Origin of the sequence: Dyella sedimenti (assembly GCF_022760995.1) — a bacterium.
In the GTDB taxonomy this organism is placed as follows: domain Bacteria; phylum Pseudomonadota; class Gammaproteobacteria; order Xanthomonadales; family Rhodanobacteraceae; genus Dyella; species Dyella sedimenti.
Window position 1 is genome coordinate 111,806 of the sequence record NZ_JAKWJO010000001.1, and the last position, 458,706, is coordinate 570,511.

Sequence of the window (458,706 nt, forward strand, 5' to 3'; positions counted from 1 at the left end):
AGCTGCGACGCGGACGAGACCAAGGCGACGCACGGCATCGGCGTCAGCGGCTTTGCCTCCACCCCGTACAACGTGGCGGTGGGCGGCACCGACTTCGGCGATACCTACGCGGGCACCAACAGTACGTACTGGAGTTCGAGCAACGGCTCCACCTACGGCTCGGCGCTGTCCTATATCCCCGAGATCCCCTGGAACGACTCCTGCGCGAGCGTGCTGATCAGCACCAAGAGCGGCTACGGCACGCCCTACGGCAGCAACGGCTTCTGCAACAGCGCGACCGGCAAGGCCTACTACCTGACCACCGCGTCGGGCAGCGGCGGCCCCAGCGGCTGTGCCAGCGGCTCGGCCAGCACCAGCGGTGTGGTGAGCGGCTCCTGCAAGGGCACGGCCAAGCCCTCGTGGCAGTCGGGGTTCCTGGGCAATCCCGGCGACGGCGTGCGCGACATCCCGGATGTCTCGCTGTTCGCCGCCAACGGCGTGTGGGGCCACTACTACGTCTATTGCTACACCCATACCGCCGGCGGCGGCGCGCCCTGCACGGGAGCGCCCAGCGGCTGGGCCGGCGCGGGCGGCACCTCGTTCGCTTCGCCGATCATGGCGGGCATCCAGGCACTAGTGAACCAGAAGATCGGCGGCAGCGTGGGCAATCCCAATCCCACCCTGTATGCCCTGGCGGCGACGGAGTACGGCAGCGGCGGCAGCGCGTCGTGCAATGCCAGCAATGGCAATGCCGCCGGCGGCAACTGCATCTTCTACGACGTCACCCAGGGCGACATGGACGTCAACTGCACCGGCACGCACGACTGCTATCGCCCGTCGGGCACCAATGGCGTGCTGTCCACCTCCAGTTCCAGCTATGCCAAGGCCTACGGCACCGGTACCGGCTGGGATTTCGCCACCGGCATCGGTTCGGTGAATGCGGCCAACCTGGTGAATGCCTGGCCGTGATGGCGGGTTGAGTGGCTGAAACAAAAAAACGCCTCCCGGAAAAGCGGGAGGCGTTTTTGTTCTCTTCCGCAAACTTGCCCCGCAGGGCGATGCGCCGGATTACAGCAGCTTGTCGCCCACCAGCACCACGTCGGCGGGGCGTCGCGCGAACAGGCCCACGGCGACGATGCCGGGAATCTGGTTGAGGTCGCTTTCCAGCGCCACCGGGTCGGCGATCTGCCAGCCGTGCACGTCGATCACCCAGTTGCCGTTGTCGGTGACCACACCGTCGCGCCACACCGGGTTGCCGCCGCGCCTGGCGATCTCGCGGCCCACCAGGCTGCGCGCCATCGGGATCACCTCGATCGGCAGCGGGAAGGTGCCGAGCAGGTCCACCCGCTTGCTCGAATCGATGATGCAGACGAACTTGGCGCTGGCCTCGGCGATGATCTTCTCGCGCGTGAGCGCGGCGCCGCCGCCCTTGATGAGGCGCTTGTGCGGATCGCACTCGTCGGCGCCGTCCACGTAGAGCGAGAGCGGGCCGGTGGCGTTGAGGTCGAGCACGGGAATGCCCAGGCGCTTGAGATGCGCGGTGGACTGCTCGGAGCTGGACACGGCGCCCTGGATGCGGTCCTTCAGGTCGGCCAGCGCGTCGATGAAGTAGGCCACGGTGGAACCGGTGCCGACGCCGACGATGGCGCCGTCCTCCACGTAGCGGATGGCGGCTTCGCCGGCTTGGCGTTTTTCGTTGGCGGACATGGGGGCTCGGGAAAGTTGAGGGTTGTTCGGAGAATCATTCCATCGCCAGGACATGCCGCCACTCGGCAGCGCTCACGGGCATGACGGAAAGCCGGTTGCCCTTGCGCACCAGCGGCATCTCGGCGAGCGCGGGATCGGCCTGCAGCTCCTTGAGCGTGATGGTGCGCTTGAGCTTCTTCACGAACTTGACTTCCACCAGCGTCCAGCGCGGGTTGTCGCGCGAGCTGGCGGCGTCGAAGTACTTGCTCCTGGGATCGAACTGGCTGGGATCGGGGTAGGCGTCCGTGGCCACCTCGGCGATGCCCACGATGCCGGGCTCGTCGCAGTTGGAATGGTAGAAGAACACCTTGTCGCCCACGCGCATGCCGTCGCGCATGAAGTTGCGCGCCTGGTAGTTGCGCACGCCGTCCCAGGGTTCCTGGCCCTTGCGCTTGAGATCGTCGATGGAGAACGCGTCCGGCTCGGACTTCATCAGCCAGTGCTGGGTGGACCTGCTCATGCGTGGGCTTCCCCGTCCTCGCCGGTGGCGTGGCAATCGATCAGTTCGCGGTCGGTGGCGATGTAGTCCAGCGGCACGTCCCAGGGTTCGTCATCGATCTGCGGCAACTCCTGGAACGCATAGGCGACGCCGACCAGCAGCGGCTCGGTGGGACGCGCCTGCTCGTTGAGGAAGGCGAAGGCACGGTCGTAGTAGCCGCCGCCGGTGCCGAGCCGGTGGCCGCGGCGGTCGAAGCCCAGCAGCGGCACCAGCACCAGGTCGAGCTGGAAGGGTTCCAGCAGCTCGCGCGGGTCGGCCGGCTCGGGAATGCCGTGGCGGTTGGGCCTGACGTCCTCGCCGGCCTGCCAGGGCGCGAAGCGCAGGCGCTGCCCGGGACCGACCACCGGCAACAGGAACTGCTGGCCGCGCGTAGCCAGCGGGGGAATCACCAGGTTCAGTGGCAACTCGCCGTCGCAGGCCCAGTAGCCGGCGACGCGGGTATCGGTGAGGTATTCGGGCAACTGTTCCAGGCTGCGCCGCAGGCCCTGCGCGGCGGCGATGCGCTGTGGCGGCGTCAGCGCGCGGCGCTGCCCGGCCAGTTGCCGGCGTAGTTCGCGTCGCTGGGCGGTGGCGTCCACGTTCGCGTCTCCTGCTGTGCAAGCCCGCGACGTCCTGCGAGCGGCCCGTGCCGCACGGCGCCGGTCATGGCGCCGTGCGTGGGGAATGAGGTGGCGTTAACCGCGATGCCGCTGCCCACCGAACGACCTTGATCCACGATGGATCAGGTGGGAGGGCGACATGGCTTCAAGGCTTTCCGCACGCGGCGGACATGCACAACAGCCGATGAAAAGCCGACCCGGGGCCGTATTTAGGAACAAGGCAAATGTAAGAGTGTGCTGGCGCACACCGCAGAAAACGCCGAGGGCTATTTTATGGGGGCGTCCAGTGCCGCTTCAAGCTTGCGTCGCAGGATGGCCAGCCCATCGGCCACGCCCGGGTCGCCGCCGCCCTGCTTGCGCAGGGCCAGGAATTCATGCGTGACGCTGATCGCGGCCAGTACCGCCAGGCGGTCGAAGCCCGGCGCCTTGGCATTGGCGCGCAGTTCGCGCATCTTGCGGTCGAGATAGGCCGCCGATTCCAGCAGGCCCTCGCGCTCTTCCGGCGCGCAGGCGATCAGGAATTCGCGGTCGACCAGGCGCAGTGCGACGGGTTCGTTGGCGGTGCCCACACTGCTTTCAGCCATTGTTCTCGAGCGCCTTCAGTCGCTGGATCATTGCCTCGACGCGGCTGCGCGCCTGTTCGTTGCGCGCCATCAGGCCCGCGCGCTCGTTCGCCAGCTGTTCCTGGCTGTGCCGCAGGCTGCGATTTTCCTCGCTGAGACGGCGCACGGTCTCGATCAGGCGATCGACCTGCGCGCCGAGGGCGGCAAGCTCCTGCTTGACGGGATCTGGCTTGACGGGATCGGGCGCGCTCATGGGCGGAAACTATAGCAGGAGGCCCGGTGAAAACAGCAGGCGGCTACCCCCTGCATTAAACTTCACGCTTGCCTTCGAGGAGTACCGCCATGGCCGCCGACGAGCTGATCGGTTACGACGAACTGGATGACACCGTCGTCCACCTGCAGCTGGGCGTGCAGGCCAGTGACCTGCATGGCTCGCTGTGCGGCTTCCTGGCCGGCGGCGGCCAGGTGGGCAAGCGGTCGCTGGCCGAGGTGCTGCAGCTGGAGGCCGAGGTGGCGCCGGCCGGGCGCGACCAGGTCGTGCTCGACCGCATGGTCAGGCAGAGCGAGGCCGAACTGGCCGATCCCGAGCTGGGCTTCGAACCCCTGCTGCCCGCCGATGACCGTCCGCTGACCGAGCGTGCCGAGGCGCTGGTGGACTGGTGCCGGGGCTTCCTCGGCGGCTTCGGCCTGGCCGGCGCTGACGCCCACGGCAAGCTGTCCAACGAGGCGCAGGAGATCCTGCGCGACCTGGGCACCATCGCCGCTTCCTCGTTCGAGTTCGGCGACGAGGGAGAGGACGAGGACGCGCTGATCGAAGTGCACGAATTCGTGCGCATGGCCGCGATGCTGCTGTTCGCCGAGTGCGCCCGGCGTCCCTCCATCCAGGGCGGTTCCGTGCATTGAGCATTTCCGCCGAGGAATACGCCCGCCGCCGCCGCCAGCTGATGCGCATGGCCGGCGAGGACGCGGTGCTGCTGGTCGCCGCCGCGCCCGAGCGGGTGCGCAATGCCGACGCCAACTGGCCGTACCGGCAGGATTCGGACCTGCACTACCTGTCCGGCTTTCCCGAGCCGGAGGCGGTGCTCGCCCTGCTGCCCGGACGCAGGCACGGCGAGGCCGTGCTGTTCTGCCGCGAGCGCGACGAGGAGCACGAGCGCTGGCACGGCGAATCCATCGGTACCGACCGCGCCGTCAGCGGCTATGGCATGGACGACGCCTTTCCCATCGACGACATCGACGACATCCTGCCCGGCATGATCGAGGGCAGGGCGCGCGTGTACTGCCATTTCGGGCGCGAGCCGGAATTCGACGCGCGCCTGCTGGGCTGGATGCGCCGCCTGCGCCAGCTGCGCGGCGGCGGCGTGGTGCCCAAAGAATTCGTATCGCTGGGCCACCTGCTGCACGACCTGCGTCTGTACAAGTCGCGCGGCGAACTGAAACTGATGCGCGATTCCGCCGCCATCGCCGCCAAGGCCCACCTGGCCGCCATGCGCGCGGCCGTGGCGGGACGCCACGAATACGAAGTGGAAGCGGAGATCCTGCGCGTGATGCGCGGGCACGGCGCGGTGCCCGCGTTCCCGCCCATCGTCGCCGGCGGCACCAACGCCTGCGTGATGCACTACACCGCCAACCGCGCCCCCCTGCGCGACGGCGACCTGCTGCTGGTGGACGCCGGCGCGGAAGTGGACTGCTACGCCTCCGACATCACCCGCACCTTCCCTGTCGGCGGACGCTATACCCGCGAGCAGCGCGCGCTGTACGAAGTGGTGCTGGCCGCCCAGTTGGCTGCCATCGACGAAGTGCTGCCGGGACGTGCCTTCAATGCCGCGCACGAGGCCGCCGTGCGGGTGATCGCGGAAGGGCTGTGCGCGCTGGGCCTGATCAAGGGCGGCGCCGACGACGCCATCGCCGAAGGCAGCTACAAGCGCTTCTTTCCTTCCAAGACCGGCCATTGGCTTGGCCTGGACGTGCACGACGTCGGCGACTACCGGGTGGACGGCGAACCGCGCCTGCTCGAGCCGGGCATGGTGGTCACGGTGGAGCCGGGCATCTATGTGCCGCCGGGGGATTTCAGCGTGGATGCGCGCTGGCGCGGCCTCGGCATCCGCATCGAGGACGATGTGGCGGTGACGCGCGAGGGGCACGAGGTGCTGACGTGCGACGTGCCCAAGGATGCCGAGGAGATCGAGGCGGTGTTGGCGGGGCGTTGATGGGGAAGTGGGGATGTTTGCCTGCGCGGCAGGCGTTCAGCACTTCTTTGCAGGAGCGCACCCTGTGCGCGGACCCGCTCGCCATCCCGGCGCAGGCCGGGATGGCGAGCCATGAGGCGGAAGGCGGTCGCGCACAGGGTGCGCTCCTACAGAGAGGCGCGCGTGGATGCGCCAGACTTCGGCAGCGCGTATCGCGCTACTTCCCTATGACCTCGGCCCCTTCCGCCGATGCGCCTCGTCATCGGCATGCACCTCGTACCACATCGCATTGAGGATGCCGAACGTACAAGCCAGGCCGAGGCCGAGGATCCAGGAGAAATACCACATGATGTCGTTCCTCTCTCAGTAGCCGTGGCCGGACTGGCGCACGTGGTCCAGCGTGACGCGACCGCGCAGCACGCGGTAGACCCAGCCGGTATAGATGATGATGAGCGGGATGAAGATCACCACCATGGCCAGCATCAGGCCCAGCGTGCCCTGGCTGGAGGAGGCATCCCAGATGGTCAGGCTGGAGCGCGGGTCCAGGCGCGAGGGCAGCAGGAATGGGAACAGCGCGAAGCCGGCGGAGAGGATGGTGCCCGCCACCATCAGGCTGCTGGCGATGAAGCAGGCCAGGTTCTTCCTGCCCACGCTCAGCTGCACGCCGATGGCGCCCGCGAACGCCAGCACGGGAGCGAGCCAGAACCAGGGGTATTGCATGTAGCTGGCGAACCAGCTGCTGCCGTGGGCGACCTGCTTGTGCAGCGGATTGGAGACGCCGTCGGTCACCACCGGGCCGACGATGGCGTAGCCGGCCACGCCGTAAGCCAGCCAGATGCCGGCCAGCACGAAGCACACCGCGTAGGCCAGGGTGGTCCAGCGCGCGACGCGCACGGCGCGGTCGGCCACCACGTGGTCGGCGCGGTAGGCGGCCCAGCAGGCGCCGTGGGCCAGCAGCATGGCGAGCGAGACCAGGCCGGCCAGCAGGGCGAACGGGTGCAGCAGTTCGAAGAAGCTGCCGTGCCAGCTCATGCGCAGGTTGTCGTCGAACTGGAACGGCACGCCGAGGAACAGGTTGCCGAAGGCCACGCCCGAGATCAGCATGACCACCACGCCGGAGGCGGTCAGTACCCAGTCCCACAGGCTGCGCCAGCGCGCATCGCGGACCTTGCCGCGGAAGTTGAAGCCCACCGGGCGCAGGATGAAGGCCAGCAGCACCAGGAAGATCGCCAGGTACATGCCGGAGAACGACACCGCGTACAGCGCCGGCCATGCCGCGAATGCCGCGCCGCCGCCCAGGATGAACCATACCTGGTTGCCTTCCCAGGTGGGCTCGATGGTTTCCAGCAGCACCAGCCGCTCGTCGTCGCTGCGCCCGAGCACGCGCAGCAGCGCGGCGATGCCGAAGTCGAAGCCGTCCATGACGGCGAAGCCGATCAGCAGGATGCCGAGTAGCGCCCACCAGATCACCCGCAAGCTTTCATAATCGAACATGGCGTGCTCCTCAGACGCCCGCGTGGGCGGCGACAGTGGCGACGGGCGGTTCGGGTTCGGCCGGCGGCCACAGCCCCAGGCCATCCGGTCCCTTCCTGGCGTACTTCACCATCAGCACCGCGTCGACGACCGCCAGGGCGCTGTAGAACAGCACGAAGCCGCCCAGCGAGGTCCATACCTGGCCCGCCGTCACGCTGGATACGCCCAGCGCGGTGGGCAACACGCCCTCGATGGCCCAGGGCTGGCGGCCGTACTCGGCCACGACCCAGCCCAGTTCGGCGGCGAGCCAGGGCAGCGGCAGGCTCCACAGCGCCAGCTTGAGCAGCCAGCGGCGCTTGTCCAACTGGCGCTTGCTGGCCTGCCAGAACACCACGGCGAACAGCGCGATGAAGTAGAAGCCGCAGGCCACCATCAGGCGGAACGCCCAGAACAGCACCGGCACGTTGGGGATGGTGCTGTCGGCGGCCTTCTGGATATCCGCCGGCGTGGCCTGGCGCGGGTCATCCATGAAACGCTTGAGCAGCAGCGCATAGCCCATGTCCTTGTCGTGCGCGGCGAGAATGGCCTTGGCCTGCGCGTTGTCCTTGTCCTGGCGCAGCACCAGCATGGCGTCGTAGGCCAGGATGCCGTTGTTGATGCGGCCCTTGGCGTCCTCCACCAGGTTGGCGATGCCGGGGATCGGCTTGTCGATCGAGCGCGTGCCGATCAGGCCCATCACCCAGGGAATGCGCAGGGCGTAGTGGGTGGTGTGGTTCTCCACGTCGGGGATGCCGAACAGGGTGAACGAGGCCGGCGCCGGCTCGGTCTCCCACATGGCCTCGATCGCGGCCATCTTCATCTTCTGGTTTTCCGACACCGCGTAGCCGGATTCGTCGCCCAACACCACCACCGACAGCGCGGCGGCGAGGCCGAAGCTGGCCGCCACCGTCATCGAGCGCTTGGCGAAGTCCACGTTGCGGCCGCGCAGCAGGTACCAGGCGCTGATCGACAGCACGAACATCGAGCCGAGCACGTAGCCCGCGCTCACCGTGTGCACGAACTTGGCCTGGGCCACCGGGTTGAACAGCACGTCGGCGAAGGAGGTGACCTCCATGCGCATGGTGTCCGCGTTGAAGGCCGAGCCGACCGGGTTCTGCATCCAGCCGTTGGCGACGAGGATCCACAGCGCCGAGAGGCTGGTGGCAAGCGCGAGGAACCAGGTCACCAGCAGGTGCGCCACGCGCGAGATGCGGTCCCAGCCCACGAAGAACAGCCCGACCAGGGTGGCCTCGAGGAAGAACGCCATCAGGCCCTCGATGGCCAGCGGCGTGCCGAACACGTCGCCGACGTAGTGGGCGTAGTAGGCCCAGTTCATGCCGAACTGGAATTCCATGGTGACGCCGGTGGCGACGCCCATGGCGAAGTTGATGCCGAACAGCACGCCCCAGAACTGCACCATGCGCTTCCAGACCTCGCGCCCGGTCATCACGTAGACGCTCTCCATGATGGCGAGGATCCACACGATGCCCAGGGTGAGCGGCACGAACAGGAAGTGGTAAAGCGCGGTCAGCGCGAACTGCAGACGCGAGAGCGTGACGACATCGGGATCGATGATCATGGGCTGTCCGTGTGCGGAGAAGTGGAAGCGGAGGCCGGCGCGAGCAGGTGCTCGATCGTGGCTGGACGGGTGTCGGGGCGTGCGTAGTGGGCCGTGGCCACCCACCAGATCAGGGTGAGCAGCACGAGCTTGGCGAGCACCAGCAGGACCAGTTCGCCCGCCAGCCGGCGTAGGGGGCGCCGCGACAACTCGACGCGCACCGGATTGACGGACGGCATGGACATGCGACAAGCCCCTTGCTCTACCTGGGGCGAGCATACGCAACCGGCGTGAAGTTGTCGTGCGGAGGGTTGCCGCAGCGGCGGATGGCCGCAAGGGCTGGCGCGACGGGTGCCGTTTCTGCGGGATGGGGCCGGCCCAAACCATCCCGGCGTGCCCAGGCTGCCCCTCCCCTGCCGTGCAGGAGAGGGTTGGGGAGGGAGCTCCGTGGCCATGCCGAGAGGTTGAACAAGCCCTCGGCGCCCTCCCGGGATCAGGTCAGCGCGAACGCATCGCGGGTCAGGTTTTCCGGCGCGCCGTGGGTGCAGACCACGTCGTCCTCGATGCGGATGCCGCCGTAGGGACGGAAGAAGTCCACCCTGGCCCAGTCGATGTCGGCCGCCGCCGGCGTGTCGCGCAGTTCTTCCAGCAGCATGTCGATGAAGTACAGGCCCGGCTCGATGGTCACCACCATGTCCGGTTCCAGCACGCGGGTCATGCGCAGGTAGGGATGGCCCGGCGGGCGGGCGATGGTGCCGCCGTGCTCGCCCTGCTGGAAGCCCGCCACGTCGTGCACCTGCAGGCCGATCGGATGGCCCAGGCCGTGCGGGAAGAACGCGGCGGTGACGCCCGAAGCCACCGCGCTTTCCGCGCTCATGCGGATGATGCCGTGCTCGTGCAGCACGTTGGCCAGCACGTGGTGCGCATGGATGTGCAGTTCCGGATAGCTCTGGCCGGCGCGCACCTTGGCCGCGAAGCCCTGCTGGGCCGCTTCCATGCTGTCGACCAGGGCCTGGAACTCGGCATGGCCGTAGGCGGCGTAGGTCCGCGTGATGTCGCTGGCGTAGCCGGCCGCGCTGGCGCCGGCATCGATCAGGAAGGAGCGGCTCTGCGCCGGCGCCTTGCGGTCGAAATGCGTGTAGTGCAGCACCGCGCCGTGCTCGTTGAGGCCCACGATGCTGGCGTAGGGAAGTTCCGCATCGATCTGGCGCGCCGTGGTGAGGTAGGCCATGTGGATGCCGAACTCGCTCTCGCCCGCGCGGAAGGCCTGCTCGGCGGCGCGGTGGGCGCGTGCGCCGATACGGCTGGCCTCGCGCATCAGTTCCAGTTCGTAGGGCGTCTTGTAGGAGCGGTGCCAGTGCAGGTAATCCATCACCGCCTGCGGGTTGTTGGCCTCGGCGCCCGGCACCGCCGGGCATTCGGGGCCGATGATGGCGCGGCGGGCGCTGGCGCCGGGCAGCAGCGCCACCGCATCGGCGGCGTCGCGCACGATCTCGATGTCGAAGTGCTCCACCCAGTAGCCGCTGGGCGCGGCGGGCACCACGTGCCAGTAGTCCTCGGGCTGCAGGAACACCAGCCGGGGCTTGTGGCCGGGCGTGTAGACGATCCAGCTGCCCGGGGTGCCGGTCAGCGGCAGCCAGTGGCGGAAATGCGGATTGGCAACGAAGGGGTAGTCCTGGTCGTCGAGGAACTTGCGCAGCGGCGTGCCCGCCGCGATCACCAAGTGATCGAATCCGCCCACGGCGAGCGCCTTGTCGGCGCGTTCGCGCAGGGTGGCCAGGTGTTGGGGATAGAGCGAGGCGAGACGATCGTGCATGGCGGCTCCGTACGATCCTGCGGCGCATGCTGCGTCGGGCAGGGGGGAAGAAGAGGTCATACATGATGGCGCGCGGGCCCCAGGGTTGCCAGCCGCCCCACTTCCGGAGACGGGAAGCGCGACCTCGCGGAATCAACCCTGCCCCGGCTGCTCCAGCCACGCATCCAGCAGCGCGGCGTCCCGGTCGTCGATGGCCACGATGCGGTAGCCGGCCCAGACCTGGCCCGGGCTGGCCGCCGCCTCGTGCCATTGTTCCTGGATGCCGACCTCGATGACCTGCGGCGCACTGCCCAGGCCGGGCAGGGAGAGGCTCACCTGGTAGATCGCCTCGGCGCGCGGCGGTTGCGCGCTGATCAGCAGCATGCCGTTGGCCGAGAGGTTGCCGAGGTGGCCGATGGGCTGGCCACTGATGACATCGGTGACCACCGCGGTGAAGTTGGCGTGCTTGCGCAGGGCGCGGCGCTGGTCGATGGAGGCGATGTTCTCGGTCACGTCAGGCTCCATGGCGTACGGGCACCGCAGGCGCGCGGGTGACAGGGCGCAGGTGATGGGCCAGGGCCTGCCAGGCGCGGTCGAGCAGGTTCTCGCGCACCTGCGGCATTTCGCGTACGCGGCCGCAGGCCATCTCGTGCGCCAGCTGTTCCAGCGTCATCTCCTCGCTGCGCAAGCCGCGCCGGGTGACGAACAGGCTGTTGCCCGTGACCGGCGAGTACCATGCCAGCTTGCGCTGGGTGACGTTGCCGTTGCCGGGGTCGATGAATTCGAACCAGGCGCCGAACGGCAGCTGCCGCAGGCGCTGGTGGATTCGCCGTTCCGGCGATTCGGGTGCCGGCGGCGGCGGAGCCGGCGTCGTGGCGGGCGCCGGCGGCTCCGGCGCGGCGTGCTCGCCCAGGCGCTGATGCTGCTTGAGCCTGAGCGCCAGCTCGGTGGCCGTGGCGCCTTCCTGGGCCACCGGCGCGGCGGCGGGAATGCCCAGCAGGCGTTGTGCCACCTGCACGGCTTCTTCCGCGTGCATGCCGATCTGCTGCAGGCCCGATTCGACCTCCGCCTGCAGCAGGGGGCGATCGGGCACGGGCAACTGGCCGAGCAACTGGTCGGTGACGCGCAGGCGCAGGGCGAAGGCTTCGCTGTCCTCGCCGTGGCGCAGCAGGGTCAGGGCCAGCACATCGGACCAGGCGCGCTCCAGCAGGGTGCGCAGCAGGCCGCGCGGGTGGCAGCGCTCGAAGCGCCCGGCCATCAGCGCGGCCGCGCGGCGGCGTGCCTGCTCCAGCCGTTCGCGGCCCTGCATCGCCTCCACCTGGCGGCGCTCGGCGATCTGCGCCTTGCGGTTAAGCAGGGTCAGGTGATGCTCGATGTCGGCCAGCAGGCTGGTGTAGAGGCCGGTGCTGGGCGGTTCGCGCCGCGCGCGGTCCACCAACTGGTTGAGCTTGGCGGCGAGCGTGCGGTCGCCTGCGCCGTCTGGGCCGTCCAGCCAGTCGTTGGCGGCCTCGGTGACCATGCCCAGCAGCTTGCGCGCGGGATGCTCGCGCTGGTTGAAGAAACCCTCGTCGGCTACCGCCATGCGCAGCAGCGGCAGCTGCAGGTCGCCCAGCAGCGAGTGCGCGTTGCCCTTGCGATGCAGTTGCTGGCTCAACTGGTCGAACAGCATGGCCACCAGTTCCACCGTGTCGCCCTGTTCGTCGCTCAGGCGCATCGGCGCGGCGCCGGCTGGCTTGCCGGCGTTGAGCTGGGCGAGCAGTTCCTCGCGCAGGGCCTGGGCGCTGAGCAGCTCGCGCCGGGCCTGGTCGGTCACGTCGCTGACGTGCAACTGCAGGGCGTCCAGCGCCAGCTGCAGTTCTTCCGCCGAGGCGGCCCGTCCGTCGGGCTGGTAGTTCAGCGCGCCCTGGCCGGCGCGATGTTGGGCCAGCAATTCGCGCAGGCTGTCCAGCACCGCGATGTTGTCGCTGCGCGCGGGGGCCGTTTCCGCGGCGGCGGCCGGCGCATGGCGCGCGAAGGCCGGGGTGGCCGGTTCCGCCGCCGCGCCGCGGGCCGGCCGTTCGCCATGGATCCGGGGCGGCGCGGGAAAGGCGCGCAGCTGCGGCAGGATGCCGTCCGCGCGCAGGTGTTCGTTGACCGTGTCGTAAAGCGTGCCCAGCGCCTGCACGACCATGCCGTCGAAACTCTGCAGGGCCAGCAGGCGATGCTCCACCGGCAGCTCCAGCGGCGCGCAGGCATCGCGGAAGGAGACCGCCAGCGCTTGCGGGCCCAGCGGCAGCGCTTCGCCTTCCAGTGGCGGCTGGCTCACCAGGACCGCGAAACGGTAGCCCAGCTCAAACAGCGGGGGACCCAGGCGGGCCTCGCCGCGCGCGACCAGCTTGTCCAGCGCCACGGCCTGCTCGTGCTCGGTCTGTTCCAGCAGCGCCAGCGGGCGCCGCGCCGTGTCGGTATCGTCCGGCGCCGCGACGGGAACGCCGAGCCGGCTGAAATGCTCGCGCAAGCCCTGCAGGAAGCGCCGCTCCACCGTCCCGCGCTGCTGCTGCATCAGCTGGCGGCTATACAGGCATTGCTGCTGTTCCAAGTGGTTGCGGGAACGCTCGGCCTGCGCGTACAGGCGCTGCTCGGCGTCGGACAGGCAGGCGCGCAGGGGCGCCTCCAGCCAGCTGGTGCACAGCGCGTGGACTTCCTCGATCAGCCGGCGCGCGCGCGGCGCCCAGCCAGCATGGTCGGGACGGAGGTCCCGCTCGGACACGAATGGCTGGCGTCGACCCTGCTGTTCGACATCCATGACAGACCCTGTCAGTTCCCCCCGGAATGGACCGAGTGTATGTCGCTTCCCGCAGGCCCGCCATCGGCTGGACGGGGGAGGCCGTGCGGCGGAAGTCCCGGCATGGCGGAACGTGACGGGCCGCAAGCGGTGGCCGTGATCCGCTGCCGCCGGTGCTAGTCGACCGGAGCATCCCTAGAGGCCGGCGGGCAGCACCGCCGCGGGTTCCGGCCCGGCGGCCCCGCGGCGGCAGTCGAGCGACGCCCGCGGGATGAGGCTGAGCGAGCCGGCGGGCAGGTCGGCGTGCAGCCGGGCCAGCATGCCCGGCGTGATGTAGATCCGGCCGTCGTGGCCCACCAGCACGGCGCAATTGAGCTGCATATGGCCGGCCAGCCGCGCGAAGCCTTCCGGTCCGGCCACCATCAGGGCGGTGGCGGCGATGTCCGCGAACACCGGGGCGTCGCTGAGCACGCTGGCGGCGGCGCTGGCCCGTTGCGGCCGGCCGGTGCGGGTATCGACGATGTGACCGAGGTCGGCCGCCTCGACGCGGTGGCGCTGGTAGTCGCCCGAGGAGGCGAGCGCCTCGCCGTCGGCCAGGTCGATGCTGCCGAGCAGGCCGCCGGGCTTGCCCACGCCGACGTGCCAGGGACGGCCATGGTTGTCATGGCCGAGCGCCATCACGAAGCCACCCAGGTAGACCAGGGCGTCGTGGATGCCATGCCGCGCCAGCAACTGGCTGACCTGGGCGGAGGCGTAGCCCTCGGACAAGCCGTTGATGTCCAGCGCTACGGCCGGATTGGTGGCATTGATGGTGCCGTCGTCGGCGATGCGCACGTCGTCCATGCCGGGATGCGCCACGAGCCATGCCTTCAGGGTGTCGTCCGAAGGGGCGGGCGTCTGCACCGGATAGCGGCTGGTATGGAAGCCCCAGGCGCCGATCAGCCGCCCCGCGGCGGCATTGAACAGTCCGTCAGTCTGGGCATAGCCGGTCTTGGCCCGGCGGACCAGATCGGCGAGGTCGGGTGGCACGCGGTAGGACTGTCCGCGCGCGAGTGCATCGTTGAGCCGGGTCAGCTCGCTCGGTTCCCAGGGATGCCAGGTGCGATGGTCGTGCACGAACAGGCGGCCGATGTCCTGCAGGGCCGCATCGGCATCGTCGCGGTCGCGCGTGCGCAGCTCGATGCGCGCGCGCGTGCCGAACACCAGGTATTCGCCCTGCATGGGCTGGAGCGGGCGCAGCCACAGCAGCGTGCCGGCGAGCAGCGCGATGACCGCCAGCACCGCCGCCGCGCGGATCGCCAGGGTGAGCGGGCGGGCCTGCATCGATGCTCCAGGGAGCGGGCGGGCACGGGATGTGCCCGCCGCGGAAAGGGAGGGGTGCCGCCGGGGCGGCACCTGGTGGTGGCAGGCGTCAGCCTTCCACGATCAGCCGCGAGCGCATCTCCAGGTGCAGCGCGTGGCAGAAGTGCAGGCAATAGCACCAGAACACGCCCGGCTTGTCGGCCACGAAGGTGACCGACTTGGTCTCCTGCGGGTTGACGATGAAGGCGATGTTGTACTTGGGAATGCCGAAGCCGTGGGTGAGGTCCTCCACCTTGTCGTGGTTGGTCAGGGTGATGGTGACGATGTCGCCCTTCTTCACGGTGAACTCGCGCATGGAGAACGCCGGCGCCTGCGAGATCAGCCGGATGTGCACCTTGTTGCCGTTGCGCTCGACCGTGCTCTCTTCCTTGGTCTTCACCGCGTTGGGGAACTCGTCCAGGTCGTAGATCTGACGCGTCTTGACGACATCGGCGCGAATGATGATGCCGTCGTGCGGCTCGGAATAGGCGGAGTGGTCGGCGATCAGCTTCATCTTGTCGCCGGAGATGTCGATCAGCTGCTCGGTCTCCACGTGCAGCGGGCCCACCGGCAGGAAACGGTCCTTGGAGAACTTGTTGCCGGAGTTGTAGAACTTGCCGTCGGCCTCCTTGGTCTCGCCCATCGAGGCGAAGCCATGGCCCGGCTGGTACTGCACGTCGATGGCGTCCAGCAGCACCTTGGCGTTGGCGTCGCCCTTGAACTGGGCGATGGCGGCCTCGATGCTCCACTTGGCGATCTTGCTGTCCAGGAACAGCGTGGTGTACGCGTTGCCGCGACCGTCGAAGCCCGTGTGCAGCGGCCCCAGGCCGATGTTGGGCTCGGCCACCACGGTGTCGCGCGGCTTGGCCAGCTCGCCGTCGAACCACTTCTCGATCAGTGACAGGTCGATCACCGAGCAGGTGGGCGAGAGCTTGCCCGAGCAGACGAAGTACTTGCCGTCCGGGCTGGCGTTCACGCCGTGCGGGTTCTTGGGGATCGGCACGTAGCAGGTCAGCGCGGTCCTGGGATCGGCGTTGGCCTCCTTGCGGCCGTCCACCACCGGCACCTTGGACGTGCCGATGGTGGTGGCCTTGCCGGCCGCGATGGCCTGCTCGATGCGCGCGATGTGGAAGAACACGCAGGCGTCCTGCTCGGCGGACATCATGTCCTCGTAGTGGACCGCGTTCTCGGTGTTGTACTGGTTGGAGGCGGCGAACTTGCCATCGTAGCTGGTGGCCACCAGGTCCATGTTGCCGTCGATGCGGCATTGCCAGCGCACTTCCATGGTGTGCGCGTCGATGCAGGAGAACAGGCAGCCGTACTTCTCCGGCGAGTTCAGGTCGCGGCCGTCGTTGGGCAGCGGGATGTGGAACTCGGCACCGGCGAACACGCGCGTGGTGTGGTTGATCGAGGCGTCCACCGGGTCGCGCTTGTCGGGGAAGATGCCGTGGTGGCCCTGCACGTTGGGCAGCTCCACGATCTTGTCGGTCTCGAAGGTGTCGCCGCGGATGCGGGCCACGCGCGAGTGCAGCTTGTCGTTGACGTAGAAGTACTTGCCGTCGTACGTGCCGTTCTCGTAGGAGCCGTGCACGTGGTGGGTGTCGCCGGTCCAGTAGTTGAGCTGGCCATCGGGGCGCGTGCCGATGATGGCGCGGGACTCATTGGTGATGCCCCAGCCCACCATCGGATCGATGTTGAACACGGGGACGCGCTTGATGGTGCGGCCCGATGGGCAGCCGATGACGCGCACCTCGCCGGAATGGCCGCCGGAGGACAGCAGGTAGTAGGAGTCGAGCTTGCCTGGCGGCACCTCGTAAGGGTTCGCCCCGGCGGAGGGCGCCGGCGCGGCCGCCGGCAGCGACGCCTGGCCGCCGGTGGTCGGCGACGGGGCGCCACAGGCCGTCAAGCCGAGCACGGCGCCCGTGCCAGCCAGTCCCGCCATGGCCGTGGTGCCCAGGAATTTCCTTCGGCTTGGGTCGGCTGCCGAGTAGCCGTCGTTCGTCACTTTCCCGCTCATGTGCGCATCCCTCGTTGGTCACGTCTGTTCCGGACGATGGGGGACTCTAGGTGGCGTCACCCGGGCGACGAATGACGCAGGTCAGGCGCCGACACCCTTTTGGGAAAAACCGTCCGCGCGGATTGCCACAGGGCTGACGCACGTCAAGGTGAATTGCCTTAGGCGCTGTTCTCATGCCTGTGTCGTCCAACGATGCGCTTCTCTGCGCGGTTGGACCCACATCCGTATCAGGGAATGCCATCCATGAAAGTCCGATATCCAGGCGGTCCGCTTGCCATCGTGGCGGCCGCGCTGCTCGCCGCGTGCGGTTCCGGCCAGCAGGGCGCCCCGCAGGCCGAGCCGTCGTCCGCGCCGGCCGCCGCGGCGCAGCCGGCCCCCACGCCCGCGGCGGATGCACCGGCGGCGGCCGCTGCCGCGCCCTCGCCTGGCGAGAAGGTCTACCAGGGCACCTGCGTGATGTGCCACGGCAGCCCCGCGGTGGGTGCGCCGGTGATCGGCAACAAGGCAGACTGGGCGCCGCGCATCGCCCAGGGCAAGGATGTGCTGTACGCGCATGCGTTGCAGGGCTTCACCGGCGAGAAGGGCGCCATGCCGGCCCACGGCGGCAACCCCAGCCTCAGCGACGACCAGGTGAAGTCCGCGGTCGACTACATGGTCAGCCGGGCGCAATAGCGGAGACCTCCCGTGGATGGGCAAGCCTTGAACCGTAGACCCGGTCCGGCGGTGTCGCGCCGGCACCGGCCGGGATGGCTTTGCATAGGGCTGGCGATGATGTGGCTGCTGTCCGGTGGCCGGGCGCGCGCGGGCTCGTACGAGGCCGAGCTGCCGGCCGCCCTGTTCGCCAGCCCGGACTTGTGCCGCTATGCGCCCTGCGCCAGCGTGCTGCCCCAGGCGGAGCGGTTCTCGCTGCGCAAGGGCCAGCCGGCCTACGTGGAAGGATTGAGGCGGCGCGACGGGCATGACGAAGTGGTCGGTTACGTGTTCCTCTCTACCGATACCACGCCGGATGTGGTCGGCTACTCGGGCAAGCCCATCGTCACCCTGATGGGCATGGACGCGCAGGGGCGCATCGCCGGCGTGCGCATCCTGCGCCATAGCGAGCCGATCCTGCTGGCCGGGATCCCGGAGGAAAAGCTGGTCGACTACGTGGCGCAGTACGTGGGCAAGCCCGCCGGCTCGCACTTCGAACTGGGCCGGGCCGATGGCACCAATGTGCCGATGGAAGCCATCAGTGGCGCTACCGTCACCGTGCTGGCCGAGAACCAGATGGTGGGGCGCGGCAGCTATGCGGTGGCGCGCCAGGTGGGCCTGGTCCGCGCGGTCGAGCGCCCGCAGGCACGCTTCACCGGGGCCGCCGCGCCGGCCGACTGGGCGGGGCTGGTCGCCGAGGGCAGCGTGGGTCACCTCAAGGTGATGCCGGAGCAGGTGGGCGAGGCGCCGTCCGCGCGTCCCTTCGTCGACTTGTGGTTCGGTTATCTCAATGAGCCGTCGGTGGGCAAGCGGTTGCTGGGCGAGTCGGGTTACCAGCGCCTTCTGGTCGACCTGAAGCCGGGCGAGCACGCGTTCTTCGTGATCAACGGTGGCAGTAGCTCGTTCAAGGGCTCGGCCTTCGTGCGCGGTGGCACCTTCGACCGCATCCAGCTCAGCCAGGACGAGGACAGCTACCAGTTCACCGACGCCGACTACCGCAACCTCTACCACCTCGACGTCGCCGGCGCCCCCGCCTACGAGGAGTCGGGCATCTTCATCCTGCACAGCACCTCGTTCTCCGCGGCGTATCCGTGGAAGCTGGCCTTCCTGTCCAAGCACGCCGGCAAGCAGGGCACGGCCGAGTACGCCAATTTCAATGCCTCCTACTGGACGCCCGCCCGCTACCTGCAGGGCGGCCGCCCTGCCATCGAGGTGCCCACGCCTGCCTGGGTGAAGGCCTGGACGGCCAAGAAGGGAACCATCGCCGCCTTCCTTGCGCTACTGGTATCGGTGGGCGCGTTCTATGCGTCGCGCATGCACTGGGCGGCGCGCGCCCGGCGCACGGACAAGCGCTGGACCCTGTGGCCACACATGGTCGCATGGGTGCTGGCGCTGGGCTTCGTCGGGACGCTGGAGCTGGCCCAGCCCTCGGTGGTGCAGGTGCTGACGCTGATCCACGCCCCATTCGACGGCTGGCGCTGGGATCTGTTCCTCAGCGATCCGCTGATCTTCCTGTTCTGGATCTTCATCGCCATCACCATCGCGCTGTGGGGGCGGGGCGTGTTCTGCGGCTGGACGTGTCCTTACGGTTCGTTGAGCGAGCTGCTCTATCGCGGCGCCCGCCGTCTTGGCCTGGGGCGCTGGCAGTTCGCGTTGCCGCCGCGCTGGCATCATCGCCTGCGCTGGCTCAAGTACGTGGTGCTGCTGGTGCTGGTTGCCGCCTCCTTCCATTCGATGGCGCTCGCAGAGCGCATGGCGGAGGTGGAGCCGTTCAAGACCACCTTCATGGTGCACGTGTGGAATCGCAGCTGGCCGTTCGTGCTGTTCTGGTCGGTGCTGGTGGCGCTGTCGATGTTCATGGAACGGCCGTTCTGCAAATACCTGTGCCCGCTGGGTGCCGCGCTGGCATTGCCGTCGCGGTGGCGCCTGTTCGGCCTCAAGCGCAAGGCGGAGTGCAGCACGTGCAAGGCCTGCGCCGCGGGTTGTGGTTCGCAGGCGATCGATCCGCAGGGACGTATCGATCCCACCGAATGCATGCAATGCCTGGACTGCCTGGTGCTGTACCACGACGACCATGCCTGCCCGCCGCTCAGCATGGAGCGCAAGCGCCGCGAGAAGGCCGGCCTGCCGCTTACGCCGATCGGGCGCGATGGCCACTTCATTCCGATCACGCTGGTCGAATGAAACGGCTCGCCATGTTCGCCCTGCTTGCCTCCGCCGTCGCACCTGTCGGAGCCGCAACGGTGCGCGTGCATCCGGGCCAGCGCATCGGCGAGGCCATCGCGCAGGCGGCCCCGGGCGACGTCATCGAGATCGAGCGGGCGATGTACGAGGAAAACCTGCGCATCGACAAGCCGCTGGCCCTGGTCGGCATCGGCCGTCCTACCATCAGCGGCAGCGGGCATGGCGACGTCATCCGCGTGGCCTCGCCGGACGTGCATATCGACGGGCTGATCGTGCGCGACAGCGGCGATGACCTGGGATTGCAGCAGGCCGGCATCTACATCCAGCCCGGCTCGGACCGCGCCGTGGTGAGCCATTGCGATTTCGCCCACGTGCTGTTCGGCCTTTGGATCGAGAAAAGCAATCAGGTCGTCATCGCCGACAACCTCATCACCGGCATGCGCGAGAAATTCTCATCGCAGCGCGGCAACGGCATCGAGCTGTACAACACCGAGGGCGCCGCGATCGAGCGCAACCACATCAGCTTCGTGCGCGACGGCATCTACGTGGATGTGTCCCATCATGCGCGCTTCGTCGGCAACCGTATCCACGACGCGCGCTACGGCACGCACTACATGAATTCCTACCACAATCTGTGGGAGGGCAACGAAAGCTTCCACAACATCGGCGGGCTGGCCCTGATGGAGGTGCGCGACATCGTCGTGCGCAACAACAGGGCCTGGGGCAACAGCAGCCACGGCATCATGCTGCGCACCATCCAGGACTCGACCGTCAGCGGCAACGTGACGGCCGGCAACGACGTGGGCCTGTTCGTCTACGACGCCGAATACGTCACGCTGCGCGACAACCTGGTGGTGGGCAACGCGGTCGGCGTGCACCTGTGGGCTGGCTCGTACCACAACGAGGTGGACGGCAACGACTTCATCGGCAACGGCGAGCAGGTGCGCTACGTGGCTACGCGCGACGTGCACTGGGGCACGCACGAGGGCAACTACTGGAGCAACTACCTCGGCTGGGACGCCGACGCGGACGGCTACGGCGACGTGCCGTTCGAGGCGAACGAGATCACCGACCGCCTGGTGTCGCGCTATCCCTTCGTGAAGCTGCTCGACAGCAGCCCCGCCTTGCAGGCGCTGGGGCTGGCCGCGCGCCAGTTCCCGCTGTTGCGGGTGGCCACCATCATCGACGCGCATCCGGCGATGCGTCCCCATCACGCCGATTGGAGCCAGTGGCTTGAACGCAGTGGTCGTTGAACTCGAAGGCGTGGTGAAACGCTACGGTGGCACCCCGGTGGTGCATGGCGTCAGCCTGCGTTGCGAACCAGGCGAGACGCTTGGCTTGGCCGGCCACAACGGTGCGGGCAAGAGCACGTTGTTCAAGATGATGCTGGGCATCCTCCGCGCGGACGAGGGCCATATCCACCTGTTCGGCGAGCCGTTGAACGGCCCCAGGGCGCGCGAGGTGCGACGCGCCATCGGCTACCTGCCGGAGAACGTCGCGTTGTACGACAACCTCAGTGGACTGGAAACGCTGCGCTTCTTTGCGCGCCTGAAGTCCGCCGATCCGGCCGCCTGCGAGGGATTGCTGCGGCGGGTGGGCCTGGAGCATGCGATGCGGCGCGCCGTGCGCGAGTATTCCAAGGGCATGCGCCAGCGCCTGGGTTTCGCCCAGGCGCTGCTGGGCCAGCCGCGCCTGCTGCTGCTGGACGAGCCCACCAACGGACTCGACCCGGAGGCCATCCATGCTTTCTACGGCGTGCTGCAGGAGCTCAAGCAGGGCGGCGCGACCATCATCCTCAGCTCGCACCTGCTGGCGGAGGTGCAGTCGCGCGTGGACCGGCTGGCGATCATGGCTGTCGGCCAGTTGGTGGCGCAGGGCACCGTACAGGCGCTGACCGCCGTGGCGGCGCTGCCGGCGCAGTTGCGGGTGATGCCGCGCGAGGAGGCGCGCGGGCGCGTCGGTGACGCCCTGCGCGCGGCGGGATTCGAGCCGATGGACCGGGCCGACGGTCAACTGCAGGCGGCCGTGCCGGCATCGCGTCGCCTCGCCGTGCTACGCGTGCTGGATGGGTTGGCCGATGCGTTGCTCGACTACGCACTGGCCGAACCCACCCTGGAGGACGTGTTCCTGTACCACCAGCGCGCCGCCGGCGCGGAGCGACGCGCATGAGCCGGCGACCCGACTGGCAGTGGCCACTGGTGTGGGCGATCGCCGCCAAGGAGTGGCGCGACCGCCTGCGCAACCGCTGGGTGCTGGCGGTGGCCGTGGTGTTCGGCGCCTTCGCCTTGCTGATCGCCTATTTCGGTGGCGCGCAGAGCGGCGTGGTCGGCCTGCGCAGCACGGCCGCCACGGTGGCCAGCCTGACCAGCCTGGCGATCTATCTGGTGCCGCTGATCGCGCTGCTGCTGGGTTTCGACGCGGTGGTCGGCGAGCGCGAGCGTGGCGTGCTCGACCTGCTGTTGTCGCTGCCGGTGCGGCGCGCCGAACTGCTGGTCGGCAAGTACCTCGGCCTGGCGGCGGCGCTGGCGATGGCCACCCTGATCGGCTTCGGCGCCGCGCTGGTGCCGCTGGCCAGGGGCATGGACGCCGCCGCCGTGGCGATCTACCTGCGCTTCGTGGGCACGGCCCTGCTGCTGGGGCTGGCCTTCCTCAGCATGGCGGTGCTGGTGTCCACCGTGGCCCGCGACCGCACCCGCGCCACCGGCGCGGCGATCGCGCTGTGGTTCGGTTTCGTGCTGGTGTTCGACCTCACCCTGCTGGGCGTGCTGGTGGCCTCGGCGGGGCACAGCGCCTCGCTGTGGGCGCCCTATGCGCTGCTGCTCAACCCGGCCGATGTGTTCCGCGTGATCAACGTGTTCGGCGCCGACGCGCTGCGCAGCTCGTTCGGGCTGGGCACGCTGCTGGCGCAGGGTTGGAACGCACCGGCCACCTTGTATGGCGCCATGGCGGCGTGGATCGTCGCGCCACTGGGCCTGGCACTCTGGAGATTCCGATGAACCCGATGCGTCGCCTGTTTTCCTTCTCGCTGGTCGCGCTGCTGGCGGCCTGTGCACCGCATGCCGATAGCCTTGGCCCGCTCGAGCCGCGCGCCGACGCCCATTGCGAACTGGACGGCATGCTGCTGGCCGATTATCCCGGCCCCAAGGGGCAGATCCGCTATGCGGACGGCAACACGGACTATTTCTGCGACACGCTGGAACTGCTGTCGATCATGCTGCGTCCCGAGCAGGTGCGCGCCGTGGCCGGCAGCTATACCCAGGACATGGCCCAGGCGGATTGGAACCATCCCCACGAGCACTGGATCGATGCCACGCATGCCTACTACGTGCGCGGTTCGCGGCGCAGCGGCAGCATGGGGCCGACCCTGGCCAGTTTCGCCGAGCGTGCCGACGCCGAGGCCTTCGCCCGGCAATACGGTGGCCAGGTGCTGGCCTTCACCCAGATCACGCCGGACATGGTGCGCCTCGATGGCGCGGCCGGCGGCAACGCCAACATGTGAGGGGAAAAATCCATGAGTGCCTTCTTCGAACACATGGAACCGGAGACCGCCACCACCATCGCCGACGTTTCGCGGCGCATGTACGACGTGCGCGAGGGACACAAGCGCCTGCTCGCCGATGTGGGATACGTGGATGCGGACGAATTGCTGGAGGCTGTGCGCCAGGGCGAGATGCCCGAGCATCCCGGCTACGAGGCCTGGCTCGCCATCCACCTGATGCGCGAGCGGGAGCATGCGCTGCGCGAGATCCTGGCCTGGCGCTGCCAGCTGGCGAATGGCGGACGGGGCGTGCCGGCACCGGCATCGGAACTGGCCGCGCTGGCCGCCGCGCTGCGTCCCGCGCTGCCCTCGGCGTTCCAAGGACGGATGGCGCTGAACCACGATGGCATCGCCCTCCACGGGCGGCAGGGCATGGAGGTGCTGGTGCGCATCCTGTCATCCGTGGCCTGGTCGTTCGAATGGCGCTGGGAGGGCGCCCTGTGGCGGATGGATACCGCGCCGGTCGCGCATCCCGGCGTCCATGCCCACGCCCATGTGCATCGGCCCGATGGCCGCGTGGTGGACGATCCGCTGCCGTTGCCCGCAGGACAGGACATTATCGAGAGGGTGCGGGTTTTCCTGGCCGCCGTCACGCGAACGCCGACGCTGGGCCTGGATTGAGCGTGCGCAGTCGAGCCGCGGGTCAGTCGAGAAAGGTGGCGATCACGTCGTTGAGGAAACGCTGGCCCAGCGGCGTGGTGTGAAGCCGGGCCGGATCGTCGTCCAGCCAGCCGCGCCCGCGGGTGGTGGCCAGCGCGGCGGCGATCCGTTCGGCGGGCAGGCCGGTGCGTTCGGCGAAGTCGGCCATCGGCACGCCGTCGACCAGGCGCAGGGCGTTGAGCATGTATTCGAACGGCAGTTCGTCGGCGGCCACCGGGCCGTCGCCGCCGATCCGGCCGGGCGCGCCCGGCGCGGCCAGGTAGGCCTTGGGATGGCGCGTCTTCCAGCGTCGGCGCACCTGGCCGGCGGCGACGTCGGTGAGCTTGCCGTGGGCGCCGGCGCCGATGCCCAGGTAGTCGCCGAAGCGCCAGTAGTTGAGGTTGTGCGCGCAGCGGCGGTCCGGCCGCGCGTAGGCGGAAATCTCGTATTGCCGGTAGCCGGCCTCGGCCAACTGGTGCTCGCAGGCTTCCTGCATGGCCCAGGCATGGTCGTCATCGGGCAGCGGCGGCGGGTTGGCGGCGAAGGCGGTGTTGGGCTCCAGCGTGAGCTGGTAGTGCGAGACATGCGTGGGGCCGAGCGCGACGGCGCGCGCCACGTCGGCCTGGGCACCCTCCAGCGTTTGCTGCGGCAGCGCGTACATCAGGTCGAGATTGATATTGGCGTAGCCGGCGTCCTGCGCCGACTTCACCGCCGCTTCGGCCTCGCTGGCTGAATGGATGCGTCCCAGGCGTCGCAGCTTGTCGTCGTCGAAGCTCTGGATGCCGAAGGAAAGGCGATTGACGCCCGCCGCGAGATAGCCGTCGAAACGGCCGTGCTCGACCGTACCCGGGTTGGTTTCCAGCGTGATCTCGGCGCCATCAGCCAGCGGCAGCCGTTCGCGCACGCCGTCGAGGAAGCGGTCGATCAGCTCCGGCGCGAACAGGCTGGGCGTGCCGCCGCCGAAAAAGATGCTGTGCACCAAACGACCGTGCGCCGCGCTGCCGAAGTCGCGCAGATCGGCATCGAGGTCGGCGAGCAGCGCTTCGACGTACTCGGCGTACGGCGGCGGCTCGCCTTTCACGCCGTGCGAATTGAAGTCGCAATATGGGCACTTCTTCACGCACCACGGCATGTGGACATACAGCGACAGCGGCGGTGCGATCAGTGGCATGGCTTCAGACGTGTGGCGCGCCCAGGCGCTGGCGAAGGTCGGCCAGCGCGCGGCCGCGATGGCTGATGCGGTTCTTCAGCCCGGGGGACAGTTCGGCCGCGCTCACCGTCTCGCCATCGGGCAGGAACAGCGGGTCGTAGCCGAAGCCGTGGATGCCGCGTTGCTCGGTCAGCACGCGGCCATGCCAGCGGCCTTCGGCGATCAGCGGGGCAGGGTCGTCCGCGTGTTGCACCAGTACCAGCACGCTGATGAAGAAGGCGCCGCGTTGCTCGGCAGGCACATGGCTCATCTCCTGCAGGAGCTTGGCGTTGTTCGCCGCATTGTCGCCGTGCGTGCCGCTGTAGCGGGCCGAATACAGGCCGGGTGCGCCGCGCAGGTATTCCACGCACAGGCCGGAGTCGTCGGCGAGTGCGGGCAGGCCACTGATGCGCGACGCATGGCGTGCCTTGAGCAACGCGTTCTCCACGAAGGTGAGACCGGTTTCCTCGACGTCACTGACATCGTACGCCGACTGGGGTACGACGCTGAGTCCGCTGTTGGCGAGCAGGTCGTTGAATTCGGCCAGCTTGCCGGGGTTGCTGCTGGCGAGGACGATGGGGGTCATGGTCTAGTCCGTGAGCAGGTCGAAGGCGGGGGCGTAGTCCACGCGGCCGCGATAGCCATCGAGGCCGCCGGAGTGCAGGGCGAGCGCCATGAAGGCATCGCCGCCGCCGTAGGTGTCGTGCAGGCTGGCGCGGGAGGCAGGCGTGAAGCCGAAGCGGGCGTAGTAGCCGGGGTCGCCCAGCACCATCACGGCGCGCATCGGCTGCTTCCGCAGCGCCTCCAGCGAATGGCGGATCAGCGTGCTGCCCACGCCACGGCGCTGCCATGCCGGCAACACCGCGACGGGCGCCAGGCCGAGCGCCAGGCCGTCGTCGCCATGCTCGATCCGTAACCGCGAAAACGCGACGTGCGCGACGACCGCGCCGTCCGCCTCGGCCAGCAGCTCGAAAGCATCGTCGCCATCGGCGCGCAGCCGGCCCACGAGTGCGGCCTCGTCGTCACGCCCGAACGCGGCACGATGGACGGCCATGATGGCGGCCAGCTCATCCAGGCGTGGCGGACGGATCACGATCATCCGCCGGCTTATGGCAGGTCCAACGCCGCACGCTGGGCGGCGACGAGTTCGCCGATGCCCTTTTCGGCCAGCACGAGCAGGGCGTCCATCTCGTCGCGGCGGAACGCATGGCCTTCGGCCGTGCCCTGCACCTCGATGAAACCGCCGCCGTCGTTCATCACCACGTTCATGTCGGTATCGCAGTTGGAGTCCTCGGCATAGTCGAGGTCCAGCACCGGCACGCCCTGGTAGATGCCCACCGAGACCGCCGCCACCGCGCCCACCACCGGGTTGCGGCGGAGGTTCTCGCGCTTCATCAGGAGGTTCACCGCGTCCACCAGGGCCACGTAGGCGCCGGTGATGGCGGCGGTGCGGGTGCCGCCATCGGCCTGGATCACGTCGCAGTCCAGCGTGACCACGCGCTCGCCCAGGGCCTGGCGGTCCACGCAGGCGCGCAGGCTGCGGCCGATCAGGCGCTGGATCTCCATGGTGCGGCCGCCCTGGCCGCCACGCGCGGCCTCGCGCTGCATGCGGGTGTTGGTGGCGCGCGGCAGCATGCCGTATTCGGCGGTGATCCAGCCCTCGCCCTTGCCGCGCAGCCACGGTGGCACGCGGTCCTCGATGCTGGCGGTGCACAGCACGCGGGTGTCGCCGAAGCAGACCAGGACCGATCCCTCCGCGTGGCGGGTGTAGTGGCGTTCGATGGTGACGGTGCGCAGCTGGTCGCTGGCGCGGCCGCTGGGACGGCGGGGGGCATTCATGGGAGGCGGGGCCATTGGGCAAGGCAGGGCGGGAAAGTTTACCATTGCCCCCTTTCCCGATACCGCAGGTTCCCGATGATCCGCAGCATGACGGCTTATGCCTCCGCCGAGGCGACCGGCCCCGCCGGCACGCTCAGCTGCGAGCTGCGCACGGTCAACCACCGCTATCTCGAGCTGAGCCCGCGCCTGCCGGACGAGTTGCGCGTATTCGAGCCGGCCCTGCGCGAGCGCATCGCCGCGCGCCTGTCGCGCGGCAAGGTGGACGTCACCGTGCGCCTGCGCGGCGAGACCCGCGCCGATTCGCTGCAGGTGAACAGCGCCGCTCTGGCGCGCTTGTCCGAGCTGGCGCTGGACCTGGAAGCACGTTTCCCGCGCATGGCCATCGAGTTCACCGAGCTGTTGCGCTTCCCCGGCGTGCTGCAGCAGGCCGAGGTGGACCCGGACGTGCTGCAGGCGGCCTTGCTGGACGTGCTGGAGCGCGCCCTGGACGCGCTGACCGCCACCCGCGAGCGCGAGGGCGCCAAGCTGGCGGCCCTGCTGAAGGAGCGCCTGGACGCCATCGAGCGCATCGTGGCCGAGGTACGCGGGTTCATGCCGCAGATCCGCGAGGGCCTGCGCGCCCGCCTGGAATCGCGCCTGGCGGACCTCAAGCAGCCGGCCGATCCCGGCCGCCTGGAACAGGAACTGGTGCTGCAGATCACCCGCAGCGACGTGGACGAGGAACTGGACCGCCTCAGCACCCATATCGCCGAGACGCGACGCGTGCTGAGCACCGCCGAGCCGGTCGGCCGCCGCCTGGACTTCCTGATGCAGGAGTTCAACCGCGAGGCGAACACGCTCGGCTCCAAGGCGGTGGACGGCCGCAGCACCAACGCGGCAGTGGAGCTGAAGGTGCTGATCGAGCAGATGCGCGAACAGGTACAGAACATCGAATGACTACCGACACCCCCCCGCCGTCGAGCGCCGAAGGCACCCTGTTCGTGGTCGCCGCGCCCTCCGGCGCGGGCAAGTCCACCCTGGTCAATGCGCTGCTGGAGCGCGAGCCGGCCATCTCGCTGTCGATCTCGCACACCACGCGCCCGCCGCGTCCGGGCGAGCAGTACGGCCGCCACTACTACTTCGTCGAGCGCCACGAATTCGAGCGTGAGATCGCCGAGGGCGTCTTTCTCGAGCATGCCGAGGTGCACGGCAACCTCTACGGTACCTCGCGCACTACGGTGGATATGCTGCTGGGGCAGGGACGCGACGTGCTGCTGGAGATCGACTGGCAGGGCGCGCGGCAGATCCGCAAGGCCAAGCCGGACTGCGTGAGCGTGTTCATCCTGCCGCCTTCGCGGCCCGAACTGGAGCGCCGCCTTCGCGGCCGTGGCTCGGACAGCGCCGAGGTGATAGCGCGCCGCCTGCACAACTCGCGCGATGAGATCGCGCATGCGCACGAGTTCGACTACATCATCGTCAACGACGATTTCGACGTGGCGCTGGGCGACCTGCAGGCCATCGTGCGCGCGGTGCGCCAGCGCAGCGAACTGCAATGGCAGCGCCACGAGGCGCTGATCGCCGAGCTGCTGGCCTAGGCGTCTTTCCCTCCCAATAGAGAAGCCGGGAATTCGCAAGCCCTTGTTTCGTTAGCCATTACCGAACGCCACGTCGGCTGCTGCATGGCCTTCGCACGCATCTTCGGCTAACGTGGCGGCTTTCCCAGGCCACCACCCGCCCATGACCGATTCCGTTAGCGCCAAGCCCGACGACAGCGCCTTGGTGCGCGTCCGTGGCCTGACCACGGTGCTCAATGGCAAGAAGGTGTTCGACGCGCTGGACGTGGCGATCCCGCGCGGCAAGATCACCGCGATCATGGGACCCAGCGGCACCGGCAAGACCACCCTGCTCAAGCACATCACCGGCCAGATGCGCGGCGACGCGGGCGAGGTATGGGTGGATGGCCAGAACGTGCAGACGATCTCGCGGGAAAAGCTGTTCGAGCTGCGTGAGCGCATCGGCTACCTGTTCCAGAACTCCGCGCTGCTGACCGATTTCGACGTGTTCGAGAACGTGGCGTTCCCGCTGCGCCAGCACACCGACCTGCCGGAAGTGCTGATCCGCAACATCGTGCTGACCAAATTGCAGGCGGTGGGACTGCGCGGCGCGGCCGGGCTGATGCCTTCGGAGTTGTCCGGCGGCATGGCGCGCCGCGTGGCGCTGGCGCGCGCGATCGTGTTCGATCCCATGCTGATCCTGTACGACGAGCCGTTCGTGGGCCTGGACCCGATCGCGCTGAACCAGGTGCTCAAGCTGATCCGCACGCTAAACCAGACGCTGGGCATCACCAGCGTGCTGGTGGCGCACGAGCTGGAGGCGATCAAGCAGGTGGCCGACCACATCTACCTCATCGCCAACGGCAAGGTGGTGGCGCAGGGCGATCCGAACACCATCGCCGGCGACGGCTCGCCGTGGACTCGGCAGTTCTTCGGCGGCGAGGCCGACGGCCCGGTGCCGTTCCAGTACCCGGCGGGCGACTATGCCGCTTCGCTCGGCTTTCCGCGGAGTAACCCATGAGCGTGCCGATGAGCCGGGACAACATCGTGCTGCGCTCGCTGGCGCAGATCGGCGAATGCGGGCTGTTCCTGCTGCGCATGCTCGCCGCCGTGCCGCGCAGCCTGCGCCATTATCGCGAGACGTTGCGCCAGATCTGGTTCGTGGGCGCCATGAGCCTGATCATCATCATGGTCTGCGGCTTGTTCGTGGGCATGGTGCTGGGGCTGCAGCTGTACGACGTGCTGTCGATCTTTGGCGGCACCTCGGCCACCGGCACGGTGGTGGCGATCGCGATCTACCGCGAGCTGGGCCCGGTGGTCACCGCGCTGCTGTTCGCCGGCCGCGCCGGCACCTCGGTCACCGCCGAGATCGGCCTGATGCGCGCCACCGACCAGATCGCCGCGATGGAGATGATGGCGGTCGACCCGGTCGCCTACGTGGCGGTGCCGCGCTTCATCGCCGGCGTGATCGCCATGCCGCTGCTGAGCTGCGTGTTCTGCGCGCTGGGCATCTTCGGTGGCCACCTGGTCGGCGTGACCTGGCTGGGCATCGACAACGGCACCTTCTGGTCGAACATGACCGCCACCGTCGAGGTGGTGAAGGACGTGATCAACGGCGTGCTGTGGAAGAGCGTGGTGTTCGGCACCGTGGTGTCGCTGATCGCCGTGTTCCAGGGCTATACCACGCCGCCCACCAGCGAGGGCGTGGCCTATGCCACCACCCGCACCGTGGTCGCCTCGTCCATCGCCATCCTGGCGCTGGACTTCGTGCTCACCGCCTTCCTGATGTGAGCGCCGCCATGACCATCATCCCTTACCCCCTATCGAGGATCGTGCCGTGAGCCAGAGACCGTCCTATGCCGTCGGCACCGGCCTGTTCATCGTGCTCGGCTTTGCCGCGCTCGGCTATCTCGCTACCCAGACCACCTCGGTGGCCAACACCAGCCGCGGCCCCAGCTACACCGTCGAGGCGCACTTCGCCAACATCGGCCAGCTCAAGGAGCGCGCGCCGGTGAAGGTGGCCGGCGTGCGCGTCGGCCAGGTGCGTTCGATCACGCTCGAACCCGGCAAGGAAACGGCCGACGTGAAGCTGGCCATCGACCAGCGCTACGGCCAGATCCCGGACGATTCGGTCGCCACCATCTTCACCAGCGGCCTGCTGGGCGACCAGTACGTGGGCATCCAGTACGGCAGCTCGAAGAAGGTGCTGGCCGATGGCGGCACGCTGGCGCTGACCCGCCCGGCGCAGCAACTGGAAGAGATGCTTGGCAAGTTCTTCGGCGCCGGCGGCGCGGCCGACAACCTGGCCGGCAGCTACCGGGTCAAGGCGCGCTTCTCCAACATCGGCGCGCTGTCGGTGGGCGCACCGGTGAAGATGGCCGGCGTGGCCATCGGCAGCGTGCAGACCGTGAAGGCCGATCCGGTGAAGCTCGACGCCGAAGTCACCCTGGCCATCGACAAGAAATACAGCCAGATCCCGGACGACTCCGCCGCCGCCGTGTTCACCAGTGGTTTGATCGGCACGCAGTACGTTGCCATCCAGCCCGGCGGCTCGCCGGACATGCTCAAGGACGGCGACGAGCTGGTGCTGACCCAGTCGGCCATGCAGATCGAGGACCTGATCGGCAAGTTCCTGGTCAGCGGCTCGTCCTCCTCGTCCGGCGACAAGAAGGATGCCGACGGCGGCAAGCATTGATCCGGCGCGCCCCGGCCCGATATTCCACTCGATACAACGTCCAGGAGTCCCCCATGTTGCGCAGTCTGGCCATTGCCACCGCCCTTGCCTTCGGCAGCGTGATCGCCGCGACCCCGGCGCTTGCCCAGGATGCCCCGCAGGCCGCTGCCGCCCAGCAGAGCCCGGCCCAGGTGGTGCAGTCCATTTCCGACGCGCTGGCCAAGGCCATCGAGGGCCACCAGCAGGAGCTGAGGAACAACCACGAGAAGCTGATCGGGGTGATCGACAGCGTGTTCCTGCCGCACTTCGACATCGACTACGCGTCGATCCTGGTGCTCGGCCAGCATGCCCGCGAGGCCACGCCTGAGCAGCGCTCGCGCTTCGCCAAGGCGTTCTACAACTCCATCACCCACCGTTATGCCGAGGGCCTGCTCGACTACACCCGCGGCCGCGTGAAGGTGCTGCCGTTCAGCGGCGACCTCAACGACAAGCGCACCATCGTGCGCAGCCAGGTGGTGCTCGACGACGGCAAGACAGTGGCCGTGGACTATGCCTTCCGCAAGGACCGCGACGGCACCTGGAAGGCCTACGACGTCATCATCGAAGGCATCTCCTACATCACCAACTACCGCAACCAGGTCGATGCCGAGATCCGCAAGGTGGGCATGGACCAGCTGATCACCAACCTGGAAACCCAGGGCGAGAAGGCGCTGGAGACGATGGAGAAGGACTCCAAGGCGTCGCAGGGATGAGCACGGCCGGTGCGCCCCCGGTCCTTGACGAGGGCACGCCCGGCAGCGTGCGCGTCAGCGGCGAGCTGACCTTCGCCAATGCCGCCGCCGCGCTGGCGGCCATCGGTGCGTCGGTGGCGCGCGGGCGCGGCACGCTGGACCTGTCCGGGGTCACCCGCAGCGACAGCGCCGGTCTGGCCTGCGTGCTGGCGGTGCTGGCCGAGGCCGCCGGACGGGGCCATAAGCTCAACGTGCGCCACCTGCCCGAGGGCATGCGGCTGCTGGCCAGCGTGTGCGAGGTGGAAGGCCTGCTGGTCTGAGCGCCCGCCGGCCCAGACCACGAAAAAGGGGCCCGAGAGGCCCCTTTTTCGTGGTGGAACGGCAGATGCCGTTCAGTGCTGCTCGGCCGGTGCCGGGTTCTGCTCCTGCGCGGACTTCTGCTTGCTTTCCCACTTCTGCTGCTCGTCCAGCAACTGGTCGGGATCGAAGTTCTTGTCCTTCAGGCCCTGCAACTGCTCGATCACCTCGTTCGGCGGATTGCCGTCGTAGATCTGGTAGATGCGCTGCTGGCGGTAGGCGTCGCGGATGAAGGCGTAGGGATCGTAGGCGGAGTTGAGGAAGCTCTCCGCATCGATCGCGCTGGAGCGTATCGACACCAGGTACAGCAGCTCGGGCAGGTACTGCTGGCCGTACTCGTAATGGTTGTTGCGCTCGAAATAGCTCAGCGGATCGAAGAAGTAGCTGTCCACCGGCAGGCGCCACACGTCGCGCCCGGTGGTCGGGCCGAAGAACGGCAGCATCAGGTACGGGCCATCGGGCACGCCCCAGCGAGCCAGGGTGATGCCGAAGTCGGTCTCCTTCAACGGGATGCCGAGCTGGCTGGCCGGGTCGAAGAAGCCGCCGATGCCCAGGGTCAGGTTGACCAGGAAGCGGCCGCTGCCCGTGATGGCGTCCACCGGGCGGGCCTGCAGCAGGTCGTTGGCCACGGTGATCGGCATGTGGATATTGGTGAAGAAATCGTTCACGGAACGGCGGATGGTCGGATTGGTCACCTTGCGGTAACCGACCGCCACCGGACGGATCACCGCCTTGTCCAGCGAATCGTTGAAGGTATAGACCTTGCGGTTGAACTTCTCGTACGGATCGTCGGTGCGTGGCTTGGCGATCGTGCAGCCGGCCAGCAGAGCCATGGCCACCAGGGGCAGGCTGCGGACGAAAAGGGAGCGAAGGGCCGACGGCATGATGGCGACTGTCCTGGGGCAAGGGTAAGCGCAATATTGTACTTGCGGGTTTTTTATTTGTGTATAGATCCCTCCAAGTCTCGGGAAGAGAAGCTGGAGGCCGCGTGAACCGGGCATGATACGGCTTGCTGCATTGCCAGCAAAGCGGCCTTGAGGCTACACTGGCACACGATAAGTCGCTTTATTCCCTAAGGATTTCAGATGGCCCGCATTACCGTCGAAGACTGCCTGCAGGTGGTCGACAACCGCTTCGAACTGGTGTTGATGGCGACCAAGCGCGCCCGCCAGCTGTCCAAGGGTGCCGAGCCGGCAGTCAACCCCGACCACGACAAGCCGACCGTGCTGGCCCTGCGCGAGATCGCCGACCGCCGCATCGACCAGGCGACCATCGACGAGATCGACAAGGCCGAGCGCGAGCGCGCCGAGCGCGAGGCGCTGGAGTGGGCCGCCGCCGAGGTGGACGACGACCTCTCCAAGGGCGGAGACGACTGATGGACGGCGGCGGTTGTAGCCAGCGTTTCCACCGCGCCGGTTCATCCGGCGCTTTGCGCTGTTGCCTGCATGCCGCCACTCTCGCTACCCCGCGACGCAACGAGGCGGTCGCCTGAGCGGGGACCGAACATTCATGCCGGCCGTCACGGACTCCTCCCCTCTGGATACGTCGACGCTGCCGCCGTATGTGCAGGCCCTGAAGGAGCGCGTGGCCTACCTGCCCGAGGCGCAGGTGGCGCGCGTGGTGCGCGCCTACCAGGTGGGCGCGCTGGCGCATGAGGGCCAGGCCCGCAAGAGCGGCGAGCCCTACATCACGCATCCCGTGGCCGTGGCCGGCATCCTGGCCGAGCTGGGGCTGGATGCCGAAACCATCATCGCGGCGATCCTGCACGACACCCTGGAAGACACCGCGTTGAGCCGGACCGAGTTGTCCGGCGAGTTCGGCGAGACCGTGGCCGAGCTGGTCGACGGTGTCACCAAGCTGGACAAGATGCGCTTCTCCAGCCGCCAGGAGGCCGATGCGGAAAGCTTCCGCAAGATGCTGCTGGCGATGGCGCGCGACCTGCGCGTCATCCTGATCAAGCTCGCCGACCGCCTGCACAACATGCGCACGCTGGGCGCGAAGGATGCCCCGTCGCGCCGCCGCATCGCGCGCGAGACGCTGGAGATCTATGCGCCCATCGCGCAGCGGCTGGGCATGAACAAGTTCAAGGCCGAGCTGCAGGACCTGGGCTTCCGCGCGCTGTACCCCGACCGCTACCGCGTCATCAGCGAACGCATCCGCGCCGCGCTGGGCAACCGCCGCGAGGCGATGGGCAAGATCGAGACGGCGCTGTCCCAGCGCCTTGCTGCCGATCATCTGTCCGCGCGCGTGGTGGGCCGCATCAAGTCGCCGTGGAGCATCTATTCGAAGATGCTCAATGAGCACAAGAGCTTCGCGCAGCTGATGGACGTGTACGGCTTCCGCGTGGTGGTCGACTCGGCGATGAGCTGCTACATGGCGCTGGGCGCCGTGCACGGCCTGTACAAGCCGGTAGACCGCCGCTTCAAGGATTTCATCGCCATTCCCAAGGCCAACGGCTACCAGTCGCTGCACACCGTGCTGCTGGGGCCGTTCGGCGCGCCGATCGAGGTGCAGATCCGCACCGCCGAGATGGATTCGGTGGCCGAGCGCGGCGTGGCCGCGCACTGGGCCTACAAGACCGACTCCGGCCCGGCCAACAGCGCGCAGGCGCGCGCCCGCGAGTGGCTGTCCACGCTGGCCGACAGCCAGGCGCACGCGGGCTCCTCGTCGGAGTTCATCGAGAACGTCAAGATCGATCTGTTCCCGGACGAGGTCTACCTGTTCACCCCGCGCGGCGACATCCTGGCGTTGCCGCGCAACGCCACCGCGCTGGACTTCGCCTATGCCGTGCATACCGACGTGGGCGACCACGCGGTGGCCGCGCGCGTGGACAAGAAGCTGCTGCCGTTGCGCACGCGGCTGGAATCCGGGCAACTGGTGGAAATCATCACCGCGCCCTCGGCGGTGCCGAATCCGGCCTGGCTGGAATCGGTGGTCACCGGCAAGGCGCGCACGGCGATCCGCCAGTACCTCAAGCACCTGCAGCACGAGGACGCGGTGGATTTCGGCCACCGCATGCTCGACCGCGCGCTCGATGCGCTGGGCACCAGCCTGGATGCGATTCCGCCGGCCGTGCTCGACCGCTTCCTGGAAACCTCCAAGCTCAAGCGGCTGGAAGAACTGTTGTCCGACATCGCGCTGGGCAACCGCATGCCGCACCTGGTGGCAACCCAGCTGGTGGCGGCGCGCGGCAAGAAATCCACCGACGTGCAGCAGTCGCCGCACGCGGCGGAAAAGATCCGCATCACCGGCGCCGAACGCGGCGTGCTCAGCTTCAGCAACTGCTGCCACCCGCTGCCGGGCGACGAGATCATCGGCTATCTCTCCTCGGGCAAGGGCATCGTGGTGCACCGCGTGGAATGCCCGAACGTGGTGGAGCTGCGCAAGTCGCCGGAGCGCTGCGTGGCCATCGAATGGGACCGCGACGTGCAGGGCGACTACCGCGCCGAGCTGCGCATCGAGGTCATCAATCGCCCGGGTGTGCTGGCCACCGTGGCCGCGGCCATCGCCGCGGCGAACTCGAACATCGAGAACGTGGAATACGTCGAGCGCGACGCCGCCGCCGCCACGCTGCTGTTCGCGCTGGAAGTGAAGAACCGCAAGCACCTGGCCGAGGTGATCCGCCGTGTGCGCCGCACCGGCGTGGTGAGCGGGGCGTATCGCTATCCGCTTTGAGCGCGGCGGGATACGTCGTCGCCTCATTCCTCTCCGGCCGCCTCTCGCTCTAGACTGGGAAGCTCAGGCAACCCAAGAGGCTCATCCATGTCCCGAGACATCATCGCCACTGACAAGGCGCCCGCCGCCATCGGCCCGTACTCGCAGGCCGTGCGCACCGGAAACACCGTGTATTTCTCCGGCCAGATCCCGCTGGACCCGGCGACCGGCACCATGATCGAGGGCGATATCGCCGCGCAGACTCGCCGTGTGTTCGACAACCTCAAGGCGGTGGCCGAGGCCGCGGGCGGCTCGCTGGAGAAGATCGTGCGCATCGGCATCTACGTCACCAACCTCGGCCATTTCGCGACCGTCAACGAGATCATGGAGCAGTACTTCAAGGCGCCGTATCCGGCGCGCTCCACCATCGAGGTGTCGGCCCTGCCGAAGGTGGCCGACGTGGAAGTGGATGCCATCATGGTGCTCGACTGATCCATCGCGCCGCCCGGCGCCGACAGCCGATGAGGGTTCATCGGCTGCGCGGCGGGAGCGGGCTCGGTTAGGCTTGGCCGATGCCGCCCAGCCACGCGCTTCCCCACACGGTTCCCACGGTCGATCCCGGCGCCACGCCGGTATCGGCCTTGCCCGGCGTCGGGCCCGCCCTGGCCGAGACGCTGGGGCGCCTCGGGCTGGAGCGGGTGCAGGACCTGTGGTTCCATCTGCCGTTGCGCTACGAGGACAAGACACGCGTGACGGCCATCGCCGACCTGCGTCCGGGCGAGCGCGCCCAGGTGGAGGGCGTGGTCGAGGCGGTCGAGCGCGGTTTCCGCTACCGGCCGCAGCTGAAGGTGGCGATCGGCGACGACTCGCAGCAGACCCTGGTGTTGCGCTTCTTCCACTTCCATCGCGCCCAGGCCGAACAGCTCAAGCCGGGCGCGCGCCTGCTTTGCTACGGCGAGGTGCGCCAGGGGCCGCAGGGACTGGAAATGGTGCATCCGCAATACCAGCGGCTGCAGGGCGACGAGCCGGCCAGCGTGGATGAATTGCTCACGCCGGTCTATCCCACTACCGAAGGGCTGGGCCAGAAACGGCTGGCCGGGGTGATCGCCAAGGCGTTGGCGCTGCTGCCGCCCGACGCCGAGCTGGAACTGATTCCTCCGCCATTGTGCGCCGAGCATGGCCTGACCTCGCTGCGCGAGGCGCTGCTGTACGTGCATCGCCCGCCACCGGATGCACACCTGGGCCAGCTGACCGCGGGCCGGCATCCGGCCCAGCAGCGGCTGGCCTTCGAGGAATTGCTGACCCAGCACCTGAGCCTGAAGCGCATGCGCGCCGCGGTGCGCCGTCGCCATGCGCCCCGGCTGCGCGGTACCGGCCAGTTGCGCGAGCGCCTGCTGGCCAGCCTGCCGTTCGGCCTCACTGGCGCGCAGCGGCGGGTGAGCGAGGAAGTCGCCGCGGACCTCGCGCAGGCGCGCCCCATGCTGCGCCTGGTACAGGGCGACGTGGGCAGCGGCAAGACCATCGTGGCGGCACTGGCCGCGCTGGCGGCGGTGGAGTCGGGCCTGCAGGTGGCGCTGGTGGCGCCCACCGAACTGCTCGCCGAGCAGCATCTCCATCATTTCCGCCATTGGCTGACGCCGCTGGGCGTGGAAGTGGCCTGGCTGGCCGGCAAGGTGGCGGGCAAGGCGCGCCAGCAGGTGCTGCAGCGCGTGGCCGCCGGCGCCCACGTGGTGATCGGCACGCATGCGCTGATGCAGGAAGGCGTGGCCTTCGCGCAGCTGGGCCTGGTCATCGTGGACGAGCAGCACCGCTTCGGTGTGCAGCAGCGCCTGTCGCTGCGCGACAAGGGGGCGGACAGCACCTCGGGCCTGGTGCCGCACCAACTGGTGCTGACCGCCACGCCGATCCCGCGCACGCTCGCCATGAGCGCCTATGCGGACCTGGACGCCTCGGCCATCGATGAATTGCCGCCGGGACGCACGCCGGTGCAGACCATCGCCATTTCCAACGCGCGCCGCGCGGAAGTGATCGAGCGCATCCATGCGGCATGCCGCGAAGGACGGCAGGTCTATTGGGTATGCACGCTGATCGAGGAATCCGAGCAGTTGCGGGCGCAGGCCGCCGAGGTGGCGCACGCCGAACTGTCCGCCGCGCTGGCCGATTGCCGGGTGGGCCTGATCCATGGGCGCATGAAGCCCAAGGAAAAACAGGCGGTGATGGATGCCTTCAAGGCGGGCGAGCTGTCGGTGCTGGTCGCCACCACGGTGATCGAGGTAGGCGTGGACGTACCCAACGCCAGCCTGATGGTGATCGAGAACAGCGAGCGCCTGGGCCTGGCACAGTTGCACCAACTGCGCGGGCGAGTGGGGCGCGGCGCGGTGGCGTCCAATTGCGTGCTGCTGTACCAGCCGCCGATCGGCCAGTTGGCGCGCGAGCGCCTGCAAGTGATGCGCGACACCAACGACGGCTTCCGTATCGCCGAGAAGGATCTGGAGCTGCGCGGTCCCGGCGAGGTGCTGGGCACGCGCCAGACCGGCCAGCTCAGCTTTCGCATCGCCGATCTCTCCCGCGATGCCCACCTGCTTCCCGCCGTGCAGGAAGTGGGCGCTCATCTGCTGGCCCATCACCCGCGGCAGGCCGAGCGGCTCATCGCGCGCTGGATCGGCGGCGCCGCACGCTATGTCCACGCTTGAGGACGGGGAATAGGGAATGGAGAATAGGGAACCGGAAACGCCGGAACGCCGCGGCGCCACGTTTTCCCATCCCCATCCCCATCCCCATCCCCATCCCCATCCCCCCATGAAGCTACTGATCGACACCGACCCCGGCGTGGACGACGCGCTGGCCATCCTGATGGCCCATGCGCATGCCGACGTGCTGGGGCTGACCATCGGCGCCGGAAACGTGGGCCTGGGCCATACCGTGCGCAACGCGCGCACCCTGGTGGACCTGGTGGGCGTAGCCACGCCGGTGTTCGCCGGCTGCCCGAGCCCGTTGGTGCGCCTGCCGGAAGAGGACGCGGTGCACGTGCACGGCGCCGATGGCCTGGGCGACGTCGGCTTCCCGGAGCCGAAGGCGGTGGCCGCCGATGAGCACGCCGTGCACGCCATCCTGCGCCTCACCCGCGAGCAGCCCGGCCTGACCCTGGTGGCGCTGGGGCCGCTGACCAACCTGGCGCTGGCCGTGCGGCTCGATCCGAGCCTGCCGCAGCGCGTGCAGCGACTGGTCATCATGGGCGGCGCGGTCACCGGCCTGGGCAACACCGGCAAGATCCCCGCCGAGTTCAATATCGGCTTCGATCCGGAGGCGGCGCACGTGGTGTTCGAGGCGTTTTCGCGCTTCGACCTGGTCGACTGGGAAGTGGTGCTGCGCCATGCCTTCGACGACGAGGCATTCAATGGCTGGCTGGCGGCAGGCGACCGGCGCGCGACCTTCTTCGAACAGGTGTTCCGCACGGCGCGTGCCTTCAACGCCAAGCGCGGCCGCCGTGGCGTGATCGCCGCCGATGCGCTGGCCATGGCGGTGGCGATCGATCCCTCCATCGTCACGCGCGCGGAAGAACGCCATGTGGCGGTGGAACTGGACGGTCGCCTGACCCGCGGCGCCACCGTGGTGGACTGGACCGACCGCCTGGGCCGGCCGGCCCAGGCCCGCATCGTGATGTCGGTGGACCAGGAGCGCTTCGCGGCCATGGTGCGCCGGGCACTGGGCGCCTGAAACAGCGTCCCCGCGCCAAGTCACTGAGCTACTTGCCAATGGCTTGGGCCCATGGTTAAAATACCGCTCTTTTCACCCACCGCTTTGAGTCAGTCATGAAGCCCGATACCCATCCGAATTATCGCCCGGTGGTGTTCCAGGATCTGTCGTCCGACTTCGCGTTCCTGACGCGTTCGACGATTGCCACCAAGGAAACCGTCAAGTGGCAGGACGGCAACGAGTACCCGCTGGTCAAGGTGGATATCTCCAGCCATTCGCATCCGTTCTACACCGGCAAGCAGAAGTCGCTGGACACCGGCGGCCGCGTCGACAAGTTCCGTCGCCGCTACGCGCAGAAGTAATCGCGCGAGGCAGCCTGCGGCTGCCGTGGCGACACGGCGATCGCACGCATCCACACGGGGCGGGCCCAGGCTCGCCCCGTGTTTTTTTGCGCCTGGCATCCGACCATCCGCTAGGGCATGTTGGCTGAACGATATGCGATAATGGGCGGCGAGGTGTCGCAGCCATCCCCCCCATGCGACACCAATCCTACCTCGCCGGTCACCTCGGTCGACCCGAGACGCCGGCGACGACATTTCGTGAAGGAGGTTTTCCGTGTCCGATTCCAAGATCGTCAAGTTGGTGGATGAGTCGACCAGCCGCAGCAGCGAACTGCCCCTGCTCAGCGGCACCCTGGGTCCCGCATGCATCGACATCGGCACGCTGTACAAGGACACGGGCCACTTCACCTACGACCCGGGTTACGGCAGCACCGCCAGCACCAAGAGCGCCATCACCTACATCGATGGCGACGAGGGCGTGCTGCTCTACCGCGGCTACCCGATCGAGCAGCTGGCCGAGAAGTCCAGCTTCCTCGAAGTGGCCTACCTGCTGCTCAACGGCGAGCTGCCCTCCAAGGGCCAGTTCACCCAGTTCGAAGACCAGATCACGCATCACACGATGATGCACGAGTCCCTGAAGGACTTCTTCAAGGGCTTCCACCACGACGCGCACCCGATGGCCATGCTGGCCGCCTCGGTGGCCTCGCTGTCGGCCTTCTACCATGACGACATCGACGTGGATAACGCCGAGGACCGCAAGCTGGCCGCGATCCGCCTGATCGCCAAGATGCCGACCATCGCCGCCGCCTGCTACCGCTACTCGATTGGCTGGCCGTTCCGCTATCCGCGCAACAACCTCGAGTACGTCGACCGCTTCCTGCACATGATGTTCGAGGTGCCGAGCGAGCCGCTGGAACTGAGCCCGGTCGCCGCCAAGGCGCTGGACCTCCTGTTCATCCTGCACGCCGACCACGAGCAGAACGCCTCCACCTCGACGGTGCGCCTGGTCGGCTCGACCGGCGCCAACCCGTACGCCTCCATCGCCGCGGGCATCACCGCGCTGTGGGGCCCCGCGCATGGCGGCGCCAACGAGGCGGTGCTCAAGATGCTCGAGGAGATCGGCACGGCCGACAAGGTCGAGACCGCCGTCAAGCGCGCCAAGGACAAGAACGACAACTTCCGCCTGATGGGCTTCGGCCATCGCGTGTACAAGAACTTCGACCCGCGTGCCAAGATCATCCGCGAGATGACCCACAAGGTGCTGGGCGAGCTGGGCGTCAACGACCCGCTGCTTGAAGTGGCGATGAAGCTGGAAGAGGCGGCGCTGAAGGACGATTACTTCGTCGAGCGCAAGCTGTACCCGAACGTCGACTTCTACTCGGGCATCATCTACAAGGCGCTCGGCATCCCGACCGAGATGTTCACCGTGATGTTCGCCATCGCGCGCACCGCCGGCTGGATCGCGCACTGGATCGAGCAGCACGAGACCCCAGGCTCGCGCATCGGCCGTCCGCGCCAGATCTACACCGGCGCCAACGTGCGCGACTACGTGGCGGCGGACAAGCGCTGAGCGCGTTCGAAGTTGCGGTAAAAAGAAACGCCCCGGCTTGCCGGGGCGTTTCTTTTTGGGGATGGGTAGTGGGGGCGCCCAGACCGACCATCTGGGGGACCACGAAGCCACGCCATGAAAAGCACATTTGTCGCGGCAACGATGCTCCCTCTGGACGCCGGTCTGGGCGCCCCGCTATCCATCCCCATCCCGCTTACCTGAACGCCGCCGACATCATCCGCTCGAACTCATCGTCATTTTCAGCCGAGGCCAGCAGCTCCTCCACGGCCGCCAGCGAGGCGCGCCGCATCGGCTTCTCGTCGACCCGGTCCAGCGGCGGCTGGCGCAGCGCGTCGTGCGGCAACACGGTGATGTCGAAGGGCAGGCCGTCGGCGGCGAACAGCAGCACGGGGTATTCGGCCTGCTCGTCGCGCTTGGTGCGCAGCCGCCGGGTCTGCTGGGTCAGCGGCACGCCGCGCTCCTCGAGGAACAGCACGACGGCTTCCGGCGTGTCGCTGAACACATGCAGGCATACGGCGGAATGGGCGTCGGCCGTGCCTTCGAGCACCGCGCCGACCAGGCGCGGCTCGAAGCGCTCGAGGAAGCGCATCGCCTCGGCCGCGGCCTCGCGGCGCTCCTGCAGCAGTTGCGGATGGGTGTCGGCGTGGAAGATGCGCTGATGTTCGCGCAGCGCCTGCTCGATCTCGTTGTTGCGCGGCAGGGCCTGCGCATCGAGGATGCCAAGCCGCTCGGCGGCCTTGACCTTGGCGTGGTGGAAGTCACGGATGCCGTGTTCGCTCATCAGCCGCGCCGCCTCCTGGGCGACGCGCAGACGATTGCGCTGAAGACGGTCCTGCGCGTGGATGCGATGGTGTTGGCCGCGTGCCATGCCTGTTTCCTCCGGCAATCTGGCGTTCGCCATGGGCGAACGCGGGCGGCAGCCAAGGGGCGGAGCCTGCGGCTGCCGACGATTAGAAGATGTCGTAGGCGTGCTGCTGGTCCTTGTCCTCCTGCTGCTGGTTGGCCTGATTGCGTAGCCGGTCCACGTCCTCGACCTTGAAGATCTCGGGCATGCTGTTCGGATCGCCCGCATCGGCCGGCAGGCCGCTGGAGCGGTCGATCTGTACCGTAGTGATACCGGGCGGCATCGGCAAGAGCGAGGATGGCTGGCCCTTCAGCGCGGCGCCCATGTAGGACATCCAGATCGGCAGGGCCGCCTTGGCGCCGAATTCACCCTTGCCCAGCGAGCTGAAGTCGTCGAAACCCACCCATACCGTGGTGACCAGGGCGCCGTTGAAGCCGGCGAACCAGGCGTCGCGGTGGTCGTTGGTGGAGCCGGTCTTGCCGGCCAGGTCGTCACGCCCCAGCGCCGCGACCGCCGCGCCGGTGCCGCGCTTGACCACGTCCTGCATCAGCGAGGTGATCAGGTAGTCGTTGCGTACGTCGATGACCTGGGGAGCGAGCACGGGCGGGTGGGAACCCTCGCCGTGCGCGTCGGCTGGCAGCACGGCGTCGCCGACCCCGGCGACGCTGCCCGGCACGGCCGGTGCGCCCGACGCGGTGGCCGCGGCCACCGCGTTGACCGGCGTGGCGGCGCCGTTGGCGGGCGGCGGGCCCGGCGGACGGGTGTCCAGCAGGCGCTCGGCGCAGGTGCGGCAGGCCCTGGCGGGATTGGCCTGGTAGACCGGCTTGCCGTCGCGGTCGTCGATCTCGCTGATGAAGTACGGCGTGACCAGGTAGCCGCCATTGGCGAACACCGCATAGCCGCGCGCCATGCCCATCGGTGATACGGAGGCCGTGCCCAGCGCCATCGACAGGTTGCTGGGCAGCGAATCCAGGCTGAAGCCGAAGCGGGTCACGTAGTCGCGGGCGTAGCGCACGCCGATCGCATCGAGCAGGCGCACCGAGACCAGGTTCTTGGACTGCACCAGCGCCTCGCGCAGCCGGATCGGGCCGTCGAACTTGTCATCGTCGTTGGAGGGCGTCCACAGGCCGCCCGGACGCGAGGGGTCGGGCAGGGCGAGCGGCGCGTCGTTGACGATGGAGGCCGGGGTGAAGCCGCGCTCGAACGCCGCCGAATAGATGAACGGCTTGAAGCTCGAGCCCGGCTGGCGAGCCGCCATCACGGCGCGGTTGAACTTGCTGCGCAGGAAGTTGAAGCCGCCGACCAGGGCCTGCAGCGAACCGTCCTCCGGGCTGATCGAGGCCAGGGCGGCCTGGGCTGCCGGGATCTGGGTCAGCTGCCAGCTGCCCTTCTCGTCCCGCGCCAGGCGCACGATGTCGCCTCTCTTGAGCAGGGCGGACACGCTCTTGGGATGGATCCAGGCCATCGCGTCCAGGCCCAGCTTCACCGGCTCGCGGCTGGCCAGGTAGATGCCGGCCTCGCCGGCCGATACCTCGGTCACGATGCCCGGCTGCATGCCGGAAATGTCCGTATAGCCGGCCAGGGCGCGGTCCAGGTCCTCGGTGCTGGCCTCGGCGGCCAGTTCCTGGTGGGCCTCGGGGCCGCGCCAGCCATGGCGGTGGTCGTACTCGACCAGGCCCGCCCGCACCGCGTCCACGGCGGCTTGCTGGCGATCGCTCAGGATGGTGGTCTTGACCACGTAGCCCTCGGTGAGGGCGTCATTGCCCAGGCGGTCGAGCACCTGCAGGCGCACCATCTCGGCCAGGTAGGGAGCATCCACCTCGATCGGCGGCTCATGCGGCGAGGCGTTGTTCGGTTCGGCGATGGCCTGCTCGTACTCGGCCTTGCTGATGTAGTGGTTCTCCAGCATCTGCCCCAGCACCCAGTTGCGGCGGGCCAGCATGCGCTTGGGACTGTTCAGCGGGTTGACCACCGAGGGCAGTTGGAAGGTGGAGGCCAGGGTGGCGCATTCGGCCACGCTCAGTTGATCCAGGCTCTTGCCGTAGTAGTACGAGGCCGCCGCCGCCACGCCGTAGGAGCGGTGGCCGAGGAACATCTTGTTGAGATAGAGCTCCAGGATCTGGTCCTTGGTCAGCTCGCTCTCCATGCGCAGGGCGATGAAGATCTCGGTCAGCTTGCGCGAATAGAGCTTTTCCGGGCTCAGGAAGAAGTTGCGCGCCACCTGCTGGGTAATGGTGGAGCCACCCGGTCCCTTGTCGCCGCCGGAGATGATCACGTGCCAGCCGGCGCGGGCGATGCCATGCCAGTCCACGCCCGGATGCTGGTAGAAGCCGGCATCCTCGGCGGCCAGCACAGCATGCTTGAGGCGCTCGGGCACGTCGCCGATGGCGACGGGGATGCGCCGCGTCTCGCCGAAGCTCGCGATCAGCTTGCCGTCGGCGGTGAGCACCCGCAGCGGCACCTGCATGTGGTAGTCCTTGAGGACGGCGACCGAGGGGAGGCGAGGGGAAATCAGCCAATAAGCCACGCCGATCGCCGCGACACCCAGCAGCAAACCCGTGAAAGCCAGGATCAGGACCCAGCGCAGCAACCGCTTCAGAATTTGCATGATGTGGATGTTTGCGAGACGTAAGTCAAAACAACACAGAGTATAGATGTTGCAGTATCCCCGGCATGAACCGAGGGCGTCACAGCAAGAAGCAGGCCATTGGCCGGATGACTCAAGTGTGGATGCCGTCACGCGAATGAGTCGAGAAAACGCTCGTAGGCCATTGCCAATACGTTAATTTTTGGATTTAATGCCGAAGCGCATCCCGCCTAAAACAGGCGTGGGCGCCTAGGGGCAAGGGGGAACATCGTGGGGCTCTTTACACCCAAGAAGCCGCCGCTCGTTGGTGTCGACATCAGTTCGACAGCCGTCAAGCTGCTGCAGCTCAGCCAGGCCGGCGGTCGCTATCGCGTGGAGCACTACGCGGTCGAGCCACTGCCCCCCAATGCCGTGGTCGAAAAGAACATCGTCGAGGTCGAGGCGGTGGGCGAGGCCATTCGCCGCGCATTGGCGCGCTCGGGCTCCAAGCTCAAGCACGCGGCGGCGGCGGTGGCCGGTTCGGCGGTGATCACGCGCATCATCCCGATGCCCAGCGAATTGTCCGAGGACGACCTGGAAGGCCAGATCCAGGTCGAGGCCAACCAGTACATTCCCTATCCGATCGAGGAAGTCAGCCTCGATTTCGAGGTGCTGGGTCCGGTGCGCGACAACCCGGAAATGAACAGCGTGCTGCTCGCCGCCTCGCGTACCGAGAACGTGGACATGCGCGTGGCCGCGCTCGACCTCGGCGGGCTCACCGCCAAGGTGATCGACGTGGAGGCCTTCGCGATGGAGAACGCCTTCGCGATGGTGGCCGACCAGCTGAACGTGGGGCGTGACGCGCTGGTGGCGGTGGTCGACATCGGCGCCACCATGACCACACTGTCGGTACTGCGCAACCAGCGCACGATCTATTCGCGCGAACAGGTGTTCGGCGGCAAGCAGCTCACCGACGAGATCATGCGCCGCTACGGGCTTTCCTACGAGGAAGCCGGCCGGGCCAAGCGCAAGGGCGGCCTGCCCGATTCCTACGAGAGCGAGGCGCTGGAACCGTTCAAGGAGTCGCTGATCCAGCAGATCAGCCGCCTGCTGCAGTTCTTCTTCGCCGGCAGCGAATACAGCAAGGTCGACCAGGTGGTGCTGGCGGGCGGCTGCGCGTCCATCGAGGGCCTCGGCCCCATGCTCGAGCAACAGCTGGGCGTGCCGTGCGTGGTGGCCAACCCGCTGGCGCGCATGTCGTTGTCGCCCCGCGTGCAGGCCCAGTCGCTGGCCCAGGACGCCCCCGCTCTGATGATTGCCGTCGGCCTTGCCCTCAGGAGCTTCGACTGATGGCACACATCAACCTACTTCCGTGGCGCGCCGAGCGCCGCAAGCAGCGCGAGCGCGAGTTCTTCATGCAACTGGGCGCGGCCTTCGTGGCGGCGCTGCTGGTGCTGTTCGTGTGGGCGTTCTGGATGGGCCAGCGCATCGACAACCAGAACGATCGCAACGCCTACCTGCAGGGCGAGATCAAGCAGCTCGACGAGCGGCTGGCCAAGATCAAGGACCTGGACAAGGTGCGCGACCGCCTGCTGGCCCGCAAGCAGATCATCGAGCAGTTGCAGGCCAACCGCTCGCAGATGGTCCACCTGTTCGACGAGCTGGTGAAGACCATCCCGGCCAGTGCGCGCCTGGGCAGCCTCAAGCAGGTGGGCGATTCCATGACCCTGGAAGGCGTGGCCCAGTCCAACGCCAGCGTGGCCGAGTACATGCGCAATATCGAGTCCTCGCCCTGGATGGGACATGCCGACCTGCGCAAGACCGAGAACACCCACGGCGATACCCGCATGCCGTATACGTTCGGCCTGGACGTGGCGCTGAGCCGCCCGAAATCCGATGAGAGCGGCGATGGCTCGGACAGCGACCGTACGCCGGTCATGCCCGCTTCCAAGCCGGTCCCGGCCGCCACGCCGGCCGCGGCGGGCTCGGCGGCGCATCCGGCCGCCGCCGAGCAGCCGGCCAAACCCGCGTCCACGGCCACTGCCACGACCGAGGTCAAGCCCGCCGGCACGGCAGGCAACGGGGGGGCCAAGCCATGAAGTTCCTCAACGACCTGCAGAACCTCGACCGCAACAACATCGGTGGCTGGCCCCAGTCGATCAAGATCTTCTTCACCGCGCTGGTGTTCGTGCTGGTGATGTTCCTGGGCTGGTATCTCTATGTGAGCGACCAGCAGGACCAGCTCCAGACGGCGGCCGGCAAGGAAGAGCAGCTCAAGAAGGAGTTTTCCGAGAAGCAGGCCAAATCGGTCAACCTCGAAGCGCTGCAGCAGCAGCTCGACGAGATGCAGGACATGCTGCGCCAGCTGCTGCGCCAGCTGCCCAGCAAGACCGAGATGCCCGAGCTGCTGGTGGACATCTCGCAGACGGCGCTGTCGGCGGGCCTGGAGACCGAGCTGTTCCAGCCGGGGCCGGAATCGCCGAAGGATTTCTACGCCGAGAAGCCGATTCAGCTGCGCATGGTAGGCACCTACCACCAGTTCGGCACCTTCATCAGCGGCGTGGCCTCGCTGCCGCGGGTGGTGATCCTGACCATGCACGATGTCTCGCTGACGCCGAAGGCCAAGGATCCGAAGTCCGGCGCCGCCACCGGCGGCCAGCTGGTGCTGCAAGGCACGGTCAAGACGTACCGCTACCTGGAAGAAGACGAGAGCGCCGAGGCCAAGGCGGCCAATGCCAAGTCGGCGAGCGGCAAGGCACCGGCCAAGCCGGCCAAGACGGGAGGCCGCAAATGAGCAAGCTGGCTGCCATCAAGCCTGCCGTCATGGCGAAAGCTGCACTGGTGTTCTGCGCCCTCCTCACCCTGGCGGGGTGCAGCGGGCAGGGCGACCTGCACCAGTGGGTCGCGCAGGAAAAGCAGAAGAAGGGCGCGCCGATCCCGCCGCTGCCTGTCATCAAGACCTTCGAGACCTTCCAGTACAACGACCAGGACAAGCGCGACCCGTTCAGTCCGAGCACGGCCGAGCTGCAGAGCGATGCCGGCAACGGTCCGCGGCCGGACCAGAACCGTGCCAAGGAGCCGCTGGAGATGTTCGCGCTGGACAGCCTGAAGATGGTCGGTACGGTCGGTTCCGGACAAAGCATGGAAGTACTGGTGAAGGATCCGGGCGGCGTCATCCATCGCGTCCATCGCAATGAATACATGGGCCAGAACTACGGTCGGGTCACCGCGATCAGCGAGGACCATATCGACCTGGAAGAACTGGTTTCCAACGGAAATGGTGGCTGGATGGAACGTCCCGCCAGCATCGCGCTCAGCGAGAAATAAGAAACAGGGGCTGATGCAATGACCAACCAAACCAAAACTGTTCGGGGCCGCGTGATGCGCCAGGCTAGCCGTTACATAGTGGTGGGCCTGTTGGCGCTGGGCGCCGCCTGGTCGAACGCGGCACTCGCTGCCACCAGCACCCTGAAGGACATCAGCTACGACACGCTGCCGGGCGGCCGAATCGAGCTGCGCCTGAACTTCGCGCAGGGACCGGTGCCCGAGCCGAAGATCTTCACCACCGGCAATCCGCCGCGCATCGCGGTGGACTTCGCCGATACCGACAATGCCGCGCCCCGGCACATCGACATCGGCAAGGGCTCGACCACGGGCGTTTCCGCGGTGTCGGCGGGCGGCCGCACCCGCGTGGTGGTGGAACTGCTGCGCGACTCCACCTATCGCTCGCACGTGGAAGGCAACAGCCTGGTGCTGACCGTGAACAATGGCACCGATGCCCAGACCACCACCACGGCTGCCACCATCGACCCGTCCAAGGCGCTGCCATCGCAGGCCAACGGCCCGGCGGTATCCAACATCGACTTCCGCCGCGGACCCAATGGCGAAGGCCGCGTGCTGATCGACTTCAGCGGTACGGGCGCCAGTGCGGACATGAAGCACCAGGGCGACAAGGTGATGGTCGATATCGACCACGCCAACCTGCCGGCCAATCTTGCCCAGCGCCTGGACGTGCTCGACTTCGCCACGCCGGTGCAGTCCATCGCCACCAAGGCAGGCGTACGCGGCGGTGCGCACATGGAGATCGCGATCAAGGGCGACGTCGACACTTCGGCCTACCAGAGCGGCAACCAGTACGTGATCGAGATCGCGCCGAAGAAGAAGGATCCCAAGGCCGTCGATCCCAAGCTGGCCAAGGGCCAGGAGCCGGTCTATACCGGTAACCGCGTGACCTTCAACTTCCAGGACATTCCGGTCCGCTCGGCCCTACAGCTGCTGGCCGATATCTCGGGCCTGAACCTGGTGGCCTCCGACACGGTAGGTGGCAGCGTGACCCTGCGCCTGATCAACGTGCCGTGGGACCAGGCGCTGGACGTGGTGCTGCGCGCCAAGAGCCTGGACAAGCGCCGCAATGGCAACGTGATCTGGATCGCGCCGCAGGAAGAACTGGCCAAGTACGAGCAGAGCATTGCCGACGCTCGCATGAAGGCCGAGGACAATGCCGAGCTGGTTACCGACTACGTGCCGATCAGCTATGGCAAGGCCAAGGACATCGCCAAGCTGCTGACCCAGGGCAGCATGCAGAGTACGGGAGGCGGTGGTACCAATGCCAATGCGTCCCGTGGCTTCCTTTCGGCTCGCGGCAGCGTATCGTTCGACGATCGCACTAATACCCTGCTGATCAACGACAACCCGCAGAAGATCCGCGAGTTGCGTGACCTGATCGCCGTATTGGATCGCCCGGTGCAGCAGGTGCTGATCGAGTCGCGCATCGTGATCGCTACCGACAACTTCACCCGCGACCTGGGCGCCAAGTTCGGCCTGCAGGGCAAGAAGGTGAACCCGAGCGGCCAGACCCTCTCCACGGGCGGCACGGCTGGAGTGGATGGCACGACCAGCGGCCTCAACGTCAACATGCCGGTGACGTCGCCGGCCGGCAGCTTCGCCCTGGGCATCCTCGGCAAGAACTACGCCCTGGACCTGGAACTCTCGGCGGCGCAGACCGAAGGCCGTGGCGAGGTGATCTCCAGCCCCCGTGTGATTACCGCCAACCAGCAGGAGGCGGTGATCCGCCAGGGCCAGGAAATCGGCTATGTGACCTACCAGAACAGCGCCACCGGCGCGGCCGGTAGCGGTACCGCCACCGTGCAGTTCAAGGACGCGGTGCTGGAGCTGAAGGTGACCCCGACCATCACCGCCGACAACCGCGTGTTCCTGATGATCAACGTGAAGAAGGACGCGCTGAACCAGTTCATCACCGTGCCGGGCAGCGGCCAGGTGCCGGAGATCGACACCCGCGAGATCAATACCTCCGTGCTGGTGGACAACGGCCAGACGGTGGTGCTGGGCGGCATCTACGAGATCACCAAGCAGAACACGGCTAACAAGGTACCTGGGTTGGGCGATATCCCCGGCCTGGGCATACTGTTCCGCAGCACCTCGCGTGAGAGCGACAAGGCCGAGCTGCTGATCTTCGTGACGCCGCGCATCCTCAGCGAAAGCCTGCAATAAGCATCCCCGAGGCGTGCGGTGAAAAAGGGCGGCCCAGGCCGCCCTTTTTCGTGCCCAGCGCGGGATGGCCGGAAGTCATGGGAGTTAAACTTCCGGGACGCGGTAAGGTCTGTGTTAGCGCGATTCACGTTGGAACGACCGATGGATATGCCCGATACCCCGCCTGTAACCCATTTGCAGCAAGCCTTCCTGCAGGTCCGCGATGAACTGCGGCGCAGCGTGATTGGCCAGCCGCACTTGATCGACTGCCTGCTGGTGGCCTTGTTGGCGGATGGGCACCTGCTGGTGGAGGGCGCCCCGGGCCTGGCCAAGACCACGGTGGTCAAGGCGCTGGCCGGTTGCATCGAGGCGGATTTCCATCGCGTCCAATTCACCCCGGACCTGTTGCCTGCCGATCTCACCGGCACGGATATATTCCGGCCGCAGACGGGAGGTTTCGAGTTCGAGCGTGGTCCGCTGTTTCACAACATCGTGCTGGCGGACGAAATCAACCGCGCTCCGGCCAAGGTGCAATCGGCGCTGCTGGAGGCCATGGCCGAACGGCAGATCACCGTGGGCCGCAATACCTGGCCTCTGCCCGAGCTGTTCATGGTGATGGCTACCCAGAATCCGATCGAACAGGAGGGCACGTTTGCCCTGCCGGAGGCACAGCTCGACCGCTTCGTGATGCACGTGACCATCGGCTACCCCGACGCGGCGTCGGAGCTGGCGATCCTCCGGCTGGCGCGCGAACAGGCGCGGCGCAGCCTGCACCCGGCGCCGGTGCAGCGGCATCGCCTGAGCCAGGCGGACGTGTTCAATGCCCGCGATGCCGTGCTGGGCGTGCACGTGGCTCCCGCGCTGGAGGAATACCTGGCGCAACTGGTGCTGGCCACCCGCAATGCCGAGGCCTACGGGCCCGAGCTGAAGCGCTGGATCGCCTGGGGCGCCAGCCCGCGCGGCACCATCGCGCTCGATCGCTGCGCGCGGGCGCATGCGTGGCTATCGGGGAGAGACTACGCCTTGCCCGAAGACGTGCACGCGGTCGCCCATGAAGTGCTGCGGCATCGAGTGCTGCTGAGCTATGAGGCGGAGGCCGAAGGGGTGCGTCCCGACCAGGTCATCCGCCGTGTGCTGGATCTCGTGCCGTTGCCGTGAGCGCTGTACCGAACCCTCCGGTCGATGGCGATGGACTGACGCGGGTCCGTCTCGCCGAACTCGTGGCGCTGCGCAGCCGCGTCGCCAAGGCCGCCTTGCCGCGCCTGGAAAGCCGCGCCGCGCGGGCCGGACAGCAGTCCAGCCGCCTGCATGGGCGGGGCATGGACTACGCGGAATCGCGCGTCTACCAGCCGGGCGATGACGTGCGCCGGCTGGATTGGCGACTCACCGCGCGCAGCGGCCGCCTGCATACCAAGCTGTTCCAGGAAGAGCGCGAAGGGCGCCTGCTGATCCTGCTGGATACCCATGAGAGCATGCATTTCGGCACGCGCGCGCGCTTCAAGTCGGTACAGGCGGCGCGTGCGGCGGCGCTGGCGGCCTGGTACGCGGTGCGGGCCGGGGAACGGGTCGGGCTGATGGAATTCGGCCATGGCCACCAGCTGTTGCGGCCGCAGGCGGGCGTGCGCGGCGCGCTGGCCGTCTGCGGTGCACTTGCCGAATGGGATGGGCGGACCTTGCCCGTACAGGGCGAGGCCTTGTCGGAAGCATTGCAGCGGGCTGCCCGCCTGATGCGTGGGGCCAACCGGGTGCTGCTGGTCAGCGATGGATTGAGCTGCGACGAGGCGGCGCACGGCCGTTTGCGCGACATGTCGCGCAAGGCGTGCGTGCGCGTGCTGGTGGTCGCCGACGCTCTGGAATTGGGCTTGCCGCCGCCGGGACGCTATCCGCTGGAGCATCACGGCGAGCGGTGCGAAGTCGTCCTGCTGGGAGAACGCCAGCGTCGGGAATTCCAGCAGCGCTTGGGTGCCGGGCAAGCTCGCCTCGGCGCCCTGGCTAGGTCGCTGGGATTGCCACATGCCATCATCGATACGGCGAGCGATCCGCTGGATGCGGTGCTGTCGTTGCTGGCTCCCGGAATGCGCCGATGATGTTCGCCTCGAGCCAGGCCCAGGGGCCGACGTTGCGCGACATCCATTTGCCGCCCGCGCCATCATGGTGGCCTCCGGCGCCTGGCTGGTGGATCCTGGCCACGCTGATCGTGCTGCTGGCGTTGCTTGCCGTAGGCTGGTGGCGGCATCGGAGACGGCGGCGAGCGGCCGAGCAGGCGGTGATGGCGGAAATGGATGCGATCGTGTCGCGCTGGAGCGGTCAGCCGGCGCAACTGGCCGCTGCCCTGCACCAGCTGCTGCGCCGGGTCGCCTTGCGCTTCGATGCCGGTGCCGCGCAGCGCCAGGGCGATGCCTGGCGCCATACGCTGGCGATGGTCACGGCGGATCCGGCCGTGATCGATCGCCTGATGGCGCTGGAGTCGTCGCTGTATCGGCCTGGCGTCTCCTTCGACGTGGCTGCCACGGTGGAGGCGGTGCGCCAGTGGCTGCGGCTCGCCTGGCGCCGTGGGAATGCCGGGCGCACGGCTGTATACGGTGTCACGGTTGCGCCGGAGCCCGGCCATGCCTGAGCTTGCCTGGCCCTGGGTCTTCCTGGCGTTGCCGCTGCCCTGGCTGTGTTGGCGCTGGCTGCGGCCGCCACCGCCCGGGCTGGCGTTGCACCTGCCCCATCCCAGCGTGCAGCTCGCCGCGGTCGAGCGCCGTGGTGGCCTGGGCTGGCGTTTCTGGCTGTTGTCGCTGGCCTGGCTGTGCCTGCTGGCTGCGGCCGCGCGGCTGCAATGGGTGGGGTCGCCGCAGGCGCAGCAGCGCAGCGGGCGCGCGCTGATGCTGGCGGTCGATCTTTCCGGCAGCATGCGCACCGACGACATGCAACTGGGCGGCCAGCCGGTGAGCCGTTTCGGCGCGGTGGAGGCGATCGCGGGCGATTTCATTTCGCGCCGGAGTGGCGATGAAATGGGCTTGATCCTGTTCGGTAGCCGCGCTTTCCTGGTCACCCCGCTCACCTATGACCTCGACGCCGTGCGCGCGCAGCTGCAGGGCGCGGCCGTGGGGCTGGCCGGGACCGAGACCGCCATCGGCGACGCCATCGCGGTCGCGGTGAAGCGGCTGGCGGCCTTGCCGGCGCAGGCGCGCGTCCTGGTGTTGCTGACCGATGGCGTGAACAACGCCGGCAGCATCGCGCCGCTCGATGCCGCCCATGCGGCCAAGGTAGCCGGCGTGCGCATCTACACCATCGGCATCGGCGCCAACGAAATGCGTGTCCCCGACCTGTTCGGCACGCATACGGTCAACCCCTCGGCGGACCTGGACGAAGGCATGCTGCGCTCGATCGCCACGCAGACGGGCGGCCACTATTTCCGCGCCATCGACGCCAGTCAGCTGGCCGATGCCTATCGCGCCATCGACCGGCTGGAACCGATGCCCCAGCAGGGGCCCTCGCTGCGGCCACGCCATGAACTGTTCCGCTGGCCGCTTGCGCTGGGCGTGCTGGCCTGGCTCATCGCGCTGGTGCCGCCAGCGCGACGCAGGGAGCTGCCGGCATGAGCGTGCTCCTGCAGCAGTTCCATTTCCTGCGCCCTGGATGGCTGCTCGCGCTGCTGGCCCTACCTGTGCTGTGGCTGCTGGCGACGCGCCGCAGTCCGGCACAGGCGCAGCTGGCGCGGCTGGTCGACGCCGCGCTGTTGCCCCATGTGGTGCAGGGGCGCGAGCGTCGCCGCTTCCTGTTCGCCTGGGTGCTTGCGGCAGGCTGGGCGCTTGCCACGCTCGCCATGGCGGGACCGACCTGGAGCCGCGTGGCGCAGCCCATGTACGCCCAGCGCGCTGCCCAGGTGGTGGCGCTGTCGCTCTCGCGGCACATGCTGGCGCGCGACGTGGCGCCGGTGCGCATGGACCGCGCGCGCTACAAGGCGCGCGACCTGCTCGCCGCCAACCATGACGGACTCAACGGCCTGATCGCCTATGCCGGCGACGCCTTCGTGGTGGCGCCGCTCACCAGCGATGCTTCCAGCCTGAACGATCTGCTCGATGCGCTGGCCCCGGACACCATGCCGGTCGATGGCGACAACGCGGCGCAAGCCATCGAACGCGGGGTGGCGCTGATCCACGATGCCAAGGCGGGCGGCGGCTCGCTGGTGTTGGTGACCGACGGCGCGGACGACGAGGCCATGGCGGCGGCCCGCAAGGCGCGTGCCGCCGGCGTGCGGGTGTCGGTGCTCGGCGTGGGCACGACCCAGGGCGGGCCGGTGCCGTTGTCCGACGAAGGCTTCCAGCGCGACGCCCAGGGCGGCCTTGCCATGGCGCGCCGCGATGACGCGGCGCTGCGTTCGCTCGCCGAGGACGGCGGGGGACGCTACGTGGCGATGACGGACGACCGGCGCGACGTCGACGCCTTGCGCGGCGAGCTGCAGGCGGACGGTGCGGCGATGCTGGCATCCGGGCTGCACGGCGATGAATGGCAGGACCGTGGTCCCTGGCTGCTGCTGCCCCTGCTGCCGCTGGCCGCGCTGAGCTTCCGCCGCGGCTGGCTGCTGCTGGCCGCGCTGGCCTTGCTGCCGGCCCTGCCCGGCACGGCGCGCGCCGATGGCTGGAGCAGCCTGTGGCGGCGTCCGGACCAGCAGGCGGCCGATGCCCTGCAGCGGGGGCAGGCCCGGCAGGCGCAACAGCTGGCGCGGGACCCTTCGCTGCGCGGCGCGGCCGCCTACCGGGCCGGCGACTATGCCACGGCGACCCAGGCGTGGCATGGCCTGCCCGGCTCGGATGCGCAATACAACCTGGGCAATGCGCTGGCCCGGCAGGGGAATTACCAGGGCGCCATCGAAGCCTACGACCGCGCGCTCAAGGCCGATCCCGCCAACGCGGACGCGAAGGCCAACCGCCAGGCGGTGGAGGACTGGCTGCGCCGCCAGCCAACGCCGCCGCCCCAGCGGCAGGGGGCGCAGGACGACAAGGACAAGCCGGGCCAGGGCAAGCCGACCACGCCCCCCGACGATGCCCAGGGTCAGTCGGCCAAGCATGATGCGTCGGAGCAGGGCGATGGCCAGGGCAAGCCCTCGCCCGACGCGCAAGGCGACGCCAAGGGAACAGACAGCGACAAGGATGCCCGGCAACCGAAGCCGGCACAGGACGACAAGGCTGGCGACAAGTCCGCCGCTCCGGCGCAGACGCCCGAGCAGCAGGCACGGCAGCGCGAGCGCGAGGACCAGGCCCGGCAGGCCCTGCAACGGCAGATGGACCAGGCCCTGGGTCGGTCGCAGCCGCATCCGCCTTCCAGCCACGAGCTGGGCGCCATGTCGCCAGACGACGCGCAGTCGAAATTGCCCGCCGATGTGCGGCAGGCCCTGCAGCGCGTACCGGATGATCCCGGTGCGCTGCTGCGCCGCAAGTTCGATCTCGAGTACAGGCAGCGCCATGGCACGCCGCCACCGGAGGACGATTCGCCGTGAAGTCCCGCCCACTGCTCATCCTGCTATGGCTAGGAGCCTGCCTGTGGCCGGCGCTGTCGCTGGCCGCCGACGTGCAGGCCACGCTCGACCGCACCCGCGTGGAACTGGGCGAGACGGTTACCCTGAACCTGCGCGCGAACGGCGGCGGCATGGTGCAGACGCCGGACCTGAGTGCGTTGTCGCAGGACTTCGCCGTGCTGGGCTCGTCCAGCAACACCAGCCTCAGCATCGTCAACGGCCGGCGCTCGGCGCAGGTGACGGTGGGCGTGGCGTTGCGCCCGCTGCATGTGGGGACCTTGCCCATCCCGCCGTTGTCCTTTGCCGGCGGCACCACCGCGCCGCTGCAACTGGAGGTCGTGGCGCCCGATCCGCAGGCCGCGGCGACCGCCGGCAAGGACGTCTTCCTCGAATCCGCCGTCGATCCCGTGGCGGGCTACGTCGGCCAGCAGCGTGTCTATACGCTGCGGCTGTACTTCGCTACCGACCTCAGCGATGGCGCGCTGGAGGATCCGCAACTGGCCGGTGTGGACGTACGTCGCCTGGGCGACGAGATCAACTACCAGGCCGAGCGCGGCGGCCGACGCTACAACGTGATCGAGCGGCGCTATGCGCTTACCCCGCAGCGCGCCGGCCACCTGCAGATCCCGCCGGTGGGCTTCCAGGGCGACATGGTCGACATGACCAACCCCGATGCATTCTTCGGCCGTGCCAGGCCCGTGTCCGCCTCCGCGCCGGCGGTGGCCATCGACGCGCGCCCGGCGCCGGCCCAGGTGGCGAACGGCGCCTGGCTGCCGGCGCGCGAGCTGACGCTGAGCCTGGATGGCGGGCCGGCCCAGGGACAACTGCGCGTGGGCCAGCCGCTCAACCTGGTGATGAACCTGCAAGCCACCGGCCTGCCGTACGAAGCCTTGCCGGCGCTCAGCCTGCCGGCGCTGGATGGCGCCGCGGTGTATCCGGACAAGCCCGTCAACGGCACGCGCGTGGACGGCGCCTGGCTGGTGGGGCGCCGGCAGCAGGGCTTTGCCGTGGTGCCGAACCGGCCTGGCACCCTCACCATTCCCGAAACCACGCTGCGCTGGTGGAACGTGGTGACCGACCGCGCCGAGGTGGCGCGCATCCCCGCGCAGACCTTCACCGTCTTGCCGGCGGCCGATACGGGAGCGACGCCCAGCACATCCGCGGCGCAGCCGGCATCCATCCCCTCCGCACCCGTATCGTCGGCCACCGTGGCGTCTGGCGCATGGCCGGGTTGGCGCTGGCTGGCGCTGGGTAGCGTCGGCCTGTGGCTGGTCACGGTACTGGCCTGGTGGTGGCGTCGCCGTGCCGGCTCGGCCGTTGTCGCGAAGCAGGTGTCATCCCGGCCTACCGCGGCCCACCTGCGGATCGCCTTCCTGGACACGGCGCGTACTGAAGATGCGGCGCGCCAATCGTCCGCCCTGCTGGCATGGGCGCGGGCGGAACGTCCGGCGCTGCGCAACCTGGGCGAGCTGGCCGGGGCGTTGGCCTCGGCGGACCAGCGCCATGCGATCGAGGCGCTGCAGCGCGCGCACTACGCGGGCCAGCCAGCGCCCCGCCTGGGCGATCGGCTCGCGGCGGCGTTCCGCGAGGGTTTCGCCTGGCGGGTGGACCCTGGCGAGGGCCAGCCGTCGCCGCTGCCGCCGCTGTATCCCTTCAGGCTGCATCGTTGAGCGCGTGCCGCCAGATCGCGGCCATCGCCTCGTCAAAGCAGCACAGCAGCACGTGTGGCGGCGGACCCATCGCCAGGGCATCGCGCAGGCTGCGCAGCGCGACCGGCGCCGCCTGTTCCGGCGGATAGCCGTACACGCCGCAGCTGATGGCGGGAAAAGCGATGGCATCCACGCCATGCTCGAAGGCCAGCGACATGCTCCGCCGGTAGCAACGGGCCAGCAGCTCCGGTTCGCCGGAATGGCCGTCACGCCATACCGGGCCGACGGTATGGATGACGTAGCGGGCGGGAAGCCGGAAGCCGGGTGTGATGCGCGCCTCGCCAGTGGGGCAACGGACGCCGGGACTTACCTGCGGCAATTCGCGGCAGGCTTGCAGCAGCGCCGGTCCGGCGGCCCGATGGATGGCGCCATCCACACCGCCGCCGCCCAGCAGGCTGCCGTTGGCGGCATTGACGATGGCATCCACGTTCAGCCGGGTGATGTCGGCGGTGATGATCTCGATGGGCATGGAATGTATGGATTCGTGAAATCTTGCGACATATGCTTAGGGATAGTATTGACGCGACGAAGACTGACGGCGCATCCATGACCAAGGCAGAAGACATTTCCTTTGGCTACCTGCTCAACGATGTGACCTTGCTGTTCCGCAAGCACTTCGACAGGCGCGCCGTGAAATTCGGGCTGACCCGCGCGCAGTGGCGGGCCACCAAGATGCTGTATTACCGCGAAGGGCTTCGCCAGACCGTGCTGGCGGAATTGCTGGAGATGGAGCCCATCGCCGTCGGCCGTGTCATCGATCGCCTGCAGGCCGCGGGCTTTGTCGAGCGCCGGCCCGATCCCAAGGATCGCCGCGCCTGGCGCCTGTACGTCACCGACCAGGCGCGCGCGGTGATCGCCGACATGGAGGAGATCGCGCGTGGACTGCGCAAGGACGCCACGCGCGGCATTGCCGTGGACGAGCTGCAGCAGGCCCTGGAAGTGCTGACCCGCATGAAGGACAACCTGCAGGCGCTGGACGGCAACGGACCGTCGGATGGCGAAAGCGACTCCTGAAGACTTAGAGCCTATTCAAAATCTTGGTGTGCCCTCCTAACCCCCTCCCCTGCGACCGTAGGGAGTCCCTTGTCGGGGCACGCAGCCTGCCCCTGTGGGAGCGCACCCTGTGCGCGACGCCTTTCGCCTCGTGGCTGGTCGTCCCGGCGCAACCCGCAAAAGGAGGCAAGGGCCAGGATGACGGACATGGAGACCGAGGCAAAAGGCGGTCGCGCACAGGGTGCGCTCCCACAGAGTGGACCGATGAACGTTGGCGGGAAGGGGGTAGCTGGGATGACACCAGGATTTTGAACAGGCTCTTAGCCGCGGTGACACGCGGATGACGCATGCATGACAACGGCGGGCGTCCAGCCGGCTGGACGTCTTCCGCATGACCTGGCGGCTATGCGCAGGAAAATGCTTGCCGCAAGATAAAGCGTTTGCCAAGTGCTGTCGGTCGTGCGGGTTATCGATGCGGCCTGCCGCACAATGCCCATGAGACGCACCGTTGGAGCGGTGCAGGCTGCACTCGCGGCGTAGCGATCGCGGCGGGTGAAATCGTGCCGCGCCGATGGATGGTCGGAGAAGTCATGCAGCAGATGTCCCGCAAGAAATGGTGGCTGCTCGCGGCGGTCGTCATCGCGACCGTGGTAGCCGTACCGCTGTACCGTGGCAGGGAGCGCGCCTCGGCCAGGATACCGGCGACGCCGCCGGAGGTTCCGGTAAAGATCGCCAGCGCGCACCGTGGCGACCTCGATCTCACCCTCAAGGTGATCGGCCGCGCCGAGGCTTTCTCCACCGTCAACGTGCAGGCGCGCGTCAGCGGCCAGCTGCAGGAACTGCTGTTCACGCCGGGCGGCCAGGTAAAAGCCGGCGACACCATCATCCGCATCGATCCCAGCCTGCTGCAGGCGCAGCTCGACCAGGCGCTGGGCAACCTTGCCAAGGACCAGGCGCAGCTGGACAACGCGCGGACCATGCTCAAGCGCTACCAGCCGCTGCTGGGCAAGGGCTACGTATCGCAGTCGGACTACGACACCTACAAGGCCAACGAAGGCATCTACACGGCGATGGTGCAGGCCGACCGGGCCGCCGTCGAACTGGCGCGCACGCAGCTGGGCTATGCACGCATCCAGGCGCCATTCGATAGCCTTGCCGGCGCGCCGCTGGTATATCCAGGCGCCCAGCTGACAGCGAACGATACCTCGGTGGTGGTGCTCAACCAGATCCGCCCCATCCGCATCACCTTCGCGATCCCGGAAACGGGACTGGCAGGCATCAAGTCGAGCATGGCGCGCGGCAAGGTGCCGGTCACGGCGAGCATTCCCGGCGCCAGGTCGGCGCCGATGCAGGCTGAGCTGGAGTTCATCAACAACGCGGTGGACACCACCACCGGCACCATCCAGCTCAAGGCGCGCTATCACAACGATGACGCGCAATTGACGCCGGGCCAGTTCGTCGAAGTGCTGCTGCCTACCACGCGCCTGAGCGACGTGGTGACCGTGCCGGCGGTGGCATTGCAGAACTCGCCGCTGGGCAGCTTCGTGTTCGTCGCCAACGCCGACGGCACGGTGCAGCAGCGCATGGTCACGGCCGGTCCCAGCAGTGGACCGCACGTGGTGATCGAGAAGGGACTCACCGGCAGCGAGCGCGTCGTCACCGACGGCCAGATGCTGCTGGTGGATGGCGCCCGCGTGCGCGTGGTCGCCGACGGCGACGGGGCCTAGCGCATGAACCTGCCTGCCCTTTGCATCCAGCGGCCGGTGATGACCACGCTGCTGATGGTCGCGCTGCTGGTGTTCGGCATCGCGGCCTATCCCAAGCTGCCGGTGAACGAGCTGCCCAACGTCGATTTTCCCACCATCACGGTCAATGCCAGCCTGCCGGGCGCGGCACCGGAGACCATGGCGACCGCGGTGGCCACGCCGCTGGAAAACCAGCTGTCCACCATCGCCGGCATCCAGTCGATGACTTCGACCAGCGCGCTGGGCTCGACCTCGATCACGCTCACCTTCGAACTGGACCGCAGCATCGACGGCGCGGCGCAGGACGTGCAGGCGGCGATCTCCGCCGCGCAGCGCCAGCTGCCCACCAACATGCCCACGCCGCCGACCTTCCGCAAGGTGAACCCGGCCGATGCGCCGATCCTGTTCCTGACCCTGCGCTCCAGGACGCAGCCGCTGTCGGTGGTGGACGATTACGCGGAAACCCAGCTGGCACAGCGCCTGTCGATGATCGATGGCGTGGCCCAGGTGAACGTCTACGGTTCGCAGAAATACGCCGTGCGCATCAGCGTCGATCCGCAGAAGCTGGCGGCCAGCGGCATCGGCATCGATACGGTGCAGGATGCCGTGGCCAAGGCCAACGTGAACCTCGCCACCGGTTCGCTCAACGGCAGCCGCCAGCTGCTGCAGATCCGCTCGGACGGCCAGTTGCAGCGCGCCAACCTCTACAACGCCATCATCGTGGCCTATCGCAACGGCGCGCCGGTGCACCTGTCCGATCTCGGCCGCGCCGAGGACAGCGTGCAGAACGACCAGACCGCGAGCTGGTACAACGGCGAACGCGGGATCATCCTGGCCATCCAGCGCCAGCCCGGCTCCAACACGGTGGCCACCATTGACCGCATCCGCGAGGTGCTGCCCACCTTCGAGGCGACGCTGCCGCCCTCGATCAAGCTGGCGGTGCTGTACGACCGCTCCGAGTCGATCCGCGCCTCGGTGGAGGACGTGCAATTCACCCTGCTGCTGGCCGGCGTGCTGGTGGTGCTGGTGATCTACCTGTTCCTGGGCAACGCCTCGGCCACGTTGATCCCCGGCCTGGCGCTGCCGGTCTCCATCGTGGGCACCTTCGGCGCGATGTTCGCGCTGGGCTACAGCCTGGACAACCTCTCGCTGCTGGCGCTGACCCTGGTGGTGGGCTTCGTGGTGGACGACGCCATCGTGATGCTGGAGAACATCGTGCGCCACGTGGAGCAGGGCATAGATCCCTACGAGGCTTCGCTCAAGGGCGCCAGCGAGATCGGCTTCACCATCTTCTCCATGACGCTGTCGCTGGTGGCGGTATTCCTGCCAGTGATGTTCATGGGCGGCATCGTCGGGCGGCTGTTCCACGAGTTCGCGGTGACGCTGAGCGTGGCGATCCTGATTTCCGGCTTCGTCTCCATCACCCTGACGCCGATGCTGTGCAGCCGCTTCCTGCGCCATGTGGAACACGATAAGAAAGCGCGCGTCGTGCAATGGTTCGATGCCGGGTTCGAGCGCATACGCCATAGCTATGTGAACACGCTCAATGCAGCGGTGAGCCATCCGCGCATCATCATGGCCGCTTTCCTGGGCAGCTTGCTGGCGACCGGCTTGCTGTTCGTGGTGGTGGACAAGGACTTCATTCCCGCCGGTGATTCGGGCCAGCTCAACGTCAACGTGGAAGGGCCGGACGATATCTCGGTGGCCGGCATGGCCGCGCGCCAGCAGGAGTTGGCGAAGATCGTGGCGGCCGATCCCAACATCGAGGCCTATATGTCCTCGGTGGGCGCGGGCGGCGCGCGCACCACCACCAACAACGGTTCGCTGCTGTTGCGGCTCAAGCCCGCCAGCGAACGCGAGCTCGATCCCAACGGCATCATCCAGGAGCTGCGCGGGAAGTTCGCACAGGTGCCGGGCATCCGCGCCTATATCCAGAATCCGCCGGCGATCCAGATCGGCGGGCGCCAGTCCAAGGCGCAGTACCAGTACACGCTGCAGTCGATCGATACCGCCGCGTTGTACGACTGGTCGGGCAAGGTCATCGATGCCTTCGGCAAGCTGCCGGGCTTCCAGGATGTCACCAGCGACCTGGACCTCAACGGCCCGTCGGTGGTGGTCGACGTCGACCGCGACAAGCTCGCCACCCTGGGCCTGACCATGAACCAGGTGCAATCCGCGCTGGGTTCGGCCTTCGGCGCCAACCAGATCTCCACCATCTACGGCTCCACCTCGCAATACTGGGTGATCCTGCAGGTGTACTACGCCTTGCAGAACGACCCGGACGTGCTCTCGCAGATCTACGTCACCTCCGACAGCGGTGCGCTGGTGCCGCTCAACGCGGTAGCGAACTTCGAGCGCAAGCCGCAGGCGCTCACGGTAAACCACCAGGGCCAGATCCCCGCGGTGACGGTGTCGTTCAACCTGGCGCCGGGCGTGAGCCTGAGCGATGCGGTGGCGCGCATCGACGGCGCCATGAAGCAGCTGAACCTGCCGCCATCGATCACCGGCAGTGTGCAGGGTACGGCGCAGGCCTTCCAGGATTCGATGCAGGGCATGGGCCTGCTGCTGGTGATGGCGCTGTTCGTGATCTACCTGGTGCTGGGCATCCTGTACGAGAGCTTCATCCACCCGCTGACCATTCTCTCGGGCCTGCCCTCGGCGGGCGTGGGCGCGCTGCTGACGCTGATGATCTTCCGCGCGCCGCTGGACCTGTTCTCCTTCGTCGGCATCGTGATGCTGATCGGCATCGTGAAGAAGAACGCGATCATGATGATCGACTTCGCGCTGGAGAAGCAGCGCAACGAGGGCATGGCGCCGGCCCTGGCCATCGTCGAGGCCTGCCACGTGCGCTTCCGCCCGATCATGATGACCACCATGGCCGCGTTCGCCGGCACCCTGCCGATCGCACTGGGCCTGGGCGCGGGCGCGGAGACGCGACGTCCACTGGGCCTGGCGGTGGTCGGCGGCCTACTGGTATCGCAGGTGCTGACCCTGTACCTGACGCCGGTGATCTACCTCTACCTCAACCGCTTGAACGAGCGCTTCTCGCGCAGGCGGACTCCAGTCAAGGCCCAGCAACACCCCCTGTAGGAGCGCACCCTGTGCGCGACCGCAAGGTGCGTCGTTAGGTTAGTCGCGCATAGGGTGCGCTCCTACAGGGTGCAAGGGCAGCCGGTCGGCCGCCCTCTGCCATGGGAGACGATTCAATCCTCAGCGCCGTCGCCCGCGAAGGCGCCCGGGGCCGAGCCGAAGTCGCCGTCGGCCTGGGCGGCCATGTACGAGAACGCTGCATAGACGGCCACGTTCTGCGCCAGTTCCCTGGGGTCGATCTTGTCCAGCGTGTCGTTGGCGGAGTGGTGGTAGTCGAAGTAGTCGGTGCCGTCCTGGGTCAGCGATAGCGCGGCCATGCCCTTGGCATGCATCTGCGACAGGTCCGAGCCGCCGCCGCCGGGCATCGTGGCGTCATAGGCCACGCCGATCGGTTCGACTACCTTGGCGATCTGCCCGATGGCGCCGCGCGCTTCCGGCTTCACGCTGGCGCTCATGCGCCAGATCTTGCGCGCGCCGAAGTCGGACTCGGTGCCCAACTGGAACCTGGCCACTTCGCTGGCATGCTTCTCGGCATAGGCGCGGCCGCCCCACAGGCCCATTTCCTCGTTGGCGAAGGCAATCACACGGATGGTGCGGTCGGGGCGCTGCGGCAGGTCATGGATAAGCTTGCCGGCGGCCATGGCGATGGCCACGCCGGCGCCGTCGTCGATGGCGCCCGTGCCCGGGTCCCACGAGTCGAGATGGCCGCCGACGGCCACTACCTGGTCCGGGTATTTCTTGCCGGTTATTTCGCCGATCACGTTGGCGCCCTGGTAGGTGCCGGCGAAGCCGCAGTCGAGATCGAGCTTGACCGTCACTGGCTTGCCGTAGGCGAGCACGCGGGTGAGCTGATCGGCATCGGGGTTGGAAAGGGCGGCGGCGGGGATGGCATCCTTCGGATCCTTGAAGCCGGTGACGCCGGTATGCGGCGTGCGGCTGTTGGCGTCGGTGCCGGCCGAGCGCAGCAGGAAGGCCGCGGCGCCCATCTTCGCCGCGATCACCGGGCCACCCGTGCGGATGGCCGAGCCCATCCCATAGTCATGGCCGTCCTTGGTGCGCTGCATGCGCGCATCGACATACACGATCCGGCCCTTCACGCTGGCCGGGTCGGCCTTCTTGAGCGCATCGAGGCTGTCGAAGCGGACCACCTGCGCGGTGAGGCCGCCCTTGGGCGTGCCGGCCGAATAGCCCAGCGCGGTCAGGTCCAGCGGCTGCGCGAACGGCGCCACGATCTCGGCGTGCTCGCCGCGCCGCTGCCACAACGGATAGCTGACTTCCTCGGTATAGACCTTGTCGAAGCCCAGCGCCTTGAGCTTGGCGATGGCCCACTCGCGGCCGCGCGCGTCGGCCGGGCTGCCGGCCAGTCGCGGGCCCACTTCCGTGGTCAGCGACGACACGATCCGGTAGCCCGTGTCGTCGTTCATCGCCTTGTCGCGCAACTGTTCGGCCGTCTTTACGGCCGCGGCGGGAATGGTGGTCGGGGTGGCGGCGCTGGCCGTGCCGATGGCGAGCATCAGGCTGGCGGTGAGCAGGGAAGGCGACAGGCGCATGGCGGACTCCTTGGGCGGAAGCCCGGGATTATCGCGTACCGAAGGCCAGCCGCTTAGGCCGGAAGTCACGGGAGGGGATTGGGGGCGGGCGATGGAGGCGGCCTTTCCCCCATCCCTCCATCTCCCCGTCCCATCACTTCTTCAGCAGGTCGCGGATCTCGGTCAGCAGCACCACGTCCGCCGGCGGCGGCGGCGGCGCGGCTTCCTGGCGGCGGGTGAGCTTGTTGATGGCCTTGACCACGATGAAGATCGCGAAGGCGATGATGAGGAACTGGATCAGGGTGTTGATGAAGGTGCCGTAGCCGATGGCCACCTCGGCCACCTTGTGCGCCGGGTCGCTGTTGTCGGCGGGCTTGATTACCCACTTCATCTGCGAGAAGTCGATGCCGCCGGTGAGCAGGCCGATGGGGGGCATGATGATCTGGTCCACCAGCGAAGTGACGATCTTGCCGAACGCGCCACCGATGACCACACCGACCGCCAGGTCGATGACGTTGCCGCGCATGGCGAATTCCTTGAACTCTTTGATGATGCTCATGCTTCACTCCCTGGGCTGGATGGCGATGGAACTCTAGCGCAGCGGATGCCTGCTGCGACAGGTGGTGAGGGCCGATGGCCGGCCCGCGCAGGCGGATGTCCGCCTTGCGTTCAGTGTCTTCAAGATCGCGTGTGGACCGGGGCGAGCCCGGACAGGCTCTTAGACGACGCGGCCTTCCAGCGTGGCCACGCCGGCCAGTTCGGCATGGAAGCGGTCGCCCCGGTGGATCGCGGCGACGCCGGCCGGGGTGCCCGTGAAGATCAGGTCGCCGGCCTTCAGCTCGAACAGGCCGGACAGGATGGCGATGATCTCGGCCACGCCGTGCACCATGTCGCCCAGCCGGCCCTGCTGGCGTGGCTCGCCATTGACGGAAAGGCTGAGCGCGGTATCGTCATCCAGCCTCACCTGGGATGCGGGGCGCAGGGCCGACACCGGCGCGGAATGGTCGAAGCCCTTGGCCACATCCCAGGGATGGCTCTTGGCCTTGGCCACGGCCTGCAGGTCGCGGCGGGTCAGGTCCAGCCCCACGCCGTAGCCCCACACCAGCGAGGCTGCCCGGTCGATCGGGATATCGCGCCCGCCCGCGCCCAGCGCGACCACCATTTCCACCTCATGGTGCAGGTCATTGGTGGCCTGGGGATAGGGCACGTCGGCGCCATCGGTGACCACAGCGTCGGCCGGCTTGCAGAAGAACAGCGGGGTGTCCTTGTCGACGGCGGCGCCCATCTCGCGGGCATGCTCGGCGTAGTTGCGCCCGATGCAGAAGATGCGGCGGACCGGGAAGCGCTGGTCGCTGCCCATGATGGGCAGGCTGGGCTGGGGCGGTGGCGTAATGGCGTAGGACATAGGCCGCCAAGGTTAGCACTCCGTGACACTCAGTTGCCGCGTCAGCTTTTTTCGCCCCCGGCTTGCGAGTACAACCGGGCCGGCCAGCGGGGTGACAGCTGTCACCGCCGATGGCTGATGGGGGCTTCTGGCGGGGGCGGGGCCGCTCACGCATCGTGGACACCAACGTGGAACCGGCGGGGGCCGGCAGGGAGCGCGTGTGGCGAATGCGGATCTTCTGAAGGAACTGCGCATCGAGAAACACCAGCGCGAGGATCATGGCCAGGGACCAGGGCGGTGGCCATGGATCGCTGCCGTGGTGCTGGCGGTGCTGGTGGTGGCGGGCCTTGGCGCATGGTGGCTGGCCGGTTCGGGTCCAGTCGAGGTGCGGATGGCGCTAGCCCAGCCGGCGGCCTCGGCGGCCAGCGCGGGCGCCGTGCTGCAGGCCACCGGCTATGTCACCGCGAGGCGGCAGGCCACGGTGTCGGCGCAGATCACCGGTACCCTGACCCAGGTATTGATCGAAGAGGGCGACCGGGTGAAGCAGGGCCAGATCGTGGCCAGGCTCGACGATGCTCAGTACCGGGCCGCGCTGGAGGCGGCCCGTACCCAGGCCGCCGCGGCGCACGCGCTGGTCAGCCAGTACCAGGCGCAGCTGGCGCAGAACCAGCGCGATGCCGTGCGCGCCGAGACGCTGGCCGCCAAGGGCTTGATCGCCAGGCAGGACGCCGAGCAGGCGCGCACCCTGGTCGACAGCACGCGCGCGCAGCTGCTGTCGCAGCAACGCGTTGCCGCATCCGCCGACGCGCAGGTGGTCGAGGCGCAGGTCAACTTCGATTACTGCGTGATCCACGCGCCGTTCGACGGCGTGATCACCACCAAGGACGCGCAGGTCGGCGAAATCGTGTCGCCATTCTCCGCGGGCGGCGGCTTCACCCGCACCGGCATCGGCACCGTGGTGGACATGGATTCGCTGGAAGTGGACGTGGACGTCAACGAGGCCTATATCGGCCGCGTGAAACCGGACATGCCGGCCGAGGCGGTGCTCGATGCCTATCCGGACTGGCGCATCCCCGCGCACGTGATCGCCATCGTGCCCGCCGCCGACCGTGGCAAGGCGACGGTAAAAGTGCGCGTGGCGCTGGAACAGAAGGATGCGCGCATCGTGCCCGACATGGGCGTGCGCGTCTCCTTCCTGGAACAGAAAGCCACGGCGACGCAAGCGGCGGCCGCGCCGAAAGGCGTGCTGGTGCCGGCGGCGGCCATCGTGCAGCGCGATGGCCGCAGCGTGGTGTTCGTGATGGAGGGAAACCGCGTCCGGCAACGCGTGGTGACGCCCTCGGCCGCCATCCAGGGAGAACTGCGGCTGTTGCCATCCGGCGTGGAGCCGGGCGAGGGCGTGGTGGCATCGCCACCGGCATCGCTGAAGGACGGCATGCGGGTGGCCAAGCCGAAGGAGTGAGCCGGCCATCCATCCGCGACAGATGATCGGGCGCCTGGCGATGGGCCGGACGCGTCAACGATTCGGGAGCATATGCATGAGCACGCTGATCGAAACCCGCAACCTTTCCAAGGTGTACGAGCGCGGCAGGCAGAAGGTGGAAGTGCTGCACCACATCAACCTGGACATCGGCGAAGGCGATTTCCTCGCGCTGATGGGCCCTTCGGGCTCGGGCAAGACCACCTTGCTCAACCTGATCGGCGGCCTGGACACGCCCACCGGCGGCACCATCACCGTGGCCGGCCAACGGCTGGACCAGCTCGGCGGCGGCGCGCTGGCGAAGTGGCGCGCCTCGCATGTCGGCTTCGTGTTCCAGTTCTACAACCTGATGCCGATGCTATCGGCGCAGCGCAACGTGGAATTGCCGTTGCTCTTGACCAAACTGTCGGCGGCGCAACGGCGCAAGAACGCGGGCATCGCGCTGCAACTGGTGGGCCTGGCCGACCGTGCCACGCACAAGCCCGGCGAACTTTCCGGCGGCCAGCAGCAGCGCGTGGCGATCGCCCGCGCGATCGTCTCCGATCCGACCCTGCTGGTGTGCGACGAGCCCACCGGTGACCTGGACCGCCAGTCCGCCGAGGAAGTGCTCGGCCTGCTGCGCGTGCTCAACCGCGAGCACGGCAAGACCATCGTGATGGTCACGCACGATCCCAAGGCGGCCGAGTACGCCAACCACACCCTGCACCTGGACAAGGGCACCCTGGTCGAACAGGCGCTGGCCTGAGGGAGGCGGTGATGAAATACCTTCATCTCATCTGGGCCGCGCTGTTCCGGCGCAAGGCGCGTACCATCCTCACCCTGGTGTCGATCGCCGCGGCGTTCCTGCTGTTCGGCATGCTCGACGCGGTGCGCACCTCGTTCGACCAGGCCGGGCAAAGCGCCAACGGCGCGCAGCGCCTGCAGACCGGCTCGCGGCTTTCCTTCATCCAGACCCTGCCGCAATCGCTGGAGGCGCAGATCGCGCAGGTGCCGGGCGTGAAGATGGTGACCTACGCCAACTGGTTCGGCGGCGCCTATCAGGATCCGCACAATGCCGTGTTCAGCTTTGCGGTGGAGCCGAACTACATCGATCTCTATCCGGAGATCGAGGTGAGCGCGGCCGAGCGAAAGGCCTTCGACGATACGCGCACCGGCGTGCTGGTGGGCGAGAAGCTGGCGCAGCGCTTCCACTGGAAGGTGGGCGACAAGATCCCGCTGCAATCGACCATCTTCCCCAACCGCCAGGGCGACAAGAACTGGACCTTCGACATCGCCGGCATCATGCACTCGAAGGACAAGCAGGCCGGCGGCTTCTACGACCAGTTGCTGTTGCTGCACTGGAAATACTTCGACGAGACCACGCCGTTCAACCGCGGCCAGGTGGGTTGGTACGTGACGCGCGTGGCCGACGTGAACCAAGCTGACCGCGTGGCCAAGGCCATCGACGCGCTATCGGCCAATTCCGACCACGAGACGCGCACGCAGACCGAGCAGGCCGCCACCGCCAACTGGATGAAGCAGCTGGCCGATATCGGGCTGATCGTCGGCTCCATCATGGGCGCGGTGTTCTTCACCCTGCTGTTGCTCTCGGGCAACACCATGATGCAGGCCGTGCGCGAGCGCACCAGCGAACTGGCGGTGCTCAAGACCATCGGCTTCTCCAACCATGCGGTGCTGGGCATCGTGCTGGCCGAGTCGGTGCTGTTGTTGCTGATCGGCGGCGTGGTAGGACTGGGGCTGGCGACCGCGATCATCCCCGCCGTCGCCGCGGGTAGCGGCGGCATGCTCAACCTGGGTGGCGTGGGCGGCAACAGCTGGGTGCTGGGATTGCTGCTGATGGTCGCCATCGGCCTGCTGGTCGGCGCCTTGCCGGCGCTGCGCGCCATGCGCCTGAACATCGTCGATGCATTGGCCGGACGCTGAGGATCACGCCATGAACATACTCATCAATATCGCCCTGCTGGCCTTCATCGTCGTGGTGCTTGTCGCGTGGATCATGCTGCCGTGGCAAGGCATGGCCGTGCTCGCGCTGCTGCTCGCCGCATGGATGCTGTTCACCCGCCGCGGGCGCCAGGCGGCCTCGGTGACGCGCGTGGGCATCAGCACGCTCGGGCAGCGGCTGGGTTCGTCCGCGGTCATCGTGATCGGCATCGCCGGCGTGGTGGGCGTGCTCGTCGCCTTGCTTGCGATGGGCGAGGGCTATGCCGAAACCCTGCGCAAGAGCGGCAGCGCCGACACCGCCATCGTGATGCGTGGTTCCTCGGCGTCGGAGGTCATGTCCGTGCTCGACCACGACAGCGTGGTGCTGATCCCGCAAGCGCCGGGCATCGCCAGGGACGCCAAGGGCCAGCCGGTCGCCTCGCCGGAACTGGTGGTCGCGGCCAACCTGCCGCTCAAGGGCGGCAGCGCGGACGACGAAGGCAGCGTGCAGTTGCGCGGCGTCGGCGAGCAGGCCTGGGCGGTGCGCCCCAACGTGAAGATCATCCAGGGCCGCAACTTCCAGCCGGGCATGCGCGAGCTGATCGTGGGCAAGGGCGCGGCCAGGCAGTTCGCCGGCCTGGAGCCGGGCCGCGGCATCCGCCTGGGCAACCAGCAGTGGAACGTGGTGGGCATCTTCGCCTCGGGCGATGCGATGGATTCGGAAGTCTGGGCCGACGCCAGCGTGGTGGCCGACACCTACCGACGCGGCAGCAGCCGGGGATCGGTGGTGGTGAAGCTGACCGATCCCAAGGCCTACGATGCCTTCAAGGCCGAACTCGACGGCAATCCCCAGCTGAAGGTGGATGTCAGCACCACCCTCGACTACTTCAACAAGCAATCGGAGGGCATGACCAAGGTGATCCGCATCATCGGCATCACCGTGGGCATCATCATGGCCATCGGCGCGATGTTCGGCGCGCTCAATACCATGTTCGCCGCGGTGGCGGCGCGTGCGCGGGAAATCGCCACCCTGCGCGCCATCGGCTTCCGCGGCCTGCCGGTGGTGGTGGCGGTGATGCTGGAGACCATGCTGCTGGCGCTGGTTGGCGGTCTTGTCGGCGGCTTGCTCGCCTGGCTGATCTTCAACGGCTACAGCGCCTCCACGCTGGCGGCGGGCACGGTCGGCAAGCTGAGCTTCGAGTTGAGGGTGACGCCCGCGCTGCTGTGGACCGGCCTGAAATGGGCACTCGCCATCGGCTTCATCGGCGGCCTGTATCCGGCGGTGCGCGCGGCGCGGCTGCCGGTGACCACGGCCTTGCGGGAGTTGTAGGCAAGGCATTGTCGCGCACAGGGTGCGCTCCCACATGGTCATGGCGAGCCTGTGGGAGCGCACCCTGTGCGCGACGAGGTTAAGGCATCACCGGCGGTACATACGCCAGCGTCAACCCCAGTGCCCATAGCAGCCCCAGCACCAGCGGCACGTGCACCAGCAACTGGATGAAGGTGAAGCCCACCACGTCGCGCGCCTTCAATCCCAGCACGCCCAGCAATGGCAGCATCCAGAACGGATTGATCAGGTTGGGTAGCGCCTCGGCCGCGTTGTAGACCTGCACGGCCCAGCCCAGGTGCACGTGCAGGTCGTTGGCCGCCTGCATCACGTACGGCGCTTCCACCAGCCACTTGCCGCCGCCGGAAGGCACGAAGAAGCCGAGGATGGCCGAATACGCGCCCATCACCAGCGCGAAGGTGTCGGTGGAGGCGATACGAACGAACAGGCCCGACAGCCGGTGTGCCAGTGCTAGGCCATCGGGGCCCGGGGCATGCGTCAACAAAGAGGCAATGCCGCCGTACAACGGGAACTGGATCAGCACGCCCGCCGTGCTCGGCACCGCACGCGACACCGCGTTGAGAAAACTGCGCGGCCGCCAGTGCAGCAGCAGTCCCACGGTAAGGAACAGGAAGTTGTAGGTATTGAGGTTGGCGATGGCGGTCACCATCGGTTGGGTGGCGAATGCATAGCCCAGCCAGCCCAGGCCCATGGCGCCGATCAGCACGGTGAGCAACGGACTGTATTCCAGCCATTCGCCGGGGCGCTGGCGCGGCGGCAAGGCGGGCGTGGCCGTCTCCGTCACGCCGAAGTCCTGCGCGGTGCGCGCGTTCCCCGCGGAGGGCGCGGTGAACCAGCAGACCAGCAGGGATGCCACGATCAGCACGCCGGTCAGCGCCAATGATTGCCACAGGAAGATCGTCTGGCTGAAGGGCAGTATGCCGGTGATGTTGACCAGGCCGGGCGGCATGCTTTTGGGGTTGGCCTGCAATTGCGCCGCCGAGGAGGACAGGCCCATCGCCCACACCGCGCCCAGTCCCAGGTAGGCGGCGGCGCCCGCGGCGCGGTAGTCCATGCGCAACGCCTCGCGCCGGGCCAGCGCGCGCACCAGCAGGCCGCCGAATACCAGCGAGAAGCCCCAGGAGAGCAGCGAGGCGAGCATGCTCACCAGGCCGACGTAGCAGATCGCGCCGCGCCCCGTGCGCGGCACGCGCGCCAGCCATTCGATAAAGCGCGCCACCACCGGCGCGGTGGCCACCACGTAGCCGCCGATCACCACGAAGGCCATCTGCATGGTGAAGGGAATCAGGCTCCAGAAACCGTCGCCGAACGCGTTCACGGCCGTCGCGGGCGTGGCACCGAAGGCCAGCGCCGCCAGCGCGACGAGCACCACGCCCAGCGCGGCGAAGACCCAGGCATCAGGGAACCAGCGCTCCGACCAGGCGGCGCTGCGCAAGGCGGCGTGGGCCAGACGACCGTCGTTCGTCGTGTTCATGGGCGCTCCCCGCTCAAGGACCGGGCCATGGTGTGCGCCGTGCGGCGCACCGGGCAAGCCGACCATGGTCGAAAACCGCAACCAATCCGGCTCGGGATGGCAGAGAAACTAGCGAGAACGCCTCTGCCGCGCCAGCGTGATGACTCCCACGCCCGCCAGGATGATGGCCATGCCCGCCAGGTCGTACGGTCCCACGTGCTCGCCGGCCAGTAGCACGCCGAACAGCACCGCCACCGGCGGGTTCACGTAGGCATAGCTGGTGGCCAGTGCCGGGCGCGCATGCTTGAGCACGTAGAGATAGGCGCTGAAGGCGACGATGGAGCCGAAGATCGCAAGGTAGACCAAGGCCACCGTGGCGCGCACGGCGGGATGCGCCGGCAGCCGTTCGCCGGTGGCGAAGCCCACCAGCAGCATCGCCACGCTGGCGCACAGCATCTGCGCGGCGGTGTTCACCGGGCCTGGCGGCATATCCTGCCGGCGGCTCCACACCGAGCCGAAGGCCCAGCTCATCGCCGCCACCAGCAGGGTGATGGCGCCGATGCGGGATCCGCTGAGCCCGCTGCCCAGGTTCAGCACGACCACGCCAACGAAGCCGATCACCAGGCCCACGGTTTCGCGCCGCGTCGGCCACTCGCCATACATGCCCGCGAACAGCGCCGCGAACAGCGGCATGCTGGCCACCGCCACGGCGGCGATGCCAGAACTCACGCGCTGCTCGGCGAAGCACACCAGCCCATTGCCGAAGCCCAGCAGCAGCACGCCGGTGATGGCCGCGTTGCGCCATTGACGTGTCGTCGGAATGGCCATGCCACGGATGCGCAGGAAGGCGAACAGCGCGATGCCGGCACCGAGGAAGCGGATACCGGCCAGCAAGAAGGGCGGGTAGCTTTCCAGCGCGAAACGGATGCCCAGGTAGGTCGAGCCCCAGATCACGTACAGCGCGAACAGGGCCAGCGGCACCAGAAGACGAGCGTCAGCGGCAACAGTCGCCGCGCCGGCGGTGGATGGCGTGGTGGTGTCGGTCATGGGCGGGAAGCGGGGAGGCATCGCGATTGATGTCCACCATAGTCTACAGGTGGTAGACGCTAAACCGGGCGGCGCGATGGCGGTAGCGAGGCTTGTGCAAGGCTGGGTTGAGCCTAGCTCAAGCCAGGTACCTCGCGGCGATCAGGCGCTCGCGGCACGGGCCGGCGGCGCGATATCGGCATGGCGTTCGCTGGCAAGCAGCTCACGCTTGCGTTCCACGCCCCAACGCCATCCACCGAGCGAGCCATCCTCGCGCACGATGCGATGGCACGGCACGATCAGCGCCAGCCGATTGCTGCCGCAGGCGCGGCCCACCGCACGCGCCGCCTTCGGCATGCCAAGCTCCGCCGCGAGCTCGCCATAGCTGCGGGTAACGCCGCGGGGTATACGCGTCAGCGCTTCCCAGACGCGCCACTGGAAGGCGGTGGCGGCGACGTCGATCGGTGGCAGCTCGGGCGCGTCGCCCCGGCTCCAACCCAGCTCGCTGGCGATGCGGGTGATCACGGCATCCAGCCATTCCTCGCGCCCCGCATCGACACGTTGGAGAGTGGCCTGTGGAAATTCACCCACCAGCCGGGCTTCCAGTTCCCGATCCGTATCGCCCAGCGTCACCGAGCAGATGCCGCGCGTGGTGGTGGCGACCAGCAGGCGGCCCAGCGGCGTATCGGTAGTGGTGTAGCGGATCTCCGCGCCCGCGCCGCCGGCGCGGTAGCTGGCCGGCGTCATGCCGAGCAGGCGGTCGCTGTGTTCGTAGACGCGGCTGCCGGAACCGAAGCCGGCGTCGTACACCGCATCGGTGACCGCCGCGCCATGGCGCAGCGCCGCCTTCAGCTGGCCGAAACGGCGCGCGCGGTGGTACTCGGCGGGACTCATGCCGTAGCGGCGGCGGAACGCGCGCTGCAGATGGCTGGGACTGAGTTTCACTGCGTCCGCCAGGGCTTGTAGGGTCGGCGGCTCGTTGGCTCGTTCCACCAACAGGCGGACCTGCTCCAGGACGGATTCGGTAGCGAGGCGGGCATTCATGGCGATATCCCTGGTGCGATAAGGCTAGCCTAGGGCCGCCCCGGGCGTCATCACCATCCGGATCTTGCGCCGTTCCGTTTCTTCTTTGTAGGAGCGCACCCAGTGCGCGATCACGACCCGACACAGCCCCTCATCGCTGGGCAAGCTTCGCGCACTGGGTGCGCTCCTACAGGTAAGACTCGCTTCAGCGTGCCGCGTGGCGCGTCTGGCGCAGCACGACGAATTCACCCTCGATCACTTCGGGGCGATGCGGGCGACGGCCATCGGGCGACGCCACACCACGCTTGCGCGACCATTGGCGCAGGCCGAATACCAAGGCGCCGCCGACCAGCAGCACACTGGCCACGACCAGGCCAAACACCATCAGCACGCCGACCACCGCCAAGCCTACGAGCAGCGATAGGGCACGGACCAGCGGATGGCGGGAGCGACGCGGCAAGGGCAGCGAAAAGCGCATGTTAAAAATCCGTGTGGTAAAATCAACGACTTACGTGCGTAACGATGGGGCTTCAGGGCCCAAGAGGCAAGTGCCGATGGATGCAACCACCCCCGAGCAGGCGCTTTGCCGGCTGGACGATATTCCTGATGGCAGCGCGATCGCCGTCGATGCCACGCTGCGCGATGGCGAGGAAAGCGTGATCGTGCTGCGTCGCGATGACGCGGTGCACGCCTACCTGAATGTGTGCCCCCATGCCGGCCGCCGGCTGGACTGGGCGCCGGGCAAGTTCCTGCTCAAGGATGGTTTGCTGGTCTGCGCCGCGCACGGCGCCTCGTTCCAGGACAGCGACGGCCTGTGCGTGGGCGGCCCCTGCCGCGGTGAACACCTGCGCGCCGTGGGCGTACGCGTGGCCGACGGCATCGTGTGGCTGGACGACTGAGAGCCTGCTTCGTAAGGCTGTGAGGAGGTGCTTCACACGGAAACTTTGAACAAGCTCTTACTCGGTGATCTTGTCCAGGTTGGCGTTGAAGCCATCCAGGTCGCGATCGCTGGTCAACGAATAGAGCGAGTAGCGGCGATTCAGCTGTGCGCCGCCATCGCGGATCAGCGGATCCCATATGAAGGTGGCGCGGCTGGTCGTGGAACGCGGCAACAGCAGGTCGAACGGAATCGACACATAGATGCCCTTGTCGAAGCTGCCTTCGCCGAACTGCTGCGCCGACACATTGGTCTTGGTGGCGTAGGCGCCCATGCGCACGCCATTGCGGAACTCGCGCGAGATATCCAGCGTGGCGCCCCAGTCGCCGGCGAGATAGCGGCCGGCGCTCAGCGCCACGGTGACATCCTTGTAGCCCAAGTCGAAATAACCGGTGACATGGCCGGTGACCACATGATAGCCGCGGAACGAGAAATCCTGGTCATAGCCACGCTGCTTGACCCAGTTCACGTCAGTGCCGATGGCCCAGCGCTCGCCGAACGGGCGGTACAGCACTTCGCCACCCGCGCCGCCGAACATGCTTTCCAGCATGCCCGCGTACGCCATGCCGTACAGGTCATTGGCAAGCTGACGGGTGCCGGTCATCTGGAAGATCGGCATGGTGACGGTCGAGCTGGTGATGTACTTGCGGATGTCGGTACGCACGCGCGGCAGTTCGCTGGGCGCGTCGTACTTGAACTTCTGGTAGTTGTCGAACAGATCCACGCTGACCACGCTGCTCCACCAAAGATTCGGCGTGAAGTGGTAATCGACGTTGTAGTTGGCCGAGATCTGGTAGAGCAGGAACGCATCGGGTCCGCCCAGGTTCTGGCCATAGTTGAGCGAGAACGATTGCTCCAGGCGTTTGGGCGGCGCCTGGTAGAGCACGTCTTCCCGGCGCGGCGTGGGCGCATCCTGTTCCACGCTGCCACGGAACTCGGACAGGGAAATATCGTGGTCGAGCAGTTCGTCGAAGCGCTGGCGATGCACGCTGCTCTCGATGACGGTCAGGCCTTCTTCCTGCGCCGCCACCGTGAACCAGTCGATGCCGGGCCCGAGCTGGTTGTCGAGCACACGCGCCGTGCGGCCCAGGGCCTTGGCCGGATAGAAATAGCGTTGCTGCTCACCCGTCACCACCAGCTCGCTGCCTCGCCGGGTGATGCTGGCGACATCGATGCCCGCGTTGTCGTGCAGCTCGCGCGCCACACTAGCCCAGTCAACCTCGGCCGGCGCCTGCGTCGGCATTTCCGTGCGGCGCGCGGGTAGCGGCGGATCGAGGAGCTTGGCCGGACCGGTGCCCTCGGCCACATTGGCGTGCAGAGTGAGACCGAACATCACCGTGTTGCCGCGTTCCAGCGCCAGGCTCAAGTCCAGGTTGCGCCCGGGACGCACCACGGCGCCGATGTTGATAGGCGAATCCTGCCGCTGGTTGTTGTTCTGCGGCTCGTGCTTGTAGTTGTTGCCGTCGTACTCGGCCTTGAGCACCAGCCAATCCCATGGCGTCTGGTAGGCGATGCCGCCGAAGAGCGCGGCTGGGCCGCGGAAATACTGATGGCTATTGAATTCGCCACCCCCGCTCTGTGCGCCGGGTCGTACATTGAACTGATCGCCAAAGATCGAGAAGGGATTGTGGATGTTGCCACGGCCACCCACATAGCCCCAACCCATGCCTAGGCTGGCGTCGATGGGCCCGAAGCGTTTGTTCATTACCACGTACTCGCCGGAGAACAGGCCCGTGCCGCCAATATCGCGTGCGCCGACGCTGACGTCCGGCAGGTAGCGGCTTTCGGACCAAAGCCGCACTTTGACGTCGATCGACTTGTCCTTGTAGCTCTGGTGGCCGCTGAGCGATGTCGGGCCGTAGAGCCGGTTGCTGACGGCCGTATAGCGAAATATGCCTTCGAGCCAGGGCAACGGCTGCAGGGAGAAGTTGTAGCGGTCATACGGATGCATGGCGCTGGCAGTGAAGGCGATCTCGCCTTCGTCGGCCATCCGTGCGGTCGGTGTTTGCCACAAACCTACGCCACCGAAGTCGCTTTGCGTCGGTGCGTTGTCCGCATGGGACACGCTCATCAGTAGGCAGCTGACTACCGGTAGCAGGCAGCCGCAACGTCGCCGCCATGACCGAGAGGCATGGGGCCTGATTAAAATCCTTCCGGCGAGATGCGCTGTCCGGCGAGGTATCATCGGGCGCTTTCCGGTATAGCGATGGGCTGCGTAGCCAGGAACGCGGCCAACTCATTATTCAGGCCGGGGGCTACACCATGCAGGCGATGCTCGCCGATCGGCACATAGATGACCGCGCCTGGCGCCAAAGGCATGGGTGCACTGCGGTTCCATAGCGCTACGTTCTGGCGGAACACGCGGCCATCCGGCTGGATCACGAAGATGCTGTCCGCATCTGCCACGACCAAGGTTGGGCATGCCTTGAGGTAATCACGGGCATCGCGCAGCGCTACGAAAGGAAGTTCGCAACGCTGGGCTACGGCACCGACGACCTGGATGGTGGCCGGTCGGGTGGGGTAATACAGCGTATCCCCCTCGGCCACGGGACGATTTTCCATGGGCGTTACCTCGACGGCGCGAGGATCGAGCAAGGCTACCTGCCGTCCGGTGACCGGCATGGCCTGTAGCCACGCACCCAGCGATTGGCTAAGGGTGGCTAGTTCGTCCTGTCCGTCCTTCAGCGCCTGGCGGCGTACGCTGTCCAGGTCGAATAACAGGCCGGCTTTTTGCCGTTGCTGTTCCACTTGCAGCGAGGGACGCAGCCAAGCCGCGCCCACCATATAGGCGTCCGCTTGCACATGCGCGGCCAGCGCCGCGTCGCTCAGACGTGCTTTTTCGGAAAGCTCGATGGCTCCCGGTGTGGCCACGTCGCCGCTGGCCTGGATCTGCATGCTGGACACGCGGCTGGGCAGGTTCCCAGAAACGGCCAGCAGCGCGGCGACAAAAAAAGCGGAAGCCTTCACGTCCCGCCTCCGCGGTAAGGACGCAACTGGGTCAAGGTCAACGTTAATCCTGGCAAGACCTGCTGTTCGCTCTTCCAGACAAAGCCATCCTGCGGATCGATCCAATAACGATTAGCCGCGCGGTATCTGGTGACCTCCGATGTCAACTGTTCGGTTATCAGCAGCACATGATGGGAGGTGCCGAGGATGTCGATATCGATATAGCCCTCAGGTGACAGCGTGGCCTGGACGGGAACGCCGTAGCGATAGCCCGGCGACCAGTCATCCTCGCGCGTATAGGCCACGGGCATAGTGAGCTTGTGTAGCCCCGATACGAAGGGGTTTGCCGTCGATGCAACGCGGCTACCGTCGAGATTTTGCGCAAGGCCGATGGTCTGGACCACACGGCCATGCACCAGCACGATCACCACGCCGTCCTTGCCATACCAGAGTTGGCGTTGGCCATCGACATTGCCAAGGACCAGGAGTGCGTCGCCTCGGTCGGTGGTGGCGCGCATCTGGTAATAGGGTTTGGCGGCAACTTGTTCCGCCGTGATGTGCAATGGGGGCTGTCCTTGCCACGCAAGCCGGATGGTATCGACAGCGCTGCGTGAGACATTGTTGCAGCCGGCCAATGGCAGCAATATGCCGCAGAGGGCAATCGTGGCAATGTAATGACGCGCGGGTTTCATGCGGCTAACGCGGGCAGACGGCGACAGCCGTGCCTGCCAAGGCTGGTAATCAGGCAAGCCGTGCGAAACATCAGTGATCGACGTTATACGTGGCGGTGGCGGCGTTGCTCAAAATGCCGCTCAGCGGCAGCAACTGTGATAGGAAGCGGTTCCAGCGCGCGACGCCGGCCGGACCCACGAACACCACGTCGCCAGGCTTCACCTTGAACTGGTCGGCCAGGATGTAGGCATCCGGGGAGCGCGCATCCAGCTGGTAGACCGTGCCCTTGATTTTTTCCAAGTCCTCGATGCCACGGATCACATAGACGGCCTTGCCCTTGGCCGAGGTCTGATTGAGGCCGCCTGCACGGCCCAAGGCTTGGGTCAGGGTCAGATCGGTGGTCTTGAAGGTGATCGCCGAAGGGCGATTCACCTCGCCAATCACATAGGCTTCCTGACGATCGTTGTACGGCAGGAACAGGTGATCGTCCGATTTGAGATAGATATCCTTGCCCTTGCCCAGCGCATCCAGGTCGATGTGATAGTCATGGCCATCGCGGGTCAACACGAAACCGGCTAGATTGGCCTGCCCCGTATTAATGGTCGCTGCACCCAGCGCCTGCGCCAGGGTGATGGGAACGACAGTGATCGGTTGCGGGTCGGTCTTGGCAAAAGCGCCCTGCAAGGTAATACGCTGGTTGCCATAGCCAATGACGTTAACGTCAACCTGGGGCTTCTCGACATACTTGGCAAGCTTGTCCGAAATCGCCTTGCGCAACTCCTCGACGGTCATGCCGGCTACCTTCAGTTCTCCCACGTAGGGATAGAACAAGGTGCCGTCGGAGCGCACCAGGCGACCATTGGCCAGGGTCTGCTGCTGAGGACCGGCCGGCGAGGTCAGTTCGGGGTGATCCCATACCGTGATGTAGAGCGTATCGCCTGCCGCGATGCGATAGGATTCAGGCTTGTACGACAATAATTCCGGCGGCAACGCATAGGCAATGCTGGCAGCCCGGTCCATAGCCAGCTGCTTGGGCGTGATGGGGATGATGTCGACGCGACTGTTCTCATCATCGCTGCGCATCAGGCCGCTGGTAGACATATGTTGCCCGGGTGCCCAGACGCATCCATGCAGCAGTAGGGTCGCGGCCACCAGAGCCGCGGCGTGGCGTACATTCATGACTTCTGCTTTCTGTGTAGTACAGACAAAAAACATCCGTGCCGGGCGGGGCCGGCACGGATGGGAACATGCAGCGAAAAATCCTTAGTGAGTGCCGGTAGTACCCGTGGTACCACCCGTGCCGCCGGTACCGCCCGTACCACCACCGCCACCCGGCGGGGTGTTCTGGTTGTGGTGGCTATCGCCATTGCTGGCCACAGCGGCAGCTACCGCCGCCGCCGCCACGGCACCAACGGCTATCGTGGTAGTAGACAGGCCACCTACGGCTGCATCGGTCGCACCAGCTGCACCAGCCGAAGCCGGAGCCGGCTGCGGGGTTGTTGCGCTGCCGGCGGATTGCGCAAAAACCTGGCCGACCAGGCACGTCATCAAGACAACAGCGAGCAACTTCTTCACATGAGCTCCATTCAGGTAGTGGTTGAGCCGAATCTAAACACAAGCTTACCGAAAATTGAATGCGTTGATTCGCGTGAAGGAACCGTGACGCACGTCTTGATTGTGTATATGATCGCAAGCTGAATGCAAGCCTTGTCATGAGCCTGTGAAAGTCTATGGCCTTGGCAGGGTAAATCTCATGGAGTAACGAGATTCGGGTGTTGCGAGATACTGCACAGTCGTATTGAGGGGATCGTGCATTGGACGGGGGGCTGACGCAGGCAGGCCAGGTTTGAAGGCGTCCAGCGGCGGTGGATGTAAGTTGCAAAGTCATTGTCGGGTGCTGTGTTCAAACGGATATTGATCGTCTGTGTGGGGAACATTTGCCGTAGTCCCACGGCTGAATGTCTGTTTCGCCACTATTTGTCCGGTTCGGGTGCTCGCATAGAAAGCGCCGGGCTGGGTGCGCTCGTTGGCAAGCCGATGGACGCCACGGCGCTCGCCGTCCTACGGGACCACGGCGTGGATGGCAGCGCCCATCGGGCCAGGCAGGCGACTTCAGGGTTGCTCCGGGAAGCCGATCTAGTACTGGCGATGGAGCGCGAGCATGTCGCCCAGCTGATGCGCATGGCTCCCGAGGCCAGCGGCAAGGTCATGCTGCTGGACCGGTGGGGTGCGGGCCAGGACATTCCCGATCCTTATCGCCAGCAACGCGAGGCGTTCGATCACGTATATGAATTGATCGATCGGGCTGTGCGTGGCTGGTTGCCTTACCTTTGAATTTATCGACGTCCCAGGGGCGTCACGTACTGGAAAACCCTAAGCATGGCGGCTACGCAAAATCCGGTGCAGCAGGACGGAGAAATCGACCTGCGAGACCTGCTTGGTACTTTGATCGACAACAGATGGCTGGTCGCAATAGTCACGGGCGTATGTTTCGTGGCCAGCGTCGCCTACGCGATCCTCGCCACGCCGGTCTATCAAGCTGACGCAGTCGTGCAGGTAGAGCAGAAGGTGCCCGACCTGCCGGGCCTCAGCGCCATCTCGCAGACACTGGGAGCTTCCAGTTCCGAAGCCACGACCGAGATTGCGCTGATTACCTCGCGATCGGTTGTGGGCAAGGCGGTGCAGGAGCTTGGGCTGCAGATTGACGTCACTCCCAAGCGGTTTCCCATAATCGGTGGCTTTCTTGCTCGCCGGTACCTCGCATCACTTGCCGATGGCGTGGCTCCTCCGAGCATGGGCATGAACAGCTATGACTGGGGTGGCTCGCTGCTCGACATTTTCCAGCTGAAGGTGCCTGCGCGCTTCGAGGAAGTGCCGCTCACCCTGGTCGCGGGTGAAAACGGCGCCTATACGCTTTTTAATGATGGAGAGCAGATCCTAGTTGGTCGAGTAGGCGAGCCGGTGTCCGGGCATGGGTTCGACCTGCAGGTCCGCGAGTTGAAGGCCAATCCCGGGATGCGTTTCAGCGTCACGCACCATCGCGACTTGGCCGTGGTGAGTCAGCTGCAGTCGGATGTCCAGGCGACCGAGCAAGGCAAGGATTCCGGCATCATCCAGCTGACCTATAACAGCGCTGACCCGGACAAGGCTGTGGCATTGCTGGATCACATCAGCCGCGCCTATGTACAGCAGAACGTCGAGCGCAATTCGGCCGAGGCGGCAAACAGCCTGAAGTTCGTCCGTGAGCAGTTGCCTAGGGTTCGCCAGGATCTAGAGCGGGCGCAGAGTGCGCTGAACGCGTTCCAAACCAAGGCCCGCTCGGTGGATATCACCTTGCAGACCAAGGGTCTGCTAGACCAAGAAGTGGCGCTTGAAACCAGCATCCAGCAGTTGCGCCTGCAGCAGGCGGACATGGAGCGCCGCTTCACGCGTGAGCACCCGGCCTACAAGGCATTGATCGAGCAGATCGGCCAGCTGCAGGGGCAGAAGAGTGACCTCGAGAAGCAGGTCGGCAACTTGCCGGATACGCAGCAGGAACTGTTGCGATTGACGCGTGATGTCCAGGTGCTCAATGCCACCTACACGGCATTGCTCAACCAGGCGCAGCAGCTGGATATCGCGCGGGCCGGAACGGTCGGTAATGTCCGCGTGGTGGATACGGCCGCCGCCAACACAATGAAGCCGGTCCGTCCGAAGAAGGTATTCATTGTCATTGGCGGTACGTTCTTCGGCGCATTGTTAGCCATGGGTTTCGTTTTCGTACGCCAGATGCTGAGCAGAGGCATGGAGGATCCTTCCGCCATCGAGGAGCTGGGCCTGGCGGTCTATGCCTCGATTCCAATTAGCCTGGCAGAACGCGAGAGCTTCCTGCACGGTCGTCGCCGTGGTGCGGATGGAAAGCAAAAATTGCTTACCGTCAGCTCACCCGCGGATCTCGCCATCGAGGCGCTGCGCAGCCTGCGTACCAGCCTGCATTTTGCCCGCATCGAGGCGAGGAACAACATCCTCATGATCTCCGGCGCCAGTCCCGGAGCCGGCAAGACCTTCGTTTCATCCAACCTCTCGGCGGTGATCGCCAAGAGCGGGCAACGCGTACTGCTTATCGACGGTGACCTGCGCAAGGGTGCCCTGCATACCGTCATTGGCGGCGGAGCTGAGCGTGGATTGTCTGAGCTGGTTTCCGGCCAGTTGCAGCTCGAGGACGTGTTGCGCATGGTGCCTGGCGTGGATGGGTTGCACTTCATCGCGCGCGGCAAGGCACCGCCGAATCCCTCAGAGCTGCTGATGCACTCGAATTTCCGGGACTTGCTCGGGAAGCTTTCTCCGCTGTACGACCTGGTGATCGTCGACACGCCACCTATCCTGGCGGTGACAGATGCGGCGATCATTGGCCAGCATGTCGGCACCAGTCTACTGGTGGTGCGCTTTGGCTTGAATCAGGTGCGGGAAATCGCCTTGGCCAAGCATCGCTTCGAGCAGAATGGCGTCAATCTCAAGGGCGCTGTGTTTAATGCCGTGGAACGCCGCAATTCCGGCTATTACTCCTACGGTTACTACGAATACAAGACGGCCAACTAACGCGCTTGGCGTCATTGCCGCTCAACTTTCACGGATGGAACTACGGAAGCATCATGCACGATTTGGATAACGCGAAGATCGCTGTCATCGGCCTGGGATACGTGGGTTTGCCCCTGGCGGTGGAATTTGGCAAGCGATTCGATACGGTGGGCTTCGACATCCGCGCCCCACGCGTCGACGAACTGCGGCACGGCAGCGACTCCACCTTGGAAATGTCGCCTGCTGAGCTTGCCGAGACCGAGACTTCGTTGAGCTACAGCGCCGTGCTTGAGGACATCCGGCGATGCAACGTCTTCATCGTGACGGTGCCCACGCCGATCGACATCGCCAAGCGCCCTGACTTGACGCCGCTCGTGCGCGCCAGCGAATCGGTGGGCAGCATTCTCAAGCGCGGTGATGTCGTGGTATACGAATCGACGGTCTACCCGGGATGCACCGAAGAGGTCTGCGTGCCGATCCTGGAGCGGGTATCGGGCCTGAAGTTCAATGAGGACTTCTTCGTGGGCTACAGCCCCGAGCGCGTCAATCCGGGCGACAAGGCGCACCGCGTAACGACCATCCTGAAGGTGACTTCCGGCTCCACGCCCGAGGTGGCCGACTTCGTGGACGCCCTCTATGGCAGCATCATCACGGCAGGCACGCACAAGGCCAGCTCGATCAAGGTCGCCGAAGCGGCCAAGGTCATCGAGAACACGCAGCGTGACCTGAACATCGCACTCGTCAACGATCTGGCCATGCTTTTCAATCGGCTAGGCATTGATACACTCGAGGTGCTGCAGGCCGCCGGCACGAAGTGGAACTTCCTGCCTTTCCGTCCGGGCTTGGTCGGCGGGCATTGCATCAGTGTCGATCCCTACTACCTCACGCACAAGGCGCAGGAGGTCGGTCACCATCCGGACGTGATCCTCGCCGGGCGCCGCACCAATGACGGCATGGGTCCGTACATTGCGAACGAAGTGATTCGCCTGATGGTTCGCAAGGGCATCAATCCGGTCAACGCCCGCGTGCTGGTGCTGGGCCTGGCATTCAAGGAGAACTGCCCGGACCTGCGCAATACGCGCGTCGTGGACGTCGTGCAGGCCCTGCTTGGATACAACGCCGTGGTGGATGTGCATGACCCATGGGTCGATGCCGCCGAAGCACGGCATGAATACGGTATCACTCCCATCGAACAGCCCGCTGTGGGCACCTACGATGCGGTAGTGGTGGCAGTGGGACACAAGCAATTCGTGGACATGGGAGCGGACGCTATCCGTGGCTTAGGCAAGCCGGCCTCGGTGGTCTATGACGTGAAGTACGTACTGCCGCGCGGCGCGGCCGACGGGAGGCTGTGATGACCCTGTTGGTTGGCGCCTTGCCATCGGAGCTTCGCGACCGTATCGGCGCTTCACGCAAACGTTGGCTCGTTACCGGGGCGGCCGGCTTCATCGGTTCCAACCTGGTCGAGGCCCTGCTGGTGCTGGGCCAGGACGTCGTTGGACTGGACAATTTTGCCACTGGCCATCAGCGCAATCTCGATGAAGTGGAGTGCTTGGTCGGACCCGAGGCGTGGGACCGCTTCCGCTTCATCGAAGGTGATGTCCGCAACGTCGGGGACTGCCAGCGGGCCTGCGCGGACGTGCACCACGTGCTGCACCAGGCGGCGCTCGGGTCCGTGCCCCGGTCCATCGAGGATCCGCTGGCGACCCATCACGCCAACTGCACGGGGCACCTCAACATGCTCGTCGCTGCCCGCGACGCGGGCGTGGAAAGCTTCACTTATGCCGCGAGCAGCTCGACATATGGCGACCACCCAGGCTTGCCAAAGGTGGAAGATCGCATTGGCAATCCGCTCAGCCCCTATGCGGTAACCAAATACGTCAACGAGCTTTACGCGAGCGTGTTCGCCCGCTGCTATGGCCTCAAGACCATTGGCCTTCGCTACTTCAATGTCTTCGGTCCCCGGCAGGACCCCAACGGGGCGTATGCCGCCGTGATTCCGAAGTGGATCGCCAGCCTCATCAAGGGTGAAACGGTCTTCATCAACGGCGACGGCGAGACGAGCCGCGACTTCTGCTACGTGGCCAATGTGGTGCAGGCCAATTTGCTGGCGGCGACGACCCGGAATCCTGACGCGCTGGACCAGGTCTACAACGTCGCCGTGGGCGATCGGACCACGCTCAACGAATTGTATGCACAGCTTCACATGAACCTGTCGCCGCATTACGCGCACCTGAAGGAACTGAAGCCTGTGCACAGGGAATTTCGCCAGGGCGATGTGCGCCACAGCCTTGCCGATATCAGCAAGGCACGCAATCAACTGGGTTTCGCACCTGCTCATCGCGTGGCACAGGGGCTGGAGCTTTCCATGTCCTGGTACAGGAATCAGTTGGCTTGAAGCAGCGCGGTTGCAGGCCGCGCGGGCGCGTTCGGCACCGAAGGCGAACGGAGAGACGATGAGAAAACAGGTCAGTTCCACGCGACTTTCTCCCCGGCCAAGGGTTGTCCGGCAGGGTGGCAAACGCTTGTTCGTCGCCCTTTTGTCAGGGAGCGGTATTTGATGCAGCCGCAACTTGCCGAGGCAGGAGCTGAGCTCAACCAGGCGCCTGCTACGGTAGGGGCACACTCCGCTGGTCTGAAGTTGCTCAAGAAGGGCGTGCCGGGCGCTTTCATCGTCCAGGTGGCAGGTGCCGGCTTCGGGCTGGTGACGCATTTCGTCGTGGCTCGACTGATTGGACAGGCCGAATACGGCATCTTTGCGCTCGCGCTCAGCTGGATCAGCGTGCTGTCGGTCGTGGCCCAGATGGGCCAGGACGTCAGCGTCGTGCGCTTTCTGCCGGGTTATTGCCTGCGTGGCGAATGGGGCAAGGCGCGTGGCTTGCGGTTGGGCGTGGGGACGTTGGTGTTCTGTGCGAGCATCTTGATCGGCCTAGTCGGCTGCTTGGTGGTGTATGGGCAACACGCCAAGCATGAGACGGCCTGGTCACTCACGTTCTACATCGCATTCGCGACGATGCCGGTGCTGACCCAGCTACAGCAGAGCGGCGCACTGCATCGTGCGTTCAAGCGCGCGGTGAGTTCGGGCATCTACGTCAACGTGGTAAGACCGGCTGTCTTCTTTGTGCTGCTTGGTTGCATGGCGTTGGCGGCGCGCGAAGCCTTGAATGCGGCCGGCGCCATGCTGGCCAGTGCATTGGCGGCGCTGATCGCGCTGGTTGTTTCCGCGTGGCATCTTTCCCGCATCTGGCCGGCGCCCAGTCGCAAGGTGAAGCCGGAATACGAGTTGCGCACCTGGACGCATGTGGGGGCGCATCTGTCCTTGCTTTCCATCGTAATGGTGGCGGGCAACCGGCTCGACGTGCTGGTGCTGGGGGCGCTGACTGGTACGGCCCAGGTGGGCGCGTATTACGCGGCGGCACAGATCGCCGGCTTCGCGCTTTACGGTCTACAGGCGACCAACGTCGTGCTCGCACCGCTCATTGCAGAACGTTTTGATGCCGACGATCTCAGGGGCCTGCAGCTCATTGCTCGCCGGGCCGCTCGCCTTGGCTTCGTGGGCGCTGTTCTTGCATCGCTCTTTTTCGTTGTCGCCGGGCGTTGGGTATTGGGATTGTTCGGTGCGGACTTTGTGTCGGCCTACGTGCCCATGCTGGTACTGCTGCTCGCCTACTGCATCGTCACGGCGATGGGTGAAGTGGGCTTCATGCTCTCGATGACGAAATACCAGAAGCATGCGACCTTCTTCATCCTCATCGGCATTGCCCTGAACTGCGTCTCGTCCTACTTCCTTGTGCCCATGCTCGGGGCGCTTGGCGCGGCAGTGGGTTCTGCGTTGTCCATCATCGCGTGGCGCTTCCTGGCGCTACGCTTCGTCATTCAGAACCTGGGCGTCAACCCGGCAATCATCGGCCGCATCGTCACCACGAGGCCGCGCAAGTGAAGGTGGCATTCGTCATTTCTTCATTGGGCGGCGGCGGAGCGGAACGCGTCCTTTCGGCGCTTGCCAATGCCTGGGCGAGCGACCATGCCGTTATCACGGTGATCACACTGGGGAACCGTGAGCGCGACGTATACGCACTCCACCCGGATATCGCGCGGGTGGACCTGGATCTTGTTCGACCATCCTCCGGTGCCCTGGGCGCAGTCCTGCGCAACGTAGAGCGCATCCGTAAGCTGCGCGCTGCGGTCAAGGCCTGTCGTCCCGATGTCGTCATCAGCTTCATGACGACCACCAACCTGTTGACGTTGCTGGCAACACGCGGTCTCGGCCTGCCCGTGATCGTCTCTGAGCGTACTTTCCTCAAGAGGCAGCCGCCCAGAGGCATGTGGCGGCTGCTGTTTCGGCCGCTGTACAGGCGCGCTTCCGCCGTCGTGTCCCAGACCCGACGCGGGGCGGAGGATCTCCAGGCACAATTGGACCGGTCGGTGGCCGTGATTCACAACCCTGTCGCGCCGATAGGAGGCGACGATGACAGCTCCAGAAACATTGCGGACAGTGTGCAATTGCCGCGGGAACGTGGTGAGCAATGGCTGCTTGCCGTGGGGCGCCTGAGCATCGAAAAGGGCTACGACCTTTTGATCGATGCCTTTTCGCAGCTTGCATCGAGCCATCCCTTGTGGAATTTGATCATCCTTGGCGAGGGACCTGAGCGTTCGTCGCTTTCAGCGCAGATTTCGAAGCTGGGACTGCAGCAGCGGGTCCTCATGCCCGGGTTTGTCGAGAATCCCTATCGACTGATGAAGCAGGCGGACATGTATGTCCTGTCGTCCCGCTATGAAGGCATGCCCAATGCGTTGCTGGAGGCCATGGCGACCGGGTTGCCCAGTGTGAGCTTCGATTGCGAAACAGGGCCGGCCGAGTTGATCCAGGACGGCGTGAATGGCCGTCTTGTCGAAAGCGGAAGTGTTTCGGCCCTGGCTGCATCGCTCGGCGAACTCATGGTCAGTCCTGAACTTCGGGGGCTGCTGGCGCACAGGGCAAGTCGTATCAGAGAAGAGCACGCGATAGACCTCATTCTTCAATCCTGGAAGTCCCTTGCATTGAAGGCGCTGGCGCGGCACGGCGCCTACGGCAGTGAACCCTCCGGTGTGGGTGAGCACTGATGGTCGCGTGTTTGGATATGGCTACTTGGGCTCGCGGGAATATAGGGCAGGCCTAAAATGGAAAAGAAGCCTTATATCCTCTTCTTGACGCGATCACTTGCCCGAGGGGGCGCCGAGCGACAGCTTGTTCTATTGGCCTCGGGGCTCCACCGCAAAGGTTGGCGCGTCGAGGTGGCCTGCTTCTATGCCGGCGGAGCATTCCAGCGAGAGCTTGAGCAATCGGGAGTTTCGGTCATTGACTTGGCAAAGCGTGGGCGCTGGGATTTGCCAGGATTTCTTTGGCGCTTTTGTCGGCTGATCCGTAAGCGGCAGCCGGATATCGTTCATGGCTACCTGCCTGTTCCCAACATGTTGTCACTGGGTGCTCGCATTTTGCGGCCGGATACGAAAGTCGTCTGGGGCGTTCGCGCATCTAATATCGATTTGGTCCATTACGACTGGCTCTCACACCTGACGTTCCGTATGCAGTGCCGTCTTTCGCGCATGGCTGCCTTGATTATCGCCAACTCAAGCGCAGGTTTGGAGTATCACGCCGCACGTGGGTTCCCGCGCGAAAAGATGAAAGTGGTTCCCAATGGAATTGACACCGCCCGCTTTCGCTTCGATGTGGTCGGGCGTGAACGAATGAGGGAAAAATGGGATGTCCCCCAACGTGCACGGCTTGTCGGACTGGTGGGCCGTTTAGATCCTATGAAGGACCACGCCAATTTTCTGGATGCCGTGGCGAGGCTGCAAGATAGATTGGAGGATTGCTGGTTCGTTTGCATCGGTGATGGCGCAACTAGCTACCAAGCCGAGCTCGCCCGTTTGGCCGATACGCTCGGGTTGCGGGGGCGTGTGATTTGGGCCGGCGCTTGCGACGACATGCCCGCAGCCTATAGCGCGCTGGACATAGTGGTGTCCTCCTCCAAGGGGGAGGGCTTCCCGAATGTGGTGGCGGAAGCCATGTCCTGCGGCAGGCCGTGCGTTGTCACCGACGTTGGGGATAGCGCCATGCTCGTTGGAGAAACGGGTGTGATAGTGCCCCCAGGGAATTCCAAGGCGTTGGCGATGGGCATTGAGACGCTTTGTTCTCGCCTTTCCGATGATTGCCAAGCGATGTCTGACGGGGCTCGCGATAGAATCACGGATCACTTTGGTCGCGAGTCGCTGATCGATGCCACGCGTTCTCTCATCCAAGGCTTGGTGTCTGATGCTGCGGGGCACTGAGCGATGTTGCCGCGCAAGATAAAGATTGAAGCTCCCTCTGCATTTGGTGCCCGAAGGAAAATGTCCCCAAAGAAGAACAACGAGTTTTGGACATGCATGATTTCCCGTCGTGAACAACATTCAGGTCTGCCTTGCCTGAACACTGGAGGCAGTCTGTGATCTTTGCCTCTTTGGTCTTCCTTCTGCTGAATCTTCTTCTGCTTTTTATCGAGCGGAAGCGTACCAGGAGAACGGGGGCGGACCTCCTTAGCGTCTTTTTCCTGATTTTTTCGTTGCAGAACACGATTCCGGGCGTGGTAATCCCCCTCTTGATCGAACGGCGGTCCGGCATCCCCAATACGGATAACATTTTTTTTAACAGGATCTATCAGTACATATCTCCGGAATATATTTGCCTTTCCGCAATCCTGTGCTTCCTGTTTGTGGGCTCGGTATATTTCGCCTATTTTAGCTTTCGCGGTCGGTCCGGTGACCAAAAAACTTCGGGTCATGCGAGAAGTGTGCAAGTCGTGCCGTGGCGGCTCGCGGCGGCCATGCTTGTGGGCGCCATCAGTTCGGCTCTGTTGCTGCGAGAGATGGATGGCGGTTCGCTGATCGGGGCATATCAGACTTTGGCGGCCTATCGAACTGGCGGCGGCGTGGCTCGTACATTCATGAATGCGAACTTGTTCGCGCTCACCACGACCTTCTCCGTCCTGTCGATCATTCCGGTTTTGTACGCGGCGGGACGGCCCAAGAGCAAGAAGCGAACGCTGGGCCTCGTCCTCGCGTTTGTGGCAATGATCGGCTTCTCGTTGATGACCGTCTCGAGGCGGTCGCTTCCTCTCAATATCTTACTGATATATTTTGCCTTGGTGATTGTAAACAAGCGCTGGTATTTGAAGTCTATCGCACTGATGTTCCTGTTCTTCATGCCGGTGCTGATCTACGGCAAGACGGTGCTGTATTCGATCAGTATCAATCGGGATATGGCCGATACTCTGAAGGCCATACAGGCAACAGATGCTCGTGGCGCGATCCTGACGGGATTTTCCTATCTTGGAATTTCGCTCGATTCATCCTGGGCGACCTTCTTGTTTTTGGACCTTCCGCCCCGACTGGGTATTGATCATTGGCTGTCTGTGATGAGGCGAATTCCACTCGGTACGCTTGGCTTCGACAAGGAGTCGGTACTTCCCGAGCGTATCGTCCGCATATCCACGAGAGCATTTGTGGGTGCCGATGCCGAAGATATCCCTCCTGGCCTGATCGGGCAGATGTGGATGGACTTCCGCCTGCTTGGTCCTATTGTCTGGGGCCTCGGGTTTGGCGTTCTCATGCGTCTCCTGCAAAGACGCTTTGAGGGGAGACAGAAGACGCTTGAGGCGGCGGGCTATCTCATTGTGGTGATCTACGTGGCAACGTTGCCGCTCAATACCGGTTCGTTCGACTTCGTTTTTTCCATCGATAATCTATTTATTTTTGGCCTGCTCTGGCTTGTCTACCGCAAGACAAGGGCCAGGGTCAGCGAGATGTAAAGAGGGGCGTGTCGCGGAGTTGGCGGAGAAAGAGGTAATTGCCATGCTCAGGGAGATTCTTCAGCAAGACGCCATGGCGACTTGCACTCCATCGCTTGTCAGTCCGCATTTTAGGAGAGGCGCAAAGTATCTTCGATGAAGATTGCTCACGTAATTACAGGCCTCAACACGGGGGGCGCCGAAACTATCCTGTGTCGATTTCTCGAAGGCTCTCGTGAGCTTGGTGTCGAGCATACGGTCATTGCCCTGGGCGACGTCGGCACGTTGAGTCCTTGTGTCGGCAATGCGGCTGATCTGCACCACCTCCGAATGCGGGCGAGCGGACCCAGGCTGGGGGGCCTGCGCCGGCTGCGTGCCATCATCGTCCGCTCCGGGGCGGAGGTGGTCCATGGCTGGATGTATCACGGAAACATCGCTGCAACGCTCGCCACCGCCGGGCTTGGCCTTTCGCGAGTATGGGGAATTCATCATTCTCTTTATGAACTTCATAGCGAGAAGCGAATGACCCGAATGTTGATACACGGTGGTTCGTTCCTGTCCCGCTATACGGATCGGGTCCTGTACTGCTCGACCGTAAGCTCCCTGCAGCATGAGGCCCTAGGTTACAAGCGGCTCCGTACTCAGGTCATCCCCAATGGCTTCGACGTTGAAGCATTGAAACCAGACCCTGTCGCGCGCGAGAAGATCAGGGCTGAATGGTCCTTGACGGAAGATGATCTTGTCATTGGACTGGTCGCGCGCGTTCATCCGGTCAAGGATCACGAGAACTTCCTGCGTGCGGCCCGAATACTTGCCGACCAGGACCCTGCTGTACGGTTCGTGCTTGTGGGGGATGGCGCCGATGCCAGCAACGCCTCGCTAAACGAGCTCATTGATCGCCTTAGTCTTCGTGACCGTATGCGCTTGTGCGGACGACGCACGGATATCGCTCAGGTCAATGCGGCGCTGGATATCGCCGCACTGTCCTCACGCGGCGAGGCGTTTCCGATGGCTATTGGAGAAGCCATGGCATGCGCTGTCCCCTGTGTAGCGACCAATGTCGGCGATGTTCCTGAAATCATCGGTGAAACGGGTGTGGTGGTTCCGCCGAGAGATCATGCCGCGCTTGCGGCGGGCTGGTCGCGCATTGCCCGACTCGAAGCCGCTGGGCGACGCGCATTGGGCGAGAGCGCTCGCCAACGGATCGTCGATCGCTTTTCCATGGCGGCCATGAATCGCCGTTACGTGGAGCTCTACGCTTCATTGATTCAAGAGGCTCGTAAATAGCATGTGTGGCATCGCAGGATTTTGGGACGCAGGGCATCGCTTTGGCGCAGGGAATGGCGCGGACGTCTTGCGGAAGATGACGCGGGCCATCAGTTATCGCGGGCCGGACGACGATGGCCACTTTCTGGAGGAAGCGACCGGGGTTGGCCTCGGTCATCGGCGCCTGGCCGTGGTGGACCTTACGCCTGAGGGGCATCAGCCCATGACGTCGGCCAGCGGCCGGTACGTGATGGTGTTCAATGGCGAGGTGTACAACCATAATCGCCTTCGTCCGGAACTCTCGTCGGCGGGTTTCAATTTTCGGGGCCATTCCGATACCGAAGTCATGTTGGCAGCCATTGAGCATTGGGGTCTGGAAGGCGCCTTGATGCGCTTCATTGGCATGTTCGCATTTGCACTGTGGGATCGCGAAACACGGACGCTGACGCTGGCCCGCGATCGCCTTGGCGTAAAGCCGTTGTACTTTGGCTGGATTGGCTCGGTTTTCGCGTTTGCCTCGGAACTGAAGGCGTTGCGCGCTGTTCCCGGCTTCAATGACGCGGTCAGTCGCGAGGCACTGGCTCTGCAGTTGCGTCACAACTACATTCCCGCGCCCCACTCGATCTATCGGAGCATCCGTAAACTGATGCCAGGCTCGACACTTAGCCTGGACGTAACCGTGTTTCGCAAGGCACCGGATAACGCAGCGCTCGATCAGTATCTGAAGACCTATTGGTGTGCGCGGGAAGCTGCTGAAAAGGGTGCGCGGGATCGTCTTAACTTGGGTGATGGTGAGGTCGTTGCCGAGCTGGATACGGTGTTGCGCGATGCCGTTGGCCTGCGCATGGAAGCTGATGTTCCGCTCGGTGCCTTCTTGTCGGGCGGCATTGATTCGTCGCTAGTCGTGGCGCTGATGCAGGCGCAGGCTAGCCAGCCGGTCAAGACCTTCTCCATTGGCTTCAACGAGGAGGCATACGACGAAGCCAGACACGCAAAGGCGATCGCCACGCATTTGGGCACCGACCACCACGAGCTCTATGTAACGGCGAACGACGCGCTGGATGTCGTTTCGCTATTGCCGACGATGTTCGACGAGCCGTTCTCCGATTCGTCGCAGATTCCCACCTATCTCGTCTCGATGATGGCACGACGCCATGTGACCGTGAGCCTGTCGGGCGATGGTGGTGACGAGCTGTTCGCCGGTTATACCCGCTATGCGCAGTGCGAGAGTCTCTGGCGATCCGTAGCTGGGATTCCCTCGCCGGCTCGGCGAGGTGCCGCGGCCTTGTTACGCGAAACTGCGGGATTCTGGGCGGGTCTGATGCGAATTGGTGCCCCGCTCTTGCCAGCATCGCGAAGGGAAAAGCATCACAAGGATACGGTACAACGTCTTGCGACGTTGCTGTCGATGCCATCGTCGGATGCCTTGTATCGACGCTTGGTTTCCCATTGGGAGCGGCCGGCTGATCTCGTGCTTGGCTGTGGCGGCGAGCCACCGACGGCGTTGACTGATCCACAGCGGTTCGCGGCGCTGGAAACTCGCATCGAGCGCATGATGTACACGGACATGGTGAGTTACCTTCCCGACGACGTTCTCGTCAAGGTGGATCGGGCCAGCATGGCGGTAAGCCTGGAGGCGCGCGAGCCACTTCTTGATCATCGCTTGTTCGAGTACTCGTGGCGCTTGCCGTTGTCGCAGAAAATGCGCGATGGGAAGGGCAAGTGGATACTGAGACAGGTGCTTTACAAGTACGTGCCGGCGGCCTTGATCGAGCGGCCAAAGCAGGGGTTCGGGGTTCCCATCGGCGACTGGTTGAGGGGGCCGCTGCGTGATTGGGCAGAGGCTCTATTGGACGAGAAGAAGCTGCGGGAGGAGGGGTACCTGAATCCCATGCCCATACGGCGCATGTGGTCGGACCACGTTTCGGAGCGCGTCAACGAACAATACAGGCTTTGGGACGTGCTCATGTTCCAGGCATGGAACGAAGCGCGTCAGGACTAGCCTCCGGCAACCGGTGGTCCGCACGAATGATGGCGACCAACGCAAGGGAAAACAGATGTCTGCCACTTTTGCATTGAAAGACAACGTAAGTACTGTTTCCTGCCGGTCGTTCCGTTGGGTCGGGCCTGTCCTGGATGGAACTCGCTGGCTGAGCGTTGCGATGCGGTGTAGTGCTGGTGCCTTGATCGCGGTGGCCCTTTGCGTGTCCGGAGTTGTGCATGCCGGGCAACCACAGAAGTTTCTGACCTTCGACAGTCACATGACTTCCTCAGAGGTCAAGGGACGCGCGAACGAGTACGTCTTCGTTTGGGGTGCAACCGGCCCGTCGCTCGGTGCGGCGTTCCTGCAGGAATCTCCAGGCGTCGTGCTTGGCGCGTACTTTCCATATTCCCGGGATCCGGACGCGAAGCGTGGTCTGGATTATTGGAAGTCAGCCCACCCCGCGTGGGTGGCCTATACCTGTGATGGCGCCACACCGGCGACCATGTACGGCGACACCAATATCGCCCTGGATGTCACGAATACCGACGTCGTTGCGTGGCAGGTGGGAAACTTCCTCAAGCGCCCTGCAGGTACCAATGCGGTGGCACTGGATAATTTCCAGTTCCACAATGACGGCCACATATGTGGGAGCAAGGATGCATCCGGCCGCTTTGTCCAACGATATCGTCCCGTTTCCTATGACATGGTCTATGCGCAGGACCAGGTGCAATGGCTTGAGCGCATCGCGGCCCAGCTGCACGCGAATCGGGTGAAGGTCGTCGTCAACCACATCCCCGACCTGTCCCCTGATGGCGACGATCCGGCTTCGCCCATCGTCAAGCGCATGGTGCAGTCGGTAGACGGCATTCTCGACGAGCGCGCCCAGTTGGCGCTACGTGACCCGCACAAATCCCTTTTGCTTGCGAAGCTGGTGGCTTATGCAGGCTCCAGTGGCAAATGGATGTATCTGCTTTATCAGCTCGACGATCTTGATCGAAGCTCGATTGAAACAGCCGTGGCCAATTACCTGACAATGGCTGGCCCTGCCACGGCCATTTATGTGTCGCGTAAGGATGACGCCTACGGCTATCAACCGGACTTCAAGGGTTTTGATCGCAGTATCGGCGACCCATGCGGACCGGCGGTGGCTGTGCGTGGTGCCATCGTTCGTCGCTATAGCGGGGGCATGGCCATGTTCGCCTTACCTGAATCGAGCTCAGTATCGGTGCCGGTCTCCGGTATCTACACGGACATCGATGGCGCGCCGGTAGCGGGGAGCATTCGACTGGTAGCGGGCAAGGGGCGCGTGTTGTACACGCACGAAGGGGATGCGACGGGCTGTGCTGCGTCGTAGCGTCAGGTGAACGGAGGGTACTCAAGGGCACATTCGCGGGTTCGCCATCGCTATCCCGGCGACCGGTGGCGTATAGAGTGTGCTGGATGTTTGGATGTTCTGTGGTAGGTGGTGATATGCGAGAAGGCGTCGTAGCCAAGGGCTGCAAGGTCGTACTGTTCGCCAATACGGACTGGTATCTCTACAACTTCAGGCGATCGCTGATCCTTGCGCTGCAAGGAGCGGGCTACGACGTGCTTCTCGTATCACCGCCAGGCCCCTACGGCGACATGCTGCGTGCGCTGGGCGTGCGCTGGCAGCCGGTGCCGCTCGATCGGCGTAGCCTCAATCCGCTGCGCGAACTCGCTTTCCTGCGACGGTTCGCGCAACTGCTGCGAGCGGAGCATCCGCAGCTCATCCATGGCTTTACCATCAAGTGTGCGGTCTACGGTTCGCTGGCCGCGCGTCTGGCGAAAGTGCCGGCACGGGTGAATGCCGTAGCCGGGTTGGGTTACGTATTCACCAGCACGGACACGCGCGCGCGCGTGCTGCGGCCAGTGGTCAGGGGGCTGCTTCGCCTCGCGCTGGGTGGGCGTGCAGCGCGCCTTATCCTGCAGAACCCGGATGACGTGGCGATGTTCGAGCAGGTCAATTTGGTCGATCGCTCGCGTATCCACCTGATTGCCGGATCCGGCGTGGATTGCAGTCGCTTCCAGGCCGCATCGGGTGATCGCCTGGCTGAGCCCATGAAAGTGCTGCTCGCGGCACGCCTGCTCTGGGACAAGGGCATTGCCGAGTACATCGAGGCTGCGCGCCAGTTGCTCGCAGACGGTCGCTCCATTCGCTTTCTTATGGCTGGCACGCCCGATCCCGGCAACCCGGCAGCCGTTTCTCCCGACGAAGTGCGGGGCTGGGTGGCTGAAGGTCTGGTGGAGTGGCTTGGACATGTGGACGACATGCCGGCGTTGTTCGCCTCGGTCGACGTGGTGGTGCTACCCAGCTATCGCGAGGGTTTGCCGAAATCACTGATCGAAGCGGCGGCATGCGCATTGCCACTGGTGACCACCGATGTGCCCGGATGCCGGGAAGTGGTCAGCAACGGCGAGGATGGTCTCCTTGTACCGGCGCGTGATGCGCAAGCGCTGGCCAGGGCAATTGCTCGCCTGCACGATGATCCGGAGCTTGCCCGCGGGCTGGGGCGCGCCGCGCGCGTCAAGGCGCTCGCCGAATTCGACGAGCGCATCGTGATTGAGAAGACCATGGCGGTCTATCGGGAGCTATTGCCTGCCCGAGGCAATCACGTACAAGGCCCTGCGCCGGCGCCATGATGGCGTGGGCTGAGGTGGTGGGCGTTATCAGCCCTGCGTGCTGGCGAACGAGGGTTCTTCGGTGGTGGACATGGCCGACGGCACGACCGGCACACCGGCACGGTTCGCCAGTTTGCGCGCCACCTTCGATGTCACGGTGACATAGACCACCAGCAGTATCGAGAACGCGAGCAGGTTGCTGCCCGGTTCAAGCCTGCGAGTCAGGGATCCGATGGTCACCAGCGTTGTCGCCGCCGCAATTAGCACGATCAACGTGGCGCGTGGGCCAAGGCCAGCCTGCAGAAGAAGGTGATGGATGTGGCCACGATCCGGCTTGAACGGCGACTTGCCTGCCCGGATGCGGCGATACATCACGGCTAGCGTATCGAGAACTGGCAGTGCCACGCACCACAGCACGTCGACGGAAGAGAGTTGCGAGCTGTTTTGCTGGCTGAGCTGGATGAGTATCCAGGCCAAGATATAGCCCACCAGCGTGCTGCCCGCATCGCCCAGGAAAATTTTCCGTCCAGCGACGCCGAAGTTCGCTGCAAGGTAGGGCAGGGTGGCGAACGCCACCAGCGCAAGCATGGCCGTGGCGCGGCTGGTATGGGGCTGCCCATTAAGCGCGATGATAGCGCCGATGCTCACCAGGGTGACGCACCCTGCGAGGCCATCGATGCCGTCCATCATATTGAACGCATTCACCAGGCCGATCACGGCAATCACGGTGAATGGGATGCCAAACACGCCGAGGGTGAGCTCATGGCCGAACAAATGGCCGAGGGAGCGGATGTAAGTATTCGTCAGTCCTATCATCAACAAGATGGTCGAGACCTGGACAAATAATCGCGTGCGAACCTTTAGGTTGTGGCGGTCATCCAGTGCGCCGACGAATGCCAGCAGCGAGGCTGTCCCAAGCAAGGAATAGCCAAAGGAGCGAAATTCGCCATAGCAGAAGGCACCGGCGAGGATGCCGATAAAGGCCGCCAAGCCGCCGATAAGAGGAATGTTTCCCGCATGCCGCTTGCGCTCGTCTGGGCGATCGATCAAGCCAAGTGGTTCAGCTAGCTTGTACAGCACGCAGATTGCGATAGTTGATGCTCCCGCGGCAACGCCACAGGATCCGACGATATCCATGCGTAGCATACGAGTGCGACTAATTCCTTTTGTCCAGGCTTCACATGTCCACCCAGAAAGCAGCCGCACCCGCCTGTGCGCGGACCGTTGGTTCGCGCGCTGGCCAAACATATGGGCCCCCTGTTTGAGACACGTACCTTGAGCCGTTAAGGTACGCGCAAGGACTGTATCACACTTTCGATGACGACTGACCAGCCAAAGTTCTGTTCTGCGCTATTTGTCGATTGACTTTGTTTTGCTTTTTTGATCAGCGATACATCAAATTGATTGCCACCAGCGTAATCACCAGCACTAATCCGGTGAGCGGCAATCCCACCCGCAGGAAGTCCTTCCCGCGATAGCCGCCAGGTCCAGCGACCATCATCAACGCGGGGTGGCCGGAGCTGAGCAGGAAGGTGTTGGACGAGGACACCGCCACGATCAGCGCGTAGGCCGAGGGGTTGTTGCCGGTGGCGACGGCGACGCTGATGGCGATGGGTACCATCATCACGGTGGCGCCGACGTTGGACATGACCTGCGAGAACAGTAGCGTCAGGATGGCCAGCGCCAGCTGCAATATCCAATGGTTGGTGTGGCCCAGGTGCTGCAGTACTTCCTGCGCCAGCCAGGCGGCGGCGCCGGTGGCGTCCATCGACCAGCCCAGGGGGATCAGGCAGGCGGTGACGAAGATGGTCTTCCAGTTGATGGCCTTGTAGGCCTCGTCCATGTTCAGCACGCCGGTCAGCAGCATGCCGATGGCGCCGGTCATCATGGCCACGGAGAGGTCGAGGTGGGTGAACAGGGCCAGGCACTTGGCCAGCAGGAAGAAGCCCACCGCCTGCCATAGCTTGTTGGGGCGCTGCTCTTCCTTGGGGATGTCGGTGACCACCACGAGGTCCTTGTCCTCAGTGGCCAGGCCCAGGTCGCGCCAGCTCGAATGCAGCACCAGGGTGTCGCCGGCGCGCAGGCTGACCGAGCGCACGTCGTCGCGGAACACTTGGTCGCCGCGGTTCACCGCCAGCACCGAGATGCCGTAGCGCTTGCGCAGGCGCAGGTCGCCCACGGTCTGCTTGAGGAAGCGCGAGCTGGGCGGGATTACCGCCTCGGAAATGCCGGCCCGGGTGGGATTGAACAGTTCGCTCAGTTGCCGCATGCGCGGGCTGAGCTTGCAGAGCTGGTTGTTGGCGAAATGGTTGAGCTGCTCACGGGGACCCAGCACGCCCAGTACGGAGCCCACCCAGATCACATGGTCCGCCGGTGGCGCCATGCGGGCGTCGTTGCCGCTTTTGATGGCGAGGATCAGCGGCGCGCCGTGGAGCTGTTCCACCTCGCCGATGCTCATGCCGACCAGCGGGCTTTCCGCCGTCACCGTCAGCTCGGCCGTCTCGCCGACGATGCCGTAGGTGTCGGCGAAATAGCTCTCGGTACGGCCGGGCGTCACCTTCAGGCGCTCGTCCTCGCGCTCGGGCAGCAGCTTCTTGCCGAAGAAATAGAAGAAACCCACGCCGGTAAGGGCTAGTACCAGGCCCACCGGGGTGACGCTGAACAGGCCGAACTTGGGAATGGTATGCGCGCCGGCCGGCAGGTTGGCGTTGGCGCTGGCCACCAGGTCGTTGAGCACGATCAGCGGCGAGTTGGCGATCAGCGTGGTGTTGGTCGCGGTGAGGATGCAGAACGCCATCGGCAGCAGCAGCCGGGACAGCGGCACGCCGGTACGCGCGGCCAGGCGGCTGGTGACCGGGATCATCAGGGCCGCCAGGGCTTGGCTGGGAATCACCGCGCTGAACAGGCTGGTGACCAGGTTGATCACCACACCGAGCCGCGATTCCACGCCCCGCGCCATGCGCATCACGAAGCTGGCGGTGAGGGTCAGCACGCCGGCACGGTCCAGGCCCGCGCCCATGATCATGATCGCGATGATGGCGATGACGGCGTTGCCGGCGAACCCGTTGAAGACCCGGTCCGAGGGGATCAGGCCGGTCAGGCCGATCACCACCACCACCAGCAGGGCCACCATGTCGGCGCGGATCCATTCCAGCACCAGCATCAACATGGTGAAAGCCACCAGCCCCAGCACCAGCACCATTTCGGGGGTGAGTGCGAGTCCCACTAGCCGGCGCTCCCGGTGCGGGCGCCACGGTGACGGCTGGAAGTGGGCAGTGGGAGCTTCACGCTGCGACGACTCGTCCCTGTTTGGGGCATGAGTATAAGCGGGTGAAGGCGCGGGCTGGTGAACCGTATCCGCATTACGGGGCATGGATGCCGGCAAGGCGTTGTGGCAGGAGTCCTCTCCGTCATTCCGGCCTGCGCCGGAATGACGGCAGTGATGGGCGTGGCCCTAGGCCTTGCGATACAGCAGATCCCACACACCATGGCCCAGCCTCAGCCCACGGCGTTCGAAATGGGTCTCGATGCGCCATGCCGGCTTTTCCGCACATTGGCCGGGACCGATGGCATTGCGCCATGCAGGGGCGGATTCCATTACTTCCAGCATGTGCTCGGCGTAGGGCTGCCAGTCAGTGGCCAGGTGCAGCAGGCCGTTGGGCGCCATGCGCGAGGCGAGCAGGGCGACGAAGTCGGGTTGGATGATGCGGCGCTTGTTGTGGCGCTTCTTGTGCCAGGGGTCCGGGAACCAGATGCGCGCCTCGGTTAGGGCGCCCTCGGGGATTTCGCGCTCCAGCACTTCCACCGCGTCGTGCTTGTAGAGCCGTACGTTTGCCGCATCGCGCGCGGCCAGCGCGTTCATCAGGCGGCCCACGCCGGGGCCATGCACTTCCACGCCGATGAAGTCGCGTGCCAGGTCGTGCTCGCTGGCCCAGGCCAGCGCCTCGCCGTTGCCGAAGCCGATTTCCAGCACCAGTGGCGCCGTGCGGCCGAACCGCGCCGCGTAGTCCTGCGCGGTGCCGGTGTAGTCGATGCCGAAGCGGGTCCAGTGTTCGTCGAAGGCGCGCTGTTGCGCCGGCGTCATGCGGCCCTCGCGCAGCACGAAGCTGCGGATGCGGCGCAGGTACTCGGGCTGGTTGGCGTCGTCGTGGTGAGTCATGGCGATTCCGTAAACGTAGCGTGCTCCCTCCCCTGCGGGCAGGGGAGGGTTGGGGGCGTTACCCCCCTCCCAGTCTCCCCCTGCGTGGCAGGGGGAGGAGCGAAGATCCAGGCTGAGGCAATCAGCCGATGGTGCCGTCGATCGGACTCGATGCCGAGGCGAAGCGCTTGCGCGGAATCCGGCCGGCCTTGAAGGCGGCGCGCCCGGCCTGGATGGCCAGCTTCATCGCATGGGCCATCAGCACCGGATCGCGGGCACCGGCGATGGCGGTATTCATCAGTACGCCGTCGCAGCCCAGTTCCATCGCGATGGAAGCATCGGAGGCCGTGCCCACGCCGGCATCGACGATGATCGGCACCTTGGCGTTCTCGATGATTTCCAGCAGGTTGTAGCGGTTCTGTATCCCCAGGCCCGAGCCGATCGGCGCGGCCAGCGGCATCACCGCCACGCAGCCGATCTCCTCCAGGCGCTTGGCCAGGATCGGGTCGTCGCTGGTATAGACCATCACGTCGAAGCCGTCCGCCACCAGGGTTTCGGCCGCCTTGAGCGTCTCCACCACATCAGGAAACAGGGTGCGCTGGTCGCCCAGCACTTCCAGCTTGACCAGCGTGTGGCCGTCCAGCAGCTCGCGGGCGAGCTTGCAGGTGCGCACCGCATCAACCGCGTTGTAGCAGCCGGCGGTGTTGGGCAGCAGGGTGAACTCCTCGGGCGGCAATGCATCCAGTAGGCTGGGCTGACTGGCGTCCTGGCCGATGTTCACGCGGCGGATCGCCACCGTGACGATGTCGGCCCCGGCGGCCTGGGTCGCGCGGCGGGTCTCGTCGAAGTCCTTGTACTTGCCGGTACCGGTGAGCAGGCGCGAGCCGTAGCTCTTGCCGGCAATGACGAGGGGATCGGCGGAATCGTATGTCTTGGTATTCATCATGACGTCTTGAACGGCTGGCGGCATCGGGGCAATGGCGCGGGATGAGGGAAGCGGCTCAGCCGCCGCCGATGGCGTGGACGATCTCGACCTGGTCGCCCTCGGCTAGCGTATGGCTGGCATGCAGGCTGCGCGGGACAATCTCGCGGTTCACTTCCACGGCCACGCGCTTGGCGCCATAACCGGCTTCCTGCAGCAATTGGATGATGGTCGTGGCGGGCGCGCAGTCGCGCGGGCTGCCATTGAGCGTGATGTGCATCCGCTTATTCTAGCCCGCCAGGGCATGAATACCGGTATGCGTCTGCCTGAACGCTGGCGGGACGGGCTCTTCGCCCCGCGCGGCGGTCGACGGGCACATAGGCGCCGAAACGAGGAAGGCCCGGCATGGCCGGGCCTTCCTCGTTTCAAGGGTGCTGCTGCTCTTCCCGGCGAGGCGGCGGTGCGGGGTGGTGTTCCTCGTGGCCCTGCGGCTCGCGCTGGCCACCGTTAGGCGGCGGGTTGGCGCGTGGCGGCTGGTATCCGCCGCGCGGCGGCTCATAGCCATTGCGCGGCGGCTCATAGCCCCGCTGCGGTCCCTGGTAACCCTGACCCTGAGGCTGCTGCGGTACCACCCGTTGGGGTGGCTGGGCATAGCGCGGCTCTTGCGCGCCAGACGGCGCGCGCTCGAAGCGCGGCGTACTGGGCAGGGTGTTCTGCGACGATGGCGGCTGCGATCGCATGCGGGCGGCGCGATCCTCGGCCGCATTGGGGATGTAGCTCACTCCTGGACGCGGCTGGTTGTCGGTGGCCGGACGCTCGGCGGGGGCGGCGCGCTCGATGACCGGCTGGGGCCGTGCGAAGCGGGCCGATGGCAACTCACCCGGGCGCATCGCTGCCGACTCGTTGCCGCGTACCGGCGATTGCACGCCCGGCGCCGACGCGGCGCGCTCGCCGGTCGGGGAGGGCATGGCCCGCGCGGCGTTCCCGGGCCGGCCGCTGGGGCCGGTGGCATTGAGCATGCGCACGTTGGTCGGCCCCTGGAAGCTGGCGCGCGGAGCGCTGGCCACGCCGGCGGCCCGGTTCGCGAAGGGCGCGGCGGGAACGCTGCGCGCCACCACCTCGCGCTGGAACCCGCCTGCCGGAAGGTTGCGCAGGTTGGCCGGGCGCGGCGGCGCGAAGCTGGCCTGCTGGGGCCGGATATCGATGCCGCGCGGCGCCACGGGCGCGCTGGCGAAACGATGGGGATCGACCGCCACCATGTGGCGCTGCGCGTCGCGCGCCGCTACGAAGTCATGACCGGCCATGGCCGTGAACGCCCGCGGCACGTCGCGGTTGGCGAAGCGTTCGTTGGGCATCGCGCGGCCATCGTGGAAATAGCGGTAGTGGTCGTCGATGGCGCGGATCATCTCCGCGCGGTCGTGGCGCAGGTAGATATTGCTGATGTTGACGTTGGTGTAATAGCCGCGGCTGACGCGGTACCAGGGGTTGTAGATCTCCCCCGGCCCCAGCGGGAACCAGCCGATCGGCCCGCTGCCGATGGAAACGCTGAAGCCGGGGCCGCCGACGAAGGCCACCAGGGCCGGCGCATAGACCGGGCGCACCCCGATCGGGCCCGGCACCCAGCCCCAGCGGCCGCGGATATGGGCCCAGCGGCCATAGTGGTAGGGCGCGAAGCCCCAAGGAGCATCGTCCACCCAGCTCCAGCCCCACGGACCGACATAGGCCCAGTGGCCGGTGCGGTAGGGCGCCCAGTCCACGCCGACGGCGGCCGGGTACCAGACCTGGCCGTAGTCCGTATCGGGCTCCCAGTTGCCGTACTGGTCCAGGTCCTGGGCGCCGACGACGTCGGGCGAGACGTACTGGCTCGACGCCGTTTGCGCATAGCGCTGGTCGCGGCTGCTGCACCAGGCGTCGAAATCGTCGCCGCCGCTGATGTCGCTGATCGTCACCTCGTTGAGCGAGGCGTCGGCGACCTCGTAGCTGCGCCCGCCCGTCACCAGGCGCTGCGCGCCGCCTTCGCCGTAGATCGTGGCGCGCCCGTCGAAATCGGTGATGCGGGTGGACTTGCCATCCTCGCTGATGTCCACCCGATATGTGCCGGGCTGGTCCACCACCAGGGCCAGCGTGGGCGTATCGATCTCATAGCTCTGGCCATCGGCGAGGTTCCGCACCGACAGGTTGAGGGTGCCCTGGGTCAGCTCGACCTGGGTGAGCTGGTCGTTCAAGGTGAGGAAGCCGGCATCCGAATCGTCCGCCATGCGCAGCGTGCCGTCGCCGAGTTCCAGTTCGGCGCGCGCCCCGTTGCCGGTGGACAGGCGGTCGCCGGTGGTCAGCGGGCGGTTGAGGCTGGCATCGCCCCAGTCCTTCTCGCCCGCCGGCAGCAGGCCCACGTCGCCCGCGCGATAGGACAGGCGCGCCACGCGCGAAGGGGGATCGCCCGCCGCGGCGCCATCGTCCACCGGCGGTTGGGTTTGCGCCTGCGCAAGGAAGCTGGCGCAGGCAAGCAGGGCCACCGCCATCCATCGCCGACTCCTGGGCAACATCAGGGGAGCAGAAAGCACATGCATCGAATTCTCCGAAGCAGGGCGCGAGGGCGTCGCGCGAACCTAAGGTTTCCATCCGCAAGAACGCGCAACAGCGGCGGATGATGACGCGTGCATTATGTGGGCGGCGGGTCCGACATCGGCAAGAATCCGCCGGGACTCGCGCCGTTGACGATTCAGCCGGCCGCCATGTCCGGTTCATGCCGGGTTCCACCGTGCGGGGCGGTTCCAAAAGCCCGGGGTCCCGGGTTACCATCGCCCGGCGTTGCGGGTGTAGCTCAATGGTAGAGCTGTAGCTTCCCAAGCTACTGACGAGGGTTCGATTCCCTTCACCCGCTCCACTCCCTAGCCCCCGACCCCTCTCCCGAGTTCCCTTTCACGTAACCCTGCGGCGTGCGCTGATTATGGCGGATGTGATTACCCTCGGCTGGCGGGAGCGTCTGGCGTTGCCGCGGCTCGGCATTCCCCAGCTCAAGGCCAAGCTCGACACCGGGGCGCGCAGCAGTTCCCTGCACGTGGATGCGTTGGAGAGCTTCGAGCGCGATGGCCAGACGTGGCTGCGTTTCGCCGTCAGCATCGGCGGCCGGCATCGCACCGGCGTCGCCTGCGAGACGCCGGCGCTCGACCGGCGCGCGGTGACCGATACCGGCGGCCGGCAGACCCTGCGCTGGTTCATCCGCACCCAGGTCCTGCTGGCCGGGCAGCACTTCGAGGTCGACATGAATCTGACCGATCGGCGCCATATGCTGTTCCCCATGTTGCTGGGACGCACGGCGTTGCAGGGCCGTTTCGCGGTCGATCCCGGTCTCTCCTACACACAGCCACGGCCACTGGCGGCCGGGTGGACCGGTGCTCCATGAAGATAGCCATCCTGTCGCGCAACACTCGCCTGTATTCCACGCAGCGCCTGGTCGACGTGGCGCGCGAACGCGGCCATGTGGTGCGAGTGCTCGATCCGTTGCGCTGCTACGTGCGCATCGCGCCCGGCAACATGTCGATCCGCTACAAGGGCAAGGCCCTGCGCGGCATCGATGCGGTGATTCCGCGCATCGGCGTCACCAGCACGTTCTACGGCACGGCCGTGCTGCGGCAACTGGAGATGATGGGGATCTACACGCCCAATTCCTCCGACGCGGTGCTGCGCGCGCGCGACAAGCTGCGTTGCCTGCAGATCCTCGCCGCCAAGGGCCTGGACATGCCGGTAACCGTGTTTGGCGACAACCCCGACGACACCGCCGACGTGCTGGCCATGCTGGGCGATCCGCCGCACGTCATCAAGCTCAACGAGGGCAGCCAGGGCAGCGGCGTGGTGCTGGCGGAGAAGAAAAGCGCCTCACAGAGCGTGATCGAGGCGTTCCGCGGGCTCTATGCCAATTTCCTGGTGCAGGAGTTCATCGGCGAGGCGAAGGGCAGCGACCTGCGCTGCTTCGTGGTGGGCAAGAAGGTGGTGGCCGCCATGCAGCGCGACGCGAGCCCAGGTGACTTCCGCTCCAACCTGCATCGTGGCGGCACCGCCAGCACGGCGACGCTGAGCGCGGAAGAGCGGCGTATCGCGGTGCAGGCCGCCGCGGCGCTTGGCCTGGGCGTGGCCGGCGTGGACATGCTGCGGTCCAGGCGTGGCCCCTTGATCCTGGAAGTGAACGCATCGCCGGGCCTGGAGGGCATCGAAGCCACCACCGGCGTGGACGTGGCCGGGGCGATCATCGGCTTGCTGGAATCGGAAACCGAGAACACGAAAAGCGCCACGCGCCGGCGTCCCCAGCGCGTGGATTGACGCGCGTGGCCTACCTGTCGGCGGTTGGCGCGTCCTTGCTCAAAAGTTCTCATTAATCATGAGATTGAGGCGTCCCCGCGAACCCGCCAGGCTTTGACCGCCTCGAACGGGCAGGCATACCATGGGCTGTGTTCTGCGGAGCGTGCCTCGGGGTGGGGTACGGCAGACGCCGGGAGGGACATTCATGACACGCAAACTCTGGCTGCCGATGTCGGCGGCGATGCTGGTTCTGCTGCAAGTGGCATCCGTACAGGCCAAGGAAACCAAGCCTGACGTAAAGGCCGAGACGAAGGACGAGTTCGCCGCCGTGGCCGACCGCGTCCGCCAACAGATGGCGCCGGGCGGGCGCTTCGAATTCGTCGACAAGGGCGGGCACGAGACGGTCGATCGCGACTTGGGTGGCATGCAGTCGCTGTACGACAAGTTCGGCACGGTCGATGCGATGGATCAGCCCTCCAAGATCCAGCTGTACAACTACCAGACCGAGGTCAACGCCATCCTCACGCGTGGCGATGCCGACCGCGAGATCTGCGAACAGGTCAAGCCGATGGGATCGAACATTCCCAAGACGATTTGCCGCACCAACCGCGATATCCAGCAAGAAAATGGCCAGGCGCAGCGCTACCTGCAGGACGTCAAACAAGTCCGCAACACCACGGGTGGTCATTGAACTGGCGTGGGGTTAACGCCGAAGTGAGTACGGGTTAACTACCCTCTAACCGCTTCGTCCCTATAAAGGATCCACTGCAATTTGCTTGGCACTTCCACCGCAAGGTCTGGTGACAGCAGATTACGGTATCGGGGCAGTAGCTTGAGCCCAGGCGAACGACGACATGTCGACCCGCCTGGGCTTTTTTCTTGCCTGCTGCTTGCTCGCCGTTCAGCTTACCGCCTGCCCGGCGCCCCTCTCGCGCCGCAAGCTTGTTAAGCTTGGCGCTACAACCGGCCCCTATGCCGGTTGCGTATGGAGGACGCATGCGCGTACTGGTGATCGAAGACAACAGCGATATCGCGACCAACATCGGCGATTATCTTGAAGATCGAGGCCATGTGGTCGATTTCGCGGGTGATGGCGTCACCGGCCTGCACTTGGCTGTCGTGCATGACTTCGACGTGATCGTGCTCGACCTGACCCTGCCCGGCATGGATGGTCTGGACGTAGCGCGCAAGCTGCGCCACGAGGCGCATAAGCAGACGCCGATCCTGATGCTGACCGCGCGCGATGCGCTGGAGCAGAAGCTGACCGGCTTCGAATCGGGCGCCGACGACTACATGACCAAGCCCTTCGCCCTGCAGGAACTGGCCGCCCGCCTTGAAGTGCTGGCGCGCCGAGGCAAGGGCCCGCAGAGCCGCGTGCTCAAGGTGGGCGATCTCACCTACAACCTGGACACGCTCACGGTGACCCGCGAGGGCAAGTCGATCCAGCTCAACCCCATCGGCCTGAAGCTGCTGCAGGCCCTGATGGAAGCGAGCCCCTCAGTGGTGACCCGGCAGGATCTGGAGCAGCGCGTGTGGGGCGAGGAACTGCCCGATAGCGATTCGTTGCGCGTGCATATCCATGGCCTGCGCGCCGCGATCGACAAACCCTTTGACAAGCCGCTGATCCATACGCGGCACGGCATCGGATACCGGATGGTCGAGCCGGATGCAGTCCAGGCGTAAGCTCAGGTTTCGCCTGGTCGTCTCGTTCGCGCTGTTCGGCTTTGGCCTCAGCGCGTTGTTTGCATTTGCGGCACTCAATATCCGCAGCAGGGTCGAAAACCAGCTCATCACGACAAGCCTGCAGGATGAGGTCGATCATCTCAACGAGCAGGTGCTGGCGCATCCGGACCGCGCGCCTTCGTTCGACATCGTCAAGGCGTTCTCGTGGAGCGATCGCACGATCTACAAGGCGCCATTGACATGGCAGAACCTGGATACCGGCGTCCACGACATCTACGAGCCGGGTTCCGACGGGCGCATACACCATTACAAGCTAGCGGTGCGGCGCAAGGACGGCGTGATTACCTTCATGCTGTTCGATGTGTCGCGCGATGAGCTTGGCAAGCAGCAACTGCTTTTCAGCGTCATCGGGGCCGTGTTCGTGTTCGGCCTGCTGTCCCTGGTGCTGGGCTTGTGGCTGTCGCGCAAGGTGCTGAAGCCGGTCAGCGAACTGGCGCGCCGCCTGCGCGATTTCCGCAAGACCGGCAAGGCCGAGCCACTGGCTCCCCATTTTGCCGATGACGAGGTGGGTGAGCTGGCGCTGGCGCTCGATGAGTATTCGCAGCGGCTGACCGCGATGGTCGAGCGCGACCGCGAGTTCAACTCCGACGTCAGCCACGAGCTGCGCACCCCGCTGGCGGTGATCTCCAGCACCACCGAATTGCTGCAAGGTTCGCCCGACCTGACTGACAAGCTGCGCGAGCGCTTGAAGCGCATCGAGCGTGCCTCGCGCCAGGCCACCGAGCTGATCGAGGCGCTGTTGCTGCTGTCGCGCGCCGAACGGCGTGGACCGACGCGAGGCGAGACCACCGAAGTCGCCAAGGTGGCCGCCGACGTGATCGAAAGCCAGCGTCCCCAGATGCGCGACAAGCCGCTCAACGTGGAACTGGTGGTGAAACAGGCGGTCAGCGTCAATGCGCCGGCATCGGTCTTGTCGGTGGCGCTGACCAACCTGATCGGCAACGCGATCAAGTACACGCTCGAAGGCATGGTGACGGTGGAAGTCAGCGCCGACCGCATCGAAGTGATCGATACCGGCCCAGGCATCAAGCCCGAGGATGCCGAGCGCCTGTTCCAGCGCGGCGTGCGCGGCGAGGGTGCGGGCGGCAGCGGCGCCGGGCTGGGCCTGGCCATCGTGCGGCGCCTGTGCGACCTGTACGGTTGGGATGTCTCGATGCGCCCGCGCACCAATATCAACGGCGCCATCGCCAGCCTGGTATTCAAGCCGGCGGGCAGGTGAGCCCCAAACCGGTGGGGCCGGCGCAGGCCGACCCCACTCTGCGCGGCGTCAGAGCGGTTCCAGCCAGCCCCACTGGTCGTTGGTCTTGCCGTTGAACAGGCCGAAGAACAGTTCCTGCAGGCGACGCGTGACGCGACCAGCCTTGCCGTTGCCAATCTGCTTGCCGTCCACCGAGCGGATCGGGGTAATCTCCGCCGCCGTGCCGCACATCAGCAACTCGTCGGCCAGATAGAGATATTCGCGCGGGATGTCGCGCTCGACCACCTCGATGCCGTCCTCGCGCGCCAGCGTCTTGAGCGTATCGCGCGTGATGCCGGTGAGGATCGACGCGCTCGCCGGCGTGGTGTGCAACACCCCATCGAACACCAGGAACAGGTTCTCGCCGGCACCCTCGCTGAGCAGGCCGCTGGCGGCCAGCGCAATGCCCTCGCCGAAGCCCAGGCGGCGCGCCTCGCGCGCGATCAGCTGGCCCGAGAGATAGTTGCCGCCGGCCTTGGCGCCGGCCGGAACGGTGTTGGGCGCGAAGCGCTGCCAACTCGACACGCAGGCGTCGATGCCATTCTCCAGCGCCTCGGGGCCGAGGTAGGGACCCATTGCCCACGCGGCCACGGCCACGTCGATCGGCGTTTCGGCCGACAGGCCGAAGCCGCCAAGGCCGCGGTAGGCCACCGGACGCAGGTAGGCGGCGCTGAGTCCGTTCTTGCGTACCACTTCGCGACACGCGGTGGCCAGCTCATCCTGCGTGTAGGGCAGGGCCATGTCGTAGATCTTGGCGGACTGGTACAGGCGCTTGAGGTGGTCGGTCAGGCGGAAGATCGCCGCGCCGTCGGGCGTGGCATAACTGCGAATGCCCTCGAATACCGAGGACCCGTAGTGCAGCGCGTGCGCCATGACGTGAGTGGTCGCTTCCGGCCAGGGCTTGATCGTGCCGTTCTGCCAGATCCAGTCGGGGTACTGCTGCGCCATGTGGGGTCTCCGGGGGCGGGGAAATCGCACCATGATAACCCGAGGCCATTTTCCGCATGGCGGAAGGCCAGGTTGCCGCGCCTAGTCGGCATCTCGCAGCCACCAGCAGCCAGAGCGCCGCACCATGCCGAAGCGGGTTTCGTGCGATGTGCCGGTACCGCCATCGCCGGCGGTGCGCACGACCAACTGGGAGCGGTTGAAGATGGCGGAAGGAGAGGGTGGCGCAAAGGCATCATCGCCCGGCGGCTGCACCGGAGCGCCCGCGTCGCCAGGCATGGCCGAGTCCGATGGCGCCTCGCCCACTTCCAGCAGCGGTCGCTGCATCAAGGTATCCAGTGAACGGATGTCCGCGACGACGGCATCATGTCCATAGCCGTTCCAAAGCATCAGGCCCGCCAAACGGTTCGGGTTATGGCTGGCGAAGGCTTCCTGCACGCTCCGACGCAATGCATCCACGCTGGCGGCGCACAGCACGGGCGGGGGAGGTGCCGTTGCGGGCACATCCTCCGGGTTGGATCGGGCGTCGGTGGCGGGCGGCGCGACTGCCACGGGCGTGGCCTGCAGCGCGGCGCACGGCTGGTCGGTGAACAGCGGGTTGCCGCCGGGGCCGATGCAGCGATGGATGCCGTCCTGGGCCCGGGCGCCCATCGGCAGCAGCAACAGCAGCCATGTCAGCTGGCGTAGCGTCATCGAGCGAGCTTACGCCCGCCCGCGTGGCTCAACCGTGCAGTCGGTCCAGAACCGCACGCGTGGCCTTGGCGCGGTTCAAGGTATAGAAATGCAAGCCCGGCGCGCCTCCGTCGAGCAGGCGACGGCACATTTGCGCCACCACGTCGGCGCCCAGTTCGCGTATCGACGCGGCGTCGTCGCCGTGCGCCTGCATGCGCCGGGCGATCCAGCGCGGGATTTCCGCGCCGCACGCGTCTGAGAAGCGCTTGAGCTGGGAGAAGTTCGAGATCGGCATGATGCCGGGCACGATCGGGATCTGGACGCCAAACCGCCGCGCGTCGTCGACGAAGCGGAAATAGGCGTCCGCATTGAAGAAATACTGGGTGATCGCGCCATCCGCGCCGGCCTCCACCTTGGCCTTGAAATGGCGCAGGTCGGCCAACGCATCGTCGGCCTGCGGATGGGTTTCCGGATAGGCGGCCACCTCGATGTGGAAATGATCGCCCGAATGCTCGCGGATAAAGCGCACCAGCTCGGCCGCGTAGCGGAAATCGCCCGGCGAGGCCATGCCCGACGGCAGGTCGCCGCGCAGCGCCACGATGCGCCGGTAACCCGCGGTACGGTAGCTGTCCAGCAATTCGGCCAGTTCGGCACGGGTGCCCCCCACGCAGGACAGGTGGGGAGCCACGTTGAGCCCATGTGTCTGGTGCAGGCGCCGCACCGTCTCGCCGGTGTAGCTCAGAGTGGAGCCTCCCGCGCCGAAAGTCACCGACACGTAGTCCGGCGCCAGCGATTTCAGCGACGTCGCGACCTGATCCAACTGCGCCCGCTGTTCATCGGTCTTGGGTGGGAAGAACTCGAAACTGATAGGCGGCATGGCGACAGTCCCTGGGAGGCTAGGCGCCATTATATATATCTCTTTCTCGCGATAAAGAGATATTGACGTACCGGGCTGTTTCCCGGGGCGTTCTCCAGGGCTGCGACAAACCGCTCCGTCCAGCGGCCCAACATCCTTGATCTATGTCAATCGACACTCCAGGGGGCACCCCCAGACTTCCCACCGTTCAGTCAATCTCAAGCCTAGGAGTGGGCCTCATGGTGGGCGTCGAGGGGAGTTACAGCGACAAGGTCATACGGCAATTCGCCGTCATGACCGTAGTGTGGGGCGTGGTAGGCATGCTGGTCGGCGTCATCATCGCCGCCCAGCTGTACTGGCCGGGCCTCGATTTCGACATACCGTGGCTCAGCTACGGCCGCCTGCGTCCACTGCATACCAATGCGGTCATCTTCGCATTCGGTGGCTCGGCGCTGTTCGCCACCAGCCTCTATACGGTGCAGCGTACCTGCCATGTCAGGTTGCTGTCGGACAAGCTGGCCTCGTTCATCTTCTGGGGCTGGCAACTGGTGATCGTGGCCGCGGCCATCACCCTGCCGCTGGGGCTCACCCAAGGCAAGGAATACGCCGAGCTGGAATGGCCGATCGACATCCTCATCACCATCGTCTGGGTGGCCTACGGAGTACTGTTCTTCGGCACCATCGCCAAGCGAAAGGTCAAGCACATCTACGTCGCCAACTGGTTCTATGGCGCGTACATCATCACCATTGCGCTGCTGCACATCGTCAACAACATCGCGATCCCGGCAGGCTGGTTCAAGTCGTACTCGGTCTATTCCGGCTCGGTCGACGCGATGGTGCAGTGGTGGTACGGCCATAACGCGGTGGGCTTTTTCCTCACCACGGCCTTCCTCGGCATGATGTACTACTTCGTGCCTAAGCAGGCCGGCCGCCCCATCTACTCCTACCGCCTGTCGATCGTACACTTCTGGGCGCTGATCGCGGTGTACATGTGGGCCGGCCCGCATCACCTGCAATACACGGCGCTGCCGGACTGGGCGCAGTCGCTGGGCATGGTGTTCTCGCTGGTGCTGCTGGCCCCGTCCTGGGGTGGCGCGATCAACGGCATCCTCACCCTGTCGGGCGTCTGGTACAAGCTGCGTACCGACCCGATCCTGAAGTTCCTCATCGTCTCGCTCTCGTTCTACATGATGAGCACGTTCGAGGGACCGATGATGTCCATCAAGACGGTCAATTCGCTGAGCCACTACACCGACTGGACCATCGGTCACGTGCATTCGGGCGCGCTGGGCTGGGTCGCCATGATCTCGATCGGTTCGATCTACGCCATGCTGCCGCGCCTGCTGAACCTGCCGAAGATGTATTCGACCAAGCTGATCGATACCCACTTCTGGCTGCACACCATCGGCCTGGTCGTCTATATCGCCTCGATGTGGATCGCCGGCGTCATGCAGGGCCTGATGTGGCGCGCCACCGATCCGGAGAACGGCACGCTGGTGTACTCGTTCGTCGAGGCGCTCAACGCCACCAAGCCCTACTACCTGTTCCGCCTGGGCGGTGGCCTGATCGTGTTGTCCGGCATGCTCGTGATGGGCTGGAACGTCTACAAGACCTTCCGCATGAAGGCAGTCAGCACGGCACCCCAGCCGCTGCTCCCGCCCGATGCCGCCGATGCCCGTGCCTGAGGGAACAGACATGAGCCACGCACACGCAAAAATCGAAAAGAACATTGGCCTGATGGCCATCCTCATCGCTGTCGCGGTGTCCTTCGGCGGCCTGGCGGAAATCGTGCCGCTGATGTTCCAGGCCGAGGCGATCAAGCCGCTGCCAGGCATCAAGCCCTATCCCGCGCTGGAACTGGCGGGACGCGACGTCTACATCCGCGAGGGCTGCTACAACTGCCATTCGCAGATGGTGCGCACGCTGCGCTTCGAGACCGAGCGCTATGGCCACTATTCGCTGGCGGGCGAGTCGGTCTACGACCATCCCTTCCAATGGGGCAGCAAGCGTACCGGCCCCGACCTGGCCCGCGTGGGACTGCGCGGCTATTCCGACGACTGGCACCGCGCTCACCTGAACAACCCGCGCGACGTGGTGCCGGAGTCGAACATGCCGGCCTATCCGTGGCTGGCCAAGGCCAAGCTCGATGGCGCCGAGGTGGCGCAACACATGCGCGCTCTCAAGCGCATCGGCGATCCCTACACGGATGCCGATATCGCCGGCGCGCCAGCGGCGGTGGAGGGCAAGACCGAACTCGACGCCGTGATCGCCTACCTGCAGGGACTGGGTACCCATGTCTCGCAGGCGGACATGCAAGTAGCCGAGGGGGCGGAGTGACATGTTGCCAGGCCTGATTACCGCTGCATTGCTGCTGCTTTTTGTCGGAGGCTGCATCTGGCTTTGGCTGCCGTCGCACAAGCCCGCCATGGATGCCGCCGCGCAGATGCCGCTGGACGATGATAAGGAGGAGACGGCATGACTTCCGCATGGACGTGGTACGTAGTTGCCTTGGTGGTGCTCAACCTGCTGGGCTGCCTGTGGCTGCTCAAGGGAAACACCAAGCGCAGCCCGAACGACCCCAAGCCGGACGAGACCGGGCATGTCTGGGACGGCAACCTCACCGAATACAACAAGCCCCTGCCGCGCTGGTGGATCAACTTGTTCTACATCACCATCGTGTTCTCGGTGGGTTACCTCATCTGGTATGGCGTGGGCAACCTCAAGGGCTTCGGGCATTGGAGCTCGAAGTCCGAGTGGGCCATCGACAATGCCGCCGAGGAGGCGCGCCTGGACGATACGCTCAAGCTCTATGCGGGCAAGTCCATCGATGTGCTCGCCAAGGATCCGAATGCGGTATCGATCGGACGCGCGATCTTCATCAATCGCTGCGCGGCCTGCCATGGCTCCGGTGGACATGGCGCGATCGGCTTCCCCGACCTGACTGACGACGTCTGGCATTGGGGCGGCACGCCGAACCGCATCCTGGAGACGATCCAGGAAGGGCGGCAGGCGGCGATGCCGGCCTGGGCCAGCACCCTGACGGCGCAGGGCGGGGCGACGGCGGTGGACGATACCATTGCCTATGTGCTGTCACTGTCGCGTCCTGGCCAGCCGGCGGATGCCGTCGAGCGCGGCGAGAAGCTGTTCGCGGGTATCTGCGTGGCTTGCCATGGCCCGCAGGGCAAGGGTAACCAAGTAGTGGGTGCGCCGGATCTCACCGACAGCTACTGGCTGTACGGCAGCAGCCTGGCATCGCTGCACAAGACGCTGAACGAAGGGCGCCAAGGCACGATGCCTGCCTGGAAGACCATCCTGGGCGATACCCGTACGAGGCTGGTGGGTGCCTACGTGTGGACGCTATCGCCGCACAAGGAGCCGCCGCCGGCTGGCGCGGTAGTGGCCGAATAATGGCCGCCCGGGCCATCAAACCTCCCGAACAGAAGCCGGCGCCTGCATGGCTGCAGTGCGCCGGCGCCATTCTCTGGCCCAGTTTTTTCGTCGCGGGCGTCGTCACGATGGTGTTCTTCGCCTACGTCGATCCCGTGGCCTTGCGTGACATCACCTTTCCCTCCTTGAAGCTGGGCCGCGAGCTTGGCTATTCCCTGGGTTTCTTCCTGATCTGGCTGGCGACGCTGTCGTCCAGCCTGTTTACCTGGATCCTGCTGCGGCCTGGCAGGTCTGCCAGGTGCGGTTCCTCACTCACCAGCAAAGCGCCATGAGTCGTCCCATTCCACTGCATGTCGTCGAGGATGACAGCAGTTCGTACTACGTCAGCGAACGCAAGGTCTATCCGCGCGAGGTATCGGGCCGTTTCAACCGGTTCCGCGTCGCGGCGGTGATCTGGCTGCTCGGCATGTTCTACGTGTTCCCTTGGCTGCACTGGAACGGCAGGCAGGCCGTGTTGCTGGACCTGCCGGCGCGCAAGTTCCATGTCTTCGGCTGGATGTTCCTGCCGCAGGATTTCCTGTTTCTGTCGACCTTGCTGATCATCGCTGCGCTGGCGCTGTTCTTCTTCACTGCCCTGGCGGGGCGCCTGTTCTGCGGCTACGCCTGTCCCCAGACGGTATGGACGGAAGTGTCGCTATGGATCGAGCGCTGGTGCGAGGGCGACCGCAACAAGCGGATGAAGCTCGATGCCGGCCCCTGGACCCGCGAGAAGATCCTGCGCAAGGGATCGCGGCACCTGCTCTGGGCGCTGTTCGCCCTTTGGACCGGCTTCACCTTCGTCGGATTCTTCAGCCCAATCGCCGACCTGGCCGGGCGGACGCCGTTCGACTGGGGTGGCTGGGAGACGTTCTGGATCCTTTTCTATGGCTTCGCCACCTGGGGCAACGCGGGTTTCCTGCGCCAGCAGGTGTGCAAGTACATGTGCCCGTATGCGCGGTTCCAGAGTGCGATGTTCGACCGCAACACGCTGATCATCGCCTACGACCCCATGCGCGGCGAGCCACGCGGCGCGCGCAAGCGTGGATTGGCCAGCGTGCTGGCGCGCACGCGCGGCCTGCTCGACAAGCTTGCCGCCTACGACTACGTGTTCCGCGCCAGCCGTCATCCCTCGGCGGCGGACAACCGGGCCCAGGCGGGCGGCACCATAGCCTTGGCTGGCACGGGCATCGTCGCCGAGCCGCTGCCGCGGTTCCTGCCCGAGCAGCTCGGCGACTGTATCGATTGCACCATCTGCGTGCAGGTCTGTCCCACCGGCATCGATATCCGCAATGGCTTGCAGTACGAGTGCATCGCCTGCGGCGCCTGCATCGACGCCTGCAATGGAGTGATGGACAAGCTCGGCTATCCCCAGGGGCTGATCCGCTATGCCACGCAGAACCAGATCGACGGCAAGGCGACGAGGGTGTTGCGCCCGCGCATCGTCATCTACGGCTGCCTGCTGCTGGTTCTGGTCGGCGGCTGGATGTACGGGGTGACCCATCGCAGTCCGCTGATCGCCGAGGTGCTGCGCGACCGCAACGCGATGTACAGCCAGGATACGGATGGCCGCATCGAGAACAGCTACACCCTCAAGCTGGTGAACAAGGACCAGCAGGTCCACCATTTCGTCATCGACGTGATTGCGCCCGACATGCCGGGTACCAGCCTGCGCAATGGTCCCCGCACCGTGCAGGCGGATAGCGGCGAGGTGTTGTCGGTGCCGATCACCGTGAGCGCATCGCCCGAGGTGACCGGGCGGCACGACGTGAAATTCAGCGTGCGCGGCGTCGACGTGGACGCCGCCATCGACGTCAAGAGCAGTTTCTTTGGACCGATGCCATGAACGAGACACGAAGCACCTGGCGGGAACCCATGGTCTGGATGCTGGTGGGCTTGCCCTTGGCGTCGGTGTTCATAGGCTTCGCCCTGTTGTTCGCGGCGGTGCGCCCGGGCAGGGAGGACATGGACATGACCAGCCATGCCACCCATGTGGGCAAACTGCTGGTGACGGCCAGGCCCAACGCGGCGGCGGCCGATATCGAGACGGAAGGCCTGGTGTTGCGCAGCAAGGGTGACATGATCGAGGCCGTACCCATGGACGGCGACTTCCCCCGGGGCGGCAAGCTGACCTTGACGCTTACCTCTTCCGACCCTGCAGTGGGCGCGCGTACCTACCAGCTCAGTCCCAGCGAGCTTGGCTGGCGCGGGGTGGGGCCGGTGGACGGCCAACATGAATGGACGGTGCAACTGGCTCCCGAGGGCGCGGCCTGGCTGCTGCATGGACACTGGACGGCGAACGCGCGCTCCATCCGACTGATGCCGTAGCCATGGATCGCGCCGTCGACCTCGCGGGACAGGCCGCTCTGCATGCCTGCTATCACTGCGGGGAGTCCTTGCCCGACGCCCCCGTGGTGATGGTCATCGACGGCGTTGGCCAGGGATTCTGCTGCCAGGGATGCGTGGCGGCTGCACAATGGATCCGTGCCTCGGATCTGGGCGACTATTATCGGCTGCGCAGCGCCAGTGGTTCGCGGGTGGAGGTTGGGCAGGCCGATTTCGGCGGCTGGGATCGCGACGATCTCCTGAGGGAGCATGCCTTGCCGGTTGCCGGTGGGCTTGAGATGACGCTGCTGACCGATGGCATGCGCTGTGCGGCCTGTGCCTGGCTGATCGATCGGGCCCTGCAACGGGTGCCGGGCGTGTTCGACGTGACCGCCAACGCGGTGACGGGGCGGATCCGCATCGGCTGGGACCCCGCCACGGTGCGTTTGTCGGAGGTGCTTGGGCAACTGGCCATGCTGGGCTACCGGCCTTACCTGGCGGCAGGCGCCGCGCGCGAGCGCGAGCGGGTGATGGAACACCGGCGCTGGCTGCTGCGTCTGGGCGTCGCGGGGCTGGGCGCCATGCAGACCATGATGTTCTCCGAAGCCCTCTACCTGGACTTCCACCACCACATGGCCTGGGCGACGCGCGACTTCTTCCGCTGGGTCACCTTGCTGGTATGCACGCCGGTGGTGTTCTATGCCGGCTGGCCTTTCCTCGCCGGCTGCTGGCGCGAGGTACGGCAGCGGCACCTGGGCATGGATACGCTGGTGGCGAGCTCCACGCTGCTGGCCTATCTCGCCAGTGCGGTGGAGACGATGCGGGGTGGGCCCCACGTGTGGTTCGACGCCGCGGCGATGTTCGTCTTCCTGCTGCTGGGTGCGAGGATGCTGGAACAGCGGGTGCGTCGCATCGCCAGCTCGCAGGTCGATACCCTGGCGCGGGCACGGCCGACGCTGGCGGTGCGCGAGCGGGGCGACGGCAGTCGCGAGTCGGTGCCGCTGACGGCGCTGCGGGTCGGCGACGTGGCCTGCGTGGCGATCGGCGAGGCGGTGCCGGCGGACGGCGTATTGCTGGATGCGCAGGCCATGTTCGAGGAGGCCCTGCTCACCGGCGAATCGTATCCCGTGGGCAAGACGCAGGGAGCGGCGGTCTATGCCGGCACGCTGTGCCGGGAAATGCCGGCACGCATCGAAATCACCCAGGTGGGCAGCGCCACGCGCCTGTCGCAGCTGACGCGCCTGGTGGAGCAGGCACAGGCGCACCGGCCGCCGCTGGCGCGCATGGCCGACCGTATCGGCAGCTGGTTCGTGGCGTCCCTGCTGGTAGCGGCGGTGGCGGTCTATATCGGGTGGCGCATCCATGAGCCGGCACGCGCTTTCGAGGTCATGCTGTCATTGCTGGTGATCAGTTGCCCGTGCGCGCTCTCGCTGGCGGTGCCCGCCGCCCTGGCGGCCTCCCATGGCGCCCTGGCGCGGCTGGGTGTGCTGCCGTTGCGCGCGGAAGGGCTCGACAGCCTGGCGCGGGCAACGGACATCGTCTTTGACAAGACCGGCACCCTGACCCGGGTACAGCCAGAGCTTGCCGGCGTGCAGGTGTTCGGCGACATGACGCCGGAACGGGCAAGGGCGATTGCCTCCGCCCTGGAGAGGGACAGCCGGCATCCGATCGCCGCGGCCTTCGCGCTGAAGGAGGCAGGGATCGAGGCGACCGACGTCCGCGTGCATGGCGGCCGCGGCTTGAGCGGACAAGTCGAGGGCCGGATCTGGCGCCTCGGGCACGCACCATTCGTGGCCCAGCGGGAAGACGACGGGCAGTTGTGGCTGGGCGACGGTGAACATGCCGCCGCGCGCTTCGTCTTGCGCGAGACGCTGCGCCCGGATGCGCACGCCGCGGTGGAATCGCTGCGCCGGCTCGGCCTGCGGATCCACCTGGCCAGCGGCGACGCGATGGAGGCCGTGCAGCGCCTGATGAACCAGCTGGATATTGGCGAGGCGCATGCCCGGCAGACTTCGGAGGACAAGCTGGCCCTGGTGCGCGGCCTGCAGGATCAGGGCCGCATCGTGGCGATGGTGGGCGATGGGCTGAACGACGCGCCGGTACTGGCGGGCGCGGACGTCTCCCTGGCCATGGGCGAGGGCGCTCCGCTGGCGCAGCGGGCCGCCGACATGGTGCTCACCGCGCCGTCGCTGCTGCGCCTTCCCGCGGCGGTCCGGCTGGCGCGCCGGACACGGCGCATCATCCAGCAGAACTTCGCCTGGGCCGTCGGCTACAACCTGCTGGCCCTGCCGTTGGCGATCCTGGGGCAAGCCACGCCCTCGCTCGCGGCGCTGGGTATGGCGGCGTCCTCGCTGATCGTCACCACCAATGCGCTGCGCTTGATGCGGCGGACCTCCAAGGTGGCGTCGCCATGATCATCCTGCTGATGCTCGTTCCGTTGAGCTTGATGCTGCTGGCGGTGGCCATCGGCGCGTTCGTATGGGCCGTGCGCAAGGGACAGTTCGACGACATGGACACGCCGGCGCTGGACATCCTCAGCGACGATGCGCCGCCCGCGGCCACGGGCGAGGAGCCGCGCCATGGTTAACGGGCTGGCGCTGTCCGCGGTGTTCCTGACCGGGTTGCTGGGCGGCGTGCACTGCGCGGCGATGTGCGGCGGTATTGCCACCGGGTTTTCATCGTGGTCCACCCGGATGGGACGAGGTGGTGCCCTGCAGCTCAATCTCGGGCGCGTAGCCGGCTATGTGCTGGCGGGCGCGGTGGTGGGCGGGCTGGGCGATGGCGTGCTGCGGCTGTTCGAACTCGATGGGCTGGCGGTCGCCATGCGCATGGCGGTGGGACTGGTGCTGGTGATGATGGCGCTGCGCCTGCTGGACCGGCGCGGCCGGCTCGGCTTCCTGGCGCGCCCGGGCGCGAAGCTATGGACATGGCTGCAGCCCTTGCACCGGCGCCTGTTGCCGGCCAACACGATGAGGCGCCGGCTGGCCGCGGGCATGCTGTGGGGATGGTTGCCGTGCGGCTTGAGCACCACCGTGCTGGCCGCCGCCTGGCTGTCGGCGAATGCGCTCGACGGCGGCCTCATCATGGCGGCGTTCGGGCTGGGCACCTTGCCGGTGATGCTGCCCCTGACCTGGTCGGGGGCGCGCGTGGGCCGCTGGCTGCAGCAACCGGGGCCGCGACGCGGTACGGCCTTGTTCGTGTTGTGCGCGGGCGTGCTGACCCTGTCGGCGCCCTGGCTGATGCATGTGCCGGCCCTGCATGGCGTGCTGGGAATGCTGGGATGCGATCCCGGGATGCGATAGGGCGGGAGAGATAGTCGCGCACAGGGTGCGCTCCCACGGTGAGCCAGCATGATGAAAAAGGGCCGCCCTGGGGCGGCCCTTTGCACTGGCCGGTTGGCCAGGCTCAGTAGCGGTAGTGCTCCGGCTTGTACGGGCCGTCGACCGGCACGCCGATGTAGGCGGCCTGTTCGGGGGTGAGGCGGGTCAGCTTCACGCCGATCTGCTCCAGGTGCAGGCGGGCCACTTCCTCGTCCAGCTTCTTGGGCAGGCGGTAGACCTTCTTGTCGTAGAAGTCCTTGTTCGCCCACAGGTCGAGCTGGGCCAGCGTCTGGTTGGAGAAGCTGTTGGACATCACGAAGCTCGGGTGGCCATGGGCGCAGCCCAGGTTGACCAGGCGCCCCTCGGCGAGCATGTAGATGCTGCGGCCCGTCTTGGAGAAGGTATAGCGGTCCACCTGCGGCTTGATGGTTTCGCGGGTCACGCCCTCGGCCGCGTTGAGGCGATCCATCTGGATCTCGTTGTCGAAGTGGCCGATGTTGCACACCAGGGCATTGTTCTTCATCGCCGCCATGTGCTCGAGCGTGATGATGTCCTTGTTGCCGGTGGTGGTGACGTAGATGTCGCCCAGCCCCAGGGTCTCTTCCACGGTGGTGACCTGGAAGCCTTCCATCGCGGCCTGCAGGGCGTTGATCGGATCGATCTCGGTGACGATCACGCGGGCGCCGAAGCCCTTGAGCGAGTGCGCGCAGCCCTTGCCCACGTCGCCGTAGCCGCACACCACGGCGACCTTGCCGGCCACCATCAGGTCGGTGGCGCGCTTGATGCCGTCGGCCAGCGACTCGCGGCAGCCGTAGAGGTTGTCGAACTTCGACTTGGTGACCGAATCGTTGACGTTGATCGCCGGCACCAGCAGCTTGCCGCTCTCGGCCAGCTGGTAGAGGCGGTGCACGCCGGTGGTGGTTTCCTCGGAGACACCCTTCCAGTCGGCGGCGACCTTCTTGAACCAGCCCGGGCGCTCGGCGGCGGTGCGCTTGACCAGGTCCTTGATGACCTGTTCCTCATGGTTGCCGCTCGGGGTGTTGACCCAGTCGCTGCCTTCCTCCAGTTCCACGCCCTTGTGGATGAACAGGGTGGCGTCGCCGCCATCGTCCACGATCAGCTGCGGGCCCAGCTCGCCCGGATGGGTGAGCATGTCCAGCGTGCACTGCCAGTATTCCTCCAGCGTCTCGCCCTTCCAGGCGAACACCGGCAGGCCGCCGGCGGCCAGCGCGGCGGCCACGTCGTCCTGGGTGGAGAAGATGTTGCACGAGGCCCAGCGCACCGAGGCGCCCAGCTCGCGCAGGGTCTCGGCCAGCACGGCGGTTTCCTTGGTGCAATGCAGGGAGCCCGACAGGCGCACGCCCTTGAGCGGCTTCTCCTTGGCGTAGCGGGCGCGGATCTGCATCAGGCCGGGCATTTCCTCTTCCGCCATGCGGATGCGGCGGCGGCCGAGGTCGGCGAGGGAGATGTCGCGGACCTTGTAGTCCTGTTGGGCGGGATCTTTGGTGACTGCGTTCATGGCTTGGCTCCGGGTGTTGCGGCCGTGGGGCCGCATCGTTGACCGGGCGCCGTTTTGCGGGAAAGGCCGCCGAGCCTGGCCGGATGGTGCGGATGATGCACGGCCGGTCGCAGCGCCCCTCGACGGGATTCGCGATTATAGCGGCAGGCGCCGCCGGTGTTGCCTGGGATAGGTTCCCCCCGGTAAGCGATTCCATCCATGACTGATGGCGCAGGCCGCCGGCCCGCCGTGCGGGTATGGTCGTAAATTCATGCGACCACGGTGCCTGCGACCCATGAAGCTCCCGTTTCGACGCCTTGTCCTCATTGTCCTGTGGCTCGCCATGCCGCCGCTGGCGGTCCAGGCGCAGCTGGCGCCCGCCGCGGCATCCGCTCCCGCTGCCCGGGGCTACAGGCTCCCGCCCAAGCCGCTGCAGGCGGTGGTGGACGCGCCACGGCCACCGCAGCTGTCGATCAGCCCGCATCGCGACCTGCTGGCCCTGATCCAGACGCCGGCGCTGCCGGGCATCCACGTGGTCGCGCAGCCGGAGTTGAAGCTGGCGGGGCTGCGCATCCATCCGAGCGTTCACGCGCAAAGCCGCTTTTCCTTCGGCAGTGACCTGTGGCTGATGGAGGTTGCCAGCGGCAAGGAGATTCGCCTGAAAGGCCTGCCGTCGCCCTTGTCCATCGCCAGTTCCAGCTGGTCGCCGGACCAGCGCTATCTCGCCTTCAACCAGGTCGATGTCACGCAAGGGCGCAACGAATTGTGGGTGGTGGACATAGCCTCGTGCACGGCGCGGCGACTGACCGCGCTGCCGTTGAACACGGTGGCGGGGCGCGGCTACCGCTGGATGCCGGACAGCCGGCAATTGCTGGTGCAGTTGCAGCCCGAAGGGCAGGGCGAGGCGCCCGTGGCCAGCGGTATTCCCACCGGGCCGAATGTCCAGCAGACCCAGGCCGGCCATGGCGTGAAGGCGATCCGCACCTACCAGGACCTGCTGCGCGACGAGGGCGATGCCCGCCTGTTCGAGTACTACCTGCGTTCGCAGACGGCGCTGGTGGACCTGGACGGCAAGGCCACGCCGCTGGGCGAACCCGATCTCACGCTGTCGGTCAGCCCGTCGCCGGACGGCCGGTACCTGCTGCGCGAACGGGTGGAACGGCCGTTCTCCTATCTGGTGCCGGTAGGCAGCTTCCCGCGCCGCATCGAGGTACTGGACCGCGACGGCAGGCAGGTGAAGGAGATCGCCCGTCTGCCACTGGTCGAGGGCTTGCCCACCGGCAACGATGCGGTACCGACCGGTGTGCGCGATATCGAATGGCGTGCCGACGCGCCCGCCACCTTGGTCTGGGCCGAGGCGCAAGATGGCGGCGATCCGGCACGGCAGGCGTCCGTGCGCGACCTCGTGCTCATGCAGGCCGCGCCGTTCGGGCAAGCGCCGGTGACGCTGGCGCGGCTGGGCAGCCGTTATGCCGGCATCGACTGGGGCACCGGCGAACTGGCGCTGGTGCGGGAGTACTGGTGGAAGACGCGCCAGGTGAAGGAGTGGCGCGTGGCGCCCGACCATCCGGACCAGGCGCCGGCACTGGTCCACGACGGGTCGTCCGAGGACCGCTACAAGGCGCCGGGTACACCGGCCACCGCGCCGGACGAGCATGGCGAGGTGCGGCTGCTGCTTGCCGCCGACGGCCAGAGCATCTACCGCCTGGGCGAAGGTGCCTCGCCGGAGGGCGATCGTCCCTTCATCGACAGGGTCAACCTCGCCACCGGGCAGACCACGCGCCTGTTCCATTCGCAGGCGCCGTACTACGAGGCGCCGCAGGTGCTGCTGGACAACGAGGGCAAGCGCGCGCTGATCTCGCGCGAGTCGCCGACCGAGCCGACCAACTACTACGTGGATGATCTGGGCACGCACGGCAAGCTGCGTGCCCTGACCCGCTTCCCCGATCCGCTGCCGCAGCTCAAGGGCGTGAAGAAAGAGCAGATCCGTTACCGGCGCAAGGACGGCGTGGAACTGACCGCCACCCTGTACCTGCCGCCGGACTACGACCCGAAGAAGGACGGCCCGCGCCCGATGCTGATGTGGGCCTATCCCACCGAATTCAAATCGGCCGACGCCGCCAGCCAGGTCAAGGATTCGCCGTACCGCTTCAACCGCATCGGCTACTGGGGGCCGCAGGCCTTCCTGGCCATGGGCTATACCGTGCTGGACAACTTTTCGGTGCCGATCGTGGGCGAGGGCAGCAAGGAGCCCAACGACACCTATATCCCGCAGCTGGTGGCCAGCGCCGAGGCGGCGGTGGACGAAGTGGTGCGCCGCGGCGTGGCCGACCGCGACCGCATCGCGGTGGGCGGGCATTCCTACGGCGCCTTCATGACCGCCAACCTGCTGGCCCATACCCGCCTGTTCAAGGCGGGCATCGCGCGCAGCGGCGCCTACAACCGCACGCTGACGCCGTTCGGCTTCCAGTCGGAGGAGCGCAATTTCTGGCAGGCGCAGGACGTGTACCTGGCGATGTCGCCATTCGACTATGCCGACCACATCAAGGACGCGCTGTTGATGATCCACGGCGAGCAGGACAATAACTCCGGTACCTTCCCGATCCAGAGTGAGCGCCTGTACGCGGCCATCAAGGGCCTGGGCGGCACCGCGCGGCTGGTGATGCTGCCGAACGAGGCGCACGCCTACCGGGCGCGCGAATCGATCATGCAGATGCTGGCCGAGATGAACGACTGGCTGGCAACCTACCTGAAGCCGCCGCGGACGGAGGCAGGCGCGGCGGCGGGAGCGCATTGAATCCAGGAGCCGCCGTCATATCCGGCCGACACCGGGATGACGGCAGGCGGTGACGCCGTCGCCGCGATCTTGCGGCGATGCACAAAATGCCGCGGCTTCGGGTAGTCTTGGACGTCCAGACATCCGAAACGTGGCATTGATGAACCAGCACCGCAGTCCGGAGTTCGCCCCGCACGACGCCCCCTTGCGCGAAGACGTCCGCCGCCTGGGCACCCTGGTCGGCAACATGCTGGCCGAGCAGCTGTCGCCCGGGTTCCTCGACGAGGTCGAACGCATCCGCCTGGCGGCGATCGAGCGGCGCCAGGAGAACGCCTCGCTGGACGTGCTGGCCGGACTGCTGACGGGGCTGGATACCTACCACGCCGAATCGCTGGCACGGGCCTTCGCCAGCTATTTCCAGGCGGTGAACACCGCCGAGCGCGTGCATCGTATCCGCCGCCGCCGCGACTACCAGCGCGAGGGTGGGGCGCCGCAGCCCGAGTCGCTGCTCGATGCCTTGCTGCGCCTGAAGGCGCAGGGTGTGGAGGCCGGCGAGCTGCTCGAATGGCTGGAACGGTTACAGGTGGAACCGGTTTTCACCGCGCATCCCACCGAGGCGGTGCGGCGCTCGCTGCTGGAGAAGGAACAGTCCATCGTGCGCGCCCTGGTCGACAACTTCGACCCCACGCGCACGCCGCAGGAGCGCAAGGAGGACGACGACCGCATCCTGATGGCGCTCAGCGCCGGCTGGCAGACGGCGGAAGCCTCGCCGATCAGCCCCAGCGTGCAGGACGAGCACCACCACGTGGGTTTCTACCTGGCCAACCCGATCTACCGCATCGTGCCGGCGCTGTACGAATCGCTGGCCGATGCGCTGCAGACGGTCTACGGCGTGGCGGTGCCGCTGCCGCGCCTGCTGGGCTTCGCCACCTGGGTGGGCGGCGACATGGACGGCAACCCCAACGTAGGCGCCGCGACCATCGCCAACAGCCTGGCCACGCAACGCGCGCACGTGCTGGAGCACTACATCGAGGATGTCGCCAACCTGGCCCGCCTGCTCAGCCAGACCGAGGACCGCGTGGCCGTCGACAGTGCGCTGGCGCAACGCCTGTCCGACTACCGCGTGCGTTTCCCCGGGGCCGCCGCCAAGATCCGCCCGCGCCACGCGGACATGCCTTACCGCAGCTTGCTGACCATCATCGGTGCGCGCCTGGAAGCGACCCACGACGATAATCATCCGGAGGCCTATGCCTCGGCCGAGGCCCTGCTTGACGACCTGCGTTTGATCGTCCACAGCCTGATCGACCACCATGGCCTGCATGCCGGCGCCTATGCGGTCAGGCGATTGATCTGGCGCGTGCGTACCTTCGGCTTCCATTTGGCGCGGCTGGACGTGCGGCAGGATTCGCGCGTGCACGACGACGCGCTGGCGCTGCTGCTCCGCGATGCCGGGTGGCCTGACCGCGATGCGGCCGACAAGGCTGTCCGCCTTCGTCCGTATGCGGGTGGCGAGGCTGCCTTGGAGGGCAGCGAGGCGGCGGCGGCCACGGCGCTGCGCGACGTGTTCGCCACCTTGCATGCCTCGCGCGAGCGCTATGGCGCCGAGGCGATCGGCCTGTACATCATCAGCATGGCGCGCTCGGCCGCCGACGTGCTGGCCGTGCTGGCGCTGGCGCGCCATGGCGGGCTGGTGCGGGACGGGCGCGTACCGCTGCATGTTGCGCCGCTGTTCGAGACGGTGGACGACCTGGCCCATGCGCCGGACACCTTGCGTGCGCTGCTGGAGGACCCGGTCTACCGTGAGCATCTGGCCACGCGTGGCGGCCGCCAGTGGGTGATGCTGGGCTATTCGGACAGCGGCAAGGACGGCGGCACGCTGGCCTCGCGCTGGGGCCTGCAGCGCGCCCAGGTGGAGCTGCTGGACGTGGCGGCCGAGTTCGGCGTGCGCCTTTCCTTCTTCCATGGCCGCGGCGGCTCGGCCAGCCGTGGCGGCGCGCGCATCGCGCCGGCGCTGATGTCCTCGCCGCGCGGCTCGGTGGCGGGCGTGCTGCGTATTACCGAGCAGGGCGAGGTGATCCATCGCAAGTACGGCATCCGCGCGCTGGCTCTGCGCAACCTGGAGCAGACCGTGGGTGCCGTGCTGCGCGCCACCTTGCGTCCGCGCACGCATGAGCCGCGCGAGGAGGCGTGGCGCGAATGCATGGGCCGGCTCGCGGCGCACAGCCGCCAGCACTACCGCGCCTTCGTCGAGCGCGAGGGCTTCGTGGACTATTTCCGCGCGGCCACGCCGATCGACGTGATCGAGCGCATGACGCTGGGCTCGCGCCCCTCGCGCCGGCGCAGCATGCGCGGTGTGCAGGACCTGCGCGCGATTCCCTGGGTGTTTGCCTGGACGCAGAGCCGCTCGATCCTGCCCGGCTGGTACGGCCTGGGCAGCGCGCTGGCGTTCGGCGCACGTGAGTATGGCGAGGCGGCGATGGCCGAGATGGCCAGCGACTGGCCGTTCTTTGCCAATGTGATCGACGATGTGTCGATGGTGCTGGCCAAGTGCGACCTGGGCATCGCCGAGGCGTTCTCCCGGCTGGCCGGGCCGCTGCACGAACCGTTCTTCGGCCTGATCCGCGAGGAGTTCGAACGCACGCACCACTGGCTGCTGCGGCTCAAGCGCGCCGACAGCCTGCTGCAGGACCAGCCTCGCCTGGCGGTGTCGATCGACCTGCGCAATCCCTACATCGATCCGATGAGCCTGCTGCAGGTGGACCTGCTCAAGCGCTGGCGCGAAGGCGGCGAAAGCGACGACGCGCTGCTCGCCGCCCTGGTGGCCTGTGTCAACGGCGTCTCGCAGGGATTGCAGAACACCGGTTGAACCGCCGCCGCCGCCGTCCATTTCCGGACGGCGGCGTCCGCGGATGGACGCACGCACGCGTGCGCTTCGGCGGACCGGCCTCGCCAAACGACTGATTCCACACGTCTTGCCCCCCGCGCGTCCGGTTGGCATGCGGTTTGCGATAGCCATCGCATGGATATCGCCAATCCCCAATTCAAGCTACGCCGCCGCCGTCGCCGCTGGTGGCTGGCCGGCGGCACCGCCGCCGCCGTTTCGCTGGCCGCGCTGGCGCTGGCGCGCATGGGACCCGCCTTGCCCGAGGTCGATCGTGGCGGCGTGTGGATCGATACCGTGCAACGCGGCCCGATGCTGCGCGAGGTGCGCGCCACCGGCGTGCTGGCCCCGCGCGAAATCCGCTGGCTGGCGGCCGGCACGGTAGCGCAGGTCGAGCGCATCCTGGCCTGGCCCGGCACGCAGGTACGGCCCGATACCGTGCTGATGGAGCTGGCCAATCCCAGCGTGGAGGACGCGTTGCGCAACGCGCAGGCGCAGGTGGCGGCAGCCGAAGCCGACGTGCGCGCCAAGCGCGCCGAGCTTGCCTCGCAACGGCTGGACCTGGAGGCGCAACTGGCCCAGGCCCAGGCCGACTATGCCGCCGCCGAGGTCAAGGCGGTGGCCGACGGCAAGGCGGATGCGCAGCACCTGATCCCGCACGTGCTGTACGAGCAGAGCCAGATCGCGCTCAAGCAGCTCAAGTACCGGGTGCAGGTCAACCAGCAGCGCGTGGCCGCCTTCGAGACCAGCATGCAGGCGCAGCAGGCCGTGGTGGAGGCCCGCCTGCAGCAGCAGCGCAGCAACCTGGCATTGCGCCAGCGCCAGGCCGACAACCTGCAAGTGCGCGCGGGCGTGGCCGGCGTGTTGCAGGAAGTGGCGGTGCAGGAAGGCGCGCAGGTGGCCGAGGGCGCCAACCTCGCCCGCGTGGCCAAGCCCGAGCAACTGCTGGCGCGCCTGCGCGTGCCGGAGGTGCAGGCCAAGGACGTGGCGATTGGCATGCCGGTCAGTGTGGATACGCACAACGGCGTGATCGCCGGCCGCGTCGAGCGCATCGATCCGGCGGTGCGCGAGGGCAGCGTGCAGGTCGACGTGGGCCTGCAGGGCGCGTTGCCGGCGGGCGCGCGACCCGATCTCTCGGTGGACGGGCGCATCCTGCTGGCCCGTCTCGACGATGCCCTGTCGGTGGGCCGGCCGGTACAGGCGCAGGGCGACAGCGCGATGTCGCTGTTCCGGCTCGACCCTGCCAGCGGCGTGGCCGTGCGCGTGCCGGTGCAGATGGGCGTGGCGTCGGTCGACCGCATACAGGTCCTGCGCGGGCTCGCGCCAGGCGACCAGGTGATCCTGTCCGATACCTCGGCATGGGATAAATACGACCGCATCCGGGTGCGGTGACCTTCAAGGGAGTTTCGACGTGGCAACAACGAACGACGTGATCGCGCTCACCGGCATCCGCAAGGTGTTCCAGACCGACGAGGTGGAGACCCACGCGCTGAGCGAGGTGCACTTGAGCATCGCGCGGGGCGAGTACGTGTCCATCTCCGGGCCGTCCGGCTGCGGCAAGACCACCTTGCTGTCCATCCTGGGCTTGCTCGATACCGCCAGCGCCGGCCGCTACGTGCTCAACGGGCACGACGTCGCCGGGCTGGGCGCGGCGCAGCGGGCGCGCATCCGCAATGCAGAGATCGGCTTCATTTTCCAGGCCTTCAACCTGATCGGCGACCTCACCGTGCAGGAGAACGTCGAGCTGCCGCTGACCTACCGCGGCGGCATCGGCGCCGCCGAGCGCCGCGAGCGCGTGCTCGAATCGCTGGAACGCGTGGGCATGGCGCATCGCATGCGCCACTATCCCGCGCAGCTTTCCGGCGGCCAGCAGCAGCGCGTGGCGGTGGCCCGCGCGCTGGTGGGGCGGCCGGCGATCCTGCTGGCGGACGAGCCCACCGGCAACCTCGACTCGCGCAACGGCGAGGCGGTGATGGCCCTGCTGGAAGAACTGCATCGCGGCGGCGCCACCCTGTGCATGGTCACCCACGACCCGCGCTACGCCGAGCTGGCGCAGCGCAAGGTGCGCCTGTTCGACGGCCGCGTGGTGGACGAGGAAACCTTCGATCGGTTGCGCCACGAGGACGAGCGTCGGCTGGACGCGCTGATCGGCCGCCGCGTGGAGGCCGGTGCGTGAGCGTCTGGCTAAGCGAGGTAGGGTGGGCCTGGCGCGCCATGCTGCGCCGGCCCGGTTTCCTGCTGCTGGCCACCGGCGTGCTGGCGCTGGGCATCGGCGCCAGCGCGGCGGTGTTCGCGCTGATCGGGAACACCTTGCTGCGGCCGCTGCCGGTGCCGCAGGCCTCGCGGCTGGCGGTGCTGGGATTCCTGCGCGACAACGGCCAGGTGGGTGGCATCTCCCCGCACGAGTACCAGTACCTGGGGCCGCTCCAGGGCGTGTCCTCGCTGGGGTTGGAGCGCCCCGGCCTGGTGGTGAACGTCGCCGGTGCCGGCATGCCGGAACAGGTGCCGGCGATCTATATCGACCGGCACCTGTTGCCTACGCTGGACCTGCAACCCGTGCTGGGACGGAACTTCAACGCGCAGGAGGACCGTCCGGGCGGGCCGCTTGCGGTGATCCTCGGCCATGGTTTCTGGCAACGCGGCTACCACGGCGATCCCGGCGCAATCGGTCGCATCCTGCAGGTCGAGGGCGTGGCACGCACCATCGTCGGTGTGCTGCCGGCGGGCTTCAACACGGTGCTGGGCAAGGGCGACGTGATGTTGCCGATGGCGTTGCCAGCGGCGAGCCGGGACTACAGCCACAACGGTCACATGGCGATCGCGCGCCTGGCCGCCGGCGCCGGGATGGCGGCGGTATCGGCGCAGGTCGATGCGCATGAGCGCACGATGTTCCGGGACATGGGCATGGGCGGCAACTGGAAGCGCCCCCGCTTTGGCGCCGAGAACCTGGCGGCGGCCATGCAGCAGGATGCCCGCCCCATGCTGCTGCTGTTCCTGTTCAGCGCCGTGCTGGTGCTGCTGATCGCGCTGGTCAACCTGGCCAACCTGATGTTGCTGCGGGCCTTGTCGCGTAATCACGATGCCGCCGTGCGCAGCGCACTCGGCGCGCCGGTGCTGCGGCTGATGCTGCCGGCGCTGGGCGAGGGCCTGTTGATCGGCGGCGGCGGCGCGCTGCTGGGCATGGCGCTGGCGACGGCGGGCCTGGCCTGGCTGCAGAACTTCATTCCCGCCGAATGGCTGTGGAGCGGCCGCATGCATGTCGGCGCGGGATCCTGGCTGCTCGCCTTCGGCGTGGGTTTGTTGGGCGCCCTGTTGGCGGCGGTGCTGGCCCTGTGGCGCAGCCGCGGCACGACTACGGTGGGCGAGTTGCGTGAAGGCGGGCGCAGCGGCATCGGCGTGGAGACCGGGCGCCTCGGAAACATGCTGGTGGTGGCGCAGATCACCCTGGCGGCCATGCTGCTGTGCGCGGCCGGCCTGTTCATGCATGCCCTCTACGATGCTTCGCGGCTGCGCCTGGGCTTCGTCGACGACCGTATCCTCACCTTCGAGCTGGCACCGGTAAAGGCCCATTACCCGGATACCGCCTCGATAGAGGCGCTGTCGCATCGATTGGTGGAACGGCTGCGCGGCATACCCGGCATCACCGATGCCACGGTGACCACCAACCTGCCCACCAGCGACGGCACCCTGGGTCAGTTGCAGACCTCCATGCACACGCCGGACGGCGACGAGTTCATGGCGCAATACCATGGCATCGGCCCGGACTTCTTCAGGCTGTTCGCCATCCCCCTGCGCGAGGGGCGTGGTTTCACCCTGGGCGACACGCATGGCGGCGAGCGGGTGGCCATCGTCAGCCAGGACCTGGCCGACAGATATGGCGCCCATGCATTGGGCAAGACGATCGAGATACAGGGCGCGGGCGACACGGTGGGATACGTGCGCATCGTCGGCGTGGTGGGCAACACCTGGCAGCTGGGTCCGCTGCAGCCGAGGCAGCCGGTGCTGTACCTGCCATTGGCGCAGATGCCCGACGGGGATATGGCGATCTTCCGCGACATGGAACCGCTGCGCTTCGCACTGCGCGGCCATGGTAATGCGGATGACTGGCGCGCCGGCGTGCGCGCGGCCATCGCCGAGATCGCGCCCGAGCAGCCGATCGCGAACGTGCGTCCGATGCGCGGCATCGTGCGCGAGACCACCGCGACCGCGCGGCTCAGCCTGTGGCTGATCGGGCTGTTCGCCGCGCTGGCCCTGCTGCTGGCGGCAGCAGGCTTGTATGCCGTGATGGCCGTGGCGGTGGCGGCGCGCGAACGCGAGTTCGGCGTGCGCGCCGCACTGGGTGCACGGCCGTCGCGGCTGGCGCGGCTGGTGCTGCGTGGCGGCCTCGTCCAGATCGCGATAGGGCTGACGCTCGGTGTCGGCGCCGCCCTGGGCGTGTCGCGTGCGTTGTCCGCGCTGCTGATGTTGCTGCTCGGGCGCGCCGGCACGTTCGATCCGATGGCGGTGGCCGGGGTATGCGTGGTGTTGGCGGCAGCCGGACTGCTGGCCTGTCTTTTGCCGGCGATGCGCGCCGGCCGCGTGCAGCCGATGCGCGCACTACGGGGAGAATGAGGATGATCTTGCGCGAGTTTCGCGAAGCATGGCGGCGGCTGCGCAAGCGGCCGGGTTACGCGCTGTTGTCGATGACAGTGCTGGGCGTCGGGCTGGGCGTGGTGCTGTTCCTTTTCAGCATGGTCAACACGATGATCCTGCAGCCCTTGCCGTTCCCGCATGCCGAGCGCCTGGTGGCGGTGGGCGAGACGCCCGACAACGGCTACGGCATCGGCGACATCGACAGCGACCAGTACCTGCTGCTGCAAGGCCACCTGCGTGGCGTGGAGGCATTCGGCGCGTATGTGGACATCAACGCCAACCTCGACCAGGGACAGGGGGCGAGCTACCAGAACGGCACCTTGCTTACCGCCTCGATGATGGACCTGCTGGGCGTGAGGCCGATCCTGGGGCGTGGCCTGACCGATGCCGATGACCGGCCGGGTGCCACGCTGGTGGTGCTGCTCGGTGAAACCCTGTGGCGGCGCGATTTCCAGGCCGATCCGCATGTCCTGGGCCGCCATGTGCGGGTCAACGGCGAATGGGCCACCGTGGTCGGCGTGCTGCCCGCCAGCTTCGGCTTTCCCCAGTGCAGTTCGCTGTGGCTGCCGCTGCGCCTGGACAGCGGCAAGCACCACTCCCTCTCGGGCGTGGCCAGGCTGGCGCCATCGAGCAATCCTTCGCAGGCGCGAGCGGCGCTGGCGGCGAGCGCGGACGAGTTGAAGCGCGTCCTGCCGCCGGAGTGGCGCATGCGCGCGCTGACCCTCAAGCCGCTGGCCTTGAGCTTCGTGCCCGAGGACGAGCGCGCCTGGGTATGGCTGATGCTCGGCGCCACCGGCCTGGTGCTGCTGCTGGCCTGCGTTAACGTGGCCAACCTGCAACTGGTGCAGACCTTGCATCGCCGCCGCGAGCTGGCCTTGCGCAGCGCGCTGGGCAGCGGCCGGGCGCGCCTGATGGCCGGCGCCATGATCGAGAGCCTGCTGCTCAGCGTGGCGTCGATGGCCCTGGCCTGGCCGATCATGCGCGGGGGAAACCGCTGGCTGGTCGATACGTTCGTCGCCGCCGGCGACCCGCCGAACGTGTTCTATCGCTTCGACGCCAGCGGCTGGGTGCTGCCTTTCGCGTTCGGCGTGGCCGTGCTCAGCACCGTGGTGTCCGGGCTGATGCCGGCGTGGCGGGCCTCGCGCACCGACCTGCAGGACGCGTTGCGCGATGGCAGCAGGGGGTCGGGCAGCGACTTCGGCAGGGCGGCCAAGGCCCTGGTGGTGGCACAGGTCGCGCTCACGGTGGTGCTGCTGGTCGGCGCCGGCATGTTCGTGCGCGCGCTGGGCGACTTGCTGGCGCAACGGTCGGTCGGGGCGACCCACGCCACGCAGGTATTGACCGCCCGCCTGGCGTTGCCGCGTTCGTCCTACGCCGAGGATGCGCAGCGCATCCATTTCTTCGAGACGCTCGCCGATCGCCTGCGCGGCGATCCCGAGGTGGTCGCCGCGACCGCGTCCAACACCATCCCCAGCGCGGTGCTGGGCAGCCATGAGGATGTCTCGCGGCCCGGCCAGCCGCAGCCGGGGGATGGCTGGCCGAGGGTGCAGATGGGCATCGTCGATGCGCATTTCCTCGACACCTACGGCGTGCGCCTGCGCGAGGGCCGGTTCTTCGATGCGCGTGATCGCGCCGACAGCCAGGCGGTGGTGGTGATCGACGCCAAGTTGGCCGACGCCCTGTGGCCGCATGGCGATGCCCTGAACCAGTCGCTGGTGCTGTACCCCGGCAAGTCCTGGGCGCGCACGGTGACGGTGATCGGCGTGATCGAGCCGCTGCTGCTGGATGGCGCCATGGAGAAACCGTTGCCCGGCCTGCTGATGCCGCTGCCCCAGGCGGCGAAGCAGTCGCCGCTGTGGGCCATGGGGATCGCGGTACGCACGCATGCCGATGCCAGTGGCTTCACGCGGCGCCTGACCGAGGCGGTGCGCGCGGTCGACCCGCAAGTGGCCGCCTACGAGGTGCGCAGCCAGGCGGAGGTGATGGCCACGGCGCGGGTGAAGCTGGTGGTGATGACCGATGTGTTCGCCGCGCTGGGCGCGATCGCGCTGCTGCTGGCGGCGGCCGGCCTGTATGGCGTGCTGGCGTTCTCGCTGACCCAGCGCACGCGCGAGATCGGCATCCGCCGCGCGATCGGTGCGGGCCATCGGGCGATCCTGCGCGATGCGGGCCGCCCGTTGTTCCGGCAGTTGGGCTTCGGCCTGCTGATCGGCCTGGGCTTCGCCTTGCCGTGGTCGCACGTGCTGGCCGATCCGGGCTTGCGCACGCGCGCTTATGATCCGGTGGTATTCGTGCCGGTGCTGCTGCTGGTCATCGGCGTGTCCGTGCTGGCCGCGCTGGTGCCGTTGTACCGCGCGCTGCGCATCGACCCGGCCATCGCGTTGCGCTACGAGTGACCACTACACTGCACGGATGAGTGAAGGCATGACGCGCCCATCCCCGCCCACCATCCTGCTGGCCGATGACCAGGCCGACGTGCGCGAGGCCCTGCGCCTGCTGCTGAAGTCCGAGGGAATCGCCAGTGTCGGGGTGGCCGACCCGGAAGCGGCAGTGGAGGCGGCACGCCGGCAGGACTTCGCCTGTGCGCTGATCGATTGCAACTACCGCCGCGACACCACCTCAGGCGAGGAAGGGCTGGACCTGCTCGCGCGACTGCGCCAGCAGGCGCCGGAACTGCCGGTGGTGGTGATGACCGCCTGGGGCAACGTGCCGTTGACGGTGGAGGCGATGCGCCGCGGCGCCGCCGACTTCGTGGAGAAACCCTGGGACAACGCGCGGCTGCTGTCGGTGCTGCGCGCGCAGATCGCCCTGCGCGAGGGCGCGCGACGGCAGCGCCGGCTGGAGGCGGAAAACGCCTTGCTGCGCGGCGACGAAGGCGATGGCATCGTCGCCGAATCGCCGGCGATGCGGCGCGTGGCCGCGCTGATCGAGCGCGTGGCGCCCAGCGACGCCAACGTGCTGGTGCTGGGCGAGAACGGCACCGGCAAGGGCGTGATCGCGCAGCGCATCCATCGGTTGTCGTCGCGGGCCGGGCGGTCGCTGGTCAAGGTCAATATGGGCGGCATCGCCGAGAGCGTGTTCGAGTCGGAAATGTTCGGCCACGTGCGTGGCGCCTATACCGACGCCAAGGGTGAGCGCATCGGCCGCTTCGAGCTGGCCGATGGCGGCACGTTGTTCCTCGACGAGGTGGGCAACGTGCCGGCCTCGCAGCAGCCCAAGCTGCTGCGCGTATTGGAGGATGGCGAGTTCGAGCGGCTCGGTTCCTCGCGCACGCAGCGCGTGGACGTGCGGCTGGTGTCGGCCACCAACGCGGACCTGTCCGCCGAGGTGGCGGCGGGCCGTTTCCGCAAGGACCTGCTCTACCGCCTCAACACGCTGGAGATCCACCTGCCGCCGCTGCGCGAGCGTCACCAGGACATCCTCGCGCTGGCCCGCCTGTTCCTGACGCGTAGCGGCCAGCGCCATGGCCGCTGCGGATTACGCCTGGCGCCTTCGGCGGAGCGTGCGCTGCTGGACTGGCGCTGGCCGGGCAACGTGCGCGAGCTGCAACACCTGATGGAGCGTGCGGCGCTGCTGGCCGACGGCGACCAGGTCGATGCGGCCGCGCTCGCCTTCGGTGCACCGCTGGAAGCGGCTCCGGATCTCGACGACATGACGCTGGAACAGGCCGAGGGCTGGCTGGTCAGGCGCGCGCTGCAGCGCCACCAGGGCAACCTGCAGCGCGCGGCCGATGCGCTGGGCATCACGCGGCAGTCGCTGTACCGGCGGCTGGAGAAGCACGACCTGCGCGACGCGGCCGATGAAAGCGGTGCCGGCTGATTCCCGCAGCGGCCGGCTGCCGCGCTTCGAGCGGCGCGTCGGCGCCGGCGCCCTGCTGACGGCCTTGCCGGCCTGGCTGGCGGCGGGGGTGGGCTGGCTATGGCATCCCGATCCGTGGCCCACCGCCGCGGCGCTGTGGGGCGGCGCGCTGGTGGCGACCGCCTGGCTGGTGCGGCGGCACATGCGGCGCATCAGCTATCCGCTGCACACGCTGTCCGGCCTGCTCGAAGCGTTGCGCGAGGGTGACTACAGCCTGCGCGGCGTGCAGGGCGGCGTGCTGGGCGATGTGGTCTACGACGTCAATGCGCTGGCCGAGCGCCTGCAGCAGGAACGACTCGCCTACGAGGAATCCTCGCACCTGCTCGGCAAGACGCTGGCCGCGCTCGACAGCGCGGTGTTCGCCTTTGACGAATCGCTGCGCCTGCGCCTGGTCAATCCCGCGGGGCAGCGCCTGCTGGATCGCAGCCGCGACCAGTTGTTCGGCCGCAGCGCGGACGAGCTGGGCTTTGGCGAATGGCTGGCTTCGCCATCGATGCGTGTGGTCAGCCACGGCTTTGCCGGCGGCATGGGTCGCTACGAGATCCGCCATGCGCCGCTGCGCAGCGGCGGACGCGGCGGACGACTGCTGGTGGTCAACGACGTGGGACGCGTGCTGCGCGAGGAAGAGCGCCAGGCCTGGCAGCGCCTGCTGCGCGTGCTCGGCCATGAACTGAACAATTCACTGGCGCCGATCCGCTCGATGGCGGGCACGCTGGCCGCGCTGCTGGCGCGCGATCCCCTGCCGGACGACTGGCGCGCGGATTTCCAGGGAGGGGTGGAGATCATCGCGCATCGCGCGGAATCGCTGGGGCGCTTCCTCGCCAGCTACAGCCGGCTGGCGCGCCTGCCGCCGCTGCAACAGCGTTCCATCGAGCTGGGCGTGCTGGTGCGAAAGGTCGCGCGGCTTGAACAACGCCTCGCCGTGCAGGTGGAGGAGGGCGAGGCGATGCCGCTGCATGCCGATCCGGACCAGTTGGAACAGGCTTTGATCAATCTGGTGCGCAATGCGGTGGAAGCCGCGCCGGCGGGCACCGTGCGCATGCGCTGGCGCCGCGAGGGCGCGCACGCGCTGATCGAGGTGGAGGACGATGGCCCCGGCCTGCCGCCCAGCGACAACCTGTTCGTGCCGTTCTTCACTACCAAGCCCGGCGGCTCGGGCATCGGGCTGGCGCTGGCGCGGCAGATCGCCGAGGCGCACGATGGAGGCGTCGCCTTGCTGCCGCGCGCGACGGGCGGCGGCGCGCTGGCCCGGCTGTGGCTGCCGTGCGGAATGGACGTTCAGCCGTCCAGTTCGGACCAGCGCGCGTAGGCCGAATCCAGTTCCGCCTGCAGCCTGGCCAGCGCCTCGTTGGCCTTCATCACGGTGGCGCTGTCCTGGCGGAAGAAGTCCGGATCGTTCATGGCCTCGGTGCGCGCGGCGATGTCCGTTTCCAGCGCCTCGATGCGCGCGGGCAACTGCTCCAGTTCGCGGGCGTCCTTGTAGCTGAGCTTTTTCCTCGCCTCGGCGGCCGGTGGGGAGGCAGCCGCGCCGGCCTTCGATTCGGCGGGCTTGGCGCTGGACGCGACGGCGGCCGGCCGCTGGCGCAGCCAGTCGCTGTAGCCGCCCACGTAGTCGCCGACCTTGCCGTCGCCTTCCAGCACCAGCGTGCTGGACACCACGTTGTCGAGGAATTCGCGATCGTGCGACACCAGCAGCAGCGTGCCCTGGTAGTCGGTCAGCAGTTCCTCCAGCAGTTCCAGCGTTTCCACGTCGAGGTCGTTGGTGGGTTCGTCCATCACCAGCAGGTTGGACGGCTGCGCGAACAGCTTGGCCAGCAGCAGGCGGTTGCGCTCGCCGCCGGACAGGCGGGTGATCGGGGCGCGGGCGCGCTCGGGCGAAAACAGGAAGTCCTGCAGGTAGCCGATGATGTGCTTGCGGCCGCCGTTGAGCTCGATGTATTCGCGGCCCTCGGCCACGTTGTCCAGCGCATTGAGCTGGTCGTTGAGCTGCACGCGGTGCTGGTCGAAGTAGGCGACCTGGATGCCGGTGCCCAGGGTGGCGTGGCCGCGCTCGGGCTTGAGCTCGCCCAGCATGATCTTCAGCAGCGTGCTCTTGCCGGCGCCGTTGGGGCCGATGATGCCCACGCGGTCGCCGCGCATGAGGGTGGTGCTCAGGTCGTCGATCAGCACGCGGCCGCCATAGCCCTGGTGCACGTGCTCCAGCTCGATCACTTTCTTGCCCGAGGCCTGCGCGTTGGCCAGCGTCATCCTCACGTTGCCGGACAATTCGCGACGCTGGGCGCGCTCCACGCGCAAGGCCTTGAGCGCGCGCACGCGGCCTTCGTTGCGCGTGCGGCGGGCCTTGATGCCCTGGCGGATCCATACCTCTTCCTGCGCGAGCTTACGGTCGAAGTGCGCGTTGGCCTGCGCCTCGGCGTGCAGGCGTTCCTCGCGGCGGCGCAGGTAGTTGTCGTAGTCGCCCGGCCAGTCGGTGAGCTGGCCGCGATCGATCTCCACGATGCGCGTGGCCAGCGCACGCAGGAAGCTGCGGTCATGGGTGATGAAGACGATGCTGCCCTCGAACTGGCGCAGGAAGGTTTCCAGCCAGCCGATAGCCTCGATGTCGAGGTGATTGGTGGGCTCGTCCAGCAGCAGCACGTCGGGCTTGCGCACCAGCGCCTGGGCCAGCAGCACGCGGCGCTTCATGCCGCCGGAGAGCGCGGCGAAGTCGGTCTCGCCGGGCAGTTCCAGGCGCTGGATCACGTCGGCGACGCGGCGGTCCAGGTCCCAGCCGTGGCGCGCCTCGATCTGCGACTGCACCTCGCCCAGTCCTTCCATGTCGCCTTCCGTGAGCAGGTGGTGGTAGCGCGCCAGCAGCTGGCCGAGATCGCCCAGGCCCTCGGCCACCACGTCGAACACGCTGCCGGCGGTGTCCTGCGGCACTTCCTGCGCCATGCGCGCCACGACCACGCCGTTCTGCACGCGTATCTCGCCATCGTCCGGCTTCAGTTCGCCGGCAATCAGCTTCATCAGAGTGGACTTGCCTTCGCCATTGCGGCCCACGACGCAGACGCGTTCGTTGGCTTCGATGGCGAGGTCGACATGTTCGAGCAGGAGCGGGCCGCCGATGCTGAAATCGACGCGCTGGAGTTGGATCAGGGACATCCGCTCATTGTAGGCGATGGACCGGCCGGGCCGAATGCCGACAGGCTCCGTCAGCGTGTCCCGATAGCGCCAAGGGCGTGATCTGGCTGAACAAAACCCTTTCACCTGATGGCTTTTGCGGGCAAACTCACTTGCGCCGTAGACAAAACCTTCACGGTGAAATCTGCGCGAAGACGACATCGATTGCGTTGGTGTCGTTTTATCGTCCATGGAAACATGGACTTATGCTGGCTAATTCAAGTATTGTCTATGCCTGTAGCGGGTGCGCTACGGGCAAGCGGCGTGGCGGAAGCGAGGAATCGGAGTGGCGACCAAGTCCATAACGCCGGGTAGGGGGGCGAACTGCTTCAAGGGCCTGCTGACCATGCTGCTGTGCAGCCTGGCCATGCTGGCGGGTTCGGCGCACGCCGGCTATGCGGCCATCGTGGTCAACGAGACCGACGGCCAGGTGATTACCGCCGTCAATGCCGATGAGCCCAACCATCCGGCCTCGCTGGCCAAGATGATGACCCTGTACCTCACCTTCCAGGCGATCGAGCGCGGCACGGTGCGGTTGGACCAGGAACTGCCGGTGTCCTCCTGGGCCGCTTCCAAGGCGCCCACCAAGCTGGGCCTGCGTGGCGGCCAGACCATCTCGGTCGAGGACTGCGTGCTGGGCATGATCACCAAGTCGGCCAACGATGCCGCCACCGTGATGGCCGAGGGCCTGGGCGGCTCCGAGGGCCATTTCGTCGAGATGATGAACGCCCAGGCGCAACTGCTGGGCATGAGCAACACCCGCTTCGCCAATGCCTCCGGCCTGCCCGATCCGGACGACACCACCACGGCCCGCGACATGAGCAAGCTGGCCATGGCGCTGTACCACGACTTCCCGCAGTACGCGCATTACTTCTCCACCAAGGAATTCACCTTCCGTGGCCAGCTGGTGCGCGGGCACAACAACCTGATGGACAAGTATCCGGGCATGGATGGCCTCAAGACCGGCTTCACCAACGTCTCCGGCTTCAACCTGGCTTCCACCGCGACGCGCGACGGCCGCCGCCTGTTCAGCGTGGTGATGGGTGGCCATACCGCCGCCTCGCGCGACCGCCTGATGGCGCGCCTGCTCGACGACGGCTTCGACGATCGCGAAACGCCCCCGGAACTGGTCGCCGCCGTGGCCGGCCCGGTAGGCGCCACCAAGGGGCGCGCGGCCAGGTCGTCGGCCAAAGCCGCTGCCCTGGCCGATGCCACGCCCGCCACACGGCGCCATCACCGCCGCGGCAAGGCCGATGCGGTGGCGGCCCGCACCGCCACGTGCTCGAAGAAGAAGAAAACCGCGACCTGTCCCGCCACCGCCCCGCGCACCGCGCAGAAGGTGGCTTCCGCCAGTCCCTCGCCGGACAAGTAGGGCGAAAAGGGACAACCGGGACGCAAGAGACGGGTCGCCCTGGCGGCCCGTTTTTCATGGGTGGGATGACGCTCGTTTATAGGAGCACACCCAGTGCGCGAAAACCTGCAGGGCAGCGGAGCCATGGCTCCCGAGCGGTCGCGCACTGGGTGCGCTCCTACAGAAGAGCGTGTCGAGCGACTCCAACGGAAACGGGCCGCTTTCGCGGCCCGTTTCCGTGTGAAGCAAGCGCGGCTTACTTCAGCTTGGCATCGGCGCGCAGCGCCTCGGCCTTGTCGGTCTTTTCCCACGAGAAGGTGGAGTAGACCTTGCCGTCCGGACCCTTCACTTCCTGCGGGGTGCGGCCGAAGTGGCCGTAGCTCGCGGTCTGCTGGTACATCGGATGGATCAGGTCGAGCATCTTGATGATGCCGTACGGGCGCAGGTCGAAGTGCTTGCGGATCAGCTTCTCGATCTTCTCGTCGGCGATCTTGCCGGTGCCGAAAGTGGTGACCGAGATCGAGGTCGGCTCGGCCACGCCGATGGCGTAGGAAACCTGCACCTCGCAGCGGTCGGCGATGCCGGCGGCCACGATGTTCTTGGCTACGTAGCGGGCGGCGTAGGCGGCCGAGCGGTCCACCTTCGACGGATCCTTGCCGGAGAACGCGCCGCCGCCATGGCGGGCCCAGCCGCCGTAGGTGTCGACGATGATCTTGCGGCCGGTCAGGCCGCAGTCGCCCACCGGGCCGCCGATCACGAACTTGCCGGTCGGGTTGATGTGGAACTTGGTGCCCTTGTGCAGCAGCTTGGACGGCAGCACGGGCTTGAGGATGTATTCGCGGACGGCCTCGACCAAGTCCTTCTGCTTCACGTCCGGATCGTGCTGGGTCGATAGCACCACGGCGTCGATGGCGGTCGCCACGCCGTTTTCGTAGCGCAGGGTGACCTGGCTCTTGGCGTCCGGGCGCAGCCACGGCAGCGGCGAGTTCTTCTTCTTGCGAACCTTGGCCTGCTGTTCCACCAGGCGGTGCGAGTAGTAGATCGCCGCCGGCATGTAGTCGCGGGTTTCATTGGTCGCGTAGCCGAACATCAGGCCCTGGTCGCCAGCGCCCTGTTCTTCCGGCTTCTTGCGGTCCACGCCCTGGTTGATGTCCGGCGACTGCTTGCCGATCAGGTTCAGCACGCCGCAGGTCTCGCCGTCGAAGCCGACCTCGGAGGAGTCATAGCCGATGTCGACGATGACCTTGCGGGTCAGCGCTTCCAGGTCGATCCAGGCGCTGGTGGTGATTTCGCCGGCGACGATCGCCACGCCCGTCTTCACCATCGTTTCGCAGGCCACGCGCGCACGCGGATCCTGCGCGATGATCGCATCGAGCACGGCATCGGAGATCTGGTCGGCGACTTTGTCCGGGTGGCCTTCGGAAACCGACTCGGAGGTGAAGAGGAAGTTGCTCATCGCGGTTTATATCCTTCCTTACGGATAAAGAGATAAAAGGGGTGGCGCATGATACACGGCCCATCCCGGCTTTGCAGCCTCAGCTTGGAGGGCGGACATGACGATTTCATGCCGATTCAGCCATTTGGACGGCTTTGCGGCCTTTTCCCGGGCGAAATCCCCCATCCACGAGGCCGCCAGAGCGGGCGGAGCATAGCGCAGTCGGGTCGCGGCGGCCCGTGGTGGGAGGCCAACCGGCCCAACCTCCCCTGGCGGGGAGGAGCGAACGCCTGCAGGGAAAGGCGGGAGAGGGGCAGCTGCCTACGCGGAGCCCTTGAGGCTTCCGGCCGCCAGCGGCGTGAAGCCATCCTCGCTCCAGGCTTCGCTGCCCACGCCGTGGCGCACGAAGAACAGGCCGGCGGGGTCGTAGCGACGCTTGGCGGCGGCAAGCCGGGTGTAGTTGCCGCCCCAGAACGAGCGCTGCCAGTCGCGTTCGAAGTAGTTGCTTTCCGAGACGTAGGAACCCGCGTCCGGGGCGGCCCGCAGCAGGGCGTCCATCGAGCGGTCGATGCCTGCGGCCGCCTGGCGTGCCGCCGGCAGGTCCGGCCCGGGGCCCGGCATGCCGGGGAAGGCCGCGGCGCCTTCCCCGGCGATGATGGCCAGCGCGAAGGCGTCGAGGGCCTGCGGATTCATCGCGGTGTCGCGCGAGCGCGCCAGCGCATCGGCCGGCGCCCCGGCCAGGCCCTTGTTGAAGTGCAGCGACACTTCCCACTGGCGGCTGGCGGCGTACAGCGCATCGACCAGCGCTTCCTGGCGGCCCGCGTCGAGCAGCGACTGCGGCAGCCAGGCCGAGCGGTAGCCATGCAGGAACTGGCCTACCTGGCCCTGGTCGCCGGCCCACAGCACATGGTCGCTCAGGGCGCCCGGGCGGCCGTCTGGCACGACCAGCCCGGGCATGTGCGCGCGGAAGAAGTCCGCGTCCCAGAAATGCCGGGCCGGCATCGCGATCACCCGGGGTTCGGCCGTGAAGCGGCAGTCGGGGCGGGCGCGCACCCAGGCCAGGAACGGTGCCCATACCTGTTCGGCCTGGGCCTGTTCCAGCCCCTGGAACACCATCGACAGCCGCAGCGTGTTGTCGCTGCCGAACACCAACTGCTCGCCCCAGTGCGGGTTGAACAGCGCGTCGCGGTAGAAGCGCATGGCCTGCGCGACCAGGGCGCGGTAGGCCGCGTCGGAATCGGCCCGGATGGTGCCGAACACGGCGCCGAAGGTGGCCGGCAGCTCGTGGGTGAGCAGGGTCAGGCGGGTGACCACGCCCAGGCTGCCGCCCCCGCCGCCCTTGAGCGCCCAGAACAGCTCCGGCTCGCGGCGGGCGTTGGCCACCCGGATTCTGCCGTCGGCCGTCACCACCTCGGCCTCCAGCAGGCCGCCGCTGGCCGTGCCGAAGCGCTTGGAGAAGCTGCCGAAGCCGCCGCTCTGGATCAGTCCCGCCACGCCCACCGTCATGCAGCCGCCGCCCTGCACGTAGCGGCCGCCCCACGTGGTGACCGCGCCGTAGGCGTCCACCCACATGGCGCCGGCCTGCGCCGAGACGGCGGGACATGGAGCTTGCATGCCTTCGCAGCCTTGTGGCACGAAGGCATCGTGCAGGGTCACCTTGTTCATGGGACGGGTCCAGACCAGCAGGGAATCGGGCGCGTCCGAGGTGCCCTGGTAGCTGTGGCCGCCGCCCTTCACCACCAGCCGCAGGTGGTGCTGGCGGGCGAAGTTCACCGCCGCGGCCACCTCCTGGGCGTTCTCCGCGGCCACCGCATAGGCGCTGGGCCGCGAGGTCCAGGCATCCACCCAGCCGCTGGTCTGGGTGAGCGCGGGATGGTCGCCGAGGTAGTACGGGTTCTTGATCTGCGCCAGCGCTTCCTGGCGGGCCGCATCGGCTTCGAAGGGCGAGCGCAGGGCCTGCAGGTGGCCGCCTACCGCCCGGTCGAGCTGCTCCCATTGCGCCGCCGAGGGCCAGCCCGGCTGGCCGGGACGCACGCGGGGACGCAGGCCCGCCGCCGCCATGCGTTCCAGGGTGGCGCTGGCGCTTGCCAGGGCGGGCGAGACGGCCCAGGGCAGCAGGGGCAGGGCGAGGGCGGTCTTGAGCAGGTCGCGGCGGCGCATGGCGGGTTCCTTGGGGCCGGGCTTCCCACCCTGCGCCGAAACGCGGGCGGGACAAGCGCGAAGTGACGAGCCGAGGCGGCCGGGGGACGAACGGAGGGCGCCGAGGGACCAGGAGGGGCCGCCCGTGCGTTTGGCGATACCTGCCGCGGCAGACATAATCGACCTTCCCCCTTGAGGAGAGAGCTGATGAAGCGACTGATCTGGCGTGTCCTGGCCGCCTTCCTGCTGCTGGGCACCTTGTCGTCCGGCGCCCTAGCCGACAGCGCGCCGCCTTCCCACTGGAAGCCGGACATCGACGCCTTCGTCGCCGCCGACCGTGCCCATCCGCCCGCGCCGGGCGGGGTGCTGTTCATCGGCAGCTCCTCGATCCAGTTCTGGAAGTCGCTGGCGCAGGATTTCCCGGGCATTCCGGTAATCAACCGCGGCTTCGGCGGTTCGGCGTTGCCCGACTCCACCTATTATGCCGACCGCATCGTATGGCCGTACAAGCCCCGCCTGGTGGTGATGTATGCCGGTGACAACGACATCAACGACGGCGCGACGGCCGACCAGGTGCTCGCCTCGTTCCAGCGCTTCGTGGCGCGCGTGCGCCAGGGCGTGCCCGGCGTGCCGATCGTCTACATTTCGATCAAGCCCAGCCTCGCCCGCATCGCGCTGTGGCCGGCCATGAAGGCCGCCAACGACAAGATCCGCGACTGGGCCGCCAGCCAGAAGGAGGTGCGCTTCGTGGACATCGCGCCCGTCATGCTCGATGCGCAGGGCAAGCCGCGCCCCGAGCTGTTCCGCCCCGACGGCCTGCACATGTTGCCGGCGGGCTACGCGCTGTGGATCGCCGCGCTCAAGCCGGTGCTGGCCGACTACGGCTTCGTGACGAAGCCGGCTCAGTAGACCAGCGCACGCGCCTGCACGAAGGCGAAGAAGAACACCGCGTTCGGATCGTTGCGCACCGCTTGCAGTTCGCGGCGCATGCCCTCGACCGTCGCGGCGTCCACCTTGCCGGCGGCCACCAGCTGGTCGGCCGCCGACAGCAGCAGTTCCTCCCAGAAGGCGATCATCTGCTTGCGCTTGCCGGGCTGGCGGTTGTCCAGGTGCAGGCTCTTCACCTCGGTCCGCACGTCGCGGTAACCGCCGGCCAGCAGCAGATTGCCCAGCTTGGCGCCGATGAACGGGTCGCCGCCGCTGTCGTACTGGTGGTCGTTGAAGGCCATCCAGTAGCGCAGCAGGTTGGGCGAATACGGATCGAGGAAGAACGAGGCATTGAGCACCTCGGTCACATACACCACCGCGCCGGGGCTGAGCACGCGGCGCAGCTCGCTCAGCACGCGCGCCGGGCTGGGCATGTGTTCCAGCACCCAGCACAGGTAGGCGGCGTCGAAGCTGCGGTCGGCGAAGGGCAGGTCGGTGGCATCGGCCTGCTGCAGGGTGTAGCGGGCCTCGCACCATGCCGTGGCCGCCAGGTTCCGTTCGGCGGATGCGAGTTGCGCGGCGGAGCGATCCACGCCGGTGACATGCAGGTTGGGGAAGCGGCGCAGCAGGACCTCGGTCTGTGCGCCCACGCCGCAGCCCACTTCGAGCAGGCGGGAGGACTCGCTGTAGTCGATATGGCTGAACAGCTGGGTCTCGAACATGCGCGCCTGGCGCACCAGGCGCGACTGCTCCTCGGCGGAGAAACCGTGGATATAGGGAAAATCACCGGTGGCGATGCTGTTCACGGCGGCAGGCGTAGTGGGTGGGGCATTTACCGTACACCGGCCTGGTGTTGCCGTGGCGCTCACGCCGCTGCGGCTTCATGCCGCGTAAGGGAATGCTCATGCATGCGATGGATGGGTTGATGAGAATCATTCTCGATCGTATATTCTTGCGATGCCGGGCATGAATCTCCCGGCCAGGGAATAGCCATCACGGGCCGATGACCCGCGCGCCAGGTCCGTTCCCCGCCGGACCTCCCTTCGATGCCATCCCCGCAGCCTGTCTCCGCACGGGCCGGGCCGTCCTGTGCCTGTCGCAAGGAGCACTCCATGTCTCTCCGTTCGCCATCCCTCTCTTTCATGAGCCGCCGTCGCCTGGCGGCCTGCCTGTGCGCCGCGCTCGCCGCACCGGCCATGGCGCAAAGCCATGAACCCTCCCATCGCGACGCCAAGGACATGGAAACCGTGGTGGTGACCGCGGCCGGCTTCGAGCAGGTGATCGAGAACGCGCCCGCCAGCATTTCCGTGATTACCCGGCCGGAGCTGGAAAAGCGTCCGTTCCACGACCTCACCGACGCCCTGCGTGACGTGGAGGGCGTGAGCATCACCGGCCCGGCCGGCGAGCGCGACATCTTCATGCGCGGCATGCCGGGGCAGTACACGCTGATCCTGGTGGACGGCAAGCGCCAGAGCACGCGCGACAGCCGCACCAACGGCAATTCGGGTTTCGAGCAGAGCTTCATCCCGCCGCTGGAGGCGATCGAGCGCATCGAGGTGGTGCGCGGACCGATGTCCTCACTGTACGGCTCGGACGCCATGGGAGGTGTCATCAACATCATCACGCGCAAGGTTCCCCGCCACTGGGGCGGCTCGCTGGGCATGGACTACACCGTGCAGCAGCACGGCGACTCGGGCGATGCCTGGCAAGGGCAGTTCTACCTCGGCGGCCCGCTGGCCGGCGAGCAGATCGGGCTGCAACTATGGGGCCGCCGCTACCAGCGCCAGGAGGACGGCATCCTCAATGGCTATCCCGGCTCGCGCGAGGGCGACGTCACCGCGCGCCTGGCGCTCGCACCCAGCAAGCAGCAGGAAGTGCTGCTGGAGGCCAGCCATGAAAGCGTGCGCCGCGAGAACCATGGCGGCGACACGCTGGCCGCCAATGCCGCCGACACCTACAACCGCAACCCGCGCAACCGTTGGTCGGCGTCGCATGCCGGGCGCTGGTCGTGGGGCCAGTCCGACCTGGCGCTATACCAGGAAACGGCGCGGCGTCTCAGCTACACCCGCCAGGCCAGCGCGATGGACTACCTGCGCAATGCGCGCGCCCCGGAAATCCGCAACCGCACCGCCGACGGCAAGCTGTCGCTGCCACGCGATGCGCACAACCTGGTGCTGGGCGGGCAATGGCGGAAAGGCCGCCTGGTCGACCAGAACCCAGGCCACCGCACGGGCCGCGACGAGCGTTTCAGCATCACCCAGAGCGCCGCCTTCGCCGAGGACGAATGGCAACTGGCCCAGCGCTTCGCGCTTACCGGCGGGGTACGGGTGGACCACCACGAGATCTACGGCAACCACTGGAGTCCACGCCTGTATGGCGTATGGCATGCCACCGACGACTTCACCTTCAAGGGCGGCGTGTCGCGCGGCTTCCGCGCGCCGGAGATCCGCCAGATCGCGCCCGGCTACGCCTACACCACCGGCGGCGCGGGCTGCAGCTACGGTCCCAACGGCAACTGCGCGGTGATCATCGGCGATCCCAACCTCAAGGCCGAGACCAGCACCAGCACCGAAGTGGCCGCGCTATGGGACAACCGTGCCGGTTTCAGCACCGGCCTCACGCTGTTCCACACCGCCTTCCACGACAAGGTGACGGACGTGCAGCCGCTGGACGCCAACGGCAACTACCTGCGCTGGAGCGAGGACCCGAACTATCGCGTGTACTACTACCGCAACGTGGACAAGGCGCGCATCCGCGGCGCCGAACTCACCGCGCACTGGTCGCCGCAGCGCGCATGGACCTTCAAGGGCAACGCCACCTACACCGATTCCAAGCAGCAGAGCGGCGACTACAAGGGCTACGCGCTGGCGCGCACGCCCAAGTGGCTGGGCAATGCGCGCATGGACTGGAACGCCACCCGCCGCTTCAGCCTGTGGGCCGCCGCCAACTACCATGGCAAGGAGATCAATGCGCAGCTGCGCACCGGCAGCGCGGGCCGGCCGATCACCACGCCCGACGGCCGCACGGTGCGCGAGTACGGTTCCTACGCCACCGCCGACCTGGGCCTGTCCTGGCGGGTCAACCACGGCACCACGCTGAACGCGGCGCTGTACAACCTCACCGACCGCCGCCTGGCCTATGACGACTACAACAATATCGACGACGGCCGCCGCCTGTGGGTGGGCGTGAACGTGCAGCTATGAGTGCAAGGTGCCGGCTCGGGGCGGCCTTCGTCGCCATATTGCTCATGCCCTTGGCCCTGGCACAGCGCTTCGATGCCATGCGCCCGCCCGCTGCCCAGCCGCCGGCCGAGGCGGTGGGCGTCGATGCATCGCGCCTTGCCATCCTGTCCATGGAGGGGCCGGAAGGGCATCGCTATCGCATCCAGGTCGTCGCCATCGGCCCACCGCCGGCGGGCGGCTATCCGGTGCTGTACCTGCTCGACGGCAATGCCGCGATGGCCGCGCTGACGGCGGCGGACCATGCATCGCCCTTGCGCGGCGGCGTGCTGCTGGTGGCGGTGGGCTACGACACCGACGCCTATTTCGACGCCACGGCGCGCGCGCTGGACTACACCCCGCCTCGGCGCGATGGGCAGCCCGCGCTCGATCCGCGCGTGCCTGGCCGGCGCGGCGGCGGCGCCGATGCCTTCCTCGATTTCGTCCAGCAACGGCTGATGCCGCGCGTGGCCGCCGCATGGCCGGTGGATCCGCAACGGCAAGGCATCTGGGGCCATTCCTACGGCGGCCTGCTGGCGCTGCACGCGCTGTACACGCGGCCCGGCCTGTTCGCCTTCCATGCGGCGGCCAGCCCCGCGCTGGGCTGGCAGGCGCCGCTGATGGACGAGGAAGCCGATGCCTTTGTCGCCGGCGCACCCCGCGCCAAGACCCGGCTGCTGCTGATGGCCGGCGGGGCGGAGCAGCGCCGGGACGCGCCATCGACCCCGGCCGCGCCGATGCCCGCGCAGTCCTTGGCCGGGCGGCTACGCGGCGTACCTGGCCTGCGGGTGGAGTGGCGGCTGTTTACCGGATTGAGCCACGGCGAGGCGTTCAGCGCGTCGCTGGGGCCAGCGATCCGGGCGTTCCTGGACGAGCCGGGGGATGGTCCCGGATAAACGCCAGGATGTCCTCCAGCGTCGGCGCATCCGCACGCAGCGGGCGCGACAGCGCGAACAGCAGCGACTCGTGGCCCACGCCGGGATACAGCCTCAGCGTTGCCTCCTCGTTCCGCAGCAGCATGGCGCGATGCAGGGCGATGGCGTTGGCGGGAGACACCTCGTCGTCGTCGATGCCTTGCAGCAACAGCATCGGCGGCTCGGCGCCGCGCACATGGGCGATGGGTTCGGCGCGCCGCTGCTCGGCGGGCGTATCGCCGAAGGCCTCGCGCATGTCCTGGTCGCGCGTGGCGGTGATCGGCACGAAGGCATAGCAGCCGGCCAGGCCGATCAAGCCGGCCAGGTCGCCGGGCCGCATCCCCCGCGCGCCCAGCCAGGACGGATCGGTGGCCAGCAGCGCGGCGATCTGCCCGCCGGCCGAATGGCCCATCACGAACACGTCGTCCGGATCGCCGCCCAGCGCCGCCGCATGCGCACGTGTCCAGGCCACCGCCCCGGCGGCATCCCGCATGAAGCCGTCCAGCCGCACCTGCGGCACCTTGCGGTAATCGGGAATCACCACCAGCACGCCATGCGCCGCCAGCGCCGTGCCCACGAAGCGATACCACGCCCGCTCGCCATGCGCCCAACTGCCGCCGTAGAAGAACACCACCACGGGGGCGTGGTCCGCATGCGCGGGCCGGTAGACGTCCAGGGCCAGGCCATGCGCCGCATCGAACACGATGCCGTGCTGCCCCGTGATGTCCTCGTGCTGGTCGGTGGCGTTGAGCCCGGCGAACAGGGTGGCCTCGCAGCCGGCAAGCGGCAGGCAGATGCAGGCGATCAACGCCATGAGCGCTGCCCTCGGCCGTGCCATCCGGTTGGGGCGGAATCGCAGCATAGGGTCGTTTCGGCAGGCAAAGCCGGATGATGCCCTGAAGCCGGGCGCAAGGGTTTGCGTCTTTATTGTTAATTGTTTGACGTGGAACACGCCACGTCATCAAAGCGATTGCGCCGACACGAATATGAGCCGGATGGATATATCGAACGGCGGCCTCGTGCTGCGAATCTGCTTGATGGCGCGTGTGTCGATGTATCTGTGGCGAAGGGACACGGCCGCACCGCCATCGGCGTCCGGGGTCTTTCTCCGAGTCCACCACCGCAGACGCGACCTCGAAAGGACTCGATTCGACAAGGTTAGGGAGTGGGAATGAAAAGCAATGGGAAACTCGGGGCAGCCATGGCGGCCCTGTGCGGTGTTGTGGCGACAGCGGCAGGCTGCAGCACTATGGACATGAAGGGCGCCACGCAAAGCGTGGACGATCAGCGCAAGGCGCAGGAGGCGCAGATCCCGGTATGCACCCGCAAGCTGGGCACGGTGGCGGTCAACGAGCCCGAGGCCGCCAACAACTGGTGGACCGGCCAGCAACTGCCGGCGCCGTCCAAGCTCATCAAGGTATTCGTCAGCAAGTCCGGCTGCTTCACCCTGGTCGACCGCGGGGCGGGCATGGATGCTGCCCTGCGTGAACGCGCATTGGCCTCGGGCGGCGAGTTGCGCGCGCAGTCCAACCTCGGCAAGGGCCAGGTGAAGGCGGCCGACTACGTGCTGGTGCCGGACCTGGTGTCGAGCAACCGCGACGCGGGCGGCAGTTCGATCGGTGGCCTGCTCGGGGGCCTGGTGGGCGGAAGCGCCGGCGCCATCGCCAGCAACGTCAACTTCTCGACCAAGACCGCCGACGTCGTGCTGACCCTGACCGACGTGCGCTCCTCCGAACAGGTGGCCATGACCGAAGGCAGCGCGAAAAAAACCGACATCGGCTTTGGCGCGGGCGGCGCGCTGTTCGGCGGTTCCGGCCTGGGGGCCGCCGGTGTCGGCGGCTATGCCAACACCACCATCGGCCAGGTCATCACCATGGCCTACCTGCTGGCCTACACCGAGATGGTGACGCAGCTGGGCGGCCTCTCCGGCAATGCGGCCCAGGCCAACGCCAGGCAGTCGGTGACGGTAACGGCGAAGGGGCGCCTGCTCGCCACGGCATCCGGGGGCAAGCCCGTACGCGACGTCACGCCCGGCTTGACGCTCTATCCCACCGGCAGCAAGCAGGGCGCGATGTGGGAAGTCGAGGACGAGCTGGGCAACAAGGGCTGGATCAATTCCACCTTGCTCGAGCTTTCCAAGTGACCTTTGCTTCACCGGGCCGGGTCTGCGGTCCGGTGAAGCCCCTTGCAGCGGGATGGACCGACTTGGCCCAAAGCCTTGCCCTCTCTGTAGGAGCGCACCCAGTGCGCGACCGGGACAAGGAAGCAACAGCGGTCGCGCACAGGGTGCGCTCCCACAGGGAAGAGATTCGACCGCTCAGGCCGCCAGCCGCTCTCCGGCGTCCAGCGCGGCGAAATACTCGCGGGTCAGGCGCAGTTGTTCGACGGCGCTTTCGGCGCGGTTCACCACTTCGCGGAAGGCGGCGTTCTCCGGGCGGTCCTTCGCATACCAGCCCAGGTGCTTGCGCGCGATGCGCACGCCCTGCTGCTCGCCGTAGAAGGCGTACAACTGCTCCAGGTGATGGAGCAGGATCGCGCCTACCTCGTCCGGTGCCGGCTCGGGCAGCAATTCGCCGGTGGCGAGGTAATGGGCGATCTCGCGGAAGATCCACGGCCGGCCCTGGGCACCGCGCCCGATCATCACCGCGTCGGCGCCGGTGGCGTCGAGCACGCGCTTTGCCTGCCTGGGCGCAAGCACGTCGCCATTGGCCAGCACCGGGATGCGGATGGCCGACTTCACCGCGGCGATCGTTTCGTACTCCGCCTCGCCCTCGTACTTGTCCGCGCGCGTGCGGCCGTGCACGGCGAGGGCGGCGATGCCGGCATCCTCGGCGATCCTGGCGATGGTCAGCGCATTCCTGTTTTGTCGATCCCAGCCGGTGCGGATCTTCAGCGTCACCGGCACGTCCACCGCATCCACCACGGCCTTGACGATGCGCGCCACCAGCGGCTCGTCCTGCAGCAGCGCGGAGCCCGACCACACGTTGCACACCTTCTTGGCCGGGCAGCCCATGTTGATGTCGATGATCTGCGCGCCGTGGTCCGCGTTGTAGCGCGCGGCCTCGGCCAGCATGGCCGGGTCGTAGCCGGCGATCTGCACGCTGACCGGCTCGGGCTCGCCCGCGTGGTCCATGCGCTGGCGCGACTTGCGCGTCTGCCATAGGCGCGGGTCCGAATGGGTCATCTCCGACACGGCCAGGCCCGCGCCCAGCCGTTTGCACAGCAGGCGGAACGGTTTGTCGGTGACCCCGGCCATGGGCGCGAGCACCACGGGCGGGTCGATGCGGTAGGGGCCGATCTGCATCGGGCTATTGTAGCGGGCGGCAAGACACCATGTAGGAGCGCACCCAGTGCGCGACCGGCCTGGCCTCTCGCTCCACTCGCCTATCGCGCACTGGGTGCGCTCCTACAGCAAGCTCGCGCGTCAGTGAACGGTCTTGGCGGCCAGAGTCCGCGCCGGATCATGCTTGTGCTTGAACAGCAGCATGAACAGCACCGCCACGATCAACGAGTAGCTCGCGAAGGTGATCCAGATACCGTGCCAGTCCTTGCCCTGGTCCGGATGGGTGAAGAACGCCTGAATCACCAGGCCGCTGATCGAGCTGCCCAGCACCGCGCCGATGCCGTTGGTCATCAGCATGAACAGGCCCTGCGCGCTGGCGCGGATGGACGGGTCGCTCTGGCCCTCCACGAACAGCGAGCCGGAGATGTTGAAGAAGTCGAACGCCATGCCGTAGACGATGCACGAGAGCACGATCATCCACAGCCCCGGGCCGGGGTTGCCGTAGGCGAACAGGCCGAAGCGCAGCGTCCAGGCCAGCATGCTGATCAGCATCACCGTCTTGATGCCGAAGCGGCGCAGGAAGAACGGGATGGCCAGGATGAACAGCGTTTCGGAAATCTGCGAGATGGACATGATGATGGCCGGGTAGCGCACCGCCACCAGGTCCTTGTACGCGTCCATCCTGGCGAAATCGTGCAGGAAGGTGTCGCCGTAGGCGTTGGTCAGCTGCAGCGCCGCGCCCAGCAGCATGGCGAAGATGAAGAAGATCGCCATGCGCGCGTCGCGGAACAGCTTGAACGAGGTGAGCCCGAGGGTGTCCAGCCATGACGGCTGCGCGCTGCGCTGGAAGCGCGGCGGGCAGGGCGGCAGGGTGAAGGCGTACAGGCCCAGCAGCAGCGCCGCGCCGGAGGCCACGTAGAACTGGCCCGAGGAGGTTTCCAGGTGCAGCAGGCTCACCGTCCACAGCGCGGCGATGAAGCCCACCGTGCCCCATACGCGGATCGGCGGATAGTCGCGGATGATGTCCTTGCCGTCGCTCTTGAGCGCGTTGTAGGCCACCGTGATAGAGAGCGAGATGGTGGGCATGTAGAACATCATGTTCAGCAGCATCACCCAGAACATCAGGCCCGGCGACCGCATCATCGGCACGCAGAACAGGATGGCCGCGCCGCACAGGTGGAAAATGCCGTAGAGCTTTTCCGCGTTGATGTACTTGTCCGCGATCACGCCCGCGATGGAGGGCATGAACAGCGAGGCGATGCCCATGGTGGAGAAGATCGCGCCGAACTGCGCGCCGGACCACTGCTTGGTCTGGAACCAGTACGCGCCGATGGTGAGCAGCCACGACCCCCACACGAAGAATTGCAGGAAGTTCATCGCGATCAGGCGCAGTCGGAGATTCATCGGCGTGTTCGTCGTGGTCAAGGCAAGTGGTGATCGGTCGGGGAAGGCGCACGCCGGTCGTCAGGCCGGGCGTGGCCGGGCCTGTCCTGGCGAACCGGAAATCCCCTGGGCGGCCGGAAACAGGCTCCGGCCGTGTCAAAATAGCGGCTCAGCCTAGAGGAACCACCGTGCCGGCGACAAGCTGCGTCGCCGCGCGGAAGCGCGTTCCGTCGCCGTGGAGAGTCGTGTGAGCCTGTTCCTGACCATCGCCGTGGTGCACCTGGTGGCCCTGATGAGCCCCGGCCCGGATTTCTTCTTCGTGTCGCAGACCGCCGTGAGCCGCGCGCGCCGCCAGGCCCTGTTCGGCGTCGTCGGCATCACCCTGGGCGTGCTGGTGTGGTCGGCGCTGGCGCTGGCGGGGCTGCAGTTGCTGCTGCAACGCCTGGCCTGGCTGGAACGGCTGATCTCGGTGGCCGGCGGCCTCTACCTGGCCTGGATGGGCCTGAAGATGCTGCGCGGCGTGTTGCGCGCCCCGGCCGTGGCCGGCGAGCCGCAGCAGGCATTGCAGCAGAGCGACTGGGCCACCTTGCGCGCGGGGCTGCTGACCAACCTGTCCAATCCCAAGGTGGTGATCTACTTCGGCAGCGTGTTCTCCGCCTTCCTGGGCGATGGCGTGGGGGCGGCGGCGCGCTGGGGCCTGTGGAGCATGGTGGTGATCGAGACCCTGCTGTGGTTCACCCTGGTGGCCGGCGTGTTCGCGCTGCCGGCGATGCGGCGCGGCTACCTGAGGCTATCGCGCTGGATCGACGGGCTGGCTGGCGCGGTGTTCGTGGCGTTCGGGCTGCACCTGATCTTCGCCCGGCGCGCCGGCTGAGCCGGAACGTTTCCCCTGTAGGAGCGCACCCTGTGCGCGACCGCGGCAAGCCGATCGCGCACAGGGCGCTCCTACAAAGGCGAGGGATGGGAGGCGTCGTCGAATCGTTGGCGATAGGCCAGTAGCGCCGCCTGCCGCGACGGGAAATACAGGATGCCGGTGTGCTCCGGCGACAGCCCGGCGCGGGTCATGTTCTTCACCAGTTGCGGCGTGCGTCCGGCGATCACCAGCTGGATACCGTCGTGCTGCAGTTCGCGCCGCAGCTCGTCGATGGCCAGGAAGCCGGTGAGGTCGTTCTTGGTCATCGAGATGGCGTCGATCACCACCCAGCGCGGATGCTGCAGCCCGGCCAGGCGCAGCACGCGGCGGCGGAAGTAGTCGGCGTTGAAGAAGGTCAGCGGCGACTCGAAGCGATAGATCAGCAAGCCCGGCACCGCCCGTGCCTCCGGGTAATGCGCCAGCTCGTAGAAGCCGTCGCGGCCGTCGATCCGGCCGAACTGCTGTTCGGCGGGACGGGCCACCTGCGACAGGAAATACAGCAGGGCGATGGTCACCGCGAGCAGGATGCCGGACATCACCCCGAACAGCACCACGCCCACCAGCGTGGCGAGCGCGATCAGGTGTTCGCTGCGGCTGAAGTGGCGCAGCTCGCGCAGGCCGCCCAGGTCGATCAGGCTGAGCGCCGCCGCCACCAGGATCGCGCTCAGCGCCGCCTGCGGCAGCAGGCCCAGCGCATCGCCGAAGAACAGCATCGCCAGCAGGATGGCCAGCGCCGCCACGACTGATACCAGCCGGCTCTTGCCGCCGGCCGCGTCGTTGACCGCCGTGCGCGAGCTGGAACCGCTGATGGCGAAGCCCTGGCACGCCGCGCTGGCCAAGTGCGACAGGCCCAGCGCGAAGAACTCCTGGTTGCCGTCGACGTGGTAGCCGTTCCTGGCGGCGAAGCTGCGGCTGGTGAGCATGCCGCTGCTGAAGGTAATCAGGGTCAGCGCCCCGGCGGCGGGGACCAGCGTGCCCAGCAACTGGTGCGGCAGCGAGGGCGACACCCAGTGCGGCAATCCGGCGGGAATGGCGCCGATCACCGCCACGCCCCGGCCAGCCAGGTCCAGTGTCCAGGAGGCGAACGTGGCCCCGGCCAGCGCCACCAGCGCGGCGGGGCCGCGCGGCCAAAGCAGCTTCACCGCGAAGAATGCCGCGAACACGCCCGCCGAAAGCAGCGTGGTCGGCAGGTGGAGATAGGGCAGTTGCAGCAGCAGCGAATGCACCTGTCCGATCGTGTCGCTGCCCTTCAGCGCCAGTCCCAGCACCTTGCCCGACTGGCTCGCCAGGATGCTGATCGCCACGCCATTGAGCAGGCCGACCAGGATGGGGCGCGAAAGGAAATCGGCGAGGAAGCCGAGCCGGAAGCGCCCCGCCGCCAGGCACAGCACGCCGGTGATGAGGGTCAGCGACATCGCGTAGGCCTGGTAGTCGTCGCTGCCGGGCGCCGCCAGCGGCATCAGCGTGGCGCCGAGCATGGCGCAGGTGGCGGCATCAGGGCCCACGATCAGCTGGCCCGACGAGCCGAACAGGGCGTACACGATCATCGGCAGCACCGTGCTGTATAGGCCCACGACCGGCCCGAAGCCGGCCAACTGCGCATAGGCGATGCCGATGGGCAGGGCGACGGCGGCCACCGACAGGCCAGCCTGCACGTCGGCGCGCAGCCACGCACGGCGGTAGTGCTGCAGCTCCGCCAGCCCGGGCGCGAGCCGCGCCAACCACGGGCGGCGGGCGTCAGCCAACGTGGCGGCCAGTGGCGGCGGGCGCGGTCATGCGGGTCACTCCCAGCGGTTGAGGTGCGGCCCGAATGTATCGCGCTGCCGGCGCACCACGCAGAAGCGATGCCCGCTTGGCGCCTCCATCACCCACCAGCGCTCGCGCACGAAGGCGATGCGGCGCGCGCCCAGCGCCTCCAGGCGCTTCGCCTCGGCCTCCAGGTCGTCGGTCTCGATGTCCAGGTGCACGCGGCTTTCGTGTTCCACCCGCTGCAGCAGGATGATCGGCTCATCGTCCGCCGTGGCCAGCTCGGCGTAGCGGCCGTCGCCATCCTGGTCCAGCGTGACCAGCGACTTGCCCAGCGCGCGGCTCCAGAAGGTAGCGGCCTCGGCCAGGTCGTCGGCGCGGCAGTCGATGACGATGGTGCACAAGCGGCTGTGATGCATGGTGCCGATTCCCATGGCGTGGCGAGCCATCGTATAGCGGCGAAGCGGTCGATGCGCCGTCAAGGCTTGGCGCGGCGTACCGCGGTCGTGGCATTGCGGCCTTATGCCCCTGGGGCATGCGTGGATCGCATGCTAGCGTGCCAAAGCCTCACGGAAGATCGATCGCCACGCGGGAGCCAGGCATGCCAGAAAACTTCGACGACCTGCAGACCAGCTATGGCCGCTGCCTGCGCCACGGCGGTTTCATCGCCCGCTTCTACGAGATCTTCATGGCCAGCCATCCCGATATCCCAGGGATGTTCCGGCATACCGACTTCAACCAGTTGCATCCCGCCCTGCGGCGCGGCATCAGCTCCGCCATCAACTTTGCCGCGGGCAGCAAGCTCACCCAGCGCACGATGGAACAAATGGCCATGGTGCACAGCCACCACGGCCGCGCCCCGGTAAGGCCGGAGCTGTACTCGTACTGGACCGAAAGCCTGCTCAAGGCCATCGCCGAGCATGACCCGGAATATGACGCGGCTCTCGAACAGCGCTGGCGGAAAGCGCTGGATCACACCACTGCGTACTTCATCGCGCATTACTGAGCGCGTTGTTCCTAAGCTTCGCGCGACGAAGTCGGGGTCTGGCGGCTGGTCTTACCCCTAGGAGCCGCCGGGTCCCGGCTTTCGTCACCTGATCGCGCAAACGAAAAGCCCCGGCATGGCCGGGGCTTTTCGTTTCCAGTGAGGCTGCTCAGTTCGGCAGCGACAGGTCGTCCAGCAACGCCTTGAGGAAGCGCGCCGCCTCGCCGCCGGTGGCGGCGCGGTGGTCGAAGGTGAGCGAGATCGGCAGGCGGCGATGCACCTCGATGCCGCCCATCACCGCCACCACGTCGTGGCTCAGCTTGCCCGCGCCGACGATGGCCACGCACGGCGGCACCACCACCGGCGTGGCATAGCGGCCGGCGAACATGCCGAAGTTGGACAGGCTGATGGTGTAGCCGGCCAGTTCCGAAGCCGGGATGCTGCGGTCCTCCACCTGCGCGCGCAGGCGCTTGATCGCCGCGCGCACGCCGGCGCCGTCGAGCACGTCGGCATTGCGCAGCGCGGGCACGAACAGGCCTTCTTCCGTATCGACGGCGATGCCGATGTCCACGTGCGGGTGCAGCGTGCGGGTGAGGTTCTTGCCGTCGAACCATGCGTTGAGCGCCGGCACCGCCTTGCAGGCCGCGACGATGGCGCGGATCAGGCGGGCGGTGATGTCCTGCTTGCCGATCCAGGCATGCAGGTCGGCGTCGTCCACCAGCGTGGTCGGCACCACGTTGGCATGGGCTTCGGCCATCACGCGCGCCATGTTGCGGCGCACGCCCTTCAACTGTTCCGGCTGGCCGCTGGCCTGCACGCTGGGTGGCGCCGTGCGCACCGGCTTGCCGGCGAGCGACACCGGGGTGCGGCCCGGCTCGGGCAGCTCGGGCGCGAGGTGGCGTCCGGCCGAGGCGGGTACACCGCGGGCCGGGGCGGCGCCCAGCGCGGCGGTGCCGTTGGCGGCGGCGTTCTTCACGTCGGCCAGGGTGACCACGCCGTCGGCGCCGGTCGGCTTCACGCGGGTGAGGTCGACCTTGAGCTTCCTGGCGAGCGCGCGCACCGCCGGCACGGCCTTCACGCCGCCGACGCTGCTGGCCTGTTCGACGTGCACGGTATTGCCGCTGACCATGGCGCCGACCACGGTGCCTTCGTCCTCGCGGTCAGTGGCGCCGTTGCTGTCGATCTCGCCGCCCTCGTCGGAGGCGACCACCTTCTTGCCCTGGTCCGGGGCCGGGCTGCCGGCGCCCTTCTTCGGGCCGTGGTGATGGCCGGTGGCCTCGGCCTCGGCGCGCTGCTTGGCGTTCGGGTCGGGCTCGAACTCGGCCAGCGCGGCGCCCGTCTCGATGATGTCGCCGGCAGCGCCGTGCAGCTTGGTGACCTTGCCAGTGTAGGGCGAGGGTACGTCCACCACCGCCTTGGCGGTTTCCATCGACACCAGCGGGGCGTCGAGCTTGATCTGGTCACCTTCCTTCACGTGCCACTCGACGATGGTCGCGTCGGGCAGGCCTTCGCCGAGGTCGGGCAGGTAGAACGTCTTGATGTCGGCCATGTTCGGAATTCCGAAAAGTTTTGGGGTATTCGTTGCTTGACCCCCTCCCCTGCTTACGGCAGGGGAGGGTCGGGGAGGGGTGAGGCCATCACGAAACGCTTCGCCTCGTAGGATGCCCCCCTCCCGGCCTCCCCCCGCAAGCAGGGGGAGGGGCAAGAGGCTCAGCTGGCGGCCAGCGTGCGCTTGGCCGCTTCCAACACGCGCTCGGTGCTCGGCAGGTACTTCATTTCCAGGCGGAACAGCGGAATGTGCGTGTCGTAGCCGGTGACGCGTTCGACCGGGGCCAGCAGGTCGTACAGGCATTCCTCGGCGACGCGGGCGGCGATTTCCGCGCCGAAGCCGGCGGTCTTGGGAGCCTCGTGCACGATCACGCAGCGGCCGGTCTTCTGCACCGACTCGGCGATGGTGTCGAAGTCGAGCGGGGTCAGCGTGGCCACGTCGATCACCTCGGCGCTGACGCCCTCGGCGGCGAGCGCGTCGGCGGCTTCCAGCGCTTCCTTCACCTGGGCGCCCCAGGTGACGATGGTGACGTCGGTGCCGTCGCGCAGCACGAAGCACACGTCCAGCGGCAGCGCCTCGCCATCGTCGGGCACTTCTTCCTTGTATTGGCGGTAGATGCGCTTGGGTTCGAAGAACATCACCGGGTCCGGATCGCGGATGGCCGCCAGCAGCAGGCCGTAGGCGCGCGCGGGCGAGGAGGGCATCACCACGCGCAGGCCGGGGATGTTGGTGAACAGGTGCTCGTTCGCTTCCGAGTGGTGCTCCGGCGCGCGGATGCCGCCGCCCCACGGGGCGCGCCACACGGCCGGCACGGTGATGCGGCCGCGCGTGCGGTTGCGCAGGCGCGCGGCGTGGCAGGCGATCTGCTCCATCATCGGGTAGATGAAGCCCTCGAACTGCGCCTCGGCCACCGGCTTCATGCCCTGGGCGGCCAGGCCCACGGTGACGCCGGCGATGGTGGTTTCGTCCAGCGGCGTGTCGATCACGCGCAGCTCGCCGAACTTCTCCTGCAGGCCCTGGGTGGCGCGGAACACGCCGCCGTTGACGCCGACGTCCTCGCCCAGCACCACGACGCTGTCGTCGTGGGCCATTTCATAGGCGAGCGCTTGGGTGACGGCTTCGATAAGGGTGATCTGTGCCATGGCTTAGTGGCCCTTCTGGTCGAGCTGGATGGCGCGATCGCGCTGCTTGGCGAGATCGGCGGGGACGTCGGCGAAGATGTAGTCGAACATCGCCGTGACCGGCTGGGTCTTGGTCTCGAGGTAGGCATTCACCTCGTTGTCCATCCAGTCGTCGCACTCGGCCTTCCAGGCCTCTTCCTTGGCGTCGTCCCACACGCCCTTGGCCACCAGCCAGGCGCGCAGGCGCTTCATCGGCTCCTTCGCCCAGGCATCCTTCACTTCCTGCTCGCCACGGTAGCGGCGGGCGTCGTCGGCGGTGGTGTGGTCGGAAAGGCGATAGGTCACCAGTTCCAGCACGCTGCCGCCCTGGCCGTTGCGGGCGCGCTCCAGCGCGTCCTCCATCGCCTTGCGCACGGCGATGATGTCGTTGCCGTCCACCTGGATGGAGTACAGGCCCGCGGCGATGCCCTTCTGCGCCAGCGTGGGCGCGCCGGACTGGATCTTGCGCGGCACCGAGATGGCCCACTGGTTGTTGACGATCACCGCCACCAGCGGCAGGTTCTGCGCGCCGGCGATGTTGATGGCGCCGTAGAAGTCGCCCTTGGACGAACCGCCGTCGCCGATGGTGCACACGGCCACGCGCTTCTCGCCGCGGATCTTGAAGGCCAGCGCCGAGCCGGCCGCGTGCAGGCACTGCGTGGCGATCGGCACCGACCAGGCGAAGTCGTGGCGCGCCGGTTCCTTCTGGTAGTCGTTGCCGCGCTCGTCGCCGCCCCAGTACATGTAGACCTCGCGCGGCTGCACGCCGCGGTACAGCTGCGCGCCGTATTCACGGTAGCTCGGGGCCAGCACGTCCTCCGGCTTCATGGCGCTGCCGATGCCCACGTGCGCGGCCTCGTGGCCCAGGCAACTGGCGTAGGTGCCCAGCTTGCCGGTACGCTGCAGGGCGACCGACTTGGCGTCGAATACGCGGGTGGACATCATCAGCTTGTACAGCTCGACCATATGGTCGAGATCCTTGGCGAAGGCTGGCAGGTCGTCGCGGACCTGGTTGCCGTCCGCATCGAGATACTGCAGGTATTCGATTTCGAACTTGGCGGCGATGGACACAACTCGCTCCCGGAAGTGAGTTAAGGGGGATCTGGGGTGCTGGGAAGCGGCGGCCCATCCAGTGGGGCCAGGCGCGCGTAAGGCCCTGAGCAAGACCGCATTTGATAACAGGCGGACATGTTGCGCCGCAAGGTACAGCGCAGCATTCGCACCGGTACGGCGCCTCTGCGGCAGCGGTTACCATGTGTATTCCATCGCAAGCGGCAGGGCCATGATCAAGAACCAGCGCGACCTCGAGGCAGGTATCGAACTCGACCTGAACGGGCGGCTGACCTATGGCGGCTACCTGCGGCTGGACCAACTGCTGAGCGCGCAGCATCCGCTGAGCGACCCGCCGCACCACGACGAGATGCTGTTCATCGTGCAGCACCAGGTGGCGGAGCTGTGGATGAAGCTGCTCATCCACGAGCTTGAGGCCGCCATCGCGCACCTGCGGCGGGACGAACTGGACCCCACCCTGAAGATCCTGGCCCGCGTCAAGCAGGTGCAGCGCCAGCTGTTCGAGCAATGGGCGGTGCTGGAGACGCTGACGCCGTCGGAATACCTGGAATTCCGCGGCGTGCTGGGGTCCTCGTCCGGCTTCCAGTCGCTGCAATACCGGCATATCGAGTTCCTGCTGGGCAACAAGGATGCGCAACTGCTGCCGGTGTTCGCCTACGATCCGTCGGCGCAGGCGGCGCTGCGCGCGGTGCTGGAGGCGCCGAGCCTGTACGACGCGTTCCTCGCCTACCTGGCGCGCCATGGCCATGCCGTACCGGCGGATCTGCTCCAGCGCGACTGGTCGCGGCCCTATCAGCGGCATGAGGGCTTGCTGCCGGTGTTCAAGCGCATCTACGAGAACCGGGCGGCGTATTGGCCGGAATACCACATGTGCGAGCAGCTGGTGGACGTGGAGGGCAGTTTCCAGCTGTGGCGTTTCCGCCACATGAAAACCGTCGAGCGGATCATCGGACACCGCCGCGGTACCGGGGGTTCCTCCGGTGTGGCCTTCCTGAAGAAGGCGCTGGACCTGGAATTCTTCCCGGAATTGCTGGACGTGCGCACCGAACTGGGTAACTGACGCGGCAACCATGTTGCGTCGCATTTGACGCCGCCGCGGCCACCCGCTTAGATGTCTGGTTTTTCGCAAGAAGTTTCGGGCGGCGCAAGGTTGCCGGCCGCCGCACAGGGGAACACATGAGCGACACCACCACCACGGCCACCGTGCCCGTCTATCCGCAGACCCTGGGCCATCCGCGCCCGCTGTGGATGCTGTTCATGACCGAGTTCTGGGAGCGCTTCGCCTTCTACGGCATGCGCTGGGCGCTGACCCTGTACATCGTCGCGGCGTTCTTCGACGACGACCCTTCCGGACAGGGCTTCGCCAGCCGCACCTATGGCGCATACCTCGCCCTGGTCTATGCGGCGGCGGTGTTCGGTGGCTACGTGGCCGACCGCGTCATCGGCTACCAGCGCTCCATCCTGGTGGGCGCCGCCGTGATGGCGGCCGGCCTGTTCATGATCATGCTGCCCAACGAGCAGGTGTTCCTGTTCGGTCTGTCCACCGTGATCGTGGGCAACGGGCTGTTCAAGCCGAACATCTCCTCGATGGTGGGCCAGCTCTACGGCGTGGACGACCCGCGTCGCGATCGCGGCTTCACCCTGTTCTACATGGGCATCAATGCCGGCGCGCTGGTGTCGCCGCTGATCACCGGCTGGCTGGCCAGCCGCTTCACCGATACGCCGATGCAGCAGAACTACAAGCTGGTGTTCCTGGCCTCGGGCCTCGGCATGCTGGTCAGCCTGCTGTGGTTCTGGATCGGCCGCCGCCAGTTGAAGGGCGTGGGCCGCCCGGCGCCGGAGCAGGCCAGCCGCCTGCGCGTGGCTTACGTGGTGGCCGGCTGCCTGCTGGCCATCCCGCTGGTCTACCTGGTGATGGCCAAGGCCGGCGCGGTGGTGCTGCAGTGGATGCTCAGCGCGCTGTTCGCGGGCCTGGCGCTGCTGCTGCTGGTCGAGGGTTTCCGCGAGGGCAGGGTGCAGCGCGACCGGGTGATCGCGATGCTGATCATCTTCGTGTTCAACGTGCTGTTCTGGATGTTCTACGAACAGGCCGGCAGCTCGTTCAACTTCCTGGCGCAGAACATCGTGGACCGCCGGATGTTCGGCGGCTGGGAGTTCCCGGTGGGCTGGTTCCAGTCGGTCGCGCCGCTGTCGCTGGTGCTGCTGGCGCCGTTCGTGTCGCTGGGCTGGGGCTGGCTGGACAAGCGCCGCCTGGAGCCCTCGATTCCGCGCAAGTTCGGCCTGGGGCTGCTGGGCAACGCGCTGGCCTTCGTGGTGCTGATGTACGCGCTTTCCCGGCTGGTCGACGAGCGGCACCTGATCCCGTTCTGGCCGCTGGTGCTGGTCTACGTGCTGCAGACCCTGGGCGAGCTGTGCCTGTCGCCGATCGGCCTGTCGATGGTGACCAAGCTGGCGCCGGCGCGCCTGGTCGGCTTCGCCATGGGCGGCTGGTTCCTCTCCACCGGCATCGGCAACAACCTGTCGGGCATCTTCGCCGGCCATGTCAGCGGCGAGACCGGCATGACCGTCGCTTCCGCGCTCTCGGGCTTCACCTTCAGTTTCTGGCTGCTGGCCGGCGCCGGTGTCGTGCTGCTGCTGGTGGCGCCGTTGATCAACCGGCTGATGCATGGGGTGAAGTGAGGAAAGGGATGAGGGGCGAGTAGCGAAGGCGCAAGCACGCGCATGCCGCGGGCCGCACACTCGCCGTTGGTGGTCGGTTTGGGCGACCTCGCTACTGACCCCTAACCCCCTACTTCGGTTCGGTCGCCTGCAGCTTGTCCAGGATGCGCAGCAGCCAGACGCGCTCTTCCTCGTCCAGCCTGGCCAGCAGCTCGCGTTCGTGGGCGCGGGCCATCGGCGCCACTACCTCGTGCACGGCCCAGCCGGCCTCGCTCAGGCCCAGCACCGAGCGGCGCTTGTCGCCGTCGTGGGTGGCGCGGGTCACCCAGCCCGATTCCACCAGCTTGGCCAGGGCGCGGCTCACCGCCACCTTGTCCATCAGCGTGCGCTCGGCCACCTCGCGGGCCGACAGCCCGTCGAAGCGGGCCAGCACGGCCATCACCCGCCATTCCGTCATGCTCAGGTCGAAGCGGCGCTGGTAGTCGTCGGCAATGGCCTGGCTGACCGCATTGGAAAGGATCGAAAGCCGGTAAGGCAGGAAGTGCTCCAGCTCCAGCGGGGCATGGTCGGGATGGGATTCGCCGGGCACTGCTGCGATGCTCCTTGCATATGGTTTCATATGTAACTATAACGCGATGATTATCAGGATGGTCGCACGCTTGGCGTAGGGCCATCGAGCATCGTCCATCAGGAGATTCCCATGAGCGCGCAGCCCAATCCTGGCATGCAGGTCACCACCTTCGAAAACCCCATGGGCATCAACGGCTTCGAGTTCGTTGAATTCGCCGCCCCGGCCGGTCGCGGCCAGGAGCTGCATGCCCTGTTCCGGAACATGGGATTCAGCGCCGTGCTCAAGCACAAGTCGCGGCCGATCACCGTGTACCGCCAGGGCGACGTGAACCTGCTGGTCAACGAGGACCCCGATTCCTACGCCGCCGAGTTCGCCAAGCTCCATGGCCCGTGCGCGGCGGGCTTCGCCATCCGCTTCCGCAAGCCGGCGGCCGAGGTGCATGCCACCGTGCTGGCCAACGGCGGCGAGGCGGTGGGCGAGCTGGCCGAGGCCACCAAGGCGGTGGACGCCCCGGCGGTGAAGGGCATCGGCGACTGCGTGCTGTACCTGGTCGACCGCTACGGCGACCAGGGCAGCATCTACGACGGCGACTACGAGCCGGTGCCGGGCGCGGACCTGCACCCCAAGGGTTTCGGCCTCACCTTCATCGACCACCTCACGCACAACCTCTACCTGGGCAACATGCAGAAGTGGTCGGACTATTACGAGCGGCTGTTCAACTTCCGCGAGATCCGCTACTTCGACATCAAGGGCGCCAAGACCGGCTTGGTCTCCAAGGCGATGACCGCGCCGGACGGCATCGTGCGCATCCCGCTCAACGAGTCCAGCGATCCGAAGTCGCAGATCAACGAATACCTCGATGCCTACCACGGCGAGGGCATCCAGCACATCGCCCTGTTCACCGACAACATCTACGACACGGTGGAGGCGATGCGGGAGAAGGGCGTGGAGTTCCTGGATACGCCGGACACCTATTTCGAGGTGGTGGACCTGCGCATTCCCAACCATGGCGAGGACGTGCCGCGCCTGGCTAGGAACAAGATCCTGATCGACGCCGACCCAGAGACCAAGCAGCGTAAGCTGCTGCAGATCTTCACCCAGAACAACATCGGCCCGATCTTCTTCGAGATCATCCAGCGCAAGGGCAACGAGGGCTTCGGCGAAGGCAACTTCCAGGCCCTGTTCGAGTCGATCGAGCGCGACCAGATGAAGCGCGGCGTGCTGTAAGTGGCGATACGCTAGCCCCTCTCCCGGAGGGAGATGTCTATAGAAACAGAAGGCGGACTCATGTCTGAGAAGACCAGCAGCGGCTACCAATCCGGTTTCGCCAACGAATTCGCCACCGAGGCATTGCCCGGGACGCTGCCCGAAGGGCAGAACTCGCCCCAGCGCGTGGCGCACGGCCTGTATGCCGAGCAGATCTCCGGCACGGCCTTCACCGCGCCACGGCACAGCAACCGCCGCAGCTGGCTGTATCGTATCCGCCCGGCGGCGGTGCACCATCCGTTCGCGGCGATGCCGGCCGGGCGGTTCCACAACCGCTTCGACGAAATGCCGGCCAGCCCCAACCAGCTGCGCTGGAGCCCGTTCCCGCTGCCCGACGAGCCGACCGATTTCATCGACGGCATCGTCACCGTCGCCGGCAACGGCGGCGCGGCGGACCAGGCGGGCGTGGGCATCCATGTTTATGCGGCCAACCGTTCCATGTACGGCCGCTATTTCTACGATGCCGACGGCGAGCTGCTGATCGTGCCGCAGCAGGGCCGCCTGCGCCTGGCCACCGAGTTCGGCGTGATCGAGCTGGAACCGCTGGAAGTCGCGGTGATCCCGCGTGGCGTGCGCTTCCGCGTGGAACTGCTGGACGAGGCCGCGCGTGGCTATATCGCGGAGAACTTCGGCGCGCTGCTGCGCCTGCCGGACCTGGGGCCCATCGGCAGCAACGGCCTGGCCAACCCGCGCGATTTTCTCACCCCCGTGGCCGCCTACGAGGACGTGGAAGGGGATTTCGAGCTGGTCGCCAAGTTCCAGGGCGGGCTGTGGCGCGCCGCCATCGACCACTCGCCGCTGGACGTGGTGGGCTGGCACGGCAACTACGCGCCCTACAAGTACGACCTGCGCCGCTTCAACACCATCGGCTCGATCAGCTTCGACCATCCGGACCCGAGCATCTTCCTGGTGCTGCATTCGCCCAGCGACACGCCGGGGGTGAGCAACATGGACTTCGTGATCTTCCCGCCGCGCTGGCTGGTGGCGCAGCACACCTTCCGCCCGCCGTGGTTCCACCGCAACATCGCCAGCGAGTTCATGGGACTGATCACCGGCGCCTACGACGCCAAGGCGGAAGGCTTCCTGCCGGGCGGCGCCTCGCTGCACAATTGCATGAGCGGCCACGGACCGGACGCGGCGACCTACGAGAAGGCCTCGACGCGGGATCTCTCGCAGCCGGACGTGATCGCCGGCACCATGGCCTTCATGTTCGAGACGCGCCGGGTGATCCATCCCACCCGGCAGGCGCTCGAGGCGCCGCAGCTGCAGGGCGACTACTACGAGTGCTGGCAGGGCATCGGCAAGCACTTCACCGGCCGGTAGCAGGCGCCTCCACGTATCCACCGAACGACTGGGCGGCGCCTGGCGCTGCCCGCGGAGCAAAGCATGAAATTGGGTTCCCTCAAGGAAGGCGGCCGCGACGGCACGCTCATCGTCGTCAGCCGCGACCTGGCCCGCGCGGTCAAGGCCAGCGGCATCGCCGCCACCCTGCAGGCCGCGCTGGACGACTGGTCCAACGTGGCGCCACGCCTCAACGCGCTGTCTGAGGCACTCAACGCGGGCGAGGCCGAGGGCGCCTTCGCGCTGGACATGGCCGCGCTGGCCTCGCCGCTGCCGCGCGCCTATGAGTTCGTCGACGGCAGCGCCTACCTGCCCCACGTGGAGCGCGTGCGCCGTGCCCGTGGTGCGGAGGTGCCCGAGTCGTTCTATACCGACCCGCTGATGTACCAGGCCACCAGCGCTGGCTTCCTGGGCCCGCGCGACCCGGTGGTGGTGCCCAGCGAGGACTATGGCATCGACCTGGAGGCCGAGGTGGTGGTGGTCACCGACGACGTGCCGATGGCGGTGACGCCGGCGCAGGCTTCCCTGCACATCCAACTGGTGGGCCTGGTCAACGACGTCTCGTTGCGCGGACTGATCCCGGCCGAGCTGGCCAAGGGCTTCGGTTTCCTGCAATCCAAGCCGCGCTCGGCCTTGTCGCCGGTGCTGGTCACGCCGGACGAGCTGGGCGAGGCCTGGCGGGGCGACAAGCTCCACCTGCCCATGCGTACCTGGCTCAACGGCCGCTGGTTCGGCGAGGCCGAGTGCGGCGTGGACATGCAGTTCGACTTTGCCCAACTGGTGGCGCATGCCGCCAGGACGCGCCCGCTGACCGCCGGCACCCTGGTCGGCTCGGGCACCATTGCCAACCAGGACACCAGCAAGGGCGCCTCCTGCCTGGCCGAGCAGCGCACGGTGGAGACGCTGCGCGACGGCCAGCCCAGCACGCCATTCCTGGCCTTCGGCGACCGCCTGCGCATTGAGGTCACCGACGCGCAGGGCGCCAGCATCTTCGGCGCCATCGAGCAGGAAGTCGTGCCGCTGAAGCGGTGAGGGACGATGGGGGAGCGGCGGCTGGCACCAGCGCCGCGCCACTCAATCCGAATGTCGCAGATTACTGATCGCCGTCAGTTTCGGCTTACACGCGGCCGGGGATACTGCCGCGCATGCGTACGACCACGACCGCCCCCGAATTCGATCCGGCACTGATTGCCCGCTATGACGTCGCCGGTCCACGCTACACCAGCTATCCGACCGCGCCGCAGTTCCACACCGGTTTCGGCGAGGCCATGCTGCGGGAGGCGGCCAGGGCCTCGAACGAGGCGGAGGCCTCACGGCCGTTGTCGCTGTACGTGCATGTGCCGTTCTGCTTCAGCCCGTGCTTCTACTGTGGCTGCATGCGCATCATCACGCGCGACGTGGCCAAGGCGGACCACTACCTGGCGCTGCTGCAGCGGGAAGTAGCGCTGACGGGGCCGCTGTTCGACCGCGAGCGCCCCGTGCGCCAGCTGCATTTCGGCGGCGGCACGCCCAACTTCCTCGACCTGCCGCGCATGGCCGGGGTGATGGACACGCTCGAACGCCACTTCAACCTGCAGCGGCAGGGCCCGCGCGAATACGGCATCGAGATCGACCCGCGCTTCGCCGACGGCGACTACATCGCTGCGCTGGCCGAACTGGGCTTCAACCGCATCTCGGTGGGCATCCAGGATTTCGATCCGGCCGTGCAGGCGGCGGTGAACCGCATCCAGAGCGTGGAGCAGACCCGCGAGGTGCTCGAAGCCGCGCGCGCCTCGGGCTACGGCTCGGCCAGCGTGGACCTGATCTACGGCCTGCCGAAGCAGACGCTGGAGGGTTTCGACCGCACCCTGGACGAGGTGATCGGGCTCGCGCCCGACCGCGTGGCGGTGTACGGCTACGCGCACCTGCCGAAGCTGTTCAAGCCGCAGCGCCAGATCGACAGCGACAACCTGCCCGATCCGGGCACACGGCTGGCGCTGTTCGGTCTCGCCTTCCAGCGCCTGTGCGACGCGGGCTACGTGTATGTCGGCATGGACCATTTCGCCCGTGCCGACGACGAGCTGGTGCGCGCCCAGCGCAACCGCACCCTGCAACGGAATTTCCAGGGCTATTCCACGCATGGCGATTGCGACATCGTCGGCCTCGGCGTCAGCTCGATCAGCCGCATCGGCGATACCTACAGCCAGAACGCGCGCGACCTGATCGGCTACGAGGCCGCGCTGGACGCCGGCCGCCTGCCGGTGGCGCGCGGCATCCGGTTAAGCGGCGACGACATGATCCGCCGCGCCGTGATCGGCGAGCTGATGTGCCACGGCGAGCTGGACATGGCGGCCTTCGGCATGCGGCACGGCATCGATTTCATGGCCACCTTCGCCGCCGAGCTGGATCGTCTGCAGGCCCTGGCCGCCGATGGCCTGGTGGTCATGGACGACGGGGCCGTGCGCGTCACGGCGCGTGGCCGGTTGCTATTGCGCAACGTCGCCATGTGCTTCGACGCCTATCTCAACAATCCGGCGGAATCGACGCGTTATTCGCGCACGATCTGACGGAGGACGCGACGCAGGCAAGGGGTTAGAGATGCTTCCGGGGAAATCGACCGAATGTAGCTTGGGCTTGCAACCGAATCCCATCGCCGACGACGGCGACGAATTCCATTTCTGCAGCACCTGCGCATTCTCCGACGCCTGCCTCTCGGTCGGCTACGGCAAGCCCGAGCTGTCGGCGCTGCACTGCCTGGTCGAGCATGTCGGTCCCTACCGTGCCGGCGCCCATGTGTTCCGCACGGGCGATGCCTTCCGGGCCATCTACGCGGTGCGCGCCGGTACGGTAAAGACCTGCGTGGTGGACAAGGACGGGCGCGAGCAGGTGCTGGGCTTCTATCTTCCGGGCGAAGTCATCGGCCTCAATGCGATCTATCCGGACCGTTTCCCCTGCGATGCGATCGCGCTGGAGGCCGCCCAGTTCTGCCGCTTCTCCTTCCCCGCCATGAGCGCGCTCGCCACGCGCATGCCGGCATTGCAGCAGCACCTGTTCCGCTTGCTGAGCAAGGAACTGGGCACGGCCAGCCTGTTGGCCGCCGACCATTCGGCGGACGAGCGGATGGCGGCCTTCCTGCTCGACCTGGGCGACCGCTATGAGGCGCGCGGATTTTCCGGCACGCATTTCCGCCTCAGCATGGCGCGCGGCGACATCGCCAACTACCTGCGGTTGGCCGCCGAAACCGTCAGCCGCGTGCTGGGGCGCTTCCGCAGCCAAGGCTTGGTCGAGATCGTGGGGCGTTCGGCCACGTTGAGCGATCGCGACGCACTGCGCCGGCTCGCGCGGGGCGAACACGTCAATTGACACGCTTCGTGTGGTGCGTTGACGCATTTCACCCTTACCGCAAAGCCCTCTGACATTCGTCAAGCGCGCTTTGGAGGCGCTACCTAGTCTGGCATCGGGAACGAAGGGAGAAACCCCATGTCACGACTGATGTCCACTTTGTTGATCGCCGCGAGCCTGCTGCCCGTCGTCGCCTTGGCCGGCAAGACCGACAGCACGGCATCACCGGCTGCCGCCAGCCTTGCGCCACTGCCCGTGCCCGTCGATTTCGGGCCACCGCAGGGCGATCCCATCCATGCCGTACTCGGCGTGCCGCCGAACGTGCCACCGCCGATCCATCGCAACTATCCGGCCAAGGTCATCGTGGACCTGGAGGTGATCGAGAAGGAGATGCCGATCGCCGAAGGCGTCACCTACACCTTCTGGACCTTCGGCGGCACCGTGCCCGGCAGCTTCATCCGCGTGCGCCAGGGTGACACGGTGGAGTTCCACCTGAAGAACGCGCCCGACAGCAAGATGCCGCACAACATCGACCTGCACGCGGTGACCGGCCCGGGCGGCGGCGCGGCTTCCAGCTTCACCGCGCCGGGCCACGAGAGCCAGTTCACCTTCAAGGCGCTCAATGCCGGCCTGTTCGTCTACCACTGCGCCACCGCGCCGGTGGGCATGCACATCGCCAACGGCATGTACGGCCTGATCCTGGTCGAGCCGCCGCAGGGCCTGCCCAAGGTGGACCACGAGTACTACGTGATGCAGGGCGACTTCTACACCACCGGCAAGTACCGCGAGAAGGGCTTGCAACCCTTCGACATGGACAAGGCCATCGACGAGCATCCGACCTACGTGCTGTTCAACGGCCGCGAGGGCTCGCTGACCGGCGACCACGCGCTGACCGCCAAGGTGGGCGAGACGGTGCGCCTGTTCGTGGGCAACGGCGGCCCGAACCTGGTGTCGAGCTTCCACGTGATCGGCGAGATCTTCGACCGCGTCTATACCGAGGGCGGCGCGCACACGCAGGAGAACGTGCAGACGACGCTGATTCCCGCCGGCGGTTCGGCCATCACCGAGTTCCACGTCGACGTGCCGGGCAGCTACACGCTGGTGGACCACTCCATCTTCCGTGCCTTCAACAAGGGCGCGCTGGGCATCCTCAAGGTGGATGGGCCGGAGAACAAGGCGATCTACTCGGGCAAGCAGTCGGATACGCCCTATGCCGGCAACGGTACGGCGCCCCAGGCCGTCGCCGCGCCCGCGCCCAAGGCTGCTGCCACCGGCCCGCTGAGCAAGGCGGACCAGCTCAAGGCCGGCGAGCAGTCGTTCAACGGCACCTGCGCGGTCTGCCACCAGGCGACGGGCGAGGGCATGGCGGGCGTGTTCCCGCCGCTGGCGAAGTCCGACTACCTGGCCAGGCAGGCCAAGGATCACCTGATCTCGATCCCGCTGCATGGGCTCAACGGCAAGGTGACCGTCAACGGCAAGGACTACGACTCGGTGATGCCGCCGCTGGGCCAGCTCACCGACGACGAGGTTGCCAACATCCTCACCTACGTGCTCAACAGCTGGGGCAACCCGGGCGGGCAGGTGAGCAAGGAAGAGGTGTCCAAGGTCCGCGCCATGCCAGCGACGGCTTCGACAGGACACTGACATGAAGCGATTGGCCGCGATGCTCGCCGGCCTGTTGCTGGCCATCCCGGCAGCGGCGACGGATTACGTCGCCTTGCCGGGTGGCGATTTCGCCAGCGTGGTGCCGGCGGACGGCAAGGCGGCGCTGGCGCATATCGCGCCGTTCCGCCTGCGCACGGAGCCGGTCACCAATGCGGAATTCCAGGCCTTTGTCGCCACGCATCCCCAGTGGCGGCGCGACCGGGTGGCGCCGGTATTCGCCGATTCCAACTACCTGGCGCACTGGTCCGGCGCCGATACCCTCGGCACCGGCGCACTTCCGCAGCAACCGATTACCCGGGTGAGCTGGTTCGCGGCGCAGGCCTATTGCGAGAGCGAGCATGCGCGGTTGCCCACCTGGTACGAGTGGGAATACGCCGCCGCGGCCGACGCCACCCGCGCCGATGCGCGCAACGATCCCGCCTGGCGCGAGCGCGTGCTGGCCTGGTATGGACGTCCATCGACCACACCGCTGCCGAGCGTGGGCGGCGCGCCCGACGTGCATGGCGTGCGCGATCTCAATGGCCTGGTATGGGAGTGGGTAGACGATTTCAACGCGCTGCTGGTCGGCAGCGACAGCCGTGACCAGGATGGCGCGGACAAGCTCAAGTTCTGCGGTGCAGGCGCGCTCAGCCTGCAGGAAAAGGAAAACTACGCGACGCTGATGCGGGTGGCGATGCTGTCCTCGCTGAAGGCGTCGGACACCACCGTCAATCTCGGTTTCCGCTGCGCCAGATCCCCGTGAGGTATGCCATGAAACGCTTGCTCGTCCTGTTGCTTGTGATGATCGGCGGCCACGCCTTCGCGGCGACGCCACTGCCGAGGGATTCGATCTACCAGCTGGACATCAGCCTGACCGACCAGGGCGGCCAGACAGCGATGCTGGCGCAGCGACGCGGGCAGGTCCAGGTCATCTCCATGTTCTATTCGTCCTGCACGATGGTGTGCCCGATGATCGTGGATACCATGCGCGCCACGCGCAACGCCGTGGACGAGCCGCAGCGCGATCGCCTTGGCCTGCTGCTGGTGAGCTTCGACCCCGCGCGCGACAGCGTGGATGCGCTCCGCCAATACGCCGCCAGGCGCAAGCTCGATGCGCCGGCGTGGACGCTGGCGCGCGCCGAGCCACAGGCGGCCCGGCAACTCGCGGCCCTGCTTGGGCTGCAATATCGACAGCTCCCCGATGGCGACTTCAACCATTCCAGCGAACTGATCCTGCTGGACGCCGACGGCCGCATCCTGGCGCGCTCGACCGTGATCGGCCGGCTCGATCCGCCGTTCGTGGAAGCGGTGAAGCACGCGCTCGGCACGCCATAGTATTGGGCGTATTCGAAGTCTTTGCTCGGCCAAGAGCACCCCTCCCCAACCCTCCCCCGCGCGCAGGGGAGGGAGCCAAGACGTGCCTGTTTTGCTCCTCCCCCTGCTCGCAGGGGAAGGCTGGGAGGGATGCTTGCGATGCGTACCACCACGTCACGCGGCGCGTTGTCACAGCATCAAACGAACTGCTGGCGGCTTGACTGCGGTCAGGCGGATAAGGCACGTCGCTCACGAAGCTTTGCGCACTCGATGAGGAGTGCCATAGCAGGAGTTTTTCCATGAGTACGACAAGCCTTCGTCGGCGTCTGGTCGCGGCCAGCGTGCTTGCCTTGCTGGCCGCGCCAGCGATGGCCGACGAGCCGCCCGCCACGGCTGCGACGCCGCCGTTGCAGCTCGAATGGAATGCGCGTCTGCGCCACGAGCAGGTGGACGACGATGCGTTCCGCCGCGACGCCAATGCCGACACGCTGCGCCTGCGGCTCGGCCTGCGCGCCAACTTCGGTTCCGGCTGGAGCGGGTTCCTGGAGGGTGCCGGCACCGCCAGCGCCAACGAGCACTACAACAGCGGCGCCAACGGCCAGACGCAGTATCCGGGCGTCACCGATCCGCATGGCACCGAGTTGAACCAGGCCTGGGTGAACTGGCAGGGCGACAGCTTCGGCGCCAAGGTGGGGCGCCAGGAAATCCTGCTGGACAACCAGCGCTGGGTGGGCAACGTCGGCTGGCGCCAGTTCGAGCAGACCTATGATGCGGTGTCGATGCAATGGAAGCCGGCCTCGGCATGGACGGTACGCTACGACTGGCTCGACCGCGTGAACCGGGTTGCCGGCCCGGATGCGACCAGCGTGCTGGCCCGCCATCGCCTGCTGAACACGCACCTGCTCAACGTCGCGTGGACGCACGGCCTGCAGCAGCTCACCGGCTATGCCTACCTGCACAAGGACAAGGATGTCGACACCGCCTCCACCGCCACCTACGGCGTGCGCTGGACCGGCAAGCCCACGCCCGATGGCGGCTTCAGCTGGGCACTGGAAGGCGCGCGGCAGTACGACTACGCCAACAATCCGCAATCCTTCTCGCACAGCTATTGGCTGGTGGAGCCGGCATGGACGCAATGGGGCGTGACCGGCAAGCTCGGCTGGGAACACCTGGGCGGTGACGGCCACACGGCGTTGCAGACGCCGCTGGCCACGCTGCATGCGTTCAACGGCTGGGACGACCAGTTCACCGTGACGCCCGTCGACGGCCTGCAGGACTACTACGCCGCGCTCAACGGCACGTTCGGCCGCCAGGGCTGGGCGAGCAGGCTGGGATGGATCGTGTCCTACCACGACTACTACGCCGACCGGGGCAGTTCTCACTACGGCGACGAGTGGAACGCCTCGCTGACCTTCCCGCTGGTGCCAGGACTGACCGGCCTGCTGAAGGTCGCCAACTACCAGGCGGACCACTTCAGCAGAGACGACACCAAGGTCTGGCTGCAACTGGAATGGCAGGGCGTGCAGGCGCTCTGATCGCCACGGCGCGACCGTCCGCATCCGCGCGCTGACCCAGGTCAGCGACGCGGATGCGGTGCCCGCGGTGGAATGGGTGCATGCCGACACCATCTCCTACTTGTCGTTGCGCGACGGCCAGCGCCGACGCGCAGGCTGCCACGCTCGACCTGCGAGGGCTGGTGGCGCCCGAGCCCATGCAGCGGGCGATCGCCGCCGCCGAGGCGCTGCGCCCCGGCCAATCCATCGACGTGCTCACGCCGCTCATCCCCATGCCGTTGCTGGCCGCGCTGGCGGAACGCGGATGGCAGGCCCAGGTGGTGTCGCTGCCCGAGGGCGGCGCGCGCGTCACCATTCGCCGTCCCACCGCTTGCGGATGCGATGACCCGGCTGGCGCTTGACCAGGCGCCGGAGGTTTCGTTGCCGCGCCGTTTCCTGCTCTCCATGCCGGCATGGGGCGTGCTCGCCGGCATCATCCTGATGGGCGAGGGCGATGCGCTGTTCCGTTCGCGTTGGTATCCGGGCACGCTGGCCCTGGTGCATGCCTGCACCCTGGGGTTGCTGGGCAATGCGATGTTCGGCAGCCTGCTGCAGTTCCTGCCGGCGGCGGCTGGCGTGCGGGTCCGTGGCGTGCGCTTCGGCCGCCTGCTGCATGCCTTGCTCAATGCCGGCGCGCTGTTGCTGGTCTATGGCCTCGATCGCGACGATCGCCACGCCGTCATGCTGGCTTCCATGGTGCTGCCTATGGCCTTCCTGCTGCTGGCCGGCATGACGCTGCCCGGGTTGTATGAAGCGGCCACGTCCCGCCTGCTGCGGGCCGGCATGGGCGCGGCTTTGTTTTTCGGATCGTGCACGGCGCTGCTGGGCGGGTTGCTCGCGCTGGCATGGACCGGCGCCATTCCCCTGGCCTTGCCGGGATGGGCCGATGCGCATGCCTCCTTCGGCATTTTGGGCTGGGTCGTGCTGTTGCTGGCCAGCGTCGCCCGCGTGGTGCTGCCGATGTTCCAGGGCGCCGCCGTGCCTCCCGCTCGGGGACAAGGCATTTGGCTGGCTAGCCTGGCGGTGGCGCTGCCTATCGCGGCGGCTTGGCGGATCGTCCACGACGACGTGGCGCTGCGTGGGGCGCTGCTGCTTTATGGGATGTCTTTCGCTGCCTGCGTGCTGTGGTTGCAGCGACGGACCGCGAAGGCGCGCCGTGGTCCCCTGTGGTGGAGTTGGCGCATCGGTGCATCGATTCTGTTGCTGGCCGCCGCATTGCTGATCGATGACCGGCGTGCGGGATGGCTGCCCGGTGTCTTGGCCCTGGGCGTGGCGTTGCCCATGTTGACCACCGGCATGGCCCTGGAAATCGTCGCCTTCCTGGGTTGGATCGAACTGCACCGCCGGGTCGGCCGGGGTGTCCAGTTGCCAGGCGTGCAGCGCCTGATGCCGGCGCGTGACCGTGGTGGCGCGCTGCTGGCCCAGCTTGCCGCCGCCGTTCCGCTGGTGGCGGTGGCCTGGCACCCCGCCGCGTGGCTGGACCGGCTCGCCGGGCTGGCGCAGTGCCTCGCCTGGCTGGCGGTGAGCCTGGTGTTCATGGGTGCGGGGTGGCGGTCGCGGCGTTTCCTTGGCCGCCAGCGGGAGCGTGGCGGCGAACATGGCGCAGCCCCCAAGGCGGTGGGCCGATGATATGGCGGCACCGTGACCGCGTGGCGCTGGCCTGGGCCAGGCGAGGCATCGACCATGTCGATGATGGCCTGATCGTGTTGCTTGCCGCCAGGCGCCAATTGGTCCGTGCGGTCGGCCTGCTGAAGCCGCGCGCGGGGCTGCCCCTGCGCGATCCCGCGCGCGAGCGGTACGTTCGCGTCCGTGCACGCTGGCTGGCGCTCCGGTTCGGCGTGCCGGTTGCGACGGCGCGCAGGCTGGTGGATCTGGCAATTGCCGATGCCTGCCGGCAGCAGGGCGTGGAGAGCGGGCAAACTCATCATGGCCTTGATGCGGATCAGGGCTATGCCATGCGCCTCGCCCCGATGATGCGCGGCATGTCCCTCCTGTCTTCCGTCTTGCCCAGGACCGGCGCGCGCCTACTGGGCCGGCTGCCGCCACCGAGCCGGCTGGCGCCCTGGCTGCGCGTGGTGCCGGTGCGCTGGCAGCATGCGCTGCTCGAAACCGCCATGGCCCATGTGCTGCGCGGTCCCCTGCGCGACGGCTCGCTCGACTTCATGGTGGGCCGGCGGCTCGGCATCGAGGTGAGCGATCTGGGCCTGCGCTGGGTGCTGGCCCTGCATGGCGACCGCCTGCACGTGGTGGACGACGCGCCGGAAGCCTGCGTGCGCGGCAACGCGGCGGACCTGCTGCTGCTGGCGGGACGCATGGAGGATGCCGACACCCTGTTCTTCCAGCGCGCCCTGGTGCTGACCGGGGACACCGAACTGGGCCTGACCGCGCGCAACCTGCTCGAACGCCTGCCGTGGGAGACCGTGCCGCTCGGCTTGCGCATCGCACTCAACCGGGGAGCGCGGCTCGCCCGGTTGGCACGCGACGCGCATCGCGATCGTCAAGGCGAAACCCTACGGTCGCGTTGAGTCGAATTGCCTTCCCCGCTTGATCCGTGTCAGCGCTGTGGCCTGGGGCGACGCGCAGACTTGCCGTTTCCACCCGCTGCGGATACACCATGACTCGCCCCACCTCTTTCGACCGCGACCAGCTCCTTGCCTGCGCGCGCGGCGAGCTGTTCGGCTCCGGTAACGCCCGGCTGCCGTCGCCGCCGATGCTGATGTTCGACCGCATCACGCACGTCGGTGAGCATGACGGCGCCTTCGGCAAGGGCTCGCTTCGCGCGGAGCTGGATATCAGTCCGGGCCTGTGGTTCTTCGATTGCCATTTCCAGGGCGATCCGGTAATGCCCGGCTGCCTGGGCCTGGACGCCCTGTGGCAGTTGAGCGGCTTCTTCCTGCCCTGGCTGGGTTTGGCCGGCCGGGGGCGCGCCCTGGGCGTGGGGCAGGTGAAGTTCGCCGGACAGGTGCTGCCCAGCGCGAAGCTGGTGAGCTATGAGGTGGACATCCGCCGCGTGATGCGCGGGCGCATGGCGCTGGTGGCCGCGGACGGTCGCGTCCTTGTCGATGGCCGGCAGATCTATGTGGCCACCGACATGCGCGTGGGCCTGTTCCAGTCCACGGAGGGTTTCTGATGCGCCGCGTGGTGGTCACCGGCTACGGGCTGGTGTCCTGCCTGGGCCATGCCGCCGACACGGTGAGCCAGGCCTTGCGTGACCTGCGCAGCGGCATCCGCGCCATTCCGGAATACACCGCGCGTGGCTTGCGCAGCCAAGTGGCCGGCGTACCGCAGATCGACCTGGAAGCCCTGATCGACCGCCGGCTCAAGCGCTTCATGGGCGACGCCGCCGCCTACGCCTACCTGGCCATGCGCTCGGCGATCGCGGATGCGGGGCTGGCACTGGAACAGGTACGCCATCCGCGCATCGGCGTCATCGCGGGCTCCGGCGGCGGCTCGGCGCAATGGCAGATCGAAGCCGCCGACCTGCTGCGCGAGAAGGGCGTGCGCCGGGTTGGCCCGTGCATGGTGCCGCGTACGATGTGCTCCACCGTGTCCGCCACGCTGGCGACCGCCTTCGGCATCCTGGGCCTGAGCTATTCCATCGCCGCCGCCTGCGCCACCTCGGCGCATTGCATCGGCGCGGCCGCCGACCTGATCCGCCATGGCGCGCAGGACGTGGTGTTCGCCGGCGGCGGCGAGGAAGTGCACTGGGGCATGACCGCGCAGTTCGATGCCATGGGCGCGCTGGCCACGCATGGCAACGACACCCCGCAGACCGCCTCGCGCCCCTACGACGCCTCGCGCGACGGTTTCGTGATCGCCGGTGGCGGCGGCATGCTGGTGCTGGAGGACTACGAGCACGCCTGCAAGCGTGGCGCGCGCATCCATGCCGAGCTGGTCGGCTACGGCGTGACCTCGGACGGCGCCGACATGGTGGCGCCCTCGGGCGAGGGCGCGGTGCGCTGCATGCGCATGGCGATGGTCAACCTGGAACGGCCGGTCGATTACCTCAACACGCACGGCACCGCCACGCCGCTGGGCGACATCGTGGAACTGGAAGCGGCGCGCGAGGCCTTCGGCGCCGGGCTGCCGCCGCTGTCCTCGACCAAGGCGCTGACCGGCCACTCGCTGGGCGCGGCCAGCGTGCACGAGGCGATCTACAGCCTGCTGATGCTGGAGGGCGGCTTCATGGCCGGCTCGGCCCATATCGACCAGCTCGACCCGCGCGCCGAGGGCTTCCCGATCCTGCGCGAGACGCGCGAGGCGAAGCTGCATACGGTGATGTCCAACAGCTTCGGCTTCGGCGGCACCAATGGCAGCCTGGTGTTCGCCAAGGTGTAGCGCATCGAACGCGCCGCGTCGGCGATCGCCGTCGCGGCGGCGCTAGGGCGCGCCGAACTTGCAGGGGCTGGGCACCTGGCTGCGCTTGATCTTTGGCCCGGCGACCACGCACTGCCATCCGATGGCGCCGCCGGTCACGCTGGGAATGAGCACCACGGCGCCTCCCTGCAGATTGGCATGGGCCTCTCCACCCAGGTAGGCGACCAGCAGCTTGTTCCCTTGGGGATCGTTGTCGATGGCGAGGTAGTTCACGTACCGTCCCACGGGCGTGCCGGTGAAGGGGGCATTGGGGTCGTTGGTGCCGGCCGTGTTCGGAGGGAAACTTCCGTGCGCGCCGTAATACTCCGAGACGTCGGTCTTGAGTCCCTGCAGCAGCGACAGCGCCTCGGTGAGCTGAGCGCGGATGACGTAGTCCTGGTAGGCGGGAATGGCCAAGGTGGCCAGGATGCCGACGATGGCGACCGTGATCATCAGCTCGATCAGGGTGAAGCCACGTTGGCTCGATGGAGAAGCGGTGCCATTGCCTGGGCCATGCGGGATGGACGTTCTGCATGCCTTTTTCATCGGGGCAGCCTCCGGCGTGTTGATCGGGTTCTTTTGCCTGGCCGGGTACGGCAGGCATCGGGTGCCAGATCCTGGTCGGATCCATCAAGGTATTGTCTTGGCGCTCAACTGACGCTTGCTGTAGTCGTTGTACTTGGCATGCCGTATTCCATCGCCGCTGGGAATGTAGGCAGAACAGGGGGGGTCCCCCGTCCTGGCGACGCCTTCGCGAGATGGAGCCAAGCAGGTCAGGGAGCTTCGACCGGCATGCCGGGCTCGCCATGCCAGTAGCCGTTGCGCGTACCGATGCGCGGCGGCGGCGTGGGCGAGCGGCGGGCGAGATCGAAGTGCGCCACCGCTTCGGCCGTGCCGTCGGCCTGCGGGTACAGGCGCAGCACGTCCACGCCCAGCTCGCGCAGCGCCGGCAGCTCGGGGCCGAGATCGGTGATTTCCTCGCCCTGGATCTGGATGCCGTTGATGCGCAGGAAGGGGCGCCCTTCGCGCGAGGCCAGCGGCATGCCGTCCGGATACGCGATGCAGCGGAAGCCGCATTGGTCCTTCGCCACGTCCAGTGCACGCGCGGTGAAGCAGCGGGCGGAGTAGGCCAGCGGCAGGCGGCCGAAGGCGATCACTTCCAGTTCGGGCATCGTCCGGCCCTCGGCCTGCATCGCGGCGCGCAACTCGCGCAGCAGTACCTTGCCCTGCTCGACGCCCGGTACCCAGCGACGCAGCCCGTCCTCCACCAGCATCGCCAGTGCGCGGTGATTGTAGACGTTGAGCGTTGGCCCGGCGACGAAGGGCACGCCGCGCAGGCGGCACAGCTGCACCGCCGACAGGTCGTTCGCCTCGATCCAGCCCTGGCCCTGGTCGACCAGCCGTTGCAGCGTGCTCAGCTCGGATTCCGCCTCGATCAGCGCCAGCGAGGAAAGCACGATCTGTTTGCCGCTTTCGGCCAGTTCCGCGGCGAGCGCGAGCCAGTCCTGCGTGCCCAGCTCGCGGCGTTTGCTGCACACGGTCTCGCCGAGATAGACGATATCCAGCGGCCACTGCGCGGCCTCGCGGTAGAACGCCAGCGTGCGTTCGCGCGGCCAGAAGTATTGCAGCGGACCCAGGCTAAGTTTCATGGTCAGTGCCAGTGGCGGTGATAGGGACCCAGCGTGGTCTGGTGGCCTTCGGCATGCCTGGCCAGCGCGCGCTGCCAGTCGGGCCGCGCCTGCCAATGCGCGGGATCGGTGCGGTAGCGGTCGATCGCATCGCGCCAGGTGCGGGTGACGGAAGCCACGTAGGCCGTGCCGCGCTGGCGCCCTTCGATCTTCAGCGCCGCCACGCCAGCCTGGGCCAGGCGTGGCAGCAGTTCGAGCGTGTTGAGGCTGGTGGGTTCCTCCAGCGCGTGGAAAACCTCGCCGCCCACCGCGTAGCGGCCCTTGCACACCGTGGGGTAGCCGGCCGGCTCGGAGGGATCGAAGCGGTCGATCAGCACCTGGTTGAGGCGCACGCTGCGGCGTCCGTCCGGGTGTTCCTCCCAGCGCACGAAGCTCGCAGGCGAGCAGACGCCGTGCCGGTTCGGCGAGACGCCGGTGACGTAGCTGGAAAGCTGGCAGCGTCCCTCCACCATGATGCACAGGCTGCCGAAGGCGAACACTTCCAGCGGCACCGGCGCGTTCTCGCACAAGCGCTCCACCTGCTGCACGGAGAGCACGCGCGGCAGCACGGCGCGCGCGATGCCGAAGCGCTCGTACATATAGCGCAGGGCCGGCGCGGTGGTGGCGGAACCTTGCACCGAGAGATGGCGCGCCAGCTGCGAATGGTGGCGCGCGGCGTGGTCGAGCACCGCCATCTCCGCCGCGATGATCGCGTCGCAGCCCAGCGCCGCGGCCTTGTCCACCGCGGCGTGCCATTGCGTGAGGCGGGCGCTGTCCGGGTAGGTGTTGAGGGCGAGATAGACCTTGCGCTGGCGGGCGTGCGCATAGGCGATGCCCTGCCGCAACTCGTCGTCGCTGAAGTTGAGGCCCGGGAAGGCCCTCGCGTTGGTCTGGTCGCGCAGGCCGGCGTAGACCGCGTCCGCGCCGGCATCGACCGCCGCTTGCAGGGCCGGCAGGTTGCCGGCGGGACAGACCAGTTCCATGCATGCCTCGGCGTGGAGAAAGCGGGTCGCATGCTGGACGTCGCAGCCATCCGCGTCGTTGACATGCGTCAGACGGAAATGCCGCGCCGGGCTGATCCTGGACGCGGGCGCCGATTCGGCGATCCGACGTGGCAGGAGGATGGCGCGCGATGCATGAGGGGCATGGCTAAGAGCCTGTTCACGATGTCCGCGCGGGCTACGGGAAGATCGTGAACAGGCTCTTACGGCCACATCAGTACTTCATATCCAGCTTCAACCAGAACGTCCGCCCGGGCTCGTTGATCCGCAGCGTGTTGACGTAGCCGACCAGGCCGGCCGTGGCCGCGTTGACGTGCTCGGCATAGGTCTTGTCGAACAGGTTGTCGATGCCGGCGCTGAGCGTCCAGGTGCGGCCGATGCGGTAGCCGGCGTTGAGCGAGAACACCCCGAAGCCGCCGCTGGGCCCTAGGTCCTGGCCGACGATATTGCCTTCGCCCACCGCGACCCGTCGCTGCGCGGTGACGATGCGCCATAGGCCGCCCAGCGACCACGCGCCGGTGTCGTAGGTCAGCCCCAGGCGGGCTTCCAGCGGCGGCATCTGCGGCAGCGGCCGGTGCTCGGTGCGGTTCTCGCCCCAGGCCCAGGCCAGCGTGGCGTCGCCCTTCCAGCGGCCGTCGAAGGCATAGGCCAGGCCCGCCTCGGCGCCGGCGGTGCGGGCGGTGACGTTGCGCGCGTAGCCGGGATTCATGCCGCTGCCGTAGGTCATCAGGATGAAGTCGCCGATGGTGCCTGCATAGCCGGAAACCCACGCCTTCAGCTGGTCGTCGTGGTATTGCAGGCCGACATCGAGCTGGGTAGTGCGTTCGGGGCGCAGCTGGCGGAAGCTGTCCAGGCTCTTGTCCGCCTGCCGGCCGAATAGTTCCCAGTAGTCGGGGAAGCGTTCCACGTGGCCGATGCCGGCATAGAACGTGGCGGGCGCACTGGCCAGGTCGTGCTCGTAGCGCACGAAGCCCGAGGGCAGCGTGTCGGAGCGAGTGGCATCGACCGTCATGGATGGCATGCCCATCATCCTGCCGCTGGACAGGCCATAGCCCTGCGCCTGCGCCTTGTCCAGCCGCGTGCCGGCGATCACGCGATCGCGTTCGGCGAGCCGCCAGGTGAGTTCGCCGAAGGCACCCACGGTCTGCATCCGCGCATCGCGCTGGCGCGGCAGCGTGTGGTAGTCGGGCAGCATGCCGCCGGCCGGGCCGCCGGTGCGGCTGGTGTGCACGTTGCCGGAACCGTCGATGCCCGCCTGCAGGTTCCACGCCTCACCCCAGTCGAAGGTGCCGACGATGCGCCCGCCGGTGGTGCGCCGCGCTACGTCGCTGGCCATCGCCATGGGCATCATGCTGGCGGGGTCGGGATGGCGCAGCGTGTAGTTGTCCATCACGTGGTCGGCATGGTTGTAGTAGAACTGCGCCTCGATCCGGTTGAACACCATGCCGGGCCGCTCGTGCTCGAACTTGAGCCCGGCGCTCTCGCGCAGGAACCGCGCGCCGTCCATGCCGCTGAACGCGTAGGCCGCCTGGCCGTCGCCCTTGCCCGCGGTGAGTTCCAGGCGCGTATCGTCGTCGGGCGTCCAGCCGAGCGTGGCGTCGGCGTTCCAGCGGTCCCAGCCCGAGTGCACGCGATGGCCGTCGCCGTCCTCGTAGTCCTGGGCGTGCGTGTGGTTGGCACTGATGCCCAGGTAGACGTCCGGCGTGCCGGCGCGCACGTCGAGCATCTGGTCATTGCGACCGGCGGAGCCGACCAGCAGGCTGCTTTCCAGGCTGGCATCGGGCTGGGCGTAGCGCTTGAAGTCGCGTTCGAACAATACCGTGCCGGCGGAGTTGCCCGGCCCGTAGAGCACCGTCTCGGGGCCCTTGATGACCGTCACGCGGTCGTACAGCTGGGGCGAGATATAGGCCGTGGGCGGGTCCATGCGCGAGGGGCAGCCGCCGCCGATCTGGCCGCCGTCGACAAGGATGTTGAGGCGCGAGCCGGCCATGCCGCGCAACATCGGATCGCCGTTGCTGCCGCCTTTGCGGATGGTGGAGAAGCCGGGAATGCTCTTGAGCAGGTCCGCGCCATCGCTGGCCGGCACCGGCTGGCGCGGCGCCTTGGGGTTGGTGACCACGATCAGCGGGCTGTCCTGCATGGGCGCGGTGACCACGATGGTGGGAAAGGTCGGGACGGTATCGTCGGCGAGGGCAGGGAAGGTGGCGCAGAGCGCGGCCGTGATCAGGCAGGGAAGCGCGGCAAGGCGCACGCTTCCCGATGGAAGGTGTCGTGACATGGAGGTATTCCGTTATCGCAGGCAACAGGACGCCTTGCGGCCGCAGGCCGCGAAAGCGAGGAGTCGGTTTCAGCCTTGCGAGGAAACCGGCGGGCCGCGCGGTGCGGCCGCCAGGACGGAAGGTTCCGTGTCGTAGCGGATGCCGGCGGGCAGCGGAACGCCGGCCGGCAGCGGGAAGGCCTGCACGGACACGATCGCGCCGGGCAGCAGGACATGATGGCTGAGCAGGCCGCAGTAGCCGCACTTCTCCATCGTGGCGGCATGCGGGGCGGATGGCGGCGCGTGGTCGTGCTGGCCTTCGCAGTCCATCGACATGGACATCGACGGCATGGCGTCGATCACGACGACCTGCGAGACGACCGGGGACACGATGGCGAGCCAGATGGCCGCCATGGCCAGCCAGCCTATCCAGTGTGGAGTGCGCGGGCGCGTCACGTCGATCCCTGTGGATTCTCAACCATGCGTATCGCGCGCCATGGTCCCATGCGCGCGGATGCATCGTCCTGTGGCATGCCGTCGCGTCGTGATGCATCGTCGCGATGGCGCACTGATGGAGGTCAGTGAAGGGCATGGCACCGAGGCGCACGATGGCCGCCGATACGGCAAGGGCACGGCGCGATGATCGACTATATCCAGGCTTGGCAATGCATCGGCTGCGGCAAGATCGAGGCGCCGCAGCCGTGCATCGGCGTATGCCGCGACCGCAAGATCCTCATGGTGGGCAAGGACGACTACGAGCGCGCCCTGGCCGAGGTCGAGGCGCTGCGCGCCCAGCAGGCCAGACTGCACGGGATGCTGCAGCGCTTCGGCCTGGCCAAGGTGCACGAGGGACAATGGGAACGCTCCTGGCTGGCGCTGCAGGCCCAGGTGCGCGAGGCGCTGGCGCTGCTGGATGCGTCGCCGGTGGGGCCGTCCGCGCATTAAGAGCCTGTTTACGATCTCCACGTAGCCCGCGTTGAGCCGGTGTGCGCGCCAGGAAGTCGAGCGTGGCGAAGCGCCTGACTGGCCGTCAGGTCGAGCCGCGCGCGGCTTCCTGGCGCGCACACCGGTTCAACCCTCCGGGCCGGGTCTGTTTGCCCCCAGGCCGGCGTCATCGCTCGGTCGTGTACGGACGTACACTCCCTCGCTCTTCCTTGTCCTGCGTGCAAACAGCTCCCGGCGCGGGCCACGCGGAGATCGCAAACAGGCTCTAAGAGCCTGTCGGCGCCGTATGGCGCAGTGCCGACCACAGGGCATCCACGCGTCGCGCCACCGCGGCGTCCGGTTCGATCGGGCGGCTCCACGCGCGCGAGGTTTCGGACGGCCATTTGTTGGTGGCATCGATGCCGAGCTTGGAGCCGAGGCCGGCCGCCGGGCTGGCGAAGTCGAGGTAGTCGATCGGCGTGTTCTCCACCATCATGGCGTCGCGTGCCGGATCGACACGGGTGGATAGCGCCCAGATCACCTGCGACCAGTCGCGCACGTCGATGTCGGCATCGGTGACGATCACGAACTTGGTGTAGCTGAACTGGCGCAGGTATGACCACACGCCCATCATCACGCGCCGCGCGTGGCCGGCGTATTGCTTGCGGATGCTGACCACGGCGATGCGGTACGAGCAGGCTTCCGGCGGCAGGTAGAAGTCCTCGATCTCGGGGAACACCTTCTGCAGAATCGGCACGAACACGTCGTTCAGCGCCATCGCCAGCACCGAGGGTTCGTCGTGCGGCGCGCGGCCCATGTAGCTGCCGTGATAGATCGCGCCGCGGCGCAGGCGCATGCGCTCGATGGTGAACACCGGGAATTCGGCCTGGGCGTTGTAGTAGCCGGTATGGTCGCCGAACGGGCCTTCCAGCGCGGTGTCGTGGGGATGGATGAAACCTTCCAGCAGGATCTCCGCGCCGGCCGGCGCATCCAGTCCGGTCAACCCGCTGCGCCAGGTGCGTGTGCGATCGCCGCGCAGCAGCCCGGCGAATTCGTACTCGGACAGGCTGTCGGGCACAGGAGCGACCGCGGCCAGCAGGGTCGCGGGGTCGGCGCCGATCGCCACCAGCACGGGGAAGGGGCGCTCGGGATGGGTGGTCTGCCAGTCCTGGTAGTCCAATGCGCCGCCGCGATGCGGCAGCCAGCGCATGATGACGCGGTTGCGGCCGATCACCTGCTGGCGGTAGATCGCCACGTTCTGCCGCTCCTGCCGCGTGCCACGGGTGACCACCAGGCCGAAGGTGATCAGCCGCCCGGCATCGCCGGGCCAGCAATGCTGGATGGGCAGGCGGGCCAGGTCGATCTCGCCGCCTTGCAGCGTCTCGTGCTCGAAGGCCGCCTCGAGCAGGGAGCGCGGGGCCACGTGGGCGAGCTGCGCGAACTCGGGCCAGTGGGCCAGCGCCTGGCGCAGGCTGGCCGGCCAGCGCGGCTCCTTGATCGATGCCAGCAACTGGCCCAGCTCGCGCAGCGATGCCAGCGGCCGTCCCGCCAGGGCCAGCTCGATCCGGCGGCGGTGCCCGAACAGGTTGCCGAGCAGCGCGTGGTGGGAGCCGGTGGGGTTCTCCATCAACAGGGCCGGGCCATCCTCGCGCAGGGCGCGCAAGCTCAGGGCGGTGGATTCGAGATGGGGATCGACCGACTCCATCACGCGCAGCAATTGCCGCTCGCGTTCCAGGTGGTCGAGGAAACTGCGCAGGTCATGGTGGCTCATGGGACTTCTTCGGGCGGTTCCGGAATGGACATCGTGTTGCCGTCGTCCACCGACAGGCGTCGGTGGATCTCGGCGAGGTGGTCGAGCAGGGCGGCGCGCGCCTCGGCGGCGTAGGGGTTCTCGCGCTGGATCGCGGCGAACAAATGGCCGGCGTCGCCGCGCACGGCCGCCAGCATGTTCGCCAGCCCCAGGAAGGAGGGCGGCGCCAGCGACAGGTCCTCGCCGACGCCCATCTCCACCAGCGCCTTGGCGATGAAGAACGCCATGGCATGGGTATAGGCCATGGCCTTGTCGTGGTCAGCCGGGCTGCGCTCGCTCACCAGGCAGCCCAGCGACTCCCACAGCCGGCGCGTGCGCGCGGCGGCCTCCGGATGCAGGGGGCTGGCGCAGACCACCACGCGCAGCGGGTATTCGCCACGGGCCAGGCTCAATGGGCCGAACAGCGGATGAGTGCCGGCGTGCGGAATGGCCGCGCCCAGCAGCTCGTCCATCAACCGGCAGGGTTGCTGCTTGACGCTTCCCACGTCGATTACCGCCTGGCCTTCGCGCAGGTGGGGCCGCAGTTCCTTCAGCACCTCGGCGAACCGTGGCACGGGCATGGCGAGCACCACCCATTCGGCATCCTGCACGGCATCGGCCATCGAGGCGCAGGCCAGCGATGGAGGTACTTCGGCGTGGGGATCGAAGACGCGGACATCGTGGCCGGCCTCCCGCAGCAGGCTGGCGAAGGCTTGTCCGAAGCGGCCGTAGCCGAGCAGGGCGAAACGCATGGCGGATTCCGTCGATGGGGATGGCCGTTACGTTACGCCATGCGGGCCAGCGGACGCAGTTGCCGGCCGAGGCAGTCGAAATAGCGGGCGACGTAGCTGATGCCGTTCTCCTCGTCGATGAGGTAGGGATTCATCAGGGTGTGGCGGAGGATCAGCAGGTGCTGCGCATCCTCGCCCTGTCCCAGCGTGGCGACGTCCAGGCCCAGGCCGGCGAGGATGCGTGCGGTCTGTTCGGCGCCCAGCAGTTCCGGCCGCAGGCTGGTCATCGAGCCGAAGAAATCCTTGACCTGCAGTGGCTGGGACGGGTCGCTGCGCAGCGTGCCGTACACGGCATGGACGAAGGCGTTGGCCCGCGCCACCTGGGTATTGCCGTGCGGGTTGAGCGCCAGGCAGACGAGGTTGCTGTCGGGGGCGAACGGCACCAGTACATGGACGATGCCCGCCATGTCGTCGGCGAAGCGCCTGGCCGCCGCGTGGAAGGCCTCCGCCGCGCGGATGGTGGCGCCGGTCAGCTGCCCGAAGTGGGCATGGTCGAGCGGCAGCACGCGATGCGTCACATAGGCGGCGGCCGCCGCCGCGCCCGGCTTGGAGCCTTCGGGAATGTACTGGCCCAAGCGGCGGTGCCGCGCCATGTAGTCGTCCGCGTCGCTCTCATGGAACACGTAGTCGGCGCGTTCGGCCAGCAACGCCATGGCGCGATGGTCGCGGCAGACGAAGGCGCCCGTGCCGTAGGGCAGGTAGCCGAGCTTGTGCGGATCGATGGTGATGGAATCGACCTCGCCCAGCGCGGCGAAGGCAGCATGCACCTCGGGCAGGGGAAAGCGCTCGAAGCCGGATGCGACCTCGTCGCGGGAGCGCAGCGAGCCATCCTCATGGCGGAACAGCGTGGCGAGGTAGCCGCCCCAGGCCGCGTCCACGTGCACGGCGGCATGCAGGCCCTGGGCCTCGGCGTCGGCGCGCGCGGCGAGCACCTCGTGCACGGGATCGATGGTGCCGTATTCGGTGCTGCCGAGCACCGCCACGCACATCAGCACCGGCTGCCGTTCGCGCACGCTGTCGGCCAGCGCCTCGCGCAGCGCATCGGCGTCCAGGCGCATGCCGCGCGTGGGCAGCAGGCGGAGCTGGTGGCTGCCCAGGCCCAGCAGCTTCATGCCCTTGCTCCACGAGTAGTGCGCGGTGGCCGGCGCCATCACCAGCGGCATGCGCAGTTGCGGATGGCCGGCGAAGAAATCGGCCAGGCCGCGCTGCTCGATCCGCTCGGCCTCGACCTTGTCGCGCCAGTGCCGGGCCAACGCCTCGGGCTGCGCGGCGAGCCAGCCCTGCCATTGCTCCCACAGCGCGATGGCCTCGTTCCGCGGCAGGTTGAAGGCCTGCCAGTCGTCCGGCGGCAGTTCCAGCACTGGCACCCCGGCGGCCCGCAAGGCCACAGGGAACGCCTTCAGGGCCAGCGCCAGGCGCAGCGCCTGGTAGTTGGCCAGCGTGCCGCCCGAGGTGAGATGGCCGAAGGCGCAGTCCGGCCGCGCCGGATCGGCGGGAAAGCCCAGCATGCGCGCCAGTTGCAGGCCGACCTGCAGCTCCATGTCCAGCGTGACCGGCGCCGCGTCCTCGCAGACGTTGTTGGGGTTGTAGGGCAGGGCCAGCATGTGCGCCGCCAGGCCGGGCAGCAGCAGGTCGGAGGTCATGTGGCCGATATAGCGCGGGCTATGGAACGGCACCGACTTCTTCAGGGCCGCCGACAGCAGGTGCAGCTCGCGCCGCATGCGCGCCTCGAAGGCCAGGTAGTCCGGATGGTGCGCGGCGCGGGTGGCGATGGCCGGCGGATCCTCCGGATGGAAATTGCGCCGCCAGTACACGTGGTCGCGGAGGAACTCCACCACCAGCTTTTCCAGCAGCGTGTCGTTCTCGCCGTAGGGACCGAGGAAACAGGCGTCGAGCGTGTGGCGGTGCGTTGCGGTCATGCGTTCATGCCAGCCAGAGATAAAGCCAACCCAGCGGATGGTGCGCGCAGGCGATGCCGATGATGGTCAGGTAGGCGAGTAGCGCGGCGGCATAGCAGAGCCGCCGCACGCCCGGCGTATGTGCCCGGCCCAGCGCCAGCATGCCCAGCGCCACGTAGGCCACCACCAGCGTCAGCTTGGCCAGCAGCCAGCCGTTGGCGAACATCGCGCGCGGCAGGATGGTCAGCAGCATCAGCGCCGCCGTGAGCAGGGTCGTGTCGACGGCGTAGCTGAACCAGCGCACCGGTGCCGATCGCGCGGCGCCGCCATGGCCCAGCTGCACCAGCAGGCCGCGCAAGGCGAACAGCGTGCCGCTGATCGTAATGCAGGCGATATGGACCCACTTGATCTGGGTATAGAACTCGATCATGCGAAACGTGTAGGGGATGGATCGGGGCGCGCCGTGCGGCACGCCCCGGTTCCACTCATCGGCCGTCGCGCACGGCCTGCGTGGCCGGTGCCGGGGCCTTGCCGCGAACCAGCCACAGCGAGGCCACGAACAGCGCGATCAGGACGGCGCCCACCGCGAACAGGCTGTCGCCCGGCACGCGCAGCCACACCAGCAGGTGCACCAGCGGCGTGTCCATGACCTCGGCCGAACGGGCGAACCAGTAGCCATGCTCCAGCGCCGCGTGCAACTGGATCAATCCCAGCGGCAGCAGGGTGAACAGCGCCATCATCGACAGGCCGATGTTCATCAGCCAGAACGCGCTGCGCAGCCAGCCCTCGCGCCATGCGGCTTCCGGCTTGATACCGCGCAGGCAGAACAGCATCAGACCCAGGCCGAGCATGCCGTACACGCCGAACAGCGCGGTATGGCCGTGCAGCGGGGTCAGGTTGAGACCCTGCATGTAGTACAGCGCGATCGGCGTGTTGACCAGGAAGCCGAACATGCCCGCGCCCACCAGGTTCCAGAAGCTCACCGCCACGAAGAACACGATCGGCCAGCGATAGCGCGCCATCCACGGCGCCATGTGCTGCGCGCGCCAGGTGCCGTAGGCCTCCATGCCGATCAGGGCCAGCGGCACCACTTCCAGCGCCGAGAAGCTGGCGCCCAGCGCGATCACCGCGGTGGTGGTGCCGGTGAAGTACAGGTGGTGCAGCGTGCCCAGCACGCCGCCGGCCATGAACACGATGGTGGCGAACAGCACGTTGGTGGTGGCGCTGCGCGCGCGCAGCAGGCCGAGCCGCACGAACAGGTAGCTGATGACGGCGGTGGCGAACACCTCGAAGAAGCCTTCCACCCACAGGTGTACCACCCACCAGCGCCAGTATTCGACCATCGCGATATGGGTGTGCTCGCCCCACATCAGGCCCGCGCCGTAGAGCAGGCCGATCGCCACGGTGGAAAGGAACAAGAGGCCCACGATGGAGGAGGTGTCGTCCCTGCGCTTGATCGCCGGCCACAGCGCGCGGCCCACCAGGAACAGCCACAGCATCAGGCCGATGAACAGGAAGATCTGCCAGAAGCGACCGAGGTCCACGTACTCCCAGCCCTGGTGGCCGAACCAGAAGTTGTACTTCAGGCCCATCTTGTCCATCACCGCGAACCACTGGCCGGCGAACGAGCCCACCACGATCACCAGCAGGCATACCCACAGGAAGTTCACGCCCAGGTGCTGGAACTTCGGCTCGTAGCCGCCGATCACCGGCGCGATGTAGAGGCCGGTGCCCAGCCAGGCGGTGGTGATCCACAGCACGGCCAGCTCGGTATGCCAGGTGCGCGTAAGGCTGTAGGGCAACACGTTGGCCAGCGCATAGCCATAGACGTCCTGGCCTTCCACCTGGTAGTGCGCGGTGGTGGCGCCGAACAGGATCTGCACCAGGAACAGCGCGATCACCACCCAGAAATACTTGGCGGTGGCCCTCATCGACGGCGTGGCCTTGAAGGCGGCCAGCGGGTCCTGCGCCGGTGGCGTGGCAGGCGCTTCCTTGTGGCTCTGTGCGGTGTGGTACCAGGCCAGCAGGCCGATGCCACAGATCAGGAAGATCACGCTGAACACCGACCACATCAGGCTGGATGGCGTCGGCGTGTTGCCCACCACCGGATCGTACGGCCAGTTCTGCGTATAGCTGATGGTGCGGCCGGGACGTTCCGTCGCCGCTGCCCAACTGGTCCACCAGAAGAAGGAGGCGAGCATGCGGCGATGCTCCATGTCGCCGACGGTGTTGTCGCGCATCGCATAGGCCTTGCGCAGATGGGCGGTGGCCGGGTCGTTGCTGAACAGGCTCTCGTAATGCGCGCCCACCACCGCCATCGCCTGCGCGCGCAGCGCCGAGACGGTGATGGTGTCCCTGGCCGGATCGTAGGTGTTGTTTCGCAGCTCCTGCTGCACGCGGACCCTGAGCGCGGCCTGCTGCGCGGCATCCAGCGCGTCGAAGGAGGCGGCGCCCTGGTTGCGCGCCAGCAGCTCCAGCATGGCTTGGGCTTCGCGATGCAGCCAATCCGCGCTCCAGTCCGGCGCCACCAGCGCGCCATGGCCCCAGATGGTGCCGAGCTGCTGGCCGCCGATGCTCTGCCAGACTTCGCGGCCTTCCTCCATGTCGGCCCTGGTGAAAAGGGTCTGGCCGTCAACGGTCAGCACGGCGTGCGGCAGCGGCGGCGCCTGCTGGTGCACCTCGTCGCCTATCCACAACAATACCCCGAAGGTCACCAGCAGCAACGCTGCCAGGCCCAGCCATAGTTTTCGCGTACTGCTCATGACGCATCTCCCTGGACGATGCGCTCATGCTCGGCGTCGCGGCCAAACCGTGACGATGACGCAAGTCAAGCCACTCCCAGAGGGCGGGTGACGGAATGTCGCGCAGCGTTTGGACGTCCATAAATTTCGCGAAAACTGACTCAGGTCAGAGCGTTGTCGTCGTCGAAGCAGCCTCATGGGCACCGCTTGCGGAGACGACATGGGCGCCTGGTACCCCGTTCTGTTGCTGGTCCATCTTTCCTGCGCGATCGTCTTCGTGGGCGCGGCGGCGTTCGAGGTATTCATCCTCGAAGGGCTGCACCGCACGTTCGATCACGCCACGATGGAGCGCATCGAGCAGGCCGTGATGCGGCGGGCGCGCCGGGTGATGCCATGGGTGGTGACCCTGCTGTACGCCAGCGGCATTTCGCTGTTCGCGACACGCTGCGCGGGGCTGAGCTGCCTGCGCACGCACTTCGGCTGGCTGCTGCTGGCCAAGGTGACGCTGGCGCTGGCGGTGCTGACGGTATTCATCAGCACGGTACGGGCCGGCGGGCGGGGCGGGCTCGATCCCTGCCGCTTCAGGCATACCCATCGCATCGTGCTGGCGCTGATGGCGGGCATCGTCTTTCTGGCCAAGGCCATGTTCTACTTGTAGGCCCCAACCAGTGAGGTATCCCCATGTCCCAAGTCACCCTCAAGGGCCAGCCGATCCAGGTCGATGGCCATTTCCCCGCCGAAGGCGAGCAGGCGCCGGCATTCTCGCTGGTCGGCAAGGACCTGGCCGATGCGACGCTCGCCAGCTTTGCCGGCAAGCGCAAGGTGCTCAACATCTTCCCCAGCGTCGACACGCCGACCTGCGCCACCTCCGTGCGCCGCTTCAACGAGAAGGCCAGCCAGCTCGACGACGCGGTGGTGCTGTGCATCTCCGCCGATCTGCCGTTCGCGCAGGCGCGCTTCTGCGGCGCGGAGGGATTGGACAACGTGGTGACCCTGTCCACCCTGCGCGGGCGCGATTTCCTGAAGGACTACGGCGTGGCGATCGCCTCGGGACCGCTGGCCGGACTGGCGGCGCGCGCGGTGGTGGTGCTGGATGAGCACGACAAGGTCGTGCACAGCGAGCTGGTGGGCGAGATCGCCCACGAGCCGGACTACGACGCCGCGCTCGCTGCCCTGAACTGAAACGACTGTAGGAGCGCACCCAGTGCGCGACCGGCTTGCATGGAAGTTATGCCGTCGCAGCGGTCGCGCACAGGGTGCGCTCCTACAGTGAAGGGCGGTATTACTTGGAAAGCGTCAGCGTGCCCTTCATCAGGGCGGCGTGGCCGGGGAAGGTGCAGAAATAGGCGTACTGCTCGCCGGCCTTGAGCTTGGCGACCGGGAAGGTGACGCTGTCGGACTCGCCGCCGCCCACCAGCTTGGTGTGGGCGATCACGCGGGCGTCGTCGGGCTTGACGTAGTTCTGGTCGGCGCCGGCCTTCATGCCGTCGGCGATGATGCCGGCTTCGTCGGCGCTGTGGCCGAGCACCCAGTTGTGGCCCATCGAGGCCTTGGGCAGCTTGCCGGTGTGCTTGAGCGTCACCGTGAACTGCTTGCAGGTCTTGGGCACTTCGATGCTCTTCTGGTTGAACTGCATCGCGTCGCTGCCCTCGATGGTGGTGCTGCAGTCGGCGGCCCACAGGGGGGCGGCGAACAGGCCGAGCAGGGCGAGGGCAAGGGTCTTGCGGATCATCGGGACATCTCCGTGGTATCTAGCGGGGAACCCAGACGATGATGATTCCCGTTACTGGCGACGCTGATCTGGATCAGCTTCCTGCGTAATCCGCGCGCATCGCGACATCCCACCGCACGATGCCCGGAACGAAAGAGGGCCGGGATGCCCCGGCCCTCCCGGTCGAACCGAAGGCGCGCCTTACTTCGCCGCCATCAGCGCGAGGGTCATGTCGAGCATGCGGTTGGAGAAGCCCCACTCGTTGTCGTACCAGCTCAGCACCTTCACCAGCGTGCCGTCCAGCACGCGGGTCTGGGTGGCGTCGTAGGTGGAGGAGGCCGGGTTGTGGTTGAAGTCGATCGACACCAGCGGCTTGGTGTTGACCGCCAGGATGCCCTTCAGGGCGCCGTTGGCGGCTTCGTTGATGGCCGCGTCGATCTCTTCCTTGCTGGTCGGGCGGGCGGCGTCGAAGGTCAGGTCGACCACCGACACGTTGATGGTCGGCACGCGCATGGCGAAGCCGTCCAGCTTGCCGTTGAGCTCGGGTAGCACCAAGCCCACCGCGGCGGCGGCGCCGGTCTTGGTCGGGATCTGCGAGTGCGTGGCCGAACGGGCGCGGCGCAGGTCGGAGTGGTAGACGTCCGTCAGCACCTGGTCGTTGGTGTAGGCGTGGATGGTGGTCATCAGGCCGCGCTGGATGCCGATCTTCTGGTGCAGCACCTTGGCCAGCGGCGCCAGGCAGTTGGTGGTGCAGGAGGCGTTGGAGATCACTTCCAGCTTGGAGGTGAGCTTGTCCTCGTTCACGCCGATGACGAAGGTGCCGTCCACGTCCTTGTCGCCCGGGGCGGAGATGATCACCTTCTTGGCGCCGGCGGCGAGGTGCGCGCTGGCCTTGGCCTTGGAGGTGAACAGGCCGGTGCATTCCAGCACCACGTCCACGCCCAGCTGGCCCCAGGGCAGCTTGGACGGGTCGCGCTCGGCGCAGACCTTGATGCGGTCGCCGTTGACGATCAGGTCGCCGCCGTCCACCGACACGGTGCCCGGGAACTTGCCGTGCGCGGTGTCGTACTGGGTCAGGTGCGCGTTGGTCTCGGCATTGCCGAGGTCGTTGATCGCGACGATCTGGATCTCGTCGGTGCGACCGGCTTCGTACAGTGCGCGCAGGATGTTGCGGCCGATGCGACCGTAACCGTTGATGGCGACCTTGATGGCCATGGGACAGCGTCCTCCTGGTGAGGTGACGAAAATGGCGGTCATGGGGGCCGCCGTAAAGCGGTCATTTTAGCCTGAACCCGGCCGTTGCCTCATCCTGCGGCGATCGGTGTGCCGGGGCGGACTGTTCAGCAAGCCCGCGACGCGCTTGAATCGAGCTCCTTTCCCACCCACGGGGGCGAACCCATGAGCAGCGACGCGGAACAGACCTTCGGCATCACCCTGGAGCAGGTGGCGGACTACGAGTTCAAGGTCCGCTTCGACGACACCGCCATCCCGGACCTGGCCACTGACGAGACCTCGCCGCTGGGCCACGATGCCGGTCCCAACCCGTCGCGCCTGCTGGCGGCGGCGGTGGCCAACTGCCTGGGCGCCAGCTTGCTGTTCGCTCTGCGCAAGTACAGGAACGCGCCGGGTCCGCTGGGCGCCAAGGCGAAGGCCACGCTGGCGCGCAACGAGCACGGCCGCTGGCGCATCACCCATATCGATGTCGGGCTGCGGCTTGGTGACCAGGCCGGAGTACTGGAACACCTCGACCGCGTGCTGGCGCAGTTCGAGGACTTCTGCATCGTGACCCAGAGCGTGCGCCAGGGCATCGCGGTGGACGTCACGGTCAGCGATGCGGCGGGCCAGCCGTTGCCCTTGCCCGGCGGTGGCTGAGCCGCGGTGCCGGATTGTCACGCACCTATGGCAGACTCAGCCGTTTTCCCGTCGAGATCCTCACCCATGCCGTTCCCACGCCGTCCGGTCGCCGCCGCGCTCATCCTTCTCGCCCTCGCTCCTGCGGTCCATGCCTGGGGGCAGCTCGGTCACAGCATCGTGGCCGACCTGGCCCAGCGCCACCTGAGCCCGGCCGCCGAGGCCGAGGTGGAGCGCCTGCTGGCGCCGGAGCACACCAAGTCGCTGGCCGACATCGCCAGCTGGCCGGACGAGATCCGCAACGATCCCAGCAAGGATGCGCTGTGGAAGCAGACCCGTGCGCTGCACTACGTGGACTTCACCTCCGGCGACTGCAACTACACGCCGCCGCGCGACTGCAAGGACGGCCAGTGCGTGGTCGAGGGCATCGACCACTACGTGAAGGTGCTGGGCGACAAGAGCCAGCCGGATGCGGCCCGCCTGGAGGCGTTGAAGTTCGTGGTGCACTTCATCGGCGACGAGCACCAGCCGCTGCACGGCGGCTCGCGCGACGACAAGGGCGGCAATGCCTACCAGGTGCAGTTCGAGGACAAGGGCACCAACCTGCACAGCGTGTGGGACTCGGGTCTGCTCAGGACGCGTGGCCTGGCGTGGAAGCCCTATGCCGACGAGCTGGAGGCGCGCGGCCCGGTAAGCCTGCCGGCGCCGATCCCGCCGTTCGACAACGCCTATGCGCAGTGGGCGGAAGAGTCCTGCCAGATCTCGCGCGACATCTATCCGGACGGCCACAAGATCGACCAGGCCTATGTCGATAAGGAACGGCCGGTGGCCGAGCTGCGCCTGCGCGAAGCGGGCCGCCGCCTGGCCGAAGTGCTCAACCTCACGCTCTCGAAGTGAGGTGAGGGCGCGGGCCGCCGCAACGGCGGCCCGCGGCGCGGAGGGCGGGCGATGTCCCGCCTCCCCGACATCGGCGAACCTTTCTTTTTATTGCAATGCAGCATGACGCTTGCGCCCTCTCGGGCGGCCTCCGCGCGGCCGGTGGCGGCTCGATGGCGGCGCATCGCGCGTGGCGTTGGAATGGCGTGGCTTTTCGCGACCGATGACACCAGTGTCCACACCACCCGGGAGGCGCCAAGCAGACCAGTGTGCATCGCTCGTGTCGTCCTTGCTTGCCTGAGCGTAATACCAGTGGAGTGGGCTGGTCCGCATGCCAGCAGCAGTCCACTTGGGTGGTATGGACGATGTGGGAAAACGGCCGGAAAACCCTCTGGCGTACGTCGCCAGTTCTGCTAGTTTGAAACGATGACTACCGACACTCCGCTGCGCCGCACAAAAATTGTCGCCACCCTCGGTCCCGCCACCGATGCGCCTGGCATGCTCGAAAAAATCATCGCCGAAGGCGTCGATGTGGTTCGCTTGAACCTCTCCCACGGCCAGCCGGACGACCACCGTGCCCGCGCCAACGCGGTGCGCGATGCGGCGGCCAAGCTGGGCCGCGAAGTCGGCGTGCTGGCCGACCTGCAAGGTCCGAAGATCCGCGTCGAACGGTTTGCCAATGGCCCGGTCGAACTGCGCGTGGGCGACAGCTTCGTGCTCGATTGCAGCCCCAATGCGCCGCTGGGCGACAACACCCGCGTGGGCGTGAGCTACTACGGCCTGCCCAACGACGTCGCCGCGGGCGACGTGCTGCTGCTCGACGACGGCCTGGTCGCGATGACGGTGGAATCCGTGGTCGGCGCCGAGGTGCGCTGCCGCGTGCTGATCGGCGGTCGCCTTTCCGACCGTAAGGGCCTGAACCGCCAGGGCGGCGGCCTTTCCGTCAACGCGCTGTCGGACAAGGACCGCGCCGATATCAAGCTGGCCGCCGAGATCGGCGCCGACTTCCTGGCTGTGTCCTTCGTGCGCTCGGGCGCCGACATGCACGAGGCGCGCCGCCTGCTGGAAGAGGCCGGCGGCAAGGCCTCGCTGGTGGCCAAGATCGAGCGCGCGGACGCCATCCCCGTACTCGGCGAGATCATCGACGCCTCCGACGTGGTGATGGTGGCGCGCGGCGACCTGGGCGTGGAGATCGGCGACGCCGAGCTGCCGGGCCTGCAGAAGAAGATCATCCGCGAGTCGGTGCAGCGCAACCGCGCGGTCATCACCGCCACGCAGATGCTGCAGTCGATGGTGCGTTCGCCGATCCCGACCCGCGCCGAAGTGCTCGACGTGGCCAATGCCGTGATCGACGGCACCGACGCGGTGATGCTGTCGGAGGAATCGGCCGCCGGTGCGCACCCGGACAAGGCGGTGGCCGCGCTGCGCCGCATCTGCCTGGGCGCCGAACGCCAGTTCGAGCCCAAGGAAGACCCGGCCACGCAGGGACACCTGCTGGACCGTACCGACCAAGCCATCGCACTGGCGGCGATGGTGCTGGCCAGCCAGCTCGGCGTGCGCGCCATCGTGGCGTTGACCGAGTCGGGCGCCACCGCGCAGTGGCTGTCGCGCTATCGCACGGCCGTGCCGATCTACGCACTGTCGCCGTTCGACGACGCCCGCCGCCGCATGCTGGTGCTGCGCGACGTGCAGCCGGTGAAGTTCACCCATGCCTCGCAGAATCCGGCCGTCTCGGCGCGCGATGCCGTGCGCCAGTTGTTCGAGCAGGGCAAGCTGTCCGAGGGCGACCGCGTGGTGCTGACCCATGGCGACCATATCGGCCAGGGTGGCGGCACCAATACGCTGAAGTTGCTTTCGGTGGGCGCCGAGGGTGTGGTGGAGTGCCTGCGCGACCTGTAGGCGTGCCGTTGGCATCGGCCGAGGCCCATTGGGACTAGAATCCGGCCGACGCCACCCCACCCATGCGCAGGAGGTTTTCCATGAACACGATGTCACGCCGTTTTGGCCAGGCCCTGGTGCTCGCGTTGGCCATGACCGGGGCGGCGCCGCTGCTCGCGCAGTCGCAGGCGCGCATGGTCGGGCCGGAGCAGATCCAGTCCTACTGGATCATGCTCAATACCAAGGTCGACGCCGACGTTCCCAACAGCGGCCGCAACATGGACAAGCCAGGTTGCGTGGCGGTGAGCTTCCTGATCGGGTCGGACGGCGTGCCCCAGAACGTGACCGTGCGCAAGGTGGTGCCGCAGAGCGACCTGGATGCGGTGGCCAAGAGTGTGGTCGGCAACTTCCGCTACGGCCCGGCGCTGCACAACACCGGGCATGAGCCGGTCAACACCTACTACATCGTGCCGTTCAACCTGCCGGACGATGCCGCCCAGAAGCAGGCCATCGTCAACGCCTGCAAGCTGCCGGGCTACGACCAGGCCTGATCCCGGGCCGTGCCACCAGGCCGTTCAGGGGCGACCTCCGGCCCCCTGAACGGCTGATGGCCTATAATCGCCGCCTTTCAGCCTGGCCGCCCCCCGGGGTGGCACCACCTTGTGCGGCCCACACCGCCTAAGTATCCGGAGTTGTCATGAGCATCGAAGATCTCGAAAGCGTCGCCCTGGCGATGGTCGCGCCCGGCAAGGGCATCATCGCCATCGACGAGTCGACCAACACCATCAAGAAGCGATTCGAGGCCGTTGGCATCGAGAACACCGAGGAGAACCGCCGCGCCTACCGTGAGCTGCTGCTCACCGCGCCGGGCCTTGGCGAGCACATCTCCGGCGCCATCCTCTACGACGAGACCATCCGCCAGTCCACCAAGGACGGCGTGCCGTTCACTCAGGTGATGAAGAAGAACGGCATCATTCCCGGCATCAAGGTGGATAAGGGCCCGGTGCCGCTGGCCGGCTTCCCGGGCGATGTGGTGACCGAGGGCCTGGATGGCCTGCGCGAGCGCCTGCAGGAATACGTCAAGCTGGGCGCCCAGTTCGCCAAGTGGCGCGCCGTGATCAACATCAGCGAGGACAACCCGTCCTCCACCGCCATCGAAGCCAACTGCCACGCGTTGGCGCGCTACGCCGCGCTGTGCCAGGAAGCCGGCCTGGTGCCGATGGTCGAGCCGGAAGTGATCATGGACGGCGACCACAGCATCGAGGTCAGCTATGAGGTGCACGAGGCCGTGCTGCGCAGCCTGTTCAACGCGCTGTACGAGCAGAACGTGATGCTGGAAGGCACCATCCTGAAGGTCAGCATGGTCATCCCGGGCAAGGACGCGGACGAGCAGGCCGAGGTCGAGGAAGTGGCCGAGGCCACCGTGCGCGTGCTCAAGACCACCGTGCCGGCCACCCTGCCGGGCATCGTGTTCCTCTCCGGCGGCCAGACCGACGAGCAGTCCACCGCCCACCTCAACGCCATGAACCGCATGGGCCCGCACCCGTGGCCGCTGAGCTTCTCCTACGGCCGTGCCATGCAGCAGGCCGCGCTGAAGCTGTGGTCCAAGGACATGAAGGCCAACTACGCCGAGGCGCAGAAGACCGTCGCCGCGCGCGCCAAGGAAAACGGCCTGGCCGCGCTGGGGCAGTGGCCCGGCAAGTAAGCGGCACGACACCACCCTCTGTAGGAGCGCACCCAGTGCGCGACCTGCGGAGGCGGGTGCAAGCGCTCGGTGGGTTTGTCGCGCACTGGGTGCGCTCCTACGGAAAAGAAAACGGGCGCCGCGAGGCGCCCGTTTTTGTTGCTCAGTTGCTGACACCGTCCTTAGAAGCGATATTCCGCGCTGAGGCTGTACAGGTTGGTCGGCAGGTGGATGTTCTTGTCGCTCTGGCTGCCGTCGTAGTAGTCCCAGTTGACGCCCACGCTCCAGTTCCGCGAGATGTTGTAGCCCGCGCCCACGCCGGCGTAGTAGCGGGTGCTGTTGAAGTCGACCTTCTGCGGGTTGAGCTTGTCGTTGGTCAGGCCCTCGCCCTTGGCGAAGAACGCGCCACCACGGATCTCGCCGTACCAGTTCGGGCTGAAGTTGTAGCGCAGGTTCAGGCCGGCGGTGGCGCCCTGCAGCTTGGACTTGTCGTTGTTGCCGTTGTAGCCGGCGTAGTTCTGGGTATAGAGGCCACGGGCGTCGGAACGGCCCAGGTAGACGTAGCCGACTTCCGCGCCCAGCGAGGTTTCGGGGTTGATGGCGAAGCGGTAGCCGCCCTTCACGCCACCCGCGAAATCGCCATTGTCATACGGGCCCTTGTGCGTCTGGGCATAGCCGGCATTCGCGCCGACGTACCAGCCCTGCTGGGCGTTCTGGCCATTGTCCTGGGCGAACGCGGGGAGGGCCACCAGACCGGCGGCGGCAAAGGCAAGGGCAAACATCGTCTTTTTCATGGGGGACTCCTCTTGGTCTTATTGGGGCCAGTCCGTCGCGCCGGGGGTTCGGTCAGCGGCGGCTGGGCACCTCGTGCCGACGGTGCTGTTGCTTAGATGGGTCGAGGGTCCGGGAGTTTCAATACCGGTTAGTCCAGTATTAAGGAGTGGTTAATTGTTGGCGCCGTTCAGGTGCCGCACGCGTGGCCTGTGATGGGCGACAGCAGATGGGGGGATCGGCGACAATGCGGGTTTTTCCGCCGCCAGCCCGGAGACTTTTCCCGATGACAACCCGCCGCGAACTTGCCAATGCCGTGCGTGCCCTCGCCATGGACGCCGTGCAACAGGCCAACTCCGGTCATCCGGGCATGCCCATGGGCATGGCGGATATCGCCGAGGTGCTGTGGAACGACTTCCTGCGGCACAATCCCGCCAATCCCAAGTGGTTCAACCGTGACCGCTTCGTGCTGTCCAATGGCCACGGCTCGATGCTGCAGTACGCGCTGCTGCACCTGACCGGCTATGACCTGCCGATGGAGCAGCTCAAGCGCTTCCGCCAGCTGCATTCCAGGACCGCCGGCCATCCGGAAGCCAGCGAAACCCCAGGCGTGGAAACCACTACCGGCCCGCTGGGCCAGGGTCTCGCCAATGCCGTGGGCTTCGCGCTGGCCGAGAAGGTGCTGGCCGCGCACTTCAACCGCCCGGGGCACGACATCGTCGACCACCGCACCTATGTGTTCCTCGGCGACGGTTGCCTGATGGAAGGCATCTCGCACGAGGCCGCCTCGCTGGCCGGTACCTGGAAGCTGGGCAAGCTGGTGGCGGTGTACGACGACAACGGCATCTCGATCGATGGCGAGGTGCACGGCTGGTTCACCGACGACACCGCCAAGCGCTTCGAGGCGTACGGCTGGAACGTAATCCGCGGCGTGGACGGCCACGATGCCGAGGCGATCAAGCAGGCGATCACCCAGGCCACTGCCCAGTCCGAGAAGCCCACGCTGATCTGCGCCCGCACCATCATCGGCTTCGGCGCGCCGCACAAGCAGGGCAAGGAAGAAAGCCATGGCGCCGCGCTGGGCAAGGACGAGGTCGCCGCCGCCCGCGACGCGCTGGATTGGCGCTACGAGCCGTTCGTGATCCCGGCCGAGATCTATGCCGGCTGGGACCACAAGAAGGTCGGCGCCGAGCGCGAGCAGGCCTGGCACGACGCCGTGGCCAAGTACACCGCGGCCTTCCCGGAACTGGCGGCCGAGTTCAATCGCCGCATCACCGGCGCATTGCCGGCCGACTGGGCCGCCAAGTCGCAGGCCTATGTGGAGAAGCTGCAGGCGGAGGGCCCGGAAGTGGCCACGCGCAAGGCCTCGCAGATGGCCATCGATACCTTCGCTCCGCTGCTGCCGGAACTGATCGGCGGCTCGGCCGACCTGGCCGGTTCCAACCTCACCAAGTGGAAGGGCAGCGTCGACGCCGGCAATGGCCATGATGCCAAGGGCAACTACGTCTACTACGGCGTGCGCGAGTTCGGCATGACCGCCATCGCCAATGGGCTGGCCTTGCACGGCGGCTTCATCCCGTACGACGCTACCTTCCTGGTGTTCTCCGACTACGCCCGCAATGCGGTGCGCATGAGCGCCCTGATCCCGGCGCATACCATCCACGTCTATACCCACGACTCGATCGGCCTGGGCGAGGACGGCCCGACCCACCAGCCGGTGGAGCACCTGGCCTCGCTGCGCTACATCCCCAACAACCAAGTGTGGCGTCCTTGCGATGCGGTGGAGACCGCCGTGTCCTGGAAGCTCGCCATCGAGCGCAAGGGTAACCCGGCGTGCCTGGTGTTCTCGCGCCAGAACCTCAAGCACCAGCAGCGCAACGCACAGCAGTTGGCGGATATCGCCCGCGGCGCCTATGTGCTGTCCGATCCCCAGGACACCCGGTTCAAGGCCATCCTGATCGCCACCGGTTCGGAAGTGGAGTTGGCGATGGAGGCGGCGCGTACGCTGGCCCAGCAGAACGTGCCGGTGCGCGTGGTGTCGATGCCGTGCACGGAAGTGTTCGACGCCCAGCCGCTGGAATACCGCGAGGCGGTCCTGCCGGGCTGGTGCCGCGCGCGCGTGGCGGTCGAGGCGGCCACCGCCGACTTCTGGCGCAAGTACGTAGGCTTGGACGGCGAGGTGGTCGGCATGACCACGTTCGGCGCCTCGGCGCCCGCACCGCAGCTGTTCGAGTACTTCGGCTTCACGGTGGCCCACGTGGTGGATGCGGTGAAGCGCGTGGTCGGCTGAGCGCGTGCCCCCTTGACCACAAAAAACGCCGCGATCATCGCGGCGTTTTTTTGTGCCTCGTCTTTTTGTAGGAGCGCACCCAGTGCGCGAAAAGCCTACGAAGCGGTTTCATCCGCGCACTGGGTGCGCTCCCACAGGGTTTACGTAGTCACGCCGCCAGCAGCTCCGCCAGATGCGCCGGATCGCGCGCCAAGGCATGCGCACCGGCTTTTTCCAGCTCCTCGCGGCTGCCAAAACCCCACAGCACGCCAAGGCCGCGCACGCGATTGGCCACGGCGCCATCAATATCGAAATGACGATCGCCGATCATCGCCGTTTCTTCCGGCTTGGCGCGAAAATCCTCGAGCGCGGCACGGATCATCGTCGCCTTCTCGCTATGCGCGCTCGACGGGTCCGGGCCGTATAGACGGCTGAACGCTTTGCCGAACGGCAGGTGTTCGATGATCGGCCGCGCATGCCGTTCCGGCTTGCTGGTGACCACGGCGAGCGTATGCCCGGCCGCCTGCAGGCGTTCGATCATCATGTCGATGCCGGAATAGACGGTGTGCTCCTGCCAGCCGATCGCATGGAAGCGCTCGTGGTAGTACTCCACCGCCAGCTCGATGCGCTCGAGGTCGTGGTCCAGCAGCGGCGCGAAGCTGTGCCGCAGCGGCGGGCCGATCCAGTGGCGCATCTCGGCCGGGTGTGGCACGCCCAACTGCGTCAGCGCATGGCGAACGCAGCCGAGGATGCCGGCCTCCGAATCGATCAGCGTGCCGTCGAGGTCGAATAGGCAGAGCATTACTTGCCAGCGCGGGCCTTGAGGGCCGCCACCGCCGGCAGTTCCTTGCCTTCCAGGAACTCCAGGAAGGCACCGCCGCCGGTGGAGATGTAGGACACGTCATCGGCGATGCCGAACTTGTCCACCGCGGCCAGCGTGTCGCCGCCGCCGGCGATGGAGAACGCCGGGGAAGCGGCGATGGCGCGCGCCAGCGTCTCGGTGCCCTTGGCGAAGGCGTCGAACTCGAACACGCCGACCGGTCCGTTCCACACCACCGTGCCGGCCTTGGCGATCAGCTCGGCATAGCGGCGCGCGGTCTCGGGCCCGATATCCAGGATCATCTCGCCGTCCTTCACCTCGTCCACCGGCTTGACCGTGGCGGACGCATGGGCGGAGAACTCCGGCGCGACCACCACGTCCACCGGGATCGGTACGTCGGCGTTGCGGCGCTTGGCGTCGGCGATGACCTTCTTGGCGGCCGGAATCAGGTCCGGTTCGTACAGCGAGTTGCCGACCGGGTAGCCCATGGCGGCGATGAAGGTGTTGGCGATGCCGCCGCCGACGATCAGCTGGTCCACCTTGCCGATCAGGTTCTCCAGCAGGGTGAGCTTGGTGGAGACCTTGGAGCCGGCCACGATGGCCAGCAGCGGATGGGCCGGCTGCTCCAGCGCCTTGCCCAGCGCATCCAGCTCGGCCGACAGCAGCGGGCCGGCGGCGGCCACTGGGGCGTACTTGATCACGCCGTGGGTGGAGGCCTGGGCGCGGTGCGCGGTGCCGAAGGCATCCATCACGAAGATGTCGCACAGCGCGGCGTACTTCTTCGCCAGTGCGTCGTCGTCCTTGCCTTCGCCCACGTTCATGCGGCAGTTCTCCAGCACCACCACCTCGCCGTCGGCGACTTCGACGCCGTCGAGGTAGTCGGCCACCAGGCGCACCGGCTGGCCGAGCTTCTCGCCCAGCCAGCGGGCGACCGGGGCCAGCGAGGATTCGGCATCGAACTGGCCTTCCTTCGGGCGGCCGAGGTGGGACATCACCATCACCTTGGCGCCGGCGTCGCGGGCGGCCTTGAGGGTGGGCAGGGAGGCATCCAGGCGCTGGGTGGAAGTGATGTGGCCGTTCTCGATCGGTACGTTCAGGTCTTCGCGGATCAGCACGCGCTTGCCGCGCAGATCAAGATCGCTCATGCGGGTAACGGACACGGCGGAACTCCCTTGGCTTGTTCGATGAATGGGCGCCCTAGGGCACGAATCGCGTATTGTCCCGCCCGGTCCGCAGCGATGCAAACCGCATGGCGGGTATCCTAGGCGGCCGATATTTCTCCGGGAGGACATGCACGATGAGCCAGGATCTGGCGCTGTACGGCTATTGGCGCTCCAGCGCCGCCTATCGCGTGCGCATCGCGCTGAATCTGAAGGGATTGGTCTACGAGACGCGGCCGGTGCACCTGCTCGACCATGGCGGCGAACAGCACGCGCCGGAGTTCCAGGCGCTCAATCCGCAGGAACTGGTGCCCTGCCTGATCGACCGGGGCCGGGTGCTGACCCAGTCCATGGCCATCGTCGAGTACCTGGAGGAGACGCGGCCCACGCCGCCGTTGCTGCCGGCCGATGCGGAGGGGCGCGCCCGGGTGCGGGCGTTGGCGCAAGTGGTCGCCTGCGACTTGCATCCGCTGGGCAACCTGCGCGTCCTGCAATACCTGACGACGCAGTTCGGGCTGGACGAGGCGGCCAAGGGCGTCTGGTCACGGCACTGGATCGGGGTAGGCCTGGACGCGCTGGAAACCATGCTGGCCGGCAATGTGGCGACCGGGCGCTTCTGCCATGGCGACATGCCGACCCTGGCCGACGCCTGCCTGGTGCCGCAGGTCTACAACGCGGTGCGCTGGAAGCTGCCGATGGAAGGTTACCCTACGATCCGGCGCATCCATGAAGCCTGCCAGGCCCTGGAGGCATTCCAGCGGGCGGCGCCGGAAGCGCAGCCGGACGCACCGCCGCCCGCCGGCTAGCTCGCCGTCGTCCGGGCGTTCGCCGGACGACGGGGCGGACGGGTCAGAACCCGAGCCCGTACGGGTCGTTGCCTGCCAGTTCGGCGCTTTCCGTATTGCCGCTCTCGGACAGGCGCACCTTGAGCGCCAGGCCATCGCGGGAGTCGGCCTTGTTGAGCGCCTCGTCCAGCTCGATGCGGCCTTCCTTGTAGAGGCGGTAGAGCGACTGGTCGAAGGTCTGCATGCCTTCCTGCAGGCTGCGGTCCATCGCCTCCTTGATGTCGTGCACCTGGCCGCGGCGGATCATGTCGCGGATCAGCGGGGTGTTGAGCAGCACCTCGGTGGCCGGCAGGCGGCGGCCATCCTTGCCCACCACCAGGCGCTGGCTGATGACCGCGCGCAGATTGAGCGCCAGGTTCATCAGCACGTTCTTGTGCGCCGACTCGGGGAAAAAGTTGAGGATGCGCTCCAGCGTCTGGTCGGCGTTGTTGGAGTGCAGGGTGGCCAGGCACAGGTGGCCCGTCTCGGAGAAGGCGATCGCCGCCTCCATGGTGTCGGTGTCGCGGATCTCGCCGATCATGATCACGTCCGGCGCCTCGCGCATGGCGTTGCGCAGGGCCTCGTGGTAGCTGTGCGTATCCAGCCCCACCTCGCGCTGGTTCACGATCGAGCGCTTGTGGCGGTGCAGGTATTCGATCGGGTCCTCGATGGTGAGGATATGGCCGGAGGAATTCTGGTTGCGGTGGTCGAGCATGGCCGCCAGGGTGGTGGACTTGCCCGAGCCGGTGGCGCCCACCACCAGGATCAGGCCGCGCGGCTCCATGATCAGGTCGCGGAAGATGCTCGGCAGCTGTAACTGGTCGATGCTGGGGATCTCGCTCTTGATGGCGCGGATCACCATGCCCACTTCGCCGCGCTGCTTGAACACGTTGATGCGGAAGCGCCCGGCTTCCTTCACCGCCAGCGCCATGTTCAGCTCCAGGTCGCGCTCGAACTGGGGGACCTGGCCCTCGTCCATCAGCGAATAGGCGATCTTCTTGACCATGCCGCTCGGCAGGCCGGTATTGCCGAGCGGGTAGAGCTTGCCCTCGACCTTGATGTTCACAGGGGCGCCCGTGGTCAGGAACATATCCGACGCGCCCTTGTCAACCATTAGCTTGAGGAAGTAACCGATGTCCACTCGAATCCCCTAATTTCGTGCGCATTGCTAAAGTCGATTATGCCCGCCCACAATACGCTGCGACACTCCGAGAGGACTGAGTGATGGTGCACATCTTTTCCCCGCTGACTGGACGCCCGAAGGGCGCCCGGACCGCGGTTTTCGCCCTGCCGCTGGCGTTCATGCTGGCGCTGGCCGGCTGCGCGAGCACGCCGCCGCCGAACAACGTCATGAACCAGGCGCAGGTCCAGTTGCAGGCGGCGCGCGACGCCGACGCGGCCGACTACGACCCGGTGGACCTCGGGTTCGCCCAGAACAAGTTCCAGCAGGCCCAGAATGCCATGGCCAGCCGCAAGTACGACGACGCGGCCGTGCTGGCGGACGAGGCCCGTGCCGACGCCGAACTGGCCCGCGCCAAGGCCCGCCTGGCCGCCGCCCGCCAGCAGATCCAGAGCAAGACCGCCGCCAACCAGCAGTTGCGCGACCAGATCGAGCAGTCCCTGGCCGAGCAGCAGCAACAGGACCAGGCCCAGAACGTGGCCCTGCCGCCGCAGGACCAGCCGGGCGACATGCCGGCGCCGTCCAGTTCTTCCTTGTCCGCGCCGGTTCCCGAGGGCCAGGGCTTCCAGACCTTGCCGCAGCAGAACGGCAACCCGCCCCAGCCCAACCCGCCCCAGGCGAACAATGACCAGGGAGGCCACCTGTGAAATCCCTGACTCTCCGACTTTCCGTGCTTTGCCTGGCCCTGGCCGCCACCGCCAGCGCCCATGCCGCCAAGGAGGACATGGACGTGGCCCGTCTCTCCAACAGCCTCGACCAGCTGGCCGGCGACCCCGTGCTGGGCGGTTACGCCCAGGCCGAGCAGGCCCGCGCCCGCGACGCCGTGAACCAACTGTCGCAGGCCCGCTCGCGCGACCGCGCCCATGCCTTGTACCTGGCCGAGCGCCGGGTGGACCTGGCCCGCGCCACCGCTCAACTGCAGGAAGCCCAGCAGCAGATCGGCAAGCTCGACCGCGAGCACGACCAGATCCTGCTCGACGGCAGCCGCCGCGAGGCCGACCAGGCGCGCAAGGAACTGGAGCGCCAGCGCCTGCAGTACCAGATGGCCCAGGAAGAGGCCGCCCGCCAGATGGCGGCAGGCGCCGAGGCCACCGCCCAGGCCCAGGCCGAGGCCGAGCAGGCCAAGAAGCTGGCCGCTGCCCAGGCCCGCGTGGCCAATGCGGCCAAGAAGCAGGCGGACCTGGCGGCGCAGGCCGCCCGCGCGTTGCGTTCGCAGATGCAGCAGGGCGACAGCGGCTCGGACAACCCGGGCAACAAGGATCAGGGCAAGTAAGGCGTTCCTTCCCTGGTGTCCAGCAGGAGGCCGGCGGCCATGCTGCCGGCCTTCCTGTTTTTGGGCCTGCCCCCGGGCCGATCCCGTTCTGGAAAGCCGGTGCCGGCTTCAGGCAATGGCTGTTTCGGCAGCTTTTGTACGTGGGATGACAGCGCGTCTCCACCGCTTTGTGACGCTTGCATGACCCCAGGGCGGGGAGTAGGGTCGAATGCCCAGGGGGCAGCTCCGCACCCTGGGTCACCGACCTGAATCATGCGCTCATCCTTTCCTTTCCATCGCGCTCCATGGACCGGTCAAGCGGCATGGATCGGGGGTGCGCGCGCCTGATTCTTCGTCAGCGGATGCCTTTCCCAGGCGCCCGCCGTTCTCTCCAGAGGAGGTTGAATCATGTTCGAAAACCAGCAGCGTGATGATGTCGAAGCACTGATGAAGGCCGACGCGGAGTTTCGTCGGCTGTACCAGCACCATCAGGAGCTCGACAGCAAGGTGCACGATGCCGAGATCGGCGTCCTTCCCATCGACGACATGACGTTGTCGGGGATGAAGAAGGAGAAACTCCACGCGAAGGAGCGGCTCCAGCGCATGTGGGACACCCGCGTGCACCGCATCAACTGAACCTGCAAGGTTTCGCATGAACGCGGCCCCGGCACCTCCCCGCAAGGGAAAGGTTCCGGGGCCGCTGTCGTTCCGGGCGAACACTCCAAGGCGTCAGCGTGGCTCGGGTATCATCGTGGTCCCCGATGGCTGCTGTGATGCGGCCGGAGCCTACAGCAAGGAGTTCCCATGACGGTCCACCAGAGTGTCCTCGAACTGATCGGACGTACCCCGATGGTACGCGCGCAGCGCCTGGATGTCGGACCGTGCGAGCTGTTCCTGAAGCTGGAGAGCGCCAACCCCGGCGGCTCGATCAAGGACCGCATCGGCCTGTCGATGATCGAGGGCGCCGAAAAGGCCGGCAAGATCCGGCCTGGCGACACCCTGGTGGAGGGCACGGCCGGCAACACCGGCCTGGGCCTGGCCCTGGTGGCGCAGCAGAAGGGCTACCGCCTGGTCCTGGTGGTGCCCGACAAGATGAGCCGCGAGAAGATCTTCAACCTCAAGGCGATGGGCGCCGAGGTGGTGCTGACCCGGTCGGACGTGGCCAAGGGCCACCCGGAGTACTACCAGGACATGGCCGAACGCATCGCCCGCGAAACGCCCAACGCCTACTTCATCAATCAGTTCGGCAACCCGGACAACCCGGTGGCGCATATCGCCACCACCGGCCCGGAGATCCTCGACCAGCTCGACGGCAAGGTCGACGCCATCGTGGTCGGCTGTGGCTCCTCAGGCACGCTGAGCGGCCTGTCCAAGTTCTTCGCCGAGCATTCGCCGGCCACGGAGTTCGTGCTGGCCGACCCGGTCGGATCGATCCTCGCCCAGTACATCAATGAAGGCACGCTCTCGGCCAAATCGGGCAGTTGGATGGTCGAGGGTATCGGCGAGGATTTCCTGCCCACCATCAGCGACTTCACCCGCGTGCAGAAAGCCTATGCCATCCCGGACAAGGAGAGCTTCCTCGCCGCGCGCGAGCTGTTGGCCAAGGAAGGCATCCTGGGCGGTTCCTCCACCGGCACCCTGCTGGCGGCGGCGCTGCGCTATTGCCGTGAACAGGCGAGCCCGAAGCGCGTGGTGACGCTGGTGTGCGACACCGGCAACAAGTATCTGTCGAAGATGTACAACGACTACTGGATGCTCGACAACGGATTCCTCGAGCGCGAGCAGCATGGTGACCTGCGCGACCTGCTATTGCGGCCGTTCGCCCAGCGCGACACCGTGGTGGTGGGGCCGAACGAGCTGCTGATGACGGCCTATACGCGCATGAAGCTGTATGACGTCTCGCAGCTGCCGGTGATGGACGGCAGCCGCCTGGTCGGCATCCTCGACGAGTCGGACGTGCTGATGCACGTGCACGCCGACGAAAGCCGGTTCCGCGACGCGGTATCCACCGCCATGATCACCCACCTGCAGATGCTGGACGTGCGCTCGCCGATCGAATCGCTACTGCCGGTGTTCGAGCGTGGCCACGTGGCCATCGTGGTGGACGGCGAGCAGTTCCTGGGCCTCATCACCCGCATCGATCTGCTGAACTATCTACGCCGCAAGGTGCATTGATCCGGCGCGGGCGGCGTGCCCACGATGGGCCTGGTGCCGCCCGCCGTCATGAAAGTTTGTTGAAATCACCTGCCTGCACAGTCGCGGATCGCGACCGGAAGGTCGGTGCCTGTTTCGAAAGGAGTACAGCTCATGTGTGGAATCGTTGCCGCCGCCGCCCAGCGTGACGTGGCGCCCCTGCTGATCGCCGGACTCAAGGCGCTGGAATACCGCGGCTACGACTCCGCCGGCCTGGCCGTGCTGGACCAGGGCGAGATCCGCCGCGTCCGCGCCAAGGGCAAGGTGCGCGAGATGGAATCGCTGTACCTGGCCCATCCGTTCCCGGGCGGTACCGGCATCGCACACACGCGCTGGGCCACCCATGGCGTACCCAACGAGGCCAACGCGCATCCGCACGTCGCCGGCAGCGTGGCGCTGGTGCACAACGGCATCATCGAGAACTACGCCAGCCTGCGCGCCGACCTGCAGGCACGCGGCCACGTATTCACCTCGGAAACCGACACGGAAGTGATGGCCGCGCTCATCAACGAGCATGTGGCGTCAGGCCAGGGCTTGCGCGACGCCGTGCTGGCGACCGTGCGCGAGCTCGAGGGCGCCTATGCCATCGCCGTGATCTCAAGCAAGGAGCCGGGCAAGGTGGTGGGCGCGCGCCATGGCGCACCGCTGCTGGTGGGCGTGGGCATCGGCGAGCATTTCCTGGGCTCCGACGCCCAGGCGCTGATCCAGGTGACCAACAAGATCATCTACCTGGACGAGGACGACGTGGCGGAGATCACGCGCGACAGCGTGGCGATCTTCAACCTCGAAGGCCAGCCCGTTCAGCGCGACCTGCACGAGAGCGAGCTGTCCGCCGATGCGGTGGAGCGCGGCGAATACCGCCACTACATGCAGAAGGAAATCTTCGAACAGCCCGCCGCCGTGGCCGCCACACTGGAGGCGCGCATCGGCCCGCATGGCGTGCTGCCGAACATCTTCGGCGTGGACGGCGACGAACTGCTGGCCAAGGTGCGTGGCCTGCACATCATCGCCTGCGGCACCAGCTACCACGCAGGCATGGTGGCCAAGTACTGGATCGAGGAGTACGCGCGCCTGCCGGTGAGCGTCGAGGTGGCCAGCGAGTACCGCTACCGCGAGGCGGTGGTGCCGGAAGGCACCTTGTTCGTCGCCATCTCCCAGTCCGGCGAAACCGCCGACACGCTGGCGGCGATGCGCGAATCACGCCGCCGCGGCTATCTCGGCACGCTGGCCATCTGCAACGTGCCCGAATCGTCCGTGGTGCGCGAGGCCGACCTCAAGCTGATGACGCGCGCCGGCCCGGAAATCGGCGTGGCCTCCACCAAGGCCTTCACCACCCAGCTGGCGGCGCTCGCCTTGCTGACGCTGCATCTGTCGCAGCAGCGAGGGCTGGACCCGGCGCACTACCAGGACCTGTGCACGCAGCTGCAGCATCTGCCGCGCGCACTTGAGGACGCGTTGAAGCTCGAGCCCGACGTGATCGAACTGGCCGCCCACCTGATCCACCGCCAGCATGCGCTGTTCCTGGGCCGTGGCGCCCAGTACCCGGTGGCGCTGGAAGGCTCGCTCAAGCTCAAGGAAATCTCCTACATCCATGCCGAGGCCTACCCGGCCGGCGAACTCAAGCACGGCCCGCTGGCGCTGGTGGACGAGGACATGCCCGTGATCGCCGTGGCCCCGAACGGCCCCCTGCTGGACAAGCTGAAATCCAACCTGCAGGAAGTACGCGCCCGCGGCGGCGAGCTACTGGTGTTCGCCGACGGCGACGCCAGCCTGGAAGGCAACGCCGCCCGTGGCGCCACGATCCGCATCAACGGTGGCGGCGACTTCATCGCCCCGGCCGTGTTTACCGTGCCGCTGCAACTATTGGCCTATCACGTCGCCGTACTGCGCGGCACCGATGTGGACCAGCCGCGTAATCTGGCCAAGTCGGTGACGGTGGAGTGAGCGTCCGACGTACCGGCCCGCCTTCTGGCGGGCCGGTACGGGCGTCGTGGGTGGGAGCCCGGAAAGATACAATCCGGGTTTTCCCGTCTCCGGCTTGCGCCCATGAAGTGTTTCAAGGCTTACGATATCCGTGGCCGCGTCCCCGACGAACTCAATGAAGACGTCGCGTATCGATTGGGGCGCGCATTCGCCCGCACGGTAGGCGAAGGTGCCGTCGTGGTCGGCTTTGATATCCGCCGTGACAGCTCCGTGTTCGCCGATGCGATCGTTCGAGGCCTGAATGATGAAGGGTGCGACGCGATCGACATCGGGTTGTGCGGGACAGAAGAGGTCTACTTCCAGACGTTCCACCGCCAGGTCGCGGGCGGCATCATGGTGACCGCCAGCCATAATCCCATCGACTACAACGGCATGAAGCTGGTCCGAGAAGGCGCACGCCCGATCAGCGGCGATACAGGACTGCGCGATATCGAGCAACTGGTCGAGCAGAACGAGTTCGGTCCACCCGGACCGCAACAGGGCAAGGTCACGCGCGACCACGACAAGTCGGCCTATATCCAGCATCTCCTGGGCTACATCGATGCGACGGCCATCCAGCCGCTGAAAGTCGTGGTCAACGCAGGCAACGGTGGTGCCGGTGAAGTGATCGATCTGCTCGCCGCCCATCTGCCGCTGCAGTTCATCCGTATCTACCACGAACCTGACGGAAGCTTTCCCAACGGTATCCCCAATCCACTGCTGCCGGAGAATCGCGCCGCCACCGCCGAGGCTGTGCGCCAGCATGGCGCCGATTTCGGTATCGCCTGGGACGGCGACTTCGATCGCTGTTTCCTGTTCGACGCGCAAGGTGAGTTCATCGAGGGCTATTACATCGTCGGCCTGCTGGCCGCCCAACTGCTGCAGAAGCATCCCGGCGCAAAGATCATCCATGACCCCCGCTTGACCTGGAACACCGTCGACATGGTGCGCCAGGCGCGCGGCGTGCCGATCGAAAGCAAGACGGGCCATGCCTTCATCAAGGAACGGATGCGCAGCGAAGACGCGATCTACGGCGGTGAGATGAGCGCGCATCACTACTTCCGCGAGTTCGCCTATTGCGATTCCGGCATGATTCCGTGGCTGCTGGTTGCCGAACGCGTCTCCAGGACCAACATCGGGCTCGCCGACATGCTGGCCGAGCGCATGGCGGCCTATCCGTGCAGCGGGGAGATCAACTTCGTGATCGACGATGCGAAGGCCACCGTGGCCAGGGTGCTGCAACACTTCGCTGCGCTCCAGCCGGTCATTGAATACATCGACGGCGTCAGTGCCGACTTCGGGAGCTGGCGCTTCAATCTTCGCTCATCCAATACGGAGCCGCTGCTGCGCCTGAACGTGGAGTCGCGCGGCGATGTCGCATTGATGGAAGCACGGACCCGCGAACTGTCCGGGCTGATCGTGAACAGGCTCTAAGAAAAGGGCTCCGCAGGGCCCTCTTCATTCACCGAACGTGGTGTGTCTGCTCAGATGCGGCCGTAGACGTCATCGAAGCGGACAATGTCGTCCTCGCCCAGGTAGCTGCCCGACTGCACTTCGATCAGTTCGACGGGTACTTTGCCGGGGTTGCGCAGGCGATGCTTGCTGCCCAGGGGAAGGTAGGTGCTCTGGTTTTCCGCCAGCAGGAATACCTTGTCGTCGCAGGTGACTTCGGCGACGCCCTTCACCACGATCCAGTGCTCGGCGCGGTGGTGGTGCATCTGCAGGCTCAGCGCGGCGCCGGGTTTTACGACAATGCGCTTAACCTGGAAGCGATCACCGTTTTCCAGCGAGTCATAGGTACCCCAGGGACGATGGACCACGCGGTGCAGGTCATGCTCGGTACGCCCCGCCGTCTTCAACTGGTCGACGATCCTCTTTACGTCTTGCGAGGCGTCACGGCGAGCGATCAGGGTTGCGTCCGGCGTGGTGACGATCACCACATCCTTCAGGCCAACCGTGGCGACGAGATGGCGATCGTGCGAATGCACCAGGCTACCGGTGGTGTCCAGCGCGATGACATCGCCCTCGAGGTGATTGCCGTTGGCGTCCTTGTCGGCGGCGAGCCACAGCGCATCCCAGGAGCCAATGTCCGACCAGCCGCAGGCTACCGGCACCACGGCCGCTCGCGCGGTCTTCTCCATCACCGCATAGTCGATCGAATCGCTGGGCGCGGCGGAGAACGCCTGCGCGTCGAGGCGGACGAAGTCCAGGTCGATGTTTGCTTTGTCAAAGGCCTCCCGTGCAGCCTGGAGCATGCCGGGGGCATGTACGCCGAGCTCCTCTAGGTAGCGCGATGCGCGAAACATGAACATTCCCGAATTCCAGTCGTATTCGCCGCTGGCCAGGTAGCGTTCGGCGACCTCCAGCTTGGGCTTTTCGACGAACTGCTCGACCTGGAAGGTCTCGGTGCCCAGGGGCTTGCCACGCCGGATGTAGCCAAAGCCGGTTTCCGGACGGTCCGGACGGATGCCGAACGTCACCAGCCAGCCCTGTGTCGCCAACGGCCGCGCCTTGGCAACGGCTTCGCGGAACGACTGATCGTCGCCGATCAGATGGTCGGCCGGAAGCACCAGGATGATGGCCTCGGCGTCCCGCGCCATGGCGCGGAGTGCGCCAACGGCGATGGCGGGCGCCGTGTTGCGGGCGATGGGTTCCAGCAGGATGTCGGCACCCTGGATCTTCAATTCCTTGAGCTGTTCCGCAGCGAGGAAACGATGATCGTCGCTCGCCACGACAATTGGGGTGGCCACACCCTGCAGGCGCATCGCGCGCTGAATGGTCTGCTGGAACAAGGTCTCGCTGCCGGCGAGCGAAAGGAACTGCTTAGGCAGGTTCTTCCGCGAGATGGGCCACAGCCGGGTTCCGCTGCCGCCGCTGAGGATGAGAGGAATAATCATGTCGGGTCAGACCCTTGCCTGAGCGAGCGCATCGAGCGTCCGTTGCAAGCCCACCCTCCAGTCGGGCAGGGCGTAGCCGAACGTATGCGCGAAACGCGAGTTGTCGAGCACCGAATAGGCCGGCCGCTTTGCCGGCGTAGGAAATTCGCTGCTATCGATGGCGTGTACCGCGGGTTCCTTCTGCAGCAGCCCGCATCGAACTGCTTGCTCAACGATGGCGGAGGCAAACCCGTGCCAACTGGTCTGGCCGCTGGCGGTCAGGTGATACGTTCCTTCGAGCATCCCGCGGGCGGCCGCGTCGGCAGCCAGCCAGCGATCGATGGCGGCAAGCGTGCCCTCGACAATCAATTGCGTGTCGGTGGGGCTGCCCACCTGATCGGCCACGACGCGCAACTCGTCACGCTCGCCGCCAAGGCGCAGCATCGTGCGCAGGAAGTTGTGGCCGACCGGGGCATACACCCAGGCCGTGCGAAAATTGAAGTGCGGCGCGCCGCTGGCAAAGAGCGCTTCTTCGCCGGCCCGCTTGCTGCGGCCGTAGGCACCGGCCGGTTCCGTGGCCGCATCTTCGCGGTAGGGGCTGCGGGCGTCGCCAGCGAACACGTAGTCGGTTGAATAGTTCACCAGCAATGCCCCATGGGCCTTCGCCCAGCGCGCAAGCATGCCAACGGCTTCGCCGTTGACGCGGGTGGCGACGGCTTCTTCCTGCTCGGCGCGATCCACCGCCGTGTATGCGGCGGCGTTGACGATGACCTCGGGCCGCTCGGCGTCCAGCAGGGCCGCCAGGGTCTCGGGCACGGACAGATCGGCCATGGCGCCCTGGCCATTGTCCACGAGCCTGCCATCACGCGTGGCTGCCGTCACCACGCCACGGGCGGCGAGTCCGCCATGGCTGAGAAAGGTGCGGCCCAACTGGCCGTTGGCGCCCAATAGCAGGGTCTTCAAGCGCGGTACTCCGGCAGACGATCTGGCGAAACGTCGGCGAGCAACGGGGTCTTGCTGTCCTTGTCCGAAAGTAGGGGCTGCGTCACCGGCCAATCGATGCCGATGGCCGGGTCGTTCCAGCGTACGCCACCGTCCGCCTTGGCGTCGTACAGGTCGGTGCACTGATAAGAGAACGTCGCGAATGCGGAGAGCACGCAGAACCCGTGGGCAAAACCTTCAGGTATCCAGAAATGGCGGTGATTTTCCGCCGTGAGCATCACGCCAGCCCACTGGCCAAAGGTGGGCGATCCGCGGCGGATGTCGACTGCCACGTCATAGACCTCGCCTTCGAGCACGCTGACCAGCTTGCCTTGCGGGCGCGGCCATTGGTAATGCAGGCCGCGCAGCACGCCGCGGGCCGAGCGCGACACGTTCGATTGCACGAACTTTCTGTCGATGCCCGCTTCGCGGTACTTCGCTTCGTTGTAGCTCTCGTAGAAGAAGCCGCGCGAGTCACCGAACACCTGTGGTTCGATCGCGATGCAGCCCGGCAGGGAGGTTTCGATGAACTTCATCCAACGTGGCCTTGTTTGGTCAGGTTCTGCAGGTATTGCCCATAACCCGTCTTGGATAGCGGGGCCGCGAGTCGAAGCAACTGCTCGGCGTCAATCCACTTGTTGACGTAGGCAATCTCTTCAGGGCAACAGACCTTCAGGCCTTGTCGGTTCTCAATGGTCTGAATGTAATCGCCGGCTTCCATCAGGGACTCGTGCGTGCCTGTGTCCAGCCAGGCGTAGCCACGGCCCAACTGCTCAAGATGCAACGACTCGTCATCGAGATAGCAGCGATTGAGATCGGTGATTTCCAGTTCACCGCGCGCAGAGGGCTTGAGGTCCGCTGCGAAAACGGGTGCGCGATTGTCGTAGAAGTAGAGTCCCGTCACCGCGTAGTGGGACTTCGGCTCGCTGGGCTTTTCTTCCAGGCCGATCACCTTGCCCGTAGGGTCGAATTCGGCCACGCCATAGCGCTCTGGATCCCTTACCCAATAGCCGAACACCGTGGCGCCACGTTCACGCGATGCGGCCCGTTTCATGCGCTCGGTGAGGCCTACGCCATAGAAGATGTTGTCACCCAGCACCAGACAACTAGGGTTGTTTCCGACGAAGTCGCGGCCAATGATGAAGGCCTGTGCGAGTCCATCCGGGGATGGCTGGACGGCGTAAGTGATATTGATGCCCCATTGGCTACCGTCGCCCAGCAGGCGCTGAAAGAGTGCCTGTTCGTGCGGGGTATTGATCACCAGCACATCGCGAATACCCGCCAGCATGAGCGTGGCGAGCGGATAATAGATCATGGGCTTGTCATACACGGGAAGCAGCTGTTTGCTGACCGCCTGGGTAATGGGATAAAGCCGCGTGCCGGCGCCGCCGGCCAGGATGATGCCCTTCAGATTGCTCATGAGCCGAGTCGCTCCATGCGATAGCTTCCATCAAGGACGCGGGAAACCCATTCCTTGTTTCCCAGGTACCAGTCGACGGTGTGCGCGATACCCGTTTCGAAGGTTTGCGAAGGACGCCAGCCCAGTTCGTTCTGCAGCTTCGACGAATCGATGGCGTAGCGACGGTCGTGGCCCGGGCGGTCCTTGACGAAGGTGATGAGGGATTCGCGGCGACGACCATCGGGTAGCGGATGACGCTCGTCCAGCAGCGCGCAGATGGTCTTCACGACGGTCAGGTTCTCGCGCTCGGCATTGCCGCCCACGTTGTAAGTTTCTCCGACGCGGCCGGCCTCGAGTACGCGCTGGATTGCGGTGCAATGGTCGCCAACGTAGAGCCAGTCGCGGATGTTCAGGCCGTCACCGTAGACCGGGAGGGCCTCGCCAGCCAGTGCCTTCTGGATGATCAGGGGAATCAGCTTCTCTGGGAACTGATAAGGCCCATAGTTGTTCGAGCAGTTGGTCGTCAACGTGGGCAGGCCGTAGGTATGGTGGAACGCTCGAACAAGATGATCCGATGCCGCCTTCGAGGCGGAATACGGCGAATTTGGCGCGTAGGGTGTGGTCTCCTTGAAACTGCCTTCAGGGCCGAGCGAACCGTAGACTTCGTCGGTCGATACGTGCAGGAAGCGGAAGGACTGAGCGGCATCACCCTCCAGTCCGCGCCAATAATCACGACTGCTTTCGAGCAAGCCCAGAGTGCCCACGACATTGGTTTCAATGAAGGCGGCAGGGCCGTCGATCGAGCGGTCGACGTGCGACTCGGCAGCGAAATTGACGACTGCGTCCACTTTATGAGCCTTCAGCAGACTGGAGATCAGCTCGCGGTCGCCGATATCCCCCTGCACGAAGACATGGCGCTCGTTTCCGTCCAGCGACTCCAGGGTATCCAGGTTGCCCGCGTACGTGAGCTTGTCCAGGTTTACCACTCTGTGGCCTTGGGCAATAGCCTGAAGCACGAAGTTGGCACCAATGAAGCCGGCTCCGCCGGTGACTAGCAGTGTCGTCATAAGTCCTGACTGGGCAAAATATGTCCCGATATTCTGTCATGCTTTGGGAAGCCAGAAAACTCGAGCAAACTCGGCCGAAAGCCTTATGGGGCGCTGGGTTATATGGATCAGTTGCAGATCTGTTCATCTGGTGCCGATGCCCCCCGGGTTTCCCGGCTAAAATGGGTGAGTTATCGGTATTCTTGATAAACCATTGACCGAGCCTATGGCTCGGCTTTCCGACGTGGTGGCCATGGCGACGAAGAAGAGAAATCCAGCACTTGGGCTCGGTACGCGAGCGATTCACGCGGGGCAGTACCCGGATCCCGCCACTGGCGCGATTATGACGCCCATCTACGCGACATCCACGTACGTACAGAGCAGTCCGGGGGTGCACAAGGGCTACGAATACTCACGCACCCAAAATCCCACGCGCATGGCTTATGAGCGCTGCGTGGCTGCACTCGAAGGTGGTTCAGCCGGATTTGCCTTCAGCTCCGGGCTGGCGGCTGCCGCCACTGTTTTGGACTTGCTGGACACGGGAAGCCATGTGATCGCCATGGATGACCTCTATGGTGGTACTTACCGGCTTTTCGAGAAGGTTCGCCGTCGCTCAGCGGGATTGGATTTCTCCTTTGTTGATCTCAATGACATTGGCGCCCTTAAGGGGGCGCTGAAGTCCAATACCCGGATGATCTGGGCGGAGACTCCAACCAATCCGATGCTCAAGCTAGTGGACCTTGGGAAGATTGCTGCCTTTGCAAAAAAGCATGGACTTATCCTGGTCGTAGACAACACGTTCTGTTCGCCAATGATCCAGCGACCGCTGGAATGGGGTGCGGATCTAGTGCTTCACTCGGCCACCAAATATCTCAACGGACACTCCGACATGGTTGGCGGCATCGTGGTTACCGGCAATGCCGAGTTGGCCGAACGCATGGCATTCTTGCAGAACTCGGTCGGTGCGGTTGCTGGGCCATTTGATGCATTTCTCGCCATGCGTGGCCTCAAGACGTTGCATCTTCGGATGAAGGCCCATTGCGCGAGTGCCCTGGAGCTTGCGACATGGCTGGAAAAGCATCCGGCTGTCGAACATGCCATATATCCAGGTCTGAAGAGCCATCCTCAGCACAAGCTGGCGCGGCGTCAAATGAGCGGGTTTGGGGGAATCATCAGCATTGAGGTCAAGGGTGGGTTGAAAAAGGCCAAGCGCATGCTTGAGCGTTGCGAATTGTTTGCTTTGGCCGAATCCCTCGGTGGCGTCGAAAGCCTCATCGAGCATCCTGCGATCATGACGCACGCATCACTACCGCAGACGAGGCGAAAGCAGTTGGGCATATCCGATGGTCTCATCCGGCTCTCGGTTGGTGTTGAGGACATCGATGATCTCCGCGAGGAGCTCAAGGTGGCTTTGGGATGAACTACGGTGCCTCGGTTGGCAAGGTGGCGCCCAGGTGGTACTTGCTCGCGCCTCTTTCTGTGCTTCTGCAGAACAGGTCGCTTTATGTGCGGCTGGTGTCTCGTGACGTGGAGCTGCGTTACAAGGGATCGATGCTCGGCGTCGTCTGGTCGATGATCAATCCGCTGGCGCTGCTTGCCGTGTTTTCGTTCGTTTTCGGCGTGGTCATGCGGGCGCGTTGGGGCGAAAGTGGTAGCGTGAATTTCAGCTTGTTGATTTACTCGGGATTGGTGCTCTTCATCCTTCTTAGCGATGTAATCAATAAAGCTCCGTTGCTGATTATCCAGAATAGTAATTATGTAAAAAAGGTCGTCTTTCCATTGGAAGTCCTGCCTGCGGTGACAGTTGGTAGCGCGCTGGTGAACCTTGCGCTTGCTCTGTTGATTCTTCTCGTGGGGCAGTTGTGGTTTGGTGGTGGCATCACTTGGACATGGCTGCTTCTACCGGTGGTCCTGGCCCCCTTTGTGATGATGAATCTTGGCCTGGTCTTTTTTCTCTCCTCTTTGGGCGTATATCTGAGAGACATCGCGCAGTTGACCGGCATCGTCGTCATGGTATTGATGTACATGAGCCCGATCCTCTATCCAGTGAGCATGGTGCCAGAGGAGTATCGACCCTGGTTGAGCCTCAATCCCCTGAGCATTCCAGTTTCCGCGCTGAGGGAGATAACCCTCTATGGACAGATGCCCGACTGGGCCGCTTTGGGGATATATGCCCTGGTGTCCTACGTCATGCTGATTGCTGGCTTCTGGTGGTTCCATCGCACGAAAAACGGGTTCGCCGATGTCATCTGAAGTGGCTATTGAGGTTCAACAGCTTTTCAAGAGCTATTTGATTTTCGAGAAGCCCTCGCACCGCCTCTGGCAGATGTTGTTTCGAGGCAGAAAGAACTTCTATAGGGAACACCCCGTATTGAAAGGGGTGTCGTTCTCTGTCCGCCGAGGCGAGACGGTTGGCCTGATCGGCCGGAACGGGTCGGGAAAATCCACGCTCTTGCAAATTCTGTGCGGAGTACTAGAAGCCAATGCCGGAAGCTGCGATGTCAAGGGCAGGGTAGCCGCCCTTCTCGAACTGGGTGCAGGATTCAACCCTGAATTCACGGGTCGAGAAAACATATTCATGAGTGGCCAGATCTTTGGTCTGACCTCAGAACAGATTGAAGAGCGATACCAGCAGATCATCGAATTTGCGGATATCGGCGAATACGTGCTTCAGCCGGTTAAGACGTACTCCAGCGGGATGTTCATGCGCCTGGCTTTCGCCGTGATTGCACATGTGGATGCCGACATTCTGGTCATTGATGAGGCGTTGGCCGTGGGTGACGCATACTTCGTGCAGAAGTGCATGCGATATCTGCGGCGCTTCAAGGAAAGCGGCGGCACGCTACTATTCGTCAGCCATGACAGCAGCGCCGTCACCGCGTTGTGTGATCGGGCCATCTGGCTTCATGATGGCCACGTCCGAGTCGACGCCGGACCTAAGCAGGTGACGCAGGCTTACCTTGCGGACATGTATCACAGTGTGCAGGGCGACCGGCTGGATGGGGTCAGTCAGTCTGCCAGGATCAAGTCCGAGAGGGGGGGCAGGGAAGATTTCGTCGATGCTCGGCGCGACCTTGTGCTGGCGTCGAATTTGCGGAACGATCTGGAGGTCATGGCTTTCGACAGCCATGCCGAGGCGTTCGGCAAGGGAGGGGCATTGATCACCTCCGTGCGATTCTTGAATGAAGATGGGAACCCGCTGCAATGGATGGTTGGCGGAGAGTTGGTTTCTCTGCTCGTGGACGTGGACATATTGCGCCCCATTTGTAACGTAATTGTCGGCTTCCTGCTGAAGAACAAGCAAGGACAGTCGCTGTTTGGGGACAATACCTACTTGACCTACGCAGGCGAGTCGCTGGTCTGTGAGGCCGGCGAGAAACTGACTGCGGAGTTTGAGTTTCGGATGCCTATTTTGCCGGCTGGCGAATACGCGGTTTCCGTAGCGGTATCAGATGGAAGTCAGGCATCGCACATCATCCATCAGTGGATACATGAAGCGCTGATCATTAGCAGTCACGCATCCCAGGTAAGTACCGGCCTGATGGGAATTCCTATGAAGCGCATTCAGCTCATTCGTCATTCCGACAATTCAGGGGACACGTGAGGTACTAGACGGAATCTCCAGAGTTCAGAGAGGCTTTCACCTGAAAAATTGGCTAAGCATCACATTTTCGTAACATTCTCATGTCGGCGAAATGTATGCAACTGCGTTAAGGTTCGCGTAACCAAGCGTAAGAGCCATGAAATATTTCATTCATATTCCAAAGACGGCGGGAACGTCGCTTAGGGCGGCGGTTTTCGGGGCCAAGTTGGGCTGTGGGAAAGTGCGTGCCGTTTACTCGGCGGAGGACTACGCGGCATTGACGGACAATGGTGGGTGCGAGTCGAACACATTGTTCTTCGGTCACTTCTCGTTTGGCATCCACCAGTTGCTGGGAGATGCCTCACCACAATATGTGACCGTAATCCGGAATCCCGTGGATCGGGTAGTCTCGCTCTATAACCACCACATGCGGTTTCCAAGTTCGCCGTATCACGCGATGTTGAACGAACAGCGCCTCTCGCTAATCGACTTCGTCGAGGGCTGCATAACGCCCGAGACCAACAACGAAGTCGTGCGAAACTTGAGCGCCAGTTACGATAGGCTTCCACTGTGGTGTGACCGCGTGGCGAATAGATGGTGGCAGTTATCCAGAGGCCTGCCAACCCGCCAGATAAACGAGAAGTTTCGTCTTCGCCTCGCGCTCAGAAACGTCAAGCGCTATTTCAAGCATGTAGGGCTTGTAGAGGAGATTGAGGTCACGGGAAACTTCTTAGAGCAATGGATGCATCTACGCCCTGGAAGTGTCGTCATCCCACGGGAAAATGAATACCGTGGTGAGCGGGTCACGCTGAGCGCTGGCGAGCGAGTTGCCATCGAAAACGCAAATGAACTCGATCTGGAACTCTATCAATGTGCCCACCGGGGCGAGCTGAGCGGCTTGCATGGATAGCCGTAGTACTGATCGGTGCCGATGCCGATAAGTTTGGCATGTTAGGCCGGGATGGTGTTTCCCGCCTAGTATGCCCTCTCAAGCCTACATGGTAGCGCGAGATGCTGGCGACTCTCGATCTGCCCAAGAATGTTCGGTGAGGAAATGAGCCGCATGCAAACTCCCACGCATGCGGCCCGGCGTCGCCAAGTATAGGGGCAGTGCCCCAGGTGCCGAATGATCCACTCAGTGAATCAGCGCCCCGTTTGCTTCTTTACCCATTGTCCGAAGCGCCAGCTTCGCGAAGTCCGAATTTGAGCGATGTAATTCTCTAGCTGGGGTGCCTGCATTGCCCAAAGCATGGGGTAACTGAATCGCCTTCCTCTTAGCCACGCCGCCAAACGCAACGGCGCGCCAATCAGCCACGTCCTGCTGCGAAGCATGATGTGAATCTGCTCGCGAAGCGCGTTCTCGTAGCGCGTGCTGTCGAGCTCCGGATCCGGAGCGTGTCCTACTCGTCCACGGTGATTTCTATTCCAGTCATCGACAAGATAACGAAGCCGCGTCGCGCTGCCGCTATCAAGAAGCAATGGTTTCGCATCTAGCTTGCGCCAAATCGCAAAATGGTTGTTCCGCCATTCGTCCTGCGAGTGGACGGTGTAGGAAGACGCTGCATTGTCCCACTTGCGATAGATCGACGTGATCTCCTTGTCACTGGCCACCCCGCAGACCTCGGCGGTGCGCATGAGGAAGTCCCAGTCTTCGGTCGTAGTCAACGACTCGTCGAACCGAATGCGCAAATCGGCAAAGCACGCGCGGGGAAATGCCAGTGATACTGGTGGGGTCGAGTTCTCGACAAGATGCTGGAAGAAATCGAATTCGAACGGAAAGCAGGCCTCCGGTGAGCCAACGGACCGCACCGTCTTGGAGCCGTGCGTCGTATGCACAGGCTGCCAAAGCTGCGCCACGTTGCCAAGCCGAAGTACGCGCCCTGGATTTGCTGCCGCGACCGCTTCGAACTTCTCCACCCAATGACCGAGGACGATGTCGTCGTCGTCCAAGATGGCAACGTAGTCGCCTCGGGCGGCTTCGAAGCCAACATTCAGCGGCCTTGTCCTGTTGCCATCATCGACGGAGATCAAGCGAATGCGTGCCTTGAACTCCGCATGGGTGTCATCGATTACCCGCTCGACCGCTAGTTTCGCTTCGGGCGAAAGCTTATGGCCGATGATGCATACTTCAAAGTCCTGGGACGACTGCGCCGACAGGCACAGCAATACGTCCCTCAGGGTGTCCAGCCGCGTGCCCTGCGTCCGCGTAATGACTGACAGGAAGGGCGGCTTGCTTTCAGATTCCCGGCTGTTTGGTGCTTCGCCCTGAATGGCCGGGCCAGGGAGGTACAAGCCGACGAACTGGTTGACTTTCGCGCAGTCATCCACCTGATTGCGCAATCCAATGAGCAAGTCGTGCAGCGGAGTCGCCTCCGCGAGAGCGGGATGCAAATTCGGGAAATGCTGATCGCTCTTGGCCGCGAATACGTACTTGGTTGACACAAGATGCCACCCCGCGCCGCGCATGAGCTCGCGTACCGAGGTCTCGGTAAAAAAGCGCAAATGGGTGATGTCGAGCAGTCCGGTGTCCGTGTAATCCCACTTGCCGAAGGCGAGCTTCGCGCCGACGTCGCGATGGGCAACGTTGGGTACGGACATGACCAAGGGGGCGCTATGCTCAATCGCGATCCGTCGCAACATCGAAACGACGGCGTCCGGATTCAAGACATGCTCGAGGGTGTCGATAATTGAAAGCGACGCCACATGTCTCCCGTCGATGGTGGTGCGGATGATCCGCTCTGCAGCATCGATGTCGGAAAGATCGATGCGCTCAGTCCGAAAACCACGTTCCACCAAAGACCCGAGTGCTTGCTCGTCAAGATCGAAGCCGATGTACTCACGCCCCAATTGGTCGCGGATATGCTCGGCTATCCGGCCGTAGCTACAGCCGATGTCGAGATGTACCCCGTTGTGAGCACCAGAGTGCTCAAGCAGCAAGGATAGGGTGTGGCCGTACACATTGTCGCGGTGGAACGGATTGTCGTAAGTGTTCATATCAGAGCGCGTAGCGGTGCTTCGTGTAGTGATCGCCCAGGAACTCGGCCACTCGGCCTTCCGGATCGATGGGAGTAGGGAGCCTGTTGCTGGCTTTTCGCTCAGCGTATTCAGCCGCGGCGCGTTTGAGATGGGGCGTATCTGACTCGCTGAAGCTCTTGAACAACTTCTCTGCGATATCGGGGCGAGAGTACTTATGCGCCATGATCAAGGCAGCTTCTGCCGAGTAGTATTGCTCTGAAGCGGTGGGCGCCCATTGCCCATTCTTACTCAGCCGTTTGTCGTGGAAGACTACAGCCGACGGCTGATAGATGACCTGGTAACCAGCCAGGCGAGCGCGCCAGGAAAAATCGACGTCATCGCAATAGAGAAAGAACGACTCGTTGTCGAAACCGTTGAGTTCGCGAAGCACCTTGATGGGAATCAACGCGCAGGCCGTTGTCGCCCACGACGTCTCGCCGCTGCTCCTGTCATATTCTTTGGGATGCTCGATAGGTAGCTGACGAGCTTCAACCATGCCCACGCGCGGGTTGCTCGTAGGGCGCAAAAGCTCAATGAGCGTGTCGGGAGCCAGCATTACATCCGGATTCATGATGAGGATGGCGTCAAGCTCGACACCTTCGCGGGCTTTTGATTCTGCGTCATCGATGAGGGTGTTGTGCCCCTTGGCTGACCCTAGATTGCCATCAAAGTGCACATAGTCGACGCTGCGCAATGCGGGCGAATTGGCGCGGACCCTATCAAGAAAGTCGGAGGACAAGACGGGCGAAGGAGAGCTGTCGCCGTATGTCAGAGATACCGAAGCCGCCGCGCCACCCGAGATGGCGAGGTCGGCCGCGCGGTTGAGGTGAGCTACGGTCTGTTCGATTCGCTCGGGATCATTTCCGTACAGAACCGAATGAACACGAAGATGCCTAATGTTGTGATTTGCTTTTTTCGCGTTCATAGCGCAGGCAGTTCCTCGGGGCGTTCATCGATCCAGGTGCAGAGCTTTTGAATGCCGGTGTGAACGTCAACCTGTGGCATCCAGTTCATCTGGGAGCGTGCAATATCGATTGTGCATGCCGCGTGGCGCACATCGCCATTGCGGTACTGGCCAGTCACGTGGGGGGCGGGGGCACCGTAGATAGAGGCAATGATCTCGGCCAACTCCCGGATCGAGAGAGACTCGCCCGTTCCGATATCTGCAAGCACCCCGGTGTGGTGTTCCTGCGTGGCAGCCACGATTGCAGCGGCGACGTCCGTAATGAAAACGAAGTCGCGGCGCATCTCACCGTCTTCGTACAACGGGATGCTCTTCCCCGCTTTGGCCAGACGGGCGAAGAGCGACACAATCCCCGTATAGGGGTTCGTCAGGGACTGGCCTGGACCGTAGACATTCTGAAGGCGAAGAATATTGAGTGACACACCGAAGGACTGCGCCCAGGATTCAAGGATGTGCTCCTGCGCGAGCTTCGTGGAACCATAGACGCTCGTTGGCCGGGTCTCAGTCTTGTTCGCCGAAAACGGGAGGCTGGTTAAGCCGGGGAAGTCCCAAGTACCACTCGAGAGCATTGCAGCTGAGCGCTGCCCGGGATAGGTGATGCCGCCGGTCTCGGATTCCCAGGCGCCCTCGCCATACACCGCTCGGCTGCTTGAGAGCACAATTCGCTGAGGGATCAGTTGATGGCGAGCGAATGCGTCAAGCATCTGAGTAGTGCCAACAACATTTACGAGCGCATGCCGATTGGCCTCAGTCAGCGACTGTCCCGTGCCCGTTTCCGCCGCTAGGTGGACGACAACGTTGGGGCGATGCGTTGCGAGCACGTTGTCCCACGTGGACACCTCGGTAACGTCAGCCTTAATCAGCTCGACCGATGAGTGAAGCGCGACGGGCCGAGCGCCGCTCTTGTGCACTTGGGGATGAAGACTGTCTACGGCTACGACGTGATCAAAGCGCGCGCCGAGCTCCGCTGATATGGCGCAGCCAATGAAGCCGGCTCCTCCGGTAACCAGGCAAACTGAAGGGGGCTTACTCGCGCTCATGAACTACTCTCCATCAGTGAAAAATTTTCTTTGTACAAGCTTTTCTTGGGCTTCAATGAAAGCATGGGCTTCTCGACGAAATGCCAAGAGAGCACGGCAAGTGCGACCGTTGGCGGTAAGCTGAGCAACGTGTTTCCCCAGGGGCCAAGTCGACCATGGCTCAGGGCATCTACAATTTGTTGGAAAAGAAATCCGTAGAGGTAAATTCCGTAGGAAAAATCACCGAAGTGCCCGGCTTGTGACAATAGTTTGTTGGAGGCAAGCGCAAGCGCGAGCGTGACGTAAGGCACCAACAGGTAAAGTGAGACTTCGGCCGCAATGCGGGAACTGGGTTGTATCAAGGCAAATGCAATAACGAGAAAGAGCCCAAAGCCTGGCTCCAGGTACTTTTCCAGCCTGAGGTGACGGGCTGTTGCACCAAGAAAAAAGAACGGTGCGACATCAAGCAGGCTGATGAGGTCGGTACCGTAGAAAACCGGGTGCTTCTGCGGTTGATCCACGCGGACGAACCAGATGCTCGTGGCGCATAGTAGTAACGTGAAAGCAGGGAACAGAGCGCGCAAGCGGGTCTTCTGCTGGAGGATCCAGATCACCGGTAGCAGCAAGTACATGGAAAACTCGACCGGCAGGCTCCACAGTGACCCGTTGACTGCTACTGGGTACTGGTTGCTTCCGAACACCCCGGGGAGATCGTATACCGGGTAGAGGAAGGCATTTGCCATGTAGAAGTATGTATGGCGATATCCGAAATACTGGAGTACCGGAATTTCAGTAAGCAGCGGGCCAGCGATAAATATCGTCAGCAAGCAGATCACGATCAGTGCTGGGAAAATCCTAAGGGCACGCTTTCTCAGATAGGCAAGCCAATTGGGTTGCAGGTCCCAGCTCGTGTAAATCAGATAGCCACTTATGACGAAGAAAATCTTTACGGCGGTAGCTTGAACGGAATTGCCGAGCAACCCCAGGTCGGGGGATGCCGTCAATGGATGGGCATGTCCGAAGATGACCGCCGAAGCAGCGATTAATCTTAGCGCATCAAAATTGTTCGCTCGCTGCATTGTTGTCCTTCGCATTGGTGTCAATGGAGCCAGTGGTTGCTGGATTGACGCATATCGCCGTCATTTGGACGATGATGTGCGCAAGCCTACGTTCACTAAGTATACCGTCCCGGCGTATGGCGGGCATCTGACGGGCGGCGCCCCCTTGCTGTCAGCTAGTTCTTTGGATTGTCCTTGCGCAGCTCACAAAGGAAATTTTTGAACAAGAACGTTGGGCCTTCCACCGAAAAGCAGTTGGCTGGCTGGACTGGGCTCAAGTTCTGTTCGCGCAGATAACGCTGTTCGATGTCCCCGTTGATGTCCTTCGCAAAGGCAAAGATAGGCCTCTGCGCCGAATGAATAACATCTGAAATTGCTTTCTGGAACTTGAGATTCCGCGTCGGGGAGCTCAGATTGGAATACGGCTTCACCACGGTAACTCCCTCTCCCAGGAGGGGGGAGAGGTAACCAAGCGGGGGATCGGTGGCCACAAGGTTAATGACCACAGTGCCCGCCTGCATGGCGGGAAACTTTTCCGGAAAATAAGGGCCGCCATTGAATCTGGCCTTGCCAAGATTTTGTGAATAAGTAAAGAGCAAGGGGAGCAGGATCAAATATCTAAGCATGCTGACCTTGCGCTCCGGTAAACCCTCCGGTGAAATAAAGTGGAAAATGAGAACGCCTACAAAAAGCTCCAGGCCAATGGCATAGCGATAATACGAGAAGAAATGTATCCAAAGGCACAATTGCAGCACAAAGCAGATAATTACCGCGTTTTCGATCGATTGCCTGCCTTGCTCTTTATCTTGTTTTGCGCTGTTCGTTCCGCGTCTGATCAGTAGATACAGGCTAAGGCCGATTCCGATGAGAATACGAGGGTCGCGCACTCGCGAGTCACCGTAACGGGCTTCCCTCTTTGCAGCCAGTCGGAATGGCGTTACCAGCGCTTCCTTCAAATTTTTCGGAAGAAAGCGAGTGTCGCTCCAATTCGAATCCTCGATGTAGGTCGAGTGGAAGACACCATTGAAATATGGAAAAAGCGGGTTGCCATATTTATGCAGAAGAACGATGCCCCATGGAGCCGCAAAAGCAATGAAGGCAACGGCACCGGTGCATCCAGCGACGAAGCAGATGCGAATGTAATTGCGGGATCGGCAGGTCCAGAGCGCGAATGGAAATACCGCGGAAATAGCGATAGCCATGGGTATGGCGGTCATCTTGAGGGCGCAAGCCGCTCCGAGGATTGGCCCGCAGGCGTACAGCCACTTCGAGAACTGGCGTTGCTTGATGGTTCTCAGTATCAGATAGAACACGGCAATGCATAGGGCGCTTACAGGCCACTCACCAGACGTCGTTCCAAGCTGGCACCAGCCGGCTGCGCCTGTTATGGCGGCGGCGACGGCAACGATTCGGGCTACAAGTATCCGGTGAGAAGTCTTATCGCCTGCAAATAGGCCGGTTATTTTCCAGAGAAAGAAGCCCGCAATGGCAGAGGGAATACCCATGGCAAAGCCGATGAAGTAATCCGGCAGGCCCGCACTGACGGCAAAGTAAAAGGGAAGCTCGAGCAGTGGATTATGGAAACCCTGCAAGTTGGCCGCGAGTACGTCGATATTGATGCGGTTGTGGAGAAATTCCCATGCATTGTAATAATGGTAGTTCCTTAGGTCCCAGCTATAGTCCTTACCAAGGCAAATACTTGCCGCGCCGCAGATAACGACGAAGATGACTAATACTGTGAAGTGAACAAGGAATGTCCGTGAGCCAAGGGCGTCGGATTGTGCCTTGTTTCTGCTGAAGGTGTTCATTCCGTCGACACTCCGTTGTTCTGATTTCGAGCCGGCGCTCTTTCGTCAATCAAGTGCGTATCTGGCGCTCTCATTTCGACAAGATGAGAATAGGGAACATGCCAGTCTGGTAGATCATATAGCGTCGTTACGACCAGAGGCCCCCTGAGGCGCCACGAGCATGAGCGATGCATCGCTCATGCTCGTCGTGGCGGGTATTTTGTGTCAGGGTTTCCTATAGTCGTTTGAGCGCGACGGAAGGCATCGACAGCCTTCGTTATGGTCTTCTGCCGATGGAGTGGTATTCGATGCCATGCTTGCTCACTTCCTGCGGGTCATACAGGTTTCGACCATCAAAAATGACGGGCGCCTTGAGGAGTGTCTTGAGCTGCGTGAAGTCGGGGCTCCGGAATTCCTTCCACTCCGTGACAATGACGAGGGCATCGGCATCCTTAAGGGTTTCATCGGCCCGTGCGGCCAACTGCAAGCCGCTGGTGTCGCCGTAGATGCGACGCGCCTCATCGGCGGCGACAGGATCATAGGCAGAAACCGTTGCTCCCCGAGCCAGCAACTCGGCAATCAGTACGCGGCTGGTAGCCTCCCGCATGTCATCCGTGTTGGGTTTGAAAGCCAGGCCCCACAGCGCGAAATGCCGGCCCGAAAGATCCGCGCCGAAGCGCCTGCATATCTTTTGAGTCAATGCGCGCTTCTGAGCGTCGTTGGCTTCTTCAACTGCCTTCAATACTTTCAGGCCTTGGCCGGCATCTTCGCCGGACTTGATCAGTGCTTTGACGTCCTTGGGGAAACATGAGCCGCCGTAGCCGCATCCAGCGTAGAGAAAGTGGTACCCGATGCGTGGGTCGGAGCCTATGCCTTGGCGGACCAGTTCGATGTCCGCTCCAAGTTTTTCAGCAAGCAGGGCGAGTTCATTCATGAATGAGATTCGCGTGGCAAGCATCGCGTTGGCGGCGTATTTGGTCAGCTCCGCTGAACGCACATCCATGATTACCAGCTTGTCGTGATTGCGCTGGAAGGGTGCGTAGAGCGACTTCATCAGGCGAATGCTGTGAGCGTCGTTTGCCCCCACGACGATCCGGTCGGGCTTCATGAAATCCTCGATCGCCGAACCCTCCTTGAGAAACTCCGGGTTCGATACGACCGAGTATTCAATCTGCACATCTCGCTTGGCGAGTTCTTCGGCGATGGTGGCCTGTACTTTGTCGGCAGTGCCGACGGGAACGGTGCTCTTGTCTATCACAAGCTTGTACTCGGTCATCCGCCGGCCGATGTTCCGAGCAGCTTCCAGCACGTACTGAAGGTCGGCCGAGCCGTCTTCATCCGGAGGGGTGCCGACAGCGATGAACTGGGCAACACCGTAGGCTACGGCCTTGTCGATATCCGTCGTGAAATGAAGGCGACCTGCCGCCACGTTCGAGGTGATGACCTTGTCGAGTCCCGGCTCGTGAATGGGGACGCCACCTTCTTGCAGAATCCTGATTTTTTCAGGATTGACGTCCAGGCAAAGAACGTCGTTTCCCATTTCGGCAAGACAGGCGCCTGTCACCAAGCCCACATATCCAGTTCCAACAACCGTGATCTTCATTTGCGCATTACCTTCAGGCCGTGCGTTTGGCCATGTTTTGTGATGAGCGAGGGGCACCCGATGCAGGCTTGAAAGGGCCTGGCAGGTACCTCCTGGCAAACCGGGCAGGCGCGCGTCCGGTATGCTTCACGCGCATAATGCCTTTCGCCCTCGACATCGTGTGGTGGCGAAGCGGCCTGCGCCGCCCCATTGTGGCGGTTCAGTGACTACTGCCCGCAACGGTAGTCGACGTCAGTCGTGCTTTGGCGGAACGGATCGGTCAGTGCGTCGGAGTACTGGCCCATCAGCAACCGATGCTTCGGAAGTAGGTTGTTGCGGAAGAATCGGCTGATGTGCGCCAGCCGGCGCCCCTTATTGGTTAGCAGGACACAGCCGTCGTGAATGACGATAGTGCCCGACTGAAGCTGTTCGGTGAGGCGCACGTCCACTAGGTGGTGCTCTTTGACGTACTCTTTCGTAAACACGTCCTCGAAAGCATTTTCCCGGATTCCCCCGCCGCGTTGTTCAAGCTTCTCCAGTATGTAAAAGCTCAACGAGCGATCAAGGACGGTAGGGACAGAGATCGCGTAGCTGTAACCCAGCAAGAGCCAGATGACGATCAGCTGAAGCTTTTCCACGGGACTGAGCACGCGGAACCACGGGACGAGCCACAACAGGACGCTGCAGAGTGCGGTTGCGATGACGCCATCGAGAATAGCGCTGTAGAAAACCACGTTCACCTGCAGGTAGAGCGAATGGATCACGTACATGGCCAGCAGCACGGCTACGAAGATGGCGGTGACTGCGACGATGCGTCCGATTTTTATCGCTTGAATACCCAATGCTTCCCTCCGAAATAACTGCAAACCATCTGCAGGAACGTGCCGATAAGGAAACCGGCGCGGTAGTCGAGCTTGGCAACGTCCGTCCAGATGAACAACACACCTGCCTGCATGAGCGCTAGTATTGCGTACAGTAACCAGAATCGCGCCAGTTGGTGCCAGACCGATTCGGTGGTGCCGGGGAAGACGAAATATCGACTGCCCAGGAAGGACGCTGTGATGCCTGCCATCGCCGCTATGAAGTTGGCTATACCAGCCGAAGGAATATGAGCCAGATGAATGCAGGCGCTAAGGACGCCATAGCTTACGCAAGTCGCAGTCAATCCGTTGATGACATAGCGAATCGGCTGCGGCCTGAGCAGGTTAGAAATCGCGGTTGCCATGGGGTGTTGCGAGCACTTGGTCTACAAGGAGACGATAGTCCAGCGGCAGCACGGTGCTGCCGCGGGTTATGCCTGTGAGCATGAGCGTCATCAGAGTGATGGCGCCTGTCTGGAGGAAAACCAGCAACATGAGTCCCAGCGCTACTGAGAACCAGCCAGGCGTCGCATAACCCATCGCCTTGAGCACAATAGCCAGGGCGCTCCCCAAAAGTGACAGCACGGCAACTACAGCGCATGCGATGCCTACGCGGACAAGTACGTCTTCCGCGAAGATCATCAGGCCCTTGAAGCCATGCAGGGCCAGGCCAACGAAATTCATCTTGCTCTTGCCCGCGTATCGCGGGCCGCGATCCAGGGCGCAGGTACGCCAGCGCAGGCGCGACATCAGTACCGTGCCTGCGACATGCGTCGCCAGCTCACCCATGGATGCCAAGCGGCGCACGGCTATGCCGTTCATGGCCATGAAATTGCCGAAGCTGATCTTGCGGCCCGTGAGTAGCTCAAACAGCCATTTGTAAACGACGTAGAACGCCTTGAACCGAAGCGTTTCCACGCGGCTCCTTCGCTGTGCAACAACAACGTCTACTTCGGCGCTATCAAGATCGGCTAGCAGGCTCTCGATGGTCTCAGGCATGTCTTCGCCATCGGAGTCCATGACCACTACGCGGTCGATGTCGCTGAATTTTTCGGCTACATACGCGAGTCCCACGGCAATCGCGCGCTGATGGCCAACATTGCGCTTCAGGCGTATCACCGTGCCATTCAGGTTGACTGCAAGCATGCCCTGCAATGTGAGCGGCTGGCGTACCGAGCCGTCGTCGACTGCCACGACATGGATTTCCCGGCCGTAGGATTTTGCCAGCTCAGAGAAAAGAATGGTTGATGCCTCGGTGTCTTCGAACACCGGCGTAATGACGATGAGATTGCGATGAAGCATGCTCGATCACGCCCCGAGACGCTTGCGAAAGTAAGCCACGGTCTCTTTCAGGCCTTCATCAAGCGGGACCTTGGGGGTCCAGTCAAGCTTGGCTTTCGCCTGCGTGATGTCAGGCTGTCGCTGCTTAGGATCGTCGCTGGGTAGTGGCATATGGGTAATCTTTGACTTCCCGCCGACCAAGGCAATGACTTTTTCGGCTAGCTCGAGCATGGTGAACTCGCCTGGGTTGCCGATATTGATCGGCCCCGTGATGTCGGGCGCGCTGTCCATGAGGCGGCGCATGCCTTCGATCAGGTCGTCGACATAGCAGAAGCTGCGCGTCTGCGTACCATCGCCGTAGATCGTGATTGGCTCCCCCTTTAGCGCTTGCACGATAAAGTTGCTAACGACCCGGCCGTCGTTTGGATGCATGCGGGGACCATAGGTATTGAAGATGCGCATGACTTTGATCTCCAACTGGTGCTGACGCCAATAGTCGAAGAACAGAGTCTCGGCGCAGCGCTTGCCTTCGTCGTAGCAACTGCGGATGCCCACGGGATTGGTGCGGCCCCAATAGGACTCGGGCTGCGGATGCACTTCCGGGTCGCCGTATACCTCTGACGTCGATGCCTGCAAAATGCGTGCATGCGTACGCTTGGCGAGACCGAGCATATTGATTGCGCCGTGGACGCTGGTCTTCGTGGTCTGCACTGGGTCGTGCTGGTAGTGGATTGGCGACGCCGGGCAAGCGAGGTTATAGATCTGCTTGACTTCTACATACAGTGGAAACGTGACGTCATGTCGTACCAGCTCAAAGGAGGGATGCCCGATCAAATGGCGGATGTTGTCCTTCGAGCCAGTGAAGAAATTGTCCACGCAAAGGACGTCGTGGCCGGCTTCGATGAGACGGTCGCAAAGGTGGGAACCTAGAAAGCCCGCGCCGCCGGTTACCAGAATCTGGCTCAAAATATTCTCCCTGACTCATAGTTGACGGCCATAGGGGCCACGGACGACGCACAAGCGCCCGTGACCATATGGCCACAGATTATCTGTGGGATAATGCGATCCCGCATCGCTAGGTGGTGATGATTCCCGCCCTGTAATCCCCGCCGATGTTACTTGACACGTGCCATCGGCGCACTATGGCCCTGATCTTGACCAACCGCCATCGAGTACTACCTGATGAGGCGGGCAACTTGCGCAGCATGAGAGACGGCGTCAGCTGGGCTGGCACATTCTAATCACATCGCCGGTTCGCGATAACGCTCAGGCCAATGCCTGTTCCATCTCAGGGATGATCTTGAACAGATCCCCCACCAGCCCGATATCGGCCACCTCAAAGATCGGCGCCTCGCCGTCCTTGTTGATGGCCACGATGGTGCCCGCATCCTTGATACCCGTCAGGTGCTGGATGGCGCCGGAGATACCGATGGCCATGTACAGCTCCGGGGCGATGATCTTGCCCGTTTGTCCCACCTGCAGGTCGCTCGGTACGTAGCCGGCATCGACGGCGGCGCGCGAGGCGCCCACGGCGGCGCCGATCTTGTCGGCGAACTTGAAGATGATGTCGAAGTTCTCCTTAGACCCGACGCCACGGCCACCGGAGACCACCTTGCTGGCGCTCTGCAAATCCGGGCGGTCGCTCTTGCCCGATTGCAGCTCGACGAAGCGGGTATGTGAGGGCAGGGTTACGTCCACCGACAGGGCTTCGACCGGGGCATTGTTGGCGCCCGTCGCCGCGGCAGGCCAGGAGGCCGTGCGGATGGTGGCGACGATGGTGGTGTTGGGATCGGCTTCGACCGTGATGATCGCGTTGCCGGCGTAGATCGGACGCTTGAAGGTGTGGGCGCCTTCCACGCTCATCACGTCACTGACCTGCGCCACGCCGAGCAGGGCGGCCACGCGCGGCAGCACGTCCTTGCCGAACGTGGTCGACGGCGCGAACACGTGGCTGTAGCCGGTGGCGGCCTTGGCGATCTGCGGGGCCAGCACGGCGGCCAGCGGATGCGCGTTCTCGGCGCGGGCGACGGTGAGCACGCGGCTCACGCCTTCGATCTTGGCGGCGTCGGCGGCGATGGCGTCGACGTTGTCGGCCAGCACCAGCACGTCGATGGCTTCGGGCTTGATGGCCGCGGCGGCGCTCACGGCGCGCGCGGTGGAGGAATTCAGCTTGCCGCCGAGGTGTTCGGCGATGACGAGGATCTTGGTCATGGGTGTTCCCTCAGACGTGAGACAGGAAGGCTTTTACTGAAAAGTCCGGCCATGGATGGCCGGGTTTTGATCAGGGACGATCACAAAAGCCCCTTCTGCTTCAACGCAGCGACCAGTTCGGCTGCATCCTTCACCATCACGCCCTTGCTGCGCTTGGCCGGCGCGGCGTAGTGCGTGGTCTTCAGGTGGTCATTGGCTTCGACGCCCAGCGAGCCGAACTCGATGGTGTCGATCGGCTTGGACTTGGCCTTCATAATGTCCGGCAGCTTGATGAAGCGCGGCTCGTTGAGGCGCAGGTCGGTGGTGATCACGGCCGGCAGTTCGGCTTCGATCACTTCCAGGCCGGCATCGACTTCGCGGGTCACCGTGGCCTTGCCGTCGGCGATCTCGACCTTGCTGGCGAAGGTGGCCTGCGGGCGGTCCCATAGCGCGGCCAGCATCTGGCCTGTCTGGTTGGCGTCGTCGTCGATGGCCTGCTTGCCGAGGATGACCAGGCCCGGCTGTTCCTTCTCGATCAGCTTCTGGAAGATGCGGGCCGCGGTGAGGGGCTGCACGGCATCAGTGGTCACCACGTGGATGGCGCGGTTGGCGCCCATGGCGAGACCGTTGCGCAGGTGCGCCGTCAGGTCGGCCGGGCCGATGCCCACCACCACGACCTCTTCGGCCACGCCCTTTTCACGCAGGCGCAGGGCTTCTTCCAGGGCGATGTCGTCGAACGGGTTGGCGGAGAGCTTCACGCCATCCGTCACCACGCCGGTGCCATCGGGTTTCACCTGGATGCGGACGTTGTAGTCCACGACACGCTTGTAGCCAACCAAGATTTTCATCAGCGATTCCTTGAGTTGCCGACGCCCGCGGGGCGCTTGAACGTTTGTTTGAACGACCATTCTAACCAGATTGGGGTCACCATGCGGGCGCGCATGGTGACCGATACCGTGCCCATCGTGGCTTCCCCAGTCTCGATTCCGTTGATATCGGCCGCTATTTGACGGGCGGAATTGTGACTACCTGCCCGCGACCGGTATAAGCGTCATCGACCTCCAGCGCCTGGCTCCATGCGCCCAGCTGCCATCGCCCTTGCCCCACACAGCGAAGGGGCTCCTGTACGGCGAGCGGATCGAAATCTGCCTCCAGGGCATGTTCGCCTAAGACGTCCAGCAAGTCGTCCATGTACTGCTCCGCGCCCCGTTGCACTTGGGCGATATGCGGCCAGCGCTGCCCGTGTGCCGGGTCATCGCGGTGACGCGCAACCAGCTCGTCTCCATGCTGCTCGAAGTGGGAGAACTGAGGAGAGGGTGAGGTAAGCAGGGATTCGAGCAACAGATGGTGTCGCGTCACAGGAGAGCTGTCCTCGCCACGGCGCGCGTCACCAAAGCGGGCGTCAGCCCACGACTCGCCGGTGACTACCGCATCGATGCCCTGCGCGACAGCAAAATAGGCGCCACCGATGGTCTGGCCGGTGATACGCGAGAGCTGCGACTGGATGGTGCCGACGTATCCCACGTCGGCCACGATCGGCCGATCGGCGGCCTGCACTTGGCGATGCCAGTATTCGAGATAGGCATCGCGCTCGCGTCGCGCGATGTCTTGAAGGGTCGACGCCACGGGTTGCAGGCGCGTGACCAGTTCGCTAGCCATTTCCGGCAAGTAGACTTCGCCCTCCAGGGCTGCCTTGCCCAGCGCCTCCTGAGCGGCGTCGGCCACGGCGCGACCCAGGCGGGAGTCCAGCAGTCCGAAGAAAGAGCCTGTATAGGGCTTGCGGAATACGGCGAGCAGATCGTCCATGGCGCGAATCGACGGCGTGTTCACGCCCCGACGGGACACCAGAAGATAACGGCCATCGACACCGGCGAGAGCCGGCACGCGCGGCTGCATGCGCTGATAGAGACGATGCAGCAAATAGCCTTCGCGGCTCAAGAAGAGGATTTTTTTCGAATCGCGCTGCAGCGCGGTGCGCGAGAGCCACACGAGGTAGTCCGCCAGCAGCGGACCGAGAACGGTGTAGCCCAGTGTTTCCGCGCGTTCGATCTGCACGATACGCGCGAACCATTCGGGGTTCTGGTCGCCACACTGCGCAAAATGATTGGCGATCAGTCCACGCCAAAGTTCGTCGGCCCACTGGCCACGTTGGGTCGGAAGCGGTCGAAGGGCACGCAAGCCCGGTACGACTTCCAGGTAAGCGGCAGGCCGCAAGACGTGTACCGGGAACAGCATGCCTGCATGTAATGGTCGCATGACATCGGCGTGTTCGTTGTCGCCCACGTGCAGCCAGCGCTTCGGGTCCGCGTGTTCGGTAGCGACCAGGGCACGCCATCCTTCGTCGGTGTCCTTGCGCCAGCCCGTGTCGCAGGAGACGTAGAGCTTGCTGAGCGAGTGGTTCACGCTGGCCGGCAGAAGAGAACGCAGATCCTTCTGTCCGATATACATATCGGAAACGCCGAGCACGGTGCGGCGACCATCGGAAGCCAACGACTCCAGCGTCGCAACGACTTCACGCCGTGGCTTCAGCAAGGTCTGCTCGGTAGACAACTCCAGTGCCTGGATGGCATCTGCGACGCCACTCGCCAAGCCGGTGTCTTCCTGCAGGGTTGCATAGACGGTGCCCAGGTCGACGTCTTTGCCGGCGCGCGCACGCGCCTTGGCTTCGGCTTGCGTGCGGAGTCGGCCAAAATTTTCCAGACCATGACGTTTCTGCACGAGCAGGGAAAGGAAGTCGCGCGACCCGTGGGCCGTGAGGAACGGCCGGACGACCAGCGTGTCGAATACGTCGAACGACACCCACTGGGCGCCGGTGGCGAAATAGTCGATCTTCTGGCGCAACGGCGCATCGAAGTAGAGCTGCCGGTTGCGTTCGCCCTCCGGCATCAGTGCCGGGCTGCCATCGGAAGGAAGCACGCCCACGAACAGGCCCTGATGGCGGGTGACCAGGCAAAGCAGGCGCTCCACCGCATGTTGCAGCGTGCCGTCGATCTGTCCCTGTTCGGGCGGAAACGATTCGGTGCGAAGACCAAGCTCAAACAGGGGACGCAGCGCTTGCGTGCGCGCCCAGAACATCGAACCTGCGGGAAAGTCGAGATACTCGCCCGCATCGATGTCAAAGCCCATGCGCTCGGCCAGTGAGCGGCCCCATTGGGAGTTGCTCAGCCATGTATGTCCCCACAACGGGACATTGGCGAAGCTTTCCGGATACACCATGCCCAGGCCGGGGTTGGCCTGGAACATGCCAAAAATCCACGATACGCGTTCGAGCGATCCAAGCAGCGAGCCAAACAGATGGTTCCGCCACTCGGCCTGATCCCGGCCGCCGTAAAGTGATTTCTTGGTATGCACGTGGCATACGAGATCCAGCGCCAGGACTTCTTCGCGGAACGCCACCAGGAACGGGGCAATGTCGCGCCCGCGATTGGGGACGATGCGCAGATGCAACTGCTGGAGACGCGGGAGTGCGTTCAGGCGCGCCTGAGCCTTCTCCCGGGCGGCTTCGTCCACCACCGACACCATCAGCGTGTAGGGCAGGGGCATATTGGCCAAATATTGCGCCAACTCGTCCAGCAGATCGGGATAAAAGACATGCGCCATTACGCCGATCCTGGCGTCCACCGCCGCAAGGGGCGCCGCGGCGCGCAGGTTCATGGCTTGAGGCGCGGGCAGTGGATCATTGCGCTTGTGCGCCGCACGAAGGCGCCACAGCAGGCCACGAACGCCCAGCGCGCGCGTGACGCGGAAGCTTCGCGCCACGATCGAGCGAATGCCAGCCATGCCCCCACCATGCCGCTGGATGGCATCGCGAAGAAAAGCCGAGAGCGTGGCGAGCGAGGGCACGGTGCGCACCGCTTCAGCGCTTGCCGAGTGCGCGTTCCAGCGCCTCGTAGGCAAGACGGGATGAAAAATGGCGTTTCACGTTATCGATGGAGGCGGTCGATAGCCGGCTCCAAAGATCGGCGTTCTGTTGGAGTTCTTGCGCCGCCTGTGCGAAATCCTCAGCCGTCTCGGCAAGCAGAACGTCGGTACCTTTCTCCAGATGCATGCCTTCGACGGCCAGCGGTGTGGCGATGACCGGTACGCCATAACTCATTGCCATATTGATCTTGCCCTTCACGCCGGCGCCAAAACGCAACGGAGCGAGCGACGCGAGCGCGCCATCCAGCCAGGGAGCGAGGTCGGGCACACGTCCATGCAGTTCAAGCCCGGGGGCGCGAAGTTCTTCGCGGGCCGAGTCGGGAACATCGCCGAGTACGTGCACGCGGGCATCGGGTGCGTGCTTGCGTAGCGCAGGAAGAATGTCGGAGGCGATCCAGCGAACGGCGTCTGCGTTGGGTGGGTGGCCAAAGCCCCCGATGAACACAAAATCGCGGCGCAGCGCCTGTGGCTGACGGCATCCGTGCACCTCATGGATATTCGACAACAACTCCACCTTCGCCTGTGGCACCTCCGCCGCCAGCAGCGCCTGCTCGTGCGGGCTTACCACAAAGGTCACGTCGCACTGCTCGATCAAGGCCAGTTCGCTCTTGCGCGATGCCAGTGCCTGGCGGGCCATGGAGGCGCTGCCGCTGAGTTCCGCTGCGCGTTGTTCGCGCAGGAAGTGCAGGTCCACCGTGTCGAACAGCAGTCGAGCCTTGGGCGCCAACTTGCGGACCAGCGAGGCGTATTGTCCAGCCACGGTGTGGCGGCAAAGAATCACTGCGCGCAATTCGTGACCGTGCGCGCGTAGCCAGTGGGGCAGGTCGGAGACCCACGGGCGGCACAGCACTTCGGTGCCGAGTGCGCCCATGGCCCGGACTTCCTCGTCAGATGCGCGTCCGTCGTCGGGCAGGAACGCGACAGCCCAGCCTTGTTCGTCCAGCAGTCGCAGGATGGCGCTCAGGCGCAGCGAACCGGAGTCGCGCGTGGGCTCGGGAGTCATGCTATCGACGACCAGGATGCGACCACGGCGTCGCCAGCGCAGCGCGCGCATCAGCGAAGTGCCCACGGGCGGATGGTCGTTCAGTGCGTCGTTCCACTTGGCGACGAAGGTCGCCTGGTTCGTCACCTGATGGCGCTTCATGCCGGCGTGCAGGTCGGTGCCGGCGCTGATGCCTTCGCAGTGGATGATGGTGCTGGAAGGCTCGTAGTAGACCTTCAGCCCCTGCTGGCGAACGGCGAAGGCGAGATCGACGTCTTCGTAGTAGGCCGGCGCGTAACGCTGGTCGAAGCCGCCTATGCGCTCGAATACGTCGCGGCGGATCATCAGTGAGGCGCCGCTGACATAGTCCACTTCACGGCGGAAACGCCATGCGGGCGCGTCGCGCTGTTCGAAGCGTCCCGATGTCCAGCAACTGCCGTCGGCGAACACCAGTCCGCCGGCTTCCTGCAATCGGCCATCGGGGTAGACCAGACGGCTTCCTGCGATGCCGCAGTCGGCATGCTCGCCAAAGCAACACAGCAAGCCGTCCAGCCAGTTCGGCATGACCTGCGTGTCGTTGTTGAGGAACATCAGAAACTGGCCGCGTGCCACCGCCGCACCCGCATTGCAGCTGCCGACGAAGCCGAGGTTGCGCTCGTTGCGCAGCAGGCGCAGGCCTCCGATCTGCTCGAGCAGGGCGGCGGAATCATCCGGCGATTTGTCGTCCACCACGATGACTTCAAAGGGCGCGTCAGCCGCGTTGCGCACCAGCGAGCGCAGGCATGCAAGCGTATAGGCCACCTTGCCGTGGATCGGGATGATCACCGATACCAGGGGTTGCTCCGAGGTGGGCAGTGCGAACGGCGTAAAGGGTGCGTCCAGCGATTCGACGTGCAGCGAATCGTCGAGCGTCGGTCGTCGCTCGAACTCCTGACGAACACGAGCAAGTGTGCCCCTCCAGCCGCGCAGCGCCACACTGCCACGGAAGCGCTGCAGTGCGTAATTCAGGCGCTTGAAGCGCCAGGTGAGTCGGGCGGACAGCGTCATGTCCTCTTGTCAGAGGTTCTGGTAATTCGGACCCGACCCGCCCTCCGGCGTCACCCAGTTGATGATCTGGTAGGGGTCCTTGATATCGCAGGTCTTGCAGTGCACGCAGTTGGCGGCGTTGATCTGCAGGCGCTTGCCGCTGCTCCCATCAGGCTTGGTGTCGTCGACGATCTCATAGACGCCGGCGGGGCAGAAGCGGGTGCAGGGGTTGCCGTATTCCACCGCGCACTGGGTCACGCACACGTGGGTGTCGGCCACGTGCAGGTGGATGGGCTGGTCCTCGTCGTGCTCGGTGGCGGCGAAGTAGACGCCGGCCAGGCGGTCGCGCGGGGGCAGTTCGCGCGTCACGTAGTCGCGCCTGGGTTCCTCCTGCTGGCCGAGCTTGTGCAGCGAGGACCAGTCGGCTTTGTTCTTCAGCGTCCACGGCGAGGCGCCGCCGACGGCGGTTTCCCAGGCGGCATTCAGCATGCCGAACCACAGGCCCTTCTTGAAGGCGGGCTTGATGTTGCGTACCTTCTTCAGCTCGGCCATCGCTTCCGAGCCGCGCAGCTTCGCATCGAAGCCGGCCGGCTCGAGGTCGTTCGCCACTAGGTGCTCGGCGGCCAGCATGCCGCTGCGGATGGCCTGGTGGGTGCCCTTGATCTTGGGCACGTTGAGCAGGCCGGCGGTGTCGCCGATCAGCAGGGCGCCAGGCATCTCCACCTTGGGCAGCGACTGGTAGCCGCCGGTGACGATGGCGCGCGCGCCGGCGGAGAGGATGCTGCCGCCCTCCAGCAGCGACTTCACCATGGGATGGTTCTTCCACTGCTGGAAGGCCTCCCACGGCTGGTAGTTGGGATCGGTGTAGTCCAGGCCGCTGACGTAGCCCAGCGCGATGCGGTCCTTGTCCAGGTGGTAGAGGAAGCTGCCGCCGTAGGTGTGGCTGTCGGCCGGCCAGCCGAGGCTGTGCACGATCTTGCCGGGCTGCACGCGCCCGGCGGGCACCTGCCACAGCTCCTTGATGCCGATGGAGTAGCCTTGCGGATCGCTGTCCTGGTCCAGTTTGAAGCGCTTGATCAGCTGCTTGGTGAGGCTGCCGCGCGCGCCTTCGGCCAGCACGGTGACCTTGGCCTTGATGTCGATGCCCTGGGTGTAGCCGCTTTTGTGCGAACCGTCCTTGGCCACGCCCATGTCGCCGATGCGCACACCGGCGACGGCGCCATCCTCGGCATAGATGTTGTCGGCGGCGGCGAAGCCCGGGAACACGTCCACGCCCAGCGCCTCGGCCTGTGGCGCGAGCCAGGCGCACATCGCGCCCAGCGACACGATGAAGTTGCCGTGGTTGTTCATTCCCGGTGGCACCGGTAGCTTGTGGCCGCCGGTCTTGCTGAGCAGCCAGAACTCGTCCTCGGTGGCCGGCACGCAGATCGGCGGCGGGTTGTCGCGCCAGCCCGGCAGCAACGCGTCCAGCGGCTGCGGCTCGATCACGGCGCCGGAAAGGATCTGCGCGCCGATGGTGGAAGCCTTCTCGATCACGCACACGCTCACGTCGGGCTTGAGCTGCTTGAGGCGGATGGCGAAGGAGAGGCCCGCGGGGCCTGCACCCACGACGACGACGTCGTATTCCATGGTTTCGCGGTCGCTCATGGCGGACTCCAACTGGCTAGTGCGGCACGATTCCGTTCCCGGACGTATGGAAACGGGCAAACCGGCATTGTCCGGGTTCGGGCCGTGGGGGGCAACGGAGGTATTCGGAGGGACCTTGCATACCCTTCATCTGCGGTGGTGATAATCGCTGGCAGCGAGCCCATGGAAGACATCATGAACCTGCAGCCCCCGATCAGCGACCTGGACCTGCGCCGCGCCACGATGTGCCAACTGCTGCACTGGCTGGCGGTGGAGCGCGTGCAGCCGCAGGCACTGGCGGAGACCTACCTGGAGGCGATCGAGCGGCTCAATCCGCAACTCAATGCCTATGTCGGCGTGGGTTCGGCGATGCTGCAGGAGCAGGCGCTGGCCGCCCAGCACCGCCGTCGCGACGGGGTGATCGGGCGGCTCGACGGCATCCCGGTGGCGCTCAAGGACAATTTCGACGTTGCCGGCTGGCCTACCCGCGCCGGCCTGGGCGGCCGCGGCCGGCCGGCGGAGGACGATGCGCACGTGGTGGCGCGGCTGCGCGCCTCGGGGGCCATCCTGGTGGGGCGGACCAACATGGACGAGGGGGCGCTGGGAGCGGTGACCGACAATCCCCACTACGGCCCCACCCATAACCCGCACCGCCATGGCTATACCGCCGGCGGCTCGTCGGGCGGCGCGGCGGCGGCCGTGGCCGCGGGGCTGGCCGTGGCCGCGATCGGTTCGGACAGCCTGGGTTCGATCCGCATCCCGGCGAGCTATTGCGGCGTCTATGCGCTCAAGCCCACGCATGGTGAAATCTCCGCCCGCGGCATGGTGCCGGCGGCCCGCCGGCTGGATACGGTGGGGCTGGTCGCGCGCAGCGCGGACGATCTCACCGTGCTGCTGCAGGTGCTGGCTGGCTACGATGCCGACGATCCGCGCTCGCGCCGCCGCCGCGTGGCGCTGTCGCCGCCGGACTGGGAGCCTGGCCGGCTGCGCGCAGGCTTCCTGCCCAACCTGGCCGCGCTCGGTGTGCGGCCGGAAGTGATCGAGGTGTTCGAGGCCGCACTGGCCAAGTGGCCGCGCGAGCTGGGCGAGCGCCGTACGGTGGATTTCGCCGATTGGGATTTCGCCCGCACGCGCCGGGCCGGCCTGCTGCTGATGGAGGCGGAGATGCTGGGCACCTTCGCCGCCGAGCTGGCCGATGCCGGGCATTGCGTCTCGGAGCATTTCCGCCGCCTGCTGGGCTATGCCGCCGGCAAGAGCGCCGCCGATTACGCTGCCGCCGATCGGGTGCTCGACGCCGCCACGCTCAAGATGCGGCGGCTGTTCGCCCAGGTCGACGTGCTGGTGCTGCCCACCACGCCGCAGGGCGCCTTCCCGCTGGATGGGCCGGTGCCCGACTCGCAGGCCGACCTGACCGCCTTCGCCAACCTGGCAGGATGCCCCGCCGTCAGCATTCCCATGGGCTACCTGCCGGATGGCATGCCGATCGGGCTGCAACTGGTGGGCGCGCGTGGCGCGGACCTGCGCCTGCTGGAGCTGGCCTCGATCTGCGCGGCGACGCTGGACGTGGAGCCATCCTTTCCCGCCATCGCCTGAGCGTGGCATGGCCGTGGGCTTGTTCGATCAGTCGCAGGAGCCGGGATGGCAAGCCTTGCCGCTGCCTGGCGCCGAGCTGGCCTTGTGGCCGCAATGGCTGGCGCCGCCGGAAGCCGACGAACTGCTCGCCGACCTGCTGGCAGCGGTGCCGTGGGAAACCCACCGCATCCGCATCTATGGCCGCGAGGTCGATTCGCCGAGGCTGAGCTGCTGGATCGGCGACCCGGCGGCTACCTACGTGTATTCGCGCACGCGTTTCCAGCCGCATCCCTGGCTGCCGGTGCTGGCCGCCTTGCGCGAGCGTGTCGAGCAGGCCTGCGGCGCCCGCTTCAACAGCGTGCTGGCCAATCTCTACCGCGACGGGCGTGACGCCATGGGCTGGCACAGCGACGACGAGCCGGAATTGGGCGACCGTCCCGTCATCGCCTCGCTGAGCCTGGGCGCCGTGCGGCGTTTCCGCTTCAAGCCACGGCTGGGCGGCACGCGGCATGACACCCAGGCCATCGCATTGGGACACGGCAGCCTGCTGCGCATGGCGGGCGACACGCAGCGGCTTTACGTGCATGGCGTTCCGCGGACGAGCGCGCCGGTGGGCGCGCGGATCAACCTGACCTTCCGCTGGATCGACCCGGCGCGCCGCCGCGACTAGTCGCGGCCGGCGGCCGGCCGCAGCGGCTGCTGCAGGGTCCACGCCAGCACCTGTGTCGCCAGGGTGTCGCTGGCCTGGCCGAAGGCGGCCACCACCTGCGGCACCGCCGTGCCGCCGACCGGCTGGACGATGTCGAAGCGTCGCGTGGCGATCACGCGCAGGCCGTTGGCCTGCACCAGGCGTGCGTCGAAGCGGATCACCACCACCGGGGCTCCTTCCCGGTATTCCGACTGGAAGGCGCGCAGGTCGCCGGTCAGCGTGTAGTCGGCGGGCAGGGCATTGTCGTCGTCGCTCACCGAGGCCGCGCGACCGTCGTCGCGGAAGGCATCGATCAGGCGGTTGCGCAGCAGGGTGGTGGCGTTGTCGCTCCAGCGCGCGCCCTTGTAGACGCTGATCACGTTGCCCTGCGGCATCACCGCGATGCGCGAGCTGTCGATCATGCGTTCAGCCTGCGGCGTGCCGATGCGCAAGGACCATCCGGCCGGCGCGGCCTGGGCATGCGGCAGCGGCGTCGCGGGCAGGCGATAGATGTCCGGCGACTCGGCCTTGGGCAGCACCGAGCAGGCGACCAGCAGCGCCGCTGCCATGCCGGCGGAAAGAAAGGCGGGCAGCCTCATGGCACGAACTCCTTGTTTTGCTCGCGGCCGAGCAGGAAGCCGGCCGGGTTGTCGTCGAGGCGCCGCGTGATGCCGCGCAGCGAACTGGCCGCGTCGCGCAGTTCGCGCACGGCCGGGCCCAGCTCGTTGAAGCCTTGCATGCCGCCGCTGATGGCGGCACGGTTGTCGTTGACCAACTGGTCGATATGGTTGGCGATGCGCTCCACCGAGGCCAGCGCGTTCCTGGCGCTGTCGAAGGTGGCGCGGCCCTGGCTGTCGATCAGGCCATTGGCGTTGCGTACCAGCTGTTGCGTTTGCGCCAGGGTGTCGTTGGCCTGCTTGCTGGCCTCGGCCAGTTGCCTGAGCAAGGTGCGGATGTCGTCGCGCTGGTCGGCGATGGCGCCGGTGGCCTTGTCCAGGTGGTCGAGGGTGCGCGAGACGCGATCCATGTTCTCCGGCGACAGCAGCTCGCTGGCGCGCGCCAGCACCTCGTTGATGTTGACCATCAGGTCCTCGCCGTTGGCGAGGATGCGCGCCAGCGGCGAGGGATCGGCCACGATCACCGGCGGCTGGCCGTTCTTGCCCACCAGCGGCGGGCTTTGCGGCGAGCCGCCGCTGAGCTGGATCACCGCCAGGCCGGTGACGCCGGTCAGGGCCAGCTTGGCGTGCGTGTCCTCGCGCACCGGCGTGTCGCCGCCCACGCGAATCCAGGCGAGTACCTTGCGCGGATCCTGCGGATCGAGCTTGAGCTGGGTGACGTCGCCCACCTTGATGCCGTTGTATTGCACCGCGCCGCCCTGCGAGAGGCCGGTCACGGCCTCGTTGAACACCACCTCGTAGTAGGCGAACTGGCGGTCGGCGCTGGTCTTGGCCAGCCACAGGGCGAACAGCAGGGCGGCGGCCACCACCAGCACGGTGAACAGGCCGATCAGCACATGATGGGCGCGGGTTTCCATGTCACTTCACCTCGGGGGACGGTTCATGCTCGTGCGCCTGTTCGGCGGCGCGGCCGCGCGGGCCGTGGAAATACGATTGCACCCACGGATCGGGGCACCGGGCCACCTCGTCGAGCGGTCCGACCACCAGCACCTTCTTCTGCGACAGCACGGCGACGCGGTCGCAGATGGTGTACAGCGTGTCCAGGTCGTGGGTGACCAGGAACACGGTCAGCCCCAGCGCGTTGCGCAAGGTCAGGATCAACTGGTCGAAGGCGGCGGCGCTGATCGGGTCCAGGCCCGCCGTGGGCTCGTCCAGGAACAGGATCTCCGGGTCCAGCGACAGGGCGCGCGCCAGGGCCGCGCGCTTGACCATGCCGCCGGACAGCTCGGCGGGATACTTGGTCTCCGCACTGGCCGGCAGGCCGGTCAGGGCCAGCTTCACGCCGGCCAGTGCCTGCGCCTCGGGCCGGGACAGGCCGGCATGCTCGATCAGCGGCATGGCCACGTTTTCCACGATGTTGAGCGAGGAGAACAACGCGCCGTTCTGGAACAGCACGCCGAAGCGCCGCTCCATCGCCGAGCGTTGTCCGGGCGGCAGGCCCAGCAGGTCCTTGCCGAACACGTGGACCTGACCGGCGGTGGGGCGCTGCAGGCCCACGATGCTGCGCAGCAGCACCGACTTGCCGGTGCCCGAGCCGCCGACCACGCCGAGGATCTCGCCGCGGCGCACGTCCAGGTCCAGTTGCTCGTGCACGGTCTGCGCGCCGAAGCGGTTGACCAGGTGGCGCACCTGGATCACGTCGTCCTGGGGGTGTGGCCTGGGCAGCGCGTTCACCAGCCCATCTCCATGTAGAACAGCGCGGCCAGCGCATCGAGCAGGATCACCACGAAGATCGACTGCACCACGCTGGAAGTGGTGTGCTCGCCCACCGATTCGGCGCTGCCGGTGACCTTGAAGCCTTCCAGGCAACCGATCACCGCGATCAGGAAGGCGAACACCGGCGCCTTGGCGATGCCCACCAGGAAATGCCGCACGCCGATATCCGATTTCACCAGGTTGATGAACATCAGCGGCGAGATGTCCAGCGTGAGGGCGCAGACCAGGCCGCCGCCCACCAGGCCCGCCATCATGGCCAGGAAGGTCAGCATCGGCAGCGTGGCCAGCATGGCCAGCACCCGCGGCAGCACCAGCAGTTCCATGGGATCCAGGCCCAGCGCGCGGATGGCGTCGATTTCCTCGTTGGCCTTCATCGAGCCGATCTGCGCGGTGAACGCGCTGGCGGTGCGGCCGGCCAGCAGGATGGCAGTGAGCAACACGCCGAACTCGCGCAGGAACGAGTACGCCACCAGGTCCACCGTATAGATGGTGGCGCCGAAGTCGGCCAGCACGGTGGAGCCCAGGAAGGCCACCACCGCGCCCACCATGAAAGTGAGCAGCACCACGATGGGCACGGCATCCAGTCCGGTCTGCTCCATGTGCGCCACCAGCGAGGTCACGCGCCAGCGCCCCGGTCGCCAGGCGGTGCGGACGAACGTATCCAGGGTGAGCCCGATGAAGCCAAGCAGCCGGATCTGCTGGTGCCACACGTTCGCCATCGCCGCGCCGATGCGGGCCAGCAGGTCGGCTAGGGCGTTGTGGCGCTGCTTGCCGGGTGCCTCGCTATAGGCCCCCATCGCGGTGCCGACGGTTTGCAGCAGGGCGCGCTGGGCGGCCGGCAGGCTGGGATCGGCCTGGGCCAGGCTGCCGAGCCGGTCGGCGCCCAGCAGGCCCGCCAGCAGGGACGCCCCGGCGGTGTCCAGGGCACCGAGGCCGGCCAGGTCGATGGCGATGCCGGGGTCCAGCGGGGCGCGCAGGGCGGCGATCGCGCGCTCGAGCGAGGCGTAGTGGGCAAGGGTCCAATCCCCCGTCACGCGCAGGCGTGGCGGTGTGGCGGTGGCATCGAGTTGTGCGCTTCCTGTCGCCGTCGATGTGCTCATGGTGCCGATCTTAGAGCCTGTTTACGATCTCCGCGTAGCCCGCGTTGAGTCGGTGTGCCCACCAGGCAGCCGCGCGCGGCTCGACCTGACAGCCAGTCAGGCGCTTCGCCACGCACGACTCCCTGGCGGGCACACCGACTCAACGCGGGCTACGCGGAGATCGTAAACAGGCTCTCAGTGGAGTGGCGCGTACGACGGGTGATGACGTTCGCCGGGCCTGTCGGCGCATGCGAAGCTGAAGCGTTACTTCACGCCTCGCGGTCGGTATCGCTGCCTGCCTCGGCGTTTTCGGCTAGATTTCCCCGGATGACTGCCAGCGATGGCGGCTGTCCAAGCCACAGGCCAGTGAACCTCCTTCCTATGTCACCCATGTCCCACCTGGACGCGCTCGAGGCCGAGAGCATCCATATCTTCCGCGAGACGGCGGCGTCCTTCGAGAGGCCGGTGATGCTCTATTCGATCGGCAAGGACTCCTCGGTCCTGCTGCACCTGCTGCGCAAGGCATTCCATCCGGCCCGCCCGCCGATGCCGCTGCTGCACGTGGACACCACCTGGAAGTTCCGCGAGATGATCGCCTTCCGCGACCGGGTGGCGGCCGAGGGCGACGTTGACGTGCTGGTGCACGTCAACGAGGAGGGGCTGCGCCAAGGCATCTCCCCGCTGACCCACGGTTCGGCCGTGCACACCGACGTGATGAAGACCGCGGCGCTGAAGCAGGCGCTGGACAAGTACCGCTTCGATGCCGCCATCGGCGGTGCCCGCCGGGACGAGGAAAAGTCGCGCGCCAAGGAACGCGTATTCTCCTTCCGCAACGCCCAGCACCGCTGGGACCCCAGACACCAGCGTCCCGAGCTGTGGCACACCTACAACACAGCGATCCACGCGGGCGAGAGCGTGCGCGTGTTCCCCCTGTCCAACTGGACCGAGATGGACGTGTGGCGCTACATCCGCCGCGAGGGCATTCCCGTGGTGCCGCTGTATTTCGCCAGGCCGCGGCCGGTGGTGCGGCGCGACGGCGCGTGGATCATGGTGGACGACGAGCGTTTCACCCTGCGCGAGGGCGAGGCGGTCCAGATGCGCCAGGTGCGCTTCCGCACCCTGGGATGCTATCCGCTGACCGGCGCGGTCGAGTCCGGCGCGGATACCCTGGACAAGATCATCGACGAGATGGCGGCCTCCCGCAGTTCCGAGCGGCAGGGTCGGATCATCGACCAGGACGGCAACGCCTCGATGGAGCGCAAGAAGCAGGAGGGCTATTTCTGATGACGACCCGGGAACAGGCCGCCGACACCCCTCTGCTGCGCTTCATCACCTGCGGCAGCGTCGACGATGGCAAGAGCACCCTGCTGGGCCGCCTGCTGTACGACGCCGGCATGGTGCCGGACGACCAGCTCGATGCGCTGGCCCGCGACAGCCGCCGGCTGCACGCGGATGCGCCCGACGCGCTGGATTTCTCCCTGCTCACCGATGGCCTTGACGCCGAGCGCCAGCAGGGCATCACCATCGACGTGGCCTACCGCTACTTCCATACGCCGCGGCGCAGCTTCATCGTGGCCGATTGCCCCGGCCACGAGCAGTACACCCGCAACATGGCCACCGGCGCCTCCAACGCCGAACTGGCGGTGGTGCTGGTGGACGCGCGCAAGGGCCTGCTGCCGCAGACGCGCCGGCATACCTATATCTGCGCGCTGATGGGCATCCGCCAGGTGGTGCTGGCGGTGAACAAGATGGACCTGGTGGATTTCCGCGACGACATCTACGCGGCCATCACCCACGAGTACCGCGAGCTGGCCGTCCAGCTCGGCATCGGCCGGGTGGATTGCCTGCCGGTGGTCGCGCCGGGCGGCGACAACGTGGGCCGGCGTTCCACGCGCATGAGCTGGTACGACGGCCCTTGCCTGCTGGAACTGCTGGAATCGGCCGATACCGCGGCCACCCGGGCCGCCGACTTCCGCCTGCCGGTACAATGGGTCAACCGGCCCGATGCGTTCTTCCGTGGCTATGCCGGCACCGTGGCGGGTGGCCGCGTCGCGGTCGGCGACGAGGTCGTGGTACAGCCGGCCATGCGCCGCGCACGCATCGAGCGCATCGTGACCGCCGACGGCGACCTGCCCGAGGCGGGCGAGGGCCAGGCGGTGACGCTGATGCTGGATCGCGAGGTCGATGTCAGCCGCGGCGACGTGATCGCGGACGCCGCCCGCCCGGCGCCGGTCGCCGACCAGTTCGCCGCCCACGTGCTGTGGATGGGCGACGAACCGCTGCTGCCCAACCGCGCCTACTGGCTGAAGATCGGCGCGCGCACGGTCAATGCCCGCGTCACCTCCATCAAGCACAAGGTCGACGTCAACACCCAGGCCGAGCTGGCGGCGCGACGGCTGGACCTGAACGAGGTCGGCTACTGCAACATCGACCTGGACCACGCCATCGCCTTCGAGGCGTACAAGGTCAACCGCAGCCTGGGCGGCTTCATCCTGATCGACCGGCAGACCCACGCCACGGTCGGCTGCGGCATGCTCGACTTCGCCCTGCGCCGTGCCGCCAACGTGCATTGGCAGCACACCGACCTGGACAAGGACGCGCGCAGCGCCAGCAAGGGCCAGCGACCGCGCTGCCTGTGGTTCACCGGCCTGTCCGGCGCGGGCAAGTCCACCGTCGCCAACCTGGTCGAGCGCCGGCTGCATGCGCTGGGCTACCACACCTATATGCTGGACGGCGACAACCTGCGTCATGGCCTGAACAAGGACCTGGGCTTCACCCCCGAGGCACGCGTGGAGAACGTGCGCCGCGTGGCCGAGGTGGCGCACCTGATGGTCGATGCCGGGCTGATCGTGCTGGTATGCGTGATATCGCCGTTCCAGAGCGAGCGGCGCTTCGCCCGCGGCCTGTTCGACGAAGGCGAATTCCTCGAGGTATTCGTCGACACCACGCTGGAGGAGTGCGAGCGGCGCGATCCCAAGGGCCTGTACCGCAAGGCGCGTGCCGGCGAGATCCTCAACTTCACCGGCATCGACTCGCCCTACGAGGCGCCCGAGCGGCCCGAGCTGCATCTGCGCACGGCGGGCCTGCGTCCCGAGCAACTGGCCGAGCAGGTGGTGGAGCAATTGTTGGCCGGGCTGGGGCCGCGCTGATCGCCATCGGGCGTCCCCGTTTGCCGTTCCCGCTTTCGCCGGGATGACGGTGGAGGGGATGTGGCGGTGCGGGTGTTCGATGTTGCGCCGCACGACGCCTCCCGGTACGCCTGCGCATGCTTGCCGCATCGCGCGTGGCTTGGAATGTATCGGTGCGCCCGGCGATAATGCCGCTTTTCCCAAGGCGTGATCGCGATGACCGAGAAGACCGTACTCAACGACACCCACCGCGCGCTGGGTGCGCGCATGGTCGACTTCGGTGGCTGGGACATGCCGATCAGCTACGGCTCGCAGATCGAGGAGCATCACGCCGTCCGCCGCGACGCAGGCATGTTCGACGTCTCGCACATGACGGTGGTGGACCTGCACGGCGAGCGCGTGAGGGAGTTCCTGCGGCACCTGCTGGCCAACAGCGTGGACAAGCTGAAGGCGCAGGGCAAGGCGCTGTACTCGTGCATGCTCGATGAGCAGGGCGGGGTGATCGACGACCTGATCGTGTACTTCCTCGGCGAGGAATTCTTCCGCCTGGTGGTGAACGCCGCCACCCGCGCCAAGGACCTGGCCTGGATCGAGCGGCAGGCCAAGGCCTTCGGCGTGGAGGTCAGGGAACGCCCGGATTTCGCCATGATCGCCGTGCAGGGCCCGCGGGCCCGCGACAAGGTGATCGGCTTGCTGGCCGAGGTGGACCGCGAGCGCATCGGCAAGCTCGGCAAGTTCGCCGCCGCCGCCGCGCAAGGACCGCACGGCATGCCGCTGTTCGTGGCGCGCACCGGCTACACCGGCGAGGACGGCTTCGAGATCATCGTGCCGCAGGAGCATGCCGTGGCCCTGTGGCAGGCCCTGGCCACCGTGGGCGTGGCGCCGTGCGGCCTCGGCGCGCGCGACACCCTGCGCCTGGAGGCGGGCATGAACCTCTATGGCCAGGACATGGACGAGAGCGTCTCGCCGTGGGAGGCCAACCTCGGCTGGACCATCGCGCTGGACGAAGGCCGCGACTTCATCGGCCGCAAGGCGCTGGAGGCGCAGAAGGCCGCTGGCGTGAAGCGCGTGATGGTCGGCCTGGTGCTGGACGAGAAGGGCGTGCTGCGCCACGGCCAGAAGGTGCTGACCGCCCATGGCGAGGGCGAGATCCTCTCCGGCAGCTTCGCCCCCACGCTCAACAAGGCGGTGGCCTTCGCACGCATTCCGGCCGGCGAGCCGGGCCGGGTGCGCGTGGACATCCGTGGCCGCGAGGTGCCCGTGCGCGTGGTGAAGTACCCGTTCGTGCGCGACGGCAAGCCCTGCGAGGGCATCTGAGCTTTCCAGCGGCGCGGCCGTGCGGCGGCCGTGTTGCCTATCGGGTGAAGCGATTAGAATGGCCGCTCCATCCACGACCCGACACCAACGACTGGATCCGATCATGAGCGAGATTCCCGGCGATCTGAAATTCCTCAAGTCCCACGAATGGGCCCGCGTCGAAGACGACGGCCTGGTGCGCGTGGGTATCTCCGACCATGCCCAGGACCAGTTAGGCGACCTGGTGTACGTGGAACTGCCGGAAATCGGCGCCAGCGTGCAGGCGGGCCAGGGCGTGGCGGTGGTCGAGTCGGTCAAGGCCGCCTCGGACATCTACAGTCCCGTATCGGGCGAGGTCGTGGCGGTCAACGAGACCCTCAACGACAAGCCCGAGACCATCAACGAGGATGCCTTCGGCGACGGCTGGATCTTCCTCGTCCGCGCCAGCAACCGTGGCGAGCTGGACGACCTGCTCGATGCCGACGCCTACGCCGAGCTGGTCGAGAACGAAGACCACTGAAGTCCTTCGCGGGACGAATCCCCGATGCCGGCCGTTTGAAGACGGCCGGCATCTTTTTGGATGTGGCCCGTCGACGTCCCGTTTCCCGGCGCCGGCGGAACGGCGGGCCGGTGGCCCCAGTCGCATCGATGGACGTCCATCGCGCCATCGCAAATCGCCGGGCCGACTTGCCGCATGGCCGGATGCCGAAGGACTCTTCAAGCTCCCGTCGGCGGTTCCGGAGGGCGATTGCGGGTCGGGGAGCCCGCGATGCGTCGATCCTTCCCAAACCGTGAATCCAGTCGCGTTTCGTTCATTCTGGACGGAGGGCGGTGGCGCGGAGGCCATGCGGTGGCCTCGGCTGCGGGGATGAACGCCGCATGCGAGGCCTTATTGGCACGGCGTGGCGAAAATGCCTTGTTTTTTGCGGTTTTCTGTAATTCGCATTTAATGCATGGCCATAATGTTTTGGCAGTATGGACGTCCAATCAAAAATGCCTTTGAACCCCCTTGAGGCCTTGTCCGGTGGGGGTTTGGGGCATCCCTGGGGTGGGTGAAACGGATTGATTTCATGGCTAAAATCAATTGACAGTTGAAATCTTCAGGAATAGCTTTCGCATCGGAACACGGAGAACGGGTGCCATGGCAACATCGAAATTCATCAAGCCTTATGTCGAGCATGGAGAAAAGGCCGGCGCAGTACGCAAGATCACGGTCTCGATTCCCCTGCATGTACTGAGGCCCCTGTCTGACGAACGCACCCGTCGTCAGGTCAACAATCTTCGGCACGCCACCAATAGCGATTTGCTTGTGGAGGCGTTCCTACATGCTTTTACTGGGCAACCACTGCCAACTGATGAGGAGCTGAGACGAACTATGGCCACTGCCAAGAAAGCTGCTAAGAAGCCGGCCGCCAAGAAGGCGACCAAGAAGACCGCTGTGAAGAAGGCCGCCGCCAAGAAGCCGGTTGCCCGCAAGCCGGCCGCCAAGAAGGCTGCCGTGAAGAAGGTTGCCAAGAAGGCTGTCGCCAAGAAGCGTCCGGCGGCCGCCAAGAAGGCCGCCGTGAAGAAGGTCGCAACCAAGAAGGTGGCGAAGAAGGCCCCCGCCAAGCGCACCGTGAAGAAGGCCGCTGCCGCCAAGGTGGTGAAGGCCACCAAGGCTGCCAAGAAGTAAGCATCACCCATAACAAGCCAGATCGACTTTTCTCCCCGCGGTGCCCAGCGCGGGGGGAGTCCTTCGAAAGAGCGATTCGTCCCGGCCCATGCCGGGACGCTTCGTTTCCGGGCTAGGAAAAATTCTTAGCCGAGGCACGTCGTCGCACCGGCAGCCGAATCGCCACGTCTGACGGCGATCGGGACGCCCCATGGGACGCCGCGAAGCTACGGGCGATTTGCCGTAGTGCTGCATTACGGTTACCTTTTCCCCATCCGCGCCGCGGCCAGCCTGGGGAGGCTCGCCGCTCCTGGATTCACAGGGGGAAAAAGCGCGGGTATCTGATGAAACTCGGTGAGAGACCATGGATACCCGATACATATCTCATGCGCGCCGCCGTGCGCGCGGGGCCGTTCGGCCCGCTGCCATTGCCATCGTCGTGGTCGTCGCCGTGCTGGCGGCGGCTTCGTGGTTCCTCATTATCAAGCCGCACCAGGAATTGATGGAGGCCGATGCGGGCGGACATCCATCCACGCCCGTCCAGCCAGGCGCGCAGGCGACGCCGCCGGCGAACGTGGCGGCGATGAGCCTCAACCAGTTGCTGGCCGAGGCGCGCAAGGCGGTCAACGACCAGCGCCTGCTGGCGCCCTCCGGCAACAACGCGTTCGAGTTCTACCTCAAGGTGCTGGAGAAGCAGCCGGGCAACCAGGTGGCCAGCGATGCCTTGCGCGAGACCTTCCCGGTGGGCGCGAGCGTGGCCGAGCAGACCATCAACCAGCGCGACTTCAACGAGGCGCAGCGCCAGATCGACCTGCTCGCCAAGGCCGATCCGGCCAACTACACCCTGACCATCCTGCGTTCCAAGCTCGATGCCCAGCGCAAGCTGCAGGATCGCGAGCAGCAGCAGGAAGCCGACAAGGAGCGTCAGGCCCAGCTGGCGGCGCAGAAGGCCGCGGCCGACAAGGCGGACGCCGAACGCCAGGCGGCCGAGGCGCAGCAGAGGGCTTTGGCCGACCAGCGCGCGGCACAGGCGCGCCAGGCCCAGCAGCAGGCGGCCGAGGCTTTGCGCCAGCAGCAGTCGGCACCCGCCAATGCCGCCGCCTCCGCGGTCGCGGCATCCTCCGGCAGCGCGACGCATGGTCCGGTGCTGGTGCGCAACGTGAATCCGCGCTATCCCACCGCGGCGGTGCGCTCCAACCAGGAAGGCTGGGTGGAGGTGAGCTTCACCATCACGCCCGAAGGCAATGTCGATGACGTGAAGGTGATCGATGCCGAGCCGCGCCACGTGTTCGATCGCGCCGCGGTGGAGGCGGTGAGCCGCTGGAAGTACGACCCGGCCACCAAGGACGGCACGCCCGTGGCGACGCAGGACAAGCGCCGCATCGTGTTCAAGCTCAACTAGCCGGGTGGGCCGCAGCGGGCCCGCGCCATCGCCCGGAGCCACGAAGCGCCGCATGGTCCCCATGCGGCGCTTTCGCTTTCCGCGGCTCCGGTCCGGCGCTCAACGCTGGGTGGTGTGGATGCGGGTTGCGGTCTTCGGCTTGTTGCGGGACTTGCTCCTGGCGGCCGCCGCCGGCGCGTCGCTTTCGATGCCCGCCCAATCCACGTGCGGCAGGCCGAGCAGGCTGTCGAACACCATCGGCATGAGGCCGGACGGTACCGGGTCCGAGGAATTCCACAGCGTCACCACGCCGATGTGGTACTTGGGAAAGAAACCGATCATGGTGCGGTAACCCTCGACCGCCCCGGCATGGAACACCAGGGTGTCCCCGCCGTAGTCGAACACGCGCCAGCCGAGCGCGTAGTGCGCATCGGAGAGCCGCGCGCGGCGCCAGGGCGAGGAGCGCAGTTCGACCGGCGTGGCCACTTCCGGCGCGTGGAGCATGTCCAGCAGCTTCGCGGGCAGCACGTCGGGACGGCCGCCCATCTGCGCGATCAGCCATTGCTCCATGTCGCGCAGGCTGGCGTTGACGCCAGCCGCCGGCGCCACCCGGTAATAGGCGTCCTTCGGCTCGAAGGGGATCCAGCCATGGCTGTTGGCCCGGTGCGGGCGCGCCCAGCTCTTGCTCTGTTCCAGTCCCTCGCGGCCGTAGCTGGCGGTCTTCATGCCCAGCGGATAGAACAGCCGCTTGTCGACCTGATGGCTGAAGAAGTCGCCGGTCTGCGCATAGACCACGTCGCCGATCAGGCTGAAGGCGACGTTCTGGTAGCCGTAGCACTGGCCTACCCCGCAGGTGAGGCTGACCTCGTCCAGCTTGCGTGCCAGTTCCTCGTAGGGGATGTTTTCCTCGAGCATGCTGTCGTAGGTGTTCTTGGGCAGGCCCAGGCGCTGGCCGAGGATGTCGCGCACGGTCGCCTGCTCGGCGGCCGCATCGCTCTTGAGCTTGAAGAAGGGCAGCACGGCGGCGAGCCGGGTGTCCCAGCTCAGCTTGCCGTCCTCCACCAGCATGCCGGTCAACGCGGTGGCGAAGGCCTTGGAGAGCGAGGCCAGGCGAAAGACAGTTTCTGGCGTGACCGGTTCGCGCGTGGCGGCGTTGGCGTAGCCGAGGGTGTCCTCGAACACCACCTTGTCGTCCAGCACGATGGCGGTGGCCAGGCCGGCGACGGCGTTGCGCTGGTCCAGCCGATCCAGCCACTGCTGGTAGGACGACACGGCCTCCTTTACGCGATCGGGCGGCAGCGGCTGGGCCGGCGCGGCGGCGCTGACCGGGTCGGGCGGCGCCGAGGCGGTGCGGGCCGAAAGCGAGGTGCTCAGGCCCAGCGATGCGGCGATGAGCAGGGAGATCGTGCGGAACGTCATGCGATGGGAACGCTTGCTAGGCGCCGCATCGGCGCCGGTGGAACGATCCCGGCCCCGCATATGCCTGGCCGGAGGGTGGCGAGCCGGTTCATCCATGAGGCCCGCGCGAGGGTACTCCAGTCCTCCCGGAAAATCCCGGTGAAGCCCGCAGGGATTTCCATCCCGGGTCTGTTGGGACAAGCCGGCCTGCGGCAAAGTTTCATGAACAGGCCCCGAGGATCAGGTCGCTGGCGCGTTCGGCGATCATGATGACCGGCGCGTTGGTGTTGCCGCTGGGCAGGCTGGGCATCACCGAGGCATCGACCACGCGCAGCCCTTCCACGCCGCGCACGCGCAGCTCGCTGTCCAGCGGCGCGTTGCCGTCGCTGCCCATGCGGCAGGTGCCGGCGGGGTGGTAGATGGTCTCGGCCTTGCGGCGGATGAAGTCCGCGTAGTCAGCGTCACTGGACAGGGTGCGCTCGGGAAACACCGGCGCGCCGCGATAGGGCGCGAAGGCGGCTTGCGCGAGGATCTCGCGCGACAGGCGCGCGCCTTCGATCATGCGTTGCAGGTCGTGCCCCTCGGGATCGCCGAGATAGTTGGCGTGGATGGCGATCGGCTGTGACGGATCGGCCGAACGCAGGCGCAGCCAGCCGCGGCTGCGCGGGTGCAGGTAGCACGCATGCACCGTATAGCCGTGGCCGGGCAGGCGATGGCGGCCGTGGTCATCGAGCAACGCGGGCACGAAGTGGAATTGCAGGTCGCAGCGCTCGTCATCGGCGAGGCGGCTGCGCACGAAGCCGCCGGCCTCGGCCACGTTGGAACTGCCGGGACCATCGCGGTGGCGCAGGAAGCGCCAGCCGGCAGCCAGTTCGTTGAGGTGGTCGTAGGTGATGTTCCGCGTGCTGCCATCCAGCGTGCAGATGTCCAGGTGGTCCTGCAGGTTCGCGCCCACGTCCGGCAGGTCGGCTTGCACGGCGATGCCGTACTCGCGCAGATGGTCGGCGGGGCCTACACCGGAAAGCATCAGCAACTGCGGGGTGTTCACTGCGCCGCCGGCCAGGATCACTTCACCGGCCTCGAGCAGCGGACCGCCGCCTTGCAGCTGAACGCCCACCGCGCGCCCTTGGCGGATCGCCACGCACGCCACCGCGGCCCGCGTGCGCACTTCGAGGTTTGGCCGTCCGCGGGCAGGGCGCAGGTAGCCGGTGGCGGTGGAGCAGCGCAGACCGCCACGCTGGGTGACCTGGTACAGGCCGAAGCCTTCCTGGCGCTCGCCGTTGAAATCGTCGTTGCGGGAAAACCCTGCACTGCATGCCGCCTCGACGAAGGCATCGGACAGCGGGTTGCGATGGCGCAGGTCGCTCACCCCGAGCGGACCGCCGACGCCATGCAGCGCGCCGGCGCCACGGGTGTTGTCCTCGCTGCGCAGGAACCAGGGCAACACTTGCCGCCACGACCAGCGCGCGTCGCCGGTGGCCTGCGCCCAACGTTCGTAGTCGCCCGGTACGCCGCGGATGTAGCACATCGCGTTGATCGCGCTGGAGCCGCCGAGGGTCTTGCCGCGCGGCCACCACAGGGTGCGTCCTTGCAGGTGCGCCTCCGGCTCGGTGCGGTAGTTCCAGTTGATGCGGCGGTTGTTGGCCAGGCGCGCGATGCCGGCCGGCATGTGGATCAGCGGGTTCCAGTCGGCCGGCCCGGCCTCCAGCAGCAGCACGCGCTTGCCGGCATGGGCGCTGAGCCGGTTCGCCAGAACGCAGCCGGCCGAGCCGGCGCCGACGATGATGTAGTCGTAGGCCATCATTCCCCCTGTGCCAGGACCGTCATGGGGCCATGCTAGTCTGTCCGCGTCCCATGCTGGAAACGCCGGTGAACGCCTCCCCACCCGCCGCCGCGAACGAAGGCCTCGCCTCGACCCTGTCGGCCGTGGCCTTCTTCTTCGTGATGACGGCTTACTACATCATCCGGCCCGTGCGCGACCAGCTCAGCGGCGCGGTCGGCTCGCAGTCGCTGCCGCTGTTCTACGGCAGCACGTTCGTCGTGATGCTGCTGCTGACCCCGGCGTTCGGCGCGCTGGTGGCGCACTACCCCCGCAAACGCCTGCTCGGCTGGTGCTACAGCTTCTTCATCGCCTGCCTGGTCGCCTTCGTGCCGGCCTTCCTGGCGCAGGACCGCATCGGCGCGCGCGCCCTGGGCGTGGTGTTCTTCGTCTGGGTCAGCGTGTTCAACCTGTTCGTGGTGTCGCTGTTCTGGAGCTTCATGGCGGACATCTTCCAGAGCGCGCAGGCGCGGCGGGTGTTCCCGCTGATCGCGCTGGGCGGCATGGCCGGCGCCCTCTTCGGCCCGACCCTGACCAAGCTGCTGGTGACGATCATCGGCGTGGCGCCGTTGCTGGTGCTGTCGGCGGGCATGCTGCTGGTGGCGCTGGGCCTGCTGCTTACGATCTCCACACGCCACGACTGCCGCGAGCCGCTGCGGCGCGACGAGGTGATCGGCGGCTCGCTGTGGGCCGGCATCAAGGAGCTGTGGACGCGTCCGTTCCTGCGCTACATGGCCATCCTGATGGTGCTGGGCGATGGCATCGGCACGCTGGCCTACGCGCTGATCGCCGACTACACCAAGGTCCATCTGCCGGACCGGATCGCGCGCACCGCCTTCTACAACGACCTGGACCTGGTGACCAACCTGCTTGGCGCGGTGCTGCAGCTCACCTTGACGCGTTGGCTGCTGATCCGTCGCGGCGCGGCGTGGGCGCTGGTGGTGCCCGCGCTGGTCAACCTGGTCCTGCTGGCGTCATTGGCGGTGACCGGGGCCGGCGACATCACCCTGTTCGGCGCCACGATACCGCTGCTGGCGGTAACCCTGGCCGGCTCGCGCGGCTTCGCCTACGGCATGACCAAGCCGGCGACGGACGCGCTCTACACGCGCGTGCCGCGGGAGACGCGCTACAAGGGCAAGAACTTCGTGGAGACGGCCATCTGGCGCTTCGGCGATGTGGTGGTCACCAGCGGGGTGACGCTGCTGGGCGCGGTGGGCATGGCTGCCGGCGGCATGGCGGCGATCGGCGCGGGCATCTCGGCCCTGGCCACCTGGGTGGCGGCGCGTGCGGGCCGGTCGCCCGACCTGCTGCCGGAGCAGCCTTCCAAGCCGCATGGTTCCCAGCCGGCGCGGCCGGCCGAGGCCTGAGCGGTCGTCGCTAGCTGGTGATGTAGCGCTGCAGCTGCTCGATCTGCTCGGCCTGGGCGTCGATGACTTCCTTCACCAGGTCGCCGATCGAGATCACGCCGATCACGCGCTCGCCGCTGACCACCGGCAAGTGGCGGATGCGGCTGTCCGTGCACAGGCGCATGCAGTCGAACACGTCGGTATCCGGCCCCACCGTGAGCGCCGGGCTGCTCATGATCTCCGAGACCGCGGTCTGCGCGGAGGAGCGGCCCTGCAGGATCACCTTGCGCGCGTAGTCGCGCTCGGAAACGATGCCTACCAGCCGTTCGCCACGCATCACCAGCAGCGCGCCGACGCGGCGCTCCGCCATGAGCTTGATCGCTTCGAGCACGGGCGCGTCCGGTGCGATGCTGTAGATGTCGCTGCCCTTGCTTTCCAGCAAATGCTTGACCTGGCGCATGCTTGAACCTCCCACGCGACCGTGGACGGGCCGCATGGGCGCAGTCTAGCGCCGCCGTGGCCGAGTGGTGTTGGGGGGATGTGAAGCGCGGGGGATGGGTTTCAGTGCCGCGTGGGCAACCGCTCGGCTTCGACGAAGTACAGCGGCCGCTGCTTGCTTTCCAGGTAGCTGCGGCCGAGGTACTCGCCGATCACGCCCAGCGCCAGCAGCTGCACGCCGCCCAGGAACAGGATCGCCACCATCAGCGAGGGGTAGCCGTGCACGGGATCGCCATACAGCGCCGCCTTGCCGAACACCCACAGGCCGTACAGGAAGGCCAGGGCGGAGGACAGCAGGCCGATCCAGGTGGCCATGCGCAGCGGCGCCGCCGAGAACGAGGTGACGCCCTCGATGGCCAACTGCAGCAGCCGCCAGTAGTTCCATTTGGTGCGGCCGGCCTGGCGCGGCTCGCGCAGGTAGTACACCGCGGTCTGCCGGTAGCCGATCCAGGTGAACAGGCCCTTCATGAAGCGCTGCCGTTCGCGCAGTTGGCGCAGTGCCTCCACCGCGCGGCGCGAAAGCAGGCGGAAGTCGCCGGTGTCGCGTGGCATGTGCAGGTCCGACAGCCGCTCCATGCCGCGGTAGAACAGGGCGGAGGTGAAGCGCTTGAAGCGGGTCTCGCCGGCCCGCGTGGTGCGGGTGGCATAGACCACGTCGAAGCCGGCCCGCCACTGCTCCACCAGCGAGGGGATCAGCTCGGGCGGATCCTGCAGGTCGGCGTCGATCACCACCACGGCATCGGCGTCGGCACGGTCGAGTCCCGCCGTCATCGCCGCTTCCTTGCCGAAGTTGCGGGATAGCCGCAGGGCGCCGGCATGCGGGTCGCCCGCGGCCAAGCCTTCGAGCAGCGGCCAGCTGCCGTCCTGGCTGCCGTCATCGACGTACAGCACCTCGCCATCCAGCGGCAGTTCGTCCAGCACGCGACGGAGCCGGGCATGGAAGGCCGGCAGCACGGCCGCTTCGTTGTAGACGGGCACGACGACGGTGAGGCGTGGCATGGCGGGCGCTGGATGGCCGGATGGTCGCCGCATGCTAGTGCAGCGGCGGCCAGGCGGCGAGCTTCAGCGGTGCCGTACCTCGCGTGGCGGCTGCCAGCCTTGGAGATAGGCAGGACCGCCCAACTGGCCCATCTGCTGCAGGATCCAGTTGGCCCGGCCCTGCACGTAGGGGCTGGGATGGTCGGCATGGTAACGGCGCGGGCTGGGCAGCACCGCCGCCAACCGTGCCGCCTGGGCCGCTCCCAGCCGCGAAGGCGGCGCGTGGAAGAACGCCTCGCTGGCCGCGCCTACGCCGTAGATCCCATCGCCCATCTCGGCGATGTTCATGTACACCTCCAGGATGCGCCGCTTGGGCCAGCTCAGCTCGATCAGCACGGTGAAGTATGCCTCCAGCCCCTTGCGCACGAAGCTGCGGCCGTTCCACAGGAACAAGTTCTTGGCGGTCTGCTGGCTGATCGTGCTGGCGCCGCGCAGGCGCTTGCCCTCGTCGGCCGCGTCCACCGCGTCCTGGATGGAATCGAAGTCGAAGCCGTGGTGGAACGGGAATTTCTGGTCCTCGCCGGCCACCATCGCCAGCGGTACATAGGGCGATACCTGGTCCCACGCGACCCAGTGGTAGCGGAGCCGGAAATCCTTTTCGCCATGCAGCAGCGCACCGGCCCGGCGTTCCAGCATCACCGCCGAGGTCCAGGGCGGCACGAAGCGCAGCGCCAGCACGGCCAGCCAGCTCAGCGCCAGCCAGCCCACGGCGAGCAGGGTGAACAGGCGCAGCAGGCGGATGGGCAGCGGGCGTCGTAGAGTCATGGCGGCGCGTGGACGAGATCGCGGCAGTATAAGGGCCGGTCACAGGCGGCCTGCGATGGGTCTGCGGATCGTTGCGCCGCGGTGCCGCCGCCCCCATATCGGGACATTGCTCTTGAGAGGCCCCTATCGTGGAAACCGTGCTTGTCGAAGATGTGCTGCATCGATTCATGCTTGAGCGCGCCGGGGTGCGCGGCGTGCTGGTCCGGCTGGGGCCGGCCTGGCGCGAGGTGGCCGGCCGCTCGGCCTATCCCGGCGTCCTGCGCTCGGTGCTGGGCCAGACCTTGGCCGCCAGCGCGCTGCTGACCGGCAACATCAAGCTGGATGGCGCCCTGTCGGTGGAACTCAAGAGCAGCGGGCCGCTGCGCCTGCTGTTCGCCGAATGCACCGACCAGGGTCGCCTGCGCGGCCTGGCGCGCTGGACCGATCCGCTGCCCGACACGCTCAACCTGGCCGAGCTGCCCAACGCGATCATGGCCATCACCATCGGCCATGCCGAGCGTGGCCAGCGCTACCAGGGCCTGGTCGACCTGCAGCATCCGGACCTGGCCGCGGCGCTGGAGAACTACTTCAGCCAGTCCGAACAGCTGCCGGCGCGCATTGTGCTGGCGGCGGACGGCGAGCACGCGGTGGGCCTGATGCTGCAGAAGCTGCCGGACGAAGGCGGCCATGACGCGGTGGAGGACGAGGACGCCTGGACCCGCATCCAGCACCTCACCGCTACCCTGGGCGAGCAGGAACTGCTGGCCACGCCGCCGGAACAGCTGCTGTTCCGGCTCTACCACGAGGAATCGGTGCGCCTGTTCGAGCCCAGGCCCCTGGCCTTCGGCTGCAGTTGCACGCGCGAACGCGTGGAGGCCGTGCTGCGCTCGCTGGGCCGCGACGAGGTGGAGGCGGCGCTGGAAGCGCGCGAGGGCGAGATCGAGGTGATCTGCGAGTTCTGCGCGCAGCGCTATACCTTCGACCGCATCGACGCCGAGCACTTGCTCAGCGCCAGTCCCCAGGCCAACGCGCCGACCACGGCGCAGTGACCGCGAAAGCGATGAAATAGGGACGGGCCACACGCAGCCCGTTTCCTCTATCCCAAGCTTCCCGGCGGAGACCGATAGCTGTCGCCGTGGTCCATGGTCGTCGCGACAGCATGCACCGCTTCAACGCCACGGCCCTACGGCAGCGCGAAATGGTGCTCGCGCTGCAGCCACACCTCGGCCATCTTCGGCGTGGCGAACAGGAAGCCCTGGCCGTAGCGGCAGCCGATGCGCAGCAGGGCCTGGCGCTGGTCCTCGTCCTCGATGCCCTCGGCGATCACCTGCATCTGCAGCGAATTGGCCAGCGCCTGGATCGCGCGCACCACGGCGGTGCCGTGGCCACCCTCGCGCGGCAGCTCGACGATGAAGGAGCGGTCGATCTTCAGCGTCTCGATCGGGTACTGGTGCAGGTAGCTCAGTGACGAATAACCGGTGCCGAAGTCGTCCAGCGCGATGCTGACGCCATGCGAGCGCAGGTTGTCGAGCATGCGCTTGACCTGGATGGCGTTCTCCAGCAGCGCGCGCTCGGTCACCTCGATGCGCAGGCAGCGCGGCGGCAGGTGGTGCGACTGGATCAGGTCCAGCATGCGGCGGTCCAGGTCGGCGGAGCGGAAATGCCGGCCGGAGACGTTGATGCTGACGAAGCCATCCGGCCCGGCCAGCGCCTCGGCCTGGGCGCAGACCTGGTCGAAGATCTGCCAGTCGATGCTTTCCGAACAGCCGCTTTCCTCGGCTACCGCCAGGAAATCGGCCGGCGTGAGCAGGCCGCGGTCGGGGTGGCGCCAGCGCAGCAGGGCCTCGTAGCCCACCGTGCGACCGGTCTGCAGGGCCACGATGGGCTGGTAGAACGGCACGAACTCGTTGCGGCTCAGCGCGCGGCGCAGGTCGCCTTCCATTTCCAGTAGCGAGAGCGCCTCGCGGCGCAGCCGGTCGTCGAACACCGCGGCGCGGTGGCGGCCTTCGTCCTTGGCACGGTACATCGCGGCATCGGCGTCGCGCAGCAGTTCCTCGGGCCGCTGGTAGTGCGGGCTGGGCAGGGCGATGCCGATCGAGGCGGAGGTGAAGATCTCCTTGGCGCCGAGCCGGAACGGCGTCTGCAACTCGTCGATGATGCGCTCGGCGATCAGCAGCGCCATCTTCGGATCGACGATGCCCTCGGCCAGCACGGCGAACTCGTCGCCGCCCAGGCGCGCCACCACGTCGCGCGTCTTCAGGCAGGCGCGGATGCGGCCGCCCACCTGGAACAGCAGGTCGTCGCCGACCAGGTGGCCTACCGAGTCGTTGATGACCTTGAAGCGGTCCAGGTCGATGAACAGCACCGCGAACAGCTCCTGCGCATCGCCGTGGTAGCGCTGCAGGGCCTGCTCCAGGCGCTGCAGCAACAGGGTGCGGTTGGGCAGGCCGGTCAGCGAATCGTGCAGGGTCTCGTACTTCAGGCGGCGCTCGACGCGCTCGCGTTCGGCGATCTGCTCGCGCAGGTCGCGGTTGGCCAGGGCCAGCGCGCGGGTGCGCTCGGTGACACGGCGCTCCAGGCTGGCGTAGGCCTGCTTCAGCGATTCGGTGGTGTGCTTGCGCTGCAGCGCGTTGGCCACGTGGTAGCCCACGAAGGTCAGCAGCTCCTGGTCACGCACGTCGTAGGTGTGCTCGGGCGAATAGCTCTGCACCGCCAGCACGCCCATGGCGCGGTCGCCCCAGATCAGCGGCACACCCAGCCAGCACACCGAGCGCGAGCCGCGATGGGTGATCTCGCCCTCGCGTTCGAGCCGCTCGAATTCCGACGGGTCGGCCAGCAGCGGCTTGCCGTGCCGCAGCACGTATTCGGTGACGCCGCGGCCGTGTGCGCGGGGCAGGCGCACGGTGTCGTACTCGTCCACCGAGTAGGGGAAGCTGAGCGTCTTTTGCTCCTCGTCGAGCAGGGCGATGTAGAAGTTGCGCGCGTACAGCAGGCCGCCGATCACGCGGTGCACGGCGGCGTAGAAGTTGTCCAGGCTCTCCGTGGCGTTGGCCAGTTCGGCGATGCGGAACAGCGCGGCCTGCAGCCGCTCGCCGCGCTGGCGCTGCAGCACCTGCTGGCGCAGCACGCGATTGGCCTCGCGCAGCGCGGCGGTGCGGCTGGAGACGCGGCGCTCCAGTTCCTCGTGCGCCTCGCGCCGCTCCAGCGCGGTCTGCACGTGCTTGGCCACGTAGCTGAGCAGCTCGCGGTCGTGCTGGCTGTAGTGGGTGTCCTCGCGGTAGCTCTGCATCACGATGCCGCCCACCACGCGTCCCTCGCGCACCAGCGGCACGCCCAGCCAATGTTCGCACACCGGCCCGACCTGCACGAAGCGGCCTTTGAACTGCTCGGCCAGCTCGGCGAACGAGCCCATGATGGCCTGGCCGCACTGCAGCAGGTTCCAGGTGAGACTGTGGCGCATGTCCTGCAGCGGAACCCCCTTGTCGGGCGGCGGCGGGTCAGTGTCCATGGTGTCGACGTAGTACGGGAAGCGCACCGTGTCGGTGGCCGCGTCGTACAGCGCGATATAGAAGTTCTCCGCGTACATCAGGCTGCCGAGGATGGCATGCAGCGAGTGCATCATCTCGGCCATGTTGTGCTCGGAGCCCGCCTGGTCGGCAATGGCGTACAGCGCCCGTTGCAGGCGTTCGGCCAGGGCCAGGCGGGAGATCGCCTCGTACAGGCGCGAGGTTTCGGCCAACTGGCGCAGGCGCGTGGCGGCCAGCCGCCCCAACCACGACAACTGGTCATGCAGCGGGTCGGGCACGACGCCGGTGGGCAGTTCCAGCACCAGCGAGCGCAGGCCCTGTGGGTCCTCGGCCAGTTCCATCTGCAGGGCGGTGCCGCTCGTGGCGGGCGGATCGCCCAGCAGGCGCCAGTGCAGGTGTCCCTGCACGCCCAGTTCGTCGAGCATGGCCTCGCAGATTTCCAGCACGCTGGCAGCATCTGTCGCGCGGAACAGGCGTTCCACGGCAGCATGCATGGCGGCCACATGGCTGTCCGCCAGCCATGGCGCTGAGGCTGTGCTGGTAGGGGCCGAAGTCATCGGTCGCAGGCGGATCCGTGCGTTGTCGACAAAGCTGACTATATAGCGAGTCCATTCAGCTTTGTCGCTGACTGATTCACTGGCGGGAACCGAACGATCTGGCGGATGTCAAAAAAACGTGATTGCGGAGGGCTGGAACAGCCCCGCAAAGCCTCCATCTGGGTGTTAGTAAAAAGTAAAACGTGGTATCTTGCCTCCCATCGTCTCTGGGAGGGGGCGACACCATTCCTGTCCCACGGGTCTCGCGGGAGTTTTCGCGTACATGCGTCGTTTGCTGTTGTCATTGCCGCTGCTCGCCATGCCGCTTCTCGCGGCAGGGCAGACCGTGGCCGGCGACGACACGGCGAACCGCCTGCTGATGCAGCCCGCCGGGCAGACGGACCAGCCGGGCAGCGTGCCGCTGTGGCGCGGCGCGGATGGCCACTGGCTCTCCCTCCAGTCGAACAGCGAGCCGCTCGCCACGGTCCAGGCCCAGGCGGACTCGCCCTTGCAGTTGCGCGCGCTGGACTCGGCCACGGTGTCCTCCAGTGCAATGCAGTACGGCATCGGCCCGAATCTGCAGGCGCATGTCGGCGTGAGCGAGCGCAACTGGGCCAACAACCAGGCGCCCCGCATCATCGGCAGCGAAGTGGGTGCAACCTACAATGCCGGGCGCTACAGCCTGGGTCTCAGTCTGGGCACCGACAGCGTGCCGGGCAGCAACGCCACGCTGCCGCGGCTGCTGCCGGGCGCCGTGCCCGGCGTGAATGGCCTGCCGGGCTTCGACAGCAGCACCCAGCTCAATGCGCACGGCCGGTTGGCGCTGGACGCCAAGAGTGGCATCGACCTGGGCGCCAGCGTGGGCCGGGTGCGTCTGCTGCCGGGCAACCTGCTTGGCATCAGCACGCTGGACCAGAAGGCGGTGAGCTTCGGCGTGGACCGCGGTCCGCTGAGCGGCAGCATCGTCGGCCGCACCATGCAGCCGGAGGCCGGCATCCCTGGCGCGGGCTACAACCCCGACCGCCGCTGGAGCAGCATCGACCTGGGCGTCACCTTCCGCCTGCCGTGGCAGGGCCAGTTGAGCATCGGCGCGCAGAACCTGTGGTCGTCCGGTGGCGGCGTGAATACGCCGGTGGGCCCGGAACCGGACCAGTCGCGCACGCCCTACGTGCAGTACCACCAGGACCTGTAAGCGTCGCTTTCCATCCGCAGCAAAACGCCGGGCTCTTGCCCGGCGTTTTTCGTTTCGGGGCGGTTACCGCTCAGTCCTGGCGGCGGATGCGCAGGTCGCCGCTGAAGGTCTCCACGTTCATCTTGCCGTCGCCGCTGCCCGCGGTGGCCTGCAGTTCGCTGCCTGGGCCATGCTCGGGCTTCTTCACCGTGCCGAAGTCGCTGCGCAGGTCGCCGCTGAAGGTGCTGGCGTGGATGATGGCCGAGAGATCGGACGGCACCTGCACCTGCACGTCACCGCTCATGCTGTCGACGCTGAAGCTGCCGCCTGGCGCCAGCCCGCCGGCCAGTTGCACGTCGCCGGACACGGTGCTGAGGCTCAGCTTGTGCCACGGCCCGCCGCTGACCCGGATGCGGCCGGAAACCGTCTGCAGCTCGGCCTCGCCGCCCACGCTGGGGGCCAGGATGTCGCCGCTGACAGTCTGCAGGGCGACCTTGTCGGCGCTGCCGGCCAGTTCGATGCTGCCGCTGACGCTGTCCACGTCGATCTGCGGGGAGCGGGCGTTGACGCGGGCCTTGCCGCTCACCGTGTTGGCCTTGATGGTGCCGCCCACGATGCCGTCGATGCTCAATGGCGCGCTGACCACGTCCACGTCCAGCGAGGCGCCCTTGGGCACGCGCACGTCCAGCGTGGTGGAGCCCATCGCGGTATCGCTGTTCCAGTTGAACCAGCCGGACTTGCCCAGCGGCTGCACCTTGATGGTCATGTCGCTGTCGCTGCCTTCGATGGCGAGCGGCCGGGCGCCGTCGCCGAGCCGGCCGCCGACCTGCACCTGGTTGCGGTCCCAGGCGGTGACGGTGACTGCGCCTTTCACGTTGCTGATGCTCACGTGGACGGTGGGCGTGGCGTCGTGGCTGAGGTTGATGGGCGTGTCGGCCAAGGCCTGGCCGATCGACAGGCTGAGCAGAAGGGGGATGACGCGTGCGGTTTTCATGGTGAAGGCTCCGCTGGCTCAGCCAGCCTGGTGTTCCATCTGTTGCAGTTGCGACTGCTGCTTCTGTGTGCGGTATAGCAGGCGCTGCAGCGCGGGTGAATCGGGCGCCTGCTGGATGGCCTGGCGCAGCTCCATGCTGGCGGCGTCGAGTTCCACCGCGGCGCCGGCAAGACGGGGATCGGCCGGCCGCCAGCGCTCGGGGTTCGCCACGGACGCGGCGTTGGCCGCCGTCACCGGGCGCTCGCGCAGGTGCACGGCAAGGCTGCCGGCGAACAGCGAGAGGCCGGCGAAGCTGGCGGCGACCAGCCATTCGCGCGGGCGAAGGCGTGGCCGCCGGGCGGGCGGTACGGCTTGCGTGCCGGCGGCATCCAGCGCGGCCTCGATGCCGGGCCACAGGTCGTTTCGCGGCGCCACCGGTTCGCGCAGGGCGCGGGTCTGACGGAGCCATTCGAATTCGTTCATGAGTGTTCTCCCAAAGCTTTCCGCAGCAGGCCGCGCGCGCGATGCAGCTGCGCTTTCGACGAACCCACCGCCATGCCGAGTTCGGCGCCGATTTCCTCGTGCCGCCAGCCCTCGATGTCGTGCAGTACCAGCACGGCCCGCGCGCGTGGCGGCAGTTTGCCGACGGCACGTTCCAGTTCTTCGCGTTCGGCGGCGCAGAATGGCGTTTCGCCGTGGTCCGGCATGTCGTCCTCGGCCATCATGCTGACCGGATCGGCGCCACGGGCCCGGATATCCATCAGCGCCACGTTGACGGCCAGCCGGTACAGCCAGGTGCCGAAGCTGCTTTCGCCGCGGAAGCCGTCCAGCTTCTGCCAGGCGCGCACGAAGGCATCCTGGGTCAGGTCCTCGGCGCGCGCGTGGTCGTAGCCGGCCAGGCGATAGACGGCGCCGTACACGCGGTTCACGTGCTGCCGGTAAAGCCGCTGGAAAGCCTGCCGGTCGCCAGCGGCGGCGGCGCGGACGTCGTCCGTGTCGTTGGTGTCCGCGGCGGGCGGCGGCATGGCGTTTCCGGTGGCGTGGCAGACGGCGGTCATCTTGCCAGCTTGGATGCGCCTGAGGGGGAGAAGGGTTTAGAGGGACGCAGAGGTTTGTGGGAGCGCACCCTGTGCGCGACAGGCCGGCACGGCCGTCGCGCACAGGGTGCGCTCCCACAGGAAGGCAGGAGCGGTCAGGCGGTTACCGCGATCTCCAGCGCCCTGGCGATGCGCCGCTGCTGTTCGTGCAGTTCATCGGGCAGGCGTTCGCCGAAACTGCGCAGGTAGTCGCCGATGGCGGCCAACTCCTCGCTCCAGCCGGCGGGGTCGACCTCCAGCAAGGCATCGAGCGCATGGCGGTCGAGCGCCAGGCCATCGAGCCTCAGCTCGCCATCCGCCGGCACGGTGCCGATCGGCGTGCGCACGCCCTCGGCGCGGCCCTCGATGCGGTCGATCATCCATTCCAGCACGCGCAGGTTGTCGCCGTAGCCGGGCCACAGGAAGCGTCCCTGCTCGTCCTTGCGGAACCAGTTGACGTGGAAGATGCGCGGGAGATTCGCGCCCGGCCGGTCGAATGACAGCCAGTGGCGGAAGTAGTCGCCGTAGTGGTAGCCGGCGAACGGCTTCATCGCCATGGAATCGCGGCGCAGCACGCCCACCGCGCCGGTGGCGGCGGCGGTGGTTTCCGAGCCCATCGCCGCGCCGACCAGCACGCCGTGGGCCCAGTCGTCCGCCTCGAACACCAGCGGCACCAGCGAGGGCCGGCGACCGCCGAACACGATGGCGCTGATCGGCACGCCCTGCGCATCCTCCGCGCGCGGCGACCAGGCCGGGCATTGCCGGGCGCTCACCGTGAAGCGCGAGTTGGGATGCGCGGCGGGGCCGTTAGCGGGGTCATAGGGGCGGCCCTGCCAATCGACGGCGGGCGTGCCGGGCAGGCCTTCCCACCATGGCTGGCGGTCAGCGGTGAGGGCGACGTTGGTGAAGATGGTGTCGCGCGCGACGGTCGAGAGCGCGTTCGGGTTGGTGGCGCCGCTGGTCCCTGGCGCCACGCCGAAGAAGCCGGCCTCGGGGTTGATGGCGTAGAGGCGGCCGTCCTCGCCGGGGCGCATCCAGCAGATATCGTCGCCTACCGTCCACACCTTCCAGCCGTCGCGGCGGTAACCCTCCGGCGGGATGAGCATGGCGAGGTTGGTCTTGCCGCAGGCCGAGGGGAAGGCCGCGGCGACGTAGTGCGTTTCGCCCCTGGGATTCTCGATGCCGACGATCAGCATGTGCTCGGCCAGCCAGCCTTCGCTGCGGGCCTGCCAGCTGGCGATGCGCAGGGCGTGGCATTTCTTTCCAAGCAAGGCGTTGCCGCCGTAGCCGGAGCCGTAGGACTTGATGGTCAGTGCCTCGGGGAAGTGCATGATGAAGCGGCGCTCCGGATCCAATTCGCCGATGGAGTGCAGGCCCTTCACGAACGGGTGGCCCGCGGCCAGGCCCTCGCGCTCGATGCGCTCCAGTGCCGCCGCGCCCATGCGCGTCATGGTGCGCATGTTCGCCACCACGTAGGGACTGTCCGTGATCTCCACGCCGCAGCGGGCCAGCGGCGAATCGATCGGGCCCATGCAGTAGGGCACCACGTACATGGTGCGGCCTTCCATGCAGCCGTCGAACAGCGCGTCCATCCTGGCGTTCGCCTCGGCCGGGGCCATCCAATGATTGTTGGGGCCGGCGTCCTCGGGGTCCTCGGTGCAGACGAAGGTCAGGTGCTCGACGCGGGCCACGTCCGACGGGTGCGAGCGGTGCAGGTAGCAGCCGGGGTGGGTCTGCTGGTTGAGTTCGACCAGGTCGCCGGTCGCCAGCATTTGCTGTACCAGTTGCTGGTACTCGGTATCGGAACCGTCGCACCAATGGATCCGCGCCGGGCGCGTCAGGGCGGCCGTTTCTTCCACCCAGCGCTGTAGGGCTTCCAGCTTGCTCGACATCGGGTCCTCGCTCTGGTCTTGGAATAAAAGAGAGCGAAAACGCTAACTTGCGGATACTGGCATGGCAAGGTGGGGTGCAGCAAAGGCAACTGGGCGCGGGACAAATCGTTGCCCTGGCCGAAAGTTAGGTAGGGCATGGCAGACCACTTGGGTAGGTGGACTGCTCGTGGATGGGCAAGGAAAAACGCCGCCCGATGGGCGGCGCTGGGTGCCGGCGTCGGCGCCGCCGTTCAGGCGGGAGTGAGCGTGCGGATCATGTGCTCGACGTAGGCGTCGAATTCGTCGTGGCTGATGCGCGGCAGGCCCAGCGTGAAGTTGAGCTGCAGGAAACCCACGTAGGCGGCATAGGTAAGGCGGGCGCGGTTCAGCGCCTCGTCGGCGGGCAGGCCGGCCTCGCGGTAGATAGTGGTGAGGAACTCCATGCGCCGCTGCGACACGCGGGCCATCACCGGCACCACCTGGGGATGGTCCAGCGCCTTGAGCAAGGCGGCGTAGACGCGGTGGGGCGCCAGTTCGTGGGCGACGCGGCGGAACAGTTCGGGCAGGCGCGCGCGGGGATCGGGCATGGCCTCGATCTGGGCGATCACCTCGCGCTCGCCGTACTGCTCCCAGCGTTCCAGCGCGGCCTGCAGCAGCGCCTCGCGGGTACGGAAATGCCAGTAGAAGCTGCCCTTGGTGACGCCCAGCTGGCGTGCAAGGGCCTCCACGGCCAGGGCGCCGACGCCCTGGTCGGCGATCAGCCGGAGGGCGGCGTCTTCCCAGTCCTCGGCGGACAGGCGGGTACGTTCGGGTTTGGCGCTTGCATTCATGCACGCATGGTACCCCAGTCGACAGGTCCGTATGGATGCGGCCGGCAAGTCGTTGAATCGGTGAGGAGGCCGTGCGGCGCCGCATATTGACGTGGCGGTTTGCCGCAATCCATACTCGTGCGTATGGTATCGATACCGCCACCCGAAAAAAATCTCGCCCACGTTCCGGTTGCGGAAGGGCTGGCGCTGGCCGTGGAGGTGTGCCACCCGTCGGGTTCGCCGACGCTGCTGTTCGCGCACGGCTTCGGCCAGACCCGGGGCGCCTGGCGCGGCACCGCCGCCGCGCTGGCGGCGCAGGGCTACCGCTGCGTCAGCTTCGACGCCCGTGGCCATGGCGAGAGTGATCGCGCGCCCGATGGCGAGTACCACATGGAGCAGTTCATCGGCGACCTGCGCCTGCTGGCGCATGCCGAGCTGCGCAAGCCGATCCTGGTGGGCGCCTCGATGGGCGGGCTGCTGGGCCTGGTGCTGGCCGGCGAGATCGACCCGGACGCCTTCCGTGCGCTGGTGCTGGTCGACATCACCCCGCGCTGGGAGACCGCCGGGGTGGAACGCATCCTCGCCTTCATGCAGGCGCACCCGGAAGGCTTCGCTAGCTATGCCGAGGCGGCCGAGGAAATCGCCCGCTACCTGCCGCATCGTGCCGGGCGCAAGAGCGATGACCAGTTGCGTCCGCTGCTGCGCCAGGGCGAGGACGGGCGCCTGCGCTGGCACTGGGATCCCGCCCTGCTGGGCGGCGGCCTGGTGCGCGAGAGCGAGCGCTACCAGCCGCGCCTGATGGCCGCTGCCGCCAAGGTGCGCGTGCCGGTGCTGCTGCTGTCCGGCGGGCGCAGCGACGTGGTGTCGCGCGACACGGTTGGCGAGTTCCTGCAACTGGTGCCGCATGCCGAGCACGTGGAGCTGCCGCGCGCCACGCACATGGTGGCCGGCGACGCCAACGACGCATTCACCCGCGAGATCGCACGCTTCGTGGGCCAGCTTTCCCAGGCCGACCGCAACGATGCGGTGGCCGTATGAATCCTCCCAGATCCGCCCAGTCATCCGTAACGAGGTGCAAGTAATGTCCGTGATCCTGACCCTGCTGGCGGCGCTCATTGCCACCGGCGCCTGTGCCTACCACCGCAGCAGCCTGCGTACGTGGGCGATTGCCACGGTGGCTGCCACCCTCGTGGTCGGCGTGCTCGCGGGCACGCCGTGGACGACCTTCGTGCTGCTGGTGATCGAGCTGGCCATCGCGGTGCCGCTGCTGCTGGACGGCTTCCGCCGCAAGCAGATCAGCGCGCCGCTGCTGAAGATGTTCGCCAAGGTGACGCCGAAGCTGTCCGAGACGGAGCAGACCGCGCTGGAAGCCGGCACGGTGGGCTTCGAGGGCCAGCTGTTCTCCGGCAAGCCGGACTGGCACGAGCTGCTCAAGCAGCCCAGGCCCGAGCTGAGTGTGGAGGAACAGGCCTTCCTCGATGGTCCGGTGCAGGAACTGTGCGGGATGATCGACGACTGGCAGATCACCCACGAGCTGGCCGACCTGCCGCCGGAGGTCTGGGCTTTCATCAAGAAGCACAAGTTCTTCGGCATGATCATCCCCAAGCAGTACGGTGGCCTGGGCTTCTCGGCGCTGGCGCATTCGGCGGTGCTGCAGAAGCTGGCCACCATGTCGGCCACGGTGGCCTCGACGGTGGCGGTGCCCAACTCGCTGGGCCCGGCGGAACTGCTGCTGCACTACGGCAGCGACGAGCAGAAGAACCATTACCTGCCGCGCCTGGCCATTGGCGAAGAAATCCCGTGCTTCGCGCTCACCGGCCCGTACGCCGGCTCCGATGCCACCTCGATCACCGACTACGGCATCGTGTGCAAGCAGGTGGTGGACGGCATCGAGACGCTGGGCATGAAGCTCACTTTCGACAAGCGCTACATCACGCTGGCGCCGATCGCCACGGTAGTGGGCCTGGCCTTCCGCCTGTACGACCCGGAGAAGCTGCTGGGCGACAAGGAAGACCTGGGCATCACGCTGGCGCTGCTGCCGCGCAGCACGCCTGGCCTGGAGATCGGCCGCCGCCACTTCCCGCTGAACATCCCGTTCCAGAACGGTCCGTTGCATGGCAAGGACGTGTTCGTGCCGCTGTCGGTGCTGATCGGCGGCCCGCACATGGCCGGCCATGGCTGGCGCATGCTGGTGGAATGCCTGTCGGTGGGGCGCGCGATCTCGCTGCCATCCAACGCGACGGGTGGCGTGCGCGCTGCCGTGGCGGCGACCGGTGCGTATGCGCGTATGCGCAAGCAGTTTGGTCTGTCCATCGCCCGCTTCGAGGGCGTGGAAGAAGCGCTGGCCCGTATCGGCGGCCTGACCTACGCCACGGCCGCGCTGTCGCGCGCCACGGCGGCGGCGGTGGACCGCGGCGAGAAGCCGGCGGTGCCCTCGGCCATCGCCAAGTACCACGCCACCGAGTGGGGCCGCGTGATCGCCGGCGATGCGCTGGACGTGCATGGCGGCAAGGGCGTGCAGCTAGGCCCGAAGAACTATGCCGGCCGCGCCTGGCAGGGCGTGCCGATCGCCATCACGGTGGAGGGCGCCAACATCATGACGCGCAGCCTGATGATCTTCGGCCAGGGCGCCATCCGCTGCCATCCCTACGTGCTGAAGGAAATGCAAGCGCTGTCGATCGCCGACTACGGTGACCGCCTGCGAACGTTCGACCGCGCGCTGTTCGGCCATATCGGCTTCGGCATCTCCAACGCGGTGCGCGCGTTTACGCTGGGCATCACCGGTTCGCGCATCGGCGACACGGCGGGCGACGCGTACACGCGCCGCTACTACCGCAAACTCAACCGCTACTCGGCGGCGCTGGCGCTGTGTGCGGACACCTTCATGGGCGTGCTCGGCGGCAAGCTGAAGTTCAAGGAGAAGCTCTCCGCGCGCCTGGGTGACGTGCTGAGCTACCTGTACATCGCCAGCGCGATGCTCAAGCGCTACGAGGACACCGGCCGTCCGGAGGCGGATCGTCCGCTGCTGGCCTGGGCCTTCCACGAATGCATGTGGCGTACGCAGATGGCGCTGGACGGCGCGATCCGCAATTTCCCGGTGAAGCCGGTGTCGTGGCTGCTGCGCGTGCTGGTGTTCCCGCTGGGGCGCCGCGAGGTACCGCCGTCGGACCGCCTGGGCCGCCGCGTCGCCGCTCTCATCACCGCGCCGGGCGAGGCGCGCGACCGCCTCACCGAATGGGCCTACCTCGCGCCGACCGCGAACAACACCATCGGCCGCATGAACGCCCTGCTGCCGGACGTGATCGCGGCCGAGCCGGTGGAGCGCAAGTTCGGCAAGGCGCAGAAGGCCGGCCAGTTCAAGTCGCACGACTACCTCGGACAACTGGCCGAGGCGCTGCAGGCGGGCGTGATCTCCGCGCCGGAGCACGATCTGCTCAAGCGCGTGCGCGAGGGGGTGGCCGAGTTCATCGCGGTGGACGACTTCGATCCGGCCGAACTGCGCGCGGCGGTGAGCCGCAAGGACCACGGGAAGAAGCTGGCCGACGCAGCCTGAAGCCGTACCTGTCGTCCCGGCGAAAGCCGGGACACAGCGCCTTTACGGATACCGGCAACGTTCGATGCCGGCTTTCACCGGCATGACGATCAAGGGGCCGCCCGGCGCCAGCGGGGCGGCACGATCGAGCGGCGGCGGATCGCGATGGCGAGCAGGATCGCCGAGCCGCACGAGCAGATCGCCAAGGCAGCCACCGATGCTTCCGCGCCGAACACGCCGCCGCTCAGCCAGTCCGGTCCCGTGCGGCTGGATACCAGCCAGCCATGCGCCTCGGTGCCGGAGACAGGGATGCCGTAGACCGTGCCCTGCATGATGTTCCAGGCGGCGTGCAGGCCCATGCAGGCCCACAGCGAGCGGGTGACGTGGTAGAGCAGGGCGAGCAGCACGCCCGCCTCGATGGCGATGGCCAGCGAACTCCACAGCGTGGCGCCGGGATTGAAGATGTGCGCGGCACCGAAGAACAGCGCGGAGATCGCCAGCGCCCACCAGGTGCCCAGGCCTTCCTCGACAGTGCGGAACAGCACGCCGCGCGTGATGATTTCCTCGGCCACGCCGGCGCCGATGCCGGCGGTCAGCACGCCGGGCAGCCAGTCAGCCCCGGGGTTGGTGCCGTTGACGTGGTAGCTGCCGGCCAGCCACAGCACCAGCACGACCGCGCTGAACAGCAGGGCGCCCAGCAGCAGTCCGGCAGGGACCAGCGTAACCGCGTCGCGCGGGGCGAGTTCTCGCAATGGCCGGCGCTCGATGGCCTTGACCAGCACCAGGTAGGCCGGGATCGTGGCGGCCAGTTGCACGGCGAGGTTGGCCCAGGCGTGTGCCAGATGCGTGGTGCCGGTGGCGAAGAAACCCAGCCAGTTCACCGTGGCCGAAGCCAGCGCGAAAAGCACGAGATAGAGCACGGTGAAGAAGACGATGCGCGCCAAGGGGGAGAACACCAGCCAGCGTTCCCATGGCGTGGCGGTGGATGGCGTGGTGAAGGCGACCTGGGCGATTGGCATGGATCGGGGCGGTCCCTGCGGATGGAGGGGCTAGGCTAGCAGTCTGGGCGCCAGTCCGGCGTGGGCCGGAAGCTGGCCATCCGGAGCCTACAGGTCGACCGAGGTCGCATGCTCGCGCGTGGCCGTGAAGCGTACCGCCGGAGAGCGCTCCTCCGCCAGTTGCAGGTTCACCCGCGAAGGCGCCAGGTAGACCAGTTCGCCAGCTGCGTCGATGGCCAGGTTGTTGGCGTGCTTCTCGCGGAATTCCTCCAGCTTCCTGGCATCGTCGCAATGCACCCAGCGCGCCGTGGTGACGGTGACCGGCTCGAAGCTGGCATCCACGCCGTATTCGTCCTTCAGGCGATAAGCCACCACGTCGAACTGCAGCATGCCCACCGCGCCCAGGATCAGGTCGTTGCTCATCAGCGGACGGAAGAACTGGGTGGCACCTTCTTCCGAGAGCTGGGCCAGGCCCTTCTGCAGCGCCTTCATCTTCAGCGGATCGCGCAGACGCGCGCGGCGGAACAGTTCCGGCGCGAAGTTGGGAATGCCGGTAAAGCTGACCATCTCGCCCTCGGTGAAGGTGTCGCCGATGCCGATGGTGCCGTGGTTGTGCAGGCCGATCACGTCGCCGGGATAGGCGTTCTCCACGATCTCGCGGTCGCTGGCCATGAAGGTGAGCGCGTTGGCGATGCGCACCTCCTTGCCGGTGCGCGTCTGCATCATCTTCATGCCGGCGCGGTAGGTGCCCGAGCAAACGCGCATGAAGGCGATGCGGTCGCGGTGCGCGGGGTCCATGTTGGCCTGGATCTTGAACACGAAGCCGGTGAGGGCTTCCTCCTCCGGCTTCACCTCGCGCGTCAGCGTGGCGCGCGGGCGCGGCGCGGGGGCGTGCTCGACGAAGAAGTCCAGCAGCAGTTGCACGCCGAAGTTGTTCACCGCCGACCCGAAGAACACCGGAGTGAGCTTGCCAGCCAGGTACTGCTCCGCGTCGAACGGGTGCGAGGCGCCCTGCACCAGCTCCAGTTCCTCGCGCAGCTCGGCCAGCGCCTCGGCGCCGACGGCCGCTTCCAGGCCCGGTGCATCCAGGCCCTTGAAGATGGTCGAATCCTGGCGGGTGAAGTTCTTGCCCTGCTCGAACACGTGAACTTCGTCGAGCAGCAGGTGGTACACGCCCTTCAGGCGCTTGCCCATGCCGATGGGCCAGGTCAGCGGCGCGCAGGCGATGCCCAGCACCGACTCCACCTCGTCCAGCAGTTCGACTGGCGAGCGGCCCTCGCGGTCGAGCTTGTTGATGAAGGTCATGATGGGCGTGTCGCGCAGGCGGCACACCTCCATCAGCTTGATGGTGCGCTCCTCCACGCCCTTGGCGCAGTCGATCACCATCAGCGCCGAGTCCACCGCGGTGAGCACGCGGTAGGTGTCCTCGGAGAAGTCCGCATGGCCCGGGGTATCGAGCAGGTTGACGATGCGGCCCTCATAGGGGAACTGCATCACCGAGGAGGTCACCGAGATGCCGCGTTCCTTCTCCAGCGCCATCCAGTCGGAGGTGGCATGGCGCGCGGCCTTGCGGCCCTTCACCGAGCCGGCCATCTGGATCGCGCCGCCGAACAGCAGCAGCTTTTCGGTCAGCGTGGTCTTGCCGGCGTCAGGGTGGCTGACGATGGCGAAGGTGCGGCGGCGGCGGGTTTCGTCGAGGTGCGTGGACATGGCGGCATCGGGGTTGGCGAACCGCCTATTGTACCAAGCCCCGGGCCGGGCCTGCTTTCCGCGCCATTTCGCGGCTTTCAAGGGGTTGCCGGCATTTTCCGGTCTGTCCGCGCAGGCCGGCTGCCGTCATGGCCAAAATGGCATGTTGGTATGACGAAATGCTTTGAGTTGAAGGAAAACTGTCATGTTATGGTCCTTGTGCGATGCGGAATGTCGGCAACGATTTTCCGTCTAGACGTCCAAATAAACGATTGCGCACGGGGTGTGTCGTGGCTCGGGAAAGCAGGGGTTTTCATGGGGCGCCGTTGGCGGCGAGGCGGTTGAAGGTGCTGGCGGTGGCTGTGGCGATGGCCTGGCTGCCTGCCGTGTCGATGGCGCAGGACCAGGCCGGCAATGCCAGGAATCTCAGCACGGTGGTGGTCACCGGCGAACGCGGTGAAAGCGACGCCACCGTGCTCAACAGCGCCGTGCCCATCACGGTGTTCACCAGCGAGGACCTGAAAAAGACCGGCAAGGTGGGCTTGAAGCACATCCTGGCCACGCTCGATCCCTCGCTGACGCTGGCCGAGAACGCCTACGGCACCTCGGCCTCGGTGCGCCCTTTCACCATGCGCGGCTTCAGCGGCGACGAGGTGCTGGTACTGGTCAACGGCAAGCGTCGGCATACCTCCTCGTTCGTCAACAACGTTTCCTCGATCGCGGGAGGCAGCGCGCCGGTCGACCTGGACCTGATCCCGGTCAGCGCCATCGACCATATCGAGGTGCTGCACGATGCCGCCGCCGCCCAGTACGGCTCGGACGCGATCGCCGGCGTGATCAACATCATCCTGAAGCGCGACGACAGCGGCGGCGAGGCCGATACCACCTTCGGCGCGAACTACCACGACGGCGGCGCCACCCTGCAGGAAGAGTTCAACAAGGGCTTCAAGCTGGGCGACGGCGGTTTCCTCAACCTGTCGCTGGATGCGCGGCGGCAGAAACCGGCGCCGCTGCCGGTCTATCCGACGCTTTACCCCTCCAACCCGTTCTACACGCCGCTGCCCGATGGCTCGCCCGATCCGCGCGAGGCGAGTGTGGACCGGCGCCATTTCGACAAGGGCTACGGCCAGCCCACCGACGACCACCTGATCAACCTCGGCTACAACCTGGAGTTGCCGTTGAGCGACAACGTGGCGCTGTATTCCAACGCCACCCTGAGCTATCGCGACGTGGTGGCGGCGAGCACGCCCTATGGCGAGGGCAGCGTCTCCAACCTGCCCGAGATCTATCCCAACGGGTTCCAGGCCTACCGGCACATCTACGAGACCGACTACCAGTTCACCGCCGGGCTCAAGGGGCAATGGGGCGGCTGGCATTGGGATCTCAGCACCACCTACGGACGCGACCATGCCCGCCTGCACGGGCAGAACACACTCAATCCCTCGCTGGGACCGGATAGTCCCACCAGCTTCTATCTCGGCGAGCAGGATTTCGACCAGCTCACCACCAACCTGGACCTGACGCGCGCGTTCGACGTGGGACTGCACGCGCCGCTGCAGGTGTCCTGGGGCCTGGAGCAGCGCTGGGAGAAATACGAACTGGGTGCGGGCGAGCCGGATTCCTACATCAACGGCGGCTATGCCAGCCCGGACGGCCCGTATGCCGGCGTGCTGCGCAACGGCGGCCTGCAGGCATTCAACGGCTATACGCCGGCCAATGCGGTCAACCTGGAACGCGACGTCTATGCCGGCTACGCGGAGGCGGCCACCGACCTCACCGATCGCTGGCACGTGGACCTGGCCGGGCGCTATGAGCATTACAGCGATACGGACCATGTGTTGTCCGGCCAGTTGAGCAGCCGCTTCGCTCTGACCTCGACGCTTGCCCTGCGCGGCTCGATCGGCACCGGCTTCCGCGCGCCCTCATTGCAGCAGGAGGGCTTCGCCACCACCGGCTACAACACGGCGAACCTCGGCAACGGCTACCAGAGCGTGGAATCGCTGTGGCTGCGCGCGAACTCGCCGGTGGCCGCGGCGCTGGGCGGCACGCCGCTCAAGCCGGAGCGGTCGCGCAACTACAGCCTGGGCCTGGTCTATAACCCCACCGACACGCTGCATTTCAGCATCGACGCCTACCAGGTCCAGATCGACGACTTCATCAGCGCGACCGGCTATATCTCCGGCCCGGCGGTGGCCTCGATCCTCACCGGCTACGGCTACTCGGGCCTGGACAGCGTGAAGTTCTTCACCAACGCCGCCGATATCCGCAGCCGCGGCATCGATGCCACGGCGTCATGGCGGCAGGACCTGGGCCGCTACGGCTCCGTCGACTGGACCTTCACCGGCAACGTCAACCACCTGCACGTGCTGAGCACGGTGCCCACGCCGCCGCAGCTGAGCGCGCTCGGCCCCACCTACCAATTGCTCAATGCCGAGGCGCAGGCGGAGATCACCGAGAGCAGCCCCGACCGCAAGCTGATCCTCGGCGGCGACTGGCATCTCGGCAAGCTCGGCGTGCTGCTGCACGAGACGCAGTACGGCACCTACCGCGAGGCCTACGGCGCATGGTTCGACGCGCGCTGGATCACCGACCTGGAAGTCAACTACCAGTTGACCCCGGCGGTGAACCTGGCGGTGGGCGCCAACAACCTGTTCGACGCGCGTCCGTTCAAGTCGGCGGTGGCGTTCTATCCCTCGCTGGGCGAAAGCTACTATGGCAACACCGCGCCCTACGGCCTCAACGGCGGTTACTGGTATGCGCGCCTTGGCATCACCTTCTGAGGAATCTTGCATGTCCGAGCATGGCTTCGATCGCCGCAGCTTTCTCAAGGGAGCCGGCGCCGCCGTGGGCGCGGCCCTGCTGGTTCCCGAGTGGAGCCGTCCCGCGCTGGCGGTCGCCGCGCCGACGGCGACAGGGCAGAGCCTGGTAAGGCTCAGCTTCAACGAAAATCCCTATGGCCCATCGTCGCTGGCCGTGCAGGCGATCCAGCAGGAGTTGGGCCGGGTGGTGCGCTATGGCGACGAAAGCGCCGCCCACGCCTTGCGCGAGCAGGTGGCCGCCTACGAGAAGCTGCCGGCCGACCATGTGGTGCTCGGCGAGGTGCTGGATACGCTGGGCCTGCACCTGGGTACCGAGGGCGGTCCCGGCGGCGAGTTCATCTACTCGACGCCCGGCTACCTGGCCCTGGTCGACGCCACCTCGCGCGTGGGCGGCGTCAGCGTCGCGGTGCCGCTGGACGCCAGCCAGGGCAACGACCTTCTGGCCATCGCGGCGAAGGTGAATCCCAGGACGCGCGCCGTCTACCTAGTCAACCCGCACAACCCCAGCGGCACCGTCAGCGACGATGCGGCGTTCAAGCGCTTCCTTCGCGAGGTATCGCAAAAGACGCTGGTGATCGTGGACGAGGCCTATCTCGAATACACCGAGGACTTCGCCACGCGCAGCGCGGTGGACCTGGTGCGCGAGGGTGCCAACGTGGCGGTGTTCCGCACCTTCGCCAAGATCCACGGCCTGGCCGGCTTGCCCTTCGGCTACCTGTTGGCGCCGCCGGCGCTGGTGGCCGCGCTGACAAAGGAGGGCGCGGGCAGCGCCGAGGGGCTGGGCCGGCTGGCCATCGCCGCCGCCGGCGCGGCGCTGCGGGACACGGCCCTGCTGGAGCGCAGCCGCACCGCCGTGGCACGCGAGCGCGAACGCTGGCTGGCGGTGCTGGCGGAGTTGAAGCTGCCGCACAGCGCATCGGCCGCCAACTTCATCTTCTTCGATGCCGGCCGGCCGCAACACGAGCTGGCCAAGGCATTCCTGCAGCGCGGCATCGACATCGGCCGGGCATTCCCGCCGCTGGAGCACTGGGCGCGCATCACCATCGGCCTGCCGGAGGAAAACGCCAGGGCGCAGGCCGCGCTGCGGGCGATCCTCGCGGGTTCGCTCTAGGGCCTGTTTATGGTCGTGGCCTACATCACTGGAATATCCAAGGATCGAGTGTATAAGTCCGCGTCAGCAGCGCTGCGCTGAATTGGCGCAGTGCGGTCGAACTGGCCTCCGCTGGCATCTGATCGATGGGCGAATTCCTTGCTTTTCTGGCCGGCCTTCTCACGGACTATTGGGGGCAGGCCGGCCAACGCTGGGCATGGTGGGCATTGGGCGCCATCGTGCTGGTGATTGCGCTCATGTGGATGGTGGTGCGGTAGTCACGGGCGGGGAACTTCTTGTCCGCCATCGCGGCCTGCTTCATCGCCAGCCTGCTGCGCTGGATGCAGGGGAGGTAGCCGGGTATCGGCCCCGCACCCCTGTGGCGTCGCGGTCGCGCACAGGGTGCGCTCCCACAGAGATGAGGGGTTCAGGCCGTCAGCAGATCTTCGTAGAACGCCCCGTAGGGTTCGGTCGGGTGGGCGATCTGGATCTCCAGGATCCATAGCCCGCCGGACGGGCGCTCGCCCAGTTCGCCGAGGTCGCCCGCCTTGTGGACCGCATGGGGGAAATCGCTGACGCGGTGGCCTTTCACCTCGTGGTTGAGACGCCAGCCCATGGCTTCGGCCTGCTGGCCGGCGAAGGCGTACAGCGCCTCGCCGCTGAGTCCGCGCTCACGCCAGGCCCCGGCCACCACCTGGAACAATTCGCGCGCCGCATCGGCGCAGGCCTGCCGCTCCGGTGCGTGGCCGATGGTGAAGGTGTCGCCCACGTCGCCCTCATGGCCGTCGAACACCAGCCCCAGGTCGATGAAGTAGATGTCGTTTTCGCCCAGCCGCACGCCGGGATCGGAGCGTTCGCGGTAGGTCAGGGTGGTATTGGCGCCGATGCGGATGATCACCGGATGCCATAGCCGTTCCACGCCCAGTTCGCGGAACACCCCGGCGGCCATGGCCCTGGCCTCGTCCTCGCCGATGCCTGGCCGCATGCGCTGGCGGATGCCATGCAGGGCGGCCCAGCTAAGCTCGCGCGCCCGCTGCATCAGCCGGGGATCGAAGCGGTCGCCGACCGCTTCCTGGGGGAGATGGCTCACGGCGTTATCCGATGTCCCGAGAGGGTAGCCATGGTACTCAGGCCAGCAGCACCAGCGCGATGCCGAGCAGGGCCGGCAGGGCCTGCACCCACAGCACCTTGCGGGTGGCGGTCAGGCCGCCGAACAGGCCGGCCACCAGGATGCAGCCCAGGAAGAACAGGATGACCGCCCGGCCCTCGGCGCCCAGCCACAGGCCCCACAGCAGGCCGGCGGCCAGGAAGCCATTGTAGAGCCCCTGGTTGGCCGCCAGTACCCGGGACTGCTCGGCGAACTCCTGGCTGAGATCGAAGGCGCGCCGGCCCGAGGGGCGGGTCCACAGGAACATCTCCAGCACCAGGAACCACAGGTGCAGGAGGGCGATCAGGGCGACAACGGCGTGGGCAACCAGGGGCATGGGCATCGATCCCGGACGAGGGAGGCGAAGTGTCGCAGTCGACGCGATCGGCCGCAAACCCTGCGGCGAGCCCATTCCGGCGGGACGGCAGGCGGGGTCCTGCGGGCGGATCGGCCGGTTCCGTCCCGATTTTGCGGGCTCTATACGCCTAGACGTTTAGACGTCTATTGACAGGTGCATGCGATGGTCGCTAGTCTTTCCGCCACTCATCGAGACCGGCGGAGGGACAGGCCCTTTGAAGCCGGGGCAACCTGCGGAATCTTCCGCAACGGTGCCAATTCCTGCGGCGGCGCCGAATGGCGCTCCCGCGAGATGAGGGTAGATCCGCACCGCCCGCGTCCGCCGGCCGTGCGTCGCTCCCTCCCTCCGGTCCGCAGGTCGATGCCCGACCGGAGAAGAGCCAAGATGTCCAGCCAGCCGCAACCCGTTCCGCCCGCCGTGTCCGCCCCCGTCGCGGCCATCGGGGCCATGCGGCCGGACCTGACCACCCAGCGCTGCGCCCGCCGCCTGACGCTCACCCCCAAGTACGGCAGCGCTCCCTGCGAGGTGGACGTGCGCTACCTGTGGTGCGGTGCGCCGGACGCGCCCACGGTGATCGTGCAGGGCGGTATCTCGGCCAGTCGCGACGTGGTGTCGCTGGATGGCGAGGTCGCCGCCGGCTGGTGGCAGGCGCTGGTGGGAGCGGGCCTGCCGCTGGACCTGGACCGCTACCGCGTGCTCTCCATTGACTGGCTGACCCCGGCCGACCTCGGCGGCGCGCAGGCGGTGTCCAGCGAGGACCAGGCCGACGCACTGGCCGCCCTGGTGGAATCGCTGGGCATCGGCCGCGTGCATGCTTTCGTCGGTTCCTCCTACGGTGCCATGGCCGCGCTGGCCTTCGCCGCCCGCCACCCGTACGCGCTGGATCGCCTGGTGCTGCTGGCCGGCGCGCACCGGCCGCATCCGCTGGCCACCGCGCAGCGCTCGGTGCAGCGCGGCATCGTGCGGCTTGGCCTGGAGTGCGGCCAGCCCGAGCAGGCGCTGGCGCTGGCCCGCCAGCTCGCCATGACCACCTACCGCGGCAGCGAGGAATTCGCCCGCCGCTTCAACGCCGCGCCGGAGTTCCGCGACGGCCGCTTCCATTTCCCGGTCGAGGACTATCTCGAGCACGCCGGCCGCCGCTTCGTCGAGCGCTTCGACGTGGAGCGCTTCCTGGCGCTGTCCGAATCGATCGACCTGCACGACGTGACGCCCGAGCGGGTTGCCGCGCCCGCCACGCTGATTGGCTTCCCGTCCGACCGCCTGGTGCCGCTGGCCGACCTGTGCGAGCTGCAGCGCCGCCTGCATGGCCCGGCCACGCTGGAAGTGGTCGAGTCGCCCTACGGCCACGACGCCTTCCTCAAGGAAACCGACCGCCTGGCGCCGCTGCTGCGCGACGCGCTGGCCGGCTGTTGACCCGATACCAAGAAAAGCCGCACGCACGGAGATCCACCATGAGCGACACCCCCGCCTCCCACGCCCCCACGGGCACCAGCACCCGCGCCGTGCGCGCCGGCATCGAATCGGACACCCAGCACGGCGCCGTGGTGCCGCCGCTGCACCTGTCCACCAACTATGCCTTCGCCGGCTTCGGCAACAAGCGCGCCTACGACTACTCGCGCAGCGGCAACCCCACGCGCGACCTGCTGGGCGAGGCGCTGGCCGAGCTGGAGCAGGGCGCGGGCGCGGTGGTGACGGCCAGCGGCATGGCGGCGGTGGCGCTGGCGCTGGAACTGGTGCCCGCCGGCTCGCTGGTGCTGGCCGCGCACGACTGCTATGGCGGCACCTGGCGCCTGCTCGACGCCTGGGCGAAGAAGGGGCGTTTCCAGGTGCGCTTCGTCGACCTCACCAACAGCCACGCGCTGGCCGAGGGGCTCGCGCTCAAGCCGTCGCTGGTGTGGGTGGAGACGCCCTCGAATCCACTGCTGCGCATCACCGACATCCGCCACGTGGCGCAGGCTGCCCATGCGGCGGGCGCGCTGCTGGTGGTGGACAACACCTTCCTCTCGCCCGCGCTGCAGCAGCCGCTGGCGCTGGGCGCGGACGTGGTGGTGCATTCGACCACCAAGTACATCAACGGCCACAGCGACGTGGTCGGCGGCGCGGTGGTGGCGCGCGACCCGGCGGTGGCCGAACAGATCAAGTGGTGGGGCAACTGCAACGGCCTCACCGGCGCGCCGTTCGACAGTTTCCTCACCCTGCGTGGCTTGCGCACACTGAGCGTGCGCCTGCGCCAGCACCAGGAGAACGCCGTGCGCATCGCCGAGCGCCTGGACGGCCATGCGGCCGTGCGCAAGGTCTACTACCCGGGCCTGGCCAGCCATGCCGGCCACGCGCTGGCGGCGCGCCAGCAACTGGGTTTCGGCGCCATGCTCAGTTTCGAGCTGGAAGGCGACGTGCCGCAGATCGAGGCCTTCATCGATGGCCTGGCCTATTTCTCCCTGGCCGAATCGCTGGGCGGGGTGGAGAGCCTGGTCGCGCATCCCGCCTCGATGACGCATGCCTCGATGGCGCCGGAAGCGCGCCGCGTGGCCGGCATCGCCGACAGCCTGCTGCGCCTGTCGGTGGGCATCGAGGACGGCGACGACCTGCTGCGCGACCTCGACGCCGCGCTGGCGCGCGCCGAGGCGGTGTCCGAGGCCAAACGCCGGGTGAGCGCATGAGCGCGGTGCTGGCGGCGGAGTCCGCCCCCGTAGCGAAGCCGCTGGCGTCGCCCATCGCCGCGGTGCTGTTGGGCACCGGCGTGGTCGGCGGTGCCTTCCTCAAGCTGCTCAACACGCCGGCCGCCGCCTCGATCCGGCTGGTCGGCGCCGCCAACTCGCGGCGGCAGCAGACGCGTGCCGAGCACCTGGCCGACCGTGCCCTGCGCGAGAAGCTCAAGAGCCACGGCGACATGCGCGACGATGCCGCGCTGCTTGCCGCGCTCGATGCCAATGAGGCCCTGGTCAAGGTGATCGTCGATGCCACCGCCTGCGGCACGCTGGCCTCGCGCCACGCCGAATGGCTGGGGCGCGGCTACCACGTGGTCACCGCCAACAAGTCGCTGGCAGGCGGCGACCTTGCAGGCTGGCGCGCCCTGCAGGCCGCGCTGGCGCAGGGCGGCCGCTATGGCGACTCGGCCACGGTGGGCGCGGGCCTGCCGGTGATCTCCACGCTGCGCCGCCTGCGCCATTGCGGCGACGCGCTGCTCACGCTGGAAGGCGTGTTCTCCGGTTCGCTCTCCTATCTGTTCAACCAGTACGACGGCAGCCAGCCGTTTTCCGTGCTGTTGCGCCGCGCGCGCGAGCTTGGCTATACCGAGCCGGACCCGCGCTCGGACCTGTCCGGCGAGGACGTGGCGCGCAAGCTGCTGATCCTGGCGCGCTGCGCCGGCTTCGCCCTGCGTCCGGACGAGGTGGAAGTGGAAAGCCTGGTACCGGAAAGCCTGCGCGGTGTGGACCTGGAGACTTTCCTGGCTCGCCTGGAGGAACTGGACGAACCGCTGGCGGCGCGGTTCGCCGAGGCGAAGGCCCGTGGTGGCGCGCTGCGCTTCCTGGCCCGCCTCAACCAGCGAGGCCGCGCGCGCGTGGGCCTGGTCGAAGTGCCGGCCAACCATCCGGCCACGCGCCTGTACGGCACCGACAACCAGTTCGCCTTCAGCACCACCCGCTACAACACGCAGCCGCTGGTGATCCAGGGACCGGGCGCCGGCCCGGAAGTGACCGCGCAGGCGCTGTTGGGGGATGTGCTGGCGCTGGCGTGAGCGTGTCGCCCAATAAAAAACGCGCGGCTCGCCACCGCGCGTTTTTTGCTTTCAGGGCTTGCGCCGGTTCAATGATGTGGCGTCGGATTCGCCAGCGCTTCCTCCACCGACGGCGTGCGCCAGCCGGACTTCACGCCCCAGAGGTAGAACACCAGGCCGAACACGGCGACCACCGCCAGGTCCCAGCCGTAGGGCAGGTAGTTGTGGCCGTTGAACTGCGCGCTGCCGGCCCACGACACCGCCGCGATGGCGGGCAGGTAGCAGATCAGCCACAGCGCGCCCTTGAGCTGGCGGCCGAAATCGTGCCAGCCGGCGCGGGCCTGGTAGTACAGGTACACCGGCAGGGCCACGACCATCAGTACGATGATCTCGCCAGTGAGCGGCCAGGTCGCCCAGTACAGCAGTTCGGTCGCCATGATGAAGGCGACGCCGGCGAGAATGGGCAGGCCCTTGATGCGCAGCGGGCGATGCATCTCCGGCGCGGTGCGGCGCAGTGTCATCGCGCTGACCGGGCCGGTGAGGTAGGAGATGATGGTGGCCACCGAGATCACCGCCGCCAGCGTGCCCCAGCCGCGGAAGAAGAACAGGAACAGGAACGACACCGCCAGGTTGAACCACATCGCCGGGCGCGGCACGCCCCACTTCGGATGGATGCGGCCGAGGATCCGGGGCATGGTGCCATTGCGCTCCATGCCGTAGATCATGCGGGCGGTGGTGGCGGTATAGGTCATGCCGGTGCCGCTGGGGCTGATGAAGGCGTCCACGTACAGCAGCATGGCCAGCCAGTGCAGGTTGACGATGATGGCCAGCTCGGCGAACGGCGAGCGGAAGTCGATGCCGTGCCAGCCGGCCTTGGCCAGCATCTCCGGCGGCACCGCGCCGAGGTAGGCCATCTGCAGGATCACGTACACGATGGTGGCCAGCACGATCGAGCCGATCACCGCGAACGGGATGCTCTTGCCCGGGTTGTGCGCCTCGCCGGCGAGGTTCACCGGGCTCTGGAATCCATTGAAGCTGAACACGATGCCGGCGGTGGCCACTGCGGTGAGCACGGCGGCGAAGTCGATCGCGTGTGCGTCACCGTGTATGCCCACCGAGAAGTTGCCGGTGTGGAAGCCGCTGGCGATCAGGGCCAGGCCGGTGGCGGCCGGCACCACCAGCTTGAACACGGTGATGGCGGTGTTGGAGCGCGCGAACAGCTTCACGCTCCAGAAGTTGAGCAGGAAGTAGATGATTACCAGCACCGCGGCGATGGCCAGGCCCGGCTGGGTCAGCTCGCCGTGGCCGTCAGCCATGTGCACGTACAGGTTCTGCGCCCACTGCCACGGCCAGGAGGCCATGTACTGTACCGAGGCCTCGGCCTCCACCGGGATCACCGAGACGATGGCGATCCAGTTGGCCCAGGCGCCGATGAAGCCGACCAGCGAGCCATGCGAGTAGTGGCTGTAGCGCACCATACCGCCCGACTCGGGGAACATCGCGCCCAGCTCCGCGTAGGTCAGCGCGATGGTCATGATGATCGCCGCGCCGAGCACCCACGCCCAGACTGCGCCTGGCCCGGCCAGGCCCGCCGCGCGCCAGGCGCCGAACAGCCAGCCGGAGCCGATGATGGAACCCAGGCCGGTGAGCATGAGGGCGAACGGGCCGACATCGCGGCGGATGGGAGAATGAGACATGCAGGTCCCCAGGTGGATCGAAGGCACAAGAGTCGGATGATGACAGACCGGTCATGGCGCTGTCAGCCTGCCGGGCGTCACGGGCGGGGCCCGGGCGGACCGGGCAGGTGCTTGAATCGCCGACGAAAAGCCTCGGCCGATCGCCGCATTGGCGCGGTCCGGCAGGGGCGCTAGTATCGGCCCACCTCACGCCGAGATGGCCCTCATGGCTCGTGCCGCGCCGTGGTTGACCCTTGTCCTGTGGCTGGCCTCGACGGCAGCGGCCAGCGCGGACGACGGCTCGCGCGCCGCCCTGGAACAGCGCGCCGGCGCGGGCGATGCATCGGCCCAGGTCGCCCTGGGGCGGCTGCTCCAGGGTGATGGCAAGCCGGCGGACCAGGCCGCCGGCACCGCGTGGTACCGCAAGGCGGCACAGGCCGGCGACGCCGAGGGCGCGTGGCTGCTGGGCGGCGCCTATATGGCCGGCACCGGCATCGGACGGGACGTCCCGGCGGCGATCGACTGGATGCGCAAGAGCGTGGCCGCCGACGGCAATCCCGACCATATGGCGGTGCTGGCCGTGGCCCTGCTCAGCACCGGCGGCACGCAGGAAGCCCTGCAATGGGCCCAGCGAGCCGCCGACAAAGGGGCGCCCAAGGGCATGGAAATCGTGGCGATGGCACGGCTGTCAGGCGAGATGGGCCTGCCCAAGGACATCCCGGCCGGCGAGCACTGGCTGCTGCTTGCCGCGCAGAAAGGGGACCCGGACGCGCAGCTGTCGTTGGGCCAGTTCTACGTCTCGGGCCTGTTCGGCCGCCAGGACCCGGCCGCCGCCGTGCGCTGGATGCAGCGCGCGGCCGACGCGGGCAGTGCGCGGGCGGCGGGGACGCTGGCCTACTTCCTGATTACCGGCCGCGACGGCGTGACGGTGGATGCGCCGCGCGGCGTGGCGCTGGCGCGCCAGGCGATGGCCAGCGACGACATGCTGGGGCACTTCGCCCTGGGCGTGGCCTATGTCACCGGCGCCGGCGTGGCGGCGGATCCCGCCGAAGGCTGGTACCAGATCGCCCTGGCCCAGCGCATGGACAGCCAGCAGCAGCTCAAGAGCGCCGGCGACTATCTTTCCCAGGCGGCCGCCAGGCTCACGCCGGCCCAGTTGGACCAGCTCAAGGCGCGAGTGGACGCCGACAGCGCCAGACTCGCCATGCCTTCCAGCTGACGCGCCCGTTCCCCAGCCCGGCCGCTAGCACTCGATCACGTTGACGGCGAGGCCGCCGCGCGAGGTTTCCTTGTATTTGTCCTTCATGTCGCGGCCGGTGTCGCGCATGGTGGCGATCACCTTGTCCAGCGACACGCGGTGCTTGCCGTCGCTCTTGAGCGCCATGCGGCTGGCGTTGATGGCCTTCACCGAGGCCATCGCGTTGCGCTCGATGCAGGGAATCTGCACCAGGCCGCCGATCGGGTCGCAGGTCAGGCCGAGGTTGTGTTCCATGCCGATCTCGGCGGCGTTCTCCACTTGCAGCACGTTGCCGCCCAGCGCGGCGGTGAGTCCGCCCGCGGCCATCGAGCAGGCCACGCCCACTTCGCCCTGGCAACCCACCTCGGCGCCGGAGATGGAGGCGTTCTCCTTGTAGAGGATGCCGATGGCGCCGGCGGTGAGCAGGAACTCGACCACGCCGTTCTCGTCCGACTTCGGGCAGAAGCGGTGGTAGTAGTGCAGCACCGCCGGCACGATGCCCGCCGCGCCGTTGGTGGGCGCGGTGACCACGCGGCCGCCGGTGGCGTTCTCCTCGTTGACCGCCAGCGCGTAGAGGTTCACCCAATCGAGAATGGTCAGCGGATCCTTCAGCGCGGCCTCGGGCTGGGCGCGCAGGTCCTCGGCCATCTGCGGCGCGCGGCGCGCCACCTTGAGGCCGCCGGGCAGCACGCCGGGCGAGCGCAGGCCGCGGTTGACGCAATCCTGCATGGCCTTCCAGATGGCCAGCAGGCCGGCGCGCACTTCGGCCTCGCTGCGCCATACCTTTTCGTTCTCCATCATCAGCTGGGCGATGGAAAGGTGGTGCTTCCGGCACAGTTCCAGCAACTGGTCGCCGGTGGAGAAGGCGTAGGGCAGCTCGGTGGTATCGGCCACGATGCGGTCCTCGGCCGCCTCGTCGTGGTTCACCACGAAGCCGCCGCCGACCGAGTAGTAATCGCGCGTGGCCAGTTCATGGCCTTCGGCGTCGTAGGCGGAAAAGCGCATGCCGTTGGTATGGAACGGCAGCTTCTGGCGCTTGTTGAATACCAGGTCGCGCTTCTCGTCGAAGTCGATCTCGTGCGTGCCCAGCAGGCGCAGCCGATGAGTGGCGCGGATGCGCGAGAGCGTCTCGGGAATGCGGTCGGGATCGACCGTGTCCGGATGCGCGCCCTCGAAGCCCAGCAGCACGGCCTTGTCGGTGCCGTGGCCACGGCCGGTCATGGCCAGCGAGCCGTACAGCTCGGCGCGTACGCGCACCACGCGGTCGAGTACGCCTTTCTCCTCCAGCCAGCGCTCGGCGAAGCGCGATGCGGCGCGCATCGGGCCCACGGTATGCGAGGAGGACGGACCGATGCCGATCTTGAACAGGTCGAAAACGCTGACAGCCATGGAGACACGCGAAAGGGGCGGGGAGAACCATCTATTCTACGCGGCCCGCGCGATGAAATTTGCCGCGCCGCAGCGTGATATCGTGCGCCGCCATGCCGACGCGATTCATGCTTTACCAGCGGGACTACTGCCACCTGTGCGACCAGGCCCTGGCCGTGATGGCCGAGGCGCGCGCGCCGGACTTCGACAGCGTGTGGGTGGACGACGACGCGGCGCTGGAGGCGCGCTACGGTGCGCGCGTCCCCGTGCTGCGTGACACCACCGACGGCCGCGAACTGGACTGGCCGTTCGACGCCGGCGCCGTCCGGGCCTTCCTGGGCGAAGATCTTCCCTTGTAGCGCCCTGCGCGTGACCTGGGAAAGCTCTTGATGGGCTGGTCGCGCACAGGGTGCGTTCCCACAAGGGATAAGGAAGGGAGCCTACTTGGCGCTGAGCACCAGGTGCGCGTTGATCTTCACGTCCGCGCCGATCACCGAGGTGTCGGCGTATTCGCCGCCGCCCACGCCGAAGTCCAGGCGCTTCACCGAGCCGGCCACGTCCAGCGTGGCGCCGCTGCCCTGCGGCTTGAAGGTCACGTCGAGGCTGACCGGCTTGGTCACGCCGCGCAGCGTGAGGTTGCCGTCGGCCACGACCTGGGCGCCGTTCTGGCGGAAGCCGGTGGTGACGAAGTGGGCCTTGGGATATTTCGCCACGTCGAAGAAATCCGCTCCGGGCAGCGCGCCGTCGCGGTCGCTGTCGCCGGTTTTCACGCTGGCCAGGTCCACCTCGACGTCGAACCTGGAGGCGGCGAGCTTGGCCGCGTCGTAGCTGATCGCGGCGGTCCACTGGCCGAAGCTGCCGTCGAAGGACTGGCCCTGGAAACTGCTGGTGAAGCCGAGCCTGCTGCCAGGCTGCACCGCGTAGTCGGCGGCGCCGGCCAGGCCGGGCAGGGCGAGGGCGAACATCAGCGGGAAGGCGAGCGTGAGGCGTTTCATCGGCGTTCTCCTTGGGAGGGGGAGTCGCTGCGCAGCCGGCGGAAGGGAAGCATGCGCAGCAGGGTATCGTCGCGGTCGAGCAGGTGGTGCTTGAGCGCGCCGCCGACGTGCAGCACCAGTACCAGTACCAGGAACCAGAACAGGTTCTCGTGGATGCTGTGCGAGAGATGGCGCAGGTCCGGGTTGGCCGCGGCCAGCGCCGGCAGGTTGAACAGCTTGAAGAACTGCAGCGGCTTGCCGGTGACCGAGTTGAACCACCAGCCGCTCAACGGCAGCGCGGCGATCAGCAGGTAGAGGAGGCCGTGCACGGCATGCGCGGCCCGTTGCTGCCAGCGCGGCGCGGGCTCGTCGGCGGGCTTGCGGTCGGCCAGGCGCCACAGCAGGCGCAGCAGCAGCAGGGCCAGCACGGTGAGGCCGATCGACTTGTGCAGGGCCAGCCAGCTGATCTTCTGCATCGGCGTGCTGGCCAGGTCGTGCAGCAGGCCGAAGATGCCGTTGCCGATGATGAGCAGGGCGGTGGTCCAGTGGAGGAACTTGGCGACCGCGCCCCACCGGCGGGTCGTGCTGCGCAGGCTCATGGCGACTCCTTGTTGTCTTGGGCCTTGTCGTCCTGGATGGCTTCCAGTTCCAGCCACACGCTGACGTCGTGGCCGATGGAGTTGGCATTGGCGGTGATGCCGAAGTCGTCGCGGCGGAGCATGGCGGTGGCCGAGAAGCCGGCGACGGTATGCATGCCGTAGATGGTGCCGCCACGGCGGTTGAGCGTGAACGGCAGGTCCACCGCGCGCGTGATGCCGCGCAGGGTGAGATTGCCGTGCAGCACGCCGTGCGTGTCGTCCTTGCGTTCCACCGAGGTGCTGGCGAAATGCGCGTAGCGCGACGTGCCCGCATCCAGGAACGCGGGCTTGAGCACTGCGGCGTTCCAGTCTTTGTCGCCCATGTCCAGGCTGGCCAGGTCGATGTCCAGCTCGGTGGCGGACTGGCTCCAGTCGTCCGGATCGAAGCGCAGCCAGCCACGGGCGACGTGCAGCCGGCCGAATGGGCGCGAGAAGCCGTCGTGGTCGATGCTGAAGACGATCTGGCTGTGGGTGGTGTCGTAGCGGTAGGCGGCGGGTGCCGCCAGCGCGGCGAACGGCGGCAGGGCGAGCGCCAGGAGCATCGCGAGCCGGCTTGTCAGGCGTGGCGTAGGCATCCCGAGAGTCTGGACGATCCGTGGGAGTGGCGCCAGCGCCGTGCGCGGAAACGGATTGTTTCCCGGCCGGGCATCTAGCCGCCGGGGGGGGCGGCCGTCATCGGCGTGAAACATGGCGGGCGCTCGTGCTGGCCCGGCGCCTCTGGCATCATCGGAGCCCTCTCGGGGGAGATCATGCTGTCGTCCTTGCTGTTCAGTGCCTTCCTGCTTGCGGGCATGCCCACGGCGGTCGCCACGCCCGCCGCGCCCCCGCCTGCCGCGCCGCTGCCCACGCCGCAATTCCGCCGCTACGGCACCGCCGACGGCCTGCCGAGCAGCAGCGTCTACACCGTGGTGCAGGCGCCGGACGGCGCCATGTGGTTCGGTACCAAGAGCGGCATCGCGCGCTATGACGGCGTGGACTTCAAGGTGTTCCGCCATGTCGCGGGCGATCCGCAGTCGCTGTCGAACAACGGCATCGCCACCCTGCTGTTCGATCGCGGCGGCCACTTGTGGGCCGGCGGCCTGGAAGCGGGGCTCAACCGCTACGACGAGCACACCGGCACGTTCCGCCATTGGAAGCACGATCCCGACGATCCGTCGAGCCTGGGCAGCGACAAGGTGTGGTCGGCCGCGCAGGATGGCGATGGCACGCTGTGGGTAGGCACCGCGACGGGCCTGGACCGCATGCGCGCCGATGGACGCGGCTTCGACCACGTGGCGGTGACCGGCGGCGACCCCGCGGCCCTGGGCACGGTCGGCGCGCTGTACGTGGACGCGCACGGGCGGCTCTGGGTCGGCAGCGACAACGGCGTTTTCCGGCGCGATGCATCCGGCGGCTTCCAGCCCATCAAGGCGGACCCGCCCGATGCCGTGCTGGATGCCTGGCGCATCGAGGGCGATGCCGGCGAAGTGCGCATCGCCTCCTCGCATGGGCTGTTCGTGGTGCGCGATGACGGTGTCGCGCACCAGGTCGGGCGCAACGAGCTGCCCGACACCAATGTGCTCAGCAGCATGCGCGACCGCGCCGGCCGGCTGTGGATCGGCACCCAGCGCGGCCTGTTCCTGCAGGAAAAGGATGGCGCGCCGGTGCAGCCGGTGACCAACCAGCCCGTGCTGTACGGCAACCTGCCGGGCACCTGGGTCTGGCAGATCCAGCCCGACCACGAGGGCGGGCTGTGGATCGCGCTGTTCGACGGCGGCGTGGGCTACCTCGCCCCGGGCTGGAACACCGTCAGCCGCTTCACCCACATTCCCGACGACGAGGCCAGCCTGCGCGACTCGGTGGCCTATTCGGTGGCGCGCGGCAGCGACGGCACAGTGTGGGTGGGCCAGCGCAGCGGCCGCGTGGACCGCCTGTGGCCGGCCACGGGCAAGGTCGAGCACGTGGTGTCGGGCCTGCGCGGCGACGTGGTGGCCCTGACCCAGGACCAGCAGGAGCGCCTGTGGATCACCACCCAGGGCGCACTGTTCCGCTACGACCACGGCAAGCTGGACAAGGTGGCGGGCGCCGAGCAGGGCATGAAGCATCCGCTGGAAGTGGAACTCGGGCCCGATGGCGAGCTGTACGCGCGCACCTTCGGCGAAGGCCTGTTCCGCGTGGACCAGGACACCCTGGCGGTCACGCCGGTGCCGTTTCGCCCGGCCCAGGAGCGGGCGCGCTGGGGCAGCCAGATCACCTTGCGGCATGGCGTGTTCTGGTACGCCAGCGACGGCGGCATGTTGCGCCTGGACGCCAGTCGCACTTCCTTCGAGCCGGTGCCGGGGGTGGACAACAGCCAGGCCGTGGACGCCTTCGACTTCACCGGGGACGGCCTGTGGATGGCGCGTCCCGACGGCCTGGAGCACTACCGCTACGACGGCGACGGCCTGCGGCTCGACCGCAAGGTCGATGCGTCGCATGGCTGGCCTTCCATCAACGTGGTCGACCTGGTGGTGGATGGCCATCGGCGCGTATGGATCTTCGGCCGCGACGGCCTGTGGCGCTACGACCCGGCCGACGGGCATTTCCGCGAACTGGGCCTGCAGGATGGCCTCAGCAACGGCGAGTTCATGCGCGGCTACAGCCGCGCGCTCAACGGCGTCATCTATGCACCCACGCTGGGCGGCGTGATGGGCTTCCATCCCGACCATCCCGACGAGAGCACCGCGGCGCCGCCGGTGGCGATCACCCAGCTCACCGTGCGTCGCCGGGGCATCGTGCAGGATCTGCCGGCGCCCGCCTCCGGCGAGGTGTTCCTGGGCTGGCGCGACAGCGGGCTCAGCGTCGAGGCGCGGGTATCCTCGTATATCGATCCGTCCGCCAACCGCTATCGCTTCCACCTGCGCGGCGTGGACACCGGCTGGGTGGACACCGGCAATCGCGGCACGCGCGACCTCACCGGGCTGGCCCATGGCGACTACACGCTGGACGTGATGGGCGCGGATGCCGACGGCCACCAGGTGCAGATCGCCCGGCCGCTGGCGATCCACGTGCAGGCGCCGCCGTGGCTGCGTTGGTGGGCGTGGTGCGGCTACGTGCTGCTGGCGGCGACGCTGCTGTGGCTGGCGCTGCAGGCGTGGCGGCGGCGCCTGGCGCAACGCCACCAGATCCAGCTGGTCGAACAGCGCAGCCGCCTGGCCGAGCAGGCCAGCGCGGCCAAGACGCAATTCCTCGCCACGCTCAGCCATGAGATCCGCACGCCGATGACCGGCGTGATGGGCATGGCCGAGCTGCTGCTCAGCACGCCATTGAACGGCATGCAGCGCGACTACGCCGAGGCCATGCAGCGTTCGGGCGGCATGCTGCTGAAGCTGCTCAACGATGCGCTGGACCTGGCGCGCATCGAGGCCGGCCGGCTGGAGCTGGAGAGCGTGCCATTCGATCCGCGCGCGCTGGTCGAGGACGTGGCCCAACTCGAACGCGGGCAGGCGCGCGCCAAGGGACTGCGCTTCGAGCTGGACATCGCCGCCGACCTGCCGCCGCGCATGGTCGGCGATGCGGTGCGCATCAAGCAGGTGCTGCTGAACCTGGCCAACAACGCCTTGAAGTTCACCGAGCACGGCGGCGTCACCCTGCGCGTGCGGCGCACCGAAGACGGCCTGCGCCTGAGCGTCATCGACACCGGCCCGGGCATTCCCGAGGCCAGCCAGGCGCGGCTGTTCCAGCGCTTCGAGCAGGTCACCGGCCCGCAGCGGCGCGCCGGCAGCGGGCTGGGACTGGCCATCTGCCGCGAACTGGTGGCGATGATGGGCGGCAGCATCGAGCTGGAATCGAAGGTGGCTTTCGGCAGCAGCTTCCACGTGCGCCTGCCCTTGTCGCTAGCGCAGGAGCCCGCCGCTTCGGCCAGCCTGCTCGGCGAGGGCGCGGCCGGCCGCTGCCTGAGCGTGCTGCTGGTGGAGGACGACGCTATCGTCGCGGCGGTGATCCGCGGCCTGCTCGAACGCGCCGGCCATGAGGTGCGCTACGTGGGCAATGGCCTGGCCGCGCTGGCGGAACTGGCGCAGGCGCCCTGCGACGTGATCCTGCTGGACCTGGACCTGCCGGGCATCGACGGTTTCCAGATCGCGCGGCTGATCCGCCAGCGCGAGGAGCCGGGCCAGCGCGTGCCGATCGTGGCGATCACCGCGCGTTCGGGCGGCGACGAGGAAGCGCAGGCGCGCGAGGCGGGCATGGACGGCTTCCTGCGCAAGCCGCTGACCGGCGAGCAACTGCTGGATGCGATCAACGAACGGCTCGCGGCGCGGATCGACGAAGCTGTTCTGTAGGAGCGCACCTTGTGCGCGACCGGGTGACGAAGGGGGGGGCAAGCATCCCTGTCGCGCACAGGGTGCGCTCCCACAACGGCGGCGCCTCACATATCGAACTTGTTAACCTCGAAGCCGCGCTGCCTGTATTCGGTCCAGCGCGTGCGCGAGCCGGTGCGTTCGCCGGGGTCGGCCGCCACCACTTCCAGTACGCGGTCGTAGCGGCCAGGGGCGCAGGCCTCGCGCAGGTTGATTACCAGCGGCCGGTCCGCCGTCTCGATGCCGGGCGGCGCGATCAGCACGGCGGTGTGTTCGTCATCGTCGTCGCCGGCCAACTGGTGCGAGATGAAGCCGTCCTGGTCGAACTCCCACAACAGCTCGTCGATCGCCTCCGCCTGGGCGAAGTCGCGTGCCAGCACCAGCGTGGGCTGCTGCGCGGCGAACGCGCGCTTGGCCAGCTCGCACACCAGCAGCAGCGGCTGTTCGCGGAAGCGCGGCTTGTCGATCAGGTAGAAGTCGGCGCGGGGCATGGCGGAAGCCTTCGATGGTCGTCATTCCGGCCTGCACCGGAATGACGGCGTGGGTGTGGCGCGACGTGTCGATTACACCGTCCGGTCGATCAGCCACTGCACCAGCAACGGCACCGGGCGGCCGGTGGCCAGGCCCTTGCGGCCTTCGTCCCAGGCGGTGCCGGCGATGTCCAGGTGCGCCCAGCGCTGGCCTTCGGTGAAGCGCGCCAGGAAGCAGCCCGCGGTGATCGCGCCGGCGTTCTTGCCGCCGATGTTGGCCACGTCGGCGAAGCCCGATTCCAGCTGCGCCTGGTAGTCGTCCCACAGCGGCAGGCGCCAGGCGCGGTCGAGCGTGTGCTCACCAGCGGCGAGCAGTTCGGCGGCGAGGTCGTCGTGCTTGCTCATCAGGCCGCTGGCGTGCTTGCCCAGCGCGACCACGCAGGCGCCGGTGAGCGTGGCAGCGTCGATCAGCACCTGCGGCTGGAAGGTGCGCGCGGTGTAGGTCAGCGCATCGCACAGGATCAGGCGGCCTTCCGCGTCGGTGTTGAGCACCTCGATGGTGAGGCCGGACAAGCTGGTCAGCACGTCGCCCGGGCGATAGCTGTCGCCGTCGGGCATGTTCTCCACCGCCGGCACCACGCACACCAGGTTCACCGGCAGGCCCAGCTTCACCGTGGCGACGAAGCCGCCGAGCACGCCGGCGGCGCCGCCCATGTCGAACTTCATCTCCTCCATGCCCGGGCCGGGCTTGAGGCTGATGCCGCCGGTGTCGAAGGTGATGCCCTTGCCGACGAAGGCGTAGGGCCTCTCGTCCTCGGCGCCGCCCTTGTACTGCAGGATCACCAGCTTGGGCTTGTTGGCCGAACCGCGGCCCACCGCGAGCAGCGAGCCGAAGCCCAGCTCGCCCATGGTCTCGTGGTCGAGCACGGTGCAATCCACCTTGTCGTGCTGCGCGGCGAACTGCTCGGCCTGGCTGGCGATGTAGGCGGGGTTGCAGATGTTGGGCGGCAGGTTGGCCAGGTCGCGGGCGAAGCGCACGCCCGCGGCGATGGCCACGGCCTGGGCGAGACCGGCCTGGGCGTCCTCGCCGGCAGCGAAGGCGAGGCTGGCCAGCTCCGGCTGCGCGGGCTTCTCGCGCGGCTTGAAAGTGGCGGTGTAGCGATAGGCCGCGTGGTCGGCGGCGAGGGCGGCGGTGCGCACGCGCCAGGCGGCGTCCTGTCCCGGCACGTCCACCTCGGTCAGGTAGGACACCGCGCCGTCGATCGGCAGGCGGCCCAGCGCGCGCGCGGCCTCGATGTTGACCTTCTGATAGCGTGCACCATCGAAGCTCTTCTGCGTTCCCAGTCCGACCACCAGCACGCGCCTGGCCGCGACGCCCTCGGGCGCGTACAGCAGCGCGGTGCTGCCGGCCTTGCCGGTGATGTCGCCGCTTTCCACCTGGCGCTTGATCGCGCCATGCGCCGCGGTGTCCACGCGGGCGGCGGCGCTGGTGAGTACGCCGTTCTCGTAGACGCCGACCACCACGCAGGGGGTGTCGACGGTTTCGGGAGCGGCGGAGCCAAGGCTGAACTGGAGAGTCATGTCGTGTCCTGCGGAAAGGTCCGGGCAGGCCCGGACAGGCTAGACTTGGGGTTTGCCGGTTCCCGATGGGGGCGGCGCCAAGCCCTTCATCTTATCGCATGTCGAGGACCTGTCCCCATGAGCGGGGCGAGAGCGCTTACACTTCACGGCCATTTTCCCCTCCGCGCGCCAGTGTGCCGCGCGGGCCTTTGCGTGCGTGAGGACCGGTGCTGAGCATCCTCGATCGTTATTTCCTGCGCGAGCTGGCGCAGACCGTGGCGGCCACCGCCATCGTGCTGCTGGCGATCATGGCCGGCACCTCGTTCGCGCACGTGCTGCAGCAGGTGGCCAACGGCAGCTTCCCGGCCAGCGTGATGTTCCAGGTGCTGGGCCTGAACATGCTCGACGGCCTGTCCACGCTGCTGCCGCTGTCGGCCTTCCTGGGCGTGCTGAGCGCGCTGGGCCGCATGTATCGCGAGAGCGAGATGCATGTGCTGGCGTCCTCCGGCATGGGCGCCAAGGGCCTGCTGCGCCCGGTGTCGATACTGTCGGTGGCGGTGGCGATCCTGGTGGGCGCCGTGTCGCTGTGGCTGGGCCCCTGGGCCGCGCGCACCTCCGACCAACTGGTGGCCGCGGCCAACCGCTCGGTGATCGCGGCCGGCCTCGACGCGGGCCGCTTCACCGAGCTGCCCGGCAAGGGCGGCATCATCTTCGTCGACGCGCTGAGCCGCGACGGCAGCACGCTGGGCAATACCTTCATCGCCACCGAGCGCATCGGCCGAGACAACGTGCCGCACATCAAGCTGGTGACCGGCAAGCATGGCCAGCTCTACCAGGAAACCGACGGCAGCGGGCGCTTCCTGGCGTTGTGGGACGGCTTCCAGTACGACATCCCGCTGGGCGCGGACAACTGGCGCAAGATGCAGTACGAACGCAACGACGCCTCGCTGGACAGCATCCAGTCCGACGACGACAACGAGGATCCCGCGCACTCGCTGACCCTGGCGCAGTTGCTGAAGACCGACAATCCCGACACGCGCGCCGAGTTCGCCTGGCGCACCATCTCGCCGGCGATGACCCTGGTGCTGCTGGCGCTGGCCCTGCCGCTGTCGCGCCAGAGCCCCCGCGAGCCGCGCTTCGGCCGCTTCTTCCTCGCGGTGCTGACCTTCTATGGCTACTACCTGCTGCTGGCGATCTGCCGCGGCCAGATCATCAAGGGCCATTGGCACCACTCGTTCCCGATGTGGATCGTGACCCTGCTCGTGTTCGGCGTCGCCGCCCGCATGTTCCAGAACCAGTACACCGCGCGCAAGCCGCGCAAGGCCGGTGCCTGATGGCTGCCTTGCGCATCCGCCGCGTCGACTGGCTGGTCGGCGTCACCGTGCTCGGTTCCATGCTGATGGTGTGGCTGGTGATTACCGGCCTGGACGCGGTGTTCCAGTTCCTGCGCCAACTCGGCAATGTCGGCAAGAACGGCTACACCGTGACCAACGCGGTGGTGTACGTGCTGGTGACCTTCCCGCGACGTCTGTACGAGATGTTCGGCAATGCCGCGCTGATCGGCGGCCTGCTGGGCCTGGGCGGCCTGGCTTCCACCAACGAGCTGACCGCGCTGCGCGCGTGCGGCCTGTCCAAGCTGCGCATCGCCGCCTCGGCGGTGGGCGTGGTGGCCATCCTGATGGTCGGCGTGGTGATCCTCGGCGAGACCGCGGCGCCCTGGGGCGACCAGCAGGCGCAGGCGATGCAGCTGCGGCTGAAATCCAACAACGTGGGCCTGGGCGGCGCTTCCGGCCTGTGGGCGCGCGACGGCAACCTGGTCATCAACGCCAAGGGCTGGACGGCCAAGCGCACCGAGACGCACACCACCGTGCAACTGCACGACGTGCGCGTGTTCGCGCTCACTCCGGACGGCCAGGTGACCCGCTTCGACTGGGCCAAGACAGCCGAGCACGACGGCCGCCAGTGGGTGATGCAGAACGTGCGCAGCACAACGCTGGACGAGAAGGGCACGCACTCCACCACGACGGCCAGCCAGCGCTGGGATTCCAAGCTCAATCCGCAGGTGCTTGAGCAGTCGGTGATCCAGCCGCAGTACCTGCCGATGCGCGACCTGCGCCGCAACATCGCCTACCTGGAGCAGAACGGGCAGAACCCCGGCGTGTACGAGTCGGCGTTCTGGGGGCGCGCGCTGTATCCGCTCAACGTGCTGGTGCTGGTGCTACTGGCGATGCCGTTCTCGTTCGGCACGCTGCGCTCGGGCGGCCTGGGCAAGCGCATGTTCATCGGCATGCTGCTGGCGATCGGCTGGTACTTCCTGCAGAAGGCGATGGTGAACTTCGGCACCGTGTACGGCGTGCCGCCGCTGGTGGCCAACCTGCTGCCCGCGGTGATCCTGGCGGTGATCGCCTGGCTGTATTTCAGGAAGAACGGGTAGCGAGCCGCTGCCCTTTCCCCTTTGTGGGAGTTTTGTTGTGGGAGCGCACCCTGTGCGCGACTGCGGTGCCATTAGGGGGCGGGGGATGGGTAGCGGGGGCGCCAAGTCCGGCCACCCGAGGCCAGCCTGCATGTTGCGACAGAAGTGGGTTTTTGCGCCCCCACTACCCATCTCCCGCCCCCAGGCTCACCGCCAGTCGCGCACAGGGTGCGCTCCCACAGGAAAAAAGCGGGGATCAGCCATCCTCCTCCGCATCCGCCACGAACTTCCCTTCCTCCGCCAGCTGCGCAAACAACCCGCCCTGGCGGATCAAGTCCTCGAACTTGCCCTGTTCCACCAGTCGGCCCTGGTCCAGCACGAGGATCAGGTCGGCATGGCGCACGGTGGACAGGCGGTGCGCGATCACGAAGGTGGTGCGGCCCACGGTGAGCCGGTCGAGCGCGCGCTGGATGCGCGCCTCGGTGGCGTTGTCCAGCGCGCTGGTGGCCTCGTCCAGGATCAGGATCGGCGCGTCCTTGAGCATGGCGCGCGCGATCGCCAGGCGCTGGCGCTCGCCGCCCGACAACGAGCGGCCGCGCTCGGCCACCAGGGTTTCCAGTCCTTCCGGCTTGCGCGCGATGAAGGCCGCCGCTTCCGCCGCCGCCACGGCCGAGGCGATGGCCGCGTCGTCCGCCTCCGGGTTGCCCACGCGCAGGTTTTCCAGGATCGAGCGGTAGAACATGCCCGCGTCCTGGAACACCACGCCGATGTTCCTGCGCAGCGATTCCAGCGTCACCTCGCGCACGTCGTGGCCGTCGATGGTGACGCGGCCGGCGCTGGGGTCGTAGGCGCGGTAGAGCAGGCTCAGCGCCGTGCTCTTGCCGGCGCCGGTCGGTCCCACCAGGGCGATGGTGCTGCCCGGCGCGGCGCGGAAATTCAGGTCGTGCAGGGCGGGCTGCACCGGGTCGTAGCCGAAGCTGACGTGCTTGAACACCACCTCGCCGCGCACGCGCGGCAGTTCGATGGCGCCGGGGCGGTCCTCGATCTCCGCCTTGCGGTCCAGCACGGTGAAGAAATCGCGCAGCGACTGCGACTGGAAGAACAGGTTGGAGAGGAAGGTGGCGAACTGCTCCAGCCGGCCGATCAGCAGCATCGAGAAGCCCACGAAGCTGACGATGCCGCCCACGCTGATTTCCCCGCGCGCATGCAGCGCCGCGCCCACCGCGAAGATCGCCACGATGGTCAGCGTACTTGCCGCGCGGTTGAGCACCGAGAGGATCGCCCAGCCGCGCAGCACCGGGTATTGCGCGTCCAGCGTGCGCGTCATCAGCTCGCGCAGCGCGCGTGACTCGGCGGCCAGCCGGGTGAAGCTCTGCACCACCGTCACGTTGCCGAACACGTCGCCGGCGCGCGTGGCGATTTCCTGGTGCAGCTCCTCCACCTCGCCCTGGGCCCGGTGCGTGCGCCGCACCGCCACCGCGTTGAACACCGAGAAGCACACCAGCAGGGCGATCATCAGCAACGCCAGCTTCCAGTTCAGCGCCAGCGCCACCGGCACCATCACCACGATCGACAGCAGCGTGGCGAGATGTTCGCGGAAGAAGCTCAACCACAGGTTGAACAGGTTGCCCACGCCCACGTTCATGATGCGCGACAGCCGTCCCGTGTGGTACTCGCCATGGAACGACAAGGGCATCGACGCGGCGTGCTCGAAGAACAGCGCGATGGCCGCCAGGCGCCGCCGGTGCGCCAGCCGGTCGGCATGCAGCGACACCCACACGTTGGCCAGCACGCCGGCGAAACCCACGCCCGCCCACAACGCGATCAGCCGGGGTGCCCGGCGCCCGCTGCCGGACAGCGCGTCCACCACCCGGCCGAACAGCACCGGCTCCAGGAAGAACACGCCGGCCAGCGCGAGGTTGGCCAGCGCCAGCGTGATCGCCAGCTTCCGCTCGGGCGCGAGCAGCCCGATGACGCGCAGGTACAGGCGCAGGAACGACATGCCTAGGCTCCTTGTGGCAAGCGGCCGTCTCGACGTCCGCTCCTGGCCACAGAGGCTAGCCGATGCCGGTGTCGCCGGGCAGTGGAGGAGGCTTGCGGCGGCGAGGTCCGGCGCGCAAGCTGCGGGCCTGTTTTCCTTCGTGAGCGAGCCCCGTGGAACCGATCGACCTGCGCAGCGACACCGTCACCCGTCCCACCACCGCCATGCGCGCGGCCATGCTGGATGCGCCCGTGGGCGACGACGTGTACGGCGAGGATCCCACCGTCAACGCGCTGCAGCGGCGCCTGGCCGACGAGCTGGGCTTCGAGGCCGCGCTGTTCGTGCCCACCGGCACGCAATCGAACCTGCTGGCGCTGATGTCGCATTGCGAGCGCGGCGATGAGTACCTGGTCGGCGCCGACGCGCACACCTACAAGTTCGAGGGCGGCGGCGCGGCGGTGCTGGGCTCGATCCAGCCGCAGCCGATCCCGCACGACGCCGACGGCACGCTGCCGCTGGACAGGCTGGCCGCCGCGATCAAGCCGGTCGACCCGCATTTCGCCCGCACCCGCCTGCTGGCGCTGGAGAACACCTGGCACGGCCGCGTGCTGCCGCTGGACTACCTCAAGGCCGCCCACGACTTCGCCCGCGAGCGCGGCCTGGGCCTGCACCTGGACGGCGCGCGCCTGTTCAACGCCGCCATCGCCAGCGGGGTGGCGGCGCGCGAGATCGCCCGCCATTTCGACAGCGTCTCGGTGTGCCTGTCCAAGGGCCTGGGCGCGCCGGTCGGCTCGGTGCTGGTGGGCTCGGCGGCGCTGATCGACAAGGCCCGCCGCTGGCGTAAGGTCGCCGGCGGCGGCTGGCGCCAGGCCGGCCTGCTGGCCGCCGCCGCGAACCATGCACTGGACCATCACGTGGCCCGCCTGGCCGACGACCATGCCCGCGCCGCGACGCTGGCGGCCGGCCTGGCAGACATCCCCGGCATCAGGCTGCTGGGCCAGTTCACCAACATGGTGTTCATCGACGTACCGGCCGACCGCCTGCGTGAATTGGACGTCCATTTGCGCGAGGCGGGGGTGCGCATCAGCATCGGCTATTTGCCGACGTTGCGGCTGGTGACGCATCTGGACGTGGATGACGAAGGGGTGGTCCGGACGGTGGAGGCGTTCAGGGAGTTCTTCGGGGGGAGATGAGAGCGACTCTTTTGCGCGTCATCCCGGCGCACCCCACAAAAGGGGGCAAGGGCCGGGATGACGAGCGAAGAGCGGGAGGCCCCCTCCCAACGAGGTGACTTACCTCTTCTCCGCCTTGCGGATGAACTCCCGCACCTGCGGGTACACCTTCTCGCGCCAGCGCCGGCCGCTGAAGATGCCGTAGTGGCCCGCGCCCTGCACCACGTGGTGCGCGCGGCGGTTGGAAGGGATGCCGCTGCACAGGTCGTGCGCGGCTTCGGTCTGGCCCAGGCCAGCGATGTCGTCGAGCTCGCCCTCGATGGTGAGCAGGGCGGTGTCGGTGATCGCCGCGGGACGTACGCGTTCGCCGAACACGTCCCACAGGCCGCGCGGCAGCAGGAACTGCTGGAACACGGTGGAGATGGTGTCCAGGTAGAACTCGGCCGGCATGTCGAGCACCGCGTTGTACTCGTCGTAGAACTTGCGGTGCGCCTCGGCGTCTTCCTGGTCGCCGCGCAGCAGGTTCTCATAGAAGTCCCAGTGCGAATTGACGTGCCGGCCGGGGTTCATCGCGATGAATCCCGCGTGCTGCAGGAAGCCGGGGTAGACCTCGCGGCCGCGGCCCGGGTAGTTCAGCGGCACGGTATGGATCACGTTGCTCTTGAACCAGCTCAGCGGGTGCGTGGTGGCCAGGTTGTTGACGCCGGTGGGGTTGCTGCGCGGCTCGATCGGGCCGCCCATCATGGTCATGCTGAGCGGAGTGTCCTCGCCGTGCGCGGCCATCAGCGATACCGCGGCCAGCACCGGCACCGTCGGCTGGCAGACCGAGATGACGTGGACGCTTTTGGCGCCGATATGGCGGATGAATGCCTGGATGTACGCCACGTAGTCGTCCAGGTGGAACGCGCCCTCGCTGGCCGGCACCATGCGCGCGTCGACCCAGTCGGTGATGTAGACCTTGTGGTCGTTGAGCAGGGTGCGCACGGTGTCGCGCAGCAGGGTGGCGTGATGGCCCGACAGCGGCGCCACCACCAGCACGACCGGATCGTTCTTCAGCCGCTCGATGATCTCCGGATCGTCGCTGAAGCGCTTGAAGCGCTTGAGCTGGCAGAACGGCATGTCCAGCACCACGCGCTCGATCACGGCGATTTCCTGCCCGTGCGCGGTGACCTGCTGGAGGTTGAAGGCGGGCTTCTCGTAGTCCTTGCCGAGGCGGTGCAGCAGCTCGTAGCCGGCCGCCATGCGCTGGGCTCCCGGTACCCGCGAGAACGGGCTGGAGAGGTCGCTGAACATCTTCGCGCTGGCTTCGGCGTAATGGCTCAGTGGGCCGAGGACGGCACGTTGCCACTCATGGATCTGATAGAGCATGTAGGACAAACCGGAAGCATCGGAGAGGCGATATCTTACTCGGTTTGTTGGCGGCGTGTTGCGGTGCCGCATCGTCTCATGGTTTTTGAATCAGTCGCTTACGCGCGGCGGCAGAGCAGCAGCAGCTCGTCCACGCCGGGGCCGGCGGCCGCCATGCCACCTTGCCAGCGCAGCGGTTTCTGCAGGCGCAGGCCCAGCGGCATGATCACGTGGTTGTACCACCACAGGGCGCGCTCGCGCCGGTGCGTGAGATACCACTGGCCCAGCCCGAGCAGGGTGGAAGAGGCCGGCTGCATGCCGTAGACGGCGCTCTGCTCGATGCTCCAGCCGTGGGCGGCCAGGCGGTCGGCGATCTGCGCCGGCTCGTAGCGACGGTAGTGCCCTACGAATTCGTCGAACCCGCTCCAGGCCGACATGTGCAGCGGCACGGAAAGCAGCAGGCGCGCATCCGCGGCGGCCACGCGCGACAGCTCGCGCAGCGCCTTGTCGTCGTCCAGCACGTGCTCGAGGATGTCGAGCGCGCAGATCAGGTCGAAACCGGCGTCGGGGCAGGGCAGGGCGGTGATGGCGCCCCGGATGGCGCTAGCGCCCAGGGCGCGCAGTCCAGCGAGCGCCTTCTGGCTGATGTCGACGAAGCAGGTGCCATCCAGCGGCAGGCGCGGACGCAGCCCCGGCGCCACCTCGAGGCGTCGCGGCAGCGCCATGGCCAGTTCGCGCACCATCGGCCAGGTGTTGAAGCGCCCGGGATCGACCAGCCGCGAGCCGCCCCACAGCGACTCGTAGAACTTCTGGTTGATCCGGGTAAGTTCCGCGGCGGTATGGCGTGGCAAGGCAAGCGTCGGCATACGCGCAGTGTGGTCGGAATACACCTCACGCGGATGTGAAGCTCAGCCGATCCTGCGCAATTCGGTGCGTGCGATCACATCCTGCAGGGCGCGCTGGCGAGGATCGAAGGCCGCCACGCCGAACCAGAGCGCCCAGGCGGCGGCCAGCGCCCACAGCGCCGCGCGCGCGCCGATCCAGGGCGCCAGCGCCAACAGCAGCAGGGGCGCCGCGCCGGCCAGCAGGCGCAGCAGCGCGCGTGCCGGCGAGAGGCGGCCGCCCTGCGTATCGGTGACGCGGATGCGCCAGGGCCGCATGCCCAGGGTCTGCCCGCCGCGCAGCCACGAGGCCAGGAAATAGGCCGACACCACCAGCCCTTGCAGCGGCTGGTACCACCAGGCGATGCGCGCGCCATCGTTGCTGACCAGCTGGCCGCCGGTCAGCCGCTGGCACACGTAGCCGACCACCATCACGATGGCCAGCACGGCGAGCAGGTCGTAGAGCAGGGCGGCCAGTCGGCGCCAGAGCGGGCAGGTGGCGGCGGGGGCGGGGCGGGCATTCATCACGGGAACACGTCGGCGGAGGGCAATGGCGCTTGCACGCAGGAAGGCCGGCGGCGAGCATCGCCCCATGCAGCAAGATTCCCCAAGTATCGCCGAAGCCGATCGTCTGAGCATTGCCGCCTTCCTCGAACGGGTATGGTCCGAGGATGGGCTGTCCGACCGCACGCTCGACGCCTACCGCCGCGACCTCGAAGGACTGGCGCGCTGGCTGGGCGAGCGCGGCCTCGGCCTGCGCAGCGCCCAGCGCCAGCACCTTTCCGCCTACCACGGCAGCCAGCCAGTGGCGGTGCGTTCGCTGGCGCGGCGGCAATCGTCGTTCCGGCGCTACTACGCCTACCTGGCGCGCACCGAGCCCGGTTTCGACGATCCCACCCTGTTGATCGAGCGGCCCAAGACCCCGCGCAGCCTGCCCAAGGCGCTGGCCGAGCGGGAGATCGAGCGGCTGCTCGACGCGCCGGACGTGGGCACCACGCTGGGCCTGCGCGACCGCGCCATGCTGGAGCTGATGTACGCCTCCGGGCTGCGTGTCTCGGAGCTGGTCGAGCTGCCGCTGGCCGCGCTCAACCTGCGCCAGGGCGTGGTGCGGGTGACCGGCAAGGGCGGCAAGGACCGACTGGTGCCCATCGGCGAGGTGGCCGCCGGGCATATCGAGGCCTACCTGGCCACGGCGCGGCCGGTGCTGGCGCGCGGCCGCCAGCCGGCGGCGCTGTTCCTCAGCAAGCGCGGCGAGGGCATGACCCGCCAGATGTTCTGGACCCTGGTCAAGCGCTATGCCGTGGGCGTGGGCATCGTGGCCAAGCGCATCTCGCCGCACGTGCTGCGCCACTCCTTCGCCACCCACCTGCTCAACCACGGCGCCGACCTGCGCGCGCTGCAGATGCTGCTGGGACACAGCGCGCTGAGCACCACGCAGATCTACACGCTGGTGGCGAAGGAAGGGCTGAAGCGGCTGCATGCGCAGCATCATCCGAGGGGATGAAGGAAGGGACGAGTGATGAGTAGCGAGGGCGCAAGTCCGCACGCTTTTCTTGCATCGCCGCGGCCCGGAAACCTGGCTACGGCATCAAGTCGCTTCTCCGACTGCCGGACTTGCGCCCTCGCCACTCGCCCCTAACCCCTGGCCGACGCTGTGAGAAGATAAGCCTCCCCTGGTCCCCAAGCCGCGCCCCCGCCCGAGGTCCCCGATGTTCAAGCAATGGTTGCTGGCCCTGTGCGTCAGCGGTTTCGCGCTCAATGCCTGCGCCGCGCCGGATGGCGCCGCGGCCGGGCCCGAGGCCGCCGTGCGCAAGGCGGTGCTGTCCTTCGCGCCCAAGGTGAGCATCGACTCGATCAAGCCGGCGCCGATGCCGGGCTTCTACCAGGTGATCGCCTCGGGCCAACTGGTGTACGTCAGCACCGACGGCAAGTACATGATGAACGGCGACCTGATCGACCTGGGCGCCCACAAGAACGTCAGCGACGACGGCTGGGCCGCCTTCCGCAAGGCCGAGCTGGCCAAGGTGCCGGCGGCGGACCGCATCGTGTTCGGGCCGGCCAACCCGCGCTATCGGGTCACCGTGTTCACCGACGTCAATTGCGCCTACTGCCGCCAGCTGCACGAGCATGTGGCCGAGTTCAACAAGGCCGGCATCGCGCTGGAATACGTGGCCTGGCCGCGCGAGGGCGTGACCAACGAGGCCGGGCGCACCACGCCGACCTACAACGAGATGGTCTCGGTATGGTGCGCGGCCGACCGCAAGGCCGCCTTCACCTCCGCCAAGCAGGGCAAGGCGCCGAAGGCGGCCAATTGCCCCAATCCGGTGAAGGATGAATTCGACCTGGGCGTGAAGCTGGGCGTCACCGGCACCCCGACCATCATCGCCGAGGACGGCAGCATGCTGGGCGGCTACGTGACGCCCGAGCAGATGCTGGCCCTGCTGCGCAAGCACGAGGCCGACGGCGGCTGATCCAGCCGCGCATGGCGCCTAGCATGGAGCAGGGTGCCTTGTCTTGACCTGTTCGCGAAACCTCGATAGGCGTCGGCCTAGACTTTCCTCTCCCCACTCACGCCAGCGATCTGCGCGAACGGCGTGGGCGCCGAATCATCGAGAACCGAGAGGAGATCACCATGAAGGCACTGGTTTATCGCGGCGTGGGCGACATCGCGCTGGAGGATCGCCCGGAACCGCAGCTGCAGGAACCCGGCGATGCCGTGGTGCGGCTGCTCAAGACCACCCTGTGCGGCACCGACCTGCACATCATCAAGGGCGACGTGCCGACCTGCACGCCAGGACGCATCCTGGGCCATGAGGGCGTGGGCATCGTCGAGCAGGCGGGGCCGGCGGTCAGCCAGTTCAAGCCCGGCGACCGGGTGCTGATCTCCTGCATCACCTCCTGCGCCAAGTGCGATTTCTGCCGCAAGGGCATGCCCTCGCATTGCCGTACCGGCGGCTGGATCCTGGGCAACGCCATCGACGGCACCCAGGCCGAGAAGGTGCGCATTCCCCATGCCGACACCAGCCTGCACCACCTGCCCGAGGGCGTGGAGGAGGAGGCCATGGTGATGCTCAGCGACATCCTGCCCACCGGCTTCGAGTGCGGCGTGCTCAACGGCAAGGTGCAGCCCGGCGGCTCGGTGGCCATCGTGGGTTCCGGCCCGGTCGGCCTGGCCGCCCTGCTCACCGCCCAGTTCTATACGCCCGCGCGCATCATCATGATCGACCTGGACGACAACCGGCTCGCCGTGGCCCGCCAGTTCGGCGCCACCGACACGCTGAACGCGGCCGATCCCCAGCTGGTGGAGAAGGTCATGGCGATGACCGGCGGCCTGGGCGTGGACAGCGCCATCGAGGCAGTGGGCGTGCCGGCCACCTTCACCCTGTGCGAGAGCCTGATCGCCCCCGGCGGCGACATCGCCGTGCTGGGCGTGCATGGCGTGCCGGTGTCGCTGCACCTGGAACGCCTGTGGTCCCACAACATCACCCTGCACACCCGGCTGGTGGACGCGGTGACCACGCCCATGCTGCTCAAGAGCGTGCAGGCGGGCAAGCTGCAGCCTTCACAGCTGATTACCCACCACTTCGCTCTGGCGGACATCCTCCAGGCCTACCATGCCTTCGGGCAGGCGGCCCAGAACAAGGCGTTGAAGGTGATCGTCAGCGTCTGAGCCTGTCCACGGCCCCTCCCCAACCCTTCCTGCGGTTCGCGGGGGAGGCTGGGAGGGGGCCCGATGTTGCGGCGCGGCGAGGCCGGGGTGCCTTGGGGTACAATAGCCGTTTCCGCATAGCCCCCCGTTCCCCGCATGATCGCACTCGACGGGCAGAGCGCCCTCTCGCCTTTTCGCCTGGACCGCCTGAACGCGCGCCTGGAAGCCATCCACCGTGGCACCCGCGTGCAGACCTCGTGGTTCGTCTATTTCATCGACGCCGGGCAGGAGCCCGGGGGCGAGCAGCGCCAGCGCCTGCTGGAAGTGCTCGAGGCGAAGGACGGCGCACCGGAGGCCGCCTCGCTGTGGGTGGTGCCGCGCCTGGGCACGATCTCGCCCTGGTCGAGCAAGGCCACCGACATCCTGCATGGCGCGGGCTTCGACGTGCATCGCGTCGAGCGCGGCATCGCCTGGCAGGTCGCCGGCCTGCCCGCCGCCGACCTGCCGCAGTACGAGTCGGTGCTGGCGGTGCTGCACGACGCCATGACCCAGTCGGTGCTGACCCGCCTGGACCAGGCCGGGGGCCTGTTCCTGGGTGGCCGGCCCGGCCCGCTGGTGCACGTGGCCCTGGGCGGCGACGCCAGGGCCGCGCTGGACGAGGCGAACAAGGAATTGGGCCTGGCCCTGGCCGAGGACGAGATCGAGTACCTCGCCGAGCGCTATGCCGAGCTGGGCCGCGATCCCACGGACGCCGAGCTGTTCATGTTCGCCCAGGCCAACTCCGAGCACTGCCGCCACAAGGTGTTCAACGCCAGTTGGACGCTGGATGGCGAGGCGCAGGACAAGAGTCTGTTCGCCATGATCAAGAACACCCACCAGCGCTCGCCCGCGCATACGTTGTCGGCCTACAAGGACAACGCGGCGGTGATCGAGGGCTACGAGGGCCGGCGCTTCTTCCCCGACGAGCACGGCGTGTGGCGCGCGCATGACGAGCGCATCGACTACGCGATCAAGGTGGAGACGCACAACCACCCGACCGCGATCGCACCGTGGCCCGGCGCGGCCACCGGCGCGGGCGGCGAAATCCGCGACGAGGGCGCCACCGGCCGCGGCGCCAAGCCCAAGGCCGGCCTCACCGGCTTCTCGGTGTCGGACCTGCGCATCCCCGGCAAGCCGCGTCCGTGGGAAGTGGAGCGCCCGCTGCCGCCGCACATGGCCACCGCGTTCGAGATCATGCGCGATGGCCCGCTGGGCGCCGCCGCCTTCAACAACGAGTTCGGCCGCCCCGCGCTGGGCGGCTACTTCCGCACCTACGAGCACGAGACCGGCGAGGCCGGCGTGCGCCGCGGCTACGACAAGCCGATCATGCTCGCCGGCGGCCTGGCCAACATCCGCGCCGGCCACGTGCAGAAGCGCGAGGTGCAGCCGGGCAACAAGGTGATCGTGCTGGGTGGCCCGGCCATGCTGATCGGCCTGGGCGGTGGCGCCGCCTCGTCGGTGGCCTCGGGCACCTCCAGCCAGGAGCTGGATTTCGCCTCGGTGCAGCGCGACAACGCCGAGATGGAGCGCCGCGCGCAGCAGGTGATCGACAGCTGCTGGGCGCGCGGCGAGCACAACCCCATCGTCAGCGTGCACGACGTGGGCGCGGGCGGCCTGTCCAACGCGATTCCCGAGCTGCTCAACGACGCCGGCGTGGGCGGGCGCATCGACCTTTCCAAGGTGCCGTGCGACGACCCCTCGCTGTCGCCGATGCAGGTGTGGAGCAACGAATCGCAGGAGCGCTACGTGCTCGCCATCGGCGCGGAAAGCCTGGCCGAGTTCGAGGACTACTGCCGTCGCGAGCGCTGCCCGTACGCGGTGGTAGGCGAAGCCACCGCCGAGCGCCGCCTGCTGGTGCACGACCCGCGCAGCGACACCACGGTGATCGACCTGCCGATGGACGTGCTGTTCGGCAAGCCGCCGCGCATGCACCGCGACGCCCACCACGTGAAGCCGCGCGTGGACCTGGTGCCCGACCTGGCCGGCATCAGCATGGACGAGGCCCTGCTGCGCGTGCTGCGCCTGCCCACCGTGGGCAGCAAGAGCTTCCTCATCACCATCGGCGACCGCACCGTGGGCGGCCTCAACCACCGCGACCCGATGGTCGGCCCGTGGCAGGTGCCGGTGGCCGACTGCGCCGTCACCATCACCGATTTCGACGGCTATACCGGCGAGGCGATGGCGATGGCCGAGCGCGCGCCGGTGGCCCTGCTCAACAGCGCCGACGCCGCGCGCCTGGCGGTGGGCGAGGCCATCACCAATCTGGCGGCCGCGCCGATCGCCTCGCTCGGCGAGGTGCGCCTGTCGGCCAACTGGATGGCGGCGGTGAACTATCCCGGCGAGGACGCCGCGCTGTTCGACGCGGTGAAGGCGGTGGGCATGGAGCTGTGCCCGGAGCTGGACATCTCCATCCCGGTCGGCAAGGACTCGCTGTCCATGCAGACCGTGTGGAAGGATGGCGACACCGTGCAGCGCACCGTCTCGCCGGTGTCGCTGGTGATTACCGGCTTCGCGCGCGTCACCGACGTGCGCCGCACGCTGACCCCGCAGTTGCGCCTGGACCGCGGCGATTCCGAGCTGTGGCTGCTGGACCTCGGCGCCTGCCGCGACCGTCTGGGTGGCTCGGCGCTGACCCAGGTGTTCAACCGCGGCGGCGGCGTGCCGCCCGACCTGGACGACGCCAAGCGCCTGAAGTCGCTGTTCAACCTAGTGCAGGAGGCCAATGCCAACGGCCTGCTGCTGGCCTACCACGACCGTTCCGACGGCGGCGTCATCGTCACCCTGCTGGAAATGGCCTTCGCCGGCCATTGCGGCCTGGAAATCCAGTTGGACGGCTGGGCCGAGGCCGCGCTGCGCGCCCTGTTCAACGAGGAGCTGGGCGCGGTGGTGCAGGTCGCCACCGCCAACCGCGAGGCGTTCGAGGCGCTGCTGGTCAAGCACGAGCTGACCAGCATGGCCTATCGCATCGGCCGCCCGAAGGAGAAGCTCGGCATCAAGCTGTTCCACAACGGCGAGACGCTGTTCAAGTGGAACTGGCGCACGCTGTTCGAGGCCTGGAACGAAACCAGCCACGCCATGCAGCGCCTGCGCGACAACCCGGCCAGCGCCGACGCCGAGAACACGTGGCGGCTGGATGACGCCGACCCCGGCATCAGCCCCAAGCTCACCTTCGAGCCGCAGGACGACATCGCCGCGCCGGTCATCGCCAGGGGCGCGCGTCCGCGCGTGGCGGTGCTGCGCGAGCAGGGCGTCAACGGCCAGGTGGAAATGGCCGCCGCGTTCACCCGCGCCGGCTTCGACGCGGTGGATGTGCACATGTCCGATCTCGCCAGCGGCCGCGTCAAGCTGGCCGATTTCCGCGGCTTCGCCGCCTGCGGCGGCTTCTCCTACGGCGACGTGCTGGGCGCGGGCCGCGGCTGGGCCACCTCGATCCTCTACAACGACTACCTGCGCGCCGAGTTCAGCACCTTCTTCGCCGACGACACGCGCTTCGCGCTGGGCGTGTGCAACGGCTGCCAGATGATGAGCCAGCTCAAGGACATCATTCCCGGCGCGCAGCATTGGCCGAAGTTCCTGCGCAACGCCTCCGAGCAGTACGAGGCGCGCGTGGCCACGCTGGAGGTGCTCGACTCGCCGAGCATCCTGCTCAAGGGCATGGCCGGCTCGCGCATCCCGGTGGCGGTGGCGCACGGCGAGGGGCGCGTCAGCTTCCCCAGCCACTGCAGCCCGTCCAAGGCGGGTGCCGCGCTGCGCTACGTGGATAACCGTGGCCGTCCCACCGAGGACTACCCGCTCAACCCGAACGGCTCGCCCGGCGGCCTCGCCGGCTTCACCGCCGCCGACGGCCGCGTGACCATCCTGATGCCACACCCCGAGCGCGTGTTCCGCAGCGTGCAGATGAGCTGGCATCCGGACAAGTGGGGCGAGGATTCGCCGTGGATGCGCATGTTCCGCAACGCGCGGGTGTGGTGCGGCTGATGCCGCGCGGCCGCATGGGGGCCTAGCCATGGCCGGCCCGGTGGCGCGCTGGCTGGCCAGGACGCTGCCGGCGGCATCCTGGGCCGTGCTGCTGGCGTTGTCGCCATGGTGGGCCGGCTTGCTGCTGCTGTTGCTGCTGGCGCTGGGCGCGGTGATGTTCGACCGCCGCATCGCGTCGTACGCGACGCTGTGCAGGCACGGCCTGCGCTGGGGCCTGCCGGGCCTGTTGTTCGCGCTGCAGCGTGCGCTGGGCAGTGATCTGCTGGCCTGGGGCGCCGCCTTGCTGGGCGCGCTGGTGGGGTTTTCCCTGCTGGTGTTGTTGGAGTCGCTGCTCGACCACCGGGTGCGGCGCATGCCGGCCGGCAGGATGACGCCGGAATGGAGCGAGCTGGCCCTGGCGCCGGTCGGTCCGCCGGCGCGCATCATCGAGCTGGCGCGGGCCTCCTGGCAGGACGCCGCTGCCGGCAATCTCGCCGATCCCGCCGGAGCCGCCGTGCGCTACGAGGCGCACGGCGGAGGACGCGGGCGCTATGTGTTCGCGCAGGGACGCAGCATCGAGCGGGCCGGCCCGCGCTGCTGCTTCGGTCCCGGCGGCCGCTGGTTCGCGGCCTGCCAGGCCGGCCGGCGCGGCACGGTGCTGTGGGACCGGCAGGCCGATCGCATCCATCGACTGGCCGGATGGGCACTCAGTGGCTGGGAGGGCGAGCAGCCCTGGCTGGCGAGAGGCTCCGATGGCGTACCCGTCTCACTGCACGAAGTGCTGGGGCGCGGCCGGTCCTGATGCCGCCATCCATGGGTTCGTCGCCTCCCGAACCCCCGCCACTACCTCCATACTTGCCGCAGTGACTACAACCGATACCTCCGCTTCCCTTGCTTCCGTGCTGCCGGTCAGCGTGATCGTGGTGGCCGCCGACAGCGGCCCCACGCTGCGCGACTGCGTGCGGCGCGTCCTGGCCTGCGACATCCCGCTGGAGATGATCCTGGTCGACAACGACTCGTCCGACGGTATCCCGCAGGCCATCGCCCGCGCCCACGAGGGCGACGGGCGGCTGCAGGTGATCTACAACCGCGCCAACCTCGGCTTCGGCCCGGCGGTGAACCGCGGCGCCGCCGCGGCGCACGGGCAATCCCTGCTGGTGCTCAATCCCGATTGCCTGATCGATGCCACGGTGCTGCGGCGCCTGCTCGCGACGCTCGCCGCGCACCCGCGCGCGGGCGTGGTCGGCGCGGTGGTATGCGACGAGGACGGCGCGCCCGATCCCGCCTCGTACCGGCGCGACCCGCTGCTGCGCCGCGCACTGAGCACGCTGTTCGGGCATGGCGGGGAAGGGGTCAATATCGAGGGCGCGATCCCGCGCGCACTGGTGGAGGCCGAGGCCGTGTCCGGCGCGTTGATGCTGTTGCCGCGCCACGTGTTCGATGTCCTCGCGGGGTTCGACGAGGCGTACTTCCTGCACTGCGAGGACCTGGACCTGTGCCGGCGCGCGCGCGACGCAGGCTACCGGGTGATGCTGGCCGGCGACGTACGCGTGCTGCACGGCAAGGGCAGTTCCAGCCGGCATCGTCCGGTGTTCGTCAGCCGGCACAAGCACCGCGGCATGTGGCGCTGGTTCCGCAAGTTCGATCCGGACGCGCGCAAGCCGTGGATCGCGGCGCTGGTGTGGCTGGGCATCTGGGCTCACTTCCTGCTGAAGATTCCCGGCCAGTGGCTGCGGCTGATGCGCCGCCGGCTGGCCAGCGGCAAGGGCGCCGCATGAGCATGCCGCTTCGCGGTTCCCGCGTGGCTATGCTCGGACTGATGGCGGTCACCGCGGTCTGGGGTTCCACCTTCTTCCTGATCAAGGACCTGGTGGCGCACATGCCGGTGGCGGATTTCCTCGCCGTGCGCTTCCTCATCGCCGCGCTGGCCATGCTGGTGCTGTTCCTGCGCCCGCTGCGGCAACTGGGCCGGCGGGAATGGATGCAGGGCGTGGCGCTTGGCGCCGTGTATGGCGTGGCCCAGCTGCTGCAGACCTTCGGGCTGGCGCATACCTCGGCCAGCATCAGCGGCTTCGCCACTGGCATGTATGTGGTGTTCACGCCGCTGATCGGCACCGTGCTGCTGCGCCAGCGCCTGCCGCCGGTGACCTGGATCGCCGTGCTGCTTTCCGTGGGCGGCCTCGCGCTGCTGGCGCTGCACGGCCTGGGCCTGAGCTACGGCGTATGGCTCACGCTGGCCTCGGCCGCGTTGTACGGCGTGCATATCGTCGGGCTGGGTGCGTGGTCGCGGCCGGGCCACGCGTTCGCGCTGTCCACCGTGCAGATGCTGGTGATCGCCGCGATCTGCCTGCTGGCGACGTGGCCATCCGGACCGAAGCTACCACCCAGCGGTGGCGCCTGGCTGGCGGTGGCGTACATGGCGCTGGCCGCCGGCGCGGGCGCGATGCTGGTGCAGACCTGGGCGCAGGCGCACCTGTCGTCCACGCGCGCGGCCATCGTGATGACGCTGGAACCGGTGTTCGCGGCCGGCTTCGCGGTGGCGGCCGGGCAGGAGGCGCTGACCTGGCGCATGCTGGGCGGCGGCGCACTGATCCTGGCGGCGATGTACCTGGTGGAACTGGCGCCCCGCGGCGCGGTGCAGGCGGAGGCGCTGCACCACGAGGTGTAACGGTGGCCAAGAGCACCCCTTCCCAGCCCTCCCCTGCGGTGGCAGGGGAGGGAGTCAGTGCGTGTGCCTCAGGCGATCGCCGGCAGCGTCTCCACGCCCGCCTCGATTGCCGCCTTGTGCGTCAGGCAGCGCGGCAGGATGCGTGCGAAGTAGAACGCCGCCGTGTCGCGCTTGGCTTGCTTGAACGACTCCTGCTGGCTGCTGCCGGCCAGGGCCGCCACGTTGCGGGCCCACAGGTAGGCCAGGGTGACGTAGCCGGAGTAGTACAGGTAGTCCACCGCCGCGGCACCCAGTTCCTCCGGATTGGCCTGCACGCGCTGGGCCAGGGCCAGGGTGAGGTCCGCCCATTCCTTGGCGTGCGTGGCCAGCGGGGCGATCAGGCCGGCCAGCGCGGCGTCCGTCGCGTGCTGCTGGCAGAACGCCTGGATCTCCTTGAGGAACAGCTTGAAGCCGGCGCCCTGCAACTGGAGGATCTTGCGGCCCAGCAGGTCGGCGGCCTGGATGCCGGTGGTGCCTTCGTACAGGGTGATGATGCGGGCGTCGCGGACGAACTGCTCGATACCGTTCTCGCCGATGTAGCCGTGGCCGCCGTAGATCTGCAGCGCCTCCTTGGTGCTTTCCTGGGTCAGCTCGGTGACCACGCCCTTGGCGATCGGGATCAGGAAGGCGACCAGGTCGCCGGCCTGCTTGCGGGTGGCCTCGTCGGTGGCGCGCGCCTCCACGTCGGTCTGCAGCGCGGTGTACAGCAGCAGGGTGCGCGAGGCTTCCACGATGGCGCGCTGGGTCAGCAGCATGCGGCGCACGTCCGGCTGCACCAGCAGGTTGTCGGCGGGCTTCTCGGGGAACTTCGGGCCCGACAGCGAGCGGCCCTGCAGACGTTCGCGCGCATAGTTGAGGCTGTTCTGCAGCGCGCGCTCGGACAGTGCCAGGCCTTGCACGCCCACGCCCAGGCGCGCCGCGTTCATCATGGTGAACATGGCGGCCAGGCCCTTGTGCGGCTGGCCGATCAGGTAGCCCTCGGCGTCGTCGAAGTTCATCACGCAGGTGGCCGAGCCCTTGATGCCCATCTTGTGCTCGATGGCGCCGGCGGCGACGCGGTTGCGCTCGCCCAGCGAGCCGTCCGCCTTCACCTTGAACTTCGGCACGATGAACATGGAGATGCCGCGGCTGCCGGCCGGGGCGTCCGGCAGGCGGGCCAGCACGAGGTGGATGATGTTCTCGGCCAGGTCGTGCTCGCCGGCGCTGATGAAGATCTTGGTGCCGGTGATACGGTAGCTGCCGTCGGCGGCGGGCTCGGCGCGGGTCTTGAGCAGGCCCAGGTCGGAGCCGGCCTGCGGTTCGGTCAGGCACATGGTGCCGGTCCAGCGGCCTTCCACGATGGGCTTGAGGTAGGTCTCCTGCTGCGCCTCGGTGCCGTGCAACTCCATCGCGTGGCAGGCGCCTTCGGACAGCAGCGGGTACAGGCTCCACGCCAGGTTGCCGGACTGGAAGATCTCGGTGGTGGCGGTGCCCATCACGTTGGGCAGCGCCTGGCCGCCGAAGCGCTCGGGCTGGGTCAGGCCGGTCCAGCCGCCTTCGGCGAAGGCCTTGAAGGCCTCCTTGAAGCCCTTGGGCGTGGTCACCGTCTGGGTGGCCTTGTCGTAGTGGCAGCCCTCGGCGTCGCCGCTGGCGTTGGTGGGCGCCAGCACGGCCTCGCTGAGGCGGCCGGCTTCCTCCAGCACGGCATCGAGCAGGTCGCGCGTATGGCCTTCGCCGCCCTGCAGCTGGGTGAGGACGGCTTCGGCGCCCAGCACGTCGTAGAGGGCGAAGCGCTGGTCGTCGAGCGGGGCCTTGTAGATGGTCATGGCGAGGTTCCTTCGGTGGTGATGCGGGGCGCCGGGAAATCAGCGCCAGGTGTTGGGGATGCCCGGCACCGGCGAGAGCCAGTCGTTGCCGTGGAAGTTGAAGTCGCGCGCTGCCTTTTCCTGCTCGGGCTTGGCGTTGGCGCTGCCGCTGACGCTGTAGGGCACGCTGCCGGCGCTGCCCTTGGCCGCGGCGGCCTTGAGCGCGGCGGCCATCTCCGGCGTGGGCAGCAGGTCAATCCGGGTGACGTCGGCGGCGAAGGCGGGGATGTCCAGGTCGAAGCGGCTGTGCAGCCGCACCGGGATCAGTTCGGCGATCTTCAGCTCGCCGTCGAGCGAATGGAAATCCATCTCGCCGTAGCTGTTGTTCTGGATGCGCAGGGTGATGCGCCATTGCCCGTCCGCCTGCGTGGTCATCTCCTGGATGCTCACCGTGGGCGGGAACACGCTCTTCTTCGGCGGCCCGCAGGCCACCAGGCCAGCCACCAGCACAGCGAGCGCTACCGAGCGAAGCAGTCGTCCCATGGGATCACCTCAAACGATTGTTTGAATCTTAGCAGGATGAGCTTGCCGGCTGTCACCGGGGGCATCGATCCGGCTGATGGAGTCCCGGGCCGCCGGGAGGTTCCCATGGCGCAGCGCAACAGGCATCATCCCGTGTCCAGCCTCCATACGTGCCGCCCATGACCCGTCGCATCGTCGCCCGCCGCTCGCCCATCCACGGCAATGGCGTTTTTGCCGCCGCCCCGATCAGGAAGGGCGAGGAAATCATCGAGTACAAGGGCACGCTGATGACCCATGCCGAGGCCGACGTGCTGTACGGCGACGGCGGCGAGACCGGGCACACCTTCCTGTTCACGCTCAACGACCACTACCTGATCGACGCCAACCGCAAGGGCAACACGGCGCGCTGGATCAACCACAGCTGCGAGCCGAACTGCCAGGCGCTGATCGAGGAGAGCGCCGACGGCGACCCGCGCAAGGACCGCGTGCTGATCGAGGCCATCCGCAACATCAAGCCGGGCGAGGAGCTGACCTACGACTACGGCATCACCCTGGACGTGCCGCACACCGCGCGCCTGAAGAAGCTGTGGGCTTGCCGCTGCGGCTCGAAGAAGTGCACGGGCACGCTGCTGAAGGCCAAGCGCTGAGGCAGCCCTGTGTGTGGGAGCGCACCCTGTGCGCTCCCGCAAGTCAATTTTTTAGCGTGACGGGGCGTCGGGATAGTCGATGGCGACCACTTCCACCGCAAGGTCGCCGGCCGGGCGCCGCCATACCACCTCGTCGCCCACGCGCGCGCCGAGCAGGGCCCTGGCCAGCGGCGAGACGTAGCTGACCAGGCCGTGCTCCACGTCGGCCTCGTCCTCGCCCACGATGCGGTAGCGCGCCTCGCCCTCGTCGCTGTCCACCGTCACCCGCGCGCCGAAGGCCACGCGATCGCGCGGCTGTTGCGACAGGTCCACCTCGATGGCGCTGCCCACGCGTGCGTTGAGCCAGCGCAGCTCGCGTTCCACCGCGGCCAGTTCGCTCTGCTGCGGCAGCGTGTCGGCGGCCGTGCGCAGGGCATCGCGGCGCTCGCGCACGGCGACCAGCCGCGCGCGCAGCTGGACCAGCCCGTTCGGCGTGACGTAGTTGGGATGCTCGCTCAGCGGGATGTCCGGCTGGCGCTCGCCAACCGACTCGTCCGCATCCTTGACGAAGGCGCGGCTCATGTCATTCCTCCAGCACCGGCCGGTGCCGATGCGCGTGACAGGTAGGAGATGGCGCCGCCACGCCGTGCATCAAGCGCCAGGCGGGCGCTTGCGGCGGGATGCGGCGCGTCGTGCGGCGAAGCTTCAGTCTTCCTCGGCGTGCGGTTTCCAGGCCTCGGTCAGCTGTTTCTGCACCGGCGCCGGCACCGGTTCGTAATGGCTCAGGTCGAGGCTGTAGCGGCCGCGTCCGCCGGTCATGGCCTTCAGCTCGGTGGGATAGTCGGTCAGCTCGGCCAGCGGCGCCTGCGCTTTTATCACCAGTTCGCCGCCACGCAGGGTATCGGTGCCCAGGATGCGCGCGCGCTTGCCGGCCAGGCCGCCGGTGACGTCGCCCACGCTGGTCTCGGGGATGGCGACCTCCACGTCCACGATCGGTTCCAGCACGATCGGGCGCGCCTTGCCCACGGCGTCGAGGAAGGCCTTGCGGCCGGCGCTGATGAAGGCCACCTCCTTGGAATCGACCGGGTGGTACTTGCCGTCGTATACGGTGACGCGCAGGTCCTGGATCGGATAGCCCGCGATGGCGCCGGTCTCCATCGCCTGGCGTATGCCTTTCTCGATGGCGGGCAGGAACTGTCCCGGGATCACCCCGCCTTTCACGGCATCGACGAACTCGAAGCCGGCGCCGCGGTCCAGCGGCTCCACGCGCAGGAACACCTCGCCGAACTGGCCGGCGCCGCCGGTCTGTTTCTTGTGCCGGTGGTGGCCTTCGGCGTGGCCGGCGATGGTCTCGCGGTAGGCGATGCGCGGCGGATGCGTCTGGACCTCCACGCCGTAGCGCTCCTTCATGCGCTCCAGCATCACCTTCAGGTGCAGGTCCGAGAGTCCGCGCACCACGGTCTCGTTCAATTCCTTGTGGTGCTCCACGCGAAAGCAGGGGTCTTCCTCGGCCAGCCGCGCGAGCGCCTGCGACAGCTTCTGCTCCTGGCCCTTGTGCTTCGGTTCCAGCGCCAGGCCGAACATCGGCTGCGGCAGGGCCATGGGTGCGAGATGGATGCGGTCCTCGTCGTGCGAGTCGTGCAGCACGGCGTCGAAGTGGATGTCCTCGACCTTGGCCACGGCGGCGATGTCGCCGGCGATGGCCTGCTCGATCTCGTCATGGTGCCTGCCGCGCAGGCGGAACAGATGGCCCACCTTGAACGGCTTCTTGCTGTCGTCGACGAAGAGCTGGGTGTCGCGGCGGATGGTGCCCTGCCACACGCGGAATACGCTGAGCTTGCCGACGAAGGGATCGTTGACGATCTTGAACACGTCGGCGATCGCATGCTGGCGCGGATCGGCATTGACCGTGATGCGCTCGTCCTCGCCGTTGAGGAAGGGCGGCGGATTGCCTTCGCCGGGATGCGGCAGCAGGCGATCGGCCAGTTCCAGGAATGCGGGGATGCCGACGCCGGTGCGCGCGGAGACGAAGCAGATCGGCACCAAGTGGCCCTCGCGCAGGCATTGCTCGAAGGCGTCATGCAGTTCCTGCGGGCTGAGGTCGTCCTCGCCGGCGTCGAGGTAGTGGCCCATCACCGATTCGTTGATTTCCACCACCTGGTCGAGGATGCGCTGGTGCGCCTCGGCCAGCGAGGAGAAGTCGGTGGCGCCCTCGCCGTGGAAGAAGCAGTCCAGCACCTGCTGGCCGCCCTGCGCGGGCAGGTTCACCGGCAGGCACTGCGGGCCGAATTCCTCGCGCAGCGCCTCGACCAGTGCGGCGAGGCGGCCCGGGTCGGCGTCGATTTTGTTGACCACCAGCACGCGCGCCAGGCCGCGTTCGGCGGCGCGCTGCATCATGCGACGCGTGCCGTACTCGATGCCGTTGGAGGCGTTGACCACCACCGCCACCGTCTCCACCGCCGCGAAGGCGGACAGCGTGGGGCCGCGGAAATCCGCATAGCCGGGAGTATCGATGAGGTTGATGCGCGTATCGCGGAAGGGGACGCAGGCGACAGCGGTATCGATGGAATGGCCGCGCGCCTTCTCCTGCTCGTCGGTGTCCGACAGCGTGGTGCCGCGCTCCACCGAGCCCATGGCCTGGATGACGCCGCCGGCATGCAGCAGGGCCTCGAACAGCGTGGTCTTGCCGGCACCGGCGTGCCCGGCGAGCGCGATGTTCCTGATGGTTTCCGTGGCGTGCGACACGAGGCGACCCTCCCATGCTGGGCGCGGGATCGTGCCGACGATGACCTGCGGCGCCGCACGAGGCCGCGCAAGCGGCTGACGATGGCGGAGCCGTCATGGTCGTCCAGGCGTGCGGGACGCGGGGGCGGTCATGGCGGATGCGGCCGGGGCGACCGCTTTCCTAGGGTTTCCCTATTGGCCGGCAGGGTCAAGTCGCACTGCGGTGAAAGGGAACCCAGGGAGCATCCCGCTTGTCAGCAGAAGTCTCCACTCCACGCACGCGAGGTAGGACGCCTTTCGTGCGGCCATTCCCCGGCAGCAAGAAGGGAATCCCCATCGAGCACACCGAGCAGGTCGAACACCATCGCTGGACACCACCCGGGCCACAGTCACGCGGACTGGCGCCCCTGGATGGACCCACGCGCGCGCTGCTGCATCAGCTGCGCTGGCGCAAGGCCCCGCCGCAACGCGGGCGCCGCTGGCTGGCGCTGGGCATCGTGCTGGCGTTGCACGTCCTGTTCGCCTGGCTGACCTGGTACGAGATGCAAGGGCGCAGGGGCGAGCCCTTCGCCGGACACGCCCGCAACGGCGCCTTGCTGGTGCGCTTGATTCCCGCGACGCCCACGTCGCCGGCGGGTGCGCCGCCGCCGGAAGTGGTGCTGCCGGCCGCGCCGAAGGTCACGCCGCCGCGTCCACAGGCCGCACCCAAGCCGCCTCCGGTGCGGGAGCCGCCGGCCAAGGACGCGATGACCGTCAGCCTGCCGGCAACGGCCGCCACGGCCGCGCCGGCGCCGGCCTCGTCGGTACGGCTCTACAGCGACACAGGCCAGCCCCTGCTGCCTGCCGCAAGCAGCGCGCCCGCGCCGGCGACGCCCGGCTATGTGCAGCGTGGCCCGCAGGGCGACGGCAAGCTGATGCAGCACAGTAGCCCGGTCACCTACCAGCCCACGCGCTTCGACAAGGACTGGAAGGAGGGCGGCGGCAGCGCCATCGACGACGCGCTCAAGCGCGCGGTGGACAAGACCACGGTGCAGCACACCTTCCATCTCGCGCCGGGCGTGCGCATCCACTGCGGCATCTCGCTGGCGGCGCTGGCCGGCGGCTGCGGTGGCGATCCGCCGCCGCAGCCAACGAGCAAGAGCCGCGATATGCGCCTGAACATGGCGCCGGCCAGCACGTTGGCGCCGGGCACGCCGGCACCCAAGCCGCCCAGCGAGGACGAATGCATCGCCATCTATCGCGCCGACAAGCCACTGCCGCAGGGCTGCCCGGTCGACACCCCCACGCGCGCGGTGGACCAGGAGATGCGCGAGCGGGCGGCCCATGGCGGCGGCTGAGATCCAGCCTGCGCAGTGAGGCGCAGGACTACTCAAGACATCAGCCACGCCCGCTACACTTTGCCCATGGACAAGGGATCCGCGGGCCGGCTGACAGTGACGCTTCCATCGCCAAGGTCGGCGGCGGAGAGCGCGTCCGTGTACCGTCGCCGCCGCACCGAGCGGCCGCGCGAGCGCTGGCTGCGCATCCTGGGCCTGGCCGGCGCGCTGTTCGTGCACCTGGTTTTTCTGTTCGGCGCCGTCCTCGGGCCCGCCTACGAGATGGAGGAGCACGACGAATCGGGCCCGCCGCTGGTGGTGCGCCTGATCGAGCCGAAGAAGGAAGAGCCGCCACCGCCGCCGCCCGTGCGCGGTACGCCGCCGAAACAGGTGGGGCCGGTGCATCGCGGCAACGCGGCGAACGCGCCACGCACGGCACGCCAGAGCGCATCCTCCGTGCGGGCCAGCAGTGAGATGACGCCCATCCCGGTGCCCGCGCTGCAGACGCCGGTGATCGCCGAGGCGCCGAAGGCCAGCGCGCCCAGGCCGACCATCACCGCCGCGCCGCTGCCGCCGGTGACGCTCCCCAAGCCGGCCCCGGCCGAGCAGTTGCAACCGGTGCCCACCGCGCCGGTGCCGCCGCAGGTGGCGCTGGAAACGCCGCCGGTCGCGCCACCGGTGCCGCCGAAGTTCCAGCCCGAGCCCGTGCGCAAGCCGCAGGTCGAGGGCACCCAGCCGATGCCGCCGCCGGCCTCGCTGGCGATTCCCGAGCTGCCGTCGTCATCGGCGCCGGTGCCGACACCGCCCACTATCGCGATGGAGAAGCCCGCGCCGGTCGATACGCGTCCCAGCGTGGCCCCGGTGGCGCGCCCCGAAGTATCGGCCGCGCCGCCCCAACCGGCGCTGCAGGCGGTGCCGATGCCGGCGCAACCCGCGCCCACGGTGAACCTGCAGCCGCAGCCGGACACGGTGACGGCGGTGGTGCCGCGCGAGCAGCCCAAGGTGGAGACGCCGGCGATCCGCGTGGAGGAACCCGCGCTGGAGGCCGTGCCCTTGCCTCCCAACCCCCAGCCCAGCCTGGAGAGCCCCGAGGCGCCGCGGATGGAGACCATGGCGCCCGCCGCGGTCACCGTGGACAACAGGCCGGTGATCGAGCGCCCGCAGATCAGCGCCGAGCCGCCATCGACGCCCACGCCCAACCTGCCCCAGGCAGCCTCGACGCCTGCCAGCACGGCGCAGGTATCCAGCGCCGCCAGCACACCGGCGGCCGCCAGCAGCAACCCGGCCAGCGCGGGCGCGGCCGAGCAAGGCGCGAGCAGCGCGCCGAACGCCACCCCGAACGGCAGCGAGACCGGCACGCCGGGGCAGCCCAACGGCGTCAGCCAGTCGCCCACGGTCGCCGGCAAGGCTGGCGGCCTCAACCTCAACCTGCCGCCGGGGCAGGGCAGCGGCCAGGGTTCGCCGGGGCAAGGCCAGTCACCGCAGGGCGCCAGCGGCACCTACGTGCAGTTGCGGCCGCATGGCGACACCGAGATCATGTCGCATGGCACGCCGAACATCGGCTACAAGCCCACGCGCTTCGAGAAGGACTGGACGCCCGAGGGCGAAAGCTCGATCGACACCGCGCTGCGCCACGCGGTGGAGAAGACCACCTTGCGGCATACCTTCAACCTGCCGCGCGGAGTGCGCGTGGAGTGCGTGGTGATGCCGCTGTTCCCGATGGCCCTGCTCGGCTGCGGCGACGGCAATCCGCCGCCCAAGCCGGTGGAGGACACGGCCTACCAGCAGATGAGGCTGGCGCCCAGCCAATCGCTGGCGCCGCCGCCGGCGGCCAGCACGGCGCCGCCGGCCGCCACCGTCAAACTCGACAACAGCGCGCAGTGCGCGGCCGCGCGCGTGGCAGGCGGGCCGCTGCCGCCGGGGTGCCAGGCGGACCCCGGCGTGGTACCGGTCGCGCCGGCACACGGCAACAGCAGCTGGGTGCCGGCCAGCGACCAGTTCCACTAGCCGCCGGGCGCTGCGCTCAGCGCAGGATGCCGTCGGACTTGAGCTTGGGAATCAGCGTCTGCGCCAGTTGGATGGTGGCCTTGGGAATGTTGCTGGTGCCGACCGCCTGGGTGGTCACCGACCAGACCAGCTTCTCCGAGGCCGGGTCCCACACGCTGGTCTCCAACGTCACCACGTCGTACTGCGTGACGTCGGGCGTCGTGGCCCAGGCACCGCCGTACCAGCCCCAGAAGGGGCCGTAGGCGGGAGCGCCCGGGCTGACGTTGACCTTCTGCTCCACCCGCTGCACGCGGGTGACCAGCACCACCTGCGCATGGCTGTGCCTGACCAGTTCCTGCAGGCCCGGCTTGCCATCGGGACCCGAGGGGATCTGGGTATAGGCGGGCGTGGCCTGCACGCCGGCGGCCTGCAACTGCTGGGAGAAGGTGTCCTCGAAGATGTGCCGCATGGTCTCGCTGCGGGAGATACCCACCACCATCACGCTGGAAGCCGGCGGCCCCGGCCAGGACGGATTGCGCCATTCGTTGGTGATGCTGACGGTCGAGCATGCGCCGAGCACCAGGCTGGCGACGACGGACAACAAGCGCAGCGACTTCATGGCAGGAACTCCTGGATGGGGCCGCCCCCTTTGGCGGCAGCACATTGTGGGGCGCCCCCCGTGGAGGCGGTGCGATGAGCGCCGATGGGGGCTCGCCCACGGCTCTACAGCATGCGCAGCATTTCCTTCAGCAGCGGCAGCCGGCGCACGCGCACCGCGCTGACGCGGAACACCGCATTGGCCAGCGCGGGCGCGGCGGTAGGCATGGCCAGGAAGCTGGCGCCGGTGGGATCGCGGTCGCCCGGCACCACAATCACCTCGCAGGTGTCGGGCAACTGCGCCATGCTGGCCAGCGGATAGTCCTTCCAGTTGTGCTGCTGGACCTGGCTATCCTTGTAGCTGAGCGAGAGGTTGAGTGTGGTGGACAGCGCATCCAGCGTGGCGCCCGCCACCTGTCCTTCCAGGCCGGTGGGGTTGATGACCCGCCCCACGTCCACCGCGCACACGACGCGCTCGATGTTGAGCCGCTCGCCCTGCAGCGAGGCTTCCACCGCGTGCGCGACATAGGCGCCGCCGATATGCCAGCAGGCGATGCCCAGGCCATTGACGGTGCGCAGCCAGTTCTTCCACTCGATGCGGTCGGCCACCAGCTTGAGCACGTTGGCCAGGCGGCCGGTGTCCAGCGTGCGGCCATCGCCGAGCGGAACCACGCGCGGCTCGCCGATCAGGCGCAGGCGCGTGACCAGCGGGTCTTCCTTCAGGGCATGCGCGATCTCGTCGACAAAGCTTTCCACCGCGAACGCGTTGCCGGTATGCGGCATGCCGCGGGCGGGGCCGCGCGGCATGGCCGAGGGCAGCGCATACCAGTCGCTGCGCAGGTTCGGCACCAGGCCGGCGGGCAGCTGGTGCGCGTCCACCTCGGAGGTCCACAGGCGGTTGTCCGGCACGCCGCGCTGCGCCAGCGCCGAGGCGCTGGCCATGCGCTGGTTCCAGCTGACGACCTGGCGCTTGCCGTCCAGCGTGGCGCTGAACTTGTGGATGCTGGCGGAGCGGTAGAAGTCCTGCGCCAGATCCTCGTCGCGCGTCCACATCAGCTTGACCGGCCTCTCGACCTGCTTGGCCAGCATCACCGCCTCGGCCACGTAGTCGTGGTCGAGACGGCGGCCGTAGCCGCCGCCCACGCGCGGCACGCTGATCGCGATCTGCGCAGGCGGGAGCCCGGTGAGCCGCTGCACCACCTGCCAGGCCTGCTGCGGCGACTGGGTGGGCACCACCAGGCTGGCGTGGTCCTTGTCGATGCGCGCCAGGCAGTTCATCGGCTCGGGCGTGGCATGGGCCAGCCACGGCTGCACGTAGGTGGCCTCGACATGGCGCGCGGCCTTCCTGGCGGCGGTGTCGACGTCGCCATCGTCGCGCACGCGCGCGGTGGGCGCGGCGTTCTTGTCGTTGACGAGGTCGGTGGCTTGCTGCTCGAACCAGGCGCTGCTCTCGTTCTGGCTGCCGGGCTTCCATTGCAGCTTGAGTCTGGCGCGGCCCTGCAGGGCCGCCCAGGTGTTCTCGGCCAGTACCGCCACCGCGGGCGCGCGTACCGTCTGGCCCAGCGGCACGCCGGGCTCGGGCTTGAGTTGCACCACCTTGACCACGCCCTTCACCGCGAGCGCGTCGGCGGTGTCCAGGCTGTCCACGCCGCCGTCCGGCCAGGGGCAGTGGCTGAGCACGGCGACCAGCGCGTCGCCCACATAGCTGTCCAGTGCGTAGACGGCCTGGCCGGTGACGATGGCACGGGCGTCGATGTCGCCGGCGGGCTGGCCGATCAGGGTGTAGCGGTCGGGTGACTTCACCGGCACCGGCGTATCCGGCGGCGCGATCTTTGAAGCGGCTTCCGCCAGCGTGCCGTAGCCGAAGCGGCGGCCATCCGGCGCGACCACGTTGCCGGCATCGCAGCGCAACTGGTCGGCGGGTGCGCCCAGGCGGCGCGCCGCCGCCTGCAACAGCAGCCAGCGGGCGAGCGCGCCGGCCTCGCGCAGGTCGGCCCAGGCGGCCGGGATCGAATCGCCCAGGCCGCTGGTCTGGTGGCCGTAGACGAAGCGCGGCTTGCCGTTGTCGTCGTCCACGCCCAGGCCCAGCGGCACCGTGCTGACGCGGTTCCAGTCGGCATCGAGCTCGTCTGCGATGATGCGCGACAGCGAGGTCGAGGTGCCGGTGCCGGTATCGGGATCGCGCACGCCGATGATGACGTTGCCGTCGGCATCGATGCGCACGTAGGCGCCCAGCCCGTACAAGGTGTCGCCGGTCAGGGCGGCCGGTACCGGCGCGTCCACGGCGTCGGCGAAGGGGATGCCCACCACCAGCGCGCCGGCGGTGCCGGCCAGCACCTGCAGGAAGCGGCGGCGGGAAGGCCGCATGGCGTCGTCGCGGTCCATGCTCATGCGTGGCCTCCCTTGGCGGCGCGCTTGATGGCGCGCCGCACGCGCGTCTGGCAGCCGCAGCGGCACAGGTTGGGCAACTGGTCGATCTCGCTGTCGCTGGGCTGCGGGTGGCGGTTGAGCAGGTCCAGCGAGGCCATCAGCCAGCCCGGCGTGCAATAGCCGCAGCCGATGGCGTCCTCGTCCACGAAGGCCTGCTGCAGCGGATGCAGCTTGCCGTCGGCCGCGGCCAGGCCCTCCACCGTGAGCACCGACTTGCCTTCCAACTGCTCCATCGGCGTGCCGATGGCGGAGGCCAGCTTGCCGTTGACCAGCACCAGGTCGTAGCCCCCCTCGCCGTGCTCGCCGCTGTACTTGGTGCCGGTAAGGCGCAGCACGTCGCGCAGGTACCACAGCAGCGGCATGTGCGGATCGCCGGTATGGCGGTAGGCCCTGCCGTTGATCTGGAGGTCGATCCCGTCGCGCACCTTCTCGGGCGTGATGGTGCTGCCCGGGTGGGGCGTCAGGATCGGGTCTTGCGCATGCGCCATCGCTGGAACTCTCCTTCTTTATCCATGCATTGTGGCATCGTGGCGCCGCCCTTAGGAGACGGCGCCGCTGAACAGGCGTCGCCACACCAGGTAGACGGGGATGCCGGCGGCCATGATCGCCAGGCCGATGCCGGTGTTCATCGGGCTGGCGCGCAGGCTCTGCACCACCACCAGGCCCACCGTGGCGATGAAGACGAGCGGCAGCAGCGGATAGCCCGGCACGCGGAACGAAGCCTGCGCGCCCTCGCGCCGGCGATACCAGAACAGCGTGCCCACGCCGACCGCACAGGCCAGCCAGTCGCCGAAGGTGGCGTAGTCGAGCAACTGGCCGTAGCTGCCCGACAGTACCAGCACCACGGCCCAGCCCGACAGCAGCAGCAGCGCGAGGTTGGGCGTGCGGTGCAGCGGGTGCAATCGCCCCACGCTGCGGAAGAACAGGCCATCCTCGCCCATCACCTGCAGCACGCGCGCGCCGGCCACCAGGGTGATGTTGCAGAAGCCCAGGGTGGAGATGGCGATGCCGATCGCGATCAGCTTCGCGCCGGCGGTGCCGAACACGCGCTGCATCACGTCCGCGGCGGGCGTATGGCTGGCGGCGAGCCCGGCATGGCCGAGCACGGCCAGGTAGGCGAGGTTGACCAGCGCATAGGCCGCGATCACCAGCAGCATGCCGACCAGCAGGGCGCGCGGCAGCGTGCGCTGGGGATCGGTGACCTCGCCCGCCAGGTTGTTGAGGTAGGTGAAGCCCGAATAAGCGAACAGTACCGGCAGCGCCGCGCCCATGAAGCCCACGCCGACGTACTGCGGATCGGCACCGAGCAGGCCGCGCCCGCCCGCGCCGGCCAGGAACAGGCCGCACACCACCAGCACCGCCACCGCCAGCAGCTTGAGCAGGGTGAACAGGTTCTGCACCTGCGCGCCGAGGCGCAGGCCGAACAGGTTGATCAGCGCCACGAACACCAGCGCGCCGGCGGCCAGCGGCGTGGCGATGGCCGCCGGCAGGCCGAACACGGCGGCCGCATAGCTGGCGAAGATGGTGGCCACCGCGGCGGCCGAGCCGGAATAGATCACCAGCAGCATGGTCCAGCCGAACAGGAAACCGGCCAGCGGCCCGAACGCGTCGCGCAGGTAGATGTAGCTGCCGCCGGCATGCGGGCGGCGCGCGCCCAGCTCGGCATAGCACAGCGCGCCGATCAGGGTGAGCAGCCCCGCGCCCACCCAGGTCAGCAGCAGCGCGAGGCCCGATTCGGTACGCTGCGCGGCGATGCCGGGATTGAGGAAGATGCCGCCGCCGATAATGCCGCCGACCACGATCATGGCCGCGTCCCACGGGCGGAGACGGCGCACGTAGCCGCCGGGCGTGGAGGTGTCGCTCATGGAAAACCCGCTGCGGGAAATGCAGCCGAGCATGGCGGTTGCGGCTTCCGCCGGCAAGTCTCGCGCCCGCGCCATGGACGAGGCCCGGCGCCTGGCGGCGCCGGACCTCGCTTTCATGCGCGGCGTTGCGGGATCAGAACACGCTCAGGAACAACGCCAGGTTGGTCACGTCCAGCGTGCCCAGGCCGGTGCCCTGGTCATAGCCCGGCTCGCCCTTGTAGAACCAGTTGTCGCCGGCGCGGACGTCGTTGAAGGCCGAGAAGGGGCCGTAGTTGAAGATGTTCTGCAGCGCGTACACCTGCGGGTTCCACAGGCCCTGGCGGCCATGCGTGGCCTGCTTGAGCAGCGCCGAGATGCCGTTGAGCTGGGGTGCCACGAAGCTGGTGCCGCCTTCGCCGGTCAGCAGGCCGCTGCCGTCGAGCGAGGAGACGAAGCTGTAGCCGCTCTCCGGGTCGGCATTGAGCGAGATGTCGGGCACGTTGCGGCCGCGGTAGTTGGCTGGCAGCGTGAAGTCGATCCCGAAGTCGGGCTGGTAGAACCGCTGGTTCTTCTCGCTCTTGCGAATGCCCTGGGTGAACTGCTGGTACAGCGGCGTCGGCCAGAACACGCTGACGCCGCCGCCACCACCCGTCGAGAACACTTCGCTGGTGAGGTCCACGCCGAAGTTGGACTCGAAGTAGTTGGCGATATAGTCCCAACCCCAGACGCTTTCCTTGGTCAGCGTCACCTGCGGGCCGCCGCTGAAGCTGTAGGTGAACGGCACGGTGGTGCCGCCGGCGGTGGTGATGAACGGATCGGCCCCCGGCGCGTCGGCGGTCAGCGGCGGTGGCACCGGATCGCTCAGCGAGCCGCCCAGCGCGCGCACGGTGTCATAGGCACCCGAATCGCCCGCGGTGGCGAACAGCGAGATGCCCTGCGCGGCCGCTTCCAGGAATACCTGGTGGAACGCGCGCAGCTCGTCGGTGAAATCCACGCCGTCGTTGGACTGCGGGAAGTAGAAGACCTCCGGCGAACCCCAGCTCACCGACAGGCTGTCGACCTTGTTGTCCGACACCGCCTGGTTGAACACGTCGAAGAAGCCGGCGTCGGTATTGGGCGCGTCGTAGACGATGATGTCGGCCCACGGCGCCAGGCCGCCGGACTGCTCCACATCCAGCGAGGTCTCGCCCGAGCCGTCGGGTCCGCTCAGCGGGCCACCGCCATCGACGTGTACCTGGGTGATGCGGTTCGGTTTTACCGACAGGCCGATGGTGCTCCAGTAGGTATACGCATCCGCCGGTACGAAATTGGCCAGGGTGGCGATGCCGATCGTGGCGCCCCGGCCGTTCACGCCGGCCTTGTACAGTGGGTTGATGTTGTAGCGGTTGGCCACGTCGCCCACGGTGAACTCGCCCGGCGTGCAGGTGGCCGTCGCGTTGCCGGTGCAGGCCGGCTTGCTGGGCTTGGGCGGTTTGGATGGCTTGGATGCGCCCTTGGCCAGTACGTCGGCGGTGACGCTGGCGGAACCGTCGCCCTGCGATGGGAACAGCGCGCTGACGCGATGGGAACGGTAGCGCGCCTCGCTGCTGAGGCCGGAGGCGACCACCAGGGTGCCCGACAGCGCCGAGGGCAGGGTGGGCGTGGCATTGGGACGGTGGAAGGTGCTGCCGTCGCTGGCACGGTAGTCGTGGATGGACGTCTGGAAGGCCTTGTTGAACTGGCCGATGGTACCGCTCACCTTGATCGCCAGGTGATTGGGCAGCAGTTCCACCTGGGTCAGTCCCTGCTGCTTGATGAAGGCCTGCACCTTGGCGATATCGCTTGCCGAGGCGCCGAAGCGGTCCGCGAACTGGTCGGTGGTGAGGAAGCGGTGGTATTGCGGATTGCCTTGGGTCACCGTGGCGTAGACGAAGTTTTCCAGTGACGATGCGTTGCGCAATCCGAGCACCAGCGTGACGTTGACTGTCTGGCTGGGGTTGCTGGCGCCCAGGTCCGTGGGCGTGGCTGCGATGGTCGCGGATGCGAAACCACCGAGCAGCAGGGCGAGGGATGCCGCCAGCGCCTTGCGGTGCAAGTTCAGGTGCATGTTCGATTCTCCAGGGTAGATACGGCCCCTGCCGGCTGGCGTGGGACGGCACCTGCAAGCCGCCGCGCTTTCGGGCGAAGCCGTAAAGCCATACGGATGCAATCTCAATTCCCCAAGCCAGGCGACCCCCTGAAAAAATCCGCGCTGGCCCGCGGAAACTAGCGCGGTTCGCGCTAGCCGGGAAGTGGCGGATGTTGCGCAAGAAATTGCGGCCATGGCGTCACCGCTCGATCGGGCGCGCATGAAGCTGCGCCTACAACCTTTGGCCTATGCTTCCGCCCTGGCGGCGCGTAAGTCGCCGCCGGGGCAGGCTTTTCGAGGTGGTACGGCATTTGCGGCACAATAGAAGGGTTGTGCGTCGTCAACAGCCTGTTCTCGACGCCGTGATCCCCCGGAGTCGAAGCAGCCGCCATGACCACCATCAAGCAAGACGATCTGATCCAGTCCGTCGCCGACGCCCTGCAGTACATCAGCTACTACCACCCCGTCGACTACATCACCAGCCTCGCCGCCGCCTACGAGCGCGAGGAGTCGCCGGCCGCGAAGGACGCGATGGCGCAGATCCTGATCAACTCGCGCATGGCCGCCGAAGGCCATCGCCCGCTGTGCCAGGACACCGGCATCGTCACCGTGTTCCTCAAGGTGGGCATGAACGTGCGCTGGGACGCCACGATGTCGCTGGACGATATGGTCAACGAGGGCGTGCGCCGCGCCTACAACGACCCGGACAACAAGCTGCGCGCCAGCGTGCTGGCCGATCCGGCCGGCAAGCGCAGCAACACCCGCGACAACACGCCCGCCGTCATCAACGTCTCCATCGTGCCGGGCGACATCGTCGAGGTGATCGTCGCCGCCAAGGGCGGCGGCTCGGAGGCCAAGTCCAAGTTCGCCATGCTCAATCCGTCCGATTCCATCGTCGACTGGGTGCTCAAGACCGTGCCGACCATGGGCGCCGGCTGGTGCCCGCCGGGCATGCTGGGCATTGGCATCGGCGGCACCGCCGAGAAGGCGATGCTGCTGGCCAAGGAATCGCTGATGGAGCACATCGACATCCAGGAGCTGATCGCCCGCGGCCCGCAAAACCGCGTGGAGGAGCTGCGCATCGAGCTGTACGAGAAGGTCAACGCGCTCGGCATCGGCGCGCAGGGCCTCGGCGGCCTCACCACTGTGCTCGACGTGAAGATCAAGGACTACCCGACCCACGCGGCCAACCTGCCGGTGGCGATGATCCCCAATTGCGCCGCCACCCGCCACGCGCACTTCACCCTGGACGGTTCCGGCCCGGTCGCGCTCGATCCGCCGTCGCTGGAGCATTGGCCCAAGCTCACCTACGACGCCAGCAAGGGCCGCCGCGTGAATCTGGACACCGTGACCCGTGAGGACGTCGCCAGCTGGAAGCCGGGCGAGGTGCTGCTGCTCAACGGCAAGCTGCTCACCGGCCGCGACGCCGCGCACAAGCGCATGGTCGACATGCTCAACAAGGGCGAGCCGCTGCCGGTCGACTTCACGGGTCGCTTCATCTACTACGTCGGCCCGGTCGATCCGGTACGCGACGAGGTGGTGGGCCCGGCCGGCCCGACCACCGCCACCCGCATGGACAAATTCACCGAACAGGTGCTGGCGCAGACCGGCCTGCTGGGCATGATCGGCAAGGCCGAGCGCGGCCCGGCGGCCATCGAGGCGATCAAGAAGCACCAGTCGGTGTACCTGATGGCCGTGGGCGGCGCCGCCTATCTGGTCTCCAAGGCGATCAAGGCATCGCGCGTCGTCGGCTTCGCCGATCTGGGCATGGAAGCGATCTACGAGTTCGAAGTAAAGGACATGCCGGTGACCGTCGCCGTCGACTCGGCGGGCACCTCGGTGCACCAGACCGGCCCGAAGGAATGGCAGGCGCGCATCGGGAAAATCCCCGTGGTGGTGGCGTAAAGCCACGAATTTTCCCAGGCCGGCAACGAAGAAATCCTTCTCCCTCCGGGAGAAGGTGCCGGCAGGTGGATGAGGGGGGCGATCGGAGCGAAAGCTGGACACCGCGCAAGCCCCGTACCCTCGCCCCGACCCTCTCCCAGAGGGAGAGGGAGTTCTTCGTACTCCATGCGCTTCCGCATTTAGCCGTCCAAACGTCCATCGCCCGCGGCAGTTGCATTCCGCCTGCTGCGGCGCAACACTTCCCGGATTATTTCCCCAAGCCACTACCAAAGGCACCCGTGAACCCGCAAAGCCCCGCGTCGCTTCCCGCCGACGCATCCTGGATCGTGATGAAGTTCGGCGGCACCAGTGTCGCCACCCTGCCGCGCTGGCAGAACATCCGTGAGCTCGTTGCCAGCCGTCGCGCCGAAGGCGCCCGCGTGCTGGTGGTCGTGTCCGCGCTCACCGGCATCACCGACGCACTCAAACAACTGTGCGCGCAGGACGACAAGGGCAAACGCATCGAAGCGGCCAAGGCGATCGCACAGCGTCATTACGAGCTGCTCGATCACATGCAGCTGGCGGTTCCGGATGCCCTCGGTGATCGACTCGCCGAACTGGCGAAGCTTGCCGACGAAGGCCCGGCCCTGATGGGCGAACTGGCCTGGTCGGCCCTGGTGCAGGCGCATGGCGAACTGATGTCCAGCGCGCTGGGCGCGGCCTTCCTCACCCATAGCGGCCTGCCCACGCAATGGGTGGACGCGCGCGATTGCCTGTCGGCCATCGCGCTGCCCAACCAGAACGAGCGCACCAAGCTGCTTTCGGCGATGGTCGAGTGCAAGCCCGATCCGGCCCTGAACGCGCGGCTCGCCGCGCTGGGCGAGGTGTTCATCACGCAGGGCTTCATCGCGCGCGAGTCGCAGGGGCGCACCGTGCTGCTGGGCCGTGGCGGCTCGGATACCTCCGCCTCGTACTTCGGCGCCTTGCTGAAGGCGCAGCGCGTGGAGATCTGGACCGACGTGGCGGGCATGTTCACCGCCAACCCGCGCCAGGTGCCCAGCGCGCGCCTACTGCAGCGGCTGGACTACGAGGAAGCCCAGGAAATCGCCTCCACCGGCGCCAAGGTGCTGCATCCTCGCTGCCTGTCGCCACTGCGCGAGCCGCGCGTGCCGTTGCTGATCAAGGACACCAACCGGCCCGAGCTGGAAGGCACCCTGATCGGTCCCGAAGTGCGCGAGCATGCGCCCAGCGTGAAGGCGATCAGCGCACGCAAGGGCATCACCCTGGTGTCGATGGAGTCGGTGGGCATGTGGCAGCAGGTCGGCTTCCTCGCCGACGTGTTCGCGCAGTTCAAGCAGCATGGCCTGTCGGTGGACCTGATCGGTTCGGCCGAGACCAACGTAACGGTCTCGCTCGACCCTACCGAGAACCTGCTCGATTCCGACGCGCTGGCCGCGCTGGCCGGGGACCTGGCCAAGGTTTGCCGGGTGAAGGTGATTGCCCCGTGCGCCGCCATCACCCTGGTGGGACGCGGCATGCGCTCGATGCTGCACACGCTGTCCAGCGTGCTCGCCGAGTTTGGCCAGCTGCGCGTGCACATGATTTCGCAGTCGTCCAACAACCTCAATCTCACCTTCGTGGTGGATGAGAACGTGGTGGACGAGTTGCTGCCGCATTTGCACGAGCTGCTGATCACCGCCGGTGCGCTGCGCACGGATGACAGCGCATTGTTCGGCCCCAGTTGGCAGGCGTTGTACGGCAGTGGCGAAGTGTTGCCGCCGGCCGCCTCGTGGTGGCGCCAGGAGCGTCGTGCCGAGTTGCTCAAGCTGGGCGCGCAGGCGACGCCGCGCTATGTCTACCACCTGCCCACCGTGCGCCAGCAGGCGCGCGAGCTGAAGTCGCTGGCGGCGGTGGATCGCCTGCACTACGCGGTGAAGGCCAATACGCATCCGGCCATCCTCAAGGCATTGGCCGAGGAAGGCTTTGGCTTCGAATGCGTGTCGCCGGGTGAGCTGAAGGCGGTGATGGCGGTGGTGCCCGCGTCGGCGCCGCTGCTGTTCACGCCCAACTTCGCACCGCGCGAGGATTACGCCTGGGCGCTTACCACGCGCGCCACGCTGTCGCTGGATTCGCTGTACCAGTTGGAACAGTGGGGCGAGCTGTTCCGTGGCCGCGAAGTCGTACTGCGGCTCGACCTCGGCCGGGGCCTGGGTCATCACGAGAAGGTGCGCACCGGCGGCAGCGGCAGCAAGTTCGGCCTGCCGGTGGAGCAACTCGATGCCTTCCTGCGGCTGGCCGACACGCACGGTGTGATCGTGCGCGGCCTGCATGCCCACCTGGGCTCGGGCATCCTGGACGATGGCCACTGGGGCGAGGTCTACAGCCAGCTGGCCAGCATCGCCGAGCGTATCGGCAGCGTCACTTTCCTGGATATCGGCGGCGGCCTCGGCGTGCCCTCGCATCCGGGCGAGGCGCGGCTGGACATCGCCGCGCTGGACAAGGTGCTGCGCGAGGTGAAGGCGGCTTATCCGCATTACCAGTTGTGGATGGAGCCGGGCCGCTACCTGGTCGCCGACGCGGGCGTGCTGCTGACCCGCGTCACCCAGACCAAGGGCAAGGGCAACGGCAACATCCGCTACCTGGGCGTGGACACCGGCATGAACAGCCTGATCCGGCCCGCGCTGTACGACGCCTGGCACGAAATCGTCAACCTGACCCGCCTGGACGAACCCGCCACCGCGCTGTTCCAGGTGGTCGGCCCGATCTGCGAAAGCGGTGACGTGCTGGGCACCGACCGCCGCCTGCCCGAGCCGCAGGAAGGCGACGTGGTGCTGGTGGCCCAGGCTGGAGCCTATGGCAAGGTGATGTCCTCGCCGTACAACCTGCGGGACGAGGCCGAGGAGATCATCCTCGAATAACTTCGCTTTTCCCTCTCCCCTCCGGGGGAGAGGGGCGGCGTGAGGGGCGGGTGCTCGCGGAGACGTATCAACCAAGGACGCTCACGGATGAAGCGTTTACATGTAGACCGAGCGCGCGACCTGCGTGCCGCGCGGACCGATGCCGAGCAGTTGTTCTGGTATCGATTACGCAACCGCCGCCTGCAAGGCTGGAAATTCCGCCGACAGCACGAGATCGGTCCGTATATCGCCGATTTCGCTTGCCCGGATGTTGGCCTGATGGTGGAGCTGGACGGTGGTCAACATGGCGCGCAGGTGATTTACGACGAGCGCAGGGCGCTGGAACTGCAAGCCATGGGCTACAGGGTGCTGCGTTTCTGGAACAATGACGTACTGATGAACGTGGAAGGCGTACTTGAGGTGATCTTGCAGGCACTGACAAGCCCCGGACCTTTACCACCTTTAGGTGGCTCACCCCGACCCTCTCCCCGGAGGGGAGAGGGAGCATGCGATGGAGACTGAGGCGTGACGACCCCTATCCAACCCCGCCTGACCCAGGTATTCCGCTTCGTGCGGTGCAGCTATGCCAACGGCGTGGCCGAGCTGGTGTACGCCTTCGACCATGGCGAGGAACTGACCGAGCGCGTGAGCTTTCCGAACGCGCCCCCCATTCCAGCCCATCATCAGGCCGCTTTCGACGAAGCGCTGAAGCTGCTGCACCTGATCGCCGGCGTCAGCTACTACAAGGCCGGCGTGCCGCCGCGCATCGAGGTGGCCGGCGGTCCGCTGGACGACGCCACCGCCGACCTGCTCGATGCGCTGTACCTGCATGGCCTGGCCGAGTTCGCCTACCGCAATGGCCTGGACCTGCGTAGCCGCATCGCCTTCCCGCGAGGCGGCGCCGCGAAGCCGGAGGCGAAGGCGCTCAGCCTGCCGCATCGCACGCTGGTGCCGATCGGCGGCGGCAAGGATTCGCTGGTCGCGGTGGAAGCCATCAAATCCATGGGCGGTGAAGCGACTGCCGTGTGGGTCGGCAACTCACCGCTGATCGCCGCCTGCGCCGAGCGCACCGGCTTGGCCATGCTCAACATCCAGCGCGAACTGGCGCCTGGGCTGTTCGAATTGAACCGGCTGGGCGCGTGGAACGGCCATATCCCGGTGACGGCAGTGAACTCGGCGATCCTCGTCTTGGCCGCCATCCTGTATGGCTACGACAGCATCGCCTTCGCCAACGAGCGCTCGGCCTCGGCCGCCACGCTGGAATACGAGGGGCAACTGGTGAACCACCAGTGGAGCAAGGGCTACGAGTTCGAGCAACTGCTGGGCGACTGGCTGCATGCGCACGTGGCCGCCGACCTGGACTATTGCTCACTGCTGCGCCCGTATTCGGAGCTGGCGGTGACGCGGGTGTTCGCCCGGCTGACGCCGTACTTCGACGTGTTCTCCAGCTGCAACCGCAACTTCAAGCTGCTCGGTCCCAAGCCGGCCGACCGCTGGTGCGGGCAATGCCCGAAATGCCATTTCGTGTTCCTGGCGCTGGCGCCGTTCCTGGCCAAGCCGCGCCTGCTGTCCATCTTCGGGCGCAACCTGCTCGACGACGAGAACCTCGCAGCGGGCTTCGATGCGTTGCTGGAATACCAGGACCACAAGCCGTTCGAATGCGTGGGCGAGGGTGCCGAGGCGCGCGCCGCCATGGTTGCGTTGAGCCAGCGCTCGGAGTGGCAGGCCGACGCCCTGGTCGAGCGCTTCCGCCTCGAGATACTGCCGCAGCTGGACGAGAAGGAACTGGCGCTGGAGCCGTGGCTCGCGCCCTCCGCCGAGCACCGCATACCCGCGCGCCTGCAGCCGGCCCTGGCGTTCTTCGCGTGAGTGAGCCGGCGCCGCTGCGCTTGGGCGACCTGGCGGACCGGCGGGTCGCCGTGTGGGGCTTCGGCCGCGAGGGCCGGGCCGCCATCGCGGCGATCCGCGCGCGCCTGCCGCAACAGCCGCTGACGCTGTTCTGCGGCGTGGGCGAAGCGGCGGCGGCGCATGCCTTCGATTCCTCGCTCGACCTGCGTGCCATTGAGCCCGACACCGCCGCGCTGGCGGCGTTCGATATCGTGGTGAAGTCGCCGGGCATTTCCGCCTACAAGCCGGCCCTGCTGGCGGCGCGCGAGGCCGGCGCGCGCATCACCTCCGGCACCGCGCTGTGGTTTGCCGAGCGGCCCGAGGCGCGCGTGGCGGCGGTGACCGGCACCAAGGGCAAGAGCACCACCACGGCCTTGCTGGCGCATCTTGCGCGCAGCATCGGCGTGCGCACCGCGCTGGCCGGCAATATCGGCATGCCGCTGCTGGAACTGCTGGACGCCTCGGCCGAGCTGTGGGCGATCGAGCTTTCCAGCTTCCAGACCGGCGAGGCGGGGCCGGTCGAACTGGGCATCATCACCAGCCTGTACGAGGAGCACCTGGACTGGCACGGCTCGCGCGAGCGCTACGTCGCCGACAAGCTCAAGCTGGCCGATGTATCGGAGCGATTGCTGGTGAACGCCACGCAGCCTTCGTTGCTGGAGCGCACCGCCGGGCATCCGCAGCGCCTGCTGTTCGGCCACGCGGAGGGCTGGCATGTGGCGGGCGGCTTCATCCATCGCGGCGGCCAGCCGGTATTCGACATCACCCGGCTGCGCGCGCCCGGCGAGCACAATGCGCTCAATGCCTGCGCCGCGCTGGCCGCGCTGGAAGCGATGGGCTTCGATGCTGCCGCGGCCACTGCCGCGCTGGCCGATTTCCGTCCCTTGCCGCATCGCCTGCAGCCGCTGGGCGAGCGAGGCGGCGTCGAGTGGATCAACGATTCCATCAGCACCACGCCGCAGGCCACGCTGGCGGCGCTGGGCAGCCTGGCCGGTCGCCAGGTCACGGTGATCGTGGGCGGCCACGACCGTGGCCTGGACTGGAGCGACTTCGTGGCGGCGATGAAGGCGCATGCGCCGCATGCGCTCATCGCGCAGGGAGCGAACGGCCAGCGTATCGCCAAGGCGCTGCGCGATGCGGGCGTGGCCGTCGAGGAAACCGGCGATCTCGCCGGTGCGGTGGCACGTGCGCGCGCACTGACGCCCGCCGGCGGCACCATCCTGCTGTCGCCCGGCGCGCCAAGCTTCGACCAGTTCCACGACTATGCCGAGCGCGGCAGGCGCTTCGCCGAATGGGCCGGCTTCGATGGGCGGGAGATCGCCGGCATCGAGGGGTTGGGAGTTCGCTGAGCAGGCGAGTCGCGCACAGGGTGCGCTCCCACAGATAGCCACTGTCACTGTGGGAGCGCACCCTGTGCGCGACTCAAGAAAGCAAAGAGCCACGTTTCTCGCGAAACGTGGCTCTTCTTCATCATGGCCCGGGGCTTACCAGATCTTCACCCGGTCGGCCGGCGCCAGGTACAGCGTCTGGCCCGGCTTGGGCTGGAACGCGTCGTACCAGCCATCGAGGTTGCGCACGGTCTGGGCGCGGAAGCGGCCCGGCGCGTGCTCATTGCCGATCACGCGCTGGCGCAGGGCGGCATCGCGGATCTTCTCGCGCCAGCTCTGGCCGAAGGCGAGGAAGAAGCGCTGGTCCCCGGTCAGGCCGTCGATCACCGGCGCCGGCTTGCCGCCCAGCGACTTGTGGTAGGCGAGGTAGGCGATGGTCAGGCCCGAGACGTCGGCGATGTTCTCGCCCAGCGTCTGCTGGCCGTTCACGTGTAGGCCCGGCAGGGCTTCATAGGCGTTGAACTGCGCCACCAGCTTCTGGCCGGCAGCCTTGAAGTGCGCCTGGTCCTCCGGCGTCCACCAGTTGGCGAGGTTGCCCTGCGCGTCGAACTCGGCACCGAGGTTGTCGAAGCTGTGGCTGATCTCGTGGCCGATCACCGCGCCGATCGACCCATAGTTCGCCGCGGCGTCCGCCTTCGGGTCGAAGAACGGCGCCTCCAGGATGGCGGCGGGGAAGTTGAGCGCGTTCTGCAGCGGCAGGTTCACCGCGTTCACCGTCTGCGGCGTCATCCACCATTCGCCGCGGTCCACCGGTTGGCTGAGCTTGGCGAGCTGGTGCTGGTATTCGTACTTCTCCGCGCGCTGCTTGTTGCCCAGCGCATCGTCGGGGCGGATCTCCAGCGTGCGGTAGTCGCGCCAGGTTTCCGGGTAGCCCACGCTCACGCGGATGCTGGCGATCTTGGCCTTGGCCTTCTGGCGCGTGGCCGGGGTCATCCAGTCCAACTGGTCCACGCGCTCGTCGAAGGCGGCCAGGATGTTCTTCACCATCTGCTCGACCTGCGCCTTGGACGAGGCCGGGAAGTATTTCTTCACGTAGATCTGGCCCACCGCGTCGCCGAGCGACACGTTGGTACTGGCGATGGCGCGCTTCCAGCGGTCGCGTTGCCTGGGCGTACCGGATAGGGTCTGGCCGTAGAAGCCGAAGCTGAGGTCGGCATAGGCCTTGGGCAGCAGGCTGGCGCTTTCGTTGAGGGCGTGGAAGGTGAGGTAGTCCTTCCAGGCCTGCAGCGGTTCGCTGGCGGTCAGCGCCGACAGGCCCTTGATGCCGGGCACCTGCCACGCATCGATGATCTTCTGCCCGTCGAGGCCGGCGGCCTTGAAGTAGGTATGCCAGTCCAGGCCCGGCGCGTTTTTGGCGAAGTCGGCGAGCGGCCACGGGTTGTTGGCCTTGTGGATGTCCTGGCTATCGACGATGTCGACCTGGGCCTTGGCGATCTTCGTCTCCAGGTCGAGGATGGTCCTGGCCTTCGCATCGGCATCGGCGATGCCGGCCTGCTTGAGCAGCGCGGCGACGTAGGCCTGGTACTTGCCACGCGTCTCCACCATCGCCTTGTCGTTGGACAGGTAGTAGTCGCGCGTGGGCATGCCGAGGCCGCCCTGCAGCAGGTAGGGAATGTTGTGGCTGGCGTCTTCCAGCCCATGCGAGACGAACAGGCCGAACAGGTGCTCGGTCTCGAAGTTGGTGGCGTTCACCGGATCGACGTCGGCGCGCAGTCCCGCGCCCAGCACGCGGGCGAGGTCGGTCCTGCTGGCGATCGCGTCGATCTGCTTCAGTTCGGGTTGCAGCGGTTCGAGGCCGCGCTTCTCGATGGCCGACTCGTCCATGTACGCGGCGTAGTAGTCGGCGATCTTGCGCTCGTTGCTGCCGGCCGGCGCCTTGCTGGCGGCGGCTTCCTTGATCAGGTCGGCGTTGCGCTGCTCGGCCTTCAGGAACACCTGCAGGAACACGCCGGTGCTGGAACGGTCGGCCGGGATCTCGGCGGTCTTCTTCCAGTTGCCGTTGGCGTAGTTGTCGAAGTCGTTGCCCGGCAGCACGCCCTGGTCGATGCCGGCCAGGTCGATGCCACTGGCACTGCGGGCCTGGGGGGCGGCGGACTCGGCCGGGGCGGCGGCCAGCGCGCAGGTCGTGGTCAGCGCGGCGGCGGTAAGGATCCAACGAAATGGCCGCATGGGCGGTCTCCTAAGGTCAGGGAAAAGAACAACGATAGTCCCATGCCGCCCGGGCATGGGCATGACCTATGGGCCATGCGGGCGGCGACACTGCACCGGCCGGCTCCGCGGGAGGCGGGTTCCTCCTTGCCATCCTGTAGGAGCGGGGGGCTCAGCGCTCGTAGCGGTAATTGAGGCTGGCACGGCTGAAATCGGTGGCGTTCTGCGCCTCGAAGTTCCAGCGGGCATTGAGGTGGTAGCGCAGGGTGATGACCTGGCCGGGATCGAACAGGCCCACGCCGTAGCTCAGGTACAGGCGTGGCGACAGGTACTTGCCCACGGTGAAGGCGGAGCTGCCGTTCAAGGCGTCGCTGCTGCTGACCCCGATGTCGTCCACGCCCAGGCGCGAGCCGATGCTCTTGGCCAGCAGGTTGCCGGTGGCCGAGCCCAGCGCCTGCGCCGCCGCGCTCACCATGTTGCCTTCGCCGCCCTTCACCTGCGACAGCGGCTTGCCGGTGACCAGGTAGGACAGCGCGTCGGACTGTTCCATCACCGGTTGCGAGAACACGGTGAGCACGGGGCGCTGCGCGGTGCCGGCGATGTTGAGGCCCACCTGCTGGCCGTCGTCGATGGTGGCGTTGGGGTTGAGCTTGCGCACGGCGCGGATGTTGAGGCCCGGATTGTCGACCGGCGTGGTGGCGAACAGCAGCTGGCCGCGCTCGATCTGCAGGTTCTGGCCGTAAGCCTTGTAGGTGCCGTCCACCTGGATCTGGCCCTGGCCGGTGGTGGCGCGGCCGGGGCGCTCGCTCACCACCAGCTGGCCGTGCAGGCTGCCGTCCAGGCCCATGCCGACCAGGTGCGCCTTCTTGCCCAGGTCGACGGTGACGGTGGCGGTGATGGGCATCTGGCTGGCCTGTTCCTCCTGCTGCTTCTCGTCCACCACCACCACGTCCGGCGACGCCTTGGTGGCGCCGGCGCCGGGCAGCTTGTCGAAGTTTACGTCGGCGCTGTCCAGGCCGACGCGGCCGGTGATGTCCAGCCCCTGCGCGCCATGGCGCACGGCGAGGTCCGGCGAGACGACCACCTTGGCGGCCGGGATGTCGATCGCCTTGAACTGGCTGCCCTTCACCGTCAGCACGCTTTGCGCGTCGTCGCCGAGTGTGGCGGTACCCTGCAGCAGCAGGTTGCCGTCGCCCGAGCGCAGCGCGCCATCCAACTGGAAATGCCGGGCGTCGGTGGTGGCCACGGCGAGGCGGCCCTGGCTCAGCTTCAGGCCCAGCGCGGGGATCTCGGCGGCGAGTTCGCTGACGCCTGCCTGGCCCTGGACGGCCGGTTGCGACAGCGTTCCGCCCAGCGTGAAGTCGCCATGCACGGCACCCTTCGGGTTGACCACCTCGGTGGTGAATACCTCCAGCAGGGCGAGGTTGTTCACACGCAGGGAAACCCGCCCGCCCAGGGCCTGCTGCGCGCCGCTGAGGGTGACGTCGCCATCCAGGCGGCCGTTGTCGGTCAGCCCGGCATGCAGGGTGAGGTGCTGGCTGGACGGACTGAGCTGCGCCTGCAGCGAGAGGTTGTCGTAGGTGACCAGCGGCTCGTCGGGATGGTCGGCGTAGGCGATGGAGCCGCGCGCGGAGGCGATGGAGGCGGAACCGCCGAGTGCGCCGGCCGCGTTGCGGCGGATGCTGCCGTCGCCTTCCAGCGTGCCTTCCACGCGCATCGGCACCTTGGCCGTGCTGGCCGCGCTCAGCAGCAGCGCGATCGGCAGGTTGCGCAGCCGGTAGCTGGCGTCCAGGTTGCCGGCCTTGTCCTGCCTGGCAGCGGCGCACAGCAGGGGCTCGCCGGCGGTCAGGCAAAGCTCGGCGAGGCTCATCGCGCCATCGTCGTAGGACAGCGCGGTGGCCTGCTGCAGCCGCCAGCGGGGCAGGCCGGCCAGATCGATGTTCAGCGTGGACAAGCTGCCGTTCCAGGCCTTGCCCTTGAGGCCGCCGCTCAGGGCCAGCTCGGTGGATAGCGGCGAGCCGCGCGCATCGAGGGTGAGGCTGTGGCGCTCGGCCGTGCCGTCGCCGCGCAGGTTCACCTGGGTGAAGGCGAGGCCGCCGGCATCCACGCCGGTGGCGCGCAGGTCGAGCTTGCCGCCGGGGTGGCTGATGTCCGGCACGTTGGCCAGCAGGCGCAGATGGTCGATGCGCTGTCCGGCATAGCTCAGCGCGCTGCCGTCGAGATGGGCGTCCGCCGCGGGCTTCGGCAGCCTGCCGGTGACCAGCACGCTGCCCTGCAGGCGTCCGGCGGCATCCGGCAGCCAGTCGCCCAGCGACGCCACGGCGAGCGTGAGGACGATGTTGTTGCTGGCCCCCGGCCTGGCGTCGATCTGCACGCTGCTGCCACCGGAAGCCAGGTGCAGCTTGCCGTCCACCACCTCTTCCGGCGCCAGGTGCAGCTTGCCGTCGCCGTGCACCGCGCGGTCGCGCAGCCTGCCTTCCAACTGGCGGATCTCCAGCGTGACGTCCGCCGGGTGGTCCTGCGGCAGCGATCCCTGCGAGGCGATGTCGGCATCCAGCGAGCCATGCCATTGCGCCAGCAACTGGCCGGGATCGAACCGATGGGCGGTCGCTTGCAACTGCCAGGCCAGCGCGGGTTGCAGGATCAGCGAACCCTTGGTTTCCAGCTGTCCCTGTGGCTGCTTGATGGTGAGCGCATGCAGGTCGATCTGCCTGGGCGTGCCATCCAGGTCCAGCGTCACGTCGGCAAGCTGGCCGGGCGCGCCGATGGCCAGCGCGCCCTCGGCGTGGAAGCGGTCGGTGCTGCCCTTGGCATGCAGGCTGCCATGGCTTTGCAAGAGCTGCCCTGCCAACTGCTCGGGCAGTTCGAGGTCCTTCCACTCCACCGTGAGGTCCGCCGACAGCGGCTTGGCATCCAGTTGCACGGTGCCCCGCGCGCTGACATCGCCCTTGTACTGGGCCGAGCCCAGTTGCAACTGCTGCAGCGTGAGCGTGCCGTAGTCGTCGCTGAAGCGCGCGCTGAGCGGATGCAGGCGCAGCGCGATATCGTTGAGGCCAAGCGTGCCGTCGAGCGTGCCGCCATGGCGATCGCCCCGGCCCTGCAGTGCCACCGCGAGAGCGCTGAGCGAACCGTTGCCGAGCAGCGGCTTGGGATCGAAGCGCGGCGCGTCGAGGCGCGCCGTCCATGCATAGTCGCCATCTTGCGCCAGCTGCAATTGCAGACGGGCCGGCATGGGCTGGGTCAGTTGCAGGTCCAGCCGGGCGAGCTTGCCGTCGCCGTGGGCGGCCAGTTCGCCGGCATAGGTGGTACTGGCAAGGGTCCAGGCGAACCCGGCCCGGCTGTCGCCGTTGTAGTTGCCCGCCATCACCAGCGAACCGTGCAGATCGACATGGCCGTCGGGGGCGCGCAACGCCAACTGGTGCAGTTCGATGCCGCGGCCGGTCCAGCTGCCGGCCAGGTCCAGCGTATTCGAAGCGAACAGCGGTTGGCCATCCTGGCTGATCCTGACCGTGCCTATGTGCGCGCGGTCGAGCAGCATGTCGAACGGCGGCTGCCAGGAAAAACCGCCTTCGCTTTCCGGCGTTTCCGGCGCAGGCCTGGGCAGCGCCACCTCGACGCCATCGGCCTGCAGGTCGAGCACGTGCAGCCGCTTGCGCAGCAGCGACCGCGCGCGCAGGTCCAGGTGCGCCCTGGCTACCTTCACCTCGAGTCCGCTGCCGTCGGCATAGCGCAGGCCGGCGAGGTCCAGCGGGCCGAGCAGGCGGCCCTGCGCCGACTGCACGGTGAGTGCGCCGTGGGTGAGGCCCTCGGCGCGCGTCAGCGCGAAGCGCAGGCCCGGGGCGGTGCCGGCCAGCCAGCCGACGGCCACCACTAGCAGGCAGGCCAGGGCAAGCAGCGGCAGCACGATCCAGCGCAGCCAGCGACGTCGCGGCTTGGGCGGGGCGGCAGGGGCAGGAGCGGGCGCGGCGGTAGGCATCGCGTATTCGTCAGAGATCCGGGCCGATCACGACGTGGAGTTCCAGGCCGTGCTTGTCGGGGTTGTGCACCGGCGTGCCCACGTCCACCCGGATCATACCCACCGGCGATAGCCAGCGTACGCCGAGGCCCGCGCCGATCTTGGGGCGGTAGTCGGTGCCGTCGTAGGCGTTGCCCGCATCGACGAAGGCCGCCATGCCCCAGTTGCGGGTGAAGTAGTGTTCCACCTCGGTGCTGCCGACCAGGAGGTTCTTGCCGCCGATCACGCGGCCATAGGCGTTCTTGGGACCGATGCTCTGGTAGCCGTAGCCGCGCACCGAGCGGTCGCCGCCGGCGAAGAATCGCAACTGCGGCGGCAGGTCGCTGAAGTCGTTGGTCCAGGTCATGCCCGCCGAGCCGCGCAGGATCAGGCGGTTGTTGCCCCAGAACGAGTCGATCCACTTCGCGTCCGCCGTCACCTGGCTGAAGTTGGCGTCGGACAGCAGCGAGCCCACGGTGCCGCGCGCGGCGAAGGTGAGCGACCAGCCGTTGCGCACGAAGATCGGGTTGTCGCCGGATTTGCGCGACAGCGAGATTTCCGGATAGAGCAGGTTGCTGCGGCCGTGGTCGACCCCAGGCGCCGTGTCCGGCTCGTTGTTCTTCTGGCCGACGGTGAAGGTGCCGTCCAGCGCATGCAGGCCGATGGTGCGCACCCAGCCATGCCATTCGCGCGTCTCGTTGGCCACCAGCTCCAGCGTCTTGGAGTGCGAGGTGTCGGTGTCCGAATCGCGGTAGGTGGCGCCGTAGTTGAGGCTGCGCTGGTGGATGCCGGGCAGGGGCACGCTGTAGAGCGTGGACAGCGTCTTGAGGTTCTGAGCCAGCACCACCTCGTTCTTCCACTTGTGGCCGCTGCGGTTCACCCAGCGCCGCTCCATGCCGCCGCGAACGCCGAAGCCGGTGTCGGTGCCGATGAACGGGCCGCCGGTATAGATGGTGCGCTTGGCCGGCATCAGTTCCACCTTCACGTCGACCTCGCCGTCCTTCTTCTCGTCCACGTCGGGCAGCACGTTGACCACCGCGAAGTAGTCGGCGCCGTTCAGCGCCTGCTGCAGTTGCAGCAGCTTGTCCTGCGAGAAATAGTCGCCGCGCTTGAACGGCAGGTAGCGCCGCAGGAAGCCGGGCTTGAACTGCGAACCCTCGAAATGCACGTCGCCGAAGCGGTAGCGCGGGCCGGCCTGCCAGGCCAGGTGAATGGCGGCGCTGCGTTCGGCGCGATTCACTTCCACGCGGTGGGTAAGCAGCTTCGCATCGAGGAAGCCATTGGCGGTGAGCGCGCCGCTCAGCGCGTCGCGCGCCGCGTCGTACTCGCCGTGGTCGAGCGCCTGTCCCTTGAGCTTCTCGATGCCGCGCTGAGCGCGCCGGATCGCGGGAATGGCCGAGGCGGTGGCGTCGAGCTTCAGGTCCACCGTCGTGACCGTGACCGGCGCGCCGGGCGTCACGTGCAGAGTGACGCGCCAGTTCTCGCCCACCGGATCGAGCTGGCCCCGCACCTGGGCCTCGTAGTAGCCGTAGGGCTCCAGCGAACTCCTGGCCTGGTCCAGCGCCTGCTGGTAGAGGCGACGCACCTGCGCCTCGGTCACGTCGCGGTTGGCGTACTGCGCGATGGCCACGCCGGAGCTGACCGCCAGCTTGAGCGGATCGTCCACGCCATCCACCACCAGCTGCACGCCCGCATGCGCCAGCCAGGGGGCCAGCAGCAATGGCAGCAGCAGCGTCAGGCGTCGAAGTCGGCGCATGCGGTCCTGATTCCATCCTGGAAGGAAAGGCTTGCACGCGCAGGCGACACGTGCGGCCCAAGCTTAGCCGATCGTTCATGGGAGGCCGATGAACGAAGGTCCTGTCGTCATGCCGGCCATGCGGTGGGATGCCGCGTGGACCGTCAGCCCGTCTTGTCGCCCGCCTTGTGCGCGATCCACGCGCCGATCACCGCCGACACGTAGGGAATCGACTGCGCCGCCAGGATGAACATCCACAGCGTGCCTTCCACGTAGTGCGTGCCGAAGCGCAGCGCCATGCCGACGATGCAGCCGAGCAGGGCGATGGCCATCAGGAACTCTTCGCGCACCGGCGCGAAGGCGGCGAAGTTGCTGCCGCCCAGGCGGCGGCTCTTGGCAGTCACCACGAACGAGGTCTTCTCGCGGGTGAGGCCGTGCAGGATGCCGCGTGCGATGGCATGCGACAGGCTCATGCTGGCCAGCGACGCCATCAGCGTGTCGTACCAGCCGCAGGGGACGCGGGCGCGGTACAGCACGATGCCGAAGATCGCCTTGGCGAAGAAGAAGCCGATCACCGGGATCAGGAACAGCTGCATCGGCAGGCTGAAGATGGTGGGGAACGCCACCATGCCCGCCGTCCAGAAGATCGCCATCAGGGTGAAGATCAGGTGCAGTGCATCGGCGAACCAGCTGAACCAGCCGGTGAGGAAGTGGAAGCGCTGGCCACCCGAGAGCGGGCCCTTCCTGGTCATCCAGTCCCAGCGACCCTTGAGGATCTGCATGGCGCCGAAGGCCCAGCGGTAGCGCTGGCTCTTGTACGCCTTGAAGTCGGCCGGGGTGAGGCCCTTGCCCATCAGCTCGTCGACGTAGACCAGCTCGTAGCCGGCATGCATCAGGCGCAGGCCCAGCTCGGCGTCCTCGCAGATGGTCCACTCCGACCAGCCGCCGGTGCCTTCCAGCGCCGAGCGGCGCACCATGGTCATGGTGCCGTGCTGGATGATGGCGTTGCGCTCGTTGCGATGGTGCATGCCGATGCGGAAGAAGCCGTCGTATTCCCATGCGGTCATGCGGCGGAAGCGGTTGTGCTCGAAGTCGCGGTGCGCCTGCGGGCACTGCACCACGGCCACCTTCGGGTCGTGGAAGTAGCCGGTCAGCGAGGCCAGCCAGTCCCGCCGCACCACGTAGTCGGCGTCGATCACCGCCACCACGTCGGCGCGCGGGTCGGTTTCCTTCAGGCCGAAGTTCAGCGCGCCGGCCTTGAAACCAGGCCACGGCTCCAGGTGGAAGAAGCGGAACTTGCTGCCCAGCTTCTCGCAGTAGGCCTGCACCGGCTGCCAGATCGCCGGGTCCTTGGTGTTGTTGTCGATCACCAGGACTTCGTAGTTCTCGTAGTCGAGCGCGGCCAGCGAGTCGAGCGTGACGATGACCATCTCCGGCGGCTCGTTGTAGCAGGCCAGGTGGATCGACACGAACGGCTGTTTCTCCACCGGATCGGGCGCGAGCAGGCCGGCGTGGCGCACCCAGCTGCGGCGCCACAGCACCTCGGTGAACTCGAAGCCGTTGATGAGCAGGATGGCGAGGATCGCGATCTGGGCCGGGAACAGCAGCACCAGCATGGTCCAGTCGATCCAGCTCAGGTAGAAGTTGAACGGCAGCGTGGCCGACCACACGATCAGACCGCACGCCAGCTGGATCAGCGCGCAGAAGAACAGCCGGCCCATCAGCTTGAAGCGGCTGTAGTGACGCGCGAACCAGACCATCGGCAGCAGCGCCAGCAGGCTGGCCGCCAGCGCCTTCCAGGGCCAGGCGGTGTCCTCGGTCACCGGGCCGGTGAACGGGAACTTCGGCTGGCGATCGGCGTTGAACATGCCCCAGTAGGCTTCGGTGCGGCCGGAGAGCTTCTCCTTCCAGGGCTGGTCGAACGCCTCCATCACGTAGTAGTCGATGTCGCGCTTCTTCGCCTCGTTGAACCAGGTGCGCAGGAAGATCGCCTCGTTCGACACCGAGGGGTCGGCGTACTTGTAGCGGTCGCCATTGGAGGGCCAGCCGATCTCGCCGATCACCACCGGCTTGCCGGGGAACATCTTCTTGAGCGCCTCGTAGCTGCCCAGCGCGTCGGCCACCGCCGGAAAGGCCTCCAGGCCGCGGCCCGAGCCGGTGACCGCGATGCCGTTCCAGTACGGGAACAGGTGCACGGTGATGAAGTCCACGTGCTCGGCCAGCTCGGGATACTTGGCCCAGATGTGCCACGGCTCGGCGATCGACACCGGCTGGTGGATCGCGGCGCGCACGCGGTCGGCATAGGCCATCAACTGCTCGGGCGGGATGTCGTTGCGGAACAGCACCTCGTTGCCGACGATCACGCGCTGGATCGAGTTGGGGTAGCGCCGCGCCTGGGCGATCAGCGTCTCGATCTCCTTCTCGTTGTTGTCCAGCCGGCGATCGACCCAGGCGCCGGCCATCACCTGCAGTCCTTCCTTGTCCGCCAGGCGGTAGGTCTGCGGATTGAGCAGGGTCGAGTAGGTGCGGATGCGCGCGCTGTAGCGCTTGATCAGCTTGAGGTCGCCATCGATCTCGTCGTCGGACGGGAAGTCGTTCTTCAGGGGGTTCTGGTAGCGCTGGAAGGCGGACAGGGCGAAACCGCCGATCGGGCCTTGCCAGTCCTCCGGGCCGTGCGGCAGGTTGCTCCACCACCACAACCCGATGTTCATGGCCGCCACGACCAGGGCGAGCACGATGGCCGCAAGCAGCGGATGCCGGCTGTCGCGTTGGGAATCCGGCCTCATGTCCCAGGTGCCTCGCGCCGGGAGCCGTTTGCGCGCAGGGCAAGGAGGCGTGAGGGGACGTGCGTCCGCGCGGCGGGCGATGCCGCCCCATGGGCAAACAGCTTCGGCCCGCAGGGGCTTGCTTGAACGCCTGCCAGGTACTTGCAATATAAAGCCGGACTCTTAGTCGATGTCGCGCTCAAAACGGTCCCCGTGGGCTGCCTCACACGAGGCCGAAAAGCGGAAAAGCGTTAAGAGCTTAACCATGGAGCGCATTCGGCTCAATCTGAGGCGGCCCGGGATGGTCAGCGCAAGGTCAGGGCGGAGGCGCCTCGCGCCGCCGTCAGCGGCATGGTCCCGCCCAGCGGCACAGTTCCGCCACCAGCGCGGCCTGGCTGTGCTTGACGGTTTTCTCGAAGACATGCTTGAGGTGATTACGCGCGGTGCCTTCGCCCATGGCGAGCAGGCGGGCGCAGTCGCGCAGTTCATGCCCATCGGCGAGCATGCCGGCCAGGGCCGCTTCGCGTGGTGTCAGGCCGAAGGCCACGGCGAGCGCCTCGCGCGGGATGGGCAGGAAATGTTCAGGTGCCGTGATGAAGACCGCTATCCGTGGCGGTGGGCCGGCCAGGGGCGACAACCGCAGCAGCAGGGGCGTCGCGCGCCGTGCGCGGCGGGTCAGCCCCAGGTAGCGTACCGTGGAGGATTGGTCATCGCGGGGCTCCCCCGTGGCGGCCATCAGGGCCAGGGCATGGCGCAGGCGATGGGTGTCGGCGGCGGTGGCCGCGATCAGCCCCGCCGGGCCAACGGCCAGGCCATCCTGCCGGGACAGCAGCTCGCGCGCCGCGCGGTTGGCATAGCAGGGCCGCGCCTGGGCGTCGGTGAGGATCACGCCGGGCAGGCACTGGTCGAGCAACTGGCGCAACAGTGTTGCGCGCAAGCCGACGCGCCGCGTGGCGGGCTTGCGGGTTTCCCCTGCGGGCGGGCGTCGCGACGGTGGCATGGCGGCCTCCCGCAACCGGCCTAGTGCTTTCGCGCTGTCCAGTATGGGACAGGCATGCAAGCCGCCGGTGGCGTATGCAGGAGCACCCATCCTACTCCACTGCCCTTGAGGCGCGATGCCATGGCCATCGACGAACAGCGGCTCCAGGCTTTCCTGGGCAAGGCGGTTGGCGACCTGGGCGCGGCGATCAGCGCCACGCTCGTCCAGGTCGGCGACGAGCTGGGCCTGTACAAGGCGCTCGCGGGCCAGCGGCTGACGCCGGCGCAACTGGCCGAGCGCACCGGCACGCACGAGCGCTATGTGCGCGAGTGGCTGGGCAACCAGGCGGCGGGTGGCTACGTCGAGTACGACGAGGCCAGCGGCACCTACGGCCTCAGCGAGGAGCAGGCGCTATGCCTGGCCGATCCCCATGGGCCGGTGGACCTGCCGGGCGCCTATGCCATCGTCGAGGCGATCTTCCACGCCAAGGAGCGCACGCTGGCGCATTTCCGCAACGGCGAGGGCATGGAGTGGGGCGAGCATCATCCCTGCCTGTTCCGCGGCACCGAGCGCTTCTTCCGCGCCGGCTACCACGCCCACCTGCTCGATGCCTGGCTGCCGGCCCTGGACGGCGTGGTGGACAAGCTCCGGCGCGGCGGCCGGGCGGCGGACGTGGGCTGCGGGCATGGTGCCAGCACCTTGCTGATGGCCCAGGCATTTCCCGCCGCCGAGTTCGTCGGCTACGACTACCATGCCCCGTCCATCGACGTGGCGCGCGAGCGCGCCAAGGCCGCGGGTGTGGCGAACGCTTCGTTCGAGGTGGCGGACGCGACCGGCTATCCGGGACGGGATTTCGACCTGATCGCCTTCTTCGATTGCCTGCATGACATGGGCGACCCGGTCGGCGTGGCCCGCCACGCGCGCGAGGCGCTCAAGCCGGACGGCAGCTGCATGGTGGTGGAGCCATTCGCGGGCGACCGGTTGCAGGACAACCTCAATCCCGTGGGGCGCGTGTATTTCGGTGCCTCCACGCAGATCTGCGTGCCGGTGTCGCTGGCGCGCCACGGCCCCGCGCTGGGCGCGCAGGCGGGCGAGGCCAGGCTGCGCGAGGTGATGATGGAGGGCGGCGGCTTCCATCGATTCCGCCGTGCGGCCGAGACGCCGTTCAATCTCGTGCTGGAGGCGCGACCCTGACCGCGTCTACGGCAACGCCAAGGGCCCGGGGCATCCCTCGCCGTCATTCCGGCGCGGGCCGAAATGACGGCGAGGATGGCCGGGCGCGATGGGAAACGGCCGGCGCGTTTACTTCAACAGCGAACGCAGCATCCAAGCGGTCTTCTCGTGCTCCTTCAGTCGGCCCGTCACCATGTCGGCGGTGCCCTCGTCGCCGGCCGCGTCGGCCGCCTTGATCACCTCGCGCGCGGTGTGCGCGGCGATCTCGTGGCCCTCGACCAACTGGCTCACCATCTCCTTCCAGTCGGGTACGCCGGATTCTTCCTTGATGGTGGTGAGCTTGCCGAACTGGCTGTAAGAGCCAGGCGCGAACACGTCCAGGGTGCGGATGCGCTCGGCCACTTCGTCGGCGGCCAGCCACAACTCGTTGTACTGCGTCTCGAACATCGTGTGCAGGCTGTTGAAGTGCGGGCCGGTGATGTTCCAGTGGAAGCTGTGGGTCTTCAGGTACAGCGAGTAGGTGTCGGCCAGCAGCTTGGAGAGGTGCTGGCCGATCTGTTCCCGGTCCTTCTTGGCGATGCCGATGGAAATGCCCATGAGTTGCTCCTGTGGAAATGGTGGGTGGAACCTGGGGTCCAGCTTAGTGAGCCGGGGCACGATGAGGAAATGAATCGTGCCGATGCCGGCGATAGCTCCGGGCTATGGCCGGCAGGCATGGCATCCAGTTGCGGGCGCCGTGGCGGTCTATCGAGCCGCGCGCGACAACCTGCCGCGGCCACCGGTTATCATAGGCAGTCCGATGAATCCGCCTTCCGTGTCCCCTACCGCCCCCGATGCGCGGCTGCGTCCGCTGCGCCAGGCGCTCGATGAGGTCTCCAGCCGCGACTACGGGCGCCTGCTCGGACGCTGGCGCGAACTGTCGCGCCGTTTCGACGAGAAGAAGCTGACCGCGCTGGCCGCCGACGTCGAGGCCTCGCGCGCCCGGCGCCAGGTCCGTGCCGGGGCCAAGCCGGCGATCCGGCTGGACGAATCGCTGCCGATCACCGCGCGCGCCGACGAGATCGTCGAGCTGATCCGCAAGCACCAGGTGGTGGTGATCGCAGGCGAGACCGGTTCGGGCAAGACCACCCAGCTGCCCAAGCTGTGCCTGGCCGCCGGCCGCGGCGAGGCGGGCATGATCGGCTGTACCCAGCCGCGCCGCCTGGCTGCGCGTTCGGTGGCGCGCCGCGTGGCGGAGGAACTGGGCACGGCGCTGGGCGACCAGGTGGGCTTCCAGGTGCGCTTCAACGACCAGGTGTCCGAGCGCACCCTGGTCAAGTTCATGACCGACGGCATCCTGCTGGCCGAGACGCAGGGCGATCCCTGGCTTTCCGCCTACGACACCCTGATTATCGACGAGGCGCACGAGCGCAGCCTCAACATCGATTTCCTGCTCGGCTATCTCAAGCGGCTGGCGGCGAAGCGGCCCTCGCTGAAGATCATCGTCACCTCGGCCACCATCGACACCGCGCGCTTCGCCGAGCACTTCGACGGCGCGCCGATCGTGTCGGTGGAGGGCCGCACCTATCCGGTGGAAGTGCGCTGGCGTTCGGTGGACGAGGTCGCGGCGCGGCGCGGACAGAAGACGGGCGACCTGCAGCAGGGCAGTGCCGAGCACGTCGCGGCGGTGCTGGACGAGATCACCCACGACGACCCGCGCGGCGACGTGCTGGTGTTCCTGCCGGGCGAGCGCGAGATCCGCGACGCGCACCTGCTGCTGTCGCGCCGCCAGTACCGCGAGACGGAAGTGCTGCCGCTGTACGCGCGGCTGTCCGCCGGCGACCAGGACCGCGTGTTCAAGCCCGGGCCGAAGCGCCGCGTGGTGTTGGCCACCAACGTGGCCGAGACCTCGCTGACCGTGCCGCGCATCCGCTACGTCATCGACACCGGCCAGGCCCGCGTCAAGCGCTACAGCCAGCGCAGCCAGCTCGAACGCCTGCACGTGGAGCCGATCTCCCGCGCCGCCGCCGACCAGCGCAAGGGCCGCTGCGGCCGCGTGGGGCCGGGCGTGTGCTACCGCCTCTACGACGAGGTCGACTACGACGGCCGCGCCGCCTACACCGACCCGGAACTGCTGCGTTCCTCGCTGGCCAACGTGATCCTGCGCATGCTCGCGTTGCAGCTGGGCGAGGTGGACGAGTTCCCGTTCCTGGAGGCGCCCGATCCGCGCGTGGTGGCCGACGGCTACCGGCGGCTGGCCGAGATCTCCGCGATCGACGATGCCAGGCGGCTGACGCCGATTGGCCGCATCGTGGCCAAGCTGCCCATCGACGTGCAGCTGGCGCGCATGCTGGTGGAGGCGGAGAAGCTGCATAGCCTGCGTGACCTGCTCGCCATCGTGTCCTTCCTCAGCATCCAGGACCCGCGCGAACGCCCCGCCGACGCACGCCAACAGGCGGATGCGGCGCATGCGGCGTTCGCCGATCCCAAGTCCGATTTCGTGGGTGTGCTCAACCTGTGGCGCGAATACGGCAAGGCGCATGAGGACCTGACGCAATCGAAGCTGCGCGACTGGTGCAACCGCCACTTCCTCAGCTTCCTGCGCATGCGCGAGTGGCGCGAACTGCACCGGCAGTTGCTGCTGGTGGTGCAGGAGTTGGGGTGGAAGAGCGGTGAAGCGGACGCCACTGCCCAGGCCGCACGAATGACTCCACCTCCGGCTCGCAGGGGGAAGTCGGGAGCGGGCAAGCTCTTGCCGGAACGTTCGGGGCAAGAGTCCGCCCCTGCCCAGCCCTCCCCGGCAGGCAGGGGACGGAGCCATGTCGCGCATGGCCAGGCCGATGGCGAGGCCGACCGCCTCTACGAAGCCCTCCACCGCAGCCTGCTTGCCGGCCTGCCCACCCAGGTCGGCCACAAGGACGAGAAAGGCGTCTACCGCAGCACGCGCGAGCGCCGCTTCCAGGTATTCCCCGGCTCGGCGCTGGCCAAGGCGCCGCCGAACTGGATCTTCGCCGCGCAGATCCTCGACGTGGGCGGGCGCGTGTGGGGCATGATGTGCGCGCGCATCGAGCCGCTGTGGATCGAGCAGCAGGCGGCGCACCTGCTGCGCTCGGCGTGGCGCGACCCGCACTGGTCGCGCAAGCGTGGCCACGTGGTGGCCTACGAGCAGGTGAGCCTGTTCGGGCTCACCCTGGTGGAGCGTCGCCCGGGCACCTTCCAGCAGCAGGACCCGGCGCTGGCGCACGAGATCTTCCTGCGCGAGGCGCTGGCGCGTGGCGACATCGACGCGCGCGCCGACTTCGTTCGCGCCAACCAGCGCGTGCTGGAGGACGCCCGCGGCATCGAGGCCAAGCAGCGCCGCGAGGGCCTGCTGCGTTCCGAGGACGAACTGGCGGGCTTCTTCGAAGGCAAGCTGCCACCGGATATCGCCGACAGTCGCGCGCTCGATGCGTGGTACCGCAAGGCGCGTCCCGCCGAGCAGGCCGCGCTGCGCTGGTCGCTGGACGACGTGATGAGCGGCGGGGCCGGGCTCGATCCCAGGGCATTCCCGGCCTCGTTGGATCTGCCGTCGCAGGCGCAGGCGCAGGAGCGGCCGCAGAAATACCGCCTCGAATACCGTTTCGTGCCGGGCGACGACGCCGACGGCGTGACCTTGCACCTGCCGCTGGCGATGTTGAACGCCTTGCCCGCGGCGCGCTGCGAATGGCTGGTGCCCGGCTTGCTGGCGGAAAAAGTCGCCGAGCTGATCCGCGGCCTGCCCAAGGCGTTGCGCCGCAACTTCGTGCCCGCGCCCGACTTCGCCCGCGCCTTCGTGGAGGCCGAGGCGCCGCGCGACGAGCCGCTGGCCCGCGCGCTGGCCGCCTTCCTCAAGCGCGCCACCGGCGTGGAGGTGGGCGCCGCCGAGTTCGAGGCGGTGGAATTGCCGGCGCACTTCCGCATGCGCTACCGCCTGCATGACGAGAACGGCAAGACGCTAGCCACCGGCCGCGATCTCGCCGCGATCCGCGCGCAATGGGAAGGCCAGGCGCGCGAGGCGTTCTCGCGCAAGACCGATATCGAGTTGACGCGCGAGGACATCGCCAGCTGGGATTTCGAGGAAATCCCCGCCCAGGTGCGCTCGGCCGGTGGCTTGCTGGCTTATCCGGCGCTGGTGGACCTGGGCGACGCCGTGGCCCTGCGCGTGTTCGAGCGCAGCGACGAGGCGCGCGAGGCGCATGTGCTGGGCGTGGTGCGCCTGCTGCGCAACGCCCTGGCCAGCGACATGAAGCAGGCGCGGCGGCGCTTGCCGATCGGCAATCCATTGGCGCTGAAGTATGCCCCGCTCGGCGGCGTGGACGGCCTGCGCGAGGACCTGGTGGAAGGCGGCTTCGCCGACCTGCTGCAGCGCCATGCATTGGACGTGCGCACCGCCGGCGCGTTCGAAGCCCTGCGCACGCAGGCCGCGCGCGAACTGTTCGGCGCGGCGGTGGAGCGCCTGAAGCTGGCCGAGCCGATCATCGAGGCGCAGGCCGAGCTCAAGCCCTGGCTGCAGCCGCCGCTGATGGGCTTCGCGCGCGCCAGCTACGACGACCTGCGCGAGCAGTTCGAGGCGCTGCTGGTGCCGGGTTTCCTGCGCGAACTGCCCACCGCGCGGCTCGCGCACTATCCGCGCTACCTGAAGGCGATGCGCCTGCGCGCGGAGCGCCTGCGCCAGGACCCGGCCAAGGACCAGCAGCGCATGCTGCAGGTGCTGCCGTTCTGGCGCGACTACCTCAAGCACCGCGCCGCCGGCACGCCAGGCCTGGACGAACTGCGCTGGTTGATCGAGGAATGGCGCGTCTCGCTGTTCGCGCAGGAGCTGAAGACCGCCGAGCCGGTATCGGCCAAGCGCCTCACCCGCGCCCTCGAAAGTCTCCCCTAGAGAGCAGCATGTGGGAGCGCACCCTGTGCGCGACGGGGCGAAGCGAGGGATTAGGGGAGTAGCGAGGGCGCCTGCCCGCAAGTTTGTCGATACATGCAATCTGGCTCCAGGTCGTCGGACTTGGCGCCCTCACTATCCATCCCCCATCCCTAACCTCTCGCTTCGCCCCAGTCGCGCACAGGGTGCGCTCCCACAAGGGCGCTTTGGCTATTTGACGCGCACCACCGCCGTGGTATCGCCGCAGCCGTCCACTGCCGCCATCCAGTTGCCCATCAGCGAGCGGCGGATGGTCACCTGCGGGTTGGTGCTGGTGGCGCAGGCGATGCGGGTTTCGTCGGCCTGCTTCCATACCTGGCCATTGTCCAGCGCGAACTCGCCGTGGCCGTTGAAGCCGGCGAACGTGCCCTGCACACGGGCCTTCACCGGGCCTGCCTTCTCGCTGGCGGGATAGAACACCGGCTTGCCGCTCTGGTCCACCAGCTTGGTGACCACCTTGCCATGGCCGCTCAGCCAGGCATCCAGGTTCTTCAGTTCCGAGGGCGAGAGCTTGTCGAGGCCGGCCGCCTTGAACTCCTCCGGCGTCATGCGCTGTTGCAGCGGCACATACGGATCGGCGGCCGTGGCGGCCAGCGGGATGGCAAGGGCGACACTCATCAGCAACGGCAACAGGCGGACCTGACGCATGGGGCTATCCTCTCGGGAAGGGTAAGGAGACGTCGCTGGCGCAGCATACACGGCATGAACCCACGGTTCATGCGGGCGCGGGGCGCGCGGCGCGCCTGCACTAGAATGGCGGCATGGTCCAAGCTGCCCTCCCCACCAGTCCGGGTCTCGCCGAATGGCGCGAGCGCGCCGGCAGCGTCCCGCCCGTGCTGGGCGAGGCGCTGGCCGCCTGCGCGGCGCTGCCGGTGAAGCAGGCCGAGTGCGTGGACGTGCTGGACCTGCTCGCCATGCTGGGCTGCGATGCGCAGACTCAGGCCGCGGCGCTGTGGTTCGAGACGGCGCAGGCCGACCCGGCCTGGTGGGCCGAGCGCGAGCCGCGCCTGCCGGCCGAGCTGCAGCGCCTGGTCGGCGGCCAGCTGGCGGCCGAGCGGGTGTGGGCGCTGCATGCCCAGCACGGCGCCGACCACGGCGCCGAGGGGCTGCGCCGCCTACTGCTGGCCATCATCCGCGACCTGCGCGTGGTGTTCGTCCTGCTGGCGCGGCAGCTGGCGCGCATGCGCGCGGCCAGCGCGCTGCCCGACGGCGAGCGCCAGGCGCTGGCGCGCCTGACCCGGGACATCCATGCGCCGCTGGCCAACCGGCTGGGCATCTGGCAGCTCAAGTGGGAGCTGGAGGACCTGAGCTTCCGCTACCTGCAGCCGGACACCTATAAGCGCATCGCAAAGCTGCTTGACGAGCGCCGGGTCGATCGCGAGGACTTCATCCGCGAATCGCTCGCCGCGCTGCAGGGGGCGCTGGATGCGGCCGGCATCCGCGCCGAGCTGGCGGGGCGGCCCAAGCACATCTATTCGATCTGGAAGAAGATGCAGCGCAAGTCGCTGGAATTTTCCGATCTCTACGACATCCGCGCCGTGCGCGTGCTGGTCGACAGCGTGGCCGACTGCTACGCCGCGCTCGGCGTGGTGCACACGCTGTGGCCGCACCTGCCGGGCGAGTTCGACGACTACATCGCGCGCCCCAAGGGCAACGACTACCGCTCGCTGCACACGGCGGTGATCGGTCCGCGCGGCAAGACGCTGGAAGTGCAGATCCGCACCCACGAGATGCATCGCATCAACGAGCTCGGCGTGGCCGCGCACTGGCGCTACAAGGAGGGTGGGGCGGGCGACAGCGAGTTCGAGGCGAAGATCGCCTGGATGCGCCGCCTGCTCGAACCGCGCACCGAGAGCGAGGGCGACCTGGCCGCCGAGCTGCAGACCGAGCTGCTGGAAGATCGCGTCTACGTGCTCACCCCCAAGGGCGAGGTGGTGGACCTGCCGCACGGCGCCACCGTGCTCGACTTCGCCTACCACGTGCATACCGAAGTGGGCCACCGCTGCCGTGGCGCCAAGGTCAACGGGCGCATCGTGCCGCTGACCTTCCAGCCCGCCAGCGGCGACCGCGTGGAGGTGCTCACCGCCAAGGTGGCCGAGCCCAGCCGCGACTGGCTCTCGCCGCACCACGGCTATTTGCATACCGCGCGCGCCAGGGAGAAGGTGCGTGCCTGGTTCCGCCGCATCGCGCACGACGCCAACCTGGCCGCCGGCCGCGCCATCTTCGAGAAGGAGATCAGGCGCCTGGCCCTGCCGGCGGCGGACCTCGGCAAGCTGCCCGCGCACTTCCACCTCAAGACCCACGACGAGCTGCTGGTCGCGCTGGCGCTGGGCGAAGTGGCGCCCGGCCAGGTCGCCCGCGTGCTGCAGGAAGCGGCGGCGCCCGCGCCGGCGGTGACCCAGTCGGCCGCGCCGGCACCGCCCCGCCAGGCGCCGCGCGACCACAGCGCGCTGAGCATCGAGGGCGTGGGCAACCTGCTCACCACCCTGGCGCGCTGCTGCCAGCCGCTGCCGGGCGATCCGGTGCGCGGCTTCGTCACCAAGGGGCGTGGCGTGTCGGTGCACCGCGCTGACTGCGCCAGTCTGGCCCGGCTGGCCCGGCGCGATCCCGACCGCGTGATCGAGGTGGAGTGGGGCAAGGCCGCCGCGCAGGCCTACGAGGTTGACATCGAGCTGCACGGCTACGACCGCAAGGGCCTGCAGAAGGACGTCACCAGCCTCATCAGCAATGCCAGCGCCCATATCATCGCCTCATCCAGCCGCGTGTTCTCGCGCACCGGCGAGGTGGAGATGCGCTTCACCCTGCGCGTGCGCGACTTCGAGCAGCTCTCCGGCCTGCTCGGGCGGCTGGCGGCCCTGCCCAACGTGGTCGACGCGCGCCGCGTCGGCACGGGCTAGGAGCCTGTTCGAAGCCGCCCCGTGGCCCCGGGCCGGCGGCCATCGGCCGCGATGCTAAGCTGCTACCGATTCCTCCTCCTTGCCGCGCGAACCCATGAACGGACGCAAAGACCAGCACGACCACGGGTCACAGGGCCGTACCGAGCCCACCCTGGGCAACCTCGACAGCCTGGACGCGCCCGCGCCGGCCGGCCAGGACGACGGCCTGCCCCGGTTCACGCTGGATCCGGAGCAGCGCCGCGCCGCGCCCCCACGGGCCGCGCGGCCTCGCGCACGCAAGCGCGGCTGGCTGGTGCCGCTGGCGCTGCTGGTGGTGATCGGCGTGGGCACCGCCTTGTGGGTCGAGCAGGACAAGCTGCGCGGACTGGTGCCCAGCACCGAGCTGGATGGCGTGCTCGGCCGCGCCGAAACCGCCCTGCGGGAAGGCCGCCTGGACGGCAATGACGGCACCAGCGCGCGCGAGCTGTTCGAGGCGGCGCGCGCCCTGGCGCCGGACAACGACCGCGCCCGCGACGGCCTGCGCCAGGTCGGGCAGGCGGAGATCGCCCGCGCCGACGCCGCGTTGCAGGTCGGCAAGCTGGACGATGCCGACCAGGCGCTGGCCACCGCCCGCGAACTGCTCGGCGGTGGCAGCGACGTCGATCGCCTGGCCCAGGCGCTGGCCAATGCCCGCAACGGCTCGGTGCAGACCGAGCGCCTGGTCGAGCAGGCGCAGCAGGCGCTCGACGCCGGCAAGCTCGATGGCGACGACGGCGCCGGCGCGCTGTACCGCAAGGTGCTGGCGGCCGACCCGAACAACGCCGTCGCCTCGCACGGGCTGGACAAGGTGGGCGACGCGCTGGCCGGCCAGGCGCACAAGGCGCTGGATGCCGGCGACCACGCCGCCGCGTCGGCCCTGGTCGACCGGCTGGCCGCGCTGCTGCCCAACTACGGCGAACTGCCGGCGCTGCGCGCCGCGCTGGTGCAGGCCAGCCAGCAGGACAACAGCGCGCTGGCCGACGCCATCAAGCAGGGCCAGGACGCGCTGCGCGCCGGCCGCATCGACGGCGAGGGCGATGACACCGCGCTCGCCCGTTTCAAGGCGGCCCTGGCCATCGACCCGGACAACGCCGACGCCAAGGCGGGGCTCGGCCAGGTGGCGCAGGCGCTGGTCGTGCAGGCCAACGCGGCGCTGGATGGCGGCGATACCGCGCATGCGCGCCAGCTGCTGGACCAGGCCGCCGCGCTGGCGCCCCATTCGGCCGAGCTGGCCGCGGCCCGCGCCCGCATCGGCGATGCGCGCAAGAATGCCGCCGTCCAGGCGGCCGACGACATCGGCCCGGAAAACAGCGACGCCCTGCAGCATCCGCCGCTGACCCCGCAGCAGAGCGCCGCGCTGGCGCGCACCATCCAGCGGGCCGACGCCGCCGCGCGGCAGGGCAACCTGATGCTGCCGCCCGGCGACAGCGCCTACGACCTGTACCGCCAGGCGCTGGCCATGGACGGCAACAACGAAGCCGCCCGCCATGGCCTGGAAACCCTGCCCAACCTGGCCATCAGCCAGTTCAACCAGGCGCTCGCCAGCGGCAACCTCGCCACGGCGGGCAATCGCCTGGCCGATCTCGCCGACCTGTCGCCGGGGGATACCGGCCAGGCCCAGCTGCGCCAGCGCCTGGCCGCCGCCTGGATGGACCAGGCTGAGCAGCAGCTGCAGGGCGGCGACCGCGCCGGCGCGGCCCAGTCGCTGGACAGCGCGCGCAAGCTGGCCCCGGGCAATCCACGCCTGGCCGCGCTGACGGCACGCCTGCAGTCTGGCGGCTGAGGCCGGTCCGCATGTCCATCGTGGTGTTCGGGGCCAGCAGCCAGATCGGCCATTTCCTGTTGCCGCGCCTGCACGCGCGCGGCGAGAGCGTATGCGCGCTCAGCCGGCGCGGGCGCGCGGATACGCCCGGCGTACGCTGGGTGCGCGGCGAACTGCCGGACCGCATGCCCGACCTGGGCCGGCCGCTGGCGGTGATCAGCTTCGGCCCGCTGCTGGCCTTCGCCCGGTGGCTGGACGCCATCCCGCTGTCGCCCGGCACCCGGGTGATCGCCACCAGCTCGATGAGCGCCGAATCCAAGCAGGCCTCGGCCGTGCCCGCCGAACGCGCGCTGTCGCAATCCCTGCGGGACGGGGAAGCGGCTCTGGCCGCCGCCTGCGAGCGCCAGGGCGCGTTGTGGACGGTGTTCCGCCCCACCCTGATCTATGGGGCCGGCCTGGACAAGAGCCTCACCCCGATCGCCCGCCGCGCGATGCGGTTGCGCATCTTTCCGCTGCCGGCGGGGCGCGGCCTGCGGCAGCCGGTGCACGCCGACGATATCGCCGTGGCGGTGGTGGCCGCGCTGGACCATCCCGAAGCGGCCGGCCGCGTGCTGCCGCTGGGCGGCGGCGAGCGGATCACCGCCGGCGAGATGTTCGCCCGCGTGCGCCGCAGCCTGCCGGTGTCCACGCTGCCGGTACCGATTCCCGCGACGGTGCTGCGACTGAGTCGCCGCCTGGTGCCGCGCCTGCAGGGCCCACTGACCCGGCTGGAAGCCGACCTGGTCGCCGACAACACCGAACTGGAACGGCTGCTGGGCATCGCCCCCCGGCCATTCCACCCCGACGCCGCCTGCTGGACACCCGCATCCCTGTAGACGCTGTTGTAGGAGCGCACCCAGTGCGCGACCGCCGCGCCGGGCAATAGGCCGGTCGCGCACTGCGCTCCTACAATGAGTGAGGTGAGTGCGAGGCCCTCTGGCCGCCTGCTGGTGGCCTCCTCCCCGCCACAAACCGCGGCCCGTGTTCAGATGCCCGCCGGTCGGCAGGCCCTATGATCGCCCTGCCTTCCTGTTCAGGATTCTTCCTCCTTGGCCTTCTTGACCCGTTTCCGTTCGTTCGCCGGTGCCGTCTGGCCCTGGGTGCGCATCCCGTTCTGGGTCTGCATGGGTCTGCTGTTCGGCTTCGTGCTGCCCTACACGCTGGTGCTCGACAAGCGCGTGCAGGAGCGCTTCAACGACCTGGTGTTCGCGGTGCCCACCCGCGTCTACGCGCGGCCGCTGCCGCTTTCACCCGGCGAGCCGATGACCCCGGCCGCGCTGGAGCTGGAGCTGACCTTCGCCGGCTACGGCAACGACGGCCACGGCCAGGTGGCCGGCACCTGGGCCAAGGACAATGGCGCCTACGTGATCGCCTCGCGCGGCTACGCCGGTCCGGACGGCGGCGAGCTGCCCAAGCGCATCCGCGTGGCGCTGGGCAAGGGGCAGGTGGCCAGCGTCAAGGACCTGGGCAGCGGCAAGCCGCTGGAACTGGCCCACCTCGATCCCGCGCGGATCGCCACCGTGTACGGCGCGCAGCAGGAGGAGCGGCGCATCGTGCGCCTGGGCGACGTGCCCCCGCTGCTGATCGCCGGCCTGCAGGCGGTAGAGGACCGCGACTTCAAGCACCACTTCGGCATCGACCTGACCGCCATCGCGCGCGCCTCGTTCGCCAACCTGCGCGCGGGCCACACGGTGCAGGGCGGCTCCACCTTGACCCAGCAGCTGGTGCGCAACCTGTTCCTCGACCGCGAGCAGAACTTCACGCGCAAGTTCAACGAAGCGCTGATGTCGATCCTGATCGAGGCCCACTACGACAAGAGCCGCATCCTGGAGGCCTACGTCAACGAGGTGTTCCTCGGCCAGCAGGGCAGCCAGGCCGTGCACGGCTTCGCCGCCGCGTCGGAGTTCTACTTCGGCCGCCGCATGGAGGACCTCAAGCCGCAGGAGATGGCGCTGCTGATCGGCATGGTGAAGGGGCCGAGCTACTACGACCCGCGCCGCTACCCGGACCGCGCGCTGTCGCGGCGCAACCTGGTGCTGGACCAGTTCGCCGAGACCGGCCTGATCGGCCCCGACCAGGCGGCGGCCTACAAGGCCTCGCCGCTGGGCATCGCCGGCAACGGACAGTTGCCGCACAACCGCTTCCCGGCCTTCATGCAGCTGGTGCGCGCGCAGATCACCAGCGACTTCGACGACGAAACGCTGTCCAAGGGCAACCTCGGCATCTTCACCACGCTCGATCCCGCCGCCCAGCTGTACGCCGAGCAGGCCATCACCGCCACCGCGGGCAGCCTCGGCAAGCGCGGCCAGGCGGCCCAGGCCGCGGCGGTGGTGACCGAGGCGCAGACCGGCGCCGTGCTCGCCATCGTGGGCAGCAAGGAGCCAGGCGACCAGGGCTTCAACCGCGCGCTCGATGCGCGGCGCCCGATCGGCTCGCTGGTCAAGCCGCTGGTGTACCTGGTGGCGCTGGCCAATCCCGAGCGATGGAACCTGGGCAGTCCGGTGGAGGATTCGCCGATCAGCCTGCGCCAGCCCGACGGCAGCTACTGGACGCCCAAGAACGACGAGGGCGACGTGCACGGCTCGGTGCCGATGATCGATGGCCTGGTGCATTCGTGGAACCTGGCCACCATCAACCTCGGCATGAACGTGGGCGTGGCGCGCATCAAGGCGTTCCTCGAATCGTTCGGTCTCACCGACGTCAACCCGAGTCCGTCGTTGCTGATCGGCGCGGAGGATCTCTCGCCGCTGCAGGCCACCCAGCTCTACCAGTACATCGCCGCCGACGGCCACGCCCTGCCGCTGGTGGCGGTGCGCGGCGTGGTCGACGGCAACGGCCAGACCATCAAGCGCTACGAGGTCAAGACCGGCCCGGGCGAATACCAGAGCGCGGTGCGGCTGGTAACCTGGGCCATGCAACAGGTGGCGCGCTCGGGCACGGCGGCCTCGATCGGCAGCTCGGGCCTGGCCTACCTCAACGCGGCGGGCAAGACCGGCACCAGCAACGACATGCGCGACAGCTGGTTCGCCGGCTTTACCGGCGACCATCTCGCGGTGTTCTGGATGGGCCGCGACGACAACAAGCCCAGCGGCCTGTATGGCGCCACCGGCAGCCTGCGCGCCTGGCAGGAACTGTTCCGCAAGCTGCCCACGCGGCCACTGTCGGCAGCGCCGGGGCAGGGGCTGGAAATGGCCTGGGTCAATCCCGCCGACGGCAAGCGTTCGGAGGAAGGCTGCGAGGGAGCGCGCCAGCTGCCGGTCGTCGCCGGTACACTTGCACAGGATGCCGAAGGCTGTTTCTGGCAACGCGTCGGCAATTTCTTCAGCGGCGGTGATGCGTCCCCCGCGCCAGTCCCCACGGTTCCAGCACGAGATTGATCCATGTTGCGTCGTAGCCTCCGTCTTTCCGCTCTTCCCGCCACTTTCGCCGCCGTCTTGCTGGCCGCATGCAGCCAGCCCAGCGCGCCTTCGGCGCAGGCCACCCGTCCCACGCTGTCCGATGACCAGATGCTGGCCGCGATCCATGCCGCGGGTGCCAAGGAGAAGTCCGCCATCGACGTGAACCCGCTGCGCGACCCCGGCGTGGCCGCGCTGCAGGACGCCGCCGACGGCGACGTGCGCACCGGCAAGTACCAGGACGCGGCCAGCAAGCTCGACCAGGCCTTGAAGATCAGCCCCGATTCGCCGGACCTGTTGCAGGACCGTGCCGAGCTGGCCATCCACCTGAAGGACTACGTCCACGCCGAGCAACTCGCGCGCCGCTCGTGGGAACTGGGCCCGAAGCTGGGGCCGCTGTGCGCGCGCAACTGGCAGACCATCGCCGAACTGCGCCAGCACGCGGGCGACGATGCCGGCGCAGCCAACGCCGACAAATCGGTGGCGCAGTGCCACTTCGAGGGGCTGCAGCGCTACTGAGCCCGGCCACCGGCCCTGCCGGTCGTAGGAGCGCACCCAGTGCGCGACAAGGCGCGGAGCGTGAGGCGCGGCGGTCGCGCACTGGGTGCGCTCCTACAGACGCCTCCGCCTGCTGGCTTCAGGTGCCCACCAGCAAAACAGTGCTACCGAGCCCGGCCACCAGTCTGCTGTTGTGGGAGCGCACCCTGTGCGCGACACGGCGCGGAGCGCCGAGCGGTATGGGCATCCTCGCCCGATGGTCTTAGCTATCCGCCAACAGCTGCACCAGCGCGTTGCGGCGGCGGGCGTTGAGCTTGCGCATGGCGGCCACCACGGCCCGTTCCTGCGGCGAGAGCGTCTTGTAGGCGCCGCCGGGCTCGCGCACCTGCCCGCTGGATGGCAGCCGGCCCAGCAGCAGCCAGTCCAGGCTGCATTCCAGCTCCTCGGCCAGCTCCAGCAGGCGGCCGACCTCCGGCACGGTGCGGCCGTGCAGCCATTGGCGGGTAGCCTCGGGCGATATGCCGAAGCGCGTGGCGAGGGCGCGGCTGCGTGCCCGGCCCTCGGGAATGTCCGCCGCGTCGCATGCTTGCTGTAGGCGGTCAGCGAATCCCGCGTAAGGGCTGGTTGGTTTTGTCGTAGGCAAGTCAAACCTTGCTTTGCCGGGCCCCATTGCCAAGCCATTCTTGGGATTTTGGTGGCCATGAAAACCAAGTTTGACTTGGAACATGGCTTTTGTTTGTTTCTCCTGGACGGCGTCGAACGCGACGTCGCGGCGCCTTGCGCGCCGGCCAGCCCACCGTGCGGCAAGCCTGCCGCCGGCCGCCATGTCCACCATCAGGGGAGCAGACCCACCCATGACCCATGCCATTCCGCAGTGCCATGCCCGCCGTTCCGCCCGCGCCTTCGCCTCGCTGGGCCTATGCATCGCCGCAGGCCTGTCGCCCGCCGTGGCGATGGCCGGTCCGCAGGAATCCCGCGAGGAGGCCGAATCGCAGGAGGGCGACGCCCGCCAGCGCGACGCCAAGCGGATGGAAACCGTCACCGTCACCGGCTCGCTGATCCCGCAGGTGGAGGTGGAGACCGCCGCGCCGCTGATCACCATTACCGCCGACACCTTGAAGGCGCGCGGCTTCGCCTCCGTGGCCGACGCGCTCAAGCAGTCCTCGTTCGCCAGCGGCAGCGTGCAGGGCTCGCAGACCTCCGCCTCGTTCACCCAGGGCGCCGAGACGCTGAGCCTGTTCGGCATGCCGCCGGGCTTCACCAAGTACCTGATCGATGGCCGCCCGATGGGCAACTTCCCGGCGCTCTACAACGGACGCGACGTGTTCAACAATCTCTCGGGCATCCCGATGCAACTGGTGGACCGCATCGAGATCCTGCCCGGCGCGCAATCCTCGCTGTACGGCTCGGACGCGATCGCGGGCGTGGTCAACATCATCCTCAAGAAGAAGGTGGAAGCGCCCAGCGTCGACGTGCGCTACGGCTTCTACCAGGCCGGCGGCGGCGCCAGCCGGCGGCTGAGCTACAGCGACGGCTTCAACCGTGGCCGCTTCAACCTGATGGGCGGCGTGCAGTACGAGAAGATCGATCCGATCTGGGGCTACGACCGGCCGCTCACCTCGACCCGCTACCAGCACGGCACCAGCCCGGCGCGCGCCAGCGGCGACTACATGCTGGCCAGCGGCACCACCGGCCGCTACATCAACGTGGACCGCGTGGACGACAGCGCCTGCAGCCGCGTCGCCGGCCAGTACGCCGGCACCACCATGCTGGCATCGCATCCGACCAACGGCACCTATTGCGGCTCGCTCGATTCGCCGGGCTACCGCACCCTCTCCAACGGCAAGGAGAGTGCGCAGGCCTATACGCACGCCACCTACGACGCCAGCGACAACGTGCGGTTCTACGGCGACCTGCTCTACAACTACGACGAGACGCGCTTCGCCAGCGGCTCGGGCTATACCTGGTGGGGTACCAGCAGCAAATGGGGGTATTACTACGACCCCAATCTGCAGGACTACGTGCAGATGCAGCGCATCTTCGCGCCCGAGGACATGGGCGGCTATCGCTCGATCATGAATAAGTACACCGAGAACGCCTACATGCTGGCCCTGGGCGCGCAGGGCCGGCTGGGCGCGACCGAGTGGGACTACGACCTGGGCTTCACCCATTCCGACGACCAGCTCACCCAGCGCGGCTTCGCGCGCTGGGCCGATGCCATCAACGACTACTTCGAGCAACATGTGCTCGGCCCCGACCTTGGCCCGGACCCGCGCGGGCGCGGCTATTCCACCTACGCGCCGGACTACGCGGCGTTCTACGAGCCGATGTCGGTGGAGGATTTTCGCAGCTTCACTGGCTTCACCCGCAGCCATAGCAAGACCTGGGATAACCTGCTGCGCGGCCAGCTCACCAATGCCTCGCTGTTCGCGTTGCCCGGCGGCGATGCCGGCCTTGCCGCAGTGGTGGAAGGCGGCAACCAGGGCTGGGACTACACGCCTGATGCGCGCCTGATGAATGGTGGCGTGTGGGGCACCACCGCCGTGCAGGGCGCGGGCCATCGCTCGCGCTATGCCGGCACGCTGGAACTGCGTGCGCCAGTGCTCAAGCAGGTCACCGTCGATCTCTCCGGCCGCTATGACGACTACAAGGTGAACGGCAAGCAGATCGACAAGGCGACCTGGAACCTGGGCCTGGAATACCGCCCGTTCGACACCCTGCTGCTGCGCGGCAAGCTGGGCACGGCGTTCAAGGCACCCAGCCTGTCGGATCAGTTCCAGGGCCTGAGCGGCGCCTACAGCCGCGTGGTCGACTACTACAACTGCGCCGTGCTGGGCTATCGCGGCGCCAACATCGACAGCTGCCCGGCGCGCTACGGCAACGTGCAGTACTTCAGCCAGCAGGAGGGCAACCCGGCGCTCAAGCCGATCCGCGCCAAGGCATGGAGCTACGGCGTGGTGTGGTCGCCGCTGGCGCGCATGTCGGTGAGCCTGGACTACCTGCACTGGAACGTGCGCGGCGAGGTGCAGACGCAGAGCGCCGACTCCCTGTCCAACGACGAGATGCTGTGCCGGCTGGGCGAGCGCGACATCCACTCGCCCTCGTGCGTGGCGGCGCTGTCGCAGATCACCCGCGGCGTGGGCGTGGCCGACGACGGCACCATTGGCGCCATCAGCCGCATCTACCGGCCCAAGGTCAACGTCGCCCGCCGCGTCACCAACGCACTGGTGGCCGATGCACGCTACGGCGTCGGCCTGGGCGCCTGGGGCGACCTGTCGCTCAACGCCTCCTACAGCAACATGCTCAAGCACCGCTACCAGCCCTACACCGGCGATCCGATGATCGACCTGCTGCGCGATCCCACCTGGAGCACGGAGTTCAAGACCCGCACCAATGCCTCGGCCACCTGGAGCGCCGGCCGCTGGGCCAGCACGCTGTACGTCAACCGCTACGGCAAGTCGCCCAACTACCTGGCCCAGAACAACGGCTACGACTATCCGGGCGCCGGCACGCTGGCGCCGTGGATCCGCTACAACGCGAGCGTGTCCTTCCAACCGGTGCCGAGCCTGCAGCTCGCGCTGCAGGTCAACAACCTGTTCAACACGATGCCGCCGAAGGACGGCAGCTATCCCGGCACGTCCGGCGCTCCGTACAACTCGTCCAACTACGACGTGTACGGCCGCGCCTACTACCTGCAGGCCACCTATCGTTTCGGCGAACGCAAGTCCTGACCGCTTGGAGGGCGACCCTGTGCCCAACAGGGACCGCCGGCGGTGAAGCGGACTCCCCGCCGCGCTTCCCGTCCGGCGAGCGTGATCGTTGACCGGATCCGCATGGGCGGTGCGCGCCAGGAACATCTGGCGCGCATCCGGTTGCGGTCCTCACCCCCGGCGACGTTCCTCCATCAGGCCCACCAGGTTGCCATCCGGATCGCGCAGGAAGGCCAGCCACAGTGTGTGGTCGGACAATTCGGCGGTGGCCTGCGGCTCGCGCTCGCCCACGGCGCCGCGATTGAGCAGGGCGGCGAAGCGTTCCTGGATCTCGGCCACCTTGAAGTACAGGATGGAGTTGTCACCCACCGCGCCCGCGCCCTGCGGCGTGGAAAGCATCAGCCGCACGCCGCCGCAGTCGAGGAAGGCCAGGTTGGTCGCGGGGCGGAACAGGAACGGCAGTTCCAGAATGTCCCGGTAGAACGCCAGTGCGGCATCCACGTCGCTGACGGTGATGGCGATCTGGCCGATACCGGTGATGGGCGTGGGCATGGCAATGCTCCGTGGAGGGCCGCCCGCAGTCTAGGACATTCGCGGGGCGGGCTCCGGTCGGCGATACTTCGCCCATGATCGATCACGAGGATGCCGCCGCGCTGCTCGGCGCGGAAGGCCCGTTCGCCCGCGAGCTGCCCAATTTCGCCCCGCGCGCCGCCCAGCAGGCGATGGCGCGCGCGGTGCAGCATGCCATCGCCGAGCGCGAGACGCTGGTCGCCGAGGCCGGCACCGGTACCGGCAAGACCTTCGCCTACCTGGTGCCCGCGTTGCTGTCCGGCGAGCGGGTGATCGTCTCCACCGGCACCAAGGCGCTGCAGGACCAGCTGTATTTCCGCGACCTACCGCGCGTGCGCTCGGTGCTCGATGCGCGCCTCAAGATGGCGTTGCTCAAGGGCCGCGCCAACTACCTGTGCCTGTACCGGCTGGACCAGACGGTGCGCGAGGGCGCCAGCTTCGATCGCGCGCAGGCTTCGCAGCTGGCGGCGATCCGCGCATGGTCGGCGCGCACGCGCCGGGGTGATCGCATGGAGCTGGCCGAGGTGCCGGAAGAATCGCCGATGTGGCCGCGCGTCACCTCCACGCCGGAGAACTGCCTGGGCGTGGAGTGCCCGTTCTACGATGACTGCCACGTGGTCAAGGCCCGCCGCGAGGCGCAGGAGGCGGACTTGGTGGTGGTCAATCACCACCTGCTGTTCGCCGACCTGGCGCTCAAGCAGGAGGGCTTCGGCGAGATCCTGCCCGGCGCCAGCGCTTTCATCCTTGACGAGGCCCACCAGATTCCCGAGTTGGCCGGCCAGTTCTTCTCGCAGAGCATCAGCGCGCGCCAGCTCGCCGAGCTGGCGCAGGACAGCCTGGGCGAATGCAACGGCGTCACCGGCGCGATTGGCCTGGTGCTGGAGCCGGCCGAGGCGCTGCAGGACACCGTGCGCCGGCTGCGTCTGGCGATGGATACGCTGGCCGAGCGCGGGCCGTTCCACATGCTGGAAGCCAACACCGCCATCGCCGACGCCCTGCACGAGGTGCGCGAGGTGCTCGCCGCCTTTACCGACGTACTGGCCTCGCAGGCCGAGCGCTCGCGCGGCTTTGCCAACGCGCACGAGCGTGCGGCGCTGCTCAGCGAGCGGCTGGACCGCATCACCGAGCGCGAGAGCGAGCGTGATGTGCGCTGGTACGAACTGTTCCCGCGCGGCTTCGCCCTGCACGCCACGCCGCTCGATCTGGCCGCGCCGTTGCGCGCCATGCGCGAACAGACGCAGGCGGCGTGGATTCATACCTCGGCCACCTTGTCGGTGGCGGGCAGCTTCGATCACTTCGCGCGCCAGTTGGGGCTGGACGATCCGCAGACGCTGCATGTGGATAGCCCGTTCGACTACGCCACCCAGGCACTGTGCTATCTGCCGCCGGGCTTGCCCGACCCCGCCGCGCGCGACTACACCGACCGTGTGCTCGATGCCGTGCTGCCCGTGCTGCATGCCTCGCATGGCCGCGCCTTCCTGCTGTTCACCTCGCACCGGGCCTTGCGCCGCGCGGCCGATTTGCTGCGCGAACGCGTGCCGTGGCCGTTGTTCGTGCAGGGCACGGCGCCGCGCCATCGCCTGCTGGACGATTTCCGCGCCAGCGGCCACGGCGTGCTGCTGGGCGCGGCGAGTTTCTGGGAAGGCGTGGACGTGGCCGGCGAGGCGCTCAGCGTGGTGGTGATCGACAAGCTGCCGTTCGCCTCGCCGGACGATCCGGTGCTGCAGGCGCGGCTGGAAGCGCTGGAGCAATCGGGCATCAACCCCTTCATGGGCTGGCAGGTACCCAGCGCGGTGATCGCGCTGAAGCAGGGCGCGGGACGGCTGATCCGCGATGTGCATGACCGCGGCGTGCTGGTGCTGTGCGACCCGCGCCTCACCGGCAAGGGCTATGGCCGCCTGTTCCTGGCCAGCCTGCCGCCGATGCCGCGCACGCGCGAGCTGGCCGACGTGCGGTCATTCTTCGGTGATATGGTGCTGGCCCATCCGCCGGAATGAAGCTCCCCACCGCCGATGCGGCGGAACGGCGGCCAACGACGAAGGAGGGCAGGGCATGGCCAAGGTCATCGGACTGGGCGGTATCTTTTTCAAATCGCGTGATCCCAAGGCGCTGGGCGAGTGGTATGCCCAGCACCTGGGCTTGCCGGTGGACAAGTGGGGCGGGGCGCGCTTCGACGAGGACGCCGCGCGTCCCGGCTATACGCTGTGGTCGCCATTTGCCGCCGACACGAACCACTTCGCCCCGAGCACGCAGCCATACATGCTCAATTTCCGCGTGGACGACCTCGATGGCTTGCTGGCCACGCTGCGCGCCGCCGGCGTGAGCGTGGATGAACGCGTCGAGCAGGGCGAGTATGGGCGGTTCGGCTGGATCATGGATCCGGAAGGCACGCGCATCGAGCTGTGGCAGCCGCCGGGCTGAGTTGCTTTTCCAGCCGTTTTCCGCGCCTGGCAGCGGCTATCATGGCGCGGCCATGAACCTGCTCGCCATCGAAACCGCCACCGAAGCCTGTTCCGTCGCCCTGGTCCACGGCGATGAAGTGATCGCGCGCAGCGAGGTCGCGCCGCGCCGCCACGCCGAGCTGGTGCTGCCGATGGCGGATGCCCTGCTGGCCGAGGCCGGATTGGGACGGCACGCGCTCGACGCCATCGCGGTGGGGCGCGGTCCCGGCGCCTTCACCGGCGTGCGCCTGGGCATCTCGCTGGCGCAGGGCATGGCCTTGGCGTTGGACCTGCCGGTGATTACCGTCTCGTCGCTGGCCGCGCTGGCGCTGGAAGCGCCGGAGGACGAGGCCGCCATCCTGGCCGTGATCGATGCTCGCATGGGCGAGATCTACGCGGCGAGCTACCGCCGCGACGACAACGGCGGGCTGGTTGCCCTGGACGAGGAGCGCGTGTGCACGCCCGGGGCGCTGCCGCTGCCATCGGCGGCGGCGTGGCACGTGGTCGGCACGGGCTGGACCACCTATGCCGACGTGCTGCGCGGCCGGCTCACCGGCGAACTGCTTGGCGCCGAGGGCGAGCGCTACCCGCAGGCGCGGCACGTGGCGGAACTGGCCGCGCGGGAGTTCCGGGCCGGCCGTGTGCTGGCGCCGGAGCAGGCCCTGCCGGTCTACCTGCGCGACAAGGTCGCGCTGACGCTGGCGGAGCAGGGCAAGGCCTGAAAATCCCGGCATGGTCACAGAGCGCCTTCACGTCTCCTTGGCGAGCGTGGGTATGCACTCCTGGCTTGTCCAGCGGAGGCGAGTCCCATGTCCGAGCACGTCTACAAGTCCGTGGAGCTGACCGGCTCGTCGAAGGTCGGCAGCGACGATGCGATCAAGTGCGCGATCGAACGCGCCTCCAAGACCATCCGCGATATCCGCTGGTTCCACGTGACCGAGATCCGCGGCCACGTGGACGAGGGCAAGGTGGCCTACTGGCAGGTGACGCTGAAGATCGGCTTCACCCTGGAAGGCTGAGCGCGGATCAGCCGGCCTTCGGCTTGGCCGCCGCCTTGCGCCGGCTCGGTTTCGGCCGGCCGGCGGACTGGATGCTGTGCGCCTTGAGGATGGCCGGCAGCAATCCGGGGAAGCGCTGTTCGATTTCGCCGCAACGGGTGGTGTTGAGCATCTCCACGCCGTGGCGCTCGCTGCGGACCAGGCCGGCTTCGCGCAGCGCGCGGAAATGCTGGGACAGCGTGGACTTGGGGATGCTGCGGTCCTCCACCTGCAGGAAGGCCGAGCAGGTGTTGGCGCGTTCGGCGCAGGCCAGCTGGGCGTAGATGGCGGCGCGCACGGGATCGGACAGGGCATGCAGGATGCCCTCCACGGTGATGTCTTCGATCGAGGGGTGGGTCAACGGCCTCATATGCTCATTTTAGCAACACTTGAAATCGGGTTCTTTAGTTCGTATGTTTCGAACTATGGGAGTTAGCGACTCCCAGGATCGTACCCCATTCCCCTTTTCAAGGATTCGACATGAGCAAGCTCAAAGGCAAAGTGGCCGTCGTCACCGGCGCCTCCAAGGGCATCGGCGCCGCCATCGCCAAGGCGCTGGCCGCCGAAGGCGCTTCGGTGGTGGTGAACTACGCGTCCAGCAAGGCCGGCGCCGATGCGGTGGTCGCCGAGATCGCCAAGGCCGGCGGCAAGGCCGTCGCGGCGGGTGGCGACGTGTCCAAGGCGGCCGACGCCAAGGGCATCGTCGATGCCGCCATCGCGCAGTTCGGCCGCCTGGACATCCTGGTGAACAACTCCGGCGTGTACGAATTCGGCGCGCTCGACAACATCACCGAGGAACACTTCCACAAGCAGTTCAACGTCAACGTGCTGGGCCTGCTGCTGGTGACCCAGGCCGCCGCCCGCCACATGGGCGAGGGTGCCAGCATCATCAACATCGGCTCGTTGGTCTCGCGCATCGTGCCGCCGGAAAGCGCCGTCTACACCGCCACCAAGAGCGCGGTGGACGCCATCACCGGCGTGCTCTCGCGCGAGCTGGGCGCGCGCAAGATCCGCGTCAACTCGGTGAACCCGGGCATGGTGGAAACCGAGGGCACGCACACCGCCGGCTTCATCGGCTCGGACTTCCAGGCCTGGGCCGAATCGCAGACGCCGCTGGGCCGCATCGGCCAGCCCAACGACATCGCCTCGGTGGTCGCCTTCCTCGCCTCGGACGATGCTTACTGGCTCACTGGCGAACTGATCCACGCCGGCGGCGGCGCGCGCTGATTCCATGGCTCGAAGCCATCGCATCCGGTGTGGGCCGGCTGCGATGGCTGCCGCGCTCACCGCGAGCATGTGGCAGTCCGGTGCCTAGGCGCCTTCCACGATCTCGACGTCCGGAATCCAGCGACTCTGGCGGCGCGCCAGCCGCGCTGGCGCATCCTCGTCGCTGAAGCTGGCCGGCACGGGTTGCAGCAGGGTCGGATCGACGCCCTCGAAGGTATGCACGTTGACCACGCCATACAGGCGGCCATCGACCAGGCAGGTCACCAGGGGCACCACGCCGCAGCGGGTGCAGACGTGGAACCGCGATGTCCGCGTGCCGAAGGCATAGCGGGAAACCCGCGAGGCATCCTCGATCGTCACGCGCAGGCTGCCGCCGGGGTGCGATGTCCATGCGCCGCCATGCTTGACGCAGAACGAACAATCGCACGCGCGCGCGGGAATGGCTTCGGCATCGGACGGCCAGGCCAGCGTGTAGGCGATGTTGCCGCAATGGCATGTCCCTTGGATCAGCATGGCCGGGCTCCGGTCGTTGCGATGGAAAAAGGCCCCGCCTCCGGAAGAGGCGGGGCCTGCAGTCTGCCCATCCGGTGGATGGCGGGCAATGCTCAGAGCTGGCCGATCACGAGCTGCACCAACAGGCTGCTGACCGAGACGGCGGCCCATACGCCCAGGCCCAGCAGGATCGGGCGATGGCCGGTCGAGGCCATCTTGCGCAGGTTGGCGGACAGGCCGATGGCGGTCAGCGCCACGATGATCAGGAACTCCGCGGCGGCATGCAGCGCCGGCAGCATCGCGGTGGGCACCAGGCCGGCCGTGCGCACCGCCGAGGCGACCAGGAACCACAGGATGAACCAAGGGAAGATGCGGCGCAGGCTGAAATCCCCCGTGCCGTGCTTCTTGTGCTTCCAGGCGGTGATGACGGCCAGCGCTAGGCAGACCGGGATGATAAGGGTGGCGCGGGTGAGCTTGACGATGGTGGCGTAGTCGCCGGCCTGCTTGCTGAAGCTGTAGCCCGCGGCCACGACCGACGAGGTGTCGTTGATCGCCGTGCCCGCCCACAGGCCGAAGCCCAGGTCCGACAGGTGCAGCAGGTGCCCGAGCAGCGGGAACAGCAGCACCGCCACCAGGTTGAACAGGAAGATGGTGGAGATGGCGAAGGCGGTGTCGTGCTCGTCCGGCTTGAGGATCGGCGTCACCGCGGCGATGGCCGAGCCGCCGCAGATGGCGGTGCCCACGCCGATCAGGATCTTCAGTTGGTCGTGCACCTTGAGCCAGCGGCCCAGCAGCCAGGCGGCGAGGAAGGCCACCGTGATGGTCACCAGGGTCACCGACAGCGACTCCAGGCCGGTCCTGGCCACCTGGTCGAGGCTCAGTCCAAAGCCCAGCGCGATGATCGACCATTGCAGCACCTGCTTGCCGGCGAACTGGATGCCCGGCGTGTAGGTGCCGCCAGGCGACACCGTATTGCGCACCAGGATGCCCAGCACGATGCCGAACACCGGTCCGCCGACCAGCGGCGCCAGCTTGCCCAGGGCCAGCGCGGCCAGGGCGATGGCGACCGCCAGCGCCAGGCCGGGCAGGCGCTGGGACAGGGTGGGGGCGGTAGGGGCGGGGACGGTGACGGCGTTCATGCGGTTCTCCTGCGTTGGCGGCATTGTCCGCGTCGCCATGCATCAGGAAAACTTTGAATTTCTGATAGATGTCATAAGATAGGCTGATGATCAACATCAGCCCCCGCCAACTGGAAGTGTTCGTGCAGATCGCCAGGCTGGGCAGCGTGCGTGCCGCCGCCGAGGCGCTGTACCTGACCCAGCCGGCGGCCAGCATGGCGCTGGCCGAGATGGAGCGGCAGCTCGATGGCCCGGTCTTTGCCCGCGAACGCGGCCGCTTGCGGCTCAACGCGCGCGGCCGCGAACTGCTGCCGCTGGCGCAGGAACTGCTGGAGCGCTATGCCGAGTTTGGCCGCGTCGGCAGTGGCGGCGCGCAGGCGCTGGGCGGCGAACTGCGCGTGGGCGCCAGCAACACGGTGGGCAACTATCGCGTCGGTGAACTGCTGGGCGATTTCGTGCGCGCGCATCCGCACGTGTCGGTGCGGCTGCGCGTGGCCAACACGGCGGAGATTGCCGCGGCCATGCTCGACCATGCCCTGGAGCTGGGGTGCGTGGAAGGGCCGGTGGCGCATCCCTCGCTTGAAGTGCGGCCCTGGCGCGACGATGCGCTGGTGGTGTGCGCGTCGCCCGACCATCCGCTGGCACGCAAGCGCTCGCTGCGGCCGGAGGATTTCGCCGGTGCGCGCTGGGTGCTGCGCGAGCCGGGCTCGGCCACCCGCAGCCTCAGCGAGCGCGCGCTGTCGGTGCTGCCGCCGGGGGAAACGGTGCTGGAGCTGGACCAGGCCGAGGCGATCAAGCAGGCCGTGATCGCCGGGCTGGGCATCGCCTGCCTGCCGCAGGTGGCGGTGGTCGACGCCGTGGCCAACGGCCGCCTGAAGGTGCTGCGCACGCCGTTCCTCGACCTGCAGCGCAAGCTATCGCTGCTGCTGCACCGGCAACGCTACCGCGGCGCACTGATCGACGCCTTCCTGGCCAGCGCCGCCGGGCGTTGAGCAGGCGCTTTCCGATCGCGATGTCAAACAGGTTCTAAAACCAAATACCGAGGCCCTGGATCCTGGCCCTTGCCCCCTCTTGTGGGGTGCGGGGGGATGACGAGCACGGGGCCGAGGCGAAGGGCGGTCGCGCACAGGGGACCCGATGGCAAGCAGGTCAGCCGACGATCTGCGCGAGCAGCGCCTCGGCTTCCTCGTGGGTGCGCGCGCGCAGCAGGCGTGGCGCATGGGCGCGCAGCACAGTGCGGTCGAGCGTGGCGAGGCGGTCGCGCACGTGCAGCAACTGGCTGGGATGCATGCTGAATTCGTTGAGCCCCAACGCCAGCAGCAGCGCGGTGAAGTGCACGTCGCCGCCGATCTCGCCGCACAGGCTCACCGGCTTCTTCGCGCGGCGCCCTTCGGCGATCACGTAGGAAAGCAGCCGCAGCAGCGCCGGCTGCAGCGGGTTGTAGATGTTGTCCAGCGCATCGTTGCCGCGGTCGGCGGCCAGCACGTACTGGGCCAGGTCGTTGGTGCCGATGGCGAGGAAGTCGGCGTGCTCCAGCAGGGCGCGCACATTGATGGCGGCGGCCGGCACCTCGACCATCGCGCCCAGCGAGAGCTTCTCGGGCAGGTCCACGTTCTCGCGCTTGAGTTCCTGGCGTGCCAGCTTGAACAGCGTGCGCACGGCGATCAGTTCGTCCGGCTGGGTCACCATCGGCACCAGCACGCGCACGGGGCCGTAGCAGGCGGCGCGCAGGATGGCGCGGATCTGCGTGGTGAACACCGCTGGATAGCGCAGCGACAGGCGCACGCCGCGCACGCCCAGCGCGGGGTTGTCCTCGCCGCGCAGCACCAGGCCGGCGGCGTCGGCCTTGTCCGCGCCCAGGTCCAGCGTGCGGATGGTCACCGGCAGGCCGCCCATGCCCAGCACCAGGTCTCGGTAGGCGTTGAACTGCTCGTCCTCGGTGGGCAGGCCCTTCTGGCGCAGGAACAGGAATTCGGTACGGTACAGGCCCACGCCGTCGGCACCGCGCGCGCGGGCCATGGCGATGTCCGGCGGCATCTCCGCGTTGGCCAGCAGGCGGATGTCCGCGCCGTCCTTCGTGCGCGTGGGCGCATGGGCCAGGGTGGCCAGGCGGCGGCCTTCTTGCGCGGCCTCGCGCTGCCAGGCGCGATAGTGCGCCAGGTCCTGCGCGGTGGGGTGCACCACCGCCTCGCCACGCTCGGCGTCGAGCAGGATCAGGTCGTCGTCGTGGATGGTGGACAACGCGTCGCGCACGCCCACCAGCATCGGCAGGTCCAGGCTGCGCGCCAGGATCGCGCTGTGCGAATACGGGCTGCCCGAACTGGCCACCACGCCCAGCAGGCCGGCGCCGGCGAGGTGGGCCATGTCGGCCGGGGCGATGGTGTCGGCGATCAGGATCTCGCCCACGCGAGCGGCCAGCTTGCGTTCCTCGCGGCTGGTCTGGCGCTGCAGGGCGGAGATCACGCGGCCGATCACCTGGTCGACGTCCTCCTTGCGCGAACGCAGGTAGGGATCGTCCATGGCCTCGAACACGGCGGCGAGGCGGTCGCGCTGCTTCTTCAGCGCCGCGCCGGGCCGGTAGTGGCCGATGCGCACCAGGTCGTCCAGGCCGCGCAGCAGTTCCGGGTCGTCCAGCAGCAGGCTGTGGGCGTCGATGAACTCGTTGACCTCGCGCGCCAGCGCGCCATGCAGCCTGCCGCGCAGCTCGCGCAGTTCCTGCCGGGCGGTGTCCAGCGCGTGGTGCAGCCGGGCCAGTTCGCTCTCGACCTCGTCCTCGCCGAGCGGGCGGGTGTCGACCAGGTAGCGGCTGGGCTGCACCAGGCGGGCGCGCCCCAGGGCCATGCCCTTGGCCGCCGTGGCGCCTGCCAGTATCTGTCTCATGCATACCCTCCGTGGCGGGATGGCCGGTCAGGCCGGGATGGACGCCGGCTTCCGGCCAGCGCGAACCGAGGGCATCCCGGGAAAAGATCGCATGGCGCAGCCCACCGGGCCGTGAACACGGCCGCAGGGTGGCGCGCTCGGGCGATGGCTTTCCCCACTCAGGCTCCTTCGTCGAACTTGCGGTCGAACAGCTCGACCACGGCGTTCAGGGCCGACTCCTCGTCGGGACCGTCGGCGCGCACGGTCAGCGGAGTGCCGATGCCCGCCGCCAGCATCATGACGCCCATGATGCTCTGCGCGTTGACCTCGCGCCCCTTGCTGATCAGCCACACCGTGGACTTGAACCCCTGCACCAGTTGCACCAGCTTGGCCGACGCGCGGGCGTGCAGGCCCAGTTTGTTGGAAACGACAATGTCTTTTTCAAGCATGATCGATGAAGATTCCCCCGCGGCCGCCAGTGGCCGCTATTTCCGCCAGCTCGTCCAATGGTTTCTCGGCGTAGTTGAGCACGCGCAGCAGCATCGGCAGGTTGAGTCCCGAGACGCAGCGCAGGCGCACGCCCAGCGCGCCCAGCGACAGCCCGATGTTGCAGGGCGTGGCGCCGTACAGGTCGGCCAGCACCAGCACGCCGTCGCCCTCGTCCAGTTCGCGCGCATGCCTGGCGGTGAGCGTGCGCATCACGTCGGGATCCGCCTGCGCGGGAATCTCGACCGCCTCCACCAGCAGCGGCAGCCTGGGCAGCACGTGCTGGGCGGCCGAGATCAGCGCCTTGCCGACCGCCTCGTGCGTCATCAACAGCACGCCGACGCTCATGGCGGCGTGCCGGTCCGTGGTAGCTGGAACATGGGCAGCATGGCTATCACTCGAGTTCGCGATGGAAGGTAAGCACGCCATTGCGAAGCGCGCGGTAATGGGACGCCAGCTTCTCCACCAGGTAGACCGAGCGGTGGCGGCCGCCGGTGCAGCCGATGGCGATGGTGACATAGCTGCGATCGTCCGCCTCGAAGCGGGGCAGCCAGGTGTCCAGCCAGCGCGCCGTGTCCGCGTAGTACTCGGCCACCAGCGGCTGGCTGTCCAGGTAGTCGCGCACCGGCGCGTCCTTGCCCGACAACGGGCGCAGGGTGGGGTCCCAGTGCGGGTTGGGCAGGCAGCGGGCGTCGAACACGAAGTCGGCATCCAGCGGCAGGCCGCGGCGGAAGGCGAACGACTGGAACATCAGCGTCAGCCCCTCGGTGGCCCCGGCGTAGCCGGTGGCGATCAGGCGGCGCAGCTGGTGCACGTTCAGTTCGCTGGAATCGATCACCTTGTCGGCGATGGCCGAGAGCGGGCGCAATACGCGGCGTTCCTCGGCAATGGCGTCGGCCAGCGACAGGCCCTGCCAGGACAGCGGATGGCGGCGGCGAGTTTCCGAGTAGCGCTTGATCAGCACCTCGTCGCGGCAATCGAGAAAGATCAGGTGCGCCTGCACGCCGGCGGCCGCCAGCTCGGACAGCATGGCCGGCATGCGCCGCAGGTCCTCGCTGGGATTGCGCACGTCCACGCCGACCGCCACGTGGCGATGCCGGCCGCCCTCGTGGCGGCTCACCGCGGTCACCAGCTGCGGCAGCAGCGCGGTGGGCAGGTTGTCGACGCAGTAGAACTCCAGGTCTTCCAGCGCGCGCAGCGCCACGGTCTTGCCGCCGCCGGACATGCCGCTGAGCACGATCAGGTGGATCGCGTCGGGCGGGCGCAGGGCCGGGCTGGAGGTCGTCTCGCTCATGGGGTCACCAGGGAGGCAGCCGGCGCATCTGGTGCGCCTGGCGGTCGATGAAGGTCTGGGCCGGGTCGATGCCCTTGCTCTTGAGCACATGGTTGCGCACCGCCGCCTCCACCAGCACGGCGAGGTTGCGGCCCGGCGCCACCGGGATGGTGATCATCGGCACCTGCACCTCGAAGATCTCGCGGTGGCCGATGTCGCCGGTGAGGCGGGTCAGCCCGTCGGTGTCCTCGCCCTCGCGCAGTGGCTTCAGGTGCACCACCAGGCGCAGGTACTTGGATGGCTTGACCGCGGTGTGGCCGAACATCTCGCGCACGTTCAGCACGCCCAGGCCGCGCACTTCCAGCAGGTCCTGCAGCAGCTCCGGGCAGGTGCCATCGATCACGTCGGGGGCGATCAGGGTGAACTCGGTGGCGTCGTCGGCCACCAGCCGGTGGCCTCGGCTGATCAGCTCCAGCGCCAGCTCGCTCTTGCCCGAGCCCGATTCGCCGGTTATCAGCACGCCGATCGAGAACACTTCCAGGAACACGCCGTGCAGGGTGATCTTGGGCGCCAGCGTGCGTGCCAGGTAGTACTGCATCCAGGTGAGCAGTTCGTGGCCGCGCTTGGAGCTGATCCACAGCGGGGTGTTGGTTTCCTCCGCCACCTCGCGCAGGTCGGTGGGAATGGGCTGGTCCTTGGTCACGATCATCGCCACCGGCTGGTAGGCGGCGATCTTGTTGATGGCCTCCCAGCGCTGGCGCGAATCCAGCCCGTCGAGGAAGTTGAGCTCCTCGGTGCCGATGATCTGGATCTTGTTGGGATAGATGACGTTGAGGTAGCCGATCAGCGACGGGCGGCGCGTGGTGGTGGCGGCGTGTTCGAGCACGCGCGATTCGCCGCGCATGCCGGAAACCCAGCGCAGCGCCATGCGCTCGTGGACGCCATCGTAGAGTTGTCGGGCGGTGAGCCGGTCCAAGCCTTGTCCTTTGCGCCGCGAGGGGGAGCCCAATCGGTTCCGGGCGGCTGCATGGACATTGTGCCAGTTCGCACCGGCGGACGCCTTGGATGGCGGAAAACGGGGGAGGGCAGGGCCCGCCCGGGACGGGCGGGCCGGGGCGGGATCAGCCGTACTTGCGTTCCTCGCGGGCGGCGCGCTGGTGCTTGTCGCAGATCTTCTCGCGGTGCTTGCGCAACTGGGTCACCAGCTTGTCGAACAAGACGTCGATGGAGACGTACATGTCGTTCTCCAGGGCCTCTGCGTGCAGGGTGGAGCCCGACACGGTCAACGTGCCTTCGGCGCGCTGCTGCAGCTTGTTCACGGAGAGCACGACACTGAGGCCGAGGATCCGGTCATCGAGGCGGTTGAGGCGGTCGAGCCGACTGTTCACGTGGTCTCTTAGCGCCGGGGTGACTTCGATCTGCTGACCGCTGAGCTGAACTTGCATGTTGCGCCTCCTCTGGTACTCGCCGCCGACGCGGCTGGGGTCGGTGCGCAGGCCGCGGCGGACGCGGCGGGGCACCTTTGAAAGCCCTGGGAATGTCGAGTGGAACGTGTCCGGCCTCCTCACCAAGTCGTGATGGTCACTATGCACCCATATCGGGGGCATCCGCGTTATGCAAACCTTTACAACGTGCCATGACGGCGGCCGTCACCCGGGATCGTCCCGTCCATGATGATGAGGACGATTTTTCCGCCGCCAAGTTCCCGGGGCCGTTTGCCGCAGCGGTAGGTGCCTTCCCGATGCCGGCGGGTTGCCGCCGTGCGCCTAGCCGGCGCGCTGGCGCTCGCTGGAGCTGGGAATGCGCATGGCCTCGCGGTACTTGGCGACGGTGCGTCGGGCAACCTGGATGCCCTTGCGATGCAGTTCCTCCGCGATGGCCTGGTCGGACAGCGGCTTGCGCGGGTCCTCGGCATCGACCAGCTTGCGCAGCATGGCCTGGATGGCGGTGGCCGACGCGCTGCCACCGTCCTCGGTGGACACGCCGCTGGAAAAGAAATGCTTGAGTTCGAAGGTGCCGCGCGGCGTGTGGATGTACTTGCGCGTGGTCACGCGGGAAATGGTGGATTCGTGCATGCCCACTTCCTCGGCCACCTCGCGCAGCACCAGCGGGTGCATGGCCTCGGGACCGTAGTCGAGGAAGGCGCTCTGCCGGCGCACGATGGCCTCGGCCACCTTGAGCAGGGTCTCGGCGCGCGATTCCAGGCTCTTGATCAGCCAGCGAGCCTCTTGCAACTGGCCGCGCATCCAGCTCGCGTCGGTGCCGCGCGCCTGGGCGATCAGTCCGCAGTAATGCTGGTTCAGGCCAAGCCGCGGCTGGCAATCCGGGTTGAGGCTGACGCGCCAGCGGCCGCCTTCCTTGCGGGCATAGACGTCCGGCGCCACGTATTCTACCGGGGTGACGTCCAGCGCCGCGCCGGGGCGCGGATCGAGGCTGCGGATCAACACCGCGGCGGCGGCGGTCTCGTCCTCGCTCGCGCGCAGCTTGCGCGCCAGGCGCGCGATGTCGTTGCGGGCCAGCAGTTCCAGCTCGCTGTCGACGATGCGCAAGGCCAGCTCGCGTTGCGGCGTGTCGGGATCGAACTGCTCCAACTGCACGCGCAGGCAGTCGCGCAGGTCCAGGCTGGCCACGCCGGTGGGGTCGAAGCGCTGCAGCATGCGCCGCACGTGCTCCACCTCGGCGGCGCTGGCCTTGAGGTCGCCGGGCAGGGCCGTGAGCAGCGATTCCATGCTTTCGGTGAGATAGCCGTCCGGGTTGAGCGCGTCGATCAGCACCGCCGCGATGGCGCGGTCGCGCACGCTCATGTGGCTCAGGTTGAGCTGCCACAGCAGGTGTTCCTGCAGGGTTTCCGGGGCGGCGCTCTGCGGTTCGAAGTTGTCGTCGTCGTGGCTGGCGCCGTTGCGCGAGGACGCGCCGCCGCCGGAGAAATCGATCGGGTCCTCGCCGGCGCCATCGCCATCGCTCCACTCGGGCGCCTCGGCGTCATCGACGGTGTCGCTGGCGCTGGTCCCGGCGCCGTTGGCCGGCACCGGCTCGATGATCTCGCGCTCGTCGCCGTCGGCGTTCTCCGGATTGTCGTCGGTGAACTCCAGCAGGGGATTGCTCTCGGCGATCTGCCGCAACTCGGCCTCCAGCTCCAACTGCGACAGCTGCAGGAGGCGGATGGCCTGCTGCAGCTGCGGGGTCAGCGTGAGCTGCTGGTTGAGTCGAAACTGCAGTCCGGGTTTCATGCCAGCCGGGTAGGATGAACGTCGAGGTCATCCTAACTCCTGGCCCCGGGGTCGGCCATAGGTCAAAGGCGGAACCGCGTAGCAGCTCCGGACGACTGCGGCGGCCGGGGCGCGATGGTTGTCATGGACAGCGACCGGGGCGGCTGTGTTCCGGCTAGAGGCGGAATTCGCGGCCCAGGTAGACCTCGCGCACCTTCTCGTCGGCCAGGATGTGCGCCGGGGTGCCGCGCGACAGCACTTCGCCGTCGTTGAGGATGTAGGCGCGGTCGCAGATGCCCAGCGTCTCGCGCACGTTGTGGTCGGTGATGAGCACGCCGATGCCGCGCTCCTTGAGGTGGCGCACGATGCGCTGGATCTCGCCCACCGAAATGGGGTCCACGCCGGCGAACGGCTCGTCCAGCAACATGTAGCGGGGATGGGCGGCCAGGGCGCGGGCGATCTCCACGCGGCGGCGCTCGCCGCCAGACAGGCTGATGCCCTTCTGGTCGGCGATGTGGGCGATCTTCAGCTCGTCCAGCAGGCTTTCCAGCTCGTTGGCGCGGCGCTTCTCGTCCCAGCCTTCGCGCAGCTCCAGCACGGCCATGATGTTGTCGGCCACGCTGAGGCGGCGGAACACCGAGGCTTCCTGCGGCAGGTAACCGATGCCCAGCTTGGCGCGCTGGTGCATGGGCAGGCCGGTGATGTCCTGCTTGTCCAGCTTGATGACGCCGGCATCGGCCTCGATCAGGCCCACCACCATGTAGAAGCAGGTGGTCTTGCCCGCGCCATTGGGGCCGAGCAGGCCGACCACCTCGCCCTCGCGGATGGAGAAGGCGAAGTCGCGCACGACCTGGCGTGCCTTGAAGCTTTTTTGCAGACCTTCGGCGGAAAGCATCGATCAGTGGCCCTCGGCCGGCTTGGTGGCGGGCTGCGGCGCCGGGGTGGTGGCGGGCTTGGCCGGCGCGGGCGCCGGGGCGCCCGGCTTCTGCTTGGGCAGGATCACGCCGTGCACCAGGCCGTCGCCGCCGGCCTCGCCGGTAATCAGCGCGGTCTGCGTGTTGTAGGTGAGCTTCTCGCCGTGGAATTCGCCGCGGCCCTGCTGGCGCACCACCGCGTTGCCGGTAAGCACCGCGATGCCGTTGATGTTGTCGTAGTCGAGCTGGGCGGCGTCGCCCTGCATCAGGTTGCCGGCGTCGTCGAGCTGCTCGATGTGCGCCGGCTTGCCGGTGACCACGGCGCGCGACACCTGGGTGTCGGCGTCCAGGTACAGCTTGGCCAGGTCGCCGGTCAGCTTCATGGTGCCCTGGGTGGCCACCACGCTGCCGGTCAGGGTGGTGATGGTGTTGGGCGCGTTGAAGCCGTCCATGGACTTGGACGAGAAGTTCATCGGCTGGTTGCGGTCATCCTGCTTGGCCAGCGCCGGCTGCAGGGCGAGCAGCCCCAGGCACAGCAGGCCGAGGTGCAGCTTGGGACTTCTTGGGGCGCGGCGGGAACGAGCCGGTGACTTCATCGAACAGCTCCAGATGATTGGTGTTGAGGTTGGCACGCATGCCGACCCCGTTAAGTGTACGTGCGCCCTGCTTCATGTGCGCCGGGGCATCCGTCACCATGCGGTTTTCCTTGGGCCAGGCGGTCACCTCGGAGGTATGCATTTCCGCCGCGTCGGTGTCGCCGAAAGCCGCCCGGTGCATGTAGACCGGCCCCTGCAGCTTGAGCAGGGTACCGCTCTTGTCGACCCAGGCGTAGAGCGAATCGCCCAGCCACGGCGGCACGCCCGGCTGGTTGGAGGGCAGCTCGAACTTGGGCGTGTTGATGTACAGCGACTCGTCGTTCTCGCGCCGTTCCAGGTGCGGGGCGACCATCTGGAAGCTGGGCTGGCCATCCACGTCGTAGGACCACAGCCGGAAGTTGGTCAGCGTGTAGCCCGAACGGGGCGGCCCCACGAAGTCGTTGGTCCGGGGGGCGGGCGCCAGCCACCAGTACAGCATCTGGGCCGCGCCGGTGGCCAGGCCGACCAGGACGATGGCCACGGGCAGGCCGCGGTCGCGCAGGTAGGTGCGCAGGCTCACAGCCAGCGCTCCCGCTCGGCGCCGGCCTTGCCCTGGGCGAGCAGGATCATGTCGGCTACCTCGCGCGCCGCACCCTGGCCGCCGTTCAGGCGGGTGCGCCAATGGGCCTGCTCGGCCACCCAGGGATGGGCGTTGGCCACGGCGACGGCCAGTCCGACATCGCGCATGGGCGCCAGGTCGGGCAGGTCGTCGCCGACGAAGGCCGCCTGCTCCGGCGCCAGCGCCAGGGCTTCCAGCAATTGCTGCAGGCAGGCGCGCTTGTCGCCCTGGCCCTGGTAGACGTGGGCGATGTCCAGTTCCTCCGCGCGCAGGGCCACCGGATGGCTGATGCGCGCGGACATGATGGCCACCTGCACGCCATGGGCCATCAGCCGCTTCAGGCCCAGGCCGTCGTGCACGTGGAACACCTTGGTCTCATGGCCGTCCTCGGCGTACCACAGGCGGCCGTCGGTCAGCGTGCCGTCCACGTCGAAGATGGCGAGGCGGACCTTGGCGGCACGGGCAAGGACGTCGGCGGGGAGGTCGGAGAGGTAGCTGGGCACTGGCGGGGACCGTCGGTAGTCAAAGGGGAGGGGGATGGGGGCGGGCACGAAAACCGGATGCCGGGGCATGTCATGAACGCATGGCGGGAAGCAATGGTGCACTCGCCCGGGTGGCGGGCATGCATGCTTGCGCCCCCGCTACCCATCTCCCAACCCCCTGGATCACACCACGCGTGCGCGCAGCAGATCGTGAATGTTCAGCGCGCCCACCACCTGCTGCTCGTCGTTGACCACCAGCAGGGCGTGGATCTGGTGTTTCTCCATCAGCTGGGCCGCCTCGATGGCCAGCTTGTCCGCGCTGATGGTCTTGGGGCCGCGGGTCATCAGCTCGGCCACGGTGGCGCCGCGCAGATCCAGGTCGTCGTCGTCCAGCGCGCGGCGCAGGTCGCCGTCGGTGAACACGCCCAGCAGGTGCTTGCTGGCGTCGATCACCGCGGTCATGCCCAGGTGCTTGCGGGTCATTTCCATCAGCGCTTCGGTCAGCGTGGCATTGGGCGGTACCGCCGGGATGCCTTCGCCGGTATGCATGACGTCGCTGATGTGCAGCAGCAGGCGGCGTCCCAGGCTGCCGGCCGGGTGCGAGCGGGCGAAATCCTCCGAGGTGAAGCCGCGCGCCTCCAGCAGGGCGACGGCCAGGGCATCGCCCATTACCAGCGCCGCGGTAGTGCTGGCGGTGGGGGCCAGGCCCAGCGGGCAGGCCTCGGCGGCGATGCTGGCGTCCAGGTGCACGTTGGCCTGCTCGGCCAGCGAGGACTGCGCATTGCCGGTGATGGCGATCAGCGGGATGCCCTGGCGCTTGATCACGGGAAGGATGAACAGCACCTCGTCGGTCTCGCCGGAGTTGGACAGGGCCAGCACCACATCCTGCGGCAGGATCATGCCCAGATCGCCATGGCTGGCCTCGCCCGGATGGACGAAGAAGGCCGGCGTGCCGGTGGAGGCCAGGGTGGCGGCGATCTTGCGGCCCACGTGGCCGGACTTGCCCATGCCGGTGACCACCACGCGCCCGGAGCAGCCCAAGATCAGCCGGCAGGCCTCGACGAACTCGGGGCCGACGCGGGGCTCCAGGGCGCGGATGGCGGCCGCCTCGGTGGCGATCACGGTGCGCGCGTTGCGCACGATGGAGTCGGCGTCGAGCGCGTGATGGCTGGCGGTGGCGGCGTGGGCGTTCATGTGTCCTCGGGTGCAGGGCCAGCAGGTCGTCATGGTCCTGAATGGCGGCGACGGTGCGGGATATCCCGTCAAATCATGATCTTGGCGGTCGGTGGCGTCCGCGGGAAGGAGGCCGCCGCCAGCTCGTGTCGTTTCTGCGACAGAGGTTTTCCATTACCATGGCATATTCGCATTTTAACGTCATAGTCGATGCTGTTGGGTTCCGCTGGCGCGGAGCTCCACACCGTTGACGAGAACCCCGCAACTGGAACAACCCATGGACGCTGCCACCATCCAGGCAATGATCGAACAAGGCCTGCCCGGTGCGCGGGCGGCCGTGAGCGGCGACGACGGCGTGCACTTCGAGGCCGAAGTGGTGGCCGAGCAGTTCGCCGGCAAGCTGCCGCTGGCGCGGCACCGCCTGGTCTATGCCACGCTGGGGGATCTCATGGGCGGTGCGATCCACGCGCTGGCCCTCAAGACGCTCACTCCCGCGGAGGTCGCCGCGCGCCGTTGAGGCGGCGCGGCGGTCCCGGCACCCTCTTTCGCAAGGACTTTCGATGGCCAAGATCCTGATCAGTGGCGGCGAGCCGCTCCACGGCGAGGTAGGCATTTCCGGCGCCAAGAACGCCGTGCTGCCGATCCTCGCTTCCTGCCTGCTGGCCGAGGAGCCGGTGGCGATCAGCAACGTGCCGCACCTGCACGACGTCACCACCTTCATCGAGCTGCTAGGCCAGATGGGCACGCAACTGGTGCTGGACGACCGCATGAAGATGCACGTCGACCCGCGCCCCACCGACCGCTACTTCGCGCCCTACGACCTGGTGCGCACCATGCGCGCCTCGATCCTGGTGCTGGGGCCGCTGGTGGCCCGCTTCGGCGAGGCCGAGGTATCGCTGCCGGGCGGCTGCGCGATCGGCTCGCGCCCGGTGGACCAGCACATCCGCGGCCTGCAGGCGCTGGGCGCCGAGGTGACCGTGGAAAATGGCTACATCCGTGCCCGCGCCAGCCGCCTGAAGGGCGCGCGCATCGCGATGGACATGGTCACCGTGACCGGCACCGAGAACATCATGATGGCCGCCGCGCTGGCGCAGGGCACCACCGTGATCGAGAACGCGGCGCAGGAGCCGGAAGTGGTGGACCTGGCGCATTGCCTGATCGCCATGGGCGCGCAGATCGAGGGCGTCGGCACGTCCACGCTCACCATCCACGGGGTGGACCGCCTGCACGGGGCCGAGTACGAGGTGCTGCCCGACCGCATCGAGACCGGCACCTTCCTGGTCGGCGCGGCGATGACCGGCGGCAAGGTGCGCGCCCGCAACGCGCGCGCCGACACGCTGGACGCGGTGCTGTGCAAGCTGGAGGAGGCCGGCGCGCAGATCGACACCGGCGCGGACTGGATCGAGCTGGACATGCGTGGCCGCCGGCCCAAGGCGGTGAACATCACCACCGCGCCGTACCCGGCGTTTCCCACCGACATGCAAGCGCAGTTCACTGCGCTCAACTGCGTGGCCGAGGGCGTGGGCGTGATTACCGAGACGGTGTTCGAGAACCGCTTCATGCATGCGCTGGAACTGCAGCGCCTGGGCGCGGACATCCGCCTGGAAGGCAATACCGCCATCATCAAGGGCGTGCCGAAGATGAGCGGCGCGCCGATCATGGCCACCGACCTGCGCGCCTCCGCCTGCCTGGTGCTGGCCGGCCTGGTCGCCGAGGGCGACACCACGGTGGACCGCGTCTACCACATCGACCGTGGCTACGAGAACATCGAGGAAAAGCTGGGCACGCTGGGCGCCAGGATCCGCCGGTTGCCGTCCTGAGGATGGATCGAAAAAGGCCGCGAAAGCGGCCTTCTTTTCGCTTCCCTTGTAGGAGCGCACCCAGTGCGCGACCACCGACGACAGCCATCGCCTCGTCGGTCGCGCACTGGGTGCGCTCCTACAGGCAGACGGCGGGATTTCAGTTGCCGCTCTTGTAGCTCACCAGTTCCAGCGTGAGATTGCCGCCGTCGCCCTGCGCCAGCTTCACCGGCATCGGATACTTCTGCGGCGCATACCAGGCGCTGAAGGCATTGTCGCTGTCGTTGCGCACGACGCGCTCGGTCTGGAAGCTGCCCGCGGGGACCTTCACGGCTTCCTTGGCAGCCACCTTGAATTGCTGGGTTTCCACGCTGCGCTTCACCGCGACGGGCAGCGCCAGCGCCTGCTTGCCGTCGCGCAGCGCCAGCCCGATGGCGTAGGGCATGGTGTTGCGGTCGACCAAGCCGGGGGCGCCGGCATAGTTCATCGGGCCCTTGCCGTCGTTCACCGTCACCTGGTTGGTGGACCAGTCCACCTCGGTATGGCGCTGCTTGGTCTTGAAGCCGGCGTCCATGCTGTAGTCGTAGCTGACGGTTTCCGGCGCGCCGTTGTTCCAGCGGAACCGGGTGGTCTCGGAGGAGTTGGCGCCGAGCGCGGCCGCGAGGCCCGCTGTGCCCTGGGTCTGGTTGCGGTATTCCCACTGGCCGTTGCCGGCGGGCTTGAGCGTCACCACGGCCTGGCCGATTTCCTGGCCACCCTGCGATACCCGGTAGGTCGCGGTGAATGGCGCGGGCGCGGTGGCCGCCACGGCGGTGGTGGTAGCGAAGGCCAGCACAAGGCCGGCGGCGAGGATGCGAAGGGTAGTGGGCTGGGTCATGGGGACCGCAGTCTACGTGTTCAGCCTGAACGACTTGTAGGGACGCTCAGTCGACCAGTTCGCCGTGGCGCAGTTGCAGCGGGGCCGGCAGCGCACGGCCATCGAGCGCCACGCCGTGGGGCGGCAGCAGCGCCAGGCGCCGTGCGGCGAGCAGGCGAAGCACGGCGGGCAACAGCTGGTGTTCGACGCCGAGCAGGCGCTGCGCCAGCCCGTGCTCGTCGTCGCCGGGCCGGACGTCGATGCGCGCCTGCGCGATCACCGGGCCGCCGTCGAGCTCGGCCGTCACGTAGTGCACGCTGGCGCCGTGCTCGGCGTCGCCCGCCTCGAGAGCGCGGCGGTGGGTATGCAGGCCGCGGTACTTGGGCAGCAGGGACGGGTGGATGTTGATCATGCGCCCGACCCAGGGCGTGAGCGCCTCGCCGTCGAGGATGCGCATGAAGCCGGCCAGCACCAGCGCGTCGGCGCCGCTGGCATCGAGCCGGCGGAACAGTTCGGCGTCGAACTCGCGGCGGCTGCCGAAGGCCTTGGGATCGAGCGCGAAGGTAGGTATGCCGGCCCCGCGCGCCAGCGCCAGCGCGCCGGCGTTGGCCTTGTCGCTGCCGACCACGGCGAAATCGACCGGCAGCGTGCCAGCGTCGCGGGCGGCGATCAGGGCCTGCAGGTTGCTGCCGCGGCCGGAGGCGAGCACGGCGACGCGAAGTGGGCTAGGCATGTCGATGCGAGACCGATCTGTCTCTCGTCATCCCGGCCAGTGCCGGGATGACGGTTGGAGGAATGGCGTGGTACTACTCAGCCGATGTGGACGCGCTCGTCGCCCTGGGCGGCCACGATCTCGCCGATCACCGCGCTGGCCAGACCGTGCCTGGCGAGCAGGGCGGAGGCGGCATCGGCGGCGTCGCGCGGCAGGATCACGGTGAAGCCCACGCCGCAGTTGAAGGTGCGCCACATTTCCTCGCGGGCCACGTTGCCCTCGCGCATCAGCCAGTCGAACACCGGCGGCAGCACGATGGCGGCGGCATCCAGCCGGATGCCCAGGCCGTCCGGCACCACGCGGATGATGTTCTCCTTCAGGCCGCCGCCGGTGATGTGGGCCATGCCGTGCACCGGCTGGCTCGCCAACAGCTCCAGCATGGGCTTGACGTAGATGGTGGTCGGCGCCATCAGGGCGTCGGCCAGGGTCACGCCGCCGAGGTCCAGGTCCAGCGGGTTGCCGGCGCGCTCGAGGATCTTGCGGACCAGCGAGTAGCCGTTGGAATGCGGGCCGGAGGAGGCCACGCCCAGCACCACGTCGCCGGCCGCGATGGCCTCGCCGGTGAGCAGCCGCGACTTTTCCACCGCGCCCACGGTGAAGCCGGCCAAGTCGTATTCGCCCGGCGGGTACATGTCCGGCATCTCGGCCGTCTCGCCGCCGATCAGCGCGCAGCCGGCCAGCTCGCAGCCCTTGGCGATGCCGCCGACCACGGCCACCGTGGTCTCCACGTCCAGCTTGCCGGTGGCGAAGTAATCGAGGAAGAACAGCGGCTCGGCGCCCTGCACCAGCACGTCGTTGACGCACATGCCGACCAGGTCGATGCCGATGGTGTCGTGGCGGCCCAGCTGCTGGGCCAGCTTGAGCTTGGTGCCCACGCCGTCGGTGCCGGAGACCAGCACCGGCTCCCGGTAGCGGGCGGACAGGTCGAACAGGCCGCCGAAGCCGCCCAGGCCGCCCATCACCTCGGGGCGGAAGGTGCGCTTGACCAGCGGCTTGATGCGTTCGACCACGGCATTGCCGGCATCGATGTCGACGCCGGCGGCGCGGTAGGTGAGGGCGTCGGACATGAGGGCAACCCGGCGAGGAGAAACATCGAATTGTAGCAGCGTGGGCGTGTACTTTGCCGGGGCCGCCATCCGGAATGCGCCCGGTTCGATGGACGCTGCGGGCCGGATTGGGCAGACTTCCCCGCGTTTCCCCTCCGGATTCGCTCCCCATGCGCCTGTCCCGCCTGCTGCTCGTCTGTCTCGTGCTGGGCCTCGCCCCGCTGCTGTCCGCGCATGCGCAGGGCCAGGTATCGCCGTATACGGTGGTGGTATCGGTGGCCGATACCAGCGACGGGGCGCGCAACAACGCTTTCGGCGACGCGCTGGCCCAGGTGCTGGCGCGCACCTCCGGCGGCCAGGACCTGAGCGGCAAGCCGGGCTATGCTGATGCGCTCAAGGGGGCTTCGGGCATCGTGCAGCAGTACCAGTACCAGCGGGCCGCCACTGGCCTGAGCCTGCAGGTGACCTTCGACCAGGCCGCGGTGCAGCGCACCGTGTCCCAACTGGGCGTGGCCAGCGCCGGTCCCCGGCCGCCGGTGTTGCTGGTGGTGCGCGACGAGGACGGCAGCGTGCTGACCCGCGACGCCCTGGCCGCGTTGACCCAGGCGGTGGCCGCCCGCGGCTACGCCACGACGCTGGCCGACCCGGGCAAGACCGCCGATACGCCGAATACCAGCAGCGCCGGGCCGGACCAGGTGGCCGAGCTGGCACGCCAGTACAAGACCGGCCTGATCCTGCTGGGCCAGTTGCACGGCAACAGCGCCGACTGGGTGCTGGTGTCCGGTGGCCCGCAGCAGCGCTGGAACAACAATGGCGCCAGCACGGCGGCCGTGCTGGCCGATGCCGGCAACGGCCTGGCCGACCGCCTGGGCAAGCAGCTGAACGTAATCGGCGCGGCCGCGGTGGACGGCAAGCTGTGGGTGTCCCAGGTCAACTCGGCCACCGACTACGCCAACCTGCTGGCTACCCTGCGCGCCGACCCGTCGGTGCGCCAGGTCGGCACCGTGGCCGCGCAGGGCGATGGCATCCTGTTCGCGGTGAAGTCCAGCCTGCCGATGGATGCGTTGTCGACCAACCTGTCGGCCGGCGGACGCCTATTGGTCGGCGATGCGCATGGCGGCGCGGACGCCAGCCTGCGCTGGATCCATTGAGGCGTCCCGCCTTGCGCCGCCGGCAGGCGGCGTGCCGCCCGGGTGCGCTGGCGATGCCAGGGCGCATGGGCCACACTGACTCACTCCACCCGACGACGTGCCCCGATGACGCATGACACCTCACGCCGCTGGCAGATGTTGGCGATCGCTGCCGTCATCCTGTACGTGCTCTGGCTGCTGGCGCCGGTGCTGATGCCGTTCGCCATCGCGGGCATGCTGGCCTACCTGGGCGATCCGCTGGCCGACCGGCTGCAGCGCCTGGGGCTGGGCCGCACGCTGGCGGTGAGCATCGTGTTCATCGTGCTGCTGCTGATCGCCGTGGGCGCGCTGCTGCTGCTGATCCCGCTGATCTCCCGGCAGATCGACAACCTGGTGCAGAACCTGCCGCGCTACGGGGACTGGACCGTCAACGTGGCGTTGCCCTGGCTGCAAGCCAAGCTGCACCTGGACCCCAACGCCTTCGATGTCGACCGGCTGGTGGACCAGTTCAAGTCGCATCTGGGTTCCATCGGCGACGCCGCCTCCACCGTGCTGGGCAAGATTTCCCGCTCCAGCATCGGCGTGCTGTCCTGGCTGACCAACCTGGTGCTGATCCCGGTGGTGGCGTTCTACCTGCTGCGCGACTGGGACCGCCTGGTGGCCTGGATCGACCGCATGCTGCCGCGCTCGGTCGAACCCACCATCGCGCACCTGGCCCGCGAGGCCGACAGCGTGCTGGGTGCCTTCGTGCGCGGCCAACTGGCTGTGATGCTGGCGCTGGGCATCTTCTATGGCGTGGCGTTGACCGTGATGGGGCTGTCGGTCGGTCCGTTGATCGGCATGGTCGCGGGCCTGCTGAGCTTCGTGCCCTACCTGGGTTTCATCGTCGGCTTCGGCTCGGCCCTGGTCGCCGCGCTGGTGCAGTACGGCGACTGGAACCACGTGCTGATCGTGGTGGGCATCTTCACCGCCGGGCAGCTGCTGGAAGGCTACGTGCTGGTGCCGCGGCTGGTGGGCGAGAAGATCGGCCTGCATCCGGTGGCGGTGATCTTCGCGGTGCTGGCCGGCGGTTATCTGTTCGGCTTCCTGGGCATCCTGCTTGCCCTGCCGGCGGCCTCGGTGATCCTGGTGCTGCTGCGCTACCTGGCCGAGCGCTACCGCCAGAGCGACCTCTATACGGAGGAGGGCAGCGGTGACCCGGTGCTCACCGAGGTGGACATCGAGGTGGACACCCCCGAGGGTACCGTGAAAACCAGCACGCTCGTCGACCGTGCCGACAAGGATGCAGCACCGCCCGCATGATCCCGCAGTTGCCGCTCGCCCTGCGCTGGCCCCGCCGCCAGCGTTTCGAACATTTCCATCCCGGCGCCAACGCCGCCACGCTGGCGGCCGTGGAGCAGCTGGCGCGCGGGTCCGGCACGCCCTGGCTCTACCTGGCCGGGACCGCCGGCAGCGGCAAGAGCCACCTGCTGATGGCGGCCTGCCAGGCGGCCTTCGAGCACGGCCGCACCGTGCAGTACCTGCCACTGGCCGGCCTGCGCGACCGCGCGGCGGCGATCCGGGGCGTGGCCGGCAGCGAATTCCTGGCGCTGGACGACCTGGGCGCCATCGCTGGCGACCGCGAGGCGGAACACGCGCTGTTCGACATCTACAACCGCGCCAGGGCGGAAGGCGCGGCCCTGCTGTTCGCCGCCGAGGCGCTGCCCGCGCAACTGGGCTTGGGCCTGCCGGACCTGCGCTCGCGCCTGGGCGCCTGCCAGCAGGCCCTGCTCAAGCCGCTGGACGACGCCGAGCGCCGCGCCGTGCTGCGCCAGCAGGCCGCCGCGCGCGGCATCGAGCTGGACGACACCGTGCTGGACTGGCTGTTCAACCGCTACGCCCGCGACCTCGGCGCCCTGCTGGACCTGCTCGATCGCCTCGACCAGGCCTCGCTGGCGGCGCAGCGGCGTATCACCGTGCCGTTCCTGCGCGGGTTGCTGAAAGAGGCGGAGCCGGGAGCCTGAGGAAACGAAACACTGTGGGAGCGCCCCCTGTGCGCGACAGGCCGGCCACAGTCGCGCACAAGGGGCGCTCCCACAGGACATCGATACGAAAAAGGCGCCTTGCGGCGCCTTTCTTTCGACGGGTCAGGCCATCAGCAGCCTGGGCGTGGCGTTGGCGCTGATCGCATCGACCATGGCCTGCGCCACGTGCAGGTTGCCGGCGACGATGTTGCCGCTCTCGGGGATGCCGTCGCGGCCGGCGAAGTCGCAGTAGCGGCCGCCCGCCTCGCGCACCAGCAGGGCACCGGCCGCCATGTCCCAGGGCTTCAGGCCGATCTCGAAGAAACCGTCGTAGCGCCCGGCGGCGGTATAGGCCAGGTCCAGCGCGGCCGAGCCGGAGCGGCGGATGTCCTCGGCCTGGCCGAGCATGGCGCGGGTCATGGCCAGCTGCGCATCCAGGTGGGAGCGCTGGCGGTAGGGGAAGCCGGTGGCGATCATCGCGCCGCCCAGGCCCTCGCGGCGGCCGACGCGGATGCGGCGGTCGTTGAGGTAGGCGCCGTCGCCCTTGCTGGCGGTGAACAGCTCGTCGCGCAGCGGGTCGAATACCACCGCGTAGACCGGCTCGCCCTTGTCGAGCAGGGCGATCGACACGCAGAAATGAGGAATGCCGCGCAGGTAGTTGTGGGTGCCGTCGAGCGGATCGATCACCCATACCAGCGGGCCCTTGCCGGCCGTGCCGCCTTCTTCGGCAAGGAAGGCGTGGGTGGGGTAGGCGCGCTTGAGTTCCTTGATGATCTCGGCTTCGGCCAGGCGGTCGACTTCCGAGGCGAAGTCCATGCGTTGCTTCTCGACGACGTTGAGTCCGTCGATACGGTTCATGTAGCGCAGGATGATGTTTCCTGCGGCGCGCGCGGCGCGCACCGCGACATTGACGGCGGGTCTTGGCATGGCTTCGGCTTTCAAAAGAACGGGGTTGCGGTCGCGAAGTCTAGCAGAGGCGGCGCCTTTGTTCAGGTCCGGCGAGGGTGGCGGTTTGACAGGGCGGCCGGCGGTTCCCAAGCTTGGCGGCCGTTTGCCGCCATCCGCCAGCCCATGACCGCCCCGCCCGACCTTGCCGACCGCCTCCGCTACGTGCTGGTGCGCACCTCGCACCCGGGCAATATCGGCAGCGCGGCCCGCGCCATCCGCACCATGGGCTTCCATCGCATGGCCCTGGTGGCGCCGCACCGGTTCCCCGACCGTGAGGCCTCGGCACTGGCCGCGGGGGCGGACGACGTGCTGGAAAACGCCATGGTCAGCGAGGGCCTGGTCGAGGCCCTGGCTGGCACCAGCCTGGCGCTGGGGCTGTCCGCGCGGCGCCGGGGTGTGGACCTGGAGGAGATCACCCCGCGCGAGGCGGCCCGGCGGGCGCTGGTGGCGGCCGCGCGCGGCGAGCAGGTGGCGCTGGTGTTTGGCAACGAGCGCACCGGGCTGGAGAACGAGGAACTGGCGCGCTGCCACGCCATGGTGCGTATCCCCAGCGTGGACGACTTCAGCTCGCTGAACCTGTCGCAGGCGGTTCAGGTGATGGCCTACGAACTGCGCGTGGCCTCGCTGGGCGAGGTGGCGGCGCCGGTGCGCGCCGATGCCGAACCGCCCGCCGACGCGGCGCGGATGGAGCGTTTCTTCGAGCATCTTGCCCAGGCGCTGGACGACATCGACTTCCACAAGGGCCGCGCGCCGACCACGATCATGCTGCGCCTGCGCAAGCTGTTCCAGCGTGCCCAGCCGGACGAGCGCGAACTGCGCGTGCTGCATGGCATCCTGGCCGACGCGCAGCGCATGGCGGCGATCGCGAGTGGGAAGCTGGAAAAGGGGTGAGGGTCTTGGGGCAGTCGCGCACTGGGTGCGCTCCTACCGTATCGTCGGTTGTGGTCGCGCAAACCTCCTTATAGGAACGCACCCGGTGCGTGCGCGCCCCCCAGGCGATCCCCTCATCAAAAACCATCCTCCTCCACATCGACAGCCGGCTTGCGGCTGACCAGCAGCTTGTCGATGCGAGCGCCGTCCAGGTCCATCACCTCCACCCGGAAGCCGCGCCATTCGAACGACTCGCCGGTCTGCGGGATATGCCCCAGCGCGGCCATCACCATGCCGGCGGCGGTGCGGTATTCGTGTTCTTCCTCGCCGGGCAGGGCGTCCACATGCAGCAGTTCGCGCAGGTCGTCGGTAGACAGCGAGCCGTCGATCAGCCAGCTGCCGTCCTCGCGCTGCACGATCGGCGGATGTTCCTCCTGGCCGCCGCCGCCCAACTGGGTGGCGCCCACGATGGCGGCGAGCAGGTCGTTCAGCGTGACCAGGCCCACGATGTCGCCGTATTCGTCCACCACCAGGGCGAGCTGGGTCTCGGCGTCCTTGAACTCCTCCAGTAGGTCCAGCGCGCGCGCGGTGGCGGGGACGTAGAGTGGCTTGGCCAACTGGCCGAACACGTCCGGCTTGCCCTCGGCGTAGCCGCGCAGCAGCCGCTTCACTTCCACCACGCCCACGATGTCGCTCTCGTCGCCCCGGTATACCGGGTAGCGCGAATAAGGCGTGCTGCGCAGGATTTCCTCGTTCTCCTCGTGGCTGGCCGAAGCATCGAGCCACACGATGCGCGTGCGCGGCGTCATCACGCTGTCGACGGTGCGGTCGCCCAGGCGCAGCACGCGGTTGACCATGTTGCGTTCGTCGAGGTCGAGCACGCCGTGCTCGGCGCTTTCGGCCACCAGCAGGCGGATTTCCTCTTCCGTCGCCACGTCGCTGCCGCGGCTGCGCACGCGGAGCAGGCGCAGCAGGGCGCCGCTGGAAAAGTTCAGCAGCCATACGAAGGGGGCGGCGATGCGGGACAGCAGCAGCATCGGCATCGCTACATGGCCCGAGATCACTTCCGGCGCGGACAGGGCCAGCCGCTTGGGCACCAGTTCGCCGATGACGATCTGGATGAAGGAGATGAGCGCGAAGCCCAGCACCAGGCCGATGATTCTGGCGTAGGGTTCCATCCAGGCCGCGCGTCCGCCATGGATGGCCGTGGCGATATGGTCGCCCAGCGCGTCGCCGGCCAGGGCGCCGGTGACCAGGATCACCAGCGTCATGCCCACTTGCACGGTGGAAAGGAAGCGCTCTGGCGCCTCGGCGTGGCGCAGGGCGGCGCGGGCGCGGCGGCTGTCGCGGGCCATCTGCTTGAGGCGGGTCTTGCGCGAGGCGACCAGCGCCATCTCCGAGAGCGCGAAGAAACCGTTGAACAGCGAGAGGACGATGACGGTGACGATCTCGGTCAGCATCGGGGCGGCCGTTCGCCAAGGTGGTCGCGTTTGTACATGAGACGCAGTGTAAGGCCAAGCCATGGCGCAGGGGTGGGTGCGACAGACCGGGCTGAGCGGCCGTGATGCGGCGCGGCAGGCGCGTCCTGTAACATATCTGTCATTTCGGTCCTCGCACCCCAGGCAATAACTGCATGTTTTCATTGCAAACGATTTTCGGCAAAGGCGACAAGTTCTACGGCCTGCTCGAGCAAAGCGCCGAGGCGGCGCGCGAGAGCGCCAAGGCCCTGCACGAACTGGTGACCCATAAGGACCACGCACCGGTCATGGCCGCCTTTGCCGCCGCGCGCGCCAGGGAGAAGGCACTGGCCGGGCAGATCAGCGAGGAACTGGTGAACACCTTCGTCACCGCGCTGGACCGCGAGGATATCGAGGCGCTGAACTCCGCGCTCTACAAGATCCCCAAGACCATCGAGAAATTCGCCGAGCGCTACGAGATCGTGGCCGCGCGCGTCGCGGACGTGGATTTCGGTGCCCGCGCGCTGGTGCTGGAGCGGGCCACCGAGGTGGTGTCGGAGATGATCGGCGAACTGCGCCGCGGCCTGCGCATCGATCCGGTGAAGAAGCTGCAGGACCGCATGCAGACGCTGGAATCGGAGGGCGACCGCATGCTGCTGTCGCCGTATCGCACCCTGTATGTGGAAGGCAACGATGCCATGCGCGCCATGCTGGCGAAGGACCTGTTCGAGCTGATCGAGAAAGCCATCGACAAGTGCCGCGACGTCGGCAACACCGTCTATTCGATCGTGCTGAAGAACTCCTGAGGCCGGCCCGATGACGCCCATCCAGTCGCGTCGCCCGGCCGCCTGCCGGGTCCAGGCCGTCGCGCGCGAGGTCCGTGCATGAGCATCGGCCTTGCCATCGTCGTCGTGCTCATCGCGCTCGCCTTCACCTATATCAACGGGTTCCACGACACCGCCAATTCCATCGCCACGGTGGTGGCGACCAAGGTGCTCAGTCCCGGCCAGGCCGTGCTGATGGCGGCCGCCACCAACCTGGTCGGCGCCTTGTGGGGCACCGCCGTGGCCAAGACCATCGCGGCCGGCCTGATCGATACCCATGTGATCGAGGCGGGGCCGCAGTTGCTGATCTGCGCCCTGCTGGCCGCCACCGCGTGGAACCTGATCACCTGGTGGCTGGGATTGCCGTCGAGTTCCAGCCACGCCCTGGTCGGCGCCCTGGTTGGCGCGGCCATCGCCGCCTCGGGCAATGATTTCGCCTCGGTGATCTGGATGCAGGGCGGCGCGCACTGGTGGGAGGGCAAGGGCGTGCTGCCCAAGGTGGTGATGCCGATGGTGGTGTCGCCGCTGATGGGCTTCGTGATCGGCTTCCTGCTGATGGGGGCGATCTATGCCCTGCTGAGTTGGTTCTCCAGCCGCCAGGGCTTCCTGCGCCGGTTTGGCCGCACGCCGTTCGTCAACGCGTTCTTCGGCAAGGCGCAGATCGTCTCGGCCAGCGCCATGGGCCTGGCCCACGGCATGAACGATGCGCAGAAGAGCATGGGCATCATCGCGCTGGCCCTGGCTGGCGCCACCGCGGCGGGCCAGCTCGACCACCTGCCGGCATGGCTGGGTTTCCTGCGCATCCATGGCTCCAGCGAGGGCGGCTTCGACGTGCCGGCGTGGGTGGCCGTGCTGTGCGCGCTGACCATGGCCGGCGGCACCGCCGGCGGCGGTTGGCGCATCATCAAGACGCTGGGCCACAAGATGGTCAAGCTGCATCCGATCAACGGCTTCGCGGCCGAGGGCAGCTCGGCGATGGTGATCCTCACCGCGTCGGCGTTCGGCATCCCGGTCTCCACCACCCACAACGTGTCGGCCTCGATCATGGGCGTGGGCGCGGCCAAGCGCTGGAGCGCCATCCGCTGGTCGGTGGTGGAGCGCATGGTGTGGGCGTGGATCCTGACCCTGCCGATCACCGCCCTGCTGGCCTATGGCTTCGTGCGGCTGGCGGCGTTGTTCTGAGATCGTGAACAGGCTCTGAGCCCCCGCCACGCTGTGGGAGCGCATCCCATGCGCGACAGTCCTGTCGACGACTGGCCACGATCTAGGCTTGCGCCTACAGGGCGTCGCCGCCGGCGGCGACGATGCGCTCCAGCTGATCGCCCAGGGTACCCAGCTCCTCGATCAGGCGCTTGAGCTCGGCCGCATCCAGCAGCTCGTAGGGACGGTTCTCGCACAGGTGCAGGTAGGGCGAGCCGTCCAGGTCGGCCACGGCCAGGAAGCCGTTGCGCTGCTCCCAGTTGAAGCGCAGGCAGCGGCGCGGGTCGGCGCCGGCCAGCGGGCCCACGGGGGTGGAGATGCGCAGGTAGCGTCGGCCCACCTCGTCTTCCAGTTCGGCCAGGTAGATGCCCTGGTGGCGGTCATGCGGCAGGGTGAGGTCGAAGCTGATCAGGTACGGGTCGTTGTGGCGCAGCTGGTGCAGGCTGCCGATATGGGAGCGCACGGCTTCGAAATGATGCATGGCGTGGTCTCCTTGGCAGGCAGATCGAGCCTCGCTACTGTGCCACGACCCGGTGTAAAGAGGCTGTTCAAGATCATGGACCCTGCCATCGATGATGCGCATGCCCGCATCTACGCCGCCATCGCGGCGATCCCGCGCGGGCGTGTCGCCAGCTACGGCGCGATCGCCGCACGGGCGGGCCTGCCGGGCAGGGCGCGGCTGGTCGGGCGCGCCCTCGGCGAGGTGCCGGCAGGGATGGAGCTGCCCTGGTACCGGGTACTGCGTTCCAGCGGCCAGATCGCCTTCCCCCCGGGCAGCCAGGGCTTCCGCGAGCAAAGCCGCCGGCTCAAGGCGGAGGGCGTGGAGGTGCGCAACGGGCGCGTGTCGCTGGCCAGCTTCGGGCTGGACGCGGACATCGATCGCGCCTTGTGGGGCATGCCCGGCGGCTGAGCCCCTCGTTTCTCCGCACATAAAAAAACCGGGGTCCTTGCGGACCCCGGTTCATGGACGGCAAGGCCGCCAGGCTTAGAACGACTGGTTGTACTGGACGTAGAAGTAACGGCCCAGATCCAGCACCGGATCGATCGAGCTCGACGAGTTGAACGAGGCCGCCAGGAATTCGATTGGCGGGTGCTTGTTGAACACGTTGCGGATACCCACCGCCACGTTGGCCTTCCACGGCAGTTCGTAGCGACCCTGCACGTCGTTGAACACGATTGCGCCGATGCGGTCCGCGCCCGGGCCGTAGCCCCAGTTCACGCTGTTGTAGTTGGGCATGTTGCAGTGTTCGGTGGCACTCCAGCACTCGTCCAGCACCGAGCCGTAGTAACGCACGTCCCAGGTGGCGCCCCACTTGCCCAGCTGCCAGTCCAGGCCCGCGTTCGCGCGCCACTTCGGATAGGAGAACTGGCCGGCGTAGTTGATGGCCTGCGCACCGGCCACGCTCTCCTGGGTCCACTCGTCCAGGTAGTTTGCGTCCAGGGTGACCTTGAACTGGCCGAACGAGAACTGCGGCAGGCGGTAACCCACGGCGAAGTTGTAGCCGGAGGTCTGGATCCAGCCCAGGTTCGCGCTGCCTTCGTGCAGGTTCACGACCTGGCCGTTGGCGTCACGCTGGAACTGCGAGCAGAAGTCCTGCACCGAGTACTGGTAGCACTGATCAAGCACGTAGTTGGCACCGATGCCGGTGATGACGTTGGTGATCTTGATCTTGTAGTAGTCCAGGGTGAAGTCCAGGCCTTCCACGTAGTGCGGGCTGTACACCAGGCCCGCCGTGCGGGTGGTGCTGTGCTCGGGCTGCAGGAACTGGTTGCCCGCGCCGGTCACGAACGGCGTGGTGCTCTGGTTGTTCGGGCCCGTGATCGGCTGGCCAGCCGTGTTGACCTGGCGGAAGTTGGCCGGCAGGCCCGCGGCCGCGCAGTTCCTGGCCACGGTCGGGTTCTTGGTGCTGCCGTACACGGCATCGCAGGGATCGGTGTAGTCGTCGAAGGTCTGCGAGCCACCACCGAACAGATCACCCAGGGTCGGGGCGCGGAAGCCCTTGGCGAAGGTGCCGCGCACCAGCAGGTCCTCGAACGGCGACCAGGTGAAGCTGTACTTGTTGTTGGTCGTGCTGCCGAAGTTGCTGTAGTGCGAGTAGCGGCTGGCGATGTCGAACGACAGCGACTTGGCGCCCGGCAGGTCCTTCAGCACCGGGATGTTCAGCTCGATGTAGGCCTCGTTGGTGGTGTACGAGCCCGAGGTCGGGCCGGCGGCGAGGTCGGTGGTATAGCCGGCGCTGGCCATCTCGTCAGGATAGTCATAGCCGCTGGTCTGGCGATGCTCGATACCAGCCGCAAAGCTGAAGGTGCCCGCGCCGCCCGGCATTTCGAACAGGCCGCCGGTGATGTTGGCCGTGAAATCCTTGGAGGTCGACTGCTGACGGGCCTGTTCCAGCGCGGCGATGTAGTTCAGCGCCTGCGAGGTGGAGGCGCTCGGGCCGCCCAGGATGTTGAACGGCACGCACTGGTTCATCGCGATCGGCGCGTCCGGCGTACCGCACTGCACCTGGCCACCGCTGTTGAGGAACGACGGGCCCAGCGCCTTCTGCAGGTTCAGCAGGTTGATGTTGCCGGTGATGGTCTGGTCGATGTCGTACTTGTTGTAGTCGAAGCCGGCATCCCAGTTCCAGGTGTAGCTGCCGACCTGGAACACGCCTTCCAGGCCGCCGTCGAAGTGCAGGGACTTGGCGCTATCGTCGGTGACGCGCGGCATTTCGACGATGCGGCGGGCGAACGACAGATCCTGGCCCGGGATCGGGTTGTAGTAGCTCTCGCCGCTCAGGTAGACCGGGAAGTTCGGCTGGCTGGTGCTGGTCAGCGGATAGCCGGCAACCTGGGTCGACGAATCACGCTCGGCATACATGCCGGTCGCCTTGAACGTGATGTTGTCGGTCAGGTTGTAGCTGCCCTGGGTGAAGACCGACTTCAGCTCCGTGGGCAACTGCAGCATCATCTGCTGGGTGGGGTTGTAGTAGTCGTCCTGCGTCACACCTTGGTGGTAGTTGGCGAGGTCGCGCGAGTCAGCGCCTACACCCTGGCCATTCCAGCTGCCGGTATGGTTGAGGACGTAGGTTTTGCCGTCATAGCTGAAGCGACCCCACGGACCCGTGCCGCTGAGGCCGTAGATGCCATAGTCCGGGCCGTAAGTGGTAGCAGTCAGGTCGCGCGACTTGGCCCACACCGGATCGGTCTTGTTGTACGTGGCGGCGAACACGATCGAGGACTTCTCGCCGGTGCTGCCGACGGTGAACGAATAGGCCTGCTGGCGGCCGTCGCCACCCTGGTTCTGGCCGATCGAGCCGCTGACCGCGGCACCGTCGAAGTGGTCCTTCAGGATGATGTTGACCACGCCGGCGACGGCGTCCGAACCGTAGATGGACGAGGCGCCGTCCTTCAGGATGTCGATATGGTCGATCAGCGCGGCCGGGATGGTGGACACGTCGGTGAAGCCGTTGAGGCTGGTCATCCAACGCTTGCCGTTCACCAGCACCAGCGTGCGGTTCTCGCCGAGGTTGTACAGGTTGACGTACTGGCCGCCTTCCTCGGTGTTGGCCAGCAGCACCGCAGACTTGCTGAAGGTGGGCTCGCCGGCGATGGTCAGGTTCTGCAGGATGTCGCCGACGTTGGTCAGGCCGGTCTTCTGGATGTCGGCCTGGCTGATGCTGATGACGGGCTGGGCCGTCTCGACGTCAACGCTGCGGATGCGCGAACCGGTCACCGTGACGGTTTCGAGCTTCTTGGCGTTATCGGGACTGGACTGGTTGCCCGAGGTATCCTGTGCGAACACAGTACCGGCAGCGGCGAACGTGCCGACGGCCAATCCGACTCGGATGGCTACGGCCAACTTGCTATTTCCAAATGGCTTCACGTGTGAACTCCCCTACATCGTGGTTAACAACGAATGGCAGGCTGCGGTGGCATTACCTGGGATACAGGCAAGGCTCCGCCTGCGAGCCTGTCTAATGACGAGCCCGGCACCTGTTGATTCGGCAAGAAGTTGCGATCCTCCCCTGCCTCCCTTCTTGGACCTTAAGTAGATCGATAACAAATTGTCAACAAATCATCGCTACTTTCGTCACGTATGAAACTATTTCCATCAAATACAGCGCGTTAGCATGGTTGTGAAGGCTGTGACACAGTCGTTTAGACGGGATTTTCACATTGTGATGACATGGCAGCCATTTAGGGGTGATGAGAAAATCGCAAGAAAATGCGATTCCGTTCATTTTGAATATCGCCACGGCGATTCAAGGCAATAGCGATCACCCATGCTTCCTTCTGTACTGGACATTCTTCAAAGCGTTTTCGGCTACACCCAGTTCCGCGGCCAGCAACAGGCCATCGTGGAACACCTGGTCGAAGGGGGCGATGCGCTGGTGCTGATGCCCACGGGCGGCGGCAAGTCGCTCTGCTACCAGATACCGGCGCTGGCGCGGCAAGGCACCGGCATCGTGGTGTCGCCACTGATCGCCTTGATGCAGGACCAGGTGGATGCCTTGCGCGAGGCTGGTGTCGCGGCGGCCTACCTCAACTCCAGCCTGGATGCCGAAGAACAGCGCGAGGTGGAGCGTCGCCTGCTGGCGGGCGAGTTGAACCTGCTGTACGTGGCGCCCGAGCGGCTGCTGACGCCGCGCTTCCTTGGTCTGCTCGAACGGACGGAGGTGGCCCTGTTCGCCATCGACGAGGCGCATTGCGTGTCGCAATGGGGACACGATTTCCGGCCGGAGTACCGCGAACTGGCCGTGTTGCACCAGCGCTATCCGGAGGTGCCGCGCATTGCGCTCACCGCGACGGCGGACGAGCGTACGCGCGAGGAAATCGTCGAACGCCTTGCACTGCAGCAAGCGCGCCAGTTCGTCTCCAGCTTCGACCGTCCCAACATCCGCTACCGGGTGGGGTTGCGCCATAATGCGCGCCGCCAGCTGACGGATTTCCTGGCGCAGCGGCGCGGGGATACCGGCATCGTCTATGCGTTGAGCCGCCGCAAGGTAGACGAGACGGCTGCCTGGCTGGCCGAGGCCGGCATCGATGCGTTGCCCTATCACGCGGGCCTGGACGCGGCCACGCGCCATGCGAACCAGCGGCGCTTCCTGCGGGAGGACGGCCTGGTGATGGTGGCCACGGTGGCCTTCGGCATGGGCATCGACAAGCCCGACGTGCGTTTCGTGGCGCACCTGGACCTGCCGCGCAGCATGGAAGGCTACTACCAGGAAACCGGCCGCGCCGGGCGCGATGGCCTGCCGGCCGATGCATGGATGATCTATGGCCTGTCCGACGTGGTGACGATGAGCCAGATGATCGCCCAGTCCGAATCGGCCGACGCGCGCAAGCGCATCGAACGCCAGAAGCTGGAGGCGCTGCTGGCCTATGCGGAGACCACGCAGTGCCGCCGTGGGCTGTTGCTGGCGGCTTTCGGCGAGGTGTTCGAGGGGCCGTGCGGACGCTGCGACAACTGCATCGAACCGCCAAGGACCTGGGACGCCACCGTGCCCGCGCAGAAGGCCTTGTCCGCCGTCTATCGCAGCGGGCAGCGCTATGGCTCGGGGCACGTCATCGACATCCTGCGCGGCGAGCGCGGCGGGCGCGTCGACGAGCTTGGCCACGATCGTCTTTCCACCTTCGGCATCGGCGCCGACATGGACGAGAAGCAGTGGCGTTCGGTATTCCGCCAATTGCTGGCGATGGGCCTGCTGGAGGCCGATGCGGAAGGCTACGGCACGCTGCGGCTGACCAAGGCCAGCCGCGACGTGCTGGTAGGCAATCGCGAAGTCCGCTTGCGCGAAGACGCCCAACCTGTCCGCGCTGTGCGCAAGCGCCGCGACAGCCTGCTGGTGACCGGCGGCAGCCTGGGCGTGGAGGCCTACGAGCAGCCGCTATGGGAGGCCCTGCGCAAGCTGCGCACGCAACTGGCGAAGCAGCACGGCGTGCCACCCTACGTGATCTTTCATGACGCGACCCTGCTGGCGATGCTGCGCGCATTGCCCTCGAACGAGGAAGAACTGGCGGCCATCAGTGGCGTGGGTGCGGCCAAGCTCGAGCGCTACGGGCGCGACTTCCTGGCGGTGATCAACGCGCAGGAGTGACGCTGACCCCTCCATGGAGAGGAGGAAGGGGCTATCCCGCCAAACGCCAGCGCGTGCCTTCACCCGATACCCGGGAATGCGCCAGCGCCTGCTCGGGAACGAAGCGCCACAGTGCCAGTTCGCCCGGCAGGCGCGCCTCGGGGCAGGCCATGCGGGTGGCGACCAGGGCCGCCTCGGCGGTCTCGTGGCGGCCGATCTCGCGTGCCTCGCACAGCGTGCGCCATTGGCGGCCATGGCGGATGATGCGGAAAAGCCCGTTCTTCGACGGGTAGACGTATTGCGCCAACATGGGACATCGAAGGTCGATGGGGGATGCTGCGCAGCCTGCCAGCCTTGCGTGACTGGCTGGTTATTCCCATGCGACGGTTCCATGGCGCGAAGGCGGCGGGACGGTGGCGGCCGTCATCTACATCAGCATGGCGTGAAGGGCGCGCCATGAAAAACGGCCCGCATCGCTGCGGGCCGTTTCCTCGCCTGAATCCGTGGACGGTTACTTGCGTTGCGCCGCGGTGGCGTCGCGGGCGGCGCGGAATTCCGAGTCCTTGCTCCAGTTGGGCCAGGTATCGGAATTGGCCAGGTCGCTGCCCAGCTTGTAGAGGATCTGCAGGTCGCGGGCCATGCCGGTGAACGTCCAACTGGCCTGCCATTCGTCCGATGGCTGGTGGTAATGCCTGGCCACGTAGTCGTCCTCGGCGGCCTTGCCGGCGGCGAGGCCGCCGTCCACCCAGTCGTTGCCCGAGCCGAACGAGATCGCCGGCACGCCGCGCTTGGCGAACGAGAAGTGATCGGAGCGGAAGAAATGGCCCGCTTCCGGCTTCGGGTCCGGCGAGTAGACCAGGTTCCACTGCTTGGCGGTATCAGTCAGCTCGTCCAGCAGGTCGAGCTTGGCGCTGCCGGAGATGGTGAAATTGCGCGCCGGGCCGTGCGGGTCGAGCGCGTCCATGTTGATGTCGGCCACCGTGGTGGCCAGCGGGTAGAGCGGCTTGGAGGCGTAGTACTCCGAGCCCAGCAGGCCCTTTTCCTCGGCGGTGACGTTGAGGAACACCACCGAGCGCTCCGGCCTGGGCTGGCTGGCGAAGGCGCGGGCCAGTTCGATCAGGGCGGCAGTGCCGGTGGCGTTGTCCACGGCGCCGTTGTAGATGCGGTCGCCCTTGGCGTCGGGCGCGCCGACGCCAAGGTGGTCCCAGTGCGCGCTGTAGATGACGGTTTCGTCGGGGCGCTTGCTGCCCTCGATGCGACCCACGATGTTGTGCGAGGTGATGACCTTGGAGTCGATCCTGTAGTTGGCCGAGAAGCTCTCGCCCTTCAGCTCCACCGGCTTGAAGTCGCGCGTCTGGGCCTGTTTCTTCAGCGCCTCGAAATCCAGGCCGGCGGCCTTGAACAGGTCCACCGCCACATCGCGCTGGATCCACGCCTCGACCGGCGTATGCACGCTGGAGGGATGGTCGCGCACCACGTCGAACTGGGTGTTGGTGTTGGAATTGGCCACGGTGGCCCAGCCATAGGAGGCCGGCGCGGTCTCGTGCACGATAAGCATGCCGGCGGCGCCCTGGCGGGCGGCTTCCTCGTACTTGTAGGTCCAGCGGCCGTAGTAGGTCATGGCCTTGCCGCCGAAGTCGCCGACGCCGGTCTCGAAGTCGGGGTCGTTGATCAGCACCACGGCGATCTTGCCGTGCAGGTCCACACCCTTGAAGTCGTCCCAGTGGCGCTCCGGCGCCTTCACGCCGTAGCCCACGAACACCAGCGGCGCCTTGTCGATCGAGACCGCCTTGGAGCCGTCCAGCGCGGCGCGCACGGCGATTTCCTTGCCCTGGGTGAGCTTTTCGGTCTTGCCGTTGACCGTGAACGACAGCGAGGGCGTGCCGGCGATGTCGGACTGCAGCAGCGGCACCGCCTGCGTCCATTCGCGCTGGCCGTTCTTCAGGTCGCCGCCCGGCTGCACGCCGGCGGCCTTGAATTGCGCGACCACGTAGTCGATGGTCTTGGCCTCGGCGGGCGTGGCCGGGCCGCGGCCCTCGAAGGCGTCGGAGGAAAGTGCCTTGTCCTCCTCGGACAGGCGATGCGGATCGATGGTCGGGGTGGTCGGAGCGGCCGCGGCGAACAGGGCCGTCGTTACGGACAGGGCGAGCAGGGACAGGGCCAATCGCTTCATGGGGCGGTACCTGGCGTGGAAACGGACCTCGATAGTAGAGAGCGCCGCCGCCATGGGTCCATAGCCGCCGGTCGGCCTGGGCCTCCCGGGGATGCGGGAAAACCCCTTGAAAACAGGTCCGGAACGCGCCGGATAGTGACTTTCTTCACCCCTGTCAGCCCGAGGCGGCAAAAAAACTGCATTTTTTCCGTTCTGCAGCTTGGCGCGATGGGCTGGCATGCCATACATTCCGCATGCCGAGAGGCATTCCAAACACCATCACTTTTGATGACCACGGGGAAATGTATGGCGAAGGCGCAGAAAGCAGCAGCGAAGAAGAAGGCCGCTCCGAAGGCGGCTCCGAAGACCGCCGCCAAGGCAGTCGTTCACAAGCCGATCAAGGAAGCATTGAGCAAGTCGGGCCTGGTCGCCCACATCGCTGAAACCAGCGGCGTGATTGCCAAGGACGTGCGCGCGGTGCTGGCGTCGCTCGAAGCGGCCGTGGCCAGCTCGGTGCACAAGAAGGGCGCCGGCCACTTCACCCTGCCGGGTCTGCTGAAGATCACCGCCGTCAACGTGCCGGCCAAGCCCAAGCGCAAGGGCATCAACCCCTTCACCAAGGAAGAGCAGTGGTTCGCCGCCAAGCCGGCCACGGTGAAGATCAAGGTTCGCCCGCTGAAGAAGCTGAAGGACGCCGCGCTCTGAGCGTAGCCATTCGATAACATCGGACGCCAGGTGCGGCCTTTGCGTCGCACCTGGTGGCATGGCCGGCCCGCCGCGACGGCGGGGCCTCCGGGAAGGGCGGACTCTCTATCCACCGGGGCGCCGCCGCACCGCTCAGCGGCGATCGCTGCCGATTACCCGGCCCGTCTCCGGATCCACCTGCAACCTGATGCTCTGGCCCGCGGGACTGTCCGCCTTGGCCGTCCATACGCCGTCGCTGAAATCCACGTCGTGCACATGCGTGTAGCCTTCGGTGGAGAGCGCCGCGCGCACCTCGCTTTCGCTCAGCCGGGAGACCTGGGTGTCCGGGAAGGCCTGCCCGGTCCTGGGGTCGACGCGGACTTTCACGCGCTTGCCGTTCGCGCTGCGGGCCTTGGCTTTCCATACCCCATCGCTGAATTCGAGACCGTGCACCTCGGTGTAGCCCTGCTGCTCGAGCGAAGTCTGCACTTGGTGCTGTGTCAGCGCCTCCTGCGCCATGGCGGCGCCGCAAACGCCCAATGCCGCCGCGATGGTCAATGAAGCGAGCTTCTTCATGGATGCCTCTTTGCTGGAGGGGAGGCACGAGTTTTGGCATGCGCCGAAACAACATGCGGTGAATGCGCGGAAAGCCATGGCCAATCCACCGTCAAGGCGGGTAGTGGATGGCCGTGCCGCACGCGTTTGATATGGCGCAGGGCCATTCGTGACGTAAGCGTCACGATGAGACAGGTATTTTTTTCCGACAGGAACCGCGCGGTGCCGCGCACTCGCCGCACAGGGGTTGAGCCGTGCCAAGCACAGCAAGGAAACAAACCAGTGGCGACGAGGCGAGGGGCGGGGCAGAGTCCTCGGACGGACGACTGGCCTGGCCCGGCTGGCTGCTGGGGGCGGCCCTGCTGGCCGGTTGCGCGAGCATGGCGCCGCCGCACCAGACGCCGCCCATGGCCGTGCCCAACGCATGGCCGGGCGATGTGCAGCCCGGTGCGCCCGAGGGCGCGCCGCGCGCGGTCCAACTGGATTGGCGTGGTTATTTCGTCGATCCCAGGCTGCAGCAACTGATCGCCACGGCGCTGGACAACAACCGCGACCTGCGCGTGGCCATGCTGCGCGTGGACGAGGCGCGCGCGGCCTATCGCATCCAGCGCTCCGAGCAGTTCCCCGCCATCGGCCTGGGGGCGCAGGGCACCCGGGCGCGCGTGCCGGGCGACCTCAATGTGACCGGCCAACCGGTGATCAGCACCGATTACGAATTCTACGTGGGCCTGAGCAGCTGGGAGCTGGACCTGTGGGGACGCGTGCGCAGCCTCAAGGAGGCGGCATTGCAACAATACCTCGCCACCGACTCGGCGCAACGCGCGGTACAGCTGACCCTTGTCGCGCAAGTGGCCAACAGCTACCTGGCGCTGCGCGAGCTGGACGAACGCCTGGCGCTGACCCGGCAGACCATAGCGACGCGGCAGGAGTCCTACCGCATCTTCAGCCGGCGGCATGAGGTCGGCTCGGCCTCCAAGCTGGAACTGACCGACGTGCAGACCCTGCTGACCCAGGCCCAGGCCTTGGGCGCGCAGCTGGAGCAGGAACGCGCCACTCAGGCACATGCCCTGGCGCAGCTGGTCGGCGCACCGGTGGACCTGGCGCCTGACGACACGCGTTTCGACGACGACAGCGTATTCGCGCCGTTGCAGGTGGGGTTGCCTTCCGACCTGCTGGCCGACCGTCCGGACATCCAGGCGGCCGAATACCGCCTGAAGGCGGCCAATGCCAATATCGGCGCTGCCCGTGCGGACTTTTTCCCCCGCATCGCGCTCACCGGCAGCTTCGGCACCGCCAGCGCGCAGCTCGATGGCCTGTTCCAGGCAGGCAGCCGCAGCTGGGCGTTCGTGCCCAGCGTGACCCTGCCGGTGTTCGATGCCGGGCGCCGCCAGGCCGGCCTGGCATTGTCCGAGGTGCGCCGCGACATCGCGGTCGCCGACTACGACAACACCGTGCAGAACGCCTTCCGCGAGGTGGCCGATGCCCTCTCGGCCCGGCAGTGGCTGGTCGAGCAGGTGCGCATCCAGCGCGAGACGGTGGCGGCGCAGACCGAGCGCGCGCGCCTGGCCAAGCTGCGCTACGACAGCGGTGCCATACCTTACCTGGAAGTGCTCGATGCCCAGCGCGCCCTGCTGTCGGCCGAGCAGGAGCTGGTGCGCGCGCGGCGCGCCCTGCTGTCCAGCGAGGTCAGCCTGTATGCCGCCCTGGGGGGCGGCGTCTCCACGCCCGCCGAAGCGGGCGTGCCCCATCAAGGTCCCTGAGGCGAAACCAGACCCATGGCTATCTCTCCCGTGCTCAAGAAAAGACTGCTGCTGGTGGCCGGCCTGGTGGTGATCGTGCTGCTGGGCACGTTCGCCTGGCAGAAGTGGGGCCAATCCGGGCCTGGCGAGGGCTTCATCAGTGGCAACGGGCGCATCGAGGCCACCGAGATAGACGTGGCGGCCAAGATGCCGGGACGTGTCCAGGACATCCTGGTGCGCGAGGGTGATTTCGTCAGCGCCGGCCAGACCCTGGCCCGGATGCAGGTCGACGTGCTACAGGCGCAGCGGGCCGAGGCGGTGGCCGGCGAGCAGCAGGCGCGGCACCAGGTGGCCGCGGGCGAGGCGCAGGTGGCATTGCGCCAGAGCGACGTGGCGGCCGCCCAGGCCCAGGTCACGCAGCACGAGAGCGAACTGGCCAATGCGCAGCGCCGGCTCGCGCGCTCGCAGACGCTGGCGAAGGAGGGTGCCTCCTCCGAGCAGGAACTGGATGATGATCGCGCCCGGGTCAGCGGCATGCAGGCCACCGTGGCGGCCGCCAAGGCCAGGCTTGCCTCGGCGAACGCCGCGGTGGAGGCGACCAAGGCCCAACTGGTGGGCTTGCGTTCGTCGGTGGAGGCAGCGCGGGCGACCATCGCGCGCGTCGACGCGGACATCGCCGACAGCGACCTCAAGTCGCCGCGCGACGGCCGTGTGCAGTACCGCGTGTCGCAGCCGGGCGAGGTGCTGGGCGCCGGCGGCAAGGTGCTCAACCTGCTGGACCTGTCCGACGTCTACATGACCTTCTTCCTGCCCGAGACGGTGGCCGGCAAAGTGGCCATGGGCAGCGAGGTGCACATCGTGCTGGACGCCATCCCGCAATGGGTGATCCCGGCCAAGGTCTCGTTCGTGGCGAGCGCCGCGCAGTTCACTCCCAAGACGGTGGAAACGGCGAGCGAGCGGCAGAAGCTGATGTTCCGCGTTCGCGCGCAGATCCCGCCGGCGCTGCTGCGCAAGCACCTGGAGCAGGTGAAGACCGGTGTGCCGGGCGTGGCCTGGGTGAAGCTCGATCCGGACAAGGATTGGCCCCCGCAGCTTGCCGTCAAGCTGCCGGAGTAGCCGATGGCCGGCGCAGCCGCGATGCCAGCCGCGTCGACGGGGTACGTGGGAACCCTGCGCGCGGTCCGCTTGCGTTACGGCAAGACCGTGGCGCTCAAGGGCGTGGACCTGGACGTGCCGGCCGGGTGCATGGTGGGGCTGATCGGGCCGGACGGCGTGGGCAAGTCCAGCCTGATGTCGCTGATCGCCGGCGCGCGCGCCGTGCAGGAGGGGCAGGTGGACGTGCTCGGCGGCGACATGACCAGCAAGCACCATCGCGACCGGGTGTGCCCGCTCATCGCCTACATGCCGCAAGGCCTGGGCAAGAACCTGTATCCCACGCTGTCGGTGGAGGAGAACCTGCAGTTCTTCGCGCGGCTGTTCGGCCATGGTGCCGCAGAACGCCGTCGCCGCATCGACGACCTGACCCGCAGCACCGGGCTGAACGACTTCCTGGACCGGCCGGCGGGCAAGCTCTCCGGCGGCATGAAGCAGAAGCTGGGCCTGTGCTGCGCGCTCATCCACGACCCGGATCTCTTGATCCTGGACGAGCCTACCACCGGCGTGGACCCGCTGGCGCGTGCGCAGTTCTGGGACCTGATCACGCGCATCCGGCGCACCCGGCCCGGCATGAGCGTGATGGTGGCCACCGCCTACATGGACGAGGCGCAGCGCTTCGACTGGCTGGTGGCGATGGACGATGGCCGCGTGCTGGCCACCGGCACGCCCGCCGAGTTGCTCGAGCGCACTGGCAGCGCATCGCTGGAAACCGCCTTCATCGCGTTGTTGCCGGAGGAGAAGAAACGCGGCTACGCGCCGGTGGTGATCCCGCCGCTGGTGACGGACGACCACGACATCGCCATCGAGGCCAGGGATCTCACCATGCGCTTCGGCGATTTCGTGGCGGTGGACCACGTGAACTTCCGCATCCGGCGCGGCGAGATCTTCGGCTTCCTTGGCTCCAACGGTTGCGGCAAGACCACCACCATGAAAATGCTGACCGGCCTGCTGCCGGCCAGCGATGGCCAGGCCTGGCTGTTCGGCAAGCCGGTCAATTCCAGCGACCTCGACACGCGCCGTCGCGTGGGCTACATGTCGCAGGCGTTTTCCCTCTATGGGGAACTGACCGTGCGGCAGAACCTGGTGCTGCATGCGCGCCTGTTCCACGTGCCCGAGGCGGACGTGCCCCCTCGGGTGGAGGAAATGGTGGAGCGTTTCAACCTGGGCGAGGTGCTGGACAGCCTGCCCGACAGCATCCCGCTCGGCATCCGCCAGCGCCTGTCGCTGGCGGTGGCGATGGTGCACAAGCCGGAGCTGCTGATCCTGGACGAGCCCACCTCCGGCGTGGACCCGGTGGCGCGCGACAACTTCTGGCGATTGCTGGTGGAGCTGTCGCGGCGCGACCACGTCACCATCTTCATGTCCACGCACTTCATGAACGAGGCCGAGCGCTGCGACCGCATGTCGATGATGCATGCCGGCAAGGTGCTGGACAGCGACGTACCCGCCGCGCTGGTGGCCAAGCGCGGCGCCGCCACGCTGGAAGAGGCCTTCATCGGCTACCTGGTCGATGCGGGCGGCGGCAGCCCCACCACGGACGAGGTTGCCCCGTCCGCGGCGGCGGAGCCGGACCACGCCATGCACCCGCCACGCCGCTTCAGTCTGCAGCGCATGTTCAGCTACCTGTGGCGCGAATCGCTGGAATTGCGCCGCGATCCGGTGCGCGCCACGCTGGCGCTGGCCGGCTCGGTGATCCTGATGTTCGTGATCGGCTACGGCATGAACATGGACGTGGAAAACCTGCGCTACGGCGTGCTGGACCGCGACCAGACCGGTTTGAGCCACAACTATGCGCTGAACCTTTCCGGCTCGCGCTATTTCATCGAGCGGCCACCCATCGCCGACTACGCCGACCTCGATCGCCGCATGCGCACCGGCGAGCTGTCGCTGGCCATCGAGATCCCGCCGGGGTTCGCGCGGGACGTCGCGCGCGGCAAGGGCGCGGACATCGCCGCCTGGATCGACGGCGCCATGCCGGCCCGCGCCGAGACGGTACGCGGCTACGTCTTGGGGATGCACCAGCAATGGCTGGCGGTGCAGGCGCGCGAGCGGCTGGGCCTGTCGGCCGTGGCCCCGGTCGATATCGAGACGCGCTTCCGCTACAACCCCGACGTGAGAAGCCTGCCGGCGATGGTGCCCGCGGTGATCCCGATGCTGCTGCTGATGTTGCCGGCGATGCTCACCGCGCTGGCGGTGGTGCGCGAGAAGGAAATGGGCTCCATCGTGAACCTCTACGTCACGCCGGTCACGCGCATCGAGTTCCTGCTGGGCAAGCAATTGCCCTATGTGGTGCTGGCGATGGTCAATTTCCTGACCATGAGCCTGCTGGCGGTGACCGTGTTCGGCGTGCCGGTCACCGGCAACTACTTCGCGCTGCTGCTGGCCACGCTGGTGTTCTGCATGATCTCCACGGGCATGGGCCTGTTGTGCTCGGCGGTGACGCGCAGCCAGATCGCCGCGATGTTCTTCGCCATGATCGGCACCATGATCCCCGCCATGCAGTTCTCGGGCCTGACCGATCCGGTGTCCGCGCTGGAAGGCTTCGGCCGGTTCATGGGCCGGATCTATCCGGCCACCTACATGTTCACCATCAGCCGCGGCGTATTCAGCAAGGCGCTGGGGCTGGGCGACCTGCGCGATGCGTTCTGGCCATTGCTGCTGGCGATGCCGGTGATCATGGGCGTGGCGGTGGCGCTGCTACGCAAGCAGGAGCGCTGACATGCGCTGGCTGACGAACATCTACCGGCTGGGCGTCAAGGAGCTATGGAGCCTGGTCCGCGACCCGATGATGCTGATCCTGATCGTATATACCTTCACCGTGTCGGTGTATACCTCGGCCTCGGCCGTGCCCGAGGCCCTGCACAATGCTTCCATCGCCATCGTCGACGAGGATGGTTCGCCCTTGTCCCAGCGCATCCTTACCGCGTTCTATCCACCGCAGTTCACCCGGCCGGCCATGATCGGCCTGGGCGAGATGGATGCCGGCATGGATGCGGGGCGCTACACCTTCGTGCTGAACATGCCCCCCAACCTCCAGCGCGACGTGCTGGCCGGGCGCCCGGCGGCGATCCAGCTCAATGTCGATGCCACCCGCATGAGCCAGGCGTTCACCGGCAGCAGCTATATCCAGCAGATCGTATTGAGCGAGGTCAACGAATTCGTCGCTCGCTACCGGGGTTCCGGCGCGCCGCCGGTGGACCTGGTGCTGCGCGCGCGCTTCAACCCACAGCTGGAGAAGGCCTGGTTCGGCGGCCTCATGCAGATCATCAACAACGTCACCATGCTGTCGATCATCCTGACCGGCGCCGCGCTGATCCGCGAGCGCGAGCACGGCACCATCGAGCACCTGCTCGTCATGCCGGTGACACCGACCGAGATCATGCTCGCCAAGGTCTGGTCGATGGGACTGGTGGTATTGATCGCTGTTGCCGCTTCCCTCCACTTCGTGGTGCAAGGACTGCTGCACGTGCCGGTGCAGGGGTCGGTGCCCCTGTTCCTGGCCGGCGCGGCGCTATGCCTGTTCGCCACCACCGCGATGGGCATCTTCATGGCGACGGTCGCGCGCAGCATGCCGCAGTTCGCCCTGCTGCTGATCCTGATCCTGATTCCCCTGCAACTGCTGTCCGGCGGCACCACGCCGCGGGAAAGCATGCCGGCGCTGGTGCGCGACCTGATGCTGGCGGCGCCGACCACACATTTCGTCGAGCTGGGCCAGTCCATCCTGTTCCGCGGGGCCGGGCTTTCCGTGGTTTGGAAGCCGTTCCTGGTGCTGCTGGTGATCGGCAGCGTATTGTTCGCGCTGTCGCTCCGACGATTCCGCAAGGCTATCGGGCAGATGGCATAAGCGGCCACCGCAAGACGCATCACATCGAGGGCATGACCCATGAGCAACGCAAGCGACCTTCCCCTGGCCCTCTACAAGGCCAACACCGAGTTCCAACTGCGCATCAACAAACTGGTGATGGAGAACTGGAAGAAGTGGCTGGAACTGTCCACCCGCGCGGCCGACGATGGCATCGCCGAGTCGCAGGCCCGCGTGGAGGCGCTGCTGAAGGCGCAGGATTGGGCCGCGTTGTCGACCCTGCCGGCGGATGGCTTCTGGCGCATGCTGCAGCAACGCATGGGCGACGCCAACGTCACCGGCCAGATCGCCGCCAACGTGCAGGCGCACTTCGCGCAGGGCCTGCGCGATGCCGTCGAGACCTGGCAGAAGGACACCGCGCGGGCGATGGGCGGCGCGGGCGATGCCGCCGCCGCGGCGCCATGGAACGACCTGATGGCGCAATGGGGGCACCTGTGGCCCTGGGCCGATGGCAAGGGACCGGCGCGCGGCAAGTAGTCGGCCGTATCCGGCAACGCATGGGAGCAAGCCATGAAGCAACCGCAGACCGCATCGGCCGGCCAACTGCCCGGCCTGGGCCACGTGCCGTGGCTGGAGGGTGCGCTCGCCTACACCGTCGATGCCTGGCAACGGAGCGTGCTCTACGCCGACGTGATGCGCGAGCGCGGCAACCAGTACCAGGCACACCTGCGCGAGAAGATCCCCAACGTGCTGGATTTCCCCAGCGAACTGGTGATGTCCGGCCTGGACCTGCCGCGGCCGGTGAACTACGGGATGGTGCGCATCCTGCCGGCGGCAGGCAGCCCTTCCGACCCGGCGAAGCGTCCATTCGTGGTGGTCGATCCGCGCGCCGGGCACGGCCCGGGCATCGGCGGCTTCAAGCCGGACAGCGAGATCGGCGCGGCGCTGAAGGCCGGGCATCCCTGCTATTTCGTCGGATTCCTGCCCGATCCGGTGCCCGGGCAGACGGTGGAGGACGTGATGCGCGCCGAGGCGGCGTTCCTGCGCCGCGTCGCCGAGCTGCATCCGGACAGCCCCGGCAAGCCGGCGGTGATCGGCAACTGCCAGGCCGGCTGGCAGGTGCTGATGACCGCGGCGGTGTGGCCGGAGCTGTTCGGGCCGATCATCGTGGCGGGCGCGCCGCTGTCGTACTGGGCGGGCGAGAACCCGATGCGCTATGCCGGCGGCCTGATGGGTGGAAGCTGGCTGACCGCCGCGACCAGCGACGCGGGCGCGGGCCGCTTCGACGGCGCCTGGCTGGTGCAGAACTTCGAGAACCTCGATCCGGCCAATACGCTGTGGGCCAAGCAGTACAACCTCTACGCCAAGGTGGATACCGAGGCGCCGCGCTACCTGGGCTTCGAGAAGTACTGGGGCGGCCACGTGTTCCTCAACGACGTGGAGATGCAGTACATCGTCGACAACCTGTTCATCGGCAACCGGCTGTCCTCGGCCGAACTGTTCACCTCCGATGGCGTGCGCATCGACCTGCGCAACGTCCGCTCGCCGATCGTGGTGTTCTGCTCCTACGGCGACAACATCACCACACCGCCACAGGCGCTGGGCTGGATCACCGACCTCTACCAGGACGACAACGACATCGTCGGGTACGACCAGACCATCGTCTACGCCACGCACGACTCCATCGGCCACCTCGGCATCTTCGTTTCCGGCAGCATAGGTCGCAGGGAGCACCGCGAGTTCACCAACAACATCGATTTGATCGACCTGCTGCCGGCCGGCCTTTACCAGGCCACCGTGGAGGACAAGGCCGCGGACCTGCCGCATGGCGAACTGATCGAGGGCCCGTACCTGCTGTCGGTCCGCCGGCGTGGGATCGAGGACGTGCGCGCCATCGTGCAGCCCGATCCGGCCAGCGACCGCCACTTCGCGGCGGCGCGGCGGCTGTCGGAAATCAACCTGGCCCTATACCGCAATTTTCTGCAGCCATGGCTGCGCGCGGTATCCACGCCGTCGTCGGCACGCTGGCTGCAGGCGCTGCATCCGTTGCGGGTGGGCTACGAGTGGTGGTCCGACGAGCATCCGCTGGCGCCCATCGTGGCCAGCCTCGCCGAACAGGTGCGCGAGGAACGCCTGCCGGTGGATCCGGACCATCCGCTGTGGCAGGCGCAGGCGAGGAACTCGCAGGTCATCGCGCAGGCGCTGGATCGCTTCCGCGACCGGCGCGACGAGATCTATGCCCTGCTTTTCCATCTCCTGTACGGCTCGCCGTGGTTGCAGGCGCTGGCAGGGCAGAGCATGGGCGACCATGCGTCGCCGCGCCCGCACCCCGGCGACTCGCCGGAGCACCGGGCCTTCCTGGCCGGTGAAATGGCGCGGCTGCATGCGCAGATGGGCGAGGGCGGCCTGGCCGAGGCCGCCATTCGCGCGCTGTTCTATGTGCTCAGGCAGCGCGGCGAGGGCGATGAGCGGCAATTCCGCTATGCGCTGCGCCTCCAGCAGGAGAAGGGCCGCCCTCCAGTCGACATGGGAGCCTTCCGTCACTTGGTGCGCAGCCAGGCGCGCCTGCTCCGCCACGATCCGCAAGCGGCCATCGACGCCCTGCCGGTCCTGCTGGCGCGGGCCGAGCCTGGCGCCGTGGCCGAAGCCGCGCATGCGCTAGCGCAGGTCATCAACCTGGGCGATCCGCCGAGCGGGCAGGAACAGGCTAGCCTGCAGCAGATGCTGGACCTGTTCGACCGCGCGCGGCAGGCAGCCGGGCACGAAGCGCCGGTGCATTGACCGCTGCGTCACGTCGCGTCCGACGGGTGCGTGCTTCACGGCCGGGCCGCGTGGCCGGCGCGGGGTTCCCCGTCCTGTCACAAAGGTCTAGTTAGCTAGGCGATCCTGGCTGGCTCTTCCGGGAGCCGGTGGATCGAACTTGCAGTGAGGCAGAGGATGAGCGAGCGGAACGGGGCGGCAGGCCAGTCCGGATACGGCGAGGCCGGCGCCACCTGCACAACCAGGGCTTGCTCCGGACGGCCATGCGGGCCGTTTCGGTGGCCGGCATCGGGCGAGGCGGCCTGATGCGCTACGCGGTGTACTTCTGTCCTGCCCCGGCGAGCGCGTTGGCCGCGCTGGGGCGCGATTGGCTAAGCGCCGAACTTGCGCCGAACGGTATTCCCGGCATCGCGCGCGAGCGCTGGAACCGCCTGCTCGCCGACGTGCGCCGCTATGGCTGGCACGCGACGCTGCGTTCGCCTTTCGAACTGTCGCCCGACCATGACGTGGACGACCTGCGTCGCGCGCTGGCCGAGGTGGCCGGCAGGCATGGGCCGATCCAGTTGAGCCTGCGCTGTGCCCGGCTGGCGGGCTTTCCCTGCCTGCGCCCGGTGAGCGAGAGCCGCGCGGTGAATGCGCTCGCGGCGGCCTGCGTGGAAGCGGTGGAGCCGTTGCGCGCACCGCTCGCCGATGCCGACTTCCAGCATCGCGCCGCTGGGCTCGACGTGATCGAAACCCACTACCTTGGACGCTACGGATATCCCTACGTGTTTGAACGTTACCGGTTCCATATGACGCTGTCCGCGCCCGCCACCGTCGAGGAGGAGCGGGCACTGCAGCGCTGGCTGTCCATTCGTGCCTCCATGCTGCCCGCGGCACGCATCGATGCCCTGACGCTATGCGTCGAATCTTCGCCGGGCGCGGCTTTCGAGCCACTGGAGCGTATCGCCCTGCGCAAGACCTCGGCGGCATGAGCGCCGGGCGCCTCTACTATGTGATGGGGCCGTCCGGGGCGGGGAAGGACGGCGTGCTCGGCTGGGTGCGGGAAAACGGCCTTCGCACGGCGTGGTATGCGCGAACCGCTACGGCACCCTGGTGGAGCATGTCGGCGGCGAAAGCCATATCGGCCTGAGCCCGGCGGATTTCGATCTGCGGGAATAGCGCGGGCTGTTCGCCATGACCTGGCAGGCGCATGGGCTGCGCCACGGGCTAAGCCGGGAAATCGAGCATTGGCTGTGGCAAGGCGCCGACGTGCTGGTCAACGGCTCGCGTGCCGCCTTGCCGTTGGCGAACGCGCGCTTCGAGCAACTGGGTCCCGTGCTCATCACCGCCAGCCGCGAAACCATGGCCAGTCGCCTGTGCGAGCAAGGCGGGGGGGACGGCCGAGCAGATCGAGCAGCGCGTGGTGCGCCATGAAAGCTAGGCCATGCCCGACAAGACGCTGACCATCGTCAATGAAAGCAGCCCGCTGGAAGCCGGGGCGGCCGCCTTGCTCCACGCCATACGGCGTTGTGGCTAGCCAGGGGCCAGGTCGTCGATCGCATCCATGGATTGCTCACACCGGCTTGACGCCGGCGCGCGGAACCTGCCCTCGGCCCGCCGTGCAGGCTGGTATCCCTGGCGGCATGACCTGGGGAGATCGAGATGAAAAAGAAAGTGTGGATCGTGGTGGCCAACCGTGCCGTGGCGCGCTTGTTCCAGGCCAGCCAGCCTACCGGGCCGCTGGAAGAACTGGAGGCATTCATTCATCCGGAAGGCCGGCTGCAGGAAGGCGACCTGGTGACGGATCGCCCCGGGCGCACCTTCGACAGCGTCGGCGCCGGGCGCCATGCCGAGGATCCGGACACCGCCGCCACCGTCTCCGAGGCGAACCATTTCGCTATCGAGCTCAGCCGGTTCCTGCAGAAGGCGGGCGCCGAACGCAAGTTCGATGCCTTGGTCCTGGTCGCCGCCCCGGCTTTTCTCGGCATCCTGCGCGAACGCCTCGATGTGTCCACGCGCGAGCGCGTCATCCTGGAAGTGGACAAGAACCTGGTGCAGCACGGTCCCGCGGAGATACGCGGTCACCTGCCTGAGCGCCTGTATTCCATCCTCGGCGCGTAAGAGCCTGTTCAAAATCTTGGTGGGCCCTCCTCCCCCCTGCACGCAGCCTTTGTAGGAGCACCCTGTGCGCGACGCCTTTCGCCTCATGGCTCGTCGTCCCGGCGCCTCCGCAAAAAGGGCGCCAGGATGACGAACGATGCGGACCGAGGCAAAAGGAGGTCGCGCACAGGGTGCGCTCCTACAGAGGAGACCGATGAGCGTCAGCGGGGAGGGGCCGAGCGACGATTTTGAACAAGCTCTAAGACGCCGGTTGGCGCGCGGAGAGTGGATCGCGATGGGGTACCACCACAAAAGGATGGCGGCACGAGGCCGCCATCCCGCCACGCGGGCGAAGAAACCGCACCATCCGACTGCCGCTGATTACGCGGCCTGGCTCTCCAGGCGGCGTACGTCGGCGCCGCGCGGGCTCTCGGTGCCGATGGCGATCCTGCGAGGCTTGAGCGCCTCGGGGATGTCGCGCTTGAGGTCGATGACCAGCAGGCCATCCTGCAGGTTGGCGCTCACGACCTGCATGTGATCGGCCAGCTCGAAGCTGCGCGTGAACGGCCGGTTGGCGATGCCGCGATGCAGGACCTCGCCGGCATGGTCGACGTGGCGCTCGCCGTTGACGGTCAGCACGTTGTCCTGCACGGAGATCTGCAGGTCGTCGCGGGTGAAACCGGCCACGGCCATGGTGATCCGGTACTGGTCATCGCTGAGCTTGACCGAGTCGAAGGGCGGCCAATTGTCCCCCTGGGTGCGGGAGGCCGTTTCGAGCAGCTCGAAGACCCGGTCGAAGCCGATGCTGGCCCGATGCAAGGGCGAAAGATCGAAAACAGTACGCATAGCCATATCCTCTCGTAGCAACATGGTTCAGGGACTGTACCGCGCCGTCGGCGCGGCGCCCGCCGATCCCGTAGCGATCGGCGGAGCAGAAAAATAATCAGCCTCCGGGCGATTGCAAGATCGCCGTCGCGATGCGTTTAGACACCGTTGACCTTTGCGAAAACGGGCCTGGGCAAGCTGCCGTCAGGACGCCGGCGGCTTGCCGATCAGCTCGGAGGCCATGGCATGGATACGGCGGGCGAAGGCGATGCCCGCGGTAAATCGCGCCTTGGCCTCGGCCTCCTGCCGGGCATCGCCCTTGGCCAGTTGGATCTCCGTCGACAAGGTCTCGTAGATGCCGCGGATGGCATCCAGGTAGGCGTCATCGATGGTTTTCTGCTCGTCCATCAGGGTTCCTCGGCAACGGCCGCCATATGGGTGGGTCCAAGGATAAATGCGTCATAACGCCACAGTCATGGCTGATTGGCGCAGGGAATCGGCTTCATCCTATCGGCTATGCATGTCCTCGACGCCCTTGGCACCGTTGGAACCCCCTCATGCATGACCTGCCCGCGTTACGCCGCGCTGCCTGGACGCAACGCCTTCTCACCTGCATGGACGGCCTCGCCGGCGCATCGAGTGGCCTCGACGCCTCGTACCTGTCGGAGGCGCTGGCCTCGATCGCCAGCTGGGATGGATGCCCGCACGCGCAGGACGTCTTTCGTGGCGAGGCGTTCTCCTATCGCCGCATACCCTTGACGCGCCGGGACGCGCAGGCTTACGAGGCCCTGCTGATCGCCTGGCCGCCCGGCCACGCCACGCCCATCCATGACCATGGCGGGCTTTGGGGTCTGGTGTTCGTGCTGGATGGCGCCCTGGACGAGGAAGCCTTCGCGGTATCGGCTGATGACGGCCTGCGCCTCGACTACCGCGGAGCCATGACGGCGCAGCCCGGCGACTGCCTGTGCGTGACCGATGCGGACTATGCGCACCGTTGTCGCAATCCATCGCCGACGCATCCCGCCCTGTCCCTGCATCTCTACGGCGGATGGCTGGACGGCTATCGCCGTTTTGACGAGGAAGCGGGGCGCTGGACCGCTACGGCGCAGCAATCGGTACGTGAGCATGAGTGAGGGAGCCATGTCGGATATCGCAATCATCGGTGGCGGCGCGGCAGGCGCAGCCGTGTTCGGATCGCTGTTGCGCCGGGGCGCGGCGGGCACCGTGCACTGGATGACCGGAGAGACGCCGGTGCCGGGCCGCGGCGTGGCCTACGGCACGCAGGACGAACGGCACCTGTTGAACGTTCGCGCCAGCCACATGGGCCTGTACGTGGACGAGGACGAGGGCTTCGCCCATTTCTGCGCCCGACAGCGCCCGGGATTCCCTGAGACGGATTTCGCCTCGCGGTGGCTGTTTGGCGACTTCATCGAAAGCCAGCTTACGTCACGCATGGCCGAGGCGGCGGCGAAGGGCCAGCCATATGTCCTCCATGGCCTGGAGGCCGTAAGCGTCGCGCCACATGGTGGCGGCTACGAGGTGAAACTGGCAAATGGCGATGCGTTGCGGGTGGGCGCCGTCGTGCTGGCCCTGGGCATCCTGCCGCCGCTTCCCTTTTCTGGCACCACCGCGCGGGCACTCGCCAGCGGGGCTTATGTGGTGGACCCATGGAACTTGCCGCAGTACCCGTCCCGCCCGCCGCATCGCGTGATCGTCATCGGCACGGGCCTTACGGCGGTCGATACGTTGCTGTCGGCATCCGCATGGTGGCCGGATGCCGAGTTCATCGCCGTCTCGCGGCATGGCCTATGGTCATCCGTGCATGCGCAGGCGCCCACTACCGTCTTTGCATCGCAAGCGGAGGTGAACGCGGCACTGTTGTCATGCCGAAGTCCGCTGGCGATGCTCAGAGTGATCCGTCGTACCTTGCGCGACCATCCCGGCCTCGATTGGCGCAGCCTGATCGATGGCATGCGGCCCCATAATCCAACACTCTGGCAAGGCATGAGCGAGGCCGGGCGTCGCCGGTTCCTGCGCCATCTGCGCTGGCTATGGGACGTTTCGCGCCATCGCGCGCCGCCCCGGTCGGCCGCGGCCATCCAGCGCTTGCTGGACAGCGGGCGATTGACGCTGAGGGCGGCACGGGTCGTCGGCATCGATGGGGATGGCCCGCTGGATGTCATGATGCGGACGCGCGCGAGCGGCGAGCCGACCGTCTTGCAGGCAGACATGGTCGTGCAGGCAACCGGCCTGAACCTGTCAGTCGCTCTTTCCGACCGGCCGCTCATCATGCAGCTACTCAGGGATGGCCTGGTCAAGGCGGACCCATTGCAACTGGGACTGTCCGCCGAGCCCGATGGGCGGCTGATCGACGCACAGGGCCATGCCCGGCCGGGGCTTTACGCCATCGGTCCCATGCTGTGCGGCAACCTCTGGGAATGCATAGCCATGCCGGAGATACGCTCCATGGCCAATGAGTTGGCGTATGCCTTGAAAAAGGCCGCGTCCCTTGTTGTCGCCTAAAGCCCGATGGCTATTGGTATCAGGATCAAATGGTGAGCAAACATTTGTCCGGAAATTCACGTGACAAACGTAGTTTGTTTCGCGCGCGCGCGGTAGCTGGCTTCCTGCTTATCGGGGCAGGCTTTGGTCTGTTGATAGGACGTTATCAGTACCTACAGATATGGCGCCACGATGAGTTGGCCCTGCGTTCGGAAAGCAATCGTGTAAAAGTGCGTGCGATACCGCCGGCACGCGGGTTGATTTATGACAGGAATGGAATATTGCTGGCTGAGAACGTGACGGCATTCCGCCTGGAAGTCATTCCCGAGCAAGTGAATGATATGACATCGACCCTGTCGGCGATTTCCAGTGTTGTACCGATCGACGATGATGAGATCGATTTGTTCCGAAGGAGATTAAGCCAAAATCGTCACTTTGATAGTGTGCCATTGAAAATGCATTTGACCGAAGACGAGGTCGCTCGTTTCGCGGTCAATCGATGGCGCTTTCCTGGCGTGGATGTGGTGCCCTATCTATCGCGTCGATACCCACATGGACCACTGCTTGCCCATGTAATTGGTTACGTGAGTCGTATCGATGTGGATGATCTGAAGCGAATCGATGCAGACATCTATAAGGGGACTAGCCATATCGGTCGCGACGGTCTGGAGCGTTCGTATGAAGATGTACTGCATGGCAAGCCGGGCTACGAATTGGTTGAGATGAACGCGGATGGCCGTGTTCTAAGGATACTTGAGAGGCATGAGCCCATACCGGGGGAAAATCTTTACCTGAGCATCGATATGGCCATGCAGAAGGCTGCAATGGACGCTTTTGAAGGGAGGCCGGGATCGGCAGTCGTTATCGATCCGCGTAATGGCCAAGTGATGACCATGGTCAGTGTGCCCAGCTTCGATCCCAATCTTTTCGTTATGGGTATCAGTCGCACCGATTATGCGACCTACCTGGAGGATGAGAGGAAACCATTGCTCAATAGAGCATTGAAGGGGGCTTATCCACCAGGTTCGACAATCAAGCCATTTCTGGCGCTTGGAGGCCTGGAAATGGGCATCCGTAGGCCAGAGGACACGGTGCTGTCCACTGGCGAATTTTGCATTCCCGGGCAGCGGCGTTGCTACCGTGATGACAAGAAGGGTGGCGATGGCTTGGTGGACATGGTCAAAGCTATTCGGCTTTCGACCAATACGTATTTTTATAAGCTTGCGCTGGATATGAACATCGACCGGATGACCGAGTGGATGGGAGCGCTTGGCTTTGGAAGAAAGACGGGCATCGACCTGCTGGGGGAGGCCGAAGGGATTTTGCCATCACGTGAATGGAAGGCTTTGCATGGCAGGCATGCTTGGTTTTCGGGGGATACCGTTATTGCAGGAATCGGCCAAGGCTATTGGAATGTCACCACGCTCCAGCTCGCGCATGTTACCGCAACCTTCGCTGCGCGCGGCGTGCCCTATGCGCCGAGATTGGTGATGGCTGCCGCTTCCTTTAAAGAGCCTCCGAGACTGTTACCCAGTCCGCCCAAGGGGCCGACGTTGATCCGCAATCCAAGCCACTGGGATGTTGTGAATCTTGGTATGGAGGCGGTTATCGAGGAAGGAACAGCCAAAGGCCTGTTCGATGGTTTTCCACACGTGGTTGCGGGGAAGAGTGGTACCGCGGAACGTTTTTCGCGCCGTACCAACGATTATGATCGCAATAAAGACAATGCCTATCTTGCAGCACGTCATCGCGCATGGTTCATAGGTTATGCGCCCGCTGAAGCGCCACGCGTCGTTGCAGCGGCAATGCTTGAAGCTGGCGCCTGGGGAGCTCAGGACGCAGGTCCGATTGTACGGAGAATCCTTGAAGCCTGGCTAGAGATAAAGTGAGTTTGGGCGCGGCGTGAATAAGCAGTCATGGGATATGAAGCCGCTGGAACATTCCAGCGGCTTCTAGCTAATGTAGCTGCACGCGTCTAGGATTCGTATGCCCAAAATTCAGTCCACCAGCCATGTGCGTAGCAACCATCCGGGCCACACCAGAAGTCACCAAACGCAACTCCTCCCTAAATCAGATTGGTTTCTTCTGTATTTAACTCCACCATTTCCTCTTTCTTGCTTGTCGCATTCATTGGCTTATCCTTGATCTGAGTTGATGGCCGCCGATCGGCATATGAAAGACTCTGTGTGTCTACGTTTATAGGAAATCAGATGAGTCTCAAAAGTAGTTTGTCTGCTTCCAAGATGACTCATGGGGTCCATTGAAAATGAGCGACGTCCTCTCGGGTAGTGGGTGACCGCACCGGCACGAAGGTTGCTGATGTCGCAGATGACAAGCCAAGGACTGAGCGCAGTAGTGCGCATTCCTCCGTTACGTACCACGCACGCACCGCAATGGGGGAGTTTCGGCAGCGGAACTTGGCCTTGGCGCAGTGATACGAGCGCTATGGCGTTGGAATGATCGAGTAGTCTTTATGGATGCACAAACTCGCGTGTGCCCAAGTGCGCAGGAGCACTCCGGGCAATAGTCGAGTTGTCATAAATGGGGTTGTGAAGTGAACCACGGGGACCATTGCGGTACGCATTCGATAGGCACAAAAGCGTCAATCCGTCTCACGGCATGTCGTCATAAAGGCCGTTTCCCAAGCGATTGGCACTATCCGTCGGAAAAATGGCACTCGATGCCGGCAGGGCGTGCCTAACATTTCGCCGCTCTGATTTTCATGCCCAGGCGAGGGCATGAAACATCGCACGGCCGTCGATCACTACGCTGTTCCTGTGGCCATGCTGGCCCGGAACCCATGCCAGCCATGTCTTGCGGACATGGCCTTTCCCTCGAAGGAAACATCATGACTGGATTGCAGCCAATCCTGCGAAGTCCCGCATATCTCACGCTGGCCAAGCTCATACTCACCTCCATGTTCTGGTTCAGCGGATTCGCCAAGCTCATCGATTTCCAGGGGACGGTGGAGGAGTTCCAGCATTTCAATCTTTACCCCGCCGGGGCACTCGTTTTCATTGTCATCGTGATCCTGCTGATTGGATCCATTCTGGCAATATGGGGTGGTCATCATGCATGGATAGGGGCGGGGGCGCTTGCCTTCTTCACCCTGCTGACCATTCCCATCGCGCACGATTTCTGGAATATGACCGGCACGGAGGCCTTCAAGGAAAAGCTGGTGGTCATGGAGCATCTCACGGTCGTCGGAGCCCTGATGCTGATGGCGCCAGCGGAAGGGAAGCCATAGACCCTGTCATCCGTTGCAAGCACACAGGCCGGCGTGAACAGCATGAAGCATCCACGATCCATTGCGCTCCTCTGCTTTCCGCCGGTCGATATCCTCGATGTTGCAGGACCGCTTGAAGTCTTTCGCCTCGCCAACCTGCTTTCGCGGGATCCGCCCTATGCCGTTACGGTCATCAATGCCAGGGACGAGGCGATGCTGGAGACCGAGGCCGGAGTCAGCCTTTCCACGCATGCGACCGTCGCGCAACTGTCGTCGCATAGAGGGCGATTGGAAAAAACCGACACCCTCATCGTGACGTCGGGCCTGTCTGCCATCAATTGCTATCCGACCGATGCCTTGGATTGGATCGTCCGGCACCAGGACCAGTTCCGACGCATCTGTTCGGTTTGCCTGGGAGCCTTTCCACTGGCTGCCTCCGGCGTGCTCGACGGGCGGCGGGTCACGACGCATTGGCGGTTGCTCGACTTGTTGTCTAGCCTGCACCAGACCATCGATGTGGACGAATCGCCGATCTGGGTCAAGGACGAGAAGTTCTACAGTTCGGCCGGTCTTTCGACTGGCATCGATCTCACCTTGAGCCTGGTCGAGGAAGACCTTGGCCACAAGCTGGCGAACGATATCGCCAAGGAGATGGTGCTCTACGTCCGGCGTTCCGCCACGCATTCACAGAACAGCCTGCACCTGGAACGCCAGAACACGCCCAACAAGCGCCTGCAGGCTTTGCAGGTGTGGCTGCTGGAAAACCTCGACAAGCACCTCACCATCGAAAGGCTCGCCGAGCGGCTTTCCGTGAGCCGGCGTACGCTGATCCGGCTATTCCACGCCGAACTGAAGACCACGCCGGGCCAGCACATCGAAACCCTCAGGCTCGATGCCGTCGCGCGCTATCTCGCCACCACCGACTGGAGCCTGGAATACATCGCCAGCAAGAGCGGATTCGCCAGCGTGGACGTGATGCGTCGGGCGTTCCAGAAGAAGCATGGCGTTCCCTTGGCGACTTATCGTCAAACCGCGAAGGCCGCGCCGCCATGGCGCACCGATGCGGTGACCTCCTGAGAGGACGCCAGTCCGCTGTGCCGCTCGAAGCTGTAGGGGCGCATGGCATGGAGCATCAGCCATCGGCACTGGCACGTATTCTCTGAGGAACGTGCATGTGCGACTCCCTAGTAATCGTGCTGGCTACAATGGCCCTCGCGACTTACCCATCTTGACTCCCGTTTTGCATGTATGACTAAAGGCGCTTAGCGAGGAGGAAAGCACAAAGCCTGCGAATTCCGATTAGGCCAAACTCATATTCTGGCCATGTCGGAACTGGACCGCCCAGATTTTTGTAGACACTCACGAGCCGTGTTGCGCGTAGCGCCTGAACCGCCCAGAGTTTCCTAGACACTCAGGAACCGCTCTGCGCGTAGCGCCGTTCAAACTGTCGCGCTCCTCGGTCACGCGCTTGAGCTCAGCCTTCAGGCGCCGTACTTCCGCCGAATCCTTTGCCGTCGATTGCAGCACCGAATCGCTGCCGCCGCGTGTGCCGCGTTCTTCGCCTTGCGCAGCCACTCGTAAAGGCTGTGACTGGATACTCCCAACCGCTTGGCCACTTCGGCCACTGGATAGCCACGCTCGGTCACCTGCTTGACCGCTTCGGCCTTGAACTCATCCGTGTATTGCTTGCTGATCATAAACACCTCTGTCGTTGCCATGAATTATGGCTTCGAGATGTCTACAAAAAACTGGGCGGTCCAGCCTCCCAACTTCCTGGGGCGGTTCACGGCCGTCTACGGCTTCTTGCACTCAACAACCAAAGAACGGCTCGCAGTGGTTCCGCCGAAGAACGAGCCATTGCCACCTCCGGCCACGGCCCCTTGTTCGCCATTCTTCGAAACGACGTCGTAACCGGCACTGCCACAAATGTCACCAGCCTTCTTGTAGCAAAGCCCCCAATCTAAAGCCGCGCCACTACAGCCAATCGTGTATGCCTCGCGGCCGTCTGGTCCGTAGGTCTTTGAGGACGTCGCGCAGCCGGCAACTGTGACGGAAGACACCACGAGAATAATCGTGGCGCAGATCGGTTGAAATCGCATGTTCCCGCTCCCCTTTCACGGTTAATTGCTCAAGCCCAACCTAAAAGCTGGCCCAATAAGCTTGCCGTCAATGCAACACGGCGGCAATGCCCGCCATCCCAGTCAAAAGGAACTGGAGGACATCACTACCGGAAGTCCCGAGCCGCCACGCCCGAGCTGGATAGCTTTGCCACAAAGTCGCCATAGGCAAGATGACCCTGCATCTTGGCTAAGTCTTCCGGTTTGACGTGCCCCTTCTTCTTAGTGAGATGGTCGTATGCCCGCAACCTATTTCTGTAGCCCTTGGTCAGGCGCACTTCGCTGCCACTCACGAGTAAGCCATGGACCTTCAGGCGCTTGGGTGCGATTGCGATAGATGTCTTCTGACTGGCTAGTTGCCAAGGCCCGCCTTCAAAAAGAGCAGTGATCCGGCTGTGTAGTTCGCTCGGATACTCATTTTCTCCAGAGAAGACGATGTCATCTGCGTACCTGCTTAGCTTGACGTCATAGTCGTTGGCTATCTGGCTGAGGAAATCATCCAGCTCTGAGAAGCAGATGTTGGAAATGACTGGACTTGTTGGCGCACCTTGAGCAAGGAACCCTCGCAAGCAGGCGAGCGTTGCTATGAGCTCTGCTCCCTCGTCTGGGAAGCCGATCCCCTGCAGCGCATCAACGACGCGGTGCTGCGGTGTTGATTGGAAGAAGTCCCTGATGTCGACAGACAGGACCCATCTTGCATTAACGTGCACTCGTGCCGCGTCGACATGCGAGCGCCCTGCAACGAAGCCAAAGACATGATCGGTACCCAACTTTGGGCCATCTAAGTAGCCTCCGAATAAGATCGTCTTAGCAGGCTGGGCCATCATTGGATGCACTTGCTTAGGCTGAAGCTGCCTATTTCGTCGCCGGTCTTCGTCCGCTGACACGAAGTTTGGGCGCATAAAGACTGTTACTCGGACTGAGCACTTTTCGAACGGCAACCGAGCGGCAACCAGAGAAGGCGAGTACAAAAATGAAAAGGGCCTGCATCGCTGCAAGCCCTTGAAATCAATGGTGGCCGGGGACGGAATCGAACCGCCGACACGGGGATTTTCAATCCCCTGCTCTACCAACTGAGCTACCCGGCCAGGATGGCCACGGGCATCGAAGATGCCGCGTTGAGCCGTGCATTAGATCGGAACTGGCCGGTTGCGTCAAGACTCCGTACCGGGGGCGACATAGCCTTCCGGTTGCTTCACCTCGCCGCCGAACAGGAATTTCTCCATCTCGCCGCTCAGGAACTGGCGGGACTTGGGGTCGAGCGGGTTGAGGCGGTATTCGTTGAGCAGCATGGTCTGGTGGGCCAGCCATTGCTGCCAGGCTTCCTTGGAGATCTCGGCGTAGATGCGCTGTCCCAGCGGGCCGGGCCAGGGTGCGAAGTCCAGGCCTTCGGCGTCGCGGCCCAGCTTGGCGCAGTGAACGGTACGACTCATGGATGACGGCTCGCGGTGGCGGTTCAAAGGTCCTGCAGCAGGGTGCGTACGGGGGCAGGCAGGCCGAGGGCGGCCCGCTCGCCGGCGTCGCACCAGCGCAGGGCGGGATTATCGGCGATGCGCGGGTGCGCTGTCGCCGCGTCGAATAGCAGCGGCTCCACCTGCAGGCGGTAGTGGCTGAACACGTGCATGAAAGAGGGAAGTGTTTGCGCGTCGTCGATCTTGGCCAGGGCCTGCGCGGCGCGCCATGCGCCGTCGTGGTCGCCGGCCTCGGGCAGGCTCCACAGGCCGGACCACACGCCCTGCGGTCCACGCCGTTCCAGCAGGATGCGGCCCTGCGTGTCGCGCAGGATCAGCATCACGGTGTCGCGCGTGGGAAGGGCCTTGGCCGGCTTGGCGCTGGGCAGTTGGGCGGTGAGGTTGTCGCGTTTGGCCACGCAGGTGGCGGCGAAGGGGCACGCCTCGCACAGCGGACGCGAGCGCACGCAGACGGTGGCGCCCAGGTCCATGATGGCCTGGGTGTAGTCGGCAACGCGCCCGGCTGGCGTCAGCGCGCCGGCGTGCTGCCATAGCGCTTTTTCCACGGCGCCCTGGCCGGGATGGCCGTGGATGCCGAGATAGCGGGTAAGCACGCGTTTGACGTTGCCGTCGAGGATGGGAAAGCGCAGGCCATGGGCCTGGGCCAGGATGGCGCCGGCGGTGGAGCGGCCGATGCCGGGTAGGGCGGCCAGCGCCTCGAAATCGCGCGGCAACTCGCCATTGTGCCGCTCCACGCATAGCTGCGCGGCGCGCTGCAGGAAGCGCGCGCGGCGGTAGTAGCCCAGGCCTGACCACAGCGCGAGCACAGTGTCCTCGTCGGCCGCGGCGAGGTCGCGCAGCGTGGGCAGGGCCGCCACGAAGCGCTGGAAATAGGGGATGACGGTGACTACCTGGGTCTGCTGCAGCATCACTTCGGACAGCCATACGCGGTAGGCGTCGCGTGGATGCTGCCAGGGCAGGTCTTTGCGGCCGTGTTCGTCGAACCAGGCCAGCAGGGCAGAGGCGAAGGGATTCATGGCGTCTTGCGTGGCGTCGCGGGCTTGGCGTCCGCGGGCTTGGCGGCGGACGGTGGCGTGGCGCTGGTCGCGGCGGGCGCGGGCACATCGTCGCCAGTCTGGATGGTGAGTCCTTCGATGTGGATGTCGCCGGCATCGATGTTGGCGATCTCGGCATGTCCGCTGCCCGGCGGTACGGAGAGCCTCGGGCCGTCATCGTGGTTGAGCAGCGCCCACCAGTCCGCCATGGCCAGCGGCGGCAGGCGCAGGTCCGCATGGTTGTCGGGGCCATCGAGCTTGAGCGACAGCATCAGGGGGTTGCTCTCGTTGGCCGGCGTCAGGGCGACCGAGGCGGCGTAGATGCCGGTGCGGGCGTGGTCGATCTTGCCGTTGAGGCTCGCCGAGGCGTCGGCCGCGCCACGCCATCGCGCGTTGCCGGCGAGTTGCAGGGTGACCGTGGTGTCGCGGGCCAGGCGCAGGGCGATGTTGTCCAGCCGCAAGGCACCGCCATCGATGCGCGGGGTGAGCGACAGGTGCAGCGCCATGGGCGTGTCCTGGGCATCCTTGGCGGTGATGGTGAGCACGAACGGATGGGCGGGAGCGAGTCGGCCCGCGTCGAGCGCCACGTCGCCCAGCAGCATCTGGTTGCCGCGCACCAGGCTGCCGCGCGTGATGTGGATGCCGGCGTCGATGCGGGGGATGTCGGCGGGCAGCGTGGCCGGGCCGGAAGGCAGGTCGGCCAGCCACGATTGCAGCGCGTCCAGGTCCACGCGCGGCGAATCGATACGCATCTGGGAGATCACCGTTTCGCCGCGGAACAGCGTGCGCCACGGTAGCGCCAGCGTGCCGCGCGCGGCGAGCAGGATCGGCATGCTGGCGCCTTGCGCGTTGAGCGTGATGCCTTCCAGCTCCAGCGCCGGGCGCGGGAACAGGGCGGGCGTGGCGGGACTGGCGAGGTTGAGTTCCAGCCCGGCATGGCGCGCCTGCGATTGCAGCATGGCGGTGATGCGCTCGGGTTGCAGCAGCACATGCACCGCCACCAGTGCCACCGCCACCAGCAGCAGCATGGCGCTGCTGGCGATGAGCAGGCCGAGTCGGAGCCAGCGCGGCACCGGCGGGGCTCCTCAGTCCTGGCCCAGGCTGGCGGGCAGCAGGCCGTCCACGTAGGCCTGCGCATCGAACGTGCGCAGGTCGGTGGCGGTTTCGCCCAGGCCCACGTAGCGGATCGGCAGGCCGAACTCGCGGGCCAGCGCGAACACCACGCCGCCCTTGGCGGTGCCGTCCAGCTTGGTCACCACCAGGCCGGTGACGCCGACGACCTGGCGGAACTGGCGTACCTGGCTCACCGCGTTCTGGCCGGTGGTGCCGTCGATCACCATCAGCACTTCGTGCGGGGCCCCGGGATCGAGCTTCTTCAACACGCGGGCGATCTTGCCCAGCTCGTCCATCAGGCCGCCCTGGGTGTGCAGGCGGCCGGCGGTGTCGGCGATCAGCACGTCGGCGCCGCGCGAGCGCGCGGCCTGCAGCGCATCGAAGATCACGCTGGCGGCATCCGCGTCCTGGCCCTGCGCGATCACCGGCACGCTGTTGCGCGCGCCCCAGGTCTTGAGCTGCTCCACCGCGGCGGCGCGGAAGGTGTCGCCGGCGGCGAGCAGCACCTGGCGGCCCTCGTCGCGGTAACGGCGGGCGAGCTTGCCGATGGTGGTGGTCTTGCCGACGCCGTTGATGCCCACGGTGAGGATCACGAAGGGCTTGGGCGCGTCCACGTGCAAGGGTTGCTGCACGGGCGTGAGCAGTTCAACCAGCGACTGGCGCAAGGCGGCCAGCAAGGCGCCGGCATCGGCGAACTGGCGCTTGTGCATGCGCTTGCGCAGGTCCTCGACCAGCGCGGTGCTGGCCTCGATGCCGACGTCGGCGGTGATGAGGGTGGTCTCCAGCTCGTCGAGCAGGTCGTCATCCAGCTTGGGGTGACGGTTGAACAGGGAGGACAGGCCGCGGGCGAATGCGCTGCCGGCCAGGCGTTCGCGCCAGCCGCGCCTGGTCGGGCCGGCCGATGCGGCGATGGCGGTGCGCTCGAAGGCTTCATCCTCGACCGGGGCCTCGGCGGGCGGCGGAGTCTCGACCAGCGCCTCGCCCAGGGCGGGGCTGGCGTGGTCGAGCGACGCGGCATCCGTGGCGTGGACGAAACCGGCCTCGGGCGCGTCGGCCGGCGCGGGCACGGCGGGCTGGCCCGGAGGCGTCTCGGCGGGTTTCTTCTTCCAGAACTTGAGCATTGCGGCGGTGATTCAAAGACAATGGACGGCATGCTACCACCCCCATCCGTACTCACCGCTGAGCCGGTGGCCGCATGAGCGGCCGAGGCCCTGGGCGCATCCGCATCATTGGCGGCCAGCTGCGCAATTCCCGCCTCGACGTCCACGAGTTGCCGGGCCTGCGGCCCACGCCCGAGCGGGTGCGCGAGACCTTGTTCAACTGGCTGGCTCCGGTGATCGCCGGTGCGCGCTGCCTGGACCTGTGCGCGGGCAGCGGTGCGCTGGGCATCGAGGCGCTGTCGCGCGGCGCGGCGGCCGTGCAGTTCGTGGAGCGCGATCCGCTCGCGGCGCAGGCCCTGCGCGCGAACTTGCGGCGGCTGAAGGCGGTGGGCGGGCAAGTGGCGCAGGCGGATGCGCAGGCTTATCTACAAGGCGCGGCCCAGCCCTTCGGCGTGGTGTTTCTCGATCCGCCGTTCGCGCTGGACCTGTGGGCGCCGCTGGCGCAGCGCCTTGAGCAGGGCGGCTGGCTCGCGCCATCGGCCTGGATCTACGTGGAATCACCGAGGGGCGCGGTGCCCGCGCTGCCGGTCTCCTGGGCGCTGCACCGGGAAGGCGGGGCGGGCGAGGTGCGCTATGCGCTTTACCGTCGCCAGCCGGCCATTTCCTGACCTGGGCGTATGGTCCGCATGGGCTAGGCGGGGGCGGTGAACCGGCCTAAGCTAGCCGCCCCTGTCCCCCCAGTGGTCCGTCTCGTGAACAAGCCGCCGGTCAACAACCGCCTTGCCGTCTATCCGGGCACTTTCGATCCGATCACCAACGGCCACGCCGACCTGGTGGCGCGTGCGGCGCCGCTGTTCGACCGCATCATCGTGGCGGTGGCGGAAAGCCCCAACAAGGGCAAGGGGCCGGGCTTCAGCCTCAACGAGCGCATCGCGCTGGCGCGGCTGGCGCTGGCGGACCTGAAGAACGTGGAAGTACGCGGCTTCGACGGATTGCTCGCGCATTTCATCGAGGGCGTGGGCGCGCGCGTAATCATCCGCGGCCTGCGCGCGGTATCGGACTTCGAGTATGAGTTCCAGCTGGCCAGCATGAACCGCCACCTGATTCCGCAGGCGGAAACACTGTTCCTCACGCCGTCGGAGCAGTACAGCTTCATCTCCTCCACGCTGGTGCGCGAGATCGGCCGCCTGGGCGGCGACATCTCCAGCTTCGTGCATCCGGCCGTGCAGCAGGCGATGCGCCAGCGTTGGCAGCGCGACCGCGCCAGCACGGCCGAGTGACGCCGCAGCGCAGCACGCCTGCCAGTGTCGGCCAGGGCTGGCGTCGTGTATCCTCGCCCGCATCCTGCGGACAGGACAGTCGCTCGCCGGACCGGGGAAGCGCAAGGCTCGCACGGCGGTGTCGCCATGGCGGCCGTATGGTCCAGCCATCCAATGGATTCATTGTCCAGATTCCACCATCCAAGGTGACCACCATGTACAAGTACGCTCTCCTCGCCGCCCTCGCGATCACCGGCCTCGCCGCCTGCAGCCAGCAGGAAGAAGCCCAGCAGCCGACCGAGCAGGTGCAAGCCGTTTCCAAGCCGACCGATCCGAACGACTCCAAGGCGTGGAACGCCTACCTGGGCCAGATCGTCCAGAAGAACATGCAGGGCATGACGGCCGACCGTCCGTTCCCCTACCTGGTGCCGGCGGGCGACACCGACGACGCCAATGCGCTGCGCCAGCGCCAGCTCGAGCAAGTGCAGGACACCGTCGCCCGCGGCGTGCTGCCGGGCAACATGCTGGTGTTCGCCGGCCCGGATTCGGCCAAGACCGGCGACTTCGTGACCGCGGCGTTCAAGGACGCCAAGCCGGGCTCGTTCAAGGACGTAATCGTGCTGGTGATCGGCGATGCGGGCGACAAGGACCGCGTCACCGCCGCGCTGCAGCCGACCGGCGCTACCGTGCGCTACGTGAACATGTAAGCCGGTTCGCCGAAGCGATCCATCGGGGCCCGCGGCATTCGTGCCGCGGGCCTTTCTTTTGGGCGTTGCCGGGCTCATATCCATGCCCATGTGGGAGCGCACCCTGTGCGCGACAAGCCTACGAGGCGTTAGCGCCGCTGCCCGGTAGTCGCGCACAGGGTGCGCTCCCACAGCGAATTTTTGCGGCGCCCAGCATGTAAACTTGCCGAATGTCCCTGAAGATCCTCGATACCTGCGTCAATTGCGACGTCTGCGAGCCGGTTTGTCCCAACAAGGCCATCTCGCTGGGCGAGGAGTACTACGTGATCGACCCGTCGTTGTGCACCGAATGCATCGGGCATTACGACGAACCGCAGTGTGTGGACGTGTGCCCGGTCGAATGCATCATCGTCGATCCCGAGCATACGGAGACGCATGAACAGCTCGACCTCAAGTATCGTGCCCTGATGGCCAGAGGCTGATCCGTCGGCATGGCGTGGACGAGGGGCATGCGGTGAGCAACGACAAGCGCGAAGACGAGAAGCTGGGCATGGGTGTGGCCATGACCCGGCGCGATTTCCTCAACAGCGCGCTGCTGGGCTCGGGCGTGGCCCTGCTCGGCGCGGCCTGTCCGGCCCACGTGCTGGCGCAGGCCGCCCCGGTGGGTGGAGACGCGGCCAAGGCCTTCAATGGCTACGGCGGCATCGGCGACTATGCCCAGGCCAACGGCAACACCTACGCGGTGGTGCAGTCGGCGCACAAGATCCGCGATGGCATATACCAGGCCGCGCCACCGCATCCCGAGGACACCGGCGAGGCCTATGACCTGGTGATCGTCGGTGGTGGCCTCACCGGGCTGATGGCCGCGCACCAGTACGCCAAGCTCAGCGGCGGCGGCAGGAAGGTGCTGATCCTGGACAATCACCCGATCTTCGGGGGCGAGGCGCGGCAGAACGATTTCCTGGTCGATGGCGTGCACCTGATCGGCCCCCAGGGCTCGAACGACTTCTACCCGCCCGAGCCCGGCTCGGGCGTGGTGGACGAGTTCTTCACCGACTTCGCCATCCCGCGCGAATACTCGCTGCAGGACTGGGACGCCTCGCTCAAGCCCTTGCGCTTCTCCCAGGACAACTACTCCAACATGGACGGTTTCCAGGAGGACATGGTCGACGTCGCCTACTACTTCGGTGAGAAGGACGGCGCCAAGACCCCGGGCTGGCAACTCAACATCTGGAGCGACCAACTGGCGCGCACGCCCTTCGGCGAGGCCGAACGCCGGGATCTGCTGCGCTGGCGTGCCGACGTCGGCCACAGCGGGCAGGACGATCCGCGCTTCCTCGACACCATCACCTACCAGCACTACCTGGAGGTGGTGAAAGGCTATGACCCGCAGGTGACCCGGTTCGCCCAGCCCATGGTGGGCCTGCTGGGGGGCGTGAGCGCGGACGCGGTGTCGGCACGGGTGGGCCACGGCCTGGTGACCTCTGCCGGCCCTGGCGAACGGCACCTGACCATGTCCTACCCCGGCGGCAACGCTACCTTCGCCAGGTACCTGATGAGCGGGCTGGTGCCTGGCTCGATGGGCGCGGATACCAGCTTCGCCGGCATCCTCTCGGGCAAGGTGAACTTCGCGCTGCTCGACCGCCCCGGCCAGCCGACCCGGGTTCGCCTGGGCGCCACCGTGATCCAGGTGGCCCACGAGCAGCTGGCGGGCCAGGGCGAGACGGTTGGCGTCGTCTACGAGAAGGGCGGGAATACCTATCGCCTGCGTGCCCGCGCGGTGGTGATGGCCTCGGGCGGCTGGGTCAACAAGCACGTGCTGGCGGACCTGCCCGATGCCATCCGCCAGGCCTATGGCGAGTTCAGCTATGCCCCCGCGCTGATCGCCAACGTGGCCGTGCGCCACTGGCGCTTCCTCTACCGGCTGGGGGCGCCGGCCGTCCGCTGGATGGATGACGGCACCCTGTTCGGTTTCGCCGCCAATATCCGCCGCAATATCGTGGCCCCCGGACACCAGCCGCCGTTGCATCCGGACCGGCCGGCCTTGCTGACCTTCTACATGGGCCTGTACACGCCCGGCTACGACGCCCACACCCAGGGCGTGCTGGGCCGCACCCGCCTGCTTGCCACCAGCTACGCGCAGTACGAGCGGCAGATCCGGATGCAGATGGCACAGATGTTCGCCGGCACCGGCTTCGACCCCGCCCGCGACATCGCCGGCATCGTGCTCAACCGCTGGGGGCACGCGCGGGTGATCCAGCCGCCGGGCTTCTACTACGGCCGGGACGGCAAGCCACCCGCGCGCGAGGTGGTGGCCAAGGGCTACGGCCGCATCATCATCGCCCACTCCGAATTGAACGGCGCGCAGAACTACCGGGGGGCTTTCGAGCACGGCGCCCGCGCGGCGCGCGAGGCGCTCAAGCTCACCGCCTGACCGGGGCGCGGCCTTTCCTCCGGGATGGGCGCGCTCACTCGGTGCCTACCATCCATGGCGGCGCGTCGATCGCCGCTATGCGAGGTCCAATGCTTGCGCGGGAAGAGATGCGTCATTCGATGTAATCTTGCTGCGGAGCCGCATTTCGTGTTCCGCCTCCGCAATGCCGCAAGGATTCCCCGCATGATGAACAGGGTTGCCCCCGTATCGAGGACGCCGGCCGTCTGGCTGTCCGCCGCGCTACTGGTCTTCGTTTCGTCCTTCGCCTGCGCCGATGCGCCCGCGCCCGCCGCACGCCCCGGCCATGCCGCCATCGCCAGCGCGAATTTCCACGCCACCGAGGCCGGCCTCGAAGTACTGGCCAAGGGTGGCAACGCCTTCGACGCGGCCATCGCGGTGGCCTCCACACTGTCGGTGGTGGAACCGGAAAGCTCGGGCATCGGCGGCGGCTTCATGGCCGTGCTGCATCGTGCGGACGGGCGCGAGGTGTTCCTCGATGCCCGCGAGACCGCGCCGGCGGCGGTCGATCCGAAGGACTACCTCGACAAGAACGGCGAGCCCAACCGCGACACCGCGTTGAACGGCCCGCTTTCCGCCGGCATTCCCGGCGAGCCGGCCGGCCTGGCCTGGCTGGCCGCGCACTACGGCAAGCTGCCGTTGTCGGCGTCGCTGGCGCCGGCCATCCGCATCGCGCGCGACGGCTTCGAGCTGGACGGCCGCCTTGCCGACGCCATCGCCGGCCGCGAGCAGGACATCCGCCGCTGGCCCGCTTCGGTGGCCAAGTACCTGCCGGACGGCAAGGTGCCCACGAAGGGGCAGCATTGGCGCGATCCGGACCAGGCGCGCACGCTGGAGCTGCTGGGCGCGCACGGCTTCGATGGCTTCTACCGCGGCGAGGTCGCCGGGAAGCTGGTGGATGCCGTGCATGCCGCCGGCGGCAACTGGACGGCCAAGGACCTGGCGGGCTACCAGGTGAAGGAGCGCGCGCCGATCGTGGTGGACTACCGCGGCTACCGCGTGGTCACCGCGCCGCCGTCGTCCTCGGGCGGCGTGGCGCTGGCGGAGATCCTCAACATCCTGTCTGGCTACGACCTGGGCAAGCTGGACGAGGCCCATCGCACACACCTCGTGATCGAGGCGATGCGCCGCGCGTTCCGCGACCACAACGACTACCTCGGCGATCCGGACTTCGTGAAGATGCCGCTGGACATGCTGCTGTCGCCCTACTACGCGGCGGGCCTGCGCCAGACCATCCTGCCGGACAAGGCCACGCCCTCGTCCATGCTGCCGGTCAGCACCGGTACCGATCCGGGCATGCACACCACGCATTTCTCGGTGATCGACAAGGACGGCAACATCGCCTCCATCACGCTGACCGTGAACTACACCATGGGCTCGACCTTCGTGGCGGCGGGCACCGGCGTGCTGCTCAACGACGAGATGGACGATTTCGCGCTGGTGCCCAACAAGCCCAACGTCTACGGCCTGCTCGGCAGTGTTGCCAATGCGCCGGCGCCGGGCAAGCGCATGCTGTCGTCGATGACGCCGAGCATCGTGTTCGGCGCCGACCGCGTGGGCGTGATCGGCTCGCCGGGCGGCTCCACCATCATCACCCAGGTGCTGGAGGGCGTGCTGGCCTTCATCGACGGCAAGGATGCCGCGGGCATCGTGGGCCAGAAGCGCTACCACCACCAGTACATGCCCGACCGCGTGGACGTAGAGCCGGGCGCGTTCGACCCCGCCACCGCCGACGCGCTGACCCGCATGGGCCATACGCTGAAGGAGCGCAGCCCCTGGGGCTACATGAACGTGGTGACCTGGGACCTGAAGACCAACAGGCTCGACGCGGCCAGCGACCCGCGCCGCGAGTCGGGCCTGGGCAAGGTGCAATAGGATCCGCCATGCAACTGTGGTCGTTGATGGGCAATTCGCAGAAGCTCGATGGTGGCGCCATGTTCGGCAATGCGCCGAAGGCGCTGTGGTCGCGCTGGATCGCGCCGGACGAGCAGAACCGCATCCCGCTGGCCTGCCGCTGCCTGTTGGTGAAGGACCTGGACGGCCGGAACGTGTTGTTCGAGACCGGCATCGGCGCGTTCTTCGCGCCGGCGCTGCGCGAGCGCTACGGCGTGGTGGAGGATCGCCACGTGCTGCTCGACTCGCTGGCCGGGGCCGGGTTGGGTCATGAGGACATCGATGCGGTGGTGCTGTCGCACCTGCATTTCGATCACGCGGGCGGATTGCTCGCCGCGTGGGAGGAAGGGCAGCCGCCACGGCTGCTGTTCCCCAAGGCCACCTATCTGGTCGGCGCCGCCCACTGGCGGCGCGCCCTGGAGCCGCATCCGCGCGACCGCGCCTCCTTCGTGCCCGAGCTGCCGCCGCTGCTGGAAGCTAGCGGGCGGCTGCAACTGGTGGAGGGCGAGCACGCGCAGGCGCTGGGGCCGGCGGTGCGCTTCAGCTATTCGGACGGCCATACGCCGGGGCTGATGCTGGCGGAGGTGGGCGGAATGGCGTTCTGCGCCGACCTGATCCCTGGCCGCTTCTGGGTGCACCTGCCCATCACCATGGGCTACGACCGCTATCCGGAAGCGCTCATCGAGGAGAAGCAGGCTTTCCTCGACGACAAGCTGGCGCGCGGGGTACGGCTGTTTTTCACCCACGACCACGCATGCGCCGCCGCCGTCGTGACGCGCGACGAGCGCGGGCGCTATGGCACGATGGACGAGCAACGCGAATTGCGAAGCTAGCGGAATGAACCCGCGACAGGGGAGGGGAGCCGATATGCAGCAAGGGTTGCGACGCGTACTGGGAGCCTTGCTGTTGCTGGGCGGCGCCGGCCTGGTGGCGATGACCGAGCAGGGCCTGCTGGATCATCGCCACGCCGCCGACCGGCATGGCGGGCAGATCCTCGACCTGGGCGATGCCGGGCCGAGCGCGGGCCAGCATGGCTACCTGGTGCGCGTGGCCGGCCGGGTCAACGTGGTGGAGGCGCCCTACGACCCCGAGTTCGGGCAGCGCGCGCAGGCCCCGGTGCTGATCCGCCACGTGGCGATGTTCCAGTGGCGCGAGATACGCCTGGGCGGCGACGTTCACTACGAGCAGGACTGGGTCGAGCGACCGGTCGATTCGCGCCACTTCGAGCATCCGGCCGGGCATGCCAATCCCGAAAGCTTTCCGATCCAGGGCAAGCAGTTCGATGCGGGGCGGGTGCGCGTGGGCGGCTACACCTTGTCGCCCACCCTGCTGCACGCCCTGCCGGGCAGCGAGGTGCTGCAACCCGACATGAAGTCGCTGCCGTCCAACCTGGCCGCGAGCTTCTCGCTCTACGACCATTACCTGACCACCAGCAGCCATCCGGATCAGCCGCGCCTGGGCGACCTGCGGGTGAGTTGGGAAACCGTGCCGGCACAGGAGGTCACCGTCTTCGCGCAGATCAACGGCGACCAACTGGTGCCGGCCGCGCATGCCACCGACGGCAAGGGCTATGACGTGCAGGTGGGTGACCGCAGCCTGGCCGACGTGGTGCCCGACGTGCCGCAGGCGCCGTCCTTCGTGTGGCTGCGGCGCGTCGTGGCGCTGCTGCTGGCCATGTCCGGCGCGCTGCTGCTGTTGCCCGAGCGCCACCGCACGCACCACGACCTGCTGCTTGCCGCCGGCGCCGGCGCGCTGCTGGTGGGCGCGGTGGCCTGTGCGCTGTGGCTGGGTACGGACATGGCGGCCGGTGGCGCGTGGTTCGGCGTGGCGCTGGCGGGTATGGCGCTCGCCGTATGGCGGATTCGCGCGTCGACCGAGTAAAGCCCGTTCAAAGTCTCCGCTTGGCCGCCGAGCGCCCCTCTTCCAACCCTCCCCTGCTTGCAGAGGGGCTCCAAGAGAAGGTCAGTTCGGCTGCTGGTCCGCGAAGGCGTAGACATGGTCGGCCCACTGCGTGGCCTCGAGGTAGATCGCCGCCATGCGGCGGATCAGCTGCGGTTGCGCCTCGCCGCCGCGCAGGTCGCCCGCTTCCCAGGCGCGGATCTGTTCCAGCAGGAGCGCGAACGGGCCCTTGTTCTCCAGCAGGGCGCTGCTGATCTCGCGCGCCAGCGGCAGGTGCCACAGCACGAAATCCATCGGCGCTTCCATCAGCGTATCCAGCAGCGAGAACAGGCCGGCGGTGAAGGCCATTTCGCGCTGTTCCGGCGCCATGTGCTGGGCCAGCTTCTCGCACATGTGGGCGCGGATCAGCGCGGCGCGCAGCAGTTCCGGCGGCCGGTCGGCCATGCCGCTCAGCGCCATGGTGTAGATCCAGTTGCGCATGCGGGTGGCGCCGAAGAAGATCGCCGCCTGCTGCACCGACTTGAGCTGGCGCGGCAGCGCGAAGTAGGCGGAGTTGACGCAACCCAGCAGCTTGTAGCTGAGGATGGCGTCGTCGCGCACGATCTGGCCCAGCTCCACCGGCCCGGGATTGCCTTCTTGCAGGGCCTTCATCAGGCGCAGCAGGCTCAGCCGGTTGGCCGTGAGCACGGGCACTTCGACCGGCTCGGGCTTGAGCAGGAAACGGCCCTGGATGGCCTGCAGCGGCAGCTCTTCGCAACGGTGGTAGGTGTCGTGGTCGTCGACGTGGCCGGCGATCACGTGGATGCCGCGCGTGTGCAGGTATTCGCTGCGCGAGCGCAGCGTGGCCGGGTCCAGCTTGCAGGCGTCCAGGCGCACGAACTGCACCACCCGCAGCAGCGGCTCGACCGCGGCGTTGTATTCCAGCACGGTGTCGCCGGCATCGAGCATCAGCGGGCAGCCGCGTTGCGCCATGCGCGAGAGGCGCTCGACCAGCGGGGCGTCGGTGGCGGCTTCCGGCGGCAGCACCACGCCGAAGCGCGGCTGGTGCTGCAGTACGTCGGTTTCCTCCATCAGCAGCTCGCGGGTCAGGCGCAGGAAAGTGCGGTTGCCGCGTACCAGGCGGGCCAGCGCGCCATCGGTGATGGTGGCCAGCGCGCGGCGCATCAGGGCGGCCTCGTCCTCGCTCTCGTGCTGGAACACGATCTCGTAGGCGAACAGCTCACGCTTGGTGTCCAGCATGGGCAGGCGGATGACCGGCAACGGCTGTTCGCTGGCGGCGGAGCCCTCGGGGGCGTGCGGGATGGCCACGGCTTCGCTCATGATCGGTCGCTGTGATGGCGGTGGTGGGACAGGGCGGCGCAGGCCGCCGGCAGGCGGACGCACGATGACGGATGGCGCGTGCGTCGCATGACGCTCACGCCTGTGCCAGCGTTTGCGAGCGCAGGCTCGAGCGCAGTTCGCCGGCGCGGCCGTAGACGCTGGTCTCGGCGTCGCTGCCGGTCAGCACGGCCAGCGCCTTGCGCACCTGCTGCAGGCGGGCGCCGACCAGCACGCCGTTGCGTTGGTTGAGTTGCTGGCAGACCCGCAGCGACTGCAGGATGTCCTGCCACATCGGGGCCAGTGCGCGCACCGCCTCCGGGGCGCCTTGGCTGAGCTGCACGCGTTCGCCGTCGAGCTGTTCCAGGCGCAGCATCAGGCCGTGCTTGCTGGCACCGGCGCGGTTGAGCGCATCGACATTGGCGGATTCGAGCGCGGCGCGCTCGGCTTGCAGCGTATCGGCCAATTGATCCACTGCGAGCCGCATCTCCTCGACCGCGGCCGTCAGGGCATGGTCCAGTTCGGCTTGCAGTGCGCGGTTCATGGCTTCACGTTGAGCTGGCGTTCCAGCGACAGCATGCGGTCGGCGATGCGGCCGGGATCGATCGTGTAGTTGCCGCTGGCCAGCGACTGGCGCACCTGCTCCACCTTCTTGGTGTCGATGGCGCTGCCGCTGGCGGTGCGGGAGGCTTCCTGCAGGGCTCGTGCCGAATCGGTCAGTTGCACGCGGTCGTCCGCGCCGGCGCTGCCGCCGGCGGCCTCGCTGCTGCTGGCGCCGCCGGTGCCTTGAGCGGCACCGCTGCCCTGGCCGCTGGGGGGCTGGGGCAACTTGGGCAAGCCATTGTTGGAAATGGTGGTGGTCATGGGTCCGTTCTCTTGACGCGGTTTGGCCCTGTTACCAAGGGGATCGGCCGGATGGCCGCAAACTTTAGCGGCACCGCTAGGGGAGGGCGAGTACCTCGCCCGGGGCGGTGACCATGGCATCGACTACCTTGCCGGAACTGCCGTTGCGCACGCGCAGGCGCGAGCCGCTGTCGCCGCTGCCCAGGGCGATGCCGCTGGCGCGTACCTCGATGCCGTCCAGGCGGGATACCAGTTGGACCTGGTCGCCGGCCTTCACGGCGGTGCGGCCGCCCAGGGCGCCCGGAGTCACCACGCTGCCGGCGCCCAGCGCCCGGGACAGCGTGCGGCCCTCCAGGTCGGCCAGGTCGCTGACATAGCCGTAGCCCAGGCGGGTGATGTCGCGTTCTTCTAGGCGCACGTCGTCGGCGCGCACGCCATCGCCGCGCTGCAGCGGGCGCACCAGCACCAGCACCTGGCGATACACCTGGATCTGCACGGGTACGCGCAGGGTCCAGCCGCCTTCGCCCGGGCAGCGTACGGTGACGTTCATGCGCGGCATCAGGCGGGTGCCCTCCTGCAGGCTGGCGGCCAGCGGCGAGGGACAGGCGGCCAGTTGCAGGCGCGAGTCCAGCGTGGCGGCCTGGGCCACCACGCGGCTGCCTGGCGTGGCGTATTGGCCGCGCAGCCACTGTTCCGCCTGGGCGCGCGCCGCCTGCGCCGGTTCCGCGGCATGGGCGGAAGGCAGCAGCAGGGCGCTCAGCAGCAGGGCGGCCAGCGGGCGTGGCGTCATAGGTCGGCCAGCAACGCGTTGAGCTGGGCCAGCAGGGTCTCGCGCTCGCTTTCCAATTGCGGCACCAACTGGCTGGCCTGCTCCAACTGGCCGTCGCACAGCAGGGTGGCGAAGGTGCTGCCCTGTTCGCGCAGGCGTTCGCCGGCGGCGCTCAGCGCGCTGGCGGCGGGATGGCCTTCGCGGCCGGCGGTCAGGCGGTGCAGGGTGCGGCTCAGGGCCTGGGTGTCGAACCAGCGGCGGTCGAGCGCGGCCGGTTCCTGCAGGGCCATGTCCATGGCCTGGCGCAGGCCCTGGGCCGACTCGCGCACGGTCAGGCTCAGGCTGGCCGGGTCGGTGCCGCTCTCGCTTTCCAGCCAATCCAGGGCCAGGCGGTGGGCGAGCAGGGCACCACGGTTCAGCGCTTCGGTCTGGCGGCTCGCCTCGGCGGCGCGGCGGTGCCAGACGCCCAGCGCGGCCTGCGCGGCCACGGCGCGCGCGTGCTGGGCGTCCTGGTTCTTCTGCATGGTGGCGAGGCGCTCGCCGATCTGGCGCAGGGCCTCGCCGCTGTCGTGCAGCGAGGTTTCCGTCTGGGTCAGGCCGCTCTGCGCGCGTTCCAGGCGCTGCAGGCCCTGCTGCACGTCGCCATCCAGCTGCTGGGAGAAGTCGCCGATGGAGCCGGTGACCTGCTCGATCTCGTCGGTGGTCTGGCTGGTCTTCTCGGCCAGTTGCTTCACCTCGTCGGCCACCACGGCGAAGCCGCGGCCCGCCTCGCCGGCGCGGGCGGCCTCGATGGCGGCATTGAGCGCGACCAGATTGGTCTGGTGGGCGATCTCCTGCACCACGCCGGTGAGCTTGCGGATCTGCGCCACCTGCTCGGCCAGCTTGCTCTGGTTGCGGTTCATCGCCGACAGCGCGGTACGCAGCAGGCGCAGTTGCCCGTCCAGCTCGCTGATGCTGCGCTCGCTAGCCTCGCCGGTCTGCCGCGCATAGTCCAGGCCGGTGCCGACCTGCTGCAGCGACGTCGAGATTCCGGCGCTGCCGTCCGTCAAGCGGCCGACGTCGTCGCGGCTCTCCTGGGCGGACTGGTGCATGGCGGCCTGCTCGCGCGCCAGCTGCTGCGCGGCGCTGAGCAACAGGCCCTGCTGCTCCAGCGTCTGCAGGGCCACGGCCGCCGGCGCCCGCGTGCTGGAAACGGCCGCCAGCAATGGCGCCAGCGCCCTGGCCGCGCTTGGGTGGCGGGCGGACAGCTGCGCCACGCGCGCCGCATCGCCCGCCGCCGCGGCATGTGCAAGCTCGGCGAGGTGCTGGCTCCAGATCAGGCTCATGGGTGGGTTATTCCTTACCTGTAGAGGGTCGCTTCCAACATCGGCTGGAACCGTCGGAACTTGAGAAGCAAGCGACGTGCCATGGCATGCGAGACACTCAAGTGCGCGGCCGCCCGGCCGATAGGCCGAAAGGTAGCCTGCGGCGTGGCCGCCAGAGAGGAGTCCGCATGAGCGGCACGTGGATGGACAAGGTGGAGCAGCAGACCCGGCTGGCCGGCCACAACCGCGTGGCCATGCTGCTGTTCCGCATGGGCGACGAGCAACTGTTCGGCATCAATGTGTTCAAGGTGCGCGAGGTGATGCGGCGCCCGCCGCTGGAACGCATGCCCGGCGCCCATGCGCTGGTGGCCGGCAGCTGCGACTATCGCGGCACCACCATTCCGGTGATCGACCTGGCGGTGGCGCTGGGCTATCCGTCGCTGCGCGACGTTCCATCCGCGCACCTGATGGTCACCGAGTTCAACCGCACCATGCAGGGCTTCCTGGTGGCCGAGCCGCAGCGGCTGGTCCATTGCGACGGCGCCTCGCTGGAGGCGCCGGCTCCCGCGCTGGGCTTCGGCAGCCGGGTCAACGCGGTGACGCGGGTCGATGGCGCCCTGGTGGCGGTGGTCGACGTGGAGCAGGTGCTGGCCAGCCTCAACGCCACGCCGACGGAACTGTCGGCCCCGATGCAGCGCCAGGCCCGCGTGCACGACCTGCAGCCGCGCCGCGTGATGGTGGTGGACGACTCGCTGGTGGCGCGCAACCAATTGGTGAACCTGTTCCGCCAGATGGACGTGGAATGCATCGTGGCGCAGGACGGGGAGGAGGCGTTGGAGCGCCTGAAGTCCCTGGCGAAGGCGCCGGAGGGCGAGGGCGTGACCCTGGTGGTGTCGGACATCGAGATGCCCCGCATGGACGGCTATGCGCTGACGCGCGCCATCCGCGAGACGCCGGAGCTGCGCAGGCTCAAGGTGGTGCTGCACAGCTCGATCAGCGGCATCTTCAACGAGGCGATGGTGCGCGAGGTGAACGCCGACCGCTTCGTGGCGAAGTTCCAGCCGGATCTGCTGGCGCAGACGGTGCTGGAGTTGATGCCGGAGCATTTTGATAAGTTTTGAGGGGGTGGTTGCGCCCGTGCCGTGGGAGCGCACCCTGGCCTCGCAGGGATGCCGAAGAAGCCCCGACGGGAACCCGCTGCCAACCGCGTCGGATTTCCGTCGCCCCCTATGCCCGGGCCTCCCCGGGAGCACCGCCCCCACCCCGCAAACCCAGCCATGGCGGGCCCTGCGCCGGTTCCCAGGCCCCGTGGCACGCAAATTGCTCGAACCCTTCCGCGGTCTCCTCCGCGGGAGTGGGCGATGAGTTCGATCAACGACAACCTGTTCGGCTTGCATACCCAGGCGCTGGACATGTGGCAGCGGCGTAGCGAAGTGCTGGCGAGCAACCTTGCCAATGCGGACACGCCGGGCTACCTGGCGCGCGACGTCGATTTCAAGAAGGCCCTGGCCAGCGCCAGCGGGCAGGGCGACAGCCTGCCGTTGGCCACCACGCAGGCGGGGCAGATCAACCCGCAGGCGCAGCCCTCGCAGCAGCTTGCCTATCGCGTGCCCAGCCAGCCGACGATGGACGGCAATACCGTCGATACCCAGGTGGAGCAGGCCAACTTCGCCGCCAACAGCGTGCATTACCAGGCCAGCCTTTCCTTCATCACCGCGCAGATCCACATGTTGCGCACCGCTATCACCGGAGGCCAGAGCTGATGTCGATGTTCAAGGTTTTCGACGTGGCCGGTTCCGGCATGGCCGCGCAATCGCTGCGCCTCAACACGGTGGCCAGCAACCTCGCCAACGCCGACAGCGTGTCGGGCACGGCCGAGGGCGCCTACCGCGCCAAGGAGCCGCTGTTCGCCGCCGTCCAGCGCTCGCTGGGCGGCGCCAAGGAGGCCGGGGGCGACGGTGCGGTGGGCGTGCAGGTGCAGGGCATCACCGAGAGCCAGGCCGACGTGCAGGCGCACTACGAGCCGGGCAATCCCATGGCCGACGCGGACGGCTACGTCTACGGCAGCAACGTCAATCCCATCGACGAGCTGGTCAACATGATTTCCGCCTCGCGTTCGTACCAGAACAACGTCGAAGCGATGAATACCGCCAAGCAGCTGATGATCAAAACCCTCGACCTCGGCAAGTAAGCCCGGGAGGAAGCCCACGTGTCCACCATTCCCAGTAACAGCAGCACCAGCAACAGCGCCGGCAGTTCATCGAGCACCAACGTGAACCAGGCACTGTCCAGCACTATGACGCAGGCCGACTTCCTCAAGCTGATGACGGCCCAGCTGCAGGCGCAGGATCCCACCAACCCCGTCGACAACTCGCAGTTCGTCTCGCAGATGGCGCAGTTCAGCCAGCTGTCGGCGACGCAGCAGCTGGATACGGACCTGCAGTCGTTCAGCAGCAACGTGAGTTCGGCGCTGCAGACCTCGCAGGTGCTCAATTCGTCGAACCTGGTCAACCGCGAGGTGATGGTGCCTTCGGGCACGGCGACCTACGACGGCAGCGACAGCATCACCGGCGCGGTCAACGTGACCAACGCGGGCAGCGTCACCGTGCAGGTGCTGGATGCCAGCGGCAACGTGGTCCGCACCTTGCCGCTGGGCAGCCAGAACGCCGGCCTTGCGCAGTTCACCTGGGACGGCAAGGACGATAGCGGCAACGCCGTGGCCAGCGGCAGCTACACGCTGAAGGCTACCTCCGGCAGCGCCTCGCTGGACACCTACGTGGCCGGCACGGTCACCGGCGTGGGCTACGGCGGCGATTCGGTGGGTACCTACCTGCAGGTCGCTGGCGTGGGCGGCGTGCCGCTCAGCCAGGTGGCACAGATTCTCTAACGCTCCACGCGCACTCATCACGAGGAACCGAACATGGCACTCAATACGGCGCTCAGCGGCATCAATGCGGCCCAGTCCGATCTCAACGTCATCGCCAACAACATCGCCAACGCCAACACCACGGGCTTCAAGGGTTCGCGCGCGGAGTTCGCCGACATCTACGCGGTGACCGGCCTCAACCTCAACTCCACCGCGGTGGGCAGCGGCGTGCGCCTGCAGGACGTGGCGCAGCAGTTCAGCCAGGGCGACATCCAGACCACCGACAACAGCCTGGACCTGGCGATCAGCGGCAATGGATTCTTCGTGGTCAACAACGGCAGCGGCGTGACCTATACGCGCGCCGGCGATTTCCAGAAGGACCCCAGCGGCTACATCACCACGCCGGACGGCTCGCGCCTGCAGATCTATCCGCCCAACGGCGCCGGCGGCTTCGACACCAGCACGCTCACCGACTTCAGCTGGGTGACGGCGCAGAGCAACGCCACGGCGACCTCGCAGATCACCATGACCTCGAACCTGCCGGCCAATGCCAGCGTGCCGGCCAACGCGTTCAGCACCAGCGATTCCACCAGCTACAACGCGGCCGCGCCGGTGACCGTGTACGACTCGCAGGGCGGCTCGCACCAGGCCACCATCTACTACGTCAAGACCGGCACCAACACCTGGGACGCCAACCTGTACGTGGACGGCCAGAACGCCGGCACGCAGGCGATGACCTTCGATTCCACCGGCCAGCTCACCACGCCGACCAACGGCACGCTGGCCTTCAACACGGTGAACCTGAGCAACGGCGCGGCCCCGCTGACACTGTCGCTCAACGTGACCGACACCACCCAGTACGGCACGGACTACTCGGCCGGCACCATCTCGCAGAACGGCTTCGAGGCCGGCACGCTGTCCAACATCGACATCGACAGCAAGGGTGTGGTCACCGCTTACTACTCCAACAACCAGAACACCCAGATCGGCCAGGTGGCGATCGCCAACTTCGCCAACGTGCAAGGCCTGCGCCAGATCGGCGACGCCAGCTGGGCGGCGAGCACCGATTCGGGCGTGGCGGTGATGGGCACGGCGAGCGTGGGCCAGTTCGGCTCCATCCAGTCCGGCGCGCTGGAAAGCTCCAACACGGCCGACACCACCTCGCAGCTGGTGGATATGATCCAGGCGCAGCGCGACTACCAGGCCAACGCACAGGTGCTGTCCACCGACAATACACTGGCCTCGGCGCTGTTCAACGCCGTCTCGCGCTGATGGCTGACACGAGCAGGCGCTGACCATGGACCGTTCCGTCTATGTAGCGATGACCGGGGCGACGCAGATCATGCGCGCCCAGGAGGCGGTGAGCCACAACCTGGCCAACGCATCCACGGTGGGCTTCAAGAGCCAGCTGTCGGCGTTCCAGAGCGTGCCGGTGCTCGGCCAGGGCGCCGGCTCGCGCATCAACGCCGTGGCGCAGGGCGTGGGCCAGGACGGCGGGCAGGGCGCGCCGATCGACACCGGGCGCTCGCTGGATATCTCCGTGCGCGGCGACGGCTGGATCGCCGTGCAGGCGCCGGACGGCACGGAAGGCTACACCCGCGCGGGCGACCTGCAGCTCACCGCCGACGGCGGCCTGACCGACAGCCGGGGCAATCCGGTGATGGGCGGTTCCGGGCCCATCACCATCCCTCCGGCGACCGACATCAGCATCGGCGCCGACGGCACGATTTCCAGCGTGCCGCAGGGCGAGGGTCCCAATGCCCTGGCGATCATCGACCGCATCAAGCTGGTCAATCCCGACCCGGCCCAGCTCACGCAGGGCGCGGACGGCCTGATGCACATGGCGGACGGTGGCGCGGCGGGTCTCGATGACACCGTCACGATCGCCTCGGGCCAGCTCGAGGGCAGCAACGTGAATCCTTCCACCGAGCTGGTGAAGATGATCGCGCTTTCGCGCCAGTACGACATGCAGGTGAAGTCCATCAAGACCTCCGAGGACAACGCCGATTCCGCCCTCAAGCTGCTGCAGTCCAGCTGAGCCTGCCGCCCTTCCGTGGAGTGACCGATGTTTTCTTCCCTGTGGATCGCCAAGACCGGCCTAGACGCGCAGCAGACGCGCATGGACGTGATCTCCGATAACCTGGCCAACGCCAACACCACCGCGTTCAAGAGCTCGCGCGCGTCGTTCCAGGACCTGATGTACCAGAACAAGGGCCAGCCCGGCGGGCAGACCACCGAGCAGACCATGTCGCCGTCGGGCCTGATGCTGGGCACCGGCGTGCGCGTGGTGGCCAACGAGAAGCTGTTCACCGAGGGCAACATCACCCAGACCGGCAATTCGCTGGACGTGGCCATTCAGGGCCGCGGCTTCCTGCAGGTGACGATGCCGGACGGCACGCTGGCCTACACGCGCGACGGCTCGTTGCATACCGACGTGAACGGCCAGTTGGTGACCGCGGACGGCTATCCGCTGGACCCGGCCATCACCATCCCGCAGGGCGTGCAGAGCATCACCATCGGCGCGGACGGCACCGTGTCGGCGACCACCACCGCCACCGCCACGCCGACCACGCTGGGTACGCTGCAACTGGCCGATTTCCTCAATCCGGCGGGCCTGCAGCCGATGGGGCAGAACCTCTACGTGGAAACCGCCTCCAGCGGCGCGCCGCAGACCGGGCAGCCCTCGCTCAACGGCATGGGCTCGCTGCTGCAGGGCTCGCTGGAGTCGTCCAACGTCAACGTGGTGGCCGAGATGGTCAACATGATCGAGACCCAGCGCACCTATGAGATGAATTCCAAGGCGATCAGCAGTACCGACCAGATGCTGCAGGACCTGACCGACAAGATGTGAGCACCGCCATGCCGTCCTTCCGTTTGCTGCCACGAATCACCGCCGCGCTGTCGCTGGCCGCGCTGGCCGGCTGCGTCATGCAGGCGCCGCGCGACGACCACCAGTGGGCCGCCACCATGCCGGTGGAGAGCGCCGCGCCGCCGCCGACCGATGGCGCGATCTACCATGCCGACCAGGGCATGGAGCTGTTCAACGACGCGCGCGCGCACCGCGTGGGCGACATCCTCACCATCTCGCTGGTGGAGAGCACGCAGGCCTCGAAGAAGGCCACCACCAATACCAGCAAGAAGGATGCGAGCACGATGGGCGCGCCCACCCTGCTCGGGCAGACGCTGAAACTGGGCGGGCAGACCGCCGACTCCAGCCTCAACAGCAACCGCACCTTCGACGGCAGCGGCGACAGCAGCCAGAGCAACCAGCTCAGCGGCTCGATCACGGTCACCGTGGCGCAGCGCCTGTCCAACG

The 458,706-nt window shown here is 67.3% G+C and carries 394 protein-coding genes, 2 tRNA genes, 1 other RNA gene, 2 pseudogenes and 2 riboswitches (2 of these 401 only partly in view); of the genes and pseudogenes, 218 read left to right on the plus strand and 181 right to left on the minus strand.

The annotated features are described in order from the left end of the window. A protein-coding gene (locus MJ605_RS00535; protein WP_243038818.1) for a S53 family peptidase crosses the window boundary here: on the plus strand, positions 1–948 show its end. Its footprint begins 1,194 nt before the window's first position; only the last 948 of its 2,142 coding nucleotides appear in the window; its start codon lies beyond the left edge, outside the window; its stop codon occupies positions 946–948. A 99-nt stretch (positions 949–1,047) separates the two neighbouring features. Here MJ605_RS00535 and rpiA read toward each other — a convergent pair whose 3' ends face one another. The 6 genes from rpiA to MJ605_RS00565 form a co-directional block, all read right to left on the minus strand. Next, positions 1,048–1,686, minus strand: coding sequence for a ribose-5-phosphate isomerase RpiA (gene rpiA / locus MJ605_RS00540; protein WP_243038820.1), 639 nt, complete (start codon positions 1,684–1,686; stop codon positions 1,048–1,050). A gap of 34 nt (positions 1,687–1,720) precedes the next feature. Then, positions 1,721–2,185 (minus strand): EVE domain-containing protein, encoded by a 465-nt coding sequence (locus MJ605_RS00545; RefSeq protein WP_243038822.1) that lies wholly within the window; start codon positions 2,183–2,185, stop codon positions 1,721–1,723. Further along, positions 2,182–2,802, minus strand: coding sequence for a 5-formyltetrahydrofolate cyclo-ligase (locus MJ605_RS00550; RefSeq protein WP_243038824.1), 621 nt, complete (start codon positions 2,800–2,802; stop codon positions 2,182–2,184). Before MJ605_RS00550 ends, MJ605_RS00545 begins: the two co-directional genes overlap by 4 nt. Positions 2,803–2,895: 93 nt before the next feature. Next, positions 2,896–3,082: non-coding RNA, 6S RNA (ssrS, locus tag MJ605_RS00555), on the minus strand. A 7-nt stretch (positions 3,083–3,089) separates the two neighbouring features. Continuing rightward, a complete protein-coding gene (locus MJ605_RS00560; protein WP_243038826.1) occupies positions 3,090–3,407 on the minus strand; it encodes a cell division protein ZapA in 318 nt (105 codons plus the stop codon). Next, positions 3,400–3,639, minus strand: a complete 240-nt coding sequence (locus tag MJ605_RS00565) for a TIGR02449 family protein (RefSeq protein ID WP_243038828.1) — start codon at positions 3,637–3,639, stop codon at positions 3,400–3,402. The genes MJ605_RS00560 and MJ605_RS00565 overlap by 8 nt, the downstream gene beginning before the upstream one ends. Before the next feature lie 89 nt (positions 3,640–3,728). Here MJ605_RS00565 and MJ605_RS00570 point away from each other — a divergent pair, with 89 nt between their 5' ends. Next, positions 3,729–4,289 carry a UPF0149 family protein gene (locus MJ605_RS00570; RefSeq protein ID WP_243038836.1) on the plus strand — a complete coding sequence of 187 codons (561 nt, stop codon included), beginning with the start codon at positions 3,729–3,731 and terminating at the stop codon, positions 4,287–4,289. Continuing rightward, positions 4,286–5,596 (plus strand): aminopeptidase P N-terminal domain-containing protein, encoded by a 1,311-nt coding sequence (locus MJ605_RS00575; RefSeq protein ID WP_243038838.1) that lies wholly within the window; start codon positions 4,286–4,288, stop codon positions 5,594–5,596. Before MJ605_RS00570 ends, MJ605_RS00575 begins: the two co-directional genes overlap by 4 nt. Before the next feature lie 204 nt (positions 5,597–5,800). Here the strand turns inward: MJ605_RS00575 and cydX are convergent, their stop codons facing one another. The 9 genes from cydX to nosZ all read right to left on the minus strand — a co-directional run bounded on the left by cydX (position 5,801) and on the right by nosZ (position 16,562). Beyond that, positions 5,801–5,923 carry a cytochrome bd-I oxidase subunit CydX gene (cydX, locus tag MJ605_RS00580; RefSeq protein WP_243038840.1) on the minus strand — a complete coding sequence of 41 codons (123 nt, stop codon included), beginning with the start codon at positions 5,921–5,923 and terminating at the stop codon, positions 5,801–5,803. Positions 5,924–5,938: 15 nt separating this feature from the next. Next, positions 5,939–7,069: a cytochrome d ubiquinol oxidase subunit II gene (gene cydB / locus MJ605_RS00585; RefSeq protein WP_243038842.1), complete on the minus strand. Its 1,131-nt coding sequence runs from the start codon at positions 7,067–7,069 to the stop codon at positions 5,939–5,941. 10 nt (positions 7,070–7,079) lie between these two features. Beyond that, a complete protein-coding gene (locus tag MJ605_RS00590; protein ID WP_243039989.1) occupies positions 7,080–8,663 on the minus strand; it encodes a cytochrome ubiquinol oxidase subunit I in 1,584 nt (527 codons plus the stop codon). Continuing rightward, positions 8,663–8,890, minus strand: coding sequence for a cytochrome oxidase putative small subunit CydP (gene cydP, locus MJ605_RS00595; protein WP_243038843.1), 228 nt, complete (start codon positions 8,888–8,890; stop codon positions 8,663–8,665). Before cydP ends, MJ605_RS00590 begins: the two co-directional genes overlap by 1 nt. 248 nt (positions 8,891–9,138) lie before the next feature. Beyond that, on the minus strand, positions 9,139–10,461 hold the full coding sequence (gene pepQ, locus MJ605_RS00600; RefSeq protein WP_243038845.1) for a Xaa-Pro dipeptidase: 1,323 nt from the start codon (positions 10,459–10,461) through the stop codon (positions 9,139–9,141). A 132-nt stretch (positions 10,462–10,593) separates the two neighbouring features. Beyond that, positions 10,594–10,953, minus strand: coding sequence for a PilZ domain-containing protein (locus MJ605_RS00605; protein ID WP_243038847.1), 360 nt, complete (start codon positions 10,951–10,953; stop codon positions 10,594–10,596). 1 nt (position 10,954) lies between these two features. Beyond that, positions 10,955–13,225, minus strand: a complete 2,271-nt coding sequence (locus MJ605_RS00610) for a DUF1631 family protein (RefSeq protein ID WP_243038849.1) — start codon at positions 13,223–13,225, stop codon at positions 10,955–10,957. A 174-nt stretch (positions 13,226–13,399) separates the two neighbouring features. Further along, positions 13,400–14,527, minus strand: coding sequence for an FAD:protein FMN transferase (locus MJ605_RS00615; RefSeq protein ID WP_243038865.1), 1,128 nt, complete (start codon positions 14,525–14,527; stop codon positions 13,400–13,402). 88 nt (positions 14,528–14,615) lie between these two features. After that, on the minus strand, positions 14,616–16,562 hold the full coding sequence (gene nosZ / locus MJ605_RS00620) for a TAT-dependent nitrous-oxide reductase (RefSeq protein ID WP_243038867.1): 1,947 nt from the start codon (positions 16,560–16,562) through the stop codon (positions 14,616–14,618). Between the two features lie 243 nt (positions 16,563–16,805). On the opposite strand from nosZ, the gene MJ605_RS00625 reads away from it, so the two are divergent. The 7 genes from MJ605_RS00625 to MJ605_RS00655 are packed head-to-tail and all read left to right on the plus strand — an operon-like array spanning position 16,806 to position 23,595. After that, entirely contained in the window at positions 16,806–17,234 is a 429-nt protein-coding gene (locus tag MJ605_RS00625) for a c-type cytochrome (RefSeq protein ID WP_243038869.1), read from the plus strand. Between the two features lie 27 nt (positions 17,235–17,261). Then, positions 17,262–19,436: a 4Fe-4S binding protein gene (locus tag MJ605_RS00630; RefSeq protein ID WP_243038871.1), complete on the plus strand. Its 2,175-nt coding sequence runs from the start codon at positions 17,262–17,264 to the stop codon at positions 19,434–19,436. Beyond that, positions 19,433–20,689 (plus strand): nitrous oxide reductase family maturation protein NosD, encoded by a 1,257-nt coding sequence (locus MJ605_RS00635; RefSeq protein ID WP_243038873.1) that lies wholly within the window; start codon positions 19,433–19,435, stop codon positions 20,687–20,689. The genes MJ605_RS00630 and MJ605_RS00635 overlap by 4 nt, the downstream gene beginning before the upstream one ends. Next, positions 20,679–21,605 (plus strand): ABC transporter ATP-binding protein, encoded by a 927-nt coding sequence (locus tag MJ605_RS00640; RefSeq protein ID WP_243039990.1) that lies wholly within the window; start codon positions 20,679–20,681, stop codon positions 21,603–21,605. Before MJ605_RS00635 ends, MJ605_RS00640 begins: the two co-directional genes overlap by 11 nt. Beyond that, on the plus strand, positions 21,602–22,432 hold the full coding sequence (locus MJ605_RS00645; protein ID WP_243038875.1) for an ABC transporter permease: 831 nt from the start codon (positions 21,602–21,604) through the stop codon (positions 22,430–22,432). Before MJ605_RS00640 ends, MJ605_RS00645 begins: the two co-directional genes overlap by 4 nt. Then, positions 22,429–22,935, plus strand: a complete 507-nt coding sequence (locus tag MJ605_RS00650) for a nitrous oxide reductase accessory protein NosL (RefSeq protein ID WP_243038877.1) — start codon at positions 22,429–22,431, stop codon at positions 22,933–22,935. Before MJ605_RS00645 ends, MJ605_RS00650 begins: the two co-directional genes overlap by 4 nt. 12 nt (positions 22,936–22,947) lie before the next feature. Beyond that, positions 22,948–23,595 carry a hypothetical protein gene (locus tag MJ605_RS00655; protein WP_243038885.1) on the plus strand — a complete coding sequence of 216 codons (648 nt, stop codon included), beginning with the start codon at positions 22,948–22,950 and terminating at the stop codon, positions 23,593–23,595. A 22-nt stretch (positions 23,596–23,617) separates the two neighbouring features. On the opposite strand, the gene hemW is transcribed toward MJ605_RS00655, so the two are convergent. The 4 genes from hemW to rph are packed head-to-tail and all read right to left on the minus strand — an operon-like array spanning position 23,618 to position 26,641. Then, positions 23,618–24,784, minus strand: a complete 1,167-nt coding sequence (gene hemW, locus MJ605_RS00660) for a radical SAM family heme chaperone HemW (RefSeq protein ID WP_243038894.1) — start codon at positions 24,782–24,784, stop codon at positions 23,618–23,620. 4 nt (positions 24,785–24,788) lie between these two features. Further along, positions 24,789–25,388, minus strand: coding sequence for an RdgB/HAM1 family non-canonical purine NTP pyrophosphatase (gene rdgB, locus MJ605_RS00665; protein WP_243038896.1), 600 nt, complete (start codon positions 25,386–25,388; stop codon positions 24,789–24,791). A gap of 3 nt (positions 25,389–25,391) precedes the next feature. Next, positions 25,392–25,901: a GNAT family N-acetyltransferase gene (locus tag MJ605_RS00670; protein WP_243038906.1), complete on the minus strand. Its 510-nt coding sequence runs from the start codon at positions 25,899–25,901 to the stop codon at positions 25,392–25,394. Positions 25,902–25,909: 8 nt separating this feature from the next. After that, positions 25,910–26,641: a ribonuclease PH gene (gene rph, locus MJ605_RS00675; protein WP_243038916.1), complete on the minus strand. Its 732-nt coding sequence runs from the start codon at positions 26,639–26,641 to the stop codon at positions 25,910–25,912. Between the two features lie 75 nt (positions 26,642–26,716). Here rph and MJ605_RS00680 point away from each other — a divergent pair, with 75 nt between their 5' ends. The 7 genes from MJ605_RS00680 to MJ605_RS00710 all read left to right on the plus strand — a co-directional run bounded on the left by MJ605_RS00680 (position 26,717) and on the right by MJ605_RS00710 (position 31,898). Next, a complete protein-coding gene (locus MJ605_RS00680) occupies positions 26,717–27,577 on the plus strand; it encodes a YicC/YloC family endoribonuclease (RefSeq protein WP_243038918.1) in 861 nt (286 codons plus the stop codon). Then, positions 27,574–28,215 carry a guanylate kinase gene (gene gmk, locus MJ605_RS00685; RefSeq protein ID WP_243038920.1) on the plus strand — a complete coding sequence of 214 codons (642 nt, stop codon included), beginning with the start codon at positions 27,574–27,576 and terminating at the stop codon, positions 28,213–28,215. Before MJ605_RS00680 ends, gmk begins: the two co-directional genes overlap by 4 nt. Positions 28,216–28,357: 142 nt before the next feature. After that, a complete protein-coding gene (locus MJ605_RS00690) occupies positions 28,358–29,194 on the plus strand; it encodes an ABC transporter ATP-binding protein (RefSeq protein WP_243038921.1) in 837 nt (278 codons plus the stop codon). Continuing rightward, complete coding sequence (gene mlaE, locus MJ605_RS00695) at positions 29,191–29,964, plus strand: lipid asymmetry maintenance ABC transporter permease subunit MlaE (RefSeq protein WP_243038923.1); 774 nt, start codon at positions 29,191–29,193, stop codon at positions 29,962–29,964. Before MJ605_RS00690 ends, mlaE begins: the two co-directional genes overlap by 4 nt. A 46-nt stretch (positions 29,965–30,010) precedes the next feature. Next, positions 30,011–30,868: an outer membrane lipid asymmetry maintenance protein MlaD gene (mlaD, locus tag MJ605_RS00700; protein WP_243038926.1), complete on the plus strand. Its 858-nt coding sequence runs from the start codon at positions 30,011–30,013 to the stop codon at positions 30,866–30,868. 53 nt (positions 30,869–30,921) lie between these two features. After that, positions 30,922–31,599 carry an MlaC/ttg2D family ABC transporter substrate-binding protein gene (locus MJ605_RS00705; protein ID WP_243038928.1) on the plus strand — a complete coding sequence of 226 codons (678 nt, stop codon included), beginning with the start codon at positions 30,922–30,924 and terminating at the stop codon, positions 31,597–31,599. Further along, a complete protein-coding gene (locus tag MJ605_RS00710; protein ID WP_243038930.1) occupies positions 31,596–31,898 on the plus strand; it encodes an STAS domain-containing protein in 303 nt (100 codons plus the stop codon). Before MJ605_RS00705 ends, MJ605_RS00710 begins: the two co-directional genes overlap by 4 nt. A gap of 72 nt (positions 31,899–31,970) precedes the next feature. Here MJ605_RS00710 and MJ605_RS00715 read toward each other — a convergent pair whose 3' ends face one another. Beyond that, positions 31,971–32,819, minus strand: coding sequence for an MlaA family lipoprotein (locus MJ605_RS00715; RefSeq protein WP_243038933.1), 849 nt, complete (start codon positions 32,817–32,819; stop codon positions 31,971–31,973). A 201-nt stretch (positions 32,820–33,020) separates the two neighbouring features. Between MJ605_RS00715 and rpoZ the strand changes: the two genes are divergently transcribed. From rpoZ to MJ605_RS00750, 7 genes are all read left to right on the plus strand, one after another. Next, positions 33,021–33,311 carry a DNA-directed RNA polymerase subunit omega gene (rpoZ, locus tag MJ605_RS00720; protein WP_038614834.1) on the plus strand — a complete coding sequence of 97 codons (291 nt, stop codon included), beginning with the start codon at positions 33,021–33,023 and terminating at the stop codon, positions 33,309–33,311. 133 nt (positions 33,312–33,444) lie between these two features. Continuing rightward, on the plus strand, positions 33,445–35,610 hold the full coding sequence (locus tag MJ605_RS00725; RefSeq protein ID WP_243038935.1) for a RelA/SpoT family protein: 2,166 nt from the start codon (positions 33,445–33,447) through the stop codon (positions 35,608–35,610). A gap of 87 nt (positions 35,611–35,697) precedes the next feature. Then, a complete protein-coding gene (locus MJ605_RS00730) occupies positions 35,698–36,081 on the plus strand; it encodes a RidA family protein (RefSeq protein WP_243038937.1) in 384 nt (127 codons plus the stop codon). Positions 36,082–36,161: 80 nt separating this feature from the next. Continuing rightward, positions 36,162–38,282 carry an ATP-dependent DNA helicase RecG gene (gene recG / locus MJ605_RS00735; RefSeq protein WP_243038938.1) on the plus strand — a complete coding sequence of 707 codons (2,121 nt, stop codon included), beginning with the start codon at positions 36,162–36,164 and terminating at the stop codon, positions 38,280–38,282. 106 nt (positions 38,283–38,388) lie between these two features. Next, entirely contained in the window at positions 38,389–39,306 is a 918-nt protein-coding gene (locus MJ605_RS00740; RefSeq protein WP_243038940.1) for a nucleoside hydrolase, read from the plus strand. 95 nt (positions 39,307–39,401) lie between these two features. Beyond that, positions 39,402–39,647 carry a type B 50S ribosomal protein L31 gene (locus MJ605_RS00745; protein ID WP_243038942.1) on the plus strand — a complete coding sequence of 82 codons (246 nt, stop codon included), beginning with the start codon at positions 39,402–39,404 and terminating at the stop codon, positions 39,645–39,647. 253 nt (positions 39,648–39,900) lie between these two features. Next, positions 39,901–41,196: a citrate synthase gene (locus MJ605_RS00750; RefSeq protein WP_243038943.1), complete on the plus strand. Its 1,296-nt coding sequence runs from the start codon at positions 39,901–39,903 to the stop codon at positions 41,194–41,196. Positions 41,197–41,389: 193 nt separating this feature from the next. Here MJ605_RS00750 and MJ605_RS00755 read toward each other — a convergent pair whose 3' ends face one another. Next, positions 41,390–42,064, minus strand: a complete 675-nt coding sequence (locus MJ605_RS00755) for a hypothetical protein (protein ID WP_243038948.1) — start codon at positions 42,062–42,064, stop codon at positions 41,390–41,392. A gap of 82 nt (positions 42,065–42,146) precedes the next feature. Continuing rightward, the gene (locus MJ605_RS00760; protein WP_243038949.1) at positions 42,147–44,648 is read right to left on the minus strand and encodes a penicillin-binding protein 1A; all 2,502 of its coding nucleotides are present in this window, start codon (positions 44,646–44,648) and stop codon (positions 42,147–42,149) included. Positions 44,649–44,897: 249 nt separating this feature from the next. Between MJ605_RS00760 and MJ605_RS00765 the strand changes: the two genes are divergently transcribed. The 11 genes from MJ605_RS00765 (at position 44,898) to MJ605_RS00815 (ending at position 57,272) form a co-directional block, all read left to right on the plus strand. Beyond that, positions 44,898–45,956 carry a pilus assembly protein PilM gene (locus MJ605_RS00765; RefSeq protein WP_243038950.1) on the plus strand — a complete coding sequence of 353 codons (1,059 nt, stop codon included), beginning with the start codon at positions 44,898–44,900 and terminating at the stop codon, positions 45,954–45,956. Next, positions 45,956–46,705, plus strand: coding sequence for a PilN domain-containing protein (locus MJ605_RS00770; protein ID WP_243038951.1), 750 nt, complete (start codon positions 45,956–45,958; stop codon positions 46,703–46,705). The genes MJ605_RS00765 and MJ605_RS00770 overlap by 1 nt, the downstream gene beginning before the upstream one ends. Beyond that, positions 46,702–47,400 carry a type IV pilus inner membrane component PilO gene (locus tag MJ605_RS00775; RefSeq protein WP_243038952.1) on the plus strand — a complete coding sequence of 233 codons (699 nt, stop codon included), beginning with the start codon at positions 46,702–46,704 and terminating at the stop codon, positions 47,398–47,400. Before MJ605_RS00770 ends, MJ605_RS00775 begins: the two co-directional genes overlap by 4 nt. Beyond that, entirely contained in the window at positions 47,397–47,933 is a 537-nt protein-coding gene (locus MJ605_RS00780; protein WP_243038953.1) for a pilus assembly protein PilP, read from the plus strand. The genes MJ605_RS00775 and MJ605_RS00780 overlap by 4 nt, the downstream gene beginning before the upstream one ends. Positions 47,934–47,951: 18 nt before the next feature. Further along, on the plus strand, positions 47,952–50,117 hold the full coding sequence (locus tag MJ605_RS00785) for a type IV pilus secretin PilQ (RefSeq protein WP_425600948.1): 2,166 nt from the start codon (positions 47,952–47,954) through the stop codon (positions 50,115–50,117). A 141-nt stretch (positions 50,118–50,258) separates the two neighbouring features. Further along, positions 50,259–51,254 (plus strand): AAA family ATPase, encoded by a 996-nt coding sequence (locus tag MJ605_RS00790; protein ID WP_243038954.1) that lies wholly within the window; start codon positions 50,259–50,261, stop codon positions 51,252–51,254. Beyond that, positions 51,251–52,183 (plus strand): DUF58 domain-containing protein, encoded by a 933-nt coding sequence (locus MJ605_RS00795; RefSeq protein WP_243038955.1) that lies wholly within the window; start codon positions 51,251–51,253, stop codon positions 52,181–52,183. The genes MJ605_RS00790 and MJ605_RS00795 overlap by 4 nt, the downstream gene beginning before the upstream one ends. Further along, on the plus strand, positions 52,180–52,713 hold the full coding sequence (locus MJ605_RS00800) for a DUF4381 family protein (RefSeq protein WP_243038956.1): 534 nt from the start codon (positions 52,180–52,182) through the stop codon (positions 52,711–52,713). Before MJ605_RS00795 ends, MJ605_RS00800 begins: the two co-directional genes overlap by 4 nt. Continuing rightward, positions 52,706–53,686, plus strand: coding sequence for a VWA domain-containing protein (locus tag MJ605_RS00805; protein WP_243038957.1), 981 nt, complete (start codon positions 52,706–52,708; stop codon positions 53,684–53,686). Before MJ605_RS00800 ends, MJ605_RS00805 begins: the two co-directional genes overlap by 8 nt. Beyond that, positions 53,683–55,584: a VWA domain-containing protein gene (locus tag MJ605_RS00810; protein WP_243038958.1), complete on the plus strand. Its 1,902-nt coding sequence runs from the start codon at positions 53,683–53,685 to the stop codon at positions 55,582–55,584. The genes MJ605_RS00805 and MJ605_RS00810 overlap by 4 nt, the downstream gene beginning before the upstream one ends. Continuing rightward, the gene (locus MJ605_RS00815) at positions 55,581–57,272 is read left to right on the plus strand and encodes a BatD family protein (RefSeq protein ID WP_243038959.1); all 1,692 of its coding nucleotides are present in this window, start codon (positions 55,581–55,583) and stop codon (positions 57,270–57,272) included. The genes MJ605_RS00810 and MJ605_RS00815 overlap by 4 nt, the downstream gene beginning before the upstream one ends. On the opposite strand, the gene MJ605_RS00820 is transcribed toward MJ605_RS00815, so the two are convergent. Continuing rightward, positions 57,256–57,780 (minus strand): O-acetyl-ADP-ribose deacetylase, encoded by a 525-nt coding sequence (locus tag MJ605_RS00820; RefSeq protein WP_243038960.1) that lies wholly within the window; start codon positions 57,778–57,780, stop codon positions 57,256–57,258. The two genes, MJ605_RS00815 and MJ605_RS00820, sit on opposite strands and share 17 nt — an antisense overlap. Before the next feature lie 77 nt (positions 57,781–57,857). Between MJ605_RS00820 and MJ605_RS00825 the strand changes: the two genes are divergently transcribed. From MJ605_RS00825 to MJ605_RS00835, 3 genes are all read left to right on the plus strand, one after another. After that, positions 57,858–58,325 (plus strand): MarR family winged helix-turn-helix transcriptional regulator, encoded by a 468-nt coding sequence (locus MJ605_RS00825; RefSeq protein ID WP_243038961.1) that lies wholly within the window; start codon positions 57,858–57,860, stop codon positions 58,323–58,325. A 569-nt stretch (positions 58,326–58,894) separates the two neighbouring features. Beyond that, entirely contained in the window at positions 58,895–60,031 is a 1,137-nt protein-coding gene (locus tag MJ605_RS00830) for an efflux RND transporter periplasmic adaptor subunit (RefSeq protein WP_345779504.1), read from the plus strand. A gap of 3 nt (positions 60,032–60,034) precedes the next feature. After that, the gene (locus tag MJ605_RS00835; protein WP_243038962.1) at positions 60,035–63,139 is read left to right on the plus strand and encodes an efflux RND transporter permease subunit; all 3,105 of its coding nucleotides are present in this window, start codon (positions 60,035–60,037) and stop codon (positions 63,137–63,139) included. A 113-nt stretch (positions 63,140–63,252) separates the two neighbouring features. On the opposite strand, the gene MJ605_RS00840 is transcribed toward MJ605_RS00835, so the two are convergent. The 3 genes from MJ605_RS00840 to MJ605_RS00850 all read right to left on the minus strand — a co-directional run bounded on the left by MJ605_RS00840 (position 63,253) and on the right by MJ605_RS00850 (position 66,073). Then, positions 63,253–64,689: a M20/M25/M40 family metallo-hydrolase gene (locus MJ605_RS00840; protein WP_243038963.1), complete on the minus strand. Its 1,437-nt coding sequence runs from the start codon at positions 64,687–64,689 to the stop codon at positions 63,253–63,255. 133 nt (positions 64,690–64,822) lie between these two features. Then, positions 64,823–65,227: a large-conductance mechanosensitive channel protein MscL gene (gene mscL, locus MJ605_RS00845; RefSeq protein WP_243038964.1), complete on the minus strand. Its 405-nt coding sequence runs from the start codon at positions 65,225–65,227 to the stop codon at positions 64,823–64,825. A 159-nt stretch (positions 65,228–65,386) separates the two neighbouring features. Continuing rightward, complete coding sequence (locus tag MJ605_RS00850; protein ID WP_243038965.1) at positions 65,387–66,073, minus strand: fumarylacetoacetate hydrolase family protein; 687 nt, start codon at positions 66,071–66,073, stop codon at positions 65,387–65,389. 199 nt (positions 66,074–66,272) lie between these two features. On the opposite strand from MJ605_RS00850, the gene MJ605_RS00855 reads away from it, so the two are divergent. The 4 genes from MJ605_RS00855 (at position 66,273) to MJ605_RS00870 (ending at position 70,782) form a co-directional block, all read left to right on the plus strand. Next, a complete protein-coding gene (locus MJ605_RS00855) occupies positions 66,273–67,514 on the plus strand; it encodes an efflux RND transporter periplasmic adaptor subunit (RefSeq protein WP_243038966.1) in 1,242 nt (413 codons plus the stop codon). 76 nt (positions 67,515–67,590) lie between these two features. Continuing rightward, entirely contained in the window at positions 67,591–68,277 is a 687-nt protein-coding gene (locus MJ605_RS00860) for an ABC transporter ATP-binding protein (RefSeq protein WP_243038967.1), read from the plus strand. Positions 68,278–68,288: 11 nt separating this feature from the next. Further along, on the plus strand, positions 68,289–69,455 hold the full coding sequence (locus MJ605_RS00865) for an ABC transporter permease (protein WP_243038968.1): 1,167 nt from the start codon (positions 68,289–68,291) through the stop codon (positions 69,453–69,455). 10 nt (positions 69,456–69,465) lie between these two features. Further along, the gene (locus tag MJ605_RS00870; RefSeq protein ID WP_243038969.1) at positions 69,466–70,782 is read left to right on the plus strand and encodes an ABC transporter permease; all 1,317 of its coding nucleotides are present in this window, start codon (positions 69,466–69,468) and stop codon (positions 70,780–70,782) included. A 79-nt stretch (positions 70,783–70,861) separates the two neighbouring features. On the opposite strand, the gene MJ605_RS00875 is transcribed toward MJ605_RS00870, so the two are convergent. The 4 genes from MJ605_RS00875 to MJ605_RS00890 all read right to left on the minus strand — a co-directional run bounded on the left by MJ605_RS00875 (position 70,862) and on the right by MJ605_RS00890 (position 74,780). After that, the gene (locus tag MJ605_RS00875) at positions 70,862–72,274 is read right to left on the minus strand and encodes a short-chain fatty acid transporter (protein WP_243038970.1); all 1,413 of its coding nucleotides are present in this window, start codon (positions 72,272–72,274) and stop codon (positions 70,862–70,864) included. Positions 72,275–72,382: 108 nt separating this feature from the next. Further along, on the minus strand, positions 72,383–73,300 hold the full coding sequence (gene yedA / locus MJ605_RS00880; RefSeq protein ID WP_243038971.1) for a drug/metabolite exporter YedA: 918 nt from the start codon (positions 73,298–73,300) through the stop codon (positions 72,383–72,385). 141 nt (positions 73,301–73,441) lie between these two features. Continuing rightward, entirely contained in the window at positions 73,442–74,323 is an 882-nt protein-coding gene (locus tag MJ605_RS00885; RefSeq protein ID WP_243038972.1) for a methylated-DNA--[protein]-cysteine S-methyltransferase, read from the minus strand. A 184-nt stretch (positions 74,324–74,507) separates the two neighbouring features. Continuing rightward, complete coding sequence (locus MJ605_RS00890) at positions 74,508–74,780, minus strand: hypothetical protein (RefSeq protein WP_243038973.1); 273 nt, start codon at positions 74,778–74,780, stop codon at positions 74,508–74,510. Between the two features lie 76 nt (positions 74,781–74,856). On the opposite strand from MJ605_RS00890, the gene MJ605_RS00895 reads away from it, so the two are divergent. Continuing rightward, complete coding sequence (locus tag MJ605_RS00895; RefSeq protein ID WP_243038974.1) at positions 74,857–75,201, plus strand: Rieske (2Fe-2S) protein; 345 nt, start codon at positions 74,857–74,859, stop codon at positions 75,199–75,201. Between the two features lie 57 nt (positions 75,202–75,258). On the opposite strand, the gene MJ605_RS00900 is transcribed toward MJ605_RS00895, so the two are convergent. From MJ605_RS00900 to MJ605_RS00915, 4 genes are all read right to left on the minus strand, one after another. Then, complete coding sequence (locus MJ605_RS00900; RefSeq protein ID WP_243038975.1) at positions 75,259–77,310, minus strand: YjbH domain-containing protein; 2,052 nt, start codon at positions 77,308–77,310, stop codon at positions 75,259–75,261. Between the two features lie 110 nt (positions 77,311–77,420). After that, positions 77,421–78,206 carry a capsule biosynthesis GfcC family protein gene (locus tag MJ605_RS00905; RefSeq protein ID WP_243038976.1) on the minus strand — a complete coding sequence of 262 codons (786 nt, stop codon included), beginning with the start codon at positions 78,204–78,206 and terminating at the stop codon, positions 77,421–77,423. Next, positions 78,203–78,877 (minus strand): YjbF family lipoprotein, encoded by a 675-nt coding sequence (locus MJ605_RS00910; protein ID WP_243038977.1) that lies wholly within the window; start codon positions 78,875–78,877, stop codon positions 78,203–78,205. The genes MJ605_RS00905 and MJ605_RS00910 overlap by 4 nt, the downstream gene beginning before the upstream one ends. A 70-nt stretch (positions 78,878–78,947) precedes the next feature. Further along, entirely contained in the window at positions 78,948–80,036 is a 1,089-nt protein-coding gene (locus MJ605_RS00915) for a polysaccharide biosynthesis/export family protein (protein WP_425600949.1), read from the minus strand. Between the two features lie 174 nt (positions 80,037–80,210). Here MJ605_RS00915 and MJ605_RS00920 point away from each other — a divergent pair, with 174 nt between their 5' ends. The 13 genes from MJ605_RS00920 (at position 80,211) to MJ605_RS00980 (ending at position 97,133) form a co-directional block, all read left to right on the plus strand. Beyond that, positions 80,211–80,555: a hypothetical protein gene (locus tag MJ605_RS00920; RefSeq protein ID WP_243038978.1), complete on the plus strand. Its 345-nt coding sequence runs from the start codon at positions 80,211–80,213 to the stop codon at positions 80,553–80,555. Between the two features lie 201 nt (positions 80,556–80,756). Further along, the gene (locus MJ605_RS00925) at positions 80,757–81,191 is read left to right on the plus strand and encodes a low molecular weight protein-tyrosine-phosphatase (protein WP_243038979.1); all 435 of its coding nucleotides are present in this window, start codon (positions 80,757–80,759) and stop codon (positions 81,189–81,191) included. A 45-nt stretch (positions 81,192–81,236) separates the two neighbouring features. Continuing rightward, the gene (locus MJ605_RS00930) at positions 81,237–83,435 is read left to right on the plus strand and encodes a polysaccharide biosynthesis tyrosine autokinase (RefSeq protein WP_243038980.1); all 2,199 of its coding nucleotides are present in this window, start codon (positions 81,237–81,239) and stop codon (positions 83,433–83,435) included. Positions 83,436–83,488: 53 nt separating this feature from the next. Next, positions 83,489–84,769, plus strand: coding sequence for a Vi polysaccharide biosynthesis UDP-N-acetylglucosamine C-6 dehydrogenase TviB (gene tviB, locus MJ605_RS00935; protein ID WP_243038981.1), 1,281 nt, complete (start codon positions 83,489–83,491; stop codon positions 84,767–84,769). Next, the gene (locus MJ605_RS00940) at positions 84,769–85,812 is read left to right on the plus strand and encodes an SDR family oxidoreductase (protein WP_243038982.1); all 1,044 of its coding nucleotides are present in this window, start codon (positions 84,769–84,771) and stop codon (positions 85,810–85,812) included. Before tviB ends, MJ605_RS00940 begins: the two co-directional genes overlap by 1 nt. Before the next feature lie 162 nt (positions 85,813–85,974). Further along, positions 85,975–87,354 (plus strand): lipopolysaccharide biosynthesis protein, encoded by a 1,380-nt coding sequence (locus MJ605_RS00945; RefSeq protein ID WP_243038983.1) that lies wholly within the window; start codon positions 85,975–85,977, stop codon positions 87,352–87,354. Continuing rightward, a complete protein-coding gene (locus MJ605_RS00950; RefSeq protein WP_243038984.1) occupies positions 87,351–88,517 on the plus strand; it encodes a glycosyltransferase family 4 protein in 1,167 nt (388 codons plus the stop codon). Before MJ605_RS00945 ends, MJ605_RS00950 begins: the two co-directional genes overlap by 4 nt. A 57-nt stretch (positions 88,518–88,574) precedes the next feature. Then, positions 88,575–89,726, plus strand: a complete 1,152-nt coding sequence (locus MJ605_RS00955) for a glycosyltransferase (RefSeq protein ID WP_243038985.1) — start codon at positions 88,575–88,577, stop codon at positions 89,724–89,726. 155 nt (positions 89,727–89,881) lie between these two features. Beyond that, positions 89,882–91,243, plus strand: a complete 1,362-nt coding sequence (locus MJ605_RS00960) for an O-antigen polymerase (protein WP_243038986.1) — start codon at positions 89,882–89,884, stop codon at positions 91,241–91,243. 135 nt (positions 91,244–91,378) lie between these two features. Then, the gene (locus MJ605_RS00965) at positions 91,379–92,509 is read left to right on the plus strand and encodes a glycosyltransferase (protein WP_243038987.1); all 1,131 of its coding nucleotides are present in this window, start codon (positions 91,379–91,381) and stop codon (positions 92,507–92,509) included. Position 92,510: 1 nt separating this feature from the next. Beyond that, complete coding sequence (gene asnB, locus MJ605_RS00970; RefSeq protein WP_243038988.1) at positions 92,511–94,490, plus strand: asparagine synthase (glutamine-hydrolyzing); 1,980 nt, start codon at positions 92,511–92,513, stop codon at positions 94,488–94,490. A gap of 55 nt (positions 94,491–94,545) precedes the next feature. Further along, on the plus strand, positions 94,546–95,826 hold the full coding sequence (locus tag MJ605_RS00975) for a hypothetical protein (protein ID WP_243038989.1): 1,281 nt from the start codon (positions 94,546–94,548) through the stop codon (positions 95,824–95,826). 116 nt (positions 95,827–95,942) lie between these two features. After that, on the plus strand, positions 95,943–97,133 hold the full coding sequence (locus MJ605_RS00980; protein WP_243038990.1) for a glycosyltransferase family 4 protein: 1,191 nt from the start codon (positions 95,943–95,945) through the stop codon (positions 97,131–97,133). Positions 97,134–97,160: 27 nt separating this feature from the next. On the opposite strand, the gene MJ605_RS00985 is transcribed toward MJ605_RS00980, so the two are convergent. The 6 genes from MJ605_RS00985 to MJ605_RS01010 all read right to left on the minus strand — a co-directional run bounded on the left by MJ605_RS00985 (position 97,161) and on the right by MJ605_RS01010 (position 104,691). Further along, a complete protein-coding gene (locus MJ605_RS00985; protein ID WP_243038991.1) occupies positions 97,161–98,249 on the minus strand; it encodes an undecaprenyl/decaprenyl-phosphate alpha-N-acetylglucosaminyl 1-phosphate transferase in 1,089 nt (362 codons plus the stop codon). A 247-nt stretch (positions 98,250–98,496) separates the two neighbouring features. Continuing rightward, entirely contained in the window at positions 98,497–100,314 is a 1,818-nt protein-coding gene (locus MJ605_RS00990; RefSeq protein WP_243039994.1) for an SLC13 family permease, read from the minus strand. Positions 100,315–100,566: 252 nt separating this feature from the next. Then, entirely contained in the window at positions 100,567–101,271 is a 705-nt protein-coding gene (gene trmB / locus MJ605_RS00995; protein WP_243038992.1) for a tRNA (guanosine(46)-N7)-methyltransferase TrmB, read from the minus strand. Between the two features lie 121 nt (positions 101,272–101,392). Further along, positions 101,393–102,193 (minus strand): thiazole synthase, encoded by an 801-nt coding sequence (locus MJ605_RS01000; RefSeq protein WP_243038993.1) that lies wholly within the window; start codon positions 102,191–102,193, stop codon positions 101,393–101,395. A 58-nt stretch (positions 102,194–102,251) separates the two neighbouring features. After that, entirely contained in the window at positions 102,252–102,452 is a 201-nt protein-coding gene (gene thiS, locus MJ605_RS01005; protein ID WP_243038994.1) for a sulfur carrier protein ThiS, read from the minus strand. A 145-nt stretch (positions 102,453–102,597) separates the two neighbouring features. Beyond that, the gene (locus tag MJ605_RS01010; protein WP_243038995.1) at positions 102,598–104,691 is read right to left on the minus strand and encodes a FecR family protein; all 2,094 of its coding nucleotides are present in this window, start codon (positions 104,689–104,691) and stop codon (positions 102,598–102,600) included. A 291-nt stretch (positions 104,692–104,982) separates the two neighbouring features. On the opposite strand from MJ605_RS01010, the gene MJ605_RS01015 reads away from it, so the two are divergent. The 6 genes from MJ605_RS01015 (at position 104,983) to MJ605_RS01040 (ending at position 109,430) form a co-directional block, all read left to right on the plus strand. Then, a tRNA-Gly gene (locus MJ605_RS01015) sits at positions 104,983–105,056 on the plus strand. A gap of 63 nt (positions 105,057–105,119) precedes the next feature. Then, positions 105,120–105,575: an ATP-dependent zinc protease family protein gene (locus MJ605_RS01020; protein WP_243038996.1), complete on the plus strand. Its 456-nt coding sequence runs from the start codon at positions 105,120–105,122 to the stop codon at positions 105,573–105,575. Then, entirely contained in the window at positions 105,572–106,489 is a 918-nt protein-coding gene (rimK, locus tag MJ605_RS01025) for a 30S ribosomal protein S6--L-glutamate ligase (RefSeq protein ID WP_243038997.1), read from the plus strand. The genes MJ605_RS01020 and rimK overlap by 4 nt, the downstream gene beginning before the upstream one ends. Before the next feature lie 184 nt (positions 106,490–106,673). Continuing rightward, complete coding sequence (locus MJ605_RS01030) at positions 106,674–107,159, plus strand: hypothetical protein (protein ID WP_243038998.1); 486 nt, start codon at positions 106,674–106,676, stop codon at positions 107,157–107,159. Positions 107,160–107,464: 305 nt separating this feature from the next. Next, positions 107,465–108,151: a response regulator transcription factor gene (locus tag MJ605_RS01035; protein ID WP_046972192.1), complete on the plus strand. Its 687-nt coding sequence runs from the start codon at positions 107,465–107,467 to the stop codon at positions 108,149–108,151. Next, the gene (locus MJ605_RS01040) at positions 108,135–109,430 is read left to right on the plus strand and encodes a sensor histidine kinase (RefSeq protein WP_243038999.1); all 1,296 of its coding nucleotides are present in this window, start codon (positions 108,135–108,137) and stop codon (positions 109,428–109,430) included. The genes MJ605_RS01035 and MJ605_RS01040 overlap by 17 nt, the downstream gene beginning before the upstream one ends. Positions 109,431–109,478: 48 nt before the next feature. Here MJ605_RS01040 and MJ605_RS01045 read toward each other — a convergent pair whose 3' ends face one another. From MJ605_RS01045 to metF, 3 genes are all read right to left on the minus strand, one after another. Beyond that, complete coding sequence (locus MJ605_RS01045) at positions 109,479–110,396, minus strand: branched-chain amino acid transaminase (RefSeq protein ID WP_243039000.1); 918 nt, start codon at positions 110,394–110,396, stop codon at positions 109,479–109,481. Positions 110,397–110,477: 81 nt separating this feature from the next. Beyond that, positions 110,478–111,086 carry a DUF4124 domain-containing protein gene (locus MJ605_RS01050; RefSeq protein ID WP_243039001.1) on the minus strand — a complete coding sequence of 203 codons (609 nt, stop codon included), beginning with the start codon at positions 111,084–111,086 and terminating at the stop codon, positions 110,478–110,480. Between the two features lie 28 nt (positions 111,087–111,114). Continuing rightward, positions 111,115–111,942, minus strand: a complete 828-nt coding sequence (gene metF / locus MJ605_RS01055; RefSeq protein WP_243039002.1) for a methylenetetrahydrofolate reductase [NAD(P)H] — start codon at positions 111,940–111,942, stop codon at positions 111,115–111,117. A 218-nt stretch (positions 111,943–112,160) separates the two neighbouring features. On the opposite strand from metF, the gene ccoN reads away from it, so the two are divergent. The 10 genes from ccoN to MJ605_RS01105 are packed head-to-tail and all read left to right on the plus strand — an operon-like array spanning position 112,161 to position 120,971. Then, positions 112,161–113,606, plus strand: a complete 1,446-nt coding sequence (gene ccoN / locus MJ605_RS01060) for a cytochrome-c oxidase, cbb3-type subunit I (protein WP_243039003.1) — start codon at positions 112,161–112,163, stop codon at positions 113,604–113,606. A 10-nt stretch (positions 113,607–113,616) separates the two neighbouring features. Further along, a complete protein-coding gene (gene ccoO / locus MJ605_RS01065; protein WP_243039004.1) occupies positions 113,617–114,258 on the plus strand; it encodes a cytochrome-c oxidase, cbb3-type subunit II in 642 nt (213 codons plus the stop codon). A 1-nt stretch (position 114,259) separates the two neighbouring features. Further along, positions 114,260–114,400, plus strand: a complete 141-nt coding sequence (locus tag MJ605_RS01070) for a cbb3-type cytochrome oxidase subunit 3 (protein WP_243039005.1) — start codon at positions 114,260–114,262, stop codon at positions 114,398–114,400. Then, entirely contained in the window at positions 114,397–115,329 is a 933-nt protein-coding gene (gene ccoP / locus MJ605_RS01075; RefSeq protein WP_243039006.1) for a cytochrome-c oxidase, cbb3-type subunit III, read from the plus strand. The genes MJ605_RS01070 and ccoP overlap by 4 nt, the downstream gene beginning before the upstream one ends. After that, complete coding sequence (locus MJ605_RS01080; protein WP_243039007.1) at positions 115,329–115,640, plus strand: hypothetical protein; 312 nt, start codon at positions 115,329–115,331, stop codon at positions 115,638–115,640. The genes ccoP and MJ605_RS01080 overlap by 1 nt, the downstream gene beginning before the upstream one ends. Then, positions 115,637–117,190 carry a 4Fe-4S dicluster domain-containing protein gene (locus MJ605_RS01085; protein WP_243039008.1) on the plus strand — a complete coding sequence of 518 codons (1,554 nt, stop codon included), beginning with the start codon at positions 115,637–115,639 and terminating at the stop codon, positions 117,188–117,190. Before MJ605_RS01080 ends, MJ605_RS01085 begins: the two co-directional genes overlap by 4 nt. Then, on the plus strand, positions 117,187–117,672 hold the full coding sequence (locus MJ605_RS01090; RefSeq protein WP_243039009.1) for a hypothetical protein: 486 nt from the start codon (positions 117,187–117,189) through the stop codon (positions 117,670–117,672). Before MJ605_RS01085 ends, MJ605_RS01090 begins: the two co-directional genes overlap by 4 nt. A gap of 2 nt (positions 117,673–117,674) precedes the next feature. Continuing rightward, entirely contained in the window at positions 117,675–120,083 is a 2,409-nt protein-coding gene (locus tag MJ605_RS01095) for a heavy metal translocating P-type ATPase (protein ID WP_279237354.1), read from the plus strand. Next, complete coding sequence (gene ccoS / locus MJ605_RS01100; RefSeq protein WP_243039011.1) at positions 120,080–120,256, plus strand: cbb3-type cytochrome oxidase assembly protein CcoS; 177 nt, start codon at positions 120,080–120,082, stop codon at positions 120,254–120,256. Before MJ605_RS01095 ends, ccoS begins: the two co-directional genes overlap by 4 nt. Further along, complete coding sequence (locus MJ605_RS01105; protein WP_243039012.1) at positions 120,249–120,971, plus strand: sulfite exporter TauE/SafE family protein; 723 nt, start codon at positions 120,249–120,251, stop codon at positions 120,969–120,971. Before ccoS ends, MJ605_RS01105 begins: the two co-directional genes overlap by 8 nt. Before the next feature lie 103 nt (positions 120,972–121,074). Here MJ605_RS01105 and ahcY read toward each other — a convergent pair whose 3' ends face one another. Continuing rightward, complete coding sequence (gene ahcY, locus MJ605_RS01110) at positions 121,075–122,508, minus strand: adenosylhomocysteinase (protein WP_243039013.1); 1,434 nt, start codon at positions 122,506–122,508, stop codon at positions 121,075–121,077. Positions 122,509–122,545: 37 nt separating this feature from the next. After that, positions 122,546–122,635, minus strand: a riboswitch (S-adenosyl-L-homocysteine riboswitch). 147 nt (positions 122,636–122,782) lie between these two features. Between ahcY and MJ605_RS01115 the strand changes: the two genes are divergently transcribed. The 8 genes from MJ605_RS01115 (at position 122,783) to MJ605_RS01150 (ending at position 137,943) form a co-directional block, all read left to right on the plus strand. Continuing rightward, positions 122,783–125,284, plus strand: a complete 2,502-nt coding sequence (locus MJ605_RS01115; protein ID WP_243039014.1) for a S9 family peptidase — start codon at positions 122,783–122,785, stop codon at positions 125,282–125,284. A gap of 139 nt (positions 125,285–125,423) precedes the next feature. Next, positions 125,424–128,129, plus strand: coding sequence for a phosphoenolpyruvate carboxylase (ppc, locus tag MJ605_RS01120; RefSeq protein ID WP_243039015.1), 2,706 nt, complete (start codon positions 125,424–125,426; stop codon positions 128,127–128,129). A 153-nt stretch (positions 128,130–128,282) separates the two neighbouring features. Further along, positions 128,283–129,536, plus strand: coding sequence for an efflux RND transporter periplasmic adaptor subunit (locus tag MJ605_RS01125; RefSeq protein WP_243039016.1), 1,254 nt, complete (start codon positions 128,283–128,285; stop codon positions 129,534–129,536). A 19-nt stretch (positions 129,537–129,555) separates the two neighbouring features. Further along, positions 129,556–130,320, plus strand: coding sequence for an ABC transporter ATP-binding protein (locus tag MJ605_RS01130; protein ID WP_243039017.1), 765 nt, complete (start codon positions 129,556–129,558; stop codon positions 130,318–130,320). After that, positions 130,317–132,755, plus strand: coding sequence for an ADOP family duplicated permease (locus MJ605_RS01135; RefSeq protein WP_243039018.1), 2,439 nt, complete (start codon positions 130,317–130,319; stop codon positions 132,753–132,755). The genes MJ605_RS01130 and MJ605_RS01135 overlap by 4 nt, the downstream gene beginning before the upstream one ends. Before the next feature lie 2 nt (positions 132,756–132,757). Next, on the plus strand, positions 132,758–135,172 hold the full coding sequence (locus MJ605_RS01140) for an ADOP family duplicated permease (protein WP_243039019.1): 2,415 nt from the start codon (positions 132,758–132,760) through the stop codon (positions 135,170–135,172). A 28-nt stretch (positions 135,173–135,200) separates the two neighbouring features. Beyond that, a complete protein-coding gene (locus MJ605_RS01145; RefSeq protein WP_243039020.1) occupies positions 135,201–136,595 on the plus strand; it encodes a sigma-54-dependent transcriptional regulator in 1,395 nt (464 codons plus the stop codon). After that, a complete protein-coding gene (locus MJ605_RS01150; RefSeq protein ID WP_425600950.1) occupies positions 136,576–137,943 on the plus strand; it encodes a sensor histidine kinase in 1,368 nt (455 codons plus the stop codon). Before MJ605_RS01145 ends, MJ605_RS01150 begins: the two co-directional genes overlap by 20 nt. On the opposite strand, the gene MJ605_RS01155 is transcribed toward MJ605_RS01150, so the two are convergent. Further along, positions 137,913–139,778 carry an ATP-binding cassette domain-containing protein gene (locus MJ605_RS01155; RefSeq protein ID WP_243039022.1) on the minus strand — a complete coding sequence of 622 codons (1,866 nt, stop codon included), beginning with the start codon at positions 139,776–139,778 and terminating at the stop codon, positions 137,913–137,915. The genes MJ605_RS01150 and MJ605_RS01155 overlap by 31 nt on opposite strands. A gap of 304 nt (positions 139,779–140,082) precedes the next feature. Between MJ605_RS01155 and MJ605_RS01160 the strand changes: the two genes are divergently transcribed. Next, positions 140,083–141,168 carry a D-alanyl-D-alanine carboxypeptidase family protein gene (locus MJ605_RS01160; protein ID WP_243039023.1) on the plus strand — a complete coding sequence of 362 codons (1,086 nt, stop codon included), beginning with the start codon at positions 140,083–140,085 and terminating at the stop codon, positions 141,166–141,168. Between the two features lie 235 nt (positions 141,169–141,403). Here the strand turns inward: MJ605_RS01160 and metK are convergent, their stop codons facing one another. Both metK and MJ605_RS01170 read right to left on the minus strand, forming a co-directional pair. Next, a complete protein-coding gene (gene metK, locus MJ605_RS01165; protein WP_243039024.1) occupies positions 141,404–142,603 on the minus strand; it encodes a methionine adenosyltransferase in 1,200 nt (399 codons plus the stop codon). Positions 142,604–142,903: 300 nt separating this feature from the next. Then, positions 142,904–144,742 (minus strand): FAD-binding oxidoreductase, encoded by a 1,839-nt coding sequence (locus MJ605_RS01170; protein WP_243039025.1) that lies wholly within the window; start codon positions 144,740–144,742, stop codon positions 142,904–142,906. 186 nt (positions 144,743–144,928) lie between these two features. Between MJ605_RS01170 and MJ605_RS01175 the strand changes: the two genes are divergently transcribed. Continuing rightward, entirely contained in the window at positions 144,929–145,630 is a 702-nt protein-coding gene (locus MJ605_RS01175; RefSeq protein WP_243039026.1) for an SGNH/GDSL hydrolase family protein, read from the plus strand. Here the strand turns inward: MJ605_RS01175 and MJ605_RS01180 are convergent. Then, on the minus strand, positions 145,624–146,454 hold the full coding sequence (locus MJ605_RS01180; protein WP_425600951.1) for a class I SAM-dependent methyltransferase: 831 nt from the start codon (positions 146,452–146,454) through the stop codon (positions 145,624–145,626). The two genes, MJ605_RS01175 and MJ605_RS01180, sit on opposite strands and share 7 nt — an antisense overlap. 306 nt (positions 146,455–146,760) lie before the next feature. Here MJ605_RS01180 and MJ605_RS01185 point away from each other — a divergent pair, with 306 nt between their 5' ends. Both MJ605_RS01185 and MJ605_RS01190 read left to right on the plus strand, forming a co-directional pair. Continuing rightward, a complete protein-coding gene (locus MJ605_RS01185; protein ID WP_243039027.1) occupies positions 146,761–148,851 on the plus strand; it encodes a TonB-dependent receptor domain-containing protein in 2,091 nt (696 codons plus the stop codon). A gap of 44 nt (positions 148,852–148,895) precedes the next feature. Beyond that, positions 148,896–149,762: an alpha/beta hydrolase gene (locus tag MJ605_RS01190; RefSeq protein WP_243039028.1), complete on the plus strand. Its 867-nt coding sequence runs from the start codon at positions 148,896–148,898 to the stop codon at positions 149,760–149,762. Here the strand turns inward: MJ605_RS01190 and MJ605_RS01195 are convergent. Next, the gene (locus MJ605_RS01195; protein WP_243039029.1) at positions 149,698–150,594 is read right to left on the minus strand and encodes an alpha/beta hydrolase; all 897 of its coding nucleotides are present in this window, start codon (positions 150,592–150,594) and stop codon (positions 149,698–149,700) included. The genes MJ605_RS01190 and MJ605_RS01195 overlap by 65 nt on opposite strands. A gap of 357 nt (positions 150,595–150,951) precedes the next feature. Here MJ605_RS01195 and MJ605_RS01200 point away from each other — a divergent pair, with 357 nt between their 5' ends. Next, the gene (locus tag MJ605_RS01200; protein WP_425600952.1) at positions 150,952–151,923 is read left to right on the plus strand and encodes a CsgG/HfaB family protein; all 972 of its coding nucleotides are present in this window, start codon (positions 150,952–150,954) and stop codon (positions 151,921–151,923) included. A 174-nt stretch (positions 151,924–152,097) separates the two neighbouring features. Here the strand turns inward: MJ605_RS01200 and dusB are convergent, their stop codons facing one another. Further along, positions 152,098–153,084, minus strand: coding sequence for a tRNA dihydrouridine synthase DusB (dusB, locus tag MJ605_RS01205; RefSeq protein ID WP_243039031.1), 987 nt, complete (start codon positions 153,082–153,084; stop codon positions 152,098–152,100). Between the two features lie 120 nt (positions 153,085–153,204). Continuing rightward, a complete protein-coding gene (locus tag MJ605_RS01210; RefSeq protein WP_243039032.1) occupies positions 153,205–154,467 on the minus strand; it encodes a nucleoside permease in 1,263 nt (420 codons plus the stop codon). A 226-nt stretch (positions 154,468–154,693) separates the two neighbouring features. Here MJ605_RS01210 and rhtC point away from each other — a divergent pair, with 226 nt between their 5' ends. Continuing rightward, positions 154,694–155,320, plus strand: coding sequence for a threonine export protein RhtC (rhtC, locus tag MJ605_RS01215; RefSeq protein WP_345779505.1), 627 nt, complete (start codon positions 154,694–154,696; stop codon positions 155,318–155,320). 71 nt (positions 155,321–155,391) lie between these two features. Here the strand turns inward: rhtC and MJ605_RS01220 are convergent, their stop codons facing one another. Both MJ605_RS01220 and MJ605_RS01225 read right to left on the minus strand, forming a co-directional pair. Then, complete coding sequence (locus MJ605_RS01220) at positions 155,392–157,104, minus strand: SulP family inorganic anion transporter (RefSeq protein ID WP_243039033.1); 1,713 nt, start codon at positions 157,102–157,104, stop codon at positions 155,392–155,394. Between the two features lie 36 nt (positions 157,105–157,140). Continuing rightward, on the minus strand, positions 157,141–157,524 hold the full coding sequence (locus MJ605_RS01225) for a VOC family protein (protein ID WP_243039034.1): 384 nt from the start codon (positions 157,522–157,524) through the stop codon (positions 157,141–157,143). A gap of 182 nt (positions 157,525–157,706) precedes the next feature. Here MJ605_RS01225 and MJ605_RS01230 point away from each other — a divergent pair, with 182 nt between their 5' ends. Then, a complete protein-coding gene (locus MJ605_RS01230; protein WP_243039035.1) occupies positions 157,707–158,111 on the plus strand; it encodes a globin in 405 nt (134 codons plus the stop codon). A 148-nt stretch (positions 158,112–158,259) separates the two neighbouring features. On the opposite strand, the gene MJ605_RS01235 is transcribed toward MJ605_RS01230, so the two are convergent. From MJ605_RS01235 to pdhA, 3 genes are all read right to left on the minus strand, one after another. Further along, positions 158,260–159,639 (minus strand): dihydrolipoamide acetyltransferase family protein, encoded by a 1,380-nt coding sequence (locus tag MJ605_RS01235; RefSeq protein WP_243039036.1) that lies wholly within the window; start codon positions 159,637–159,639, stop codon positions 158,260–158,262. A gap of 161 nt (positions 159,640–159,800) precedes the next feature. Beyond that, complete coding sequence (locus MJ605_RS01240; protein WP_243039037.1) at positions 159,801–160,781, minus strand: alpha-ketoacid dehydrogenase subunit beta; 981 nt, start codon at positions 160,779–160,781, stop codon at positions 159,801–159,803. A gap of 3 nt (positions 160,782–160,784) precedes the next feature. Next, the gene (gene pdhA, locus MJ605_RS01245; protein WP_243039038.1) at positions 160,785–161,870 is read right to left on the minus strand and encodes a pyruvate dehydrogenase (acetyl-transferring) E1 component subunit alpha; all 1,086 of its coding nucleotides are present in this window, start codon (positions 161,868–161,870) and stop codon (positions 160,785–160,787) included. A 211-nt stretch (positions 161,871–162,081) separates the two neighbouring features. Between pdhA and MJ605_RS01250 the strand changes: the two genes are divergently transcribed. Both MJ605_RS01250 and MJ605_RS01255 read left to right on the plus strand, forming a co-directional pair. Continuing rightward, positions 162,082–162,930 (plus strand): tryptophan 2,3-dioxygenase, encoded by an 849-nt coding sequence (locus MJ605_RS01250; RefSeq protein ID WP_243039039.1) that lies wholly within the window; start codon positions 162,082–162,084, stop codon positions 162,928–162,930. Between the two features lie 116 nt (positions 162,931–163,046). Next, positions 163,047–164,549 carry a peptide MFS transporter gene (locus tag MJ605_RS01255; RefSeq protein WP_243039040.1) on the plus strand — a complete coding sequence of 501 codons (1,503 nt, stop codon included), beginning with the start codon at positions 163,047–163,049 and terminating at the stop codon, positions 164,547–164,549. A gap of 109 nt (positions 164,550–164,658) precedes the next feature. Here the strand turns inward: MJ605_RS01255 and MJ605_RS01260 are convergent, their stop codons facing one another. Continuing rightward, entirely contained in the window at positions 164,659–165,147 is a 489-nt protein-coding gene (locus MJ605_RS01260) for a MarR family winged helix-turn-helix transcriptional regulator (protein WP_243039041.1), read from the minus strand. A gap of 81 nt (positions 165,148–165,228) precedes the next feature. Between MJ605_RS01260 and hppD the strand changes: the two genes are divergently transcribed. The 14 genes from hppD (at position 165,229) to MJ605_RS01330 (ending at position 179,876) form a co-directional block, all read left to right on the plus strand. After that, positions 165,229–166,326: a 4-hydroxyphenylpyruvate dioxygenase gene (gene hppD, locus MJ605_RS01265; RefSeq protein ID WP_243039042.1), complete on the plus strand. Its 1,098-nt coding sequence runs from the start codon at positions 165,229–165,231 to the stop codon at positions 166,324–166,326. A gap of 60 nt (positions 166,327–166,386) precedes the next feature. Further along, entirely contained in the window at positions 166,387–167,688 is a 1,302-nt protein-coding gene (hmgA, locus tag MJ605_RS01270; protein WP_243039043.1) for a homogentisate 1,2-dioxygenase, read from the plus strand. A 63-nt stretch (positions 167,689–167,751) separates the two neighbouring features. Continuing rightward, entirely contained in the window at positions 167,752–168,738 is a 987-nt protein-coding gene (locus MJ605_RS01275; RefSeq protein WP_243039044.1) for a fumarylacetoacetate hydrolase family protein, read from the plus strand. Between the two features lie 113 nt (positions 168,739–168,851). After that, the gene (hemN, locus tag MJ605_RS01280) at positions 168,852–170,252 is read left to right on the plus strand and encodes an oxygen-independent coproporphyrinogen III oxidase (RefSeq protein ID WP_243039045.1); all 1,401 of its coding nucleotides are present in this window, start codon (positions 168,852–168,854) and stop codon (positions 170,250–170,252) included. 61 nt (positions 170,253–170,313) lie between these two features. Next, entirely contained in the window at positions 170,314–171,048 is a 735-nt protein-coding gene (locus MJ605_RS01285; protein ID WP_243039046.1) for a helix-turn-helix domain-containing protein, read from the plus strand. A 117-nt stretch (positions 171,049–171,165) separates the two neighbouring features. Then, positions 171,166–172,671 carry a copper-containing nitrite reductase gene (nirK, locus tag MJ605_RS01290; protein WP_243039047.1) on the plus strand — a complete coding sequence of 502 codons (1,506 nt, stop codon included), beginning with the start codon at positions 171,166–171,168 and terminating at the stop codon, positions 172,669–172,671. Between the two features lies 1 nt (position 172,672). Next, complete coding sequence (locus MJ605_RS01295; RefSeq protein WP_243039048.1) at positions 172,673–173,434, plus strand: formylglycine-generating enzyme family protein; 762 nt, start codon at positions 172,673–172,675, stop codon at positions 173,432–173,434. Between the two features lie 8 nt (positions 173,435–173,442). After that, positions 173,443–174,006 carry an SCO family protein gene (locus MJ605_RS01300; RefSeq protein WP_243039049.1) on the plus strand — a complete coding sequence of 188 codons (564 nt, stop codon included), beginning with the start codon at positions 173,443–173,445 and terminating at the stop codon, positions 174,004–174,006. Positions 174,007–174,284: 278 nt separating this feature from the next. Further along, positions 174,285–175,520: an alginate export family protein gene (locus tag MJ605_RS01305; RefSeq protein ID WP_243039050.1), complete on the plus strand. Its 1,236-nt coding sequence runs from the start codon at positions 174,285–174,287 to the stop codon at positions 175,518–175,520. Positions 175,521–175,600: 80 nt separating this feature from the next. Beyond that, on the plus strand, positions 175,601–175,900 hold the full coding sequence (locus tag MJ605_RS01310) for a DUF2249 domain-containing protein (RefSeq protein WP_243039051.1): 300 nt from the start codon (positions 175,601–175,603) through the stop codon (positions 175,898–175,900). 19 nt (positions 175,901–175,919) lie between these two features. Then, positions 175,920–177,167 carry a hypothetical protein gene (locus MJ605_RS01315; protein ID WP_243039052.1) on the plus strand — a complete coding sequence of 416 codons (1,248 nt, stop codon included), beginning with the start codon at positions 175,920–175,922 and terminating at the stop codon, positions 177,165–177,167. Positions 177,168–177,187: 20 nt separating this feature from the next. Beyond that, the gene (gene ubiT, locus MJ605_RS01320; RefSeq protein WP_243039053.1) at positions 177,188–178,063 is read left to right on the plus strand and encodes a ubiquinone anaerobic biosynthesis accessory factor UbiT; all 876 of its coding nucleotides are present in this window, start codon (positions 177,188–177,190) and stop codon (positions 178,061–178,063) included. An 89-nt stretch (positions 178,064–178,152) separates the two neighbouring features. Then, the gene (gene fabA / locus MJ605_RS01325) at positions 178,153–178,668 is read left to right on the plus strand and encodes a 3-hydroxyacyl-[acyl-carrier-protein] dehydratase FabA (protein WP_243039054.1); all 516 of its coding nucleotides are present in this window, start codon (positions 178,153–178,155) and stop codon (positions 178,666–178,668) included. Next, positions 178,668–179,876, plus strand: a complete 1,209-nt coding sequence (locus MJ605_RS01330; RefSeq protein WP_243039055.1) for a beta-ketoacyl synthase N-terminal-like domain-containing protein — start codon at positions 178,668–178,670, stop codon at positions 179,874–179,876. The genes fabA and MJ605_RS01330 overlap by 1 nt, the downstream gene beginning before the upstream one ends. A 42-nt stretch (positions 179,877–179,918) precedes the next feature. Here the strand turns inward: MJ605_RS01330 and MJ605_RS19250 are convergent, their stop codons facing one another. The 5 genes from MJ605_RS19250 to MJ605_RS01360 all read right to left on the minus strand — a co-directional run bounded on the left by MJ605_RS19250 (position 179,919) and on the right by MJ605_RS01360 (position 185,233). Then, positions 179,919–180,440: a pilin gene (locus tag MJ605_RS19250; RefSeq protein ID WP_279237357.1), complete on the minus strand. Its 522-nt coding sequence runs from the start codon at positions 180,438–180,440 to the stop codon at positions 179,919–179,921. 227 nt (positions 180,441–180,667) lie between these two features. Further along, complete coding sequence (locus MJ605_RS01345) at positions 180,668–181,543, minus strand: U32 family peptidase (RefSeq protein ID WP_243039056.1); 876 nt, start codon at positions 181,541–181,543, stop codon at positions 180,668–180,670. Between the two features lie 2 nt (positions 181,544–181,545). Continuing rightward, positions 181,546–182,544, minus strand: a complete 999-nt coding sequence (gene ubiU / locus MJ605_RS01350; RefSeq protein WP_243039057.1) for a ubiquinone anaerobic biosynthesis protein UbiU — start codon at positions 182,542–182,544, stop codon at positions 181,546–181,548. Positions 182,545–182,776: 232 nt separating this feature from the next. Continuing rightward, positions 182,777–184,840, minus strand: a complete 2,064-nt coding sequence (locus MJ605_RS01355) for a TonB-dependent copper receptor (RefSeq protein WP_243039058.1) — start codon at positions 184,838–184,840, stop codon at positions 182,777–182,779. Between the two features lie 69 nt (positions 184,841–184,909). After that, positions 184,910–185,233 carry a DUF2946 family protein gene (locus MJ605_RS01360; RefSeq protein WP_243039059.1) on the minus strand — a complete coding sequence of 108 codons (324 nt, stop codon included), beginning with the start codon at positions 185,231–185,233 and terminating at the stop codon, positions 184,910–184,912. A gap of 225 nt (positions 185,234–185,458) precedes the next feature. Between MJ605_RS01360 and MJ605_RS01365 the strand changes: the two genes are divergently transcribed. Continuing rightward, on the plus strand, positions 185,459–185,764 hold the full coding sequence (locus MJ605_RS01365) for a hypothetical protein (RefSeq protein WP_243039060.1): 306 nt from the start codon (positions 185,459–185,461) through the stop codon (positions 185,762–185,764). A gap of 265 nt (positions 185,765–186,029) precedes the next feature. On the opposite strand, the gene MJ605_RS01370 is transcribed toward MJ605_RS01365, so the two are convergent. Genes MJ605_RS01370 through MJ605_RS01390 form a run of 5 tightly spaced genes read right to left on the minus strand, consistent with a single transcriptional unit; the run spans position 186,030 to position 192,983 of the window. Further along, positions 186,030–187,514, minus strand: a complete 1,485-nt coding sequence (locus tag MJ605_RS01370) for a UbiD family decarboxylase (RefSeq protein WP_243039061.1) — start codon at positions 187,512–187,514, stop codon at positions 186,030–186,032. After that, positions 187,511–188,284, minus strand: coding sequence for a prephenate dehydrogenase (locus MJ605_RS01375; protein WP_243039062.1), 774 nt, complete (start codon positions 188,282–188,284; stop codon positions 187,511–187,513). The genes MJ605_RS01370 and MJ605_RS01375 overlap by 4 nt, the downstream gene beginning before the upstream one ends. A 32-nt stretch (positions 188,285–188,316) precedes the next feature. Further along, positions 188,317–190,242, minus strand: a complete 1,926-nt coding sequence (locus MJ605_RS01380) for a pyridoxal phosphate-dependent decarboxylase family protein (protein WP_243039063.1) — start codon at positions 190,240–190,242, stop codon at positions 188,317–188,319. Positions 190,243–190,246: 4 nt separating this feature from the next. Beyond that, positions 190,247–190,651: a SirB2 family protein gene (locus tag MJ605_RS01385; RefSeq protein ID WP_243039064.1), complete on the minus strand. Its 405-nt coding sequence runs from the start codon at positions 190,649–190,651 to the stop codon at positions 190,247–190,249. Positions 190,652–190,706: 55 nt separating this feature from the next. Beyond that, positions 190,707–192,983 (minus strand): nitric-oxide reductase large subunit, encoded by a 2,277-nt coding sequence (locus tag MJ605_RS01390; RefSeq protein WP_243039065.1) that lies wholly within the window; start codon positions 192,981–192,983, stop codon positions 190,707–190,709. 199 nt (positions 192,984–193,182) lie between these two features. Here MJ605_RS01390 and MJ605_RS01395 point away from each other — a divergent pair, with 199 nt between their 5' ends. Both MJ605_RS01395 and tpx read left to right on the plus strand, forming a co-directional pair. Further along, on the plus strand, positions 193,183–193,620 hold the full coding sequence (locus tag MJ605_RS01395; RefSeq protein WP_243039066.1) for a CopD family copper resistance protein: 438 nt from the start codon (positions 193,183–193,185) through the stop codon (positions 193,618–193,620). A gap of 23 nt (positions 193,621–193,643) precedes the next feature. After that, the gene (tpx, locus tag MJ605_RS01400; protein ID WP_243039067.1) at positions 193,644–194,144 is read left to right on the plus strand and encodes a thiol peroxidase; all 501 of its coding nucleotides are present in this window, start codon (positions 193,644–193,646) and stop codon (positions 194,142–194,144) included. A 100-nt stretch (positions 194,145–194,244) separates the two neighbouring features. Here the strand turns inward: tpx and azu are convergent, their stop codons facing one another. Beyond that, complete coding sequence (gene azu / locus MJ605_RS01405) at positions 194,245–194,694, minus strand: azurin (RefSeq protein WP_243039068.1); 450 nt, start codon at positions 194,692–194,694, stop codon at positions 194,245–194,247. Positions 194,695–194,874: 180 nt separating this feature from the next. Beyond that, positions 194,875–195,888 carry a type I glyceraldehyde-3-phosphate dehydrogenase gene (gene gap / locus MJ605_RS01410; RefSeq protein ID WP_243039069.1) on the minus strand — a complete coding sequence of 338 codons (1,014 nt, stop codon included), beginning with the start codon at positions 195,886–195,888 and terminating at the stop codon, positions 194,875–194,877. A 183-nt stretch (positions 195,889–196,071) separates the two neighbouring features. On the opposite strand from gap, the gene MJ605_RS01415 reads away from it, so the two are divergent. The 5 genes from MJ605_RS01415 to MJ605_RS01435 all read left to right on the plus strand — a co-directional run bounded on the left by MJ605_RS01415 (position 196,072) and on the right by MJ605_RS01435 (position 200,983). Next, positions 196,072–196,545, plus strand: a complete 474-nt coding sequence (locus tag MJ605_RS01415) for an OsmC family protein (protein ID WP_243039070.1) — start codon at positions 196,072–196,074, stop codon at positions 196,543–196,545. A gap of 66 nt (positions 196,546–196,611) precedes the next feature. Continuing rightward, positions 196,612–197,421 (plus strand): S1/P1 nuclease, encoded by an 810-nt coding sequence (locus tag MJ605_RS01420; protein ID WP_243039071.1) that lies wholly within the window; start codon positions 196,612–196,614, stop codon positions 197,419–197,421. 405 nt (positions 197,422–197,826) lie between these two features. Then, a complete protein-coding gene (pyk, locus tag MJ605_RS01425; RefSeq protein ID WP_243039072.1) occupies positions 197,827–199,299 on the plus strand; it encodes a pyruvate kinase in 1,473 nt (490 codons plus the stop codon). An 80-nt stretch (positions 199,300–199,379) separates the two neighbouring features. Continuing rightward, complete coding sequence (locus tag MJ605_RS01430; protein WP_243039073.1) at positions 199,380–199,829, plus strand: energy transducer TonB; 450 nt, start codon at positions 199,380–199,382, stop codon at positions 199,827–199,829. Positions 199,830–199,975: 146 nt separating this feature from the next. Further along, a complete protein-coding gene (locus tag MJ605_RS01435) occupies positions 199,976–200,983 on the plus strand; it encodes a class I fructose-bisphosphate aldolase (protein WP_243039074.1) in 1,008 nt (335 codons plus the stop codon). 161 nt (positions 200,984–201,144) lie between these two features. On the opposite strand, the gene MJ605_RS01440 is transcribed toward MJ605_RS01435, so the two are convergent. After that, positions 201,145–201,756 carry an outer membrane beta-barrel protein gene (locus MJ605_RS01440; protein WP_243039075.1) on the minus strand — a complete coding sequence of 204 codons (612 nt, stop codon included), beginning with the start codon at positions 201,754–201,756 and terminating at the stop codon, positions 201,145–201,147. 263 nt (positions 201,757–202,019) lie between these two features. Here MJ605_RS01440 and tkt point away from each other — a divergent pair, with 263 nt between their 5' ends. Then, positions 202,020–204,023: a transketolase gene (gene tkt / locus MJ605_RS01445; protein ID WP_243039076.1), complete on the plus strand. Its 2,004-nt coding sequence runs from the start codon at positions 202,020–202,022 to the stop codon at positions 204,021–204,023. Between the two features lie 148 nt (positions 204,024–204,171). Here tkt and MJ605_RS01450 read toward each other — a convergent pair whose 3' ends face one another. Both MJ605_RS01450 and MJ605_RS01455 read right to left on the minus strand, forming a co-directional pair. Then, a complete protein-coding gene (locus MJ605_RS01450; protein WP_243039077.1) occupies positions 204,172–204,804 on the minus strand; it encodes an HAD hydrolase-like protein in 633 nt (210 codons plus the stop codon). After that, positions 204,804–205,982 carry a phosphoglycerate kinase gene (locus tag MJ605_RS01455; RefSeq protein WP_243039078.1) on the minus strand — a complete coding sequence of 393 codons (1,179 nt, stop codon included), beginning with the start codon at positions 205,980–205,982 and terminating at the stop codon, positions 204,804–204,806. Before MJ605_RS01455 ends, MJ605_RS01450 begins: the two co-directional genes overlap by 1 nt. A gap of 137 nt (positions 205,983–206,119) precedes the next feature. Between MJ605_RS01455 and maiA the strand changes: the two genes are divergently transcribed. Beyond that, complete coding sequence (maiA, locus tag MJ605_RS01460; RefSeq protein ID WP_243039079.1) at positions 206,120–206,788, plus strand: maleylacetoacetate isomerase; 669 nt, start codon at positions 206,120–206,122, stop codon at positions 206,786–206,788. A gap of 43 nt (positions 206,789–206,831) precedes the next feature. Here the strand turns inward: maiA and MJ605_RS01465 are convergent, their stop codons facing one another. Beyond that, entirely contained in the window at positions 206,832–207,920 is a 1,089-nt protein-coding gene (locus tag MJ605_RS01465) for a PilT/PilU family type 4a pilus ATPase (RefSeq protein WP_243039998.1), read from the minus strand. 110 nt (positions 207,921–208,030) lie between these two features. Between MJ605_RS01465 and MJ605_RS01470 the strand changes: the two genes are divergently transcribed. The 6 genes from MJ605_RS01470 to MJ605_RS01495 all read left to right on the plus strand — a co-directional run bounded on the left by MJ605_RS01470 (position 208,031) and on the right by MJ605_RS01495 (position 214,827). After that, a complete protein-coding gene (locus MJ605_RS01470) occupies positions 208,031–208,633 on the plus strand; it encodes a DUF4398 domain-containing protein (RefSeq protein WP_243039080.1) in 603 nt (200 codons plus the stop codon). Then, on the plus strand, positions 208,630–209,259 hold the full coding sequence (locus tag MJ605_RS01475) for a hypothetical protein (protein WP_243039081.1): 630 nt from the start codon (positions 208,630–208,632) through the stop codon (positions 209,257–209,259). The genes MJ605_RS01470 and MJ605_RS01475 overlap by 4 nt, the downstream gene beginning before the upstream one ends. Before the next feature lie 387 nt (positions 209,260–209,646). Continuing rightward, on the plus strand, positions 209,647–209,874 hold the full coding sequence (locus MJ605_RS01480; RefSeq protein WP_243039082.1) for an HP1242/YdcH family protein: 228 nt from the start codon (positions 209,647–209,649) through the stop codon (positions 209,872–209,874). A 168-nt stretch (positions 209,875–210,042) separates the two neighbouring features. Next, positions 210,043–211,413: a pyridoxal-phosphate dependent enzyme gene (locus tag MJ605_RS01485; RefSeq protein WP_243039083.1), complete on the plus strand. Its 1,371-nt coding sequence runs from the start codon at positions 210,043–210,045 to the stop codon at positions 211,411–211,413. A gap of 132 nt (positions 211,414–211,545) precedes the next feature. Next, positions 211,546–213,375 (plus strand): glutamine--fructose-6-phosphate transaminase (isomerizing), encoded by a 1,830-nt coding sequence (glmS, locus tag MJ605_RS01490; RefSeq protein WP_243039084.1) that lies wholly within the window; start codon positions 211,546–211,548, stop codon positions 213,373–213,375. A gap of 102 nt (positions 213,376–213,477) precedes the next feature. Further along, positions 213,478–214,827 (plus strand): phosphohexomutase domain-containing protein, encoded by a 1,350-nt coding sequence (locus MJ605_RS01495; protein ID WP_243039085.1) that lies wholly within the window; start codon positions 213,478–213,480, stop codon positions 214,825–214,827. A 50-nt stretch (positions 214,828–214,877) separates the two neighbouring features. Here the strand turns inward: MJ605_RS01495 and MJ605_RS01500 are convergent, their stop codons facing one another. Genes MJ605_RS01500 through rfbB form a run of 5 tightly spaced genes read right to left on the minus strand, consistent with a single transcriptional unit; the run spans position 214,878 to position 219,716 of the window. Next, entirely contained in the window at positions 214,878–216,290 is a 1,413-nt protein-coding gene (locus MJ605_RS01500; protein WP_243039086.1) for a mannose-1-phosphate guanylyltransferase/mannose-6-phosphate isomerase, read from the minus strand. Positions 216,291–216,296: 6 nt separating this feature from the next. After that, complete coding sequence (gene rfbD / locus MJ605_RS01505) at positions 216,297–217,232, minus strand: dTDP-4-dehydrorhamnose reductase (RefSeq protein ID WP_243039087.1); 936 nt, start codon at positions 217,230–217,232, stop codon at positions 216,297–216,299. Beyond that, the gene (gene rfbC, locus MJ605_RS01510) at positions 217,229–217,786 is read right to left on the minus strand and encodes a dTDP-4-dehydrorhamnose 3,5-epimerase (RefSeq protein WP_243039088.1); all 558 of its coding nucleotides are present in this window, start codon (positions 217,784–217,786) and stop codon (positions 217,229–217,231) included. Before rfbC ends, rfbD begins: the two co-directional genes overlap by 4 nt. Continuing rightward, a complete protein-coding gene (rfbA, locus tag MJ605_RS01515) occupies positions 217,783–218,670 on the minus strand; it encodes a glucose-1-phosphate thymidylyltransferase RfbA (RefSeq protein WP_243039089.1) in 888 nt (295 codons plus the stop codon). Before rfbA ends, rfbC begins: the two co-directional genes overlap by 4 nt. After that, positions 218,667–219,716, minus strand: a complete 1,050-nt coding sequence (gene rfbB, locus MJ605_RS01520; RefSeq protein ID WP_243039090.1) for a dTDP-glucose 4,6-dehydratase — start codon at positions 219,714–219,716, stop codon at positions 218,667–218,669. Before rfbB ends, rfbA begins: the two co-directional genes overlap by 4 nt. A gap of 232 nt (positions 219,717–219,948) precedes the next feature. Here rfbB and MJ605_RS01525 point away from each other — a divergent pair, with 232 nt between their 5' ends. The 4 genes from MJ605_RS01525 to MJ605_RS01540 all read left to right on the plus strand — a co-directional run bounded on the left by MJ605_RS01525 (position 219,949) and on the right by MJ605_RS01540 (position 224,188). After that, complete coding sequence (locus MJ605_RS01525) at positions 219,949–221,115, plus strand: trans-sulfuration enzyme family protein (RefSeq protein WP_243039091.1); 1,167 nt, start codon at positions 219,949–219,951, stop codon at positions 221,113–221,115. Then, entirely contained in the window at positions 221,112–221,948 is an 837-nt protein-coding gene (locus MJ605_RS01530; protein WP_243039092.1) for an ABC transporter permease, read from the plus strand. The genes MJ605_RS01525 and MJ605_RS01530 overlap by 4 nt, the downstream gene beginning before the upstream one ends. Next, positions 221,938–223,299: an ABC transporter ATP-binding protein gene (locus tag MJ605_RS01535; RefSeq protein WP_243039093.1), complete on the plus strand. Its 1,362-nt coding sequence runs from the start codon at positions 221,938–221,940 to the stop codon at positions 223,297–223,299. The genes MJ605_RS01530 and MJ605_RS01535 overlap by 11 nt, the downstream gene beginning before the upstream one ends. 136 nt (positions 223,300–223,435) lie before the next feature. Beyond that, positions 223,436–224,188 carry a sulfotransferase family protein gene (locus MJ605_RS01540; protein ID WP_243039094.1) on the plus strand — a complete coding sequence of 251 codons (753 nt, stop codon included), beginning with the start codon at positions 223,436–223,438 and terminating at the stop codon, positions 224,186–224,188. A gap of 233 nt (positions 224,189–224,421) precedes the next feature. Here MJ605_RS01540 and MJ605_RS01545 read toward each other — a convergent pair whose 3' ends face one another. The 15 genes from MJ605_RS01545 to MJ605_RS01615 all read right to left on the minus strand — a co-directional run bounded on the left by MJ605_RS01545 (position 224,422) and on the right by MJ605_RS01615 (position 244,610). After that, complete coding sequence (locus MJ605_RS01545) at positions 224,422–226,272, minus strand: methyltransferase domain-containing protein (protein WP_243039095.1); 1,851 nt, start codon at positions 226,270–226,272, stop codon at positions 224,422–224,424. Position 226,273: 1 nt separating this feature from the next. Then, on the minus strand, positions 226,274–227,218 hold the full coding sequence (locus MJ605_RS01550; protein ID WP_243039096.1) for a glycosyltransferase family protein: 945 nt from the start codon (positions 227,216–227,218) through the stop codon (positions 226,274–226,276). Further along, positions 227,215–228,297, minus strand: a complete 1,083-nt coding sequence (locus MJ605_RS01555) for an NAD-dependent epimerase/dehydratase family protein (protein WP_243039097.1) — start codon at positions 228,295–228,297, stop codon at positions 227,215–227,217. The genes MJ605_RS01550 and MJ605_RS01555 overlap by 4 nt, the downstream gene beginning before the upstream one ends. Further along, positions 228,294–229,355 carry an acyltransferase family protein gene (locus MJ605_RS01560; RefSeq protein ID WP_243039098.1) on the minus strand — a complete coding sequence of 354 codons (1,062 nt, stop codon included), beginning with the start codon at positions 229,353–229,355 and terminating at the stop codon, positions 228,294–228,296. Before MJ605_RS01560 ends, MJ605_RS01555 begins: the two co-directional genes overlap by 4 nt. Before the next feature lie 155 nt (positions 229,356–229,510). Beyond that, positions 229,511–231,142 carry a glycosyltransferase family 39 protein gene (locus MJ605_RS01565; RefSeq protein WP_243039099.1) on the minus strand — a complete coding sequence of 544 codons (1,632 nt, stop codon included), beginning with the start codon at positions 231,140–231,142 and terminating at the stop codon, positions 229,511–229,513. Positions 231,143–231,398: 256 nt separating this feature from the next. Next, positions 231,399–232,724: a UDP-glucose dehydrogenase family protein gene (locus MJ605_RS01570; RefSeq protein ID WP_243039100.1), complete on the minus strand. Its 1,326-nt coding sequence runs from the start codon at positions 232,722–232,724 to the stop codon at positions 231,399–231,401. Positions 232,725–232,930: 206 nt separating this feature from the next. Further along, complete coding sequence (locus tag MJ605_RS01575; RefSeq protein ID WP_243039101.1) at positions 232,931–233,545, minus strand: hypothetical protein; 615 nt, start codon at positions 233,543–233,545, stop codon at positions 232,931–232,933. Next, on the minus strand, positions 233,527–233,928 hold the full coding sequence (locus MJ605_RS01580; RefSeq protein ID WP_243039102.1) for a GtrA family protein: 402 nt from the start codon (positions 233,926–233,928) through the stop codon (positions 233,527–233,529). The genes MJ605_RS01575 and MJ605_RS01580 overlap by 19 nt, the downstream gene beginning before the upstream one ends. Further along, positions 233,909–234,865, minus strand: coding sequence for a glycosyltransferase (locus tag MJ605_RS01585; protein ID WP_243039103.1), 957 nt, complete (start codon positions 234,863–234,865; stop codon positions 233,909–233,911). The genes MJ605_RS01580 and MJ605_RS01585 overlap by 20 nt, the downstream gene beginning before the upstream one ends. Positions 234,866–234,871: 6 nt before the next feature. Continuing rightward, positions 234,872–235,810 (minus strand): UDP-glucuronic acid decarboxylase family protein, encoded by a 939-nt coding sequence (locus tag MJ605_RS01590; protein ID WP_243039104.1) that lies wholly within the window; start codon positions 235,808–235,810, stop codon positions 234,872–234,874. 300 nt (positions 235,811–236,110) lie between these two features. Further along, positions 236,111–237,055: an electron transfer flavoprotein subunit alpha/FixB family protein gene (locus MJ605_RS01595; protein WP_243039105.1), complete on the minus strand. Its 945-nt coding sequence runs from the start codon at positions 237,053–237,055 to the stop codon at positions 236,111–236,113. Between the two features lie 80 nt (positions 237,056–237,135). Beyond that, positions 237,136–237,882, minus strand: coding sequence for an electron transfer flavoprotein subunit beta/FixA family protein (locus MJ605_RS01600; protein ID WP_243039106.1), 747 nt, complete (start codon positions 237,880–237,882; stop codon positions 237,136–237,138). A 154-nt stretch (positions 237,883–238,036) separates the two neighbouring features. Next, positions 238,037–240,877: a rhamnan synthesis F family protein gene (locus tag MJ605_RS01605; protein WP_345779506.1), complete on the minus strand. Its 2,841-nt coding sequence runs from the start codon at positions 240,875–240,877 to the stop codon at positions 238,037–238,039. A gap of 13 nt (positions 240,878–240,890) precedes the next feature. Continuing rightward, positions 240,891–242,984, minus strand: coding sequence for a glycosyltransferase (locus MJ605_RS01610; RefSeq protein ID WP_243039107.1), 2,094 nt, complete (start codon positions 242,982–242,984; stop codon positions 240,891–240,893). Positions 242,985–242,993: 9 nt separating this feature from the next. Then, a complete protein-coding gene (locus MJ605_RS01615) occupies positions 242,994–244,610 on the minus strand; it encodes an electron transfer flavoprotein-ubiquinone oxidoreductase (protein ID WP_243039108.1) in 1,617 nt (538 codons plus the stop codon). A 174-nt stretch (positions 244,611–244,784) separates the two neighbouring features. Between MJ605_RS01615 and MJ605_RS01620 the strand changes: the two genes are divergently transcribed. Continuing rightward, positions 244,785–246,182 carry an amidase gene (locus tag MJ605_RS01620; RefSeq protein WP_243039109.1) on the plus strand — a complete coding sequence of 466 codons (1,398 nt, stop codon included), beginning with the start codon at positions 244,785–244,787 and terminating at the stop codon, positions 246,180–246,182. A gap of 7 nt (positions 246,183–246,189) precedes the next feature. Further along, positions 246,190–246,831, plus strand: a complete 642-nt coding sequence (locus MJ605_RS01625; RefSeq protein WP_243039110.1) for an alpha-ketoglutarate-dependent dioxygenase AlkB family protein — start codon at positions 246,190–246,192, stop codon at positions 246,829–246,831. On the opposite strand, the gene MJ605_RS01630 is transcribed toward MJ605_RS01625, so the two are convergent. The 4 genes from MJ605_RS01630 to MJ605_RS01645 are packed head-to-tail and all read right to left on the minus strand — an operon-like array spanning position 246,828 to position 250,342. Beyond that, the gene (locus tag MJ605_RS01630) at positions 246,828–247,448 is read right to left on the minus strand and encodes an ABC-type transport auxiliary lipoprotein family protein (protein WP_243039111.1); all 621 of its coding nucleotides are present in this window, start codon (positions 247,446–247,448) and stop codon (positions 246,828–246,830) included. The two genes, MJ605_RS01625 and MJ605_RS01630, sit on opposite strands and share 4 nt — an antisense overlap. Continuing rightward, complete coding sequence (locus MJ605_RS01635; RefSeq protein ID WP_243039112.1) at positions 247,445–248,383, minus strand: MlaD family protein; 939 nt, start codon at positions 248,381–248,383, stop codon at positions 247,445–247,447. Before MJ605_RS01635 ends, MJ605_RS01630 begins: the two co-directional genes overlap by 4 nt. Position 248,384: 1 nt before the next feature. Then, positions 248,385–249,200: an ABC transporter ATP-binding protein gene (locus MJ605_RS01640; protein ID WP_243039113.1), complete on the minus strand. Its 816-nt coding sequence runs from the start codon at positions 249,198–249,200 to the stop codon at positions 248,385–248,387. Beyond that, positions 249,197–250,342 carry an ABC transporter permease gene (locus tag MJ605_RS01645; RefSeq protein WP_243039114.1) on the minus strand — a complete coding sequence of 382 codons (1,146 nt, stop codon included), beginning with the start codon at positions 250,340–250,342 and terminating at the stop codon, positions 249,197–249,199. Before MJ605_RS01645 ends, MJ605_RS01640 begins: the two co-directional genes overlap by 4 nt. A 306-nt stretch (positions 250,343–250,648) precedes the next feature. On the opposite strand from MJ605_RS01645, the gene cysD reads away from it, so the two are divergent. The 6 genes from cysD (at position 250,649) to MJ605_RS01675 (ending at position 257,798) form a co-directional block, all read left to right on the plus strand. Then, positions 250,649–251,605, plus strand: a complete 957-nt coding sequence (gene cysD / locus MJ605_RS01650) for a sulfate adenylyltransferase subunit CysD (protein WP_425600953.1) — start codon at positions 250,649–250,651, stop codon at positions 251,603–251,605. Continuing rightward, positions 251,605–253,470: an adenylyl-sulfate kinase gene (cysC, locus tag MJ605_RS01655; protein ID WP_243039116.1), complete on the plus strand. Its 1,866-nt coding sequence runs from the start codon at positions 251,605–251,607 to the stop codon at positions 253,468–253,470. Before cysD ends, cysC begins: the two co-directional genes overlap by 1 nt. A gap of 195 nt (positions 253,471–253,665) precedes the next feature. Further along, on the plus strand, positions 253,666–254,766 hold the full coding sequence (gcvT, locus tag MJ605_RS01660; protein ID WP_243039117.1) for a glycine cleavage system aminomethyltransferase GcvT: 1,101 nt from the start codon (positions 253,666–253,668) through the stop codon (positions 254,764–254,766). Between the two features lie 103 nt (positions 254,767–254,869). After that, positions 254,870–255,265 (plus strand): glycine cleavage system protein GcvH, encoded by a 396-nt coding sequence (gene gcvH / locus MJ605_RS01665; protein WP_243039118.1) that lies wholly within the window; start codon positions 254,870–254,872, stop codon positions 255,263–255,265. Positions 255,266–255,886: 621 nt separating this feature from the next. Beyond that, a complete protein-coding gene (gene metJ, locus MJ605_RS19325; RefSeq protein ID WP_345779508.1) occupies positions 255,887–256,417 on the plus strand; it encodes a met regulon transcriptional regulator MetJ in 531 nt (176 codons plus the stop codon). 343 nt (positions 256,418–256,760) lie between these two features. Then, entirely contained in the window at positions 256,761–257,798 is a 1,038-nt protein-coding gene (locus tag MJ605_RS01675; protein ID WP_243039119.1) for an energy transducer TonB, read from the plus strand. A gap of 99 nt (positions 257,799–257,897) precedes the next feature. Here the strand turns inward: MJ605_RS01675 and MJ605_RS01680 are convergent, their stop codons facing one another. Both MJ605_RS01680 and MJ605_RS01685 read right to left on the minus strand, forming a co-directional pair. Next, entirely contained in the window at positions 257,898–259,196 is a 1,299-nt protein-coding gene (locus MJ605_RS01680; RefSeq protein ID WP_243039120.1) for a serine hydrolase domain-containing protein, read from the minus strand. 199 nt (positions 259,197–259,395) lie between these two features. Continuing rightward, positions 259,396–260,976, minus strand: coding sequence for a GMC family oxidoreductase (locus MJ605_RS01685; protein WP_425600973.1), 1,581 nt, complete (start codon positions 260,974–260,976; stop codon positions 259,396–259,398). Positions 260,977–261,044: 68 nt separating this feature from the next. Between MJ605_RS01685 and MJ605_RS01690 the strand changes: the two genes are divergently transcribed. Further along, positions 261,045–262,361, plus strand: a complete 1,317-nt coding sequence (locus MJ605_RS01690; protein WP_243039122.1) for an NTP/NDP exchange transporter — start codon at positions 261,045–261,047, stop codon at positions 262,359–262,361. Between the two features lie 10 nt (positions 262,362–262,371). Here the strand turns inward: MJ605_RS01690 and MJ605_RS01695 are convergent, their stop codons facing one another. The 3 genes from MJ605_RS01695 to mtgA all read right to left on the minus strand — a co-directional run bounded on the left by MJ605_RS01695 (position 262,372) and on the right by mtgA (position 264,641). Next, positions 262,372–262,800 (minus strand): CBS domain-containing protein, encoded by a 429-nt coding sequence (locus MJ605_RS01695; RefSeq protein ID WP_243039123.1) that lies wholly within the window; start codon positions 262,798–262,800, stop codon positions 262,372–262,374. Positions 262,801–262,901: 101 nt separating this feature from the next. Beyond that, positions 262,902–263,837 carry a glycosyltransferase family 2 protein gene (locus tag MJ605_RS01700; protein ID WP_243039124.1) on the minus strand — a complete coding sequence of 312 codons (936 nt, stop codon included), beginning with the start codon at positions 263,835–263,837 and terminating at the stop codon, positions 262,902–262,904. Between the two features lie 63 nt (positions 263,838–263,900). Further along, on the minus strand, positions 263,901–264,641 hold the full coding sequence (mtgA, locus tag MJ605_RS01705; protein WP_243039125.1) for a monofunctional biosynthetic peptidoglycan transglycosylase: 741 nt from the start codon (positions 264,639–264,641) through the stop codon (positions 263,901–263,903). A gap of 128 nt (positions 264,642–264,769) precedes the next feature. Between mtgA and hslO the strand changes: the two genes are divergently transcribed. Then, positions 264,770–265,669, plus strand: coding sequence for an Hsp33 family molecular chaperone HslO (gene hslO / locus MJ605_RS01710; RefSeq protein WP_243039126.1), 900 nt, complete (start codon positions 264,770–264,772; stop codon positions 265,667–265,669). Between the two features lie 134 nt (positions 265,670–265,803). Here hslO and MJ605_RS01715 read toward each other — a convergent pair whose 3' ends face one another. Beyond that, positions 265,804–268,641, minus strand: a complete 2,838-nt coding sequence (locus MJ605_RS01715) for a bifunctional diguanylate cyclase/phosphodiesterase (protein WP_425600954.1) — start codon at positions 268,639–268,641, stop codon at positions 265,804–265,806. A 325-nt stretch (positions 268,642–268,966) separates the two neighbouring features. Here MJ605_RS01715 and MJ605_RS01720 point away from each other — a divergent pair, with 325 nt between their 5' ends. Then, positions 268,967–269,875 (plus strand): DUF2138 domain-containing protein, encoded by a 909-nt coding sequence (locus MJ605_RS01720; RefSeq protein ID WP_243039128.1) that lies wholly within the window; start codon positions 268,967–268,969, stop codon positions 269,873–269,875. Between the two features lie 70 nt (positions 269,876–269,945). Here MJ605_RS01720 and MJ605_RS01725 read toward each other — a convergent pair whose 3' ends face one another. From MJ605_RS01725 to MJ605_RS01745, 5 genes and pseudogenes are all read right to left on the minus strand, one after another. Beyond that, a complete protein-coding gene (locus MJ605_RS01725; protein WP_243039129.1) occupies positions 269,946–270,848 on the minus strand; it encodes a DUF4097 family beta strand repeat-containing protein in 903 nt (300 codons plus the stop codon). 18 nt (positions 270,849–270,866) lie between these two features. After that, positions 270,867–271,310 (minus strand): hypothetical protein, encoded by a 444-nt coding sequence (locus tag MJ605_RS01730; protein WP_243039130.1) that lies wholly within the window; start codon positions 271,308–271,310, stop codon positions 270,867–270,869. Continuing rightward, entirely contained in the window at positions 271,307–271,852 is a 546-nt protein-coding gene (locus MJ605_RS01735) for an RNA polymerase sigma factor (RefSeq protein WP_243039131.1), read from the minus strand. Before MJ605_RS01735 ends, MJ605_RS01730 begins: the two co-directional genes overlap by 4 nt. Before the next feature lie 167 nt (positions 271,853–272,019). Then, a pseudogene (locus MJ605_RS01740) lies at positions 272,020–273,804 on the minus strand (phosphoenolpyruvate carboxykinase (GTP)); the annotation flags it as partial. A 221-nt stretch (positions 273,805–274,025) separates the two neighbouring features. Continuing rightward, entirely contained in the window at positions 274,026–274,604 is a 579-nt protein-coding gene (locus tag MJ605_RS01745; RefSeq protein WP_243039133.1) for a TetR/AcrR family transcriptional regulator, read from the minus strand. Positions 274,605–274,727: 123 nt separating this feature from the next. Between MJ605_RS01745 and MJ605_RS01750 the strand changes: the two genes are divergently transcribed. Next, on the plus strand, positions 274,728–275,621 hold the full coding sequence (locus MJ605_RS01750) for an alpha/beta fold hydrolase (RefSeq protein ID WP_243040000.1): 894 nt from the start codon (positions 274,728–274,730) through the stop codon (positions 275,619–275,621). A 43-nt stretch (positions 275,622–275,664) separates the two neighbouring features. Next, a complete protein-coding gene (locus tag MJ605_RS01755; protein ID WP_243039134.1) occupies positions 275,665–278,136 on the plus strand; it encodes an acyl-CoA dehydrogenase in 2,472 nt (823 codons plus the stop codon). Between the two features lie 89 nt (positions 278,137–278,225). Here MJ605_RS01755 and MJ605_RS01760 read toward each other — a convergent pair whose 3' ends face one another. Both MJ605_RS01760 and MJ605_RS01765 read right to left on the minus strand, forming a co-directional pair. Further along, complete coding sequence (locus tag MJ605_RS01760) at positions 278,226–279,134, minus strand: CPBP family intramembrane glutamic endopeptidase (protein WP_243039135.1); 909 nt, start codon at positions 279,132–279,134, stop codon at positions 278,226–278,228. Between the two features lie 87 nt (positions 279,135–279,221). Then, entirely contained in the window at positions 279,222–280,823 is a 1,602-nt protein-coding gene (locus MJ605_RS01765) for a peptide chain release factor 3 (protein WP_243039136.1), read from the minus strand. A 326-nt stretch (positions 280,824–281,149) separates the two neighbouring features. On the opposite strand from MJ605_RS01765, the gene MJ605_RS01770 reads away from it, so the two are divergent. From MJ605_RS01770 to MJ605_RS19255, 3 genes are all read left to right on the plus strand, one after another. Then, complete coding sequence (locus MJ605_RS01770; protein ID WP_243039137.1) at positions 281,150–283,582, plus strand: TonB-dependent receptor plug domain-containing protein; 2,433 nt, start codon at positions 281,150–281,152, stop codon at positions 283,580–283,582. 10 nt (positions 283,583–283,592) lie between these two features. Next, positions 283,593–284,732: a pyridoxal phosphate-dependent aminotransferase gene (locus tag MJ605_RS01775; RefSeq protein WP_243039138.1), complete on the plus strand. Its 1,140-nt coding sequence runs from the start codon at positions 283,593–283,595 to the stop codon at positions 284,730–284,732. A 125-nt stretch (positions 284,733–284,857) separates the two neighbouring features. Continuing rightward, positions 284,858–284,989 (plus strand): hypothetical protein, encoded by a 132-nt coding sequence (locus MJ605_RS19255; protein WP_279237360.1) that lies wholly within the window; start codon positions 284,858–284,860, stop codon positions 284,987–284,989. A 149-nt stretch (positions 284,990–285,138) separates the two neighbouring features. Here the strand turns inward: MJ605_RS19255 and MJ605_RS01780 are convergent, their stop codons facing one another. Then, a complete protein-coding gene (locus tag MJ605_RS01780) occupies positions 285,139–285,801 on the minus strand; it encodes a M24 family metallopeptidase (RefSeq protein WP_243039139.1) in 663 nt (220 codons plus the stop codon). Positions 285,802–285,838: 37 nt separating this feature from the next. After that, positions 285,839–286,195, minus strand: a complete 357-nt coding sequence (locus MJ605_RS01785) for a DUF1304 domain-containing protein (protein ID WP_243039140.1) — start codon at positions 286,193–286,195, stop codon at positions 285,839–285,841. Positions 286,196–286,398: 203 nt separating this feature from the next. Beyond that, positions 286,399–286,514: riboswitch (SAM riboswitch) on the plus strand. An 86-nt stretch (positions 286,515–286,600) separates the two neighbouring features. Here MJ605_RS01785 and metX point away from each other — a divergent pair. The 3 genes from metX to MJ605_RS01800 are packed head-to-tail and all read left to right on the plus strand — an operon-like array spanning position 286,601 to position 289,955. Continuing rightward, positions 286,601–287,629 carry a homoserine O-succinyltransferase MetX gene (metX, locus tag MJ605_RS01790; RefSeq protein WP_243039141.1) on the plus strand — a complete coding sequence of 343 codons (1,029 nt, stop codon included), beginning with the start codon at positions 286,601–286,603 and terminating at the stop codon, positions 287,627–287,629. Positions 287,630–287,667: 38 nt separating this feature from the next. Next, complete coding sequence (gene metB / locus MJ605_RS01795) at positions 287,668–288,876, plus strand: cystathionine gamma-synthase (RefSeq protein ID WP_243039142.1); 1,209 nt, start codon at positions 287,668–287,670, stop codon at positions 288,874–288,876. Further along, the gene (locus tag MJ605_RS01800; protein ID WP_243039143.1) at positions 288,873–289,955 is read left to right on the plus strand and encodes a homoserine dehydrogenase family protein; all 1,083 of its coding nucleotides are present in this window, start codon (positions 288,873–288,875) and stop codon (positions 289,953–289,955) included. The genes metB and MJ605_RS01800 overlap by 4 nt, the downstream gene beginning before the upstream one ends. 68 nt (positions 289,956–290,023) lie before the next feature. Here MJ605_RS01800 and MJ605_RS01805 read toward each other — a convergent pair whose 3' ends face one another. Beyond that, positions 290,024–291,631, minus strand: coding sequence for an APC family permease (locus MJ605_RS01805; protein WP_243039144.1), 1,608 nt, complete (start codon positions 291,629–291,631; stop codon positions 290,024–290,026). A gap of 205 nt (positions 291,632–291,836) precedes the next feature. Between MJ605_RS01805 and MJ605_RS01810 the strand changes: the two genes are divergently transcribed. Next, positions 291,837–292,829: a tetratricopeptide repeat protein gene (locus MJ605_RS01810; RefSeq protein WP_243039145.1), complete on the plus strand. Its 993-nt coding sequence runs from the start codon at positions 291,837–291,839 to the stop codon at positions 292,827–292,829. 24 nt (positions 292,830–292,853) lie between these two features. Here MJ605_RS01810 and MJ605_RS01815 read toward each other — a convergent pair whose 3' ends face one another. Beyond that, a complete protein-coding gene (locus MJ605_RS01815) occupies positions 292,854–294,236 on the minus strand; it encodes an L-serine ammonia-lyase (protein WP_243039146.1) in 1,383 nt (460 codons plus the stop codon). A 92-nt stretch (positions 294,237–294,328) separates the two neighbouring features. On the opposite strand from MJ605_RS01815, the gene MJ605_RS01820 reads away from it, so the two are divergent. Next, a complete protein-coding gene (locus MJ605_RS01820) occupies positions 294,329–294,574 on the plus strand; it encodes a glutaredoxin family protein (RefSeq protein WP_243039147.1) in 246 nt (81 codons plus the stop codon). Between the two features lie 81 nt (positions 294,575–294,655). On the opposite strand, the gene MJ605_RS01825 is transcribed toward MJ605_RS01820, so the two are convergent. Genes MJ605_RS01825 through MJ605_RS01835 form a run of 3 tightly spaced genes read right to left on the minus strand, consistent with a single transcriptional unit; the run spans position 294,656 to position 296,369 of the window. After that, entirely contained in the window at positions 294,656–295,210 is a 555-nt protein-coding gene (locus MJ605_RS01825; protein WP_243039148.1) for a YceI family protein, read from the minus strand. After that, a complete protein-coding gene (locus MJ605_RS01830; RefSeq protein WP_243039149.1) occupies positions 295,207–295,788 on the minus strand; it encodes a cytochrome b in 582 nt (193 codons plus the stop codon). Before MJ605_RS01830 ends, MJ605_RS01825 begins: the two co-directional genes overlap by 4 nt. Continuing rightward, positions 295,785–296,369, minus strand: coding sequence for a YceI family protein (locus MJ605_RS01835; RefSeq protein ID WP_243039150.1), 585 nt, complete (start codon positions 296,367–296,369; stop codon positions 295,785–295,787). The genes MJ605_RS01830 and MJ605_RS01835 overlap by 4 nt, the downstream gene beginning before the upstream one ends. A 207-nt stretch (positions 296,370–296,576) precedes the next feature. Here MJ605_RS01835 and MJ605_RS01840 point away from each other — a divergent pair, with 207 nt between their 5' ends. After that, positions 296,577–300,128, plus strand: a complete 3,552-nt coding sequence (locus tag MJ605_RS01840) for a hybrid sensor histidine kinase/response regulator (RefSeq protein ID WP_243039151.1) — start codon at positions 296,577–296,579, stop codon at positions 300,126–300,128. Positions 300,129–300,214: 86 nt separating this feature from the next. On the opposite strand, the gene MJ605_RS01845 is transcribed toward MJ605_RS01840, so the two are convergent. Together MJ605_RS01845 and MJ605_RS01850 are read right to left on the minus strand one after the other, a co-directional pair. Beyond that, positions 300,215–300,637, minus strand: a complete 423-nt coding sequence (locus MJ605_RS01845) for a DNA polymerase III subunit chi (protein ID WP_243039152.1) — start codon at positions 300,635–300,637, stop codon at positions 300,215–300,217. Between the two features lie 72 nt (positions 300,638–300,709). Beyond that, positions 300,710–302,197 (minus strand): leucyl aminopeptidase, encoded by a 1,488-nt coding sequence (locus tag MJ605_RS01850; protein WP_243039153.1) that lies wholly within the window; start codon positions 302,195–302,197, stop codon positions 300,710–300,712. Positions 302,198–302,403: 206 nt separating this feature from the next. On the opposite strand from MJ605_RS01850, the gene lptF reads away from it, so the two are divergent. Both lptF and lptG read left to right on the plus strand, forming a co-directional pair. Beyond that, a complete protein-coding gene (lptF, locus tag MJ605_RS01855) occupies positions 302,404–303,510 on the plus strand; it encodes an LPS export ABC transporter permease LptF (RefSeq protein ID WP_243039154.1) in 1,107 nt (368 codons plus the stop codon). Continuing rightward, the gene (gene lptG, locus MJ605_RS01860; protein ID WP_243039155.1) at positions 303,510–304,610 is read left to right on the plus strand and encodes an LPS export ABC transporter permease LptG; all 1,101 of its coding nucleotides are present in this window, start codon (positions 303,510–303,512) and stop codon (positions 304,608–304,610) included. The genes lptF and lptG overlap by 1 nt, the downstream gene beginning before the upstream one ends. A gap of 235 nt (positions 304,611–304,845) precedes the next feature. On the opposite strand, the gene MJ605_RS01865 is transcribed toward lptG, so the two are convergent. After that, positions 304,846–306,591 (minus strand): glucan ABC transporter ATP-binding protein/ permease, encoded by a 1,746-nt coding sequence (locus tag MJ605_RS01865; RefSeq protein WP_243039156.1) that lies wholly within the window; start codon positions 306,589–306,591, stop codon positions 304,846–304,848. Positions 306,592–306,743: 152 nt separating this feature from the next. Between MJ605_RS01865 and ltaE the strand changes: the two genes are divergently transcribed. Next, positions 306,744–307,763: a low-specificity L-threonine aldolase gene (gene ltaE, locus MJ605_RS01870; RefSeq protein WP_243039157.1), complete on the plus strand. Its 1,020-nt coding sequence runs from the start codon at positions 306,744–306,746 to the stop codon at positions 307,761–307,763. 99 nt (positions 307,764–307,862) lie between these two features. Here ltaE and MJ605_RS01875 read toward each other — a convergent pair whose 3' ends face one another. The 3 genes from MJ605_RS01875 to MJ605_RS01885 form a co-directional block, all read right to left on the minus strand. After that, entirely contained in the window at positions 307,863–309,110 is a 1,248-nt protein-coding gene (locus MJ605_RS01875) for a polyhydroxyalkanoate depolymerase (RefSeq protein ID WP_243039158.1), read from the minus strand. Positions 309,111–309,208: 98 nt separating this feature from the next. Next, on the minus strand, positions 309,209–309,940 hold the full coding sequence (locus MJ605_RS01880; protein WP_345779509.1) for a class I SAM-dependent methyltransferase: 732 nt from the start codon (positions 309,938–309,940) through the stop codon (positions 309,209–309,211). 57 nt (positions 309,941–309,997) lie between these two features. Next, positions 309,998–310,495: an RDD family protein gene (locus MJ605_RS01885; RefSeq protein ID WP_243039160.1), complete on the minus strand. Its 498-nt coding sequence runs from the start codon at positions 310,493–310,495 to the stop codon at positions 309,998–310,000. 67 nt (positions 310,496–310,562) lie between these two features. Here MJ605_RS01885 and xerD point away from each other — a divergent pair, with 67 nt between their 5' ends. The 7 genes from xerD (at position 310,563) to MJ605_RS01920 (ending at position 320,283) form a co-directional block, all read left to right on the plus strand. Beyond that, positions 310,563–311,474 (plus strand): site-specific tyrosine recombinase XerD, encoded by a 912-nt coding sequence (xerD, locus tag MJ605_RS01890; RefSeq protein WP_243039161.1) that lies wholly within the window; start codon positions 310,563–310,565, stop codon positions 311,472–311,474. A gap of 205 nt (positions 311,475–311,679) precedes the next feature. Next, positions 311,680–312,441 (plus strand): DsbC family protein, encoded by a 762-nt coding sequence (locus MJ605_RS01895; RefSeq protein ID WP_243039162.1) that lies wholly within the window; start codon positions 311,680–311,682, stop codon positions 312,439–312,441. Between the two features lie 161 nt (positions 312,442–312,602). Then, on the plus strand, positions 312,603–313,640 hold the full coding sequence (locus MJ605_RS01900) for a zinc-dependent alcohol dehydrogenase family protein (RefSeq protein WP_243039163.1): 1,038 nt from the start codon (positions 312,603–312,605) through the stop codon (positions 313,638–313,640). A 135-nt stretch (positions 313,641–313,775) separates the two neighbouring features. After that, a complete protein-coding gene (gene purL, locus MJ605_RS01905; protein WP_243039164.1) occupies positions 313,776–317,636 on the plus strand; it encodes a phosphoribosylformylglycinamidine synthase in 3,861 nt (1,286 codons plus the stop codon). Between the two features lie 28 nt (positions 317,637–317,664). Next, complete coding sequence (locus tag MJ605_RS01910) at positions 317,665–318,417, plus strand: hypothetical protein (RefSeq protein ID WP_243039165.1); 753 nt, start codon at positions 317,665–317,667, stop codon at positions 318,415–318,417. Between the two features lie 61 nt (positions 318,418–318,478). Next, positions 318,479–319,393: a glycosyltransferase family 2 protein gene (locus MJ605_RS01915; protein ID WP_243039166.1), complete on the plus strand. Its 915-nt coding sequence runs from the start codon at positions 318,479–318,481 to the stop codon at positions 319,391–319,393. Further along, positions 319,390–320,283, plus strand: a complete 894-nt coding sequence (locus MJ605_RS01920; protein ID WP_425600955.1) for a DMT family transporter — start codon at positions 319,390–319,392, stop codon at positions 320,281–320,283. The genes MJ605_RS01915 and MJ605_RS01920 overlap by 4 nt, the downstream gene beginning before the upstream one ends. A 68-nt stretch (positions 320,284–320,351) precedes the next feature. Here MJ605_RS01920 and MJ605_RS01925 read toward each other — a convergent pair whose 3' ends face one another. Together MJ605_RS01925 and MJ605_RS01930 are read right to left on the minus strand one after the other, a co-directional pair. Beyond that, on the minus strand, positions 320,352–322,127 hold the full coding sequence (locus MJ605_RS01925; protein WP_243039167.1) for an acyl-CoA dehydrogenase C-terminal domain-containing protein: 1,776 nt from the start codon (positions 322,125–322,127) through the stop codon (positions 320,352–320,354). A gap of 39 nt (positions 322,128–322,166) precedes the next feature. Continuing rightward, positions 322,167–322,649: a hypothetical protein gene (locus MJ605_RS01930; protein WP_243039168.1), complete on the minus strand. Its 483-nt coding sequence runs from the start codon at positions 322,647–322,649 to the stop codon at positions 322,167–322,169. A 158-nt stretch (positions 322,650–322,807) separates the two neighbouring features. Between MJ605_RS01930 and MJ605_RS01935 the strand changes: the two genes are divergently transcribed. Further along, positions 322,808–323,275: an SET domain-containing protein gene (locus MJ605_RS01935; RefSeq protein ID WP_243039169.1), complete on the plus strand. Its 468-nt coding sequence runs from the start codon at positions 322,808–322,810 to the stop codon at positions 323,273–323,275. Positions 323,276–323,326: 51 nt separating this feature from the next. Here MJ605_RS01935 and MJ605_RS01940 read toward each other — a convergent pair whose 3' ends face one another. After that, positions 323,327–323,836 carry a GreA/GreB family elongation factor gene (locus tag MJ605_RS01940; protein ID WP_243039170.1) on the minus strand — a complete coding sequence of 170 codons (510 nt, stop codon included), beginning with the start codon at positions 323,834–323,836 and terminating at the stop codon, positions 323,327–323,329. A gap of 123 nt (positions 323,837–323,959) precedes the next feature. Next, the gene (fusA, locus tag MJ605_RS01945) at positions 323,960–325,999 is read right to left on the minus strand and encodes an elongation factor G (protein ID WP_243039171.1); all 2,040 of its coding nucleotides are present in this window, start codon (positions 325,997–325,999) and stop codon (positions 323,960–323,962) included. Between the two features lie 278 nt (positions 326,000–326,277). Here fusA and MJ605_RS01950 point away from each other — a divergent pair, with 278 nt between their 5' ends. Further along, positions 326,278–327,315, plus strand: a complete 1,038-nt coding sequence (locus MJ605_RS01950; RefSeq protein ID WP_243039172.1) for a hypothetical protein — start codon at positions 326,278–326,280, stop codon at positions 327,313–327,315. Between the two features lie 138 nt (positions 327,316–327,453). Beyond that, positions 327,454–329,301, plus strand: a complete 1,848-nt coding sequence (locus MJ605_RS01955) for a hypothetical protein (protein WP_243039173.1) — start codon at positions 327,454–327,456, stop codon at positions 329,299–329,301. Between the two features lie 16 nt (positions 329,302–329,317). Here the strand turns inward: MJ605_RS01955 and MJ605_RS01960 are convergent, their stop codons facing one another. From MJ605_RS01960 to MJ605_RS01980, 5 genes are all read right to left on the minus strand, one after another. Then, a complete protein-coding gene (locus MJ605_RS01960) occupies positions 329,318–329,899 on the minus strand; it encodes a DUF4136 domain-containing protein (RefSeq protein WP_243039174.1) in 582 nt (193 codons plus the stop codon). A 104-nt stretch (positions 329,900–330,003) separates the two neighbouring features. Further along, complete coding sequence (locus MJ605_RS01965) at positions 330,004–332,268, minus strand: xanthine dehydrogenase family protein molybdopterin-binding subunit (protein WP_243039175.1); 2,265 nt, start codon at positions 332,266–332,268, stop codon at positions 330,004–330,006. Then, entirely contained in the window at positions 332,265–332,795 is a 531-nt protein-coding gene (locus MJ605_RS01970; RefSeq protein ID WP_243039176.1) for a (2Fe-2S)-binding protein, read from the minus strand. Before MJ605_RS01970 ends, MJ605_RS01965 begins: the two co-directional genes overlap by 4 nt. A 51-nt stretch (positions 332,796–332,846) precedes the next feature. Further along, positions 332,847–334,172 carry an APC family permease gene (locus MJ605_RS01975; RefSeq protein ID WP_243039177.1) on the minus strand — a complete coding sequence of 442 codons (1,326 nt, stop codon included), beginning with the start codon at positions 334,170–334,172 and terminating at the stop codon, positions 332,847–332,849. A 133-nt stretch (positions 334,173–334,305) separates the two neighbouring features. After that, positions 334,306–336,237 (minus strand): S53 family peptidase, encoded by a 1,932-nt coding sequence (locus tag MJ605_RS01980; RefSeq protein WP_243039178.1) that lies wholly within the window; start codon positions 336,235–336,237, stop codon positions 334,306–334,308. Positions 336,238–336,648: 411 nt separating this feature from the next. On the opposite strand from MJ605_RS01980, the gene MJ605_RS01985 reads away from it, so the two are divergent. The 5 genes from MJ605_RS01985 to murD all read left to right on the plus strand — a co-directional run bounded on the left by MJ605_RS01985 (position 336,649) and on the right by murD (position 344,275). Continuing rightward, on the plus strand, positions 336,649–338,163 hold the full coding sequence (locus MJ605_RS01985; protein ID WP_243039179.1) for a fumarate hydratase: 1,515 nt from the start codon (positions 336,649–336,651) through the stop codon (positions 338,161–338,163). Between the two features lie 278 nt (positions 338,164–338,441). After that, positions 338,442–341,060: a bifunctional aspartate kinase/diaminopimelate decarboxylase gene (locus MJ605_RS01990; RefSeq protein WP_345779510.1), complete on the plus strand. Its 2,619-nt coding sequence runs from the start codon at positions 338,442–338,444 to the stop codon at positions 341,058–341,060. Positions 341,061–341,147: 87 nt separating this feature from the next. Next, the gene (locus MJ605_RS01995; RefSeq protein WP_243039180.1) at positions 341,148–341,561 is read left to right on the plus strand and encodes an endonuclease domain-containing protein; all 414 of its coding nucleotides are present in this window, start codon (positions 341,148–341,150) and stop codon (positions 341,559–341,561) included. A 3-nt stretch (positions 341,562–341,564) separates the two neighbouring features. Next, complete coding sequence (gene murL / locus MJ605_RS02000; RefSeq protein WP_243039181.1) at positions 341,565–342,908, plus strand: UDP-N-acetyl-alpha-D-muramoyl-L-alanyl-L-glutamate epimerase; 1,344 nt, start codon at positions 341,565–341,567, stop codon at positions 342,906–342,908. Between the two features lie 14 nt (positions 342,909–342,922). Beyond that, on the plus strand, positions 342,923–344,275 hold the full coding sequence (gene murD, locus MJ605_RS02005; RefSeq protein WP_243040003.1) for a UDP-N-acetylmuramoyl-L-alanine--D-glutamate ligase: 1,353 nt from the start codon (positions 342,923–342,925) through the stop codon (positions 344,273–344,275). 135 nt (positions 344,276–344,410) lie between these two features. Here murD and MJ605_RS02010 read toward each other — a convergent pair whose 3' ends face one another. The 5 genes from MJ605_RS02010 to MJ605_RS02030 form a co-directional block, all read right to left on the minus strand. Further along, positions 344,411–346,483 carry a M13 family metallopeptidase gene (locus MJ605_RS02010; protein ID WP_243039182.1) on the minus strand — a complete coding sequence of 691 codons (2,073 nt, stop codon included), beginning with the start codon at positions 346,481–346,483 and terminating at the stop codon, positions 344,411–344,413. A 151-nt stretch (positions 346,484–346,634) separates the two neighbouring features. Continuing rightward, complete coding sequence (locus MJ605_RS02015; RefSeq protein WP_243039183.1) at positions 346,635–350,438, minus strand: translocation/assembly module TamB domain-containing protein; 3,804 nt, start codon at positions 350,436–350,438, stop codon at positions 346,635–346,637. Positions 350,439–350,448: 10 nt separating this feature from the next. Further along, on the minus strand, positions 350,449–352,212 hold the full coding sequence (locus tag MJ605_RS02020; protein ID WP_243039184.1) for an autotransporter assembly complex protein TamA: 1,764 nt from the start codon (positions 352,210–352,212) through the stop codon (positions 350,449–350,451). Positions 352,213–352,355: 143 nt separating this feature from the next. Continuing rightward, the gene (locus tag MJ605_RS02025; protein ID WP_243039185.1) at positions 352,356–354,977 is read right to left on the minus strand and encodes a glycosyltransferase family 2 protein; all 2,622 of its coding nucleotides are present in this window, start codon (positions 354,975–354,977) and stop codon (positions 352,356–352,358) included. A 322-nt stretch (positions 354,978–355,299) separates the two neighbouring features. Beyond that, the gene (locus MJ605_RS02030; RefSeq protein WP_243039186.1) at positions 355,300–355,956 is read right to left on the minus strand and encodes a helix-turn-helix transcriptional regulator; all 657 of its coding nucleotides are present in this window, start codon (positions 355,954–355,956) and stop codon (positions 355,300–355,302) included. Between the two features lie 120 nt (positions 355,957–356,076). Between MJ605_RS02030 and MJ605_RS02035 the strand changes: the two genes are divergently transcribed. Further along, positions 356,077–357,129 carry a class I SAM-dependent methyltransferase gene (locus MJ605_RS02035; RefSeq protein ID WP_243039187.1) on the plus strand — a complete coding sequence of 351 codons (1,053 nt, stop codon included), beginning with the start codon at positions 356,077–356,079 and terminating at the stop codon, positions 357,127–357,129. A gap of 108 nt (positions 357,130–357,237) precedes the next feature. Here the strand turns inward: MJ605_RS02035 and MJ605_RS02040 are convergent, their stop codons facing one another. Continuing rightward, a complete protein-coding gene (locus MJ605_RS02040) occupies positions 357,238–357,705 on the minus strand; it encodes a Dps family protein (RefSeq protein WP_243039188.1) in 468 nt (155 codons plus the stop codon). Positions 357,706–357,907: 202 nt separating this feature from the next. On the opposite strand from MJ605_RS02040, the gene hrpA reads away from it, so the two are divergent. Further along, complete coding sequence (hrpA, locus tag MJ605_RS02045) at positions 357,908–361,987, plus strand: ATP-dependent RNA helicase HrpA (RefSeq protein ID WP_243039189.1); 4,080 nt, start codon at positions 357,908–357,910, stop codon at positions 361,985–361,987. Positions 361,988–362,194: 207 nt separating this feature from the next. Here the strand turns inward: hrpA and MJ605_RS02050 are convergent, their stop codons facing one another. Further along, entirely contained in the window at positions 362,195–362,671 is a 477-nt protein-coding gene (locus MJ605_RS02050) for a hypothetical protein (RefSeq protein ID WP_243039190.1), read from the minus strand. Between the two features lie 113 nt (positions 362,672–362,784). Between MJ605_RS02050 and MJ605_RS02055 the strand changes: the two genes are divergently transcribed. The 5 genes from MJ605_RS02055 (at position 362,785) to MJ605_RS02075 (ending at position 370,653) form a co-directional block, all read left to right on the plus strand. Beyond that, on the plus strand, positions 362,785–364,920 hold the full coding sequence (locus MJ605_RS02055; RefSeq protein ID WP_243039191.1) for a RelA/SpoT family protein: 2,136 nt from the start codon (positions 362,785–362,787) through the stop codon (positions 364,918–364,920). A 94-nt stretch (positions 364,921–365,014) separates the two neighbouring features. Beyond that, positions 365,015–366,721 carry a hypothetical protein gene (locus MJ605_RS02060; RefSeq protein WP_243039192.1) on the plus strand — a complete coding sequence of 569 codons (1,707 nt, stop codon included), beginning with the start codon at positions 365,015–365,017 and terminating at the stop codon, positions 366,719–366,721. 11 nt (positions 366,722–366,732) lie between these two features. Further along, positions 366,733–367,575, plus strand: coding sequence for an SDR family oxidoreductase (locus MJ605_RS02065; protein ID WP_243039193.1), 843 nt, complete (start codon positions 366,733–366,735; stop codon positions 367,573–367,575). 213 nt (positions 367,576–367,788) lie between these two features. Further along, positions 367,789–370,116, plus strand: a complete 2,328-nt coding sequence (mrcB, locus tag MJ605_RS02070) for a penicillin-binding protein 1B (protein WP_243039194.1) — start codon at positions 367,789–367,791, stop codon at positions 370,114–370,116. Between the two features lie 3 nt (positions 370,117–370,119). Beyond that, positions 370,120–370,653 carry a tetratricopeptide repeat protein gene (locus tag MJ605_RS02075; RefSeq protein ID WP_243039195.1) on the plus strand — a complete coding sequence of 178 codons (534 nt, stop codon included), beginning with the start codon at positions 370,120–370,122 and terminating at the stop codon, positions 370,651–370,653. A gap of 241 nt (positions 370,654–370,894) precedes the next feature. On the opposite strand, the gene MJ605_RS02080 is transcribed toward MJ605_RS02075, so the two are convergent. Next, positions 370,895–371,275, minus strand: coding sequence for a helix-turn-helix domain-containing protein (locus MJ605_RS02080; RefSeq protein ID WP_243039196.1), 381 nt, complete (start codon positions 371,273–371,275; stop codon positions 370,895–370,897). A 211-nt stretch (positions 371,276–371,486) separates the two neighbouring features. On the opposite strand from MJ605_RS02080, the gene MJ605_RS02085 reads away from it, so the two are divergent. Then, a complete protein-coding gene (locus tag MJ605_RS02085) occupies positions 371,487–374,363 on the plus strand; it encodes a TonB-dependent receptor domain-containing protein (RefSeq protein ID WP_243039197.1) in 2,877 nt (958 codons plus the stop codon). Positions 374,364–374,513: 150 nt separating this feature from the next. On the opposite strand, the gene MJ605_RS02090 is transcribed toward MJ605_RS02085, so the two are convergent. Further along, positions 374,514–374,894: a VOC family protein gene (locus MJ605_RS02090; RefSeq protein WP_243039198.1), complete on the minus strand. Its 381-nt coding sequence runs from the start codon at positions 374,892–374,894 to the stop codon at positions 374,514–374,516. A gap of 74 nt (positions 374,895–374,968) precedes the next feature. On the opposite strand from MJ605_RS02090, the gene yoaA reads away from it, so the two are divergent. The 4 genes from yoaA to MJ605_RS02110 all read left to right on the plus strand — a co-directional run bounded on the left by yoaA (position 374,969) and on the right by MJ605_RS02110 (position 378,372). After that, on the plus strand, positions 374,969–376,909 hold the full coding sequence (yoaA, locus tag MJ605_RS02095) for a DNA repair helicase YoaA (RefSeq protein ID WP_243039199.1): 1,941 nt from the start codon (positions 374,969–374,971) through the stop codon (positions 376,907–376,909). A gap of 55 nt (positions 376,910–376,964) precedes the next feature. Continuing rightward, positions 376,965–377,333: a VOC family protein gene (locus MJ605_RS02100; protein WP_243039200.1), complete on the plus strand. Its 369-nt coding sequence runs from the start codon at positions 376,965–376,967 to the stop codon at positions 377,331–377,333. 52 nt (positions 377,334–377,385) lie between these two features. After that, positions 377,386–378,075: a tRNA (adenosine(37)-N6)-threonylcarbamoyltransferase complex dimerization subunit type 1 TsaB gene (gene tsaB, locus MJ605_RS02105; protein ID WP_243039201.1), complete on the plus strand. Its 690-nt coding sequence runs from the start codon at positions 377,386–377,388 to the stop codon at positions 378,073–378,075. Between the two features lie 87 nt (positions 378,076–378,162). Further along, positions 378,163–378,372 carry a dodecin gene (locus MJ605_RS02110; RefSeq protein WP_243039202.1) on the plus strand — a complete coding sequence of 70 codons (210 nt, stop codon included), beginning with the start codon at positions 378,163–378,165 and terminating at the stop codon, positions 378,370–378,372. 7 nt (positions 378,373–378,379) lie between these two features. Here the strand turns inward: MJ605_RS02110 and MJ605_RS02115 are convergent, their stop codons facing one another. Continuing rightward, a complete protein-coding gene (locus MJ605_RS02115) occupies positions 378,380–378,760 on the minus strand; it encodes an ArsR/SmtB family transcription factor (protein ID WP_243039203.1) in 381 nt (126 codons plus the stop codon). 110 nt (positions 378,761–378,870) lie between these two features. Between MJ605_RS02115 and MJ605_RS02120 the strand changes: the two genes are divergently transcribed. Continuing rightward, on the plus strand, positions 378,871–379,617 hold the full coding sequence (locus MJ605_RS02120; protein WP_243039204.1) for a glucose 1-dehydrogenase: 747 nt from the start codon (positions 378,871–378,873) through the stop codon (positions 379,615–379,617). Positions 379,618–379,701: 84 nt separating this feature from the next. Here MJ605_RS02120 and MJ605_RS02125 read toward each other — a convergent pair whose 3' ends face one another. After that, the gene (locus MJ605_RS02125; protein WP_243039205.1) at positions 379,702–380,130 is read right to left on the minus strand and encodes a GFA family protein; all 429 of its coding nucleotides are present in this window, start codon (positions 380,128–380,130) and stop codon (positions 379,702–379,704) included. A gap of 92 nt (positions 380,131–380,222) precedes the next feature. Continuing rightward, positions 380,223–381,248 carry a YeiH family protein gene (locus MJ605_RS02130; RefSeq protein ID WP_243039206.1) on the minus strand — a complete coding sequence of 342 codons (1,026 nt, stop codon included), beginning with the start codon at positions 381,246–381,248 and terminating at the stop codon, positions 380,223–380,225. Between the two features lie 86 nt (positions 381,249–381,334). Between MJ605_RS02130 and MJ605_RS02135 the strand changes: the two genes are divergently transcribed. Further along, positions 381,335–382,219 (plus strand): LysR family transcriptional regulator, encoded by an 885-nt coding sequence (locus MJ605_RS02135; RefSeq protein ID WP_243039207.1) that lies wholly within the window; start codon positions 381,335–381,337, stop codon positions 382,217–382,219. Positions 382,220–382,376: 157 nt separating this feature from the next. Here MJ605_RS02135 and ptsP read toward each other — a convergent pair whose 3' ends face one another. The 12 genes from ptsP to MJ605_RS02195 all read right to left on the minus strand — a co-directional run bounded on the left by ptsP (position 382,377) and on the right by MJ605_RS02195 (position 392,838). After that, positions 382,377–384,107, minus strand: coding sequence for a phosphoenolpyruvate--protein phosphotransferase (gene ptsP / locus MJ605_RS02140; protein WP_243039208.1), 1,731 nt, complete (start codon positions 384,105–384,107; stop codon positions 382,377–382,379). Between the two features lie 158 nt (positions 384,108–384,265). After that, positions 384,266–384,535 carry an HPr family phosphocarrier protein gene (locus MJ605_RS02145; protein WP_243039209.1) on the minus strand — a complete coding sequence of 90 codons (270 nt, stop codon included), beginning with the start codon at positions 384,533–384,535 and terminating at the stop codon, positions 384,266–384,268. Then, positions 384,528–384,920 (minus strand): PTS sugar transporter subunit IIA, encoded by a 393-nt coding sequence (locus tag MJ605_RS02150; RefSeq protein ID WP_243039210.1) that lies wholly within the window; start codon positions 384,918–384,920, stop codon positions 384,528–384,530. The genes MJ605_RS02145 and MJ605_RS02150 overlap by 8 nt, the downstream gene beginning before the upstream one ends. A gap of 46 nt (positions 384,921–384,966) precedes the next feature. Then, a complete protein-coding gene (rapZ, locus tag MJ605_RS02155) occupies positions 384,967–385,866 on the minus strand; it encodes an RNase adapter RapZ (protein WP_243039211.1) in 900 nt (299 codons plus the stop codon). 4 nt (positions 385,867–385,870) lie between these two features. After that, positions 385,871–386,821: an HPr(Ser) kinase/phosphatase gene (hprK, locus tag MJ605_RS02160; RefSeq protein ID WP_243039212.1), complete on the minus strand. Its 951-nt coding sequence runs from the start codon at positions 386,819–386,821 to the stop codon at positions 385,871–385,873. A 145-nt stretch (positions 386,822–386,966) separates the two neighbouring features. After that, on the minus strand, positions 386,967–387,290 hold the full coding sequence (gene hpf / locus MJ605_RS02165; protein ID WP_243039213.1) for a ribosome hibernation-promoting factor, HPF/YfiA family: 324 nt from the start codon (positions 387,288–387,290) through the stop codon (positions 386,967–386,969). 321 nt (positions 387,291–387,611) lie between these two features. Further along, positions 387,612–389,075, minus strand: a complete 1,464-nt coding sequence (locus MJ605_RS02170) for an RNA polymerase factor sigma-54 (RefSeq protein WP_243039214.1) — start codon at positions 389,073–389,075, stop codon at positions 387,612–387,614. Between the two features lie 154 nt (positions 389,076–389,229). After that, entirely contained in the window at positions 389,230–389,949 is a 720-nt protein-coding gene (gene lptB, locus MJ605_RS02175) for an LPS export ABC transporter ATP-binding protein (RefSeq protein WP_243039215.1), read from the minus strand. A 3-nt stretch (positions 389,950–389,952) separates the two neighbouring features. Continuing rightward, a complete protein-coding gene (gene lptA / locus MJ605_RS02180; protein WP_243039216.1) occupies positions 389,953–390,564 on the minus strand; it encodes a lipopolysaccharide transport periplasmic protein LptA in 612 nt (203 codons plus the stop codon). Then, positions 390,455–391,123, minus strand: coding sequence for an LPS export ABC transporter periplasmic protein LptC (gene lptC, locus MJ605_RS02185; RefSeq protein WP_243039217.1), 669 nt, complete (start codon positions 391,121–391,123; stop codon positions 390,455–390,457). Before lptC ends, lptA begins: the two co-directional genes overlap by 110 nt. Then, entirely contained in the window at positions 391,120–391,665 is a 546-nt protein-coding gene (locus tag MJ605_RS02190) for a KdsC family phosphatase (protein WP_243039218.1), read from the minus strand. Before MJ605_RS02190 ends, lptC begins: the two co-directional genes overlap by 4 nt. Positions 391,666–391,827: 162 nt before the next feature. After that, on the minus strand, positions 391,828–392,838 hold the full coding sequence (locus tag MJ605_RS02195) for a KpsF/GutQ family sugar-phosphate isomerase (protein ID WP_243039219.1): 1,011 nt from the start codon (positions 392,836–392,838) through the stop codon (positions 391,828–391,830). Between the two features lie 256 nt (positions 392,839–393,094). Here MJ605_RS02195 and MJ605_RS02200 point away from each other — a divergent pair, with 256 nt between their 5' ends. Beyond that, a complete protein-coding gene (locus MJ605_RS02200; RefSeq protein ID WP_243039220.1) occupies positions 393,095–393,334 on the plus strand; it encodes a BolA family protein in 240 nt (79 codons plus the stop codon). Positions 393,335–393,377: 43 nt separating this feature from the next. Further along, entirely contained in the window at positions 393,378–394,637 is a 1,260-nt protein-coding gene (murA, locus tag MJ605_RS02205; protein WP_243039221.1) for a UDP-N-acetylglucosamine 1-carboxyvinyltransferase, read from the plus strand. Positions 394,638–394,776: 139 nt separating this feature from the next. On the opposite strand, the gene MJ605_RS02210 is transcribed toward murA, so the two are convergent. From MJ605_RS02210 to purM, 3 genes are all read right to left on the minus strand, one after another. Next, entirely contained in the window at positions 394,777–395,493 is a 717-nt protein-coding gene (locus MJ605_RS02210) for a DUF3108 domain-containing protein (protein WP_243039222.1), read from the minus strand. A 46-nt stretch (positions 395,494–395,539) separates the two neighbouring features. After that, positions 395,540–396,205: a phosphoribosylglycinamide formyltransferase gene (gene purN, locus MJ605_RS02215; RefSeq protein ID WP_243039223.1), complete on the minus strand. Its 666-nt coding sequence runs from the start codon at positions 396,203–396,205 to the stop codon at positions 395,540–395,542. A 77-nt stretch (positions 396,206–396,282) separates the two neighbouring features. After that, entirely contained in the window at positions 396,283–397,311 is a 1,029-nt protein-coding gene (gene purM, locus MJ605_RS02220) for a phosphoribosylformylglycinamidine cyclo-ligase (protein WP_243039224.1), read from the minus strand. A gap of 149 nt (positions 397,312–397,460) precedes the next feature. Here purM and MJ605_RS02225 point away from each other — a divergent pair, with 149 nt between their 5' ends. The 3 genes from MJ605_RS02225 to hda all read left to right on the plus strand — a co-directional run bounded on the left by MJ605_RS02225 (position 397,461) and on the right by hda (position 400,423). After that, positions 397,461–398,441 carry a DUF2066 domain-containing protein gene (locus MJ605_RS02225; RefSeq protein ID WP_243039225.1) on the plus strand — a complete coding sequence of 327 codons (981 nt, stop codon included), beginning with the start codon at positions 397,461–397,463 and terminating at the stop codon, positions 398,439–398,441. Between the two features lie 105 nt (positions 398,442–398,546). Next, the gene (locus MJ605_RS02230; RefSeq protein ID WP_243039226.1) at positions 398,547–399,722 is read left to right on the plus strand and encodes an AI-2E family transporter; all 1,176 of its coding nucleotides are present in this window, start codon (positions 398,547–398,549) and stop codon (positions 399,720–399,722) included. Next, positions 399,719–400,423 (plus strand): DnaA regulatory inactivator Hda, encoded by a 705-nt coding sequence (hda, locus tag MJ605_RS02235; protein WP_243039227.1) that lies wholly within the window; start codon positions 399,719–399,721, stop codon positions 400,421–400,423. Before MJ605_RS02230 ends, hda begins: the two co-directional genes overlap by 4 nt. Before the next feature lie 123 nt (positions 400,424–400,546). On the opposite strand, the gene MJ605_RS02240 is transcribed toward hda, so the two are convergent. Continuing rightward, complete coding sequence (locus MJ605_RS02240; protein ID WP_243039228.1) at positions 400,547–401,350, minus strand: inositol monophosphatase family protein; 804 nt, start codon at positions 401,348–401,350, stop codon at positions 400,547–400,549. A gap of 144 nt (positions 401,351–401,494) precedes the next feature. Here MJ605_RS02240 and MJ605_RS02245 point away from each other — a divergent pair, with 144 nt between their 5' ends. After that, complete coding sequence (locus MJ605_RS02245; protein ID WP_243039229.1) at positions 401,495–402,262, plus strand: RNA methyltransferase; 768 nt, start codon at positions 401,495–401,497, stop codon at positions 402,260–402,262. Positions 402,263–402,378: 116 nt separating this feature from the next. Here MJ605_RS02245 and MJ605_RS02250 read toward each other — a convergent pair whose 3' ends face one another. Beyond that, positions 402,379–403,701 (minus strand): hemolysin family protein, encoded by a 1,323-nt coding sequence (locus tag MJ605_RS02250; RefSeq protein ID WP_243039230.1) that lies wholly within the window; start codon positions 403,699–403,701, stop codon positions 402,379–402,381. A 173-nt stretch (positions 403,702–403,874) separates the two neighbouring features. Here MJ605_RS02250 and MJ605_RS02255 point away from each other — a divergent pair, with 173 nt between their 5' ends. Next, complete coding sequence (locus MJ605_RS02255) at positions 403,875–404,504, plus strand: DUF47 domain-containing protein (RefSeq protein ID WP_243039231.1); 630 nt, start codon at positions 403,875–403,877, stop codon at positions 404,502–404,504. 78 nt (positions 404,505–404,582) lie between these two features. Continuing rightward, a complete protein-coding gene (locus MJ605_RS02260; protein ID WP_243039232.1) occupies positions 404,583–405,704 on the plus strand; it encodes an inorganic phosphate transporter in 1,122 nt (373 codons plus the stop codon). A 94-nt stretch (positions 405,705–405,798) separates the two neighbouring features. On the opposite strand, the gene MJ605_RS02265 is transcribed toward MJ605_RS02260, so the two are convergent. Further along, positions 405,799–406,203, minus strand: coding sequence for a type III secretion system chaperone family protein (locus MJ605_RS02265; RefSeq protein WP_243039233.1), 405 nt, complete (start codon positions 406,201–406,203; stop codon positions 405,799–405,801). Positions 406,204–406,290: 87 nt separating this feature from the next. Between MJ605_RS02265 and MJ605_RS02270 the strand changes: the two genes are divergently transcribed. After that, positions 406,291–406,632: an MGMT family protein gene (locus MJ605_RS02270; protein ID WP_425600974.1), complete on the plus strand. Its 342-nt coding sequence runs from the start codon at positions 406,291–406,293 to the stop codon at positions 406,630–406,632. 75 nt (positions 406,633–406,707) lie between these two features. On the opposite strand, the gene MJ605_RS02275 is transcribed toward MJ605_RS02270, so the two are convergent. Further along, a complete protein-coding gene (locus MJ605_RS02275; protein ID WP_425600956.1) occupies positions 406,708–409,590 on the minus strand; it encodes a TonB-dependent receptor plug domain-containing protein in 2,883 nt (960 codons plus the stop codon). A 400-nt stretch (positions 409,591–409,990) separates the two neighbouring features. Here MJ605_RS02275 and recQ point away from each other — a divergent pair, with 400 nt between their 5' ends. Continuing rightward, positions 409,991–411,805, plus strand: a complete 1,815-nt coding sequence (recQ, locus tag MJ605_RS02280) for a DNA helicase RecQ (RefSeq protein ID WP_243039236.1) — start codon at positions 409,991–409,993, stop codon at positions 411,803–411,805. Between the two features lie 31 nt (positions 411,806–411,836). Here the strand turns inward: recQ and MJ605_RS02285 are convergent, their stop codons facing one another. Further along, positions 411,837–412,094, minus strand: a complete 258-nt coding sequence (locus MJ605_RS02285; RefSeq protein ID WP_243039237.1) for a hypothetical protein — start codon at positions 412,092–412,094, stop codon at positions 411,837–411,839. Between the two features lie 201 nt (positions 412,095–412,295). Continuing rightward, the gene (locus tag MJ605_RS02290) at positions 412,296–413,957 is read right to left on the minus strand and encodes a M28 family metallopeptidase (protein WP_243039238.1); all 1,662 of its coding nucleotides are present in this window, start codon (positions 413,955–413,957) and stop codon (positions 412,296–412,298) included. A gap of 285 nt (positions 413,958–414,242) precedes the next feature. Here MJ605_RS02290 and MJ605_RS02295 point away from each other — a divergent pair, with 285 nt between their 5' ends. Further along, the gene (locus tag MJ605_RS02295) at positions 414,243–414,641 is read left to right on the plus strand and encodes an HU family DNA-binding protein (RefSeq protein WP_243040004.1); all 399 of its coding nucleotides are present in this window, start codon (positions 414,243–414,245) and stop codon (positions 414,639–414,641) included. Positions 414,642–414,773: 132 nt separating this feature from the next. Here MJ605_RS02295 and MJ605_RS02300 read toward each other — a convergent pair whose 3' ends face one another. Beyond that, entirely contained in the window at positions 414,774–415,196 is a 423-nt protein-coding gene (locus tag MJ605_RS02300; RefSeq protein ID WP_243039239.1) for a PepSY domain-containing protein, read from the minus strand. A gap of 233 nt (positions 415,197–415,429) precedes the next feature. On the opposite strand from MJ605_RS02300, the gene MJ605_RS02305 reads away from it, so the two are divergent. The 9 genes from MJ605_RS02305 (at position 415,430) to MJ605_RS02345 (ending at position 426,734) form a co-directional block, all read left to right on the plus strand. Next, positions 415,430–416,935 (plus strand): efflux transporter outer membrane subunit, encoded by a 1,506-nt coding sequence (locus tag MJ605_RS02305; protein WP_243039240.1) that lies wholly within the window; start codon positions 415,430–415,432, stop codon positions 416,933–416,935. A gap of 15 nt (positions 416,936–416,950) precedes the next feature. Continuing rightward, on the plus strand, positions 416,951–418,030 hold the full coding sequence (locus MJ605_RS02310) for an HlyD family secretion protein (RefSeq protein ID WP_243039241.1): 1,080 nt from the start codon (positions 416,951–416,953) through the stop codon (positions 418,028–418,030). 3 nt (positions 418,031–418,033) lie between these two features. Then, positions 418,034–420,787: a ribosome-associated ATPase/putative transporter RbbA gene (gene rbbA, locus MJ605_RS02315; protein WP_345779511.1), complete on the plus strand. Its 2,754-nt coding sequence runs from the start codon at positions 418,034–418,036 to the stop codon at positions 420,785–420,787. A 1-nt stretch (position 420,788) separates the two neighbouring features. Next, positions 420,789–421,913: an ABC transporter permease gene (locus MJ605_RS02320; protein WP_243039242.1), complete on the plus strand. Its 1,125-nt coding sequence runs from the start codon at positions 420,789–420,791 to the stop codon at positions 421,911–421,913. A 39-nt stretch (positions 421,914–421,952) separates the two neighbouring features. After that, complete coding sequence (locus tag MJ605_RS02325) at positions 421,953–422,408, plus strand: phasin family protein (protein ID WP_243039243.1); 456 nt, start codon at positions 421,953–421,955, stop codon at positions 422,406–422,408. 33 nt (positions 422,409–422,441) lie between these two features. Then, positions 422,442–424,652: a DUF3141 domain-containing protein gene (locus MJ605_RS02330; protein WP_243039244.1), complete on the plus strand. Its 2,211-nt coding sequence runs from the start codon at positions 422,442–422,444 to the stop codon at positions 424,650–424,652. Positions 424,653–424,894: 242 nt separating this feature from the next. Then, positions 424,895–425,605 (plus strand): DUF1045 domain-containing protein, encoded by a 711-nt coding sequence (locus MJ605_RS02335; protein ID WP_243039245.1) that lies wholly within the window; start codon positions 424,895–424,897, stop codon positions 425,603–425,605. 202 nt (positions 425,606–425,807) lie between these two features. Beyond that, positions 425,808–426,047, plus strand: a complete 240-nt coding sequence (locus tag MJ605_RS02340; protein ID WP_243039246.1) for a nucleoside/nucleotide kinase family protein — start codon at positions 425,808–425,810, stop codon at positions 426,045–426,047. Between the two features lie 228 nt (positions 426,048–426,275). Further along, positions 426,276–426,734, plus strand: a complete 459-nt coding sequence (locus tag MJ605_RS02345; protein ID WP_243039247.1) for a host attachment protein — start codon at positions 426,276–426,278, stop codon at positions 426,732–426,734. 360 nt (positions 426,735–427,094) lie between these two features. Here MJ605_RS02345 and MJ605_RS02350 read toward each other — a convergent pair whose 3' ends face one another. Further along, positions 427,095–427,559 carry an Hsp20 family protein gene (locus MJ605_RS02350; protein ID WP_243039248.1) on the minus strand — a complete coding sequence of 155 codons (465 nt, stop codon included), beginning with the start codon at positions 427,557–427,559 and terminating at the stop codon, positions 427,095–427,097. A gap of 183 nt (positions 427,560–427,742) precedes the next feature. Next, a complete protein-coding gene (locus MJ605_RS02355) occupies positions 427,743–427,946 on the minus strand; it encodes a hypothetical protein (RefSeq protein WP_243039249.1) in 204 nt (67 codons plus the stop codon). Positions 427,947–428,095: 149 nt separating this feature from the next. Between MJ605_RS02355 and MJ605_RS02360 the strand changes: the two genes are divergently transcribed. The 5 genes from MJ605_RS02360 to MJ605_RS02380 all read left to right on the plus strand — a co-directional run bounded on the left by MJ605_RS02360 (position 428,096) and on the right by MJ605_RS02380 (position 434,343). Then, a complete protein-coding gene (locus tag MJ605_RS02360) occupies positions 428,096–428,671 on the plus strand; it encodes a cysteine dioxygenase (RefSeq protein WP_243039250.1) in 576 nt (191 codons plus the stop codon). Positions 428,672–428,678: 7 nt separating this feature from the next. After that, positions 428,679–430,061: an FAD/NAD(P)-binding protein gene (locus MJ605_RS02365; RefSeq protein ID WP_243039251.1), complete on the plus strand. Its 1,383-nt coding sequence runs from the start codon at positions 428,679–428,681 to the stop codon at positions 430,059–430,061. Positions 430,062–430,093: 32 nt separating this feature from the next. Beyond that, positions 430,094–431,929, plus strand: a complete 1,836-nt coding sequence (mrdA, locus tag MJ605_RS02370; RefSeq protein ID WP_243039252.1) for a penicillin-binding protein 2 — start codon at positions 430,094–430,096, stop codon at positions 431,927–431,929. Positions 431,930–432,888: 959 nt separating this feature from the next. Beyond that, positions 432,889–433,287: a DoxX family protein gene (locus tag MJ605_RS02375; protein WP_243039253.1), complete on the plus strand. Its 399-nt coding sequence runs from the start codon at positions 432,889–432,891 to the stop codon at positions 433,285–433,287. Positions 433,288–433,329: 42 nt separating this feature from the next. Continuing rightward, positions 433,330–434,343 (plus strand): GlxA family transcriptional regulator, encoded by a 1,014-nt coding sequence (locus MJ605_RS02380; protein WP_243039254.1) that lies wholly within the window; start codon positions 433,330–433,332, stop codon positions 434,341–434,343. Between the two features lie 487 nt (positions 434,344–434,830). Here MJ605_RS02380 and MJ605_RS19390 read toward each other — a convergent pair. The 8 genes and pseudogenes from MJ605_RS19390 to ftsY all read right to left on the minus strand — a co-directional run. Further along, positions 434,831–434,963, minus strand: a pseudogene (locus tag MJ605_RS19390) (transposase); the annotation flags it as partial. 96 nt (positions 434,964–435,059) lie between these two features. Further along, complete coding sequence (locus MJ605_RS02390; RefSeq protein ID WP_243039255.1) at positions 435,060–435,365, minus strand: hypothetical protein; 306 nt, start codon at positions 435,363–435,365, stop codon at positions 435,060–435,062. 125 nt (positions 435,366–435,490) lie between these two features. Then, the gene (locus MJ605_RS02395; RefSeq protein ID WP_243039256.1) at positions 435,491–436,210 is read right to left on the minus strand and encodes a reverse transcriptase family protein; all 720 of its coding nucleotides are present in this window, start codon (positions 436,208–436,210) and stop codon (positions 435,491–435,493) included. Between the two features lie 185 nt (positions 436,211–436,395). Further along, positions 436,396–436,471 (minus strand) — tRNA-Phe (locus MJ605_RS02400). 66 nt (positions 436,472–436,537) lie between these two features. Continuing rightward, positions 436,538–436,816 (minus strand): oxidative damage protection protein, encoded by a 279-nt coding sequence (locus tag MJ605_RS02405; RefSeq protein ID WP_243039257.1) that lies wholly within the window; start codon positions 436,814–436,816, stop codon positions 436,538–436,540. Positions 436,817–436,839: 23 nt separating this feature from the next. Further along, positions 436,840–437,871 (minus strand): A/G-specific adenine glycosylase, encoded by a 1,032-nt coding sequence (mutY, locus tag MJ605_RS02410; protein WP_243039258.1) that lies wholly within the window; start codon positions 437,869–437,871, stop codon positions 436,840–436,842. Further along, positions 437,868–438,962, minus strand: coding sequence for an AsmA family protein (locus MJ605_RS02415; RefSeq protein ID WP_243039259.1), 1,095 nt, complete (start codon positions 438,960–438,962; stop codon positions 437,868–437,870). Before MJ605_RS02415 ends, mutY begins: the two co-directional genes overlap by 4 nt. A gap of 12 nt (positions 438,963–438,974) precedes the next feature. Continuing rightward, the gene (gene ftsY / locus MJ605_RS02420) at positions 438,975–440,123 is read right to left on the minus strand and encodes a signal recognition particle-docking protein FtsY (protein ID WP_243039260.1); all 1,149 of its coding nucleotides are present in this window, start codon (positions 440,121–440,123) and stop codon (positions 438,975–438,977) included. A gap of 74 nt (positions 440,124–440,197) precedes the next feature. Between ftsY and rsmD the strand changes: the two genes are divergently transcribed. The 8 genes from rsmD to MJ605_RS02460 all read left to right on the plus strand — a co-directional run bounded on the left by rsmD (position 440,198) and on the right by MJ605_RS02460 (position 448,273). Then, positions 440,198–440,770, plus strand: a complete 573-nt coding sequence (gene rsmD, locus MJ605_RS02425) for a 16S rRNA (guanine(966)-N(2))-methyltransferase RsmD (RefSeq protein WP_243039261.1) — start codon at positions 440,198–440,200, stop codon at positions 440,768–440,770. 84 nt (positions 440,771–440,854) lie between these two features. Beyond that, positions 440,855–441,382 (plus strand): pantetheine-phosphate adenylyltransferase, encoded by a 528-nt coding sequence (gene coaD, locus MJ605_RS02430; protein WP_243039262.1) that lies wholly within the window; start codon positions 440,855–440,857, stop codon positions 441,380–441,382. A 194-nt stretch (positions 441,383–441,576) separates the two neighbouring features. After that, positions 441,577–442,068 (plus strand): hypothetical protein, encoded by a 492-nt coding sequence (locus MJ605_RS02435; RefSeq protein ID WP_243039263.1) that lies wholly within the window; start codon positions 441,577–441,579, stop codon positions 442,066–442,068. A gap of 209 nt (positions 442,069–442,277) precedes the next feature. Next, positions 442,278–442,529 carry a YfhL family 4Fe-4S dicluster ferredoxin gene (locus MJ605_RS02440; protein ID WP_243039264.1) on the plus strand — a complete coding sequence of 84 codons (252 nt, stop codon included), beginning with the start codon at positions 442,278–442,280 and terminating at the stop codon, positions 442,527–442,529. Positions 442,530–442,561: 32 nt separating this feature from the next. Then, positions 442,562–444,481: an NAD(P)/FAD-dependent oxidoreductase gene (locus MJ605_RS02445; protein WP_243039265.1), complete on the plus strand. Its 1,920-nt coding sequence runs from the start codon at positions 442,562–442,564 to the stop codon at positions 444,479–444,481. A 186-nt stretch (positions 444,482–444,667) separates the two neighbouring features. After that, the gene (gene ggt, locus MJ605_RS02450; protein ID WP_425600975.1) at positions 444,668–446,374 is read left to right on the plus strand and encodes a gamma-glutamyltransferase; all 1,707 of its coding nucleotides are present in this window, start codon (positions 444,668–444,670) and stop codon (positions 446,372–446,374) included. An 8-nt stretch (positions 446,375–446,382) separates the two neighbouring features. Next, positions 446,383–447,225, plus strand: coding sequence for an MBL fold metallo-hydrolase (locus tag MJ605_RS02455; RefSeq protein ID WP_243039267.1), 843 nt, complete (start codon positions 446,383–446,385; stop codon positions 447,223–447,225). A gap of 34 nt (positions 447,226–447,259) precedes the next feature. Then, a complete protein-coding gene (locus MJ605_RS02460) occupies positions 447,260–448,273 on the plus strand; it encodes a TMEM43 family protein (RefSeq protein WP_243039268.1) in 1,014 nt (337 codons plus the stop codon). 81 nt (positions 448,274–448,354) lie between these two features. Here the strand turns inward: MJ605_RS02460 and MJ605_RS02465 are convergent, their stop codons facing one another. The 5 genes from MJ605_RS02465 to MJ605_RS02485 all read right to left on the minus strand — a co-directional run bounded on the left by MJ605_RS02465 (position 448,355) and on the right by MJ605_RS02485 (position 452,545). After that, positions 448,355–449,611, minus strand: a complete 1,257-nt coding sequence (locus tag MJ605_RS02465; protein ID WP_243039269.1) for an EAL and HDOD domain-containing protein — start codon at positions 449,609–449,611, stop codon at positions 448,355–448,357. 94 nt (positions 449,612–449,705) lie between these two features. Then, on the minus strand, positions 449,706–450,152 hold the full coding sequence (locus MJ605_RS02470) for a flagella synthesis protein FlgN (protein ID WP_243039270.1): 447 nt from the start codon (positions 450,150–450,152) through the stop codon (positions 449,706–449,708). Next, on the minus strand, positions 450,149–450,472 hold the full coding sequence (flgM, locus tag MJ605_RS02475; RefSeq protein WP_243039271.1) for a flagellar biosynthesis anti-sigma factor FlgM: 324 nt from the start codon (positions 450,470–450,472) through the stop codon (positions 450,149–450,151). The genes MJ605_RS02470 and flgM overlap by 4 nt, the downstream gene beginning before the upstream one ends. A 76-nt stretch (positions 450,473–450,548) precedes the next feature. Beyond that, a complete protein-coding gene (gene flgA, locus MJ605_RS02480; protein ID WP_243039272.1) occupies positions 450,549–451,241 on the minus strand; it encodes a flagellar basal body P-ring formation chaperone FlgA in 693 nt (230 codons plus the stop codon). Beyond that, positions 451,238–452,545 carry a methyl-accepting chemotaxis protein gene (locus MJ605_RS02485; protein WP_279237363.1) on the minus strand — a complete coding sequence of 436 codons (1,308 nt, stop codon included), beginning with the start codon at positions 452,543–452,545 and terminating at the stop codon, positions 451,238–451,240. The genes flgA and MJ605_RS02485 overlap by 4 nt, the downstream gene beginning before the upstream one ends. A 167-nt stretch (positions 452,546–452,712) precedes the next feature. On the opposite strand from MJ605_RS02485, the gene MJ605_RS02490 reads away from it, so the two are divergent. From MJ605_RS02490 to flgH, 8 genes are all read left to right on the plus strand, one after another. Continuing rightward, a complete protein-coding gene (locus MJ605_RS02490) occupies positions 452,713–453,645 on the plus strand; it encodes a chemotaxis protein (protein ID WP_243039273.1) in 933 nt (310 codons plus the stop codon). A gap of 240 nt (positions 453,646–453,885) precedes the next feature. Next, positions 453,886–454,287, plus strand: a complete 402-nt coding sequence (flgB, locus tag MJ605_RS02495; RefSeq protein ID WP_243039274.1) for a flagellar basal body rod protein FlgB — start codon at positions 453,886–453,888, stop codon at positions 454,285–454,287. Beyond that, on the plus strand, positions 454,287–454,715 hold the full coding sequence (flgC, locus tag MJ605_RS02500; protein WP_243039275.1) for a flagellar basal body rod protein FlgC: 429 nt from the start codon (positions 454,287–454,289) through the stop codon (positions 454,713–454,715). Before flgB ends, flgC begins: the two co-directional genes overlap by 1 nt. Positions 454,716–454,733: 18 nt before the next feature. Continuing rightward, complete coding sequence (locus MJ605_RS19330; RefSeq protein ID WP_243039276.1) at positions 454,734–455,411, plus strand: flagellar hook assembly protein FlgD; 678 nt, start codon at positions 454,734–454,736, stop codon at positions 455,409–455,411. Between the two features lie 33 nt (positions 455,412–455,444). Continuing rightward, positions 455,445–456,662, plus strand: coding sequence for a flagellar hook protein FlgE (gene flgE / locus MJ605_RS02510; RefSeq protein WP_243039277.1), 1,218 nt, complete (start codon positions 455,445–455,447; stop codon positions 456,660–456,662). Between the two features lie 25 nt (positions 456,663–456,687). After that, positions 456,688–457,428, plus strand: coding sequence for a flagellar basal-body rod protein FlgF (gene flgF, locus MJ605_RS02515; protein ID WP_243039278.1), 741 nt, complete (start codon positions 456,688–456,690; stop codon positions 457,426–457,428). Between the two features lie 27 nt (positions 457,429–457,455). Further along, on the plus strand, positions 457,456–458,241 hold the full coding sequence (gene flgG / locus MJ605_RS02520; RefSeq protein WP_243039279.1) for a flagellar basal-body rod protein FlgG: 786 nt from the start codon (positions 457,456–457,458) through the stop codon (positions 458,239–458,241). Positions 458,242–458,249: 8 nt separating this feature from the next. Continuing rightward, positions 458,250–458,706, plus strand: the 5' portion of a protein-coding gene (gene flgH / locus MJ605_RS02525) for a flagellar basal body L-ring protein FlgH (protein WP_243039280.1). It continues 227 nt past the right edge of the window; 457 of the gene's 684 nt are visible here — the first part of the coding sequence; its start codon is at positions 458,250–458,252; the stop codon falls past the right edge of the window.

Coding starts and splice junctions, on each gene's coding strand:
- rpiA (WP_243038820.1), bottom strand. CDS start 1,686: ATGTCCGCCAACGAAAAACGCCAAGCCGGCGAAGCCGCCATCCGCTAC.
- MJ605_RS00545 (WP_243038822.1), bottom strand. CDS start 2,185: ATGAGCAGGTCCACCCAGCACTGGCTGATGAAGTCCGAGCCGGACGCG.
- MJ605_RS00560 (WP_243038826.1), bottom strand. CDS start 3,407: ATGGCTGAAAGCAGTGTGGGCACCGCCAACGAACCCGTCGCACTGCGC.
- MJ605_RS00565 (WP_243038828.1), bottom strand. CDS start 3,639: ATGAGCGCGCCCGATCCCGTCAAGCCAGATCCCGTCAAGCAGGAGCTT.
- MJ605_RS00570 (WP_243038836.1), top strand. CDS start 3,729: ATGGCCGCCGACGAGCTGATCGGTTACGACGAACTGGATGACACCGTC.
- cydX (WP_243038840.1), bottom strand. CDS start 5,923: ATGTGGTATTTCTCCTGGATCCTCGGCCTCGGCCTGGCTTGTACGTTC.
- cydB (WP_243038842.1), bottom strand. CDS start 7,069: ATGTTCGATTATGAAAGCTTGCGGGTGATCTGGTGGGCGCTACTCGGC.
- cydP (WP_243038843.1), bottom strand. CDS start 8,890: ATGTCCATGCCGTCCGTCAATCCGGTGCGCGTCGAGTTGTCGCGGCGC.
- pepQ (WP_243038845.1), bottom strand. CDS start 10,461: ATGCACGATCGTCTCGCCTCGCTCTATCCCCAACACCTGGCCACCCTG.
- MJ605_RS00610 (WP_243038849.1), bottom strand. CDS start 13,225: ATGGATGTCGAACAGCAGGGTCGACGCCAGCCATTCGTGTCCGAGCGG.
- MJ605_RS00615 (WP_243038865.1), bottom strand. CDS start 14,527: ATGCAGGCCCGCCCGCTCACCCTGGCGATCCGCGCGGCGGCGGTGCTG.
- nosZ (WP_243038867.1), bottom strand. CDS start 16,562: ATGAGCGGGAAAGTGACGAACGACGGCTACTCGGCAGCCGACCCAAGC.
- MJ605_RS00625 (WP_243038869.1), top strand. CDS start 16,806: ATGAAAGTCCGATATCCAGGCGGTCCGCTTGCCATCGTGGCGGCCGCG.
- MJ605_RS00635 (WP_243038873.1), top strand. CDS start 19,433: ATGAAACGGCTCGCCATGTTCGCCCTGCTTGCCTCCGCCGTCGCACCT.
- MJ605_RS00645 (WP_243038875.1), top strand. CDS start 21,602: ATGAGCCGGCGACCCGACTGGCAGTGGCCACTGGTGTGGGCGATCGCC.
- MJ605_RS00650 (WP_243038877.1), top strand. CDS start 22,429: ATGAACCCGATGCGTCGCCTGTTTTCCTTCTCGCTGGTCGCGCTGCTG.
- MJ605_RS00655 (WP_243038885.1), top strand. CDS start 22,948: ATGAGTGCCTTCTTCGAACACATGGAACCGGAGACCGCCACCACCATC.
- hemW (WP_243038894.1), bottom strand. CDS start 24,784: ATGCCACTGATCGCACCGCCGCTGTCGCTGTATGTCCACATGCCGTGG.
- rdgB (WP_243038896.1), bottom strand. CDS start 25,388: ATGACCCCCATCGTCCTCGCCAGCAGCAACCCCGGCAAGCTGGCCGAA.
- MJ605_RS00670 (WP_243038906.1), bottom strand. CDS start 25,901: ATGATCGTGATCCGTCCGCCACGCCTGGATGAGCTGGCCGCCATCATG.
- rph (WP_243038916.1), bottom strand. CDS start 26,641: ATGAATGCCCCCCGCCGTCCCAGCGGCCGCGCCAGCGACCAGCTGCGC.
- MJ605_RS00680 (WP_243038918.1), top strand. CDS start 26,717: ATGATCCGCAGCATGACGGCTTATGCCTCCGCCGAGGCGACCGGCCCC.
- gmk (WP_243038920.1), top strand. CDS start 27,574: ATGACTACCGACACCCCCCCGCCGTCGAGCGCCGAAGGCACCCTGTTC.
- MJ605_RS00690 (WP_243038921.1), top strand. CDS start 28,358: ATGACCGATTCCGTTAGCGCCAAGCCCGACGACAGCGCCTTGGTGCGC.
- mlaE (WP_243038923.1), top strand. CDS start 29,191: ATGAGCGTGCCGATGAGCCGGGACAACATCGTGCTGCGCTCGCTGGCG.
- MJ605_RS00705 (WP_243038928.1), top strand. CDS start 30,922: ATGTTGCGCAGTCTGGCCATTGCCACCGCCCTTGCCTTCGGCAGCGTG.
- MJ605_RS00710 (WP_243038930.1), top strand. CDS start 31,596: ATGAGCACGGCCGGTGCGCCCCCGGTCCTTGACGAGGGCACGCCCGGC.
- MJ605_RS00715 (WP_243038933.1), bottom strand. CDS start 32,819: ATGCCGTCGGCCCTTCGCTCCCTTTTCGTCCGCAGCCTGCCCCTGGTG.
- rpoZ (WP_038614834.1), top strand. CDS start 33,021: ATGGCCCGCATTACCGTCGAAGACTGCCTGCAGGTGGTCGACAACCGC.
- MJ605_RS00725 (WP_243038935.1), top strand. CDS start 33,445: ATGCCGGCCGTCACGGACTCCTCCCCTCTGGATACGTCGACGCTGCCG.
- MJ605_RS00730 (WP_243038937.1), top strand. CDS start 35,698: ATGTCCCGAGACATCATCGCCACTGACAAGGCGCCCGCCGCCATCGGC.
- recG (WP_243038938.1), top strand. CDS start 36,162: ATGCCGCCCAGCCACGCGCTTCCCCACACGGTTCCCACGGTCGATCCC.
- MJ605_RS00740 (WP_243038940.1), top strand. CDS start 38,389: ATGAAGCTACTGATCGACACCGACCCCGGCGTGGACGACGCGCTGGCC.
- MJ605_RS00745 (WP_243038942.1), top strand. CDS start 39,402: ATGAAGCCCGATACCCATCCGAATTATCGCCCGGTGGTGTTCCAGGAT.
- MJ605_RS00755 (WP_243038948.1), bottom strand. CDS start 42,064: ATGGCACGCGGCCAACACCATCGCATCCACGCGCAGGACCGTCTTCAG.
- MJ605_RS00760 (WP_243038949.1), bottom strand. CDS start 44,648: ATGCAAATTCTGAAGCGGTTGCTGCGCTGGGTCCTGATCCTGGCTTTC.
- MJ605_RS00770 (WP_243038951.1), top strand. CDS start 45,956: ATGGCACACATCAACCTACTTCCGTGGCGCGCCGAGCGCCGCAAGCAG.
- MJ605_RS00775 (WP_243038952.1), top strand. CDS start 46,702: ATGAAGTTCCTCAACGACCTGCAGAACCTCGACCGCAACAACATCGGT.
- MJ605_RS00780 (WP_243038953.1), top strand. CDS start 47,397: ATGAGCAAGCTGGCTGCCATCAAGCCTGCCGTCATGGCGAAAGCTGCA.
- MJ605_RS00785 (WP_425600948.1), top strand. CDS start 47,952: ATGACCAACCAAACCAAAACTGTTCGGGGCCGCGTGATGCGCCAGGCT.
- MJ605_RS00790 (WP_243038954.1), top strand. CDS start 50,259: ATGGATATGCCCGATACCCCGCCTGTAACCCATTTGCAGCAAGCCTTC.
- MJ605_RS00800 (WP_243038956.1), top strand. CDS start 52,180: ATGATGTTCGCCTCGAGCCAGGCCCAGGGGCCGACGTTGCGCGACATC.
- MJ605_RS00805 (WP_243038957.1), top strand. CDS start 52,706: ATGCCTGAGCTTGCCTGGCCCTGGGTCTTCCTGGCGTTGCCGCTGCCC.
- MJ605_RS00810 (WP_243038958.1), top strand. CDS start 53,683: ATGAGCGTGCTCCTGCAGCAGTTCCATTTCCTGCGCCCTGGATGGCTG.
- MJ605_RS00820 (WP_243038960.1), bottom strand. CDS start 57,780: ATGCCCATCGAGATCATCACCGCCGACATCACCCGGCTGAACGTGGAT.
- MJ605_RS00825 (WP_243038961.1), top strand. CDS start 57,858: ATGACCAAGGCAGAAGACATTTCCTTTGGCTACCTGCTCAACGATGTG.
- MJ605_RS00830 (WP_345779504.1), top strand. CDS start 58,895: ATGCAGCAGATGTCCCGCAAGAAATGGTGGCTGCTCGCGGCGGTCGTC.
- MJ605_RS00835 (WP_243038962.1), top strand. CDS start 60,035: ATGAACCTGCCTGCCCTTTGCATCCAGCGGCCGGTGATGACCACGCTG.
- MJ605_RS00840 (WP_243038963.1), bottom strand. CDS start 64,689: ATGCGCCTGTCGCCTTCCCTGCTCACCGCCAGCCTGATGCTCGCCATC.
- mscL (WP_243038964.1), bottom strand. CDS start 65,227: ATGAGCATCATCAAAGAGTTCAAGGAATTCGCCATGCGCGGCAACGTC.
- MJ605_RS00850 (WP_243038965.1), bottom strand. CDS start 66,073: ATGTCCTACGCCATTACGCCACCGCCCCAGCCCAGCCTGCCCATCATG.
- MJ605_RS00860 (WP_243038967.1), top strand. CDS start 67,591: ATGAGCACGCTGATCGAAACCCGCAACCTTTCCAAGGTGTACGAGCGC.
- MJ605_RS00865 (WP_243038968.1), top strand. CDS start 68,289: ATGAAATACCTTCATCTCATCTGGGCCGCGCTGTTCCGGCGCAAGGCG.
- MJ605_RS00870 (WP_243038969.1), top strand. CDS start 69,466: ATGAACATACTCATCAATATCGCCCTGCTGGCCTTCATCGTCGTGGTG.
- MJ605_RS00875 (WP_243038970.1), bottom strand. CDS start 72,274: ATGAACACGACGAACGACGGTCGTCTGGCCCACGCCGCCTTGCGCAGC.
- yedA (WP_243038971.1), bottom strand. CDS start 73,300: ATGACCGACACCACCACGCCATCCACCGCCGGCGCGGCGACTGTTGCC.
- MJ605_RS00885 (WP_243038972.1), bottom strand. CDS start 74,323: ATGAATGCCCGCCTCGCTACCGAATCCGTCCTGGAGCAGGTCCGCCTG.
- MJ605_RS00890 (WP_243038973.1), bottom strand. CDS start 74,780: ATGCGCTTTTCGCTGCCCTTGCCGCGTCGCTCCCGCCATCCGCTGGTC.
- MJ605_RS00895 (WP_243038974.1), top strand. CDS start 74,857: ATGGATGCAACCACCCCCGAGCAGGCGCTTTGCCGGCTGGACGATATT.
- MJ605_RS00900 (WP_243038975.1), bottom strand. CDS start 77,310: ATGAGCGTGTCCCATGCGGACAACGCACCGACGCAAAGCGACTTCGGT.
- MJ605_RS00910 (WP_243038977.1), bottom strand. CDS start 78,877: ATGAAACCCGCGCGTCATTACATTGCCACGATTGCCCTCTGCGGCATA.
- MJ605_RS00915 (WP_425600949.1), bottom strand. CDS start 80,036: ATGAATGTACGCCACGCCGCGGCTCTGGTGGCCGCGACCCTACTGCTG.
- MJ605_RS00930 (WP_243038980.1), top strand. CDS start 81,237: ATGGCGGCTACGCAAAATCCGGTGCAGCAGGACGGAGAAATCGACCTG.
- tviB (WP_243038981.1), top strand. CDS start 83,489: ATGCACGATTTGGATAACGCGAAGATCGCTGTCATCGGCCTGGGATAC.
- MJ605_RS00940 (WP_243038982.1), top strand. CDS start 84,769: ATGACCCTGTTGGTTGGCGCCTTGCCATCGGAGCTTCGCGACCGTATC.
- MJ605_RS00945 (WP_243038983.1), top strand. CDS start 85,975: ATGCAGCCGCAACTTGCCGAGGCAGGAGCTGAGCTCAACCAGGCGCCT.
- MJ605_RS00955 (WP_243038985.1), top strand. CDS start 88,575: ATGGAAAAGAAGCCTTATATCCTCTTCTTGACGCGATCACTTGCCCGA.
- MJ605_RS00965 (WP_243038987.1), top strand. CDS start 91,379: ATGAAGATTGCTCACGTAATTACAGGCCTCAACACGGGGGGCGCCGAA.
- asnB (WP_243038988.1), top strand. CDS start 92,511: ATGTGTGGCATCGCAGGATTTTGGGACGCAGGGCATCGCTTTGGCGCA.
- MJ605_RS00975 (WP_243038989.1), top strand. CDS start 94,546: ATGTCTGCCACTTTTGCATTGAAAGACAACGTAAGTACTGTTTCCTGC.
- MJ605_RS00980 (WP_243038990.1), top strand. CDS start 95,943: ATGCGAGAAGGCGTCGTAGCCAAGGGCTGCAAGGTCGTACTGTTCGCC.
- MJ605_RS00985 (WP_243038991.1), bottom strand. CDS start 98,249: ATGGATATCGTCGGATCCTGTGGCGTTGCCGCGGGAGCATCAACTATC.
- MJ605_RS00990 (WP_243039994.1), bottom strand. CDS start 100,314: ATGGTGCTGGTGCTGGGGCTGGTGGCTTTCACCATGTTGATGCTGGTG.
- trmB (WP_243038992.1), bottom strand. CDS start 101,271: ATGACTCACCACGACGACGCCAACCAGCCCGAGTACCTGCGCCGCATC.
- MJ605_RS01000 (WP_243038993.1), bottom strand. CDS start 102,193: ATGAATACCAAGACATACGATTCCGCCGATCCCCTCGTCATTGCCGGC.
- thiS (WP_243038994.1), bottom strand. CDS start 102,452: ATGCACATCACGCTCAATGGCAGCCCGCGCGACTGCGCGCCCGCCACG.
- MJ605_RS01010 (WP_243038995.1), bottom strand. CDS start 104,691: ATGGCGGTGGCCCTGCTTGCCTGCGCCAGCTTCCTTGCGCAGGCGCAA.
- MJ605_RS01020 (WP_243038996.1), top strand. CDS start 105,120: ATGGCGGATGTGATTACCCTCGGCTGGCGGGAGCGTCTGGCGTTGCCG.
- rimK (WP_243038997.1), top strand. CDS start 105,572: ATGAAGATAGCCATCCTGTCGCGCAACACTCGCCTGTATTCCACGCAG.
- MJ605_RS01030 (WP_243038998.1), top strand. CDS start 106,674: ATGACACGCAAACTCTGGCTGCCGATGTCGGCGGCGATGCTGGTTCTG.
- MJ605_RS01035 (WP_046972192.1), top strand. CDS start 107,465: ATGCGCGTACTGGTGATCGAAGACAACAGCGATATCGCGACCAACATC.
- MJ605_RS01040 (WP_243038999.1), top strand. CDS start 108,135: ATGCAGTCCAGGCGTAAGCTCAGGTTTCGCCTGGTCGTCTCGTTCGCG.
- MJ605_RS01045 (WP_243039000.1), bottom strand. CDS start 110,396: ATGGCGCAGCAGTACCCCGACTGGATCTGGCAGAACGGCACGATCAAG.
- MJ605_RS01050 (WP_243039001.1), bottom strand. CDS start 111,086: ATGACGCTACGCCAGCTGACATGGCTGCTGTTGCTGCTGCCGATGGGC.
- metF (WP_243039002.1), bottom strand. CDS start 111,942: ATGCCGCCTATCAGTTTCGAGTTCTTCCCACCCAAGACCGATGAACAG.
- ccoN (WP_243039003.1), top strand. CDS start 112,161: ATGGTGGGCGTCGAGGGGAGTTACAGCGACAAGGTCATACGGCAATTC.
- ccoO (WP_243039004.1), top strand. CDS start 113,617: ATGAGCCACGCACACGCAAAAATCGAAAAGAACATTGGCCTGATGGCC.
- MJ605_RS01070 (WP_243039005.1), top strand. CDS start 114,260: ATGTTGCCAGGCCTGATTACCGCTGCATTGCTGCTGCTTTTTGTCGGA.
- ccoP (WP_243039006.1), top strand. CDS start 114,397: ATGACTTCCGCATGGACGTGGTACGTAGTTGCCTTGGTGGTGCTCAAC.
- MJ605_RS01080 (WP_243039007.1), top strand. CDS start 115,329: ATGGCCGCCCGGGCCATCAAACCTCCCGAACAGAAGCCGGCGCCTGCA.
- MJ605_RS01085 (WP_243039008.1), top strand. CDS start 115,637: ATGAGTCGTCCCATTCCACTGCATGTCGTCGAGGATGACAGCAGTTCG.
- MJ605_RS01090 (WP_243039009.1), top strand. CDS start 117,187: ATGAACGAGACACGAAGCACCTGGCGGGAACCCATGGTCTGGATGCTG.
- MJ605_RS01095 (WP_279237354.1), top strand. CDS start 117,675: ATGGATCGCGCCGTCGACCTCGCGGGACAGGCCGCTCTGCATGCCTGC.
- ccoS (WP_243039011.1), top strand. CDS start 120,080: ATGATCATCCTGCTGATGCTCGTTCCGTTGAGCTTGATGCTGCTGGCG.
- MJ605_RS01105 (WP_243039012.1), top strand. CDS start 120,249: ATGGTTAACGGGCTGGCGCTGTCCGCGGTGTTCCTGACCGGGTTGCTG.
- ahcY (WP_243039013.1), bottom strand. CDS start 122,508: ATGAACGCAGTCACCAAAGATCCCGCCCAACAGGACTACAAGGTCCGC.
- MJ605_RS01115 (WP_243039014.1), top strand. CDS start 122,783: ATGAAGCTCCCGTTTCGACGCCTTGTCCTCATTGTCCTGTGGCTCGCC.
- ppc (WP_243039015.1), top strand. CDS start 125,424: ATGAACCAGCACCGCAGTCCGGAGTTCGCCCCGCACGACGCCCCCTTG.
- MJ605_RS01125 (WP_243039016.1), top strand. CDS start 128,283: ATGGATATCGCCAATCCCCAATTCAAGCTACGCCGCCGCCGTCGCCGC.
- MJ605_RS01140 (WP_243039019.1), top strand. CDS start 132,758: ATGATCTTGCGCGAGTTTCGCGAAGCATGGCGGCGGCTGCGCAAGCGG.
- MJ605_RS01145 (WP_243039020.1), top strand. CDS start 135,201: ATGACGCGCCCATCCCCGCCCACCATCCTGCTGGCCGATGACCAGGCC.
- MJ605_RS01150 (WP_425600950.1), top strand. CDS start 136,576: ATGAAAGCGGTGCCGGCTGATTCCCGCAGCGGCCGGCTGCCGCGCTTC.
- MJ605_RS01155 (WP_243039022.1), bottom strand. CDS start 139,778: ATGTCCCTGATCCAACTCCAGCGCGTCGATTTCAGCATCGGCGGCCCG.
- metK (WP_243039024.1), bottom strand. CDS start 142,603: ATGAGCAACTTCCTCTTCACCTCCGAGTCGGTTTCCGAAGGCCACCCG.
- MJ605_RS01170 (WP_243039025.1), bottom strand. CDS start 144,742: ATGCGCCGCCGCGACCTGCTCAAGACCGCCCTCGCCCTGCCCCTGCTG.
- MJ605_RS01175 (WP_243039026.1), top strand. CDS start 144,929: ATGAAGCGACTGATCTGGCGTGTCCTGGCCGCCTTCCTGCTGCTGGGC.
- MJ605_RS01185 (WP_243039027.1), top strand. CDS start 146,761: ATGTCTCTCCGTTCGCCATCCCTCTCTTTCATGAGCCGCCGTCGCCTG.
- MJ605_RS01190 (WP_243039028.1), top strand. CDS start 148,896: ATGCCCTTGGCCCTGGCACAGCGCTTCGATGCCATGCGCCCGCCCGCT.
- MJ605_RS01195 (WP_243039029.1), bottom strand. CDS start 150,594: ATGGCGTTGATCGCCTGCATCTGCCTGCCGCTTGCCGGCTGCGAGGCC.
- MJ605_RS01200 (WP_425600952.1), top strand. CDS start 150,952: ATGAAAAGCAATGGGAAACTCGGGGCAGCCATGGCGGCCCTGTGCGGT.
- dusB (WP_243039031.1), bottom strand. CDS start 153,084: ATGCAGATCGGCCCCTACCGCATCGACCCGCCCGTGGTGCTCGCGCCC.
- MJ605_RS01210 (WP_243039032.1), bottom strand. CDS start 154,467: ATGAATCTCCGACTGCGCCTGATCGCGATGAACTTCCTGCAATTCTTC.
- MJ605_RS01225 (WP_243039034.1), bottom strand. CDS start 157,524: ATGCATCACAGCCGCTTGTGCACCATCGTCATCGACTGCCGCGCCGAC.
- MJ605_RS01230 (WP_243039035.1), top strand. CDS start 157,707: ATGCCAGAAAACTTCGACGACCTGCAGACCAGCTATGGCCGCTGCCTG.
- MJ605_RS01235 (WP_243039036.1), bottom strand. CDS start 159,639: ATGGCCGACATCAAGACGTTCTACCTGCCCGACCTCGGCGAAGGCCTG.
- MJ605_RS01240 (WP_243039037.1), bottom strand. CDS start 160,781: ATGGCACAGATCACCCTTATCGAAGCCGTCACCCAAGCGCTCGCCTAT.
- MJ605_RS01250 (WP_243039039.1), top strand. CDS start 162,082: ATGATCAAGAACCAGCGCGACCTCGAGGCAGGTATCGAACTCGACCTG.
- MJ605_RS01255 (WP_243039040.1), top strand. CDS start 163,047: ATGAGCGACACCACCACCACGGCCACCGTGCCCGTCTATCCGCAGACC.
- MJ605_RS01260 (WP_243039041.1), bottom strand. CDS start 165,147: ATGAAACCATATGCAAGGAGCATCGCAGCAGTGCCCGGCGAATCCCAT.
- hppD (WP_243039042.1), top strand. CDS start 165,229: ATGAGCGCGCAGCCCAATCCTGGCATGCAGGTCACCACCTTCGAAAAC.
- hmgA (WP_243039043.1), top strand. CDS start 166,387: ATGTCTGAGAAGACCAGCAGCGGCTACCAATCCGGTTTCGCCAACGAA.
- MJ605_RS01275 (WP_243039044.1), top strand. CDS start 167,752: ATGAAATTGGGTTCCCTCAAGGAAGGCGGCCGCGACGGCACGCTCATC.
- hemN (WP_243039045.1), top strand. CDS start 168,852: ATGCGTACGACCACGACCGCCCCCGAATTCGATCCGGCACTGATTGCC.
- nirK (WP_243039047.1), top strand. CDS start 171,166: ATGTCACGACTGATGTCCACTTTGTTGATCGCCGCGAGCCTGCTGCCC.
- MJ605_RS01295 (WP_243039048.1), top strand. CDS start 172,673: ATGAAGCGATTGGCCGCGATGCTCGCCGGCCTGTTGCTGGCCATCCCG.
- MJ605_RS01300 (WP_243039049.1), top strand. CDS start 173,443: ATGAAACGCTTGCTCGTCCTGTTGCTTGTGATGATCGGCGGCCACGCC.
- MJ605_RS01305 (WP_243039050.1), top strand. CDS start 174,285: ATGAGTACGACAAGCCTTCGTCGGCGTCTGGTCGCGGCCAGCGTGCTT.
- MJ605_RS01310 (WP_243039051.1), top strand. CDS start 175,601: ATGCCGACACCATCTCCTACTTGTCGTTGCGCGACGGCCAGCGCCGAC.
- fabA (WP_243039054.1), top strand. CDS start 178,153: ATGACTCGCCCCACCTCTTTCGACCGCGACCAGCTCCTTGCCTGCGCG.
- MJ605_RS01330 (WP_243039055.1), top strand. CDS start 178,668: ATGCGCCGCGTGGTGGTCACCGGCTACGGGCTGGTGTCCTGCCTGGGC.
- MJ605_RS19250 (WP_279237357.1), bottom strand. CDS start 180,440: ATGAAAAAGGCATGCAGAACGTCCATCCCGCATGGCCCAGGCAATGGC.
- MJ605_RS01345 (WP_243039056.1), bottom strand. CDS start 181,543: ATGAAACTTAGCCTGGGTCCGCTGCAATACTTCTGGCCGCGCGAACGC.
- ubiU (WP_243039057.1), bottom strand. CDS start 182,544: ATGGAACTGGTCTGTCCCGCCGGCAACCTGCCGGCCCTGCAAGCGGCG.
- MJ605_RS01355 (WP_243039058.1), bottom strand. CDS start 184,840: ATGTCACGACACCTTCCATCGGGAAGCGTGCGCCTTGCCGCGCTTCCC.
- MJ605_RS01360 (WP_243039059.1), bottom strand. CDS start 185,233: ATGGCGGCCATCTGGCTCGCCATCGTGTCCCCGGTCGTCTCGCAGGTC.
- MJ605_RS01365 (WP_243039060.1), top strand. CDS start 185,459: ATGATCGACTATATCCAGGCTTGGCAATGCATCGGCTGCGGCAAGATC.
- MJ605_RS01370 (WP_243039061.1), bottom strand. CDS start 187,514: ATGAGCCACCATGACCTGCGCAGTTTCCTCGACCACCTGGAACGCGAG.
- MJ605_RS01375 (WP_243039062.1), bottom strand. CDS start 188,284: ATGCGTTTCGCCCTGCTCGGCTACGGCCGCTTCGGACAAGCCTTCGCC.
- MJ605_RS01380 (WP_243039063.1), bottom strand. CDS start 190,242: ATGACCGCAACGCACCGCCACACGCTCGACGCCTGTTTCCTCGGTCCC.
- MJ605_RS01385 (WP_243039064.1), bottom strand. CDS start 190,651: ATGATCGAGTTCTATACCCAGATCAAGTGGGTCCATATCGCCTGCATT.
- MJ605_RS01390 (WP_243039065.1), bottom strand. CDS start 192,983: ATGAGCAGTACGCGAAAACTATGGCTGGGCCTGGCAGCGTTGCTGCTG.
- MJ605_RS01395 (WP_243039066.1), top strand. CDS start 193,183: ATGGGCGCCTGGTACCCCGTTCTGTTGCTGGTCCATCTTTCCTGCGCG.
- tpx (WP_243039067.1), top strand. CDS start 193,644: ATGTCCCAAGTCACCCTCAAGGGCCAGCCGATCCAGGTCGATGGCCAT.
- azu (WP_243039068.1), bottom strand. CDS start 194,694: ATGATCCGCAAGACCCTTGCCCTCGCCCTGCTCGGCCTGTTCGCCGCC.
- gap (WP_243039069.1), bottom strand. CDS start 195,888: ATGGCCATCAAGGTCGCCATCAACGGTTACGGTCGCATCGGCCGCAAC.
- MJ605_RS01415 (WP_243039070.1), top strand. CDS start 196,072: ATGAGCAGCGACGCGGAACAGACCTTCGGCATCACCCTGGAGCAGGTG.
- MJ605_RS01420 (WP_243039071.1), top strand. CDS start 196,612: ATGCCGTTCCCACGCCGTCCGGTCGCCGCCGCGCTCATCCTTCTCGCC.
- pyk (WP_243039072.1), top strand. CDS start 197,827: ATGACTACCGACACTCCGCTGCGCCGCACAAAAATTGTCGCCACCCTC.
- MJ605_RS01430 (WP_243039073.1), top strand. CDS start 199,380: ATGAACACGATGTCACGCCGTTTTGGCCAGGCCCTGGTGCTCGCGTTG.
- MJ605_RS01435 (WP_243039074.1), top strand. CDS start 199,976: ATGAGCATCGAAGATCTCGAAAGCGTCGCCCTGGCGATGGTCGCGCCC.
- MJ605_RS01440 (WP_243039075.1), bottom strand. CDS start 201,756: ATGAAAAAGACGATGTTTGCCCTTGCCTTTGCCGCCGCCGGTCTGGTG.
- tkt (WP_243039076.1), top strand. CDS start 202,020: ATGACAACCCGCCGCGAACTTGCCAATGCCGTGCGTGCCCTCGCCATG.
- MJ605_RS01450 (WP_243039077.1), bottom strand. CDS start 204,804: ATGCTCTGCCTATTCGACCTCGACGGCACGCTGATCGATTCGGAGGCC.
- maiA (WP_243039079.1), top strand. CDS start 206,120: ATGAGCCAGGATCTGGCGCTGTACGGCTATTGGCGCTCCAGCGCCGCC.
- MJ605_RS01465 (WP_243039998.1), bottom strand. CDS start 207,920: ATGGTTGACAAGGGCGCGTCGGATATGTTCCTGACCACGGGCGCCCCT.
- MJ605_RS01470 (WP_243039080.1), top strand. CDS start 208,031: ATGGTGCACATCTTTTCCCCGCTGACTGGACGCCCGAAGGGCGCCCGG.
- MJ605_RS01480 (WP_243039082.1), top strand. CDS start 209,647: ATGTTCGAAAACCAGCAGCGTGATGATGTCGAAGCACTGATGAAGGCC.
- MJ605_RS01485 (WP_243039083.1), top strand. CDS start 210,043: ATGACGGTCCACCAGAGTGTCCTCGAACTGATCGGACGTACCCCGATG.
- glmS (WP_243039084.1), top strand. CDS start 211,546: ATGTGTGGAATCGTTGCCGCCGCCGCCCAGCGTGACGTGGCGCCCCTG.
- MJ605_RS01495 (WP_243039085.1), top strand. CDS start 213,478: ATGAAGTGTTTCAAGGCTTACGATATCCGTGGCCGCGTCCCCGACGAA.
- MJ605_RS01500 (WP_243039086.1), bottom strand. CDS start 216,290: ATGATTATTCCTCTCATCCTCAGCGGCGGCAGCGGAACCCGGCTGTGG.
- rfbC (WP_243039088.1), bottom strand. CDS start 217,786: ATGAAGTTCATCGAAACCTCCCTGCCGGGCTGCATCGCGATCGAACCA.
- rfbA (WP_243039089.1), bottom strand. CDS start 218,670: ATGAGCAATCTGAAGGGCATCATCCTGGCCGGCGGCGCCGGCACGCGG.
- rfbB (WP_243039090.1), bottom strand. CDS start 219,716: ATGACGACACTGCTAGTCACCGGCGGAGCCGGCTTCATTGGTGCCAAC.
- MJ605_RS01525 (WP_243039091.1), top strand. CDS start 219,949: ATGGCGACGAAGAAGAGAAATCCAGCACTTGGGCTCGGTACGCGAGCG.
- MJ605_RS01530 (WP_243039092.1), top strand. CDS start 221,112: ATGAACTACGGTGCCTCGGTTGGCAAGGTGGCGCCCAGGTGGTACTTG.
- MJ605_RS01535 (WP_243039093.1), top strand. CDS start 221,938: ATGTCATCTGAAGTGGCTATTGAGGTTCAACAGCTTTTCAAGAGCTAT.
- MJ605_RS01540 (WP_243039094.1), top strand. CDS start 223,436: ATGAAATATTTCATTCATATTCCAAAGACGGCGGGAACGTCGCTTAGG.
- MJ605_RS01545 (WP_243039095.1), bottom strand. CDS start 226,272: ATGAACACTTACGACAATCCGTTCCACCGCGACAATGTGTACGGCCAC.
- MJ605_RS01550 (WP_243039096.1), bottom strand. CDS start 227,218: ATGAACGCGAAAAAAGCAAATCACAACATTAGGCATCTTCGTGTTCAT.
- MJ605_RS01555 (WP_243039097.1), bottom strand. CDS start 228,297: ATGAGCGCGAGTAAGCCCCCTTCAGTTTGCCTGGTTACCGGAGGAGCC.
- MJ605_RS01560 (WP_243039098.1), bottom strand. CDS start 229,355: ATGCAGCGAGCGAACAATTTTGATGCGCTAAGATTAATCGCTGCTTCG.
- MJ605_RS01565 (WP_243039099.1), bottom strand. CDS start 231,142: ATGAACACCTTCAGCAGAAACAAGGCACAATCCGACGCCCTTGGCTCA.
- MJ605_RS01570 (WP_243039100.1), bottom strand. CDS start 232,724: ATGAAGATCACGGTTGTTGGAACTGGATATGTGGGCTTGGTGACAGGC.
- MJ605_RS01580 (WP_243039102.1), bottom strand. CDS start 233,928: ATGGCAACCGCGATTTCTAACCTGCTCAGGCCGCAGCCGATTCGCTAT.
- MJ605_RS01585 (WP_243039103.1), bottom strand. CDS start 234,865: ATGCTTCATCGCAATCTCATCGTCATTACGCCGGTGTTCGAAGACACC.
- MJ605_RS01595 (WP_243039105.1), bottom strand. CDS start 237,055: ATGACCAAGATCCTCGTCATCGCCGAACACCTCGGCGGCAAGCTGAAT.
- MJ605_RS01600 (WP_243039106.1), bottom strand. CDS start 237,882: ATGAAAATCTTGGTTGGCTACAAGCGTGTCGTGGACTACAACGTCCGC.
- MJ605_RS01610 (WP_243039107.1), bottom strand. CDS start 242,984: ATGACGCTGTCCGCCCGACTCACCTGGCGCTTCAAGCGCCTGAATTAC.
- MJ605_RS01615 (WP_243039108.1), bottom strand. CDS start 244,610: ATGAGCGACCGCGAAACCATGGAATACGACGTCGTCGTCGTGGGTGCA.
- MJ605_RS01620 (WP_243039109.1), top strand. CDS start 244,785: ATGAACCTGCAGCCCCCGATCAGCGACCTGGACCTGCGCCGCGCCACG.
- MJ605_RS01625 (WP_243039110.1), top strand. CDS start 246,190: ATGGCCGTGGGCTTGTTCGATCAGTCGCAGGAGCCGGGATGGCAAGCC.
- MJ605_RS01630 (WP_243039111.1), bottom strand. CDS start 247,448: ATGAGGCTGCCCGCCTTTCTTTCCGCCGGCATGGCAGCGGCGCTGCTG.
- MJ605_RS01635 (WP_243039112.1), bottom strand. CDS start 248,383: ATGGAAACCCGCGCCCATCATGTGCTGATCGGCCTGTTCACCGTGCTG.
- MJ605_RS01645 (WP_243039114.1), bottom strand. CDS start 250,342: ATGAGCACATCGACGGCGACAGGAAGCGCACAACTCGATGCCACCGCC.
- cysD (WP_425600953.1), top strand. CDS start 250,649: ATGACTGCCAGCGATGGCGGCTGTCCAAGCCACAGGCCAGTGAACCTC.
- cysC (WP_243039116.1), top strand. CDS start 251,605: ATGACGACCCGGGAACAGGCCGCCGACACCCCTCTGCTGCGCTTCATC.
- gcvT (WP_243039117.1), top strand. CDS start 253,666: ATGACCGAGAAGACCGTACTCAACGACACCCACCGCGCGCTGGGTGCG.
- gcvH (WP_243039118.1), top strand. CDS start 254,870: ATGAGCGAGATTCCCGGCGATCTGAAATTCCTCAAGTCCCACGAATGG.
- metJ (WP_345779508.1), top strand. CDS start 255,887: ATGGCAACATCGAAATTCATCAAGCCTTATGTCGAGCATGGAGAAAAG.
- MJ605_RS01675 (WP_243039119.1), top strand. CDS start 256,761: ATGGATACCCGATACATATCTCATGCGCGCCGCCGTGCGCGCGGGGCC.
- MJ605_RS01680 (WP_243039120.1), bottom strand. CDS start 259,196: ATGACGTTCCGCACGATCTCCCTGCTCATCGCCGCATCGCTGGGCCTG.
- MJ605_RS01685 (WP_425600973.1), bottom strand. CDS start 260,976: ATGGCCTACGACTACATCATCGTCGGCGCCGGCTCGGCCGGCTGCGTT.
- MJ605_RS01695 (WP_243039123.1), bottom strand. CDS start 262,800: ATGCGCCAGGTCAAGCATTTGCTGGAAAGCAAGGGCAGCGACATCTAC.
- MJ605_RS01700 (WP_243039124.1), bottom strand. CDS start 263,837: ATGCCACGCCTCACCGTCGTCGTGCCCGTCTACAACGAAGCGGCCGTG.
- mtgA (WP_243039125.1), bottom strand. CDS start 264,641: ATGACTCTACGACGCCCGCTGCCCATCCGCCTGCTGCGCCTGTTCACC.
- MJ605_RS01715 (WP_425600954.1), bottom strand. CDS start 268,641: ATGCATGCTGCCGTGGAACGCCTGTTCCGCGCGACAGATGCTGCCAGC.
- MJ605_RS01720 (WP_243039128.1), top strand. CDS start 268,967: ATGCGTCGTTTGCTGTTGTCATTGCCGCTGCTCGCCATGCCGCTTCTC.
- MJ605_RS01725 (WP_243039129.1), bottom strand. CDS start 270,848: ATGAAAACCGCACGCGTCATCCCCCTTCTGCTCAGCCTGTCGATCGGC.
- MJ605_RS01730 (WP_243039130.1), bottom strand. CDS start 271,310: ATGAACGAATTCGAATGGCTCCGTCAGACCCGCGCCCTGCGCGAACCG.
- MJ605_RS01735 (WP_243039131.1), bottom strand. CDS start 271,852: ATGCCGCCGCCCGCCGCGGACACCAACGACACGGACGACGTCCGCGCC.
- MJ605_RS01745 (WP_243039133.1), bottom strand. CDS start 274,604: ATGAATGCAAGCGCCAAACCCGAACGTACCCGCCTGTCCGCCGAGGAC.
- MJ605_RS01750 (WP_243040000.1), top strand. CDS start 274,728: ATGGTATCGATACCGCCACCCGAAAAAAATCTCGCCCACGTTCCGGTT.
- MJ605_RS01755 (WP_243039134.1), top strand. CDS start 275,665: ATGTCCGTGATCCTGACCCTGCTGGCGGCGCTCATTGCCACCGGCGCC.
- MJ605_RS01760 (WP_243039135.1), bottom strand. CDS start 279,134: ATGCCAATCGCCCAGGTCGCCTTCACCACGCCATCCACCGCCACGCCA.
- MJ605_RS01765 (WP_243039136.1), bottom strand. CDS start 280,823: ATGTCCACGCACCTCGACGAAACCCGCCGCCGCCGCACCTTCGCCATC.
- MJ605_RS01775 (WP_243039138.1), top strand. CDS start 283,593: ATGTCCGAGCATGGCTTCGATCGCCGCAGCTTTCTCAAGGGAGCCGGC.
- MJ605_RS19255 (WP_279237360.1), top strand. CDS start 284,858: ATGGGCGAATTCCTTGCTTTTCTGGCCGGCCTTCTCACGGACTATTGG.
- MJ605_RS01785 (WP_243039140.1), bottom strand. CDS start 286,195: ATGCCCCTGGTTGCCCACGCCGTTGTCGCCCTGATCGCCCTCCTGCAC.
- metX (WP_243039141.1), top strand. CDS start 286,601: ATGTCCAGCCAGCCGCAACCCGTTCCGCCCGCCGTGTCCGCCCCCGTC.
- metB (WP_243039142.1), top strand. CDS start 287,668: ATGAGCGACACCCCCGCCTCCCACGCCCCCACGGGCACCAGCACCCGC.
- MJ605_RS01800 (WP_243039143.1), top strand. CDS start 288,873: ATGAGCGCGGTGCTGGCGGCGGAGTCCGCCCCCGTAGCGAAGCCGCTG.
- MJ605_RS01805 (WP_243039144.1), bottom strand. CDS start 291,631: ATGTCTCATTCTCCCATCCGCCGCGATGTCGGCCCGTTCGCCCTCATG.
- MJ605_RS01810 (WP_243039145.1), top strand. CDS start 291,837: ATGGCTCGTGCCGCGCCGTGGTTGACCCTTGTCCTGTGGCTGGCCTCG.
- MJ605_RS01815 (WP_243039146.1), bottom strand. CDS start 294,236: ATGGCTGTCAGCGTTTTCGACCTGTTCAAGATCGGCATCGGTCCGTCC.
- MJ605_RS01820 (WP_243039147.1), top strand. CDS start 294,329: ATGCCGACGCGATTCATGCTTTACCAGCGGGACTACTGCCACCTGTGC.
- MJ605_RS01825 (WP_243039148.1), bottom strand. CDS start 295,210: ATGAAACGCCTCACGCTCGCCTTCCCGCTGATGTTCGCCCTCGCCCTG.
- MJ605_RS01830 (WP_243039149.1), bottom strand. CDS start 295,788: ATGAGCCTGCGCAGCACGACCCGCCGGTGGGGCGCGGTCGCCAAGTTC.
- MJ605_RS01835 (WP_243039150.1), bottom strand. CDS start 296,369: ATGCTCCTGGCGCTCGCCCTGCCGCCGTTCGCCGCGCTGGCGGCACCC.
- MJ605_RS01840 (WP_243039151.1), top strand. CDS start 296,577: ATGCTGTCGTCCTTGCTGTTCAGTGCCTTCCTGCTTGCGGGCATGCCC.
- MJ605_RS01845 (WP_243039152.1), bottom strand. CDS start 300,637: ATGCCCCGCGCCGACTTCTACCTGATCGACAAGCCGCGCTTCCGCGAA.
- MJ605_RS01850 (WP_243039153.1), bottom strand. CDS start 302,197: ATGACTCTCCAGTTCAGCCTTGGCTCCGCCGCTCCCGAAACCGTCGAC.
- lptG (WP_243039155.1), top strand. CDS start 303,510: ATGGCTGCCTTGCGCATCCGCCGCGTCGACTGGCTGGTCGGCGTCACC.
- MJ605_RS01865 (WP_243039156.1), bottom strand. CDS start 306,591: ATGTCGTTCCTGCGCCTGTACCTGCGCGTCATCGGGCTGCTCGCGCCC.
- MJ605_RS01875 (WP_243039158.1), bottom strand. CDS start 309,110: ATGCTCTATCAGATCCATGAGTGGCAACGTGCCGTCCTCGGCCCACTG.
- MJ605_RS01885 (WP_243039160.1), bottom strand. CDS start 310,495: ATGAATGCCCGCCCCGCCCCCGCCGCCACCTGCCCGCTCTGGCGCCGA.
- xerD (WP_243039161.1), top strand. CDS start 310,563: ATGCAGCAAGATTCCCCAAGTATCGCCGAAGCCGATCGTCTGAGCATT.
- MJ605_RS01895 (WP_243039162.1), top strand. CDS start 311,680: ATGTTCAAGCAATGGTTGCTGGCCCTGTGCGTCAGCGGTTTCGCGCTC.
- MJ605_RS01900 (WP_243039163.1), top strand. CDS start 312,603: ATGAAGGCACTGGTTTATCGCGGCGTGGGCGACATCGCGCTGGAGGAT.
- purL (WP_243039164.1), top strand. CDS start 313,776: ATGATCGCACTCGACGGGCAGAGCGCCCTCTCGCCTTTTCGCCTGGAC.
- MJ605_RS01910 (WP_243039165.1), top strand. CDS start 317,665: ATGGCCGGCCCGGTGGCGCGCTGGCTGGCCAGGACGCTGCCGGCGGCA.
- MJ605_RS01920 (WP_425600955.1), top strand. CDS start 319,390: ATGAGCATGCCGCTTCGCGGTTCCCGCGTGGCTATGCTCGGACTGATG.
- MJ605_RS01925 (WP_243039167.1), bottom strand. CDS start 322,127: ATGACCATCTACAAGGCCCCGCTCGACGACCAGCGCTTCGCCCTCTAC.
- MJ605_RS01930 (WP_243039168.1), bottom strand. CDS start 322,649: ATGGGACGACTGCTTCGCTCGGTAGCGCTCGCTGTGCTGGTGGCTGGC.
- MJ605_RS01935 (WP_243039169.1), top strand. CDS start 322,808: ATGACCCGTCGCATCGTCGCCCGCCGCTCGCCCATCCACGGCAATGGC.
- MJ605_RS01940 (WP_243039170.1), bottom strand. CDS start 323,836: ATGAGCCGCGCCTTCGTCAAGGATGCGGACGAGTCGGTTGGCGAGCGC.
- MJ605_RS01960 (WP_243039174.1), bottom strand. CDS start 329,899: ATGAAGTCGCTGCGCTTGTTGTCCGTCGTCGCCAGCCTGGTGCTCGGC.
- MJ605_RS01965 (WP_243039175.1), bottom strand. CDS start 332,268: ATGAGCATGGACCGCGACGACGCCATGCGGCCTTCCCGCCGCCGCTTC.
- MJ605_RS01970 (WP_243039176.1), bottom strand. CDS start 332,795: ATGGCGCATGCGCAAGACCCGATCCTGACGCCCCACCCGGGCAGCACC.
- MJ605_RS01975 (WP_243039177.1), bottom strand. CDS start 334,172: ATGAGCGACACCTCCACGCCCGGCGGCTACGTGCGCCGTCTCCGCCCG.
- MJ605_RS01980 (WP_243039178.1), bottom strand. CDS start 336,237: ATGCACCTGAACTTGCACCGCAAGGCGCTGGCGGCATCCCTCGCCCTG.
- MJ605_RS01985 (WP_243039179.1), top strand. CDS start 336,649: ATGACCACCATCAAGCAAGACGATCTGATCCAGTCCGTCGCCGACGCC.
- MJ605_RS01995 (WP_243039180.1), top strand. CDS start 341,148: ATGAAGCGTTTACATGTAGACCGAGCGCGCGACCTGCGTGCCGCGCGG.
- MJ605_RS02010 (WP_243039182.1), bottom strand. CDS start 346,483: ATGCGGCCATTTCGTTGGATCCTTACCGCCGCCGCGCTGACCACGACC.
- MJ605_RS02015 (WP_243039183.1), bottom strand. CDS start 350,438: ATGCCTACCGCCGCGCCCGCTCCTGCCCCTGCCGCCCCGCCCAAGCCG.
- MJ605_RS02020 (WP_243039184.1), bottom strand. CDS start 352,212: ATGCGCCGACTTCGACGCCTGACGCTGCTGCTGCCATTGCTGCTGGCC.
- MJ605_RS02025 (WP_243039185.1), bottom strand. CDS start 354,977: ATGAGGCCGGATTCCCAACGCGACAGCCGGCATCCGCTGCTTGCGGCC.
- MJ605_RS02030 (WP_243039186.1), bottom strand. CDS start 355,956: ATGCCACCGTCGCGACGCCCGCCCGCAGGGGAAACCCGCAAGCCCGCC.
- MJ605_RS02035 (WP_243039187.1), top strand. CDS start 356,077: ATGGCCATCGACGAACAGCGGCTCCAGGCTTTCCTGGGCAAGGCGGTT.
- MJ605_RS02040 (WP_243039188.1), bottom strand. CDS start 357,705: ATGGGCATTTCCATCGGCATCGCCAAGAAGGACCGGGAACAGATCGGC.
- hrpA (WP_243039189.1), top strand. CDS start 357,908: ATGAATCCGCCTTCCGTGTCCCCTACCGCCCCCGATGCGCGGCTGCGT.
- MJ605_RS02050 (WP_243039190.1), bottom strand. CDS start 362,671: ATGCGTCAGGTCCGCCTGTTGCCGTTGCTGATGAGTGTCGCCCTTGCC.
- MJ605_RS02055 (WP_243039191.1), top strand. CDS start 362,785: ATGGTCCAAGCTGCCCTCCCCACCAGTCCGGGTCTCGCCGAATGGCGC.
- MJ605_RS02060 (WP_243039192.1), top strand. CDS start 365,015: ATGAACGGACGCAAAGACCAGCACGACCACGGGTCACAGGGCCGTACC.
- MJ605_RS02065 (WP_243039193.1), top strand. CDS start 366,733: ATGTCCATCGTGGTGTTCGGGGCCAGCAGCCAGATCGGCCATTTCCTG.
- MJ605_RS02075 (WP_243039195.1), top strand. CDS start 370,120: ATGTTGCGTCGTAGCCTCCGTCTTTCCGCTCTTCCCGCCACTTTCGCC.
- MJ605_RS02085 (WP_243039197.1), top strand. CDS start 371,487: ATGACCCATGCCATTCCGCAGTGCCATGCCCGCCGTTCCGCCCGCGCC.
- MJ605_RS02090 (WP_243039198.1), bottom strand. CDS start 374,894: ATGCCCACGCCCATCACCGGTATCGGCCAGATCGCCATCACCGTCAGC.
- yoaA (WP_243039199.1), top strand. CDS start 374,969: ATGATCGATCACGAGGATGCCGCCGCGCTGCTCGGCGCGGAAGGCCCG.
- MJ605_RS02100 (WP_243039200.1), top strand. CDS start 376,965: ATGGCCAAGGTCATCGGACTGGGCGGTATCTTTTTCAAATCGCGTGAT.
- tsaB (WP_243039201.1), top strand. CDS start 377,386: ATGAACCTGCTCGCCATCGAAACCGCCACCGAAGCCTGTTCCGTCGCC.
- MJ605_RS02110 (WP_243039202.1), top strand. CDS start 378,163: ATGTCCGAGCACGTCTACAAGTCCGTGGAGCTGACCGGCTCGTCGAAG.
- MJ605_RS02115 (WP_243039203.1), bottom strand. CDS start 378,760: ATGAGGCCGTTGACCCACCCCTCGATCGAAGACATCACCGTGGAGGGC.
- MJ605_RS02120 (WP_243039204.1), top strand. CDS start 378,871: ATGAGCAAGCTCAAAGGCAAAGTGGCCGTCGTCACCGGCGCCTCCAAG.
- MJ605_RS02125 (WP_243039205.1), bottom strand. CDS start 380,130: ATGCTGATCCAAGGGACATGCCATTGCGGCAACATCGCCTACACGCTG.
- MJ605_RS02130 (WP_243039206.1), bottom strand. CDS start 381,248: ATGAACGCCGTCACCGTCCCCGCCCCTACCGCCCCCACCCTGTCCCAG.
- MJ605_RS02135 (WP_243039207.1), top strand. CDS start 381,335: ATGATCAACATCAGCCCCCGCCAACTGGAAGTGTTCGTGCAGATCGCC.
- ptsP (WP_243039208.1), bottom strand. CDS start 384,107: ATGAGACAGATACTGGCAGGCGCCACGGCGGCCAAGGGCATGGCCCTG.
- MJ605_RS02145 (WP_243039209.1), bottom strand. CDS start 384,535: ATGCTTGAAAAAGACATTGTCGTTTCCAACAAACTGGGCCTGCACGCC.
- MJ605_RS02150 (WP_243039210.1), bottom strand. CDS start 384,920: ATGAGCGTCGGCGTGCTGTTGATGACGCACGAGGCGGTCGGCAAGGCG.
- rapZ (WP_243039211.1), bottom strand. CDS start 385,866: ATGAGCGAGACGACCTCCAGCCCGGCCCTGCGCCCGCCCGACGCGATC.
- hpf (WP_243039213.1), bottom strand. CDS start 387,290: ATGCAAGTTCAGCTCAGCGGTCAGCAGATCGAAGTCACCCCGGCGCTA.
- MJ605_RS02170 (WP_243039214.1), bottom strand. CDS start 389,075: ATGAAACCCGGACTGCAGTTTCGACTCAACCAGCAGCTCACGCTGACC.
- lptB (WP_243039215.1), bottom strand. CDS start 389,949: ATGCTTTCCGCCGAAGGTCTGCAAAAAAGCTTCAAGGCACGCCAGGTC.
- lptA (WP_243039216.1), bottom strand. CDS start 390,564: ATGAAGTCACCGGCTCGTTCCCGCCGCGCCCCAAGAAGTCCCAAGCTG.
- MJ605_RS02195 (WP_243039219.1), bottom strand. CDS start 392,838: ATGAACGCCCACGCCGCCACCGCCAGCCATCACGCGCTCGACGCCGAC.
- MJ605_RS02200 (WP_243039220.1), top strand. CDS start 393,095: ATGGACGCTGCCACCATCCAGGCAATGATCGAACAAGGCCTGCCCGGT.
- murA (WP_243039221.1), top strand. CDS start 393,378: ATGGCCAAGATCCTGATCAGTGGCGGCGAGCCGCTCCACGGCGAGGTA.
- MJ605_RS02210 (WP_243039222.1), bottom strand. CDS start 395,493: ATGACCCAGCCCACTACCCTTCGCATCCTCGCCGCCGGCCTTGTGCTG.
- purN (WP_243039223.1), bottom strand. CDS start 396,205: ATGCCTAGCCCACTTCGCGTCGCCGTGCTCGCCTCCGGCCGCGGCAGC.
- purM (WP_243039224.1), bottom strand. CDS start 397,311: ATGTCCGACGCCCTCACCTACCGCGCCGCCGGCGTCGACATCGATGCC.
- MJ605_RS02225 (WP_243039225.1), top strand. CDS start 397,461: ATGCGCCTGTCCCGCCTGCTGCTCGTCTGTCTCGTGCTGGGCCTCGCC.
- MJ605_RS02230 (WP_243039226.1), top strand. CDS start 398,547: ATGACGCATGACACCTCACGCCGCTGGCAGATGTTGGCGATCGCTGCC.
- hda (WP_243039227.1), top strand. CDS start 399,719: ATGATCCCGCAGTTGCCGCTCGCCCTGCGCTGGCCCCGCCGCCAGCGT.
- MJ605_RS02240 (WP_243039228.1), bottom strand. CDS start 401,350: ATGCCAAGACCCGCCGTCAATGTCGCGGTGCGCGCCGCGCGCGCCGCA.
- MJ605_RS02245 (WP_243039229.1), top strand. CDS start 401,495: ATGACCGCCCCGCCCGACCTTGCCGACCGCCTCCGCTACGTGCTGGTG.
- MJ605_RS02250 (WP_243039230.1), bottom strand. CDS start 403,701: ATGCTGACCGAGATCGTCACCGTCATCGTCCTCTCGCTGTTCAACGGT.
- MJ605_RS02255 (WP_243039231.1), top strand. CDS start 403,875: ATGTTTTCATTGCAAACGATTTTCGGCAAAGGCGACAAGTTCTACGGC.
- MJ605_RS02260 (WP_243039232.1), top strand. CDS start 404,583: ATGAGCATCGGCCTTGCCATCGTCGTCGTGCTCATCGCGCTCGCCTTC.
- MJ605_RS02265 (WP_243039233.1), bottom strand. CDS start 406,203: ATGCATCATTTCGAAGCCGTGCGCTCCCATATCGGCAGCCTGCACCAG.
- recQ (WP_243039236.1), top strand. CDS start 409,991: ATGCTTCCTTCTGTACTGGACATTCTTCAAAGCGTTTTCGGCTACACC.
- MJ605_RS02285 (WP_243039237.1), bottom strand. CDS start 412,094: ATGTTGGCGCAATACGTCTACCCGTCGAAGAACGGGCTTTTCCGCATC.
- MJ605_RS02290 (WP_243039238.1), bottom strand. CDS start 413,957: ATGAAGCGATTGGCCCTGTCCCTGCTCGCCCTGTCCGTAACGACGGCC.
- MJ605_RS02295 (WP_243040004.1), top strand. CDS start 414,243: ATGGCGAAGGCGCAGAAAGCAGCAGCGAAGAAGAAGGCCGCTCCGAAG.
- MJ605_RS02300 (WP_243039239.1), bottom strand. CDS start 415,196: ATGAAGAAGCTCGCTTCATTGACCATCGCGGCGGCATTGGGCGTTTGC.
- MJ605_RS02310 (WP_243039241.1), top strand. CDS start 416,951: ATGGCTATCTCTCCCGTGCTCAAGAAAAGACTGCTGCTGGTGGCCGGC.
- rbbA (WP_345779511.1), top strand. CDS start 418,034: ATGGCCGGCGCAGCCGCGATGCCAGCCGCGTCGACGGGGTACGTGGGA.
- MJ605_RS02320 (WP_243039242.1), top strand. CDS start 420,789: ATGCGCTGGCTGACGAACATCTACCGGCTGGGCGTCAAGGAGCTATGG.
- MJ605_RS02325 (WP_243039243.1), top strand. CDS start 421,953: ATGAGCAACGCAAGCGACCTTCCCCTGGCCCTCTACAAGGCCAACACC.
- MJ605_RS02330 (WP_243039244.1), top strand. CDS start 422,442: ATGAAGCAACCGCAGACCGCATCGGCCGGCCAACTGCCCGGCCTGGGC.
- MJ605_RS02335 (WP_243039245.1), top strand. CDS start 424,895: ATGCGGGCCGTTTCGGTGGCCGGCATCGGGCGAGGCGGCCTGATGCGC.
- MJ605_RS02340 (WP_243039246.1), top strand. CDS start 425,808: ATGACCTGGCAGGCGCATGGGCTGCGCCACGGGCTAAGCCGGGAAATC.
- MJ605_RS02345 (WP_243039247.1), top strand. CDS start 426,276: ATGAAAAAGAAAGTGTGGATCGTGGTGGCCAACCGTGCCGTGGCGCGC.
- MJ605_RS02350 (WP_243039248.1), bottom strand. CDS start 427,559: ATGCGTACTGTTTTCGATCTTTCGCCCTTGCATCGGGCCAGCATCGGC.
- MJ605_RS02355 (WP_243039249.1), bottom strand. CDS start 427,946: ATGGACGAGCAGAAAACCATCGATGACGCCTACCTGGATGCCATCCGC.
- MJ605_RS02360 (WP_243039250.1), top strand. CDS start 428,096: ATGCATGACCTGCCCGCGTTACGCCGCGCTGCCTGGACGCAACGCCTT.
- MJ605_RS02365 (WP_243039251.1), top strand. CDS start 428,679: ATGTCGGATATCGCAATCATCGGTGGCGGCGCGGCAGGCGCAGCCGTG.
- MJ605_RS02375 (WP_243039253.1), top strand. CDS start 432,889: ATGACTGGATTGCAGCCAATCCTGCGAAGTCCCGCATATCTCACGCTG.
- MJ605_RS02380 (WP_243039254.1), top strand. CDS start 433,330: ATGAAGCATCCACGATCCATTGCGCTCCTCTGCTTTCCGCCGGTCGAT.
- MJ605_RS02390 (WP_243039255.1), bottom strand. CDS start 435,365: ATGCGATTTCAACCGATCTGCGCCACGATTATTCTCGTGGTGTCTTCC.
- MJ605_RS02395 (WP_243039256.1), bottom strand. CDS start 436,210: ATGATGGCCCAGCCTGCTAAGACGATCTTATTCGGAGGCTACTTAGAT.
- MJ605_RS02405 (WP_243039257.1), bottom strand. CDS start 436,816: ATGAGTCGTACCGTTCACTGCGCCAAGCTGGGCCGCGACGCCGAAGGC.
- mutY (WP_243039258.1), bottom strand. CDS start 437,871: ATGAATCCCTTCGCCTCTGCCCTGCTGGCCTGGTTCGACGAACACGGC.
- ftsY (WP_243039260.1), bottom strand. CDS start 440,123: ATGCTCAAGTTCTGGAAGAAGAAACCCGCCGAGACGCCTCCGGGCCAG.
- rsmD (WP_243039261.1), top strand. CDS start 440,198: ATGAGCGGCCGAGGCCCTGGGCGCATCCGCATCATTGGCGGCCAGCTG.
- MJ605_RS02435 (WP_243039263.1), top strand. CDS start 441,577: ATGTACAAGTACGCTCTCCTCGCCGCCCTCGCGATCACCGGCCTCGCC.
- MJ605_RS02440 (WP_243039264.1), top strand. CDS start 442,278: ATGTCCCTGAAGATCCTCGATACCTGCGTCAATTGCGACGTCTGCGAG.
- ggt (WP_425600975.1), top strand. CDS start 444,668: ATGAACAGGGTTGCCCCCGTATCGAGGACGCCGGCCGTCTGGCTGTCC.
- MJ605_RS02455 (WP_243039267.1), top strand. CDS start 446,383: ATGCAACTGTGGTCGTTGATGGGCAATTCGCAGAAGCTCGATGGTGGC.
- MJ605_RS02460 (WP_243039268.1), top strand. CDS start 447,260: ATGCAGCAAGGGTTGCGACGCGTACTGGGAGCCTTGCTGTTGCTGGGC.
- MJ605_RS02465 (WP_243039269.1), bottom strand. CDS start 449,611: ATGAGCGAAGCCGTGGCCATCCCGCACGCCCCCGAGGGCTCCGCCGCC.
- MJ605_RS02470 (WP_243039270.1), bottom strand. CDS start 450,152: ATGAACCGCGCACTGCAAGCCGAACTGGACCATGCCCTGACGGCCGCG.
- flgM (WP_243039271.1), bottom strand. CDS start 450,472: ATGACCACCACCATTTCCAACAATGGCTTGCCCAAGTTGCCCCAGCCC.
- flgA (WP_243039272.1), bottom strand. CDS start 451,241: ATGACGCCACGCCCGCTGGCCGCCCTGCTGCTGAGCGCCCTGCTGCTG.
- MJ605_RS02485 (WP_279237363.1), bottom strand. CDS start 452,545: ATGAGCCTGATCTGGAGCCAGCACCTCGCCGAGCTTGCACATGCCGCG.
- MJ605_RS02490 (WP_243039273.1), top strand. CDS start 452,713: ATGAGCGGCACGTGGATGGACAAGGTGGAGCAGCAGACCCGGCTGGCC.
- flgB (WP_243039274.1), top strand. CDS start 453,886: ATGAGTTCGATCAACGACAACCTGTTCGGCTTGCATACCCAGGCGCTG.
- flgC (WP_243039275.1), top strand. CDS start 454,287: ATGTCGATGTTCAAGGTTTTCGACGTGGCCGGTTCCGGCATGGCCGCG.
- flgE (WP_243039277.1), top strand. CDS start 455,445: ATGGCACTCAATACGGCGCTCAGCGGCATCAATGCGGCCCAGTCCGAT.
- flgF (WP_243039278.1), top strand. CDS start 456,688: ATGGACCGTTCCGTCTATGTAGCGATGACCGGGGCGACGCAGATCATG.
- flgG (WP_243039279.1), top strand. CDS start 457,456: ATGTTTTCTTCCCTGTGGATCGCCAAGACCGGCCTAGACGCGCAGCAG.